Source organism: Rhodobacter sp. P1_C2, assembly GCF_056406375.1.
On the sequence record NZ_JBFUAG010000007.1, the window covers coordinates 112,879 to 495,209 of the forward strand.

Genomic DNA, 382,331 nt, shown 5'->3' on the forward strand with positions numbered 1-382,331 from the left:
ATCGTCTTCACCGAAGAGCAGGGCTCGTTCCTGGCCGGCGTGATGGCTGGCATGGCCTCGAAGACCGGCGTCGTCGGCTTCATCGGCGGCATGGACATCCCGCTGATCCGCCGCTTTGGCTGCGGCTATGCCCAGGGTGTGAAGTCGGTCAATGGCAATGACACCGTGATCCTGAACATGACCGGCACCGATGGTTCGGCCTGGAACAACCCGGTCAAGGGCGCCGAGATCGCCAAATCGCAGCAAAGCCAGAAGGCCGACGTGATCTATGCCGCCGCGGGCGGCACGGGCGTGGGCGTGCTGCAGGCTGCCGCCGACATGGGCATCCTGTCGATCGGCGTCGACAGCAACCAGAACTACATGCACCCCGGCCAGGTCCTGACCTCGATGGTCAAGCGCGTCGACAATGCCGTGCATGACGCCTTCAAGGAAGGCGCCGACATCAAGCCGGGCATCAAGACCATGGACCTCGCCGCCGGTGGCGTCGATGTCGCGATGGACGAGAACAACGCCAAGCTGGTGACGCCGGAAATGAAGGCCGCCGTGGATGCGGCGGCTGCCAAGATCAAGTCGGGCGAGCTGAAGGTGCATGACTACATGTCGGACAATACCTGCCCGGCTGGTCAGTTCTGATGACGGAGACGGCTCAAATCCACGGCGGTTTGGGCGGGGGGCGGCAGGCAACTGCCGCCCCTTCTTCGCCCTATGCGATCGAACTCAAGGGCATCTCCAAGGCCTTCGGCCCGGTGCAAGCCAACCGCGACATCAACATCGCCGTCCCGCGCGGCACGATCCACGGCATCATCGGCGAAAACGGCGCCGGGAAATCGACGCTGATGTCGATCCTCTACGGCTTTTACAAGGCCGATGCCGGTGAGATCTTCATCAACGGTACTCTCACCCCCATCCCCGACAGCCAGAGCGCCATCCGCGCCGGCATCGGCATGGTGTTTCAACATTTCAAGCTGGTGCAGAATTTCACCGTGCTGGAAAACGTCATTCTGGGGGCCGAGGACGGCGCCCTGCTCAAATCCTCGCTGACGCGCGCCCGCGCCGAGCTGGAGGCCTTGAGCCATGAATATGACCTCGACGTGCATCCCGATGCGCTGATCGAAGACCTCAGCGTCGGGCATCAGCAGCGGGTGGAGATCCTGAAGGCCCTGTACCGTCAGGCCGATATCCTGATCCTGGACGAGCCGACCGGGGTGCTGACCCCGGAAGAGGCCGACCATCTGTTCCGCATCCTGCGCGGCCTGCGCGATCAGGGCAAGACGGTGATCCTGATCACCCACAAGCTGCGCGAGATCATGGAGACGACCGACAACGTCAGCGTCATGCGCCGCGGCACGATGGTGGCCACGGTCAAGACCGCCGAAACCTCGCCCGAGGCGCTGGCCGAGCTGATGGTGGGCCGCAAGGTCCTGCTGGAGGTCGAGAAGAAGCCCAGCACCCCGGGCCGCACCGTGCTGGAGGTCGAAAACCTCGTGGTGCGCACCGATGGGGTCGAGCGGCTGAAGGGCGTCGGTTTCACCATCCGCGCCGGCGAGATCCTCGGCATCGCCGGCGTGGCCGGCAACGGCCAGTCCGAACTGCTGGAGGCCCTGGGCGGCATCGCCGCCGCCACAGGCCGCATCACGATGAACGGCGCGGATCTGCCGCTCAAGGGCCGCAAGGCCAATGGCCAGACCCGCCGCGCCGCCGGCATCGCCCATGTGCCCGAGGACCGCCAGGCGCTTGGCCTGATCATGGATTTCGCCGCCTGGGAAAACGTGGCCTTCGGCTATCACAACGCGCCGGAATACCAGAAGAACGCGCTTTTCATGGATAACGCGGCCCTGAAGGCCGATACCGAGAAGAAGATGGCGACCTTCGACGTGCGCCCGCCGATCCCGACGCTGGCCGCCAAAAGCTTCTCGGGCGGCAACCAGCAAAAGATCGTCGTGGCCCGCGAGATCGAGCGCAACCCCGACCTGCTGCTGATCGGCCAGCCCACGCGCGGCGTCGACATCGGCGCGATCGAGTTCATCCACAAGCAGATCGTCGCGCTGCGCGATGCCGGGAAGGCGGTGCTGCTCGTCTCGGTCGAGTTGGATGAGATCATGAGCCTGTCGGACCGCATCCTCGTGATGTTCGACGGCAGGATCATGGGCGAGCGTGACCCCGAAACCACCGATGAGCGCGAACTGGGCCTTCTGATGGCCGGGATGACCGGGAAGGAGGCCTGAAATGGAGAAGTTGCCGCGTTGGGCGGATGTGGTGCTGGTGCCGCTGATCTGCCTGATCATCGCCTTCATCATGTGCGGGCTCTTGATCTGGGCCATCGGGCAAGACCCGGTGCAGGCCCTGACCATCATGGTGCAGGGCTCGCTCGGGTCGACCTATGGCTGGGGCTATACGCTGTACTATGCCACCAATTTCATCTTCACCGGGCTGGCGGTGTCGATCGCCTTTCAGGCCAGCCTCTTCAACATCGGCGGCGAGGGGCAGGCGACGCTGGGCGGGCTTGGCGTGGCGCTGTCCTGCTTGTTGATCCCCTGGCCGCACTGGACGCTGGCCCTGATGGGGTCGATGGCGGCCTCGGCCCTGTTCGGCGCGGCCTGGGCCTTCATCCCGGCCTGGCTGCAGGCGAAACGCGGCAGCCATATCGTCATCACCACGATGATGTTCAACTTCATCGCCTATGCCTTGATGAACTATGTGCTGGTCAACCTGCTGCGCCCCTTGGGCAGCATGGACCCGGCCTCGGCCCGCTTCCCCAAGATCGTGAACCTGCCGAAGCTGGGTGATATCCTCGGGCTGGTGGGCATCCCGTTTTCCAACAAGAATCCGGCCAATATCAGCCTGCTGATCGCCTTGGCCGCGGCTTTCGCGGTCTGGGGCCTGATGTGGCACACGCGGCTTGGCTATGCCCTGCGCGCTTTTGGAAAGTCGGAGAAGGCCGCGATCTATGCCGGGATCGACCCGGTCAAGATCACGATCTATGCGCTGGCCCTGTCGGGGGGCCTGTCAGGGATGATGGCGGTCAATGCCGTGCAGGGCGAGGCGCACCGGCTGTTGCTGAACTCGGTCGAGGGTGCGGGCTTCATCGGCATCGCGGTGGCGCTGATGGGCAGGAACCACCCCTTCGGCATCGTTCTGGCCTCGATCCTCTTCGGCTTTCTCTATGAGGGCGGTTCGCAGCTGGCGCTTGGCACCTCGATCCCGCGCGATGTGATCACGGTCTTGCAGGCGCTGGTCATCCTCTTCACCGGGGCCCTGCCCTATATGGTGCAGAAACCGCTGGAGAAATTGTTTGCGAAGCGGGGGGCACGCTGATGGATCTGCACAGCATTCTGCAAATTCTGGATTCGACGATCCGGCTGGCCACGCCCTTGCTTTTCGCCTGCCTCGCCGGGCTTTATTCGGAACGGGCCGGGATTTTCGACATCGGGCTGGAGGGCAAGATGCTGGTCGCGGCCTTTGCTGCGGCCTCGGCGGCCTATGCCACGGGCAATGTCTGGGTGGGGGTCATCGCGGGCATCGCCGCCTCGCTGGTCTTTGCGGCGATCCACGGGCTGGCGAGCATCACCTTCCGCGGCAATCAGCTGATCTCCGGCGTGGCGATCAACTTCCTCGCCTCGGGGCTGACGGTGGTGCTGGGGGCAAGCTGGTTCAAGCTTGGCGGCCAGACCCCGGCCCTGGCCGGCGGTGCGCGGTTCGAGGATATCGTCCTGCCCTTCGCGACGCCGATCACCACCGCGACCGAAGATCTGGGGTTCTTCGACGAGGTCTATTCCCGCGTCATCTCGGGCCATTCTATCCTGGTCTATGTCTCGCTGGCGCTGGTGCCTTTGACCTGGTGGGTGCTGTACCGCACCCGCTTTGGCCTGCGGCTGCGCGCGGTGGGAGAAAACCCGGCGGCGGTGGATACGGCGGGGGTCTCGGTCATCGGCCTGCGCTATGCGGCGGTGGCGATCACCGGCATCTTGTGCGGGCTGGCCGGGGCCTATATGGCGACCGGGCTTTCGGCAGGATTTTTGAAAGAAATGACCGCCGGTCGCGGCTATATCGCGCTGGCCGCGTTGATTTTTGCCAAGTGGCGGCCGTGGTATGCGCTTTACGCCTGCATGTTGTTCGGGTTCCTCGACGCCATCGCGATCCGCTTCCAGAACATCAACCTCGGCTTCATGGTGATCCCGGTCCAGTTCACCCAGGCCCTGCCCTATATCCTCACTGTCATCATCCTGGCGGGCTTTGTCGGCAAGGCCATCCCGCCCCGCGCCGGAGGCGAGCCCTATGTCAAAGAACGCTGAGGCCGAAAGCCTTGCCCTGATCCACGCCCGCGCCGGCGCGGCGCCGGTGGAAATCGCCCTCATCCTCGGTTCCGGCCTCGGCCATCTGGCCCATGCGGTGGAGGGCGTGGCGATCCCCTATGCCGATCTGCCGGGCTTTCCGCATGTCTCGGTCTCCGGCCACAACCCCAGCCTGCATGTGGGCATGCTGGAGGGGGTGCGGGTCGCCATACTCGGCGCCCGCGAGCATTACTATGAAAAGGGCAATCCCGCCGCGATGCGCAGCGCCCTGACGGTGATGAAGGCCCTGGGGGCCAAGGCGCTGATCGCCACCAACGCGGCGGGGTCGCTGCGCGAGGATATCCGCCCCGGCGATCTGATGCTTTTGTCCGACCATATCAACTTCTCGGGCCTCAACCCCTTGATCGGCGAGCCGACCGATGCCCGCTTCGTCCCGATGACCGAGGCGCATGACCCCGGCCTGCGCGCGGCCTTGCGCGCCTCGGCCAGGGCAGAGGGCGTGGCCTTGGCCGAGGGCGTCTATGCCTGGTACTCCGGCCCCTCGTTCGAGACTCCGGCGGAGATAAGGGCGATCAAGATCCTCGGCGGCGACGCGGTGGGCATGTCCACCGTGCCCGAGGTCATCCTCGCGCGGTTTCTGGGTCTGCGGGTAGCGGCGATTTCCACCGTGACCAACATGGCAGCCGGCCTGTCGGCGGAGCAGATCAGCCACGAACACACCAAGGCCATGGCGCCCTTGGGTGCCGCCAAGCTTGAACGGGTGCTGCGCCATTTCCTGCGGAACATGCGGCTGGCCTGAGCGCCCGGGTCCCCGGCAGGTTTTCGAACTCGTGATATCGGCCCTGGGTTTTCCGGGCGAAGGAAGTTGACTCTTTTACTTTGATTGCTTATGCCCAAGTAAATTGATCAACAATGCAGCCGGGCCTGACCGACTGCCCGAGCCGGGACGAATGCCATGCTGCTGACCTTCCTCATCATGCTGCGCGAGGGGCTTGAGGCCGCGCTGATCATCGGGATCATGGCCAGCTATGTGGTGCAACGTGGCCGCGCCGGTGCCCTGCCCTCGATCTGGGCCGGTGCTGCGGCGGCGGTTGCGGTCTCGGTGGCGCTTGGCGCCGCGCTGACCTTTTCCGGCCTGCAATTTCCGCAACGCGAACAAGAGTTGTTCGAGGCGGGGGTCGGCGTTGTGGCCCTGCTTTTGTTGATGTCGATGCTGTTCTGGATGCGCCAGACCGGTCGCAAACTGCGTGGCGAGATCGAGGGGCAGGTCAGCCGCACCATGGGCACGGCGGGCTTCTCGCTGGCCCTGGCCGGCACCGCCTTCCTGATCGTCGGGCGCGAAGGGGTCGAAAGCGTGATGTTCGTCGTGGCGATCATCCAGCAGGCGCCGGGCCTGTCGATGCTGTCGGGCGCGCTTCTGGGTCTGGCGGCGGCCTTCCTGCTTGCCGTGCTGATCTTCCGGTTCGGCGTCCGGATCGACCTTGCCCGCTTCTTCCGCATCACCGGGGTTTTCGTCCTTCTGGTCGCCGCTGGCCTTGCCGCGGGCGTGCTGCGCAGCCTGCATGAGGCCGGGATCTGGAACCTGCTGCAGGACCGCGCCTATGACCTGAGCCACGTCCTGCCGACCGATGGCCCCTTGGGAGTGCTGCTGTCCGGCGTCTTCGGCTATTCCGATGCGCCGACCTGGGGCGAGGTTCTGGCCTATCTGATCGTGCTGATCCCCGCCCTTTACCTGTTCCTGCGGCCCCTGCCCCAGCGCAAGGCCGCCTCCCTCTCCGGGGCTGCCGCCAAAACCCCGATCTGACCCTTTCCTGACTGGAGACTGAAATGAAAACCCGCTTCTGGTCGCCCTTGGGCGCGGCCCTGACCCCGCTTACCCTTTTGGCACTCGGCCTTGGCGCGGCGCATGCCGAGACCAACCTTGCGCTCACCATCACCGACAAGGGCTGCGAGCCGAACCAGATCAGCGCCAGCGCCGGTCAGGTCACGGTCGAAGTGACCAACGCCAGCACCCGCGTCGTGGAATGGGAGATCCTGTCGGGCGTCATGGTGGTGGCCGAGCGTGAGAACATCCTGCCCGGCTTCAAGCAAAGCGTCTCGGCCAAGCTTTCCGCAGGGGATTATGGCCTGACCTGCGGGCTTCTGTCCAACCCGCGCGGCGTTCTGACCGTGGGTACCGACGGCTCGGCCAAGGTCGGTCCGGTCGACCCGATGCAGCTGGTCGGCCCCCTGTCGGAATACAAGATCTACGTCCAGACCGAGGCCGATGCCCTGGTCGCGGCGACCGAAGCCTTCGTCGCCGCGATCAAGGCGGGCGATGTCGAAAAGGCGCGTGGCCTCTTTGCCGCGACCCGGATGCCCTACGAGCGGATCGAGCCGATTGCCGAACTGTTCTCTGACCTCGATTCCTCGATCGACTCGCGCGCCGACGACTGGGAAAAGCGCGAGGCTGACCCGGGCTTTACCGGCTTCCACCGTCTGGAATATGCGCTTTTCAGCGAGAACAGCACCGCGGGGATGGAGCCCGTGGCCGACCGCCTGCTGGCCGATGTGACCACGCTTCAGGGCCGGATCAAGACCCTGACCGTGCCGCCCGCCACGATGATCGGCGGCGCGGCTGGCCTGATCGAGGAGGTTGCGGCCTCCAAGATCTCGGGCGAGGAGGATCGCTACAGCGGCACCGATCTCGCCGATTTCCAGGCCAATATGGAAGGCGCGCAGAAGATCCTGGAGCTGGTGACGCCCTTGGTCGCCGAACGGGACGCTGAGCTTCTGGCGCGCACCAATGCCAACTTCAAGACCGTGGACGAGGTGCTGGCCAAGTACCGCAAGGCGGATGGCAGCTTTGCCAATTACAAGGAGCTGACCGACGAGGACCGCCGCGCCCTGCAAGGCCCGATCGCGGCCCTGGCCGAGGATCTGGCCCGGCTTTCCGGCCTGCTTGGCATCCAGAACACCTGAGCGGAAGACCGGGCCATGCAAGCGACACGACGTTCTCTTCTTCTGGGCCTCGGCGCCCTTGCGGCGCCCGGCCTGATGCAGGTCAAGGCGGCGGCGGCCGAGACCGCCCCCGCTCCGGCTACCGGGCCGCAGGTGGTGCCGTGGCAGGGCGCGCATCAGGCGGGCATCACCACGGCGCGCCCCCCGCATGCGATCTTCATGGCCTTCGACCTGCTGGTGCCCGACCGGCAGGGCCTCGCAGGCCTCTTGCAACTGCTGACCCAGAGGATCGCCCTCTTGACCGGCACCGGGCCGATCGACCAAAGCCCCGATCCCCTGCAGCCGCCGCCCGAAAGCGGCTTGATGGGGGGCGAAAGGGTGGCGCAGTCGATGACGATCACCCTGTCGGTCGGCGCCTCGGTCTTCGCCGATCCGCGCTATGGGCTTGCGGCGCAGAGGCCGGCCGAGCTGATCGTGATGGAACGCTTCCCCAATGACGCGATCCATCCGGACATGGCGCATGGCGATCTGATGGTGCAGATCTGCGCCGACAGCGCCGAGGCCACGCTTTACGCCTTGCGCGACATCGTGCGCCAGACCGGGCCGATGCTGGCGCCACGCTGGCAGATCGCGGGCTTCCTGCCGCCCAAGGCGCTGACCGCGGCAGAGGCCACGGGCCGCAATGTCCTGGGCTTCAAGGATGGCACGGCCAATCCCTCGGCCGAGGACAAGGGCCTGATGGACAAGCTGGTCTGGCTTCAGCCCTCGGCGAAGGAGCCGGCCTGGACGGTCGGTGGCAGCTATCAGGTGGTCCGCCTGGTCCGCAATTTCGTCGAACGCTGGGACCGCACCCAACTCGCCGGGCAAGAGGCGATCATGGGGCGGCACCGGCTGTCCGGCGCGCCCCTGGGCATGGCCAACGAACATGACACGCCGGATTTCTCGCTGCCCGGGGTGCCGATGAACTCGCATATCCGGCTGGCCAATCCGCGCACCCCCGGGTCCGAGCGCAACCTGATCCTGCGGCGCGGCTACAACTATGCCCTGGGGCTGGACCGTTCGGGGCGGATGGACATGGGGCTGATCTTCGCGAGCTACCAGGCGAGCCTCGATGCCGGTTTTCGCGCCGTGCAAGCCCGCCTCGATGGCGAGCCCTTGGAGGAATATATCAAGCCCTTTGGCGGCGGTTATTTCTTTGCCCTGCCCGGGGTCTCCGAACAAGGCGGCTATCTTGGCCAGGGGATGCTGGCCTGAGACAGGGATCGACGAGGGGGCGCGAAAGCCCCCTCGGTCCTTAGCCATGCTGGCGCGGCAGGTCGAAGTACAGGGCCTCGCCCGGGGTCAGCCAGGTCAGATCGGGCAAAGCCTCGCCCGAGGCTTGCAGCGCGTCACCCGGGCGCAGGCGCTCGCCATCGACCTCGGCCAGACCTTCGATGATATGGACAAAGCCATGCCGGCCCGTGGCCTGCGCATCCGCCGCCTGCGGCAGGGAGGTCACTTCGCCCTCGGCAGGCGTCACGCGGTAGACTTGCGCACCCGACCGCAGGGCAAAGGCGCCATCCGCCCCATCGCCCCCCGCGACATGAACCATGCCGGGGCCGGTGGGCAGCGGCCTTTGCTGATAGCTGGGCGCGCCGCCCTTTTCATCCGGGATCAGCCAGATCTGCAGGAAATGCGCGGTCTCCTCGTCCGAGGCGTTCCACTCCGAATGGGTGATGCCCGAGCCTGCCGACATCAGCTGCACCTCCCCCGCCTTGATGGTGGAAATCGTGCCGATGCTGTCCTCGTGCCGCAAGGCGCCTTTCAGGACATAGGTCAGGATATCCATGCCGGCATGTTCATGCGCCGAAAAGCCCGAGCCGGGGATCACCCGATCATCGTTGATCACCCGCAGGGGCCCGACGCCCATCCGCATCGGGTCCTTGAACCCGCCGAAGGAGAAAGTGTGGTGGCTGTCGAGCCAGCCCATCAGGGTCCGGCCGCGCACCGTGTTTTCGTGAATGAGAAGCATCGTCTTGCCCTTTCCTGTCGCCTGCCCCGCCGTCTTGCGGGGGTGTGAGGGGGAACCGGCCCCGTGGCGGGGGCCGGTCCTTTCGGGGTCAATCCAGCTTGGGCAGGATCTCTTCGATCTGGCTGCGGAAGTTGGCATATTGCGCCGGCAGTTTCAGCGCCTGGCCGAGGTGGGCGGTATCCTCGTCGCGGTCAAAGCCGGGCTCGTTGGTGGCAACCTCGAAGAGCACGCCGCCCGGGGTGCGGAAGTAGATCGCCCAGAAGTAGTCGCGGTCGATCACCGGGGTCACATCATAGCCGGTGTCGATCAGGGCCTTGCGGACCTCCAGCTGCGCCGCGCGGTTTTCCACCGCAAAGGCGATGTGGTGGACCGAACCGGCACCTTGCCGGGCGGCATTGGCGCCGGGCAGCACCTCCAGATCGATCACATCGGCACCATTGCCGCCGGCGATGGCATAGCGGGTCACGTCACCTTGCGTATCGACCTTCTGGTAGCCCATGTATTGCAGAAGCTCACCCGTCGCCCCGCCATCGCGCAGCGTCATCGTGGCGCTGTGAAAGCCGTGGACGCCCTCGCCCCCCGGCACCGGACCGCCGAGATAGGCCTTGCGGGCATCATCGGCCACCTCGCTCAACGCAAAGCCGTCGCCGTCAGGCCCGAGGAAGCGCAGACGCTTCTCACCAAAGGCTTCCGCCTCTTTCAGCCCCTGCACGCTGGCCGTGGCCAGACGGTCCTTCCAGTAACCGAGCGAGCCTTTCGGCACCGAGAACACCGTCTCGGCCACTTCACCGGCACCGCGGCGGCCTTGCGGCATATGGCCGAAGGGGAAGTAGGTCATCACCGAACCGGGGGTGCCGACCTCGTCGCCGTAGTAGAGGTGATAGACATCGGGCTGGTCGAAGTTCACGGTCTTCTTCACCCGGCGCAGGCCCAGGGTATTGGTGAAGAAGGCGTTGTTCTTCTGGGCATCATCCGCCATCGAGGTGACGTGGTGAAGGCCTTTGATCTGGGTCAGCATGGCGAAACGTCCTTTCACGGGGGGCCGGGTCTCTGCCGCGGCGTTGATCTCATGTCAGAAACATGGGCCATCTGATTGCATTTAAGAATGCGCATAATTTCGCATTTACTATTGCACTTGCGACAATAGTCAGCAGGCCCCGGCACGCTCTGGCAACTGCCCCGCCACCCCGCACCGTCACCGTGCCGCCGCCATGCGGAACTACCTTGCCGCTGCGGTGCAGAAGCGTTTGACTTGAAGGGCAAAGCCGCGCAAGCCTGACTGAAACAGGCCCGTCACCAAGAAACGAAACCGTCAAACTTCCGCAAGGCGCGATGCAGTTTTACCTTCCCATCGCCGAAGTCTCGGTGAACGTCTTTGTCCTTTTGGGGCTGGGCGGCATCGTGGGCTTTCTGTCGGGCATGTTCGGGGTGGGCGGCGGCTTTCTGATCACGCCGTTGTTGATGCTGATCGGGATTCCGCCCGGCGTGGCGGTGGCGACCGGGGCCAATCAGGTGGTCGCCTCCTCGATCTCGGGCGTCCTGGCGCAGTTCAAGCGCCGGGCGGTCGACATGCGGATGGGCGGCGTGTTGACGGTGGGCGGCCTGATGGGATCGACCATCGGCGGCTATGTCTTCAACCTGATGAGCAAGCTTGGCCAGATCGACCTGCTGGTGCAGCTGTCCTACGTCCTGTTCCTGGGCGTGATCGGCGCGATGATGCTGATCGAAAGCCTCAACGCGCTGCGCAAATCCGACAAGGGGCAGATCAAGCGATCCAAGGTGCATTCCTGGGTGCACCGGATGCCGATCAAGATGAAGTTCCGCGCCTCGGGGCTTTATATCTCGGTCCTGCCGCCCCTGATGGTGGGTGGGGCTGTCGGTTTTCTCAGCGCGATCATGGGGGTCGGCGGCGGCTTTGTCATGGTGCCGGCCATGATCTACCTTTTGGGCATGCCGACGCGGGTGGTGGTGGGCACCTCGCTGTTCCAGATCACCTTTGTCACCGCCTATACCACGCTGGTCCATGCCGTCACCCACCACACGGTCGACATGATCCTGGCGCTGCTTCTCATCATCGGCGGGGTGATCGGGGCGCAGTTCGGCACCCGCGTCGGCGTGCGGCTGAAGGCCGAACAGCTGCGCATCCTTCTGTCGCTTCTGGTGCTTCTGGTGGCGGCCAAGATCGCCTATGACCTGCTGGCCACGCCGTCCGAGCTTTTCTCCGTCTCGCGGGTGGAACAATGATCCGCCTTGCCCTTGCCCTTCTGCTGCTGGCCCTGCCGGTGAAAGCCGAGGAGATCGTCTCGGGCGTCAGCCAGTCGGGCGTGTCGATCACCACCAGTTTCGACGGCGCGGCGATCCTGATCTATGGCGCGGTGATCCGCGAGGCGCCGCCGCCGGACTGGCCGCTGTTGCAGGTGATCATCACGGTCGAGGGGCCCGACCAGCCCCTCGTCATCCGCAAGAAGGAACATGTCGCGGGCATCTGGCTGAACCGGGGCGCGGTGCAGATCGCCTCGGCGCCGAGCTTTTACGCCGTCGCCACCACCGGCCCCCTGGACGAGATCCTGACGCCCGAAGAGGATGCCAAATACAAGATCTCGATCCTGCAGACCATCGAGGCCAAGCGGGGAGAGATCTCGCCCGACAAGGCCGATTACATCGCGGCGCTGCAGCGCATCCGCAAGACCGCGGGGTCGTACAAGCTGGCGCAAGACACGGTTCTGCTGCTGCGCCAGGCGCTGTTTCGCACCGATGTGGCGATGCCCGCCAACCTGGTCGAGGGCACCTACAAGGTCCGCATCTTCCTGACCCGGGGCGGCAAGGTGGTTGACATGCAGGACAACCAGATCGACGTGCGCAAGGCCGGGATCGAACGCAGCCTGTTCAACCTCGCGATGGATCAGCCGCTGGTCTACGGCATCCTGTCGCTGATGATGGCGATGGTCGCGGGCTGGGGCGCGTCCGAAGTGTTCAAGCGGCTGCGGACCTGACCGAACCCGCCTGGGCGAGGACCTGCGGAAAGGCCCGCCGCAGGGTCAGCCCGCGTCCGGCATTCATCACCATCAGCGCGGCCCAAAGACCGTGGTTGCCGAAGGCCGGCACCAGCACCGCCAGCGCCAGCACATAGACACAGGCGACCTGCAGCGCCGCATTGCGCATCGCCTGCGTCATCAGGGCGCCGATGAAGATGCCGTCATAGATCCAGCAGGCCGTCCCGATCAGCGGCGCCGCCACCAGCCAGGGGAGGAGATGCAGCGCCTCGCTCTGCACATCGGCGGCATTGGTCATCAGATGGATCGCGAGATACCCGCCCAGCGCGAAGACCAGCGCCAGCGCCACCGCCCCGCCATAGCCCCATTGCATCGACATCCGCGCCGCCCGGCGCAGCGCCGCAGGATCGCGCGCCCCCATCGCCTGCCCGACGAGGCTTTCGGCGGCAAAGGCGAAACCGTCCAGCGCGAAGGCCATGATCGACAGGAACTGCAACAGGATCTGGTTGGCGGCCAGCGTCGTGTCGCCGAACCGCGCGCCCAGAAAGACGAAGGCGGTGAAGGAGGTCTGCAGGATCACCGTCCGGATCAGGATATCCCGCCCGGCCGAGAAGGTCCGGCGCAGCGCCTGCCGGTCCGCCAGACGCCCGAGGGCAGCGCGCAGCGGTGCCAGCGCCTCCCGCGCGAGCCAAAGGCCGAGTGCAAGGCCCGTCGCCTCGGCAATCGTGCTGGCACTGGCCACTCCCGCCACACCCCAGCCCAGGCCCATGACGAACCACAGGTCCAGCACCATGTTCAGCGCGTTCTGCCACAGCTGCAGCACCAGAACCGCCCGCGTCCGCTCGGTGCCGACCAGATAGCCGGTCAGCGCATAAAGCCCGATGCTGGCCGGGGCGGCCCAGATCCGGATCTTCAGGAAAGTCAGGGCAAGCGCCTCGACCTCGGGCGAGGCGGGGGCGACCCGGAAGGCCAGCGCGAAAAGCAAGGGATGCAGCAGGATCAGCACCGCCCCTGCCCCGACCCCGACCAGAAGCGCGCGGATCAGCGTGGCGGAAAGCTCCACCCCGTCGCCGGCCCCCTTGGCCTGGGCGGCGAGGCCCGAGGTGCTCATCCGCAGAAAGCCGAAAGCCCAGTAGAGCAGCGACAGGATCGTGGCGCCCAGCCCCACGGCGCCGATCGGCGCGGCGAGCCCGAGATGGCCGATCACCGCCGTATCGACCGCGCCAAGCAGGGGCACGGTGGCATTGGACAGAACGATGGGCACCGCGATGGTCAGGATGCGGCGGTGGGTCAGCTGGATCATGGGCGCGTCACAGGCTTTCGGGCATCAGGAAATGCGCCGAGGCGAGCGCAAAGGGCCGGGCGCGGTTGTCCTGCCAGGCCTCGACCTGAACGCTGGCATAGCGGCGGCCCGAGCGGTTGACCCTGGCCCGCGCATAGGCATCGCGCGGCAGGCCGCTGCGCAGGAAATCGACGGTGAAGGTGATGGTCTTGGGCAGGGCGGGAAAGACCTCGGCATTGGGGTCGATGCGGCCGGATTCCATATCCTCCCAGAGGCTGGTCCAGGCCAGCTCGATGATCGCCGTCACCTCCAGAAAGGCCGCCGTCGCCCCGCCATGCAGCGCCGGCAGCAGGGGATTGCCGATCAGCGAGGGGTGAAAGGGCAGAACCGCCGTCAGCTCGTCGCCGCGCCGGTCAAAGCGCGCGCCGAGAAAGCCGATATAGGGCACGCCGGCGACCAGCCGGGCCAGCGCCGCCTCGCGCCGGGATTTGATCACCTCGACCGGTTCAGGGGGGCGGCGCATCATGCGGTCTCTTCCGTTTTCGGGCGTTCCAGGGTGAAGGTGCCGGTGCCCATCGCCACCGGGCGGCTTTCATCGGCATCGGTGGCCACGACGCGGACGAAGGCCACGCTGCGGGTGACGTGATGGCATTCGGCGCGGGCCGTCACGGTCTGGCCCGGCGTGGCGGGACGCATGTAATCGATCCGCAGATCCAGCGTCGCGGTGCTCGCCGGCGCCGCCGGATGGCACATGACCGAGGCGCCTGAGGCCGTATCCATCAGGGCCGAGATCGCCCCGCCATGCAGGACGCCGGTGCTGGGATCGCCGATCAGCCGCTTGTCATAGGGCATCCGGATCTCGGCCCGGCCCTCGCCCAGCTGCATCAGCTCCATGCCCAGGCTTTGCGCATAGGGCAGGCTTTCCAGGAAGAGTTTCGCTTGGCCAAGTATGTCCGTCATCACTGTCTTTCCGGGCTGTCTTTCCGGGCGGTCTTTCGCCCCCGTCGTGGGGCCGGTGCCCCGCCATTCTGGCCTCTGGGTCCCCGGGCGCAAGGGGGATTGTTGCACAAGCCCGCGCTTGCCCTTAGGGTAAGGCCAGAGGTGACAGCTTTGGCAGAAACCCGGCTTACTTTCAAAGAGATGTGCGCGAAGTTTGCCGTGACGCCGCGTACATTGCGCTACTACGAATACATCGAACTGCTGGCCCCGGAAAAACAGGGCCGGTCACGGTTCTACGGCGCGCGCGACGTGGCGCGGATGGTGCTGATCCTGCGCGGCAAACGCTTCGGCTTCTCGCTGGAGGAGTTGCGCCAGTGGCTGCTGATCTATGACCAGAAGGGCACCGCAGCCCAGCAGGAGGCCTGGATCGCCCTCGCCGACCGCCAGCTGAAAGTGCTGGAGCGCCAGCGCGAGGAGCTCGAGGCCACGATTGCCGAACTGCGCGTGCTGCGGAACCGCAAGATCGAATAGGCGCCCGGCATCAAAGTGTTACAGCAGCGTCACCGCGAAGTGACGCCGCTTTACCGTGCCTTTATTTGAGCGGCGGCTGCCAAAGGTTTACCCTGAGCCCGAAGCGGTGTCACGCTTCCCCGGGCGCCCGTGACCTCTCGCGCCGGGGCATTCTTTGGGAAAGCAGGATCTGTCATGTTCCGTTTCGCATCCGCGGCGGTCCTTGTGGCCGTCATGTCCGCAGCTACGATAACCGCCCCCTCCACGGCGCAGGCGGGCACCTCCGTCGTCGTCTCGGTCGGGCCGAACGGCCCGGTCCCGGCACCCGGCTATGTCTGGCGCTTTCATCAGGGCTATGGCTGGGGTTGGTATCATCCGCGCTATGGCTGGTATGTCCATCCAGTGGGCGTGGTCCCCGGGCCGGGCTTTGTCTGGCGCTATCACGCCGGCTATGGCTGGGGCTGGTATCACCCGCGCTACGGCTGGTATGTCCAGCCGGTCGGCCATGTTCCGGGCACAGGCTATGTCTGGAGCTTCCGCGCCGGCTATGGCTGGGGCTGGTATCATCCGCGCCTTGGCTGGTACGTCGGCCACTACTATTGACACAGCAGGCCCCGGGCGCAAACCCGGGGCCTTTGCCCCCTGCGGGGGCGGCTTTCCGGTCAAAATGACGTGACGTCACGTTGACGTTAACGTCAACCTCTCTACCAAAACGGCCCTTCGAAGCCCATTTTGGGGACAACACCCCCGATATAGCTTTCGAAAGCGAGCCATGACCGAGTTTTTGACCATCCGCGAGATGTGTGCCAGCTTTGCTGTCACCCCGCGCACCCTGCGTTTTTACGAACAGAAAGAGCTGCTCTTCCCGCAAAGGGATGGCACGCGCCGCCTTTACGGCAAACGGGATCGCGCCCGGCTGACCCTGATCCTGCGCGGCAAGCGCTTTGGCTTTTCGCTCGAGGATATCCGCCAGCTTCTGGACATGTATGACCGCGACGGATCGAACGAGCAGCAATTGCGCCGCACCTACGATCTGGCGCAGGATCGTCTGGCCCAGATGCAGGCCCAGCGCGCCGAACTGGACGAGGCGATTGCCGAGCTGCAGGGCGAATTGACGCAAGCCGCCGCCCTGATCGCAGGCCTGCGTCAGGCCGCCGAATAGGCGACCATCCGGAGGACGTGCCACGAAGGGGAGAGTGCGATGACGTACAAGGCGCCGCTGCGGGACTACGACTTTCTGCTGCATCAGGTCTTGCGGGTGCAAGGGATGGACATCCCCGGCTATGCCGAGCTTGACCCCTCCTTCACCGGCGCCGTTCTGGAGGAGGCGGGCAAGCTCGCCTCCGAGGTGCTGGCCCCCCTGAACGCCGTCGGCGACCACGAGGGCTGCCACCTCGACAATGGCATCGTGCGCACCCCCACCGGCTTTTGCGCCGCCTTCGACAAGCTGCGCGACGGTGGCTGGACCGCGCTGGATGTCGAGTCCGAATATGGCGGCCAGGGCCTGCCTTACCTCATGCATGTCGTGGTGAACGAACCCTTCGTCTCGGCCAACATGGCGCTGAACATGTATATGGGCCTGACCCATGGCGCCTATTCCGCGATCCGCGTGCATGGCTCGGCGGAACAGAAGGCCGCCTACCTGCCCAAGCTCGCCTCTTGCGAATGGACCGGCACGATGAACCTGACCGAGCCGCAATGCGGCACCGATCTGGGCCTGATCCGCACGAAGGCCGAGCCTGCGGGCGATGGCTCTTACCGGATCACCGGGACCAAGATCTTCATCTCGGCCGGGGACCATGATCTGGCCGAGAACATCATCCACCTCGTCCTGGCCAAGGCGCCGGGTGGCGGGCCCGGCACGCGCGGCATCAGCCTCTTCGTCGTGCCCAAGGTTCTGGCCGATGGCACGCGCAACGCCGTCAGCCCCGGCAAGGTCGAAGAGAAGATGGGCATCCACGGCAACGCGACCTGCGTGATGAACTTCGACGGCGCCACCGGCTGGCTGGTGGGCGAGGAACACAAGGGCATGCGCGCCATGTTCACCATGATGAACGAGGCGCGGCTCGGCGTCGGCATGCAGGGCTATGCGGTGGCCGAAGCCGCCTATCAGGCCGCCGTCGCCTATGCCCATGACCGCCGTCAGGGCCATGCGATGGCCCTCTCCGCCCCGCCCCCCGATGCGCCGGCGGACCCGATCCTCGTGCATCCCGACATCCGCCGCAGCCTGATGGACCAGCGCGCCTTCATCGAGGGCGCCCGCGCCCTGACCCTCTGGGGCGCCAGCCTGATCGACGCGGCGCATCGCAAGGGCGACACGGCGGCCGAGGGGCTGATCTCGCTGCTGATCCCGGTGATCAAGGGCTTCCAGACCGACAAGGGTTTCGAGGCGGCGGTGGCGGCCCAGCAGGTCTGGGGCGGCCACGGCTATATCGAAGACAACCCGATGAGCCAGTTCGTCCGCGATGCCAGGATCGCGATGATCTACGAAGGCGCCAATGGCGTGCAGGCGCTGGATCTGGTCGGGCGCAAGATGGGGGCCGATGGCGGCAAGCCGGCGATGGCCTTCTTCGCCCTGGTCAAGGCCGAGTGCCAGGCCCATGACGATGATCCGCGGATGGAGCCCTTCACCCGGCCCCTGAAAGCCGCCTCCAAGCAGATGCAGGCGGCGGGGATGTATTTCCTCTCCGCCGGGGTGAAGAACCCCGATGACGCGCTCGCGGGCTCCACCGACTTTTTGCACCTGATCGGCCATGTCTGCCTCGGCCTGATGTGGCTGCGCATGGCGCGCGCCGCGCTGACCGGGCTCGACGCCGGCGAGGACGGCTTTCTGCGCGCCAAGCTGGTCACCGCGCGCCATTACATGACCCGCCTCCTGCCCGCCTGCGCCCTGCATCTGGCGCGGATCGAGACCGGGGGCGAGATGGTCATGGGCCTCGCGCCGGGGGATTTCTGATGCGCCCCCGAACCCGCCGCCCGCAACCCCGCCCGCGATCCGCATTTTCCTTCCCGGCCGAGGCCCGCTAGGCTCCGGCCGAAAGGAGATTCCGATGCCCAAACGCTTCCGCCTGACCCGCCGTTTTCCCGTCGCCATGACCGAAGACGGCTACCGCCGCCTGAAACGCTTTGCCACCGAAGCTGGCCTCGACGAGGGCGAGGCGCTGTCCTTCCTCTTCGAACATTTCGACAGCGTGACCGACACCGAGACCCTCACCCACCGCCTGCGCCTGTTTAACAGCGAGCTGGAGGACAGGAAGAGATGATCCAGCCCAACAAAGGCCCTGCCGGCAGAACGCCTGCGGCGGGCGGATATTTGGATCTGGATGAAACTGCGGGCAGGGCCGCCGCCCCCTGGTCCACCCTGCCCCGAGGCTCCGTTTTGGCTATCCGTCATGTCGAGGCAGGGCTTCACCCAGAACGGTCATCGGCTTCCCAGCCTGTACCGTACGGAAATCATGCCGGATCAGGGTTAAAGTCAGGTTAACTTCATTCAGACAGAAATATCCTCCGGGGGTCCGGGGGTGGAAAACCCCCGGCACCGGCCCGGGGCGCGACACGGGAAAAGAGGGAGCGACGATGAAGCTGTACGGATTTGGCGAAAGCGGCAATGCCTACAAGGTGGCACTGATGCTGACCCTGACGAAGACCCCCTGGGAGCTGGAGTTCATCCCCTTCTTCACCGGCGGCACCCGCACCCCGGAGTTTCGCGCCGTCAACCCGATGGGCGAGGCGCCGGTGCTGGTGGACGGGGATCTGACCCTGACCCAATCCGGCGTCATGCTCGACTATCTGGCGGAAAAGACCGGCCTTTTCGGCGGCCGCGACGCCGCCGAAAAGCGCGAGATCCTGCGCTGGATCCTCTGGGACAACCACAAATTCTCCACCCAGATCGGCACCACCCGGTTCCTGATGAACTTCCTGCCGGTCGAAAAGCGCTCCGATGCGGTGATCGGCTTTCTGCAGGGGCGCCTCAAGGCCGCCTGTCAGGTGCTGGAGCAGCATCTGGCCGACCGCGCCTGGATCGCGGCCGACCGGCCGACCATCGCGGACCTCTCCTGCTGCAGCTATCTCTATTACCCCGAGCCCTTCGGCTTCTCGCGCGCCGCCTGGCCGCATATCGCGGCCTGGCTCGACCGGATCAGCGCCCTGCCGGGCTGGCAGCATCCCTATGACCTGATGCCCCGCGCCTTTTCCGCCGCATGACATGACCCCGTGAGGACACCATGACCGACGCCTTCATCTACGACGCGATCCGCAGCCCGCGCGGCAAGGGACGGGCCGATGGCAGCCTGCACGAGGTGACCGCCGTCGCCCTCTCGGCCCAGATGCTCGACGCCCTCGCCGCGCGCAGCGGTCTTGGCGGGGCGGTGGTCGAGGATGTCATCTGGGGCAATGTCACCCAGATCGGCGAACAGGGTGGCTGCCTTGCCCGCTCGGCCGTTCTGGCCTCAAACCTGGACGAGGCGATCCCGGGCCTGTCGATCAACCGCTTCTGCGCCTCGGGGCTGGAGGCGGTGAACCTCGCCGCCAATCAGGTCAAGGCCGGCGCGGGCCACGGTTATATCGCCGGCGGGGTGGAGATGATGGGCCGCGTGGCCATGGGCTCCGACGGCGCGGCGATTGCCGTGGACCCGAGCCTTGCGATGAAGACCTATTTCGTCCCGCAAGGCATCTCTGCCGATATCATCGCCACCGAATACGGCTTCACCCGCGATCAGGCCGATGCCTATGCCGTGGAAAGCCAGCGCCGCGCCGCCCTGGCCTGGGCCGAGGGGCGCTTTTCCCGCTCGGTCGTGCCGGTGCGCGACCGCAACGGCCTGATGATCCTCGACCGCGACGAATACATGCGCCCGGGCACCGACATGCAGACGCTCGGCGCCCTCAAACCCGCCTTTCAGGAGATGGGCGAGGTCATGCCCGGCTTCGACAAGGTCGCCCTGATGAAATACCCGCATCTGGAGCGGATCAGCCATATCCACCACGCCGGCAATTCCAGCGGCATCGTCGATGGCGCCGCGGCCGTCCTGATCGGCGATGCCGAGTTCGGGCGGATGCAGGGCTTACGCCCCCGCGCCCGCATCCGCGCCACCGCCAAGATCGGCACCGATCCGACCATCATGCTGACCGGCCCGGTCCCCGTCACCCAGCGCATCCTCGAAACCGCGGGCCTCGCCTTCTCCGACATCGACCTGTTCGAGGTGAACGAGGCCTTCTCGGCCGTCGTCCTGCGCTTTCTGCAGGCCTTCGGCGCCGATCCGGAGCGGGTCAACGTCAATGGCGGGGCGATCGCGATGGGCCATCCCCTCGGCGCCACCGGGGCGATGATCCTCGGCACCCTGCTGGACGAGATGGAGCGGCAAGACAAGGCGCTGGGGCTCGCCACGCTCTGTGTGGCCAGCGGCATGGGGGCGGCCACGATCCTGGAAAGGCTGTAAAGATGCGCTGTGCGGCGGAGGCGTGGCAGGGAATAGCCGAGGCGCGGGTCCGGCGGGCTTGCGCGTTAAACTCGCGTTCAGTTTCCTCGGCTAACCTGAGGCCCGAAACCCCCAATTCAGGTGCGCTGCATGCCGCTTCAGAAGATTCAGGACTTCTTGCAATGGCGCGTCGACGCCACTCTGGCCGGCAATTTCGACCTTCTGGCGCCGTTCTACCGCTATCCGCTGCACATCGCCTTCGACACGGGGGCGGTCGAAATCGCCGATCATGCGCAGATGACCCGGTTTCTAGCGGAGTTTCGCGCCGATTGGCTGCGGCGCGAGGTGGCCCGCGTCACGGTCGAGGTGACCAAGCTGGTCCATGGCAAGAATGGCCGTTTCCGGGTCTGGGCCATCAGCCGGGAATACGACGCCACGGATGCCCTCTGCGGGCAAAGCACCTATGTGCAGTATTGTCAGAACACCGCTTTCGGCATCCGCACCGAGATGTTCGAAACCATCCGCTACGAACCCGGCAAATTGCCGGTGACGGCAGACAGCGGGATCTGAACGCCTCAGGCAGCCGCTTGCGTGCGGTCGGCCTGCGGGCCTACGCTGCGCCATGCGTGCCGTTGATCTGCCGGGGCAAGGCGGGGTTCCTCCCTTTGCCCGGCGATGCGGCCTTTGCCGAAGGGGGGCGACCATGCCAAAACTTGACCTGACCAAAGCGCCGGTGAAGACCGGCTCGATCTATCCCGAACCCTATGCCGCGATGATGGCCGGGCGGTCCTCGATCCGCCTGGGCGAGGCGGGGGGGCTCACGCAGTTCGGCGTCAATCTCGTGCGGCTGGAGCCGGGGGCGCTGTCCAGCCTGCGGCACTGGCATATGAACGAGGATGAATTCGTCATGGTGACCGAAGGCGAATGCATCCTGGTGCAGGACGCGGGCGAAACCGTGATGCGGGTCGGCGATTACGCGGCCTTCCCGGCAGGATCGCCCGACGGGCACCAGTTCATCAACCGGTCGGACAAGCTGGCGGTGTTTCTGGTCGTGGGCACCAAGGCGAAGACCGAGGTTGCGACCTATTCCGACATCGACTTCAAGATCCACATCGCCGAGGGCAAAGCCCGCTTCACCTACAAGGATGACAGCGATTGGACGGGGCCGCGCTGATGCCGAAACTGCCGCCGCAACCGATCCAGCAGGCCAAAGGCTACGCCCATCCGGTGCTGGGCGGGGGTCTTGGCGATTACGCCTATCAGCTCCTGTCCGACCCCGGCGGTCTGACCCAGTTCGGCGCCTTCATCGAGATCCTGCCGCCCGGCGCCAGCTCTTCCTTCCGCCATTGGCACGAGGCCGAGGATGAGCTGGTGGTGATCCTGTCGGGCGAGGTGATCCTTGTCGAGGACCGCGAAGAGGTGCTGCGCCCCGGCGATGTGGCCGCCTGGCCCGCCGGTCTCGCCATCGGCCATTGCCTGCAGAACCGCTCCGGCGCGGAGGCGCGCTATCTGGTGATCGGCACCCGTGGGCCCGATGACGTGATCCATTACCCCGACCACGATCTGATCACCGTCAAGACCGGCGCCCAGCGGCGCTATCTTCATGCCGACGGGCGGGAGCGGGGTTGAGATGGAGCCTGTCGTCCTGCTGCAATCCTATCTCGACGATGTGGCGACAGCGCTTCTGGCCGACGACTGGCCCGCCTATCGCCGCAGGATCTGCCTGCCTTGCGCCGTGATCAGCCATGACGAAAGCAAGCTGGTGACGACCGAGGAAGACCTGCGGCTGGGCTTCGACATCTTCCGCGACATCTTTCGCGCCCAGCGCGTCACCGATTACATCCGGCTTGTCGATCAGGCCCACCAGCTTGACCTCGACCTGATCGCGGGCAGCTATGTCTCGCATGTGATCGCGGGTGGGCACCGCGTGATCGCCCCCTACCGCTCGATCATGGTCTTGCGGCTGGAAGACGACGTCTGGCGCGCCGCCTCTGTCACCAACGGGCTGGCCAACAGCCGCTGGCCCCTGGTGCGGCGCGGCCTTTCCCTCAATCCCGAAGGACCAAAGTGATGAGCGATTTTCTCTATGCGGTCGATGTCGATGGCGTGGCCACGATCACCTGGGATCTGCCCGGGCGGTCGATGAACGTGATGTCGCTGGCGGGCTTTGCCGAGCTGGAGGCGCTGGTGGACCGCGCCCTCGGCGATCCGGTGGTCAAGGGGGTGATCCTGACCTCGGGCAAGAAGGATTTCGCCGGTGGCATGGATCTGGCCGTCCTGGCCGAGATGCGGGACGGCGGGGCCGAGGCGATCTTCGCCGGGGTGATGAACACCCACCGCATCCTGCGCAAGATCGAGCGGGCCGGGATGGACGCCAAGACGCTGAAAGGCGGCAAGCCGATCGTCGCGGCCCTGCCCGGCACCGGGCTTGGCATCGGCTTTGAACTGCCACTCGCCTGCCACCGGATCATCGCCGCCGACAACCCCAAGGCCAAGATCGGCCTGCCCGAAAGCCTGATCGGCATCTTCCCCGGCGCAGGCGGCACCACCCGGCTGATCCGCAAGCTGGGCATCATGCTGGCCGCCCCCTACCTGATGGAGGGCAAGCTCCTCGACCCGAGGGCCGCAAAGATGGAGGGCCTGATTGACGAGGTGGTGGCTCCCGAGGCCCTGCTGGCCCGCGCCAAGGAATGGGTTCTGGCCGCGAAAGAGGCGGATCTGGTGAAGCCCTGGGATCAGAAGGGCTACAAGATGCCCGGCGGCACGCCCTATTCGGCTGCGGGTTTCATGACCTTCGTCGGCGCCAATGCGATGATCCTGGGGCGCACCCAAGGCGTCTATCCCGCCGCCAAGGCGCTGTTGCAGGCGGCCTATGAAGGCGCGCTGGTGCCCTTCGACCTTGCCCTGAAGGTCGAGGCGCGGGCCTTCACCGGGGTGCTGTTGAACCCCTCCTCCTCCGCCATGATCCGCAGCCTGTTCCTCAACAAAGAGGCGCTGGAAAAGGGCGCCAACCGCCCCGCCCTGCCCGACCAATCGGTGCAAAGACTGGGCGTGGTCGGCGCCGGCATGATGGGCGCGGGCATCGCCTATGTCGCGGCCAATGCCGGGATCAGCGTGGTCCTCGTCGATGCCACGGAGGAGGCCGCCGCACGCGGCAAATCCCATGCCGAGGATCTGCTGGAAAAGGGCGTCCAGCGCCGCAAGGTCACCGTGGAGAAGAAGGCCGAAGTCCTCTCCCGCATCACCGCCACCGCCGATTACGCCGCCCTTGCGGGCTGCGATCTGGTCGTCGAAGCCGTGTTCGAGGACCCCAAGGTCAAGGCCGAGGTGACTGCCAAGGTCGAGGCCGTGGTGGGCACCGACTGCATCTTTGCCACCAACACCTCCACCCTGCCGATCACCGGCCTCGCCCGCGCCAGCCAAAGGCCGGATCAGTTCATCGGCATCCATTTCTTCTCGCCCGTCGACAAGATGGCGCTGGTCGAGATCATCAAGGGCAAGGCGACCGGGGAGCGTGCCGTGGCCAAGGCGCTCGACTTCGTCCGCGCCCTGCGCAAGACGCCGATCGTGGTGAACGACGCCCGCTTCTTCTATGCCAACCGCTGCATCATTCCCTACATCAACGAGGGCATCCGGATGGTCGCCGAAGGGGTGGAGCCGGCGCTGATCGAAAACGCGGCGCGGCTGGTGGGGATGCCGGTGGGGCCCCTGCAGCTGGTGGACGAGACCTCGATCGACCTTGGCGTCAAGATCGCGAAGGCGACCAAGGCCGCGATGGGCGATTCCTATCCCGATGGCGCGGTGGATACGGTGCTTTTCACCCTTGCCGATGCGGGCCGTCTGGGGCGCAAGGCCAAGGCGGGCTTTTACGCCTATGATGCGGCGGGCAAGCGCGAGGGGCTCTGGCCCGGCCTCGCCCAGCACTGGCCGGTGGCGCCCCTGCAACCCGACCTCGTCACCATCCAGCACCGGCTCTTGATGATCCAGACGCTGGAGGCGGTGCGGGCTTTGGAGGAAGGCGTTCTGACCGACATCCGCGAGGGCGATGTCGGCGCGATCCTCGGCTGGGGCTTTGCGCCCTGGTCGGGCGGGCCGTTCAGCTGGCTCGACATGATCGGTGCGGGCAAGGCGGTGGAGATCTGCGAAGGCCTTGCCGCAAGCTTCGGCCCGCGCTTTGCGGTGCCGGCGCTTCTGGTGCAGGTGGCAGACAGCGGGGCGGGGTTCTACGACCGGTTCACCAGCCGCAACAAGGCGGCCTGAGCGTCGCGGCGCAGGGCCTGACCGGCCTCTTCGGCGATCATCGCCGCCACCAGATGCCGTGCCGCGGCAAGGGGCAGGACCGCCCGCTCGGACCGGCTGAACAGAAGCTGGATCAGATCGGATTCGCCGGTCGCGACCCCCTCGACGCCGATCACCAGCCCCTGACCCACTTCCAGCAGGCTGGGCCGGGACAGGCGCATGATCAGGATGGTCTCGGGGCTGAGCGGCAGCTGCGGTGCGATGCCGCGCCAGCCCTCCAGTGCCGCGGCGGGCACCAGCACCTCGGTCTCGCCGGTGATGGGCATGGCATGGGGCGTCTCGATCAGGACAGGCTGGCCCGGGGGCAGCAGCACTTCCTCCAGATTGCCAAGCGCGCCTTCGGGAAAGCGCACGGCCCAAAGCGCCTCGCGGGGTTCCGGAGCGATGGTGACGATGGGGCAAAGCCCGGCCTCGCGCGTCACCACCAGATCCCCGGCCGAGAGTTCGCCCATCTCGACCCAGCCGGTCGCGGTCAGCACCGGGGTCGAGGTGTAAAGCCCGCAGGCCAGGCTCGCACGGCCCTTCAAGGCGATACCCAATGTCAGATCGTGACGGCCCATGATCGGCACACCCTGTTGTTCCCGCCCAGCTAAGGCGGAGGCTGCGGCAAAGCTTCGGGCGGATTGTGGCAAGCTTGCGGAGTTTCCCTAAAAGGCCCCAGGTCTCCGCCCCGCGTCGCGCCCGGCCTTACGGGTCGAAACGGTAGCCGAAACGCGCGATATCCTCGGCGCAAAGGTTGGCGATCAGCCCGGCGCTCTCGGCGTCGTAATAGGGCCGCCAGTCGCGCGCTCGCCCGGATTCGTTGGCCCGCGCCAAGGGGGTGAGGCGAAAGCCCAGATGCGCCTCGAAGGGGGCAAGGTCCTGGTCCAGATGCTCCAGCCGGGCAAAGAGGCTGGCGCGCTCCTGCCCGAACCGGTCGCGCAGATAGGCGCCATAGGGCCAAAGTGCGAGGGCGGTACGGGTCTGCGGGTGGCTCAGGAAATCGGCGAAACCATGGCTTTTGGCCAGGCCCACCGCGGGATGGGCGAAATGCTGGTCGCGCAGCCAGTGGTAATAGCTGACCGCCCGGTCCCAGGGGTTGCGGACCAGGGTGAAGGTGAAGAATTCGGCGATCTCGGCATCGCTCGCCAGCCCCGCGATGTCCGACAGCGAGGAATGCTTCCACAGACGCCCGCGCGCCTTGACCCCCGCCACCCGCCCGCGCCGCGCCCGCGCCTTGGGCGTGTCGCCGATCAGGATATCCTCCTTCATCGCCCGCGCCTCCAGCGCCAGCGCCAGCGCCGTCCCGCCGGTCTTGGGGATATGGACAAAGATGAAGCGGCGCCCGCGCGACAGGATCATGCCCGGTCTCGCCTGCCAGCGGCGGAGGCCTCCGGCGGGGATATTTGAACCAGTATGAAAGGGCAGACCCGCGTTTTCATGCTTGCCCAAATATCCCCCGCGGAGCGTTCAGGGCCGATGCGGGGAATGCGAAGGGGCATGGGTCAGACCGGGTTGGGCAGGGGTTCGCCGTCCAGATGGGCGAAGAGGTTGTCGAGCGCCATCATCCCCATCGCTTCGCGCACCTCAAGGGCGGCGGTGCCGAGATGGGGCAGCAGGGTGACATTCTCCAGGGCCTTCAGGGCCGGCGAGACCCGGGGTTCGAATTCGTAGACATCGAGGCCCGCGCCGGCGATCCGGCCGCCTTGCAGGGCGGCGACGAGGGCCGCCTCGTCCACCACGTCGCCGCGGGCGATGTTGATGAAGATCGCCTCCGGGCGCATGAGGGCGAAGGCCTCGGCCCCGATCAGGTGGTGGGTGCTGGTCCCGCCCGGGACAGCGACGACGACGATATCGGCCTGCAAGACCTCGGCCAGCGGAAGCTGGCGGGCGGGCAGGTCGGTCAGGGTCAGGGGAGAGCGGTTGTGGAAGACCACCTCCATGCCAAAGCCGAAATGGCAGCGCCGCGCGATGGCTTGCCCGATCCGCCCCATGCCGATGATCCCGACCCGGCGGCCGGTCACATGCATCCCCAGCATCTGGGTCGGATGCCAGCCCTGCCACTGGCCGGCGCGGACCAGCCTTTCCCCCTCGCCAGCGCGGCGGGCGGTCATCAGGATCAGCGTCAGGGCGATGTCGGCGGTGGCATCGGTCACCGCGCCCGGCGTGTTGGTCACGTCAAGACCCGCCGCACGGGCGGCCTCGGCGTCGATGTGGTTGTAGCCCACGCCGAAATTCGCCAGAATCCGGGCGCGCGGCGTGGGGACATCGGCAAAGACCTCGGCCTTGAAAAGGTCGCCCAGCGTCGGCAGCACCGCATCATACTCGCGCAGCGCGGCGCGCAGGTCCTGCGGCGACAGGGGCGTCACCTCCTGCCGCAGGGTCACGTCGAAACGGCTGCGGGCGCGGGCGACGACCGCTTCGGGCAGGCCCCGGGTGATCAGCAATTTCTGCATCAGAAAAGCTTGCCCCCCAGCGGCACATCCTGCCCCGGACCGATCAGCACCACCGCGCCCTCGGCATCGGGCAGGCCCAGCACCAGCACCTCTGACAGGACCTTGCCGATCTGGCGGGCTGGAAAGTTCACCACCGCCAGCACCTGACGCCCGATCAGCGCCTCGGGCGTGTAATGCACGGTGATCTGGGCCGAGGAGCGCTTCTCGCCGATCTCGCCACCGAAATCGACCCAGAGCTTGTAGGCGGGCTTTCGCGCCTCGGGATAGGGTTCGGCGCGGGTGATGCGGCCGACGCGGATATCGACCTTTTCGAAATCCTCGTAGGTGATGGTCATTTGCCAAGCTCCCGCCCGCGTTCGGCGGCGGCATGGACGGCGCGCTGCATCAGGGGCGGCAAGCCGTTCTCGGGGTCCATCAGATGGGCGAGCGCCGCCGCTGTGGTGCCGCCGGGGGAGGTCACGTTGATGCGCAGCTGGTCGGCCGCCTCGGGTGAGCGATAGGCCAGCTCCCCTGCCCCGCAGACCGTGGCGCGGGCGAGTTTCATGGCAACCTCCGGCGACAGGCCCTCGGCCATGCCGGCGGCGGCCAGCGCCTCGATCATGTGGAAGACATAGGCCGGGCCGGAGCCGGAGACCCCGGTCACCGCGTCGATCTGATGCTCGCCCTCCAGTTCGACCACCTCGCCCACCGCCTGCATCAGCGCGCGCGCCAGTGGCAGGCCGCTGAGGCCCGGGCCATTGGCGCAGATGCCGGTGATGCCGCGCCCGACCATCGCCGGCGTGTTGGGCATGGTGCGCACGATGGGGGTATGCTGGCCCAGGGCCGCCTCGAAGGTCGCAATCGAGGTGCCGGCGGCGATCGACACGAAGAGGGTCTTGCCGTTGCCAAGCGCCTGCAGCGCCGGCAGGGCCGCGCCCATCATCTGCGGCTTGACCGCCAGCAGCGCCACGGCGGGCGCGGGCGGGATGCCTTCGTTCAGATGCACGCCCGCGGTTTTCAGCCAGTCTGTCGGGTTGGGCTCGATCACCCAGACCGAGCCGGGCGGCACCCCGGCCCCCAGCCAGCCGGTCAGAAGGGCCGTGCCCATCTTGCCGCATCCCAAAAGAACCAATCCCTGCCGGGCCACCGCTTCTAGCATCTTCGCCTCCGAACTTTCGGGGGCAGGTTAGGCGCGACCGTAAGCCTCGGCAATGGCGACTTTCATCGCGGTCTGCGGCGTGTGGTCGGACCAGCTGACGAGCTGGAAGGCCGGGTAGAAGCGCTCGCAGGCCATGACAGCCGAGGCGATCAGGTGGTCGATCTGCTCGGGATCCGGGATCTGCCCGCCCGACAGCGGCAGGCCATAGCGCCAGACCATCAGCTTCTGGTCGGTCCAATAGGTGAAAGCCCCGGTCCAGACCATGTCGTTGCAGCGGTTGAGGATGTCATAGATCGCGGGCAGACGGTCCTCGGGGGGCTCCATCTCGAAGGTGCAGATCAGGCGCAGGGTCTCGTCCTGCGGCGACCAGGCGAGGGTCAGCGAATAGGTCCGCCACTGGCCCTCGACCGCCATGGCGATCTGATTGTCGGTGATGCGGTCGAACTCCCAGGCGTGGTGTTCGGCGAGGGTCTCGACCACGTCGATCGGGTGCAGATCGTCCGACGTCATGAAATCTTCCGCAAGTGACATGCCTGGCCTCATTATAACGCCACCGGAGGACCTGGACCCACTAGCAGCTGGGTGTCTGGCAACAAACTGCGATACCCGTTGCAGTTCTTACTAGATATTGTGGAGGCCTGGGGGAAGTCTGTAAAGCGTTTTGTCAGCAAATCTTCTGTGGACAAGTTGTTTTGCCCGATTTTGGCGCGTCAGGGTCGGGCCGACGCCACGGCACATCGCCCGCGCGGGGGCGTGGGGTCTTGCGGAGGGCGTGGCAGGTTACCGGGCGGCGGTGAAGGCCGCCCGGCCGGAGCTCATCCGAGGGCGGAGAGCAGATCGCCGAGCACGATGGAAGCGGCGATGAGGCCGAAGATGGCCAGTTTCACGACGGGGCTGCGCATCTCAAAATCCTTTCAGCATATAGGCCGCAAGGAGGATGAGTCCCGTGGTGACGAAAATGAGGATCCAGTTCATCAGGATCGGCTCTTTCGGCGGCGCCGCGGGGGCGCCCTTGGCGGCAGGTTCCGCGGGTTTGGGCGGTGTGGTCATATGTGTCCTCGACAGTGCAAGCAAGGCCGCACGCCCGCAAGGCGGCGGCGGTTCAGGGTCTGCTTTGCAAGTCGAGGTTCGGGGGCGCGCGGGCCTGCCAACCCGTGGGCAGATGGAGGGCGACCCGCAGAAGGGGCTGCGGCATCAGGATCGCGGCGACGCCGAGGGGGGCGGCGGGCAGCGACGCCGGAAGGGGCGGAAGGACTGCGGCGGGATGCGGCGCGCCGGGGTTCCGCTCGGCCTTCGCCGGGGCCAGCCGGGGGCTTGCGAGGTGCAGGACCACGGGCCTTGTGTCGAAATGCGACGGGCCGTCCTGCAGGGCGGGCAAGGCCAGCGACTGGCTGGTCACCACGAAGAGCACAAGGCCGAGACAGAGGCCGAAGGCGCGCAGGAAGCGGCGCAGTTGGGCGTGTTTCTCTGGCATCGGGCGGCGCGGTTCCTTCTGGCTTCCTTCTAGATAGGGGCGGCGGCGGTGGATGCCAAGCCGGAAGCCGCGGTGGCGTGGCCTAGCGCCCTTTCCGGTGCCGATCATTTGACCGGGACCGGCGTTGCCTTGATCTGCCGCCGTGGTAAGCCAAGGCGAAACGTCGCCGGAGGCCCCATGTTCACCGCAAGCTGGAACGGAACCGAACTCGCCCGCAGCGCGGATGTGATCGAGGTCGAGGGGCGGCTTTACTTCCCCAGCGCGGATGTCTCGCACCGCCATCTGGCCCCTGCCCCGGACCGCAGCATCTGCGAATGGAAGGGCGGCGAGGCGGATTACTTCGATGTCGTGGTGGCGGGTCAGGTCAATCGGGCCGCCGCCTGGCGCTATCAGCAGCTGGGCGCGCATGCCTCCGCCATCATCGGCCGCATCGCCTTCTGGAAGGATGTGGCGGTCGGCTGGACCGGCGCGGGCGCCGCACCCCGCCCCGCCCGGATCGAGGCGCGCACGCCCAATGTCGCCAAGGCGCTCGGCGCGACCGATGTGGTCTGGCAGCCCGCCCTGGCCGGGGTCCTGCCTCTGGCCCCGGGCGAGGTCTTTGCGGGCTACCTCATCCCCTCGCTGCGGGTGATCGTCGATGTCATGGCCACCCCGCCCGACCCCGAACGCCCCGCCCGCATCGCCGAAGCCGGGATGCGGGGCGAGGCCGTCACAGCCTGGAACACCGCGCATCCCGAGGCAACCTATGGCTATATCGCCGTCTGGGGCTCTGCCACGCCGGATGCCGACAAGATCCAAGCCCTGCGCCGGCATGGCGTGGTCCTGGCGCTGTCCTGAACCGGTGGAGCGACGGCAGCGCCACAGCATCTTGTCCAAACCCATCTTCCCCCTTGCCCTGAACCCCCTCCTCCTGTAGTGGGACGCATCCAGCGGTTCCGGGTCTCCCAGAATCGCTGGTTTGTCATTGGCCCACCAGATCAACGGTTACCCTCGGGGCCGTCTGGTGAACGGAAAAGGAAAAGGCGCATGGACGCCCAAGAACTGCGTGCGAAGACCCCCGACCAGCTGCGTGATCAGCTTGTCGCGCTGAAGAAAGAAGCGTTCAACCTGCGCTTCCAGGCAGCAACCAACCAACTTGAGAACACCTCGCGCATCGGCAAAGTCCGCAAGGATGTCGCCCGTGTCCGTACCGTGCTGGCCCAAAAAGCCGCCGAAGCCGCGAAGTAAGGAGAGACCGATGCCCAAACGTATCCTGCAAGGTGTCGTGACCTCGGACAAGAACGAGCAGACGATCACCGTTCTTGTCGAACGCCGCTTCAAGCACCCCGTTCTGCAAAAGACGATCCGCAAGTCCAAGAAGTACCGCGCTCATGACGCCTTGAACCAGTTCAAGGAAGGTGACGTGGTCCGCATCGAGGAATGCGCCCCGATTTCGAAGTCCAAACGCTGGACGGTTGTCACTGACGCGACTGCGTGAGTGCCTTTCGTCTTGAACTGAAACGAAACCCTGGGGGTATCCTGCCCCCAAAGGTCGGAGAAAACTAAATGATCCAGATGCAGACCAATCTGGATGTTGCTGATAACTCAGGCGCTCGCCGGGTTCAGTGCATCAAGGTTCTGGGCGGTTCGCACCGCCGCTATGCATCCGTGGGCGACATCATCGTGGTGTCGGTCAAGGAGGCAATTCCGAAAGGTCGCGTGAAGAAGGGTGACGTCCGCAAGGCCGTCGTCGTCCGCACCGCCAAGGAAGTTCGTCGCGAAGACGGCACCACCATCCGTTTTGACCGCAACGCTGCCGTCATCCTGAACAACCAGGGTGAACCGGTCGGCACGCGTATCTTCGGGCCGGTTGTCCGTGAACTGCGCGCCAAGAACTTCATGAAGATCATCTCGCTGGCTCCGGAGGTGCTCTGATGGCCGCTAAGCTCAAAAAGGGTGACAAGGTTGTCATCTTGACCGGCAAGGACAAGGGCAAGCAGGGCGAAATCTCCGCCGTGTCCCCCAAGGACAATGCCGCGATCGTCGACGGTCTGAACACCGCCATCCGTCACACCAAGCAAAGCCAGACCTCGCAAGGCGGCCGGATCGCCAAGGCGATGCCGATCGACCTGTCGAACCTCGCGATCGTCGATGCCAATGGCAAGCCGACCCGCGTGGGCTTCCGCATGGAAGGCGACAAGAAGGTCCGTTACGCCAAGACCACCGGGGAGGCGATCTGATGCTCGACCAAGCCACCTATACCCCGCGTCTGAAGGCCGAATACCTGGCCACCTTCCGCGCCGCTCTGAAGGCCGAATACGGCTACAAGAACGACATGCAGATCCCGCGTCTGGACAAGATCGTCCTGAACATGGGCGTCGGCGAAGCGGTCAAGGACACCAAGAAGGTCAAGCAAGCAGCTGAAGAACTCAGCCTGATTGCCGGTCAAAAAGCGGTCATCACCCACGCCAAGAACTCGATCGCCGGGTTCCGTGTGCGTGAGCAGATGCCGCTGGGCTGCAAGGTCACCCTCCGGGGCGACCGGATGTATGAATTCCTCGATCGCCTGATCACCATCGCCCTGCCCCGCGTCCGCGACTTCCGCGGCGTGAAAGGCACGTCCTTCGATGGCAACGGCAATTACGCGATGGGCTTGAAAGAGCAGATCGTGTTCCCGGAAATCGACTTCGACAAGGTCGACGAGATCCTGGGCATGGACATCATCATCTGCACCAACGCCAAGACCGATGCAGAAGCGAAGTCGCTGCTCAAGCTCTTCAAAATGCCCTTCACGTCCTGATCGCGAGGAATCCAACAATGGCCAAAAAATCCATGGTGAACCGCGAAGTGAAGCGCGCCAAGCTCGTGCAGCAGCACGCAGCCAAACGCGCCGCACTGAAGACGGTTATCTACGACCAAACCAAACCGATCGAAGAACGCTTCAAGGCGACCGCCAAACTGGCTGCCCTGCCGCGCAACTCCTCGGCCACCCGTATCCACAACCGCTGCCAGCTGACCGGCCGCCCGCACGCCTATTACCGCAAACTCAAGCTCAGCCGCATCATGCTGCGTGATCTCGCCTCCTTCGGCCAGATCCCCGGCATGGTGAAGTCGAGCTGGTAAGGGGAGCGCAGAAAAATGATGATGAACGATCCCATCGGCGACATGCTGACCCGTATCCGCAACAGCCAGATGCGCGGCAAATCCACCGTCAAGACCCCGGCTTCCAAGCTGCGGGCCTGGGTGCTGGATGTGCTCGTCGCGGAAGGCTACATCCGCGGCTACGAATCCACCAAGACCGAAAACGGCCAAGGTGAACTGACCATCAGCCTCAAGTACTTTGAAGGCACCCCGGTCATCCGTGAGCTGAAGCGCGTGTCCAAGCCGGGCCGCCGCGTCTACAACTCGATCAAGGACGTCACGCCCGTGCGTAACGGTCTTGGCATCGCAATCCTGTCCACCCCCAAGGGTGTGATGACGGACGCAAATGCACGCGCAGCCAATGTTGGCGGCGAAGTGCTTTGCACCGTATTCTAAGGGAGGGGTAATATGTCTCGTATTGGCAAAAAACCCGTCGCCTTGGGCAAGGGCGTGTCTGCCTCGATCTCGGGTCAGACGATCGAAGTGAAGGGCCCGAAGGGCACCCGCAGCTTCACCGCTGGCGACGACGTGACGCTGACCATCGAAAACGAAACGGTCAAAGTCACGCCGCGCGGTCTCTCCAAGCGGGCCCGCTCGCAATGGGGCATGAGCCGCTCGATGATCCAGAACCTGGTCACCGGCGTCACCACCGGCTTCAAGAAAGAGATGGAAATCCAGGGCGTGGGTTACCGCGCCGCGATGAAGGGCAAAGACCTTCAACTGTCGCTGGGCTTCAGCCACGAAGTGATCTTCGAGGTGCCCGAGGGTGTGACCGTCGCTTCGCCGAAGCAAACCGAAATCTCTGTGGAAGGCATTGACCAACAACTCGTTGGCCAGGTCGCCGCGAACATCCGCGCTTGGAAGAAGCCCGAGCCCTACAAGGGCAAAGGCATCCGCTACAAGGGCGAGTTCGTCTTCCGCAAGGAAGGCAAGAAGAAGTAAGGGGCAAGAGAAATGGCATTGAAAAAAAGAGAGCTGTTCCTCAAGCGCCGTCTGCGCGTTCGGAACCGTATCAAGTCGGTGGCTGCTGGGCGTCTGCGCCTCTCGGTTCACCGCTCCAGCAAGAACATCTCGGTCCAGTTGATCGATGATGTGAAGGGCATCACCGTCGCTTCGGCGTCTTCTCTCGAGAAGGATCTGGGCGTCGTGGGCAAAAACAACGTCGAGGCGGCCGCCAAGATTGGCGCGACCATCGCCGAGCGTGCTCTCAAGGCCGGTGTCGAAGTGGTGTACTTCGATCGCGGCGGTTTCCTCTTTCACGGTAAGATCAAGGCTTTGGCCGACGCTGCCCGTGAAGGCGGCTTGAAGTTCTGAGGAGATAGACAATGGCAGAACGTGAAAACCGCCGGGACAATCGTGGTGGCAATGACCGCCGCGACAATCGGCCCGAGGAAACCCCGGAGTTCGCAGACCGTCTGGTCGCGATCAACCGCGTGTCCAAGACCGTGAAGGGCGGCAAGCGCTTCGGCTTTGCAGCTCTGGTGGTTGTGGGCGATCAGCGCGGTCGTGTCGGCTTCGGCAAGGGCAAGGCCAAGGAAGTTCCGGAAGCGATCCGCAAGGCGACCGAGCAGGCCAAGCGCTCGCTCATCCGCGTGCCGCTGAAGGACGCCCGCACCCTGCACCACGACATGGAAGGCCGTCATGGCGCCGGTAAAGTCGTGATGCGCACCGCCGTTGCGGGTACCGGTATCATCGCCGGTGGTCCGATGCGCGCTGTGTTCGAAATGCTGGGTCTGCAGGACGTGGTTGCCAAATCGATCGGCACCTCGAACCCCTACAACATGATCCGCGCCACCATCGACGGTCTGAAGTCCGAAACCTCGCCCCGCCAGGTTGCCGCGCGTCGCGGCAAGAAAGTGGCCGAGATTCTGGGCAAGCCCGCCGCTGAAGTTGTGGAGGCCTGATCATGACCGCAAAGAAAACCATCGTCGTGCAGCAATACGCTTCCGCTGCCCGTCGCCCGGCTGTGCAGACTGCGACCCTCAAGGGTCTGGGCCTGAACAAGATCCGCCGCACCCGTGAGCTGGAAGACACCCCGTCCATTCGTGGCATGGTGGCTGCTGTCTCGCACATGGTGAAGATCATCGAAGAGCGCGGCTAAGGACGGAAGGGGGCAACCCCGACCTGCCTTACGCCCTGACGCCCCGCCGCAAGGTGGGGCGTTTCGTCATTTTACGGTCGCTTAACTTATACGTCCTCACGCCAAGCCCGTGTTACCCTGCGGCACTCTCCTGGTTTCAGGAGTTTCAAGGGAGGAAGCAATGTCTGCAAAATACGCCGGTGGCTGCGCCCATGTGCATGTCACCTCCGACGCCGAGCCGATCGACAACCACGAATGCCATTGCAACGTTTGCAAGGCCGTGACCGGCCAGCAGCATACCCATGTGGCCTTCTTCAACTATGGCGACGTGAAGGTTGACCACCCCGAAAAGATGAAGCGCGTGCCCTTCAACGCCAGCAACCCCAACGGCCCGCTGGAAATCTGCCTGTGCACCGAATGCGGCGCCGTGCTGATGCTGGACGACAAGCAGCACCGCATCCGCGTCGCCGTGCCCAATGTCATGGGCTATGACGACGCGAGCTTTCCGAAGGCCACTTACCACGCCTTCTGGGACGAGACGAAAGGCTATGAGAAGCCCCACGACGGCCGCCCGGTGTTCGAGGGCCTGCGGCCCGAGTTCGTCTGGCCGATGGGCGCCTGAACGCTGGAACATGATGCAGCGCCCCGCCGCAAGGCGGGGCGTCCTGCATGGCGGCCCTGCGCGGCCAAGGCTTGATCTTCGGCCCCGAAGCGGGAAGGTTGTCCCGCGTCCAAGCCAGAGAGGGCCCCGCATGCTGGTCACCATCGCAATCCTGTTGTCCTGCCAGCTGGCAGGCGAGGTCATCGCCCGCGCGCTTGCCCTGCCCGTCCCGGGGCCGGTGATCGGCCTCATCCTTCTCTTCAGCGCCTGCACCCTGCGCCCCGCCCTGGCCGAGCGGGTCGGCCCGGTGGCGCGCGGTTTCCTCGGCTATCTGTCGCTGCTTTTCGTGCCGGCCGGGGTCGGCGTCGTGGCCAATCTGGGCATCCTCGCCCAGAACGGCCTCGCCATCGCGGTGGTGGTCATGGCCAGCACGGTGATCGCGATGCTGGTCAGCGTCGCCACATTCCTTCTAATGCACCGCATGGCGGGGGGCGCGGAATGACCGACGTCGCCCAGATCTGGAGCTATCTGTCCACCGAGCCGCTTTTGTGGCTGACCTGTACCATCGTGGTTTATCTCGGCACCGATGCCCTGTCGCAAAAGCTGAAGCGCCATCCGATGGCCAACCCTGTGCTGTTCGCCGTGGCGGTGATCGCGGCGATCCTCTGGGTCAGCAAGACCCCCTATGCCACCTATTTCGACGGCGCGAAGTTCATCCACTTCCTGCTGGGCCCCGCCACAGTGGCGCTGGCCGTGCCGATCCACGCCAACCTTGCCACGATCCGCAAGACGGCGATCCCGATCCTTGGCGCACTGGTGGCGGGGTCGCTGGCGGCGGCGGTCTCGGCGGTGGCACTGGCCGCGGCCCTGGGCCTGCCGCGGCAGATCATCGTCTCGATCGCGCCGAAATCCACCACCGCCCCGGTCGCCATCGGCATATCCGAGCAACTCGGCGGCCTGCCGACCCTGACCGCGGTGCTGGTGATCCTGACCGGGATCTTCGGCGCCATGGTGGTCACCCCGATGATGAACGCGCTGAAGATCCGCGACTGGCGGGCGCGCGGCTTTGCGGTCGGCGTCGCCTCACACGGGATCGGCACCGCCCGCGCCATCCAGGTGAACGAGACGGCGGGCGCCTTTGCCGCCATCGGCATGGCGCTGAACGCGGTGCTGACCAGCATCCTGGTCCCGATCGTGGTGGCGCTTCTTCTGTGATTCGGGGCGCGGCGGCCGGCCCTGTGCCTCTGGCCGATCAGCCAGATCCTGCCAGCCCGCCGCGCCATCCGGCGCTTTTTGGCCATGCGCCTTGCTGCCCCTTCCCCACGCCACCTATGATCGCCCCCCTCGGGCCGCCGACGCGGCCCCTGTCTTGACGAACTTAGAAGGAGCGCAGGATGCCGAAAGCACCCAAGATCGGACTCATTGGATTTGGCCGGGCAGGCAAGGCGGTGGCGACCGTCCTTCTCAATTCCAAGGAGGCCGATCTGCAATGGGTGCTGCGCAAGTCGCGCAAGCTGGAACATCATTCGGTGCCCGAATTTCTGGGTATCGAATCCGAAGAAGCGGGCTTCATCCTCTGCGCCGACGAGTTCAGCGCGGCCGAATTGCTCGACATGTTTCCCGTCGATGTGATCGTCGATTTCTCCGGCCCCGAGGCGCTGCGTTACTATGGGGAGGAGGCCAAGCGGCGGAAACTGACCGTGATTTCGGCGGTGGCCGAATATGGCGAGGAGGATCTCGCCTATCTGACCACGCTGTCGCACAGCATCCGGGTGATGCATTCGGACAATGTGACCCTGGGCATCAACTTCCTTCTGGTCGCGGCCAAGGTGCTGAAGCGGATCGCGCCCGACAGCGACATCCAGATCATCGAGGAACATTTCCGTTCGAAGACCGAGGTTTCCAGCCCGGCCCGGATGCTGGCCGATGGTCTGGATGTGCCGCAGGACGAGATCAAGTCGATCCGGGCCGGCGGCATCATCGGGGTGCATGAGGTGCTTTTCGGCTTTCCCTATCAGACCGTGCGCCTGAAACATGATGCCATCGCGCGGGATGCCTTCGGCACCGGCATCCTCTTTGCGCTGCAGAACCTGCCGGAGGTCTCCAACGGGCTCTTCTCGATGGAGGATCTGCTGGCGCCGCATTTCGACCTGCGCCGCGACGAGGCGGAGGGGGACAAGGCCTCGCTCTGGCGGTTCTGGCCGGGGATCTGAGCGGCCCGAACCCTAGCGCAGCAGCGCCAGCAGGTCGGGCGAGGGCGTGCCGGTGACCGGCAGCCCCTGCGCCCGCTGAAAGCCCGCGATGGCGGCGCGGGTCTTCGCCCCGAAGACCCCGTCGGTCGAGCCGGTGTCATAGCCCAGCCGCGTCAGCCTTTCCTGCAGGCGGATGCGGTTGGCCTGGGTCAGCCCATTGGCATCGGGCGGAAAGCCCTGGACCAGCGGCCCCTTGCCCGAGATCCGGTCCGACAGATAGCCGACCCCCACCATGTACAGCGTCGAGGAATTGTATTTCCCCAGCACACGGCCGTTGTGGAACAGCAAGAACCCCGGGCCCGAGGTGGTGACCAGCCGTGCCGCGCCGTGGTCGGGCACCTGCCCGCCCCGCCCGGTCAGCAGCCCCAGCTTGCGCCAGTCGGCGACCGAATGGACTTTGCCCCCCTGCGCCGCCGCCGCCTTGGAGACCTGAACCTCCATCCCCCAGGGCTGGCCCTTCTGCCAGCCGGCGGCCTTGAGGTAGCGCGCAGCCGAGGCCAGCGCATCGGCGGGATCATCGCTCCACACATCGCGGCGGCCGTCGCCGTTGTAGTCGACCGCATAGGACAGATAGGTGGTCGGGATGAACTGGGTATGGCCCATCGCCCCCGCCCAGCCGCCCGTCATCTGATCGGCGCCGATGTCGCCATGGGCGAGGATCTGCAAGGCGGCCATCAGCTGACCCTCGAAGAACTCGGCACGCCGCCCCTCGTAAGCCAGGGTGGACAGGGCCGAGATGACCGGGATCGTGCCGCGCTTGGTGCCGTAGAAGCTTTCCACCCCCCAGATCGCCGCCACCACCCGCGCCTCGACCCCATAGCGCGCCTCGAGCTGCGAGAGCACGCGGGACTGCTGCCGCAAGGCCTTGGTCCCCATCTTGATCCGCTCGGGCGAGGCGGTGATGGCGAGGTAATCCTCCATCCCGTAGATCGATTCCGCCTGGGCGCGGTCGCGCGCGATCACGTCGGGCAGAAACCCGGCATGACGGAAGGCCGCATCCAGCGTCCGCTTCGAGATGCCGCGTTTCAGCGCGCGGGCGCGAAAGCGGGCAACCCATGCGTCATAGCCCGCATTGGGCACCGCCGCGAAATCCTGCGCAAGAGCCGGGGCCGCCAGAAGGGAAGCGAGGCCAAAAATCGTCGCACGGCGCGTCAGGTCCATCACATTCCCCATCCCGGTTCCAAGGCTTTGGGTCAGCCTAGCTGCACCATCCCGCCAACCCAAGCGCAAAGCTCGGGCCTTGCCATTCTTCGCCCAAAGCGCGATAGGCAGTGCCCTGCTGCGGGGCGTAAAGTCACCGCAAAGCCCTTGCTGCATTGGATGCTGGAACCGCCATGGCCGTGACCTCCCTGCCCGATCTTGTGGCCGCAGGCCTGACCTCTGCCGAGGAGGCCGAGGGGCTTGGCCCGGTGGTGGACCAGTTCCGCCTGCGCATCACGCCCGAGATGACCCAAAGCGACCCGGGCGTGGCGCGCCAGTTCGTGCCCAGCCTGAGCGAGCTTCTGATCCGCGCCGAGGAACTCGCCGACCCGATCGGCGACCGCGTCCACGAACCCGCCCCCGGCCTGACCCACCGCTACAACGACCGGGTGATCCTGCATGCGACGCAGACCTGCGAGGTCTATTGCCGCTTCTGCTTTCGCCGCGAGACGGTCGGCTCGGAAGGCCATCTGCCCGAGGCGGACCTGCAGAAGGCGCTCGACTACATCGCCGCCACCCCGGCGATCTGGGAGGTGATCCTGACCGGCGGCGACCCGATGGTCCTTTCGCCGCGCCGGCTGAAAAGCCTGATCGACCGGCTTGCCGCCATTCGCCATGTCGAGGTGATCCGCTTTCACACCCGCGTGCCGGTGGTGGCGCCCGAGCGCATCTCGGCCGACCTCATGGCCGCCTTGCAGACCCGCCCCGCCGTCTATGTCGTGGTTCACACCAACCACCCGGCGGAACTGACCCCTGCCGCCTGCGCCGCCCTCGCGCGGCTTGCGGGCGCGGGGGTGCCGCTTTTGTCGCAGACGGTCCTCCTCAAGGGCGTGAACGACCGGGTCGAGGTGCTGGAGGCGCTGTTCCGCGGGTTGATCCGCAACCGCGTCAAACCCTATTATCTGCACCACGCCGATCTGGCCAAGGGCACCAGCCATTTCCGCACCACGATTGCCGAGGGTCAGGCCCTGATGGCGGCCCTGCGCGGGCGGATCTCGGGCATCTGTCTTCCGACCTATGTGCTGGATATTCCGGGCGGCCACGGCAAGGTGCCCGTCGGCCCCGCTTATCTGACGCAAGGCGAGGACGGCCAGCGCCGGGTCACCGACCCGAGTGGCGCGGAGCATCCCTACAGCGACCGGATCGGCGGCCTCGCGCCCAATTGAAGCCCGCAGGGGTGGAGAACCGGCCCGGAGGCCCTATATTGAGGCCATGAAAAAGCTTCGTGCCGCATTTTTTGCCCCGCTCGCCCTGTGTTTCGGCCTTTCCGCCCAGGCGGCAGAGGTGCCTCTGTCGGACCTGTCGACCTATATCAACAGCCTGACCACGGCCGAGGCGCGGTTCGTCCAGACCAATGCCGACGGAAGCATCGCCAAGGGCCGCATCGTGATCCAGCGTCCGGGCCGGGCGCGCTTTGAATATGATCCGCCGAACAAGAGCCTGGTGCTGGCCGCCGCCGGCTCGGTTGCGATCTTCGACGCGAAATCCAACCAGCCGCCCGAGCAATATCCGCTGGCACGGACGCCGCTGAACCTGATCCTCGCACCCAAGGTCGATCTTTCGGCCGCCCAGATGGTGATCGGCCACAGCGAGGTCAACGGCAACACCCATGTCGTGGCGCAGGACCCCAAACACCCCGACTATGGCACGATCGAGCTGATCTTCAGCGAAAATCCGGTCGCCCTGACCCAATGGATCATCACCGACGACATCGGCAACAAGACCTCGGTCGCGCTGGATTCGCTGAAGGTCGGCGGCACCTATCCGGGCAGCCTGTTCTCGATCAACGCCCAGACCGCCAAGGACAAGCGCTGAACATCAGTTCAGACCTGCCTAACGCAGGCAGGTCTGCAGTTGATCGTGGTACATGGCGGCGCGCAGGCCGACGCGCTGTGCGACGCTGACCAGCCAGGACTTGGCCTTGTAGCTCTGATTGGCAAAGCCGTTGCGCCCCTCGTGATAGGCGAGGTACTGGCTTTCGGCATCGGTCTTGGACAGGCCCAGCTTCTGCGTCGTCCCGTCGATATACCAGCCCATGAAATCGGTCGCATCGCGGATGTTGTCGCGGCGCGCGCCCATCCGGTGCTGTTCCTTGCGGTAATCGTCCCAGGTGCTGTCCAGGGCCTGCGCATAGCCATAGGCCGAGCTTTGCCGCCCCAGCGGGATCACCCCCAGCGCATATTGATGCGGGGTGCGGGCATTGCCGATGAACTTCGATTCCTGATGCAGGATCGCCATCTGCACCGAAATGGGCACACCCCATTTCCGCTGCGTGACCTTCATGGCCGCAAGATATTGCGGACGTTGGTGAATGACAGAACAGGCGTCATCCAAATGGCGCGGCGCCGAAAAGTTGCCGCCTCCACAGGAGGCGAGAAACAGCAACAGGATCGACGCACGGAGAGTTCTGCTCATTGGCCCCTCATGCGTTCGTATTATTTTTTTCAACGATACGGGAAAAGCGCCGCATATCCAATGGGGAAGCTTCATGGGCAGGGGCGAAATCCACGGGATTTCTCCTGTGTTGCGGGCAGGAAACCGCCGACTGTAGGGACAAAGGGCACAGTTTGTTTCCCTCTGTGTCAGGCAGATTGGTGGACAGCGACGCCCCGCAGGATTAGTAAAATCAGATTGGGGGTACGACATGATGCTGAGAACGGCCGCGAAATATCACATCGGTCAGGTGCTGCGTCATCGCAAGCACCCGTTCCGTGGCGTGGTGTTCGACGTGGACGCGATGTTTTCCAACACCGAAGAATGGTATGAAAACATTCCCGAAGAGGCGCGTCCTTCGAAAAACCAGCCCTTCTACCACCTTCTGGCAGAGAACGACCAAAGCTACTATGTGGCCTATGTCTCTGAACAGAACCTCGTCCCGGACGAGACCGGCGAACCGGTGAGCCACCCGGACCTGCCCGATCTGTTCGGCGATTTCACCGACGGGCGCTATCCGCTGCAGTTCCAGCTGAACTGAGGACGGGCGGGGCCGCGCTTACCGATAGGTAACTTCTTCCCGTTATCCTGCCTGCAGGTAGCAGGAAGGAATGCGCGATGAACCTCACAACGGAACATATGGGCGAGATCATCGTGATCCGCGTGATGGATGACCGGATCGACGCCGCAAGCGCCATCAAGTTCAAGGAATTGATGCGCGAAATCGTCGCGACTCCCAGCTCGCGGGTGGTGCTCGACATGTCCAATGTCGGCTTTCTGGACAGTTCCGGCCTTGGCGCCGTGGTCGCCGTGATGAAGGCGCTGGGGCCGATCCGCCGGCTGGAACTTTCCGGCCTGACCCCCACCGTCGAAAAGGTGTTCCGCCTGACAAGGATGGATTCGGTCTTCATCATCCACAAATCCCTGCCCGAAGGCCTGCGGCATGCAGGCTGAGACCGCCCCAGGGGGCGGGATCCTGTCCTTCATCCCCCCTGATCGCGTCCACCTGGTCTTGCCCGCCACGGCGCTTGGCGTGCGCCAGGCGCTCTGCGACCTCATGGCCTGCGCCCTGGTCCGGGATTGCAGCCGCGACGACATGGGCACCGCCCAGCTTGTGGTGGCAGAGGCGCTGAACAATGTCGTCGAACATGCCTATGCCTGTTACGCCGGCATGATCGAGGTCGACATCCGGCGCCGGCGCGATCAGCTTCTGGTCCATATCGCGGACCGCGGGCTGCCGATGCCCGATGCCACGCCGCCGCTGGGCACCCCGCCCGAACTCGGCGCCTTTGACGACCTGCCGGAGGGGGGATTCGGCTGGTTCCTGATTCGCAACCTCGTCGAGGACTTGGCCTATCGCCGCGAGGGGGACCGCAACCTTCTGAGCTTTCGTGTGAAATTGGACAATGCGGCCTGAAGGGGCAGATTGTTTCCAATGCGAAAAATCTGACACGGAAACGCCCTGATCTACACCCATTTTCGCCGGACCCGCGCAGCAGTCTGACCCTGTAGCTGCATAAAGCTTCCCTCGGCGTTGCGAGCCATTGCCCCCACCCAGTTCGGGACGCCGAGGCACCTCCCCCCTTTCACTTTGATCAAATGCGCCCTAGGCTGACCCAAAAGAGGTGAGCCATGCGCGATTTTCAATTTCCCGGACGTTCCGCCGTTTATGCCGCCAACGGCATCTGCGCGACTTCGCATCCGCTGGCGGCGCAGGCCGCGATCGAGGTCTTGAAATCGGGCGGCAATGCCGTGGATGCCGCCATCGCGGGCGCGGTCCTGCTGGGCATCTGCGAGCCGCAGATGACCGGGATCGGTGGCGACTGTTTCGTGCTCTTGAAACCTGCCGGTGAAGAACGTGTCCTGACCCTGAACGGGTCGGGCCGCGCCCCCGCCGCCGCCACCGCCGCCGCGCTGCGCGCCCAGGGCCACAAGGTCGTGCCGGTCCGCGGGGTCGAGGCCGTGACCCTGCCCGGCGCGATGGACGCCTTCTGCACCCTCTCCGCCGACTGGGGCCGGCTTGGTCTGGCCGACAGTCTGGCCCCCGCGATCCGCTATGCCGAAGAGGGCGTGCCCGTCGCCCCGCGCGTGGCCTTCGACTGGGTCGAGGACGGCCCCTTCCTGCAAGGCAGCGCCCGCGACTTCTACCTGCCGGGCGGCACGACACCCAAGACCGGCGCCATCTTCAAGGCCCCGGCCCAGGCCGAAGTGCTGCGCCGGATGGCCTCGCAGGGCCGCGCTGGGTTCTATGAGGGCGAGGTGGCCGAAGACCTCATCTCCTCGCTCAGGGCGATGGGCGGGCTGCACACGCTTGACGACCTCGCCGCGACCAAGGCCACCTGGGGCGCGCCCGTCGCGGGCACCTATGGCGACATGACCCTCCTGGAGCATCCGCCGAACGGCCAGGGCGCCACGGCGATCCTGATGCTCAACATCCTGAAACACTTCGATCTTGCGTCGATGGACCCCTTCGGCACCCAGCGCGCCCATATCGAGGCCGAGGCCTCGAAACTCGCCTATGACGCCCGCAACCGCTTCATCGCCGAACACAGCCCGCGCATCGATTACATGCTGTCGCCCGAGACGGCGGCCAAGCTCGCCGCCCTGATCGACCCCAAGCGCGCCGCCCCCACCCCGCATCCGATGGCCGAGGCGGTCCACCGCGACACGATCTATATCACCGTGGTCGACCGCGACCGGATGGCGGTGTCGCTGATCTATTCGATCTACTTCGGCTTCGGCGCGGGCCTCGGCTCGGACAAGTTCGGCATCCTCTACCAGAACCGCGGCGCGGGCTTCACCCTGACCGAGGGCCACCCGAACGAGCTTGCCGGCGGCAAACGCCCGATGCACACGATCATCCCCGCGATGCTGAAGCGCAACGACCGGGTCATCATGCCCTTCGGCGTGATGGGCGGCGCCTACCAGCCCGCCGGCCATGCGCGCTTTGTCTCCAACATGGTCGATTTCGGCATGGATGGGCAGGAGGCCGTCGACGGCCCGCGCAGCTTCTCTTGGGTGGAGGGGATGCAGGTCGAACGCGGCTATTCCGACAAGGTCCGCGCCGAACTGGCGCAGATGGGCCATGAGGTGTCGATCCCGCGCGATCCCCTGGGCGGCGCGCAGAACATCCTGCTGGACGACAGCGGCATCCTGATCGGGGCGTCCGACCCGCGCAAGGATGGCTGCGCCCTGGGCTATTGAGGGGACCCAAGATGAACCGCGCCGAGATCTCCGCCAGCATCCTCGCCCTGACCGAGGGCGAGACCGATGCCGTGGCCCTGATGGCCACCGTCGCCTGCGAGTTGCACAACCACCACGATTTCGCCGACTGGACCGGGTTTTACCGGGTGGTGGGCCCCGAGCTTCTGAAGATCGGCCCCTATCAGGGCGGCCATGGCTGCCTTGTCATCCCCTTCTCGCGCGGGGTCTGCGGGGCTGCGGCGCGCACCGGTCAGGTGCAGAACGTCCCCGATGTCGAGGCCTTCCCCGGCCATATCGCCTGCGCCGCCTCCACCCGCTCCGAACTGGTCCTGCCGGTCTGGAACGGCAAGGGGGCGCTTCTGGGGGTTCTGGACATCGACAGCGACACGCCCGCCGCCTTCACCGCCGAGGATGAGGCGTGGCTGGTCCCACTTCTCGCGCAAGTGTTTGAAAAGGCTGCGTGATGGAGGGCTCCTGCCTCTGCGGTCAGGTGCGGTTTCGCGCCGATCCGCCGCTGCGGCAGGTGATCGCCTGCCACTGCACGCAATGCCGCAAAGTCTCCGGCCACTTCTGGGCCGCGAGTGCGGTGCCGCTCGACCGCTTCCACCTGACCGAGGATGCGGGCCTGCGCTGGTACCGCTCCTCCAACATGGCCGAGCGCGGATTTTGCGCGGGCTGCGGCGCCAGCCTGTTCTGGAAACCGACGGGCGAGGACCGCATCTCGATCGCGGCCGGCGTCTTGGAGGGGGATACCGGCCTCACCATCGAAAGTGAATGGCATCAAGAGGATGCGGGCGATTACTACACCGCGCCCGCCCCGGCCGAGGCCCTGACGGGAAGCTGCCTCTGCGGCGCCAACCACTTCACGCTCGCCGGCAAAATGGGCGAAGTCACCGCCTGCCATTGCAGCCAGTGCCGCAAGCTGTCCGGCCATTTCGCCGCCTCTTTCGATGCCGAGGAATCGGCCCTGCGCTGGCAATCCCGGTCGATCCGCGAATTTGCCACGCCGGGCGGCGGCCAGCGCGGCTTTTGCCCCGGCTGCGGGTCGAGCCTTTATTTCCGCCTCGGCGAGGATTTCTCGATCGAGGCGGGTTGCATCGCCAACCCGACCGGCGGCCGCCTGACAAGCCATATCTTCACCGCCGACAAGGGCGACTATTACACGATCAGCGACGGCCTTCCGCAAAGCCCCGGCGCCTGATAACAGGCGGCATTCCCGGCTTCGGAGGCGACAATGGCAGAGATCATCCTACTTGACGGCGGCATGGGCCAGGAACTGGTGGCACGTTCGGGCGACGAGCCGACGCCGCTCTGGGCCACCCGCGTGATGATCGACCATCCCGGCCTCGTGCGCGAAATCCATGACGATTACTTCGCCGCCGGCGCTTCGGTCGCCACGACCAACACCTACAACATCCTGCATGACCGGCTGGAGGGGGTGGGTCTGGACGCCCTCTACCACGCCCTGCACCTGCGCGCCCTGATGGAGGCGCATGAGGCCCGCGCCGCCGCCGGGCGCGGCATGATCGCGGGGTCGATGGGGCCGCTGGGGGAAAGCTATCGCCCGGACCTTACCCCCGAAGTGGCTGTTTCCGCACCGCTTTATGCCGAAAAGGCGCGCATCATGGCGCCGCATGTCGATGTGATCCTTTTGGAGACCATGTCCTCGCTCGACCTCGCCCGCGGGGCGCTGCAAGGGGCGCAGGCGGCGGGATTGCCGGTCTGGCTTTCGGTTTCGGTGCATGACCGCGACGGCAGCCGCCTGCGCTCGGGCGAGCCGATTGCCGGTCTGGCCGATCTGATCGCCGAACACCCGACCGCCGCCGTCCTGGCCAATTGCTCGATGCCCGAGGCGATGCTGGATGCCTTGCGCGTGCTTTCCACCATGGGCCTGCCCTTCGGCGCCTATGCCAACGGCTTTTCCGAGATTTCTTCCCTCCCCCTGCCCGAGGGAGGCGGGGCGCCGGACTACACCCACCGCCACGACCTGACGCCCGAGAAATACGCCGATTTCGCAATGACTTGGCTCGATCTCGGCGCCACCATCGTCGGCGGCTGCTGCGAGGTCGGACCCGCCCATATCCGCCACCTTGCATCCCGGCTCAGGGCCGCGGGCCACAGCATCGCATGAAGGATTTCGACTACAACCCGCCGGATGTGCCGCTGTCGATCCTTTACGAGGACCGCGCCATCCTGGTGGTGGACAAGCCCTCGGGCCTTCTGTCGGTGCCCGGCAAGCTCGAGGGCCGCGCCGATTGCCTGGAGACGCGCCTGCGCCGCGCCTATCCGGGCACGCTTCTGGTGCACCGGCTGGATTGTGACACCTCCGGCGTGATGATCTTTGCCCGCAACAAGGCCGCGCAGGGTTTTCTCGGGCAGGAGTTTGAACAGCGCCGGGCGAAAAAGACTTATGTCGCAAGGGTTTCCGGCAACCTCACGTCGGAATCGGGCCGCGTCGATCTGCCCATCGGTGTCGATTGGCCGAACCGTCCGCGCCAGATGGTCGACCCGGTGAACGGCCGCGCCGCGGTGACGGACTGGCAGGTCATCGACCGGTCGGAAGGGGAAACCCGCGTCCGCCTCTCGCCCCTGACCGGGCGGAGCCACCAGCTGCGGGTGCATATGCTGGCGCTTGGCCATCCGATCCTCGGCGATCCCATCTATGCCGAGACACCGGAGGTCCATCCCCGCCTGATGCTGCATGCAGAGACCCTGGCCCTGCATCATCCCGACAGCAAGGACTGGGTCAGCTTCGCCGCCCCCTGCCCGTTCTGACGGGCCGGAAAGGCCCACTCTCTTTTCTGGTCCTTCATGGTTCTGTGCTATGAGGGGGTCACAATCGGGATGCGCCCCGCAGGCGCAAAGGGGAAGAATCGCGCCATGACACCCAAGACCCTGTTCGAGGTCAGATTTCTGCCGCTGACCGGTGCGGCCATCCTGGCCCTCGTCTTCGCCATTCTGGCCATCGCCTACCCGGCAGAGCGGTTCCTGAACGTGCCGCTGGTCATCCTCTGCCTCGCGATCCTGGCCCTTGGCGCGCATGACCTGACCCAGACCCGCCATGCCATCCTGCGCAATTACCCGGTGGCGGCGCATCTGCGCTTCATGCTGGAACATATCCGGCCCGAGATGCGGCAGTATTTCTTCGAAGGCGACAAGGACGGCACCCCCTTCCCGCGCGACAAGCGCGCCATCGTCTATCAACGCGCCAAGAAAGAGCTCGACAAGCGGCCCTTCGGCACCCAGTTCGACGTCTATGAAGAGCAATACGAATGGCTGCACCATTCGATCGCCCCGAAACCCGCCGCCCCGCTGGAGGAGATGCGCGTTCTGGTCGGGCCCGAGACGAAGGCGCCCTATGCCGCCTCGCTTCTGAACATTTCCGCCATGAGTTACGGGGCCTTGTCGGCCAATGCCATTCGCTCGCTCAACAAGGGCGCGCGGAAGGGGGGCTTCTTTCACGACACCGGCGAAGGCGGGGTTTCGCCCTATCACCGCGAGTTCGGCGGCGATCTGGTGTGGGAGCTTGGCTCGGGCTATTTCGGCGCGCGGGCCAAGGACGGCAGCTTCGACCCCGGCCGCTTTGCCGAGGCCGCCGCCGATCCGCAGATCAAGATGGTGGAGCTGAAGCTGAGCCAGGGCGCCAAGCCCGGTCATGGCGGCGTGCTGCCAGCGGCCAAGGTGACGCAAGAGATCTCGCTGATCCGCGGCGTGCCGATGGGCGAGGATTGCGTCTCGCCCGCCAGCCATTCGGCGTTTTCGACCCCTGCGGGATTGCTGCATTTCGTGGCCTCGATGCGCGAGATGTCGGGCGGCAAGCCCGCCGGGTTCAAGCTGTGCATCGGCCACCGGTGGGAGTTCATGGCGATCTGCAAGGCGATGCTTGCGACGGGAATCACCCCTGATTTCATCGTGATAGACGGCAAAGAGGGCGGCACCGGTGCCGCGCCGCTGGAGTTCATGGACCATGTCGGCATGCCGTTGCGCGATGGTCTCAGCTTTGCCCATAACGCGCTGGTCGGCGTGGGTCTGCGCGACAAGATCCGCATCGGCGCCTCGGGCAAGATCACCTCGGCCTTTGACATGGCCAAGATCCTGGCCCTGGGGGCGGATTGGTGCAACGCGGCGCGCGGCTTCATGTTTGCGGTCGGCTGCATCCAGGCGCAGTCCTGCCACACCGGCATGTGTCCGACCGGCGTGACCTCGCAGGACCCGCTGCGCCAGCGGGCGATCGACGTGCCCGACAAGGCCGAGCGGGTGGCGAATTTCCACCGCAACACCCTGCATGCCCTGACCGAACTGGTCGCCGCTGCGGGCCTGTCGCATCCCTGCGAGTTGAAGCCGCACCACCTGATGCGGCGGGCGGCCTCGGATACGGTGATCTCCTTCGCCCAGCAGTATGAATTGCTGATGCCGGGTCAGCTTTTGGCCGACCCCGGCGCCTCGCCGCAGTTCCGCGAGGCCTGGGCGCAGTCCAGCCCGGACACGTTCAGCCTGATCAGCTAAAGCCCGAGCGCCAGCTTGCGCCCCTCGTGGAAGGCATAGGCGGCCAGGCGCGGGGCGGTGCAATCGCCGATCCGGTGCACCTCTTTGCCCGGGAAAGTTTCGGGGAAAGGGTCGAAGGCGCGGTTGGTCGTCGACATGACGAGGGCAGAGGCGGGAAGGGTTTCCTCCTGTCCTGTCAACAGGTTACGCACCGTGACCCCATTACCGTGCCAGCGGCTGAGGCAATGTTCGCTCTTGAACTCCACCCCCAGCTGCGCAAGCCTGCGCCGCGTGGCGCCATCGGCGGCGGTGCGGGCGATTTCCTTGCCGACGAAGGCTTCGGGGGTGACGATGACCACCTTCTTGCCCTGTTCGGCCATGGCCCAGGCGGTGCCGACCCCGCGCCAGTTCGACCCCTCGTCATAGATCACCACCGTATCGCCCAGCCGCGCCTCGCGGCGCATCACCGCCTCGGGCGACCACACGCCACCAAGCTCGATCCCCGGCAGGCTTTCGAGCTGCGGCACCCAGCGTTGAAAGCCGGTCTCGTCGGGCAAGGAGCCGGTGGCGAGGATCACCACCTCGGCCGGATGGGCCGCGATCTCATCGGCGTCAAGATAGGTGTTGAGCCGCAGCGTGACGCCCAGCTTGCTGAACTGGCCCTCGTACCAGTCCATCAGGGCGAGGATCTGCGCCCGGCGCGGCTGCATCCCCGCCAGCCGGAACTGCCCGCCGACCTGCGGCAAAGCCTCAACGATTTCAACGCTATGCCCCCTTTCCGCCGCCGCACGCGCGGCCTCCAACCCTGCGGGACCGGCGCCCACGACCAGAACCGACCGTTTCCGATCGGCGGCCGTGAACCTGTCGCCGCCCCATTCGAACTCTCGCCCCGCCGAGGGGTTGATGAGGCAAGAAATCCAGTAATCCCGGCTGCGCCGCCCCCAGCACATCTGGTTGCAGGAAATGCAGCCGCGAATATCCTCGACCCGGCCCTCCGTCGTCTTGCGCGCCAGATGCGGATCGGCGATCTGCCCCCGCACGATGGAGACAAGATCGGCCTCGCCGCTGGCAATGATGGTCTCCGCATTCTCCGGCGTTCTGATTCCCGCTTCCGAGGTTATGACGGCGTGTTTAACAATTCCTTTCAGCTGCGCGGTCAGCGGGGTGGACAGCTTCTCGCCATGGGTGAAGGGCGGGATGATGCCCTCGAAGTCGAGATAGCTGCCATAGCCGCAGGTCACATAGTCCACATGCCCGGTCGCATCGTGCAAGCCGATGATTTCGCACATTTCTGCATCGGACAGCATCACCGGATAGGCCGGCGAATAGCTGATGGCGAGGCCGATGATGAAATCCTCGCCACAGGTCTTGCGGATGCGCTCGATCAGCGTGCGGGAGAAGCGGGTGCGGTTTTCCAAGGACCCGCCCCAGCGGTCGCTGCGCTTGTTGCTCCACGGCGTCCAGAACTGGTCGAGCAGCGAATGATAGGCAGCCCAGACCTCAACCCCCTGGAATCCCGAAAGTTTCGAGCGGAGCGCCGCAGCGGCATGGGCGTCGAGCAGCTCGTCGATCTCGGTCTCGGTCATGGCGTGCGAGCCGTCGCTGTCGTGATAGCTCGGCAGGCCCGAGGGCGACCAGTGCGGCGCAAAGCTGAGGTCGCTGTCGCCATGCGCGCCGACATGGTATTGCTGCTGCAGGATGACGGCGCCCGCGGCCTTGACGGCTTCGGTGATCTTGCGGAAATGCGGGATCACCTCATCCGAGGAATGCAAATAGTTTCCGCGGGTTAGCACGCCCGTCCGGTGCACCGGCACCGGTTCGGAGACGATCATCCCCGCCCCGCCCAGCGCGCGTTCCAGAAGGTAGCCTTCGACCCTGGGCCCCGGAATGCCCATGTCGGACATGTTGGCGGTATGGGCGCCAAAGACGATGCGGTTGCGCAGGGTATGGCCGCGCAGAGTGAGGGGCGACAGAAGGTGGCGGTGCTGGGTCATCGGAGCCTCATGGGTTTGCCCTATGGGACTGCGAATCGACACATGTGTCAAGTTTTCTGAAGACCCAAAAAAGCCGGGAGGAGCGGTCTTCCCGGCGTCTTCCTTCCGTCTTGCTTATGTCTTCACAAGATTTCGCACAGATCCCGGCAAAGCGCCGCGTTCGGCGCGCCTGCGCACAGGGTCAGCTGGCCCAACCCGTGCTCAGGGCGGCGACCCAATCGGGGAAGGCGGCGGCGCGGGCGATGGCGTCGCGGCGGTCATAGGGGATCAGGCGCTGGGTCACCGACCAGCCCTGCGCCCCCCGGTCGAGGATCGCATAGGCGGCATGGGGCAGCCCGGCGCTGATCGCATAGGGCGCGGGCGCATCGCTGTCGGCAAAACCGGGGCAGCCGACCGAGCCGGGGTTCAGGATCAGCCGGCCATCGGGCAGGGTCACGGCGCGGGCGATATGGGTATGACCGCAAAGCAGGACCTCGGCGGCAATCCCCTCGGCATGGGCGGCGATCTGCGCGAGGGGGGCGCGCTGGAACGTGCCCTGCACCAGTGCCTCGAGCCAGAAGGTGTTGTCGTCCTCTGGCGTGGCGTGGCAGAGGAAGACCTCTTCCACCTGCGCGGTGGGGCGCAGGGTGGAAAGCCAGTCCAGCGCCCTGGCAGGCATATGCGGGGCTGCGGCCGCGTCCCAGTTGTCATGGGTGCGGTCGACCAGCGCCCGGTCATGGTTGCCGCGCACGGTGAGGGCGGCAAGCTCCTCCAGGAGGTCGGCGGTGCGCACCACGTCCAGCGGGCCCGAGAAGCAATCGCCGAGGTTGACGGTCAGATCCGGCGCCTGAAGGCGCAGGTCCGCCATCACCGCGGCCAAGGCATCGGCATTGCCGTGGATGTCGGACAGGACCGCCAGCCTCATGCGCCGCGCCTCATTCGGCGGCCTGCGTCACGTCCCAGCCGGAAATCGCCTTGGATTCAAGGAACTCTTCCAGCCCCCAGATCCCGCCCTCGCGCGCCCGGCCCGAGGCTTTGACCCCGCCGAAGAAGGCCCCTGCCCCGCGCGAGCGGCCATTGGTCTGCACCATCCCCGCCTTCAGCGCCAGGGCCATCCGGTTGCGCTTGGCGCCGTCCCGGGTTTGTACATAATCAGTTAACCCATAGGGCGTATCGTTGGCGAGACGCACTGCCTCCGCCTCGGTATCGAAAGGAATCATGCACAAAACAGGCCCGAAAATCTCCTCACGCTCGATGGTCATGCCGGGTTTGACATCGGCAAAGACGGTCGGCTTCACATAGAAACCACGGTTCTTGTCCTCGGGCAGGCCGGGGCCGCCGGCGACAAGGCGCGCGCCTTCGTCGATGCCCTTCTGGATATAGCCCTGGATCTGATCCCACTGGCGCTTGTTGACCACCGGGCCGATATGGGTGCCGGGCAGATGGGCGCTGTCCACCTTGATCGACGCGGCGACCTCGGCCGCGATGGTCACCGCCCGGTCATAGGCGGGACGCTCGACGAACATCCGTGACGGCGCGTTGCAGGACTGGCCGGAGTTATCCATCATCAGCCGCACGCCGCGTTCGACGGCCATGTCATCGGCATCGGCGAAGATCACGTTGGCGCCCTTGCCGCCAAGCTCCAGCGTCACGCGCTTCAGCGTGTCGGCGGCGGCCTTCGAGATTGCCTTGCCGGCCCGGGTCGAGCCGGTGAAGGAGATCATCTCGACATCGGGATGGGTCGACAACTGGGCGCCGACGCCCATGCCATCGCCGTTGACCAGGTTGAAGACGCCGGGCGGCAGGCCGGCATCGTGGCAGAACTCGGCGAAGATCATCGCGTTGAGGGGGCTTTCCTCGGACGGCTTCAGCACGCAGGTGCAGCCGGCAAGGATGGCCGGGATCGCCTTCAGCGCGATCTGGTTCATCGGCCAGTTCCACGGCGTGATGAGGCCGATCGGCTCCAGCGCGATCATCGTGTCGGGGGCATGGGGCCCAAGCGGGCGGATCCACTCGAGGCTGTCGAAGGCGGTCAGGAAATTGGTCAGGTGCCAGGGCAGGCAGGGCGCCTGCTGGCTGCGCGAATGGTCGATGGGCGAGCCCATCTCTGTCGACATGGCCAGCGCCAGGTCTTCGACGCGTTTTTCGTACTGTTCCAGGATGCGGACCACGGCGGCGCGGCGTTCGGCCGGCGGGGTGGCGGCCCAAAGCGGGAAGGCGGCCTTGGCGGCGGCCACGGCGGCATCGGTATCGGCCTGTGAGCCCAGCGAGATCACGGCGCAAGCCTCCTCGGTCGAGGGGTCGATCACCGGGCAATCGCGCGGGGTGGCGGGGGCAACCCAGGCCCCGTTGATGTAGAACTCGCGGCGGATGATCATGGCAGGCTCCTGTGAAAGACGCCCGATCGTGGCATTCCCGGCAAGGGTCGGCAAGCGTCCCGGCGTCATTTTTGATCAAATTCCGACGATTTTCGACGCGGGGAAGAAAGACCGGGCGGCAGCGCTTTGGCGGAACGCTGGACTTTCTTGAGGCCGGGCCGACGTGGGGGGATGAAATTTCCTCCCGGTTTGGATATGTCCGGGGCATCAGAAGCCAATCATGAGGATGACCATGGGCCTTCGCATCAACGACATTGCTCCGGATTTCACCGCCAATTCGACCGCCGGGGAAATCAGGTTCCACGACTGGCTGGACGGCCATTACGGAATCATCTTCAGCCATCCGCGCGACTTCACCCCGGTCTGCACGACCGAGTTCGGCGCCGTCTCGCAACTGGTGCCCGAGTTCAAGAAGCGCGGCACCAAGGTGCTGGGCGTGTCCGTCGATTCGGTTCAGGACCATGAGAAGTGGAAGCGCGACATCGAGGCTTTCGGCGGTGCTGCGGCGGATTTCCCGATCATCGACGACACCAGCCTGACGGTCGCCAAGGCCTATGACATGCTGCCGGCCGAGTTCTACCTGCCGACCGAAGGCCGCACCCCGGCGCATTCGGCGACGGTGCGGACGGTCTACATCATCGGCAAGGACAAGAAGATCAAGCTGACCATGACCTATCCGATGTCGGTGGGCCGGAATTTCGCAGAAATTCTGCGGTCGCTGGATGCGGTGCAGCTGACCGATGGCGTGCCGCTGGCGACCCCGGCGAACTGGGAAGTGGGTCAGGACGTGATCGTAGCGCTGGCGCTCAACAACGAACAGGCGACGGAGAAATACGGCGCTCTCGACATCAAGCTGCCCTATCTGCGTTTCGCGAAGGCCCCGAAGTAAGGGCGGGATTTTTCGCAGAAAAATCGAAGCGCGCCGGATTGACGTGTTCCGGGCGGGTCAGGGCTGTTGCAGCCCCTCCCGCTCGGGCCCCGACAAAAGCGCATCGGTGACCGACAGGACCAGATCGGTGGCGGCCTCGATGCTCATGGCCTCTCCCGTTGCGCGGCGCAGCCAGAGCCCGTCGATCAGCGCGCCCAGCGACAGGGCGAGCTGGTCGAAGCGCAACGGCGTCACCAGCCCGGCAAAGACCGAGGCGAGATTCGACTTCAGCCTGCGGTAGAACACCCGCTGCAGCCGGGCATAACGCGGATTGGTCGCCGAGGCGGCGCAGACCGACAGCCAGGCATTGGCGATGTTCGGCTCGAACAGACCGGTCGGAAAATTGCCCCGGATGATCGCCTCCAGCCGGGCGCGCCGCGTGGTGGCGGTCTGCAATCCCTTGACCACCTCCTCCATCAACAGCCGGTTGTTCAGCCGCACCATGGCGAAAAGCACATCCTCCTTGCCCTTGAAATAATAGGACAAGATCCCCGGCGACATGCCGGCCTCCTCGCAGATGCGCTTGGTGGTCATGCCGCCCAGCCCATGCTGAATGAAGACGCGGTGCGCGGCCTCGATCAGTTCCTTGCGGCGCAGGTCTTCGATGCGGGTGCGGATGCGGGTCATGGTTTTCTCTAGCAGTCCAATTTTTTGTATGCACGTACAAAAAATTTTATTGACGCACAATCCGCCTGGGCGCAGTCTTGCCGCAATCAACAAAGGGGAGATGGGTGATGCGGAAGGCGTTTGCGGGAGTGGTGATGGCGGCGGTTCTGGCGGGCGGCGCGGCCTTTGCCGATGGTGCGGCGTGCAAGGCGGTGCGGATGTCGGACCTGGGCTGGACGGATATCGGCCTGACCAATGCCACCGCGATGACGGTGCTTTCCGCGCTTGGCTATCAGCCGACGCAGAACCTGCTGGCGCTGGACGTGACCTTCGTCTCGATGCAGCGCGGCGATATCGACATCTTCCAGGGCAACTGGCGGCCGTTTCAGGACGAGCAATACAAGCAGTTCTTCGATGACGGCTCGGTCACAAGGCTGGGGATGAACCTCGAAGGCGCGAAATACACCCTTGCCGTGCCGAAATATGTTTCGGATGCCGGGGTTGCGAGCTTTGACGATCTGGCCGCGCATGGGGCGGAGTTCGGCAAGAAGATCTATGCGATCGAGCCGGGGTCGAACCAGCCGCTGCTGGATATGGTCGCCGCCAACCGGCATGGTCTGGGCGACTGGACGGTGGTCGAAAGCTCGGAAGCCGGGATGCTGGCGCAGGTCGACCGGGCCGAGGCCAAGAAGGAGTGGATCGTCTTCCTCGGCTGGCAGCCGCATCCGATGAATGTGACGCATCAGATGAGCTATCTTTCGGGCGGCGATGTGGAGTTCGGCCCGAACTATGGCGGCGCCACCGTCTATACCATTGCGCGGCGCGGCTATGGCGAGGCCTGCCCGAATGTGGCCAAGCTCTTCGCCCAGATGAAATACGACATCGACTTTGAAAACACCGGGATGCAGATGGTGACCGGCGACGGGAAAGAATTCACCGAGGCCGCCAAGACGATGCTGGCCCAACGGCCGGAATTGCTCGACGCTTGGCTCAAGGATGTGACCACGCTGGACGGCAAGCCCGGCCTGCCCGCCGTCAAGGCCGCCCTGGGCCTGTGATGAAGGCCGCGATCCTTGACGGCTTCGGCCAGCCGCTGCGGCTGGTCGATCTGCCCGTGCCCGTGCCCGGCCCGGACGAAATCCTGATCCGGCTGGAGGCGAGCGGGGTTTGCCACTCGGACGTGCATATCTGGAAGGGCGAGACGCGGCCTGCGACCGCGCCGGACCCGTTCATCCTTGGGCATGAGGGGGTTGGCGTGGTTGAAGCGCTTGGCCCCGGTGTCACCGACTGGCAGATCGGGGAGCGCGCCGGGGCGGCCTGGATCCATGACACCTGCGGGATTTGCGATTTGTGCCTTTCGGGGAACGAGAGTTTCTGTGCCGCGCAACGCGCGCATGGCTTCAACGTGGCCGGGACCTTTGCCGAATATGTCGTGGCCAAGGCCGCCTTTGCCGTGCGGGTGCCGGAAGGTGGGGCTGCGGGCCTGGCCCCCCTGATGTGCGCCGGCCTCACCGCCTTTGGCGCGGTGGAGCGGGCTGGGGTCGCCCATGGCGAGACCTGCGCCATCTTCGGCTGCGGCGGGCTGGGGCTTTACGCGATCCAGATCGCGGCGAGGCGCGGGGCGCGGGTGGTGGCGGTGGACTCGGACCCGGCCAAGCTGGACCTGGCCCGCCGGATGGGCGCGGCAGAGGTGGCTTTGGCCACCCCGGCGCTGGCCGAGGCCTGGCCCGAAGCGTTGCGCGCCCATGCCACGATCAACTTTGCGCCCACGACCCGCAGCTGGCCCGCGATGCAGGCGGCCACCCGCCCCCTCGGGCGGATCGTGGCGGCGGCGATGGTGTCGGAACCGGTGCCGCTCAGCCAGGAATGGCTGACCTGGACCGGGATCACCCTCACCGGCACCAGCGTCGGCAGCCGCAGCCAGATGCGGCAGATGATGCAGGACCACGCGCAGCATCCCTATGAAAGTGCGGTCGTGAAGATCCGGCTTCAGGATGTTTCGGAGGCTTTGGCGGCCCTGGCCGATGGGCGGGCGCGGATGCGCTATTGCGTCGAGTTCTGAAGCAAATCGCTGCGCCGGGGTCTACTTCCCCTCGGCCCGGCGCGCCTTTTTCTGGTCGACCCGGCGCACCACGCGGTAGGTGAGCCAGCCCAGAAGGCCCGACCCCACCGCGAAGGCGGCATAGGACAAGGGCCAGGGAATCCCCTCGGTCACGCGCGAAAACTCTGACATGCCGCCCATGCCGGCCAGGATGTTCATCGGCAGGAAGACGAGGCTCAGCATGGTCAGCTGGGTCACCCGGCGGTTCTGGTTGATGTTGATGAAACCGATGGTCGCATCCATCAGGAAGTTGATCTTGTCGAAGAGAAAGGCCGTGTGGCTGTTCAGGCTTTCGATGTTGCGCAGGACCTGTTTGGCGTCCTGGGTGATGTCCTTGGCCAGAACCCGCGACTGCATCAGGAAGACGATGGCGCGCTGGGTGTCCATGATATTGGCGCGGATGCGGCCGTTGAGGTCCTCCTCCTCGGCGATGTCGGCCAGCACCGAAGCGGCCTCTTCGTCGGTCATCGTCTCGGACAGGACGTGCTTTCCGACGCGGCTCAGGGTCTTGTAGATATCCTCCAGACTGTCGGCGGAATATTCCACGTCCGAGCCGTAGAGGTTCAACAGAAGGTCGAAGCAGTCGCTGGCATAGCCGGGCACCGTCTCGGCCCGGCGGCGTTGCAGGCGGAAGACCGGCAGATCCTCGTTGCGGAGCGAAAACAGGATGTCCTTGTGCAGGATGAAGGCCACCGGGATAGAGCGGCTCTTGCCGCCACGGTCCAGAAGGAAGTTGGAATGCAGGTTCAGCGCGCCGTTTTCATCCAGATGGAAGCGGTTGGAGACCTCGAGATCGGTGGCATCGCCGGGGTCCTGCAGGTCCAGCCCGTAAAACTCGCCGATATAGGCGCGCTGCGCTGCCGAGGCGTTCAGAAGGTCGATCCAGAGCGGCTTCTTGCCCTCCAGATCCTTGCGGGCCTTGATCGGGCTTTGCTTGATCCGCCCGCCGTTCAGTTCAAAGACCGTGACCTTGGTTTCCGCCAGACGCGGGCCTGCGACCTCTTCCAGACGGTCGCGCAGTTCGTCCGACACTTCCCACAGCACATCGGTCGAGCGGCCTGCCGGCACGCGGGGCCACAGCATAGCCGCCTCGTCCTCGGGCAAAGCTTCAAGGATTTCAACGATATCGGCCACGGCCAGCTTGGCCATGAAATTTTCCAGCTCGCCCAGATGCTGGCGTTCGACGACGCTTTCGACCAGGCCCTGATGCGGGGCGCTTTGGCCTTTGACCAGACCCTCGACCAGCTTCTGCTTGCGGAGGAGTTCGCGCACGGCGTCAAGATACATGGCCACTCCGTCCCGGTTTCAGGCATGGTTCAACAGGGCCGGCGCGGTCCTGTCAAGCCGGGACAGAGTCAAAAGAGCGGGCTTTCAGGCCGCCTTGGCCGTCAGGGGCGCAGAGGCCGTGGCAGGCTTGCGGCCATAGCGGGCGATGCCCAGATCGGAGGTGTCGATCTCGGTCGCGCGGCCCGAGACGAGGTCGGCCAGAACCCGGCCCGAGCCTGCCGACATGGTCCAGCCCAGGGTGCCATGCCCGGTGTTCAGCCAGAGGTTGGCATAGGGCGTGGTGCCGATGATCGGCGTGCCATCCGGGGTCATCGGGCGCAGACCGCTCCAGAACAGGGCCTGGGTCTGGTCGCCCGCGCCGCCGAACAGATCCTCGACCGAATGGGTCAGGGTTTCTTGCCGGCGCTTGGACAGCGTGTTGTCGAAGCCCGAGATTTCCGCCATGCCGCCGACGCGGATGCGGTCGCCCAGACGGGTGATCGCGATCTTGTAGGTCTCGTCCATCACGGTTGAGACCGGGGCCTTTTCGGCGTCGATGATCGGCACGGTGATCGAATAGCCCTTCACCGGATAGACCGGCAGCTTCATCCCCAGGGGCTTGGCCAGCGCGGGCGAATAGGACCCCAGCGCCAGCACATAGGCATCCGCCGTAACGCGCCCCGCCGAGGTTTCGACCCCGGTGATCTTGCCGCCCTGGCTTTCCAGCGTCTTGATCGAGACGCCATAGCGGAAGGTCACGCCGGCGGCCGCGCACATCTCGGCCAGGCGGTTGGTGAATTTGAAGCAATCGCCGGTCTCGTCGCCCGGCAGGCGCAACCCGCCCGCGATCTTGTGGAGCGAGGTGGCAAGGCCGGGCTCGGCCGCGACGCATTCGGCGGGGTTCAGCACCTCGAACGGGACGCCATCGGCTTTGAGGACCGCGATGTCCTTGTAGGCGGCATCGACCTGTTTCTGGGTGCGGAAGAGCTGCAGCGTGCCCTGGGTGCGCTCGTCATAAGTGATGCCGGTGGAGGCGCGCAGATCGCGCAGGCAGTCGCGCGAATATTCCGCCAGCCGCACCATCCGGCTCTTGTTGACCGCATAGGCCGCCGAGGTGCAGTTGCCCAGCATCCGGATGATCCAGTCAAGCCGTGCCACGTCGATCTTCGGCTGCAGGATCAGGGGCGCGTGGTGCATGAAGAGCCATTTCATCGCCTTCATCGGGATGCCCGGTGCGGCCCAGGGCGAGGCATAGCCGGGCGAGATTTCGCCGGCATTGGCAAAGGAGGTTTCCAGCGCCGGGCCCGGTTGACGGTCGATCACCGTCACCTCATGGCCGGCCTGCGTCAGATACCAGGCCGAGGTCACGCCGATCACGCCAGCACCCAGAATAACCACGCGCATGAAACTCTCCTGTCTTGGGGTTGGTTGAATATAGGGCAAAGTCGCTGACGCTTCTTTGCGAAGATCGGCGCGGCGAGCGGGAAGTGTTGAAGTTCATCCCGTCCATTCAGGCATTCATCGAAGGATTTCCTGCATGGCTTTCGCTATGCCGGATATTTGTGCGTTTTGAAAACTATGCCCGGCCGCAGCGCGACTCGGGCTAGACTGCGATCATTGCATCAAGAGGAGGACTGAATGAAGCGACTTGCTGCCATGACCGCCCTGCTGATCACCGCTTCTGCGGCGCATGCCCAGGATGTAGGCGGGCAATACCGGGTGAAGGGCACCAATCTGGACGGCACAAGCTATGAGGGCGAGGCGCAGATCACCGCGAGCAGCGATTACACCTGCCATATCGTCTGGACCACCGGCGGCTCGACCTCCTCCGGCATCTGCATGCGCGACAGCAATGCCTTCACCGCGGCCTATCAGCTGGGCGACAAGATCGGTTTGGTGATCTACCTGATCCAGAAGGATGGCACGCTGGACGGCAGCTGGACGGTGGACGGGGTGAACGGTGTCGGAACCGAGGTGCTGACCCCGGAATAGGTCAGTACTGGTCCAGATCGCGGAAATCCGGCTCGACCGCCGGGCGCTGCTGCAGGGCGTCATGTTCCCAGCGCTTCGCCTCGGTCAGGAAGGCATAGACGCCGCCGGTCGCCGCATTGACGAAGCCCGCCCAGCCACAGCGCCAGAGGCCGTTGTGGAAATAGAGCCGCAGGAAATAGAGCGGCGGCGAGAGGAGCATCTTCCAGGGCTGCGCCTTCTTGCCCTGCTCGGCCTTCATCTCGGCCTTGAGGGTGGAGTATTTGTTTTCCTTCAGGATCTGCTCTTTCATCCCGATCGGGCGAAAGTGCAGAAGGCCGCCGTTCGGGGCCTTCTCGACGCGGCCTTGGGTGACGATGCCTTCGTGGACCTTGGCCTTCAGGTCGAACTGCGCCTTGCCGTTGCGGAAGAGGCGGGCGTTGAACCGCTCTTTCGCCTGCGGCAGGGCATAGCCGAACCCGCCGAGATAGGGGTAGCGGGTGACGCGCCAGGCGGTGACATCGGGGTTGGCAATCAGGCGCGGCAGGTCGGCGGCAAGCTTCAGGCTGATCCGCTCGTCACTGTCGACCGACAGGCACCAGGGCTGCTGGCACTGCTCCAGCGCGAATTGCTTCTGCCCGGCATAGCCGCGCCATGTCTCCGACAGGATGCGCAGGGGGAAGCCCTCGGCCTTGAGGCGCTCGAGGATCTCCAGCGTGCGGTCGGTGGAGCCGCTGTCGACCACGACAATCTCGGCACACATGTGCAGGCTGCGGATGCAGGGCTCGATATAGGGCTCTTCGTTCTGGCAGATCACGAAGGCGGAAATCGGAAGCGTCATGCCGCCCCTCCCTGGCCGAGAAGGCTGCCGCGGAAGACGGCCATATAATCGCGGCAGACGGCGTCTTCGGACAGGAAATCATCCAGCCTTTGCCGGGCGTTGACAGCATATTCGCGCGCCTTGGCCGGGTCGTCGCGCAGGCGCACCAGCGCCTCGGCGATCTGGGCGTCGTTGTCGATATCGGCCATCAGCCCATCCACCCCGTCGCGCATGTACCAGCTTGGCCCTTCCGAGCGGGTCGAAACCGAGGGCACGCCCGCAGCCCAGGCCTCGAGCAGCAGGTTGCCCAGGGGTTCGTGGCGCGAGGGCATCAGGAAGACATCCGCCGCGGCGATATGATGGACCGGGTCATCGACCCAGCCGATGAAGCGGACGCGGTCGCTGACGCCAAGGGTCTTGGCCAGGGCGGCGAGGTCGTCGCGCTCGCCCCCGTCGCCGATGAGCCAAAGCCAGGCGCCGGGGATGCGGGCGATGGCGCGCACCGCCATGTCAAGCGCCTTGCGCGGCTGGAAGCGGCCCCCTGCGGCCACGAGGAACACCCCCTCAGGCGTGTCATGCGCGGCGCGGGGGATCGGCTTTGGCGTCACATCGGGGGTGAAATTCGCGATGGTCAGGGCGGGCTTGGTCCAGCCCAGGTCACGGCATTTCTGCGCGATGCCGGGCACATTGCCCACGAGCAGATCGCAATTGCCGAAGTGTTTGAGGTTTTCTGGAAAATCCCCCATCCGCGCCAGTTTCACCACCCCCGGCCAGCGATGCATCAGCCGCGCCGCGCGCGGCATCCAGGCCATGACGGCATCGGGCTGCCACTCCCTCACCCAGCGGTCGGCCTGGAAATGCAGGAGGGCCGACAGCGGCGACAGGCGGCTGAAATTGTTGCGCAGCACCGGGCCGAGGTTGGCGACGTGATGATCCCAACTGCGGTTCGGGCGGATGATGAAGCGCTGCTCCACCCCGCGCCGGTCCAAAGCCTGCGCCAGCTTGACGAAAAACCGCTCGGCCCCGCCCTCCTTGCCGAAGTGGAAATGGATGACTTTGAGGGTTCTGGCGGTCAAATTCGCATCTCCGGCAAGGTTTGGCTGGGGCGGCCCTGCCGCCGCCAGGGCCATCTTCGCGCCTTCATCGCATCTTGCCATGGCAAAGGTCCAGCGTGAAGTCGGCGGCGCTTGCCTAGCGCGCGGGCATCGGCAGGCGGGAGAGGATGGCAAGCCGGCCCAGCTTGCGGCGCGCGGCCGCGATGGCGGGCTTGCGGGCCAGATCGGTGGCGGCGCGCAGGCTGGTGAGCGCGGCGGGGGTCAGTTCGGGGGCCTGCATCGGCGCGCTCAGCGCCGCCCTTTGCGCCTCGGAGGCCTGCCAGTCGCGGCGGGGGAACTGGTAGAAGCGGTAGCGCGGGTCATCCTGCGGCAGCATCCAGACATCGGGCCGCTGCGCCGGGTTGAAGATGCCCAGCATCGGCAGATGGATGGTCTCGGCCCCGGACATCCAGGCCGCAAGCCAGGAAAAGGTGCTGACGCTGATCGCGATATGCCGGGCCAGGCGGATCGCGGTGAAATCTTCAAGGATGCCCCGGCTCGGCACAAACCGCGCGGCGGGGTAGCGGCGGCGCAAGAGGTCCGAATAGTAATCGTCCGACAGCTGACCCAGAAAGACCGGCCTGAGCCCGGTGCTTGCGATCAGCTGGTCGTACCAGCCCAAAGGCACCGGGCCATAGCCGGAATGGGCGGCTTTCAGGATCTCGTCGCCACGGACATTGATCAGAAGCTCATCCGCGCCGGTGGAGGGGGCCTGACCCTCGACCAGGGGGAAGAGGCTGGCAAAGCGGGCGGGCGGGGCGAAAAGGTCGCAGGTCAGCGGCACGTCGCGCAGCTTGGCCCGGGCCAGGGCGCCAGAGCGGAAAAGATCCTCCACCCCCTGCCCCGCGCCCTTGTGCAGATGGAGCGAGGGGGTCAGAAACTCCCACCTCGGCGCGCCGGGGCGGGAGAGGTGCCAGAGCTTCATGTCATAGCCGCGGATCTGCAGGCCCGGGACCCGGTCCTGCAGGCTGGTCGCATAGATCAGCTGCAACATCTGGTTGCCCAGATTGCCGCGCGGCAGAAGGTAAAGATCCGGCATGGCAGCCCCCGCAGAAGAAAACACCCGAGGCTGACGCCCCGGGTGCAGACAGGATCATGGATCGATCCGAAAGGACAGAAGGGTTCAGGCCTCGGAAGGCTCTTCCTTCTTCTCGGTGATTTCCAGGCCGGTTTCCTGATCGACCATCTTCATGCCGAGACGGACCTTGCCGCGCTCGTCGAAGCCGAGGAGCTTGACCTTGACCTCCTGGCCTTCCTTCAGGATCTCGTTCGGGTGGTTCAGACGCTTGGAGGCGATCTGGCTCACATGGACGAGGCCGTCACGCTTGCCGAAGAAGTTCACGAAGGCGCCGAAGTCGACCAGCTTCACCACCTTGCCGGTGTAGATATGGCCTTCTTCCGGCTCTGCCACGATCGACCAGATCATGTCATAGGCCTTCTTGATCGCCGCCGCGTCGTTCGACGCGATCTTGATCATGCCGTCGTCGTTGATGTCGACCTTGGCGCCCGAGACTTCGACGATCTCGCGGATGACCTTGCCGCCAGAGCCGATGACTTCCCGGATCTTGTCGGTGGGGATCGACATGGTTTCGATCTTCGGCGCATAGGCCGAGAAAGCCTGCGGGCCGGAGAGCGACTTGGCCATCTCGCCCAGGATGTGCATCCGGCCGTCCTTGGCTTGCGCCAGGGCCTGCTCCATGATCGCGGGCGTGATGCCGGCAATCTTGATGTCCATCTGGAGGGAGGTGATGCCGTTCTCGGTGCCAGCCACCTTGAAGTCCATGTCGCCGAGGTGATCCTCGTCGCCGAGGATGTCGGTCAAGACGGCAAAGCGGCCGTCGTCTTCCAGGATCAGACCCATGGCCACACCGGCCACCGGCGCCTTCAGCGGCACGCCCGCGTCCAGCATCGACAGCGACCCACCGCAGACCGAAGCCATCGAGGAGGAGCCGTTCGATTCGGTGATCTCGGAGACGACACGGATCGTGTAGGGGAAGTCGGTCGCAGCCGGCAGAACCGCCTGCAGCGCGCGCCAGGCGAGCTTGCCATGGCCGATTTCACGACGTCCGGGCGAACCGACGCGGCCCACTTCGCCGACCGAATAGGGCGGGAAGTTGTAGTGCAAGAGGAAGTTCGAACGGGTGTTGCCGTTCAGCGCGTCGATGATCTGCTCGTCTTCGCCGGTGCCCAAGGTGGTCACGACCAGCCCTTGGGTTTCGCCACGGGTGAAGAGGGCCGAACCATGGGTGCGCGGCAGAAGGCCGGTTTCGCAGACGATCGGGCGGACGGTCTTGTTGTCGCGGCCGTCGATGCGGGCGCCACCGTTGATGATGTCACCGCGCAGGATCGAGCTTTCCAGCTTCTTGATCGCCGAGCCGAGGTTGATGTCGGCAAGGTCTTCCGGCGAAAGCGCGGCCTTGATCGCAGCCGAGGCGGCGTCAATCGCGTTCGAGCGTTCCTGCTTGTCGCGGATCGCGAAAGCGGCGCGCATCTGCGCCTCGCCCGCGGCTTGCACCTTGGCGAAGAGCGCCGAGATATCCGGCGGCGCGAAGTCGAAGGGCTCTTTGGCGGCCACTTCGGCGAAGTCGATGATCAGGTCGATGACCGGCTGCATCTGGGCATGGCCGAACTTGACGGCGCCGAGCATTTCCTCTTCCGACAGCTCGTAAGCTTCGGATTCCACCATCATCACGGCGTCCTTGGTGCCGGCGACGACGAGGTCAAGGCGCTGCTCGGGGTTCTTGCGCAGCTGGGTCATGTCGTCCATGGCCGGGTTCAGCACATAGGCGCCATTGGTGAAGCCGACGCGGGCCGCGGCGATCGGGCCCATGAAGGGCACGCCCGAGATGGTCAGCGCGGCGGAGGCGGCGATCATCGCGACGATATCGGGGTCGTTGACCAGGTCGCAGGACAGCACGGTCGCCATGACGAGGACTTCGTTCTTGAAGCCTTCGACAAACAGCGGGCGGCAGGGACGGTCGATCAGGCGCGAGACCAGGGTCTCTTTTTCCGAGGGGCGGGCTTCACGTTTGAAGAAGCCGCCGGGGATCTTGCCGGCGGCGTAGTATTTCTCTTGGTAATGCACGGTCAGGGGGAAGAAATCCTGTCCGGGTTTCGCCGCTTTGGCGAAGGTCACGTTGGCCATGACGGAGGTTTCGCCAAGCGTGGCAACAACCGAACCATCAGCCTGACGCGCAACCTTGCCCGTTTCCAGCGTGAGCGTTTCGTTGCCCCACTGGATTGATTTCGTAGTGATATTGAACATGTATCGTTTCCTCTCGGATCAGCCCGGCGCTCCGGGTGTCCGTGTCTGGCGGCCCCATTGCCGCCGCCCCCCCAATCCTTCGCATGTGGCCGGGGGCATGGCCTCACGTCGCAGATTGCGGGCGCATACAGGAAAAATAGGGGTTTGGGAAGAGGTTTAGCCTTGATGCCCCCGCGCGGCCACCAGCGCCACGCCTGAAAGCGTCACAAGAAGGCCGAGGGCCATGGTCAGGGTCAATGGCTCGCCAAAGAGAAGCCAGGCCCAGATCATGGTGACCGGGGGCGAGAGGTAGATCGTGGCCGCGACCATGGCGGCGGGGTAGAGCCTGAGGAAGACGAAGTAGATCACCCAGGAGCCATAGGTCGCCAGCACCACCAGCCAGATTATGCCCAGCACGAAATCGCGCCCCGGTGGCGGGGCCAGCCCGCCCGAGGCGGCGGCGAAGGGCGCGAACATCAGCGCGGCCCACAGGCATTGCAGCGCCAGCCGTTGCGGCACCTCCAGCGCCACGGCCCTGCCCCGCACCTGCAACACCGTCGCATAGGCAAAGGCCACCATGCCGAGGATCGGCAGGCCATAGGCCCAGGCGGGCGCCGACCCCAGGGCCAGCGCATCCGCCGAAACCGCCAGCACGCCCAGAAGGGCGATGCCGGTGCCCAGCCATTGCCGCCCGCTCAAGGGCTGGCCCAGCATCGGCGCCGACAGGACCGCGATGGCCAGGGGCACCAGATCGGCCATCAGGGCCACCAGCCCGGTCGGCACGCGCTGGCCGATGGCAAGGGCGAAACCGCCGAGGTACAGGAACATCCCCAGAAAAGCGAAGAGCCCCTGCTCCATCACCGCGCGGCGGGTGATCTTCGGTCCGCGCAGCAAGGCCAGCGGCAAAAGCCCTAGTCCCGAGACCAGGGAACGCCAGAACAGCACCTGCGGCACGCTCGCAACCTCCGAGGTGAAGCGGATGCCGACGAAGCCCGAGCTCCAGGTGACGATCAAACCGGTGGCAAGCACCAGAAACAGCAGGGGAGAGGGGCGCAGGGTCATGGCGTCACCCTGCCAGAGCGGGCCGCGGGCTGCACCGGGCAGCCACGACATCTGCGGGGCGGATTGCGACGGTATGCGGAGACGGGTCTAGAGCATCTCGCGAAAGGCAAAGAAGTCGAGACAGACCACCAGCGCCAGCAGGAACACGCACGCGACCGCATCAAAGGGCGGCCCGGCCAGCAAACTGGCGAAAAGCAGCCCACTGGCCACCGCGCCCGCCCGCATCCGGCGCCGCAAGTGCGGATGGGCGATGAAGGACAGCACCAGAAAGACCAGCGTGGCAAAACCGGTCAGCGCGTTCCATCCCATCAGCATCGGCAACCCTTCCTGACCTGCCCCGGCGGACGATAGCACAAAAGCAAACGCCCGCGGCTTGCGCCACGGGCGTTGCGGTTTCCCGGATGGGAAAGCTTAGCGACGCAGGCCGAGGCGTGCGATCAGCGCGGCGTAGCGGGCGGCGTCCTTGGACTTGAGGTAGTCCAGGAGCTTGCGGCGCTGCGCCACCTGCATCAGCAGGCCGCGACGCGAATGGTTGTCTTTCTTGTGCGACTTGAAGTGTTCGGTCAGGGTCGCGATCCGCGAGGACAGGATGGCAACCTGGACTTCCGGCGAACCGGTATCGCCTTCCTTGGTCGCGTATTCCTTGATCAGGCGGGCTTTTTCTTCAACGGTGATCGACATCGGGATCTCCTAAAGGTTGAGTGTGACGGCACGAGCCGGGATGTCGTCCAGCAAGGCCCTTGGCATCCCTCCGACAGGGGGGATGCGGGCCTATAGGGGGAAAAGCGCGAAAAGGAAAGTGGATTCTTGGGGCCTGCCGCTGTGCCCGTGGCGGGCCTGCGCCTCCGGCGGGGATATTTGGATCTGGATGAAGGGGGGTGCGGGGGGGAGTCTGACCGGGGCGGGTCAGAGGCCCAGCACATCCATCATGTCATAGCGGCCCGGCTTCTGGTCGAGGCCCCAGAGCGCGGCGCGCAGCGCGCCCCGGGCGAAGATGCCGCGGTCGGTGGCGACGTGGCGGAGCGTGATGCGCTCGCCATCGGCGGCGAAGATCACGTCGTGTTCGCCGACGATATCGCCGCCGCGGATCGCGGAGAAGCCGATGGTGCCGCGGGCGCGGGCGCCGGTGATGCCGTCGCGGCCGGAGACCCTGGCCTCCTCCAGACTGATGCCGCGGCCGGTGGCGGCGGCCTGGCCCAGCATCAGGGCGGTGCCCGAGGGGGCGTCGACCTTCATGCGGTGATGCGCCTCGACGATCTCGATGTCCCAGTCCTCATCCAGGGCCTGGGCGACCTTCTGGGTCAGGCGGGTCAGCAGGTTGACGCCAAGGCTCATGTTGCCGGCCTGGATGACCACGGCATGCGGCGCGGCAAGGTCGAGGCGGCGGTGGTGTTCAGCCTCCAGCCCCGTGGTGCCCACGACATGGACGAGGCGGGCCTGGGCGGCGAGGCCGGCAAAGGCCACGGTGGCGGCAGGCGAGGTAAAATCGACCAGGGCGCGGGCGCGGGCGAAGGCGGGCAAGGGGTCGTCGGAGACCGTCACCCCCAGATCGCCCAGCCCCATGCAGGCGCCGATGTCGCGGCCGAGCCAAGGGTTGCCGGCCCGCTCGATGGCGCCCACCAGCTGCCAGCGGTCGGAGGCCGTGATCAGACGGATGAGGCTTTGCCCCATGCGCCCCGAGGCGCCGGTGACCACGATGCCGGGCTTGTCGCTCATCTTCGCCTCCTGAAACTTGAGGGCTTTTCGCCCAGCAGCGGGCGCTTTGCAAGGAAAACGGCGCGGATTTGCGGCAGAAGGCCGCGCCGGGTGCCAAAGCCTGCCGGAGTGGCCCCGGCCCCCGGGCCTTGCAGTTGCGGTGGCGGCGAATTGGGCCTAAAGGAGCGCCATGGTCAAACAAACATCCCGAGGGCCCGGCCAGCGTCAGCTGCGCGTGGGCGAAATGATCCGGCGCCGCCTGTCGGAGATCCTGTCGCGTGGCGAGATCCACGATCCGGCCTTCGACGCCATGTCGATCACGATCGGCGAGGTCTCGGTCTCCTCCGACCTCAAGATCGCGACGGTCTATGTCATGCCTCTTCTGGGCAGCGGCGACATCAACCTCGCCATCGAGGCGCTGTCGCGCCACAAGGGCATCATCCGCAAGAAGGTCTCGGAAGAGGTCATCCTGCGCCATGCCCCCGATCTGCGCTTTCGCCGGGACGAGACCTTTGACCGGCTGGACGAGACGCGGCGGATGTTCTCTGACCCGGCGGTGCTGCGCGATCTGGCGGCCCCCGAGGACGGTGAGGACGATCCGAGCGGTGCAAAGCCGAATGGCGACGCGTGACGCCATGCGCGCGCTTCTGTTCGCTTTCGCCCTGATGGCCAGCCCGGCGGGGGCGGCCTGTGTCACCTCCACCTTCGAGGGCACACCCTTCACCACCTGCGAGGCGCGGGCCGGTCAGGATCTGCGCCTGTTCCTGAATGATGCCAGCGGCAAGCCCTATGGCGGCTTCAGCGGGGTCGATGCCGATCTGGCGGCCAAGGGCCAGCATCTGGCCTTTGCGATGAATGCCGGCATGTTCCACGAGGACCAGTCCCCGGTCGGGCTTTATGTCGAGCAGGGCCAGGAAAAGCACAAGATCGTCACCGCCGACGGGCCGGGCAACTTCGGCCTGCTGCCCAACGGGGTCTTCTGCATCGGGCCGCGGCTGCGCGTGATCGAGAGCCGCGCCTTTGCCGCCAAACCCGCCAACTGCCGCTATGCGACGCAATCGGGGCCGATGCTGGTGATCGACGGCAAGCTGCACCCGGCCTTCCGCTCGGATTCGGATTCGTTCCACATCCGCAACGGCGTCGGCGTCAGCCGCGACGGGCGCCGGGCCTGGTTCGTCATCTCGGATTCGGCGGTGAATTTCGACCGTTTCGCTCGCTTCTTCCGCGACGCTTTGGGGGCAGCCAATGCGCTGTACTTCGACGGCTCGATCTCGCGGCTTTATGCGGCGGATCTGGGGCGGCGCGGTACGGGCTTTGCCGTCGGGCCCATCGTCGGTCTGGTCGAGGAGAACTGAGCCATGGGACGCGCCAAGAAGGGCCGCAAGCTTTCGGGCTGGCTGGTGGTGGACAAGCCGGCGGGTCTGGGCTCGACCGATGTGGTCAACAAGGTGAAATGGCTTTTGAAGGCGCAGAAGGCGGGCCATGCCGGCACGCTGGACCCGGCAGCGACGGGTGTTCTGGCGCTGGCCTTCGGCGAGGCGACCAAGACCGTGGCCGTGCTGACCGATGCCTTGAAATGCTACCGTTTCGAGGTGACCTTCGGCGCCGAGACCACCAGCGACGATGCCGAGGGCGAGGTGCTGGCGACGAGCGATCTGCGCCCCACGACCGAGGCGATCGCCCAGGCGCTTGCCGCCTTCCGGGGCGAGATCTTGCAGGTGCCGCCGCAAGTCTCGGCCGTCAAGGTCGATGGCGCGCGGGCCTATGACCTCGCGCGCGAGGGCGAGGTCTTCGAACTCGCCGCCAGGCCCTTGTGGGTTGAGTCGCTGGAGATCGTCGAGCGCCCGGACCCTGACCATGTCGTCCTGGAAATGGTCTGCGGCAAGGGCGGTTATGTCCGCGCCATCGCCCGCGATCTGGGCCGCGCGCTGGGCACGCTGGCCCATGTCCATTGGCTGCGCCGGACCTGGTCCGGCCCCTTTGACGCCGAAGACGGGCTGACGTGGGAAGAGGTCCTGCGCCTTGGCGAAGAGGGCACGCTGGAGAGCCGGCTGCTGCCGATCGAGGCCGCCTTGGCCGATATGCCGCGGGTCGAGGCCACCGCCGATGGCGCGCGGCGGATCAGGCTCGGCAACCCCGGTGCGGTCTTCGACAGCGCCGAGGGCGAGGTCTGGGCCGCGCATCAGGGCCAGGCCCTGGGTCTGGGCGAGGTGAAGCTTGGCCTGTTCCACCCAAGCCGGGTTTTCGTGCTTGATGCCGAATGACGCCCGGCCTGATCACCCGGCAGCATCAGAAGGGCGATGCGGCGAGCCTTGCGGTCTATTCCCCCGATGAAGCCTATCGCTATCGCCTGATCCGGGTTTGGGAGCCGCAGGCGGCGCGGGCGCTGTTCGTCATGCTGAACCCCTCCACCGCGACCGAGACGCAGAACGACCCCACCGTGGAGCGCTGCGAACGGCGGGCGCGGACCCTGGGCTTCGGCAGCTTTGCCGTGGCCAATATCTTCGCCTATCGCGCCACCGACCCCAAGGTGATGCGCGCCGCCCCCGATCCGGTGGGGCCGGAGAATGACGCGGCGATCCTCGAGATGGCCGCCGAGGCCGACCGGGTCATCTGCGCCTGGGGCACCCATGGCCTGCACCTGGGCCGCGGCGCGGCGGTCGAGGCGCTGTTGCGCGGGACCGGGCGGCCCTTGCACCATCTGGGGCTGAGCAAGGGCGGGCTGCCGAAACATCCCCTGTATATCGGCTATGAAACCCAGCCGGTGATCTGGGCCTGAACCGGCGGAGCGAGGGGTTTCACACCCCTCGCGCTCCCCGTGGGATATTTATGGACCAATGAAATGGGGGGGCCGGGGGGGATTTTGGGGGCGTCAGAAATCGACGGCGAGGCCTTTGCGTTCCCAGTCGCCGTAGCGGACCGGCTCCAGCCCCTTCGGGCCGCCGAGTTCGGGGGGAAGCGGGGTCTTGTCGGCGGCGGCGCGGCGGGCCTCGGCCTCGGCCAGGGCGCGTTGCGCGGCGGGGGGGAGGTCCTGTGGATCGGCGGGGGCTTGGGGGTCTGACATGGGCCTCTCCTTGGCATTGCCGGGCCTATTGTATAAGGCGCAGGGAGATCAGGACAAGAGTGATGGCAAGGGGCGGCGCGCGATGGCAGAGGGTTTGACGGCACGGCGGGCGGTATTGGCTTTGCTGAGCGGGGTGCTGGAAAAGGGCGCCTCGCTGGCGGAACAGGGTGACGCGCCCCTGGCCGGCCTCTCGGCGGGCGACAAGGCGCGGGCGCAGCGGCTGGCCTCCTCGGTCCTGCGGCAGGCCGAGCCGATCGACCGGATGCTGGGCGCCCATCTGCACAAGGAACCGCCCCTGGCCGCGCTGAACATCCTGCGGCTGGCGGTGACCGAGCTCGCCGAGGGCGGTGCGGCGCATGGCGTGGTGAATTCGGCCGTGGAGCTGGCGCGGCGCGACAAGACGACCCAGGGCCTCGCCGGGATGATCAATGCCGTCCTGCGCAAGTTCGTCCCGCCGGTGGTGATCGGCGCCCCGGTGCAGCGCCTGCCGGGCTGGATGCGGCAGGCTTTCGTTGCGCGCTATGGCAAGGTGGCGGTGGCGGCGATGGAGGCGGTCCAGGCTGCGACACCGCCGGTCGACCTGACCCTGCGGCGCGGCACGGCGGCCGAGAGCATCCCCGGCGCCGAGATCCTGCCGACCGGCAGCCTGCGGCTGGCGCCGGGGGGCCAGGTCTCGGCCCTGCCCGGCTATGCCGAGGGCGCCTTCTGGGTGCAGGATGCGGCGGCGGCCTTGGCGGTGAAGATGTTGGGCGATGTATCGGGCCTGCGGGTGCTGGACCTTTGCGCGGCGCCGGGCGGCAAGACGCTGCAACTGGCCGACGCGGGGGCGGAGGTGACGGCGCTGGATATCTCTGGCCCGCGGCTGGCGCGGCTGCGCGAGAACCTGGCGCGGACGAAGCTCTCGGCGAAGATCGTCACCGCCGATGCTCTGCAATGGCAGCCCGAGGGCCTGTTCGACGCGGTGTTGCTGGATGCGCCCTGTTCGGCCACCGGCACGATCCGCCGCCATCCCGACCTGCCCTTCCTGCGCCAGGCCAGCGACATTCCGGGTCTGGTGGAGCTGCAGGCGCGGCTTCTGGATCGGGCGCTGGGGTTCCTCAAACCGGGCGGGCGGCTGGTCTACTGCACCTGCTCGCTTTTGCAGGACGAGGGCGAGGCGCAGGTGGCCGCCGCTTTGGCGCGCCATCCGGGGCTGGTGATGACGAGGCCCGAGGTTGCGGGGATAGACCCGGCCTGGATGGGCGAGCGGGGCCTTCGGCTGCGGCCGGATTATTGGGCCGAGCGCGGCGGGATGGACGGGTTCTACATGGCTTGCCTGCAGATTCCGGGCTGAGATCGGATTTCTGCTATTTCTGCGGGGCAAAGAGCCGGTAATAGGCCCAGTCGGGCAGGAATTGTGAAAGCCGGAACAGCCAGGAGAAGACCGTGGGAAAGCTGCGCTTGAAGCTTTTGCCCGCCATCAGGGTCATCATCTGCGCCGCGGCCTCCTCCGGCTCCATCAGAAAGGGCATGGCGAAGGCGTTCTTCGCCGTCAGCCTGGTGCGGATGAAACCGGGGTTGGCGAGCTGCACCTTGATGCCCGAGCCGCGCAGGTCGGCGTAAAGACATTCGGCCAGGGCCATGACGCCGGCCTTGCTCGCCTGATACCCCAGCGCGCCGGGCAGGCCGCGAAATCCGGACAGCGAGCCGGTCAGCACGATATGCCCCTGACCCCGCGCCACCATCCCCGGCAGGACCGCGCCCAGAAGCCTGGCACAGCCGGTGAAATTGACCTCGGCCATCTGGGTGAGCTTGTCCGCCTCAACCGCTTGCGCCGTCATTGGCCAATAGACCCCGGCGAGCCAGATCATCCCGTCAACGGCCCCCGCCTCAGCCGCAGCGCGGGCCACGGCATCGCCATCGCAGACATCAAGCGGCAAAGCCCGCGCGCCGGGCAGGCTGGCGCAGACCTCGGCCAGCCGCTCGGCATTGCGGGCGGAGAGGATCAGCCGTGCCCCCGCCCCGTGCATCTGCCGGGCCACGGCCAGACCGAGGCCCTCCGAAGCGCCGATGAGCCAGTAGCTTTTGCCCCGCAGGTCCGTCATCGCGCGGCCGGGCGCATGGTGGCGATCAGCTCGGCCACCTTGACGCCGAATTTGCGGAACTGGCTGCGGTTCAGGATCGTGCCATTGGGGGCGAGGTACATCCAGTCCTCGACATCCAAGAGATGGCCGCCCGCCTCGGCGGGCAGGCGCAGGCGGTAGCGCATCTGGCAGGCCGGGCCCTCGCAACGGCCGATGCCGGGGCCGACGATGTCCTCGGCCTCGGCCCGGATCGCGCCGTTGTTGCCCAGGGTCAGCGCCCAGGCTCGGTTCTGCCGGGCGCCGCTGTCATAGGTGAACTCCTCGGTCAGGCTGGCGCGATTGCCCGTCCATCGCCCCTCCATATCCGCGACGAAGCGCGAGGTGAGGCGGCCCAGCGGGCCATAGATCATCCCCTCGCAGAGGATCGGGCCGGAAAGGTGCTGGCGCGGGTCGAACTGCGGGCCTTTGCCCGCGAAATCGGCGAGGCGCTGGCTGCGAAAGCCCGCGATCCGCGGCAGGGCAAGCGCCGCCCCCAGACTGGCGGCAAGGCCTGCGACAAAGCCGGTGGCGAGGAGCGGCAGCATCACGACACCTCCTGTTCGGGGGGCTTTGGGCGGGGGCGGAAGGCGGCGCCCTTGAGCGCCAGTTTCAGCGCCTGCCAGTGGATCAGCGCCAGCACCCGGCGCGCGCCGAAGGGGCGGCGCAGCATGGCGGCCAGAAGGCCCGCATTGGTCAGGGGGCGGAGCGGGCCGGAGAGCGTGGCGGTCAGCCCCTCGGCCCCGGCGGTGAAGTCGATGACGATGCGCAGGCGGTCCTGTCGCAGATCGACGCGAAAGACATAGCCGCCCGCCACGGTCTGAAAGGGCGAGACATGGAAGATCTTCCGTGCGGTCAGACGGTCTTCCGGCCCGATCGGGGCCAGATCCTCGCGGTGGCAAAGGTAGGAATGGCGGTCGCCATAGGTGTTGGTCACCTCGGCAATCATCACGCGCAGGCCGGTGTCATCCTCGCACAGCCAGAAGGCCACCGGGTTGAAGACATGGCCGAAGATGCGCGGCTGGGCCAGAAGGCGGATGCGGGAGGGTGCGGGAAGGTCGTGACGCGCCAGCACCTCGCGCACCCAGAGGGGACCGCGCCCCTGCCCCGGCGCGCCGCCATGGTCGGCATCGTGGATCGCCGCCAGATTGCGGCGGTTGCGCGAAAAGAGGCGCGGGCCACCCTGCCCCTCGGCATCCAAAAGCAGGTAATCCACGCCATAACGGAAGGCATTGGCGATCTGCCCCTTGCGGGCATGGGTCGTCTGGCCGGGGAGGTGGAGCACGCTCATGCGACCTCGCGCAGCGGCAGGCTGGCGCGCAGGGCGGTGACCACCTCGGCCGCCGAGGCGAAGCCGTCCTCGTGAAAGCCGTTGCGCATCCAGGCGCCGCAGAACCAGGTCGAGGACTGGCCGTTCATCGCGCGAATTTTGCCCTGCGCCGCCAGCGCGGCATGGTCGAAGACCGGGTGGCGGAAGGTCTTGACCGCATGGATCAGCTCTTCCCGGATCGGGCGGTTGGGGTTCAGCGTCACGAAGAGGGGGTCGTCCTGCGGGATCGGCTGAAGCGAGTTCATCCAGTAGGTCAGATCGATGCGGTCGGGGCGCGGGCCGGCCGGCTCGGCATAGTTCCAGCTGGACCAGGCCCGGCGCGAGCGGGGCATCTGGCTGGGATCGGCATGCAGGATCGCCTCGTTCGGCTGGTAGCTGACCGCCGAAAGGGCGGCGCGTTCGGCCCCGGTGGCATCGGAGAGAAGGCGCAGCGTGTCGTCGGAATGGGTGGCGAAGATCACCTCGTCAAAGGCCTCCCAGTCGCCGCCCTCGGCCCGGATCGTCACGCCCTGCGGCACGCGGCGGACGGCGGCCACCGGCGCGCCGAGGCGGATGTCGACGCCGTGCCGGGTGAGATCCGCCTCCAGCCGCGAGACATATTCGACGGAGCCGCCCTTCACCGTATACCATTGATGATGCTTGAAAACCCCCATCAGCCCGTGGTTCTTGAAGAAGCGGATCAGCGCCTCGGCCGGGAAATCCATCATGCCGGCGGCGGGGGTGGACCAGATGGCCCCGGTAAAGGGCGCGATGTAATTGTCGCGAAAGGCATCCGAAAGGCGCATGGTGGACAGAAGGCCGCCGAGCGTCATGCCCTGGGTGATCACCTGATCCGCCTCGCGGTGAAAGCGCAGGATATCGACCAGCATCCGCGCATAGCTCGGGTTCAGGAGGTTGCGGCGCTGTGCGAGGAGGGCATTGAGGTTGCGCAAGCCATATTCCAGCTTGCCGCCCTGGATCGAGCAGCCAAAGCTCATGTCGCTTTCGACCATCGGCACGCCAAGCTTGTCGAACAGCCCGCAGAGCAGCGGGTAATTCACCCGGTTGAAGACGATGAAACCCATGTCCACCGGCTGATCGCCCCGCTTGCCCGCCATCACGGTATGGGCATGGCCCCCGAGCCGCGCCCCCGCCTCGAAGAGAACCACCGCGTGATCGCCCGCCAGAAGATGGGCAGCGGCCATCCCGGAGATGCCGCCGCCGATGACGGCGATCCGGCGCGACGGGGCGGAAGAGGTCTCGAATGGCATGGCGGCTCCCTTATGGTTTTAAGATGTTACGCGGGCAAGGCGCGATTGGATCAGCAAAATTTCCAGCCCCGCCCTTTGATCCGGCCCTTGTGATCCAGCTACTGATCCAGTTACGGCGGGCCTGCGTAGAAGTTTCATGTTGATGGAAACGCCCCCCTTTGAAATACGGCATGGACGCCAGACCCCGCGCCCCTATGGTGCGCGGGGGAGCGCAGAGGTGGTTGCGCGGGCAAAGGGGATGCAAGGGGTGAGCCTCGGGCAAGAGACCGACTGGACGGCGCTGATGCTGGCGGTGCGCGACCGCGGCGACCGCGCGGCCTTTGCCGCGCTGTTCCGGCATTTCGGGCCCCGCGTGAAGGCTTACCTGATGAAATCGGGCGCCGGGGCGGCGCTGGCCGAGGAATGCGCCCAGGATGTGATGGCGACCCTCTGGCACAAGGCGGGCCAGTTCGACGCCGAACGCGCCTCGGTCGCCACTTGGGTCTTCACCATCGCGCGCAACCGGATGATCGACATGATCCGCCGCGACCGCCGCCCCGAACCCGAAGCCGCGCCCTGGGACCGCTCGGAAGAGCCCGACCAGGCCGAAATCTACGCCGCCGCCGAGGAAAGCCGCCTCTTGACCGCCGCCCTGGCCGACCTGCCCGAAAAGCAGCGCAGCCTGATCCAGCGGGCCTTTTACGGCGACCTCTCGCATTCCGAGATCGCCTCGGAAACCGGATTGCCCCTGGGCACGATCAAATCGCGGATCAGGCTGGCCCTCGACCGCCTGCGCGCCCGCATGAGTGAAAGCTGACGATGATGCAGATCAGGCACCACCTGAACGACGCCCTCCTGAGGAACTATGCCGCGGGGACCCTGCCCGAGGCCTTCGGGCTGGTCGTGGCCACCCATATCTCGATGTGCGACGAATGCCGCGCCCGGGCCGCCGCCTTCGAGGCGCTGGGCGGCGCGGTGATCGACGCGACGCCGGCAGTCGCGATGAGCGATGACAGCCTGGCCCGCGTCATGGCGCGGCTGGAGGCGCCGGTGGCCGCGGCCCCGCTGCCGCCGCAGCGCCGCACGGGCGCGCTTCCCGCGCCGGTGCTGGATTACATCGGCGGCGATCTGGACCAGGTGAAATGGCGCAGCCTTGGCATGGGGGTGCGCCAGGCGATCCTGCCCACCTCGCGCCGCGCCTCGGCCCGGTTGCTGTTCATCCCGGCGGGCCAGGCGGTCCCCGACCACGGCCACCGCGGCACCGAGCTGACCCTCGTCCTGCGCGGCGCCTTCCGCGATGCGACCGACCGCTTCGGGCCGGGCGATCTGGAGATTGCCGGCGAAGAGCTGGAACATACGCCGGTGGCCGAGGCGGGCGAGGATTGCATCTGCCTCGCGGCAACCGATGCGCCCTTGCGGTTCAACGCCTTCTTGCCGCGGTTGTTGCAGCCCCTGTTCCGGATCTGAGGCGGGGTGCTGGTCGATCTGGCGGAGCGGGGGTTTCACACCCCCGCACCCCCGTGGGATATTTATGGACCAATGAAGACGGGGGGGCCGGGGGGCGACTTCGGGTCAGAGGACGACGATGCCGCTGTGTTTGGCCTTGAATTCGGGCTCGACATGGATGGTGACGATGCAGCCTTCGACCAACGCCTTCAGGCCGGCCTCGACGCGGTCGCACATGTCATGCGCCTCGGACACGGTGATGGCGCCGGGGACGACGAGGTGGAATTCGATGAAGGTGGCGGCGCCGGCGGCGCGGGTGCGCAGATCATGCGCCTCGACGGCACCCACCGCCTCGGTCGCGATGACGCGGCGCACTTCGGAGAGCACCTCGCCCGAGAGCGATTCGTCCAGGAGGCCCGAGAGGCTTTCCTGCATCACCCGCCAGCCCGACCACAGGATGTTGAGCGCCACCAGCGCGGCCAGCGCCGGGTCGAGCCAGGACCAGCCGGTCTCGATCGCCAGAAGCACGCCGAGGGTGACCACGACCGAGGAGACGACATCGAGGTAGAGGTGCTTGCCATCGGCCACCAGCGCCGGTGAGCGCGCCCGCCGGCCATGGTGGATCAGCACCCAGGCCCAGACCGCGTTCAGCACCGAGGCCGCCCCGTTGACCAGAAGCCCGCGCAAAGGCGCCTCCAGCGCGCGGGGCGCCTGCAGCGCGCCCCAGGCCTGATGCAGGATCACCAGCGCCGCCACGATGATCATCACCCCTTCGAGGATGGCCGAAAACAGCTCGGCCTTGTGGTGGCCGTAGGGGTGGTTCGCATCGGCCGGCAGGGCCGCGACCCGGATCGCCGCCAGGGCCGCGATCGCCGTCACCACGTTGACCGTGCTTTCCAAGGCATCCGACAGAAGCGCGACCGACCCGGTCATCGCCCAGGCCACCAGCTTCAGCCCCAGGACCACCAGCCCCAGAACGATGCTGCCGATCCCGATTTTGACGACTTTGGTCATGACCGGCCCTCTTGGTTCCTGCGAAAGAAGCGCGACCTAACGCAGCCCTTCCCCGGGTTCAAGCATCTTGGCAAGCTGCATCTGCAGCAGAGCGGGCTTATCCCCCACTTTCCTCTTGAAACGGCCCAAAAACAGGCGCATATGGCCGCCACGCCTGCGACCCCTCCGGACGCGGGCCAACCCTATTTGGAGAGACCATGGCCAAGGAAGAACTTCTCGAATTCCCCGGTGTCGTGAAAGAACTCCTGCCCAACGCGACATTCAAGGTTGAACTCGACAATGGCCATGAATTGATCGCGGTGATGGCAGGCAAGATGCGCAAGAACCGCATCCGTGTTCTGGCAGGTGACAAGGTGCAGGTCGAGATGACCCCCTACGACCTGTCGAAAGGCCGTATCAACTACCGGTTCAAGTGAGCGCGGATCGCTGCGCAAGACGCGGTCGCCTGCGTCTTTCGTGCGGAAGTCGCCCGTACGGAAGGTTATCGTGAGACTTATCCTCGGATCTGCCAGCCCGCGCCGGAAGGAACTTCTGGCGCAACTGGGAATCGTGCCTGACGCGATTCTGCCCCCCGACATCGATGAAGACCCCAAGCCGCGCGAACTGCCCCTGCCCTATTGCGCCCGTATCGCGCGCGAAAAGGCCCTGGCGGTGGCGGCAGGCCCCGAAGATCTGGTGCTTTGCGCCGACACGACCGTGGCCATCGGGCGCCGCATCCTCGGCAAACCCCGCGATGCGGCGGAAGCTGCCGCTTTCCTGACGGCGCTTGGCGGGCGGCGGCATCAGGTGATCACCTCGGTCGCGCTGCGGCGGGGCGACAGGATCTGGAGCCGGGACTGCGTCTCTGCCGTCAAGATGAAGCGCTTGTCCAAGGTCGAGCTTGAGAGCTACATCGCCTCGGGCGACTGGCAGGGCAAGGCGGGTGCCTATGGCATCCAGGGCGCGGCGGGCGCCTTCATCCCGTGGATTTCGGGCAGTTTCACCGGCATCGTCGGCCTGCCCCTTGCCGAAACCGCCGCCCTTCTGCAGGCTGCGGGCTACCCGGTGTGGAGAGCGTCATGAAGGGCCGCGTGATCATTCTGGACGAGATCGAGGGGCGCAAGGCCGCGGCCCTCGTCGTGGACGGGGTTCTGCAGGATCTGCTGATCGACCCCGAGGATGATACCCCCCTGACCGGCGCCATCTACCGCGCCGTGGCCGACCGCCCGATGAAGGGCATGGGGGGCATGTTCGTGAAACTCCCCGGCGGCGAATCGGGCTTTCTGCGCCAGACCGACGGGCTGGCCCCCGGCCAGCGCCTTCTGGTGCAGGTCACCGGCCCCGCCGAGCCTGGCAAGGCCCTGCCCGTCACCTCGCGCCTTCTGTTCAAGGGCAGGTTTGCCATCGTCACGCCGGGTGCGCCCGGCATCAACATCTCGCGCCGGATCCGCGACGAGGCCCTGCGCGACGATCTGCAGGCGCTGGCCGATGCCGCGATGTCCGGCGCCGACCCGCAACTGGGCCTGATCGTCCGCTCCGCCGCCGAGGCGGCCGAGCCCGAGGATATCACCGACGAGATCGCCGAACTGCGCGCCCTGTCGGTCGCCGTGCTGGCCGACCTCGACGGCGGTCCGGAACTGTTGCTGGAAGGCGCCTCCGCCCAGGATACCGCCTGGCGCGACTGGAGCGACCCTGCCCCGGACGAGGTCGTCGAGGGCGGTTTCGAAAGCCACGAGGTCCTTGACCTGATCGAGGCGCTGCGCGTGCCGCGGGTCAACCTCGGCGAAGGCCACATGATGGTGGAGCCGACCCGCGCCCTTCTGGCGGTCGATGTGAACACCGGCAACGACACCTCGCCCGCCGCCAGCCTCAAGGTCAATATCGCCGCCGCCCGCGACCTGCCGCGCCAATTGCGCCTGCGCGGGCTTGGCGGTCAGGTCGTGGTCGATTTCGCCCCGATGGCGAAGAAGGACCGTGCCATCCTCGACCAGGTCATCAAGGCCGCCTTCAAGGCCGAGGGCGGCGAGGCCAACCTCGCCGGCTGGACGACGCTCGGCCTTTACGAACTGACCCGCAAGCGCGACCGCCTGCCACTGGCGAGCCTTTTGCCATGAGCTGCCCGATCTGCGGCAAGGCGGTGGATGCCAAGTACCGCCCCTTCTGCTCGCGCCGCTGCGCCGATGTCGATCTGGGGCGCTGGCTGACCGCCTCCTATGTGATCCCCGGCCCCGAGGTGGAAGACGACCTGCCGCCCGAGGACACCGATCCCCCGCCCCCGCCCCGCCGCCCGCAATAACCCTTCACCCCGATCCGTCGCCAATCACGCCTCCAGACGCATTTTTCTTCGAAACCCCTCTGGACAGCCCCGATCCCCTGACGTATCAGACCGCCACCCGCAGGGAAGCCAACCGGCCACCTGACATGGGCCCAGATAGCTCAGTTGGTAGAGCAGCGGATTGAAAATCCGCGTGTCGCTGGTTCGATTCCGGCTCTGGGCACCACCTTTCCCCCCTTGAAATCGCTGTCGAATTTCTGACGCCCTGCAGAGGGATCTTCCCGTTGCCGCGGGGGTTTTGCGCCATTCGCCTGGCAGCACTCTGCAGTCCGCGAGGGTCGTGTCGGGGCGTCTGCCGCAAGCCATGGTCATCTCCTCAACCCTTCTTTCCTGACAACGGCGCAACCGGAGCCTCCTCAACAGGCTGAAGATCGGAGGCAGAATCCATCAACTTCTGCAGTTACCGCTTGCGCTGCGGCGATCGCTCACCATCTTATGAGGGGTGAGGAATTCCTGAGGCCCTTTGATGGATCAAGCCTTGTCTGCCGCCTATGCGCCTTTCACGTTCGCGCTGGGGTTGATGGCTGCCTTGCTGCTTCTGGAATCTGTCTTCGTCCTCCTCGGCGTTTCGCTGCATGGTCACGACCTTGACACGGAGATCCCAGGCGAGGTTGCGGCCCTGCATGCGCAGTTCGACCTCGCACATGGGGCGACGCCGGATGTGCCGCATCTGCTGGAGGCGAGCGCCGCTTTGAACCAGGTGGAACCGAGCGCTCCCGAAACCGGGTTCATGGCCGCGATCGGCTTGCACGATATGCCGCTGATGATCTGGCTGGCCGCGATGCTGTTCAGCTTTGGCCTTGGCGGGTATCTCTTCCAGGCCCTGACTGCCAGCGCGCTGCCGACCTCTCTGGTGGCCCTTCTTGCGGCAGCCGCAGGCCTGATCTTCACCCGCCAATTCGCGAAAGTCTTCGGCCGCTTCGTGCCGCGCCTCGAAACCAGCGCCACCTCGGCGCAGTTCATGGGCGGCTTGCGCGGGGTCGTCACCCAGGGCACCGCAAGGGCCGGCTCTGCCGCCGAGGTCCGCCTGCGCGACCGGCATGGCAACATCCACTACATGCGCTGCGAACCCTTCAGCCCGAGCGATGAGATCGGCGAGGGCACCGAAGTTCTTACCCTGCGCGAAAGGCTCGGGCCTGACCGCTGGAGCCTGCGCATCCTGCCCCTGTCATGACTTTCCCCTTCTGAAAGGCTGCGCCTGATGGACCTCAAGACCTTGTTAATCGCCATTGCGGCGGTCGTCGTCTTCCTCTTGCTGATCGGTGTGCTCCTCGGGCGGCTTTACCGCCGGGCCAGCCGCGAGGTCAGCCTTGTCAAGACCGGCGCCGGTGGCAAGCGTGTGATCATGGATGGCGGGGTGATCGTACTGCCCCTGCTGCACGAAATCAGCCCGGTCAACATGAAGACCTTCCGGCTGGAGGTGAAGCGCGCCGATGAAGGGGCGCTGATCACCAAGGACCGGATGCGGGTGGATGTCGGTGTGGAGTTCTATGTCTCGGTCCAGGCGACCGAAGACGGGATCTCGCGCGCAGCACAGACCCTGGGCGCGCGCACTTTCGACGTGAACCTGCTGCGCGAGATGATCGAGGGCAAGCTGATCGACGGCTTGCGCGCGGTGGCGGCCCGGATGACCATGGACGAGCTGCACGAGAACCGCACCACCTTTGTCCAGGAGGTGCAGAACACCGTCGCCAATGACCTGTTGAAGAACGGGCTGGAGCTGGAAAGCGTCTCGCTGACCGCGCTGGACCAGACGCCCTTCGGCGCCCTCGACGAAAACAACGCCTTCAACGCCGTCGGTATGCGCAAACTGGCCGAGGTGATCGCCAAGTCGAAGAAGGAACGCGCCGAGATCGACGCCGAGGCCGAGGTTTCGGTGGCGCTGTCGATGATGGAGGGCGAGAAGCGCAAGCTTCAGATCGCGCGCGACCAGGAAGAGGCGCGCCTTGCCCGGGTTCAGGAAATCGACCTGATGAAGGCGGCGCAGAACTCGCAACTGGCCCAGGCCCGCGAACAGGCGGAATCCGAAACCGAACGCGCCCGGATCAAGCGCGAGCAGGACATCAAATCCGCCGAAATCGCCCGCGCCCGCACGATCGAAGAGGCGCAGATCACCAAGGAACGCGATATCGAGGTGGCCAACCAGGACCGCCAGATCATCATCGCCGAGAAATCCGAGGCGGAAAGCCGGGCGCGGGCCTCGGCCGACGCAGCGCGCGCCGAGGCGACCAAGGCGGCGGAAGCCATCGAAACCGCGCGCGCCATCGCCGTGGCCGAGCGGAACCGCGAGATTGCGGTGATCGAAGCCCGCCGCGAGGCCGAACGCGAGGCGACCAAGATCCAGCTGGCCGCCGGTGCCGAACGCTCCGCCGCCGTGGACCGCGCCGCCGCCGCCCGCGAGTTCGCCCAAGGCGAGGCCGACGCCCTGACGATCCGCGCCGCGGCCAAGAAGACCGACCTTCTGGCCGAGGCTGAAGGCCGCCAAGCGCTGGCCAATTCCGAAAACACCCTCTCTCCCGAGATCATCGCCCTGCGGATCGCCCTGGCCAAGCTGGAGGCCATGCCGCAGATCGTTGCCGAGATGGTCAAGCCTGCCGAAAAGATCGATTTCATCCGGATCAACCAGATCAACGGCCTCGGCGCGAACGCCGGGGGCGGCGATGCGAACAAGGCCCCGGTCAACCAGGCCTTCGACGCGATGCTCGGGGCGGCCCTGCAGCTGCCGGCGATGAAGAAGCTGGGCGAAGAGCTTGGCATGAACTTCGACGAGGGCCTGACCGGCATCCTGAGCGACCCCAAGGCGCCGGCGCAACCGGACAAACCCAAATCCTGACCCCAGACTGGACCCAAATCCTGACCCGCGACCCGGGGGCCGTGAAAGACCGGCCCCCGATTTGTAACGGCCAGCGGGCGATGGTCAGGTGACCGGAACAGGGCATCTGGATGATCGCCCTCCGCGATCTTCGCAAACAAACCGGAGCAAGGCTCCCGGCCGGGCACCCTCCCCCTCATCGGAAACAGCCCTGCCCCTGCGGCCAAGGTCCCGTGGGACAAGCCCTTTCAGGCCAGCCGCGACTGGCGGCCCTTGACGCGGCGGATCGGGATTGAGGATTCCAGCGAGGCGACGCCGGGCACCTTGGTCAGCCGTCCGGTCAGAAAGCGCTCGAACTCCTGCGGGTCGGCCACCGCGATCCGCAGCAGGTAATCCCGCGTGCCGGTCATCAGCCAGCAATCCACCACCTCGGGAAAGCCCGCCAGCGCCTTCTCGAAGGTGACCAGCCTTTCGTCGATCTGCCGGTCCAGCTGGACCGAGACGAAGACGGTGAAGCCGAAGCCCATCTTGGCCTCGTCCACCAGCGCGGAATAGCCGGTGATATAGCCCTTCTCCTCCAGAATCCGCACGCGCCGCGCGCAAGGCGTGGGCGAGAGGTTGACCCGCTCGCTCAGCTCCTGATGGGTGAGCCGTCCATCGCGCTGCAGCTCGTTCAGGATACGGCGGTCTATGGGGTCGAGGTCCTTGCTCATGGCAAAGTGATAGGGGCTGGCTTCCATCGGCGCAAGTTGCGCCAAGGCCTGTTACAATGCGGTGGCGCTGCGGCGGGACACAGGCCTCGACCGGGTCCAAAGCTGCGCCGCGAGTTCGTCCAGAACCTGCAGCCCGCTCTGCCCTTGGCGCATCCGGCACCCCTCCGCGACCCTGCGCAAAGAAAAACCCCCGGCCTTGCGGACGGGGGTTGATCGGGTGGGCATCGCTGCCCCAGTGTTCGCTTACGCTGGCCTTTTCTCAAGACCGGCGGTCTGATTAGAGACCGCCTTCACGCTGAAGCTTCTTGCGAGCGAGTTTCCTCGCACGGCGGACGGCTTCGGCTTGCTCGCGCGCTTTCTTGACGGAGGGCTTCTCGAAATGTTGCTTGAGCTTCATTTCGCGGAACACGCCTTCGCGCTGCAGCTTTTTCTTGAGGGCCCGGAGGGCTTGCTCAACGTTGTTGTCACGGACGCTGACCTGCATGTGGTTGTCACCACCTTCCTAAGCTAGAGTTGCACTGATGTGCAGGCTCGCCGCGCTTAGCAAAGCTGGCGGCGCTTGTCCACAAAAGCTTGGGAGACCGACGATGGAAGCCGAGACAGACCCCACGACCGAGCGGGATATCGCCCTGCAAAAGCTGGTGAAAGCCGCTTTGCCGCATGTCACCTTCGACGGCTGGTCAGAGGCGACGCTGAAGGCGGCGATTGCCGAATCAGGCGTGGCGCCCGGTCTGGCCCATGCCCTGCTGCCACGGGGCGGCATCGACCTGGCCCTCGCCTATCACCACGCCGGCGACCGCGAGATGGTGCGCGCCCTCGGCCAGTCCGACCTTTCCGCCCTGCGTTTCCGCGAGAGGGTCACCAAGGCCGTCCGCCTGCGGCTCGAAGGCGCTGACCGCGAGGTGGTGCGCCGCGGCACCACGCTTTTCGCCCTGCCCGCCCATGCCGCCGAGGGGGCGCAGGCGATCTGGGGCACGGCGGATGCGATCTGGACGGCGCTTGGCGACACTTCCACCGATGTGAACTGGTATTCCAAGCGCGCCACCCTTTCGGCGGTCTATGGGGCGACCGTCCTCTACTGGCTTGGCGATGACAGCGAGGGGCAGTCCGAAACCTGGGCCTTTCTCGACCGCCGCATCGCCAATGTGATGGCCTTCGAGAAGGCCAAGGCGGGATTTCGTGAAAATCCGCTGGGAAAGGCACTTTTGGCTGGACCTCTGAGGATTTTGGAAAGGATACATGCGCCACAAAAGGCGGATGACCTGCCCGGGCATCTGTCGCGGGCATCTCTCAAGGAAAGGCCTCTGAAATGACCATGTCGAATGCGATGCTGGCGATGGAGATTGCGGCCCCCGGCGGGCCGGATGTGCTGAGCCCGGTGTCCGTGCCGGTGCCGGTGCCCGGTCTCGGCCAGATCGTGATCCGCGTGGCCTATGCCGGGGTGAACCGGCCCGATGCCCTGCAACGCGCCGGGCTTTATGCGCCACCGCCCAGCGCCTCGCCCCTGCCGGGCCTCGAATGTTCGGGGACCGTGGTGGCGATGGGGCCGGGCTGCACGCGCTGGCAGATCGGCGATCAGGTCTGCGCGCTGCTGGCCGGGGGCGGCTATGCCGAATATGCCGCCTGCCCGGAAACCCATGCCCTGCCGATCCCCAAGGGCCTGTCCTTGCGCGAAGCCGCCTGCCTGCCCGAGACCTGCTTTACCGTCTGGTCCAACATGGTGATGCGCGGCGGGTTGAAGGGGGGGGAGAAATTCCTCGTCCATGGCGGGACCTCGGGCATCGGCGTGACCGCGATCCAGATTGCAAAGGCCTTGGGCGCGCGGGTCTTTGCCACCGCCGGCAATGACGACAAGGCGCGCATCTGCGAAAAGCTCGGGGCCGAGCGCGGCATCAACTACAAGTCCGAGGAATGGGGTGCCCTCCTCAAGAAGTTCGGCGGGATGGATCTGATCCTCGACATGGTGGGCGGGCCCTACCTTTCGACCAACCTTTCCGCCTTGGCGGATGACGGGCGGCTGGTGCAGATCGCCTTCCTGCAGGGCTCCAAGATCGAGGCCAACTTTGCCGAGCTGATGATGCGCCGCCTGACCCTGACCGGATCGACCCTGCGCCCGCAAAGCGACCTCGCCAAGGCCCGCATCGCCGCCGAGGTCGAGGCGCATGTCTGGCCGATGATCGAGGCGGGCAAGTTCAAGGTGGTGATCGACAGCGAATATCCCCTGCCCCAGGCCCCCGCCGCCCATTGGCGGATCGAGGCGCCCGGCCATGTCGGCAAGATCCTGTTGAAGGTCGAGGAATAGCCTGCGGCTTAAGCCCCGCGCTGCCTGCGGCGGTGCGCAGGTGGAATGCCCAGCATCGTGCGGTACTTGGCCACCGTCCGGCGGGCGATGGTCACGCCCAGATCGGCGGCGAGGCTTGCGGCCAGCGCCTCGTCCGTCAGGGGGGCGGCGCAATCCTCGGCTGCGACCTTGCGGGTCAAAAGCTCGCGCAGCGCCGCCGCCGACAGGCCCGGCGCGCCGCCCCCTGCGCCCTCCTGCGGCCCCAGCGCCCGGCTGAACAGCTTGCGCAGCCACCAGCTGCCCCAGGGCGTGTCGACCGAGGCCCCGGCCACCACCCGGCTGACCGTGCTTTCGTGCAGATCCAGCGCTGCGGCCACCTCCGCCATGGTCATCGGCTGCAGGTGGCTGGCCCCCTGTGACAGGGCGGGCTGCTGGCGGCGCAGGATCTCGGTCCCGACGCGCAGCAGCGTTTCGTTGCGCGAGCGGACCAGACGTTCCAGAAGCTTTGCCGCGGCGCGGTTCTCGGCGCTGCCCGCCTTGGCCTCGATCCGCATTTCCGGCAGGGCGCTGCCGTTCAGCGCGATCTGCCAGCTGCCATCGGCGCGCTTGCGGGCCACCAGATCCGGCTCGCGCAGCGTGTCGGCCATCAGGGGTTCGAAGGCGGTGCCCGGCTTGGGGTTCATTGTCCGGATCGTGCGGAAGCGGCGCAGGATCTCCGGCTCGGCCACGCCCGCCATCTGGGCCAGCCGCGCCGTGGCACCGCGCGCCAAGAGGTCGAGGTTGGCGAGGATCAGCTTCATCTCCGGGTCATAGACCCCGGCCTCCTGCGCCTGAAGCTTCAGACATTCGGCCAGGTTGCGCGCGAAAAGCCCGACCGGCTCGGTCTCCTGCAGGCGGTAGAGCACGGCCTCCACCTCGGCGATCCGCGCCCCGGCCTCGTGGGCGATGGTCAGAAGCGGCCGGTCGATCCAGCCCGAGGGCGCCAAAGCCTCGGCCAGAAGCAGCGCGATCCGGCGCTCCTGCGGGGTCTTGATGCGGCGGTCGATCTCGGCCAGCACATGGGCCATCAGGCTCGGCCCCGGGCCTGCGACCATCTCGGCGCCCGCAGGCTCGGCCCGCGCCCCGCCCGGCAAGGCCCCGGCCCAGCGCGGCAGCCAGTCGCGCGGCTGCGGCGCGGTCAGGATCAGGCTGGGGTTCTCGGCGGCCTGCTCCTCGATCTGACGGCTCAGGCCCGCGGCATCCAGAAGCAGCATGTCGATCGAGGCCCGAAGCCCGACGGAAAGCTTCAGCCGCAGGCTTTGTTTGACCTCGATGCGCTGTCTTTGGGCCATGCGCCATGGCTAGACCACGAAGGGACGCCTTGCAACGCCTGTTCCCTCGCCAAGGCCGGTGCGCCCGGTTAGGGTCCTCCGCGACGTTCAGGAAAGTGCGCGATGCAAGAGACGACCCTGCCCCTCCTCCGTGACCTCGTGCTGATCGGGGGCGGCCATGCCCATGCGCTCGTTCTGCGGATGTGGGCGATGAAGCCCCTGCCCGGGGTGCGCCTGACCCTGATCAACCCCGATCCGGTGGCGCCCTATACCGGCATGCTGCCCGGCCTGATCGCCGGCCACTACCGGCGCGAGGAGATCCTGATCGACCTCGTCCGCCTCGCCCGTTTCGCCGGGGCGCGGCTGATCCTCGACCGTGCGACGGGCATCGACCGTTCCGCGCAAATGATCCACCTCGCCGGGCGTGCGCCCCTGCCCTATGACCTCGCCTCCCTTGACATCGGCATCACCTCGGACCTGCCCGACCTGCCCGGCTTTGCCGAACACACCCACGCCGCCAAACCCCTTGGCGCCTATGCCCGGGAGTGGGAGGCTTTCGTCGCCCGCGCCCTGCCCGAACCGCGCGTCGTGGTGATCGGCGGTGGGGTGGGTGGGGTGGAGCTGGCGCTGGCCACCGCCCACCGCCTGCGCCAGACCGGGGCGAAGCCCGCGGTCACCCTGGTCGACCGCGGCCCGCAGCTTCTGCCGCATCTCTCCACCGCCAGCCGCGCCGCCCTGACCCGCGCCCTGCAGGCCGAGGGCGTGACCCTGCTGAAAGCCCAATCCCCGACCCGGGCCGAGGCCGACCGCGTCCACCTGCTGGACGGCAGCGCGCTGCCTTCGGATTTCACCCTGACCGTGGCCGGCGCCCGCCCGCAGGGCTGGCTCGCCGAAACCGGGCTGGACCTGCACGAGGGCTATGTCGCCGTCGATGCAAGCCTGCGCAGCTCCGACCCCCTGATCTTCGCCGCCGGCGACTGCGCCCATCTGACCACCGCCCCGCGCCCCAAGGCCGGGGTCTATGCCGTCCGCGCCGCGCCCGTCCTTTTGCAGAACCTGCGCGCCAGCCTGACCGGCGCCCCCCTGCAGCCGTTCAAACCGCAAAAGGATTACCTCAAGCTGATCTCGCTCGGGCAGAAGACGGCGCTGGCCGACAAATGGGGACTGCGCGCCGGTGGCGGTTGGCTCTGGCGGCTGAAAGATCGGATCGACGGCAAGTTCATGGCGAAGTTCGAGGATTTCCCGGCGATGGCGCCCCCGGCCCTGCCCTCCCCCGCCGTGCTGGGCCTGGCCGAGGCCCTGGGCGACAAGCCCCTCTGCGGCGGATGCGGTGCCAAGGTCGGCGCTGTCGGGGTCTCGGCCCTGCTGGCGGCCCTGCCCGCGCCCCAAAGGGCCGAGGTCATCGCCGGGGCCGGCGACGATGCCGCGATCCTGCGGGTGATCGGCGGGGTGCAGGTGCTGACCACCGACCATCTGCGCGCCTTCACCAACGACCCGCGCCTGATGGCCGAACTGACCGCGATCCATGCCCTGGGCGACATCTGGGCGATGGGTGCGAAGCCGCAGGTGGCCTTGGCCCAGGTCATCCTGCCCCGCCTTTCGCCCGAGATGCAGGCAAGGATGCTGACCGAGGTGATGCAGGCCGCAGCGGAGGTCTTCACCGCCGCCGGCGCTGATGTGGTCGGCGGCCACACCAGCCAGGGCGCCGAGCTCACCCTGGGCTTCACCGTCACCGGCCTCGCCCAGCGCCCGGTCCCCAAGGGCGGCGCCCGGCCCGGCGACCTCTTGATCCTGACCAAACCCTTGGGCTCCGGCACAATCCTCGCGGCTGAGATGGCCATGGCCCGCCTGCCCGACCTGATGCTGGGCGAGGCGGTCGCCGCCTGCCTCACCCGGATGCGCCGCCCCCTGGCCGAGGCCTCCACCCTCCTCGCCCCCCATGCCCATGCGATGACCGATGTCACAGGCTTCGGCCTCGCCGGCCATTTGATCGAGATGATGGAAGCCTCCGGCACCACGGCAAACCTCTGGCTCGACGCCGTGCCCCTGATGCCGGGGGCCGAGGCGCTGACGGCGGCAGGCGAACATTCCTCCCTCGCCCCCTCCAACCGCGCGAATCTCCTTGGCCGCATAAGGGGCGAGGGCCTGACCACCCCGCGCGGCGCCCTGCTCTTTGACCCGCAAACTTGCGGTGGCCTCCTCGCCGCCGTCCCCGCGACGCTGGCCGCCCAACTGCTGCCAAGGCTCCACGCCGCAGGCGATGTCGAGGCGCGGATCATAGGCCACGTCAGCGCAGGGGCCGCGGAGATCATCCTTACCGCCTGCCCGGTCGCCGGTTGACGGGCGGGGAGGCCAGCCTCCCACCGCTCCGCAGGTTCTTCGCTCCTGCGGAGCAACCTGCTGCGCACCCCTCCGGAGTATTTCCAAAGGAGCAAATGCAAGACGGGCGAAGGACTCAGGTCCGGTTTGTAGGATGGGCAATCTGCCCATCTTCCAGAACGAACTCCGCCAAGGCGTCGCGCACCTGAGCCGCCAGACCCGGCAAGGCCGCCTCATCGAGCCGGGGCGCGGCGATCGTCCGCGTCGGCACCTCCATGCGGGCGCGGTGTTTTTCATAGCGCGGGTCGTAGTGCAGGCGCATCAGGTCATGGGCCAGGGCCTCGAAATCATGGGCCTCGGCCAAGGCCATCCAGCCCTCGATCACCTCGCGGGAATGGGCGTGGCGCAAGAGGGTGATGACCTCGGCCAGCCTTGCGCCATCGGCCACGATATCGGCATAGGCGCGGGTCAGGTATTTCGCCCGCTCTTCCAGCGGGGCGGCGATGCAGATCCGCGGCGCCTTGGTCATCGCGGCCCAAAGATGCGGCGGCAGGCGCAGATCGCCGACCTTGGCGCTTTCCGCCTCCACCACCACCGGGCGCGCGGGATCTAGCCGCGACAACTCCAGCGCCAGCGCACATTCGAAAGCCTTCTGCGAGGGCTGCCCGCCCGGCCTGTGGCCGAACAAGGACCCCCGATGCCGCGCCAGCCCTTCCAGGTCGATCACCTGCACGCCCTGCCCGGCGAGGATCTGCAACAGGTCCGTCTTGGCCGTGCCGGTATTGCCATCCAGCACCACGACCTTCGAGGCCACCGGCGTGTCATAGAGCGCCTTGACCACCAGCGCCCGCCAGGCCTTGTAGCCCCCCGCCACCGTCTCGACCCGCCAGCCGATCTGCGAAAGGATCGTGGCGAACGACCCCGAGCGTTGCCCGCCGCGCCAGCAATAGACCAGGGGCCGCCAGCCGCCCGGCTTGTCGGCCAGAGGCCCCTCCAGATGTTTCGCCGCATTGCGCGCCACCAGCGCCGCGCCAAGCTTGCGCGCCGTGAAGGGCGAGACCTGCTTGTAGACCGTCCCGACCCTTGCGCGCTCCTCGTCATCCAGAACGGCCAAGCTGATCGCCCCCGGCAGATGATCCTCGGCAAATTCCAAAGGCGCCCGCACGTCGATGATCGTATCGAAGCCCAGCGTGGCAAGGTCCGACAGCGCGGTCAGCGTCACCGCCATCTAAAAGCCCGCCCGCAGCCGGACCAGCAATTCCGCCAGCATCGCCTCGCAGCGCGCCATCTGCTCGACCGAGACATATTCGTCCGGCTTGTGCCCCTGCGCCATCGACCCCGGCCCGCAGATCACCGTGGCAATCCCCAGCCTCGCGTCAAAGAGCCCCCCCTCGGTGCCGAAGGCCACCTTGATCGTGCCATTGGCCCCGGTCAGCCCCTTGACGAAATTCACCACCGCCGCATCCGAGGGCGTGCCAAGGCCCGGATAATCCCACTGCCGTTCAAGGGTGATCGCGGCCTCGGGGAACTCTGCCCGCAAGGGCGCGCAGATCGCCTCCGCCTTCTGGCGCAGCCGGTCGATCAAGAGCGCGGGGTCATCCTGCGCCAGCGAGCGGATCTCGAAATCCAGGGTGGCGGTGTTGGGCACGATATTGACCTGCACCCCGCCCGCCATCTTGCCGACATGGAGCGTGGTATAGGGCACGTCGTAATCACCATCCTTGACGCCATAGGCCGCAACCTCGGCCTGCAGATCGCGCACCGCGCCGAGGAAATCCGCCGCCAGATGCAGCGCGTTCAGCGCCATGGGGGCAAGCGCCGAATGCCCCTCGCGCCCGGTGCAGGTGGCGCGCAGGGCCACCTTGCCCTTGTGCCCGGTGGCCACCTGCATCCCGGTAGGCTCGCCCACGATGCAGAACCGCGGCCGCACCGGGGCGCCCTCCAGCAGCGTGATCAGCGAGCGCACCCCCATGCAGCCGATCTCTTCGTCGTAAGACAGCGCCAGATGCAGGGGTACGGTCAGCTTGCGCCCCGCGGCCTCGCCCTCCGCCGCCGCGATCATCAGGGAGATGGCCGCGGCACAAAACCCCTTCATATCCGCCGCGCCGCGCCCGTAAAGCCGCCCCTCGGCCTCGGTCAGCTCGAACGGCGGGCGGGTCCAGGCCTGGCCCACCACCGGCACCACATCGGTATGGCCCGACAGCATCACCCCGCCCTCGCCAGCCCCGACCGAGGCGTAAAGGTTGGCCTTGCCGCCCGCCGCATCCGGGATCAGCCGGCTTTCCACCCCGGCCTCGGCCAGAAGCCCCTGGACATAGGTCATCAGGGCCATGTTCGGATTGGCGCTGACCGTGTCGAAGGCGATCAGGCGGGACAGGATTTCGCGGGTGCGCGCGGTGATGTCAGGCAAGGGCAGGCTCCTCTTTGCCCGCCTTTGATAACCTCATCCGGCCCTCCTGCGGAAGGGCGCTTCTCTTTCCCCCCCAGTTCCGCCACCATGGCCGCGAAGGAGACCCCATGCGCCCGCTGCCCCTTGCCGCCGCCCTCAGCCTGACCCTCGCCGCCCTGACTGCCGGGGCCGAGGATCTGCCGCCCCCCAACCTTGCCCCCCTGCCGCATGACGGCCCCGCCCCCGAAGGCGCCACGGCCCGGCTTCTGGCGGCGCATCAGCTGCAGGCCATGGGGATGGCGCAGAAGGACCCGGTCCTGCTGCTCGCCGCGGCGCATCTGATGGCCGGCGTCACCCTGCGCGAGGTGACCCGCGCCACGGCAGACCCCGTGGCCGCTCCAGTGGCCGAGCCGAAACCGGCCGAGAAGGGCAAGAAGAAGAAGGCCAAGGCCGATCCCGTCGCCGAAACCCCGCCGCCCGAGGCCGCGCCGCAACTGGTGCCGCAGGTCGTGCCCGACCCCGCCACCGCCGCCCCCCTGCCCGGCACGCTGGCGATCCCGCAACTCCTCGACGCCGCCCGCGACATGCTGCCCGAGGGCGACATCCTGCGCGACGTGATCGCCGATGCCCGCTCGGACACGCCGCCGCCCGGCCCGGTGGCCGAGGTGACGGCCCTGCAGCAAGGCGCCGGCGGCGCCACGACCTTCGCTTTGCCGATGGCGGGGCAAAGCTATGGCGAGATCGGCCTTCTGCGCCTGTCGGGCGGTGCTGCGACGCTCCGCGTCACCGATGCGCTGGGCAATCCGGTCTGCGAGGACAAATCCGCCAGCCCCTCGGCCCTTTGCGGCTTTGTGCCACGGCAAAGTGATCGCTTTCTCGTGACCATCCGCAATGACGGCGCCGCCCCGGTGGATTACCTTCTGATCACCAATTGATCCAAGCGAGGCCCCGATGACCCAGACCCGCCGCCAGTTCCTCTCTGCCGCAGCCGGCCTCGCCCTCGCCCCCGCCCTGCCGCGCATGGCCCTTGCCGCGGCCCCGGCCCTGACCATCGCCTCCCGCCAGATCGAGGTTCAGGGCCGCGCCGCCACGGTCTATGGCATCACCGGCCCGGACGGCGCCTCCGGCCTTGCGGCCAGGGCAGGCGACCGCTTCCAGGGCCTCGTGCGCAACGACAGCGGCACCGAGCTGATCCTGCATTTCCACGGCCAGACGCTCTACAGGAACACCGACGACCGCACCCGCCCGGATGGCGGCTTCCAGGCCAGCGGGACCGAGGAGGCCTATGAATTCCCCCTCACCCCCGGCACCCACTGGATGCATTCCCACACCCTGACCGAACAGCAACTCCTCGCCGCCCCCCTGATCACGCGCGAGGCCGATGCGCCTGCGATGCCCGAGGCGGTGATGATGCTCCACGACTTCGCCTTCCGCCCCCCGGCCGAAATCGCGCAGGAGCTTCTGACCTCCAAGGCCCATCACATGGCGGGGATGGACATGTCCGGCGGCGCCATGCCCGGCATGGACATGAAAGGCATGGATATGAAGGGGATGGACATGTCCCACGCCCCCGCCGGCGCGATGGAAGGCATGGCCATGCCCGCAATGATCCATGCCAATGACGTGACCTATGACGCCTATCTCGCCAATGACCGCAGCCTCGCCGATCCGCAGGTGATCGAGGTCGCCCCCGGCCCCTTCCGCCTGCGCGTGATCAACGGCGCCACCGCCACCGCCTTCTGGCTCGCGACCGGCACGCTCGCCGCCAAGGTCGTGGCGGTGGATGGCAACCCGGTCAGCCCGGTCAGCCAGCCTATGATGCCGCTGGCACAAGGCCAGCGCCTCGACCTGATCGTGACGATCCCGCCCGATGGCGGCGCATTCCCGATCCTCGCCCAGGTCGAAAACGCGAGGTTCCGCACCGGCCTGATCCTCGCCACCAAGGGCGCCCCCGTCACGAAACTGGCCGCGGAGGCCGACACGCCCGCCCCCTTCGTCGACCTCTCGCTCGAATCCAGCCTGCAGGCCCTCGCCCCGCTCCCCGCCAAACCCGCCGATGCGATGCTGCACATCGCGCTCGGCCAGGGCGACAACTACCGCTGGACGATCAACGGCGCCGCCCATGGCGAGGCGCCGCCCCTCGCCGCCGCCCTCGGCACGAGGGTCGAGATGATGTTCATGAACCCGACGATGATGATGCACCCGATGCACCTGCACGGCCACCATTTCCAGGTCGTCGACCTCGGCAAAGGCCGCTTCAACGGCCCGATGCGCGACACCGTCATCGTCCCCCCCGGCGCCATGGTCACCGTCGCGGTGGATTTCACCAACCCCGGCGCCTGGTTCCTGCACTGCCACCACCTCTACCACATGGCCAGCGGCATGATGACCTCGATCACCGTAGCCTAACCCCCCCGCACCCCCCCAATTTCATTGGTCCATAAATATCCCGGGGCCCGGGGCAGACCCCCGGACCCATCCTCGCCCGAGGGCAAGGCCGGCGCCTTGGCCGCGACCGCAGCAATGAACGCCGCAATCTCCGCCGCATAGGCCTCGGTATAGCGGGTCATGAAGAAGTCATGCAGCGGCGGGCGGGTATAGCCTGCCGCATTGGCCACCTCGATCGACACCGGGCGCTGGTTTTCGGCCGAAACCTGGCCCTTGGCGCCATGCACCTCGATCCGCTGGTCATAGCCATAGGTGGCCCGGCGCGAGTTCGAGATCAGCGCCATCTTCCCCGAAGCCGTCCGCAGCATCACCTGCACGCTGTCGCTGTCCCCCGCCACGCCGATCGCCGGATCGACCAGAACCGAGGCCATCGCCGAAACCTCGGTGATCTCCTCACCCAGAAGGAAGCGCGCCATGTCGAAGTCATGGATCGTCATGTCGCGGAAAATCCCGCCCGAGCGCTTGATGTAATCGACCGGCGGCGCGCCGGGATCGCGCGAGGTGATCGTCACCATCTCCACCGCGCCGATGGTGCCCTTGTCGATCTCTGCCCGCACCGCCATGAAATGCGGGTCGAAGCGGCGGTTGAAGCCCACCATCAGCGTGCCCTTGGCCTCGCGCACCACCTTGAGGCAGGCTTTCACCCGGTCGAGGCTCAGATCGATCGGCTTTTCGCAGAAGACCGCCTTGCCGGCCTTGACGAAAGCCTCGATCAGGTCGGCATGGGTGTCGGTGGGCGTGCAGATCACCACCGCGTCGATGTCCGTGGCGGCGAGAATCGCCTCGATGGTGCGGACCTCGCAGCCATATTGGTCGGCAATCGCCTGGGCCGCCGGCGCCATCGCATCGGCCACCGCCACCAGCCTCGCCTGCGGATTGCCCGTCACCGCCTTGGCATGCACCTTGCCGATGCGGCCAGCGCCCAAAAGCCCGAAACGCAGAGTCATTTTCCGTTCCTTTCCATCAGCCACGCCCCTTCGGCGCGGCCCATCCCGAAATTCATGGAATGTCTATTCCATTTTCAGACGCGTTCAACCGCCAATTCCAGCACCGGCGCGGCTTTGCGCGGGGGAGGTGCGGGCCTACTCCGCCGACCGCAAGACCTGCGCCGGTCGGGCCGAGATCGGGGCCAACGCAAAGACCAGACCCGCCGCCAGCGTCGCCAGCATGCCGCCCAGCACAATGCCCAGCGCCGACCAGGGCTCGAAAGCATAGGGCAGGTCCATCACCAGCCGCAGCACCGCCCAGCCGCCGATGCCGCCCGCCACCACGGCGACCAGCCCCGCCGCCGCCCCGGTCAGCGCCGCGCGCAGGGCAAAGCTCGCCAGAATCCGCCCGCGCGTCGCGCCCAGCACCTTCAGCACCGCCGCCTCCTGCATCCGCCCGCGCACGCCTGCCGCAGCGCCGCCCACCAGCACGACCAGCCCGGTGACCAGCACCGCACCCGCCGCGATCACCGTGGCGGTCGCAATCGCACCAAGCGCCGAGGCCACCCGCTCGATCGCCTCCTTCACCGAAATCGCAGTGACATTGGGGAAAGCCTTGGACGTGTCGCGCAGGATGCCGCCCTCCGCCCCCGCCGCCGCATAGACCGTCGCGATCGAACTGTGCGGCGCCCCCGCCACAGCGCCGGCGTTCATCACCATGACGAACCCCATCCCCGCGGTGGAGAAATCGACCTTGCGGAAGGAGGTGATCTTCGCCTCGATATCCCGGCCGAGGATGTTCACAACCAGCATGTCGCCCAGCTTCAGATGCATCTCGGCGGCCTCTTCCTCGGCAAAGGATATTTCCGCCGGGCCGGTATAGCCCTCGGGCCACCATTTCCCCGCCACCAGCCGCGTGCCCTTCGGCATCGCATCGGCAAAGCTGATGCCGCGGTCGCCGCTGACCACCCAGTGATCCCCCGCCACCTCGCGCGCCGGGCGCCCGTTGATCTGGGTCAGAAGCCCGCGCAGCATCGGCGCGGATTCCATCCGGCTGACCGCCGGATTTCCCTGCATCATCGCGGTGAAGGCCGGCATCTGGTCATCCTGCAGGTCGATGAAGAAGAAGGACGGCGCCTTGGCCGGCAGGTCCCGCGCAATCGAGGCGCGGAAGTTGGCATCAATCTGCCCGACCACCGCCAGCACACTCAACCCCAGCCCAAGCGACAGAACCACCGCCAGCGCCTCGGACCGGGGCCCGCCAATCGCCGCCAGCGCCAGCCGCAGCCCGGGCCTGCCCGCAACGAAGCGCCGCCGCGCCGCCCAGCGCGCCAGAAGGCGCAGGCCAAGCCCGGCAAGTGCCAAGACCAGAAGCGCCGCAAAGACCCCGCCCAAGGTGCCCAGCGCCAGCCACTTGCTGCCCGAGAACCACACCGCCCCGCCGACGAACAGCGCCAGCAGCCCGACCAGCGCCACCAGATGCCCCGCCTTGGGCCAGACCCGCACCGCAGCCCCCCGGTATAGCGAGGCCGCGCCCTGCCGCACCGCCTGCGCCAGCGGCCACAGCGCGAACAACAGCCCCGTCACCAGCCCGTAGAACGCCGCCTGCGCCAGCGGCGCAGGGTACAGCGCAAAGCGCACCGGAAAGGGCAGCACCCCGGCCAGCAAGGGCGCCGCGAGCAAGGGCCCGCCCGCGCCGATCGCCAGCCCGATGGCCACGCCGACAGAGGTGATCGCCAGGATCTGCACCAGATAGATCCGCAGCACCAGGGCACTTTCCGCCCCCAGAACCTTCAGCGTCGCGATGGTGGCAATCCGCGCCTCCATGAAGGCGCGCACCGCAGAGGCGACGCCGACCCCGCCCACCGTCAGCCCGGCAAGGCCGACGAGGATCAGGAAAGACCCCATCCGCTGGACGAATTTCTCGATCCCCTGCGCGGCGTTGCGCCGGTCGGACCATTGCATGCCCTTGTCGCGGAACTCCTGCTCCGCCGCGACCTGCAAGGCGCCAAGATCGGCCCCCTGCGGCAGGACCAGCCGATATTCCGTCTCATACAGGGTCCCCGGCTCCAAGAGCCCCGATTGCGCCAGATCCGCGGTGCGCACCAGGGTCCGCGGCCCAAGGCCAAAGCCCGCCGTCGCCGTATCCGGCTCTGCCACCAGAAGCGCCCCCAGCCGGAAGGTCTGCGTGCCAAGCTTGAAGGTGTCGCCCGCCTTCAACCCCAGGCGCGCGGCCAGAACCGGCTCCATCAGCGCGCCCGCCACCCCGTCCTTCACCGCCAGCGCCGCGTCCAAGGTCCCGGCATCCAGCCCCGCAGTACCCAGCAAGGGCCAAAGCCCGTCCACCGCCTTGACCTGGGTCAGCGCCCGGTCGTCGGCGGTCACCACCATGGACCGGAACTCCACCACTTCCGAGACCTTGGCGGCATGATCCGCCATCCAGGCCTTCTCGTCCTCCGAGGCATGGCGGTAGGTGAATTTCATCTGCGCATCGCCGCCGAGGATCACCGCCCCCTGATCGGCAAGCCCGCCCTCAATGGCCGAGCGCAGCATCCCCACGGCGGCAATCGCGGCCACCCCCAAGGCAAGGCACAGGATCAGGATGCGAAACCCCGCCAGCCCGGCCCTGAGCTCGCGCCGCGCCAAGCGAAAGGCCAGCGCCCATTCCGCGCCGTTCATGCGGCGGCTCCGGCCATGGCGGATTCCACCAGACGGCCATCCGCCATCCGCAACACCCGGTCACAGCGCGCCGCCAGTTCCGGCGCATGGGTGACCATGACCAAGGTCGCGCCATGCCGGTCGCGCAGCTGAAAGATCAGTTCCATGATCGCGGCGCCATTCACCGTATCAAGGTTCCCGGTCGGCTCATCGGCCAGCAAGAGCCGCGGCCTTGGGGCCGAGGCGCGGGCCAGCGCCACGCGCTGCTGCTCGCCCCCCGACAGCTGGCTCGGGTAGTGATCGCCCCGCGCGCCGAGGCCCACCGCCGCCAATTCCGCCCTGGCCCGGGCGCCGGCATCGGCCACCCCGGCAATCTCCAGCGGCAGGGCGACGTTTTCCAGCGCGGTCAATGTCGGAATAAGGTGGAAGCTTTGGAAGACCACCCCCATATTCCCCCTGCGGAAGCGGGCCAGACCATCCTCGTCCAAAGCGGTGAGATCCTGCCCCAAGGCCGTGACACTGCCCGCCGAGGCGCGTTCCAGCCCGGCCATCAGCATGAGGAGCGAGGATTTGCCCGACCCCGAAGGCCCGATCAGCGCGAGGCTCTCGCCCGCCGAGACCGCAAGGCTGATGCCGCGCAAGATCTCCACCGGGCCGGCATTGCCCCGCAGCGTCAGCCCCACCTCTTTCAGATCGAGAACCCTGTCCATGCCCGCCCCATTTCAAACTGTTATCAAGTCCCTGTCGCGGGCCCGTCGGGTGTCATATGGGCCGATCCGCGCCCTGCGCAATGTCACTTTGGCGTTATCTCTGGCGCTTTGGGCGCCGATGGCGATGGCCGGGGTCACCATTGCCGCTTTGGGCGACAGTCTGACGGCGGGCTATGGCCTGCCGCGCGAACAGGGCTTCACGGCGCAGCTGCAGGACTGGCTGCGCGGCCATGGCGCCGATGTGACCGTGTCCAATGCCGGCGTGTCGGGCGATACCACCGCCGGCGGCCTGTCGCGGCTGGAATGGACCCTTTCGCCCAGCGTCAAGGCGCTGATCGTCAACCTCGGCGCCAATGACATGCTACGCGGGATCGACCCGGCGCAAAGCCGCGCCAATCTGGACGCCATCCTGAAAGAGGCGACAGGGCGCCAGATCCCGGTTCTCCTCGTCGGCATCAAGTCGACCCGCAACTTCGGCCCCGATTACCAGAGCCAGTTCGACGCGATCTACCCCGCGCTTGCCGCCCAGTACCACACGCTCTTCTTCCCCGATTACTTCGGCCCCTTCCTCGCCGTGAACCCCGACCCCGCCGCGATGGGGCAATTCCTGCAGGACGACCACCTCCACCCCAATGCCAAGGGCGTCGCCACCATCGTGGCCGCGCTCGGGCCGCAAGTCCTCGACCTTCTGAAAGCCGTGAAATGACCCTTCTCGACGACCTCCGCGCCCGGCTCGGGCCTGCGCATGTGATCACCGGCGACGCCCTCGCCAAATATGGCGAGGAATGGAGCGGCCATTACCACCCCGCCCCCCTCGCCGTCGCCCGCCCCGGCACGACGGAGGAGGTCGCAGCCACCCTGCAGATCGCCGCCCGCCACAGAATCCCCGTCATCCCGGTCTCGGGCCTGACCGGGCTTGTCGGCGGGGCCATGACCCAGGGCGGGCTGATGCTCTCCGTCGAGCGCCTGAACAAGATCCGCGAGATCCGCCCCGAAACCCGCATCGCCGTGGTCGAGGCCGGGGTGATCCTGCAAAGCCTGCATGACGCGGCAGAGGCGCAGGGGCTCTACTTCCCGCTCTGGTTCGGCGCCCGCGGCTCGGCGATGATCGGCGGGGTGCTGTCGACCAATGCCGGCGGCTCCAACGTCGTGCGCTATGGTTCGACCCGGGCGCTCTGTCTGGGGCTGGAGGTGGTTCTGCCCGATGGCCGCATCCTCAACCTGATGTCCGAACTGCACAAGAACAACTCCGGCTACGACCTGCGCCAGATGTTCATCGGGGCCGAGGGCACCCTGGGCATCATCACCGCCGCCGTGATGAAACTGGTGCCGCGCCCCAAGGCCTATGCCACGGCGACGCTGGCCGCCCGCTCGCTGCCCGATGCGCTCACCCTGCTGAACCGCCTGCAAGAGGCCTCGGGCGGCGCGGTGGAGGCTTTCGAATACATGCCCGCCAGCTTCATGCGCCGCCTGTCCGAGGCCCGCCCCGACATCCGCCTGCCCTTCAGCCAGCGCTACGAGACCAATATCCTCGTCGAGCTTGCCGCCACCGCGCCGAAAGACGCCACCCCCGGCCCCGATGGCGTGGTGCCCCTGACCGCCCTTCTGGAAGACACCCTCGCCAGCCTGATCGAAACCGGCGCCGTGCTCGATGCCGAGATCGCCCAGAACGACGCGCAGCGCCTTGCGATGTGGAAGCGCCGCGAGCTGGCCGCCGAGATCACCATCGCCCGCCAGCCCACCATCGACACCGACATCGCCCTGCCCCTGCATCTGGTGCCCGAATTCTTCACCCGGATCGAGGCCCGCCTGCCCGCCCTCGATCCCGGGGCCGAGACCCTCTCGGTCGCCCATCTCGGCGATGGCAATATCCACTTCACCGTCTATCCTTCCAGCGCCGACCCCGCCCTCTACGATGCCGTGGTCGAGGCGGTGGAGGATGTGGTGCAGGACCTGCACGGCAGCTTCTCCGCCGAACACGGCGTGGGCCTGTCCAAGCTCAAGACCATGGCCCGCCGCAAGGACCCCGTGGCGCTGGACGTGATGCGCGCCGTGAAAGCCGCGCTGGACCCGGGAAACCTGATGAACCCCGGCAAGGTCATTCCCCCGAAGCCCTGACCGAACGGCCGCCCCCCTCGCCCGATGTGTCCCGCGACACATCGGCCCGCGCCTGCCTGCCCGTGGGCGCGAGTCGTCGCCGCACCTGCCCAGTCAGGCGCGCCCCGATTTCCCCCTTTCAGCCCGCGGCACAAACCCCCTTGGCCTCCAGCCGACGGCCCGGGCAAGGCTCCCCTGAAGCCTCGCCTCGTCGCGCCGGGGGTCTCGTCCTGTTGGGTCCGGTTAACGCCGCGATTTACCGAGTTTAACGCGGTGAACCGCCGCGCCTCTGCTACCCTGTTCCGCGTCTCGATCGCCGTTGCCGCCTCCGGAACGCCCCTGCGCGCAAGGCCATTCACCCCTGTTTTTCCCGCCATACCAAAAGGTTAGGATATGATGCCATGCAAAACCCTCTCCTCCGACTTGCCGCCGTCGCTTGTCTGTCCGCGTTGCCCCTGATGGCGCAGGCCGAGTCCCCGGTCCGCAATGTGGTGCTGGTGCACGGCGCCTTCGCCGATGGCTCGGGCTGGAAAGCCGTCTGGGACATCCTGACCAGGGAGGGCTACAACGTCGCCGTGGTTCAGCCGCCGGAAACCTCGCTCGCCGATGATGTCGCGGCCACGACCCGCGTGATCAAGGAGATCAAGGGTCCGGTGATCCTCGTCGGGCACAGTTATGGCGGGGTGGTGATCACCCAGGCCGGCAACCTGCCCGAGGTCAAGGGGCTCGTCTACATCGCCGCCCTGATGCCGGATGCGAACGAGGATATCGGCGCCCTGCGCAAGACCTTTCCGGCGTCGAACAACAATGTCATCAACACCGATGGGTTCCTGACGATCGATCCCGACCACTTCCACGAGGATTTCGCCGCCGACAGTTCCGCCGAAACGGCGGCCTTCCTGGCCCGGTCTCAGGTGCCGGTCAACGTCAAGGAGGCGCTTGGCGGCAAGGTGACCGAGGCCGCCTGGCACAACCGGCCCGTCTGGTACGCGGTCGCAACGCAGGATCGCAAGATCGACCCCGACTTTGAACGCTTCATGGCAAAGCGCGCCGGGGCCACCACGATCGAGATCGTGGGCAGCCACAGCATCTATCTGTCACAACCGCAGAAGGTGGCAGACCTGATCAAACAGGCGGCGGCAGGCGCGGCCAAGTAACGCGCCCCGGCGTTGACGGCAGCCCTGGTGGTTTCTACGATTGAGCGATGCAATCAATCCCTGCCCTGCCCCTGATTTTCGCATGCGGCATCGCAGGCTCGCCGGGACTGGCGCAAATGCGCAGCGAAGAGGAGTGTCTTCGCCTGCGCCCGGACATCGTTTCCCCTGTCGAGATGACGATCTGCACCAGTGATTCAGATGGCGCGGCGCAAGCGCTTGCCACAGTCCTCGCTGACCTCGGCGCGCGTCTTCCGGATGCCGACCGCGCCACCTTTGACCGGGCGCAACAGGCATGGGTCCGGTATCGGGATGCGGAGTGCATCTGGGAGGCGGGCGGAAACCCCGGAAGCACGGGAAACAGCGCCGCAATCATCGCCTGCACCGCCGACATGAACCGTGCCCGCGCGGAACGCCTCAAGCAGGACTTGAAGGAACGCTAGTGAGGGTGTCCCGGCGGGGACATTCACCCTCTCCCCGCCTTAACAAAAGGTGAATAGAATTCACCTTTCCCCATTAAATCAACCCGTTACCACAGATTGCACGCGTGCAAAGCCCCCCTTTGCACGCCTATTTCCCCTTCCAGACCGGGTCCCTCTTCTCGGCAAAGGCCCGGGCGCCTTCCAGCTGATCCTCCGAGGAATAAAGCCTGTCCACCGTCGCCAGCTGCCGTTTCGTGACGCGGTTCAAGGCGTCCTGAAAGCGCAAAGCCTCGGCCTCGCGGACCACTTCCTTGATCGCCGCGTAAACCAGCGGCGGGCCGGATTCCAGAAGCCGCGCCAGATCCCAGGCCTTGGAGAGCAGGTCGGCCGGCGTGGTGATCTCCTTCACGATGCCCCAGCGCAACGCCTCCTCGGCATCGAACCAGCGCCCGGTCAGCAAAAGGTCCATCGCGACATGATAAGGAATCCGCTTGGGCAGCTTGATCGAGGCCGCATCGGCCACGGTGCCCGACCGGATCTCCGGCAAGGCAAAGGTCGCGTTGGAGGAGCACAGGATCAGATCGGCCGACAAGGCCAGCTCCAGCCCACCGCCGCAGCAGATGCCATTGACGGCGGCAATCACCGGCTTGTTCAGATTGGGAAGCTCTTGCAAGCCGCCAAAGCCGCCGACGCCATAGTCTCCATCCACCGCATCGCCCTCGGCCGCAGCCTTGAGGTCCCAGCCGGGGCAGAAGAACTTCTCCCCCGCCGCGCGCACGATACAGACCCGAAGGCTGTCATCATCGCGGAAATCGCGGAACACCAGCCCCATGACCCGGCTCGTCTTGAGGCTGATCGCATTGGCCTTGGGCGCGTCGAGCGTGACCTCGAGGATCGCGCCCTCACGCCGGGTCTTGATCGGACCTTCGGTTCTCATCTCCATCTCACGCTCTCCTGATCAGGGCATCCACCGCCACGGCGCCGCTGTCGCGGAGGAGGACGGGGTTGATTTCAATCTCTTCAAGGCCAGGGTCGGCGGCCATCACAGCGCCAAGCCGCACCGCCAAACCCGCCAGCGCCGCAACATCCGCCTTCTTGCGCCCCCGGTAGCCGTCAAGCAACGGCCAAAGCCGCAGCTTGCGCAGGGCCGCCATGACCTCGGCCTCGGTCGCGGGCAGGACGAGGGTCACGGTATCGGCCAGAACCTCCGCCGTCACGCCGCCCATGCCCAGCGTCAGGCTGACGCCATAGACCGGGTCGCGCCGCAGCCCGACGAGGATTTCGGCCACGGCACCGGTCACCATCTCCTCCAAGAGGTATCCGGTGGCCCCCGCCATCTCGGCCTGCCCTTCCAGCGAGGTCAGACCCAGCCGCACTGCCCCCGCCTCGGTCTTGTGAGCAAAGCCGAGGCCTTTCAGGGCAAAGGGGGCGGTCAGGCCATCCGCCTGCGCCGCAACCTCGGCCAGGGTCTTGCCAGTCACCGAACGGGGCACATCGACCCCGGCGCTGGACAGCAGGGCCTTGCCCTCGGCCTCCGACAAGAGATGGCTCTCGCGCGGCGGCAGGGGTGCCAGCGGCACCCATCCCTCAAGCCCCGCCGGGGTTTGCGCCGCCCGCAGCGCGGCCAGCGCGGTTTCCAGGCCCATCAGCACGCAAACGCCCGAAGCGATCAGCCGCGCCGCCTCTCCCTCGGCGAAATTCTCCGGCATCGAGGCGACGGGGAAGGCCGGCCTCCCGGTGTTGGCCTGCGCGGCCACGATCGCATCGAGGGCCGGCTGATAGCCGGAGGGGTCGCAGCGGTCCGCGCGTGGCGTGTCGATGATATAGATGCCGGCGTCATAGCCCGACAGCATGGTGGTGAAGACATCCGTGGTGCGCGGACCGTCGCCCCAGATGAAGGTGTGGTAATCCAGCGGGTTGGCCACGGTGACGATCGGGCCGAGGATCTCGCCCAGCCTTTGCCGCACGGCTGCCGGAACCGGAGGGAAGTCGATGCCGAAGGGCGCGGCCAGATCCGCCACGAGGCCCGCCTCGCCCCCCGAACAGGACAGCGAGCAAAGCGCGGTGCCAAGCCCCAGCCCATGGACGTGGAAGATCTTCAGCGTCTCGATCAGCTCGGAGGGCGTGTCTACCTCCGCCACCCCGATCTGGCGCAGGAAGGCGCTTGAGGCGGCACCACCCCCAGCCAAAGACGCGGTATGCGAGGCGGCGGCGGTGCGGCTCAACTCGGTCTTGCCGGATTTGATCAGGGCGATGCCCTTGCCCATGGCGCGTGCGCGCTGCGCCAGCCGGGCAAACGCCGCGGCATCGTCGATGCCCTCGACATACATGCCAAGCGCCGTCACCCGCGGATCATCCAGCAAGGCGCCGGCCAGTTCCGCGAGACCCACCACGGCGGCATTGCCAAGACAGGCGACATAGGACACCGGAAGCCCGCGCTTCTGCATGCCCAGATTGATCACGATGTTCGAAGACTGGCTGATCAGGGCCACGCCCTTCTCGACCGGAACCCCGCCATGCTGATCCGGCCAGAGGAGCGCGCCATCAAGGTAATTGATCACCCCATAGCAATTCGGCCCGAGGATCGGCATCTCCCCCGCGGCGGCGACCAGCCGGGCCTGCAACTCCGGCTCGCCCGCTTCGGTCCAGCCCGAGGCAAAACAGATCGCCCCACCCGCCCCCATCGCCGCCAGCCCCGCCACCACATCGACGGTGGCAAAGCGGTTGACCCCGATGAAGGTCGCATCCGGTGCCGAGGGCAGATCGGCCAGCGAAGCATAGGCCTTCAACCCGCCAATCTCGGCCTTGGTCGGATGCACCGGCCAGACCTCACCGGCAAAACCCATCTTGCGACACTGTTCGATGACGTTGAGCGCCCAACCCGCGCCCAGAACGGCGATGGTCTTCGGGCGCAACAGGCGGTCGAGGCGCGTCATGCCAGGGCTCCGCGTCGGTTGAGGCGGCCGGGGGCCAGCCCCCGGACCCCCGGGATATTTATGGACCAATGAAATTGCGCGGCAAGACGCCCTGCCCCGATCCAACGAGGCAGGGAATCTTCACCGGTCACCGTCATCGGGGTCCCCCCCTGTTCGGTGATGTCAGCATGGCAGCAAATAGTTAAGATCTCGTGCATTTCATTGGTCCATAAATATCCCGGGGGTGAGCCCGGCACGGGCGAGGGGGCAGCGCCCCCTGATTTTTCGCCGAAAAATCGTCGCTCCAGCGGGTCAGGCGCCCAAGGGGCGCAGGAGTTCGCGGCTGATGATGTGGCGCTGGATTTCCGAGGTGCCTTCCCAGATCCGCTCGACCCGTGCATCGCGCCAGATGCGTTCGAGGGGGAGTTCCTCCATCAGGCCCATGCCGCCGTGGATCTGGATCGCCTCGTCGGCCACCATCGCCAGGACCTCGGTCGCTTTCAGCTTGGCCATCGACATGTCGGCCTCGGTCACCGTGCCCTGGTCGTATTTCCACGCGGCTTCGCGGGTCAGAAGTTCCGCCGCCTTCAGCTCCATCGCCATGTCGGCCAGCTTGAAGGAGATGCCCTGGAACTTGCCGATCTGCTGGCCGAACTGCTTGCGCTCGGCGGCGTAGCTCAGGGCATGGCCCATCGCGCGTTCGGCGCGGCCGAGGCAGGTGGAGGCGACTTGCAGCCGTGTCGCGCCGAGCCAGGAATTGGCCACCTCGAACCCCTTGTGCGCCTCGCCGAGGATCTGGCGCTTGTTCACGCGGCAATCGTCGAATTCCAGCACCGCATTGGTGTAGCCGCGGTGCGAGACGTTGCGGTAGCCCTCGCGGACGTTGAAGCCCTTGGTGCCCTTGTCGACGAAGAAAGCGGTGATCTTCTTTTTCGGGCCGCGCGGGGTGGCCTCCTCGCCCGTCGCCATGAAGACGATGGCAAAGCCCGCCAGATCGGCATGGGAGATGAAATGCTTGGTGCCGTTCAGCACCCAGTCATCGCCGTCTTCGCGGGCCGAAGCCTTCATACCGCGCAAGTCCGACCCGGCGCCAGGTTCGGTCATGGCAAGGCAATCCCAGGTCTCGCCCCGGATGCAGGGCATGAGGTACTGCTCGCGCTGTTCGGCATTCCCGGCCAGCAGGATGTTCGAGGGCCGCGCCACGCAGGTCCAGTGCAGGGCATAATTGGCCCGGCCGAGCTCCTTTTCGTAAAGCAGCCAGCTCAGCGTATCCAGACCCGCGCCGCCCACTTCGGCGGGCATGTTGGCGGCGTAAAGCCCGGCCTCCATCGCCTTCTTCTGGATCTCGCGGATCAGTTCCAGCGGCAGATGGCCGCTCCGCTCCACCGCCGCCTCATGCGGGTAAAGCTCGCGCTCCACGAAAGTGCGCGTGGTGTCGACGATCATCTGCTGTTCTTCGTTCAGGCCGAAATCCATTGGTGCCCGTCCCTTTGAGGTTATTGGGGGTCCACGTTGTAGGTCATGCCATCGACCGCCAGCGCCTGGCCCGAGACCATGCGCGCGCCGTCGGAGGCGAGGAAAAGCGCCATTTCCGCCACGTCCTGCGGGTCGGACAGGCGCTTGAGAGCCGTGCCCGAAGCATAGCCCTCGCGCACGGCGTCGGGGGTCAGGCCCTTGGCCGCGGCTTCGGCCGCGATTACCGCGTCGATGCGCGGGCCGGTGACCGAGCCGGGGCAGATCGCATTGGCGCGGATGCCATAGGGGCCAAGCTCCATCGCCACGGTCTTCATCAGCCCGATGACACCCCATTTCGCCGCCACATAGGGCGCGCGGTAGGGCGTGCCATAAAGGCCCGAGGTCGAGGAGGTGAAGATCATCACCCCCGCCCGCGCCGGTTTCATCAGCCGCGCCGCATATTTCGCCGCCAGCATCGCGCCGTCGAGGTTGACGCCAAGGCATTGGTGCCAGGCCTCCAGCGGCATGTCTTCGATCGCCGCCGTTGGCCCCTTGATCCCGGCATTGGCGCAGAGCACGTCGAGGCCGCCCCAGTCGCGGGCGATGTCGGCAAACAAGGCCTCCATCCCCGCCTCATTGGCGGCATCGACTTGGCTGCCCCTGATGCCCGGCGGCAGGGCGGCGATCATCGCCGCATCGACATCCGTCACCCAGACGCGGTGGCCTGCGGCCTGGAAGGCCTCGGCCATCACCAGACCGATGCCATTCGCGCCTGCGGTGATCAGGACACGTTTCACTTCTTCTGCCCCACGGCGCGGCCGGCCCCTTCGGGCAGCGGCAGGACGGCTTGCGCCTCAGCGATGGCCTTCAGCTTGCCCCAGACCTCGGGCGACGCCGCAACCGTCTTGCCCGCCGCCATATCGACATGGAGGCAGAGCTGTTCGATCGTCGCCACGCATTCCTCGCCCTTCATGATCCGCACGAAGGAGCGGAAGCGCTTCTCGTCAGCCGACAGAATCTGGATCGTGCCCAGAAGCCGGTCGCCGAGCTTGGCCTCGCCCAGATGGCGGATATGGGTTTCGGCGGAATAGTAGGAATGCCCCGCCTTCACATAATCCATCCCCGCCCCGATCAGCCGCAGAAAGGCGTCCACGGTTTCAGAATTGGCAAAGTAATAGCGGCTTTCGGTCATATGGCCGTTGTAGTCGATCCAGCCCGGCAGGACCTGCATATGGGCCATCGCCAGCGGGGCCGCTTTGGGCGCGGTATCGGTGGCCTCGTTGAAGACCGCCGCGCGCGCCTCGTCATGTTCGCGCAGAACCTTGCCCGCGCCCCAGTTGCGGTCCTTCAGCGCGCGCAGGAAGCCGATCAGGTTGCTGTCGCGGATCCGCTCCAGCTCGCGGATCGAATGCATCCCCGATTGCGCATCAGACTGGCCGGCGATCAGGTCGACGAGTTCGTCGTTGAACTCGGGCACATCCATCAGCTTGGTCCAGGGCCAGGTCAGGCAGGGCCCGAACTGCGCCATGAAATGCTTCATCCCGGCCTCGCCGCCGGCAACGCGGTAGGTCTCGAACAGGCCCATCTGACCCCAGCGCAGGCCAAACCCCATGCGGATCGCCTCGTCGATCTCTTCGGTCGTGGCGATGCCGTCCTTGACCAGCCACAGAGCCTCGCGCCAGACGGCTTCGAGGAAGCGGTCGGCGATATGGGCGTCGATCTCCTTGCGGACATGCAGGGGGAACATGCCGATGTCTTTCAGGATCTGCTTGGCCGCCTCGATCACCTTGGCATCCGACCGGGGCGAGGGGACGACCTCGGCCAGCGGCAAGAGGTACACCGGGTTGAACGGGTGGGCGACGAAGATCACCCCGGGGTTGGCAGCGCCCTCCTGCAGTTCCGAAGGCTTGAAGCCCGAGGTGGAAGAGCCGATCGGCGTGCCGAGCCCCGCCGATTGCTGGATCTGCGAGAAGACCCGGTGCTTGAGGTCGAGCCGCTCCGAGACGGATTCCTGAATGTAATCCGCGCCTTCCACCGCCTCGGTGATGGTGGCGGCGAAGCTGAGCTTGCCCTCGGCGGGCATCGGCACATCGCTGAGCGCCGGCAGAGCTGCCCGCGCATTGGCCAGCACTTCGCTGATCTTGCGCTCGGCCTGCGGATCGGGGTCGAACACCGAAACGTTCCAGCCGTTGAGCAGGAACCGCGCCGCCCAACCACCGCCGATCACGCCACCACCAATGATTGCTGCTTTTCTGGTCATCATAGTTCCCTTTGGTTTTCTTTATTGGACGATCTCTTGCCGGTGCCCGTTTTCATCAAGTTGGGTCCACGAGCCTCGCCCTCTCTGCGCAGCGCACTGGTGGGTGTCTCCATCGCAAAAGAGTGAGCAATCCGTTGATTTAGAACAAGACTTCCCCGCGTCAGCAGCATCAGGATAGGGATAGACGCAAAACACGCCAGGTATCAAAATATCGTAGCCCCTGACTGCGCCACCTTCCGCTTTGCATTTCGCCTCGGCAGCGGCGTTATCTTTTACCGTGCGGGCCGGACAGATCTGAGGAGTAGGCTTGGCCGGGTCCAGCCGGTTCACGCACTCGGCATTCGGCAAGGGCGCTCCTGCTGGCGTTACCCAGTTGATGACCGGCGAGCAGGCCAAGGCCAAGGCACCAAGGCCCGCCAGCGTTCCGATCATCCAGAGACGATATTTCGTCATCTCACCCTCACTTCGGCAGCGGCGCTCGCTTCTCCAGCTTCAGCTTGGCGCGCACCTCGGCCGGGGTGATGACCCGGGCGCCGAGGTTGGAGATGATGGTCACCGCCCGCTCCACCAGTTGCGCGTTGGTGGCCAGCACGCCTTTGTCGAGCCAGAGGTTATCCTCCAGACCGACGCGGACGTTGCCGCCGGCCAGAACGGCGGCTGCGACATAGGGCATCTGGTTGCGGCCGATGGAGAAGGCGCTCCAGAACCAGTCGGCGGGCACGTTGTTGACCATGGCGAGGAAGGTGTTGAGGTCATCCGGCGCGCCCCACGGCACGCCCATGCACAGCTGCACCAGGGTCGGCGCGGGGATGACGCCCTCTTTCGCCAGTTCCTTGGCAAGCCAGAGATGGCCGGTGTCAAAGGCCTCGATCTCGATCCGCACGCCGGCCGCCGTCATCCGGCGCGCCATGTCGCGCAGCATGCCGGGGGTGTTGACCATGACGTAATCGGCCTCGTTGAAGTTCATCGTGCCGCAATCGAGGGTGCAGATCTCGGGCCGGCATTCGACGACATGGGCGACGCGCTCGGTGGCGCCGGCCATGTCGGAATGGCCTGCCATCTGGTTCATCTTCTCGGTGCCGTCGAACAGAAGGTCGCCGCCCATGCCGGCGGTCAGGTTCAGGACCACGTCGGTGCCCGAATCGCGGATGCGCTCGGTCACTTCGCGGTAAAGCTTGGGATCGCGCGAGGGTTTGCCGGTTTCCGGGTCGCGGACGTGGCAATGGACGATGGCAGCCCCAGCCTTGGCAGCGTCGATCGCCGATTTGGCGATCTGTTCGGGCGAGCGCGGCACATGGGGGCTGCGGTCCTGCGTGCCGCCCGATCCGGTGACGGCACAGGTGATGAAGACTTCGCGGTTCATGGCGAGGGGCATGGGGGTCCTCCAATTGGGTTGCAGGCACCATAACGGGCTTGGCACGGCGCGCTTGACGATTTACGAAATCCTCATGTCAAAAAGCGCATCAATTTTCACTCCTTCGCGAGAGGCCCTGACCCTGGCCCTGCTGGTCCTGCCGCAGTCCTCGATTCTGGAGGTCGCCTCGACGCTGGACCCGATGCGATCGGCCAACCGGCATCTGGGGCATGAGGCCTACCGTTGGCGCGTGGTGTCGCCGGACGGGCGGGCGGTGCCCCTGACCTGCGGGATCGAACTGCCTTCGTCGGGGCCGCTCGCCTCGGCCGAGGGGGCGGATGCCTTGGTGGTGATCGCGGGGTTCCGCCAGTCCGAGGTGGCGACGGCCCCCCTGATCCGCGATCTGTCGCGGATGGCGGGGCGGTTTGCCGCCGTGGGCGGGATCGATGCGGCGCCCTGGGTCATGGCGCGGGCGGGGCTTTTGTCGGGCCACCGCGCCACGGTGCATTGGGAGGATCAGGAGGATCTGGCCGCAGCCCACCCCGATGTCGATGTGGTGCCCGACCGCTGGGTGATCGACCGCAACCGCTTTACCGCCGGGGGGGCTGCGCCTGCCGCTGATCTGATGCTGCATCTGATCGGGTCGCGCCACGGGCCGGGTCTCGCGCGGCAGGTCGCGGCCTCCTTCCTGACCACCCCGCGCCCGGGGGGCGAGCCGCAGATGGCGCCCTCTCCCCTCACCGACCGGCGGCTGGACCCGCGGGTGGCGCAGGCCGTGGCGCGGATGGAGGCGCGGATCGACGCGCCCGAAACGGCGGCAGAGACGGCCAGCGCCATCGGCCTGTCGCCCCGGCGGCTTGAGACGCTGTTCCGCCAGTCCCTGCAGACCACGCCCGCGGCCTTTGCCTTGGGCCTACGGCTGCAGGCGGCGCGGCGGATGATCACCGACACGCGGCACCCCCTGGCCGAGGTCGCCCTGCGCTGCGGCTTCACCAGCGCCTCGTCCCTGTCGCGCGCCTTTCGCCAGCAGTTCGGCCAGCCGCCAAGCCTTTTGCGGCGTTAGGGCTTAGCCTGGCAGGCCGTCGACGATGACGATCTGCACCCTTGCCGCGCCTTCCCGTTCGGCGCTGGCGGCGGCATATTCGGGCGAGGCATAGCAGGCGCGGGCCGCTTCAAGGCTGGGAAATTCGATCACCACATGGCGGTCGTAGTCCGCCGGACCCTCTACCACCTCGCTTGCGCCACCCCGGGCGAGGAACCTGCCGCCATGTGCCGCAAAGGCGGCGGGGCCAAGCGCCTGATAGCCCTTGTAGCGGGCGGGGTCGGTGACGGTGACATGGGCGATCCAATAGGCGGGCATCAGCTTTCCTCGGCTTGCAACAGGCGGCGGGCGATCAGGGCGGCTTCGGTCAGGTGGTCATGCACGGCCTGGCCTGCACCCGCCACATCATTGGCGGCGATGGCGTCGCAGATCCGCGTCATGCGGGCGAGGCCCGAGACGTTTCGTTCCTTGGTGGCAAGCGTCAGGGCGCGCAGCCGGCTGATCCTGCCATTGAGGCGCTGGACGATCTCCCAGGCGATCTCATGCCCTGCGGCCAAGAAGATCACCTCGTAGAACCGCGTGGTCGCCTGAAACAGGGCGAGGCTTTGGCCTTGGGCAAAGGCCGCCTCGATGCCGTGCAAAGCCTCGGTCAGGCGGGACTTGACACCGGCATCGGCCACTTCGGCGCAGGCGCGGGCAGCGCCCTGTTCCAGAAGCAGGCGGATGTCGTAGATCTGCCGCGCCTGCGCCCAGTCAAGCGTCGCCACCGTGGGGCCGCGGTTGGGCAGGGAGTCCACCAGACCCTCGGCCTCGAGAATCCGGATCACCTCGCGCACGACCGAGCGGCTGACGCCAAGCTGATCGCAAAGCGTGCGCTCCACCAGCCGGGCGCCGCTGGCGAAACGCCCCGACAGGATGGCATCGCGCATCCGGCCCAGCACGATCTCGCGCAGGGTCTGGGGCATCTGTTCGATCTTCAGGTCGTCATAGGGCTGGTCCATGCCGCCCTTTAAGCATTTTTCGCCGGCCCGCGCAAGTTTTCTTGACATGTTGTCTGATGGTATACCAAAATAGCAGAAACCACGGAGAGACTCATGCCCGCGCAGATCCGCAAGACCCTGACCCATGTCGAGACCACCTTCATCGAGGGCGGCAAGCTGGCCGCCCGCCCCCTGGTGCTGATCGCCGCCGCCGCCGTCCTCAAGAACCCTTGGGCCGGTCGCGGCTTTGTCGAGGATCTGGCGCCGGAGATCCGCGAAGTTGCCCCGGTGCTGGGCAAGCTTCTGACCGAGATGATCCTGGAGCGCACCGGCGGCGGCGCAAATGTCGAAGGCTATGGCAAATCCGCCGTGGTGGGTCTGGATGGCGAGGTCGAACATGCCTCGGCCCTGATCCACACCCTGCGCTTCGGCAACCATTACCGGACGGCGGTGGGGGCGAAATCCTACTTGTCTTTCTGCAACACGCGGGGGGGTGCAAATGCGCCGGTGATGATCCCGCTCATGCACAAAGACGATGAGGGGGCCCGCTCGCATTACCTGACTATCCATTTCGCCATTCCCGATGCGCCTGCGGCGGATGAGATCGTGGTCGCGCTTGGCGCCTCGATCGGCGGGCGGCCGCATCACCGGATCGGCAACCGCTACAAGGATCTGGAGGAGCTGGGCCATGACGCCAAGAACCCTGCAGGCGTCTGACGGCACCACCCTCCGCTGGATCGAGGCGGGCAGCGGCGCGCCTCTGGTCCTGATCCACGGCGTGGGCATGCGGGCCGAGGCCTGGGGCCCGCAGATGGGCCTGCCGGGTCGGGTGATCGCGCTGGACATGCCGGGGCATGGCGGCACCTCTGCCCTGCCGAAGGGCGCCCTGCTGCCCGATTACGTCGCCTGGGCGGCGCGCAGCATGGAAGACCTGGGCCTGACCTCGGCCAGCGTGGCCGGGCATTCGATGGGGGCGCTGGTCGCCTTGGGCCTCGCCGTGACCCATCCCGACAAGGTGCGCCGCGTGGCGCTGTTGAACGGCGTCCACCGCCGCACGGCAGAGGCACGGGCGGCGGTCGTGGCGCGGGCAGAGGCGATTGCGGCGGGGGATTTCGACCTTGAAACCCCGCTCAACCGCTGGTTCCAGCCGGGGGAGGAGGATGTGCGCGCCGCTGTCGCAGGCTGGCTGTCGCAGGTCGACCGGGCTGGCTATGCGGCGGCCTATCGCGCCTTCTCTCTTGGCGATGACATCTATGCCGGTGATCTGGCCCGCATCGCCTGCCCGGCCCTGATGCTGACCGGGGCGGGGGATGCCAACTCCACCGCCGAGATGGCCGAGGCGATGGCCAAGGCCGCCCCGATGGGACATTCCGTGGTGATCGAAGGCCACCGCCACATGGTCAATCTGACCGCCCCCGCCGCCGTCAACGACGCCCTGACCCGCTGGCTTGCCACAAAACCGATGGAGAGACGCGCATGAGTGATCCAGACGCCCGCCGCCGCCTGCGCGACGCTTTCGGCACCTTCATGACCGGGGTGACGGTGGTCACCACCATGGCCGAGGGCAAGCCTTTGGGCTTCACCGCCAATTCCTTCTCCTCCGTCTCGCTGGAACCGCCGCTTCTGCTGGTCTCCATCGCCAAGGCCTCGGCCAATTACGCGGCCTTCACCGCCGCAAAAGGCTTTGCGATCAACGTTCTGGCCGAGGATCAGCGCGAGGTGTCCAACACCTTCGCAAGGCCCGTCGCCGACCGTTTCAGCATGGTGGACTGGCAGCAAAGCCCGCATGGCGCGCCGATCCTCGCCGGTGTTTCGGGCTGGTTCGACTGTGCGATGCATCAGGTGGTCGATGCCGGCGACCATGCCCTGCTGATCGGCCGAATCGAGGCGTTTTCAGCCAACACCTCCTCAGGCCTCGGCTATTACCGGGGCAGCTATTTCACCGCGACGGCCAGCGCCGTGGCCCCCGGCCCCGATGTCGTGATCAGCGCCATCATCGAGAAGGCGGGCACCGTCCTTCTGATCGACGACGGTTTCGGCGGCCTGACGCTGCCCACCGCCAAGGTCGGGCGCGACGGCGCCACCGCCGCCCTGACCCGCCTTCTGGAAGGGCTGCACCTGCAGGCCAGCCCCGGCTTCATCTATTCCGTCTTCGAAGACGTGGCGCGCGGCCATCAGCACATCGCCTTCCGCTGCCCCTGCACCGGGGGCACGCCCGCCCGGGGCGCCTTTGTCGACCTTGCCCCCGACAGCCTTGGCGACATCACCGACCCGCCCCTGCGCATCATGCTGGACCGGCTGGCCGAGGAAACCCTCCACGGCAATTTCGGCATCTATTTCGGCAACCAGACCTCGGGCCGCGTGGCCAAAGTGGCAGGAGAGACCCCATGAAATTCTCGCTTTTCGTCCATATGGAGCGGCTCTCGGCCGATGTCCCGCACCAGCAGCTTTATGAGGAGATGATCGAGCTTTGCCGCATCGCCGACGAGGGCGGCATGCACGCGATCTGGACGGGCGAGCATCACGGGATGGATTTCACCATCGCCCCCAACCCCTTGCTGAACCTGGTGGATCTGGCACGCCGCACCAAGAATGTGCGGCTTGGCACCGGCTCGATCATCGCGCCCTTCTGGCATCCGATCCGCCTGGCCGGCGAGGCCGCGATGGCCGATATCATCATGGATGGCCGCCTGGAGCTTTGCGTGGCGCGCGGCGCCTACAGCTTTGAATACGAACGCCTTTCGCCCGGTCTGGACGCCTGGAACGCGGGCCAGAAGATGCGAGAGCTGATCCCCGCGGTCAAGGCGCTGTGGCAGGGCGATTACACCCATGACGGCCAGTTCTGGCAATTCCCGAAAACCACCTCGGCCCCCCTGCCCCTGCAACAGCCGCATCCGCCGATCTGGGTCGCGGCGCGCGACATCAACAGCCATGAATTCGCCGTCGCCAATGGCTGCAACGTGCAGGTGACGCCGATGCATCAAGGGGACGAGGAAGTCCAAAGCCTGATGGACAAGTTCAATTCCGCTTGCGCCAAATACTCCGACCTGCCGCGCCCCAAGATCCTTGTCCTGCGCCACACCTATGTGGCCGACAGCGAGGACGACGCCATGCAGGCCGCGCGCGAGCTTTCGGTGTTTTTCAACTACTTCGCCGCCTGGTTCCGCAATGAAAAGCCGGTGAACATGGGCCTGATCGAAACCATCCCGGACGCCGAGATCGCCGCCAATGCCACCTATGCGCCCGAGGTCCTGCGCAAGAACCACATCGTCGGCGAACCGGCCGAAGTGATCGCGCGGGTCAAATCCTACGAGGCGATGGGCTACGACGAATTCGCCATCTGGATCGACAGCGGCATGAGCTTTGAGCGCAAGAAAGCCTCGCTGCAACGCTTCATCGCCGACGTCATGCCGGCCTTCGCCTGAGGACAGATATGGACCGCTTCCAGCTTTACATCGACGGCGCCTTTGAAGACGGCGCGGCCCAGTTCGAAAGCCTTGATCCGGCGACCGGCGCGCCCTGGGCCCTGATGCCCGAGGCGCAGGAGGACGAGGTCAACCGCGCGGTCGCCGCAGCCGACCGCGCCTTTCGCTCCGGCCCCTGGCCGAAGCTGACCGCCACGGCGCGGGGTAAGCTCTTGATGAAGCTGGCAGATCTGGTCCAGGCCGCCGCCCCGCGGCTGGCCGCGCTCGAAACCCGCGACACCGGCAAAATCATCCGCGAAACCTCGGCCCAGATTGCCTATGTGGCGGACTACTACCGCTATTACGCGGGCCTCGCCGACAAGATCGAGGGCGCCCATCTGCCGATCGACAAGCCGGATATGGAGGTCTGGCTGCGCCGCGAACCCATCGGCGTGGTGGCGGCCATCGTGCCCTGGAACAGCCAGCTGTTCCTGTCGGCGGTCAAACTGGGCCCGGCCCTGGCGGCGGGCTGCACCGTGGTGCTGAAAGCGTCAGAGGACGGGCCCGCCCCGCTTCTGGAATTCGCCAAACTGGTGCAAGAGGCGGGCTTTCCGCCCGGCGTGGTCAATGTGATCACAGGCTTTGGCCCGCGCTGCGGCCATGTGCTGACCTGCCACCCGAAGGTGGCGCATATCGCCTTTACCGGCGGGCCGGGCACGGCGCGGGCGGTGGTGCGCAATTCCGCCGAGAACCTCGCCTCGACCTCGCTGGAGCTGGGCGGCAAATCGCCCTTCATCGTCTTTGCCGACGCCGATCTGGACAGCGCCGCCAATGCCCAGGTCTCGGGCATCTTTGCCGCCACCGGGCAAAGCTGTGTGGCCGGATCACGCCTTCTGGTCGAGCGCGGGGTGAAAGACGCCTTCCTGGCCAAGCTGAAAGCCAAGGCCGAGGCGATCCGCATCGCCGCCCCCGATCTGATGACGACCGAGGTCGGGCCGCTCTGCACCCAGCGCCAGCGCGCGCATATTGAGACGACCATCGCGGCCTCGCTCGCGGCGGGGGCAAGGCTCGTCACCGGCGGGCGGGCGATTGCGGGGCCGGGGTTTTACTTTCCGCCCACCATCCTTGATTGCTCTGACGCCCCCGAAGCCCCGGCCCTGGGCCAGGAGTTCTTCGGCCCGGTCCTGTCGGTCATGGCTTTCGACAGCGAGGACGAGGCGGTGGACCTGGCCAATGCCACGGAGTACGGCCTGGCCTCGGGGGTCTTTACCGCCTCTCTCACCCGGGCGCACCGGATGATCCGCGCCCTGCGCGCCGGGGTGGTCTGGGTCAACACCTACCGCGCCGTCTCACCCATCGCGCCCTTTGGCGGGCATGGGCTGTCGGGCCATGGGCGCGAGGGTGGGTTGGCGGCGGCGCTCGATTACACCACGACCAAAACCGTCTGGCTGCGCACCTCGGATGACCCGATCCCCGATCCTTTCGTGATGCGCTGAGGTCAGGCCCGGTCCGGACGGGCCAGATAGTCGCGCAGCGCCTTGGCCCGCTGTCGCGCGATGGCCACCGCCTCGCCCGGCGAGACGAAGCGAAAGCGCACCTCGTCCCTTGGCCTGAGTTGCACGAAACCGTCCAGATCATCCGACAGGACGGTGGCGATCTTCGGATAGCCGCCGGTGGTCTGATGATCGGCCAGCAGCACCGTCGCCACCCCCTCGCCCGAGACCTGGACCGAACCGCGCAGGATCGCCTCCGAGGGGATCGACAGGGCGCCCTGCGGTTTCAGCGCCGGGCCGCGCAGCCGAACACCCATCCGGTCATAGGCATCGGTCAGCTGGAAGGCCTGGCTGGTGAAATCCTCCAGCGTGTCGGGGGCGAAGAAGCGGTCCTGCGGGCCTGCCACAGCATTCAGCAGGGCCCTTGGCCGCGCCCAGACCGGGCAGGGAATCGGGGCCTCCCCGGGATGGGAACGCGCGTCAGTGACCTCGATCTCCTGCCCCGCGACCAGCCTGCCACCGCCGAGCCCGGAAGGCCCATGCGTCGCCGAACTGTCCAGCCAGCGTGGTGCGGCAAGTACCCCGGCAAAGGCCAGATAGGTCCAACTGCCCCAGGGGCCGGGGCGGATCACCAGCCGCTCGCCTTGCTGCAACCGCATGATTTCCCAGGACCCGCGCCGCCTGGCGCCCTGTTGGACGACAAAGCCACCGCCGACCACCGCCAGCGTGACGGCGCCCTCGACAGCCTCCAGCGTCAGGCCACCCAGAGAGACCTCGATGGCCGTGGACCCCGCCGGATTGCCCAGGGCGGCATGGGCGATGGCAAAAGCCTTGGCATCCATCGGGCCGGAAGCGGGCACGCCAAAGCGCATCATCCCGCGCCGCCCGCCGTCCTGGAAGGTGACATGGGGGCCGGCAAAGACCACGCGAAGACGGGCCGCCGTCATCGGAAGGCCTCGTCGTCGCTGCGGATGCGGCGGAAGCGGACCTTGTCGCCCACGTCGAACAGAAAGGGCCGTGCCGGATCGCCGGTCAGGATGCGGGTGGGCGAGCGTCCGATGATCCACCAGCCGGTCGGCATGGTGAGGGTCGTGACCAGACATTGCGCCCCGGCGATGATGACGCTGCCCGCCGCGATGCCGCGCAGGGGGCTGGGCTTGCGGTCCAGCTGGATCGGCTTCGGCAGGCCACCGAGATAGGCATAGCCGGGAGCAAAACCATACATGAAGACGCTGTAATCGCCCGCGAGATGGGCCGCGATCACCGCCTCTGGCGCAAGGCCGGTCAGGCGCGCGACCTCGGCCAGATCGGGGGAATTCTCATAGCAGACCAGCACCTCGCGGGTGGCCTGGGCGGCTCTGGCCGGGCCCGCAGCGCCCTGGGTCAGGGCCCGCAGATGCGCTTCGACCTCGGCATGGTCCGTCACCAGAGGGTCGAAATCCACCAGCACATTGACGAACCCGGGGATCGCCTCGCGCAGGCCCGGGAAAGGATGCGCCGCCAGCGCCTGGTCGAGGGCCAGGACGGCATCATGCGCGCTGTCGGTGATGGAGGCGCCAAACTCCACCAGAAGGGCATGGTCGGCCACGGGGCGGAACAGTGCCATGGCTCAGCCGGCGAAGGCAGCAAGGGTGACCCCCGAAGCCATCAGCCGGGCGCGGATCTCTTGCGCCATGGCGACGGCATGCGGGCTGTCGCCGTGGATGCAGATCGATTGGGCCGCGAGGGGGATCGGCGGACCATCGACCACCGGCATCAGCCCGGTCTCCAGAAAGCGCAACAGCCGGTCGGCGGCGGTGCCGGCGTCGCGGATCATCGCATCGGGCCGGCTGCGCGGCACCAGGCGACCGGTGGAGAGATAGGCCCGGTCGGCAAAGATCTCGGAATAGACCGGGTGGCCCGCGGCGCGCGCGGCCAGTTCGACCTCGGTCCCCGAGATGGCCAGAAGCGCCAGGTCGGGCGAAATGGCGCGCGTGGCGGCGAGGATCGCCTCGGCGACGTCGCGGCGGTCGGCGGCGAGGTTGGCCAGCGCGCCGTGGGCCTTGACATAGGCAACCCTTGCCCCGGCGAGGGCTGCAACACCGATCAGGCTGCCGATCTGGGCCGCGACCATGCGGGCGATCTCCTCCGCTGTCATCGGGATCACCCGCCGACCGAACCCCTCGCGATCGGCATAGCCCGGATGCGCCCCGATCACGACACCGTTCCTGGCCGCAAGTTGCAGGGTGGTGAACATGGTCTCGGGGTCGGAGGCATGGCCGCCACAGGCGATATTGGCCGAGGTGACGAGGCCCAGCATCGTGGCATCATCGCCCATGGCCCAGGGACCAAAACCCTCGCCGAGGTCGGAATTGAGATCGATCCTGCGCATGACGCCTCCGCTTTGGCCCATGCAACTATGGCGCGGGTCCGGATTCAAGGCCAGGATGACGGGCCCGCGATTTTTCTGCGAAAAATCAGGGCCGGAATTTTCGCAGAAAATTCGTGGCCTGCGCGGTGTTGCGCACTTCGTCATGTCACGATTTTTCGGCGAAAAATCGGGTGCGGGCCGGCTGCCGGGTCACGGGCGTTGCAGGATCAGGGTCAGGCCGGGGCTTGGGTCGGGGCGGGCGGCGGATGTGCCGATGTCGTGGCCGGACACCTCGAAGCCGAGTTTCTTCAGCACATGCTGCGAGGCGGCATTGTCGGCCCAGACCCCGGCGCCGATCCGGTCGAGCCCGGCGGCGAAAGCCCGGGCGATGGCGGTGCGGCAGGCCTCGCTCGCATAGCCCTGGCCCCAGACCTCCGGCGCCAGCATATAGCCGAGCTCTCCAGCCGCCACGCCGACCGTGCCGATCAGGGCCTTGTCCTTGAATATCCCCCAGACGAAGCCCGGGGCCCGGCTGGGCTGGGCGCGGGTCACGGTGAAGGACAGATCCGCCGGCCAGGGCCATTTCGGGCCAAGCTGCCGGGTCACCGCAAAATGCGCGACGATCCGGTGCAGCGCCTCGGCATCGGTGGCCTGCAGCGGGCGGTAGGTCAGGCGGGCGCTTTCCGCCTCCCATGGCAGGGCAGCGGCATAGGCTGCGGCGCTCAGCGTCAGGTTCACATGCGGGCGGATCGTGTTGAGCGCGCGGCAGGGCACCTGGCCGCGACCGGTCTCGACAAATCCGAGCTTGCGCAGGACCTGGGCCGACGCCGCGTTGCCCTCGAAATAGCCGGCCTCCACGGCGCCGCCGCCACCGGCGAAATGCCAGCCCAGCGCGCCGCGCGCCGCCTCGGTCGCATAGCCCTGACCCTGGGCGCGCGGCATCAGCCAATAACCGAGCCGCCCCTTTTCCAGCCCGAGGATGCCGGCAAAGCCCGCCGCATCCTCCAGCGCGAAGGTCACGCCGGGCTTGGCGAGCTCGCTCTGAAACAGGAAGAAATCAGCGGCTTTATAGGGATAGGGCACCACCGACAGCCAGCCGCTGACCGCGATGTCGTTCAAACCCGCCAGCACCGCGCCCCGATCCTGCGGGGCGACGGGGCGAAGGGAGAGCCGCGCCGTGGCAAATTCGGCGCGGATCATGTCAGGCCAGTTTCTTCATATAGGTCCAGGTGGCCACCCGCGCATTGCGCGCGACCGAGAAGCTTTCGGCATCGCCGAGATATTCAAAGCCCGCATTGGTCAGCACCCGCGCCGAACCGGGATTGTCCTGAAACACCTCGGCAAAGATCGTGCAGTTGCGCTGCGGATTGGCCGCCACCAGCGCCCGCACCGCTTCCGAGGCGATGCCGGTGTTCCAGAAGGCCGGAGCGACCCAATAGCCGATCTCGGACTGGCCGCGATCCCATTTGCTTTCGTCCATCCGCTTGAGGCTGATCACCCCCAGAACCTCGGCCAGGCCGGCGGCCGTGCCGTCGATCACCCAGATATCCTCGGCCCCGCCCCGCTTCATGGCGCGGGCGACGAAGGCCTCCGAAGCGCCGGGCGGCAGGGGATGCGGGATCGATTGCGTCGCCTCGGCCACGCGGCGGTCGCCGGCGTAAAGCGAGAACAGCCCGGCATCCGAGCGGCGGACCGGCCGCAGCAGGAACCGACCAGCGGCAATTTCACCCAGTTTCGGCACATGTGCCATATCAAGCGTCATGGCTTCCTCCTCGAAGCGCATGGGGTGTTTGCACACCCACGGGAACGTCTACCCCCCAAACGAGCCGGGGGACCGGCTTTGCAGCCGACCCCCCGTTTACAAGCCATTTGTAAAGGTTCGGCTTACTCAGCAGCCTCCGCAACCGGGAGGACCGAGATAAAGGTGCGGCCTTTGAGGCCCTTTTTAAAGGTCACGCGGCCTTCGACTTTCGCAAAAATCGTATGGTCGGTGCCCATGCCAACGCCTTCACCCGGGAACCAGGTGGTGCCGCGCTGACGGCAGATGATGTTGCCGGGGATGGCCGCCTGGCCGCCGAACAGTTTCACGCCGAGACGCCGACCGGCGGAGTCACGACCGTTGCGGGACGAACCGCCTGCTTTCTTGTGTGCCATGGAAGATTACTCCTGTGCAGCAGCGGCTTTGGCAGCGCGCTTCGGTTTGGCAGGGGCTTCCACCGCAGCCGGAGCCGCAGCAGCGTTATGGGCAGCGCGGCGCGCATCGGCGGTGCCGGTTGCAGCGGTCACACCGGTCGCATCGGCGCCCGAGGCCAGAACCTCGGTCACACGGACCAGGGTCCATTGCTGACGGTGGCCCTTGGTGCGCTGCGACGAATGCTTGCGGCGACGCTTGACGAAGTGGATCGTCTTTTCGCCCTTGATCTGGTCGATCACGTCGGCCTGAACCGCAGCACCAGCGACGAGCGGGGCGCCCACGGTCACGGTCTCGCCGCCAACCATCAGAATTTCATTGAACTGGATCTTGTCACCAGCAATGGCGGCCAGCTTCTCAACGCGCAGAACGTCACCCGCCTGCACCTTGTACTGCTTGCCACCGGTCTTGAGGACCGCGAACATCTGTCTTCCTTTTCTCTCTCCGCGTCCTTTGGCCCCCGCCCCCGCTTGCACGGGTTTGGACGTTGCCGGGTTGCCCCGCCTTCGAACTGCGCGCCCCTTGCGGGCGACATGACAAAAACCCCGCGCTGCCAGAAGACAGATCGGGATGGCGCATATGCCCCGAGCGGGGGCAGAGAGTCAAGTCTTTGATGAGGGTGAAATCTCTGGAAATGAATCCGGCCTTTTCTCGCATTTTCGGTCTTGCCCTCGCCCCGCCCTGCCGCTAAATCCCGCCCTACTTACGACCCAAGGCACGGAGAGGTGGCGGAGTGGTCGATCGCGCCGGTCTCGAAAACCGGAGTGGGTGCAAGCCCACCGTGGGTTCGAATCCCACCCTCTCCGCCATATGGCTTATCGCAGAACGCTTCGTCTGACCTGGCTTCGGCCGGGTTTTTGGCGTTTTCGGCGGGCCGGGTCATTCGCTGAACTCCGGCCCGAAGAAGCTGCGTTTGGGGTTGCCGCGTTCCAGGACATGGTGCAGCCGGTGCGCGCCGCGGGCGGCCTGGGCCTCGCGCTCGGCCCCTGCGGCCTGGACCAGCTGCCGCAGCCGCTCCAGCGCCCTGGCCTTGTTGCGATGCTGGGAACGTTCGTCGCGCGAGATTGCGACGAAGCCTTTCCATGCGGCGCGGACGGCGCTGTCGGTGGTGTTCTGGTGCTGCCCGCCCGGCCCCCCGGCCCGGAAGCTGGAGAAGGTGACCTCCGCCTCCGGGATTTCAGGCAGGTCGGCGCCGGGGCGGGGCAGCGCGAAGACGCCGACGAACCAGTTGGCCCGCCGATGGTTGGGGCGCAGCGTGCTGTGCTGGCGCCACTGGATCGTGCCGACCCAGGCCCTTGCCAGAAGCTCCGCCGCGGCCCCCTCCACCAGGACGACGATCGAGGCGGGCAGCCCCTCCGCGCCCGAAGTGCTGAGGTCGAGGCCCATCTCCTCGGCCTCGTGCCGCATCCGGCGCAGCACGTGCGTGACGGCCTGGCGGCATTCGACCGGGCCGACGCCGCTGGTGATCAGAAGGCATATCTTGGCCATGTTACTGCCTTTCCACGGTTTTCTTGTAGGTGATCAGCGGGCGCAGCGTGGCGATCGGCATCGCCAGACCGAAGCTCTGCAGATCTGCCAGCACCCCGGCCGCGGATTTGTAGGCCGAGCCAGCCTCTTCGATCAGCAGATCGGGGTCCTCGCACAGGACCAGCCCGCCAAAACCGGTGCGGGTCAAAGCCTGCAGGGTGCTGGCGGTCTTGCGGATCCGGCCATGCATCGAGGCGCGGTCATGCTTGCGTCCGGCGCCATGGGCGAGGGATTTGAACGGCGTCTGCGGCGCGCCGGTGGGTGACAGCAGGTAGCTGAAACTGTCGCGCGACCCTGCCAGCGGCACCGGCCCTGACCCGGCCACCGCAGCACCCTTGCGGTGCAGCCAAAGCCCGTCCGACGCCGACACGAGGTTGTGCGGCGCATCCGCCAGCAGGGTCAGATCGGCGTTCAGCGCCTGGGCCGCCCGGGTGGCAATCGCCAGACGGTTGGCAGCGGCCCAGTCCACCGCATGGTCATGCGCGGCGAGGTAGTGGCGGCCGCTATCGCTGTCGGGATCGAGGCTCGCCTGGCCTTCGACGCTGCGAAACACCGCTTCGCCCAGCGAGCGTGAGCCGGAATGGACAAGCAGGCAAAGGCTTGACCGCGACAGGCCGAGCGTCGCGCCCTCTTCGGTCACAGCCTCGACCGCCTGCAGCTCGCAGAAGTGGTTGCCGCCGCCGATGGTGCCAAGACCCGGCTCCTGCGCGGCGGGAGCCTCCTGCCAGGGGCCTTCCAGCTGGCGCAGGCGGCGGGCGGCCTTGTCAAGCGACAGTTTGCGCAGCGGCAGATCCAAAAGGAACAGCGCCATGCCGCAGCCGATGTCGTTGCCGACCAGCCGCGGATAAAGCCGGTCGGCGAGGAAGGCCGCGCCGACCGGCCCGTGGCGCCCGGGATGCAGGTCGGGATAGGCTGCGACCTGCGCCATGCCGGGCAGGCTGGCGACTTCGGCCAGCTGCGCCGTGGCCCGACCGTCGATCCAGGCGGTTTCAGAGAAGTAATGCGTGATCCTTTGCGCCGCCGCAGCGGTCGCGGACCCCGTGGGGGAAGTGCCCATGATGTCGTCTTTCGGTCAGAAGCGGCCAGCCGAGGCTGGCGGAAGATCAGGTCAGAGCCTGATCAGCTTGCGCGGGGAGATTGGATCAATGACATGTGCAACCTCCCGTTTCTGACACGCGGCCCCATGCCGCAAGACGATGAAGCGCTGGTAGCAGAACCTGTCGGCCACGCAACGCAAGAGAGGGGGCCGCAGGAAAAGGCCCCCGGATTGTGGCCCGGCGGCATCACCGCTGGGCGGGTGATCCCGGCGCTAACGCCGGGACCTTTTGCCGCTCTGCCAGAAGGGGGCGATATCGCCGGCCATGATGCAGCCATAGGGATCGATGTAGTCCTCGATCTCGGCCAGGCCATAGTCCTTGATCTGCCGCACCACCGCATCGGCCCGCTTGTAGCCCGAGGGCAGTTCCGAGGCATCGACCCCGCCGGCATGAAAGCGGATGTCGAGGCCCTTCGTTTCGGCCAGCAGCATCGCCTCCGCCGTCATCCCTGCCCTGCGGCGCCGATGCTCGGTCCGCGAGAAGTTGCGGCCGGCGCCATGCGGGGAGAACCCCAGGGCATGGGCGGCGTCCTTGCCCCGCACGACCAGGACCGGCTCGGCCATGTTCAACGGGATCAGGGTCAGGCCGGTGGCATCGGCGGCATAGCCGTTCCAGGCCGGGGTGGCGCCTTTGCCGTGGTAGTACAGCCCGTCGCGTTCGAAGACGAAGTTGTGCTCGTTCCAGAAGCGGTCGGCGGTTTCGGCCCGCAACCGTTCCACCACGGCCTGATGCAGCGCGTTGTGGTTGGCCTTGGTCCAGCGCCGGATCAGTTGCAGGGCCTCCCAATAGGCGCGGCCCTCCGCGCTATCGGCCGGAATCCAGGCGTTCTGCTTCAGCGTGGCGGGGGAGAGGCTGCGGCGATAGTTCTCCGCCACCTCCATCCCGGCCTTGTAAAGCAACCCGCCCGGCCCGCGCGAGCCGTGATGCGTGACCATGGCGACCCGCCCCGTCTTGCGCGAGCGGCCGACGAAGAGGAAATGGTTGCCGTCACCCTGCGTTCCCATATGCGCCTGCGCTGCCTGCAGCATGCGCCCGCCGTTCAGGAAAACGTTGGCACGGAACCCGTCGAGGAGGTCCAGCGAGACGGAGAACCGCCGCCCGTTCTCGCGCCCGCCGGGGCCGAAATGGGTGATCTCGCTCGCCGCATCCAGCACCGCCTTGGGATCGACATGGCCCAGATCGGTGATCATCACCGAGCAGCAGATATCGGCCGAATGCATCCCAGGATGGATCGCGTTGCGCGCCGCCACCACGCCGCCGACCGGGATGGTCCCGGCAGGTCCGGCCGGGCAGGCATCGGGCATGATGGCCCCGGCCTCGAGGGTCGGGGTCCGCATCAGAAGGCGCATCGTCTCGGCGACATCCGCGATGTTCTGCGCCTCGTCCGCATCTTCGGCCTGGATATTGGCGTGGAAGGGCAGCGCCTCCTGCAGGGGCAATTGCACCACGGGCGCGGGCTTTTCCGCCTCCAGCATGGCGCGGACCCCTTGCGCCGTCATGCCCTGCGTCAGGGCCGCTTCGGCCGCGGCGAGGAGGCCCGAAAAGGCCGGTCCGGGGCGGTGGCCCCAGGCGATCAGGTCGGCACCGGTGATTTTGACTTGGTCCATCATCGTACTTTCTCACATAGGGGGCCCAGGCGCCCGGAATTTGGCGACAGGGTTTGGCGACCGGAATTTGGCGACCGGAATCTGGCGACCGGGACTTCCCGCTCTGCCACTGAGCTACGCGCCGGTCCCCTGCGGGTGCGGGCGAGGCTGGCTGGAAGGGAAGGCCTCGAACCCTCAACCTGCGGGACCAAAACCCGTTGCTCTGCCACTTGAGCTACCTTCCAATGGGCCCCCGGCGACAAGGGGGGAAGAGACTATGGGACCCCGTCCGCACCGTTGGACGCCTGCAAGGAGGGGATTCGAACCCGCTCAGGTTGCCCGGTTTGTGCATGTAGTCCCTTCGGCATTCGCCGGGGCATTCCTCGGTCCCGGCGACGAGGGGAGGCGAGACATAAACCCCCGCTTGACCCGAAGCGCAGTTTGACCTGCGACCTCGGGTGGCCATGGCGTTCCCTGTAGTCCCGCCGGCATTCGCCGGGCGTGGTCTGGTTCAGAAGGACAAGGGGGTGCGAGACAGCGGGTTTCCCCGACCTGTGCAAGGTGATGTAGTCCCGCAGGCATTCCTTCTGCTTGGGTCCGGCGACGAGAGGGGCGAAACGGTCGTCCATTGCTCTATCCAGCTGAGCTACCCGGGCAAGCCAGGGCGGGATTCGAACCCGCGACCGATGTAGTTCCGCCAGCATTCGCCGGGTTTGACGTTGAAGAGGGCTGGCCCCGGCAAACTGCCGGGACCCTTGTTACAAAGGCGTGGCCTCGATCTGGCCGACCCAGTGGTCGGCCCCCATCTCGCCACTCGCAAAGGCCGCAATCCGGGCAAAGACCGCGTCGGAAAAGCCGCCGATGTTCAGCACATCGGGCCGCTCTGCCGCCTGGGTCGTGCCATAGGGCTGGATGTCGATGCAGACCAGCTTCGCCGCGGGATTGCGCGCCTTCAGCTTGGCCCATTCCGCCATCGTCGCCGTGGCCTGCCCCGCGTGGGCTGCATCCACCCAGGACTGGTTGTCTGACACGAAGATCACCAGATCCGGTGCCTTCCGCGCCGCATTCAGCCAGACCAGCGGGGCCGAGCAGTTGGTCCCGCCCCCACCCAATGCCGCCAGTCGGGCCGCGTTGGTCAGGATGGTATCGCGAGGCTCCAATGCGCAGTCGCGCACCTCGACCTCGAAGGGCAGCACCAGCGCCGCCTGGTTCTTGCGCAGCACCGCGGCCGCGACCAGCGCCGCCACGTCGATGCAGCGCACCGCCGTGGTGGCCCCCTTGCGCAGACCCGTCACCGGGCTGCACATCGAGCCCGACACGTCAGGACAGACCGCAACCGTCCCCGCCAGGGCGGGCACATGGGCCACGGAAAGCTCCATCGCGTCGTGCAGCGCCGAACGCAGCGCCTCCGGCACCTCGGTCGCGGCCTTGAGCGTCGCGAGCAGCTGATAGGGCAGCACCCGCGCCGCACTGACCTTGGCCGGATCGCGCAGGACGCTGGCCACATGATCCACCACCCCCGGCTCGGCAAAGGCGCCATGCCGGTGCAGCGTGTTCAGGTTCTGCCGCAGCATCTGCCACGAACCCCGGAACGCGATCTGCGCCCATTGCCCCGCATCCAGCGGCAGATCGGTCAGCATCTGGAACGGCACGTCCGGCACCTCTGCCGTCGTCCCGGCCCGAAACGCCAGCCAGTCCTGCACCACCTGGGGCAAGGCCTGCACCGCGACCGGCTTGCCGATCAGCCAGGCATAGAAGGCCGCCCGCGCCGCCGTCTCCGGCTTGGGGTGAACCATCCGGATCACATCCACCAGCGACGGGTCGTTACCGACCGAAGCGGCCAGCAATGTCCGGTCCGACGCCGCGTTCAGCCAGGCCTGCACCATCGCCTTGGGACGGGACCCCAGCGATTTGCGCCCGGTCTGTCCGGACCGCATGATCTGGACAAAGCTGCGCAACATGCGCCCGCTGTCGACGACACGGTCAAAGACCCTGGCAAAGAGCGCCGGGTCCCGCCGCGCCAGAACCGCCAGCAGAAAGGCCGGCGTGTCCTTCATATGCCCCTCGGCGCGGACATGCAGGGCGGTCTTGGCCAGAAACGCCGGCTCCACCGCCTCGGCCAGCTTGAGGAGCTGATCCAGCTGCCCCTGCGCATCCTGGTAGAAGGCCTGCCCGAAGGTCCCGGTCATCGCCAGCTGCGCCAGGGCTAAAGCCTCACTACGGTCATAGGCCTTTGCCCCCGCAAAGTTGTGGGCGGTTGCCTTGGGCAGCAACCGCCCGGGCGTTGCTGCAAACACGGATTTGTTTGCCATCATCTTCATCCCTTTGTTTTCCTGTCGCTTTTTTGCCTGACGGGGCCGCAGAGGGGAAGTTTTCCGTGATTTTCGCGCAAAGGTCGGAAAGCAAAGGGAAATCCGTTGAATCGCCGAAAGTCCTTTCGAAAATTCCTATCCATTGCTATCGTCTTTTATCCCTAAGGATAAAGATATGCGCAATGTGGTCATCGGCTTTCTCGGCACGCAGCTGGACATGGGCAAGAACCGGTCCTGGCGCCCCTCGGTCGACCTGACCGGCCACGGCCATTTCCCGGTCGACCGGTTCGAGCTGATCCACGACCAGCGCTATGCCGCCCTGGCCCACCGCGTGCAGCAGGCGATTGCCGCCGTCTCGCCCGAGACCGAGGTGCGCCTCGTCCAGATGGACCTCGCCAACCCCTGGGATTTTCAGGAGGTCTACGGCAAGCTCTTCGATTTCGCCAAGGACTACGGCTTTGACGAGGACCGCGAGCGCTATTACGTCCACCTCACCACCGGCACCCATGTGGCGCAGATCTGCTGGTTCCTCCTGACCGAAAGTCGCCATATCCCGGCGAAGCTGCTGCAGACCGGCCCGCCGCGCGGCGCCGAGATGAAGCATGGCACGCTTGACATCATCGACCTCGACCTGTCGCGCTACGACGCCTTGCAGCAGCGCTTTGCCGCGGCCAGCCGGGACTCGATCTCGCTTCTGACCCTCGGGATCGACAGCGTCACCCCTGCCTTCACCACGATGATCGACCGGCTGGAACGGGTGGCCTCGGCCTCGGATGCGCCGCTCCTGCTTCTGGGCGAGGCGGGCAGCGGCAAAAGCCGGCTGGCCCAGCAGATCTACGAGCTGAAATTGCAGCGTCGCAGGGTGAAGGGCCGGCTGGTCCAGGTGAATTGCGCCACGCTGCGCGGGCCGCAGGCGCTGTCGATGCTGTTCGGGCAAAGGCGGGCGGCGACGGGGATTGCCGGGACCGAGCGGTCGGGCCTCTTGCGAGAGGCCGATGGCGGGCTGTTGTTCCTCGACGAGGTTGACGCGCTGGAGCCCGAGGCGCAGGCCCTCCTGCTGCAGGCGATGGAAAGCGGGCGCTATTATCCGGTCGGCTCGGACAGCGAAGTGACCAGCCGTTTTCAGGTCGTGGCCACGGCCAGGGCCGACATGGGCCAGCGCGTGGCCGAGGGTCGGCTGCGCCCCGACCTCTTTGCGCTCCTCAGCCAATGGACCTTCCGCCTGCCGCCCCTGCGCGACAGGCGCGACGACCTTGCCGCCAACATCGCCCACCAGCGCGCGGCGACCGAGCGCGCGCTTGGCCGCAGCGTCGGATTCAACGCCGATGCCACGGCGCGCTATCTGCGCTTTGCCCGCGATCCCGCCACGCCCTGGGTCGGCAATTTCCGCGACCTCGCCGCCTCGATCCACCGCCTCCATGTCCTGGCCGAACGCGGCCGCGTCACCCTGGCCATGGTGGAGGCGGAGATCCTGACCCTGACCCAGCAATGGCAATCGACCCGGCACGACGGCGACCACGCCCTTCTGTCCGAGGTCTTGCCCGACCCCGACTGCCTCGACGAGTTCGATCGCGCGCAACTGGCCGCCGTGATCCGCGCCTGTCGGGCCAGCGCCAACCTCAGTGCGGCCGGCCGCAGGCTCTTCGCCGCCTCCCGCGCCGAAAAGGCCAGCCAGAACGACGCCGACCGCCTGCGCAAATACCTGACGCGCTTTGCGCTGGATTGGGCCGCGGTCCAGAAGGCCTGACCGCCCGGTCTAAGCCTTGGCCTCCATCCCGGCGCGGCCGAGGCTCACCAGCGCCGCAAGGAGGGCAAAGACCGCCGCGGTCAGCATTGCCACCTCGGGCGCCAGGGTCACCGGCAACACCCCGAACAACAGCGCCATCGCGATGGCGCCGAGGGTCTGGCCAGACAGCCGCGCCGTGCCCTGCATCGCCCCCGCCGCCCCGCTGCGCGCCCGCGGCGCCGACAACAGGAGGACACGGTTGTTCGGCGTCTGGAACAGGCCAAAGCCGAGGCCGGTCACCACGGTGCCTACGATGACCATCACGCCGCCCGGATCGGCGGGCAGCAGCGCGATCGCGGCAAGGCCAAGGGCCATCAGCCCGCCTCCGGCGCCGCAGAGCCATGCTGTCTTGAACCGATCCGCCAGCCGGCCCGAGATCGGCGCCATGACCGCCGTCGCAGCTGGCCAGGGCATCATGTAAAGCCCGGCCTCGATCGGCGCCATGCCAAGCTGATGTTGCAAATAGAACGGCAGGGCGATCATGCCCAGCATCTGCCCGGTGAAGCAGCTGACCGAAGCGACAAGCGCGATGCGGAAGGCCGGCAGCGCCAGCAGGTCGGTCGGCACCAGCGGGGTGACGGTGCCACGCTCGACCCGCAAGAGGGCGATCAGGCACAGCACGGCGCCGCCCATCATCGCGCCTCCGACCAAGGGTTGCTGCACCACCCGGTCACCGCCAACGAAGAAGAGGACAAACATCGCCCCGTTGATCACCAGCGCCGCGCCGGGAATCCGCCGCGGCGCTCCCCGCGTGTAGGGCAGGACGAAGCCGAAAATCAGCACGATCAGCCCCAGCGGCACATTCACCGCGAAAAGCCAGGGCCAAGGGGCCACCGCCAGGATGGCCCCGGCGATGCCCGGCCCCGCGGCCGAGGCGATGGCAATCACCATCGCGTTGATCCCGATGATCGTGCCGACCATCCGATGGGGCACCGCATGGCGCAGGTTCATCACCGCAAGCGCCATGATCGCCCCGGCGCCAAGACCCTGCGCAAAGCGCGCCGCCACCAGCATGGCAAGGCTGCCCGACAGCGCGCAAAGGGCCGAAGCCAGGGTGAAGATCGCAACGCCCCCCAGATAGACCCGCCGCGCCCCAAGCTTTTCGCCAAGCGCCCCACAGGGCAAGAGCACGACCAGCACCGCAAGCTGATAGGCCGTGACGACCCAGACCGTCGCATCCGGGCTGGCGCGCAGCGACACCGCAATCGAGGGCAGCGCCAGGTTGGCGATGGCACCATCCAGCACCACCAGCGTCAGCGTCGTCAGCAGCACCGCAAGGGCGAAATAGCGGCGCGGCGCCGGCAGGCCATCGGGGTGAAGATCAGGTTTCGGATCGGACATGGAGGCACTCTTCAGGGACCCTGCCCTGATAGGAGCGCTCACCTCGTTACGCCAGACGCAATAAAGTGAACCCTGCCTTGCAGAAGACCGGCAGGGCCCCTTGGTCCGCAGACCGCCTCACCAGTCCGGCCACATCGGAGGCGTGCCGCAGAAAACCCGGAGGGCACCCGCCGCGCGCGGGCAGGCCCCGGAAGTCAGAAGTTCTGCCATTGTGTGCCGCGGCTGCCGCCCATGGCCCTGACAGGGGGCAGGCCCTCGCCCGTGCCGAAATCATCCGTCTCGGCCAAGACCGCAGCCGTGCCTTGCTTGCGGGCTGGAGCCGACTTGGGGATGGCGCGGCTGATCTGCGCCGTGCTGCGCGGCACTTTGAAGATCGCGACCATTTCGGCGAGGCTCGAGGCATCCGTGCGCAGGGACAGGCTGGCGGCGGTGGTTTCCTCCACCATCGCGGCATTTTGTTGGGTGACCTGATCCAGCTGGGTGACGCCGAGGTTGATCTCGTCAAGCCCGGTCGATTGTTCGCTTGCCGCCGCCGCGATGTTGGAGACGAGCGAGGAGATCCCGATCACCGACCCCAGCATGTTGTGCAGGGCATCGCCAGCCTTGCCCACTTGATCCACGCCCCTTCCGACCTGACGGGCCGAATCGCTGATCAGCTTCTTGATCTCCTTCGCAGCTTCGGAGGAACGCTGCGCCAGGGCCCGCACCTCGGAGGCGACCACGGCAAAGCCACGCCCCGCATCCCCGGCGCGCGCCGCCTCGACCCCGGCGTTCAGCGCCAGGAGGTTGGTCTGGAAGGCGATATCGTCGATCGAGCCGATGATCTGCGAAATCTGCTGCGACGAGGCTTCGATCTCGGACATGGCAGAGACCGCCGCCGCGACGACGAGTTTGCTTTCCTCGGCCTTGCACTGCGCCTCGCGCACGATGCTTTCCACCTCGCGCGCCCCATCGGCGGCCAGCTTGACCGAACTGGTCAGTTCATCCAGCGCCGCGGCGGTTTCCTCCAGCGCGGCGGCCTGGTTTTCGGTGCGGCGGGACAGATCCTCGGAGGCGCCGCTGATCTCGGTCGAGCGGGCGTGGATGTTCTGCGAGGAATCGATGACGCGCAGGATGGTGCCCGACAGCGTCTCCAGCGCGGCGTTGAAGTCGCGGCGCAGCGGCTCGTAATCTTCGGCAAATTCATCGCCGATGCGGTGGGTCAGGTTGCCCGAGGACAGATCCTTCAGACCGCCGCCCAGCGATTTCACCACGCTGCGCAGGGCGATGCGTTCGGCGGTCTGCGCCTCGGCATAGCTCGTCGCCTCCTGCTGCGCGGCCCGTGCATCGCGGAGCAATGCGTCGGATGCAGAAAACAGCCGGATCAACACGGTGGAAAGCCAGATCAAGGGCACAGCCTCCACCACTAGGACGACGGCATGCAGCATCACCCGGCCGACCGAGGCTTCGCCGGGAAAGATCGCCTCGGTGAAGGTGAAGTTCAGCACCAGGTGGTGGATGGCGATCACGGCGGCATAGGTCACGATCGGGCGCCAGTCGCAAAACACCGCCGTCAGCGCGAAGGCCGCGAAGAAGATCATGTGGCTGTCGGCCTGCCAGGGATGCTCGCGCAAGAGATAGACGATGCTGGAGACCGCAACCGCCAGCCCCGCCGCGGCGGACATCTGCACGGACAGGGCGGCCCCGTTCTGGCGCAGTTGCAGCGTGACGATGCCGGCGATCACCGCCAGCAAGGCCGCGCAAGTCACGCCATCCTTGCCGAGGATGAAGCCCAGCCCGGCCACGAAAGGCACATGCAGCCAGAGCAGAATGACCGCATAAGACAGGGCGCGCGCGCGCAGGTCATCAATCGTGACGATCATCTCAAATCCTCGCCTCAGGGCTTCCGCAAACGATGGTTCCGGTGGCATCCAGGAGCCACAGCCCCTGACTTCGCAGGCGCGTCAGGGCATTCCCGTCCCCCCCGGTGTCGAGGACGATGACATGGCGGTTCCAGTGCATGGCGACGATCGCAAGACCGCTGCCCACCGCGCGGCTGACGCCGTCGGCTTGCCAGGGCGGGATCAGGACTGCGATCTGCCGCGATTGCGCCGTTGGACCGAAGGCCAGACCGGTCAAAGTGGCCATTCCCAGAACGGCAATGACGATGGGACCCAAATAGACTGCCATGGCATGTATCCTTCTACTCTGCCTCTTTTAAAGCCAAAAACTGAACGTAGCTTTAACGGCGACCCGCTGCGTGGGTGACGCCCGGCCTGAGGGAAGGATGGATTTTGCACAACAGGATCAGAGCCGCCCCGGTGCATGGGGAGGCGGACCTTGCCTAAGAATGCAGGAGTTTGTGGCGCGAAACCCGGCGCAATCTGACCGAAGCGGATTATCTGCACGCGCCCATTGCCCAGGTTCCGCGGCATGCGCCTGTCAAAGGAGTCGTGGGAGAAGTTCTTCGCGCTTTACGGGATCGACCCCTTGCGGATGGACTACGAGGAGATCGTCGCCAACCCCTCCGCGGCGGCCGCGCGCGTCGCCGCCTGGTGCGGCCTTGTCGCCGCGGGGCAGGAGCGGGTGCAGGAATTCGACGACCCGCCGCTGAAACCGCAGACCACCGCGCTCAATGCCGCCTGGGAAGCCCGCTTCAGGCAAGAGGCGGGGATCGTCTGATCCCCTGACCGCAATCGCGGGGCCCCCGGTTCAGGCCTTGAAGAACTTGCCCGCGGGCGAGAGCGTGAAGATCTCGCACCCCGTCGCCGTAACCCCGACCGAGTGTTCGTATTGCGCCGACAGGCTCTTGTCGCGGGTGACCGCGGTCCAGTCATCGGCCAGGACCTTGGTTTCCGGGCGGCCGAGGTTGACCATCGGCTCGATGGTGAAGAGCATCCCCTCCTCCAGCACGGCGCCGGTGCCCGGGCGGCCGTAGTGGAGGACATTCGGCGGGGCGTGGAACACCCGGCCCAGACCGTGGCCGCAGAAATCGCGCACCACCGACATCCGGTTGGCCTCGACAAAGCTCTGGATCGCATGGCCGATGTCGCCGAAGGTGTTGCCCGGCTTGACCGCCGCGATGCCGCGCATCAGGCCCTCATGCGTCACTTCGATCAGACGCTCGGCCTTGCGGTTGATGGCGCCAGCCGCATACATCCGGCTGGTGTCGCCGAACCAGCCATCGAGGATCACCGTCACGTCGATATTGAGGATATCACCCTCGCCCAGCTTCTTGGCGCCGGGGATACCGTGGCAGACCACATGGTTGACCGAGATGCAGGAGGCATGCTGATAGCCGCGGTAGCCGATGGTCGCCGAAACCGCGCCATGGCGGACCACTTCGTTGCGGATGAAATCGTCGATCTCCGACGTCATCACCCCCGGCACCACCAAGGCGCCCACGTCATCGAGGATCGTGGCAGCAATCCGCCCCGCCTCCCGCATGCCGGCAAAGTCCGCATCTTCATAGATGCGGATGCCATCCTTGGTTACACGCCCGCGTATATCGTCCACTGGTCCGGCCCTTTTGCTTTTCCCATTAGATAAGAGAAAGCCGCGCCCTTGGCCAGAGGGCGCAACCCGCCTATACCAAGCCTGCAAGGCTGAAGGAGTGTCAGATGCCCAATCAAACCGCCGCCATGCTGGTCATCGGCGATGAAATCCTCTCGGGGCGGACCCGCGACAGCAACATGCACCATCTGGCCATGGCCTTGACCGAACATGGCCTGTCGCTGAACGAGGCGCGGGTGGTGGCGGATGATCAGGCTGCCATCGTGGCCGCGGTCAACGCGCTGCGCGGGGCTTATGACCATGTCTTCACCTCGGGCGGGATCGGGCCGACGCATGACGACATCACGGCGGATGCGATGGCCCTGGCCTTCGGCGTGGCGATCACCCACCGCGCCGATGCGATGGCGCTCTTGCAGGCGCATTACGACCGCCAGAACCTGCCCTTCAATGAGGCCCGCCAGCGGATGGCCCGCATTCCCGACGGCGCCCTGCTGATCGACAACCCGGTGTCGATCGCGCCGGGCTTCACGCTGGGCAATGTCCATGTCATGGCCGGCGTGCCGCGGATCTTCGAGGCGATGCTGGCCGGCGTCCTGTCGGGGATCGCCCATGGCAAGCCGCTCCTGTCGCGCAGCCTGCGGATGAACCGCGGCGAGGGCGAGATTGCCACCCCCTTCGCGGCCTTCGCCGCCGAGAACCCGGATCTGCAGATGGGCTCCTACCCGTTCAACAGCAATGGCAGTTTCGGCACCAACCTGGTGATCCGCGGCACCGATGCGGCCCGGCTTGATGCCGCCATCGCAGCACTGGAGGCGAGGCTCGCGCCATGACCCCCGCCCTGTTCGCCGAGGCGATGGAGGCGACCTGGCCGCCTTTCGCCACCCAGACCCAGGGCCCCTGGCTGATCCGCGACGGCGCCGGTGGCGGCAAGCGCGTCAGCGCGGCCAGCCCCTTTGGCGACTGGCACGAGGCCGATATCGCCCTGGCCGAGGCCGCGATGACCGCCCTGGGGCAGGAGCCGCTCTTCGTCATCTGGCCCTGGGATCAGGCGCTGGACGACGCCCTCGCCGGGCGCGGGTACGAGAAGATCGACCCGGTTCTGGCCTATGCCGCCCCGGTCACCGCCTTTGCCCCGCCGGCGGAGCTGACAAGCTTTCCGCATTGGCCGCCGATGCAGATCGGCCAGGAGATCTGGGCCGAGGGGGGCATCGGGCCGGGCCGTCTGGCGGTGATGGAGCGCGCCAAGGGGCCGAAGACCGCGATCCTCGCCCGCAGCGGCGACCGGCCCTCGGGCATGGGGTTCGTGGCGCTGCATGATGACATCGCCCTCATCCACGCCGTCGAGGTCCGCCCGAGCCAGCGCCGCAAGGGGGCCGCCCGCAACATCCTGTGCGCTGCGGCGCATTGGGCGGCGGCACATGGCGCAGATCGGCTGGCTTTGGCCGTCACCGAAGCCAATAGCGGGGCGCGTGCCCTCTATGCTTCCCTTGGGATGCAGGTTGTGGGACATTACCACTACCGCGCCAGATAAGCCGCAAAGGCACCGCCCGTTGAGCAGACCCAGACGAACCCAGGCCGTCCCCACGGCCATCCTCGCCGCTTGCTTCACCCTGACGGGCGCCTTGGCCCTGCAGGCCGCCCCGCCCTTGGAGATGCCGGCCCTCGCCACCGTGATCGGCGGGCGGGCCGAAAGCCCCGCCACGCTGCGGCTGCCGATCGGCGCCTTTGCGGCGGGCCAGCTGCCGATGCGCGAGGTGGCCGGCGCGGTCGATGAGCGCGCCTACCGGCTGGATGACCAGCACATGAACACGCTGGAACTGGTCACCCCGCTGATCGCCCAGCTGGAGGCTGCGGGCTACAAGCCCTTGTTCCAATGCGACACTTCGGCCTGCGGCGGCTTTGACTTCCGCTATGCGATGGATGTGCTGCCCGAACCGCAGATGCATGTCGACCTCGGCGATTTCCGCTATGCCGCGCTGGAACGTGTGGCGAGCAAGGGGCCGGATCTGGTGATGCTTCTGGTCAGCCGCTCGGCCGATGCGGGCTTTGTGCAGGTCACGACGGTGACCGAAGCCCTGCCTGAGGTGACCCCCGCCGCCAGTGACCCGGCGCCCGCCGCCGACCCGGTCCAGCCCGGCGGCGGCCCCGCCCCCGCCCTGCCCTCCTCCACCCTGCCCTCCACCCCCTTGCCCGCGCCAGAGCCGACCCTCGCCCCGCCGCCCCCTGCCCTGCCCGCCACGCAAGGCGATCCGATGGCGACGCAACTGCTGCATGGCGATTTCGGCCAGACCCTGCGGACCAACGGCTTTGTCGTGCTGGAGGATCTGGTCTTCGCCTCGGGCAGCGCCGCGCTGGAGGACAAGGACTATGCCTCGCTCAAGGCGCTGGCGGACTGGCTGGCCGCCTATCCCGACCGCAAAGTGACGCTGGTCGGCCATACCGATGCCTCGGGCGCGCTGCCGGCCAATATCGCCCTGTCGCGGCAGCGGGCGCAAAGCGTGCGGGCGGCGCTGGTGGCGAAATTCAAGGCCAATCCGGCGCGGATCGACGCGCAGGGGGCGGGCTATCTCAGCCCGCGCGCCAGCAACGAGACGCCCGAGGGCCGCACCCTGAACCGCAGGGTCGAGGTGATGCTGACCCCTTGAGGCCCCTCACCAGTTGTCGGGGCCTTTTTCCAGGAACTGCCGGGCCAGGAAGTCGATGAAGGCGCGGACCTTGGGCTGGGTGAAGCGGCCCGGCGGATAGACGGCATAGATGCCCTGCACCTCGACCGGCAGGCCGGGGATCGCCTCTTCGACCAGACCCTGCTTCATCGCATCGGCGTAAAGGAACGAGGGCAGATAGGCGATGCCCAGCCCCGAGATCGCGGCATTGAGCAGCGATTGCCCGTCATTCACCGTCAGCCAGCCCGCCGTGCGGACCTGGCGCTTCTCGCCCGAGGGCGCGATGACCTTCCAGACATTGCCATTGGCCTGGTTGGAGTAATGCAGCAGCTTGTGGTCGTTCAGATCGTCGATCTTCATCGGCCGCCCGAAGCGCTGGAAATAGGAGGGCGAGGCGATCATCTTCTTGGCCGTGTCGGTCAGACGGCGGGCGCGCAAGGAGCTGTCCTCCAGATCGCCGACGCGGATTGCCATGTCGAAGCCTTCCGAAATCAGTTCGACATAGCGGTTGTTCAGCACCATGTTGACGGTGATATCGGGATATTCCAGCAGGAAATCCCCCAGGATCGGCGACAGAAGGTTGACCCCGAAATCGGTCGCGACCGAGATGCGCAGCAGGCCCGAGGGCGCCGATTGCATCGAGGTGACCAGGGCATCCGCCTCGCCTGCGTCATTCAGAACGCGGCGGGCGCGGTCGTAATAGGCGAGGCCGATCTCGGTCGGGGAAACCCGGCGCGTCGTGCGGTTCAGAAGCCGCGCCCCCAGACGCGCCTCCAGTGCCGAGACATGCTTGGACACCGCCGACTTCGAGATGCCCATCTTCTTGGCAGCATCCGTAAAGCCCCCTTGGTCCACCACGGTGGCGAAGGCTTCCATTTCCGTCAATCGGTCCATTGTTGATCCCCAGGCAGGCAGTCGGGTTGAATGGACAAGGATTGACCGCGAATTCAGGCAGGATCGCGGCACTGAGGCGACACTTCCGGGGTATTCCTGCGGATCGTTCATGGCAGGGAAACGATGGGTCCTGCGAAAAATCACGGCGCGGCGGGGGGATGGCCGGTTCAGGAGGCGGTTTCGACGCAGTGGCGGCGGAAGGCGCGCTTGAGCATGTCAAGCTCGGCGCGCAACAGATCGACCTCGGCGCGCAGGTCGTCCTCCATCGCGGCGCCGGTGATGACGGTGAAATGCGCCAGCGTCTCGCCCCCCTTGGGGCGGATCAGGAAGGTCTGGACGCCGTCGTTCAGCACCTCGGCCGGGACCGGAACCCGCACGGCAAATTCGCCCTTCTGCCCGGCGATCGGCGTCAGGGTGACGCCGGAGAGCACCTCGCCCAGCAGGACCACCTCGATCTCGGGCGCGGTTTCGGTCCCGGTCAGCACACCTTCCCAATGGCCGGCGCGGATGCGGGTCTTGGTCAGTTTCACCTCGGTCATGATAGGCCCCTTCGCTGGCGCACAGGCGGAAAGATCGGGCTCACAGATCGGCCCGCGGGCGGCGCGACAGGGTCACGTCGCGCAGCGTCACTTCGTTCATCTCGGGCGATTCAAAGATCAGGTCGAGCCAGAGCTTTTCCACCCGCTTCTCGTTCATCTTGGAATAGGCGAGGTCGAATTCCACCATCGTCTCGGGCCCGTTAACCGGCACCTCGCGCACGATCTGTTCGACATTCGGCCCGTGCTTGATGTTCAGCCGGGCGAAGATCTCCAGCGGGCGCTCCATCTCGACGATCATGTCCAGCCGGATCAGGTGGCGCAGGCGCAGGCCGCGCGCCGCCTCCTCCGGCAGGTCGAGGACGAGCGACAGGAAAGAGCCGTCGAACTGGAACAGGTCCATCCGGAAGGCAAAGGGCGCAAGGTCGCTTTCGCGGGTGTTGCGGATCTGGCGGACGGTCAGCTCGGTCTTGCGGCAGTCGTGAAAGATCGTCGCCCCCTCGCCGACCAGCGCCTTGGTCGGCACCGAGGCCATGCCCGGCACCGGCAGCGGCCCGCGCCACAGCATCGGCCGCCAGGACCAGTCGGTCCCCATCGGCTTGCGCATCGCGTTGGACCCGATCAGCGGCAGGGCAAGGCGGTGTTCGGCCTCGTGGATCACCTGGTCGAGCGAGCGGCGCAGGTTGCGCGCCCGGCCCCGCCAGAGGCGCAGCGTGTCCAGATCGGCCTCGGTCGCACTGACACTGGCCCTGGCCCAGCGCCGGAGGCTGCGCCGGTGCAGAAGTGTTTCCAGAAGAGCCGAAATGCCGCGCGCCATCCGATGTAAGCCCTGCCTCGTCCCCGGTCCGCGCACCTTGCGCGAGCCGCAGAACGATTCTCTTATTGCGCCAAAATTGTAAAGTTTCTACCCCGTTAGCTGGCTTGCGCCGGAATAGCCTTGTCGGGATTGCGCTTATTGAGCAGGTCGAGCATGTCCTGCACAAGCTTCAATCCCTGTGCGGCGGTCAGGGGCGCCCCTTCGGCGCCCGAGGCCGAGATCGTCACCAGACGGCCGCGGATCGCGGTGATGGCGCGCCAGTATTCGCCGGCCGTCTGATCCTTCACATGCAGGAGAAGCGAACTGTCCTGGACCGCGGCCTGCAGGACCACGACATGGCCCGCCACCCCGTCGCGCGCCAGAACCCTGCGGCCCGGAACCGAGGTGAAATACTTCGCCAGCTCCTTCGGCCCGGCGATCAGCACCCCCGCCGAGGCCGGGGCCCCCACCGTCGTCGAAACCAGCGCCGCCGCCACGCCGCCCTTGGCCGTGCAACGCCCGATCAGGATCACCACCGCCTTGCCGCGCGAGACCGAGGCCTTGGGGTCGATGCAGTAACCCGCCGGTGCTGCAACCGTCACCGCCCCGTCCAGCACCGTCACCTCATGCATGCCGGGGCCGGAGCCGGCGGTCATCGCATCGTCACAGCCCGCAAGGCCAAAGGCGGCCACAAGGGTCAGCGGCAACAGGGCACGGGTCAGCTTGGCAGCACGGGACATCTGGCCTCCTCTTACGGCTGGGCCAAGAGTTAGCCCCGGCCCGCCCGTCAGGCAAGTCTGCCGCCGGGGCGCCCTTCAGCGCCGCGCCCGGTTGCGCCCATCCGGCCACAGCGTTAGCCTCACCCCGGTCCAGGAGTGCCGATGTCCGTTTTCCCCCTCAGATATGCCCCGATGCGCGGCTTCATCACCCCCGCCATCGGCAAGGCCGCCCTCTGGCGGACCCTGGCGGGTCTGGGCATTGCCATCGCGCTTTATGCCGCGGCGATGCAGGTCCTGGCCTATCTGATCGTCACCGGGCTTGGCCCGGTCTCCGGCCCGCTTGCCCTGCACCACCTGGCCAGCGGGGAGACTCCGGCGGCGCTGATCGGGTTGTTGTTCACCTTTCTGGGGCTGGCCTTCGGGCTGGCGCTTGGCATGGGGCTGATGCTGAACCGCGGCCTCGGCTCGCTGATCGGCCCGGGGCGGACGGCGCTGCGCTGTTTTCTCTGGGTGGTGCTGCCGCTCTTCGGGCTTTGGGTGGTCCTGCTGCCCTTCGCGACCCTCTCGCCCGAGGTCAGCCCGCATCTGAGCTTTCAGGACCAGCTGCTCTGGCTGCCCCTCGCCCTGCCCGGCCTTCTGGTGCAGACCGGGACCGAAGAGCTGATCTTTCGCGGCTATCTGCAACAGCAGCTGGCCGCGCGCTGGACGGCGCCCTGGGTCTGGATGGGCCTGCCCTCGGCGCTGTTCGGCCTGCTGCACTGGGCGCCGGAGGAAACCGGCGCGCTGGCGCCGCTGATCGTGGCCTGGGCCTTTGCCTTCGGTCTGGTGGCCGCGGACCTCACGGCGCGGACCGGCAATCTGGGGGCGGCGGTCGCCGTCCATTTCGCCACCAACGCGCAGTCGCTGTTTCTGGTGGGCATGGCAGGCAACATGCAGGGCCTCGCCCTCTTCAACGCCGTCCTGCCGGAAGGCCAGCCCTGGGCAGAGCTGCCCTATCTGGCGGTGGACAGCCTCTCGCTTCTGGTCAGCTGGCTTGCCGCAAGGGTGATCCTGCGGGTCTGACACGCGATGCGTTCAGCCTCACCGCATTTTACAACTTTACCGCGCAAAACGATTGACCGAGGCCCCGCGCGCCCCTCAACTGGCGGCGGAGCGGGGAGGAGTCGATGCTGGAACTTCTGGCCTATCAATTCGCGCAATTGCCGCGCACCTCTCTGATGGTCGTCAGCATCGCGCTGATCTTGCTGGGCAGCGTGCTGGCGGCGGCTTTCCTGCCTGCCCGGCAGGACAAGCTGCCCCGCAGCCTCTACTTCCGGCAGCAGGGGCTTGCGACGCTGCTCTTCGCGGCAAATCAGATCTGGTGGGCCCTGTGGCCCGCGGCGCTGAAGGCCGGGCTTCTGTGGCTGCTTCTGGTGCCGGTCGTGCTCGGCTGCCTCGGCTATGGCGCCTATGTTCTGCGCATCGGGCAGGCGCGCTCGAACGAGGGCTATGGCCATCCCGGGAATGCCTGGTTTGCCCTGGTGCCGATCCTGAACCTGGTGCTGCTGTTGCGCACGAGCCTCAACCCTTCCGAGGGGCGCGGGTCGGTGGGGGCGGCGCTGGCCGGCTTCGCCCTTTTCGCGATGAGCCGGATCGTTCCGATGCCGATAAACCATCTGATCGAGAGCCAGAACACCGCCGCCCGGCAAGACCCCGCGGCCATCGCCGCCGCCCTCGATCTGCGGCTGCGCGCCGATGGGCCGGAAGCCGCCCTCGACCAGCTGATTGCCACGGAACATGCGCCAGCGCGGATCGGCCCCGACGCCGTCCTGACCGCCGTCACCCGGCAAGACCTGCACCTGTTCTACGAGGTCCGCTTCGATACGCCCGGTGTCACCAGCCTCGGCGCCGAGTACCGCCGGGCGATGACCGCACATTTCTGTGACACCCAACTGGCGCTGATGAAGCTGGGCAGCCGCTTCACCCTGCATTATACCACCGCCGACGGCTCCGAGGTTGAAACCCTTGACCTTGGCCTGGCCGCCTGCCTCACCTGAACGGGCAGTGATTGCATTTCGTCCCGCCTCGGACTATCTCGGGCGGGAAATGAGCGACCGAAAGGCCAGCCGATGAACTGGATCTCCAACTACGTCCGTCCGAAAATCAACTCGCTGTTTTCCCGGCGGGAAACGCCCGACAATCTGTGGACCAAGTGCCCGGAATGCGGGACCATGCTGTTTCACCGGGAATTGGCCGACAATCTGAACGTTTGCACCAATTGCGATCACCATATGGCGATCACGCCGCGCGAAAGGTTCAAGGCGCTCTTTGACGGCGGGATTTTCACCGAGGTGAAGGTGCCCGAGCCGGTCGCCGATCCGCTGCATTTCCGCGATCAGAAGAAATATCCCGACCGTCTGAAGGCCGCGCAGAAAGCCACGGGTGAAAAAGAGGCGATGCTGGTGGCCGAGGGCGAGATTCTGCGCACTCCGGTCGTGGCGATTGCCCAGGATTTCGCCTTCATGGCGGGCTCGATGGGCATGTATGTCGGCAATGCGATGATCGCGGGCGCCCAAGCCGCGGTCAAACACAAGCGGCCCTTGATCGTCTTTGCCGCCGCCGGCGGCGCGCGGATGCAGGAGGGGATCCTGTCCCTGATGCAGATGCCGCGCACCACGGTCGCGGTGCAGATGATGCGTGAGGCGCGGCTGCCCTATATCGTCGTCCTCACCCATCCGACCACCGGGGGGGTGACCGCCTCTTATGCGATGCTGGGCGATGTCCAGATCGCCGAGCCGAACGCGCTGATCTGCTTTGCCGGCCCGCGCGTCATCGAACAGACCATCCGCGAGAAGCTGCCCGAAGGCTTCCAGCGCGCCGAATACCTCCTGGATCACGGCATGCTGGACCGCGTGACGCATCGGAAGGCGCAGCGTGAGGAATTGGCCACCATCCTGCGCATGCTGATGGGAATGCCCCCCGCCGTGAAGGGCGACCTGCCCGCCCCCGAGGGTGCAGCCGGGGTCGCCGCAGCAAAATGACAAGCTCGGACGTGATCCTGGATCGGATGATGACCTTTCACCCCAAGGTCATCGACCTGACCTTGGACCGGGTGCACCGCCTTCTGGCCGCCCTGGGCAACCCCGAGCGTAGCCTGCCGCCGGTGATCCATGTGGCCGGGACCAATGGCAAGGGCTCGACCCAGGCGATGATCCGCGCCGGGCTGGAGGCCGCCGGCTTGAGCGCCCATGCCTATACCTCGCCCCACCTCGCCTGGTTTCATGAACGCATCCGGCTGGCGGGGGAGATCATCTCGGAACCGGCGCTGACAGCACTGCTGGACGAATGCGTGCAGAAGAACGGCGCCGACGAGATCACCTTCTTCGAGATCACCACCTGCGCGGCCTTCCTGGCCTTTGCGCGGACCACGGCGGATTATACCCTGCTGGAGGTCGGTCTGGGCGGGCGTCTGGATGCGACCAATGTGGTCGAGAAGCCGGCGCTGACCATCATCACCCCGGTGTCGATCGACCATCAGCAATATCTGGGCGAGACCTTGAGCGAGATCGCCTTCGAGAAGGCCGGGATCATCAAGCGCGGCGTGCCGGTGATCATCGGGCCGCAGGACGATGATGCGCTGGCGGTGATCGAGGCGCGGGCGCGCAAACTTGGCGCGCCGGTTCTGGCCTTTGGCCAGCACTGGCATGTGCATGAGGAACATGGCCGTCTGGTCTATCAGGACGAGAAGGGCCTTCTGGACCTGCCCCTGCCCAACCTGCCCGGCCCGCATCAGATCCAGAATGCCGGGGCGGCGCTGACGGCGCTGCGCTATCTCGGCCGCTCGGCGACGGAATGTGAGGCGGCGGTGACCAAAGCCTTCTGGCCCGCCCGGATGCAGCGGCTGCGGCAAGGGCCGCTGGTCGACAGCGCGCCGGGGGTGGAACTGTGGTTGGACGGCGGGCATAATCCGGCGGGCGGGGTCGCGGTGGCGGCGACGCTGGCGCGGATGCCGCGCCGGCCGACGTACCTGATCTGCGGCATGCTCAACACCAAGGACGTGCGCGGTTATATGGTGCCCCTGGCGAGCCAGGCGACCGCGCTTTACGCCGTCTCGATCCCCGGAGAGAAGAATACCCTGCCCGCCGAAGTGACCCGCGATGCGGCCATCGGCGCCGGGATCAAGGCCGAAGTGGCCGAGACGGTGGCGGCGGCACTGGCGGCGATTGCGGCAAAGGACCCGACGGCACGGGTGCTGATCTGCGGCTCGCTTTATCTGGCGGGGGCGGTGCTTCGGGAAAACGGCTGAGGGCGCGCGGCGGCCCCGGCTGGGGGGGGATGGTCCCCCCAGACCCCCAACCCGCGCCGAACGCCCAGCGGGGCGGCCTTTGGACATTGGTTTTTCAGGATCGGGGCGGTTCATGGTCTGGGTGCAGCGGCAGGTGACGGCGGGGCGCGGTATGTGGCTCGCGCTGTTGGTCATGATCGTGCTGGCCCTACCGGGCTTCTTCACCTTGCCGCCGCTGGACCGCGACGAGGTTCTGTTTTCGCAAGCCTCGCGGCAGATGCTCGCCTCGGGGGATTTCGTCGATATCCGCTTTGCCGATGTGCCGCGTTACAAGAAGCCGGTCGGGATTTACTGGCTGCAGGCGGCGGTGACAGCGGTGGTCGGGCATACCGATCAGATCTGGGCTTACCGGCTGGTGAGCCTGCTGGCCGCGCTGGCCTCGGTCGGGCTGACCCATGGCATCGCAAGGCTGTACCTGCGGCCCGAGGCGGCGTTTCTGGCGGCGCTGGCACTGGCGGCCTCCTTGATGCTGGGGGCCGAGGCGCATCTGGCCAAGACCGATGCGACGCTGCTGGCGACCGTGGTGGCGGGGCAATATGTGCTGGCGCGCGGCATCCGCGACGGGGCCTTGAGCTTTGCCATGGCGATGGGCTTCTGGGCGGCGCTGGCGGCCTCGGTCCTCGTCAAGGGGCCGATCGGGCCGATGGTTCTGGCCTTCACCCTGGCGGGGTCCCTGCTGATCCGCCGCGATCTGACCCTGCTGCGCAGCCTGCGGCCCCTGCCCGGGCTGGTGCTGTTGATCCTGCTGGCGGCGCCGTGGTTCATTGCCATTTCCGAGGTCAGCCACGGCGCTTTCTGGCGCGCCTCGCTCGGCCGCGACATGTTCGAGAAGCTGGCGAGCGGGCAGGAGAACCATGGCGCGCCGCCCGGCTCCTATCTTGCGGCGATCTGGCTGACCTTCTGGCCGGGGGCGATGCCGCTGGCGGCGGCGATCCCGGCGATCTGGCGCGGGCGGCGCGACGATCTGGTGGGCTTCGCGCTGGTCTGGCTGGTGCCGACCTGGGTGGTCTTCGAGCTGACGGCGACCAAGCTCGTGCATTACACCCTGCCGACCTATCCGGCGCTCGCGCTGCTTCTGGCCTATGCCTGGCAGAACCGGGGCAAGCGGGCGCTTTGGGTGCAGTCGCTGCCGGGGGTCTTGCCGGTGGTGCTGCTGGCGGCGCTGGTCTGGCAGGCCGGGCTTCTGGGCGCGCGGATGCCCTGGGGCTTTTGGCTGGCGGCGGCGCTGGTCCTGGTGTCCATCGGCGTGATCCTCGCCGCCGCGCGGCTGGGCGATCCGGTCCGGCTGGCCGCGGCGCTGGCGCTGGGGGGGCTTGCGCTCAACACCGCGATTTATCCGACGCTGGCCGGGATGGCGCCGCTCTGGCCGGCAAAGCCTATGGCCGCCCTGGCCGACGCACACCCCGACTGCGGCTTTGCGGTTGCGGGCTATGCCGAACCTTCGCTCGTCTTTCTGACCAACAACAAGGTCCGGTTCCAGTCTGTCGAGGAGATCACCGCCACCCTGGCCGGCCCCGGCTGTCAGGTGGTGGCCGTGCCCGCAGGCACCGCCCTGCCCGGGTTGACACCGCTCGGCGCGGTCAAGGGACTTGACCTTGGCACGGGGCACAAGGTGGACCTGGGCGTCTTTCTGAAGCCCTGAGCCCTATCGCACCCGCCGCCGTGTCAGCAGCGCCACGCCGCAGGCCACGATGATGGCGGAGCCGATCAGCGTCTGCGCATCCGGCCTTTCGCCGAAGGCCAGCATGCCGACGCCAAGCGCAAAGACCAGCCGGGTATAGCGGAAGGGGGTGACGGCAGAGACCTCGCCCGTCCGCATCGCCTGGGTCAGGGCGGCATAACCCGCGATGCCAAAGACCGTGGCCCCCGCCATCAGCGCCAGCGCGGGCGCGCCCGGCAGGGTCAGGCCGCCGGTCACCGCTAGGATCAGCACGCCCGAAAGGCCAAGCACGGCAAAGCCCGCCACCCCCAGCTGCGCGTTCGACATTGCGGGCGGTGCGGCGCGGGTCGCAAGGTCGCGCCCGGCAAAGCCGAACATGCCGATCAACGCAAGCAGGCTCAACGCCGAAAACCCGTCCAGCCCCGGCCGCAGGATCAGCAAGACCGCGACAAAGCCGACCGCGATCAGGACCCAGCGCCAGAGCCCGACCCTTTCCTTGAAGACCAGCGCCGCCCCCAGAACCACGACCAGCGGCGTCGCCTGCAGGATCGCCGAGGCGGTGGACAGCGGGGTCAGCGTGATGGCCAGCGCGTAGAACAGCCGCCCGACCAGCTCGAACCCCGAACGCAGCGCCATGGTGCGCGAGAGGACAGCACGCGGCAGCGGCGGCGCCCCGGCGCGCGACGCCATGCAGGAGAACCAGATCACCCCGATGATCCCCTCGATCAGCACGACCTGACCGAGCGGCATCGCCCCGGCGGCCCCCTTGATCAAGCCGTCCTCAAGTGCGAAGCCCGCCATCGAGGCCATCATCCAGAGGCTGCCGCGCAGATTGTCCGATGCCATGGGGCCTCCTGATCCGGGCGGCGCAGGCGCGCGGGGCTTGGGGAATGTCGGGCGGGGTCGTGCCCCGCCCAAAGTCTCAGAGGATGCCGGCGAACTGCATCGCGGCCTTGATCCGGGCCTTGGTGGCATCGGTCAGACCGACCAGCGGCAGGCGCACCTCTTCCTCGCAAAGACCGAGGAGGGAGAGGCCGTATTTCGCGCCGACCAGACCCGGTTCGAGGAAGATCGCCTCGTGCAAGGGCATCAGGCGGTCCTGATATTCCAAGGCCTTGGCATAGTCGCCCGCCAGCGTGGCCAGCTGGAACTCGGCGCAGAGCTTCGGCGCCACATTGGCCGTGACCGAGATGCAGCCGACCCCGCCATGGGCGTTGAAGCCAAGCGCCGTGGCATCCTCACCCGAAAGCTGGATGAAGTCCGGCCCGCAGGCGGCGCGCTGCTGCGAGGGGCGCGCGAGGTTGGCGGTGGCATCCTTGACGCCGACGATCCGCGGCAGTTTGGCCAGCTCCGCCATGGTGGCGGGCAGCATGTCGACGACCGAGCGGGCCGGGATGTTGTAGATGAAGATCGGCAGGTTGCTCGCGTCATGCAGGGCGGTGAAATGCGCGATCAACCCGGCTTGCGTCGGGCGGTTGTAATAGGGCGTCACCACCAGCGCGGCATCGGCGCCGGCGGCTTCGGCGAACTGGACGAGGCCGATCGCCTCGGCGGTGCTGTTCGACCCGGCCCCGGCTATCACCGGAATGCGGCCGGCGGCCACGCGGATCACCTCTTCGATGACCAGACGATGCTCGTCATGGCTGACCGTCGGGCTTTCGCCCGTGGTGCCGACCGGAACCAGGCCATGCGAGCCCTGCTCGATATGCCATTCCACGAGTTTCTTGAGCGCCACCAGATCCAGCGCGCCGTTCTTGAACGGCGTGACCAGAGCAGGGAATGACCCTTTGAACATGGCAACGTCTCCTCGGTTGGGGGCTGAATCGCCCGGAATATGCGGCGCTCTTCCTAAACTTGATGAAGGGGTTTGCCAAGCATGGGCGGCGGCGCTCCGATCACGGGAAATCCGGTTGTGACTGGCCCGCACTTCCGGCAAACTTGGGGGATGACCCGATTTGGACACGTTCTTCGCGCCGCAGCCTTTGCGGTTGGGCTGGCCTCACTTCCGGCTTCGGCCTATGACGCCAAGGAAATCAACGCCTTGCAGGCGGCAGAGTCGCTTGCCGACAAGCAGGATTGGGAGGGCGCCAAGGCCGCTGCCATGGCGGCGGGCCAGTCCGGCATGGATCTGATCGAATGGCAGCGCCTGCGTGATGGCGACGGGCTGCTGGGCGATTACGAAGATTTTCTCGCCCGCCACCCCGATTGGCCCGGCATCCCCTTCCTCAAGACGGCGGGCGAGGCGGCGGTGGCCCGTTCGGACGACCCTGCCCGCGTCCTGCGCTATTTCGGCAGCGACCAGCCGAAAACCGCGGCAGGCGCCCTGGCCCTGCTGCGCGCGCTGGAGGCATCGGGCCGCCATGCCGATGCCGTGGCCGAGGCGACGCGCGCCTGGACCGAGCTGAAATTCACCGCCGACCAGCAGACCCAGATCATGGGGCTTTACGCCGCCGACCTGAAGGTCGCGCATGAGGTCCGGCTGGACCGCATCCTCTGGGACGGCACCCGCATGACCGAGGCGCAGAGGATGCTGCCGCTGGTCTCGAAATCCTGGGGCGCGCTGGCGCAGGCGCGGATGGCGCTGCGCGGCGACAAGGACGGGGTCAATGCCCTGGTCTCCGCCGTCCCCGCGCCCCTGAAGGAGGATGCGGGCCTCGCCTATGAGCGGTTCCTCTACCGGATGCGGCATGACAATTACGCCGATGCCGCGACGCTGATCATCGACCGTTCGACCTCGGCCGCGCGGCTCGGCGATCCGGACGCCTGGGCCGACCGGCGCGCCAGCCTTGCCCGTTACCTGATGCGCAACGGCGATGTGAAGACCGCCTACAAGGTCGCCGCCAACCACCAGATCACCAACGCCAGCGATGCCGCCGATCTGGAGTTCCTCTCCGGCTTCATCGCCCTGCGCAAGATGAACGACCCGACCCGGGCGTTGAAGCATTTCGGGCGGCTGATGGGGGCCACGACGCCGATCAGCCAGGCCCGCGCCCTGTACTGGATGGCCCGCGCCTATGAAGCCGCAGGTGACAAGGCCAAGGCGCAGACCGCCTATACCCAGGCCGCCCGGTTCCAGACCTCCTATTACGGCATGCTGGCGGCGGAAAAGCTGGGGCTGAAGCTGGACGCGACGCTTCTGTCCAATGCGGTGCCTGCGGGCAGCTGGAAATCGGCGAGCTTCGCGCGGTCCTCGGTCCTCGAGGCCGCCCTGCGGCTGGCCGCGGCGGGGCGCGAGCAGATGTCGGCGCGCTTCCTGCTGCATCTGGGCGAAGGCCTGTCCAATCAAGAGCTTGCGGCCCTCGCCGACATGGCGCTCAAGGCCGGGCAATACCGGTCGGCGGTGCTGATCGCCAAGGCCGCGGCCGAGCGGGGCGTGATCCTGCCCGCGCCCTATTTCCCGGTGCCCGACATGGTGCCCGACAAGCTGTCGGTCAGCCGGGCGCTGGCGCTGGCCATCGCCCGGCGCGAAAGCGAGTTCGACCCCGAGGCGCGCAGCTCTGCCGGGGCGCTTGGCCTGATGCAGCTTCTGCCCAGCACGGCGGCCAAGGTGGCCAAGGATCAGGGCCTGGTGTTTTCCGCCGCCCGCCTCGCCTCGGACCCGGTCTACAATGCGACGCTGGGGGCGGCGTACCTCAAGGAAATGCTGGACAAATTCGGCCCCTCGGTCGCGCTGATCGCCTCGGGCTACAATGCCGGGCCAAGCCGTCCCAACACTTGGATGACCGCCTTCGGCGACCCGCGCCTGGCCGAGACGGACCCGGTCGACTGGGTGGAAACCATCCCCTTCGCCGAAACCCGCACCTATGTGATGCGGGTGGCCGAGGGCGTGGTGATCTACCGCGCCAAGCTGCGCGGCTCGGCAGGTCCGGTCAACATCACGTCCGAGCTGACCGGACGCTAACCGCCCCGGCGCTTGTGTTCGACCTGGTTCAGGCGGGTCTGGCGGAAGGCCTCGATCAAGAGCGCGGTGAGCAGGCCGAAGTTCAAAAAGCCGTTCGCCGCCTCCATCCCCGCCAGAAGCCGCCAGCCCGCCGCCGGCACCACATCGCCCAGACCCAGCGTCGTATAGGCCACCAGCGAGAAATAGACCGCCTCCTCCAGATCGGGGAAGACCCCCAGCGCCTGGTAGGCCAGGGCCCAGATCCAGGTCCCCGCCGTGATCACCCCCAGCACCCAGAGCGAGACGCCCGCCACCAGGACCACCAGCTTCGGCCGGTGCGGTTCGCGCAGAAGCCAGCGGTGAAGCCGGGAAAAGACCACCTCCAGCACCATCGCCGCCACGGCCGACAACAGGATATTGGCCAGAAGCAACCCGGTTCCGACAGCGATCTGGATGAACATCTTCTCTCCGCTTCTGGACTATGCCGCCCCGCTCGCCTATTTCCGTAGGATCATGGCCGAAAAATCAGATCCCAACTCGAAACTCATCGCGGAAAACCGGCGGGCACGGTTCGACTACCATATCGAATCCGATCTGGAAGCCGGGATCATGCTCATGGGCTCCGAGGTCAAGTCGCTGCGCCAGGGTGGCTCCAATATTGCCGAAAGCTATGCCTCGGTCGAGGGTGGCGAGCTTTGGCTGATCAACGGCTATATCGCGCCCTATCTGCCCGCCAAGACCTTCGGCCATGAAGAGCGTCGCCGCCGCAAGCTTCTGGTTTCGCGCAAGGAATTGTCGCGGCTGTCGAATGCCGTCGGGCGCGAGGGCATGACGATCGTCCCCTTGCGGCTTTATTTCGACGACCGCGGTTTCGTGAAGCTGAAGCTGGGCGTCGCCAAGGGCAAGAAGCTGGCCGACAAGCGCGAGACCTCGGCCAAGCGCGACTGGGAACGTCAGAAGGCGCGAATCATGAAGCACGGTGCGCGCGGATAGGTCCAACGGCGGGCCCTGCAGGGCAATTCCGGACGCGTAAGGGATTTGCTTACGGTTTTGGCTTCTAATCGAAGCCGGACCGCGAATCCCTTCCGCAACCTTCATCAGGAATTTGCCATCGTGACTGACACTTCTCGTTCTCCGCTGGCGCAGCGGCTGAGTTTCTATCGGATCAATCCGCAGGACGGTGACTTCGCGGCCATTGCCAAGGCGGTGGAAAAATACGGGGACTCGGCGCTCGACAAATTCTATGAAAATGTCGCAGCCACCCCGGAAACCGCGAAATTCTTTCCCAACAAGGCCGCGATGGATCGCGCCCACAAGGCGCAGGCCAACCATTGGCAGCGCATCTTCAACAACGGCGTGACCGACGCCTATTATGCCGCCTCCAAATCCATCGGCGATGTGCATGCCAAGATCGGGCTGGAACCGCAGTGGTATATCGGCGGCTATGCCAACATCCTCGAACATGTGCTCACCGGCATCCTGACCGAAGGCATGGCGGGCCTGTCGCCGCGCCGCAAGGCCAAGGCGCGGATGATCAGCACGCTGATCAAGGTCGCGATGCTGGACATGGACCTTGCCATCTCGCGTTATTTCGAGGTCGAACAGGAAAAGCGCCGCGATGTGATCAATGCGATCGGCAAGGCGTTGTCGGATGTCTCGCATGGCGATCTGACCACGACCCTGCCCGCCCTGCCGAAGGATTACGCCCAGATCGAAAAGGACTTCCGCGCCGCCCTCGGCCGGCTCTGCGACACGTTCGGCAATATCCTCGAAGGCTCCGGCCAGATCGCCTCCACGGCGAGCGAGATCCGCGCCGCCTCCGATGACCTCGCCCGCCGTTCCGAACAGCAGGCCGCCAGCCTGGAGGAAAGCGCCGCCGCGATGGATGAACTGACCGGCGCGATCACCGGCACGACCCAGGCCATGGCGGAACTCAGCAACTCCGTCAACCGCACCCACAGCGCGGCCAAGGGCGGCGGCGAGGTGGTGCAAGAGGCGATCAGCGCCATGGACAAGATCGAAAAGGGTTCGGGCGAGATTGCCAAGATCATCGGCATCATCGACGACATCGCCTTCCAGACCAACCTTCTGGCGCTGAACGCCGGGGTCGAGGCGGCCCGCGTCGGCGAACATGGCCGCGGCTTTGCCGTGGTCGCCAACGAGGTGCGATCCCTGGCGCAAAGCTCGGCAGAGGCGGCCGAACAGATCAAGGGGCTGATCAAGAACAGCGTCAGCCAGGTTTCCAACGGGGTGCGGATGGTCAATGACGTGGGCAAGGCGCTGACCGCGATCATGTCGCAGGTCACCGAAACCAGCGCCGTGGCCGAAAAGATCACCGAATCGAGCGCGGCGCAAAGTTCCAACCTCAAGCAGATCAACTCCGCCATCGCCGAGATGAGCGAGACGACCCAGCGCAACGCCGCCATGGTCGAGGAAAGCAACGCCGCCGCCCACAGCATGGAGGAGGAGGCCGGCCGCGTCGCCGAAGCGGTGGGCCAGTTCCGCGTCCGGGAAAAACGCAAGGTCTGGGCCACCAGCCGAAATGACGCTGCGGCCTGAGCGGGGCCGCAGCGGAAATGAAAGCGGCAAGATCGGATAACGAACTTGCCTCGCCGCCCGCTCGGGTTTAGGTCCAAGAACGTTCCCGACCTAGGAGCGTTTGATGACATCGCCCGTTGACGACCCCAAGACCCTCGTCTCGACCGCCTGGCTCGCCGCCCATTTGCGCGACCCGGACCTGCGGCTTCTGGATGCGTCGTGGTACCTGCCCGACTCCGGGCGCAACGCCAAAGCCGAATACGAGGCCGCCCATATCCCCGGCGCGCGCTTCTTCGACATCGAAGAGATCAGCGACCAGCGCTCCTCGCTGCCGCATATGGCGCCGCCGCCGGAGAAGTTCATCGCCCGGATGCGGGCCATGGGGGTGGGCGACGGGCATCAGGTCGTGGTCTATGACGGATCGGGGCTGTTTTCGGCGGCGCGGGTCTGGTGGACCTTCCGGCTGATGGGCAAGACCGACATCGCCGTGCTGGACGGCGGCCTGCCGAAATGGCGCGCCGAGGGGCACGAGATCGAGGACATGCCGCCGGTGGTCAAAGATCGCCACATGACGGTCAGCCGGCAGAACCATCTGGTCAAGGATGTGACGCAAGTCGCCCATTCCGCCAAGCTGGGCGAGGCGGTCATCGTCGATGCCCGCTCTGCCGCGCGCTTTGCCGGCGAGGTGCCCGAGCCGCGCCCCGGCCTGCGTGCCGGCCATATCCCCGGCGCCCGCAATGTACCCTATACCACCCTGCTGACCGGGGAGGGCACGATGAAATCCGTGCCGGACCTGATCGCCATTTTCAAGGCCGCCGGGGTGGATCTGTCCAAGCCGATTATCACCACCTGCGGATCGGGCGTCACCGCCGCGATCCTCTCGCTCGCGCTGGAACGGATCGGCCACCGCAACCACGCGCTCTACGACGGCTCCTGGGCCGAGTGGGGCATGTATGAAGACCTCGCCGTCGAGAAAGGCCCCGCGCGCTAGGCCGGGGAAGGAGAAAACATGCTCGAAGCCCTGAACCAGCAGCCGCAGGACAAGATCCTGCAACTGATCGCGATGTACCGCGACGACCCGCGCAGCGCCAAGATCGACCTTGGCGTCGGCGTCTACAAGGATGCCACCGGCCTGACCCCGGTGATGCGCGCCGTCAAGGCCGCCGAGAAAAAGCTGTGGGAGGTCGAGACGACCAAGACCTACACCGGTCTGGCCGGCGAGCCCGCCTATAACGCCGCGATGGTGACGATGATCCTCGGCTCGGGCTTTGCCGATCGCGCCGCCTCGATCGCCACGCCAGGTGGCACGGGGGCGATCCGCCAGGCGCTGGAGCTGGTCAAGCTCGCGTCGCCCGAGGCCAAGGTGTGGCTGTCGAACCCGACCTGGCCGAACCACCCCTCGATCATCAAATACCTCGGCATGAAGATGGCCGAGTACCGCTATTTCGACGCCGCCACCCGCGGCATCGACTTTGACGGGCTGAAGGCGGACCTGGCCCAGGTGGCCAAAGGCGATGTCGTCTTGCTGCACGGCTGCTGCCACAACCCGACCGGCGCCAATCTGACTGCGGCGCAATGGGTCGAAGTGGCCGAGATCCTGACCGCGCGCGGCGCCATTCCCTTCATCGACCTCGCCTATCAGGGCTTCGGCGACGGGCTGGAGGAGGATGCCGCGGCCACCCGGATGATCGCCGCCCGCTTCCCCGAGATGCTGATCGCCGCCTCCTGCTCGAAGAACTTCGGCATCTACCGTGAGCGAACCGGCATCCTGATCGCCCTGACCGAGCCCGCCCGCAAGGCCGTGGTGCAGGGCAACCTCAACTTCCTGAACCGGCAGAACTTTTCCTTCCCGCCGGACCATGGCGCGCGTCTGGTGACGATGATCCTGGAAGATGCCGCCCTCGCCGCCGACTGGAAGGCGGAACTGGAGGAGGTGCGCCTGAACATGCTGTCCCTGCGCACCCAGCTTGCAGAAGAGCTGCGCCGCGCCACCAATTCCGACCGCTACGACTTCATCGCGCATCACCGGGGCATGTTCAGCCGCCTTGGCCTCAGCGAGGCGCAGGTCAATGAGCTGCGTGAAAAGCATGGCGTCTACATGGTCGGCGACAGCCGGATCAACATCGCGGGCCTGAACACCCGGACCGTGCCGATCCTGGCGGCCGCCATCGCGGCGGTCGGCGGCTGACGTCTGGCGCAGGGCGCTGATCGAAGGGCGGGGGGCCATCCCCCGCCCTTTTGCATGGGCCAGACGCGGCAATTCAACGCGGCACGCCGGCGCATCCTTTCTATTCCCAAGACAAATCCCATGATCTAATGCGGCTTGCACGGTGCGAAACGGCGCCGGCAACCGGGGAGGGTTCATGATGGTGCGACTGGCCGAAAGGATCACGGCGGAGGAGGCGGCGGCATTGGTGCGGCCGGGGATGTGGCTGGACTATGGTGCGGTGCTGGGGCAGCCAGATGCCTTCGACGCGGCCCTGGGCAAACGCATCGGCGCGCTCTCGGGCATCCGGATCCGGTCCTGCATCGCCCCCCGCCCCCGCGCCGTGCTGGAGGCCGACCCCAGGGGCGACCATGTCTTCTGGGCCTCGACCCATTTCGGCGGCTATGACCGCAAGAAGCATGACGACGGCATCTCGCATTATCTGCCGGTCAATCTGGGCGAGATCCCGGATTACTACCGCCGGTTCATCGACCCGGTCGATATCGCGATCCTGAAGACCGCGCCGATGGATGCCGAGGGCAATTTCAACTTCGGCCCGGCCAATCTGTGGATGCGGGCGCTGGTCGAGCGGGCCAAGGTGGTGATCGTCGAGGAATGCGCCGCCATGCCCTATGTGATGGGTGTCGGCACCAAGGTGCACCGCTCGGAAGTGGATTTTGTGATCCCGGGCGACGGGCAGGCGATGCCTGAACTGCCGAAAGGCGCCGTGACCGAGGTCGACCGCGCCGTGGCCCGGCTGATCGCGACCCAGATCGACGATGGCGCTTGCCTTCAGATCGGCATTGGCGGCATGCCCAACGCGGTTTGCAGCCTGCTGGCCGAAAGCAGCATCACCGATCTGGGCATCCATACCGAGATGATGACCGACGGGATCGTTGACCTCTACCGGGCCGGGCGGATCACCGGGGTGAAGAAGCAGATCAACCCGGGCAAGATGGTCTGCACCTTCGGCCTCGGCTCGCAGTACCTCTACGACTTCATCGACCATAACCCCGAGGTCGAGTTTCACCCGGTCGACCATACCAACATGCCGCATGTCATCATGCAGAACCACAATGTGGCGGCGATCAACAACACGACGCAGATCGACCTGCAGGGCCAGGCGGCCTCGGAGAGCGACGGGTTCCGCCATATCTCGGGCACCGGCGGGCAGTTGCAGTTCGTGCGCGGCGCCTATGCGAGCAAGGGCGGCAAGAGCTTCATCTGCCTTGCCTCGACCTATGACAAGAAGGGCGAGCGGAAAAGCCGGATCGTGCCGGCGCTGACGCGCGGCAATATCGTGACCACGCCGCGCACCGACATGATGTATGTGGTGACCGAATACGGCATCGTTAACCTCAAGGGGAGGACGGTGGCGGAGCGGGCCAAGCTCTTGATCTCGATCGCGCATCCGGATTTTCAGGAAGAGCTGGAGCGTGACGCCTATCACCAGCGCATCCTGCCGCGCGGATTTTTCTGAGGGCTTTCGGAAGATGGGCAGATTGCCCATCCTACCCTCCACCGGGGCGCCCGGGGCGGACGGATAGAAAAACGGCTCGCAGGGGGAGGACCTGCGAGCCGTTCAAGTTTGCCGGGGCTTTTGGGAGGAGCGCCCCGGCTGCGTTTGTTCAGTCAGGCCGCGCTCAGGCGTGGTAGGCGGTTTCGCCATGCGAGGCCTGGTCCAGACCTTCCCGCTCGACATCGGCTTCGACGCGCAGGCCGAAGATCACGTCGGCGATCTTGTAGCAGACATAGGCCACGACGCCGGACCAGATCAGGGTGATGGCGACGGCTTCGAACTGGATCATCGACTGGGCGGCGATCGAGTAGGTGTCGTCCTTCACGCCGCCGAGCCAGCCGGCCGACAGAACGCCGGTGCCCATGGCGCCGATGATCCCGCCGACGCAGTGCACGCCGAAGACGTCCAGGCTGTCGTCGTATTTGAAGATGTTCTTCACCACGGTCACGAAGTAGTAGCAGACCACCGCCACGACGATGCCGAGGATGATGGCGCCCATCGGGCCGATCGTGCCGCAGGCCGGGGTGATGGCGACGAGGCCGGCCACCATGCCCGAAGCCGCACCCAGCATCGAGGCTTTGCCGCGCTGCATCGCTTCAACCGCAGACCAGGCCAGGGCCGCCGCTGCCGTGGCGATGAAGGTGTTGATCATCGCAAGGCCCGCGCCGCCGTTGGCTTCCAGGTTGGAGCCGACGTTGAAGCCGAACCAGCCGAACCACAGCATGGAAGCGCCGATCATGGTCATGACCATCGAATGCGGTGCCATGTTTTCCTTGCCATAGCCGACGCGCTTGCCGATCACGAGGCAGCCGACGAAGGCCGCGATACCGGCGTTGATGTGCACCACGGTGCCGCCTGCGAAGTCGATGGCGCCCATCTTGAACAGGAGGCCGCTGGCATCCCAGACCATGTGGGCGATCGGGAAGTAGGAGAAGGTGGTCCAGAGCAGCATGAACAGAAGCACTGCCTTGAACTTCACACGCTCGGCCCAGGCGCCGATGATCAGGCCGGGGGTGATGGCGGCGAAGGTCATCTGGAAGCAGATGAAGACATATTCCGGGATCACATAGCCGGCCGAGAAGGTCGCCGACATGCTGGAGGCGTCAACCCCCTTCAGGAACAGCTTGGCAAAGCCACCCCAGTAGGGCGAGGTGCCGCCGCCGAAGGTGACCGAATAGCCATAGACCACCCACATCACCATGACCATGCAGGCGATCATCGTGGTCTGCATCAGGATCGACAACATGTTCTTGGAGCGGACAAGGCCACCATAGAACAGCGCCAGGCCCGGGATGGTCATGAACAGAACCAGCGCCGAGGAGGTCATCATCCAGGACACGTCGCCCTTGTCCATGACCGGGGCAGCGGCGGCGGTTGCGGCAGCCGTCGCATCGGTTGCCGTGGCGGCCACGTCCTGCGCGAAGGCGGGCAGTGCAGCCGCCACCCCCAGCGTCAGGGCCGCAAGGCCGGTTGTCTTAAGCACGTTCTTCATCAGTTCTTCCCCTACCCAGACGCTTACAGCGCATCGTCATTGGTTTCGCCGGTGCGCACCCGCACGGCCTGGCTCACGTCGAGCACAAAGATCTTGCCGTCACCGATCTTGCCGGTTCGCGCGGTCTTGGTGATCGTATCGAGTACCTGGTCAGCCAGGCTGTCGGCCACGACGATCTCCAGCCGCATCTTCGGCACGAAGTTCACGGCATATTCGGCACCGCGATAGATTTCCGTATGACCCGACTGCAGGCCGAAGCCCTTGATCTCGGTCACCATCATCCCGCGCACGCCGATCAATGTCAGCGCCTCGCGCACTTCCTCAAGCTTGAACGGCTTGATAGCCGCAATGATGAGCTTCACGTCGCACCCCTTTCCCCTTAGAGCGGACCCTGTTGGCCCTTCGCGCTATGACGCGGATTTCGCGGGTGCAGCACAAGTTTCAAGCGGCTCAAAAACCGGGCGAATGGCAAAATGCGCTTATTTTTTGATCCATAAATATGCTTACGGCTAAAAATTAGGCATTTATACACTCGAATCGGCGCCCGGGGCTTCTCCACATTTCGGAAAATGCGGGCTATTCTGCAGATCAACAAAAGCGGGCCCAAGCCCGGACCTAGAGCAGTAAAGAGGGCGGGATGGCAGCATCGGGCAAGGGGCGGCAACTGGTCGCGGAAAAGCGATATACCAAGGGCTCGGGCGGCCGCCCGCCGGGAAAGCCCCCGACGGAGCCGCCGGCACGATCCCCGCGCACGCCCTCCCCGCGCCGTCCGGTGCGCCGGCACGGGCTGATCACGCGCTTCGTGCTGTGGCTCTGGCATCTGATCTGGGGCATCTTCTGGCGGCTCTTTGCGATCGGCGCCCTCGTGGTCGGCTGTGCGGTGCTCTATTTCTACGTCCAGCTGCCCCCGGTCGCGAACCTGATCGACGGGCGGGCGCGCGGTTCGGTCACCATGCTGGATGCCAATGACCAGGTCTTTGCCTGGCGCGGCGAGACTTTCGGCGGCCAGGTGACGCCGAAGACCGTCTCGCCCAACCTCCTCCATGCCGTGATCGCGACCGAGGACAAGCGCTTCTACTACCACTTCGGCGTCAGCCCGCGCGGCATCATCTCGGCCGTGGCGATCAACCTGCGCGCCGGGCGCGGCGCCTTCGAAGGCAACGGCGGTTCGACCATCACCCAGCAGACGGCCAAGCTTCTGTGCCTTGGGGTCAGCTATGACCCGAGAGTCTGGAAAAGCGAAAGCGATTACGAGGACGACTGCCGGTCGGGCGGACTGACCCGCAAGATCAAGGAAGTGCCCTATGCCATCGCGATGGAGGCCAAGTATACCAAGGACGAGATCCTGACGATCTACTTCAACCGCGCCTATCTGGGTGCCGGCACCCGCGGTTTCGAAGCGGCCTCGCAACGCTATTTCGGCAAGTCGGCGGCGAACCTGTCGCCCTCGGAAGCGGCGATGCTGGCGGGGCTTTTGAAGGCGCCGTCGAAATATGCGCCGACCGCCAATCTGCAGCGCGCGCAGGACCGGGCGGCGGTGATCATCGGGCTGATGTATGACCAGGGCTATCTGACCAAGGCCGAGGCCGATGACGCCCTGGCCCATCCGGCCGAACTGTCCGGCGCTGCGGCGCAGAACGCCGGCGGCGCCTTTGCCGATTGGGTCATGGAAAGCACCCCGGCCTATCTGGGCAAGAACACGACCGAGGATGTGGTGATCAAGACCACGCTCGACCCGCGCCTGCAGAAGGCGGCGGAGGATGCCCTGACGGCGGTCTTCACCAGCAAGCTCAAGGAAGGGTCCAACGCCCAGGCCGCCATCGTGGTGATGAGCGCGGATGGCGCGGTGCGCGCCATGGTCGGCGGGCGCAACCTGCCGCAGGCGGGCAGCTTCAACCGCGCCACCCAGGCGCTGCGCCAGACCGGGTCCAGCTTCAAACCCTTCGTCTATGCCGCCGCCCTGAACAAGGGGTGGAGCCCGATGGACTATGTCGATGACAGCCCGCTGACCATCAACATCAAGGGCTCGGGTCCCTGGACGCCGGACAATTACGACCATGAGTTCAAGGGCATCATCACCATCGCCCAGGCCATGCGCGAAAGCCGCAACGTGCCCGCCGTCAAGATCGCCCAGGCGATCGGCCTGGACGAGGTGCGCACCATCGCCCAGGGCTTCGGCGTCCACTCCGATCTGGCGCAGGGCCCGGCGCTGGCGCTTGGCGCGTCGGAGGCGACCTTGCTGGAGATGACCGGCGCCTATGCCGGCATCCTGAACGGCGGCTCGTCGGTGGCGCCTTACGGCCTGCGCGAGCTGCGCCTGAAGGACGAGGCCGAGCCGCTGATCGGCCAGGGCGGCGGCATCGGCCAGCGGGTGATCTCGGACACCGCGGCCAAGGAGCTGACCTGGATGATGACGCAAGTGATCCAGGCCGGTACCGGCGGGCGCGCGGCGCTCGGCGACCGGCCGGTGGCCGGCAAGACCGGCACCACGTCAGAGGCGCGGGACGCCTGGTTCATCGGCTTCACCGCCGATTATGTCGCGGGCGTCTGGATGGGCTATGACAACAACACGCCGCTGAAAGGCGTCACCGGCGGCGGGCTTCCGGCCGAGATCTGGCACGAGGTGATGACGCGGGTCGAAGACGGCCTGCCGGTCAGCCCCCTGCCCCTGATCGTGCCCGAACCCAAGCTGCCGCCGACCCAGGCCCAGCAGCCGACCCCGCTGCCGCCGCAGCCGGGCGATCTGCAGGCGCAACAGCAACAGCGGCAAAGGCAGGACAACGACCCGATCCGGGCGATCCTTCAGGATCTTCTCGGCGGCGGGAACTGAGGCGGACAAGCAAAAGGGGGGCAAGAGCCCCCCTTTCTTCATGCGATGTGCGGCAATCTCAGGTCCGGGTCAGTTCGGCGGTCAGCTTGTCGACGCTGCCGCCGTTCTTGTCGAGCATGGCGCCGATCTCGGTCCGCTCGGAGGCCAGCATGTTCACACCCTCGATGATGATGTTGAAGAACAGCTGACGGCCCGACTTGTCGCCCACCCACCAGCGCAGATCGAAGGGCGCCTGGCCCTGCAGCGTGGCGGTCGAGACGACCTCGTAGTAGCTCTTGTAGGGCCGCGCATCGGTGACTTCGATCTTGCCGCCGATGAACTCGCGGAAGCGGCGGCCGTATTTGCGGCTGATATAGCCCTGGTAGGCGGCGGTGAAGGCCGCCATCTGCGCCGGGCTGGCCGTCTTGGAGGCCGGCCCCAGCGCCGAGCGGGCGATCGTCGCCACATCGGCATAGGTCGCGAAGATCCGGGCGAAATCGCTGAACATCGCCTGTTCCGACTTGCCCGAGTTGATGGTGGCGTTCACCTCGCCCACCGCCTTGTTGATCAGGGCGCTGGCCTGATCCACCGTCAGCGCCCGCACGGGCAAAGCGAAGGCCAGGAAACCCGTCCCTGCCACCAGCCCGGCGCCAAAGGCCCGGCGGCTCAGGTGTTGTGACGGGCTGTTGCTTTTGTTCATCTCGAACTTATTGGGCATAGGGGTCCTCAAACTCGCTGTCAGCGGTGGTCTGGCCCAGATTGTGCCGCCGGTGTTCCAAGTAGAACAGGCGCGCCTGGGCATAGCCATCCGCACTATCATATAGGATCGAATCGACCGTATCGGAATAGCGGCCGCGTTCATCAATTCTTGATACGATCTTCGCACCCGAAACGATCCAGCCCTTGTCCTTGGGCACGAGGATGCGCACCGGGTCCAGCCCCAGGTCGACGATCTTGCCCAGGGTGTCACGCTCGGTCGAGGGGCCGTAGAAGGGCAGCTCGATGTAATTGCCCTCGGGCAGGCCCCAGACATGCAGGGTCTCGCCGAAATCGGTGGGCTTTTCGGTCGCGCCAAAGGCGGTGGCCGGGTCGAGGATGCCGCCGATGCCGAAGGTCGTGTTGATCACGAAGCGCCAGGTGTTGCGCCCGGCGCGGTCCAGCCGCAGCTGGAGGATGTCATTGGCCACCTCGCCCGGCAGGCCGAGGTTGCTGGCGAAATTGCCCAGACCGCGCGAGACCGGTTTGGGGATGATCTTGCTGGCGCCGGTGGCCAGCGGGCGAATCACGTTCTTGTCCAGAACCAGGTTCACCGAATGGACTTTGCGGTTCTGCGCCTCGTAGGGATCATTGATTCCCTGCGGCGCAGGCGCCGGACCGCAGGCCGAAAGCCCAACAATCGCGGTCAATGCGCAGGCCCGCAGGGGGCCGAAAACGCGATGGCTTAGGATATGATGCTTCATATTGGAATTTGGGCCAATCTCTGGCTGACAGCACAACGTTTACTTTTCTAGTGCAAGCCATATGCTGCGCGACAAGGCAAGACAACGGGCAAGCAGGCAGACCTTCAAGTTAAAGAATTTTCCCGCCGAGCCCGGAAATTGGGACAGGAGCCGCCTTATGGCGCAGATGGAATTCAAACGGGGCCGCGACGAGCTTGACGCCTCCCGGCGTGACATGCGTGGCCTGTTATTTGCAGCTTTCTTCTTTTCGGTCTTCGTCAACCTTCTGATGCTGACAGGGCCGCTTTACATGTTGCAGGTCTATGACCGGGTGCTGGGCAGCCGGTCGGAACCAACGCTTTGGGCGCTGACGGCGCTGATGACGGTGCTGTATCTCTGCATGGGCATCCTCGATTACTCGCGCGGGCGGATCATGGCGCGGATCGGCGCCCGGATGCAGGAGCGGCTGGACCGCAGGGTCTTCTCCGCCGCGCTGAAGCGGATGGGCCAGATCCCCGGCGACCCGCTCGCCGTGGCCGCACAGCGCGATCTGGAGGCGGTGCAACGGCTCTGGGCCTCGCCGGTGCTGATCGCGCTCTTCGACATTCCCTGGGCGCCGATGTTCCTGGCCGCCATCTTCATCTTCCACCCGCTGCTGGGCTGGATGTCGGTGGCGGGCGGCGCCATCCTGGTCGTCATCACCCTGATGAACCAGTGGATGACCAAGGCACCGCTGCAGAAGGCCAACTCGGCCACCATGCGGGGCGAGCAGTTGTCCGACGGCATCAAGCAGGAGGCCGAGGTGGTCCAGGCGCTCGGCATGACCTCGGCCGCCTTCGACCGCTGGCAGATCGCGCGCAAGTTCGCGCTGGAACAAAGCATTGCGGCCTCGGACCTTGGCGGGGCCTTCGGGACCATCTCGAAGATCTTCCGCCAGTTCCTGCAATCGGCGATGCTGGGCGCCGGGGCCTATCTGGTCTTGAACAACGAAATGGGCTCGGGCGCGATGATCACCGGCTCGATCCTTCTGGGCCGCGCCCTGCAGCCGATCGAGATGGTGATCGGCCAATGGGCGCTGGTGACCCGCGCGCAGGAGGGCCGCGCCCGCCTGTCCGAACTTCTGTCGAAAGTGCAGCCCGAACCGCCGCATACTGAACTGCCCCGCCCGCGTGCGCTTCTGGAGGCGCAGAACCTCACCGTGGTGCCGCCGGGCGAAAGCCAGGCCGTGCTGCGGATGGTCTCCTTCCGGCTGGAGCCGGGCCAGGCGCTTGGCATCATCGGGCCTTCGGGGGCGGGCAAATCCACCCTCGCACGCGCGCTGATCGGCGCCTGGAAGCCGGCGGGCGGCAAGGTCCGGCTCGATGGCGCCGCGATCGACCAATACGACCCCGACAAGCTTGGCAGCTACATCGGCTATCTGCCGCAGCGGATCACCCTGTTCGACGGCACGATTGCCGAGAATATCGCCCGCCTGCAGACCAATCCCGATGGCAATGCCGTGGTCGAGGCCGCCCGCAAGGCCGCCGCACATGACATGATCACCAAACTGCCCGAAGGCTATGACACCCGCGTTCAGGCGCTGGGGGGACGGCTGTCGGGCGGGCAGATCCAGCGCATCGGCCTCGCCCGGGCGCTTTACGGCGACCCGATGCTTCTGGTGCTGGACGAGCCCAATTCCAACCTCGACAACGAAGGCTCGATGGCGCTGAACCAGGCGATCCGCACGATGAAGGAAAACGGCCGCGCCATCCTGATCATGGCGCACCGCCCCGCCGCCATCCAGGAATGCGAACTGTTGCTGGTCCTGGAAGACGGGATGCGCCGCGCCTTCGGGCCAAGGGATCAGGTGTTGAAGGACATGGTGAAGAACCACACGGAAATCACCAAATCCACCGGTCAGGGAGGTGTGTCATGAGCGACGATCCCAAGGCCCTGCCGAGCCCCGCCGCCCCGGGTGGCGAGGCCGCGCCCGCCCTCAAATCGGTTCCGGCCACGCCCGCCGCGACCGCCCTCACCGATCCGGCGCCGAGTGCGGTGGAAACCCCGCGCAGCCGTGCCCTCTCCAAGGACCTGCTGCCCCCGGCGCCCAAACCGCCGCCGCCCTCCAACCCCAATGCCTGGTCCTCGCGCCGGCCGATCTGGGTGGGCGTGATCACCATCCTCTTGCTGATCGGGTTTTTCGGCGGCTGGGGCATGCTGACCACGATTTCGGGCGCCGTGGTGGCCCCCGGCGTCATCCAGGTCGAACAGAACCGCCAGATCGTCCAGCATCCCGATGGCGGCGTGGTGGCCGAAATCAACGTGCAGGAGGCGCAGACCGTCAAGGCGGGCGATCTGCTGATCCGGCTCGACGGCACCCAGGTCAAGGCCGAGCTTGCCATCGTCGAGGGTCAGCTTTTCGATTCGATGGCGCGCAAGGCCCGGCTCGAGGCCGAGCGCGACGACACCCCCGCGCCGGTCTTTCCCGCCGATCTTCTCGACCTCGCCAAGACCCGCCCCGATGTCGCCGAACAGATCGAGGGGCAGAAGCGCCTCTTCACCTCGCGGCTGGAAACCCAGAACGCCCAGATCGGCCAGCTGCAGAAACGCCTCGACCAGATCGGCTCGCAAAGCGGCGGGATCGCGGCGCAGATGGCGGCGATCGACGACCAGATCGGCCTCCTGACGCCCGAGATCGGCGGACAGCAGACCCTGCTCGACAAGGGGCTGACGCAATCCTCGCGGATCATGGACCTCAAGCGCGAAGTGGCGCGGCTGGCAGGCAACCGCGGCGAATTGCAGGCCAACCTCGCCCAGGCCGAGGGCAAGGCGACCGAGACGCAGATGCAGATCCTGCAGATTAAGTCGGCGCGGCGCGAAGACGCCAATACCCAGCTGCGCGACATGGGCGACAAGACGCTGGAGCTGGCCGAGCGCCGCCGTGCCCTGACCGAACAGGTCAACCGGCTCGACATCCGCGCGCCGGTCTCGGGCGTGGTGCTGGGCCTGACGGTGACCACGCCGCATTCGGTGATCCGCCCGGCCGACCCCCTGCTCTACATCATCCCGCAGGACCGGCCGCTGATCATCATTGCGCAGATCCCGACGATCCATGTCGACGAGGTCCATCTGGGCCAGGAGGTCCGCGTCAGCTTTGCCGCCTTCTCGGCCCGCACCACGCCGCAGCTGAACGGGACGCTGACCACGATCTCGGCCGATGCGATCAGCGACCAGGCGACCCATCAAAGCTATTACCGGGCCGAGATCACGCTGGACGCTGGCGAGTTGGCCAAGCTGAAGGATGACAAGCTGGTGCCCGGCATGCCGGTTCAGGCCTATATCGGCACGGGGGATCGCACGCCGATGGCCTATCTGCTCAAACCCTTCACCGATTACGCCAAGATGGCCTTCCGCGAGAATTGAGCCGACCGGGCCGCGCGGCTTGACCTCGCGGCCCGGGCTCGCAGCCTGTCTTTACCCTGTCACGCCCTGCGGATAGCCTGCGCCGATGCAGTTCCCGGAGGAATCATGTCCGACATCGAAACCCGTCTGAAAGCTCTGGGCATCACCCTGCCTGACGCGCCCGCCCCTGCGGCCAATTATGTGCCCTTCGTGCAGGTGGGCAGCCTTGTCCATATCTCCGGCCAGATCAGCCGCGACGCCGCGGGCGCCCTCATCACCGGCAAGCTCGGCCAGGATGTCGATGTCGCAGCCGGGGCCGAGGCCGCCAAAAGCTGCGCCGTGGCCCTGCTGGCGCAGCTGAAATCGGCCTGCGGCGGCGATCTGTCCCGCGTGGTCAAGGCGGTGAAACTGGTGGGGTTTGTGAACTCCACCGCCGATTTCACCGACCAGCCCAAGGTGATCAACGGCGCTTCCGACTTCATGGTGGCGGCCCTCGGTGATGCCGGGCGCCATGCCCGTTCGGCCGTCTCGGCAGCCTCGCTGCCCTTCGGCGTCGCGGTCGAGATCGAAGCCATCTTCGAAATCCGCTGATGTCCTCCCCTCTGACCCCGGTGGCGCTGCCCGCAGCCTTTCTGCGCGCGCCCATCGCCCACCGCGCCCTGCACGACCGCGCCCGCCGCCGGATCGAAAACTCCGCCTCCGCCGTCCGGGCGGCGCGGGCGGCGGGTTACGGCATCGAGATCGACCTGCAACTCTCTGCCGATGGCGTGCCGATGGTCTTTCATGACGAAGACCTCGACCGCCTTACCGCCGAATCCGGCCCCCTGAACGCCCGCACCGCGGGCGAGCTGAGCCGGATCACGCTCAAGGACAGCGACGACACGATCCCGACCCTGGCGCAGGTTCTGGGCCTGATCGGCGGCGCGGTGCCCCTGCTGATCGAGCTGAAGGACCAGACCCTCACCATGTCCGAGACCGATGGCAAGCTGGAGGCCGCCACCGCCCTCGGGCTGGAGCGGTACTGCGGCCCCCTCGCCCTGATGTCCTTCAACCCGCATTGCATGGCCCATATGGCCCGGCTGGCGCCGCATCTGCCGCGCGGGCTGACCACCTCGGCCTATGGTCCCGACTGGGCGCCCTTGGCCCGCGAAACCTGCGACCGCCTGCGCGAGATCCCGGATTATGCCCGCACCGGTTCCTCCTTCATCAGCCACGAGGCCGCCGATCTGACCCGCCCCCGCGTGGCGGAATTGCGCGCCGAAGGGGCGGTGGTGCTGTGCTGGACGATCCGTTCGCCCGAGGCCGAGGCAGAAGCCCGCAAACACGCCCAGAATATCACCTTCGAAGGCTATACCGCCGCCTTCCCCGCTTGACCCGACGCCGCCGCGCGCCATCTTTATCGCAAAACGGAGCGCGCATGGCCTACGAAATCGCCCTGTTGGACGGCATGGCAGAGATCGACGCCGCCGCTTGGGACCATCTTGCCAATCCCGGCGGCGGCACCCCGGTCGACCCTTTCACCACCCACCGCTTCCTCTTGGCGCTGGACCGCAGCCGCTCCACCGGCAAGGGCACCGGCTGGCTGACCCGGCCGCTGGTGCTTTTCGAAGACGGCACTCCGGTCGCGGCCATGCCGCTTTACGTCAAGACCAACAGCCAGGGCGAATATATCTTCGACCATGGCTGGGCCGAGGCCCTGGAGAATGCCGGCGGGCAATATTACCCCAAGCTGCAATCCGCCGTGCCCTTCACCCCCGCCACCGGGCGGCGTTTTCTGGGCGACGCCGCACTGGCGCCCCTGCTGCTGGAGGCCGCCATTGGTCTCACGCGCGACAACGGCCTGTCCTCGCTGCACATCACCTTCTGCACGGCGGAGGAGGCGGCGCAACTGGCGGGCCATTCCGGCACGCTGCACCGGGTGACCCAGCAATTCCATTGGGAAAACAAGGGCTACGCCGACTTCCCCGCCTTCCTCGCCGACCTCGCCTCGCGCAAGCGCAAGATGATCCGCAAGGAGCGCGAGGTGGCCCAAGGCCACGGCCTGACGCTGCGCCTGCTGACGGGCGAGGACATCCGCCCGGAACATTGGGATGCGATGTGGACCTTCTATCAGGACACCGGCGGGCGCAAATGGGGCCGGCCCTACCTGACCCGCGAATTCTTTCACGAGGTCCACGAGACGATGCGCGATGACGTGCTGCTGGCGCTCGCCTTCGACGGCGAAAGACCGGTGGCCGGCGCGCTCAACTTCATCGGCCGCGATACGCTTTATGGCCGGTATTGGGGCTGCACGCAGGATTATTCCTGCCTGCATTTCGAACTCTGCTATTATCAGGCGATCGACTGGGCCATCGCGCAGGGCTTGCGCCGGGTCGAGGCCGGTGCCCAGGGCGAACACAAGCTGGCCCGCGGCTATCTGCCGACCCCGGTCCATTCGCTGCACTGGCTGGCCGATCCGGCCTTTGCCAAGGCCGTGGCGCGGTTTCTGGACCACGAGCGCCGCGCGGTTGACGAAGAGATCGAGGTGCTGACCGCCTATGGCCCCTTCCGCAAGGGGCAGGTGGAGGAGAAAGACTGAACCTGAAAGGACGCGACATGGCCACTCTTCTGACCGAAGCCGAACGCAGCGCCGCCCTGCCCGTCCTGGGGCAAAGCGGCTGGGGCGCCGTCCCCGACCGCGACGCGATCCGCAAGATCTGGAAGTTCAAAAGCTTCATCGAGGCCTGGGGATTCATGTCCCGCGCCGCGCTGATCGCCGAAAAGCTGAACCATCATCCGGAATGGTCCAATGTTTACAACGTGGTGGATGTGACGCTGACCACGCATGACTGCCACGGCCTCTCGTCCCTGGACATGGAACTTGCCGCCAAGATGGACCGGCTGGCGCCAGAGGCGACGATCCAGCGCGACCATTCCGAGGCCATCGAATGTCTTTGCCAGGTCCGTGCCGGCAAGCCGGGTGCCAAGTGACGGGCCGGGGCCTCCGGCGGGGATATTTGCAGGACCGATGAAGGGGGAAGGTCTGGGAAGGGGGAAGGTCTGGCCCTCCCCCAAACCGGGTCAGATCGCGGCGAGCATCGCCTCGCCGCCGGAGATGTCGCAAACGCCGGCGTTTTCTTCGAGGTTCAGCACCTTGACCACGCCGTCCACCACATGCATCGCATAGCGCTTCGAACGCGGGGCGCCGCGCACGAAGCCGGCGGCGAAATCCAGACCCAGCGCCTGGGTGAAGGAGGCATCGGGGTCGGAGACCATCAGGATGCCGGCCTTGGTGGCCCCGGTCGCCTCGCCCCAGGCCTTCATCACGAAGACGTCATTGACCGAGACGCACATGACCTCATCGACGCCCTTGGCCTTGAGCGCGGCGAAGGTGCGCATGAAGGACGGGACATGCGCGGTCGAGCAGGTGCTGGTGTAAGCCCCGGGAAGCCCGAAGATCACCACCGATTTGCCGGCCAGACGGGCCTCCATCGGGATCTCGGCCACGCCGCCTTCGCCTGCAATCATCAGGCTGCTGGCCGGAATCTTGTCGCCTACTGAAATCGTCATTCGTGTACCCTCGCGCGTTGCGTTTCCTGTGAGCACGGATATAGGCTCGCGGCGGATAATCGGCCAGTGGGGGAATGATGGCACATGTCGTAATCGTGGGCGCGGGGCAAGCGGGCGCCGCAGCAGCCGCCAAGTTGCGCGCCCTGGGGTTTGAGGGTGACATCACGATGATCGGCGCGGAGCCCGCCCCGCCCTATCAGCGCCCGCCGCTGTCGAAAGCCTATCTTCTGGGCGAGATGGAGGAAGAGCGCCTCTGGCTGCGCGCGCCGGAGTTCTACACCGAGGCGAAGATCACCCTGAAGCTGGGCACGCCGGTGTCTGCGATCGACACTGCGGCGCAGACCGTGACCGTCGGGGGCGAGGTCATCTCCTACACCGACCTGATCCTGACCACCGGCTCGACCCCGCGCCGCCTGCCCGCCGCAATCGGGGGCGATCTGGCCGGGGTTTACACCGTGCGCAGCCTTGCCGATGTCGATGCGATGCGGCCGGAGTTTGTCGCGGGCGCCAAGCTCATCATCATCGGCGGCGGCTATATCGGGCTGGAGGCGGCGGCGGTCGGCCGCAAGCTTGGCCTTGAGGTCACCGTGATCGAAATGGCGCCGCGCATCCTGCAACGGGTCGCAGCGCCCGAGACCTCGGCCTATTTCGGCGCGCTCCACGCCGCGCAAGGCACGGTGATCCTTGAGGAAACCGGGCTGGACCGCATCCTGGGCGAAGCCCGCGCCACCGGGGTCCGCCTGAAGGATGGCCGCGAATTGCCGGCGGATTTCGTCATCGTCGGCGTCGGCATCACCCCCAACGCCGCCGAGGCCGAGGCGGCGGGCATCGTGCTGGAAAACGGCATCCGCACCGATGCGCAGGGCCGCACCTCGGCCCCGCATGTCTGGGCGGCGGGCGACTGCGCCTCCTTCCCGCTGAACGGCGCGCAGATGCGGCTGGAATCGGTGGGCAATGCGATCGATCAGGCGGAGCTCGTGGCCGAGAACATCATGGGCGCCGGGATGGATTACGTTCCCGCGCCGTGGTTCTGGTCGGACCAGTATGATTGCAAGCTGCAGATCGCCGGGCTCAACATCGGTTACGACCGGATCATCACCCGCGGCCCGGCGGGCGATGCGGTCAGCTACTGGTACTACAAGGGCGACAAGCTCCTCGCCGTCGATGCGATGAACGACAGCCGGGCCTATATGGTCGGCAAGAGGCTGATCGAATCCGGCCGCAGCCCCGACCCGGTGGCCATCGCCAACCCCGCGACCGAGCTGAAGGCGCTTCTGAAGGCATGAGGATCATCGGCGGCAGGTGGCGCGGCCTGCATCTGGCCGAGGTGGGCGCGGGCGACCCCAAGGCGCATCTGCGCCCGACCTCGGACCGGGTGCGCGAGGCGATCTTCAACCTGCTGATCAATGGCGCGCATGGCGATCTGGTGACGGGGGCGACGGTGCTGGACCTTTTCGCCGGCACCGGCGCCCTCGGTCTGGAGGCGCTGTCGCGCGGCGCCGCCGCCGTCACGCTGGTTGACGATGGCAAGGCGGCGCAAAGGCTGATCGCGCAGAACATCGCCAAGATGCGGGTGGAGGGCCAGGTCCACATCCTGCCGCGCGATGCGACGAAACTGCCCGCCGCCGCTGCGCCCTTCACCCTGATCTTCCTCGACCCGCCCTATGGCAAATCGCTGGGCGAGGCGGCGCTCGCCTCGGCCCGGGCGCAGGGCTGGATCGCGCCCGACGCCACCGTGCTCTGGGAGGAGGGCGCCGCCCTGCCCCCGCCGCCGGGCTTTGCGCTTCTGGATCAAAGGCGCTATGGCGACACCTGGGTGACCTTGCTGGAACTGGAACCATGAAACCTCAGGCGGTGATTTTCGATTGTGACGGCGTGCTGGTGGATTCCGAGGCGATTGCCTTCGACATGGTGGCCCTCGACCTCGCCCTTTACGCCCCGCATCTGAGCCGCGATCAGCAGGAGGTCGAGCTTCTGGGCCTGACCCTGCAGGGCGTGGCCGACAAGGCGCGCGGGCTTGGCGCCACCCTGCCCGACGACTGGGTGCCGGATTTCTACGACCGGCTCTATGCCAGGCTGGAAGAGGGCGCGCCTTTGGTGCCGGGCGTCCTCTCCGTGCTCGATGCGCTGGACGCGGCCGGAGTGCCCTATGCCATCGGCTCCAACGGCAGCCCGCGCAAGATGGAGATCACGCTGGGCCAGCATCCCGGCCTGATCGCGCGGTTCCAGGGTCGCATCTTTTCCGGTCAGGAGACCCCGCGCCCGAAGCCCTTCCCCGACCTTTACCTCAAGGCCGCCGCCTCGATGGGTGTGGCGCCCGAATTCTGCACCGTCGTCGAAGACAGCCCGACCGGGGCGCGCGCCGCCCGTGCGGCGGGCATGCGCTGCATGGGCTATGCCCCGCATGGCGGTGCCGCCCTGCGCGCCGAAGGGGCCGAGGTCTTTACCCGGATGACCGACCTGCCCCGGCTGCTGCACCTGGTCTGAGCCCGGGCTTCATCCCTTCAGGATGATCTCCGCCCCGCGCCAGCCCAGCATCATCGAGGGCGCATTGGTGTTGCCCGCGATCAGGTTCGGAAAGGCCGAGGCGTCGCAGACCCGCAGCCCCTCGACCCCGCGCACGCGCAGCTTTTCATCCAGAACCGAGGCGCCCTCGGCCCCCATCCGGCAGGTGCAGGAGGGGTGATAGACCGTGCCCGAGCGCTGGCGGAAGTCTTCGATCATCGCCGCGTCGCTTTGCACCTCGGGTCCGGGGCGCAGCTCCTCGTCCACCCAGCGGGCGAAGGCGGGTTGGGCGGCGATGGTGCGCAGGTATTTCACCGCCAGTAGCATCTCGTCCACGTCATGCTGGGTCGAAAAGGCGTTGGCGACGATTTCCGGATGCCGGAACGGGTCGGGGCTGACGACGCGGATATGGCCTCGGCTGGTCGGGCGGCAGTTCGACAGGCCGATCGACAGGCCCGGGAAAGGGTCCGGCGTCAAGAGAGGCCGCTCGCCATTGCGCGGGATCAGGGTCGAGAAGGCCTGCATGTACAGCTGCATGTTCGGGCGCGGCTCCTCGGGCGAGGTGCGGAAGAAGCCGCCGCCATGGTTGATCGACTTGGCGAGCGGCCCGCCCCGCGTCAGCAGATATTGCAATCCGACCAAGGCCTTGCCCCACCAGGGGCGCAGGATGTCGTTATAGGTCGGCACCTTCATCTTCCAGGTGTAGTTGATGCCCTGGTGGTCGTTGAGGTTGGCCCCGACATGGGGATTGTCCACCAGCACCGGCAGGCCCAGCCCTTGCAGCAGCCCCCCCGGCCCGATGCCCGACAGCTGCAACAGCTGCGGCGAGTTGATCGCCCCGCCGGCGAGGATCACCTCACGCGCGCGCAGCTGCACCAGCGCACCCCCCCGACGATATTCGACGCCGGTGGCGCGCCGCCCCTCCATCAGCACGCGGGTGACCTGCGCCCCGGTGATCACCTCCAGGTTCTTGCGCCCCATCGCCGGGCGCAGGAAAGCCCGCGCGGCCGAGTTGCGCCGCCCGCCCTTGATCGTCATCTGATAGGTGCCGGCCCCCTCCTGCACCGCGCCGTTGAAATCGGCATTGTAGGGCAGCCCGGCCTGCCCGCAGGCCGCGATATAGTCCTTGACCAGCCAATGCAGCCCGCGCTGGTTCTTCGAGATGAACAAGGGCCCGCCCTTGCCGCGGTAAGCGTCTGATCCGGCTTCGTTATCCTCCATCGCGCGGTAGGCGGGCAGCACGTCGTCCCAGCCCCAGCCCGGCACTTCGGCGCCCCATTCGTCGTAATCGGCCCGATGGCCGCGGATATAGACCATCGCGTTGATCGAGGAGGAGCCGCCAAGCAACTTGCCCCGCGGCCAGTGGTCGGCATTGCCCGCCAGCCCCGGGTCGGGCGCGGCCTGATACATCCAGTTCACGGCGGGGTCATAGAACAGCTTGCCATAGCCCAGCGGCATCTGGACGTAAAAGCGCCGGTCGGTGCCGCCCGCCTCCAGCACGACAACCCTGTGCTGGCCCGAGGCGGTCAGGCGGTTGGCCAGAACCGATCCGGCCGAGCCCGCGCCCACGATGATGTAATCGACGTCCATGTTCGCCCCGCTTTTGCCCTCGCAAGCTAGCCGAGCCCCCGCGGCCATTATGCCAGTTTTGCGACGCCCCATGTCGCGCCCGGACGCTGGACTTCACCCAAAAGCCCCGTTAGCCCTAGGGCAGGCCCGCCCATGGCCGTGGAACGCCCCATGACCCCGACCCGCTTTGTGCTGCATCACCCAACCCTGCGGTTGATTGCCGTGGCGATTGCGCTGCTCGGGGCCTATTACGCCTCGGTCTATCCCTATCAGTCGCTGATCGCGGTCGAGCGGATCGGGATGAGCAAATCTGCCTTCTCGCTTCTGCTGGTGCTGGCCTCGGCGGTGGCGGTCACCTCTTCGGTGCTGGTGGGCATCCTCGGCGACCGCTTCGGCCACCGCCGCCTGATCGCGCTGGGGACGGCGCTGTGCGGCACGGTGGGGGTCGGGCTGATGCTGGTCTGGCCCGGGGTCTGGGCGCTGATCCTCTGTCAGGGCGTGCTGATCCCGGTCTCCTCCAGCCTTTACGGCCAGCTTCTGGCGCTTGCCCGCCTGGTCAGCGCCGGATCGCCGGGGCAGCGGAACGGCGTCCTCGCCACGACCCGCGCCGCGATGTCCTTTGCCTTCCTGTCGATGCTGATCTTCTGGACCTTCGCCTTTGGTGCCGGCCTGTCGGTGATGTCGGTCTATGTCAGCGGCGGGGTGGTGATCCTTGCCCTCCTTCTGCTGATCTGGCGCTATTGGCCGAGAGAGGGGCAGACCGAATGGGAGGACCGCCGTTCCGGCATCCGCCTCGGCGAGGCGCTGGCCGAGATCGCCAAGCCCAAGGTGGCGCTCCGCGTCGGGCTGCTCGGGGCGCTCGCCTCGGTCACCAGTCTTTACATGGTGCTGGTCTCGCTGGTCTTCGACGCCTCCGCGACGCGCGGCCCGGCGGATGTGGCGCTTTATGTCGGCATGGTCGCGGGCTGGGAGGTGCCGGCCATGCTGATCCTGCCGCGCTTTGCCCGGCAGCTTTCGGCGGCGGCGCTGATGGTGATCGGCGCGGGGCTTTACGCCTGCCACATGCTGGCGATGCCCTTTCTGGCGGACAGCGCGCTGATCTGGGTCCTGCCGCTGTGCGCCGGGGTGGGCGGGGCCGTGGTGATCACCCTGCCCATCGCCTATTATCAGGACCTGCTGCACGAAAGGCCGGGGACGGCGGCGGCGATGCTGGCGGTGCAAAAGCTGGTATCCGATGCGCTGACGGCGGCGATCTTCGCCCTGGGCATCGGCCTTGGCGGTTACGGGACCGTCGCGCTGATCGGCGTGCTGGTCAGCCTGACCGGCGGCATCGGGCTGTATTTCGCCGACCGCCGCGGCTGGTTTCTGCCGCGGAGCTGAGGCTCAGCCGAAAAAGCCCGGCCCGGCCTGCGCCAAAAGGTCTTGCGCAAGGTCCGCGCCGAGGGCGGCGCCATCCTCGACCGCGCCGCGCCGTTCGCCCGCAATCGCGGCACTGCCGTCGGGGCGCAGGATCTCGCCGCGCAGCCAGAGGCCGCCGTCCAGGACCGCAAGCCCGGCGATCGGCGTCTGGCACGATCCGTCAAGCCGGCGCAGGAAGGCCCGTTCCGCCGCAAGCCGCAGCCCGGTGTCGCGGTCATGGATCATGGCGAGCATCTCGGCCACGCGGGCGTCGGCGGCGCGGCGTTCGACCCCGATGGCGCCCTGCGCCACGGCGGGCAGCATCTCTTCCGGCTCGATCGCGGCCTGCACGACATGGGACAGCCCCAGCCGGTTCAGCCCCGCCATGGCGAGGAAGGTCGCCTCGGCCACGCCCTCCTGCAGTTTGCGCATCCTGGTCTGGACGTTGCCGCGAAACTCCACCAGCTTCAGATCCGGCCGGCGCAGCGCCACCTGCGCGCGCCGCCGCAGGCTGGAGGAGCCGACCACCGCGCCTTGCGGCAGATCAGCCAGCCCCTTGGCCGTCATCGAGACGAAAGCATCGCGCACATCTTCCCGCGGCAGGTAGCAATCGAGCAACAATCCCGCCGGCTGTTCGACCGGCATGTCCTTCATCGAATGCACCGCGATGTCGATGGCCCCCGCCGACAGCGCCTCTTCGATCTCGCGGGTGAAGAGGCCCTTGCCGCCGATCTCTTTCAGCGCCTTGTCCTGCACCATGTCGCCGGTGACCTTGATCACAACGATTTCAAAGGCTTCCTTCGGCACACCCAGGGCCGCGGCCAGGCGGTCGCGCGTCTCATGCGCCTGGGCCAGCGCCAAGGGAGAGCCTCGGGTGCCGATTTTCAGCGGTTCTGCGGGGGTGGGAAGGGGCTGGATCATGGGCTAGACTTATCCGCGACAGGATGACCATGCAACAGTCCCCCGCTTGACAAGAGGCTGCAGCCGCGTGAGGCAGGCGCGGAACCGGAGAGATCAGATGCCCGACAAAGCCGCCGACAAGACCATCCTGCGTGCCCTGCGGGGCGAGACCCAAAGCCGCCCGCCGGTCTGGCTGATGCGGCAGGCCGGGCGCTACCTGCCGGAATACCGCGCGACCCGCGCCGTGGCGGGCGATTTCCTGAAGCTCTGCTACACGCCCGAGCTTGCCGCCGAGGTGACCCTGCAGCCGATCCGCCGCTTTGGCTTTGATGCGGCGATCCTCTTTGCCGATATCCTCTTGCTGCCGCAGGCCCTTGGCGCCGACCTCTGGTTCGAGACCGGCGAAGGCCCGCGCCTGTCGACCGTCACCACGCCCGAGGGTCTGCGCGCCCTCAAACCCGCCGATGCGATCCACGACCACCTCGCCCCGGTTTACGAGACCGTCCGCATCCTGAAGCGCGAACTGCCGGCCGAGACCACGCTGATCGGCTTTGCCGGCGCGCCCTGGACCGTGGCCAGCTACATGATCGCCGGGCGCGGCACGCCCGATCAGGGCCCGGCGCACCAGCTGAAGGCGGCGGATCGGGAGACCTTCACCGCGCTGATCGACCTGATCTCGGATGCGACGGTCGAATATCTTTCGGCCCAGGTCATGGCCGGGGCCGAGGTGGTCAAGCTCTTCGACAGCTGGGCCGGCAGCCTCAAGGGTCAGGATTTCGACGACTTCGCCCTTGCCCCCACCGCCCGTATCATCGCGGCGCTGAAATCGCGCTTCCCCGGCCTGCCGGTGATCGCCTTCCCGCGCGAGGCCGGGCCGCGCTACAAGGGCTTCGCGGTGGAGACGGGGGCGGATTGCGTCGCCCTCGACAACTCGGTCAGCGCCGATTGGGCGGCGGCAGAGGTGCAGGTCGATGGCTGCGTGCAGGGCAACCTTGACCCGAAGCTGATGGTCACCGGCGGCGAGGCCCTGGTGACGGAAGCGCGCCGCATCGCCGAGGCTTTCTCGAAGGGGCCGCATATCTTCAACCTCGGCCACGGCATCACCCCCGACGCCGACCCGGAGAATGTCACCCTGCTGATGGAGACGCTGCGGAGCCTTTCGTTCCGTTAGGTCACAGACGTTGACTTGGTTTGCCGCCGGTCGCAAGGTGCCGCCCATCATCATTGGAGCAGTCCCGTGCAGTGGAATCAGGTCCTCGCCACCCGCAACAGCCGTATGAAAGCCTCCGAGATCCGGGAGCTTCTGAAGCTTCTGGATCAGCCGGACATCATCTCTTTCGCGGGCGGCATCCCGGACCCCGCGCTCTTCCCGAAAGAGGCCTTCCGCACCGCCTATGACGCGGCCCTGTCGGAGGGCCAAGCCAGTGCGGCGCTGCAATATTCGGTGTCGGAGGGCTATCTGCCGCTGCGGCAATGGATCGTGGCGGAGATGGCCAAGATCGGGGTGCCCTGCACGCCGGCCAATATCCTGATCACCTCGGGCTCGCAGCAGGCGCTGGATTATCTGGGCAAGCTGATGATTTCGCCCAAGGATACGGTTCTGGTCGGCTGGCCGACCTATCTGGGCGCGCTTGGCGCCTTCAACGCCTATGAGCCCAGCTACGACCGGCTTGACCCCAAGGGCAACCGGGCGCCCGAAAGCTTTGCCGCCAAGGCGGTCGAGGCCGGGGGACGGGTGAAATTCGCCTATCTCTCGGTCGATTTCGCCAACCCGACCGGCGAGACGCTGGACCGCGCCGCCCGCGAGGCGGTGATCGATCTGGCCGACACTTTGGACATCGCGGTGGTCGAGGATGCCGCCTACCAGACCCTGCGCTATGACGGCGAGGCGATCCCGCCGATCCTGGCGCTGGAAATTGCCCGCAAGGGAAATATCGAAGAGTGCCGGACGCTTTACTGCGGCTCCTTCTCCAAATCCCTCGCGCCCGGGCTGCGGGTCGGCTGGGTCTGCGGGGCGTCGGAGGTGATCTCGCAACTGGTGCTGATGAAACAGGCGGCGGATCTGCATTCGCCGACGATCAACCAGATCGTCACCAACCATGTCGCGCGTGCGACCTTCGATTCCCATGTCGCCACCCTGCGCGCCACTTATTTGGCGCGGCGCGATGCGATGCTGGCGGCGCTGGCGCGCGAGATGCCCGAAGGGGTGACATGGACCAGGCCCGAGGGCGGCATGTTCGTCTGGCTGACCCTGCCCGCGCAGATGGATGCGGCGGAGCTGCTGGCGCGCTCGCTGAAAACCGAGAAGATCGCCTTCGTCCCGGGCCGCGCCTTCCATGCCGATGGGTCGAATGGCAATACGCTGCGGTTGAGCTTCTCCTGCGCCGATGCGGCGGCGATCGATGAGGGGATGCGGCGCTTGGGGCGGCTTTTGCGCGGCTGAGGCTGGGACGGGGCTTGCTGCCGCGGGAGGTGTCGGGGGGGCCTGCCCCCCCGAGCCCCCCTGCCGGAGGGGCTTGCAGCCCCTCGCGGACCTCCCCCGGACTTCCGATTGGATATTTGGGTCTGGATGAAAGGGGTCAGGCGGTGAGGGCGAGGAGCAGGCCGAGGGTGAAGCCGAGTTCGCTGCATTGCTGGACGGCGCCGAGGCAATCGCCGGTATAGCCGCCGAGGCGCGGTTCGTACCAGTGGCGCATCACCAGATGGCCGAAGGTGAGGCCGGCGATGCCGGTGATGATCGAGGCGAGCGGGACGACGAAGATCAGGGGTAGAAGCGCGAGGCCCGTGGTCACCAGCGCCACCGAGAGGGCGTGGCGGTCGATACCGCCGGCCACGGCGCTGCCGGCGCCCTGGTCGCGGACATAGTCCGAGGAGGCCATGACCCAGAGCATCGAGGCCCGGCTCGCGGCATGGCCCGCGATCAGCACGAAGGCCACGGCATCGCCGGGCAGGGCCTGCAAGGCCGCGACCTTGCAGCCGACCATCAGCATCAGGCCAAGCACGCCATAGGTGCCGATCCGGCTGTCGCGCATGATCTCGAGCACGCGTTCCTTCGGGCGGGTGCCGCCGAGGCCGTCGCAGGCATCGGCAAAGCCGTCCTCGTGCAGCGCGCCGGTCACCACCATGCCCGCCGCCACCGCCAGAAGCACCCCGATGAGCGGCGAGAAGAGCCAGTAGCCCGCGCCATAGACCAGCGCCGAGATGCCGCCGACCACCACGCCCACCCCGGGATACCAGCGCGGCGAATGGCGCATCGCCTCGACCGAATAGGGTGCCTTGACGCCCAGCCGCGTCAGGAACTGCAGCGCCAGCAGGAAGGCCGGTAATTCGGTGTTGAAAAAGCCCACTACGTCCATTTGGCCACCGGTGGCAGGCTCATCAGCACGGCATTGGCGTCATGCCCGGTTTCCAGCCCGAATTTGGTGCCGCGGTCGTAGACGAGATTGTATTCGGCATAAAGACCGCGGTGGATCAGCTGCACCTCGCGGTCGGCCTCGGTGAAGGGCTGGCGCATCCGGGCGCGGGTCAGCGGCAGGAAGGCCGCGAGGAAGGCGCGGCCGACGTCCTGGGTAAAAACGAAATCCGCCTCCCAGTCGTGGCTGGCCAGATCGTCGTAGAAGATGCCGCCGACGCCGCGGGCGCGGCCACGGTGCGGGATGTAGAAATACTCGTCCGCCCAGGCCTTGAAGCGCGGGTAATAATCGGGGTCATGCGCCTCGCAGGCGGCGCGGAGCGTGTCGTGGAAATGCACCGTGTCTTCCGGATACTCGATGCAGGGGTTCAGATCCGAACCGCCGCCGAACCAGGCGGCCCCCGGCGTCCAGAACATCCGCGTGTTCATATGCACCGCCGGGGCTTGCGGGTTCTGCATATGGGCGACGAGGCTGATCCCCGAGGCCCAGAAGCGCGGGTCCTCCGCCATGCCTGGCACGCCGCGCGCGGCCATCGCGGCACGCGCCCGCTCGCCCAAAGTGCCATGCACTTCCGAGACATTGACGCCGACCTTCTCGAAGACCCTGCCGCCGCGCATGACGCTCATCAGGCCGCCGCCGCCATCGGGGCGGGTGGTGGGGGTCACCTCGAACCGGCCTGCCGGGGCGCTGCCGCCATGCTCGACCTCGACCGCCTCGAAGGCGGCGACGATCTGGTCGCGCAGGCTGCGGAACCAGGTGGCGGCACGCGCCTTGCGGTCGTCGAAGAGGTCGGTCATCGCAGTCTCCTTGCACTTGGCAGCCTTGGTAACAGGAAGTCGGGCGGCGCTCAACGCGGGCTGCTATTCCATAGCAAGGCGGCTGACCCTATTGTGAAGGCGATTATGGAGGTGATGATGAAATGGTATTTTGCTGCCCCGATTCTGCTGGGCCTGGCCGCCTGCGGTACGCCGCAGGAACAATGTATTCGCAGCGTTTCGCATGACATGATCGTGCTGGACCGGCTGATCGCCGAAACCCAGGGCAACATCGCCCGCGGCTATGGCTATCAGGAGACGATCGCCTATTTCCCCGAAGTGCAGGATTGCTCGGACTGGCCGACCGCCGCCCGCCCGAACCCGATGCCGCGCCGCTGTGTCGAGGACGTGCCGACCCGGGTCAGCAAGCCCGTCGCCATCGACCTTGGCGCCGAACAGGCCAAGCTGATCTCGATGGAGCGGCGCCGGGCCGAAATGGCGCGCCAGCTGCAGCCCGCCATCATGAGCTGCCGCGCGCAATATCCGGAGTGATCACTTGCCGCGGATCGGATAGGCGGCGCGCGAGACCCGGAAAGTGCCATCCGGCCCCGCGCTGCCGGTGATCTCTTCGACCTGGCGGAACAGGGTCTTCAGAACCGGCTCGTAAGGCAGATGCCGGTTCGCCACCATCCAGAGCACGCCATCCGGCGCCAGACCGCGATGGGCGGCGCGCAGGAAGGCGAGGCCAAGTGCCGGGTCGGGCACCCGCGCCGTATGGAAGGGCGGGTTCATCACCACGGCATTCCACGGGCGTTCGGGTTTGAAGGTGGTGGCATCGGCCCAGTGGAAGGCGGCATGGGGGCTCGTGACATTGCGCCGCGCGCAGTCGAGTGCCACTTTCTCGGCCTCCACCACATCCAGACGCTTCACGCCGGGGCGTTCCAGGATCGCCCGGCTGAGATAGCCCCACCCTGCCCCAAGATCGCCAACCCGTGCCGGAAGATCGGCCGGCAGCGCCGCCAGCAGAAGCTGCGAGCCGCGGTCCGGGCCATCGGCGGAAAAGACGCCGGGACGGGTGACAAAGCCTTCGACCAGATGATCGGCGGCAGCCCAGGTCGCAGGGACAGGCCCGGCGCGGAAGGCGGCGAGCTTGCCATGGGCTTTCGAGATAACCTCGCCCATCGCGAAGCCTGCGCCGCGCAGATCCTTCAGGATGCTGTCGAACCCATCGGTCTTCTGCCCGTCGATTGCGATCGAGCCGCCATTGCCGGTCAGCGCCACCGCCTCGGCCACCATGGCCAGGGCCTCGGCCCGGGCGCGCGGCAGGCAGATCAGCACGGCAGAATAGGCCTTGCCCTCGACCCGGAAGCCCTGGGCCAGGAAATGGTCGTGATCGGGTTTGAAACCGGTCTTCACCACCACCCGCGATTTCGGCAGCGCGTCCAGCGCATCGCCCGCCCTTGGCCGCAGCACGGCCACATCGCCCGCAGGCGGCAAAATCCACGCGCCGGAGTCCAGCGCCATGTCCAGTCGAGCCGCTCTCATGATCGCCTTGCGGCTATTCCTTTTCCATCGTGCATTGCAGCGGGTGCTGATGCCGGCGGGCGAAATCCATCACCTGCGCCACCTTGGTCTCGGCCACCTCAAAGGAGAAAACGCCCACGACGGCAAGGCCTTTCTTGTGGACGGTCAGCATGATCTCGAAAGACTGCGCATGGTTGAGGCCGAAAAAGCGTTCCAGCACATGGACGACGAATTCCATCGGCGTGTAGTCGTCGTTCAGAAGCATGACCTTGTAGAGCGGCGGCCGCTCGGTCTTGGGCTTGGTCTTGGTCAGGATCGAGGTATCCTGACCCGGGCCCTTCGGCTCGTCAGACATCTTGTCAGGATCAGTGGTCAAAACCAAACTCCGGTGCGGAACGGGCTGCGCGGCCCTCAGGCTTACAATATAGATCATTTTGGCCGCCATGAAAGACCCTCGCCGTATGAGGGTAAAGGAGATTCGATGATCACCACGATCGGATTCGATGCCGACGACACGCTTTGGCACAACGAAACCTTCTTCCACCTGACCCAGACCCGCTTTGCCGAACTGCTGAGCGGCGTGGCCGAGCCGGCCCACCTCGCCGAAAGGCTGGAGGCGGCCGAGCGGCGCAATCTGGGTCACTACGGCTTTGGCATCAAGGGCTTCATGCTGTCGATGATCGAAACCGCCATCGAGGTCTCCGAAGGCCGGGTCGAGGCCGGGGTGATTGCCGAGATCATGTCCGCCGGGCGCGAAATGCTCCGCCATCCGGTCGATCTGCTGCCCCATGCCGAGGCGACCCTGCGCGGCCTGGCCGAAAGCCACCGCCTGGTGCTGATCACCAAGGGCGACCTCCTGGACCAGGAACGCAAGGTGGCGCAGTCGGGTCTGGGCGAGCTCTTTTCCGCGGTCGAGATCGTCTCGCACAAGACGCCGCAGATCTACCGCACCGCCTTTGCCCGCCAGGGTGCCAGTGCGGAACAGGCGATGATGGTGGGCAATTCGCTCGCCTCCGACGTGCTGCCCGCTTTGGAGGCAGGCGCCTGGGGCGTTCACGTCCCCCATGCCCTGACCTGGGCATTGGAGCGCGCAGAATCGCCCAAGGATGCGGCGCGTTTTCGCTGCATTTCTGACCTCGGCCAGCTGCCCGCCCTGCTGGAAGAGCTTGCCCACCTACCATAGGCGGTGGAGGGCGGCCTAAGCTTCCACCATATCTATGGCATCAACCAAAGTGATACACTGAAGAAACACTTGGAAACCCATGGAAACAAAGGGGTTTTCGCGAATGCACACGCGTGTTACCTTCATTGAAACATAACAGCGACACCCCGGAAAACGGGGGCGCGGGCAGTGACGAGGCAGCAAATTGGCACAGACATTGGTGGACCACGTCCGCAATCTGGTTTGGACTCTGGCGCTTGGCCTTTGTGCAAATCTTCTTCTGGGCTTTCCTGCGGCGGCAGGTCCCTACGCGGCCTATCTGATGGACGCGCGCACCGGCGAGACGCTTTACTCCTCCAACGCCGATACCCCGCTGCCGCCGGCCTCGCTGACCAAGATGATGACGCTCTACATCACCTTTCAGGAAATCCAGGCCGGTCACGTCACGCTGGACACGATGATCCCCGTTTCGAAGAACGCGGCCAACCAGGCGCCCTCGCGGCTGGGGCTGAAGGCCGGGCAGAAGATCGCCCTGCGCTATCTGATCCGCGCCGCCGCCGTGAAATCGGCCAATGACGCCGCCGCCGCCATCGGCGATTACTTCGCAGGCTCGCCCGAGAAATGGGGCGCCCGGATGACCGCCACCGCCCGCCAGCTGGGCATGAAGAACTCCACCTTCAAGAACGCCAACGGCCTGCCCGCCAAGGGCCACCTGTCGACGGCGCATGACATGTCGATCCTCGGTCGCCACCTCTTCTACGATTTCCCGCAGTATTACAGCATCTTCTCGCGCCGCACGACCGATGCGGGCATGGCCACCGTCGCCAACACCAACCGCAAGTTCCTTGACAGCTACGAAGGCGCCGATGGCATCAAGACCGGCTATACCGGCGCCGCGGGTTTCAACCTGACCGCCAGCGCCGAGCGCAACGGCGTCCGCCTGATCGGCACCGTCTTCGGCGGCACCTCGACGCCGATGCGCAATCAGAAGATGACCGAGCTTCTCGACCTAGGCTTCCAGAAGGCCCGTCCGGGCGTCAAGACGGTCAAGCCGGTGCCCGCCGATCCCGAAGCCGTCCCGGCCGACACGCCGGCGCTGGTCGCCGAGGCACAGGATGACGATCTGCCCGAAGTCGCCGATGGCGCGGGCAAGACCCTGCGGGTCGACATGGCCATGGCCAAATCGCCGCGCCCGGTCGCCCGTCCGGCCAGCGATGGCGTGGTCGAAATCTCCGGCATCGAGGATGCCGTGGCGATGGTCGCAGCCAATCCGCCCGCCGAGACCGTGGCCGCCGCCGCCCCGCCGCCCAACACGCTGGAGGCGCAGGCCGCCAATCTGGCCGCCGGCCTGACCGTGAAGGCCAGCGCCCCGGCGCAGCCGCTGAAACTGGCCGCCCAGACCGTCCGCCCGCCGAAGAAGAACGCGCCGATCTACACCGACCAGAGCACCAAGCTCGCCTCGGTCCCCGCCAAGCCCGAGGTCGTGACCCGGGTCTCCACCTCGGGCGGGCAGACCTGGGGGATCAACCTTGGCCGGTTCCCCAACAGCTTTGTCGCCGAAAAGGCGCTGATCCAGATCCAGCTGACCGAGAATGCCACCCTGGGCAATGGCTTGCGCAAGGTCGTGTCGCGGTCCAACGGCTATGACGCCGTGGTGCTCGGGCTGGACCGCGACACCGCCGACCTCGCCTGCCGCCGCCTGCAGGCGCGGGCGATGCAATGCTTCACCATGGGGCAGTAAGGGCTTTCAGATGACCGGTTACGTTCTCCCCCTGCCCGGCCAGGTCAGCCTGCCCGTCGCAGGCAGCGCCGACCGTTTCCCGGTGCGGCGGATCTTCTGCGTCGGGCGCAACTATGCCGAACACAGCATCGAGATGGGGGGCGACCCGACCAAGGAGCCGCCGTTCTTCTTCACCAAACCCGCCGATGCCGTGGTGGAATCCGGGGCCACCATCCCCTATCCGCCCGCGACGCAGGACTTTCACTTCGAGGGTGAGCTGGTCGTGGCGCTTGGCCGCGGCGGCGCCGATATCGCCGAGGGGGATGCCCTCTCCCATGTCTGGGGCTATGCCGCCGGCAACGATCTGACCCGCCGTGACATGCAGGCCGCAGCCAAGGCCGCGCGCCGGCCCTGGGACATGTCCAAGGGCTTCGACAATTCCGCCGTGGTCGGCCTCATCCACCCCGGCACCACCCTGCCCGATGCCAAGCTGACCCTGACGGTCGATGGCGCGCAGCGGCAGGAGACGATGCTGTCGGCGATGATCTGGGACGTGCCGGGCGTGATCGCTTACCTGTCGCGCCTCGTCACCCTCGCGCCCGGCGATCTGATCTTCACCGGCACCCCTGCCGGCGTCGGCGCCCTGCACCGCGGCGAGACCTGTACCGTCAGCATCGAGGGCCTCAGCCCGGCCACCGTGACCATCGCCTAAGGCGCTGGCCGGTCGTCGTAATCCTTGGTCAGGATGCGGCTCGCATCGCCCTGCGGGTCGTCGAACTGCTTGGTGCGCATCGCCCAGACGAAGGCCACCAGCCCGATGAAGCCCAAAAACAGCGAGACCGGGATCAGGATCGTCAGGATCTGCATTACTTCAACCTCAGCGCGTTGAGCGAAACCGAGATCGAAGAAAGCGACATCGCCAGCGCCGCCGCAAGGGGCGTCGCCATCCCGGCCAGCGCCAGGGGCACCGCAATGACGTTATAGGCGGCGGAAATCTCGAAATTCTCCACCATCCGCCGGGTCGCCTGCCGCGAAATCCGCGTCGCATCGGCGATCGCCGACAGATCGCGGCCCAAAAGCACGATATCCGAGGCGACCCGCGCCGCATCCAGCGCCTGCGCGGGCGAGATGCTGACATGCGCCCCGGCCAGCGCCCCGGTGTCGTTGAGCCCGTCGCCCACCATCAGCACCTTGTGCCCCTCATCCGCCAGCCGGCGCACCAGCGCGGCCTTCTCGGCCGGCAGGGCGCCCGCGACCCAATCGGCAATCCCGATCCGTCCGGCAAAGGCCGAAACCGCAGCCTCGTTATCGCCCGAGACCAGCTTGATCGCCTTGCCCTGCGCCCGGAGGCCGGCAATCGCGGCCTCGGCCCCGGGGCGGATCTGGTCGGTGAAGGTGAAGGCCAGGGGCGCCTGCCCCGCGATCTGCAGATAGGTCGCGGTCTGCGCCGCAGCCTGGGCCTCGACCCAACCCGCCCGGCCCAACCGGACCCGAGCGCCGTTCAGCACGCCCTCGATGCCATAGCCCGGCACCTCGCGCAGATCGGTGACCGGGGCCGCCTCTCCCGTGATGCGCCCGGCCAGCGCCAGGGCCAAGGGGTGCGACGAAGCCTTGGCCAGCGCCAAAGCCACCGCCTGCGCCTCAGCCGGGATCGTCGCCAGATTGTCCGGCTCCGGCGCGCCGAGGGTCAGGGTGCCGGTCTTGTCGAAGACCACGACATCGACCTCGGCCAGCCGTTCCAGCGCGGTGCCGTTCTTGATGAGAACCCCCTTGCGGAACAGGCGACCCGAGGCCGCGGTCACCACCGCAGGCACGGCCAGACCCAGGGCGCAGGGGCAGGTGATGATCAGAACCGCCGCCGAGATGTTCACCGCAAAGCGGATGTCGCCGCCGGTCTTCCACATCCAGTAGCCGAAGGCGGAAAAGGACAGAAGATGCACCAGCGGCGAATAAAGCCGTGCCGCGCGTTCGGCCAAAGTGGTGTAGCGGTTGCGCGCGCTTTCGGCCACCGCCACCAGATCGGCCATCCGGTGCAGCGAGGATTCGCGTCCCGCCGCCGTCACCCGCAGGGTCAGGGGCCCGGTCAGGTTGACCTCACCGGCAGAGACCGCCAGCCCCGGCCCGGCAAAGACCGGCAGGCTTTCCCCGGTCAGAAGGCCGCGGTCGACCTCGGAGGTACCCGCCATCACCACGCCGTCCACCGGCATCCGCCCGCCGGGGCGCACCAGCACCAGATCGCCCTTCGCGACCTCGGCCAGGGGGCGCAGATGCTCCACCCCGTCCTCCAGCACGATGGCGCGGGGCACTTCTAACGCAGCAAGCTCCTCGGCGGCAGAACGCGCCAGCGCCCGGCTGCGGTGGTCCAGATAGCGGCCCAGAAGCAGGAAGAAGGACAGCATCACCGCGGCGTCGAAATAGGCCTTCTCGCCCGAATGCATCGTCTCATACAGCGAGATCGACGAGGCGAGGATCAGCGCCAGCGAGATCGGCACATCCATCCCCAGACGACCGACGCGCAAGGCGGCCCAGGCCGATTTGAAGAAGGGCTGGCCGACGAAGACCACGGTCGGAATGGCGATCAACGCCGAAATCCAGTGGAACATGTCGCGCGTCGCGGCCTCGGCCCCCGACCAGACGGCGACCGACAGCAGCATGATGTTCATCATGGAAAAGAAGGCGACGCCCAGCCGCATCAGAAGCTCGCGCCCCTGACGGTCGGTTTCGGTCATCGACAGCATGCCGGGGTCCAGCTCATGCGCCTCGTAGCCCACCCCCTCCAGCGCATGGGTCAGCTCAGCCGCGGTGATCTGCGGCTCCGCCTCGACCGAGACGCGCTTCAGGGTCAGGTTCATCCGCGCCGAATGCACCCCCGGATAGGACTTCAGCGCGCCTTCGACGGTGGAGATGCAGGCCGCGCAATGCGCCGTGGGCAAGGACAGCATCAGGCGGGCAGGTTCCATCCGGCGCATTTCGGCCAGACGTTCGGCGGCGGGGGCCGCCACGCAGGCCGGGCAGGCCGCGATCCGTCCGGGGCCTTCATCGGTTGCTTCGTAAGCCATCTCAGTTCCTGACGTAGAAAAAGGTCCGCGCCTGATAAAGCGTGCCATCCTGCGCATGGGCGACGATCTGCAGCATCCATTTGCCGAAGGGCAGGCTGTTGGTCGAGACATAGGCCCCGTCATCGGCCCGCACCATCTGCGGATGCTGGTCCTGCGCGGCTTCGGTCGGGCGGCCCACCAGCACATCCAGATCCTTCGGGATCACCGGCTGGCCCGAGGCATCCATGAACTCCAGCCGCAGCTGATCCTTGGCGTGGTCATAACCTTGCGTCAGCTTCCAGTGCAAAGCCTCCTGCGCGGCCTTTTCCTGATCGAAGGTCTGCGAGGCGACGTAGCTGTCGCTTACCTCCAGCCCCGGAAAGGTCGAGATCGCCTTGTAGGCCAGGGTGAAATTCACCGCGATGATGACGCCGAAGAAGCTGAGCGTCAGGGCCAGCATGTGCCAGCCGGTGAAGGGGCGGCCGGAATCCCGCGCAGCAAGGGGAGCGGTTTTGTCAGGGGTCATCTCAGTCATCCTTGCCGTTGAAGATGGTGTCCTTGTGAACGCGCTCGGCCTTGGGGGCATCGGGGCCTTCGGCATCGCTGATCCACAGGCGCAGCGGCATGTGGTGGGTCTTGGCCGCCACTGTATCCGCCTTTGCCGTCACGAACAGCCGTTGCACGCGGGTCTCGTTGGCCTTGACCAGCACGCGCAGATCCGGCGTGCCTTCCAGGCTCAGCGTCACATCGCCGCCCGCCGTGGCCGAGAAGGTGAACCAGCGGTCCTCGCCATGCTTGTTGCGCAGGCGCAGATCATAGGTGTTGCGGATCGACCCGTCCGAGAGGACGACCAAGGGCGGGTTGCGCACCGGGGTGACCGAGACATCGATATTGGCGCGCAAAAACAGCGCCACGATCAGCCCGACCCCGATACCGGCCCAAAGCACGGTGTACAGGAGGGTGCGCGGCCGCAGGATATGCTTCCAGATCGACAGATCCTGCTTGCCGGCCCGCTCCAGCGGTTCATCGGTCAGGGCGAGATAGCCGATGAGGCCGCGCGGCTTGCCGATCTTGTCCATCGTCGTGTCGCAGGCGTCGATGCAGAGGCCGCAGGTGATGCAGGCCAGCTGCTGGCCGTTGCGGATGTCGATGCCCATCGGGCAGACGTTGACGCAGGCCATGCAGTCGATGCAATCGCCGTTGCCCTCGACCGTCTGCTTGCCGCGCGGCTCGCCCCGCCAGCTGCGGTAACCGATGGTGATGGTGTCCTCGTCCATCATCGCGGCCTGGATGCGCGGCCAGGGGCAGGCATAGATGCAGATCTGTTCCCGCGCGAAGCCGCCGAAGAAGAAGGTGGTGAAGGTCAGCACCCCCATCGTGATATAGGCGATCGGCGGGGCGGAGAAATGGATCAGGTTCCAGAACAGCGTCGGCGCATCGGCGAAGTAGAAGATCCAGGCGCCGCCGGTGGCGAGGCCAATGAAGAACCAGACCCACCATTTGAAGATGTTCTTGGTCAGCTTCTCCCAGTTCCACGGCTGGCGGTGCAGGCGGATGCGGGCGTTGCGGTCGCCCTCGATCCAGCGCTCGACCAGGATGAAGAGGTCGGTCCAGACGGTCTGCGGGCAGGCATAGCCGCACCAGACCCGCCCGGCCGCCGAGGTGAAGAGGAAGAGGCCAAGCCCTGCCATGATCAGCAGGCCCGCGACGAAGTAGAACTCGTTCGGCCAGATCTCGATCATGAAGAAGAAGAAGCGCCGGGTCGACAGGTCCAGAAGCACGGCCTGGTTGGGCAAATTCGGCCCGCGGTCCCAGCGCAGCCAGGGCGTCAGGTAGTAGACGCCCAGCATCGCCGCCATCAACCACCATTTCAGGGTGCGGAATTTGCCCTTTACGCGGCGCGGAAAGATCGGCTCGCGGGCGGCGTAAAGCTTCGGTTCTTCGATTTGGGACATGACTGACTTCCTGTGCGCCCCCCGCTTTTGCACTGCAGCGCGCCTAGGCGCATTGACTTAGGTCAAGCCCGGCGCCGAAGCCTGCCCGGCACCGCCTTTGCGGGCGCCTCCTGTGCCGGGCTCCACCGCTTTCCTTAACGGGACCGGGCAAATCTGTGGCATCCTGTCCTTGCGGCCCGCAACCGGCCGCAACGATGGGAGGAGACATCGTGGAAAAACGCACATCAGCGCGGGACGAGGAATTTTCGTCCGCGGAAATCGGCGCGCTTGCGCATCTTTACCGGGGCGAGGTCTATCGCTCGACCGTCTGGCGCACCCGGCTGGACACCACCACGAACTGGTCGGTCGTCACCCTCGGCGTGGCCCTGTCGATCACCTTTTCCCAACCCACGGCCTCGCCCCTGCCGCTGGTCCTGGTCGGGATCCTGATCCTCTTGTTTCTGGCGCTGGAGGCGCGGCGCTATCGCTATTTCAACGTCTGGCGGGCGCGGTCGCGCTGGATCGAGCGGAATTTCTTCGTGCCGATGCTGCGCGATGCCGATCTGCACACCGATGCCGGCTGGCAGAAGGTCCTGGCCGAGGATTACAGCAACCCGCAGTATCACATCAGCTATCTGACGGCGATGGCGCGGCGGGTGCGCAGCAATTACCTGTGGATCCTGCTGATCCAGACCATCGCCTATTGCGGCAAGCTGATGGTGCATCCGACCCCGGTGGCCAGCTGGCAGGATTTCGTCAACCGCGCCAACATCGGGCCGGTCCCCGGCCTCTTCGTCCTGGTGATGGGGGTGATCTATATCCTGGCCTGGGTGCTCCTGGCGCTTTGGGTCACGCGAGAGGACATGCGGCGGTTCAAGGCGCGCGGCGGCACCACCTCGATGGGCTAGTCCCGGACTGAGCCAAGGCCGGAACATAGAAGCACCGGCATCCCTGGAACCGCGCGAACAGGGGGGATGCCGGTGCCCATGACGCCCGGGCGAACCCGGACGGCATCTCGTTTCCGTTACTCGCCACCGCCAAGGCTGTGCACATAGACGGCGACGGAACGGATCTGGTCTTCGGTCAGGCGCGGCGTGCCGCCGGGCGGGGCAAAGCCCCAGGTCGGCATGACGCCATAGCGCGCATTGGTCACGGTATAGGTGATGGTCGCGCGGTCGCCGCCATAAAGCCAGATGGCGTCTGTCAGGTTGGGCGCGCCCACATCACGGTTGCCCTTGCCGTCGTCGCCATGGCAGGCGGCGCAATTGTCGGCAAAGATCTGCTTGCCGGCCTCGGCCTTGACGGCGTCATGGTCCTGGCCCGAGATCTGCAGGACATGTTCCACCACATCGCCGATCTGTTCCGGCGTGAGGATCCCATCCTTGCCAAAGCTCGGCATCTGCGACATCCGCGCATCGGGGTCCACCGTGTTGCGGATGCCATGCGTCACCGTGGTATGGATCGCATCCAGCGAACCGCCCCAGAGCCAGTCATTGTCCAGAAGGTTGGGATAGCCCTTGCCCTGCACCCCGGCGGCCCCTGCCCCGTGGCAGGGCGCGCAGTTGTTGAGGAAGATCGACTTGCCCGCCTCCAGCGCATAGGCCTTCAGGTTCTCGTCCCCTTCGATCGCGTTCAGATCGGCGGCCACCAGCTTGGCCTTGATCGGCGCATTGGCCTCGTCAAAGCGCTTGATGTCCGCCGCCACATCCGCCCGGGTCGAGGCGCCGAGCAGCCCCGGCGTCGCCCCGTGGATCAGGGGCCAGGCCGGATACATCACGCTGTAGCCCAGCGAGAAGACGATGGTGAGGTAGAACACCCAAACCCACCAGCGCGGCAGGGGATTGTTCAGCTCTTCGATCCCGTCCCAGCTGTGGCCGGTGGTGCCGACCTTGGCCTTGGGGTCTTCCTTGATTGGCTTGGCACACATCGCTCAGCCCTCCTTCGAAGGTCCGGGAATGGGCCCGGGTTTCTTGTCATGCTTGAAGATCACATTGGCCGCGTCCTGGTGGATCAGCCGGCTGCCCGGACGAAAGGCCCAGATGGCGGCGCCCACGAAGAACAGGGTCAGCAAAAGCAGGGCCCAGCTGTCGGCCATCTCGCGCAGGAAGGTGTAATGTTCCATGATCCCCCCCTAGCGCGACGCATCGGGCGTGAAGGTCGAGAAGTCGACCAGCGTGCCCAGCACTTGCAGATAGGCCACCAGCGCATCCATCTCGGTCAGCTCAGGCTGGCCATCGAAATTGGCGACGGTCACCTTGGTGCCATAGCGCGCGGTCAGGCCGCTGGTATCGCCATCCGGGTTGGCCTGTGCCGCGAAATCGGCCTTGGCATTGGCGATCTCGTCGTCGGTATAGGGCACGCCGACCAGACGGTGGGTCTTCATCTCGCCCGCCATGAACTCGGCGCTGATCGGCGTCGTCGACAGGAAGGCGTATTTCGGCATCACCGATTCCGGCACGATGGCTTCAGGATTGCTCAGGTGATCGACATGCCAGGAGTTGGAGTATTTGCCCCCCACCCGCGCCAGGTCCGGCCCGGTGCGCTTCGACCCCCACTGGAACGGATGGTCATACATCGATTCCGCCGCCAGCGAGTAATGGCCATAGCGTTCGACCTCGTCCCGCATCGGGCGGATCATCTGGCTGTGGCAGACATAGCAGCCCTCGCGGATGTAGATGTCGCGGCCCGCCAGTTCCAAGGGGGTGTAGGGCCGCATGCCCTCCACCTTCTCGATCGTGTTCTGCAGGTAGAAGAGCGGCACGATCTGCACCAGACCGCCGATGGTCACCACCAGAAAGCTCAGCACCAGAAGCAGCGTGGCGTTCTTTTCGATGATCTTGTGTTTGTCGAGAAAAGCCATGTTCCGTGCCCCCTTATTCAGCCGGAACGCCGGCGTAGGCAGCGGCCCGTGCAGGCTGCGCTTTCACCGTCATCCAAAGATTGTAGACCATGATCAGCGCCCCGGTCAGGAACATCGCCCCACCCAGACCCCGCACCACATACATCGGGAACTTGGCAGAGACGGTGTCGGCGAAGGCATTGACCAGGAAGCCATTGGCGTCGACTTCACGCCACATCAGGCCTTCCATGATGCCCGAGACCCACATCGAGGCCGCGTAAAGCACGATGCCGATGGTGGCGAGCCAGAAGTGCCAGGACACCAGCTTCAGGCTATAGAGCCCCTCGCGGTTCCACAGGCGCGGCGTCAGGAAGTAGAGGACCGAGAAGGTGATCATCCCGTTCCAGCCCAGGGCGCCAGAGTGGACGTGGCCGATGGTCCAGTCGGTGTAGTGCGACAGCGAGTTGACCGCCTTGATCGACATGACCGGGCCTTCGAAGGTGCTCATCCCGTAGAAGCCGATGGCGATCACCATCATGCGGACGACCGGATCGGTGCGCAGCTTGTCCCAGGCGCCCGACAGCGTCATCAGACCGTTGATCATGCCACCCCAGGAGGGCATCCACAGCATGATCGAAAACACCATGCCCAGGGTCGAGGCCCAGTCGGGCAGCGCGGTGTAATGCAAATGGTGCGGACCGGCCCAGATATAAAGGAAGATCAGCGCCCAGAAGTGGATGATCGAGAGCTTGTAGCTGTAGACCGGGCGATCGACCTGCTTCGGAACGAAGTAGTACATCATGCCCAGGAAGCCCGCGGTCAGGAAGAAGCCCACGGCGTTGTGGCCATACCACCACTGCACCATCGCATCCTGCACGCCCGAATAGACCGGCACCGAGACCGAGCTGAGAACCGAGATCGGGATCGCCGCGTTGTTGACGAGGTGCAGCATCGCCACCGTCAGGATCATCGCGAGGTAGAACCAGTTGGCCACATAGATATGCGGCTCGCGGCGCATGACGAGGGTGCCGACAAAGACAGCCAGGAAGGCAACCCAGACCACGGTGATCCAGATGTCGATATACCAGACCGTCTCGGCATATTCCTTGCCCTGGGTGCCGCCCAGAATATAGGACGAGGCCGCCAGCACGATCATCAACTGCCAGCCCCAGAAGACGAACCAGCCCAGGTTGCCGCCCCAAAGCCGCGCGGCAGAGGTGCGCTGCACGACGTAAAAGGCGCTCATGATCAAGGCGTTGCCGCCAAAGGCAAAGATCACCGCCGAGGTGTGCAGCGGCCGCAGCCGGCCAAAGTTCAGCACGCCATCGGTCACATTGCCCAGATTGAGCGACGGAAAGGCCAGCTGAAAGGCGATGACCACGCCCACCAGAAAGCCCACGACGCCCCAGAACGCGGTGGCAATCACCCCGGCCCGGATCACCCCGTCCTGATATTCGTTGAGGTTGACCGTCTTGTCTTCGCCCACCTGGCTCAAGACATAGAGGAAGGCGATCGCCGCGGCGATGGCCACTTCTATGGCATTGACCATATAGGGAAGATCATGCGCGTAGTTGGCGGCAATGGCGGCCAAGATGGCCACCGCGGCCAGCACGATCAATTTCGCGTAGTCCCACATGTTCCTGTCCCTTCGTCCCTTGGTGCCCTGGCTTCGGCCCCTTTGTCGCGCGGAGGAATGGGTCCGCGTCGCAGAGGGCTCCCGACGGGCTCCTGACAGGCTCTGGTTTTGCAGGTGCGGCGGAACTTCGCCTTGATCCATATCAACAGCGCGTGATCAACCGCATGATCCGTGTCAAAGCCCCGCGGCACTTCCCATGTCAAAGTGAGCCATCTGGAACCGCGGAGGCGAACATGACCTACAAATCCATCCTGACCGTCGTGACGAATCCTGCCACGGCCGAAGCCTCCATCGCGGCTGCGGCCGCGGTGGCCCTGAACTTCGATGCCCATCTGGAGATTCTGGCGCTTGGCGTCGACAAGGTGCAGATGGGCTATTCCTACATCGGCGCCGGCGCCGTGATGACCGAATTTGCGCTGGAACGGGCCGAGGCGGATGCCCATGCCGTGGCCGCCGCCGCCAACCGCGCCCTGGCCGAGGTCGACCCGGCGCTGCGCTTCAGCCTCGAGGCTGCGGTGGCCGAAATGGGCAGCCTGACCGCCGTCGTCGGCAATGCCGCAAGCTTTGCCGATCTCGTCGTGCAATCGCGGCCCTATGGCACCGGCAAGGGCTATGAGGCCGAGGCGGTGGTCGAGGCCGCCCTCTTCGACGGCCGTGCCCCGGTGCTGGTGGTGCCGGATTCCTATGTCGGCCAGTTCGACCTGATGAAGAAGATGACCACGCCGCGCCGCGTGCTTCTGGCCTGGAACCAAAGCTCCGAGGCGCTGGCCGCCGTCAAACAGGCGATGCCGCTCTTGAAACAGGCCGATCTGGTCGATGTCACCGTGGTCGACCCGCCGACCCGCGGGCCGGAACGCTCGGACCCGGGCGGCGTCCTCTGCCAGTACCTCGTCCGGCACGGCGTCAAGGCGCAGGTCTCGGTTCTGGCCAAGACCCAGCCGAAAGTCTCGGAAATCCTCGCCCGCCATGCGCTGGAAGAGGGCTGCGACCTGATGGTCATGGGGGCCTATGGGCATTCCCGCTTGCGTGAGGCCGTGCTGGGCGGGGCAACCCGTGCCGCATTGGAATCCGCCGCGATCCCGGTGCTGATGGCGCATTGAGCGCGTCGCACAGAAACCGGGCAAAGGTCCGGAGGGGCAAAAGCGGGGCAAGGCGCGGGGAAGGAGGTCCCCGCGCCTTTCTTATTCGGCTGCCGCCAGCACCGGGCCGGGGAAGTGGCAGGCCACCGCCGCCTCACCGCCCAGAAGCGGCGGCAGTTCGGCGGCGCAGATCGCCTGCGCCTTGGGGCAGCGGGTGCGGAACACGCAACCCGAGGGCGGGTTCATCGGCGAGGGCAGATCGCCCTCCAGCGTGATCATCTTCTTGGACCGCTCGGCCGCCGGGTTCGGGATTGGCACCGCCGAGAGTAGCGCCTGGGTATAGGGATGCTGCGGGTTGGCAAAAAGGCGGCGCTTGGGCGCATCCTCCATCACCCGGCCGAGATACATCACCATCACCCGGTCCGAGATATGTTTGACCACCGACAGGTCATGCGCGATGAAGATCATCGCCAGCCCCAATTCGCGGCGCAGGCTGGCCAGAAGGTTGATCACCTGCGCCTGGATCGACACGTCCAGCGCCGAAACCGGCTCGTCGCAGATCAGCAGCTTCGGCTCCACGATCAGCGCCCGCGCGATGCCGATGCGCTGGCATTGCCCGCCGGAAAACTCGTGCGGATAGCGGTTGATCTGGTTGGGAAGCAAGCCCACCCGGTCCATCATCAGCTGCACCCGGGCCTTGACCTCTTCGGCGGGCAGGTTCGGGTAATGGGTCCGCAAAGGCTCTGCCACGATCTGGCCCACGGTCATCCGCGGGTTGAGGCTGGCAAAGGGGTCCTGGAACACCATCTGGATCGCGGCGCGATGCGCCAGCATCTGCTGGCGGTTCAGCGTCAGAAGATCGGTGCCGCCCTGCCACAGGACCTTGCCCGTGGCCGGCAGCATCCGGATCAGGGCGCGGGCCAGCGTGGACTTGCCCGAGCCGCTTTCGCCCACGATGCCCAGGGTTTCCCCCGGCTGCAGCGCAAAGCTCACATCCTTGACCGCCTGCAGACGGCGCGGCGGCGTCCAGGGCATGTCGCCCTCGCGCCGGATCGTGAAGGTGACCGAGACGTCGCGGGCTTCGATCAGGGGCGTCATACCAGTTCCTCCACCGGACGGTTGCAGGCGCGTTTGCGACCGGGCGAAAACTCGGTCAGGGGGGAGAGCCTTTGGTGGCATTCCGCGATCACATAGGAACAGCGCGGCGCGAAGGGGCAGCCCTTCGGCGCGCGGGTCATGTTGGGCGGGCTGCCGGGGATGGCGGAAAGCTCGCCTTCCTCCTGATCGACCCTGGGCAGGGCGTGCAGAAGGCCCCGCGAATAGGGATGGCTCGGCGCGTCGAAGAAGGGATCGACCGGCGATTGCTCCATCACCTGGCCGCCATACATCACGATCACCTCGCGGCAGAAGCCGGCAATCACCCCAAGGTCATGGGTGATGAGGATGGTCGCCATTCCGAAATCGCGTTGCAGATCGCCAAGCAGGGCCATGATCTGCGCCTGCACCGTCACGTCGAGCGCCGTCGTAGGCTCGTCGGCGATCAGAAGCTCGGGCTGGCAGAGCAGGCTCATCGCGATCATCACGCGCTGGCGCATCCCGCCGGAAAACTCGTGCGGATACAGACGGATCCGCCCCCGCGCATCGGGGATCTTGACCGCATCCAGCATCCGCGCTGCCTCAGCCACGGCAGCATCCTTGGTCATGCCCTTGTGGTGGATCAAGACCTCCGCCATCTGGTCGCTGACCCGCATATAGGGGTTGAGCGAGGTCATCGGGTCCTGGAACACCATCGCGATATGGTTGGCGCGGACCTTGTTCAGCGTGGGCAACGGGGCGCCGATCAGCTCGGTCCCGTTGAACTTGGCCGAACCGCGGGCGGTGCCGTTCTTGGCCAAGAGCCCCATGATCGCAAAGGCGAGCTGGCTTTTGCCCGAGCCGCTTTCGCCGACGATGCCCAGCGTCTGGCCCTTTTCCAAGGCAAAGCTGATGCCATTGACCGCATTCACCGTGCCATCCGGCGTCGCAAACGACACGCCGAGATTAGAGACTTCCAGCATGGCCATATCAGCGGTCCTTCGGGTCAAGGGCATCACGCAGCCCGTCGCCGACGAAGTAGAAGGCGAACATGGTCATGATGAAGAAAAGCATCGGAAAGCCGAGCTGCCAGAGCGTGCCATAGCGAATCGTCTTGGCCCCTTCCGAGATCAGCTCCCCCAGCGAGGTTTGCGGTTCCTGCACGCCAAGGCCAAGGAAGGAGATGAAGCTTTCGGTCAGGATGATGTCGGGCACCAGAAGTGTCGCATAGACCACGACGATGCCCAGAAGGTTCGGCACGATATGGCGCAGGATGATGCGCGGGGTCGAAACCCCGGTGGCCTGCGCCGCCTCGATGAACTCGCGCGATTTGAGGGTCAGCGTCTGGCCGCGCACGATCCGCGCCATGGCGGGCCAGGACAGGAAGCCGATGCCGATCAGCAGCACGGCCAGCGACTTGCCGAACATGACCAGAAGCAGGATCACCACGAACATGAAGGGAATGGCGAGCAGGATATCCACCAGCCGCATCATCACCCCATCGGTCCGCCCGCCGACATAGCCCGAGACCGCGCCATAAAGCGTGCCCACCAGAACCGAGATCGCGGTGCCGAGGATGCCGACATAAAGTGAGATCCGCGTGCCCATCGCGGTGCGGGCGAACAGATCGCGCCCCTGGTCATCCACGCCAAAGTAATAGCCCTTGGCCCAGCTCGGCGCGCCTTGCTCTGCGGCATGGCCCATGATGGTGAAGTCGATGTAATCGTAGCTGTAGGGCGAGATCAGCTGCCCGAAGGCCGCAAAAGCCACGCAGATCAGCAGCAGGATCACCCCTGCCACCGCCGCCTTGTTGCGCATGAAGCGCACCCTTGCATCGGCCCAGAGCGAGCGGCCCTTGACCTCGTCCAGCTGCGCCAGCCGCTTGGCCAGCGCGGTCATGTCGATTGGGGAAAGCACCATGTCAGAACCGGATCTTGGGGTCGACCCATGCGTAAAGCACATCGACGATAAGGTTGAAGAGGATGGTCAGGACGCCGACCAGCAGCGTCACCCCCATCATCAGGGCATAGTCCCGGTTCAGGGCCGCATCGACAAAGAACTTGCCGATCCCGCCGGTCGAAAAGAACATGTCGATCACGACCGACCCGGTGATCATCGACACGAAGGTCGGGCCCAGATAGCTCAGCACCGGGATCAGCGCCGGCTTCAGCGCATGGCGCAGGATGACTTTCGAGGTCGGCAGACCCTTGGCGCGGGCGGTGCGGATGTGGTTGAGGCTCAACACCTCCAGCATCGAGGACCGGGTGATCCGCGCGATCGAGGCCATATAGGCCGTGGCCATCGCGATCACCGGCAGAACCTGATGCTTCCAGTCGCCGCCATCCCAGCCGCCCCCGGGCAGCCATCCCAGCCACAAAGTGAAGATCAGCACCAATATCGGCGCCATCACGAAGTTGGGCAGCACCTGCGCCCCGATCGAGATTCCCACCGCCAGATGGTCCAGCCAGGAATTCTGGAACACCGCCGCCAGAACCCCCAGGCTGATGCCGACGCTGACCGACAGCACGAAGGCCCAGATGCCGTAGCTCAAGGTCACCGGAAAGCCCTGCGCGATGATCTCGTTCACCGTGCGGTCCTTGTAGACGAAGGAGGGGCCAAAGTCGAAATGCGCGACGATCCCCCAGACATACCGCGCCATCTGCACCCAGATCGGCTGATCCAGCCCGTATTTGGCGTTGAGGTTGGCCAGAACCGCGGCGGGAAGCTGCTTTTCCTGGGTGAAGGGCCCGCCCGGTGCCGCATGCATCATCAGGAACGAGATGATGATCAACAGCAACAGCGTCGGGATCGCGACCAGAAGCCGCTTGAAGATGAAAGAGATCATGGGTCACGCGTCAAAAAGGCAGCAGGGGGGCCGCGCTCACGCAGCCCCCCTGCCCTGCCGAGGGAAGATTACTTCGTGCGGTAGAGGTCCTTGGAGTACCAGAACTGCATCGCGTCATGCATCGGCAGACCCTTGATGTCGGGCTTGACCATGTCGACCTTGGCATAGTGGTAGATCGGGATGATCGGCATGTCGGCCGCCAGCAGCTCTTCGGCCTTGGTGTAGTTGGCCGAGGGGTCCTGCATGCTCTTGGCATCCTTCATCAGGGTGTCATAGGCCGGGTTTTCATACTTGCCGTCATTGTTGGTCGAATAGCCGGTGTAGAGGTCGAGGAAGGTCGAAGCCTCGTTATAGTCGGCGCACCAGGCGTAGCGGGCCATCTCGAAGTCACCGGCGATCAGCTTGTCGGTGTGGACCTTCCATTCGTAGTTGTTCGGCGTCAGCTGCACGCCGAGGGTCTGCTTCCACATCTGCTGCACGGCCACGGCGATCTTCTTGTGCGCTTCCGAGGTGTTGTAGTTCAGCGTCAGCTGCAGGGGATGGTCCGGGCCATAGCCGGCTTCGGCGAGCAGGGCCTTGGCCTTCTCGTTGCGCTCGGCCTGCGTCCAGTGCGAATAGTCGATGTCGGGCATGACATAGCCGTTGATCGCCGGAGGGGTCCAGGAATAGGCCGCCGTCTGGCCGCCCTGCAGGATGTTGTTGACGATGACATCCCGGTCCACCGCATAGGACAGGGCCTTGCGGACGCGGACATCCTTCAGGGCCTCGTTGCCTTTGCCCTCGGCCATGTTGATGATGTAATCATAGGCGCAGGCATAGGGGGTCGAACGCGCCTCGGTCGGGGCGGATTCCTTCAGGCGCGGATACTGGCCTGCGGGCACGTCGGTCCGGTCCAGTTCGCCCGCCTGATAGCGGGTCAGGGCGGCGTCCTCGTCATTGATCACCAGGGCGGTGATCGGCGACATGATGACGTTCTTGGCGTCCCAGTAGTTGGGGTTCTTCGTCTCGACATATTTTTCGCCATCGACGAAATCGGTCAGAAGATAAGCACCATTGGTGACGATGTTCTCTTTCTTGGTCCAGTCGGCGCCGAACTTCTCGATCGCGGCCTTGGGCGCCGGGAAGGTCGAGGAGTTGGTCAGCATCTTGGTGAAATAGGGAATCGGGTTGTCCAGGGTGACTTCCAGCGTCAGGTCGTCGATCGCCTTGATCCCGAGCTCCGAGGCGGGCTTCTTGCCGGCGGTGATGTCGGCGGCGTTCTTCACCTGGGCCAGTTCCAGATAATAGGCATATTCCGAGGCCAGCGCCGGGTCGACCAGCCGCTGCCAGCCATAGACGTAATCGCCGGCGGTGACCGGGGTGCCATCCGACCATTTCGATTCGGGGCGCAGCTTGAACGTATAGGTCAGCTTGTCATCCGACACGGTGTAGGACAGGGCGCCGGCCGGAACCAGGTTGCCGTCGCCGTCTTCGTTGTAGAGGCCCTCGAACAGGCCGCGCGCCACGTCGCTGTCCTCGACCGAGGAGATCAGCTGCGGGTCCAGCGACTTCACGCTGTCGAGCATCCGGTAGGTATAGGCCTGATTGTCGGCCAGCTCTTCCCCGGTGCGGGGGTTCTTGTCGGCAAAGGCGGGCAGCGCCGCCAGCGTCAAGACGGTGGACAGAAGCAGTTTGGATTTCATGTGGGGACTCCCGATTGGACCAAGGCGGTCGGATGCCGCCTTTGCGCTAAAGCCTAGGTTGTGCCGTCCGATAGGCAAGCAGATTGTTGTTAGTTGACGTGGCGCCCAAGCTGGCAAAATGCCGAAATCGTCGGTCAATCTGCCAGGTGTTCCATGGTGAATCAGTCATGCAACCGGCGTCCAGATCACGTCGTCGATCCGCGGCGCATGGGTGGCGAGCATCACCAGCCGGTCGAAGCCAAGAGCGATGCCCGAGGAGGCCGGCATGAAGGCCAAGGCCGCCAGAAAATCCTCGTCCAAGGGGTAACGCTCGCCATAAACCCGCTGTTTTTCGTCCATTTCCGCCATGAACCGGCGGCGCTGCTCTTCCGGGTTGGTCAACTCGCCAAAGCCATTGGCAAGCTCCACCCCGCAGGCATAAAGCTCGAACCGCTCCGCCAGACGCGGGTCATCGGGCGTGCGCCGCGCCAGCGCCGCCTCGGCCGCGGGATAGCGGTCGAGGATCGTGGGCCGGCCAAGCCCCAGATGCGGCTCGACTTTTGCCACCAGAACCGCCGACAGAAGGTCCGACCAGGTGTCATCCGCCGCCACCCGAAGCCCCAGCGCCGCCACCTGCCGCGCCAGAGGCTCGACCGTGGTGCTGCCATCCGGCAGGATCGAGGCGAGAAGGTCCACCCCGGCGTAACGCTGCAACGCCTCCACCACGCCCAGCCGTTCCGGCGCGGCAAAGGCGTCGCAGCTGCGGTCGCCATGTTTGAGGGTCCGGGTGCCGGCCTGCTCACAAGCCATCTGCATCAGCGCCACGCAATCCTGCATCAGGACCGCGTAATCCTCGCCCACGCGGTACCATTCCAGCATGGTGAATTCCGGCGAATGCCGCGCGCCCCGCTCGCGGTTGCGCCAGACATGGGTCAGGGCGAAGATCCGCTCCTCCCCCGCCGCCAGAAGCTTCTTCATCGCAAATTCGGGCGAGGTGTGCAGATACATCTGCCGCGCCGCGCCGTCATTGCCGATGACCGTGGTGGCAAAGCCATGCAGATGCGCCTCGTTGCCGGGGCTGGCCTGCAGGGCCGCGGGATCGACCTCGAGGAAATCGCGGTCGGCGAACCACTGGCGCAGCCCGGTCTGGATGCGGCTGCGGGCCAGAAGGGCGGGGCGACGGTCGGCATGGCGGTCACGCTGCCACCACGGGTTCTGTGTCATGCGGCTTCTCTCTGGCGATTTCTGTGAAATAGGGGTAAAGGCTGCGCCGATACGGCCTCTCCTTAGCGACCGGGGCCTCTGGAAACAAGGAATCCGTCACGTGAAGGTCATCGCATCCTCGCTCCGCAAGGGCAACATCGTCGAACTGGAAGGCAAGCTCTATGTCGTCCTGAAGGCTGAAAACTTCCACCCCGGCAAGGGCACGCCGACGACCTCGGTCGACATGCGCCGCATTTCGGATGGCGTGAAGGTGGCCGAGCGCTGGCGCACCACCGAGATGGTCGAGAAGGCCACCGTGGACGAGCGCGAATATGACTTCCTCTACGAGGACGGCGAGGGCTTCCACTTCATGGAGCCGATGAGCTATGACCAGATCACTGTCTCGGCCGATGTGGTCGGCGACAGTAAGGTGTTCCTCGGCGAAGGTGTGAAGGCCTATGTCCAGACCTTCGAAGGCGTGGCCATCGCGATCACCCTGCCGCAGAAGGCCGTGGTCGAGATCGCCGAGACCGAACCGGTGACCAAGGGCCAGACCGCCTCCTCCTCCTACAAACCGGCGATTTGCACCAACGGGCTGCGCGTCCTCGTCCCGCCGCATATCGGCGCTGGCACCAAGATCATCATCAACACCGATGACCTGTCGTACCAGGAACGCGCCAAGGATTGATCTGCCGCCTGAGGCAGAGAACAAAAGCCGGGGGCATCGAGCCCCCGGCTTTTGTGTTTCCACGGGATGGATGCCGAACGGCGCAAGGGTTGAACCCGCCGGGGCCAGCCCCGGGCCCCGGAGTATTTGGCCAGATCGCAAAGGATAAGGGCAAAGTGCGCCTCGGCCCGGGGGGTTCTTACACCCATGTGAGAGCTTCACACCCAGCCGAGGCGACTTGCGCTCTGCCGCCAACGGGACTCCTCCCTGTACGGAGTCCCAGTATTGCCCACCTTGGTTAAGTAATCGTTACCGCCCCCTTTTGCCCTCTGTCGCAATACTCTCGGGGGGGCGCGGGGGGCAGACAGCCCCCCGCCGCAGGGGAGGGAGACCGGTCAGGCCTTGGCCGGCGCGCTGGTCTCGACCGCCAGATGGACCGGGCCGGTCACCGGCAGGAAGGCCGCGGCGTTCGGGGCCAGGGTCAGGGCGCGGCCGTCGAGGGACGTGCCCAGCGAGACGGGTTCCGGTGCCCCGGTGCCGTCCAGTTCCAGATACTGGAACTCCGGCGACAGGTTGAAAATGCAGAGCAGCGCCTCGCCCTCGATCTCGCGGGTGAAGGCCAGGATCGGCTCGGGCAGGTGCAGGAAGACCGTCCGCCCCTCCACCAGCGGTTTGGAGACTTTGCGGTAGTGCAGCATGCTGCGGTAATGCTCCAGCACCGAGCCCGCCACGCCGCTCTGGCTGGCCACGTTGCGCGCCAGCTGCGGCGCCTTGACCGGCAGCCAGGGCTTGCCCGTGGTGAAGCCGCCATTGGGCGAGGCATCCCAGACCATCGGCGTTCGGGTATTGTCGCGGCCGATCGGCTCGGGCCAGAAGTTGATGCCCTGCGGATCGGTCAGCTCCTCCAGATCGAGCTGGGTATCGGTCTGGCCAATCTCCTCGCCCTCCCAAAGGCAGATCGAGCCCTGGAAGGACAGGAGCAGCGACCCCGCCTGTTTGGCCAGCGCATCCTGGCTGATCCCGTGTCTCGCCCAGCGCGAGGCCTGGCGGACCACGTCATGGTTGGAAAAGGCCCACATCGGCCAGCCATTCGGCGCCCCGGTGAAGAAATCCGAAATCCGGGTCCGGAAGAAGGCGGCGGAGTAATCGTAGCCCATCATCTCGAAGGAATAGCACTGATGCAGCCGGCCGGGCGCGGTATACTGGCCCATCATCGCGATGGCATGGTGGCTTTCGCCCATCTCGCCCACGGTGGCCGTGCCGGGATAGCTGTCCATCACGCGGCGGATCCGCTCCATCCAGAGCAGGTTCTCCGGCTGGTTCTTGGAAAAGAGATGGTATTGCATGCCATAGGGATTGCCCTCGGCCTCTTCCTTGACGCGGTAATCGGCGGCATCGTGGCGCAACAGCGCGTCCTTGTAGAAGTAGTTCACCGTGTCGAAGCGGAACCCGTCCAGCCCGCGGTCGAGCCAGAAGCGCAGCACGCTTTCCATGTAGTCGACGACTTCGGGGTTGCGGTAGTTGAAGTCGGGCTGCTGGGGCAGGAAGCTGTGCATGTAATATTGCTTGCGCCGCGCGTCCCAGGTCCAGGCCGGGCCACCGAAGACCGACAGCCAGTTGTTGGGCGGCGTGCCATCGGGCTTTGGGTCGACCCAGATGAACCAATCCGCTTTGGGATTGCTGCGGTCCTTGCGGCTTTCGGCGAAGAACGGGTGCTTGTCCGAACAATGGTTCAGCACCTGATCGACGATGACCTTCAGCCCCAGATCATGGGCCTTTGCCAGAAGGGCGTCGAAATCCGCCAGCGTGCCGAAGACCGGGTCGACATCGGTATAGTTGGCCACGTCATAGCCCATGTCGAGCATCGGCGAGGTGAAGATCGGCGAGAGCCAGACCGCATCGCAGCCCAGGTCGGCAATATGGCTCAGCCGCCGCGTGATGCCCTTGAGGTCGCCCACCCCATCGCCATTGTCATCCTGAAACGACCGAGGATAGACCTGATAGGTCACCGCACCACGCCACCATTCCCGCATTCCCGACCTCTGCCTTTCGCGATTCTGGCTTCACCATAGGGGCAGGTCATGCCGGGTTGAAAGCGCTTTTGGCGCCCAGACCGGCCGCTTGCGCAGATGCCGCGGCCTTCCGCCTGCCAAAGCTGCGCAAGGCGGCAGGTTCAACTGCCGCGATAGGTGGAATAGCCGAAAGCCGACAGCAACAGCGGCACATGGTAATGCGCCGAGGCGTCATCGATGCCAAAGCGGATCGGGATCTCGTCAAGGAATAGGACATCGCCCGCAGCCTGCCCGCTGGCGCGCAGATAATCGCCGGCGAGGAAGACCAGCTCATAGCTTCCGGCGCGATAGGCGGCCCCCGTCAGAAGCGGCGCATCGGTGCGGCCATCGGCATTGGTCACCGCCTCGGCGATCAGCTGCCTTTCGGCGCCCAGCCGGTAGAGCCCGATCCTGATCCCTGCCGCAGGCCTGCCGCGCGCCGTGTCCAGCACATGTGTCGAAAGCCAACCATCCGCCATTCTCGCCTCCTTTTTCCCGATCCTGCCCCGAACCTGCGGAACGTGCCGGCAGAAAGCAACGCCCCGCGCCGAATGTCGAGAGTTTGATCCAATCGCGGTCTTTGCGGTTGCAGAATGCCCCGGCCGCCGCCACCTTGAAACCTGACCCCGCCAGACGAGGACCGCCCAAGCCGATGCTCGCCTTCGAAACAATCGCGTCCCCCGCCCCCTGGGAGGTCTTGCACCTGCCCGGCCCCGCCTCCGACCTGGTGATCTCCTTCGCCTCCATCGGCCATGACGCGAGCCGCGCCCCCTCGCCCGAGTTCGTCCGCGCCGCTAGCGCCGAGGGGCGCCCCGCGCTGTTCGTGCAGGATGCGACCCGCAGCTGGGCCAGCGCGCCGGGCTTTGCCGAGGCGCTGACCGCGGCGCTGGCAACGCTGCGCGCCCGCCAGAAGATCACCCGCATCCTCGCCATCGGCACCTCGATGGGCGCCTTCATGGCCCTGCGCGCGGCCGAGGTCCTGCCGCTGGATGCCGTCCTCGCCATCTCGCCGCAATACCACCCCGCCGCGGCCTGGGAGGGGCGCTGGCGCGACTGGACCCCTGCCCTGCCCGAAGGCCTGACCGCCCCCCTGCCCGCCGGCCCCCGCATCACCCTGATGCATGGGCTGCTGGACGATGCCCGCCAATCCGCCCTCTTCCCGCAGCGCCCCAACGTCGACCATCTGCTCTTTCCCGATCAGGACCATTCCACCCTCGGCCGCCATCTGAAGGCGAGGGGCCTCTACCTCGGCCTCATCGCCGCAGGCCTCTCCGGCGACCGCCGCCGCCTCTTGCGCCTGCTGCAAGAGGCCGGCGGCCAAAGGCGGGCCGCCGCGCTGGCCTGAGGCCGGCCTTCTGCCTGTTCCTGCCGCAGATCCGCGCCCGGCGCAGCCCCGCTCCTGCCAACAGCACTTTCCGGCTTTATTTGATACCGGGCAGCGCCTATCCACCTTAGGGTAGGCCCCATCCGAAGACGCAAGGTTGAACATGCAGCGCTATCCCCGCGATTTCCGAGGCCACGGGCCGAACCCGCCCAAGGCCGCCTGGCCGCATGGTGCGAAAGTCGCCATCTCGCTGGTCCTGAACTACGAAGAGGGCGGCGAGAACAACATCCTGCACGGCGATGCCCAGTCCGAGGCCTTCCTCTCCGACATCGCAGGCGCCGCGCCCTGGCCGGGGATGCGGCACTGGAACATGGAATCGATCTACGATTACGGCGCACGCGCCGGCTTCTGGCGGCTGCACCGGCTGTTCACCGGCATGGGGATTCCGGTCACGATCTACGGCGTCTCGACCGCGCTGGCGCGCAACCCCGAACAGGTGGCCGCGATGAAGGCGGCGGGGTGGGAGATCGCTTCGCACGGGCTGAAATGGGTCGATCACCGCGACATGCCGTTGGAAGAGGAACGCCGCCAGATCGCCGAATCGATCCGCCTGCACACCGAGGTGGTGGGTGAGGCCCCGCGCGGCTGGTACACCGGGCGCTGTTCGGTCAACACGGTGGACCTGACGGCGGAAACCGGGCAATTCGACTGGATCTCCGACACCTATGACGACGACCTGCCCTATTGGCGCGAGGTCGGCCCGCGTGATCAGCTGATCATCCCCTACACGCTCGAAGCCAACGACATGCGCTTTGCCACCGCCCCGGGCTATATCGAGGGCGAGCAGTTCTTCACCTATCTGCGCGACACTTTCGACACGCTCTATGCCGAGGGCGAGGCGGGGTCGCCCAAGATGTTCTCGGTCGGCCTCCACTGCCGGTTGATCGGGCGTCCGGGCAAGATCGCCGGGCTGAAGCGCTTTCTCGACTATGTCAAAATGCATCAGGACGTCTGGTTCGCCCGCCGAATCGAGATTGCCGAACATTGGGCAAAAACCCATCCGCACAAGCGCTTCGAACGACCCTCTCAGATGGCGCTTGAACGCTTCGTTTCGCGCTATGGCAGCATTTTCGAACATTCGCCCTGGATTGCGGAGCGGGCCTGGAACCTCGAACTCGGCCCCGCCCATGACTCGGCCACCGGCCTGCACAATGCGCTGGCCCGGATGTTCCGCTCCGCCACGGCGGAGGAAAAGCTGGGCGTGCTGAAGGCCCACCCGGACCTTGCCGGCAAGCTTGCCGCCGCCAAACGCCTGACGCCCGAAAGCACCAGCGAACAGGCCAGCGCCGCGCTGGATGCCCTGACCGATGCCGAGCGCGCCAGGTTCGAAAGCCTGAACGCGCAATATATGGCCAAGCACGGCTTCCCCTTCATCATCGCGGTGCGCGACAACACCAAGGCCTCGATCCTCGCCGCCTTCCAAAGCCGCCTCGCCAACGACAGCGCGACCGAGTTCAGGACCGCCTGCGCCCAGGTCGAACGCATCGCAGAGCTGCGCCTGCAAGACCTTCTCCCCTGAAAGACCTGCCCCGAAAGACCCCGCCATGACCAGCTACGCCTCCCCGCTCGACGGGCTGCCGCCCCAGACCCGGCTTCACACCGGCCGCGCCATCTTCACCACGGCCTATGCGGTGATCCCGCGCGGTGTGATGACAGAGATCGTGACCTCCGTCCTGCCCGGCTGGCAGGGCACCCGCGCCTGGATCATCGCCCGCCCGATGAGCGGGTTTTCCGAGACCTTCTCGCAATATATCCTCGAGGTGGCGCCCGGCGGCGGCTCCGCCACGCCCGAGCCTGACCCGGGCGTCGAAGGCGTCCTCTTCGTCACCGAAGGCAACCTGACCCTGACCCTGCCCGGCGGCGCGCATGACCTCGCCCCCGGCGGCTATGCCTTCCTGCCGCCCGGCATCGCCTGGGCCCTGCACAACAGCGGCGACAAACCCGCCCGCCTGCACTGGATCAGGAAGCTCTACGAACCCGCCCCCGGCTGGCCAATCCCCGAGGCCTTCGTGACAAACGAAAAGCTGATCCAGCCTTCGGCAATGCCCGATACCGAGGGCCGTTGGGCCACCACGCGCTTTGTCTCCAACGACAATCTCAGCCATGACATGCAGGTCAATATCGTGACCTTCCAACCCGGCGGCGTGATCCCCTTCGAGGAAACCCATGTGATGGAGCACGGGCTCTATGTCCTGGAAGGCAAGGCCGTCTACAAGCTGAACTCCGACTGGGTCGAGGTCGAGGCCGGCGATTTCATGTGGCTGCGCGCCTTCTGCCCGCAAGCCTGCTACGCCGCAGGCCCCGGCCCCTTCCGCTACCTGCTCTACAAGGACATGAACCGCCACGCGAAACTCCGCGGTGTCCTCGGCCGCTGACCCCCGCAAGATGGGCAAATTGCCCATCCTACCCCCCACCCWCGCGCCCTGGCCCAAGCGCCGCCCGCCCAAAACCCAAGCCCCCTTCCCCCTTCATCGGTCCCCAAATATCCCACGGGGGCCCGGGGGTGTGAAACCCCCGGCGCTCTCAACCCACGCGCCGCCGATCGCCGAGCACCCCAAAATCCCCCTAACAGATCCTTAACAGAATCCCGCAAACCCCCTATTTTCAACCCCTTACCCAGGATTGCACGCGTGCAAACCCCCTTGCCAGCGCCAGCACAATCCGCCACCCTCCCCCCATGGACCTGATCCCCGAACCCCTCACCGCCGCAGCCTTCGCCCCCTTCGGCGACGTGTTGGAGGCGACCGGCGACTTCCGCCTGATCAACGCCGGCCTCTGCCAGCGCCACCACGACCGCGCCCGGATCGACACCGGCCTCGAAACGGGGGACGGCGCCCGAACCGGCATCTCGATCTTCAAGGCCGTACCGCGTGAGCTCCCCTACAGCTTCGACTTGATCGAGCGGCACCCCGAAGGCAGCCAGGCCTTCCTGCCGATGTCCGAACACCCTTTCCTGGTGATCGTCTCCCCCGGCCCAGACGACATCCCCCGCGCCTTCCTGACCAATGGCGCGCAGGGCATCAACCTGCACCGCGGCACCTGGCACGGCGTCCTGACCCCGCTCGCAGCACCTGGCCTCTTCGCCGTGGTCGACCGGATCGGCCCGACGCCCAACCTGGAAGAATACCGCTACCCGAGGGCCTTCAGGGTCATCGCTGGCCGGTAGGATGGGCAATGCTGCCCATCTTCCGCTCCAGCCGCAGGCCACGGGCGGAACCGGGGGTGAAGCCGGCAAACTCCGGCGTGAGGAACTGAGCCTTCCCGACCTCGCCCTTCAGATGCAGGTCCAGGAAGGCCGTGATGACATGGGCAGCGATATTGTTCATTCGGACCGTATCCCAGACCGCATCGGCATAATGGGCGAAGGGGACGAAATCGAGCCAGGGGACGGCGGCGTAACTCTCCTCCGGCGCGGGATAGGGGGCGGCTGCGTTGTGGCCCGCGGCCTCGAAGGTCAGAAGGTGGCGCTCCACCGCCACCGCCTCCTCGAAGATCCGCCGCATCCCGGTCTCATAGCCCGAAACTTCATCGAGGCTCCCCGCCAGAATCAGCGCGGGCACCGACAGGCCCGCCATCCCCGCTGCATCCCAAAGCCCGTGCTGCCGCCCCCAGGGGCCGATCGGCACGATCGCCTTCAGGCGCGGATCGGCCTTCGCCGTCAGATGCCGGGTCAGCCAGGGGCCACCGCCACGCTCGTTCCCCAGCGCCGCCTCTGACAGCGCCGCCCCGCCCGAGATCAGCGCGCCGTATCCTCCCATCGAATAGCCGATGATCGCCACCCGCTCGCCCCCCAGCGCCTCGATCACAAAGCCGGTGTCGAGAGGCCGGTTGACCAGGGTCGAACCAAAGGCCGCCCCACCCAGATAGGCCGGGTCGCCATAGGTGCTTTCGGGATGGTCGAGGCTCGCGACCCGGTAGCCGCGGGAGGCGAGGCTTTCGCCCAGATGGCTCATCAGCATCCGGTTGCCCGGATAACCATGGCTGAGGATGACGAGGGGAAAGTCGCCCTCCGCCGCGCCGGCATCACGCGCCGCGCGGCCCTGCAGGGTGACCGGCGTCCGCCCGTCGCGGCTGAGGGTCTGATACCTGCCGCCCGGCACGGTGCCCATGACGGCGGGATACCACAGCTCGACCACCAGCCGGCGGTCCTGCAAAGCCGCGCGCCCCGCCATGGCGGCCATCACATCGGGTCGGCCGGGGTTGACCAGCTCCAGCGTCCGCACCCCCACCGGATGCGGACCGGGACGCGCCAGTTCGGGGGCGTCGGGGCGGATCTGGTCGATGCGGTTGGGCATGGGAGTCTCCTCTGTCACGAGGAGATTAGGCGGCCCGGCGCCAAGGTCCAGCCCGCAAGAATGCAAAAGGGGCGGCGCGAGGCCACCCCTTTCAGAACCATCTGCCGCCAGGCCAGAGCCCGGTGGCGGAAAGCTTATGCCAGCGCCAGGTTGATCGCCGACTCGCGGCCGTCACGGCCAGCTTCGATGTCGAAGGTCACGGCTTGGCCATCGGCCAGTTGGCGGATGCCGGCACGTTCCATGGCGGTGATGTGGACGAACACGTCCTTCTTGCCGCCTTCCGGAGCGATAAAGCCGAAACCTTTAGTTGCGTTGAACCATTTCACGGTGCCCTTGGCCATCGTGTGTACTCCTGTTTGTCTGCCATCCGCAGGAATGCGATGGCCTGGCGCAGTCACGTCAAGATCGAAAGCTGCAGCCGTAGCCAGACAGGGTCGATAATTAGCGGTTCGCCAAAGGTATATGCGCCGTTTCGGCCCGAAAAGCAAGCCCCGCAGCACGACCCCCGCCCGGTCCGCAGAAACCCGCCATCCGCGGCCAGGCCTGCCACGCCGGAGATCAGGCGCCGCTTGCCACGGCCCTGCGCACAAAGACCTGCTCGGTGACTTCCTTGCCCCATTGGCTGCCCGGCGCCTCTTCCTCCAGAACAAAGCCCGCCTTCTCGTACAGGTGCCGCCCCGCATCCAGCCCCTTGAAGGTCCAAAGCCGCGTCGCGTCGAATCCACCCGCATCGACATGCGCCATCGCCAGATCAAGCAGCTTTTGCCCGATTCCCCGCCCCCGTGCCGCATCGTCCAGGATGAACCAGCGCAGATGCGCGAGGCCGGGGCCAAGGTCCTGCCCGTCGATCGAGACCGCACCGATGATCCGCCCCTCCAGAGTGGCATGGAAGGTCTGGTTCGCCGGATGCTCGATCCGCCCGAGGAAATCTGCCATCCCGGCGGCCACTTTCGCCTCGAAAACCCGGCCAAAGTCGTATTGCCGCGCATAATAGGCCGCGTGCATCTCGGTCACGCGGCCCAGAAGGCCGGGGAGATAACCTTTGCCCAGGATCACGGTGCTGGACAGAGGAGCGCGTGATTCGGGCGCGGGTGCCAGCGCCTCGGCATAGGTCTGAAGGCCACGGGCCACCGCGCCGCGCGCCTCACCTGCCAGGGGGGCGAGGGCCTGAAGCACCTGGGCGCGGGCGTAAGCCTCGATCCTTTGAAACTCGGCCTGGCCCTCTGGCGTCAGGCTGAGGGTCTGGATGCGCGGGTCCTCCGCGTCACCTTCGGCCCGGACCAGACCGCCGGCCTTCAACCCGGCAAGAAGCCGGCTGACGGTCGATTTCTCCAGCCCGAGCCTTGCGGCAAGCGCCGTCGCATTGCGGACCTGCCCGCGGCCAAGCTCGCCTATCGCATGGACAGCCGAGGCCGACAGCGTGCTGCCCGCCAGCCCTTTGCCCAGGAAACCCAGGCTGCGGACGATGGCGCGGGAATGGCGGCGGATCTCGTCGACCTCGGCCTCGGTCAGATCTGTGCTCATGGCGGACCTCCAGATTATGGTTGTATAATACAACCATGGACGAGGGAAAGTCGAGATCCCGGCGCCGGAAAGAACACCGGCCCCAGAAGATGGCTTGCGCCCCCCGCGCCGCCGTTCATTCTGCAGCCCGGCGGGGCATCCCCCGGCGCGATTTCAAAAGGGCAACCGACGATGCGGCTTCTGTCTTACAACATCCAGTATGGCTTTGGCCGCGACGGGGTCTATGACCTGGCCCGGATCGCCCGGGTGGTGCAATCCGCCGATGTCGCCGCCCTGCAGGAGGTGGATCGCCACTGGCAGCGCACCGGCTACGATGACCAGCCCGCGCTGCTGGCCGCCCTTCTGCCCGACCACTACCTGGCCTTCGGCGCGGGTTTCGACATGGATGCCGCGACGCCCGCCGACAAAAGCCGCCGACGTCAGTTCGGGCCGATGATCGCCGCGCGCTGGCCTATCCTGTGGACGCGCACCCATCTTCTGCCGCTGCGCCGGATGCTCACCCCGATCAACACCCAGACCTGCGCGCTGGAGGCGGTCATCGCCGCCCCCAAAGGCCCGCTTCGGGTGTTCTCGCTCCACCTCGCGCATGTCGGCGTCGAGGAGCGTCTGGCGCAGATCGCCCATCTGCGCGCCCTGCCCTATCAGGGCGGCCCGTGGAGCGGCACCGACGACGAGCCTGCCCGCAACTGGACCGAAAGCCAGGCCGAACCGCCGAGCCCGGCCTCGGCGCTCTGGATGGGCGATTTCAACATGGAGCCGGGCTCGGCCGAATACCTCGCCCTGACCGGCCAGACCCCCTATCACCCCGGCGCGCGCTATGCCGAGGGGCTGGTCGATGCGGTGGCGCTGGCGGGACCGCCGCTGCACACCCATGAAAAGGTGATCGCAGGCCAGCGCCGTCTGCGTCAGCTGGACCATTGCTTCGTCACCCCCGACCTCGCCCCCCGCGTCCGCCGGGCCTGGGCGGATCCTGCGGCGGAAGGCTCCGATCATCTGCCGCTTTGGGTCGAGCTTGGTTGACATGGGCGCCGTCCTCACCCTTGATGGCGGCAAAAGAGGCCCTCATGTCCACACCTTCGACTGATACCCACGATCTCCCGGAACTGGGCGAGAATCTGACCACCGCGCCCCCCGTGCTTTCGGCAGAGGAGATGCTGGATCTGGTCCAGATCCACTGGGGCATGACCGGCAACCTGTCGGCCCTGACCTCGGAGCGCGACCTGAACTTCCGGATGACCTCGCCCAAGGGGCATTTCGTGGTCAAACTCTCCAACCCGGCCGAGCCGCGCGCCGTGACGCGGTTCCAGACCCGCGCCCTGCTGCATCTGGAAAGCGCGCCCCTCGCCCTGCCCCGGGTGATCGCGACGCCCACCGGCGAGACCGAGATCGAGACCCCGCATGGCATCCTGCGCCTGTTCAGCTGGCTGGAGGGTCAGCCGCTCTACCAGGCGCCGAAGTCCGACGCGCAGCGCGCCGCGATCGGGCAGGCGGCCGCGCAGCTGACGCTGGGGCTGCAGGATTTCACCGATCCCGCCGCACGGCAGGACCTGCAATGGGACATCCGCCACGCCGCCCGCCTGCGCCCCCTGTTGCCCAGCGTGCCCGATGATCTGCGCCCACTCTGCACCGAGGCGCTGGACCGGTTCGAGGCCGAGGCCCTGCCCCATCTGGCCGAGTGTCGCTGGCAGGTCGTGCATAACGACCTGAACCCGCACAACATTCTGGTTCTGGCTTCCGACCCGACGCGGGTGTCCGGCATCCTCGATTTCGGCGACATGGTGGAAACCCCGCTGGTCTGCGATGCCGCCGTGGCCGCCAGCTACCAGATCGACCCCGAGGCGCCCTTTGCCAGCCTCGCCGCCTTTGCCCGCGCCTATCACGAGACGCTGCCACTGACGCCCCTGGAACAGCAGATCTTCCCGGCGCTGGTCGCGGCGCGCACCCTGACCTCGATCGCGATCGCCTCGGCCCGGGCGCTGCGCTTTCCGCAGAACGCCGAGTACATCCTGCGCAACATGGAGAACGCCACCTCCGGCCTGCGGGCGCTGCGCGGCATCAACTTCTCCAGCCTGTGGAGCTGAGCATGAAACGCGACGAGACGATGGTGAACGCCTATGTCCCCGGTCAGGGCCATCTGAGCGCTGCGGATCAGGCCCTGGTCGCGCGCCGCCAGCGTCTGCTCGGGCCCGCCTACCGGCTCTTCTACGAAACCCCGGTGCACCTCGTGCGCGGCGAGGGGGTCTGGCTTTACGATGCCGAGGGCAAGGCCTATCTCGACTGCTACAACAACGTGGCCTCGCTCGGCCATTGCCACCCGCATGTGGTGGCGGCCACTGCGCGGCAGGCCGCGACCTATGCCAGCCACACCCGCTACCTCAACGAGGTGGTGCTCGACTGCGCCGAAAAGCTTCTGTCGCATTTCCCGCCCGAACTCTCGCAGGTCATGTTCACCTGCACCGGCTCCGAAGCGAACGATCTGGCGCTGCGCGTGGCCTTTGCGCGGACCGGCGGCACCGGGGTCATTGTGACCGAGAATGCCTATCACGGGGTGACGCTGGCCACGGTGGGCCTGTCGCCCTCGATCGGGCCGGGGGTTCCGATCGGCCAGCATGTCCGCACCGTCCCCGCACCGGATGCGCGTCTGGCGGGTGACCCGGGCCAGACCTTTGCGGCCCATGTGCAGGCCGCCATCGACGACCTGCTGCGCCACGGCATCACGCCCGCCGCGCTGATCGTCGACACGGTGTTTTCGTCGGACGGGCTCTTCACCGAACCGGCGGGCTTCCTCGCCCCGGCGGTGGATGCGATCCACAAGGCCGGCGGTATTTTCATCGCGGACGAGGTCCAGCCCGGTTTCGGCCGCACCGGCAGCCAGTGGTGGGGCTTCCAGCGCCATGGCGTGCTGCCCGACATGGTCTCCCTCGGCAAGCCGATGGGCAATGGCTACCCGGTCGCGGGCCTCGTCCTGCGCCCCGAGGTTCTGGCCGAGTTCGGCGCAAAGGCGCGCTATTTCAACACCTTCGGCGGCAATGCCGTGGCCAGCGCCACCGCGCTTGCCGTGCTGGAGGTGATCGAGGGCGAGGATCTTCTCGCCAATGCCGCCAAGGTCGGCGCCCATATGGCCGCGGGCCTGCGCGCCCTCGCCTCCCGCCACGCCGCCCTGGGCGACTTGCGCGCTGCGGGCCTCTTCCTCGGCCAGGATATCCTGGAAGACGGCCAGCCCAGCGCCAGCGCCGCGGCCCGCGTGGTCAACCGCCTGCGCGATGCCGGCGTCCTGATCTCGGCCACCGGCCCCAAGGGCCATGTCCTGAAAATCCGCCCGCCGCTGGTGCTCAAATCCGCCGAGGCCGACATCTTCCTCGACAAGCTGGATCAGGCCCTCAGCGCCTGACCCCGCTTCCCCCTTCATTCAGACCCAAATATCCCGGGGGTGAGGGGGCAGAGCCCCCTCGCTTCAGCCCTCAGCCGCACTCCGCAGGGCCCGGATATTCTCCCCATAAGGCGCAGGATTCGCCACCGAACCGCCCTTGAAGATGGCCGAGCCTGCCACCAGCGCATCCGCCCCGGCCTCGACCAGTGCGCGGGCGTTCTCGGTCGTCACCCCGCCGTCGATCTCGATATGGATCGGGCGATCCCCGATCATCGCCCGCAGGGCGCGGATCTTGTCCATCTGGCTTGCGATCAGCTTCTGCCCGCCGAAACCCGGGTTCACCGTCATCACGCAGATCATGTCCAGCCCGTCCAGGAGGTAGGGCACCGCCTCGATCCCGCTGCCGGGGTTGATCGCCAGCCCCGCCTTGACGCCATGGCCACGGATCGCCTGCAGGGTGCGGTGGATATGCGGCCCGCTTTCCAGATGCACGCTGATGATGTCGGCGCCCGCCTTGGCAAAGGCCTCGACATAGGCATCGACGGGCGAGATCATCAGGTGGACATCCATCACCCCCTTGATATGCGGGCGCAGCGCCGCGCACATCGCCGGGCCGAAGGTGATGTTGGGCACGAAATGCCCGTCCATCACATCGACATGGACCCAATCCGCGCCCTGCGCCTCGATCGCCCGGCATTCGGCGCCGAAATTGGCGAAATCGGCGGCAAGGATGGAAGGGGCGATCTTGACCTTGGAAAAGCCCTCGGGGCGGGAAATGCTCATGCTGTCCTCCTCTGACGCGCCCGATGTGCCCTCGAGGGGCAGGGGGGTCAAGAGCCGAAAGCCGCCCGCCCCGAACGACCGCTGTTGAAACCGGATTTTCGCGCGCAATATAGAAATCAACAAGGCAGGAGATTTCCATGGCTGTGATTGAATCCGTTTTCACTTTTCTGAGCAAAACGCTGGGCGAGGTGGCGTCGGGCCTGAACCTCGGCCCCGCGGCCGAGGATCTGACCGAGAAGGCCAAGGCGACATGGCGCGCCCAGACCCCGATGACCCAGGGCGCCATCGCCGGCGGGGCCATTGCGCTCCTTCTGTCGGGCAATGCCCGCCGCCTGATCTCCGCCGGGGTCGAGGTCGGCGGCGCCGCCCTGATCGGCGGGCTGACGATGAAGGCCTATGCGGAATGGCAGGCCGACAAGGCCGCCGCCACCGCGGCCGAGGTCTATGCCGCCACCCATCCGGCGCCCTACCCCGACGACCTCGCCCATCGCCTGCTGCAGGCCATGGTCGCCGCCGCCAAGGCCGATGAGGTGATCACCGCCGAGGAACGCGTCGTCCTCGAACGCCAGGTCGCCCGCCTCGGCTTTGGCGAGGAGGCCGATCTGCTGATCCTGGCCGAGATGGAGGCCCCTGCCGATGCGGCCCGCATCGCAGCCCTCGCCCGCACCCCGCATGAGGCCGCCGCCATCTACACCGCCTCGCTGCTGGTGGTCGACCGCAAGGGTGCCGCCGAAAAGGCCTATCTCGCCGCCTTGGCCAAGGCCCTCGGCCTCGACCGCGCCCAAGTCCGCCACCTCGAGGCCAATGTGCCCTATGTCGCCTGAACGGCCTCGGCCCGAGGTTGCGGCGCCCCAGATAATATGATCAAAATCCCCGCATCACAGGCGGGGGGGCGGATATGCGAGTCTTCATCAACGGCTTCGGGCGGATCGGAAGGTCGGTTCTGCGGGCCTGGGCCCAAAGCCGGGCCCAAAACCGCGCCCTCTGGCCCGGGCTGGAGGTGGTGGGCATCAACGACATCGCGACGCCGGAGATGTGCGCTTATCTCTTCGAATATGATTCCGTCTTTGGCCCCTGGCATGGCACGGTGGGCCTGGCCGAGGGCGCGCTGGTCGTCGACGGCGGTACCATCCCCCTCCACCGCAGCCCGGATCTGTCGAGCCTCGATCTCTCCGGTGTCGATGTCGTCCTCGAATGCACCGGGCGCGCCGATACGGCAGAGGTCGCCAGCCGCGGCCTGAACGCCGGGGCGCGGCGGGTGCTGGTCTCCGGCCCGTCGCGGGCGGCAGAGCTGACCGTGGTGCTCGGCGCCAATGACGCGGAACTGGCCGATCAGCGGATCGTCTCAAACGCCTCCTGCACGACCAATGCCCTGGCGCCGCTGGTCAAGCTGCTGCATCAGAACTGGGGCGTGGTGACCGGATCGATGACGACGATCCATTGCTACACCGGCTCCCAGCCCACCACCGACGCGCCAGCCGCCGACTATGCCCGCTCGCGCGCGGCCGCCCTGTCGATGGTGCCCACCACCACCTCGGCTCAGCGCCTCCTCGACCTCGTCCTGCCCGAGATCGCCGGCCGCATCGAAGGCTCCGCTGTCCGGGTGCCCACCGCCTCGGTCTCCGCCGTCGACCTCGCGGTGATGCTGTCGCGCACCCCCACCGCGGCCGAGGTCAACGCGGCCCTGCACCAGGCGAGGGGCGTCATCGGCGCCACCGACGGCCCGCTGGTTTCCTCCGACCTGCGCGCCCGCCCCGAAAGCATCGTGATGGCCACCCCCGAAACCCGCGTCACCCAAGGCGGCCTGCTGCGCGTCTTCGGCTGGTACGACAACGAATGGGGCTTCTCCAACCGCATGCTGGACGTAGCCCTCAAAATGGCCCTCAAAATGGGCTGAGGGGGCGCCGGCCCCCGCGCCCCCCTTCATTGGTCCATAAATATCCCGGGGGTGCGGGGGCTGGCCCCCGCTTCCGCCCTCAGGCCATGTGCCCGCCCCAAGGCCCATGGAGGCCCGTGCCCGGGATATCCACCCGCTCGAACCCGTGCGCGCCGAAGAAATCGCGCTGCGCCTGGATCATGTTGGCCGTGCTGCGCCCGGTGCGCATCATGTCGAACCAGGCCAGCCCCGCCGACAGCGCCGGCAAGGGCAGGCCATGCGCCGCCCCCACCGAGACCGCCTGCCGCAGCCCCGGGGCCGCGGCGCGCAGATGGTCGGCGAAGAAGGGCGCCAGCATCAGCCCGCGGGTCGGGTCTTCCTCCAGTGCCGTCGCCATGTCGTTGAGCATGGAGGAGCGGATGATGCAGCCCGCCCGCCAGACCCGGGCGATCTCGGGCAGGGGCAGATCCCAGCCGAACTCCTTGCCCGCCGCCACGATCAGCGCGAATCCTTGGGCATAGCACAGGATCTTGCCCGCGATCATCGCCTGTTCCAGCGCGGCGAGGCTCAGCGCGTCCTTTTCGAGGGCCTCGGGCGCAGCACCGAACAGCGCCTCGCCCTTGCGCCGCTCGTCCAGCCGGGCCGAGACGTTGCGCGCCATCACGGCGGCCTCGATCACCGGGATCGGGGCGGCGAGGTTCTGCGCCTCGATCACCGTCCAGCGCCCGGTGCCCTTCTGCCCCGCCTTGTCGAGGATCACATCCAGCATCGGATGCGCCCCGTCGGTGGCCTTGGAGACCGCGGCCGAGATCTCGATCAGGTAGCTTTGCAGCGGCCCCTCGTTCCAGGCATCGAAGACCGCGCCGATCTCGGCCGCCTTCATCGCCAGACCGTCGCGCATCACCCCGTAAATCTCGGCGATCATCTGCATGTCGGCATATTCGATGCCGTTGTGGACGGCTTTCACGAAATGCCCCGCCCCGCCCGGCCCCATCCAGGTGGCGCAGGGAATGTCCTGATATTTGGCCGAGATCGCCTCGAGGATCGGCGCCACGCGGTCCCAATCCGCCTTCTCGCCGCCGCCCATGATCGAGGGGCCATGCCGTGCCCCCTCTTCCCCGCCCGAAACCCCCATGCCAAGGAACCGCGGCCCCTTGACCTTGGCCTCGGCGGCGCGACGGTCGGTGTCGTGGAAATTGGCATTGCCGGCGTCGATGATCAGATCCTCGGGGTCGAGAAGCGGGCGCAAGGCCTCGATCTGCTGATCCACCGCCGGACCCGCCGGCACCATCAGGATGATCGACCGCGGGCTTTCGATCGCGGCCACAAGGTCTGCCAGCGTGTCTGTCGGGATCACCCTGTCGGCCAGATCCCCGGCCTTGGCCTTGAACTCATGCGTGACGGCGGTGGTGCGGTTCCACACCGCAATCGGAAACCCCTTTTCCGCGATGTTCAATGCGAGACTGGCACCCATGGTGCCAAGGCCGATCAGGCCGATCCGAGCTTTGCTCATGGCAGCTGCACTCCTTTGCGATTTAGCGCTAACGCATACAGACTCGTCAGCGCCGCAAAGTAAAGCTGCGACCGCCCGACCTCAGCCGCCTCGCCTGCCGGAAGATGGGCAGATTGCCCATCCTACCGTCCGGCCGAAGTCATTGAAACAAGGCCGCATTCCACCACAGATGGACCAGAATCGCCGCCGCATAGCCCAGACCCACCGCCCAGGCCCATTTCAGATGGCTCGAAAACGTGTAGATCCCGCGCGCCTGACCCATCAGCGCCACCCCCGCCGCCGAGCCGACCGAGAGGATCGATCCGCCCACGCCGCAGGTCAGGGTGATCAAGAGCCAATGGCCATCCGACATCGCCGGGTCCATCGTCAGCACGGCAAACATCAGGGGAATGTTGTCGACGATCGCCGAGAGCGCCCCGATGATCACATTGGCCGGCAAGGGGCCAAGCCCGGTGTAAAGCGCCTGGCTCGCGAGCGCGAGGTAACCCAGGACCCCCAGTCCGCCCACCGCAAAGATGATGCCGAAGAAGAACAGAAGCGTGTCCCATTCCACCCGCTGCACCTGGGCGAAACTGTCCAGCACCATGTCCTCGTCGCCGCGCCGCCCGCCCTTCAGGCTCAAGGCATAGGCGAGGAGTTGCAGGTAGCCGAGGCCCAGCATCATCCCCATGGCCGGCGGCAGGCTGAGGTAATTCTTGAAACAGACCGAGGTCGCAATCGTCGCGGCAAAGAGCACCACCACGCCCCACATGCCGGGCTTGGCGCGGACATGTTCCTCCAGCTTTTCCGGGCGCCCCTTGGGCACCGCCAGGTACATGCAGGCGGCCGGCACCAGCCAGTTCACGATCGAGGGCACGAAAAGGTCAAAGAACTCGAAGAACTCCAGCTTGCCCTTCTGCCAGACCATCAGCGTGGTGATGTCGCCAAAGGGGCTGAAGGCGCCCCCGGCGTTCGAGGCGACGACCAGCGAGATGCAGGACAATGCGGCAAAGCGCGGATTGTCGCGCCCCAGCGCCATGACCACCGCCCCCATGACCAGCGCCGTGGTCAGGTTGTCGAGGATCGAAGACAGGAAGAAGGCCAGAATCCCGGTCAGCAGGAACAATTGCCGATAGCTCAGCCCCAGCCGCACCAGCCAGCCGCGCAGGACTTCAAAGCCGCGCCGCTCTTCCAGCGTGTTGACATAGGTGATGGCGACGAGGAGGAAGAGGAACAGCTCGCCATATTCCTCGATCACCTCCATCGCATGTTCATGCGCGGCGGCGGATTGGCCGATGGCGCTGAAGGCCACGCCGATCATCGCCCAGATCAGACCCGCCGCCATCAGCACGGGCTTGGATTTGCGCATCCCCGTGACTTCTTCGAAGATCACCAGAACATAAGACAGCACGAAAATGGCCAGCGAGGCCAAGCCCGCCCAATGCCCGGTCAGATCTTCACTTCCCAAAGTCGCCCCTCCCCATCCGCCGCACGCGCAGCGCAGGAGCGTGAAAAACCACGTCAGCCGCCCTGTCGTCAACCCGGCTTGCCATTCTGCCGATCTGTCCGAACCGGCGCTGCCTCAGCCCACCGCCCGACCGTGCGCCCTCTCCCGCCGTCGCAGGGGCGCTGCCCCTCGGGCTTCGCCCTCACCCCGGGATATTTGAGCCAGTATGAAAACGCTTTTTCAGTGGAGCCAAATTAACCGCCTCGGTCGCGGGGCCGGAGAAGGCTCACGGCACCTCCCCCTTCATTGGTCCATAAATATCCCACGGGAGGGTCCGGGAGGGTGTGAAACCCTCCCGGCGGCCAGCCCGGGGCGCTGTCAGATCAGGCCTGCCGCCCGGCGCAACCAGTCTTCGCGCAGGCTGAGCTCTTCGCCCAGATGCGCATCAGCCTCCGGACCGCACATCCACAGGAGCGCGCGCGCCGGCCAGTCGGCGGGGATATGGACGGAGGGGTCGATCTGGCTGACCGCGTTGATGCCGGAAGCGCGGATCTTGACCTGCATCTCGGTCGCCACGGTGCCCGGCGACAGGCCCATGATGCGCAGGCCGTGGCCCGCCTCTTCCAGATGCGCCGCCCGGGTCAGCATCGCCGCCCCGGCCTTGGCGCTGCAATAGGCGCTCCAGCCTTCCAGCGGGCGATGCGCCGCCCCGGAGGAGACGGTGATGATCGTCCCGCCCTTGCCCCGCATCACCGGCAGGGCGGCACGCATGCCGTGAAATACCCCCTTGAGGTTCACATCGACCGCCCGGCCCCAGGCCTCCGGGTCCGCCTCGGCCAGTGCGGCGATGGGGTCGATGGTGCCGGCATTGTTGATCAGCACATCGAGCCGACCAAACCGCGCGAGCACCGCTTGCACGGCGAGGTCGACCTCGGCCCAGCGCGCCACGTCGCAGGGCAGTGCGAGGCCGCCCAGTTCGGCGGCCAGAGCCGCGATCTTCTCGGCCGAGCGCGCCAGCAGCACCACGCGGGCCCCGGCCCCGGCAAAGACCCGCGCCGCGGCAGCGCCAATGCCCTGGCTTGCGCCGGTAATCATCACGACCTTTTCCTGCATCGTCCTTCTCCCTGATGTTCAGCCCTTCTTAACCCTCTGCGCCCCAAGCTCAAGCCGCGGATCGGCTTGGCGCTTGACCCCGCCCGGGGCGCGGGGGATGCTCCGGCCTGATTTTGCCCCTGGGATGGTTATTTACATGTCGCTTCGCCTGCGCGCCGCCTGCACCCGCCTCACCGTCTCGGCGCTGGCCCTGATCATGGCCCCCTCGACCCTTCTGGCCGATATCACCCCCGAACAGGCCTGGAAAGGCTGGCAGGACACCGCCGCGATGGAGGGCAACACGGTGACGGCAAAAAGCCTCCGGCGTGAGGGGGACAAGCTGATCCTGAAGGACATCTTGGTCAAGACAGCCGATGCGGGCGAGATGGAATTGCCCGACCTCACCCTGAAGGAGCAAGGCGACGGAACAGTCGCTGTGCTTCTGCCCGACCGTTTCGCCATGACGATCCGCACGACCAACCGGAGCCTCGGCAGCCTCGCGACACCGACGCGCATGACCGTCTCGGTCGACATGCCGGGCGCCCGCTTCCTCGCCATGGGCACGCCCGATGCCGTGACCTTCACGGGCGATGCACCTACCCTCACCCTAGCACTGGCGCGGCTCAACGCGATTCCCGTCTCCACCGTAGGGATCCTTGGCACGGTCAAAGCCACCGGGCTTGCGGTGAGGCGCGGATCCTCCTTCGGCGCGCAGCAAAAGGTCAGCGTGGCCTATGGCGCGAAGACTTTCGCGATCGACTTCTCGGCCCCCGGGACAAGCGATTCCACCACCGTTCATTTCAGCCTCGCCGATCTCGCGGTCCAGATCGACAGCATGATCCCCAAGGGGGTGCTTCCGGGGGCTGCCCTTGACCTGCCAAAGGCTCTGGCGGCAGGGTTTTCCGCTCATTTCTCGGCCCAGTACGGGGCCACATCCCTTCAAGTCGGCGTCGACAACAAGACCACGGTGGGCACAACCCCAAGCATGACCCATGGCGAGGTCACCAGCAGGATGGAGGGCGGCTCGGTCACGCTGGACATGGATCGGATCCGGATCGACGCCAGACTGGCCGACAAGGGCGGCCACATCGCGATCGCGGGACCCGAGATCCCGCTAGCAGAGGCCGCGCTGACCTATGGCGGCCTCACGGCGCATTTTCTGGTGCCGACCGCCGATTCCGCCAAACCTGCCCCCTTTGCCCTGGGGTTGAACCTGACCGATGTCACGGTATCTGATCCGGTCTGGGACCTCCTGGACCCCAGAAAGATGCTGAACCGCGATCCGGCAAGCCTGGCGCTGGATGCTGGCGGCCAGCTGACCATGCTTCGCAGCCCCTTCCTGCATCCCGAAAATGCACCGGTGGGCGAAGATATGGCGCTCTTGAATCGTTTCGATATCGCCAATCTGAACGTGAAAGCCCTCGGCGCCGAGGTGACGGCCCTCGGCGGCCTGTCGATGGACTATGACAGGACGGGAAGTACGCGGACCGCACCGGTGGCCAGCGGCAAGATCGACGTGAGTGCCACCGGTCTGGGCAAGCTGATCGACACCCTGGTCAAGATGGAGGTGATCGCACCACAGCAGGCGATGCAGGCCCGCATGATGCTGTCGATCTTCGCCATCTCCTCGACCACCGCCGATGCGCAGAGCACGACGGTCGAACTGCGTGACCAGCACGTCTTCGTGAACGGCCAGAAGTTGCAGTGATTTGCAGGCCCCGGGCAGGCGCGGCCGCCGGCGCCCTGCCGCTGCTGGCTTGTCTGTCCCCGGGCTTTGACCCATATCTGACCCCAAAGGGGACCCAAGATGCCGCATGACCTGAACCACCTGACCGAAGCCCTGCTCTCTGCCGCGAAGAAAGCCGGGGCCGACAGCGCCGATGCGATGGCCGTCTCGGGCCAGTCCCTGTCGATCGACATCAGGCAGGGCAAGCTGGAACAGGCCGAAAGGTCCGAAGGGGTCGAGGTCGGGCTGCGGGTGATGATCGGCCACCGGCAGGCCTGCGTTTCGGCCTCGGACGTCTCGCCCGCCACGCTGGAGCGGTTGGCCGAACGCGCCGTCGCCATGGCCCGCGAGGCGCCCGAGGATGCGACCGTGGGCCTTGCGGCGCCGGAGCAGCTGGCCAAGGGCTGGGACATCGCCGCGCTGGAGCTGGCCGACACCTCCGAAGAACCCGCCGCCAAGGCGCTGGAGGACACCGCCCGCCGGGCCGAGGCCGCAGCCCTGGCCGCGGGCGCCATCGCCCAGGTCGAGGCTTCGGCCTCCTGGTCGCGGCGCGCCCTGCATCTGGCGGCCAGCAACGGCTTTTCCGGCGGTTACGGTCGGACCTCGCATTCCGCCTCGGCCGTGGCTTTCACCGGGTCGGGCACCGGGATGGAGCGGGACTGGGCGGCAGAGGGGCGGATCTTTGCCGCCGACATGCCCTCGGCCGAAGAGATCGGCGCTTTGGCCGGCAGCCGGGCGCTGGCGCGGGCCGGTTCGGTCAAGCCGCCCTCGGGCGCCTATCCGGTGCTCTTCGACGAAAGGATCGCCTCTTCGATCATCGGGCATGTGCTCTCGGCGATCAATGGCGCGGCCATCGTGAGGGGCACCTCCTGGCTGCACGACAAGCTTGGCCAGCAGATCCTGCCCAAGGGCATGTCGGTGATCGAGGACCCCCACCGCGCCCGCATCTCCGGCTCGCGCCCCTTCGATGGCGAGGGGTTGCCGACGCAGCGCCGTGCGCTGATCGAGGGTGGCGTGCTGACCGGCTGGACCCTGGATCTGGCGACGGCGCGCAAGCTCGGGCTGCAATCGACCGGCAATGCGGCGCGCGGCACCGGCTCGCCGCCTTCGCCTGCCACCACCAACATCGACCTCACCCCGGGCAGCACCAGCCGCGCCGATCTTCTGGCCGGCATGGGGACCGGGCTTCTGGTCACCTCGCTGATCGGGGCGACGCTCAACCCGACCACGGGGGATTATTCGCGCGGCGCCTCGGGCTTCTGGGTCGAGGGGGGCGAGATCAAGTATCCGGTCAACGAATGCACCATCGCGGGCAATCTGCTTGAGATGCTGAAGTCGATGACCGCCGCCAATGATGCCAAGCCCCACCATTCCACCCGCGTGCCCAGCCTTTTGATCGAAGGGCTGATGCTTGCCGGCGCATGACCTGGACCTTCTGATCGACGCCGCCCGTCTGGCGGGCGAGATCGCCCTGCGGCATTGGCGCTGCGCGCCCGAGGTCTGGGAAAAGCCCGATGGTCTCGGCCCGGTCAGCGCCGCCGATCTGGAGGTGAACGTGGCGCTGGAGGCTTTCCTGCGCCAGGCCCGGCCGCATTATGGCTGGCTGTCGGAGGAAAGCCCCGACAATGCCGATCGCCTCGCGACCGAGGCGCAGTTCGTGCTGGACCCGATCGACGGCACCCGCAGTTTCCTGCAGGGCGACACCAGCTTTTCCCATGCCATCGCCGTGGTGCGCGGCGGCGCGGTCGTGGCCGGGGTGGTCTATCTGCCGGCGCAGGACCGGCTTTATGCGGCCTCGGCGGGTGGCCCTGCCCTGCTGAACGGGGCGGAGATCCATGCCAATGCCTGCCAGACCAGCCTGAATGCACAGGTGCTGACCGGCAAGGCGCTGCTTGCGCCAGAGTTCTGGCCGGGCGGGGTGCCAGAGGTCCAGCGCCATTTCCGCGCCTCGATGGCCTGGCGGTTGTGTCTGGTGGCCGAGGGCGCCTTTGACGCGATGCTGGCGCTGCGCCCGGCCTGGGAATGGGACATTGCCGCCGGGGCCTTGATCGCGGAACGCGCCGGGGCCCTGGTGACGGACCGCCGCGGGGCGGCCATTGAGTTCAACGCGCCGGACCCGCGCAGCGATGGGGTGGTGGTGGCAGCACCGGGGCTGCATGCCGATCTGATGGCCCGGCTGAACGGTTAAGCCACGGCACGGAATGGAAAAAGGGCGCGGAGTGATCCGCGCCCTTTTCTTAACTCAGGCCTGAAACCCGGCCTTATTCCTTGGGCTTGCGCGGCGGCACGAAGCGGCGCGAGGTGTCGCCGGCGTCACGCGGGGCTGCCGGTTTGGCATAGGATTTCGGCGCATCGCCATGCGACTTGAAGCCACCCGAACGCGCCGGCTTGTCGCCATAGGACTTGGCGCCATAGGGCTTTGCCGGGCGGCCTTCGCCACCGGCCTGCGGACGCGGTTCGTAAGCGCGGGGCTTGTCGCCGGCATAGGGCGCACGCGCCGGTTTGCCGCCTTCGGCGCCGCCATGGCTCTTATAGCCGCTGGCACGGGCCGGGCCGCCTTCGGCCCCGCCTTGCGATTTGAACCCGGCCGAGCGCGGCTTGTAGCCTTCCTTGGCCTCGCCATAGGACTTGCGCGGTGCCGACTTGTCGTAAGGCTTGCGCGGGCCATCGGATTTGCCGGCATAGGGCGTGCGCGGGGCTTCACGCGGCGCGCCGTCATTGGGCAGCGGGGTCCAGGTCTTGCGCGGCGCCTCATCCGTGCCACGGGCCGCAGGCTTGGCGTAAGCGGGCTTGCCATAGGGCTTGTCCGACTTGGCATAGGCCGGCTTCTCATAGGCCGGGCGGTCCGAGGCGTGACGGTCGTAGGCCGGCTTGTCGTAGGACTTGTGCGGGGCCTTGTCATAGGACTTGGCGCCATCCTTGGGATATCCGGACTTGGCCGGGCGATCCTCGGCCCGCTTGGCCTTTTCCTCGGCGGTCCAGCGCGGCTTGGATTCGGTCAGATCGGCGACCGGAGCTTCGGGCGCACCCTCTTCCACCACGCGGGCGGGCTTGGCAGAGACATAGGCCGGCTTGTCGGAATAGGACTTTTCGGCATAGGCGGGCTTGTCGCCGTAGCTGGGCTTGTCACGGGCGACACGCGGGGCGCGGGTGGCATATTCGCTCTCTGGCTTTGCGGCGCGCGGGGCACGTTCCGGCCGCACGGTCGAGGAGGTACGCGGCTTGTCCAGATCGGCGGGGGCGACATCCAGCTTGGTCATCGACAGGTCGCGGTCGATCTCGGTCACCGCGTTGAAGCGGCTGGCCAGGGTCGAGAGGATCTGCACATAGGTCCGGTCGGTCTGGACGCGGATCGCGCCAATGCCGTCCTTGGTGATGCCACCGGCGTCACAGATCTTGGGCAAGAGCCAGCGCGCCTCGGCCCGGTCCTGATGGCCGACGGGCAGTTCGAACCAGACCGAGGGGCCGAATTCGGCACGGTCGCGCGGCACATAGGGCGCGGGCGGCGGCAGGTCGGCAGACAGAACCTCGGGCGCGGTGCGGCCTTCGCGCCATTGGCGGATGAAGGCTGCGGCGACATTGTCGGCGCCATAGGTCGAAATCAGGGTCTGGGCCAGATCGGCCTCTTCGCCCGGACCCTGCGCCAGCGCGGGGTGATCCAGCAGGCGCTGGTCATCGCGGGCCTGCACGTCATCGGCCGACGGCGGCTTGACCCATTCGGCCACGACCTTGGCGCCCTGCAACAGACGCTGGGCCTTCTTGATCTCGGCCGGGGAGACGATCATCGCCGAAATGCCCTTCTTGCCCGCGCGGCCGGTCCGGCCCGAACGGTGCAGCAGGGTCTCGGACGAGCCCGGCAGATCGGCGTGGATCACCAGTTCCAGACCCGGCAGGTCGATCCCGCGGGCGGCCACGTCGGTGGCCACGCAGACGTGGGCCCGGCCATCGCGCAGGGCTTGCAGGGCATGGGTCCGTTCGGACTGCGACAGCTCACCCGACAGCGCCACCGCCGACAGGCCCCGGTTGGTCATCCGGGCAAAGAGGTGGTTCACATTGGCACGGGTCTTGCAGAAGACGATCGAGGCCTGGGCCTCGTGGAAGCGCAAGAGGTTGAAGATCGCATGTTCGCGGTCACGCACCGCGACCGAGATCGCCTGGTATTCGATGTCGGCGTGCTGCTTGGTTTCCGACTTCACCTCGATGCGCAGGGCGTCCTGCTGATAGGTGCGCGCCATCGCCTCGATCTCTTTCGGCACGGTGGCCGAAAACATCAGGGTGCGGCGTTCCTCCGGCATGGCGCCGAGGATGAACTTCAGATCCTCCTCAAAGCCCATGTCGAGCATTTCGTCGGCTTCGTCCAGCACCACGGCGCTGATCTGTTCCAGCTTGAGCGAGCCGCGCTCGATATGGTCGCGCAGACGGCCGGGGGTGCCGACGACGACATGGGCGCCACGGTCGAGCACGCGCTTTTCGGTGCGGTAGTCCATGCCGCCCACGCAGGTGGCGACCTTGACGGCAGCGGCTTCGTAAAGCCATTCGAACTCGCGCGCCACCTGCAGGGCCAGTTCGCGGGTCGGCGCGATGATCAGGGCCATCGGCACATCGGCGTAAAGGAGCTTGTCCGAACCGGCGAGAAGTTCCGGCGCGATGGCGAGGCCGAAGGCCACGGTCTTGCCAGAGCCGGTCTGCGCCGACACCAGAAGGTCGCGCCCGGCGACATTTTCCGCCAGCATGGCGTCCTGAACCGGCGTGAGGGACTCGTAGCCCTTCGACGCCAAAGCCTGCGCCAGGGGCGCAGCGATGGAGATATTGGTCATGTCTGTTCCATAAAGGGGGGCTTTGCCCCGTGAAGTACCATGCGGCGGCACCTCATTCCCTATAGTGCACCGGCCTCCCTGCCGTTCGTGCACCCTGGAACCCTTGGGCCGACCGCCAGCCCTTACAGGCAAAGCCCCCGCCTGTACAGGGGGCATCGGCGCCCACGTCGCGAATCCTGTCGCCCCGGGCCAGGGTTTCGTTGCGTGACCCCCAATGCGGGCCGTCTTGCGGTTTTGGCTGAAATTTGCGACAGGAGGCGGCAGGCGATCGCAGAAAAACGTGGATCGGCACAGGATTGTCTTGAAGCGCCGCCCCAAGCCGCTCTCGGCTGGCGCTGACGGCACAGAGCCCTGCGCCGGACGCCTTCCCCGTCGCCCCCAACTTTAAGAGGCCCCCATGTCGCAGCGTCTTCACCTGGTCTTCGGCGGCGAGCTTGTCTCGCCCGAAAAGAACGTCTTTGCCGATGTCTCGGCCATCCACATGGTCGGCATCTATCCGGACTACGAAAGCGCCTACCTGGCCTGGAAGGCCGAGGCGCAGCGCACCGTGGACAATGCCCATATGCGCTATTTCATCGCCAACCTGCACCGTCTGCGCGAAGAGTCGAACGAGAAAAGCTCGACCTCCGAGCCGATGACGGCGTAAGACGGCCCTCGCAGCTTCACCCGAGTATCCCTGGCCCCATGGCCTATTCCATCGGTCTGACCCTTTACAACCTCGCCGCGCGCCCGGTGGACGAGCCTGACGCCGTGCCGCCAGCGCGGCCGGCGGGCAGTCTCGTCTGGCTGCATGTGCCGGGGCCGGACAGTCTGGGCGGGATGGCGGAACTGGCCCGCAAGCTGATCGAGGATGACGGGGTCAGCGTCCTGATCACCCTGCCCGCGGATCTGGTCGCAGCACAGGGCGAGGCCCCGGCCACCCGCAAGCTGCATCCCGAGGCGCTGGTGGTCGCGGCCCCCCTGGATTTTCCGCGCCGGGTGCAGGGTTTTCTGGACCATTGGCGGCCCGACATGGCGGTGATGGCCGAGGGCGAGCTGCGCCCCGCCCTCTTGCACGAGGCGGCGCAGCGCAAGCTGCCGATGATCATGGTCGAGGCCCGCGCGCCGCATCTGATGCCGGGGCGCGAGGGCTGGTACCCCGGCCTGATCCGCGCCGCCCTCGCGCAATTCCGGCTGGTCCTTGCGATCGATGACAGCGCCGGCCGCGCCCTGCGCCGGGCCGGGGCCGATCCGGAGCGGCTGATGGTCACCGGGCGGATGGAAGAGGCCAGCGCCGCTTTGCCTTATGTCGAATCGGACCGCGCCGCCCTGGCGCAGGGTCTGGCGACGCGGCCGGTCTGGCTCGCCGCCGATGTGACCGAGGCCGAAGAGGCCGCCATCATCGCCGCCCACCGCGAGGCGCTGAAGCTCGCCCACCGGCTGCTCTTGATCCTCGCCCCGCAGGACCCCGGCCGCGCCGATGCGCTGGCCCGCCAGATGGAAGAGACCGAGGGCTGGCGCGTCGCCTGCCGCCAGTCTGAGGAGGAGCCCGAGACCGAGACCGAGGTCTATATCGTCGAGGGCGGCGCCGAATATGGCCTGTGGTACCGGCTGGCGCCGATCACCTTTCTGGGCGGCAGTCTGGAAGGGGCGGGCTGCCTGCGCAACCCGATGGAGGCGGCGGCGATGGGGTCGGCCATTCTTTACGGCCCGCGTTCGGGCCGTTTCGGTGCGGTCTATGGCCGCCTCGGCGCGGTGCGGGCGGCGCGGATGGTCGGATCGGGGGCGGATCTGGGCCAGGCGCTTGGCGATCTTCTGTCGCCCGATCGCGCGGCCCGGCAGGCGCAGGCGGCCTGGGCCATCGCCTCGGACGGGGCGGAGGTCACGGCGCGGATCATGGATCTGGTGCGCAACATCCTGGACGGGACCGCCTGATGCGCCCGCCCGGTTTCTGGATGAACCCGCCCGAAAGCCCCGGCCTGGCCGCGCGGCTGCTGGCCCCACTCGGCTGGCTTTATGCAAGCGCCACGGCGCGGCGGGTGGCCCAGGCGCCGGCCTACCGCGCCCCGGTGCCGGTGATCTGCATTGGCAACCTCAATGTCGGCGGCACCGGCAAGACCCCGACCGCCATCGCCCTGATCGAGCGGCTGACGGCACGCGGCGCCAGGGTCGCGGTGGTCAGCCGGGGCTATGGCGGCAGTCTGGAAGGCCCGGTCCAGGTGATCGAGACGCGGCACAAGGCGGCGGAGGTCGGCGACGAGCCGCTGCTTCTGTCGGCCTTCGCGCCGACCTTCATCGGCCGCGACCGCGCCGCCGCGGCGCGGCTTGCCGTGGCGAGCGGGGCCACGGTGCTCCTGATGGATGACGGGTTCCAGAACCCGGCGCTGGCCAAGGATCTGTCGATCGTCGTGGTCGATGCGGCGCAGGGCTTTGGCAACGGGCTCTGCCTGCCCGCCGGCCCCTTGCGCGAGCCGGTGGCGGCGGGGATGAAGCGGGCTGATGTCGTGCTGTCGCTCGGCGATGCTGCGGCGCAGGCGAGTTTTGCCGCGCGCTGGCAGGGCTTCGGCGTGCCGCATCTGACGGGAATGGTCGAGCCTTTGCAGATGGGGATGCAGTGGCAGGGTGCCCGCGTCATCGCCTTTGCCGGCATCGCCAATCCGGGCAAATTCTTTGCGACCCTGCGCGCCGAAGGGGCCGAAATCCTGCGCCAGGTGGCGCTGGACGATCACCAGCCCCTGACCGAGGCGCTGATCCGCCGGCTGGAGCTGGAGGCCATGGCCCGCGGGGCGCAGCTGGTCACCACGGAAAAGGACGCGGTCCGCCTGCCCCGGCATTTCCGCGCCCAGGTTCTGACCCTGGTCGTGCGCCTGCGGATCGCCGACTGGAGCGCGCTGGACGCGGCTTTCGCGCGGCTTCGTCTGTAAGGCCCTGGAAGATGGGCAGATTGCCCATCCTACCAACCCCTGTTGCGCCTCAGTCCGGCGGCAGGTCGCCCAGGGCGGCCAGCGCCTCCTCCGCCGTTTCGACGAAGGTGAAGAGGTCGAGATCGGCGGCGTTGATCGTGCCCGCCTCGGCCAGGGCCTGCCAGTTGATCACCTTTTCCCAGAAGGCACGGCCGAACAGGAGGAAGGGCACCCGCTTCATCCGCCCGGTCTGAATCAGGGTCAGCGCCTCGAACATCTCGTCCAGGGTGCCGAAGCCGCCGGGGAAGACGCAGATCGCCGCCGCCCGCATCAGGAAATGCATCTTGCGGATCGCGAAATAGTGGAAGTTGAAGGAAAATTCCGGCGTCACATAGGGGTTGGGCGCCTGTTCATGCGGCAGCACGATGTTCAGCCCGATCGACTGGCCGCCCGCCTCCTGCGCGCCGCGGTTGCCGGCCTCCATCACGCCCGGGCCGCCGCCGGTGCAGATCACCCAGTCGCGGCCATAGGTCTGCAGGCTGCGCTCGGTCACCGCATGGGCAAAGCGGCGCGCCTCTTCGTAATAAGGCGAGAGCGCGGCTAGGCCCGGCACCCTGGCCGTGCTCGCCCGTTCCGGCGCGGGGATGCGCGCCCCGCCGAAGAGGACGATGGTCGAACGCACGCCCTTCTCCTCCAGCACCATCTGGACCTTCAGAAGCTCCAGCTGCAGGCGGACCGGGCGCAGCTCTTCGCGGGTCAGAAACTCCGGATCGGCGAAGGCCAGCCGGTAGGAGGGCGAGCGGGTCTGCGGCGTGTCGGGGATGCGATGGGTCGCCGCGACATCCTGAACGGAATCACGAAGCGGATGCTGGCGCGGAGTTTCGGACATGGGCAGCCTTCGGGTTGTTCAACGAGGCCCATACCTATAGCCTGCCACCGGAATGTGAAAGCCGAAGCCGCCAACCGGGCGGGCGGATCGGGAGGAGACGACGGGCCGATGCACTTGACCCAGCACGAGGTGACGCCCGCCCTGGCGCGCGCCCTTCTGGCGGCCCAGATGCCGGAGCTTGCGACGGCCCCGCTGCGCCGCGCCGGGCAAAGCGGCACCGACAATGTCCTTTACCGGATCGGCAACGAGTTCGTCGCGCGCTTTCCCCGCCTGCCCCATGCCGAGGCGCAGATCTCCACCCAGGCGCAATGGCTGCCGCGCCTGTCGGCCCATTTGCCGCTGAGCGTGCCCCTGACCCTGCGCTTTGGCCTGCCGGGTGCCGGCTATCCCTATCGCTGGACGGTGCTGAACTGGCTGCCCGGCCATGCCGCCTTTGCCGGCCCCCTAGATCAGGAGCCGGCGGCGCGGGCGCTGGCCGGGTTCCTGCAGGCCCTGCAGCGCCAGCCCGCACCGGAAGGCGCCCCGCTGCGCGGCGACAAGGACCGGCTTGACCTGCGGCTGGCAGGCCTTGGCCAGTTCATCGGGCAGTTCCAGGGCGAGGCCGACCCGCTGGTCCTGGTCAAGGCGCTTGCCACTTTGCGCCGCCTGCCGCCTTACGACGGGCCGAAGCTTTGGGTGCATGGCGATCTGCACGCGCTGAACCTTCTGGCGCTGCGGCGGCAGCTGACCGGGGTGATCGACTGGGGCGATCTGGGCCTCGGCGATCCTGCGATGGACCTGATGATCGCCTGGACCCTGTTCGACCCGCCGGCGCGGGCGGTGTTCCGGGCCGCCCTTGCGCCCTCGCCCGAGGCCTGGGCGCGCGGCCGGGCGCTGGCCTTTGCCAAGGCGGTGGCCGCGATCCCCTATTACCGCCGCTCCAACCCCGGCTTTCGCGATGTGATGCTGCGCACCCTGGCCCGGGTGCTGGAGGACCTGCCCACCAGCTGATTGCAAGGCGCGCCTCATCCGTCTATAGCCGCGCAAACCCTTCTGCCGCAGGAGCGCGCCATGTCCTACGCAAGCCTTGAAACCGCCATCGAAGCCGCCTGGGACGCCCGCGACGGCATCTCTCCCGCCACCACGGGCGAGACCCGCGACGCGATCGAGGCGACGCTGGAGGCTTTGGACAAGGGCAAGCTGCGCGTGGCCGAAAAGCGCGGCAATGACTGGCATGTGAACCAATGGGCCAAGAAGGCGGTGCTTTTGTCCTTCCGCCTGAATGACATGGACGTCATCGGCGGCGGCAATGGCCAGGCCACCTGGTGGGACAAGGTGCCGTCGAAGTTCGAAGGCTGGGGCGAGAACCAGTGGCGCGCCGCCGGTTTCCGTGCCGTGCCCGGCTCGATCGTCCGCCGTTCGGCCTATATCGCCAAGAACGTCGTGCTGATGCCCTCCTTCGTCAACCTCGGGGCTTTCGTCGACGAAGGCACGATGGTCGATGGCTGGGCCACGGTCGGCTCCTGCGCGCAGATCGGCAAGAACGTCCACCTCTCGGGCGGCGTCGGCATCGGCGGCGTGCTGGAGCCGATGCAGGCCGGTCCCACGATCATCGAGGACAACTGCTTCATCGGTGCGCGCTCTGAAGTCGTCGAAGGCTGCATCATCCGCGAAGGCTCGGTCCTCGGCATGGGGGTCTTCATCGGCCAGTCCACCAAGATCGTCGACCGCGAAACCGGCGCCGTGATGTATGGCGAAGTGCCGGCAGGCTCGGTCGTGGTGGCAGGCTCGATGCCGTCGAAGAACGGGATCAACCTCTACTGCGCGGTGATCGTGAAGCGTGTCGATGCGCAGACCCGCTCGAAAACCTCGATCAACGAGCTGCTGCGCGACTGAACGATCCGACTTTCCGCGCGCCCCATGGGCTGCGCCCCGGGCAGGAGCCTGCAATGAGCGATATCAGTGAACCCGAAGACGGCGAGGCCAAGCCGAAACGCAAGCAGCAGGTCTTCACCCTTCTGGTCGAAGTCGGCCGCAAGACCGGCGACGGGCTGCCCGCCAAGGCAACCGGCGCCGGCCTCGTCATCTATGCCTCCGGCGTGGACGAGGCCGAAGCGGTGCGCGAGACCGTGGCGATCCTGAAACAGGCCGACCTCGCGCCGCTGGATGTCTCGGGCTATGGCACGCTTGACGAACGCAAGGCCAATGGCGACGAGATCGCCGAGGACGAGCTGGAGCTGATGGAGCGCGCGCTGAAGGAAAACTCGGTCATCGTCGCCCAGATGACGCCCTTCTACGACTAGGGTCGTGGCACGGGTTGCGGCAGGCTCGGTCGGCGGGTAGGTCTTGGGCCTGCCCAAGGAGCCTGCCATGTCCGAACCCTTTGCCGAAACCGACCCCGTCGCCCTGACCGCCGCGCTGATCCGCTGCCCCTCCGTCACGCCCGAGGAGGGCGGCACCATGGCGGTGCTGACCGACCTTCTGCGCAGCGCCGGGTTCGAATGCCACAGGGTCGACCGTGGCGGCGTGGCCAATCTCTTCGCGCGCTGGGGGCACCGCGGCGCCAACCGCAGTTTCGGCTTCAACGGCCATGTCGATGTGGTGCCGGTCGGCGACCGCGCCGCCTGGACGCAGGACCCTTTCGGCGCGGCAGTGGTCGATGGCTGGCTCTATGGGCGCGGCGCGACCGACATGAAATCCGGCGTGGCGGCCTTTGCGGCGGCGGCGGTGGATTTCGTCCGCCAGACCCCGCCCGATGGCGCGGTGATCCTGACCATCACCGGTGACGAAGAGGGCCCCTCGGTCGATGGCACCGTGGCCCTGCTCGACTGGATGGGCCAGCGGGGCGAGAAGATGTCGCATTGCCTCGTGGGGGAGCCGACCTGCCCCAACACCTTAGGCGACATGATGAAAATCGGGCGGCGCGGGTCTTTGACCGCCTGGTTCACCGCGCAGGGCGTCCAGGGTCATTCGGCCTATCCGCACCGCGCCAAGAACCCGATGAGCGCGCTGGTCCGCCTGATGACCCGGCTGGAGGCCGAGCCCCTCGACCGCGGCACGGCGCATTTCGACGCCTCGACGCTGGTCATCACCACCATCGACTGCGGCAATCCGGCGACCAATGTGATCCCGGCCAAGGGCGCGGCCACCGTCAACATCCGCTTCAACGATGCCCATACCGGGGCCAGCATCAGTGCCTGGCTGCAGGACCAGGCCAGCGCGGTCGAGGCGGAAACCGGGGTGAAGATCGGGCTGCGGGTCTCGATCTCGGGCGAAAGTTTTCTGACCGCGCCGGGGCCGTTCACGGCGCTGGTGGCGGGGGCGGTCACCGCCGAGACGGGGCTGGTGCCCGAACCCTCGACCTCGGGCGGCACCTCGGATGCGCGCTTTGTCAAGGATCACTGCCCGGTGGTGGAGTTTGGCCTCGTCGGCAAGACGATGCACCAGGTCGATGAGCGGGTCGAGGTGGCGCAGATCGTCAAGCTCAAGGCGATCTACAGCCGCATCCTGCGCGATTACTTCGCATGACCTTGCAGATCGTCGAAACCACCGACATCGCGCTTTGCCGCGCGCTGCGCCGCAAAGTCTTCATCGAGGAGCAGGGCGTAAGCGAGGCGGATGAACTGGACGACAAGGATGGCGCGGCGATCCACCTTGTGGCCCTTGACGGCGAGGAGGCGCTGGGGTCGGCCCGCCTGCTGATCCTCGAAGAGACCGGCAAGATCGGGCGAGTCTGCGTCCTGCAGGCGGCCCGCGGGCGCGGCATCGGCGCTGCCCTGATCCGCGCGGGCGTGGCGCGCTTTCGCGGTGTGCCGGGGCTGCGCCGGGTCAAGCTTGGTGCGCAGACCCATGCCTTGGGTTTTTACGAAGCGCTCGGCTTTGCGCCGGTGGGTGAGGTCTATGACGATGCCGGCATCCCGCACCGCGACATGGTTCTGACCCTCTGACGCCCGCCGACCACCGCGAGGCCCGACCGGCAAAGCCAGGGTCAGGCTGACAGGGCAAGATCGTGGTTGGCGCCCTCATCGGCAAATTCCTCCCGCGCGACTCCGGCGGTTGCGAGGCCGGACTTGCCCCGCCCGCCCGATGTGCGGGCTGGCAAGGCGCGGACCGTATGCGCGCTGTCGGCGAGGATGCTGAACTGGCCGACGAGGGTGCTCATCCCCACGGCGTCTTGGCTGAGCGCCTGGGTCGCGGCGCCGGACTGTTCGACCATGGCGGCGTTGTGCTGGGTCACCTGGTCCAGCTGGGCGACACCGATGTTGATCTCGTTCAGGCCCTGGGCCTGTTCCAGCGACCCCGAGGCCATGTTGGAGACCAGCCGCGAGATCTGCGCCACCTGGTTCACCACCACCGCCAGCGCTTTGCCCGCGCCATCGACCTGATGGACGCCGGATTGCACATGCAGGGAACTGGCGCTGATCAAGCTCTTGATTTCCTTGGCGGCGAGCGAGGATCGCTGCGCCAGCGCCCGCACCTCGGAGGCGACGACCGCAAAGCCGCGCCCGGCATCGCCCGCCCTTGCCGCCTCGACCCCGGCGTTCAGCGCCAGAAGGTTGGTCTGAAAGGCGATATCGTCGATCACCCCGATGATCTGGCTGATCTGGGCGGAGGAGGTTTCAATCTCGTTCATCGCGGCGACGGCGCCCTGCACCACCTTGCCGCTTTCCTCGACGTCGAGCCTTGCCTTGACGACCACGGCCTCGACCTCCTTGGCGCTGGCGGCGGCGGAATTGACGCTGGCCGTCATCTGCTCCAGAGCGGCGGCGGTTTCTTCCAGCGTCGCAGCCTGGGTTTCGGTGCGGGCGGCGAGGTCTTCGGAGGCGCGGCTGATCTCGGTCGAGCGGGCGCGGATGCTTTCGCTGGCCGTGACGACCTGCGCGATCAGCCCGCTGAGCCGCGCCACCGTGTCGTTGAAATTCTGCCGCAAGGGTTCGTAATCAGTCGCAAAGACCTCGTCAATCTGCTGGCTGAGGTTGCCTGCAGAAAGGTTGCGCAGACCCGCGCTGAGCAGTTCGATGACCCGGTCGCTTTGCTCCCGCAGGGCCGTCTGTTCATCCAGCGCAATCTTGATCCGTTCCGAGACGAGGTCGATATCGCGCGCAATCGCCCCGATGTCGTCATTGCGGGTGATCTTGCCGATCCGCACCCCGAAATCGCCCTGCGCCACCTCGCGCAGCGCGCCGCGCAGGCGTTCGATCGGCTTGGAGATGCTCATCGTCACCTTGCGCGCATTGATCACCACGACGAGGACGGTGATGCCCGACACCGCGATCAATGCGTAGATCAGCCACAGATCCACCTTCTCGGCATTGTGCGAGGTTTCTTCCCCCAGGCCTTCGATCGCGCTGCCAAGCTTGGCCATCCGGGTTTCCAGCGTGTCGAATTTCACCATGAAGTTCGACAGGCCCGCGCGACCCGCCGCCTGATCGCGCAGCGCCAAGGTGCTGAGCGCCGCGGCCGTCGTGGCATAATCCTCGACCAGGGGGGCGACGGCCAGCGCATCGGCGTGCATCTCGTCGGACAGCGGCATCTGCGTCAGCGTGGCGATCGATTCGCGGATCGAGGCGATATCGTCGGCGGTCTGCTGCGCCAGGGCGGTGCGGTCTTCGGGCAGTGCATCGGGGCCGAGGAGGATGGCATGCATCACATCGGCCTCGATCCCCTCGTGCATCATGTCGGCCATCATCTGCAGGTGGATCGCCTTGGTGGCGAGCACCTGTTTTTCCAGGCCGAGCCGACCACCGATCATGCCCCAGAGGCCGACGGAGGCGATCAGGATGACCGCAATGATGGAAATCACACCGGAAACGACGAGATGGGTCTTGATGGGCAGGGTACGGAACATGGGCTGTCCTGAAAGCATGAGTCGCGGACAGACTACCCTTGGAAGTCTTAAGATTCCGAAACGCGCCCAGAACCTCCGCCTCTGCCCCGGAGGCCTAGCGCATCAGCGCCTGCACCGCCGCCTCGCCCAGACCCTTGGCCAGATAGTGGCGGCGGGTCAGTTCCAGCTTGGTGAAGACATCCTCGTAGCCCTCGGCCACCCCCTCGGGCGAGACATAGACATAGCCGCCGGTGACGTGGAACAGGGTGATCATCTCGCTCACATCCTCGGGCACGACAAGGGTATGCGTCTCGCCCGGGGGTTCGAAGACGAAGGCGCCGGGGCTGGCCACCCAGTCATGTTCCAGATAATGCCAGCGCCCGCGCAGCACGAAGGCCTGCACCGCGCCGTTGTGGCGGTGGCGCGAGAGAACCCCGGAACGCCGCACCCGCAGAAGGTTGACGTAATAGCCCGCCGTCACGTTGAACAGAAGCGGGCGGAAGGAGACATCGGGCGACTGCGGCACCCAAAGCGCCTCGTCACAGTCCAGATCCAGCGCGCCGGGGATGATGAGATCGGGCTGCATGCCATAGGGTTGCGGCAGGGCATAGGGCATTTTGCGGGTGTCGGCGGGCATGGCGGCGTCCTTTGGTCAGATGTCGGTGTAATCGACGGGGGTGGCGTGCCAGCCCTCGGCGCGCTTGGCCCAGAACAGATCCTTCAGCCGGGTCGAGATCGGCCCCGGCCGGTCATTGCCCATGATCCGCCCGTCGATCCGTGAGGCCGGCATGATGCCGCCCGCCGTGGTGCAGGCAAAGATCTCGTCGGCCTGGCGGAACTCCGCGGCGGGGATGTCGCGCACCTCGAGCTTCAGGCCCAGAAGGTCGCAAAGCTCCATCACCGATTTGCGCGTCACCCCTTCCAGCGCACCGCGCTGCGGGGTCGCCACCACGCCATCGGTGATCGAGAAGATGTTGAAGCCCGGCCCTTCGGTGATGTTGCCATCGGCGTCCAGCAGCACGGCAGTATCGGCACCGGCATCCAGCGCCTCGAACTGGCCCTCGGTCAGGTCGCCCCAGTGGAAGTTCTTCACCCGCGGATCGAAGCTTTCGGGTGCGATCCGCCGCACCTTGGGGATGATCACGTGCAGCCCGCGCTCGTATTGCTCGGGGGTGACGATCGACACCCAGGGCACGGCAAAGCAGGACAGGTAGCTGCGGGCAAAGGCGGAATGGCGCGGAGAGCCGGGCGGCGGGTTGGCGCGCAAACAATCCATCGCGACATAGGAGGATTTGAGCCCCGACAGCGCCACGATCCGGTTGAGGATGCGGCGGATGTCGTCGTCGCTTTCCTGCGGCGTCATGCGCAGCCGGTCCATCGAGGCGCGAAAGCGGCGGATATGGTCGTCGAGCCGGAAGAAATTGCCCTCCCAGACGCCCACCACGTCATAGGTCACATCGGACCGGCGATAGGCGAAATGGGTGACGGGAATCCGCGCTTCGGCGATCGGCATATAGGCGCCGTCGAGATAGGCCGCCCCCTTGGTGAAATCCGGCATCTTCTGTCCTTCTGGCCCGGCCGGACGCGGGGCCCGGCCCCCCAGTTATGGCGGGCAGAATCAAGGACTGAAAAGCACGGCGCCGCCAAATGGCGCAAAAAGGGGTCGTTTTTGCCCCGTCCGGGGCAGAAGCCGGGGTCAGAGCGGCGGCGGCGCACCCTCCCAAGCCTCTTGCAGAAGGGCGCGCAGGGGTTCGCGTTCGATCGGGCGCGGGTTCCAGTAGGGGTTGCGGGTTGCAATCTCGGCAGCGCGGTCAAGGTCGGCTTCGGCGAGACCCAGATCGCGCAAGGCCAGCGGCGCGCCGATCTCTTGCGCGAAATGGTAAAGGGCAAGGCCGGGCGAAGTGCCGCCGAGAATCTCGCTCACCGGGGCGAGGAGGTCGGGCACGGCCACCGCGTTGAAGCCTGCCGAATGGGGTAGCATGATGGCATGGGTCTCGGCATGGGGCAGATCGAAGGAGCCGCCGAGCGTGTGGCAAATCTTGTGGTGCAGCGCCATGCCGACCTGACCCAGCACCGTGCCGCAAAGCCAGGCGCCATAGAGCGTCTCGCCCCGCGCCCGCAGATCCTGCGGATCGGCAAGGACGGCGGGGAGCGCGGATTTGAAGGCGCGCAGCCCCTCCAGCGCCATCAGGGTCGACAGGGGTGAGCGGTTTTGCGCGTAAAGCCCCTCGACCGCATGGGCCATCGCGTTCAGGGCGCTCGCGACCGTCATGCCGATGGGCAGGCTGCGCACCAGTTCGGCGTCGTAGAGGATGACCTCGGGCTGGATGCGGGGCGAGGCGGTGGTGGTCTTCACCCCGCCTTCGGTCTGGCCGAGGATGGCCGTGGCCTCAGAGCCGGCATAGGTGGTGGGCACCACGATCTGCGGCAGATCGCTGCGCAGGGCGATGGCCTTGGCCAGCCCGATGGTCGACCCGCCGCCGATCGCCACGACGCAATCGGCACCGCGTTCGAGGGCATGTTCGGTCGCCTCTTCCGAGACATCGACCGGCGCGTGCATCGTGGCCCGGCTGTAGACGCCGACCGATTTCGGACCCAGAAGGGTGGCAAACTCCTCCCCCTTGGCCGCTTGCCCCGGCGTGGTCAGGATCAGCGCGCGCGACAGGCCGAGCCGGTCCAGCTCTTCTCCCAGACGATAACGCACGCCTGCGCCGAACCGGACCCGGACCGCGGCGCTGGTGGCGATGAAATCTTCCTGAAACTGCGACATTGACCGGCCTTTCCCGTTTCGGAGTTGCCCATGGGCTGGCGCCGCGCAATCGGTTGCGGGCTTTCACGCCCTATATGGCGCGGGCAAAGAAAAATCGCCAGCGCCGTGGCGGCGTTTCTGGCGATGAGGGTAGGAAAGGGGCTTTGCGGGGCCGGTGGAACCGGGATACCCCGCGCCGGAAGGCCCCGGCGCGGGGTGCTGGGTCAGAGGGCGGCGTCCTGGGCCGCCTCCTTGGCCTCGTCGATCTGGGCCTTGAGCTTGCGGCCCACGAGGATCGGCAGAACGAAGCCGAAGGCGGCAAAGAGCCAGAGGCCGATCGACAGAGGCGAATGGACCAGTGCTGTCCAGTCGCCGTCCGAGATGGTCATGGCCCGGCGCAGGTTGGCCTCCATCAGATTGCCGAGGAGGACGCCCATGATGACCGGCACCAGGGGCACATCCAGCTTGCGCAGACCCCAGCCGACCACGCCGAACAGCACCATGACCAGAAGGTCGAAGGTGGAGCCGGACACGCCATAGATGCCGACGAAAGAGACCATCGCCACCATCGGCATCAGGTATTTCGATGGGATCAGCAGGACCCGGGCAAAGATGCCGACGAGCGGCAGGTTCAGCGCCAGCAGCATCACGTTGGCGATGAAGAGGGCGGCGATCAGGCCCCAGACGATGTCGGGGTTCTTGGTGAAGAGCAAGGGCCCCGGCGTCACGTTCAGCGACAGCAGAACCGCCAGCAGCACCGCTGTCGTCCCCGAACCGGGCACGCCCAGCGCCAGCATCGGCACCAGCGCCCCGCCGGCCGCGGCGTTGTTGCCCGCCTCGGGTGCAGCCACGCCGCGCGGGTCACCCTTGCCGAAGGTGTCGCCCTTGTTGTTGATCTGCTTTTCCGCCGCATAGGCCATGAAGGAGCCGAGCGAGGCCCCTGCCCCGGGCAGAACCCCGGCGATGAAGCCGATCACCGTGGAACGGGCCATGGCGGGGGTGCAGAAGCGAATCAGGCTGAAGGAGGCGACCGGACGGCCAATGGCGATCGGCGGGCGCGAGGTCTGCGCCGCGCGCGCCTTGGCCGAGGTGCCGCCGCTGTGCTCGAGGAAGATCAGCACCTCGGACAGGGCGAAAAGCCCGACGATGGCGACGAGGAAGTTGATCCCGTCATAAAGATGCACGATCCCGAAGGAGAAGCGCGGCACGCCGGTCTGGCCATCCACCCCGACCATCGCGATGCCAAGGCCGAAGGCCGCGGCCCAGGCCGATTTCGCCTGGTTGGTCGAGGAAATCCCGCCCAGCGTGGCAAAGGCCAGCGCGAAGAGGGCGAAATACTCCGCCGGGCCGAAGAGCAGCGCGACCTTCACCAGCTGCGGCGCCAGAAGCATCAGGCCGACGGTGGCAAAGAACGAACCGATGAAGGAAGCGATGCCCGAAATCGCCAGGGCCTCGCCCGCCCGGCCCAGCTTGGCCATCGGATAGCCGTCCAGCGTGGTCATCACCGCGGGTTCGTCGCCCGGGATGTTCAACAGGATCGAGGAGATCCGCCCGCCATACATGCAGCCGTAGTAGACCGAGGTCAGCAGGATCAGCGCCGGCGTCGGCCCGAGGCCGAGCGAGAAGGCCAGGGGCATCAGGATGGCCACGCCATTCGACGGGCCAAGCCCCGGCAACGCGCCGATGATCGTGCCGAGGAAACAGCCGATCAACGCCAGGCCGATGTTCTGGAAGGTGATGGCAACTTCAAAGCCATGCATCAGGTTGGTGATGGTATCCATCGCTCAGACCCCCCAAGGCCCGGTGGCCAGGCTGAGGCCCAGAACCAGATGAAAGACGACATAGATCCCGCCGGACGTGGCGAGACCCGCAAGGATGGCCGCCAGCGGCGCCGCGCCCAGACGCCAGCTGAGATAAGCCGAGGCGACCGCCGTGGTCACCAGAAAACCCAGCACCGGCAGGAGGTAGACATAGGCCACCATGACGGCGAGGCCGGCGCAGATCTCGGCCAGCTGGGTGAGCGAGGGCCATTCCGGCGGGGCATCGGGGCGCAACAGGATCGCGAGGCTCGCCAGCGCGAAGAGGCCGCCGATGATATAGGGGAAAGACTTGGGGCCGACCGGGTCCGAGATGAAGCTCAGCTCGATGGTCGAGGCGGCCCAGATGTAGAATGCGGCAAGCAACAGGCCAATGCCGCCGAAAATGCGATCTGACATCGCGCGTCCCTTCTGGATGGGTAGGGGGAGAGGGCAAGAGACGGGAGGCACCCTCGGCGCCGCCCGTCTTCCGTCGCAACCGGGATTACTTGATCAGGCCGATTTCCTTGGAGATCTTCTGGATGCTGGCGATCGAATCCGCCACATAGGCCTGGAACTCGGCCGGGGTCGCCTCGACCGGGGCCAGACCGTTCTGCGCCATCACGGCTTTCCACTCGTCCGAGGCATAGACCTTGGCCACGGCATCCTGCCAATAGGCGAAGGCCTCGTCCGACATGCCGCCCGGGGCGTAGAAGCCGCGCCAGTTGGCGCCGACCGCGTCGATGCCCTGCTCTTTCGCGGTGGGGAACTGGGCGAAGTCGCCGGTCAGACGCTCGGGCGCCAGAACCGCGATCACCTTGATATCGCCCGAATCGACGAAGCCCTTGGCTTCCGAGGCGTCACCGGTGAAGGCCTGGACCGAACCGGCCAGAAGCTGGGTCACCGCCTCGCCACCGCCTTCGAAGGCGACGTATTTGATCTTGCGCAGGTCCTCGATCCCGGCCTTTTCGGCGGCGATCAGCACCTTGAGGTGGTCCCAGCCGCCCACGGCCGAACCGCCCGCGACGGAAACCGAGGTCGGGTCGGCCTTGATCTTGTCCATCAGTTCGGGAAGCGTGTTGATCGGGCTGTCCTTGGCCACGGCGATGATGCCGTAATCGGCGCCCACGGCCCCGACCCAGCGGACCTGGTCCATCGTGTTGCCCGGGAAGGCGCCGGTCGCAAGCCGCGTCGCCGTCGCGGTCGAGGCGGCCACGATCAGGTTGTTGTCGGCATTGCGCTTGGAGACGACCTCGGCAAAGGCCACGCCACCGCCGCCACCGGCAAGGTTGGTCACCTGCATCGTGCCGGGCACCAGTTTCATGTCCTGCATGGTCTTGCCGACCTGGCGGCAGGTGAAGTCCCAGCCGCCGCCGGCATTGGCGGGGGCGATGCATTCGGACTGGCCGGGTTCGAAGGCAAAGGCCGGTGCGGCCATCAGGCCCGCGGCCAGGGTCAGCGCCGCCAGCCCGCGGCGCAGCGTCAGATAGGTCATGATCGTCCTCCCAGAGAATTGGTCCTTTTCGGCGCGGGCCACGGGTCCTCCCCGGCCGACGCTGACCCCGTGGTAACCTCCGTTCCTGTCACGAACCTGTCATCGCCCAATTTCTGCGCGCTTTGCAAAAGCCCTGCCGGTCGCGGCGTTTGCAAGCCCCTCGACAATCCCTATAGTCGGCCCTCAGCACATCTGACTTGGGAGGGTCGGCGGGATGCGGATGCTTCTGGTGGAGGACACCGAAGACGTGGCCACCGCCGTGGTCGAAAGCTTTGGGCGGCGTGGCGATGCGGTGGATTGTGTCGGCACGGTTGCCGATGCGCTGGCCAGCCTCGCGGCACAGGATTACGACATTGCCATCCTCGACATCCAGCTGCCCGATGGCGAGGGGACCGAGGTGCTGCGCGGCCTGCGCCGGGCCGGTCGTGCCGTACCCGTCCTGATGCTGACCGCGCGCAGCGAGATCGACATCCGGATCGCGACGCTGGACCTTGGCGCCGATGATTACATGGTCAAACCCTTTGACCTCGGCGAGCTGCACGCAAGGGTCCGCGCCCTCGCCCGCCGCAGCGGAAGCGGGCGCAGCTCGGCCATGTCCTACGGCGACATCACCTATGATAGCGCCTCGCAAGAGCTGACGGTGGCGGGCAAGCCCGTCGCCCTGACCCGGCGCGAATACAGCCTGATCGAGATCCTCTTGTCCAACCGCGGGCGGATCGTGGCGAAAGACCATATCCACGCCCGCATGTTCAGTTTCAACGAGGAAGAGGTCGGACTCAACACGATCGAGACCTATGTCGCCCGGCTGCGCCGCAAGATCGAAGGCTCCTGCGTGACGATCCGCACCCTGCGCGGCCTCGGCTATCAGATGGTGACCGATGGCTGATCTGGCGCAAGCCCTGCCGCGACGGGTGAGTTCGCTCACCCTGCGGCTGGCGGTGGCGCTGACCCTGCTTCTGGCGGCGGGCGGGGCGGCGGTGGCGCTGGCGGCCATCGCCTATGGCCATAACGCGGCCCGGCAATCCTATGACCGGCTGCTGATCGGCGCCGCCAACCAGATCGCCGAGGCGCTGACCCTGCAGGATGGCGCGGTCAACATCGACATCCCGGTCGCGGCCTTCGAGCTTCTGGCGCTCGCCCCTCAGGACCGGATCGTCTATGCGGTCTATGGCCCGCATGGCACGCTGATCACCGGCTATGAGGGCCTGCGCGGCCCGGCGCCGGACCAGACTTTCAGCGACGGCAGTTTCACCGGCGAGCCGATGCGCTTTGCCGCCGTGGACCGCCGCTTTGCCGAACGCTCGCTGTCAGGCACCGTGAGGGTCGTGGTGGGCCAGACCACCCGGGCGCGGGGCGAGCTGACGCGGTCGATCACCCGTTCGGCCCTGATCGCGGTGGCGCTGGTCGGCGTGCTGATGTCGGGGCTTGCGATCTTTGCCGTCCGCTCGGCGCTTGGCCCTCTGCGGCGGATCGAGCGGGCGCTGGCGGTGCGGGCGCCGGCCGATCTGACCCCGCTGGATCTGGCCGTGCCGCGCGAGATCGGCACGCTGGTGGCCACGCTCAACGGTTTCATGGCGCGGATCGACCGGCAGGTGGCGGCGACGCGGCGGATGATCGGCGATGCCTCGCATCAGCTGCGCACGCCGATCGCCGTGATCCGCGCCCAGTCCGAACTGGCGATCGGCGAAGATGATCCGGCCCGCCAGCAGGTCTATGCCCAGCGCATCCACCGCCGGGCCGTCTCGCTCGGCCGGCTGACCGACCAGCTGCTGAACCAGGCGCTGATCATCCACCGTGCCGATGCGGTGCCGCTCGACCTGATCGACCTGCGCCGCGTCGCCATGCAGGGGGTGGAGGAGATGGACCATGTCGCCCGCGACGAGGGCCAAGCCCCCGACACCGACCTGCGGCTGGATCTGCCCGAGGATGCGGTGATGGTGAAGGGCGACAGCCTCTCGCTGATCGAGGCCTGCAAGAACCTCGCCACCAATGCGCTGCACCACGGCGCCGCGCCGGTGGTGATCTCGGTCCGCGTCGAGGGGGCAATGGCCGTGCTGGCGGTGCAGGATTCCGGGCCGGGCCTGCCGCGCGACCAGTGGCAGGACGCCGGCAGCCGCTTTCGCCGCCGCACCAGCGTGTCGGCCACCAAGGTCGGGCTGGGCCTGTCCATCGTCGATGCCGTGGCCCGCGCCCATCATGGCGAGATGTCCTTTGCCCAGACGCCTGCCCGGAAATTCGAGGCGCGGGTGATCCTGCCGCTGGTCGGAGAGGGGCAAGGATGAGGTGGCGCGCCCTGATGCTGGCTTTATCCGTCCTGCCCTGCGCCGCCCTGGCCGAGGTCCGGCCCGAGGCCGAGCAAAGCTATGGCAGCCCGACCGCCGCCCAGCATCTTCTGGTGCGCGGCACGACCGATCTGGCGCTCTTCGACCCGGTGCTGCAGCTTTTCGTCGCCGATCATCCCGAGGTGCGGATCGACTATGAACAATGGGGGTCGAACGACCTTTACAACCGCGCCGTGGCTGCCTGCGCGGGAGAGGTCCAGGCCGCGGATCTGGTGATCAGCTCTTCGGTCGATCAGCAGGTCAAGCTGGTCAACGACGGCTGCGCGCAAAGCCACAGTTCCGCCGCCACCGCCGCCCTGCCCCCCGCCTACAACTGGCGCGACGAGGTCTTCGGCATCACCCGCGAACCCGCCGTCATCGTCTACAACCGCGCCCTTGTGCCGAAGGCGGATGTGCCGCAATCGCGCTTTGGCTTGATCGACATGCTGCGCACGCAGGGCGGCCGCTATGACGGGCGGGTCGCCACCTATGACATTGAGCAATCCGGCCTCGGCTATCTCTTCGCCTTCGCCGATGCGCAACAGGCCACGACCTTCGGCAGCGTGATCGAGGCCTTCTCGCGCGCCCATGCCGTGACGACCTGCTGTTCGGCCGAGATCATCGACGGGGTGGCAAGCGGCAAGTACCTGATCGCCTATAACATCCTCGGCTCCTACGCCTTCGCCCGCGCCGACAGCGACCCGAACATCGCCGTCGTGGCCCCCACCGATTACACGCTGATCCTGTCGCGTGCCGCGCTGATCCCCTCGCGGGCCAGCAATCCGGCCACGGCGGGCGTGCTGATCGACTTCCTGCTGTCGCAGGCCGGCCGTCAGGCCCTGGCGCGGGAGCATCTTTACCTTGAAGCCGCCGAGATGCGCGGCGAGGGCTTGCTGGACCTCGAGGACGGGGATTCTTACCTTCGGCCGATTTCCCTGTCGCCGGTCCTGCTCGCCGGTCTGGACCAGCAGCGCCGGGCGCATTTCATCGCCCTGTGGCGTTCGACCTTTTCAAAACACTAGCGGCGCGGGGGTCGGCCCCCGCGCCAGCCAGCCTATCTTGCAGCCCGCGCCATGGCCCGGCGGGCGGCGGCGGCGATGCCCTCGGCGCTGAGGCCGAATTCCTCGAACAGCCAGTCGACTGACCCGGTCGGCACGAAGCCCGGAAAGCCTACCCGCTCCACCGGCACCGGCCTGTTGGCCGAGGTCAGTTCGGCCACAGCCCCGCCCAGACCGCCGCGGACCGAGGCTTCCTCGACCGTGACGATCGCCCCGGTCTCGCTGGCGGCGGCCAGAACCGCGGTCTCATCCAAGGGGTTGATCGTCGCCATGTTCAGGACGCGGGCGGAAATGCCCTGGGCCCGCAGCGCATCCGAGGCGGCGGCGGCCAGATGCACCGTGGTGCCCGCGGCGATCAGCGTGACATCCTGGCCTTGCCGGACCAGTTCGGCCTCACCGGGGCGGAAGACGCGGTTGGGCAGGGCGAGATCGGGCACCGGCATCCGCGACAGGCGGATATAGACCGGGCCGTCATAGCTTGCGGCGAACTTGATCGCCTCGGCGGTCTCCCAGGGGTCGGCGGGGGCGATGACGATCAGCTTGGGGAAGACGCGGAGCCAGGCGAAATCCTCGATCGAATGGTGGGTCGGCCCCAACTCGCCATAGGCCACGCCCGAGGACTGGCCGACCAGCTTCACGTTGAACCCGGCATAGACGATATCGGCCTTGACCTGTTCCAGCGCCCGCCCGGTCAGAAAGCACGAGGCCGCCGAGACGAAGGGGATCCGCCCGCCGTTGGCGAGACCGGCGCCGACGCCGACCATGCATTGTTCGGCGATGCCGACATTGATCAGCCTTTCGGGGAATTTCTTCTGGAAACCGCCCAGCTTGGACGATCCGACCGAGTCATTGACCACCGCCACGATGCGGTCGTCCTCGGCGGCAAGCGCCTCCAGCGTGGCGACCCAGGCCTCGCGGCAATCAAAGAGGCCTTCGGTTTTCAGCGCGGGGGCCGCCATCACACAAGTTCCTTCATCGCGAGGGCAAATTGTTCGGCATTGGGCACGCCATGGTGCCAGCTCGCCTTGTTTTCCATGAAAGAGACGCCCTTGCCCTTGACCGTATTGGCGATCACGGCGCGGGGCCGGTCGCCGGGGGCAGCACCCAGCACCTTCAAGAGGGCGGCATGGTCATGGCCGTCGACCAGAACGGCCTCCCAGCCGAAGGCTTCGAACTTCTTGTCGAGCGGGTCGAGGCCGTTGGTCTCTTCCGTCCCGGCACCTTGCTGCAGGCGGTTGCGGTCGACGATCCAGGTCAGGTTGCGCAGACCCCGGTTGCCGGCGGTCATCGCGGCCTCCCAGTTGGAGCCTTCCTGCATCTCGCCATCGCCGGTGATCACGAAGGTGCGGAAACTGGCCCCGGTGATCTGGCCCGCAATCGCGATGCCGGTGGCGACGGGCAGGCCGTGGCCAAGGGGGCCGGTGTTCGTCTCCACCCCCGGCAGGTAATTGCGGTTCGGGTGGCCGTTCAGCATCGAGCGCGGCTGCATATAGGTGTCGAGCCAGTCTTCCGGGAAATACCCCGCCGCGGCCAGCACAGTGTAAAGCGCGCCGGTGGCATGGCCCTTGGACATGATGAAGCGGTCCCGTTCGGCCCAGTTCGGCTGGCCCGGGTCATAGTTCATCACGCCGAAATACAGCGTCGCCATCACGTCGATGGCCGAAAAATCGCCGCCCGGATGGCCGAGTTGCGCGTCAAACACCATCTTGAAGGCGCGCCGGCGCATCCAGAGCGCCTTTTCCTTGATCCGGGCGACGGGGTCGTTCTGCAGGGTCATCTCGGAAGTCCTTAAAAGCGGTTGGGCCAGGTCAGGCGCGGCTCTGGCGTGCCGCCGTGGCGATAGGAGGGATAGCCGAGGTAGCGGGTCACCGCCTCTTCCACGACATCGGCGTGATGGCCGCGCACCATGGCGACATGGTGTTCAAAGCCGTTCTGGGTGACAAAGCGCATCAGCTCGCGCAGGCGGGCGACCTTGGTCACGGCAATGCCGCCGTCCATCGGGAAGGGGTCCTCGGTGAACTCTCCCTCGCCGAGGTAGCATTTCAACGCGCCGGCCCGGTCGTCCGAGGACAGGCGGAAATAGGTCATCGGACCGGCCTTCACCTTGCCCTTGACCGCGCCAAAGCATTTCGACCGCCCGATGCTTTCGCCCAGAACATCCAGCTCGCCGATCTCGGGCGTGTCACCGATGAAAGATTTCGGGAAGTTGCCGCAGTGGGTGGCGACGCATTTGTCGGGCTCGTAGCCGTAGTTGTTGTTCCAGTCGAGGATCGCCGGCGGCGCGCCAGAGGCGAGGGCCAGCGCATACATCGACAAAGCGCCCATGATGTCGACCTCGCAGGCCGAGGGCATCAGCTCTTCGCCCATCATCGACATCGTGACACAGGTCGCACAGCCGAAATTGTCCTGCAAGCTGCGCCAGCACTGGATGGCGCTGGCGTCACATTCGTTTTCCTCGATCCAGCGGTTGACGGCGAGCGTCCATTTGGCCTGGGTGACGATCTGGCTTTGCTGAATATGGGCCGGGATGTTGCCATAGGCCTTGATCCGCGCCATCTTTTCCAGAAGCTCGGGCGCGTCGTCGCGGATCGCGGCGGCCTTGCCGATCATCTCGGACAGATCGACGGTCAGCACGGTGATCCCAGCGGCCTGCAGCAGCTTTTCCGAATAGCGCATGGTCTGGAAAGCCCCGGTCCGCGCGCCAATGGCGCCGAGACGCGCGCCGCGCATGCCGCGCACGGTGCGGCAGAGGCGGCCGAAGCGTTCCAGATCGGCGCCGAACTCTGCCCCGCCGACGTCGCAGGTATGCGAGGTGGTCTCGGTGAAGGGCACGCCATATTGCCAGAAGTTGTTGGTGACCGAGAGCTTGCCGCAGAAGGCATCGCGGCGCTGGTGGACGGAAACCTTGTCGACCTCGTCATTCGAGGCCTGCAGCAGGATCGGCACGTTCAGCTTGGCGCGGTTGACCAGTTCGGCAATGGCGATCTCGTCGCCGAAGTTGGGCAGGCAGATCACCAGCCCGTCGATGTCATCGCGCCGCGCCTTGAAAAGGTCGGCGTAGGCTTGCGCGTCCGGGATGCTTTGCACCGCGCCATTGGCGGTCGCCTCATAGGGCAGGATCACCGCCTCGATGCCAAGGCGGTCCAGATGGGCCAGCACCTCGGTTCTCGCGGCGAGGCAGGGGGCGGGGCTGAAAAAGGCCCGGCTTCCAATGACCACGCCCAGCGTGATCTTGCGACGGATGGTCAGCGGCATGGTTTCCTCCCTCAGGCGGAATCCTCCCGGAATCACGCCGTGTATGCTTTCGTTTACTTTCGCTTGTTGCGATTTTCATTGCAAGGGCTTTTGCGGTCCCCTGCTGAAAATTCCGGCAAGCCGTGGAAAACCTCTGTGTTTTCGACAGCAAATCGCAGAAATCGCGGGGCGATTCGGGTGTTTCGCCCGCAATGTCTTGCGGTTTCGCCGAGGTTTCACCGGAAAATTTAGGTTATTGACAGTAACCGAAAACATTTGTCACAAACATTCGGGAGGAATCGCAACCAATCCGGATGCGTATGGGAGGAAACACCATGAATCTGAAACGTCGCCTGCTTATGTCCGCCATCGCCATCGCCATGACGGGGGCCCTGCCCTCCTTCGCGGCCGCGGCTGACACCATCGCCATCATCACGCCCAGCCCCGACAACCCCTTCTTCAAGGCCGAGGCCGACGGCGCCGCCGCCAAGGCGAAGGAACTGGGCTATGACGTCATGGTCTTGGTCCATGACGACGATGCCAACAAGCAATCGGAGCTTTTCGACAGCGCCATCGCGGCGGGGGTCAAGGCCATCATCCTCGACAATGCCGGCGCCGATGCTTCGGTTGCCGCCGTGCAGAAGGCCAAGGATGCCGGCATCCCCAGCTTCCTGATCGACCGCGAGATCACCTCGACCGGCGTGGCCGTAAGCCAGATCGTGTCGAACAACTACCAGGGCGCGCAGCTTGGTGCCGAGGAATTCGTCAAGCTGATGGGCGAGAAAGGCACCTTCGCCGAACTGACCGGCAAGGAATCCGACACCAACGCCGGCATCCGCTCCAAAGGGTATCACGACGTGATCGACCAATACCCCGACATGAAGATGGCCGCCCAGCAGACCGCCAACTGGTCGCAGACCGAGGCTTATTCGGTGATGGAATCGATGCTGCAGGCCAATCCGGGCATCCAGGGCGTCATCGCCGGCAACGACACGATGGCGATGGGCGCCTATGCAGCGCTTGAGGCTGCGGGCCGCAAGGATGTGATCGTGGTGGGCTTTGACGGGTCCAACGACGTGCGCGACTCGATCAAGGCGGGCGGCATCAAGGCCACCGTGCTGCAGCCGGCCTATGAACAGGCCCAGCTCGCCGTCACGCAAGCCGACACCTACCTGAAAACCGGCAAGACCGGCGTGGACGAAAAGCAACTGATGGACTGCGTTCTGGTCAATGCCGACAACGCGGCCAAGCTGGAAACCTTCGCGCTCGCGAAATAAGCACCTCAACTGACCTGCGCGCCGGCGCGGCCCGAAGTCAGGGCCGCGCCGGGCAAAGCTTTGGAAATCATCATGCGTGCCACGACCCTGACGGTTGCCCTTGTGGCAGCCTTTGCGACCCTGTCCGCCTGCAAGATCGTCAAGAATGACGCGGCCAATGCGCCGAAGTCCGAACAGACGATAGAGGGCGATCACATCGCCCAGCTGGTGGCCGACAGCTTCGACGCGAAGCTTTTGCCGCTGATCAGCGAGAAGGCCCTGCCCGTGGCCGATCTGCGCGCCGCGATTGCCGCCGACCTCGATGCCGCTGGCAAGGCGCATGGCAACCGTGGGGCCGGCGAAGGCGCCGCCTGGGCCTTCGCGGTCAAGGGCAGCGGCAAGGTGATCTCCGCCAACCTGCAAAGCCGCGCCCGTGTCGCCGAACTTGACACCGATGGCGATGGCACCGCCGACCTGACCCTGGCGCTTGGCCCGGTGATCAAGGGCACCGCGCTGCGCGATGTGGCGCCCTTCTACAATTTCAACGACTTCCGCGACCAGATCGAGTTTGCAAGACTCGCCCGCGTGCTGAACGACAAGGTCAGTGCCAGCCTGACCCTGCCCGAGGGCGATCTGACCGGCAAGACCCTGACCTTCGAAGGCGTTGCCCCTTTCAAGACCGCGCAAGACCCGATGGTCGTCACCGCCACCAAAGTCACGGTCCAGCCATGAGCGGCGCAGATCCGATCGGCCTGTCGATCCGCGGCGGCGTCAAGGTCTATCCCGGCACTCGCGCGCTGAAGGGCGTGGATTTCGACCTGCGCATGGGCGCGGTCAATGTGCTGGTGGGCGAAAACGGTGCGGGCAAATCCACCCTGATGAAGGTCATCGCCGGGGTCGAAAGCCTGACCGAAGGCACGATCACGATGAATGGCGCGCCGGTGCATTTCCGGTCGAAGGCGGATGCGGTGGCCAAGGGCATCGGCATCGTCTTTCAGGAGCTGAACCTCTTCCCCAACCTGACCGTGGCCGAAAACATCTTCATCGCCCGCGAGCCGACCCGCTTTGGCGTGGATATCGACGCCAAGGCCCAGTCCGAGGCGACGGCCAAGCTCATGGCCCGGCTGGAGCAGGACATCGACCCCGATGTGCCGCTCGGCAACCTGCGGATCGGCCAGCAACAGGTGGTCGAGATCGCCAAGGCCCTGGCGCAGGACGCAAAAATCCTGATCCTCGACGAGCCGACCTCGGCCCTTTCGGCGGCGGAGGTCGAGGTTCTGTTCCGCGTCATCGCGGATCTCAAGGCGCAAGGCGTCGGCATCGTCTATATCAGCCACCGTCTGGAAGAGCTGATCCGCATCGGCGATTACATCACCGTGCTCCGCGATGGCGAGATCACCGGGGCGCAAAGCATGGCGGGCGTGGATATCCCCTGGATCGTCCGCGCGATGATCGGCGGCGGCTCGAAGGAGTTTCCCCGCACCGAGGCGCCGAACTTCGGCGGCGAGGTCTTTCGCGCCGAAAACATCTGCCTGCCGCGTCTGGGCGGCGGCTACAGCGTCGATCACGTCTCGCTCTCGGTCCGCGCCGGGGAGATCGTCGGGCTTTACGGCCTCATGGGCGCCGGGCGGACCGAGTTTCTGGAATGCATCATGGCGCAACATCCGCTGTCCACCGGGCATTTCTTCGTCGAGGGCCGCCCCCTGACCGAAAGCGACGTGCCCGGCCGGATCGCCCGTGGCATCGCCCTGATCCCCGAGGATCGCAAGCGCGACGGTCTGGTGCAGATCCTGTCGATCCGCGAGAATATCACCCTCTCCGCCCTGTCGCGCTTTGCCCGCCTGTTCCACCTCAACCTGCGGGCCGAGGCGGCGGGGGCGGCCGATTTCATCAAGCGGCTGGTGATCAAGGTCGCCAGCGCCGAAAACCCGGTGTCGAGCCTGTCGGGCGGCAACCAGCAGAAGGTGGTCATCGCCAAGGCGCTGATGACCGACCCGAAGCTCCTCTTGATGGACGAACCCTCGCGCGGGATCGACATTGGTGCCAAGGCCGAGGTCTTCCGCACCATGCGCCGTCTGGCCGCCGACGGCCTCGGCATCCTCTTCGTCACATCGGACCTTGAAGAGGTCCTGGCGCTTTCGGACCGCATTCTCGTCATGGCCGATGGCCAGCTGACCGGGGAATTTGACGGCACCGCCAGCGCCGCCGCGGTGATCGCCGCCGCCACCCGCCATAAAGCCAAGGGAAAATCCGCATGAGTACCCGCACCAATGACAAGACCTCGATCCTTCTGCTGCTGTTGCGGCTGCGGACCTTTGTGGCGCTGATCCTTGTTTTTGCTTTCTTTTCCGCTGCCGCGCCGAATTTCCTGTCAGCCGCCAATGCGGTGATCGTGTCCAAACATGTGGCATTGAACGCGCTTCTGGCGATCGGGATGACCTTTGTCATCATCACCGGCGGGATCGATCTGTCAGTCGGCTCCATCGTCGGGCTTTGCGGCATGGTGGCGGGCTGGCTGGTGCTGAACGGGGTCGACCTGGGGATCGGCTATACCATCTGGTTCAACACCTTCGAGATCATCGTCATCGTGGCGCTGGTCGGCATCGTCGTCGGCGCGATCAACGGGCTGTTGATCACACGGATGGGGGTGGCGCCCTTCATCGCGACGCTTGGCACGCTTTACGTCGCGCGCGGCTTTGCGCTGCTCTCCTCCGGCGGGCGGACCTTTCCGAACCTGACCGGCAACCCCGATTTCGGCACCAAGAGCTTTCCGTTGATCGGCACCGGCACCGTGCTGGGCTTGCCGGTGATGATCCTGCTGCTGGTCGTGATGGGGCTTCTGGCGCATTACATCTCTCGCCGCACCACGCTGGGCCGGCACATCTATGCCGTCGGCGGGAATGAACGCGGCGCCGCGCTGTCGGGGGTGAAAGTCAACCGGATCAAGATGTTCGTCTACATGTTCTCGGGCTTTTGCGCGGCCCTGGTCGGCATCGTCATCGCGAGCCAGCTGCAGGCGAGCCATCCCGCAACCGGCGAGACCTTCGAGCTGAACGCCATCGCGGCAGCGGTGCTGGGCGGCACCTCGATGGCGGGCGGGCGCGGGCGGATCGGCGGCACCATCGTGGGCGCCTTCGTCATCGGCATCCTTGGCGACGGGCTGATCATGATGGGCGTCTCCTCCTTCTGGCAGACGGTCATCAAGGGCATCGTCATCATCACCGCCGTCGTCATCGACCAGGCGCAAAGCAAGCTGCAGGCCCGCGTCGCCCTGCAGCAAGAGGCGGCGGTGGACAAATAGGAAGGGGCTTTCGCAGGGGGGAAGGTTTCACTACCCTGTAACGAAAGCAAACGCAGCCAAACCGCATCGTTTCCAGTTGGAGTCCGCCCTCGTGCAGCCACATCACAGCCCGGAACGCTCCAAATCGATGATCGGGCTGCTGTCGGAACCGCGCCGCCGCCGCATTCTGGAGTGGATCCAGGAGGAGGGCGCGGCCCGGGTCCGCGATCTGGCGCTGGCCTTCCAGGTCTCGGAAGCCACGATCCGCCAGGACCTGGAGCGGCTGGAGGCCGAGGGCCAGATCACCCGCGAACATGGCGGCGCCTTCCTGAACCCGGCCAGCGCCCCCGCGGGCGAGATGGTGCTGCACCATCAGGAAAACATGGAGAAAAAGGCCAAGATCGGCGCGCTGGCGGCCTCGTTGGTCGGCAATGGCGAGACCTTGATCCTCGACGCCGGCACCACCACGACAGAGATTGCGACCCGGCTGGTCAGCCGCAAGAACCTGACGGTCATCACCAATGCCCTGAACATCGCGATCATCCTTGGCGCGATCCCGGGCTTTGCCGTCCATATGCCGGGCGGTCAGTTCAAGGCGCCGACCCTGTCGCTGTCGGGCGACAAGTCGGTGGAATATTTCCGCAACATCTTTGCCGGCAAGCTGTTTCTGGCCACCGCCGGCGTTTCGCTGGAAACCGGCCTGACTTACCCGAGCTTTGCCGATCTGCAACTGAAAGAGGCGATGATCAAGGCGGCGAGCCATGTCTATCTGGTGGCGGATTCCAGCAAGATCAACAAATCCTCCTTCACAAGGCTCGGCTCGATCGAGGTGGTGCATACCTTCATCACCGACGACGGGATCTCCGACGCCGATGCCAAAGAATTTGCGGCGCGTGGCATCAACCTGATGGTCGCGACCTGAGGCCTCAGGCCGGCAGCAGGATCGCCGCGGCCCCCGGGCGCAGGCCAAGGCCGGCCTTGCTGCCCTGACCGGGCACCGCAGCCGTGGCGCTGCGCGGGATGTCCAGCACCAGCTCCGCCCCATTGGCCAAAGCGCCAATCACCCGCAGGCTGCGGCCGTGAAAGACCGTGGTGCGGACCTCAAACGGCGCGCCTTGCCCTGCGGCCACCAGATCCAGATCCTCGGGGCGCAGGCCCAGCGTGACCGCCGCGCCCCTGACCAGAGCCTTGGCCCCCGCCACCGGCAGGCTGAAGCCCGGCACCTCGACCCGCCCGTCACCCGTTGCGTGACCGGGCAAAAGGTTCATCGTGCCGATGAAGCTGGCCACAAAGCGCGTCGCCGGGTGGTCATAGAGCGTGGCTGGCGAGGCGATCTGTTCGATCCGCCCGCCGTTCATCACCGCGATCCGGTCAGAGATCGACAGCGCCTCGGTCTGGTCATGGGTGACCATGATGAAGGTGGTGCCAAGCCGCGATTGCAGGCTTTTCAGCTCCATCTGCATCTGTTCGCGCAGGCCCGCATCCAGCGCCGACAGCGGTTCGTCCAAAAGCAGAACCTTCGGTTCGCAGACGATCGCCCGCGCCAGGGCGACCCGCTGCCGCTGCCCGCCCGACAGCGCCGCGACGGGGCGGGTCGCCTTGTCGGACAGGCCCACCAGCTCCAAAGCCTCGGCCACCTTGCGGCGGATCTCGGGCTTGGGCGTGCCGCGGACGGAAAGGCCGAAGGCCACATTCTCTGTCACGTTCATATGCGGAAAAACGGCATAATCCTGAAACACCGTGTTCACCGGCCGCAGGTTGGGCGGCAGGTGGGCGATGTTCTGGCCCGAGAGCAGGACCTTCCCCGCAGTCGGCGCCTCGAACCCGGCGATCACCCGCAAGGTCGTGGTCTTGCCGCAGCCCGAGGGGCCGAGGAGGCTGACGAATTCGCCCTGGGCAATGTCCAGGTCAATGTCGATCAGGCCGAAATTCCCGCCGCCGAAATCCTTGCTGACGCCGCGCAGGCTCAAGAGCATGTCATTCGTCATCGCGCGGCCCCGCCGGTTTGGTGGTATTGACCCAGAGGATGACGCAACGCTCGGTGCCATCGTTCCGGAAGGAATGCTGCAGGGTGCTGCGGAAGGCGAAACTGTCGCCGGTGCGCAGCCGGTAGGTCGAGGCGTCGATCATCAGCTCGACAGTGCCTTGCAGGACATAGCCGAATTCGTTGCCCGAATGGGCATAGGCCTCGGCGGTGCCGCCGCCCGGCTCGACCTCGACCGTCATGCCGGTCAGGGCCGCACCGGGCGGTGAGAGAAGCTGCTTGCGGATGCCTTCCGACCGCACCGGAAGGTCGCGGCGGTTCTGGGCGCGGACACAGTAGATGTCGTTGGCCTCCGCCCCCTCGGCCAGAAGCTGCGAGGCGTCGATGCCAAGACCCGCCGCAATCGGCCAGATCGTCCGAACGCGGAGCGACGAGACCCCGCGTTCGATCTGGCTGAGCGCGCCGATGGACACCCCGGCCAGCGCGGCCAGATCGGCCAGCGACAGCCCCGCCTCCAGCCTGAGCGCGCGCAGGCGCCGGCCGACCCGCACGTCGGCCTCGTTCGGCGCGGCGCGCTTTGCGGTCAGCATCTGGTCGGGGCTTTCGTCTTCCATCGGTCCTGTCCTTCGCAATCCAACTGCCGTTTTGGGCGTTCAGCCGCCAGCCTTGACGCGTTCAAACATCTTGGCAAGCTCCGGCGCCTGCTTCATCGGCCCGGTGAAGACCGTGGTTTTCAGCATCACTTCCGGGTCGGCGGGCAGCTTCAGCTCTTCCAGCTTTTCCTTCGGCACCTCGGCAAAGGCCGAGGAAGTCGAGGCGCCATAGCCGTAAGCCTCGATCAGATGCTTGCCCGAGGCGGGCTCCAGCCGGCTGTTGATGAAGTCATAGACCTGATCGGGGTTCTTGGCGTCCTTCAGCATCACGAAACCGCAGGTCCAGGTCAGCATCCCCTCTTTCGGGTTCATGAACTCCACCGGCACGCCCTGCGCCTTCAGCGCCACGGCAGAGGCGTTCCAGGTCATCGCCGCCACCAGCTCGCCCGAGGCAAGGGCCTGTTCGATCGAGGTCATGTCGGTGGTATAGGACGACAGCAAGGGCCGCTGCTCGCGCAGCTTGTCGGCGACCTTGTCCATCTCGGCAGGGGTCATGTCGAAGGGATTCACGCCCGCAAGCAAGGCCGCCACGACCGGCGTGTCATGCACCGCGTCGATCGTCGCCATCCGCCCGGCATATTGCTTGTCCCAGAGGAGGTTCCAGCTCATCTCCGCCGGTTTGACCAGATCGGTGCGGTAGAGGATCGAGGTATTGCCCCAGTCCCACGGCACCATCCAGACCTTGCCATCGCCGGCCTGCAGGTCGGGCAGGTTGCGGAAGACGGGGTAGATGTTGTTCCAGTTGGCAATCCGCGACGTGTCGATGGGCTGGATCAGACCCTCCGCACTCCACCTTGCGATCTTGTCATAGCAGGGATGGGCGACATCGGGGTGAAAGCCGGCCTTGACCTTGGTGAAGGCGTCGTCGTCATCGCCGAACATAGAGATATCGATGCCTTCGGGATGGGCGGCCAAGTAGCTCGGGTTGAACTCGGGCAGCTCGTAGCCCGACCAGGTGAAATAGCTGAGCTTGTCGGCCGCAAAGGCCGGGGCCGCCAGCAGCGTCGCAAGGGCGGCGATGGCGGGGATCAGACGTTGGGTTTTCATGTCTTCAGTCCTCCTGTTGGTCTTGTTATCGGTTAAACGCGGCTGCGGCGGCGCAGGGCCTCGGCCAGGATGGCCAGGGTGACCGAGGCGATCAGGATCAGCGTGCCCAAAGCCATCACCACCGGCAGGGATTTGGGGAAACGCAGCTGGCTCCAGATGTACAAAGGCAGGGTCGGCTGGGTTCCGGCGAGGAAATAGGCCACGACGAATTCGTCGAAAGAGGTGAGGAACCCCAGGGTGAAGGCCGAGGCGATGGCCGAATAGGCGAGCGGCAGGATCGCGCGGCGGAAGACGGTGAACTCATCCGCGCCAAGGTCGGATGCTGCCTCGGCCAGGCTTTTCGGGATGGCTGCGAAGCGGGCATGCAGCACGGTGACGGCGGCGGGCAGGCAGACCAGCACATGGCCCATCACGATCGAGGCGCGCGAGGGGCCGAGGCCGATCATGTTGACGAAGATCAGAAGCGCGATGCCGACGATGACCCCGGGAATGAGGATCGGCAGCCGCGCCAGCCCCGCCACCAGCCGCGAAAGGCGCGGGCGCGGAAAGACATCGAGGTAAGAGATCGTCGTGGCACACAGCGTCGCAATCGCCGCCGCCGTCACCGCGATCATCACGCTGTTGCCCAAAGCCTCGCCAATCGCCGGGGTGGCGTAAAGCGTGCGGTACCAGTCGAGCGTCAGCCCCTTGATCGGCAAAGCGGCCTGGATCGAGTCGTTGAAGGAAAACAGCGGGATAAGTGCCACCGGCAGGTAAAGGAACAGGATATAGAGGGCCACATAAAGGCCAAGGCTGCGCTTGGCCGTCATGTCCGGCTCCCCCAGCGGCGGTTGGCCTGGGCGACCAGCGCCACGGCCAGCAGGATCACCAGCATCGTCGCCACCGCCAGCGCCGCGCCAAAGGGCCAGTCATTGGCCTTGCCGAACTGCGCCTGGATGAGGTTGCCGATCATCACGCTCGCCGGCCCGCCGACCATCGAGGGCGTGACGTAATCCCCCAGCGTGGGCACGAAAACCACCAGCGCCCCGCCCAGCACACCGGGCATCGACAGGGGCAGGACGATCCGGCCGAAGACCTGCAACCGCGTAGCACCCAGATCCGATGCCGCCTCCAGCAGGGATTTCGGGATCGTCTGCAGGGCCACGAAAATCGGCAGGATCGCGAAGGGCGCATAGGCATGGGCCAGCGTGACCAGAACCGCGCCCGGCGTGTTGAGCAGCGCCGTCGAGGGCGCGTCCCAGACCCCGAGCCACAAGGCGGCCGAGTTCAGCACGCCGTTGAAGGCCAGCACGACCTTCCAGGCGAAAACCCGCAGCAAATAGCTGGTCCAGAACGGCAAAGTCACCAGAAACAGCACCAACCCGCGCCGCTCGCCCGCGTGAAAGGCCAGGTAGAAGGCGACCGGATAGGCCGTCACCACGGTCAGAATCGCCACCAGCCCGGCAATCGCCAGCGACCGCAGCATCACCACCTGATAAAGGCTGTCCGTCACGATGGCGAGGAAATTGGCCCCCGACAAAGGCCCGAACAGCAGGGAGCCGTCATTGCTGCGAAAGGCCAAAAGGACGACCAGCCCCAAGGCAAACAGCGCCAGCCCGAAGGTCACCGCCACCCCGGGCAGCGACAGGGCCGCGCGGAAGCCGGGCCCATCCGTCACACCTCGACTCTGTCGCATCTGGCCCCCCTTGGATGCAAGACAGCTTTGCCCTCACTTCGTGAAATTGCAATGTCTATTTTCATTATTGAAATGCAGATGAGGTGTATTTCACGAAATCCACGGGATTCCTCAGATCCCCAGCGCATCCCGCAGCCGGAAGGTCTGCACCGTGGCCCAGACCGCCGGCTTGCGCAGAAAGTGAAACGGAATCGGGCGCGGCGGGGTCACCGGGAAGTCCAGCTCGGCCGCGGGCCGGCCAGAGGCCCAATCGGCCATCACCCGCCCCATTGCCGTGGCCAGCGCCAGCCCGCGCCCGTTGTAGCCGGTGGCCGACAGCATCGCGCCACCGATCGGCACCAGATGCGGGTAATGGTCCGCCGTCATCGCGACATAGCCACCCCAGGCATGGTCAAAGGGCACGTCCCCCAACTGCGGGAACATCTTGCGGGCGATCCGGCGCAGATTCTCCATCAGGGCCGCTGTGGCGCGCGCGTTATAGTCGCCGCGCCCGCCGATGATGAAGCGCCCCGCCGCATCCATCCGGTAGTAAACCATCACCCGCCGCCCGTCCGAAGCGGCCTGCCGCCCGGGCAGGATGCTCTGCCGCAGACCCGCGGGCAGAGGGGCGCTGGCCACCTGAACCGACTGCACCTGCACCAGCGTCCGTGCCAGGGGCGGCACCAAAGCGTCGGTATAGGCATTGGTGCACAAGAGCACGCGGGTCGCGCGCACCCTCCCGGCAGAGGTGGTGAGGACCTGGCGATCCCCCTCAGATCTGATTGAAATAACAGGATTTTGCGCATATATCCGCGCCCCGGCCCGCTGCGCCGCCGCGGCAAGGCCCAGGGTGAAGTTCAACGGATGCAGATTGCCGCCACGCGGGTCGAGGATACCGCCGGAGTAAACATCGGTGCCGATCAGATCGGCAACTTCGGCCCGCGACAGGCGCCGGATCTCCACCCCGCGCCGCGCCCATTGCTGCACCCGCGCCTCCTGCACCGCGGCAGAGGCCGCGTCATGCGACGGCTGGATCCAGCCCGGCTGCACCGCATCGCAGTCGATGCCCAACCGCCGGACCAGCGACATCGCAAAGGCCGGCGCCTCTCCCGTCAGGCGCAGCATCCGTGCCGCTATGTCGGGCCCAAAACGCGCCTCGATCGCGTCGGGGTCATGCTTCAGCCCCGGGTTCAACTGACCGCCATTGCGCCCCGAAGCACCCCAGCCAAGCGGCCTGCCCTCCAGCACCACCACCGACAGCCCGCGTTCGGCCAGATGCAGCGCCGCAGAAAGCCCGGTCACCCCACCGCCGACAATAGCCACATCCGCCTCGACCTCGCCCCGCAAAGCGGGCGCCGGCGGTGCGGCATGGGCCGTGGCCGTCCACAGGGAATTGGCAAGGACGGGCACTTCATCAGGGATCATGATCGCTCTTTCCGCAGGGAGATTGCGACAGGATCACCGAAATTATGAAAAATGAAAAGCCATTTTCATTTTTCTGCGGCAGGTTTTCACCATTTCACACTTCGCGCCGCAGGCCTGAGAGGGCTTGGCTGGGCAGACCCGTTCAGAAGAAGATATCGTCCAGTTCCGGCTGCTTGACTGGCTCCGGCACGGAAATCTCGCGCCCGATGAGGCGGTCATGGGTGTCACGCTCGGCCTGAATCGTATAGGTATCATAGACTTGCGCCATATCCGGCCAGACCTTGGGCACCGCAACCCCGCTGGCGAGCCTTGCGCTGAAGGCCGCCATCGCCTGCACGATCCCCTGCAGGGATTGCGCGGTGCGCTGACACTCCTCCAGCATGATCTGCGAGCGGTCGATCAAGGCGGAGACCTCGGCCAGGGTCAAGGAAAGCCGGGCCGCAAGATCCTCCGAGGCGCGCAGACCGTTTTGACAGGCCTCGAAAGCGGACGAGAACCGCGCGACGCAGTCGACCAGCCGATCCAGCATGTCGGCGCTCTGCAGGTTCGCCACCTTTTCCAGCCCGGCCGAGGACTTGGACAGAACATCGCGGCAAGTGCTCGCCCCCTCGGTCACGGCGCCGGAGAGGAAGGCCATCGCCGCACGGGCGCGATCCTCGCGCGAGGCACGGATCCGGGCATTGATCGCCGCAAGATCCATCACGCCGCTCATCTCGACCAGCCTGGCAAAGCTTTCGTTGCAGAGGCCGATTTCCCCGAGCACGAGGCGCGACGAGGCGACCGATTTGGCGATGACCGGCAGCGCCTCATCGCGCGAGATCATGACGGATTGGAAAATCCCCTGCAATTCAGTGTTGACCGCAGCCGAAAGTTTGACCTGCGCGGCAAAATCGGCGGTGAAGTTTTCCACGGTCCCCGATTGGGTCCGCAAGGCCGCTTCGATATCGCGAACCGTTTCGCGCCCATCCTCGGCCAGGTCAGAAAGTTGCCGCGCGGCGAGCAAGAGAACCGCGGACCCGAATTCCTCTTCGCGGCCCAGCATTTGCGCCACATGGTCGAGGCGTTGTGCAAAGAAATCCGAATACTGGAAGCCGCGCACCAATACTTTGGTCTGCGCCTGACTCTGGCTCAGGAAGGCGGTGCCGATGCTCCCCATTTCCTCGCGCGACCGCGCCGCCTGCAGCAGGATCTTCGCCGTCGAATCCGATTGGCCATGCATCTGGTCGCGCGCCGTTCCCAGCGCATTCAGCCCGATCTTGGCGGTCTGAACCGCATCCAGAACGACGACATCGACCTTGGCGAGCCGGGCCAGAAGCGTGTCCACGGCCGCACGGATCTGAACCGGAACCGCCCGCAACTCCTCGATAAAACCATCCATCGACGTGGTGTTGGAGGTTGCGTTGACCGCCGTCAGCGTGGCCACGACGCGGAACCGGATGCCAATCTTGTATATATCCTCCAGATCTGCGCGCACCCGCCCGAAATTCTCGCGCAGGGCGGTTGATTCGGCGCGTCCGAGCCAGGTTTCCAGGTAGTGACACAGCTCGTCGATCACCTGGCTCAGGGTGCCCAGATGGCCAGAGGCGCCCTCGGCATCGTTCAGATCCAGAAGCGTGCGGCAAAGCTGGGCAACCTGATCATTCGCGGCGCAAAGCGTTGAAATCCTGTCCGAAAATTCGGACATGGCCTCGACACCTTCCGCCTGCATCCGGATGGATTCTGACTGCCAGGACAATTTGCACCCCGCTGGTTCGTCGTGTTGGCGCCCTTGAGGCCGGGCCACGTGGAACCGCGAATATGTCGGATCTCCTTGAAGATAAACTTAATTAAGCCAGTCAAATTCTACCGACTAATTCCAAGGCATTAACGGGTTTGGAAAGGAGTTTGCCTACCCTCGCCATCGACGTGTCATGGGTTTGCGAACGGGGGCCGCGATTGGAAACTGATAAAATCCTCTTCATCCAGTCCGAATTGGATCTTCAGAACGCGGGCGAGGCCTGCACGGGTTTCGCCGCACAGATCGCCCGCAAGACCCCGCTTCTGATCGAATTCGATGAACCCAATGCGAATGTCTTCGCGTTGCAGGTCGCGATTGCCTGCAAGCTCAGCCTGCAAAGCCAGGATGGCTTTCTCGGCTTCGGCCCGATCGCAGAGCGCGAACTGGGCCAGCTTCTGAAAGACACGTCCACCTATCCGAGCGAGACCTTCCAAGGCAGGGAACCCCAGTGATGGCCAAGACAATTCTGACGATTGATGACAGCAAGGCCATTCGCGACATGGTGGGCCTTACCCTGCGCGGGGCGGGCTATCGCGTCATCGAAGCCGCCAATGGGGCCGAGGGCATTGCGCAGTTGCGCGCCGATACCGTGTCTCTGGTGATCGTCGATCTGAACATGCCGGTGATGAACGGGCTCGACTTCATCCGCAACGCCCGGCGCGACCCGAAGGGCGGCGGCGTGCCGATCGTCATGCTGACCACCGAAACCAAGGCCGACCTCAAGGCCGAGGGCAAATCCGCAGGGGCCACCGGCTGGCTGAACAAACCCTTCGACGCCGACATGCTTCTGGCGGTCACCCGGAAACTGGTGGGCTGAGCGATGGTGAACCTCAACCCCGCCGTCGAAGCCTATGTTCTTGAATCGCAAGATATCCTTGAGGGTCTGGAAAGCGCCCTCCTCGATCTGGAACAGCACCCTGACCCCGAGATGATCGACGCCGTCTTTCGCGGCCTGCACACGCTGAAGGGCGGCGGGGCGATGTTTGGCTTCCGCCTCATGTCGGGGTTCATCCATCACTTCGAGGATGCCTTTGACCGGATCAGAGCCGGAGACCTGGCCGTCGACAAGGCGATCATCAACGTGGTCCTGCGCGCGCGCGACCAGATGATGGCGATGCTGGATTGCGGTGGAGACACGCCCGAGGCGGAGGCTTTGGTGAAATCCGCCCCGATTGCGGCGCTTCTGTCCGAACTCGAGGCCTGCCTTGACGCCGGGCGACCCGCGATACCGGTCGCGGAGAACCAGCGCCGCTGGCAGATCACCTTCCGTCCGGCACCCAATGCGCTGCACAACGGGATGCGGCCCGAAAGGTTGATCGAAGAGCTGCTGGCCCTCGGTAGCGGACGGGCGCAGATCGATGCCAGCGACGTGCCCGGCCTCGATGCCTTTGATCCGTCGATCTCCTATCTGACCTGGCAGGTCGAGCTGACGACAAGCCAGCCGCGCACCGCGCTGGAGGCCGTCTTCATCTTTGCCGATGATGCCGAACTGGACATCAGCGAAATCGACGCCGCCCCCGTCCCTGCGGTTCAGCCGGAACTGGCAACGCCCGTGGAAGGCACGAAGACGGTAGCCACAAAGCCCGCCGCCGCAAAACCGCCGGAGCCGCCGACCGGGCACAAGGCCGAGGCCGCCAGCGACAGCGTGCGCGTCTCCTCCGGGAAACTCGACGAGATCCTGGATCAGCTGGGCGAACTGGTGATCGCACAGGCGCGGTTGCGCCAGATTTCGGATGGCATCGACGCCCCCGCGCTGGAAGGGCTGGTCGAAGAGGTCGAACGCCTCGTCACCGGCCTGCGCGATGCGACGCTTTCGGTGCGGATGCTGCCGATCGAGATGGTCTTCGGCAAGTTCCGCCGTGTCGTCCGGGATCTGTCGACCGAGCTTGGCAAAGAGGTCGTGCTGGAAACCCTCGGCGGCGATACCGAGATCGACAAGAACGTGCTGGACCGTCTCAGCGAACCCCTGGTCCACATGATCCGCAATTCGATGGATCACGGGATAGAGGCAGCCGGGGCGCGCGCCGCCTCCGGCAAGCCGGCCCAGGGTCGGCTGCGCCTATCGGCCCGGCAGGAAGCCGGCGAAATCCTAATCTCGATCGAGGATGACGGCAAGGGACTCGACGCGGCGGCGATCCGTCAGAAGGCCGTCGAACGCGGGCTGATCGGTGCCGAACAGGATCTGACCACGGGCGAGCTGCACAAGCTGATCTTTGCGCCGGGGTTTTCGACGGCGGCGACGGTATCCTCCGTCTCGGGGCGCGGGGTCGGGATGGATGCGGTGCTGACCACGGTCACGGCGCTGCGCGGCTCGGTCGATGTGCAATCCTGGCCGGGACAGGGCACGCGGGTCACCCTGCGCCTGCCGCTGACCCTTGCCATCATCGACGGGCTTCTGGTCCGTCTGGGCACGTCGCGCTATGTCATCCCGCTCGCCTCGGTCGAGGAATGCGTCGAATTCGACGCGCTGGAACGCAGCCGGGACAGCGGCCGCACCATGCTGCAGATCCGCGAAAGGCTGGTGCCTTTCATCGACCTGATCGACGCTTTCGGCGCCCCGCCCAGCAATGAGACCCGACGCCGGGTCGTGATCGTCAAGGCGGAGGGGGCCCGGCTTGGCCTCGTCGTCGATGATATTCTTGGCCAGAATCAGACCGTTATCAAATCGCTCGGCCCCTATCACGACCGGGTCGAAGGCTTTGCCGGGGCCACGATCCTCGGCGATGGCTCCGTGGCCCTGATCACCGATGTCAGCCGATTGTCCCGCTTGGCGACGGCGAAGGACCAGACCCGTCATGCCGCTTAGGGAGGGCGCGCTTTGAATCTTGAGACCACATCCCAGGGGCCGGTGACCTCCGCCCTGGCCGAGGGCGCCGAAATGGCCCTGATCATGCGCCTGTCGGGGGAAGCCTTCGGCCTACCCGTCAGAATCGTGAACGAGATCATCGACCCGATCCATATCACCCGCGTGCCCAACGCCCCCGCCTTCGCGCCCGGGCTGATCAATGTGCGCGGCGCCGTCGTGCCGGTCCTCGACCTGCGCCACCGGCTGCGGATGCAGCCCTCCGAACCGCAATCCACCGCCCGCATCGTGGTGATCGAGACCACGCTCGATGGCGAACCCTTGCGGCTCGCGATCATGGCCGACGCGGTGGAAGAGGTGGTGGACGTCGATCTCGGCAAGCTGGAGGCGGTGCCCGACCTCGGCGCCCCCTGGCCCGACATCTATGTGCTGGGCGTCCTGCGCTATCCCAAGGGCCTCGTCGTTGTGTTGAACGGTGACACCCTGTTCCGCCCCGAGCCCGCGCCTACCGGCATGAACTGACCTCAACGATCTTTCGCAAGGACCGCACCATGCGCCTTACCATCAAGACCAAACTCGCTGCCACTTTCGTCGCCATTCTGGGTCTTCTGTCCGGGCTGGCCTATATTTCGGTCACGGCACTGGCCACGGAAAATGCCCAGATGCAAAGCATCGTCGACCAATCCGCCGAAAGCGTGCGGATTGCGGGCGAACTTCAGCTTTCGCTGGTGTCGATCGAGAGCATGACGAAAAGCCATATCAACTCCCTCTCGGACGATGAGATGACCTCGATCGAGGCGGCCATCAAGGGTGCCGAGGATGACCTGGACAAGGACATCGTCGATCTGCGCAACGTCGCCGATGACAAGACGGATCAGGCGCTGGCACAGATGGCGCCGCTGACCACCAAGGTGCGCGATATCCTGACGCAGATCATCGCCATTTCGCGGTCCAACACCGATCAGAAGGCCGCGGATCTGTCGACCGGCGATGGCCGGCGCATCCGGATCGAGATGGAGAAGCTGGTCGATCAGGTGCGTGCCGATGCCGTGGCCTCGGGCTTGGTGCCGATGATCGATTTCGAAGACGCGATGGACCAGTTCGAAAGGTCGGAATACAAGGCGCTGATCAGCGAAAAGAATGCGATCATCACGCGCAATCAGGACGAGATCGCCAAGGAGATCGCCAATGCCACCGCCAATCTGAAGTCGGCGGACGAGGCCTTGAGCAAGCTCAAGGGCCTGACCGGGCTGGGCACGAACACCAATGTCGACGCGCTGATGGCCAGTTTCAAGCAATGGTCTGACGTGATGAAACAGGTGCTGGACCTGTCCATGCAGATGTCCAGCGTCAAGGCCTCGGACATGCTCAACGGCGATTTTGCGGCAGAGCAGGCCAAGCTCATGGATCTGTCCGGCAAGATCGTCAGCATGGCCCGTGAGACGATGGCGCAGAACGTGGCCAACACCCAGGCCGATTACAACGCCAAGCGCAGCCTGTTGCTGGCCATGGCGGGACTTGCCCTCATCGGCGGTTCCATCGCTGCGATCTGGCTTTCCGTCACGATCAGCCGCGGGCTTGGCCGCGCGGTCTCGGTCGCCCGCAAGGTCGCGATCGGCGATCTGTGGTCGGACACGACCACCAGCGCCAAGGACGAGGTCGGCGATCTGCTGGCAGCCATGGGCGAAATGAGCCTGTCGCTGCGCGAAATGACCACGGTGGCCGAACGGATCAGCAAGGGCGATCTGACGGTCACCACCGAACGGCGCTCGCAGGATGACTCGCTGGGCATTGCCTTCGAGGTGATGGTTTCGAAACTGCGCGCCGTCGTCTCTGACATGAACGCCGCCTCCAATGCGGTGGCCAACGGGGCCCATGCGATGAATGCGACGGCGGATCAGCTGTCCTCTGGGGCGACCGAACAGGCGGCGGCGGCGGAACAGGCCTCCAGCGCGATGGAGGAAATGACGGCGAATATCCGGCAGAGCGCCGACAATGCCGCCCAGACCGAAAAGATCGCGACGCAGTCGGCGCAGCAGGCCATCGACAGCGGCAAGGCGGTGGATGAGGCGATGGCCGCGATGAAGACCATCGCCGACAAGATCACCATCATTCAGGAAATCGCCCGCCAGACCGACCTTCTGGCCCTGAACGCGGCGGTCGAAGCGGCCCGCGCCGGGCAGCATGGCAAGGGCTTCGCCGTCGTCGCCTCGGAAGTGCGCAAACTGGCCGAGCGCAGTCAGCAGGCCGCGGGCGAGATCAACGCCCTGTCCGGCAAGACGGTCGAGGTCAGCCAGAAAGCTGGCGAGATGTTGCAGGTTCTGGTGCCGAACATCCGCCGCACCGCCGATCTGGTGCAGGAAATCTCGACCGCGATGCGCGAACAGAACACCGGGGCCGATCAGATCAACCAGGCGATCCGCCAGCTCGATTCGGTCATTCAAAGCAACGCCTCCGCCGCGACCGAGGCCGCCTCGGTTTCCGAGGAACTCGCCTCGCAGTCCGAGTCGCTGCATGGGGTCATCGGCTTCTTCGATCTTGGCACCGAGGCGGACCGCACGGCGCATCATCCGCTTGGCAAATCCGCCAAGCGCCCGGTGGCTTCGGCCAAGCAAGGCCGCTCCGGCGCGACCGTGACGCCCTTGAAGCCGAAGGCCGCGGAAATGCCGGTCGCCTCCACCGCGCGGCGGACCGGGACCAACGGGATACTGGTGGATCTGGGGCCGGACCAGGTCTCCGATCAGGATTTCGAGCGTTACTGAAAACGGCATCCCCAGCGGGGGGCCGATCCCGGCACCCCACTCTGTCCCCGAAAACCTTGAGGTGTCTTGATGGCCCTGGCCAAAGCAACCACCGCGACGCCCCCTGCCGCTTTCATGGGTTTTGATGAACCAGGTGAGGTGGAGGTGGCACAGGCCAATCAGGCCGCGACCTATGTCACCTTCGACATGGGGGCGCAGACCCTGGCAACCGATGTCCGCGATGTCCGCGAGATCCTGGACATGCAACCGGTCTCCCCCCTGCCCAATGCCGGGATGGAGCTTCTGGGCATGATCGACGTGCGCGGCCAGGGGCTGGCCGTCCTCGACCTGCAAAGCAAGCTGGGCCTCGGGTCCGACCCGAATTCGCCCGACCGGCGCATCATCGTGCTGGAAATCGGCGGTGCGACCAAATCCGCCATCGGGATCATTGCGGACCGGGTGCGTACGGTGACCGAGATTCCCCCGCAACGGATCGAGGCGGCGCCGACCGCGCTTGGCACCTGGAATTCCTCTGTCCTGGAAGGGGTTGCGCGGCTGGAGGGTCGCCTCGTCTTCGTTTTGTCCTTCAGCAAGCTTTTGGCGGACGACCTGCGAGGCCCCTTTGATTTCGAGTGACCCATGCGCAATTCAGCAAATCGAGCCATCGTAGACCTGCTGGTTGGCACCAGCGATCCGACCGAAGCCATAGCGCCGCGCGATGCTGCCCTGATCGTCGAAACGGTCAAGCGCCTGTCCGGCATCAATGTCGATTCCGGCAATCTTGGCTTTCTGTCCCTGCGGGTGAACCGCCGCCTGCGCGAACTCGGCATGGCCGGGGTCGGCGACTACATCCGGCGGCTGCAAAGCGATGATGGCGGCCGCGAAGCCCAGCATCTGGTCGAGGCGCTGGCCACCCATACGACGGATTTCTTCCGGGAAAGCGGGCATTACGAATTTCTGCGCACGGTTGGCCTGCCCGAACTGGTCAGGCTCGGTGCCGGCAAGGAATGGCCCCTGTTCGTCTGGTCGGCCGCCTGTTCGATCGGCTCCGAGCTTTGGACCGCGGGCATCGTCCTCGACAAGTACAGCCAGGCCATGCCGGGCGGGTTGCGCTGGGGCCTGCACGGCACCGACATCTCGCGCCGGGTTCTGGTGCGGGCGGCAAACGCGGTCTTTGCCAGAAGCGAACTTTCCGGCCTGAGCGAGGAGCTGCGGCGCAGCTATCTCTTGCGCTCCAAACCCGGGGCGGCAATCGGCGCGCTTGAACCGGTGTTCCGCATCGCGCCCGATCTGCGGCGCAGGGCCCAGTTCGAATGGGCCAACCTCGTGGACCTGTCACCGCAATTCAAGGTGACGGCCGATGTGGTGTTCTTGCGCAACGTCCTGATCTACTTCGAAAACAGGGACAAGATCGCCGCGATCGGCAATGTGCTCAGCCGCCTGCGTCCCGGCGGCTACCTGATCACCGGCCATGCCGAGGCGATCTCGCCCCTGCCGGCCGATCTGACCCAAGTTGCCCCCTCCGTTTACCGAAAGTCCAGCCATGCTGCATGAACCCGGCTTAGCGCCGCGCAAGAAAACCCGGGTGCTGATCGTGGATGACAGTGCCGTCGTCCGCCAGAGCCTGACCGAGATCATCAACTCCGACCCGGCGATGGAGGTGATGGCCGCCGCGATGGACCCCTTTGTTGCCGCGGAAAAGATGCGCCAGGAGCGGCCCGATGTCATCGTGCTGGATGTGGAAATGCCGCGGATGGATGGGCTGACCTTCCTGCGCAAGCTGATGGCGCAGCACCCGATCCCGGTGGTGATCTGCTCTTCCCTCGTCGCCGACAAATCGGCCACCTATATGGAGGCGATGGCGGCGGGCGCGGTGGATGTGATCTGCAAGCCGCAGATGGCGGTGAAATCCTTTCTCGACGACAGCCATCGCACCATCATCGAGACCATCAGGGCGGCCAGCAAGGCCCGCGTCTTCCTGCAGCGCCACACCGCCGTCGAGGCCAAGCACAGTGCCGATGTCATTCTGGCGGCGCCCGGCAATTCGGGCGCCATGACCCAGACCACCGAGAAGATCGTGGCGGTCGGCGCCTCCACCGGCGGTACCGAAGCCTTGCGGATCTTTCTGGAGGCGATGCCGCCCGACTCCCCCGCCATCGTGATCGTCCAGCATATGCCCGGTGCCTTCACCCGCGCCTTTGCCGACCGGCTGAACACCACCTGCGCCATCAGCGTTTCCGAGGCGAAGCATGGCGACCGCCTTCTGCGCGGCCATGCCCTGGTGGCGCCGGGCAACCACCATCTTCTGGTGCAGCGCAGCGGCGCCAATTACATGGTCGACATCAAGGACGGCCCGCCCGTCTCGCGCCACCGGCCATCGGTCGATGTGCTGTTCCGCTCGGTCGCGCGGGTGGCGGGGCGAAATGCGATCGGTGTCATCATGACCGGGATGGGCGACGACGGCGCCCGCGGTCTGAAGGAAATGCGCAACGCCAATGCCCGCACCTTCGGCCAGAACGAGGAAAGCTGCGTCGTCTATGGCATGCCCAAAGAGGCGAAGGCCGCCGGCGCGGTGGAGGAGGAACTGCCGCTGGAACGTCTGGCAGGCGCCGTGATGCGAGTCAGCAAGACCGACCACCGCTGAAACCCGCAAAGGAGCAGGCAAGGACGCTGCCCCATCCCGCGGGCCGGGCAGGGTTTGGCGGGGCCTTGGGCCGCCGCCTCACCGCCACGGGCATTCAACGGACGCACAGGCGTCTGGAATCATTACATTAAATTCCAACCCGCGCCCTTCCCTCTGACACCCTCCAATAAAATTCTTGACGTAGGGGATTCGTCATGCACAAATGAGAACGTTCTCAGGGAACGTTCTCACACCGAACGCGGCTTGAGGAAGTGGGGGGAGACCACGATGAAAGAGGCCAGACTGGGCGCGGCGCAGGCCGTTCCCGAAGGGCGCCGTATTGCGCTTTGCGCGAACGGACTGCGCAAGACCTATGGCGCCACCGTCGCGCTGGAGAGGGCGGATATCGCCCTTGCCGCCGGGCAGGTTCATGCCCTTTTGGGCGAGAATGGCGCCGGAAAATCCACCCTCGTGCGGGTTCTGACCGGGGCCGCGCAGCCCGATGCCGGCACGATGGAGCTTGGCGGCGCAAGCTATCTGCCACGCTCGCTCACCGAAGCGCGGGCGCTTGGCGTCGCCACCGCCTTTCAGGAGTTGAGCCTGGTCCCCAACCTGTCGGTGGCGCAGAACCTCTTGCTGCCCAGCCTGCCGCGTGGCCCGATCGGTCTGGTCTCGACCCGGCGGGTGATGGAGGTGGCCAGTGACATCCTCGCCCGCCACGACCTCGGGCGGATCGATCCGGCGGCCCAGATCAGCGCCCTGCCCCTCGCCGAACGCCAGCGCATCGAGATCGTCCGCGCCATCGAAAAGGGCGGCCGGGTTCTGATCCTCGATGAGCCGACCGCTGCCCTGGCGGAGACCGACTGGCTGTTCGAGCGGATCAGGCGGGCCACGGCCGAGGGCGTCGCGGTGCTTTACATCTCCCACCGGCTGGCCGAGGTGCGCCAGATCTGCGCCGAGGCCACCGTGCTGCGCAACGGCAGTTCGATCGCCTCTGTCAGCCTCGCCGCGGCCTCGGATGACGATATTTTCGAGATGATGGTGGGCCGCAGGGTCGATCATTCCGCCCGCAAGAACCCGTCCTCGGCGCGGGTTGCCGGTGCGGCGCGGCTGTCGGTTCAGGGTCTGGGCGGGCAAGGGCTGCGCGAGGTGTCGTTCGATCTGCGCCCCGGCGAGCTTCTCGGCCTCGCCGCTCTGGAGGGCCAGGGCCAGCGCGGGCTGTTCCGCATTCTTTCCGGTCTTGCCGCCCCCGAACGGGGGAGCCTCGCCATCGACGGCCAGCCGGCCCGGATCACCAGCCCGCGCCAGGCGTTGAAGGCGGGCAGCGGCATCGCCTATCTGCCGGAGGAACGCAAGACCGAGGGCATTCTCGCGGGCCTTTCGGCGGCGACCAATGTGGTCCTGCCGATCCTGCCCAAGGCCGGAGTGGCCACGCTGATCGGCCCGCAGGCCGAGTTGCGCGCCGCCCTGCCCGCCGCCCGCGCCGTCGAGATGAACCCGCGCTACCTGGGCTTTGCCATCGGCGATCTGTCCGGCGGCAACCAGCAGAAGGCCTTGGTCGCCCGCACCCTCGCCACCGGGGCGCGCACGCTTTTGCTGTTTGACCCGACGCGCGGGGTCGATGTCGGCACCAAGCAATCCATCTACGCCGCGATGCGCGCCTTCGTGGCGACGGGGGGATCGGTGCTGTTCTACTCCTCGGAACTGCCCGAGGTCGTGCAACTGGCCGACCGCTGCCTTGCGCTTTACGACGGGCGGATCTGCCAGGAATTCGCCGGCGCCGCGATTTCCGAACAGGCGCTGGTCACCGCGATCCACGGCCGCAGCACGCCGGTCGGGGGGCCTATCCAATGAGCCTTGTCCAGACGGAAAACAGCATAGCGCCGGCCTGGCAGGGGCTTTTGATCCGGCTCACCAAGGGGGCGGGGCTGATCCTTGCGATCTATCTGATCCTCTATGCGCTTTACGCCTATCAGCAGCCGAGGGCGCTGACGACGGCCTCCTTTGCCTCGCTGATGAACAACACGGCGCCCCTGGCGCTGGCGGCCGCCGGGCAGGCGCTGGTGGTGATCAGCCGCGGGTTCGATCTGTCGGTGGCGGGGGTCATCTCGATCTGCAATGTCACGATGGCGGTCTATCCACTCGACGGTCCCGCCGGTGCCGTGCTTTCGCTGCTGATGTGCATCGCCATCGGGCTGGCGGTGGGGGCGGTCAACGGCCTTCTGGTCGCCGTGCTGAGGCTGCAATCCATCGCGGCGACGCTGGCCACCATGATCATCTGCCAGGGCATCGCCCTGGTGATCCTGAAGGCGCCGGGTGGAGCCGTGGCGAACTGGACCGCCGATCAGATGACCGACCGGCTGTGGAAGACGCTGCCCGTCTCTGGCCTCGTGGTGGCGGCGGTGGTGGGGATCTGGCTCTTGATCCGCCGCACCAACTTTGGCCTGGCACTTTATGCGATCGGCGCGGATGAGGCTTCGGCCCGGCTTTCGGGGATCGACACGCTGCGGGTGCGCTTTCTCACCCATATGCTGGCGGGCGCGCTTTACGGCATCGCGGGTTTCATGCTCAGCGCGCAGACCGCCACGGGCAACCCCAATGCCGGGACGCCGCTGCTGATGCTGTCCTTTGCCGCGGTGGCGCTTGGCGGCACCTCTCTTTCCGGCGGGCGGGGCGGGATCTTCGCCTCGGTCATGGGGGCGGCGCTGTTGATGCTGCTGCAGAAGGTTCTGTTCTCCTCCGGTGTCTCATCCTTCTACACCGGCATGTTTCAAGGCGTGGCGCTGATCCTCGCCGTGGTCTTCAGCGGCGTATTGACCCGGATCGGAGACAGAAAATGACCGAGCAGATCGGCCAGACCAAGGGGCAATTCGCCCAAGCCGGCGACAAGCGGGCCAGCGCCCGGATCAGCCGCGAGACGATCAGCGCGGTGACCGTGGCGGTGCTTTGCGTGCTTTTGCTGCTGAGCGCGCGGTTCGTCAGTCCGGCGCTCGGCTCTTGGTCGCAGGTGGAAACCGTGCTGGTGCTGGGCTTCTTTCTGGTGGTCCTGTCCTATGGTCAGGGTCTGGTGATCCTGTCGGGCGGGCTCGATCTGTCCTTGCCCGCCGTCATCACGCTGGGCGGCATCCTCGCCACCAGCTGGGTGGGCGCCAGCGACCCGGGGGCCTGGTATCTGCTGCCGGTGGTGCTGGTGATCTGCGGGCTGGTCGGGCTGGTGTCGGGCTGCGGCGTGGTGTTCCTTAGGGTGCCGCCCTTCATCATGACCATGGCCATGTCGATCATCGTGGCCTCGGCGCTTCTGGGCTATACCAGCGGAACGCCGCGCGGGGCGGCGCCCTTTGCCGCCGTGGCCCTGATGAAGGCGCGCCTCTTCGGCCTGCCGATGCCGGTGGTGGTTCTGGTGGGCTTCGTGGGGCTGGGCTGGCTGGTGCAAAGCCGCTCGATCTTTGGCCGCTACCTCTATGCCATCGGCACCAATCTGGAGGCCGCCCGCATCGCCGGTGTGCCGGTCACCGCCATGCAGATCCTGCCCTATGTGCTTTCTTCCATGTGCGCCGGTTTCGTCGGCATCGCGCTGGTCGGCTATTCCAACGGCGCCACGCTGCGGATGGGGGATGACTACCTGCTGCCCTCGATCGCGGCGGTGGTGATCGGCGGATCGTCCATCCTGGGCGGCAGCGGCACCTATCTGGGCACCGTCGGCGGGGCAATCCTGCTCACCACGCTGGGCACGATCATCTCGGCGCTCGGTCTCGAATTCGGCCTTCGGACGGTGATCGAAGGCTCGATCGTGCTTTTTGCGCTGCTTTTGCTGCGCGAGGAGCTGTTTCAGAAACTGCGGACGATCTGGCGCTGAGACAAGGCGCGCCGCAGCCAACCCCAACGGAGGAGGAGACGACAATGCACTTCAACTGGCTGAAGAATTCGGTCGCCACGGCTGCCCTGGCCGCGTCTGGCCTGATCTGGGCGGCAGAGGCCCAGGCCAAGGATGGCGACAAGTTCAAGATCTATCTGAGCCTCAGCTATTCGGGCAATGCCTGGCAGTCCGAGGCGGCCAATATCGTCAAGGCGCTGGCCGCCACCGCCCCCTATGACAAGGAGGTCGAGCTGATCGAGAATATCTCGGGCACCGATCCCCAGGGGCAGATTTCGGCCTATGAAAGCATGATAGACGCCGGGGCCGATGCGATCATCAGCTTCCCGATCTCCTCCACCGCGCTGAACCGCACCATCAAGCAGGGCTGCGAGGCGGGCGTCCTGTTCTTCATGTACGACGCCACCGTGACCGAAAGCTGCGCCTATAACGTCAGCTACCTGTCCTCGGGCTTTGGCGAGAACACCGCCCAGGCGCTGGTCAATGAACTCGGCGGCAAGGGCAAGATCTTCCTGTCGCGCGGCGTGCCCGGCAATTCGGTCGACCAGCGGCACACCGATGGCGCGATGAGCATCTTCAAGCAATATCCCGGCATCGAGGTCGTCGCCGAATATTATTCTTACTGGGATGACCGCACCACGCAGCAGGAAACCGCCAAGGCCCTTGCCGCACATCCCGATGTGCAGGGCATCTGGGCGCAGGCTGGCGAATACGGGGCGATCCAGGCGCTTCTCGACGCGGGCCACCCGCTGGTGCCGATGACGGGCGAAAATTCCGCCGGCTTCCGCCTGGCGCTGGCCGATCCGGACATGCAGGCCAAGGGTCTGAAGGGCGTCTCGGCCGGCTCGCCGCCCGCCCAGGCCGGCTATGCCTTCAAACTGGCGATGGAGGTCCTGACCAAGAAGCGCGATCTGCCGCCGCACAACATCGAATATCCGCTGCCCTGGGTTCCGGCCGACAAGGTCAAGGTCTGCACCGGCGACAGCTATACCGATGGCTGCAACGTCTTCCCGCCGTCCAAGGTGCCGTCCTCCTTTGTCAGCGAGGTCTTGAACCCGGTGCTGCTGCCCGAGGTCAATGTCGAATCCGCGCTGAACGGCACGCCGGTCGCCGGGGCGACGATCCAGCCCCTGCCCGCCGAGGTGACCGAGGCCAGCAACCAGCCCGGCATCAACTGCGATCCCTGCGAGGCCTCGCCCGACATCTACAAGCTGACCAAGGTCGAGGCGACGGTGAAGCCGTAAGCCCAAGCTGCGGCCCGGGCGATGCTCCCTCGGCCGGGCCGCGGCCCCTCGTTCCGATTGCCTAAAGACAGATCATGCGCATTATCGCGGCTTCCGACCCGTTCGGCCCGATGCAGCAGGAGAGACCCGATGGACCCGCAAAAACCCAATCCCAGAGCCCGCGTCACGGTCAAGGACCTTGCCCGCGATCTGGGCATGTCGGTGTCCACCGTCTCGCGCGCCTTCTATCCCGATGCGGTGATCGCCCCCGAAACCCGCAAGACTGTCTTGGAACATGCGGCAAGGATCGGCTACCGCCCCAATCCCTTTGCGCAAAGCCTGATCACCAAGAAGACCCAGATCGCCGGCATGGTCGTCTCGGACCTGACCAACCCCTTCTACCCCGAGGTCATGACCCGTCTGACCAGCCTTCTGCAGCAGGCCGGCATCAACCTGATGCTCGCCGCCGCCGAGCAGCCCGAGAAGATCGACGAGGCGGTCGAGCTTTTGCTGACCTACCAGCCCGACCTGATGATCGTCCTGGCCACCAACCTCGATTCCCACGCCCGCGAGAAATGCGAGGCCGCCGGCGCGCCGGTGATCTTCTTCAACCGGCTTTCGGCGGATGGACTGGGCTTTGGCGTCTCTTGCGACAATGTCGAAGGCGGGCGGCGCGCCGCGGCGCATCTGATCGACCTCGGCCATCGCGAATTGGCCTATGTCTCGGCCTTTCCCGGCGCTTCGACCAATGTCGAACGCCAGCGCGGCTTCTGCGAGGGGGCGGTGGCGCGCGGTCTGGCCCCGCCGCAGGTGATCGAGGCGGGGATGTTCTCCTACGAGGCCGGCTATACCGCGGGCCTTGGCCTGAACGCCCTGCCACGCCGCCCCGATGGCGTGCTTTGCGCCAACGACATCGTGGCGATCGGCTTCATCGAGGCCCTGCAGGAAGGCCTCGGGATCAGCGTGCCCGGCGATGTCTCGGTCATCGGTTACGACAATATCGCGATGGCGGGCTGGCCCTCGCACCGGCTGACCACGGTCGCCCAACCCTTGGAGGAGATGATGGCCGCCACCGTGATCCTGGCCCGCGAACTCGCCGCCGAACGCCAGATCCCGCAGCGCATCCAGCGGATTGCCCCCGGCCCGCTGGTCGAACGCAGCACCGTCCGCGACCGCCGGCAAGGAGCGTCCAGATGACCGGCACCGACCTCTTCACCCGCCTTGCCGCCAGCCACAAGCCGGACTGCATCCTCTCCCTCGACGGCGCCCTGCCCGAAGCGGCGCCCGACCCCGAGGAACTGGCCCGCACCCTCGGCAGCGATGCGGTGGTGGCCTATGCCCGCGCCTGCAAACCGATCTACGAAGACCTGCGCCGCGTCATCGGCCAGCTGTCGGGCCTGCTGATCCTGGCCCGTCTGACCACCCGGACCGAGGTTGCCGACCTGCCCGAACTCGCCCAGTGCCGCGCCCGCTGGCAGGATGCGGCGGAACGGCTGGCGGCGCTTGCGGCCCCCTCCGGCCTGCAGGGCCACAAGGCGCAACTCGACCAGGCGCTGGCTTTTTCCGGCCTTGTGCTGAGAACGTTCCCGGCCCTGCGCCCAAGCGCTGACCCCGGACCACAGCTCGACCGGATGACGCTGCAGATCAAGCGCGCCTACGCCCATCTGGAGGCCGCGACCGCACCCAAGGCCGGGCTGCAGATGGTTGATTTCACACATGCCTGCTGCGCCTGCACGCAGGCCAAAAGCTGATCACGAAGGGGAGGAAACGATGGCGGATTATTCGATCTGGGTTCTGGAATACAGCTATGTCAGCCAGTACCACAAAAGCGGCGTTCTCTATGGCGCGCATAACCAGGGCTATGTGAAGCTGCCCTATTGCTATGTCGTCATCAAGGGCAAGGGCCATGTCGCGATGGTCGATGTCGGCTATAACGACAAGGCCTATGGCAAGACGCTGGGTGACCGCTTCGGCGTGGAAAACTGGCGCGACCCCGGCGTGGTTCTGGCCGAAGTGGGCCTGACGCCGGCCGATGTCGACACCTGCTTCATCAGCCATGCCCATTTCGACCATTTCGGCAATGTCGAGGACTTCCCGAAAGCCAAGTTCTACATCCAGGAGCGCGAGATTTCGAAATGGGTCTGGGCCATGTCCCTGCCCGACCGGATGCGCTGGATGATGGTGGCGGTCGATCCCGGCGACATCGTGCGCGGCGTGGGTCTTGCCGCCGAAAAGCGGCTGGTGACGGTGGATGGCGCGCTGGAGGATGTGCTGCCGGGCATCGACCTGCATTCTGCGCCCGACAGCCACACCTGGGGCTCGATGTGGGTGACGGTGCGCAACGACGGGCAAAAGCCCTCGCAGGACACCTGGGTTCTGGCGGGTGACCTGGTCTACCAGTTCTCCAACCTCAGCAATTCGGGCGCGGTGGTCGATGTGGACACGATGTACACGCCGGTCGGCCTTGCCGTCGGCAGCCAGACCAACCTGATCCTTGCGACCGAAGAGATGATGAGCCAGGTCGGCTACGAGGCCCGCCGGGTGATCCCGATCCATGAAGAAGGCCTGCGCGACGCCTTCCCCTCGCGGATCAGCAAGGAAGGCCTGCGCATCACCGAAATCTGCCTCGCCGATGGCGAGAAATCGAAGGTGTCGTGATGCAGGACAGGCGTCCGGTTGCGATCATCGGGGCGGGGCTGGTCGGCTCGGGCTGGGCTTTGGTCTTTGCCCGCGCCGGCTACCGGGTGCAGGCCCATGACCCTTCGCCCGAGGTGCGCGCCCGCATCCTGCCCTGGGCGCAGGAAAGCCTGGCCGAATTGCAGAGCGCCGGCCTGATCGAGGCGCCCGACGCGGTTCTAGCGCGGATCACGGTGCATGACCGGCTGGATGATGCGCTGGAAGGCGCCTTCTATGTGCAGGAATCGGTCTATGAGACCGTCGCCGCCAAGACCGAGGTCAGCCTGGCCATCGATGCCGCAATGGCCGCGGATGCGGTGGTGGGCTCCTCCTCCTCGGGCATCCCGGCCTCGAAGTTCACCGAAGGCTGCGCCAACCGCGCGCAATTCCTGATCGCCCATCCGGTCAACCCGCCGCATCTGGTGCCGGTGGTCGAGGTCGTGCCCGCCCCCTGGACCGATCCCGCCACGGTGGACCGGGTGGCCGAGCTGATGCGCGCCGTGGGCCAGGTGCCGGTGCGGCTGAGCCGCGAGATTGACGGCTTTGTCCTGAACCGCCTGCAGGGCGTGCTCTTGAACGAGGCCTGGGCGCTTTATCAGGACGGCATCGCCAGCCTGGCCGATATCGACGCCACCATCGCCCATGGCCTCGGCCTGCGCTGGTCCTTCATGGGGCCTTTCGAGACGATCGACCTCAACGCGCCGGGCGGCATCGCGGATTACGCCGCCCGCCTGCGCGGCCTTTACGCCGGCATGGTGCGCCAGCCGCCGCCAGGGCCCTGGCCGGAGGCGCTGGTCGCCCAGGCCACCGCCGACCGCCGCGCCGTCTTGCCGCAAGCCGACCTCGCCCAGCGCCGGGCCTGGCGCGACGCGATGCTGGGCCGCCTCGCCGCCTTCAAGAAATCCAACGATCTGGCAGGCTGACCCGCCTGCCGCCGCCATGCCAAGAAAAGGACCGGACCATGACCGTCACGCATTTGAAAAACGGCAAGCCAGAACAGGCCCGCTCGGAGGAGGACGCCAAGGTCCGCGCCTCGGTCGAAGCCATCCTGAAAGACATCGAGACCCGTGGCGATGCCGCCCTGCGTGACCTGTCGGAAAAGTTCGACAGATATTCGCCCCCCGCCTTCCGCCTGTCGGAGGGCGAGATCGAGGCGCTGATGAACCGCGTCGCCCCGCGCGACATGGAGGATATCAAGTTCGCGCAAACCCAGGTGCGCAACTTTGCCCAGGCCCAGCGCGATTCCATGCGCGATATCGAGGTGGAGACCCTGCCCGGCGTGATCCTCGGCCATCGCAACATTCCGGTGCAATCGGTCGGCTGCTATGTCCCCGGCGGCAAATTCCCGATGGTCGCCTCGGCGCATATGTCGGTGGCCACCGCCTCGGTCGCCAGGGTGCCGCGCATCATCGCGGCCACCCCGCCCTTCAAGGGCGCGCCGAACCCGGCGGTGATCGCGGCCATGAAGCTCGGCGGCGCGCATGAGATCTATGTGATGGGCGGCATCCAGGCGATCGGGGCCATGGCGCTTGGCACCCAGACGATCAAACCGGTCGACATGCTGGTCGGCCCCGGCAACGCCTTCGTCGCCGAAGCCAAGCGCCAGCTCTTCGGCCGGGTCGGCATCGACCTGTTCGCCGGCCCGACCGAGACCATGGTGATCGCCGATGACACCGTGGATGCCGAGATCTGCGCCACCGACCTTCTGGGTCAGGCGGAACACGGCTACAACTCGCCCGCCGTGCTTCTGACCACCAGCCGCAAGCTGGCCGAGGCCACCCTGGTCGAGATCGACCGCCTGCTGAACATCCTGCCCACCGCCGACACCGCCCGCAAAAGCTGGGAGGATTACGGCGAGGTCATCCATTGCGACAGCCATGAAGAGATGCTCGACACCGCCAATTTCATTGCCTCGGAACATGTGCAGGTGATGACCGACCGCGACGACTGGTACCTCGAACACATGCACAGCTATGGCGCGCTCTTCCTCGGGCCGCGCACCAATGTGGCCAATGGCGACAAGGTGATCGGCACCAACCACACCCTGCCCACCAAGAAGGCCGGGCGCTATACCGGCGGGCTCTGGGTCGGCAAGTTCCTGAAAACCCACAGCTATCAGCGCATCACCACCGACGAGGCCGCCGCGATGATCGGCGCCTATGGCTCGCGCCTCTGCTTGCTTGAAGGGTTCGTCGGCCATGCCGAACAATGCAACGTCCGGGTGCGCCGTTATGGCCATCAGAACCTCGCCTATGGGGCCGCGGCGGAATGAGCGTGCCGGCCCCGAGCTTCCGGCTTGACGGCAAGCGGGCCCTCGTCACCGGCGCGGGGCGCGGCATCGGCCTCGCCATAGCACAGGCCTGTGCCGCCTCGGGCGCCGAGGTCACGCTCTGCGCCCGCACCAGCGCCGAGGTCGAGGGCGAGGCCGCCTCGCTCCGCCGCGCGGGTCTGCAGGCGCAGGCGCTTGTGGCCGACGTGACCGACGTGCCGGGCTTTGCCGCCCGCATCGCCGCCCTGCCCGCCTTCGACATCTTCGTCAACAACGCCGGCACCAACCGCCCGAAGCCCCTGTCCGAAGTTACCGAGGCGGATTACGACGCCGTCCTTGGCCTGAACCTGCGGGCGGCGCTTTTCGCGGCCAAGGCGGTGACCGGGCAGATGATTGCGGCGGGCAAGGGCGGCACGGTGATCAACATGTCCTCGCAGATGGGCCATGTCGGTGCGGCCAACCGGACGCTCTATTGCGCCTCGAAATGGGCGCTGGAGGGGTTCACCAAGGCGCTGGCGGTCGAACTCGGGCCCCACGGAATCCGTGTCAACACGATCTGCCCGACCTTCATCGAAACCCCGATGACCAAGGGCTATTTCGAGGACCCGACCTTCCGCGCCGCCGTCCTGTCGAAGATCAAGCTCGGCCGGCTTGGCACGGTCGAGGATATCACCGGGGCCGCGGTCTTCCTGGCCAGCGACGCCGCCAGCCTGATGACCGGCAGCGCGGTCCTGCTGGATGGCGGCTGGACGGCCGATTGAACCTGTCCTGCCCTTCACGCACCGCGCCGAACCGTAGGACGGAGCGGCTAGTACCGCGTCAGCGAGGTGACGTCCGAGGTCTTCTCCAGCCCGGCGATGGCGCTGCCGAAATTGCGCACTGCGTAAAGCGAATAAAGCACGTCGATCACCTGCAGCTGCGCGATCTTCGAGACCATGGATTCCTGATAATCCGCCGACCCGGCAAAGCCGGAAACGGTTGGGGTGAACAGCCTGATATCGGCATGGCGCACGATGGGCGAATCCGGGAAAGAGGTGATGCACATGGTCACCGCGCCCTGCGCCTTGGCGGTCTTCAGGCTGTCCACCGTCGAAATCGTCCGGCCCGAGTTCGACACCGCAATCGCCAGCGACTTCGGCCCGAGGGTCGAGGTCGAGATCTGCCGGATCCCCAGATCGCGGAAGAACTGGCAGGACTTGCCGACCCGCATGAAGCGCAACAGCGCGTTCTCGACACAGATCAGCGAGGCGCCCATCGCGAAGAAGGCCAGAGTCTCGGCCTTTTCGATCGCCGCCACCGCCTTTTCCAGCTCTTCCGAGGACAGGCCCGCCCGCGTGTCGGCAATCGTCATCGCATAGCGCGCCGTGACCTTGGAGAGGACCGAGGCCGTGTCATCGGCATCGGTGATATCCTCGTAGACATGGCGGTCCGACAGCGGCGGCGCCACCGGGCGACCGTTCTGCGACAGTTCCTCGGCGATCAGGATCTTGAAATGCTGAAAGCTTTTCACCTCGATCTCGCGGACAAAGCGGGTGACGGTGGATTCCGACACCTCGCATTGGGTGGCGAGGTCCTTGATCGAGATCGACTTGACCTCTTCCGGCGCCTTGAGAACCCGGTCCGCGATGCGGCGAAGGGCGGGGTTCATATAGGCCGATTTCCAGCGGATCCGCGCCAAAAGCCCCTGGCTCACTTCTGCCGGCGTGTTCATCGCGCGCATCCCTCTGGCTGACCCGTCCCCGCAATTCTATAGCTTGCAGCGGGTATGAAAAGGAATTTCTTTTCTCAACCGGGGGCAACGCCGGCTTTTGCCGCAGCCACGCCGGCCTGCAGCGTGGCCAGCGCCATTTTCGCCGGCTGCACCGGGTCTTCCCAGCCCGAACGCCACAGCCGCAGCCCGCCGACAAGCCCGGGCGTCAGCATGCGGGGAGAGAAGCTTTCCACCGTGTAATCGCCCTGATAGCCCGCCGAGGCCAGCGCACGAAGATAGCCCTTCAGGTCGAAATTCCCCGCCCCAAGCAGCGCGCGGTTGTTGTCGGCCAGATGGGCATAGCCCAGCAGGTCCGCAGTGCGGTGGATGGCGGCGGCGAAATCACTTTCCTCGATGTTCATGTGGAAGGTGTCCATATGCAGGAACAGGTTCGTGCCCCCGGCGGCGCGGATCAGTTCCGCCCCCTCGTCCAGCGTGTTGACCATATAGCTTTCATAGCGGTTGACCGGCTCCAGCCCCAGCCGCACGCCCAGCTCCCCCGCCCTGCGGTCAAGCCGGGCAAGACTCGCCACCACCTGCGCGCGCTGCGCCGCGGTCGGGGGCGCGGTGTAGCTGTTGAAGGCGGCATAGGTGATGCCGCTGACCGCCGGCGCGCCAAGATCGGCGGCAATCTCCAGACAGCGGGCCACCGTCGCCTCGCCCCGCGCCGCCGTGGCAGGGTCGGCGGAGGAGATGTCGCTGTCCGCCCCCAAAGCCATGCCAAGCCGCAGGCCGATGCCCGCCTCACGCGCCACCCGGGCCGTCATCGGCACGTCCAGCGTGGCCGGGTCAAAGACCAGCACCTCGATCAGGTCATAGCCGATCTCGCGCGCGCTGCGGCAGGCGGCTTTGGCGTGGGCTTCGTCCCAGATGTCGCCGAAGACAAGGGAATGGATGCCAAATTCGGTCATTTCACCCTCTCAGAGGATCGAACGGACGGTGCCGCCATCGGCGCGGTGGGTCACCCCGTTCATCGCCGCATTGGTGGCCAGCTGCACCACGCCGCGCCCGTGCATCGCCGGGTCGATCAGCTTCTGCGTCAGGTTCGAGGGCTGCACATCCTTGTAGAAATCGCGCAGCGCCTCTTCGACGCTCTTGCCCTGCTCCTTGGCCAGTCCTGCGAAATAGCCCTGAACCGAGGCGGTCGCCGTGCTGCCGGGCATGTAGCTCGTCACCCGCACATCGGTGCCCCGCGTCAGTTCGGCAAGCGACCGGCTCAGGCCCAGCATCGCCGTCTTGGTCGTCGAATAGGGCGTCATGTTGCCGATCGACCGCACGGCCGCCTCGGAGGAGATGAAGACCACGCTGCCCTCGTTCCGCGCCAGCATGTCCTTGAGGATCAGCCGCGTGATGCGGACGGCGGTCATGATGTTGCTTTGGAAATATTCGATCCAGCGCTCGTCGCTGACCTCGAAGAAGTCGCATACATCGAAGATGCCGATGTTGTTCACAAGGTAGGAGACCGGGCCGAAGCCCTTGGCAAACTCGGCCAGCGTTTCGGCGCCTTCGGCGGTCAGAAGGTCGGCCACGACCCCATGCGCGCGCGGGCCGATCTCGGCGCAGGCGGCGTCAAGGCGGGCCTGGTTGCGGCCGTTGATGATGACCACCGCCCCCTCGTCGTGAAAGGCCCGGGCGATGGCCTTGCCGATCCCGTCATTGCCGCCGGTGACGACGACGATCTTGCCCGTCAGTCCGAAATCCATCGCTCTCTCCCTTATGATTCAAGTCCTTGGCCGCAGGTGATAGGCGACCTGCGGCTGCACCAGATTTACGCTTGCCTTGGGCGTCAGCCGCGCCAGCCGCGCCATGCCCTCCGCCCGGTCCAGCGTGTTGAAGTCGAACAGGCCGAAGTGATGGCCCAGCATATGGGCGGCACCGATCGCATCGGTCAGGCCGACCGCCTCTTCCAGCGTGAGGTTTCCCGGCACGCCATTCGCCGCCCGCCGCGCATCGCGCCCGTTGACCGGCAGCAGGGCCAGATCCACCGCCAGAGGGCGCAGCGCTGGCACCAGCCCGTCATGCGGCACCGTGTCGCCGGAATGCCAGAGCGTCACGCCGCCACCCGTCAGCGTATAGCCAAGGTAAAGATGGCCGCTCGGGGTGATCTTCAGTTCCTCATGGGCGGAAGGGGTGGCGGTGATCAATACGCCCCCCAGATCAAGGCTTTCCCCAGCGTCGATCAGGTGCAACCGGTCCTCCGGCACGCCCCGCTCCAAAGCCTTGGCGCGTTCGGCGCGCGGGGCCAGAACCTGGGCTTTGGGGTTGGCGGCCAAGAGGGCCGGGATGGTGCCGGGGTCCATATGGTCGGTATGGGCATGGGTACAGAGGAGCCAGTCCACGTCCCGCAAGGCGCCCGGCGCTACCGGCGGCGGCATCATCCGCAGGTGGGGAAAGGTCTTGCCACGGTATTTCTCGGCCAGACTGTCGGACAGGTAGGGGTCGATCACGATGCGCAGACCGCCCTGCGCCACCAGAAACCCCGCCTGCCCCAGCCACCAGACAGCGGCACCCTCCGGCGCGGCCAGATGGTTCACATCTTGCAGCGGGCGGGCGTCCAGCATTCAGGCCTCCAGCACTTTGAGCAGGTTTTCCACCGCGACCCGCGTGGCGCGCTCGACCGATTCCTGGGTGAAGCCCCCGGCATGCGGCGTCAGGATCACGCGGTCATGGGTCAGCAGGGGCGAAAGCTCGGGCGGTTCCTTGCGGAAGACATCGGTCGCCAGACCGCCGACCTGGCCGGAATCGAGGGCCGCCAGCATCGCTGCATCGTCGATCAACTCTGCCCTCGCGGTGTTGACCACCACGACGCCCGGCTTCATCCGCGCCAGCATTTCGGCATCGAGGATCGGCGCGGCACCCGGCGGGCAGTGAAAGCTGACGGCATCGGCCTGGGTCAAAGCCTCTTCCAGCCCGGCAAAGCGGAAACCGGGCCGCGCGAAGGAGTTCGAGGGGTAAGGGTCATAGCCCACCACCCACATGCCAAGGCCCAGGGCCAGGTCCGCCACCTCACGACCGATGGCGCCACAGCCGATCACGGCGAGGGTGCGGCCCTGCGCCTCGATCCCGATGCGGCGTTGCCAGTCGCCCTGGCGCAGCTGACCCGCCGACCAGGGGACCGAACGGAAGGCCGACAGCATCAGCGTGATGGCGAGCTCCGCCACGCCCCGCGCATTGGCGGCCATCGCGCGTTCGACCGCGATGCCCTGCGCCCGGGCCACGCCAAGGTCGATGTTGTCGACCCCGGTGCCATTGCGGCTGATCACCCGCAGGCCGCGTGCCGCCTCCAGCACGCGGGGGCTGATCGGCTCCACGCCCGCCAGCCAGCCGACACAGCCGGGCACGGCGCGCAGAAGGTCATCCTCGGACGGGGTCTTGCCCGGCGCGGGATAGACGATCTCGTAACCCCGATCGGTCAGCAGGGACAGCGCGGGGTGGCCCGCAGCCGACAGCGACCGCGGGGTGATGGCGATTTTGCCTGACATCGGGGTTCAGCCGTGCCAGCGCGGGTTGTCGACCATGACGGGCTGGCCGTCGCGTTCCACCATCAGCTTGCGGAAGCCCTTGGTGGCGATGGTGCCGTAGTCATGGCCGGCATGGCCGGGGAAGGCGAAGAACATCACGAAATTCTCGGTCTTCGAGATGTTGATCGACCGATGCGCCCAGCGGCCCGGCACATAGACCACATCGCCGCTTTTCATCTCGCGCCATTCGACCTTGCCCTCGGGCGTCTCCATCATCATGCCGCCATGGCCGGAGAGGCAGTAATAGACCTCGGCCGTGTCCAGCACGGTGTGGAAATGTCCCTTGGTCATGTAATATTCCTCCCCGATCTTGCCGGGTTTGATCGAGGTGGTGCCGTAGGCCACGTTGCCATCGGTCTCGGGCACGCCCATGTCGAAATATTCGTAAACCATCGGGTCGCCGGCCGCCAAGGCGGAGTCAAAGGCGGCTTCGTCGCTGAAATAGCCCTTCAGCGTGGACAGGGGCCGCGCGATCGGCGTGGCTGAGGTCGAAGCGCCGGTCACGGTGTTGAAGTCGAATTTGGTCGGGGTCATGTCGGTCATCTGGGCACCTGTTCAGGAGGTTGCGTCTTTGGCGATCCGGCTGAGGGCATCGAAGGCGGGGCCGGACATCGGAATGTCGATGTCGAAGACCTCGGCCACGACGCGGGTCCAGCCGTGGATGAAATAGACCCAGCCGTCATGCACGGTCAGGTCGCGGGCGGTTTCCTGCGCACGGGCCTGGTCGAGAAAGACCAGATCGCCGCGGTAGTTGAATTCCCAGATCAGCCCGCCTTCGGGGAAGCGGATAGCCGAGGTGAGAGGAGACCCCGGTCCGTCCTTGCCCAGCCCCGTGGCGTTCACGACCATGGAGCGGGCCGGGAGGGCACCCACCACCATGTCGGCATCCTCTGGCCTGGCCGCCAGTCGGTAGTCGATCGGAATGCCGAAACCGATCTGGGAATGAACATGGCGCATCTCGGCCAGGGAGGCCTCACGCCGGGCCGTGACGACGATGCGCTGTGGCACCTCGCCCCCGGCCCGTTTCTTGTTGTGCAGATAAAGCGTCAGCGCCAGCGAGGAGCCCCCCGAGCCGAGGATGCAAAGTGCCGCATCCCCCGCCCAATGGCCCGCGGGCACCACGGCCTCGAAACTCGCGCCAGCGCTGATCGGGTCCTTGGCATGGCCGATCAGCCGGGCCCCGCGTTTCGAGATCGAGCTGATCTCGCCCAGTGTCTGCGCATAGGGGTCGAGGGTATCGAAGAGGTCTTTCGACGCCTTCAACAGGTTCACCTTGTGCGTCGTGATCAGCCCGCCCAGCGACAGGGGATCGCCCTTGATGAACTCGACCACGCCGCGATAGGCCTCGGGTGGAGAGTTCGGGGCGAAGTCCACGCCCTTCATCACCGCGTTCAGGCCCAGATGTGCGGCCCAGGCCGGAAAGACCTTCATGATCGAGGATTTCTGTGTCGTCACGCCGATGAAATACATCGTGCGGGCGGTTGCGGGGGAATAGGTCATGGCATCCTCAATCATGTTCGGCCCAGTCGCGCGCCCGGTCGAGCGCGCGGGTCCAGCCGGCGTAAAGCCTGTCCGCGCCCGCCCGGTCGGGCGAGGGCAGGAAGGCGCGGTTCAGCGCGAAGGCATCCTTCAGTTCGGCCTTGTCCTTCCAGTAGCCGACGGCGAGGCCGGCCAGGAACGCCGCCCCCCGCGCCGTGGTATCGACCACTTCGGGCCGCATCACCGGCACGCCCAGCTGATCGGCCTGGAATTGCAGGACGAAATTGTTCATCACCGCCCCGCCATCGACCTTCAGCTCGGTCAGTTCGATGCCGGAATCGGCGCGCATCCGGTCGATCACGTCGCGGATCTGATAGGCCATCGACTCCAGTGCGGCGCGGATGATGTGGTTGCGGTTGGCCCCCCGCGTGATGCCGACAATGGCGCCGCGGGCATATTGATCCCACCAGGGCGCCGAAAGGCCGGTGAAGGCGGGCACCACATAGACGCCGTTGGTATCGGGCACCTCCAGCGCCGCCCCTTCGGTTTCCGAGGCCGAGTGGATCAGCTTCAACTCATCCCTCAGCCACTGGACGACCGAACCCACAGTGAACAGCGTCCCCTCCAGCGCATATTCGATCTTGCCGTCCAACTGCCAGGCCACCACGGTCAGCAGGCCGTTCTCCGACCGCATCATCTTGTCGCCGGTATGCATCAAAAGTGTGCCGCCGGTGCCATAGGTCGCCTTGACCATCCCCGCCTCGAAACAGGACTGGCCGAAGAGCGCGCCATGCTGGTCGCCGCAGCAGGCCGCAACCGGGATCGGCCCGCCGAAAAGGTCGGGGTCGGTCGTCCCGTAAACCTCGGAGGAGTTGCGCACCTCGGGCAGGATCGCCCGCGGCACCCGAAGCGCCTCCAAAAGCGTCTCATCCCAATCGCCGGTGCGGATGTTGAACAACAAGGTGCGCGAGGCGTTGGAGGCGTCGGTCACATGGGCCTGCCCGCCGGTCAGGTTCCAGATCAGCCAGGTGTCGATGGTGCCGGCCGCAAGCTCGCCCCGTTCGGCGCGTTCGCGGGCGCCCGGTACATGGTCCAGCACCCAGGCCAGCTTTGTGCCCGAGAAATAGGCGTCGATCACGAGGCCCGTGTTGTCCTTGACGTAAGCCTCCAGCCCCTTGTCCTTCAGCCCGTCGCAGATGCCGCAGGTGCGGCGGTCCTGCCAGACCAGGGCATTGTGCAGGGGCTGGCCGGTCTTGCGGTCCCAGATCAGGCTGGTCTCGCGCTGGTTGGTGATGCCGATGGCCGCGATGTCGGAGGCCTGGGCGCCGACCTTCTGCATCGCCTCCCGCGCGACCGAAAGCTGGACCTGCCAGATCTCGGTCGGGTCATGTTCGACCCAGCCGGGCCTGGGATAGATCTGCCGGAACTCGCGCTGCGCCAGGGCCGCGATATTGCCCGCCTTGTCGAACAGGATGGCCCGCGCGCTCGACGTCCCCTCGTCCAGCGCCATCACATAGGTCTGTGCCATAGTCTCCCCCCTCAGGTCGCTCAGCCATTCGGCTTGAACAGGATTTTGTGGTATGGGCCGAAGCTGCGGCCCTTCAGGGCCTTGAATATCCCCGGCGCCTCCTCAAGCGCCGCCCGGTGCGAGATCAGCGGCCCCATAAGTAACCGATTGGTGCGTAGAAGCTCCATGATGTCAAACCATTCCTTGCCCGGAAACGGCAGGGAGTAGGAGTTCCACGAGCCCACCACTTCCAGCTCTTCGCGCACCATGCGGGCGAAGGCTTTCTCGGCAAAGGTCACGTCGCCATAGGCCGTGCCATAGAGCATGACCTTGCCCTGCTTGGCGGTGACCAGGATGGACAGATCGCGCCCGGGGGCGGAGCCTGCGCATTCCAGCGCGATCTTCACCCCCCTGCCCCCGGTCGCGGCCAGCACGGCGGCCACGGCATCGACCTTGGCCGGGTTGATGCACAGATCCGCCCCCATTGCGCGGGCGAGGTCCAGTTTCGTCTCGTCCACGTCGATCGCGATCAGCGGCTGCGCGCCCGAGAGTTTGGCGAATTGCAGGGCAAAGGCGCCCAGCGCGCCACAGCCCACCACCGCCACCGCATCGCCAAGCGACAGGTTCAGCTTGTGGATGCCATGCAGGATGATCGCCGCCGGTTCGATCATGGCGGCCTCGTCCAGGCTGACGCCCTCGGGCACTTTCAGCACATTGCGCGCCGGAGCCTTGAGGTATTCGGCAAAGGCGCCGTCGCTGCGCGAACCCATGAAATCATAAGTGTCACAAAGCGAGAATTTGCCCGCCTGGCACCATTCGCAGGCAAAGCAGGGCAACAGCGGCGCCACGGCCACCTTGTCGCCGATGGCGAGGTGGGCGACATGCGCGCCGACGCCTGCCACCAGCCCGGCAAACTCATGGCCCGGGATGGTCGGGAAATGATAGGTCCCCGTCACCATCACCCGGCCGATGTCGGACCCGCAGATCCCCGCCGCCATGACGCGCACCAGCACGTCATCGGGGCCGATCTCGGGCATCGGCACCTCTTCGACCCTCAGGTCGCCCGGCGCATGCAGAACAGCGGCTTTCATGCGGCTTCTCCCGGCAGGATCACGGTTTTCATCCCTTCGCCCGAGCGGGCAAAGTCGAAGGCGGCGTTGACCTCGCTCAGCGCGAAACGGTGGCTGATGATGTCCTTCACGTTGATCTGCCCATCGGCCACCAGCCGCATGGAGCGGTCATAGTCCTGCACCGAGGACCCGGTGGTGCCCAGAACCTTCAGCCCCCAGTAATGGATGCGGTTGGTGTCAAGCTCGACCAGCGTGCCCTTCTTCAGCCCGCCAAAGAAGTTGACCCGCCCGTGCCGCGCCAGACACTGGATCGCCAGCGGTTGCAGATCGGGGGTGGAGGCGGCGGTGACCACCACATCCACGCCGCGCCCCTTGGTCACGCGCATGACCTCGGTCAGGACATCGACCTTGCTGCTGTCGATCAGGATATCGGCGCCAAAGCGTTCCGCCTCGCGCAGGCGGCTTTCGCGGCGGCCGACCATCAGGATCTGCTTGGCGCCCCAGGCCTTGGCCAGTTGCACGAAACAGGCGCCGATCGGGCCGGGGCCGATGATGAGGACGGTATCCTCGGGCGTGACCTCCAAACCCTTCCAGGCGTTGAAGCAGCAGGACAGGGGTTCGACCACCGCGGCCTCTTCCCATCCCATGCCATCGGGCACCTCGACGATGTTGCCGCCCGACAGCGCCGTCGCCGGCACCCGCATGTAGTCCTCAAATCCGCCGTCGATGCTGATGCCGAAGGCCTCATACTCGGGGCACATGTTGTTGAAGCCGTGGCGGCACATCTCGCACCGCCCGCAGCCGACATTGGGCACCACGGCGATGCGCTGGCCCTCCTTCCAGCCCGAGACGTAAGATCCGACCTGCACGATCTCGCCCGCAACCTCATGGCCCAGAACGATATTCGCCGGGTCCGGGATCTTGAAATGCCCGATGCGCTGGATCTTGAGGTCAGTGCCGCAGATCGAGGCGGCGCGGACCCGGACCAGAAGCTCATCCTCGCGGATCGCCGGGATCTCCCGGCGCTCCACGGTGATCTTGCCTATGCCGTGATAGACGGCGGCCTGCATCGCTCAGACCTCCATGCCGTAGCGGTGGGCCTTGTGCGTCGGGTAAAGCGCCACGGTCGGGATTGTCACATCCGGGGTGCGGGTGGCGACGAACAGCGCCAGCCAGGCCACGCTGTCGACCTCGATGCAGGAGGCGTGGATGCCTTCCTTCAGCTCTTTCTCGTCCAGCCAGCCATCGGTGTAGGCCTCGAGGTTGCCGTCATAAAGGCCCTTGTCGATGATCTCGGTCATCGGCGTCTTCACATGGCTGGGGTTCAGCACCGTCACGCCGATGTTCTTGCCGACGCCTTCCAGCAGGATGTTCTTGGAAAAGCCCAGCATCCCGTGCTTCGATGCGCGGTAAGGGCTATGACCCGGGCCCGAGGCGACGCGGGTCGAGGAGGAACCCATGTTGATGATCCGCCCGCCGCTGGCCTGCTTTTCCATGTAAAGAAAGGCCTCGCGGCAGCAGAGGAACACCGCCGTCAGGTTCGGGCCGATGGTCTTGTTCCACTCCTCCAGCGTCACCTGCGTGACCGGCGGCGCCAGGCTGTCGCGCCCGGCCGAATTCACCACCACGTCGATCGACCCGAAGGCATCATGGGTCTGCTTGAAGAAGGCGCGCACTTTGTCTTCCTCGCAGACATCGGCGAAGATCGGCAGGACGATCCCGCCCGCCGCCGCGATCTCGGCCGAGATGCGGTCCAGCCTGTCGCGGTCAAAGTCGATCATCGCGACATTGGCACCATTCGCCGCATAGATCCGCGCGACGGCCTCCCCGATGCCCGAGGCGGCGCCGGTCACAATGCAGGTCTTGCCCTTGAGGGAGAGGCCCTCTGACAGGGTAGTGTTCGACATTCCAAGTCCTCCGTTAGACTGTTCTTCGGGATGCAGTCAGGCCTTGTGGGTCAGCGCCACGGCCTCTGCGGTCAATTGCGTGATGCGGGCGAAGTCGCCGGCGCGGATCAGCGCGGGGTCCACCATCCAGGAGCCGCCACAGGCCAGAACCGCCTTCAGCGCCAGGTAGGCATCAAGGTTTTTCGCCCCCACACCCCCGGTCGGGATGAAGCGCATCGCGCCATAGGGGCCGCTCAGCGCCTTGAGGAACGGCACGCCGCCGCTGGGTTCGGCGGGGAAGAATTTCACGAGGCTCAGGCCAAAGGACATCGCCTGCTCCACCCCGGTCGGGTTGTTGATGCCCGGCACGATCGGCAGGCCCAGCTCCTGCGCCCGCATCACGACCGAGGGGTTGAAGCCCGGCGTGACGAGGAACCTCGCCCCCGCCGCATGGGCCGCATCGACCTGCGCCACGCTCAGGACGGTGCCCGCCCCGACGAGGATCTCCGGCACTTCATCCACCATGCGGCGGATGGCATCGGCGGCGGCTTCGGTGCGGAAGGTGAGCTCGGCTACCGGCAAGCCCCCCGCCACCAGCGCGCGGGCCAGCGGCACGGCGTCTTCGGGCCGGTCCAGCACCACCACGGGCAACAGGCGCGCGGCGCCGATCAAGGCTTCGATTTCGGTCTGTCCCATCAGGCTCCCCTCCCCAGGATCTGGCTGGCGGTTTCAAATTTGATTCCACGATTCTGTTGTAGAAGTTATTTTCTTCTATTACAAGAGGCATCGAAATGAATTTCAGGGGCGGGAGGAAAAATGCGCCGAGGGAAGAGAATTTCATGGGAGCGGTGACGCCGGCGATCCTCGCCCTCGACATCGGCACGGGATCGGTGCGCGCCGGGGTGATCGACCTCAAGGGCCGCATCCTGGCCCGCAGCGCCGTGGCGCATGACACGCATTTCCCGCGTCACGGCTGGGTGGAACAGGCGCCACAGGCGTGGTGGGCGGGGGTCAAGACCTGTCTGCGCGGGCTTTTGCAAGGGCTGGAACGCGACCACCCGGAGGCCGCGCTGCAGGCGCTGGTCTGCTGCGGCCAGATGCATGCGCCGGTTCTCGTCGATGCGGCGGGCGATCCGGTGCAGCACCGCGTACCTTTGTGGAACGACAAGCGCGCCTTTGAAACCGCGGCCGAGATCAACGCCCGCATCGCCGCGGGCGACTTTCCCGCCGCGATCAACTCGGCGACGACGGCCTGGCCGGGGATCAAGCTCCTGTGGCTGTCCCGACACGACCCTGACGCCCTGGCCCGCGCCGCCACACTTTTGATGCCGAAGGACTATGTCAACCTGCGCCTGACCGGCCAGCACGCGATGGATTGGAGCGAGGCAGGCTCCTCCTTCCTTTCCGATCCGTCGCGCGGCAGCTGGTCGGAAGCGGCGGCGCAAAGCCTTGGGCTCGACCCTGCCCTGCTGCCGCCGTTGCACGCCGCCGATAGCATCCTCGGCACGGTCACCGCAGCCGCCGCCGCCGAGACGGGCCTGCCCGAGGGGCTGCCGGTGCTGACCGGGACCGGGGATTACCCCTGCGCCCTTCTTGGTTCGGGTGTCACGCAGCCCGGTCAGGTCAGCGACATCACCGGCACCTCTTTCCTGCTGACGACGCTGACCCCGCGGCCGCTTTGCCATCCTCAGGTGATGAACCTGGCCATGACGCCCGCCCATTGGGGCGCCTTCGCGGTGGTCGATGCGGCGGGTGATGCGATCCGCTGGGCTCAGCGGACGCTGGACCGTGGCCAGCGCGATTATGCGGCGCTGTCGGAGGAGGCCGCCACCGTGCCCGCCGGCGCCGATGGGCTGATCTTCCTGCCCTATCTGACCGGCGAGCGGCTGGGCCGGGGCGAGGCCTCCCGCGCAGGCTTTCTGGGCCTGACGGCGGCGCATGGGCCGGCGCATCTGCACCGCGCCGTGATGGAGGGGGTGGTTCTGGCGATGCAGGATGCCACCCGCCCGATCCGCGAAGCTTTCAACGCGCCGGACCAGATCATCGCGGCGGCGGGCGGGGCGCGGTCCGACCTTTGGCTGCAGATCAAGGCCAATGTCTTCGACGCCGCGATCCTGCCGACGGTGGAGCCGGAATCCGGCCTGATCGGCTGCGCCTGCCTCGGCTTTGCCGCCTTGGGCCATTTCGCCTCACCGGTCGAGGCGGCGGGCGCCCTCGTCCGCCACCGCGAACCGATCCTCCCCGATCCGGCCGAGGTCGCCCGCTATGCCGACCTCGCCGCCCTTTTCACCCGCCTCCGCCTTGCGATGGAGCCGGTCAACGACCTGGTAGGAAAGAACCCAAATGATTAAAGCCCTGCTCTGGGACATGGACGGCACGCTCGTCGACAGCGAACATATCGCGGTAGAGGCGCTGCGGCTGGCGCTGACCGAGGCGGGCCTTGCCGTGCCCGACAACCTGATGGAACGTGTGATGGGTCGCGCCGCGGATGACCTTTACCGCAGCTTTTGCGCCGATCTGGGCCTGAAGATGGACCCGATCGCCTGGGAAAAGCGCAAGCATTACCATTACTTCGCCGGGATTTCCGCCCTCGCCAGCTTTGCACCCGCGCTTGCCGTCTGGCGGCAGGTCGAGGCTTTGGGGCTGGCGCAGGCCGTCGTCTCCAACAGCGACCGGGCAATCGTCGATGCCAATCTGCGCGCGGTGGGGCTGGCGCGGCCCGGCCTCGTGACGATCAGCCGCAACGATGTGCGCCAGGGCAAGCCCGCGCCCGAAGGCTACCTGCGCGCCGCCTGGCTTCTGGGCGTGGCGCCCTCCGAAGCCCTGGTTATCGAGGACAGCGCCAGCGGGGCCGCGGCGGGGCTGGCGGCGGGGATGCGGACGGTCTTCGTGCCCCATGCGATCGGCACGGCGCCTGCGGGCACCCTGCCCCTGGCCGATATGTCCGAGATTCTGGCGCTGCTAGGTTAAGACCCTGCGCCGGTAGATCATCAGCGCAAAGCCCGCCAGCGCGGGCAACAGCGCGAGGGTCCAGGCAAGGCCCTCGCGCCGCGGCTGGACCACGACGACCTGCCGCGCCAGACTTGCGCCCGAACTGTCCTCGGCCGCAAAGCCGCCGCGCGACAGCTTGGCGTCCTGCGGCACGGTTACGGCAAAGGCGGTGAGGTCCGGCGGCTCGGAGGGTTTGGCGGGGCGGACGACATAGCCGAAGCCCGCGCCTTCGGTCTGCTGCACCTTCAGCACGGTCAGGGCCAGATCCTGCGCCGGGCTATCTTCACCCCAACCCAGCCGCACCGACCTTGCATCAGCCGCGCGCCGCCTGACCCAGATCTGCCGCCCCGCGACCGCCTCGGCCTGGGGCTGCACGACCCGCAGGTAAGAGGCGGCGTCGAAGCGGCTGGCATAGGCGAGGGTCAGGTAGAAGGTGGTGCCGGGCCGGGCATAGACCTTTTCGGCCCCGTCATTGGCCGTCAAGGGCCGCGTCCAGCGCTCTTCCGGGATGATGTCGGCGGTGATCACATCGCGTTCGGAAGCTGCCGTGATGTGGAGGGTCTTTTGCGCGCCGGGCACCGGGCCGCCGTCCAGCCACAGCGCGATCTGATAGTCGCCGACCGGCAGGTTGACCCGCAGGCCCGGCACGGGGCGGGTGACCAGCTTCAGGCTTGGCACCGGTGGCGCGGGCGGCGGGGTCACCTCCTGCACGCCCTTGCCGGCCAGCCGGGCGATGGCGGCCTCTTTCAAGCGGCGCTCGTATCCGGCCTCTGCCTGCTGGCTGGCCGAGAAGGCCACGGCGAAGGCCTGCGCATCGGCCTGATATTCCGCAAATTCGGCCAGCGCCGCATCGCCCCAGATGAGATGGCCCTCTCCTTGCGCGGCGCCCTTGGGGTAGACCATCGCATAGGGCGCCACCGCCACCTCGGCCACCTGCCGCCCGCCTTGGCTGATCCGCAGGGTGCCCGCCACCGGCTCTTTCTCGCGGTCGAAATCGACATAGGTCTGGCGGGAGAGCGGCCAGTAATATTCCTGCGTCCGCACAAAGCTGATCGCATTGTCCTGCCCCGCCAGCAAGGTCATGTCCGTCTGGGCGGAGGGGACGAAATTCTCCTGATAGACATAGCCATCCCAGACCCGGTTCGAGGTGACGATCACCTCGCGCCGCGCAGGCTCCAGGGCCAGGGCGGGCAGGCTCAGGCCGAGGGCCAGCACGGATGCGATCCAGATGCGCCTCATTCTCCGGCCCCCCGTTGTTTCAAGGCCATGACCGCCGCGACCAGCGTCGCCAGCGTCAGGCCCGCGGCACCTGCCACATCGCGCAAGGACAGCAGCGTCTGGTTGGCGATCTGCATCACCAGAAGCGCAAGATAGGCAACGCCCGAGACCAGATGCGTGACCAGCGCCACCTTCTGCATCCCCGCGCGCAGATACAGCATCGTCAGGCTCATATCCTGCGGCGGCGACAGGGTCAGCCAGGCCAGGACCGCCTCGAAGGCGACCAGCGTCCCGGCAAGCGCCAGAAACACCACCACCGCCCCCCGGACCGAGGCCATGAAGGCCGAAACCAGCAGCCCGAGCGCCATGACCGGCAGCACCATGACGACCAGAAGCCAGACCGGCGCGGTATCGGCAAGGCCCAAGACCTCCGCGCCAAGGGGCTGGCCCAAAAGCAGATAGGCCCAGTAAAGCGCCACGATCAGCAGCAGCACGCAAAGCTCGGCCAGGAACTTCGCGGCAACCACCGGGCCCTGGGTCACCGGGCCCGCCAGCAGCACCGCGAGCGTGCGATGCTCCCTCTCCCAGGCCAGGGCCGAGGCGAGGCGCAGGCCCAGAACCAGCCCCAGGAACACCACGACCAGCACGTTCAGCACCTGCAGGGGATCGGCGGTGACCACCACGGTTTCTGTCTCGAAACTGTGCTGAAAGCCGCTGCCATAGGCCAAAGCCATCAGGCAGACGGCAGAGGTGACCAGAAAGAACCAGACCGAGGCGAGCCGCGCCCAGACCTCCCGCCCGGTCAGCAGGAGGGTCACGCGCAAAGGGCCGGGCAAGGCTCTGGGCAGGTCGGGGGTCATGTCAGACCACGCTGCGGATCAGGCCGCCGTCGATCTTCAAGGCAGCGCCATTGACGATCCCGGTGCGGTCCGAGGCGAGGAAGGTCACGAAATCGGCCACTTCCTCGGGCAGGGAGAGTCGCTGGATCAGCGAGGTCGGGCGGTTTTCGGCGACAAAGCGGCGCTCGGCCTCCGCCGTCGGGACACCGGGGTAAAGCCCCGCGATCAGCGCGGCCACGCCTTCGGTGCGGCAGGGGCCTGGCAGGACCGAATTGACCGTGACCCTGGTGCCCTTGGTCGTCTCGGCCAGATTGCGCGCCAAGGACAGCTGCATGGTCTTGGTCGCCGAATAGGCCGGCATTTCCGGCGCCGGGTTGATCCCGGATTCCGAGGCCATGAAGACCACGCGCCCGGCGTCGCGGGCCAGCATCTTGGGGATGTAATGGCGGCTGAGGCGGACGCCGCTCATCACATTGACCTCAATCAGCTCGTGCCAGCGGTCATCGCCCGCCTTGTAGATGTCCATCGCCTCGTAGATGCCGAGGTTCACGATCAGCACATCGACATCGGGGCAATGGGCGATCAGCTCGGCGCAGCCCTCCGCCGTGCCGCTGTTGCCCAGGGCGCCCACCACCTGCGCGCCGGGCACCTCGGCCTTCAGCCGCGCCACGGTCTTGTCGAGCGAGGCCGCCGAACGGCCGTTGAGGATGACGCTGGCCCCCTCGGCCGCCATCGCCCTGGCAATGGCAAAGCCAAGCCCCCCGGTCGAGGCGGTGATCAGGCAGCGTTTGCCTTTGTAATGAAGATCCATCTCAGTTTTCCTTTGCTTTGCCCTGCGCGGTCAGCGCAAGGAACACGTCTTCCAGCGACCTCTGGCCCTGCCCCACCGAAAGGACCGTCAGCCCCAGCCCGGCCAGCCTTTGCGCCACCAGCGCCCGGCGGGCCCGAGGCGCTGCGGGGGCAGAGTCCCGCAGAGTGACCGTGACCGAAAATTCGCCCGCGGTTTCAGCGCTTTGCACCTCGGCCACGGCGCGGAGGGCGGGCAGATGGGCGGCCACGGGTTCGAAAAGCTCCACCGTCAGCGCATCGCTGAGGCCGAGGGCGGGCAGGATCTCCTCCTGCCGGCCCTGGGCGACCACGCGGCCACGGTCCATGAAGATCACCCGGTCGCAGACCCGCTCCATCTCGGCCAGCTGGTGCGAGGAGAAGAGCAGCGTCACCCCCTCGGCCTGCATCTCGCGGAAGATCCGGCGCATGTCGGCCACGCCATTGGGGTCCAGGCCCAGTGTCGGCTCGTCAAGCACCAGAAACTCCGGCTGGTGGAGGAGGACACGGGCGAGGCAAACCCGCTGCTGCATGCCGCGCGAGAAGGCCCCGATGATCCGGTCGGCGGCAGAGGTCAGCGCCACCCGGTCCAGCACCTCGGCCACCCGGGCCTGCGGCCGGGCCACGGCATAGAGCCGCGCGAAGAGGGTCAGGTAGGCGCGGGCGGTCATCTCGGGGTAGAGGCGCGGCTTTTCCTGCAGATAGCCGATCCGCGCCCGCACCTCCTTCAGCCTTGCGCCATCGCGCACGCCCAGAAGCGTGATCTCTCCGGCATCGGGGGCCACCAGCCCGGTGATCATGTTCATCACCGTGGTCTTGCCCGCGCCATTGGGGCCGAGAAAGCCCACGATCTCTCCCCTCGGCACCACGAAATCCACCCCGTCCACCGCTTGCTTGTCGCGAAAGGCTTTGCGCAGGCCGGTGAGGGTCAGGGCCTCCATCGCTAGACCGCCACCGGCAACAGGGCGAGGCGGATCAGGTTGACCACGATCATCGTGACGCCAGCGGCCAGAAGAAACTCCATCGGCCAGGCCAGAAGCTTGAACCGGTCATTGGCGATCTTGGCCAGCACGATCAGCACCACGGCCACGAGGCAGGCGGGCCAGGGCGAGAAATCCCCCGCCATCACCGTGCAGGAGGAGAGGAGAAACGCCAGAATCCCCAAGAGTACCATCCAGGATTTCATTCAGTCCTCCACGGTGCTGGCGGCGGCATGGGCCAGCGTCTCGCCATTGGTCTTGTCGAACAGGTAAAGCCAGGCCGGGTCGAAGCGCAGGAAGAACCCGGTGCCCTCGGTCTTGCCCAGATGCGCGGTCTCGGTCGTCGAGGTGCGGGTGGTGATGAGCGTCTTGCCGCAGCGCAGGATGTAGAGGTTCTCGGCCCCGGTCGGCTCGAAGGAATACAGCGTGGTGGCGATGCCGTGGTCGCCATCCGCCCGGTCGCGGATCGAGATATGTTCCGGCCGCACCCCCAGCCGCAGAACCTCGCCGACATACCGATCCAGCCGGTTGGCTTTGACCCATTCGGGATCGAGCGGCACGGTGAAGCCATCGACCTCGGCCACCAGACCCCGGTCAGAAGGGCGCAGCTTGCAGTCATAGACATTCATCTGCGGCTCGCCCACGAAGCTGGCGACGAATTCGGTCGCCGGGCGTTCGAAGATCTCGCGCGGGGTGGCGAATTGCAGCATGCGGCCGTCTTTCATCACGATGATGCGGTCGGCCATGGTCATGGCTTCCAGCTGGTCATGGGTGACGAAGATGGTGGTGACCCCCACGGTTTTCTGGATATGCCGCAGCTCGGCCCGCATCTGGCCGCGCAGCTGCGCGTCAAGGTGCGACATCGGTTCATCCATCAGGAAGACATCGGCATCGCGCACCAGCATCCGGGCGATGGCGACGCGCTGCAACTGCCCGGCCGACAGCTGATCGGGCTTGCGGTCCAGAACGTCGGTGATCTGCATGGTCTGCGCCACGGCGCACACCTTGGCCTCGATGGCGGGGCGCGCCATCCGGCGCACCTCCAGAGGGTAGGCCACGTTCCCAAAGACGGTCATGTGGCGGTACAGGCCGTAGTCCTGAAACACCATGCCGACATTGCGGTAGCGCGGGCGCAGGAAGGTCACGTTGCGCCCGCCGATCGCGATTTCGCCATCGCTCGGCATCTCCAGACCGGCGATCATCCGCAGCGTCGTGGTCTTGCCGCAGCCCGAGGGGCCGAGCAGGAAGACGAACTCGCCATCCTTCACCGCGATATCCACATCCGACACGGCAGTGAACTTGCCGAAACGCTTGGCCAGCTGGTTGATCCGGATCTCAGCCATTGGTCTTTCCTCCCATCACACGGGTCATTCCTTCACCACCCCCTGGCTGAGGCCGCTGATCAGCTGGCGTTGCAGGATCAGGACGAACAGGATCAGGGGCGCCGTGATCAGCACGACGGCGGCGCCCAGCACGTTCCACTGGATATCGGCCCCGATCGAATAGGCCATGATGGCGGGCGGCATGGTCTTGGACTTGACCGAGGTCAGGAAGGTCGCGAAGGCGAACTCGTTCCAGGACAGGATCATCACGAAGATCGCCGTAGCGGTGACCGAGGGCATCATCAGGGGCAGCGTCACCTTGCGGAAGGCCGCGGCCCAGGTGTCGCCATCGACCATGGCGGATTCCTCGTAGCGCCTTGGAATGTCGCGGAAATATCCGGTCAGCATCCAGACCACGAAGGGCAGCTGCATGGCCGTGTAAAGCAGGATCAGCCCGACTTTGGTGTCCAGAAGCTTCATGGTCTGAAAGGTCACGAAGATCGGCAGCAGGATCGCCACCGGCGGCATCATCCGGTTGGTCAGCACCCAGAAGGACACGTCATCGCGGCCGACAAAGTCATAGCGGGCCAGCGCATAGGCGCAGAACATGCCGATCGTCACCGAAAGGAAGGTCGAGGCCAGGGCGATCACGGTGGAGTTGAGGAAGTTCTTCAAGATCCCCTTTTCCACGATCAGATAGCGGAAGGCCTCCAACGTCGGGGTGAAGATCCATTGCGGCGTGGGCGATCCCGCCGCGCCACCATCCATGAAGCCGGTCATCACCATCCACATATAGGGCACGAAGTTGATGAGGCAGACCGCAATGATCACCAGATAGACCCACCCGTTGCGCTGCACAGGCGGGGCTGCAGGCGAGGTCATCCTCTGGGCGTCGTTGATGTTCATGGGAGCCTCCTATTCCGCGACTTCGGTGCGCGAGCGGAATACGCGGATGAAGATGAAGCTCATCACGATGATCACCATCATCATGATCAGCGAGAGCGCCGCTGCCTTGGAGGCGTCGAAGAACTCCAGCCCGGTCTTGGTCAGAAGGACGTTCAGCGTCGTCGTCGCATTGCCCGGCCCGCCGCGCGTCATCACCAGGATCAGCTCGAAGGTGCGGAAGGCGTCCATCGTGCGGATCACCACGGCGATCATGATGGCGGGGCGCAGCAGCGGCATGGTGATCGACCAGAAGACCTTCCAGGCCCCGGCGCCGTCGATCTCGGCCGCCTCATAGGGCTGGCGCGGGATCGAGGCGAGACCGGCCGACAGCATCAGGAACATGAAGGGCGTCCATTCCCAGACATCGACGAAGATCAACGTCTGCAGGGTGATGGTCGGGTCCGACAGGAAGGGGATCTCGCCCCAGCCGAAGAAATCGGTGATGGCGCCGATGTAATGGGTGGCCAGACCCGCGCCGGGATAGAACATGTAGCGCCAGATCAGCGCGGCCACGAGGGGCGGCAGGATCATCGGGATCAGGATGAAGATGCGCAGCACCCCCTGCCCCTTGATCTTGCGCTGGAACAGCAGGGCGAGGCCAAGGCCAAGCCAGAATTCGAAGAACACCGCCTCCAGCGTGAAGATCAGCGTGACCTTGAGCGAATGCCAGACCTCGGGGTCCTGGATGACGCTCTGGTACTGGTAGAGGCCGACGAAGAAGCGCGGGATATAGGGTTTGGACAGGATGAAGTTCTGCCCCGCGACGTAAAGCGCGTAAAGGAAGGGATAGATGCCGATGCCGAACAGGATGATCAGCGTCGGCGCCATCAGAACCCAGGGGAAGACCGCCTTGTTCGAAGGCCCGAGTCTGGCAAGAAGTCCCCGGCGCGACGGGGCCCGGGCCGGAAGGGTTGCGTCTGTCATGATGGGTTCCGAAAGATGCGAGGGAGGGGGTCGGCAAGCGGGGGTCCGGGCGGCGGGCGCCCGGACCGGGGCTCACCTCAGTTCCAGGTCGAGGGCAGCCGGTCGTAATAGCTCAGATCACGCCATTGCTGCTTGGGCAGGTCGGTGCGGCCGGGGATGTAGTAGCCGCCCTTCTTCATCGCAGCCGTCATCCGGGTTTCCATGTTGGCCGCGGCGGTCTTGGCGTCGATCTGGCCGATCCAGACCTTGTTGCCCTCCTCGCCCATGATGTCGGAAATCTCGGCCCATTCCGGCACGCGGACGCGTTCATCCGGGTTGGTGGTCTTCAGCATGTAGTCATAGACCGGCAGCCACCAGGGTTCGTACTTGGCCAGCTGTTCGGACTTGAAGGTCGAATGCCGCGACGGGCCGGCGCCGAACTGCGTCGCCCGCGCCTGCACGTCGGCCGAGGTCAGCCACTGGATGAAGACCCAGGTCGCATCCTTCTTCTGGCTGTCCTTGGAAATCCCGAGGCTCCACGAGCCGAAGAAGGGGTCGATCCGGCCATCGGGGCCTGCCGGGGTGTGCAGGTGGATGTTCTTGCCCGCCACGGTGGCCTGGGCAGCCGGGTCTTCGAAGAAGCCGTTGACGAAGTCGATGTAGTTCCAGGTGCCGAAGGCCTTGCCCTGCTGGTAGACGGCGGTCGCCTCGCCGATGCCCCAGTTGGCGCTGTCGGCGGGCATGAACTTCTTCAGGCTGACGAAATAGTCTATCGAATCAACCGTATGCTGGTTGTTGATCGAGACTTTCCAATCCTTGTCGAGGTATTCATCGCCCACGCTGTCCTTGCTTTGGAAGGCGTAGAGATAGGGCAGATAGGTGACGCCCCAGAACCAGCGGCCGGGGATATTGGCAAAGCCCATGATGCCGCTTTCGGGCTTGTTCACCTTGTCGGCGGCCTTGAACATGAAGTCGGTGGTGAACTCGGGCGAGAAGCGCTCGGGCATCTGGATGCCGGCGGCATCGGCCAGATCCTTGCGGAAGGTGGTGCCCACCGGACCGGCGCCGATCGGGATCGTGTAAAGCGTGTCATTGTAGACCCCGGCCCCGCTGATCACCCGCGGCAGGAAATCGTCGATGTTGTAATCAGCGGCGGTCAGGTCGGCGTTCTTGACATAGGGCATCAGGGGGTCAAGAAAACCGGCGGCGGCATATTCGGCCAGCCACATCACATCGACCGCGTAAAAGTCATAGGTGCCGGTGCCCTGCTGCATCTCGACCAGGGATTTTTGTCGGTATTGGTCAAAGGGCACTTCATCGACGGTGACCTTGATCCCGTATTTCTGTTCGAACTCGGGGAAGAATTTCTCCAGCGCCGCGAATTGCGGCATCGAGGGCGCCAGGAAATGAAGCTCGGTTCCGGCAAGGGCTTTCTGCGCGTCGGTCTGCGCGAAGGCAGAGGGTGCGACCAGCAACGACGACATCAGCATCGCGGCCAGGGCACTTCTTCTGTGCAGTGTGGACATGTGTTCCTCCTCTATTGGTTTTCCACGGCACGTGACCGCCCCCATGCGGAGCAGAGTTCAGGACGCCTTCCGGGTGAAACAGGCCTGACGGACCGTCTCGCCCGTGGTGGCGTCAAAAAGGTAGACAAAGGCGGGATCGACCCGGAAGCTGATCGCGGCGCCGATCTCGCGCGGGTAACCCCGCGCCCCGTCGACCGAGGTCATGACGCGGACCATCTGCCCCGCCACCTCGATGTCATAAACCACCCGCGAGCCGAGGGTTTCGACCGCGAAGACCAGGCCATCGACCCGCCCCTCCTCCGGGCTGCCGGGGGCGGCGAGGCTCAGGTGCTGCGGGCGGATGCCCAGGGTATAGGCGGCCTCGGGGTGCAGGACCGGCCCCACATCGGACCAATCCGAACCCATCCGGATCGCCGAAGCGCCGATGCCGATGGTCAGAACCCCACCCTGCCGGACCAGACGCGCCGGCAGCGTGTTCATCGCAGGCTCGCCCAGAAAGGTCGCGGCAAAGAGCGTGGCCGGGCAGTCGAACATCACTTGCGGCGGGGCGATCTGTTCGATCTTTCCCTTGTTGATCAGAACGATGCGGTCGGCCATGGTCATGGCCTCCAGCTGGTCGTGGCTGACGTAAAGCATCGTCGCCTTGAAATCGCGTTGCAGGCGCTTGAATTCCACCCGCATCCGGGCGCGCAGCTGCGCGTCGAGGTGCGAGATCGGCTCGTCCAGCAGGAACACATCCGCCTCGCGCACCAGGGCCCGGCCGATCGCGACCCGCTGCATCTGCCCGCCCGACAGCTGGCCCGGCAGCCGTTCCAGCAGCTTTTCCAGCTGCAGGGTCTCGGCCACCGAACGGATGCGCGCCGTCATCGCGGCTTCGGGCAGTTTGCGGATGCGCAGGGGATAGGCGAGGTTTTCAAACACCGTCATATGCGGAAAGAGCGAGTGCTTGTCATAGACCATCGCGAGATTGCGCTCGCGCGGGGTGAAGTCGGTGACATCGCGCCCGCCGATCCGGATGCGGCCCGCCGAAGGGTCCTCCAGCCCGGCCACCAACCGCAGGGTCGTGGTCTTGCCCGCCCCCGAGGGCCCCAGAAGGAACATCGCCTCGCGGTCGGCCACGTCGAAAGAGATCCCCCGCAGCGCGTCACTGCCGTTCTTGAAGCTTTTCCTCAGGTCTTGGATATGCAGGTTCGCCATGGGTCAGCTCAGCTTTCGGCAAAAGGTCAAAGTGCGGTGCGGAGCCTCCCCCTGACCGAAGCCCACCGAAAAGAGTGACATTGGCGCCAGTGCGCCGCAGACCCGCCCAGCCGGTTTGCGCAGGCGCACCCGGTGCGGCCGCTTGGGGCCGCCTTGGTCCTGTTCCATGTTCTCTCCCGGCTTCCCCGTCTGACCTGGGTCAGCACCCGCAAGCAGCAGGTTTTTCGGGAGCCCCTTTCAGGCAGTTCAGAGAATCTCCGCTCTCTTGAGCCATAGAAGTAATTTCTCTGCGCACAAATTGCAACGGAAAAAATTTCCTACCATCGAAAAAGCGAGGAAAGTTCCTTGCGGCCATGCTGGGCCCTGTGTGCTGCGAAAGGTGGTGTCAGAGGGCGAAGGACCGCGCCTGCCGGTGCAGACGCGGTCCAAGTCTTGACCGGAAATTCAGGGGGAAAGCCGTCTCAGCAGACGGCGTAACCGCCATCCACCGGCAGAAGGACACCGGTCACATAGGCCGCATCCGGCGACAGAAGAAAGCGGATGACCGAGGCGACCTCTGCCGGCTTGGCCCAGCGCCCCATCGGAATCCGGGCGTTGATCTTGGTCACACGGGCCTGATCCTCCCGCGCGCGGGCCGACATGGCGGTTTCGACCCAGCCCGGCGCCACCGCATTGACCCGCACGCCCCTGGGCGCCCAGGCCACCGCCATCGACCGTGTGACCGCCGCCACCGCGCCCTTGCTGGCGGTATAGGCCGGCGCCCCGGCCGACCCGAAGATCGACCACATCGAGGCGAACATCACCACCGATCCCCCCGCCGCCTCCAGCCGCGGCAGAAGGGCGGTCGACAGGGCAAAGCCCGCGGTGACATTGACGCGCAGGACGGCCTCGAAATCCTCGGCCAGCCATTCGCGCTCATGGCGCAGGATGCCCGCGGCATTGACCAGGCCGTCGAGCCTTTCGACCCCCTCCAGCGCCTGCAGGACAAGGGCGGTGTCGGTGACATCGGCCTTGTGAAAGGTGATGGCGGGGTCAAGGTCGGCGTCGCGGTCCAGCCCCGCGGCGATGACGCGCCAGCCCTCACCGGCCAGCCTTTCAGCCACGGCGCGGCCAATGCCGGTGCCGCCCCCGGTGATCAATGCGGTTTTCATCTGGCTCATCCTGCGGACCTCTCCCGGTTTGGTGCGACGGCTGCGCGCGCCGCCCTGTTCATGACCCTATCGCGGCAAGGACCACCTCGGCGATCCCGGCCTCGTCCAGCTTGTAATGGGCGTAAAGATGGGTCGGCGGGGCAATCAGGGCAAATTCGTCGCGGATGCCGTGGCGGATCAGGCGCTTGCCCACCCCTTCGTCAGCCAGAACCTCGGCCACGGCGGCGCCAAGACCGCCGATGATGTTGTGTTCCTCGATCGTCATCAGTTTCGCGGAGCGTGAAGCCGCCTCCAGCACCGCCTCGCGGTCCAGGGGCTTGACCGTCGCCATATCCAGCACGCCAACCGAGCGCCCCGCCGCATTCAGCCTTTTGGCCACCTGCACTGCCGGATGAACCGGCATGCCGCAGGCGATGATGGTCAGCTCCTCGCCCCGCACATGTTCGATGGCCTTGCCGAAGGTGAAGCCTTGCGAAGGGTCGTACAGATCCGGCTCCCGGCCCCGCCCGGTGCGGAAATAGATCGGCCGGTCATGGTCGACCGAGGCGCGGATCGCCGCCTCCAGCTGCGGGCCATCGGCGGTGGAGACCACCGTCAGATCGGCGATGGAGCGCATGGTGCCGATGTCTTCCGTCGCATGATGCGAGGTGCCGTAAAAGCCCATCGCGATCCCGGTGTGATGCCCGATCATCCGCACCGGCAGCGCGCAATAGGCCACATCCATCCGGATCTGTTCCACCGTCAGCAGGCCCAGGAAAGAGGCGAAGGTCGCCACATAGGGCATCATCCCCGTGGTGGCGAGGCCCGCGGCGGCCGAGATCATGTTCTGCTCGGATATGCCGAATTGCACATAGCGCTCGGGAAAACGCGCCGCAAAACGGTTCAGCCCGTTGGAATATTGCAAATCGGCCGAGCCTGCGACGATGGGATATCCCGCCTCGGTCAGGGCGATCAGCCCGTTGGACAGATGGTCCAGCCCGGGGTTCTTCTGGTTCAGCTCGCGGTAGTGCCAGGAATTGGGGGATTGCGGTTGGGTCATGTCAGATCACCTGCGCCAGAATTTCCTGACGCGCGGCCTCGGCGTCGGTGGGGTCAAGATAGCCAAGGTGCCAGCCGGGTTCGGTCTCCATGTAAGACACACCCTTGCCTTTCACCGTCCTCGCGATGATGCAGCAGGGCGTGGTGCGGTCGGCGTCGGCCTTGACCTGCCGCAGCAGGGCGGTCAGGGCGGCGATGTCGTGGCCATCGACCTGATGCACCTCCCAGCCGAAGGCGCGCCATTTGGCGTCCAGAGGCTCCACCCCCATCACGTCATCCACCGCGCCGTCGAGTTGAAAGCCGTTGCGGTCGACGATGGCGACCAGCCGCGACAGGCCCTGATGGGCGGCGAAAAGCGCGGCCTCCCAGACCTGACCCTCCTGCATCTCGCCATCGCCGAGCATGACGAAGGTGGTAAAATCGCGGCCCTGCATCCGCCCGCCCAGGGCCATCCCGGCGCCATTGGACAGGGCATGACCGATCGAGCCGGAGGAGAAATCCACCCCCGCCACCTTGCGCATGTCCGGATGGTCGCCCAGCGGATTGCCCAGCCGCGTATAGCCGTTCAGCACCTCCATCGGGATATAGCCGCGCTCGGCCAGGATCGGGAAAAGCCCCACCGCCGCATGGCCCTTGCCCATGAGGAACCGGTCGCGGTCGGGCCATTTCGGGTCAGCCCCCAGCCGCATCACGTCGTAGTACAGCGCCGCAAAGATCTCGGCCGCCGAAAAGACCGAGGTGTAATGGCCGACCTTGGCAATCTCGATCAGGCGGATGGTTTCCAGCCGGACGAACTGCGCGCGGTCGCGCAGATGCGCGATCTGCTCTGCCGTGGGGTCAAAGTCATTCTGCCGCATCCGCCCGCCTTTTCACTGTCTGGATTCGCCGTTGCTCGTTATTGATATATGATATATCTTCACGGCAAACAAGGGAGCTTTTCCGTGACCAATCCGCCAAACTATACCATCGCCCTGCCGACCAAAGTCATCTTCGGGGCGGGCAGCCTCGCTCGGCTGGCCGAACTGGCGCGGCCTTTTGGCGATGCGGCCTTCGTGATGATCGACCCTTTCCTGAAAGGCTCCGCTTTGGAGGCTTCGGTTCTGGGCCAGCTTGCGGCGGCGGGGATCAGGGCCGCGCTTTGGCATGACATCGTGCCGAACCCGCGGGCGGAAACCTGCGACCGGGCGGCGGCGGCGGCCCTTGCTTTCGGGGCCGGGATGATCCTCGCCATCGGCGGCGGCTCCACCATGGATGCGGCAAAGGCGGTGGCGCTGGTGGCGACGAATGGCGGGCAAAGCTGGTCCTTAACCGCCCGCGCCAAGGCCGAGGTGCGGGTGCCCGAACGGCGCGGCCTGCCCTTGATCGCGATCCCGGCCAATGCCGGAACCGGGGCGGAGGTGACGCCCTTTGCCGTCCTCTCCAACCCGGATCTGAAGATGAAGGCGACGATCATCCACCCTTTCTGCTTTCCCGATCTGGCCATCTTGGACCCCGTCCTGCACCTGACCAAGCCGCGCCGTCTGACCGCCTCGACCGGGGTGGACACGTTCCTGCATGCCTTCGAAGGCTTCATCGGCACCAGGCCCAACAGCTGGACCGACCTCTTCTCGATCCGCGCGATGGAGCTGGTGGCGGAACATCTGCCCAAGGCCTGCGACAATCCCTCCGACCTTGAGGCGCGGACGCGGATGGCAGAGGCCTGTTACATGGCGGGCATTACGCTCGGCAGCATCGGCGTCGGGATTCCCCATGCGCTTGGTCAGGCGATGGGCGCGCTGAAGGACACCCCCCATGGCGAAAGCTGTGCCGCCTGTCTGATCCCGACAGTCCGCTGGACAATGCCGCATGCCGAGGATCGTTTGGCCCGGGTCGCCACGATCTTCCGCCCGGATCTTGCCCCCCTGCCCCAAAAGGCGCAGGCCGGGGCCCTGCCCGAGGCTCTGGCACAGTTCTGTGCCAGCATTGGTCTGACCGGTGGCTTTGGCGCCCTCGGCCTGCGGCGGGATGAGGTGGAGCGGCTGCTGGACGTGGCGGAAACCAACTACGGCTTTGACATCGCCTGTTCGCAGCGCCCCGCCACACGCGATGATCTGCGCCTTATCATCACCGAAAGCCTATAGGCTTTTCGCGGCGAGCCAGTCCACCAGAACCTGGCTCCAGGCGATATCGGCCTGGATGGCGGCCTTGGCGGCGGCCCCATCCCGTGCCTTCAGGGCGCGCAACACGGCGTAATGCTGATGCGTGCCGCTGGTCAGGTCGCGCACCGGGACCGTCATGTGGAAGGTGCGCAGCAAGGGGCCCATCAGCACCCACATCGTCTCTACCGTCGCAAAGATCAGCGGCATCCGCGCCCCGGCGACCAGACCGAAGTGGAACTGACGGTTGAGGGAGGCGGCCTGTTGCGGGTCGACGGCGGCGGCATGGCGGAAGCGGTCCTGCAGATCCTCCAGCGCCGCGACCTCGGCCTCGGTCATCCGCCCGGCGGCGAGGGAGGCAGCCTCGCCCTCCAGCAGATGCCGCATCAGAAGGATCTCGCGCAATTCGTCGGCGGTCAGGTTGCGGACATGGATGGCGGTGGCGGCCTTCATCTCCAAAGCGTGTTCGCTGACCAGCCGGAAGATCGCCTCGCGCACCGGGGTGATCGAGACGCCCAGCTCCTCGGCCAGGGGATTGATCCGGAGCCGCGCGCCGGGTTCATATTTCCCCTCGATCAGCGTGTCGCGAATGACCGAGTAGACCTGTTCGGACAGGTTGCCGCGTTCAATCTTCTTCAGGCCCGTCACGCGCGATCCTTTCGCTGCTGCCGCCCTTTCTTGCCACAGGCCGGGCGCTGCTTCCATGGAAGGTTTGGCGCCGGGGGCCAATTCGTGCCGCGAATTCGTGCCGCGCGCGGGGGGGCGCGCGCGGCACCGCGTCTTATTGCAGCGGGGCTGCGGCGGCGAGGCTTACGTTGACATAGCTCGTCGCGTAGTCGCGCACGGCCGAGGCATAGGCGGTCCGCGCGCTCAACAGCGAGCGTTCCGCCTCGAGCACGGTCAGGATATCGGCCTGCCCGCCGCGCATCGATTCCCGTGCCAGGGTGACGGTCTGCTCGGCGATCGACACCAGCTTGCGCTGCGCCTGCACGTTGGTCGCCCCGCGGTTATAGGCGCTCAACCCGTCCTCGACATCCTGCACGGCATCCAGAACCGTGGCGCGCCAGGCGATCTCGGCCTGGGCGGCGCGGCTTTCGGCGCCGCTCAACCGGGCCTGGTTCGCCCCGCCGGTGAACAGGGGCAGGTTGATCTGCGGCCCGAAGCCCCAGAGCGTCGGCGCGCCGCCGCGATGGATGTTGGTCGGCGTGATCGAGCCTGACAGCGTGACCGAGGGCCAGAAGGCGGCCTCCGCCACGCCGATCCGCGCGGTGGCGGCGGCCAGCTTGCGCTCGGCGATCTGCACATCGGGGCGGGCGCGGATCACATCGGCCGGGATGCCCACGCTGGGGCGGAAGCGGGCGACGGGCTGGGCGCTGCCCTTCTGCAGCTGGCTGCGCAGGTCTGCGGTGCGCAACGCGGTCAGCGTCGCGAGCCGGTTGATCGACTGGTCAAAGCCGATCTGCAGCGCCGGCAGCCCCGCCTCGGCCTGGGCCACGGCCTGTTCGGCCTGCAAGACGTCCAGCTGGTTGACCTGCCCCGCATCCTTCATCCAGCGCGTCAGGTCCAGCGTCTCGCGCCGGCTGTCGATGCTCTTGCGGGTCAGGGCGATGCTTTCCTGATAGCCGCGCAGGTCGATATAGGCATTGGCGATGGCCCCGGCCACCGCCCGGCGCGAGGCCTCGGCCGAAAGCTTGGCGGCATCCAGCTCGGCCAGGGTCGCGGTGCGTTCGGCGCTGTTGGCGCCGAAGAGGTCGATCAGCCAGGTCCCCGACAAGGAGGCGGAGGTGCTTTGCGAGGTGCCCGTGCCCTGCGCATCGCCGCGGGTGGCCGCGGCCCCGGCCTGCAGCGAGGGCAACGCGGCGGCCCCGGCAATACGGGAGCCGGCCTCGGCCTCGTCGATCGCGGCAAGGGCCTGCTGGATCGTCAGGTTGCGGGCCTGACCCTGGGCGATCAGCTGGTTCAGGGTCTTGTCGCCGAAGCTCGCCCACCAGGCGCCACTGGCGCTGCGCTGCGGGGCGGGGGCGGCAAAGCTGGCGGCGAGGTCGGGCTTGGGCTGGGTGTAAGGCGTGGCCATGCACCCCGCCAGCAGGATCGCCAGCGGTAGGGTCAGGGCCAGGCGCCCGGAGTGGGGGCGCATGTCGGGGAAGGACGCTCTGCTCATGATGTTCTCTTTTGCGGTCTTGAAGAGGTCCGGCGGCCTAGGCTGCCGGCGGGGTCGCTTTCGGGGTCAGGGGGGCCGGCGCATCGCCCTGGCCCAGTTTGAGGTGGGTGCCGGTCAGCTTCATCACGAAGACGAAGAAGACCGGCGCGAAAAGGAGGCCCAGCACGGTGGCCGAGATCATGCCCCCCACCACGTTGATGCCGATGGCGTTCTGGCTGGCGGCGGAGGGTCCATGCGCCACGGCCATCGGCAGCACGCCCATGGTGAAGGCCAGCGAGGTCATCAGGATCGGCCGGAACCGCAGGCGGCAGGCCTGGATCGTGGCCGGGATCAGCTCGGCCCCCTCGGCGATCATGTCCTTGGCGACCTCGACGATCAGGATGGCGTTCTTGGCCGACAGACCCACGATGGTGATCAGGCCCACGGTGAAGAAGACGTCATTGGACAGGCCCGCGAACTTGACGGCCAGCGCAGACCCTATCGCCCCCATCGGCACGATCAGCATGACCGACAGCGGAATCGACCAGCTGCCGTAAAGCCCGGCAAGGCAGAGGAAGACGAACAGCACCGACAGGCCGATCAGGATCGGCGCCTGCGCGCCGCTGTCGATCTCCTGCAGGGATTGGCCGGTCCATTCGAAGGCAAAGCCCGGCGGCAGCTGGCCAGCCAGCCGCTCCATCTCGGCAATCGCCTCGCCCGAGGAGTGGCCGGGCGCCGCAGCGCCGTTGATGCGGACCGAAGGATAGCCGTTGTAGCCCACGATCTGCGTCGGCCCGAAGCCCCATTCCGCCGAAGCGAAGGACGACAAAGGCACCATGCCGCCCTGCACATTGCGCACGTTCAGCTTCATCACGTCTTCGATGTTCATCCGGGCCGAGGCCTCGGCCTGGACCATGACGCGCTGCATCCTGCCGTTGTTGGGGAAGTCGTTGACATAGCCCGACCCCAGCGCGACCGAGATGGTGCGGTTGATCTCGCCAAAGGTGACGCCGAAGGCATTGGCCTTCTCGCGGTCGATCTTCAGGGCCAGTTCGGGGCCGGGGGGCAGGCCCTCGGTATACATCTGGCCCAGGACCTTGCTGGCGGCGGCGGCCCCCAGAAGCTGCTGGCTTGCCGCCTGCAGCGCCGCATTGCCAAGGTTGGCGCGGTCCTGCAGCCGGAAGGCAAAGCCCGAACTGGTGCCAAGCCCCGCAATCGGCGGCGGCGACAGGGCGAAGGCGATGGAATCGCGGATCGCGAAGAGCTTGCCCGACAATTGCCCCGCCAACGCCGTGGCCGACAGATCGGGCGTCCGCCGCTCCTCCCAATCCTTCAGGGTCACGAAGGCGAGGCCGGAATTCGGCCCCTGACCGGAGAAGGAAAAGCCCTGGATCGTCACCATGCTGTTCACCCCCGGCATCGCCAGCGCCGCCGCCTCGGCCTGTTTGGTGACCTCGCGCAAACGGAAGCTGGTGGCGCCGGGCGGTGCCTGGATATTGGCCAGAAGGAAGCCCTGATCCTCTTGCGGCAGAAAGGCCGCCGGGATCTGGACGTAGATCCAGCCCAAGCCTGCCACCAGCGCAAGATAGACCACCATCATCCGCCCCGCGCGGCGGACCAACCCGCCGACCACGCCCGAATATCCGGTCGAGGCGCGGTCGAAGTTGCGGTTGAACCAGCCGAACAGCCCCTTGCGCCCCTGCGCATGGCCCTGTGGCACCGGCTTCAGCAGGGTCGCGCAGAGGGCCGGCGTCAGCGACAGCGCAAGGAAGGCCGAGAAGGCGATCGAGACCACCATGGTCAGCGAGAATTGCTGGTAGATGATCCCCACCGAGCCAGGAAAGAAGGCCAGCGGCACGAAGACCGCGATCAGCGCCAGCGTGATGCCGACAATCGCGCCCGAGATCTGCCCCATCGCCTTCTTCGCGGCTTCCTTGGGCGAAAGCCCCTCGTGCGACATGATCCGCTCGACGTTTTCGACCACGACGATCGCGTCGTCGACCAGGATGCCGATGGCGAGGATCATCGCGAACATCGTCAGCACGTTGATCGAATAGCCCGCCGCCAGCATGACGGCCAAGGTGCCGGACAAGGCGATGGGCACCACGAGGGTCGGGATGATCGTGTAGCGGAAGTTCTGCAGGAAGAGGAACATCACGACGAAGACCAGCGCCACCGCCTCCAAAAGCGTGTGGAGCACCTTCTCGATCGAGGCAGAGACGAAGGGCGTCGTGTCATAGGGGATCGTATAGGTGACGCCCTTGGGGAACAGCGGCGACAGCCGCTCCATCACCGCGCGCACGCCCTTGGCGGTGTCCAGCGCATTGCCGGTCGGCGACAGCTGCACCCCGATGGCGGCGGTCTCCTGCCCGTTCAGGAAGGATTTGAAGGCGTAGAGCTCGGCATCGATCTCGATCCGGGCGACATCGGAGAGGCGGACGAGGGCCCCGTCATCCTTGGCACGCAACACGATATTGCCGAACTCCTCGGGCGTGCCGAGCTGGCCCGTGACGAGAAGCGAGGCCTGGACCTGCTGGCCGGGCAGCGCCGGGTCCGCCCCGATCGAACCTGCGGCCACTTGCGCGTTCTGTTCGGCGATGGCGGCGGTGACATCGGTGACCGACAGGTCAAGCCCGACAAGCTTGGCCGGGTCGATCCAGACCCGCAGCGCGCGCTGGGTCGCGAAAAGCTGGCCGCGGCCGACCCCCGGCACCCGGCGCACCTCGTTGATCACATTGCGCGAGACGAAATCGCCCAGGTCCACGGCATCGAGGCCCGACTCCGGTGCCGCGGTCAGGGCGATGAACATGAGGAAGCTGGACGAAGCCTCCTCGACCAGGACACCCTGCTGCTGCACCTGTTGCGGCAGCGCGGCTTCGACGCGGCGCAGGCGGTTCTGCGTGTCGACCACCGCTTGTGCGATCTTGGTGCCGGCCTTGAAGGTCACGTTGATCGTGACCGCCCCCGTCGCCTCGGAAGTGGATTCGAAATACAACAGGCCCGGCAGGCCGTTCAGCTCTTCCTCGATCGGCTGGGTGACCTGGCGGTACAGATCCTCGGGCGAGGCGCCGGCGAAGAGGGTCGAGATCGTCACCTGGGGCGGTGCGACATCGGGATATTGCGAGACCGGCAGGCTGGGCAGCGACAAGGCCCCGGCCAGCACGATGAAGATGGCGATGACCCATGCCAGCACCGGGTTGTTGATGAAGAACTTTGCCATGGTGCCGGTCTCAGTTCTTCACGGGTTCTGCGGCGGGCGCCGCAGGGGCCGGTTCTGCGGCACCCGCCGCAGGGGGCAGGCGCTTGGTGCAGACCTCGGGCGCCGCAGCCTGCGGCTGCGACGGGTCGAACCAGCAGACCGGGGCGACCGGCGCGCCGGGGCCGATCTTCTGGAAGCCGTCGACCACCACCATGTCATCGGCCGCAAGCCCGGACAGGACGATGACCCGGTTGCCGACGCTGCGGCCCAGCGTCACCGGGCGCAGGTCGACGGCCTGCTTGTCGGTGACGACATAGACCAGCGCCGCCCCCGAAGCATCGCGCTGCACGGCCTGCGCCGGGATGGCCAAGGCATCGGCCTCGGTCGCCTGTTCGACCATGACGCGGACATACATGCCGGGCAAAAGCACCCCTTCGGCATTGGGAAACTCGGCACGCAACGTGACCTGACCGCTGGAGCGTTCGACGAAAGCCTCTGCGAACAACAGCTTGCCCGGATGCTGGTATTGCGATCCGTCATCCAGATGCAGCACCACCCGCGCCACATCGGGTTCCACCATCACCAGCTCGCCCTTGGCCAGCGCGGCCCGCAGGCGCAACAGCTCGGACACCGGCTGCTGCATGTCGACATAGACCGTGTCCAGACGCTGGATCGTGGTCAGCACATCGCCTTGTGCTGCGACCAGCGCGCCTTCGGTGATCAGCGCGCGGCCGATCCGGCCGGAGATCGGCGCCTTGATATCGGCGTAGCTAAGGTTCAGTTCGGCAGCGCGGACCTGGGTACGGGCCTCGGCCAGACCGGCCTCGGCCTGCAGACGGGTGGCGGTGGCGGTCTCGAAATCGGATTTGCTGGTGATGTTGCGGGCATTCAGCGCGGCCAGCCGCTGGGCGTTCTGCTCGGCCTCCAGCAGGACGGCCTCGGCGCGGGCGACATTGGCGCGCGCCGCCTCTGCCGCGATTTCGTAGCTGGCCTTGTCAAGCTGGAACAGCACGTCCCCCTCCTTGACCAGGGAACCCTGCTCGAACAGCCGCTTCTCGATGATGCCGCCCACCCGCGGCCGGACCTCGGCGATCTGGGTGGCGCTGACCCGGCCCGGCAGTTCCGAGATCACCGGGATCGTCTCAGGCTCCAGCACGATCACGCCAACGCCCGACGGCGGCATGCCTTGTGCGAATCCCGCACCGGAGGCGGCGGCAAGCAGCGCAATCGCCGCGGACAGGGTGAAGCGCCGAAAAAGCAGGGTCATGGGCAATCCGTTGCAGCAGGATGGTTGCGGTATCACAGGTCAAATCTGGGCATATGACCAACTTGGTCGGGCGTCCAGTTTTATTCCCGGGAAATCTGTGCTACAGAGTGCAAAATGAGATTCCGGGGGGCAGGAACGTGGCATATTTGGCACGCGACGCAAGACGCGAGCAGATCATGAACGCTGTCATCGACATCGTCTCGCGCGAAGGGCTGTCGGCGGCGACCGTGCGGCGCATCGCCCAGACGCTGGACTGTTCGCCCGGACAGATCCACCACCACTTCGCCTCGGCCGAGGCGCTGCGGGCCGAAGCGGTCCGTGTCGTCTGGCAGCGGATCGAGCCGCGGATGCTGGAGGCCCTGCACGAAATGCCCCCGCGCGAGCGGCTTCTGGCGATGCTGGTCGGCTGCAAGGTCAAGTCGCTGGGCACGCTGGAACCGGTGATGGACCTCGCCGAACGGCTCTGGCACGAGGCCTGGGACATCCGCCAGGACCCCGCGGTGCGCGCCGCCCTCAGCGAGGGGATGAACAAGCTGCACCACGAGATCATCTGCGCGCTGGAGGAAGGCATGGCAGAGGGCAGCTTTCCCGCCGATCTCGATATCCGAAAGGCCGCCATGCGCCTGATCGCCGCCTCGCAGGGGTTCGAGATGCTGGAACAGATCGGCGTCAGCGCCGAACTCGGCGTCGAAAAGCTGAGCTTTGTCGAAGGCATCCTGCAGAAGGAAGGCCTGTAGCGGCGGCTCCACGGTCCCGCGACCGGACTGGACCTTTCAGGCCCGACCCGTCAGAAAGGGCGAAAGTCTAGAGGTCACCGCGCCATGTTACGTCCCTCCGGCAAGTCTGCGCGTTCGGACGGTCAGAACCTTGCCCTGCTGGTGCGCCTGCGCTGGGTGGCGATCGGCGGGCAGGCTCTGGCCATTCTGGCCACGCATTTCGTCTTCGGCATCGCGATGCCTTTGTTCAACATGCTGGCGATCCTGTCCTTCCTCGCCTGCATCAACCTTCTGGCCCGGGCGCGCAGCAAAAGACCCGAGCGGATCAAGGGCTCGCTTCTGACCATCGAGATCCTGATCGACGTGCTGGCGCTGACGCTGCTACTGTATCTGTCGGGCGGCGCCACCAATCCCTTCACCAGCCTGCTGATCCTGCAGGGCATCGTCGCCATCGTGCTTTTGCCGCCAGCGCAGGCCGGGCTGGTGATCGGGTCGACGATCCTTGCCGGGCTTTTCCTGCTGCAATACGGCCAGCCCCTGCACCTGCCCCGCCGTAGCGAGGATGGGCCGGGCTTCGATGATCTGTTTCTGGTGGGCACCTACCTCAGCTTCGTCATCTGCACGCTGCTGGCCGCCTGGTTCATCATGGGCATCCGCGCCAACCTCAACCGCCGCAACGAGGAACTGGCGCGGGCCGAAAGCCAGATCACCGAAGAGGCGATGATCCTGCGCATCGGGCTTCTGGCCTCGACCGCCGCGCATGATCTGGGCACGCCGCTGACCAACCTTGCCGTCATCCTCGACGACTGGGTCGATCTGGGGATGCCCGAAGCCGAGGAAACCCGGCGTCAGGTCGATCTGATGCAGGAGGCGGTGCAGACCTGCCGCGCGACCATCTCCGGCATGTTGCAGGCCGCAGGTGCCGCGCGTCTGGACGAGGCGGTGCCGCAGGATGTGGCGGGCTTTGTCGAACAGGTGGTGGCGCGCTGGCAGAGCGGCCATGCCCGGGTCCGCGTCAGCATCGCGGACCTGCGCAACCGACCCTGCCGGATCGTGGCGGATGTCCTCCTGCACAAGGCGCTCGACAATCTTCTGGACAACGCGGCCGAGGTTGGCGCGGACGAGATCAGCATCGCGATCCGCTCGGCCGGGCTGCGGGTCAAGATCGCGATCTGCGACAACGGGCCGGGGTTTCCGGCAACGCTGCTCGCCTCGGGGCCAGCGCCGTTCCAGAGCGGCAATCCGGTGCCGAGCCTTGGCCCCTCGCGCGGGTTGGGGCTGTTCCTCGTGCAATCGGTGCTGCGGCGGATGGGGGGCGAACTCAGGCTTTCCAACCTCGACACCGGCGGCGCGCAGGCGGCGCTGCTCTTGCCCTTCATCGCCTGATCATTTGACCGGCTGCTTGGCCAGCTTGCGGGCCAGCGTGCGCCGGTGCATCCCCAGCCGCCGCGCCGCTTCCGAGATGTTGAACTCGGTCTCGGCCAGGATGCGCTGGATCGTCTCCCACTCCTGGGTGCGCAGCGCCGAGACGCGGGGCGCGGTCAGATCCGGCACCTCGCGGCCCGCCTCATGGCTGAAGGCCGCCTCGATCTGGCGGGCGGTGGCGGGTTTGGCGAGGTATTGCGTGGCGCCGAGCTTGATCGCCTCGACCGTCGTCGCGATCGAGGCATAGCCGGTCAGGACCACGACCTGCGGCGGCGGCGTGATGCGGGCGAGTGCCGTCACCACATCCAGCCCGCTGCCATCGGCGAGTTTCAGGTCCACGAGGGCGCGGTCGGGGATATTGTCTTCGGCGAGGTAGGCATAGGCCTCTTCCACCCCGGCGGCCCGCGTCACCCGGTAGCCGCGCGCGGTGAAGCTGGCCGCCAGCGTGGAGGCCAGTCGCGGATCATCCTCGACGATCAGCAGGGACAGGCCGGTGGCGGCCTGATCGGGCAAGGTCATGGTCATGGCGCGGTTCCGGGGCACTGGCCCCAGAGCGCAATCTAGGCCGCTTTGCCCGGATTGCAAAGCGCAGCCGGGTCAGGGCTGCGGCGGCTGCGGCCTTTTCGGGCGCAGGGCGTAAAGACTGGTCACGGCCAGAAGCAGCGCGAGGCCGAACCAGGTCAGCGCATAGGCCAGATGCGCGTTGCGAAACCGGACGACGGTCAGACCGCCCACCGGCAGGGCCTGCGGGTCGGGGCCTGCTGCGGCATCGATGAAATAGGGGGCGACCGGGCCAAGACCCTCTGCCGTAGCGATGGCCGCAGTATCCCGGGAATACCAGCGCCCGGACTTGGGGTCATTGGCGCGCAGAAAGGCGCCGCCGGGCTCGGTCTTGCGCAAGAGGCCGGTGACGCTTTGCGCGCCATCCGGGTTCTGCCGTTGCGCCGGATTGCGCTGGTCGCCGGGTACGAAGCCACGGTTGACCAGCACGGTCCAGCCCGCGTCGGTCTTGAGCGGGGTCAGCACCCAGAAACCCGCGCCGCGTTCGGTGACGGCTTGGACCAGAACCTCGCGCGGGAAATCATAGGTGCCGCGGGCGGTGACCCTGGTATAGGCCTCCACCCCGCCGGAATGGTCTGGATCGGGCGCTGCAACCGGCGGCGCCGCCAGACGGGCATCGACGGCGGCGATCAGAGCCTTTTTCCAGGCGAGCCGTTCGACCTGCCAGATCCCCAGGCCCACCAGCACGGCCACCGCAAGGGCGACCGCGACCATCAGGCCCAGGCGGCGTGTCACGGCGCGGTTTCCATATCCTGGCTCATCTGCGGCATCATGTTCGTGGTCAGATGGTACATGACCCAGATCGAACCCGACAGCATGATCACCACCACGACCACGGTGAAGATCATGGCCAGCATCGACCAGCCCTCCTCCGCGCGCGAGGTCATGTGGAGGAAATAGACCATGTGCACGACGATCTGCACGATGGCGAAGGCGACCACGGTCAGGGCGGTGACCACCGGGCTGGCAAAACCGCCCATCATCACGATGGCAAAGGGGATCGCAGTCAGGATCACCGACAGGATGAAGCCCTTGGCATAGGAGGCGTGGCTGCCGTGGTCATGGCCGGCATCGCCATGGGCGTGACCGGCATCCGGGCTGTGCGATTGGCTTTGCTGCATGGCTCAGATCATCCTGACAAGGTAGACAAAGGTGAAGACGCCGATCCAGACCACGTCCAGAAAGTGCCAGAACATCGACAGGCACATCAGCCGCCGCAGGTTGGCCCCGATCAACCCCTTGCGCATCACCTGCACCATCAGCGTCACCAGCCAGATCGAGCCGAAGGCGACGTGCAGACCATGGGTGCCGACCAGCGAGAAGAAGGCCGACAGGAATGCCGAACGCCCGGGGCCTGCGCCTTCCTCGATCAGGTGGTGGAACTCGAAAAGCTCGATGCTCAGGAAGGCCAGACCGAAGCCGAGCGTGACCAGAAGCCAGACCAGCGTGGCGCTTTTCTTGCCGGCATAGGCGGCCAGAAGCGCAAAGCCATAGGTGATCGAGGACAGAAGCAGCATCGCGGTGTTGACCGCCACGAGGTTCAGATCGAACAGATCCTTCGGCCCCGGCCCCGCCGCGAGGTTTCCGCCCAGCACGCCATAAGCGGCGAAGAGGACGGCGAACATCAGGCAGTCGCTCATCAGGTAGATCCAGAACCCCAGCGCGGTCGAGGCGCCCTCGGGGTGGTCATGCGGCTCGGTCTCCCAGAAGGTATTGGTCGAAACGGACATCACATGGCTCCTGTCAGGCTGGTCTGGCGCGCGGTTTCGACCTTCGCCACCGTGTCGGCGGCAATGTGGTAATCGCGGTTGTAGTTGAAGGTGTGCGCGATGGCCCCGATGACCAGTGCGGCAAAGGACAGCACGGCCAGCCACCAGACATACCAGATCATCGCCATGCCGAAGACCGTGGCCAACCCGGCCAGGATCACGCCGGCGCCGGTGCTTTTCGGCATGTGGATGGCGAGGAACCCGGTCTGCGGCTGGGTGGCGCCCGCCGATTTCATCTGCCACCAAGCGTCGAGGTCATGGACGACGGGCGTGAAGGCAAAGTTGTACTCGGCCGGCGGCGAGGAGGTCGCCCATTCCAGCGTGCGGCCATTCCACGGATCGCCCGTCAGGTCGCGGTTCTTGGCGCGGTCCTTGATCGACACGGCGATCTGCAGGAAGAAGGCCCCGATGCCCGCCGCGATCAGCACGGCGCCGAAGGCCGCGATGGCGAACCAGATCTGCAGGCTCGGGTCGTCGAAGACCCGGACCCGGCGGGTGACGCCCATCAGGCCCAGGATGTACAGCGGCATGAAGGCGAACCAGAAGCCGACCACCCAGAACCAGAAGGACACCAGCCCCCAGAACCGGTTCAGCGTGAAGCCGAAGGCCTTGGGCCACCAATAGCTGATCGCGGCAAAGATCCCGAACAGCACGCCGCCGATGATGACGTTGTGGAAGTGAGCGATCAGGAACAACGAGTTGTGCAGCACGAAATCCGCCGGCGGCACGGCCAGCAGCACGCCCGTCATGCCGCCCACGGTGAAGGTCAGCATGAAGGCGATGGTCCACATCACCGGCAGTTCGAACCGCAACCGGCCGCGGTAGATGGTGAAAAGCCAGTTGAAGATCTTCGCCCCGGTCGGGATCGAGATGATCATCGTGGTGATCCCGAAGAACGAGTTCACCGAGGCCCCCGACCCCATGGTGAAGAAGTGGTGCAGCCAGACGAGGTAGCTGAGAACCGTGATGCAGACCGTCGCATAGACCATCGAGGTATAGCCGAACAGCCGCTTGCCCGCGAAGGTCGCCGTGACCTCGGAATAGACCCCGAACAGCGGCAGGATCAGGATGTAAACCTCCGGATGGCCCCAGATCCAGATCAGGTTCACATACATCATCGGGTTGCCACCAAGGTCATTGGTGAAGAAGTTGGTGCCCACATAGCGATCCAGCGTCAGCAGGATCAGCGTCATGGTCAGCACCGGGAACGAAGCCACGATCAGGATGTTGGTGCAAAGCGAGGTCCAGACGAAGACCGGCATCTTCATCAGCGTCATCCCCGGGGCGCGCATCTTGATGATGGTCACCATCAGGTTGATGCCGGAAAGGGTCGTCCCGACGCCCGCGACCTGCAGGCCCCAGATGTAGTAATCGACCCCGACATAGGGGCTCGCGGCGATCCCCGACAGCGGCGGGAAGGCCAGCCAGCCGGTCTGCGCAAACTCACCCAGGAACAGCGAGGCCATGACGATCACCGCCCCGCCCACCGTCATCCAGAAGGAGAAGTTGTTGAGGAACGGAAAGGACACGTCCCGCGCGCCGATTTGCAAGGGCACGACGAAGTTCATCAGGCCCGTTACGAAAGGCATCGCCACGAAGAAGATCATGATCACGCCATGCGCCGTGAAGACCTGGTCATAGTGGTGGGCGTTCAGGTAACCGTCCGATCCGCCAAAGGCCATCACTTGCTGCAGGCGCATCATGATGGCATCGGCAAAGCCGCGCACCAGCATGACAAGGCCCAGCACCATATACATGATGCCGATCTTCTTGTGATCGACCGAGGTGAACCAGTTGGTCCAGAGATAACCCCAAAGCCGGAAATATGTCAGCGCGCCGACAAGGGCCACGCCGCCCAGCACCACGACGGCGAAGGTGGCCATGACGATCGGCTCGGTCGGGATCGCCTCCCAGGTCAGGCGCCCCAGAAGGAAAGAGGTGGCGGGCAGGTCAGTTGCCATGGCGGCGTTCCTTACAAGTCAGACGGGGCGACAGGGCGCGCCGCAGCGATCGACAGATGGGGCGGAAGAAGGCTCATGAAGCCAGAGGGTTGCGGCAGGCCGTGGCCCATCAGCGGGGTCATGTCAGGCGCGGCCGCGGAACGGGTCACGGGATCGGTGCCGAACATCTTGGCGGCCTCGGCCGGCGAGCAGATCTGCGTCACCATGAAGGGCAGGCCGCCCATCGCCGGCAGGCGGACCCGGCTGCCCGGCGCATAGGTCAGCGCCGCGATGTTGTAGGCGCCCGCCAGACCGGTGCCGCCCTTGGCATCGAGAGAGGCCATCTCGGCCATGCACATCTTGCCCTCTTCGACGCAGAGGTTGACGACGCGGTCGTAAAGATCGGGCTCGACGACCGAGAAGAAGGCAGGCTTCTCGTTCTGGCTCGGCACGGCGAGGGTCAGATAGCGGGCACGGTCGAGGGTCTGGCCGCTGGCCTTGGCGGTCTCGACCCAGGCGTCAAAGCCTGCATCATCCAGAGCATGGGCCTTGAACCGCATCCCCGAGAAGCCGGCGCCCGAGTAATGCGAGGCGAGACCCTGATAATCGCCCTTCACGTTGAAGACGCCGTGCAGCTTGGTCTCCATCGCGGGCATCGCATAGATCATCCCGGCCATCGACGGGATGTAGAAGGCGTTCATCACGGTCGAAGAGGTCAGGGTGAATTCCACCTCGCGGTCGACAGGCACCGCCAGATCGTTGATCGCGGCCACGCCCTGATCGGGATAGATGAAGAGCCATTTCCAGTCGAGCGCCACGACCTCGACCCGCAGGGGCGACTGCCGCGTCTCGGCCTTGGCGCCGCCTGCCATGTCGAGCGGGCGATAGGGGTCCAGAAGATGGGTGCCGACCCAGGTCAGCGCGCCAAGGCAGATCACGATCAGCAAAGGCGCGGCCCAGATCACCAGCTCAAGCTTGGTCGAGTGATTCCACTCCGGCTGATAATTCGCCTTGTCGTTCTGGGCGCGGTATTTCCACGCGAAGAGAATGGTAAGCACCATGACCGGCACGATGATGAGCAGCATCAGCCCGGTCGAGATCACCAGCAAATCACGCTGCTTTGCAGCAACGTCGCCGGCCGGGGCCAGCACGTCGAACTTGCAGGCAGACAACAGCAGAATCATCGCGAGAGATGCCTGCAACTTTAAGGATTTGCTCATTTTTTCCGGTCTCCGTCCGCGGGGCCGCCGTCGCCACCCCGCCCTGCATAAAGGTTTGCGGCGCAGAGGGGATTGGACAATTTGTCCAATGCCGCTGCAGCGCAGCAAGGCTTAGGGAGGTGCGGAATTGCGTGGGCCTTGCCCTGTCTTCCCTGGAGCCTTCCTTCGATGCAAAGCCCGGCACTTGCAGAACATACCGCCCATGACGGCGAACACGTCTCGCCCTCGGATATCGCCGTTGGCGTGATCATCGGGCGCAGCTCGGAATTCTTCGACTTCTTCGTCTATGCGATCGCCTCGGTCCTGATCTTTCCGAAGCAGTTCTTCCCCTTCGCCTCGCCCCTGGAGGGCACGCTCTGGTCCTTTGCCCTCTTCGCGCTGGCCTTCCTTGCGCGGCCTTTCGGCACGGTGATCTTCACCGCCGTCGACCGCCGCTTCGGCAAGAACGCCAAGCTGATCGGGGCCTTGCTGCTGATGGGGTCCTCCACCGTCGCCGTCGGCCTTCTGCCCGCCTATGACGTGCTGGGCGGCTGGTCCATCGTGCTGCTGGGCGCGCTGCGCGTCGGTCAGGGCCTGGCCCTTGGCGGGTCGTGGGACGGTCTCGCCTCGCTTCTGGCGCTGAACGCGCCGGAGGGGCGGCGCGGCTTTTACGCGATGGTGCCGCAGCTGGGTGCGCCGGTCGGGCTGATCGTCGCAAGCCTGCTCTTCGCCTATCTGCTGACCGCGCTTTCGGCTGCCGATCTTCTGGAATGGGGCTGGCGCTATCCCTTCTTCGTGGCCTTCGCGATCAACGTCGTGGCGCTGTTCGCGCGCCTGCGCATGGTGGTGACGCCGGAATACCAGCGCCTGTTCGAGACCCGCGACCTGCAGCCGACCACGGTGCGCGCCACCGTCAAGGCCGAGGGGCGCGGCATCCTGACCGGGGCTTTCGTGCCGCTGGCGAGCTTTGCGCTCTTCCACATGGTCACCGTCTTCCCGCTGTCCTGGGTCTTCCTCTACACCGACCAGTCGCCGGTGGGCTTCCTTCTGATCGAGTCGATGGGGGCCGTCGTCGGCATCGTGGCGACCTTCCTGTCGGGCCTCGTCTCTGACCGGATCGGGCGGCGCAGCCTGTTGTTCTGGGGCGCCTTCGCGATTGCGTCCTTCAGCCTTCTGGCCCCGGTCCTGCTGGGTGCCGGTCAGCTTGGCGAGGCGATCTTCATGTTCTACGGCTTTGCCATCCTCGGCTTCAGCTTTGGCCAATCCTCGGGCGCCGTGGCCTCGCTCTTTGCCAGCGTCCATCGCTACACCGCTTCGGCGCTGGTGTCGGACCTTGCCTGGCTGTTCGGCGCAGGCTTTGCGCCGTTGGCCGCACTGACCCTAGCGGCGAGCCTCGGCCTCGTCGCCTCGGGCTTCTACCTCTTGTCGGGGGCCATCGGCACGATGATCGCGCTGCACTTCGCCAAGCGGCTGGAACTGCGCGGCCAGTAAGGCAGAGATTCCAAGACAAAGGGCGCGGTCCGATCGACCGCGCCCTTTGTCATTTGCGGGGGCAAGGCTTCAATACCAGCCGGGTTTGCAGGCGGCGCCCAGCATCCGGTCATAGACATCGGTCCGCCGGTCGCGCAGCACCTGGTTGAAATCGTTCCAGTTCCGCTTTCGCCTTGCATCGGCGAGGTTGATCTCGGCCACCAGCACCTCTTCGCCGCCATAGCTGGCCGGTCCCGCCATCGGCCAGCCGGCATGGCCGACGATCAGGCTTTGGCCGATGAAGGGCTGGCCGCGCTCGGTGCCGACCCGGTCGGCGGCGATGATGAACAGCGAGTTGCTGTGCGCCGCCGCCATGACGAGGATATTCGCCATCGCCTCGCGCTTGGGGTCCTGGCCCGGGATCGGCACCCAGTTGGTCGGCACGCACATCAGCTCGGCCCCCTGCAGCGCCGCCAGACGGAAGGTTTCGGGGAACCAGCAGTCATAGCAGATGATGCAGCTGATCCGGCCCAGCGGCGTGTCGAAAACCGGCACGCCCAGATCGCCCGGGGTGAAGTAAAGCGCCTCTTCCCCCCAGAGGTGGATCTTGCGATACCGCCCGATCAGGCCCGCAGGCCCGATCAGCACGGCGGAGTTGTAGAACCTTTCGCCCTCACGCTCGGTGATGCCCGCGACGATATACATGTCAAGCCGCGCCGCCGCCGCGATCCAGGCCTGGGTCGAGGGGCCCTCGGGGATGACCTCGGCCAGATCGGCGATCTCGGCCCGGCTCTGAAAGACATAGCCGGTGTTGCAGAGCTCCGGCAGGACGGCGAGTTTTGCGCCCTTGGCGGCCGCCTGCTCGATCAGGGTGATCGAATGGGCGACGTTGCGGGCGGTTTGCCCGAACAGCGGCTCCATCTGCAGGCTGGCGACCGTCACCCCGGCTTCCTTGATACTTTTCGTCATGCGCCCTGCCCCGCTTTCCGTCATGCCCGCTCAGTCGCGGCCGATTGCCCACAGCACCTGCTGTTCGAACAGCGTCTTGTAGCCCTTCCAGGCGATGAAATCCGGCGGCAGCCAATGCGGCCCGACATCCGAGGTCCAGACTACCGTCCGCCCCTTGCCATAGGTGCCCGCCACCAGCAAAGGCAGCGCGCCGTAATCGGTGGAGACGGTCGCCAGCACCTCGGCGCCTTCCTTGACCACCACCTCGTTGAAGCCCAGAAGCACCGGCCAGTCACTGCCCAGCCCGGCGAGGATCGGGTGGGCGGGATTGCCGCTGACCACCGGCTTGAAGGATTCAGGCACTTCCACCCGGTCATCGAAGGGCAGGCAGGTCACCGGCAGCACCTCTTCCACCGGCGTCTTGTGATAGCGCGCACCGCCGTTGATGCCCTGGAAACTGTAATAGCCGCCGTACATCAGCAGGGCGCCGCCCTCGCGCACATAATCGCGCAGCAGGCGCAGCCGGTTCGGCGTCGGCTTCGACCGCAGCCAGGTGTCGGGATGCAACAGCAGCGTGTTCGCCCCGATGTCGGACAGCACGATCGCGTCATAGTCCCGCAGCCCCTCCAGCGTCTGCGGGAACTGGGCCTGCGCCTCGTGCGAGGGCATGAAGCGCACGTCGAGCGGCCCGTCCTTGAAGGCCGCCAGAAGCTCGTCCGCGCCGGTGTGATAGGTGGCGGTCGCGAACTGGTCGAACCCCTTGGTATGGGTCCCCGTGGTCACCCAGGATTCCCCGGCCAGCAGAACCTTGTATTTCGACATGCCATTCTCCGAAAATCTTGGCGCGCTGCGGGCTTGCCCAAGCGCGGCCGAGGGTTTGGACCATCAATGCAAATTGCGGCGGGACGTGTCAAGTCACTTGAATTTCAGTCACGTCAGGATGGGGCAGATCAGAAGGTCGGCGGGGTGTTGACCCAGAAGATGCTGGCGCGGTCGGTGCCGATGTTGCGGTAATGGTGCGGCAGATCGGACTTGAAGACAAAGGCATCGCCCGGTTTCATCTGAAACACCTTGTCATCGACGATCAGCTCGATCTCGCCCGCCAGGATATAGCCGACCTCTTCGCCGGCATGTTCGATGGGGCCGGCGCTGGCGCCGCCCTCTTCGATATGGTGGATGTTGCATTGCAACAGATGGCCCGGCGAATAGGGAATGATCCGCTCCAAGGAGATCCCCTCGCCCCGGCGCAAAGGGTCGAGCGTGATCAGCGGCCTTGTGCCATTGCGAAAGACGATGCCCTCTTCGGCATCGGTTTCCTCGAACATCCAGCCGATATTGGTGCCCAGAACCTTCACCAGCCGGTGCAGCATCGGCAGCGAGGGCGTAGCCTTGCCGTTCTCGATCTTGGACAGCAGGCTTTCCGAGCAATTGGCCCCATCGGCCAGCGCCTTCAGCGTCAGGCCACGGGTCTGTCGCGCCAGCCGCAACCGCATGCCCAGAACGGCGACATTGGGGTGTTGGTCAGGTTCGGCGCTTGGCCGCAGATCGCTGCTCTTCATCTTCATCCACGCATCAAGGGGCGCCGCCAGGGGCTCGGGCGTCGCGCCAACCGGCTTGGCGCACTTTTCAGGAAAATCGACCTGAATGCAATATGTGTTGACAGGTTTTCAAGTTACTTGAATATGTAGCCATCCGACCTGAAATCCGCACCGGCCTTGCGCCGCAAAAGGGAAACCTGCCGCTGCCATGAGCATGACACCCAGGATCAACCGCGACCGCTTCTTTGCCCGCATGGCAGGTTTCGCGGCCATCGGGGCGACGCCGGCGGGCGGCGTCAATCGCCAGGCCCTGACGGAACTGGACCGTCAGGCGCGCGCGGTGCTGGCGGGCCTGGCCCGGCAGCGCGGCTTCGAGGTTTTCCAGGACGAGATCGCCAACCTCTTCATCCGCCGCAAGGGCCGCAACCCCTCCCTGCCGCCCTTCCTGATCGGCAGCCATCTGGACAGCCAGCCGAACGGCGGCCGCTTTGACGGGGCGCTTGGCACCCTGGCGGCGCTCGAGGTGCTGGAAACGCTGGAGGATGCCGGGGTCGAGACCGAGGCCCCCATCGAGCTGGTGGCCTGGACAAATGAAGAGGGCAGCCGCTTTGCCCCGGGCAGCATGGGCTCGCAGGCCTTCGTCATGGGCGGGGTCCCGGCGGCGACGCTGGCGGCGGTCAGCCCGGCCGATGGCGCCACCCTTGCCGAAGAGCTTGCCGCCACGCTGCACGCCCTGCCCGAGGCCCGGATGCGCCCTTTGGGCCAGCCGATCCGCGGCTATCTGGAATTGCACATCGAACAGGGCCCGATCCTCGAGCGCGAAGCCATCCCGATCGGCGTCGTCACCGCGGTGCAGGGGACGCGCTGGCTGGAGGTGAAGATCACCGGCCAGGCCGGACATGCGGGCACCACGCCCCTGGTGGCGCGGCGTGACCCGATGATGGCCACGGCAAGCGGCCTTGCCGCGCTTTACGCCCAGATCATGCCGCTTGACCACGAGGCGCGGATGACCGTGGGGCGGATCGCGGCGGAACCGGGCAGCATCAACGCCATCCCCTCCGCCGTCTGCTTCACCGTCGACATCCGCCACCCCGCCCTGCCCCGGATCGACGCGATCGAGACCCAGGTCCGCGCCATTCTGGCCGCCGCGGCCCTTGTCCACGACTGCACCATCACGGTCGAACAGCTTTTCGACATGGCCCCGGCGAAGTTTGCCGAGCCGATGCTTCAGGCCATCGAGGCGGCGGCGCGGGACTGTGGCGTCAAGCACCGGCGCATCGTCTCGGGCGCCTTTCACGACGCGCTGTTTCTCAGCCGCATCGCCCCGGCCGCGATGATCTTCGTGCCCTGCCGCGACGGGATCAGCCATAATGAGAAGGAATATGTCGCCCCCGACCATGTGGCGCTTGGCGCGCAGGTTCTCCTGCAGGCCACGCTGCGCGCCATGGGCGAGACCGGGGCCACGATCGTGCCCACCCCCGAGGCCGCGGAGACGGCCGTATCCTTGCTTCAGACCCCATGATGCCCCCCAACAGAAAAGGAATGTGACCATGAGCCCGACCCTCACCCGCCGCAGCTTTGGCGCCATGGCGCTCGCCCTCGCCTCCAGTGCCGCCGCCCTCCGCCCGGCCTTTGCGGCGGACCTGACCAAGCTGACCTTCATCCAGGAATGGCCGGTGCCGGATGGCTTCTGGATTCCGTGGATCCTCGGCAGCAAGAAGGGCTTTTACGCCGACGAGGGGATCGAGCTGGAGGTGGTGACCCCGCCGACCGTGGCCGACACGATGAAATTCCTTGGCACCGGGCGGGCGCAGCTGGCCTTCACCACGGTGATGGACGTGATCTTCGCGCGCGGCGAAGAGGCGCCGGTCGTGGCCATCGGCCGCTATGGCCGCGGCAACAACTGGGGCATCATCAGCGCGCAGGGCAAGCCGCTGACGATTGCAGAGCTGAAGGGCAAGACCATCGGCATCTACAACGACGCCTGGACCAAGGCACAGCTGTCGATGATGCTGGCGGATGGCGGCCTGACGCTGGACGATGTGCAGACCGTGGCCGCGGCGGATGACACCGTGCCGCTGCTGTTGCAGGGCAAGGTCGATGCGATCACCGGCATCACCAATGCCGAAGGAACCGAGATGGTCACCGCCGGCAACCAGAAGCCCGAGTTCATGGCCGCCACCGACCACGGCGTGCCCAATACGCCGATCTTCATGCTGGCCGCCAACGAGCCCTGGCTGAAGGCGAACCCCGATCTTGCCAAGGCCTTCCTGCGCGCCACCCGCAAAAGCATCGAATATGCCGTGGCCAACCCAGACGAGGCGATCGCCGCCTTTGCCGAGACCTATGCCAAGGCCTATGACGGCACCTTCATCTCGCAGCAGTGGAAGGACACGATCCCGCTGTTCGGCACGATGGACGCCGATCTGATGACCAGCAGCGAGGCAGACTGGACCACGCTTCTGGCCGCGCTGACCAAGTTCGAGGTGGTCAAGTCGGTCGAGGCGCCCACGGCCTATTTCACCAACGACTACCTGACCAAGTAAGCGAGCCGGAGACCGCGATGACCGACCCAAGCCCCGTCCGCCGCATTGTTCCCGCCTGGACCTATCGTCCCGGCCCCGATGTCGCGGACCTGCCGCCGCCCGGTCTGGTTCAGGCGCAAAAGATCGCCAGGGCGGCTGCGGCGGCGGGGCTTGCCGTCGCGGCCGAAGGCATCAGCGAACAGGAGGTGGAGCTTGCGATCAGCGCCAGCTTGATCGCCCATGACATCGACCATGTCTGGACCATCACCAATGTCGGCCTGGGGGAAAACACGCTGATCTGTTTTCCCACCAACCCGCCGACCGCGCAGAAGGCCGCCGCGAGGGATGTGCTGATGGTCGATGTCCACCCGATCACCGCAAGCGGCTTCTGGGGCGACTGCACGCGCTGCGCGGTGATTGGCGACTATCCGGAGGCGAAAAAGGCCCTCGCCGATCTGGAGGTGCTGCATTACGAGACCCTCGCCCAATGCCGCCCCGGCATGCCCGCCAACGAGCTTTTCGGCCTCAGCCATGCCAGGCTCACCGCCGAAGGTTTCATCCTTCTGGACCAGTTGGGCAATATCGGCCATTCGCTGACCCCGGGGGCGGCCTATCTGCACCAGTTCATCGACGCGTGCAACGCCACGCCGATGTGGGGCGCCTGGGCGATCGAGCCCTTTGCCGCGCGGGATGGCATCGCCGTCAAGGTCGAAGACCTCGTCTGGTTCGGCCGCGAACGCTGCTTCACCCTTTGAATTGCCGGAACCTGCCGCATGACCAAGCCTGCCAAACTGTCGCTCAAATCCGTCTCACGCAATTTCAAGGACGTGCTGGCGCTGTCGCCCACCGATCTTGAGGTGGCCGAGGGGGAGTTCGTCTCGGTGGTGGGGCCCTCGGGCTGCGGCAAGAGCACGATGTTCAACATCATCGCCGGGGTTCTGGCGCCAAGCGGCGGGCGCGTGCTGATCGACGGTCAGGATGTGACCGGGAAGTCCGGCCATGTCGGCTACATGCTGCAAAAGGACCTGCTTTTGCCCTGGCGCACGGTGCTGGACAACATCGTCCTCGGCGCGCTGCTGAAGGGCGGCGCCAGCAAGGGCGAACGGGCCGAAGGCGTGGCGCTCGCCACCCGCTATGGCCTTGGCGATTTCATCAACCACTATCCGGCGGCGCTGTCGGGCGGCATGCGCCAGCGCGTGGCGCTGATGCGCACGCTTGCGATGCACCGCGACGTGATGCTGCTGGACGAACCCTTCGGCGCCCTGGATTCGCAGACCCGGCTCGCGATGCAGCAATGGCTGCTGTCGGTCTGGCGCCGCGAGAAGCGCACCATCATCTTTGTCACCCATGACATCGACGAGGCGATCTTCCTCGCCGACCGCGTCGTGGTGATGACGCCCCGGCCTGGGAGAATCCACGAGGTGATCTCGGTCCCGATCCCTCGGCCGCGCCCGGTCTCCAGTCTGATCGACCCGGAGTTCGTGGCCCTGAAGCAGCGCATCCTCGCCACGATCTACCAGACCACGACCACGGATGCCGAGGAGGCGCTTGACCATGTCTGACACGCTGCAAGGCAAGGCTCTGTTCCTCAAGGTCCTTTATCCGATCTGCGCCCTGGTCCTGGTGATCGCCCTCTGGGCGGCGCTCGTCTCCTTCTACCAGATCCCGCGTTATGTGATGCCCTCACCACAGGATGTGGGCCATCATATCATCGAGGACTGGCAGCCCCTCGTCACCGGTTTCTATGTGACCTTCGTCGAGTTCCTGCTGGGCTTCATCCTGGGCGCCGGCACCGGCTTTGTGCTGGCGGTGGTGATGGACCTGTCGAAAACGGTGCGCGGCATCCTCTACCCGATCCTGATCCTGAGCCAGGCCATCCCGATCATCGCCATCTCGGCCGCGCTGACTATCTGGCTGGGTTTCGGTCTGGCGCCGAAACTGGTGATCGTGGCGCTGGTCGTCTTCTTTCCGGTGGTGGTCAATGTGCTGGACGGTCTGGCCTCGGTCGATGGCGATGTGCTGAACCTCGTCCGCTCGATGGGGGCGTCGCGGATGAACATCTTCCGCCATGTGAAACTGCCCGCCACCTATTCGCCGCTGTTTTCGGCGCTGAAGCTTTCCGCGACCTTCAGCGTCACCGGCGCCGTGATCGCCGAATGGACGGCCTCGACCAGTGGCGGCATCGGGGCCTATCTGTTGCAGGCCAATTCGCGGCTGAACACGGCGGGCACCTTTTCGGCCATCGCCTTTCTGGCAGCACTGGGGATCCTCGCCTTTCTTCTGGTGGTGGTGGCCGAGTTTCTGCTGACGCCCTGGCGGTCCTCCTCCAAGGCGCGGCGCTGGTCGCGGTCTTACTGGCGGGGTTGAGTGCGGCTTGTTTTCGCGCCAGCGGGGCGTCACTCTGGCGGCGGGGCGGCCCGGCCCTGCGAGGAGAGGCGCGATGCTGATCGATCTGACCCATCCGATGCGCAACCTGATGCCGGTCTGGCCCGACGACCCCGCTTTTGAACAGCGCAGCGTGTCAGAGATCGGGGCGGGGGCGATCTCCTGCAACCACGCGCTGGCGATGTCGGAACATTGCGGCACCCATTTCGACGCACCGGCGCATTTCATCGCCGGAGGGGCTGCGATCGACGAGATCCCCCTCCCCCGTTTCTTCGGCAGGCTGGCCACGATCAAGGCGCAGGTCCCGCCCGACAGCGCCGTGGGTCCAGAGCTGATCCTGGCTTTCGAGGCGGCGCAGGGCCCGATCCTGCCCGGCGATGCCGTGGCCTTTCACTTCGGCTGGGATCGCTTCTGGCAGGGCGAGGACCCGAGGGTCCTGCGCGACTGGCCCGGCCTGTCGGGCGAGGCCGCCGATCTTCTGGTGGCGCGGGGCGTGCGGATCGTGGCCACCGATGCCATGTCGATCGACCGCTATGGCAGCACGACCTTCCCCGCCCATCTTCGGCTTTTGCAGGAAGGTGTGCTGATCGGCGAGAATTTCGCCAACCTTGGCCGCTTGCCGCCCTTCTGCCAGCTGACCGCCCTGCCCCTGAAGATCGCAGGCGGCAGCGGTGCCCCCTTGCGCGCCGTGGCCGAGGTTCCGGACGCGCCGCGCTGACAACACGCTCAGCCGGTGGAGGCGCGCAGGATCAGGCTGGGGGCGATGGCGATGGTCTGGGCACCCACAATCGCATCGTCCAGCGCGCGGGCGATCAGTTCGGCGGCGCTTTGGCCGATCTGGCGCGGATGCGGGTTGACCGTGGTCAGGCCGGGCACGCAGACCCCGGCAATCTCGTAATCGCCGAACCCGGCCAGCCAGATCTGCCCGGGCACCGCGATGCCAAGCCGCTGACAGGTGCTGAGCGCCCCGAAGGCGCAAAGGTCCGAGACGCAGATCACCGCCTCGGTCTCGGGCGCGCGCTCCAGAAGCTGCGCCATCGCCTCGGCCCCCTGCCGCATCGAGGCCCGGGGTGGGCCGACATCGATCAGCCGGGGTGCCGCAAGCCCGTGGCGCTGCATGGCGGCAAGAAAGCCGGTCCGGCGGTCCACCCCCCGGCTGTCCCCTTCGGCATCGCCGCCGATGAAGGCGATGCGGCGCCGTCCCGCCGCCACGCAATGATCGACCAGCCCGGTCATGGCCGCCGCATTGGAAAAGCCCACGACATGGCCGATAGGCTGCGCGGGCAGGTCCCAGATCTCGACCACCGGAATGCCCGCCCCGGCCAGCAGCCGCCGCGCCCGCGCCGTATGGTGGCCCCCGGTCACGATGATCGCCTCTGGCCTGCGGCGCAGCAGCTGTTCGATCAGTTCCTCCTCCTTGCCGAGGTCGTAATCGGTATAGCCAAGCAGGATCTGCAGGCCCTCTGCCTTCAGCCCCTCGGTCAGGGCGGCCAGGGTATCGGCAAAGTTCGCGTTGTTGATCGAGGGGATGGTGACCGCGACAAAGCCGGTGCGTTGCAGGCGCAGGGTCGCGGCCCGGCTGTCAAAGACATAGCCCAGCGCCTCGGCCGCCGTCAGCACCGCCGCCCTGGTCTTTTCGGTGACCGAGGCCTCCTGCCGGAAGGCGCGGCTCACCGTCATGGGCGAGACACCGACCACGCGGGCGATGTCGCTCATCCGCGGGGGGCGGCGCGGGTTGGGCATCGCGTCAGACCTTGACCCAGCGGGCGAGGTCCGCCGCGATCACCTGCGCCAGATCCTCGGTGCTTTGGGCGATGTCGACGGTCAGGGCCTCGTCCGGGCCGGGGGGCTCCAGCGCGGCGAACTGGCTGTCCAGAAGCGAGGGCGGCATGTAATGGCCCTTTCGCCGCGCCATGCGGGCGGCGATCAGGTCGCGGCTGCCCGAAAGATGGACGAAACGCACCGGCCCGCCCGCGCCGGCGCGGATGCGGTCGCGGTAGGCCCGTTTCAGGGCCGAACAGCCCACCAGCACCGGCGCGCGGTCCTGCAAGGCCGCCGCCACCCGGTCAAGCCAGGGCCAGCGGTCGGCATCGGTCAGGGGAATGCCGGCACGCATCTTTTCGACATTCTCCGCCGGGTGCAGGTCATCGCCATCGACATAGGGCACCCCGGTCAGCGCCGAGACGGCCGCCCCGACGCTGGACTTGCCACAGCCCGAAACCCCCATCAGAACCACGCGCAGCATCGCAGCCCCCCTCACAGAGAGGCCGTGATGCCGCCATCCACATAAAGGATGTGGCCGTTGACGAAGCTCGACGCCTCCGAGGCGAGGAAGACGCAGGCGCCGACCAGCTCCTCGACCTTGCCCCAGCGTCCCGCCGGGGTGCGCTTTTCCAGCCAGCCGGAAAAGGCCGGGTCCGCCACCAGCGCGGCATTGAGCGGCGTGTCGAAATAGCCGGGCGCTATGGCGTTGCAGTTCAGCCCGTGCCGGGCCCAATCGGTCGCCATGCCCTTGGTCAGGTTGCCCACCGCCCCCTTGGTCGCCGTATAGGGCGCGATCGAGGGCCGGGCGAGCGCGGTCTGCACGCTGGCGATGTTGATGATCTTGCCCCGCCCCCGCGCGATCATGTGGCGGGCGCAGGCCTGGCCGACATGAAAGACGCTGGCGATATTGGTCTGCAAAAGGCGCTCGAAAGCCTCGGCCGGGAACTCCTCCAGAGGGGCGCGGTGCTGCATCCCGGCGTTGTTGACCAGGATGTCGATGGCGCCTGTCCCCGCCTCGAAGGCGTCGACCGCGGCGCGCACGGCCGCATGGTCGGTGGCATCAAAGGCAAGGCTTTGCGCCCCGGGAATTGCGCCCACCGCCTGTGCGAGCTTGCCCGCACCGCGGCCGTTCAGCACGACCTGCGCCCCCGCCGCCGCAAGCCCCTTGGCCAGGGCAAAGCCGATGCCCTGCGACGACCCGGTCACCAGGGCGCGCTTGCCCGTCAGATCGAACAGTGAAACAGACATGCCATCCCTCCTCGCGGCGAGAGCCTGGTTTTCTCTCGACAGAAAAACGTCCTGACGGTTATGTTATCGATAACACCACAGGTCAAGCACGAAGGGATCGCGCTGATGCGGGCGATTGTCATTCACGCGGCGCGCGATCTGCGGATCGAGGATCGCCCGGAGGAGGCCCCCGGCCCCGGCCAGTTGCGCCTGCGGCTGGCGACGGGCGGGGTCTGCGGGTCGGATCTGCATTACTACAACCACGGCGGCTTTGGCACGGTGCGGCTGCGCGAACCGATGATCTTGGGGCACGAGGTTTCCGCCTTTGTCGAGGAGATCGGGCCGGGGGTGACCGGGTTCCACCTCGGGCAGCTGGTGGCCGTATCCCCCTCGCGCCCCTGCGGGACTTGCGCCTTTTGCCGCGAGGGGCTCCCCAACCACTGCGCCCAGATGCGGTTTTACGGCAGCGCCATGCCCTTCCCCCATGTGCAGGGCGCCTTCCGCGAGGTTCTGGTCGCCGATGCCAGCCAATGCGTCGATGCGACGGGCCTGAGCGCCGGAGAGGCCGCGATGGCCGAGCCTCTGGCCGTGACGCTTCACGCCACCCGGCGCGCGGGCGAGATGCTGGGCAAGCGCGTGCTGGTCACCGGCTGCGGCCCGATCGGGGCGCTGGCGATCCTCGCCGCCCGCCGGGCCGGCGCGGCAGAGATCGTCGCGGTGGACCTGTCGGATTTCACCCTGGGCATCGCGGCGCGGGTCGGGGCGGACCGGGTGATCAATACCGCCCGCGCACCCGAGGCGCTGGCGGCCTATGCCGCGGGCAAAGGCCATTTCGACGTGCTTTACGAATGCACCGGGGTCGCCTCGGCCCTCGCCAGCGGCATTGCCGCGATGCGGCCCCGCGGGGTGATCCTGCAACTGGGCCTTGGCGGCGACATGACCCTGCCGATGATGGCCATCACCGCCAAGGAGCTGGACCTGCGCGGCAGCTTCCGCTTCCACCCCGAATTTGCCACCGGGGTGGGGTTGATGCGGCAGGGGCTGATCGACGTCAAACCGCTGATCACCCAGACCCTGCCGCTGGACCGCGCCGAGGAGGCTTTCACCCTCGCCTCGGACCGCAGCCAGGCCATGAAGGCGCAGATCGTGTTTTCCTGACCGTCGCCTTGCCCTGGTCAGATCCGCTGTTGCGGGCGGGTCAGGGCCTCGGGGCTCAGCACTTGGTCCAGCTGCTCTTTCGTCATCAGGCCGCTTTCCAGCACCAGTTCGTAGACGCCGCGCCCGGTGTGGTGCGCCTCCAGCGCCACCTTGGTGGCCGCATCATAGCCGATATAGGGGTTGAGCGCGGTCACGAGGCCGATCGAGTTTTCGATGCTGGCGCGCAACAGGGCGCGGTTTGCGGTGATGCCGCGGATGCAGCGCGTCTCCAGCGTGCGGCAGGCGGCCTCGAGGTGGCTGACCGAGCGGAAGAGGCTGTAGGCGATGATCGGCTCGAAGGCGTTCAGCTGCAGCTGGCCGCCCTCGGCCGCGAAGGTGATGGTGACATCGTTGCCGATCACCTCGAAGGCGACCTGGTTGACCACTTCGGGGATCACCGGATTGACCTTGCCCGGCATGATCGACGAGCCGGCCTGCATCGCCGGCAGGTTGATCTCGTTGAAACCGGCGCGGGGGCCGGAGGAGAGAAGCCGCAGGTCGTTGCAGGTCTTCGACAGCTTGACAGCCACCCGTTTCAGGACCCCCGACAGCTGGACGAAAGCGCCGCAGTCCTGCGTCGCCTCGATCAGGTCGGCGGCGGCGACGACCGGTATCCCGGTGACCCGCGCCAGTTGCGCGCAGGCCTTGGCGGCATAGGCGGGATGGGTGGTGATCCCGGTGCCGATGGCCGTACCGCCGAGGTTGATCTCCAGGATCAGATTGGCGGCCTCGGCCAGCCGCGCCTCATCCTCGCCCAGCATGATGGCGAAGGTGTTGAACTCCTGCCCCAGGGTCATCGGCACTGCTTCCTGCAGCTGGGTGCGACCCATCTTCAGGACATCGGCAAATTCGGCCGCCTTCTCTTCGAAAGCCCCCCGCAAGGAGGCCATCGCGGCGATCAGCCGGTGAATGCCGAGCCAGGCCGCAAGCCGCAGCGCGGTTGGATAGACGTCATTGGTGCTCTGGCTCTGGTTCACATGTTCGTTCGGGTGCAGGAAGGCATAGGCGCCCTTGGGGTGGCCCATGATCTCCAGGGCGCGGTTGGCGATGACCTCGTTGGCGTTCATGTTGGTCGAGGTGCCGGCCCCGCCCTGGATCTGGTCCACCACGAACTGGTCATGCAGGCGGCCGCTGCGGATTTCCTCGCAGGCGGCGACGATGGCGGCGCGGCGGGCCGGGGTCAGCAGGCCCAGATCGGCATTCGCCTCGGCCGCGGCCTGCTTGATCGCGGCGAGCGCGTTGATCAGATCGGGCACGAGGCCGATGCTTTGCCCCGAGATCGGGAAATTCTCGACCGCGCGCAGGGTGTGAACCCCCCAATAGGCATCGGCGGGCACCTCACGGTCACCAAGCAAGTCGTGTTCAATGCGCACAAGCGGATGGGTCATCGGGCGGGTCGGCTGGGGGCGGGTCATCGGGCAGTCCTCGGATGGGGCCAAAACCGGCGGGTGCCGGGGCCATGCGATAATGGTCTGGGAGGTTCGGGGTATCTGCGGCTCTCAGGGCCGATTGCTTCCATTTACGCCTAAAAATGCGTCATGACCAATGCCAAGATCGGCTTAGTCATTCCGTTTTTGCATAATCCTGCGCGAGTTTCTCGGCAGCGGCCCAGACCCGGGCCGACAGCGCCCTGGTGCGGGCGGCGTTGCGGTAGAGGCGAATTTCCATCGGCAGTTCGGGGGCCACGACTTCCAGCCGGCCAGCGGCGATGTCGGCGGCGACCATGCGGCGCGGCAGCCAGACCACGCCATGACCCTCCAGCGCCATCGACTTCATCGCCTCGGCCATCGAGGCCTCGTTGATATGGGCGACATAGACCCGCGGCGCGCCCGGCTGGGCCTGGGCGATCTGCGCCAGGGTGCCGAGGAAGGACCCGCGGGAATATTGCATCAAGGGCATGCCGTCGCGCGTCCAGGCCTCGGGCCAGCCGGGGCGGGCGACGGCGGCGAGGCTGTCCTTGCCGACGACGAGATGGGGAAAGCCACGGCCCAAGGGGATTTCGACGCCGGGATGATGATAGGTCAGAAAGAAGTCATAGCCGCCCTCGGTCAGCGCGGTGATGCAATGGCTGAAGTTTTCCGGCATCACCCGGCTGGCCACCGGCCCGACGAGGCCCTGCAGCTGCATCAGCCAGCCGGGCAGGAAGGTCACGGTCAGGCTGTGCAGTGCGGTGAGCGAGATCTGCGGCCCGCCGCTTTGCGCGCTGTGGCGGAACTCGGCCCGGCGGGCGGTCAGCATCCGCACCGTCTCTTCCGCCGTCTCGCGGAACAGCTTGCCCTCGTCGGTCAGGGTCACCGGATGGCTGTCGCGGTTGACCAGGGTCGCACCCAGCCACTCCTCCAGCGCGCGGATGCGGCGGCTGAAGGCGCTTTGCGTCACCCCGCGCAATTCCGACGCGCGCGAGAAGCTGTGGGTGCCGGCAAGGCTCAGGAAATCCTCGAGCCATTTGAAATCCATTCTGGCCTCCCTGCCCTGCCGCGATCATGGCGAGAGGGCGCTGCGGGTTCAAGCCCGACATGCGGTGCCGCGCGGCGTCAGGCGCCGAAGGCGGGCGGCCCCTGCAGCTCTGCCGTCAGCGAGGTGCGGTTGCTGACGCCGACCTTGCGGAACAGGCTCTGGACATGGGTTTTCACCGTCGGCAGGGCGATGACCAGATCCTCGGCAATCTCCTGATTGGTCAGGCCCTGCCCGATCCGCTCTGCCACCGCCAGCTCGCGGCGGGACAGGTCATAGCGCGCCTTCAGCCGCAGCCGCGCCGTGCTGCGCTGCACATGGGGGTGAAAGGCCAGGCTCGCCTCGACATAGCGCCGCAGGCTTTGCGCCAGAAGAACCGTCTCGGGCGCGAACTGGGCATCGTCGCCCTTCGAGATCACCCCCAGACCGCCGATCGGCCGGCCCTCGTGCCAGAAGAGCAGATCCATCGCATCCTTGATCCCGCTCAGCGCCATATAGGGCCGGTAGCGGGCAACCTCTGCCTCCTCCGAAACAAGGCAGGCCCCGGTCAGCGTCTGCAGCTGCTGGCCCTGCGCGATCAGCCGCGCCGGGCGGCAGGGATCGAAGGCATGGAACTTGGCGCGGTAGAGCGTAAGCCGGTCCTCGGCCACGCCTTCGCTGGCCACGAACTGGATCTGCTGGCGTTCGTCGATCCAGTAGAAGGTCGCGCAGGAGATCCGGGTGGCCTGCATTGCAAAGTGCAAGAGCGCGCGCAGCGATCTCGTTTCATCGCAACCCAGGTCACGCGGGGCGAATGCCATGCTACACCTCTGGAACAGGCCGGGACCCGGGAAAGGTCTGGCGCCACCGGTCCCGGTTTGCCCGACCGAACTCCCTCAAGAGTGGCGCAAATCATATATCGAAACAACGAAAATCAGCCCAACTCCAAGGGGCCTCGGCGGCAGTTGTCTGCCCCTTCGCGGCTCTGGCCAGCTTGGCGCCGCCATTTCGGCCTCCAGCGCGGGTATGCGGCCAAAAACCATCCTTTGGGACGATTGACGCAAGGAGTCCTCGCCTATAGCAAAAATGCCAAGACACACAGGGTTGACGGGCTGCGCAAGACGCAGAAACGCGCGCGGCAGGGCGCGGGCGCGGTGGCATTTGCCGGTCTGAGCGGGCCCGCAGACCCGGGTCTGCCCTGCCAAGAGGCACCCGTTTGACCCTGCACAGGACCGCGAAAGCCGAAATGAACCGCCGGGCAAGAGAAAGATTGATTAAATGTGAAATTAAGTTCCATATTGAATCCGAGTCGCTTTGACGCCTCGCAGCCCCGACAGGAAGAACGCCTGGCGATGCCGGGGGCCGGATCACAGAACGGGACAAAGAATCCCGCCAATCGCAACAGTGGAGAGACCAGATGATGAGACGACCCAGACTGTTCCAGCCGCGCGCCCTCGTGCTGTCGGCGGCGCTTGCCGCGGCCCTGTCCGGCACCGCCTTTGCCGAGGCCCGCACCCTGGTGATCGCGCGCGACATGGATATCAACTCGCTCGATCCGCAGCACGCCTGGTGCGACACCTGCCAGATCTTCAACTCCTCGGCCTATGAATCCCTCGTCACCCTCGACAAGGACAACAAGCTGCAGCCGCTGCTGGCCAAAAGCTGGGAGGTCAACCCCGAGCAGACCCAGATCACCCTGCATCTGGACCCGGCGGCGAAATTCGCCGATGGCTCGCCGGTCGAGGCCAAGGATGTCAAATGGAGCTTCGAGCGGCTGAAGAACCTCAAGACCAACACGACCTTCATGGTCGATCCGATCGCCTCGATCGAGGCGCCGGATGCCGCCACCATCGTGCTGAAACTTGCGGCGCCCAATTCGGAATATCTGCAGATCCTCGCCTCCTCCTACATGGCGATCCTGAACAGCGACGTGGTGGCGGCGAATGGCGGTCTGGCCGATGCGACGGCGGTGGACAAGGACACGGCCGAGGCCTGGTTCCTGACCCATTCCGCAGGCTCGGCGCCTTTCGTTCTGGAAAGTTATGAGCCCAACGCCGAACTGCGGCTGAAGAAGAACGATGCCTATTGGGGCGCCAATCCGGCCAAGGTGCCCGAGGTGGTGTTCCGCCAGATCAAGGATGCCGTGGCCCAGGCGCAGGCCCTGCAATCGGGCTCGGTCGACATTGCCCAGCAGATCGACGCGGAAACGGCGAAAAGCCTGACCGGGCCGGATGTCGTGGTCGAAAACCTGCCCTCGCTGAACTTCGTCTACCTCGCGCTGTCGCCGGGGGCGAAGAACAACAAGGTGCCGCTGGATGCCAAGGTGCGGGCGGCGATCTCGGCCGCGATCGACCGCAAGTCGCTGATCGATCTGGTGGTGGGCGGCGCCGGCAATGAGATCGCGGTGCCGGTCGCCCCGGGCTTTCCCGGCGCGGATGGCCACAAGGTGCCGGAATACAACGTGGATCTGGCCAAGAAGCTTTTGGCCGAAGCGGGCCACCCTGACGGGTTCGAGCTGGAATCGATCTATCCCGACATGAATGTCTATGGCGTCGATTTCGGCCTGATGATGCAGAAGGTGCAGCAGGACCTCTCCAAGGTCGGCATCAAGGTCACGCTGTCGCCGATGCCGCTGTCGAACTGGCGCGATGTGGTCAACAGCGACGGCATCCCCTTGACCGCCGTCTTCTATGCGCCCGATTTCTACGGCACCTCGCAGTTCATCGACTATTTCGGCCTGGCCCCTGGATCGACCTGGGCCAAGCGCGCCGGGGGCGAGCGTGACCCCTCGATCCTGAACAACGACATGCGCGGCATCATGGATGCGGCCCTGTCGGCACCGACGGCGGAAGCGGCGGCCAAGAAGTGGTTCGAGGCGGCCGATATCATCGACAACACCGGGATCTTCCTGCCGATGATCAACCCCGACCTGATCCTCGCCTATCGCAAGGGGGTGACGGGCGTCCGCTTCAGCGTCTGCTGCAACACCCCCCTGGCCGAGATTTCGACCGGCGAATGAGTTGTCTTCGGGCGGGCCCCTGACAGGCCCGCCCGAACCCTTCCCCTCCCCCTTTTCCCCAAGCCCCAGGAGCATCCCTTGCCCCAGGTTTTGAACATTCGCGCCCTGCCCAGCCTGCAGGACGCTGGCTTCACCGGCGGGCGCGACAATTTTCAGGTCTTCTGCCAGAGGATCTTTGCCGCCGATCAGCCGCGCTATCTGCGAAGCGGCGAAAGTGACCTCGTCGTCTTTCGCCATGCCGATCTTCTGGCCTTCGGCACGGCGGCGCAGGTCGGCAACGTGCCGCCCGGCGTGGCCTTTCCCGGCAGGCTCGACGCGCCGCCCGGCACGGTTCCGGCCGCGGGAAAGCGCGTGGCCGAGGTGCTGGCGACCCAGATCTTCTTCACCAACCCGCCCATCCACGGCGCCACCCGCCGCATCCTGCTCAACTGGATCGGCCCGAAAAGGGTGGGTGACATGGAGGGAATGGTGCGCGCCCTGGTGGAGGAGATCCTCGACAACCTCCCCCTCGGCACCGAGATCGACTTCGTGCCACGGGTGGCCGAGGCGCTGACCGTCGGCTTCTGGGCCCGGCTTCTGCACCTGACCGTGGACGAGGTGGCGCGGATGACCGAGGCCGTCCACCGGATGACCCGCCTTTTCGTGCTGCAGCGCAATCTCGACGATCTGGCGCTGCTGGATCTGGCCTTCGACGCCTATGCCGGCATCCTAGACGCCGCCGCCGATCGCGGCCTTGCGCGCGGCGATCCCGACCTGCTGGAGATCCAGCGCCAGATCGGCGAGCTCGATTTCCCCGAGGATATCCATGTCACCGGCATCCTGCCGCGCAGCGTCGGCCAGGTCCTGTCGGGCAACCTGATCGACGGGTTCCACACCGCGGCCCTTGCCACCGCCAACACCTGTTTCAGCCTGTCGCGCCACCCCGAAGTGCTGGAAGAGGCGCGCAGCTCACCCACGCTGCTGGCAAAGGCGATTGCCGAGGCTTTGCGGATGGAGCCGCCGGTCCTGTACCTCAAACGCCATCTCCTCGCCGATTTCGAACGCGACGGGATGGTGGTTCCGGCGGGCACCACGGTGGTGATGATGTGGGGCGCGGGCAACCTCGACCCCGCGGCCTTTCCCGACCCGGAACGGTTCGACCCGGGCCGCAAGCAGCAGGGTCTGATGACCTTCGGCGGCGGCGCGCATATCTGCCCGGGCCGTTATGTCGGCGTCATGCTGACCCGCCTGCTGCTGGAAGGTTTCGCGTCACGCGGCCTTGGCCTTTCGCCCGGCACCGCAGCGGCGGACTGGATACCCGGGCATATCATGGGCCAGTTGCAAAGCCTGCCCCTGCAGGTGAACAGGATCGCCTGACGGGGCACCTCGGTCAGGCCGGTTTGATCTTGCCCGCGCAACGATCTCTGTCAGGAAGGAGCGGTCAGAACCGCCGGAAAGCACGCAAGCATGGCTGAACCCGAAACCGACATCGCGCGCGACAGCCTCTCGGCCCGCATCTATGCGCATCTGCGGTTGGCCCTGATGACCGGCCTCCATGCGCCGGGCAGCCGGATCAGCATTCGCAAGCTGGCGGTGGCGCTCGACACCTCGCCGACTCCGGTACGCGAGGCCGTGTTCCAGCTGATCCGCGAAGGTGCGCTGGAACTGCAGCCCGGCTTTCAGCCCCGGGTGCCCGTGCTGGACCTCGCCTCCTACCTCCAGATCCGCGACACGCGCGTGCCGGTGGAGCGGATGGCCGGCGAACTCGCGGCGGTGCATATGACGCCAGAGGATCTCGACCAACTGCGCGCCAGCCATGCCAGCTATGCAGAGGCGATCGGCGCCCGCAACTGGCGCGGGGCGGTCGCGGCCAACCGGGCCTTCCATTTCACCATCTACCAGGCCACGCAGAACCCGGTTCTGGTCAATGTCCTGGAAACGCTCTGGCTCTTGTCCGGTCCCTTCGTGGCCGAGCAATTCCCCCATCACGCGCAACTGCCGACCGATGCCCATCCGCATCTGATGATCATCGACGCCCTGCGCCGCAGATCGCCGCAAGAGGCCGGCGATCTTCTGGTCCGCGACCTGCGCGAAGGCGCCGCGCGCATCGTCAGCCGCTTTCACGACCCCGCAAGCCAGAAACGCAGCCGCAAGGGCCGCAAGCCCGCCGACCAGAGCCAGACCGCATCGGGCACTGGCGGGACGGGACTCGCCCGCTCATCAGCATAAGTGGAATTTATGACCATTTTTATTGCAGCACGCCGATGACTGTGCCAGTCTGCTGCAAGACATCGCAACGGAGGCGCAGGTGATCAGGGACGCGGATCTGTTGGACAGCCTGGTGCAGACGGTGCGCCGTTTTGTGCGCGAAAGGCTGGTCCCAGCCGAGGCCGAGGTCGAAGAGACCGACGCCATCCCGCCCCGTCTCATCGCCGAGATGCGCGATCTGGGCCTCTTCGGCCTGTCGATCCCGGAAGACTATGGCGGGCTTGGCCTGACGATGGAGGAAGAGGTCCGGGTGGCGCTGGAACTGGGGCAGACCTCACCCGCCTTCCGTTCGGTCTTTGGCACCAACAACGGCATCGGCGCGCAGGGGATCATCGTCGACGGCACCGCGGCGCAAAAGCGTCACTGGCTGCCCCGGATGGCGGCGGGCACGGTGATCGGCTCCTTCGCGCTGACCGAACCCGATGTCGGCTCGGATGCGGCTTCGGTCAAGACCACGGCGCGGCGCGAGGGAGATCATTACGTCCTGAACGGCACCAAGCGCTATATCACCAACGCGCCCCATGCCGATGTCTTCACCTTGATGGCGCGCACCGGCGGACCGGGGGCCGCGGGGATCAGCGCCTTTCTGGTGCCGCGCGATGCGCCGGGCCTCAGCCTTGGCCCGGTCGATGCCAAGATGGGCCAGCGCGGCACGCGGACCTGTGACGTGATCCTGCAGGACTGCATCGTGCCCACCGATGCCGTGATCGGCGGGGTCGAGGGGCAGGGTTTCAAGACCGCGATGAAGGTGCTGAACCGCGGGCGCCTGCACATCGCCGCCGTCTGTGCCGGGCTGGCAGAGCGGCTTTGCGCGGAATCCGTCAGCTTTGCCCGGAGCCGGGTGCAATTCGGCAAGCCGATCGGGGAACATCAGCTGATCCAGGCCATGCTGGCCGACAGCGCGGCCGAGACCTTTGCCGGCCGCGCCATGGTGCAGGACGCCGCCCGCCGCTTTGATGCCGGCGAAAGCATCGTGCAGGACGCCGCCTGTGCCAAGCTCTTCTGCTCCGAGATGGTGGGCCGCGTGGCCGACCGCGCCGTGCAGATCCACGGCGGTGCGGGCTATATGCGGGCCTCGCCGGTCGAACATTTCTACCGCGATGCGCGGCTGTTCCGGCTGTACGAGGGCACCTCGCAGATCCAGCAGATCATCATCGCCCGCGAAATGTTGAGGGATTAGCATGGCGGCGGCACTGGGCATCATCGCGGACGATTTCACCGGCGCCATGCTGGTCGCGGGCAAGCTCGAGGCGGCGGGCATCGAAGCCCCGGTCGCCTTCCACCCCGAAGGACTGGTGGAGGGGCCGGCGGGCCAGATCGCCATCCTTGCCACAAGGGCGCGCGTCCTTTCCGTGCCTGCGGCGCGGGCGCTGATCGCGGCCTCGGCCGATGCCCTCACCGCCGCCGGCTGCCCGCGTCTGGCCTACAAGGCCAGCGGTTCCTTCGACAGCACGGCAGAGGGCAACATCGGCCCCGCCGCCGAACTGCTGAGCGACCGCGCCCACGGCCTGCCCGTGCTGATGAGCGCGGGCTTCCCCGCCTATGGCATCACGGTGCATCAGGGCTATCTCTTCTACCGTGGCCGGCTGGTGACGGAGTCGATCAAGCGGCAGGACCCGCTGACGCCGATGCCTGACCCTGATCTCGCGCGCTTTCTGTCCTGCCAGACCCAAAGCCCGGTGGCCCTGTTGCCCCACGGCGTGCTGCGGCAGGGGGCGGAGGTCGCCTTCGCCGCCTGGCAGGCAATCCTCGACGGTGGCGCGCGGCATGTGCTGGCCGATACCAGCGATGACGGGGATGTGGAGGTCACGGTGGCGCTGGCGCTGCGCCGCGCTGCGGTCGTGGTGGGAAGTGATCCGCTGATCATCGGCTACGCGCAGGCGCTGGCGGGCGCACCGGTGGCACCGGCATCCGTGTCGCCGGTTCAGGGGCCTGGGGCGGTGATCGTCGGCAGCGTCGGACCCACGGCCACGGCGCAGATCGCCCGGTTTGCGACGCATGGCCCGGTTTTGACCGTCGACCCCGCTGACCCGCGCAGCGATGCGGCGCTGATCGCAGCGGCGCTGGACTGGGCCGCGCCCCGGATCGGGCACACGCCCTTCTGCATCGCCACCGCAACCGATGAGGCCGAGGTGGCGCGGGCACAGGCGGCGCTTGGCGCGATCGGCGCGGCGCGGCGGGCCGAGGCGCTCTTGTCCGCCATCGCCGTCGGCCTGCGCGACCGGGGCATCCGCCGGCTCGTCGTCTCTGGCGGCGAGACTTCGGGCGCGGTGGTCGCAGCCCTCGGCATCCGCCGGATGCGCGCCCTGCCCGACGGCCCGCTCGGCAGCGGTTTTTGCCGGGCCGAACTGCCGGTGCCGATGGCCCTGTTCCTGAAATCCGGCAAACTCGGGCCGGAGGATGTGCTGCCCCGCGCCCTCGATGCGATGCTAAGCCCGTGACCGCGCCCAACCCGCCCGCCGAAGCCGAAAGGACCTAGCCCATGACCGATGCCGCGCAAAGAGCCGAGATCCTGGCCGCCGTCGCCTTTCTGGAGGAGACGGGTCTGAACCACGGCAGTTCCGGCAATATCAGCCTCCGGCAGGGCGACCACATCCTCATCACACCCACCGGCGCCCGGGCTTCGAACCTGACCGCCGAGGGCATCGTCGCCATTGATCTGGAGGGCGACCTCAAACCGGGGACCTCCGGCATTCCTTCGACCGAATGGCGGCTCCATACCGAACTGATGCGCCACAACCCGCATGTCCAGGCGGTGGTCCACAGCCATGCCGACAATTGCGTGGCCCTGTCCTGCCTGCGCCAGCCGATCCCGCCCTTCCACTACATGGTGGCGAGTTTCGGCGGCAACACCATCCCCTGCGCGCGGTACGAGGCGCTGGGTTCCGACGCCCTCGCAGATGCCGTGGTGGAGGCGAGCCGGGGTCACAAGGCCTGCCTGATGGCCAATCACGGCATGATCACGCTGGGCACCTCGCTGTCCCAGGCGCTGGACCTGGCGGTCAAGCTCGAGATGCTGGCCCGCCAGTATATCCTCGCCCGGCAAGCCGGCTTGCCCGTGCTTCTGTCCGAGGCCGAGATGGAAGAGGTCCACCGCCGCTATCCCTATTACGGTCAGGCCCGGATGCCCCGCTGACCCTTTCAATGCCCAAAACCGCAGATGATGCAGGAGAATGCCATGAAAGATGTCTTGCCCCTCGAAATCTCTGGCCGCGATGCCGATCTGCGCGCCCGTGCGGCCCGGGTCGTGCCCGGTGGCCTCTGGGGTCACCAGCGCGCCGCCGCCGTGCCGCGCGGCTTTCCGCAGTTCTTCAGCGGCGGCAAGGGCGCAAGGGTGACGGATGTGGACGGCAGAAGCTATATCGACTTCATGTGCGCCTGGGGGCCGATGGTTCTGGGCTACCAGCACCCGGAGGTGGACGAAGCGGTGCGCCGCCAGCTGGAGAAGGGCGATTGCGTCGATGGCCCGACCGAGCATCTGGTCGAACTGGCCGAGCTTCTGACCCGCACCATCCCCCATGCCGACTGGGCGATGTTCCAGAAGAACGGCACCGATGCGATGACCTCCTGCGTCACCATCGCGCGGGCCGGCACCGGGCGGCGCAAGGTGCTGGCGGCCAAGGGGGCCTATCACGGGGCGGCGCCCTGGTGCTCGCCCTCTCTCGTCGGGGTGACGGCGGAGGACCGGGTGCATCTGATGCGCTTTACCTTCAACGATGTGGCGAGCCTCGATGCCGCCGTGGCCGAGGCGGGCGATGATCTGGCCACCATCATCGTCTCGGGCTATCGCCACGATCTGGCCCAGACCCAGGAACTGCCCAGCCGCGCCTTCGCCGCCGCCGCCCGGGCCCATTGCGACCGGCTGGGGGCGGCGCTGATCGTCGATGATGTGCGGGCCGGCTTCCGCCTGAACCTCGGCGGCAGTTGGGAGGAGGTGGGCGTCAAGGCCGACCTCTCGGCCTATTCCAAGGCCATCGCCAATGGCCAGGCCCTCGCCGCCGTCACCGGAAACGAGGCTTTCCGCGAGGCTGCGGCCAAGGTCTTCGTCACCGGGTCCTTCTGGTACGCCGGCGCGCCGATGGCCGCCGCCGTGGCCACCCTGGGCGTCCTGCACCGCGTGAATGGCCCGGCGGTGATGAAGGCGGCGGGCGAGCGTTTTGCGGCGGGGCTTTACGAACAATCGGCCCGGCATGGGTTCGAGATCGAAATCTCCGGCCCGCCGGTGATGCCGCTGTTGCTGTTCAAGGGCGATGACGCGACCAATTCCCTGGGTGAGCAGTTCTGCCAGCAGGCGCTGATGCGCGGGGTTTACCTCAACCACCGCCACAACATGTTCCTGTCCACCGCCCATGACGCCGCCGTGATCGACGAGGCTCTGACCGCGACCGAGGATGCCTTTGCCGCCCTCGCCCGTCTGCGCCAAAGCTGAGCCCGCGCCCCGGCGGCACCATCCGCCGGGGCACCGCCCCTAAGCCCGCGCCGTCTGGGCCCGGCGCAGGCGCAGCTTTTCCAGCCCGATCGCCTCGTTCTTCTCGACATAGTCCAGCATCGCGGCGGGGCTGATGCCCAGTTGCTTGACCGCCTCGCCGCGTTCGGGGGGGATGAAGACCTCGACCGGGCGGGTCGTCATCGCCTCGACGATGCGGGCGGCGACGGTTTCGGGTGTCACCGGCGTGCCGGAGAAGGCCAGCGCCATCGCGTCATCCTCGGCCTCTTTGGCCAGCATCGGGGTTTCGGTCGCGGTGGGGTAGATCAGGGTGAAATCGACCGGGCCGCCGCGCTCTTCGATCGCAAAGGCGGCGTGGAAGGCGCGCAGGGCGTGCTTGGCTGCGGCATAGCTGGCGATGCCGGGATAGGGGATGAAGGCGTTCATGCTGGAAACGCTGATCAGATGCCCTGAACCCTGCGCCTTGAACCGCGGCAGGGCCAGGGTCATGCCGATCACCGCGCCGAAGAAATTCGTCTCCATCGTCGCATGGTGCTGTGCGAGGGGCACGTCGCGGACCCAGCCGGTATGGACGATGGCGGCGTTGTTGATGAGGCAATCAAGCCGCCCCTCGCGCGCCCAGACGGCATCGAGGGCTTGGGTCCAGTCCGCCTCGGCGCAGATATCCAAGCGCTGCGCCCAGGCGCCCCGCCCGATGGCGGCGGCCGTCGCCTCGGCCCGTTCCAGGTTGATATCGGCCAGCACGACGCGGTAGCCCGCCTCTGCCGCCAGCCTTGCGGTAGCCGCGCCGATGCCCATGGCGGCCCCGGTGATCATCACGACTTTGCCTTGTGTCATAGGGATCTCCTTGAAGAGGCGGTCAGAAATAGGTGCGCAAGGAACCGGTGACGGTGTAGTTTTCATCCACCAGATGCATCAGCCGCCATTTGTCAAAGGTCAGGCAGGGGTGCGAGATGCCAAAGCCGATCATGTCGCCGACCCGGAGGGGCGAGGTTTCCGGCACCTCCAGATGGCAATGCTGGTCGTTCAGGCGCAGCACGCGATGGCCTTCCGGCATCGCTTCCGGGCCTGTCATGCCGGGCCGGAACCATTTCAGCGCCAGCGGGAGATCGTCATAAGAGGTGTCGCGCTTGCCGAAACCCACGATGGCCTTGCCCGGCTCGGGCCGTGACTGGACATAGGCCCAGACCTCCAGCGCCGCCTGCAGGCCGCCGCCGGCATCGGCAAGCGCCGGATCACGCGCGCGCAACCCCTGCTGGGCGCGGGTGTAAAGGATCGAGTCATGGGTGATATAGCAGCCCGAACGGATCAACACCCGCTTGGGATGGCTGAGCCTCGCCGCCCCGAGCTTTTGCGCCACGATGTCGTAATAGGCCGAGCCGCCCGCCGAAAGCAGCACCTCGCCGGGCTCGAACAGGCCCTCGGCTTCGGCGGTTTCGGCCAGGGTCACCATTCCGTCGAGAAGCGCGCCGACCTGCGCCAAGGCCTCCGCCGTGCCATCGTTGCGGATCAGGCCCTCAAAACCCTCGATCCCCGCAAGGCGCAGCGCCGGCGCCTCTGCCGCCACGGCCCGCGCGAGCTCCAGCGCGCCCACCACGGTCCGGCAGCCGGTCCGCCCGCCCTCATAGCCAAGTTCGACCAGGACGTTCAGCGGGCGGTCCAGCCCGCCCTGCCGCACCGCGGCGGCCAGGGCTGCGGCATTGCCTTCGTCATCGACGAGGCAGAAGAAGTTCACCTCGGGATGCGCCTTCAGCACGGCGACAAGATCGGCCATCGCCCGCCGGCCCACCACCTGATTGGCCATGAACATCCGCCGGTAGCCGAAGGCCACGGCGACCTGAAACTGCTGTAGCGTCGCCACCGTGATCGCCCAGGCGCCATCGGCCAGCTGCAGGTCGAAGAGCGCGGGCGCCATCGTCGTCTTGCCATGCGGGGCGATATCCACCCCCGCCCGCGCCAGAAACCCGCGCATCCAAGCGCTGTTGTGCAACAGAAGATCCTGCCGGATCACTGCCACCGGCAAGGGCAGATCCTCGCGCAGAAGGTTCCAGCCCTGAGCCGCCACCTGATCCAGCGGCAGCGGGGCGGCAAGATGCGGCACCCCCTTGTCCAGCGCGGTCAGGGGCGCCTCCCAGGGGCGGGGGGCGGGAAGGGCGGCGGGCGGGCTCATCGTGTCATTCCTTGTTTAAAGGGGCGGGCGGAGGTGTCGCGGCGCGCATCCGCTCCGCCTCCATCTGGCGCAACAGCCGGAACGAGCCGTCGCGCAGGTCGTTGACCATCGCATCCCCCGCCTCGGCGGCGGATTTCCGGGCGATCGCCGCCATCAGGATCTCGTGCGGATGGGGCGAGACCTGCGCATTGCGCAGGCCCGGGTACTGGTTGGCGGTGAAGGGCCCGGCGATCAGCCAGAGGTTCTCGATCACCCCGATCAGCACCGGATTGCCCGAGGCGGCATAGATGTGGAAGTGAAAGGCGCGGTTGGCCTCCAGCGCGCCGCGCCAGTCCTCGGCCCGCTCCCGTTCGACAAAGCGGGCGTGCAGGCCGTGCAGCACCGCCTGATCGGCCTCGGTCAGACGGGGCACGGCCAGTTCGGTCGCCAGCCGTTCCAGGGGGGCGCGGGTCTCGCGCAGGTTGATGTAGCGGTCGGTTTCCAAGACCGGCACCCGTGGCTGATGGCCGGGCCGCAGCTCCAGCGCCTGTTCGCGGACCAGCTGGAACACCGCCTCGCGCACCGGCGTGGCCGAGACGGCGAAATCTTCCGCGAGCTTGCTGATGTTGAGCCGGGTGCCCGGCAGATAGGCCCCCGACATGAGCGAGAGGCGCAGGCTGCGATAGACCTGCTCGGACAGGCTTGGCCGTGCCCCGAGGCCGGGCGCGCCCTCTTCGATCCCTGTCATGCCCGTCCCACCCACCACCAAGGCCCCCGAAACGGCGCGAATCTGCCGATTTTGATATATCCTGTATGAGAATCCTCCGCCGCGCAACTTTCAACTGGACAGAGTTCCGGGGCTCGGCCATCAAAACAGGCGGCGCCTTCGTGATGCCAAGGGCAAGTCCACGGGTCCGGGTGCCGGAAGGGGGCCATATGCCAAGCGATTCAATGGATTTTTCCGCCTGTCTGGATCTGGAAACCGGGATCGGCGAAGGGCCGGTCTGGGACGATGCGCGGGGCATCCTGTGGTTTGTCGATATCCCAGCCGCCGCGCTTTACGCCTTCACCCCGTCCAGCGGCGGGCTGGCGCGCCATAACATGCCCGACCAGGTGACCAGCATCGGGCTGACGACGGACGAAAGGCTGATCCTCGCGCTGCGGACGGCGGTCCATTACTTCACCCCCGCGACGGGCAAGCTAGAGCTTCTGGCGACGCCGGATGTCGGCGCGCCGGTCAACCGGCTCAACGATGGCAAGGTCGGCCCCGATGGCTGTTTCTGGGTCGGTTCGATGCATGTGGAACGGCCGGCCCAGCCGACCGGCACCCTGTTCCGGATCACGCCGGATGGCGAATGCACCATACATTCCCGCGGCTTGCGCGTCTCCAACGGGCTGGCGTGGAGCCCGGATCACCGGACCATGTACCATTCCGATTCCCGCGGCCCCTATATCAAGGCCTATGATTTCGACCCTGCGACCGGGGCCACCGACAGGGAACGGATCTTCGCCACGCCCGACGAGGCGACAGGCCTGCCCGATGGCGCCGCCGTGGACCTCGATGGCAATTACTGGAGCGCCGGCGTCTCGGCCGGCTGCCTCAACGTCTTTGCGCCGGATGGCAGCCTGCTGCGCCGGGTGCCGGTGCCGATGGCCGCGCCGACCATGCCTTGTTTCGGCGGGGCGGACATGCAAACCCTGTTCGTGACCGGCCTGACCCGGCGGGAGGGCGAGCGGGTCCTGTCGCCGGGGCGGCTGATCGCCTGCCGGGTCGGGGTGGCCGGCGTGCCGGTGGCGCGATTTGGCGCTCCGGTCTCGGCAGTTTGATATATGATAGTTTTGCAGGAAGGATGACGGGAATGTTGGGTGCAGAAAGTCTGGTGCGGAGCCTTCTCGACAGCGGGATCGACACCTGTTTCGCCAATCCCGGCACCAGCGAGATGCATTTCGTCGCGGCCCTCGACCAGTTCCCGAAGATGCGCGCGGTGCCCTGCCTCAGCGAGACGGTGGTGACCGGGGCCGCCGATGGCTATGCCCGCATGGCCGAACGGCCGGCGGCCACGCTGTTGCACTGCGGACCGGGCCTCGCCAACGGGCTGGCCAATCTGCACAACGCGATGCGGGCGCGCAGCCCGGTGGTCAACCTCGTCGGCGATCAGGCCACCTACCATGCGCCTCTGGACCCGCCGCTCAGCTCTGACATCGAAAGCCTGGCCAAGCCGGTGGCGAAATGGGTGCGCCGCAGCCTTCTGGCCGCCGATGTCGGGCGCGATGCGGCGCTGGCCGTGGCCGAGGCTTCGACCCGGCCCTTCGGTGCGGCGGTGCTGGCCCTGCCCTCGGACACCTGCTGGAACGAGGGCGGCGTCGTGGCGCCGCGGCGGAACATCCCCCCTGCTGCCCTGGCCGATGAGGCGGCGGTGGAACAGGCGGCGGCACTGCTGACCGGGCCGGGGCAATCGGTACTGATGCTGGGCGATGCGGCGCTGCGCGAGCGGCCCCTGGCGCTGGCCGCCGCCATCGCCGCCAAGACCGGCGCCCGGCTCTTCGGCCCGACCTTCATCACCCGCGCCGAACGCGGGGCCGGGCGGCATGGCGTCACCCGCCTGCCCTATCCGGTCGACGAGGCGATCGCCGCCCTCGCCGGAACCAGCCAGATCGTGCTGGCGGGCGCGCTGCGTCCGGTCAATTTCTTTGCCTATCCCGGCAAGCCCGGCGTGCCGGAGCCGGAGGACTGCCGTCTCCACAGCCTCGCCACCCCCGCCGAAGACGCGGTGGAGGCGCTGGAGCGTCTGGCCGCCCGGCTGGGCGTCACCGCCGCCCCCGCGCCCCGTCCTGCGCCGCCCGCCCTGCCCGCGCTGGAGGGGGTTGCGATCACATCGGGCTCTGTTGCGGCCGTGGTGCAGGCGCTCTTGCCGGAAAACGCGGTGGTGGTGGATGAAAGCATCACCTTCGGGCGCGAGTTCTACAGCGGCACCGCCGATGCCGCGCCGCATGACTGGTTGCAGCTGACCGGTGGCGCCATCGGCTGCGGCGTGCCGCTGGCCACCGGCGCCGCCGTGGCAGCACCCGGGCGGCGCGTGGTGGCGCTGCAGGCGGATGGTTCGGCGCTCTACTCGCTGCAGGCGCTTTGGACCCAGGCGCGCGAGGGGCTGGATGTCACGACGGTGATCCTGTCCAACCGGCGCTATGCGATCCTCGATGGCGAGCTGAAGAATGTCGGCGCGGCGGAAGGCCCGGCCAGCGCCCGCCTCTTCGACCTTGGCCGGCCCGACATCGACTGGCCCGCGCTGGCGCAGGGCTTTGGCGTCGAAGCCAGAAGGGTCACCAGCCTTGCCGCCTTTGCCGAGGCCTTTGCCGCCGCCAACCGCAGGCCCGGCCCCTTCCTGATCGAGCTCGTGATCGCCTGAACCGCCTTGCCCAAGGAGCCTGCCATGTCGAACCAAGCCCTCGCCGCCTATCCCGACACAATTCTGCTGATCGCGGGCCAATGGCGCGAGGCGTCGGACGGGCGCCGCCTGCCGGTGATCAACCCCGCGACCGAGGAGGTCATCGGCCATGTCGCCCATGCCGGGATCGCCGATCTGGACGAGGCGCTTGCCGCGGCTGATGCCGGCTTTCGCCTGTGGCGGGCCACCTCGGTCTTCGAACGCTACCGCCTGATGCGGGCGGCGGCGCAGCTTCTGCGCGAACGGTCGGAAACCGTGGCAAGCTGGCTGACCCAGGAAAACGGAAAACCGCTGGTCGAGGCGCGGACCGAGGTCGCCTCCACCGCCGATCTGATCGACTGGTTCGCCGAGGAGGGCCGCCGCACCTATGGCCGGATCATCCCGGCCCGTCTGGCCCATGTCCGCCAGATGGTGATCAAGGAGCCGGTCGGCCCGGTCGCGGCCTTCACGCCGTGGAATTTTCCCTTGAGCCAGCTGGTCCGCAAACTGGCCGCAGCCCTTGCCACCGGCTGTTCGATCATCGTCAAGGCGGCGGAAGAAACCCCCGCCGCGCCCGCCGCCCTGATCCGCTGCTTCACCGATGCGGGGGTTCCGGCTGGCGTGATCGGGCTGGTCTTCGGCACGCCGGCCGAGATTTCCGGCCACCTGATCCCGCATCCGGTGATCCGCAAGGTCTCCTTCACCGGATCAACCCCGGTCGGCAAGCAGCTGGCGTCGCTGGCCGGTCTGCACATGAAGCGGGTGACGATGGAATTGGGCGGCCATGCCCCGGTCTTTGTCCTCAAGGATGCCGATATCGGCAGGACGGCGGCGGCGGTGGTGGCGGCGAAGTATCGCAACGCCGGGCAGGTCTGCGTCTCGCCCACGCGGTTTCTGGTCGAGGCGCCGGTCTATGACGATTTCGTCGATGCCTTTGCCGAGGCGGCGGTCAAGCTGCGGGTCGGCAATGGCCTGACCGAGGGCACCCAGATGGGGCCGCTGGCCAATGACCGCCGCGTGGCCGCGATCGAAGGGCTGGTTGCGGATGCCGTCGCCACGGGCGCACGTCTGGTCACCGGCGGCAACCGGATCGGCAACAAGGGCTATTTCTTTGAACCCACCGTTCTGGGCGAGGTGCCGGTGCAGGCCCGGGCGATGAATGACGAACCCTTCGGCCCCCTCGCCCTGATGGTCCGCATGGCCTCGCTGGACGATATGCTGACCGAGGCGCAGCGCCTGCCCTTCGGCCTTGCCGCCTATGGCTTCACCCGCTCCGCCGCGCAGGCCGGGCGGCTGACCGATGAGGTGCCGGCGGGCATGCTCTCGATCAACCATTTCGGCCTGGCCCTGCCCGAGGTGCCCTTCGGCGGCATCAACGATTCCGGCTATGGCACCGAGGGCGGCGCCGATGCAATGGAGCCCTACCTCAACGCCCGGTTCGTCAGCCACCTTCAGGTGGATTGACCGGGCGCCCCCTCAGCGCGGCGGGGAGATCTGGCGCAGCGCCGCCTTGATGCTTTCGACCGAGCCGAGCGCCACCCGATTCAGCACCGAGGAGACGGTGGGTGCTGCCATGCCGCCGGTCACGCGCAGGATCTCGTGATCCAGCCAGTCGAACAGCCGCTCCTGGATCTGCGCGGCCCAAGTCGCCCCCATCGACAGGCGGCGCGCGGTCTGTTCGGCGATCACTACCCGCCCGGTCTTCTGGACCGAGGCGGCGATGGTCTCCCAGTCGATGCCATGCTCATCCAGATTGCGCAGGTCGATGACCTCGGCATCCACCCCCAGCTCCTCGGCGGCGGCCAGCGCATGGCCCACCATCACCGTCGTCGCCAGCACCGTGCAGGCCGCCCCGCGCCGCACCACATGCGCCCGGCCGAAGGGGATGCAATAGCCCCGGTCGCCCTGCGGCACATCGAACTCCTGCTGGTAGAAGGCCACATGTTCGATGATGACCACCGGATCGTTGCAGCGCAGCGCCGCGTTGAAGAGGCCGATATGGTCGAAGGCTGTGGTCGGCGCGAGGATCCGCCAGCCCGGGAACATCCCGAACAGCGCCGAAGGATCGCCCGAATGCTGCGAGCCATAGCCGGTATGGGGCGAGACGCGGACGCGAAGCACGATGGGCACCGGAAAGCCGTCGCCGAACATGTGGCGGACCTTGCCGATGCCATTGGCGATCTGGTCGGCGGCGACAAGGCAGAAGTCGCCGAACATGATCTCGACCACCGGGCGCAAGCCGTTCAGCGCCGCGCCAAGCGCCACCCCGGTAAAACCATTCTCGGCAATCGGCATCGGCAGGACGCGTTCGGGCCACAGCTCCAGCGCGCCCTTGGTAAACCCGCTGACCCCGCCGCGCAGACGGTGGGCATCCTCGCCCATCACGATGATCGTGGGGTCACGCGCCATCGCGGCGGCGAGGGTTTCAGACGCCGCGGTGACGAACTTGACCCGCTCCAGCGGCAGGCGGGGCAGGTCGTCATGGTCCAGATACCGCGCGCCCGCCATCTCGGACAGATCGCCGATTATGCCGGCATCGAGGGTGGCGGGATCGGGCCAAAGCTCGGCCGGAATCCGCAAGGCATTGCCGCCCGGCACCGGCTCGGTCAACCGCGCCGCCGCCGCGGTGACGGCCCCCGCCATGGTCTGGCCGATGCGGGCCAGATCGGCAGAGGTGGCGAGGTTGAGCGCGGTCAGCCGCGCCTCGGCCTGCGCGATCGGGTCGCGGGCGAGCCACTCCGCCTCTTCCTCCTTGGTCCGGTAGCCGAAGTCGCTGCCGGCCCTGCCGCCCGACTGGTGGAAATGGCGGTAGCACATCGCCTCCACCACCACCGGGCCGCCGGTATCTCCGATGATCCGCCGCGCCTCGGCCATCGCCAGATGCACCGCCACCACATCCATCCCGTCGCATTCGATGGAAGGGATGCCCAGCATCGCCCCGCGCGAGGAGAGGCGGGTTTCGCGGGTCACATCGGCGATATGGGTGGCGACGCCGTAGAGGTTGTTTTCGATGAAGAAAATCACCGGAACCTGTTGCGCAGCGGCAATGTTCATCGCCTCGTAGGACCCGCCCGCCAGCGCAGCGCCATCGCCAAAGAAGGTGACCGAAATCTCGTTCCGCCCCAGAAGCTTGTCGGCCAGTGCATAGCCCACCGCATGGGGCGGGTTGCCGCCGATGATGGCGGAACTCCCCGCCACCCCCGCCGCATCGGCCCGCACATGCATCGACCCGCCGCGCCCGCCGCAAAAACCGGGGGTAAGGCCCATGATCTCGGCCATGAAGCGGTAGACCGCCTCGTCCATCGCCGGGGTGAAGGCGTCGCGGCGCGGATCGAAGCCCTCCGGCAGGTCGGCGTTGATCAGCTTGGTCAGCACCTGATGATGCGCCCGGTGCGTGCCATTGATCTTGTCGCGCCGCCCGAGCACCGACATGGCCCCCACCGCCGCCGCCTCTTGCCCGAGCGAGGTATGGACCGGCCCATGGATCAGCCCGGCCTTTTCCAGATCGAGCAGCTTCTCCTCGAAGCGGCGGACCAGAAGCATCTGGCCGTACCACCGGATCACGTCCGGCGCAGGAACCGAGGCCCAATCCGCCGCATCGGGGACTAGGCGGAACCACGGCGCCGCGGCGGACAGGGTGAGTTTCTGAGCCATGCTGAACCTTCAGATTTGATGGGAGGGAGGATGCGCCGCACAGAACATCGGCCCGCCCTTGCTGCGCGGAAAACCGTAGCCGTGGACCAGAACCAGGTCGACCTCGGCGGCGGAGGCGGCGATCCCCTCGTCGAGGATCAGTTGGCCTTCCTCGGCCATCGCCCCAAGGATCGCCGCGACGATCTCTGCCTCTGGCAGGACCCTGTCCAAAGGTCCGGTCAGCGAGGCGATGATCCGCTCCGCCTCGGGCGAAGGGCGCGGGCTGCGGTCGCCGAGGGCGTAATCGTACCAGCCGGCGCCGGATTTCTGCCCGTTGCGCCCGGCGCTGACCAGAAGATCGCCGGGGTTTTCCGGCACGACCTCGCCCCGCGCCCGGGCGGCGGCGCGGTTGAGAAAGCTGATGTCGAGGCCGGCCATGTCCTGCATCTCGAAGAGGCCCATGCCATAGCCAAAGCCCCGCAAGGCGCGGTCGATGGCGGCGTAATGCACGCCTGCGGTCAGCAAGGCCTCGGCTGCGGCGCGGGTGCGTTTCAGGATGCGGTTGCCGATGAAGCCCTCGCAGATGCCCGATTGCACCGGCACCTTGCCCAGCCGCCGCGCAAGGTCAAAGGCGGTGGCCCGCGTGGCGGGCGTGGTCTGCGGCAGGGGTACGATCTCCAGAAGCTTCATCACCTGCGCCGGGCTGAAGAAGTGCAGGCCGATGAAGCGGTCCGGCCCCGGCAGACCCTCGGCAATCTGGCGCGGGTCGATGTAGCTGGTGTTGGTGGCGAGGATCGCATCGGGGCGGCAGATGTCGCCAAGGGCGGCAAAGACCGCACGTTTGGTGGCAAGGTCTTCATAGACCGCCTCGATCACCAGATCGCAGGGGGCGAGCAGCTCCAGCCCGACATGGCCTGCGACCCGCGCCCGCTGCACGCTGGCCTCGGCGCTGGTCAGGCGGCCGCGCTTGGCGGCGGCGTCGAAGACGCGGCCCAGCGCGTCCATGCCGCGGGCGAGGGCGGGTGCCTCGCGCTCACTGAGGACCACATCGAACCCGGCCATGGCGAGGGCGGCGGCGATGCCCACCCCCATCGTGCCACCGCCAACCACACCCAGGCTTTGCAGCGGCTTGGGCGCAATGCCGCGCAGCGCCGCCGGGCGCGGGGCGGCGCGTTCGGCAAAGAAGAGGTGGCGGAGGGCGGCCGCCTCCGGGCTGGCTTTCAACCGCAGGAAGGTTGCACGTTCGTGGGCAAGCCCGGCCTCCACCCCGTGTTCCACCCCGAAGCGCAGGGCCTGCAAGGCGGCAAGCGGCGCGGTCTGGCCCTTGGCGGCCTTGGTGATCCGTTCCTCGGCCTGAGCCCAGAACGCCGGCCCCGGATCGGCGAGCGGGCGCTGGCGTGCTACGGGCGGCGGATGCCCGGTCTGAGTTGCGGCAAACGCTAGGGCCTCCGCGATCAGGGGGCCCTCCACCAACCGGTCGATCAAGCCCAGCGCCTCGCCCCGCGCCGCATCCAGCATGGCGTTTTCCGCCACCACCGGCAGGGCCGCTTCCACCCCGATCAGCCGTGGCAGACGCTGGGTGCCGCCCGCGCCGGGGATGATGCCGAGGGTGACCTCGGGCAGGCCGAACCGCGCCCCGGCACTCGCCAGCCGATAGCGGCAGGCCAGCGCAAGCTCCAGCCCGCCGCCCAGCGCCAGACCGTTCAGGGCGGCCACCCAAGGCTTTGCCGCCCCCTCGATCCGCGCGATCACCTCGGGCAGGCTCGGCGCTTCGGGGGGGCGGTCGAACTCGGCAATATCGGCGCCACCGACAAAGATCCTGCCCGCGCCGGTCAGCACCACGGCATCGACGCCGGGATCGGCGTCAAGCGCTGCCACAAGGTCCAGCAGCCGGGCGCGCACCACGGTGGACAGCGCATTGACCGGCGGGTTATCGATGGTGACAAGGGCGACGCGGCCCGACTGTTCCAGCCTTACGGTCATTCGACGGCGACCTCGGATTTGGCGGGCATCCCCGGCCTTTCGCGGCACGCGACGACGCCCCCGGACACGAGTGCGGCAATCCGGGCCTCGTCCAGCCCCAGCACATCGCGCAGCACCTCGCGGGTATCCTCACCCAGAAGCGGCGGCGCCTTGGGGTCTTGCGTGCGCTGCGCCGCCAGACCATGCGCGGGACGGATCAGGGAGATCGGGCCAAGCTCGGGGTGTTCCAGCGTCTGGATCACGCCGCGTTCCACCACCGAAGGCGCGCTCAGCGCCTCGGCCACGGTCTTGACCGGGCCTGCGGGCACGTCGGCGGCAAGACAGGCCGCCAGCCAGTGCTGCGAGGGTCTGGCCGCCACGATCGGGTCGATCTCGGCGATCAGCGCCGCGCGGTGCAGCGCGCGCTGGTGCGAGGTGACAAAGCGCTTGTCCCGGGCGAGGCCGGGCCGGTCCAGCACCTTTTCGCAGAAATCCACGAACATCCGGTCATTGCCCACGGCAATGGCAAGGCTGCCATCGGCGGTGTCGAACAGCTGATAGGGCACCACGCTGGGATGGGCATTGCCGTGCCGCCCGGCCTCTGCCCCGCCATTGAGATAGCCGCTGCCGACATTGATCAGCAGGTTCAGCGTCGAATCGAGCAGGGCAAGGTCGATGAACTGGCCCTGCCCGGTATCGCGCCGCTGGTACAGCGCCGCGAGGATCGACTGGGTCGCCACCATCCCCGCCACCACATCGGTGAAGGCCACCCCCAGCCGGTTCGGCGGCCCGTCCGCCTGCCCGGTGATCGACATCAGCCCGCTTTCGGCCTGCATGATGAAGTCATAGCCCGGCCGCGTCCGCTCCGGCCCGGTCTGGCCATAGCCCGAGATCGAGCAATAGATCACGCCGGGGTTCAGCCTCCGCACATCCTCATAGCCGATGCCCAGCCGCTCCACCGTGCCGGCGCGGAAATTCTCGACCACCACATCGGCCCTGGCGGCAAGGTCGAGGGCGATCTGCAAGCCCTCGGGCGATTTGAGGTTCAGGGCGATGGAATGCTTGCCACGGTTGGTGCAGAGGAAATAGGTGCTGACGCCCTTGTAACTCGGCACCGACCAGGCGCGGCTGTCATCGCCGCCCTTGATATGCTCGATCTTCCAGACATCGGCCCCCAAATCGGCCAGGCTCATCGTGGCCCAGGGGCCGGCCAGAACCCGTGACAGGTCCAGCACCCGGATGCCCGCAAGAGGCAGGGTCGCCTTGGTCATCTTATCCTCCCTCGATCCCCGGCGTTCAGCCCGGGGCAGACAGACCCGTCGCCATGGCGGCGGGGTAATGGCAAGACACCGCATGACCGGGGGCCAGTTCGGTCAGCACCGGCACCTCCGCGGCACAACGGGCGGTGGCAATCGGACAGCGGGTGCGGAAATGGCAGCCGGAGGGTGGGTTCATCGGGCTGGGTACGTCGCCCTTCAGCACGATCCGCGTCCGCGCCCTTTCGCGCGGCGGGTCGGCCAGCGGCACGGCCGACATCAGCGCCTGCGTGTAAGGATGCATGGGCGAGCCATAAAGCGCAGCCTTGGGGGCGATCTCGACGATCTTGCCCAGATACATCACTGCCACCCGGTCGCTGATATGCTGCACCACGGAAAGGTCATGCGCGATGAACAGGAAGGCCGTGCCATAGTCGCGCTGCACATCCTTCAGAAGATTCAGAACCCCCGCCTGCACCGAAACATCAAGGGCCGAGACCGGTTCATCCAGCACCAGAACATCCGGCTTCAGCGCCAGCGCCCTTGCGATGGCGACCCGCTGGCGTTGCCCACCCGAAAGCTCGTGCGGATAGCGCAGCCCATGTTCGGGGTTGAGCCGCACGAGGTCCAGCATTTCCGCCACCCGCGCCTTGCGGGCGTCCTGCGACAGGTCGCCGATCCGCAAGGGCTCGGCGATGTTCTCGGCAATCCGCATCCTTGGATGCAGCGAGGCATAGGGGTCCTGGAAGACCAGCTGGATCTTGCGGCGCAGCTGGCGCATCTCCTCCGGCGGGGCGAGGTTGATGTCCTTGCCGCGGTAGAGGGTCTGGCCGCTGGTCGGTTCGATCAGGCGCAGAAGGCAACGGCCGAGGGTGGATTTGCCGCAGCCGGATTCGCCGACGAGGCCCAAAGTCTCGCCCGCCGCCACGTCGAAGGAGACTCCTGCCACCGCGTTGACATGGCCGACATCCCGCTCGATCAGGATGCCGCCTTTGACGGGAAAGCGTTTGACCACGTCGCGGACCGAAAGGATCGGGGTCATGTCGGTCATGATGCGGCCTCCACGACGCCTTCGGCAAAGTGGCAGGCGGCGCGGTGCAAGCCTGTCACATGAACCGGCGGGGCCAGCGCGCGGCAGATGTCCTGCGCCTGGGCACAGCGCGGATGAAAGGCGCAGCCGCTCGGCACCTTGCCCAGGGCGGGCGGCGTGCCCTCGATCGAATAAAGCCGCTCGGTCTGCAGCGCCATGTTGGGGATCGAGGCGATCAACCCGCGGGTATAGGGGTGGTTCGGCCGGGCGAAGAGGTCGTCCACCCCGGCCTCCTCGACGATCTGGCCGGAATAGACCACGGCGACCCGGTCGGCATGGCCGGCGAGCACGCCAAGGTCATGGGTGATCAGGATCAGGCCAAGGTTCAGGCGCTGTTGCAGGTCGGCCAGAACCTCCATGATCTGGGCCTGCACCGTCACGTCCAGGGCGGTCGTAGGCTCGTCCGCGATCAGCAGGTCGGGGTCATTGGCCACCGCCATCGCGATCATCACCCTTTGCCGCATCCCGCCGGAAAACTCGTGCGGATACTGGTGCAGCCGCCGATCCGGCTGCGGGATCGAGACCAGCGCCAGCAGGTCCTTGGCGCGGTCGAAGGCCGCTTTCTTCGACAGGTCGGGATGGTGCAACCGCACCGCCTCGGCGATCTGCGCGCCCACCGTCATCACCGGGTTGAGCGAGGACAAAGGGTCCTGAAAGATCATCGCGATCCGCGAGCCGCGCAGGCGCTGCAGCTCGCGCCGCGACATTCCGACCAGCTCCTGCCCGCGAAAGCGCACCGATCCGCTGACCCGGGCACCCTCGGGATGCAACCCGATCGAGGAGAGCATCCCCACCGACTTGCCCGAGCCGGATTCGCCCACGATCCCCAGCACTTCGCCGGGGTTCACCTGCAGGCTGATGCCGCGCACGGCATCGGCATAGACCCCGCCGCGGCCAAAACCCACCCGCAGGTCGCGCACTTCAAACAGGGGCTCTGTGGTCATTTGGACCTCGGGTCGAAGTAGTCGTGCAATCCGTCACCGATGAAGTTGAAGCCAAGGACGATGGTCAGGATCGCCAGACCCGGCCCCAGCGCGATCCACCAGGAATAGAACTGCGAGGCCCCGTCCGAGATCATCGAGCCCCATTCCGGCGTCGGCGGCGTGGCCCCCAGCCCGATGAAGGACAGCGAGGCCGCAAGCAAAATGACCTGCCCCAGATCCATCGTCGCGCTGATCAGCACCGGCGTCCAGCACAGCGGCAGGATATGACGGAACAGCACCCGCGCCCGCCCGGCACCAGAGGCCACCGCCGCCTCGACATGTTCGCGTTCGCGCACCTCCAGCACCTGGGCGCGCATCAGGCGGGCATAGACCGGCCACCAGACGATCACCATCGCCACCGCCGCATGGCCAAGCCCCGGCCCGAGCGAGGCCGCCACCGCCATGGCCAGCAACATCGGCGGAAAGGCCAGGGTCACATCGACCAGCCGCATGATCGCCGCCCCCACAAACCCGCCGACAAAGCCCGAGATCGCGCCCAGAAAGGCCCCGATGCTGACCGCCGCCGCCACCACGATGGCCGCGATCGGCAGCGAATGCTGAGCGCCGTACATCGTGCGGGTATAGACATCGCGGCCGAGGGCATCGGTGCCCAGCCAATGCGCCCAGCTTGGCGCCTGCAGGCGGCGGGCCACCATGTCCAGCGGGTCATAGGCCGTGATCAGCGGGGCCGCGACGGTCGCCAAAAGCCAGAACAGGATCATCGCAAGACCCAGCGCCATCGGCAGGGACAGCCAGCGCGGGCGACGGAAGCGGCGCAGGCGCGCGGCGGGAACGGCGGTCATCATCTTACCCCAACCTCACGCGCGGATTGACGAAGACATAGGCGATGTCGGTGATCAGGTTGGTCAGAAGGAAGATCACCCCGCCCACGATGGTCACGCCAATGATCGCCGGAAAATCAAGGCCCCGCGCCGCCTCTACCGCGTAGGACCCCATGCCGGGCCAGGAGAAGATGGTCTCGGTCAGCACGGCGCCGGTCAGCAGATAGGCAAAGGAATAGCCGATCACCGTCAGCGTCGGCACCAGCGTGTTCAGCAGCGCGTGGCGGACGACGACCCGGAACTCTCCCGCGCCCTTGGCCCTTGCGGTCAGGATGAACTCGCGGCCCAGCACCTCCAGCATATTGGCCCGCACGAGGCGCGAGATGGTGCCTGCGACCGACCAGCCCAGCACGAAGGCCGGCAGGAGCAGATGCCAGAGCGCGTCGACGAACAGTTTGAAATCGCCCGCAAGAAGGGTGTCGATGGTCAGGAAACCCGTCACCGAAGGCGGCAGTGCCGCCCTTGCATCCACCCGCCCCGGACCGGGCAGCACGCCCCATTTCACCGACATGATGTAGAGAAGCGCCAGGCCCAGCCAGAACACCGGGATCGACGACCCGAACAGCGCCACCAGACGCGCCACATGATCCACCGCGCTGTTGCGGTAATAGGCCGCCAGAACCCCCAGCGACACGCCGAGCAAGGTCCCGAAGACCATCGCCGCCAGAACCAGCTCCATCGTGGCGGGCAGACGGTAGAGCACATCCTGCGACACCGGGCGGCGGGTGATGAAGGAGGTGCCCATGTCGCCCTTCAGCAGGTTGCCGACATAGATCGCGTAACGCTCCGGCAGGCTCTTGTCCAAACCCCAGCGCGCCTTGGCGGCGGCCACCACTTCGGGGTTGTTCATCTGACGTTCCGAGACGATGGCGCTGAGCGGATCGCCCTTGACCACGGTGGTCAGAAGGAAGGCCAGCGTGACGATCCCGAGCACAAGGAAAGGTATGGCAAACAGGCGGCGCAGGATATAGCGGATCACTGGCGAGGCTCCTGGAGAGGCTGCACGTGACGGACAGCCGGATGACAAAGGGCGCGCTTTGGACAAACATTGACAAGCTTCCCCGGGGTCGTCAACATAAATGAAATTTTGTTCTGATTTTAAAAATACGGGTTCGGGGCAGGTCGGGAAAAGCTGAAGGAATGTGCGATGCGTAAACGGAACAAGCCCGCCGACGGCAGCGATGACGCGGATGCCTCCAGCCCGGCGGCCTCGCTGACGCGCGGGCTCGACATCCTGCGCGCCTTCACCGCCAGCGATGCTACGTTGGGCAACCAGGACCTGATCGACCGGACCGGCCTGCCCAAGGCCACGGTGTCGCGCCTGACCTCGACCCTCGTCGGGCTGGGCTATCTGCATTACGACAACAGTCTGGGGCGCTATTCCATCGGGCCTGCGACGGTGTCGCTCGGCTATTCCGCGCTGAGTTCCAGCGCCGTGGTGACCCTGGCCCAGCCGCTGATCCAGGAACTGGCCGACCAGACCGGCGCCGCCGTGGCGATCGGGATGCGCGACGGGCTGGACATGGTCTATGTCGCCAACTGCCGCTCGATGGCGCCGGTCTCCCTGCGGCTCAACATCGGCTCGCGGGTGCCGATGGGGCGCACGGCGATGGGCATGGCCTGGCTTGCCGATGCCGCCGAGGCGCAAAGGGCGAAGATCCTGGAAGAGATCGTCGCTGCCGACCCGGCGCATGAGGTGCAGATCCGCAGCGTTCTGGCCGAATCCGTGCATGACCTTGCCACCCGTGGCTTCATCGGGGTTTTCGGCACCTGGTACAGCTATATCAACGCCGTGGGCGTCTGCTTCCGGCCCACCGACGGCTCGCCCGTCGTGGCGCTGACCTGCGGCGGGATCGTGGACCTTCTGCCGCGCAGCCTCTGCCTCGAGAAGATCGGCCCGATGCTTCTGGAGGTGAAGACCCGGCTGGAAACCCAGCTGAACAGCCGCGTGCGGGGCGCGTGACCTAACGGCGCAGCGCGTCGGCCTGATCGGCGGTCAGCGGGCGGATGGCGCGGTTGCCCAGCAGCAGGAAAAGCTTCGCCGTCTCCTCCAGCTCTTCGGTGGCGTATTGCGCCTCGCGCAGGGTGGCGCCGGATACCACCGGGCCGTGGTTGGCCAGAAGCATCGCGTGATGGGAGGCGGCCTCGGCCTCGACCGCTTGCGCCAGGGCGGGGTCGCCGGGCGGGTGGTAGGGGATCAGGGGCAGCCGCCCGACCCGCATGACGTAATAGGCGGTCAGGGGCGGCAGCACGTCGGCGGCGTCGGTATCGGCCAGGATGCTGACCGCGACCGAATGGGTGGAATGCAGATGCACCACCGCCCGGGCCATGGGTCTGCGGCAATAAAGACAGCTGTGCAGGACGGCCTCCTTGGTCGGCAGATCGCCCGAGACATGGCGGCCCTGAGGGTCCAGCAGCGCCAGCCGCGCCGGGTCGAGGTCGCCCAGCGAGGCATTGGTCGGCGTCATCAGCAGGCTGCCGTCGCCCAGCCGGACCGAGATATTGCCGCTCGACCCCGCCGTCAGCCGGCGGTCGAACAGCGAGCGGCCCACCGCGACGATCTCGTCACGCGCCCGCGTCGCCTCGGACAGAAGCTGCGTCATGCCAGAAGCCTCCAGGCCTTGAGGAAGAAATCCGCGCTGCCGAAATTGCCCGACTTGAGGGCGAGGGCCAGCGGCGCCCGCCGCCCCTGGGCGCGGGTCCAGGGCACGCCGGGGTCGATCTCGGCCCCGATCTCCAGCCGCCGCACGCCAAGGGCCGCCACCACCGCCCCCGAGGTCTCGCCCCCTGCGACGAGAAAGCGGTTGAAGCCGCGGTCGGCCAGAGTCGCGGCGAGCTCTGCGAGGAAATCCTCGACCAGACTGCCCGCCCGATCACGTCCCAGCGCCGTCTGCACCCGGCGGATGACTTCGGGATCGGCGCTGGAATAGACCAGCGGCGGCAGGTCCGCGGTCTGGGCCAGAACGATGTCCCGCGCCGCGGCCACGGACATCCGGCCGGCGGCAATCTCCATCGCGTCCAGCCGCAGCGCGGGCATGCCGGCGGCGATGGCCGCGGCCACCTGGCCCCGGGTGGCGGCGGAACAGGACCCGGCCAGGACCACCGCCCGCCCCGCAGGCACCGGCAGAGGCGGCGCCCCCGTGGCGCGGTCCGCCGGCAGGTGAAGCGCCGGCAGACCCAGCGCCACCCCCGAGCCGCCAGTGATCAGCCGCAGCCCGCGCGCCGCAGCACCAATCCGGTAGAGATCCGCGTCCGAGATGGCATCGACGATCGCAATGCCCTGCCCTTCGGCAAAGCGCGCCTCCAATGCCGCTTCGGGCCCCGCCACCACCTCCTGCCCGATCAGCGAGACCGCCTGCCCGGTCTGCCGTTGCAAGACCCGCACCAGATTGGCATCCCGCATCGGCGTCAGCGGATGGTCCTTCATGCTGCTGTCGGACAAAAGCGCGTCGCCCACGAAGAGATGCCCGCGATAGACCCTGCGGCCATTGGCCGGAAAGGCCGGGCAGGCGATGGTGAAGGACACCTGCAACAGCGCCATCAGCGCCTCGGTCACCGGGCCGATATTGCCCTGATCGGTGGAATCGAAGGTGGAGCAGTACTTGAAGAAAATCTGCGCCGACCCGGCCTGTTGCAGAAGCCGTGCTGCCGCCAGCGATTGCGCCACGGCCTCGGCCGCGGGGATGGTGCGGGATTTCAGGGCCACGACCACCGCCTCGGCATCGCCGAAATCGGCAAGGCTTTCGGGAAGGCCCGCGATCTGGATCACCCGCATCCCGCTGCGCGCCAAGGTCAGGGACAGGTCGGTGGCCCCGGTCAGGTCATCGGCAATCGCACCTATGAACATTCTTGCACCTTCATGTTGCGCCTTTCAGGCGGTGGCGCCGTTCAGGATCTCGAAACCCGTCTCGACGAGGCGGGCGGCGTCGGTCGCGGGCGGCGGAGCGAGGATCGCCTGCACCGCCAGCACCCCGATCCGCGTGCGGTCCGAGCGCAGGGTGGACAGGGGCTGCGGCAGGGCCTGCCCGACCTCCAGCCCGTTGAAGCCGAACAGCGCCAGATCCTGCGGCATCCGCACCCCGGCGGCGAGGCAATGGAAGACGCCGCCCACAGCCATGTCGTCATTCGAGAAAATCACCACATCGCACCCTTCGCCCGCGGCCAGCAGCGCGGCCAGCCCCTGCCGCCCGGCCTGAACCGAGCTTGCCCCGCCGGTCAGATGCAGGCGCGGCGCGGCGAGTCCGGCCATCTGCAGGGCCTCGGTCACCCCCTCCAGCCGCAGGGCGGCGCGGCGGTCGCGGGTCAGGTCGTGGCCGACAAAGCCAAAGCGGCGATAGCCCCGCCCGACCAGATGGCGCACCGTGGCCACCCCCGCCGCCCGGTGCGAGAAGCCGACCGCCACGTCGATCGGCCGTCCGCCGGTGTCCATGATCTCGACCACCCGCACCCCGGCATCGCCCACCAGACGCAGGGTCGCGGCGCTGTGGTCCAGCCCGGTCAGGATCATCGCCGCCGGTTTCCAGGCCAGCATGGCGCGCACCACGTCTTCCTCGGTGCCAAGGTCATAGTCGCTGACCCCGACGACCGGCTGAAAACCCGATTGCGCCAGCGCCGCGCTGATCCCGGCAATCACCTCGGGAAAGACGTTGTTGGACAGCGAGGGCAAAACCACCCCCACCAGGTTGGACCGCGCCGAGGACAGGCTGCCCGCCAGCCGGTTGGCGACATAGCCGGTCCGCCGCACCGCCTCCATCACCCGGTCGCGGGTATCGGGGCGGATGCCCTGCAGCCCGCGCAGCACGCGGGAGACCGTGATCTCGCTGACCTCGGCCAGGCGGGCAACATCGCGCAGGGTGGCAGGGTTGGTCAAGGGCGGGCTCCGCAGCAGAAATGACATCGCTAACATACAGACTTGCGTGAAGCCTGCAAGACGGTATACCCCGTAAATGACAGCGCTGTCATTTAGCGCGACATCGAGCACAGACAAAGGAGAAGGCGATGCAGCGGGTCGGGGTCGTGGGGCTTGGGTCGATGGGAATGGGCGCCGCCCGATCGCTGGTGCGTGCGGGCTTTGACTGCCGGGGCTGCGATCTGAACCCGCTGCAGCGCGACAGCTTTGCCGCAGCCGGGGGCACTTCGGTCGCCACCCCGGCCGAGGCGGCACGGGGCGCCACGGCGCTGGTCCTGATGGTGGTCAACGCCGCCCAGACCGAGGCCGCGCTGTTCGGGCCGGCGGGCGCGGCCAGCACGCTTCCGGCGGGGGCGGTGATCCTGTCTTCCGCCACCATGGCGCCGGAGGGCGCGCGCCAGCTGGCCGCACGGGTCGAGGCGGCGGGGTTTCACTACCTCGACGCGCCGATCAGCGGCGGGGCACAGCGCGCGGCGGAAGGGCAGATCACCGTGATGGCCTCTGGTTCCGACGCGGCCTTCACCCTCGCCGGGCCAGTGCTGCAGGCGATTGCGGCTAAGGTGCATAACCTTGGCGACAAGGCCGGGATCGGCGCCTCTTACAAGATCGTCAACCAGCTTCTGGCCGGCATCCACATCGCCGCAGCCTGCGAGGCCATGACCTTTGCCGCCCACCTTGGTCTTGACTTGCCGAAGGTCTATGAGGTGATCACCGGCTCTGCCGGCAACAGCTGGATGTTCGAGAACCGGGTGCCGCATATCCTTGACGGCGATTATGCCCCGCGCAGCGCGGTCAATATCTTCACCAAGGATCTGGGCATCATCGCCAATATCGGGCTGGCGGAAAGCTTTCCGCTGAACCTTGGCGCGACCGCGCTGCAGATGTTCGTGGCCACCGCCGCCTCGGGGATGGGGCGCGACGATGACGCCTCGGTGGCGCGGCTGCTGGCGCAGGTCGCGGGCGCGACCCTGCCCGATGTCGTCAAGACCGCCTGAGCGAGGGAGACCGCCATGCCGCGCTTTGCCGCCAACCTGTCGATGATGTTCACCGAACTGCCCTTCCTCGACCGCTTTGCCGCCGCCGCCGAGGCCGGGTTCGCGGCGGTGGAGTTCCTCTTCCCCTATGACTGGCCCGCCGAAGAGATCGCCGCCCGCGCCACGGCCGCCGGGGTGGAAATTGTCCTCTTCAACCTGCCGCCGGGCGACTGGGCCGCGGGCGAGCGCGGCATCGCCGTCTTTGACGCGCGGCGGGAGGAGTTCTCCTCCGGGCTGTCCCAGGCTCTGTATTATGCGCAGGTGCTGAAAGTGCCGCGCCTGCACCTGATGGCCGGCATCGCCCCGCCGGACAGCGCGCCCCATGCCGCCCGCTACCGCGCGGCCCTGACCGAGGCTGCAACCGCCGCGGCCCCCCTTGGCATCACCCTCCTGATCGAGCCTTTGAACCCTTTCGACGTGCCCGGCTATTTTCTGAACGATTTCAACGCCGCAGCCGAGTTGATCGCAGGAATGGGCCTGCCCAACCTGCGCCTGCAGTTCGACATCTACCATCGCCAACTGATGCATGGGAATGTGATGAACGCCCTGCGGCAGATGCAGGGGCTGATCGGCCATATCCAGACCGCATCGGTCCCCGGCCGGCATGAGCCGGGCAGCGGCGAGCTGGACGATTTCGCGATTTTCCGCACGCTGGATGCGATCGGCTATCAGGGCTTCGTCGGCTGCGAATATCGCCCCCGGACCAGCACGAAAGCGGGCCTCGACTGGCTTGCGCGGGCCTGACCAAGGACAAGGGCGGCGGGAAACCCTGCCGCCCGGCCCGATCTACTCGCCGCGCGGGTAGCGCTTGTTCTCTTCCAGCACGTTCAGGTCCATGTGGTTGCGCATGTAGCGTTCGGAGGCGGCACGCAGCGGTTGGTAATCCCAGGGGTAATAGCTGCCATTGCGCAAAGCCTCATAGACCACCCAGCGACGGATGAAATCTAACCATCAGGCCCGACCCCATCTTTTCCACCGAGCACACCGACACCATATTTTGCCCACAAGTAATTTAAAGGAATTCTCATATCATATATCTCTTTGATGCCTTGCATCACCTTGGGGCGCAAAAGGTCTCTGTTGTCGAAAATTATTTGATTAATTCCAGCTTTAGATGGGAAATATTGAAAGTACAGCCCCGGCACATCTAGGAGAGATTCAAAGTCCTTCCGCGGATTACGCGAGCCGTCAACTATATCCTTAATATATTTTGCAAGATGCCAAGTCAACATGTCCGCCGCTTGAACAAGTCCAGATTCCTCCTTGGAAATCGGCGAGAAACTTTTGATCCTTGGATCCTTACTCCTTTCAAAGACCTCTACAGCTTTAAAGGCGTACTTCCTGCCTTTTTCATAGAAGATGGATACTTCAAACTCCGCAGAATGCTTGATTTCCAAATGGGCTTGCAGCAGGTGCGAGACCATCTGAAGTGAGAAAGAGTAAGGCTCGTCTCCAGCATCTTTCGCGAACCGACCCAGCGGAGCGAAAGACGCCGCCGCAATGCTTACGTTATCCTTAATCGCAGCAATGAGACTTATGCCCATCGCCGTCCTTTCAGATTTACTCATATGGGCATAGATACCCCGGCCGGGCGCAAAATCTTTCATATGAATATAGGGAAGATCACCCTTGGCAGATGCCCAGGCGGTTTCAAACTGTTGAACACGCTCCGCCTCGATGAGATAACCGGCAACTCCTATGAGAGGAAACGCGCCATCTTCACCGCCAGTTTCGTCAAGATGCGCTTCATAAACTACCAATCCTCCCCCCTTAACTGAATGACGGGCCACTAAACACCCCAACAAGAAGGCTCACAATACCACCTCTTTAGAGATTCGCTTAGAAAAGTTCGTCACCGATGGTGCTCGCAAGTGGAGCGCACTCTCGCAATTTCTCAACTCATTCGCCGCGCGGGAAGCGCTTGTTCTCTTCCAGCACGTTCAGATCCATGTGGTTGCGCATGTAGCGTTCCGATGCGGCGCGCAGCGGCTGGTAATCCCAAGGGTAGTAGCTGCCGTTGCGCAGGGCCTCGTAGACCACCCAGCGCCGGGCCTGGCTTTGCCGGACCTCGGCATCATAGGCGGCGAGGTCCCATTTCTCCTCGGCCAGGATCTGGAAATGGGCGAGGATCTCGGCGGCGCGGGGGTCGGCGGCGAGGTTGGTCTCTTCCTCGGGGTCATGGGCCAGATCGAACAGAAGGTCGGGATCGGCCTTGCAGCGGATGTATTTCCAGGCGCCCTGGCGCAGGCAGACCATCGGCGTGATCGTGCCTTCGGCGGCATATTCCATCGCGACCGGGCTGGTCCGTTCCTGCCCCTTCGCCAGCGGCACGAGGCTTTCGCCATCGGTCCAGGGCATCACCTCCTCCATCGAGATCCCGGCCAGATCGCACAGCGTCGGGGTCACGTCGATGGTGGAAACCGGGGTTTCCTCCAGATGCGGGTCCAGTCCGGGGGCTGCGATCATCAGGGGCACGCGGGCCGAGCCTTCGAAGAAATTCATCTTGAACCACAGGCCCTTGCGACCCAGCATCTCGCCATGATCCGAGACGAAGACCACGATCGCCTCCTGGCGTGAGGCTTCAAGGGCGGCCAGAACCTCGCCGATCTTGTCATCGACGTAAGAGATATTGGCGAAATAGCCGTGGCGGGCGCGGCGGATATGTTCGGCATTCACCTCCAGCCCGCGCCAGTCGCAGGCATCCATCAGGCGCTTGGAATGCGGGTCCATCGCTTCGTAAGTCAGCTGGGAGGGCGGCTCCAGTTCCGGCGCGCCTTCGTAGAGGTCCCAGTATTTGCGGCGGGCGACGAAAGGGTCATGCGGATGGGTGAAGGAGACGGTCAGGCTCCATGGCCTGGGGTCGAGGCCGCGGGAGAGGTCATAGATCTTCTGGATCGCCTGATGCGCCACGTCATCGTCATATTCCAGCTGGTTGGTGATCTCGGCCACCCCAGCCCCGGTGACCGAGCCGAGGTTGTGATACCACCAGTCGATCCGCTCGCCCGGCTTGCGGTAATCGGGCGTCCAGCCGAAATCGGCGGGGTAGATGTCGGTCGTCAGGCGCTGTTCAAAGCCGTGCAGCTGGTCAGGGCCGACGAAATGCATCTTGCCCGAAAGGGCGGTCTGATAGCCGGCGCGGCGCAGGTGGTGGGCATAGGTCGGGATGTCCGAGGCGAATTCGGCGGCATTGTCATAGACCCGCGTCCGGCGCGGCAGGGCGCCCGACATGAAGGCGGCACGCGCCGGGGCGCAAAGCGGCGAGGGCGTGTAGGCATTGCCAAAGCGCACCGAACGGTCGGCCAGTTTGCGCAGATTGGGCGCATGGAGGAAGGCGGCCGGCCCATCGGCGAACAAAGTGCCGGTCAGCTGGTCAACCATCAGGATCAGGATATTGGGGCGCTTGGACATGTCGGAAACCTTGGCTTTGGCAGGTGCAACCATCGGTGGCGCGACTTTGCCGCTTGGGCAAGCGAAGAATTTGCATGTCTACAAACGGTTGTCGCAATCAGACACCAAAGTGCCGCATCAAGACGGGGTTCGCTGCCGATCCTGCCGCCTGATGCCGGGAACAATGGAGGCTCTCTTGACCGTGCGAACCCAATTCCCTCACCGCATCGTGGAAGAGCCTGACATGGGCATCGTCATGCCCGATGGCTGCCGCCTCTCGGCCCGGGTCTGGATGCCCGAGGATGCCGGGATGAACCCGGTCCCCGCCGTGCTGGAATATATCCCCTACCGCAAGCGCGACGGCACCCTGCCGCGTGACGAGATGATGCATGCTTATGTGGCCGGCCACGGCTATGCCTGCATCCGCGTCGACATGCGCGGCAATGGCGACAGCGAAGGCCTGATGTCGGATGAATATACCCAGCAGGAGATGGACGACGCGGTCGCGGTGATCGCCTGGCTGGCCGCGCAGCCCTGGTGCAGCGGCACGGTGGGGATGATGGGCAAAAGCTGGGGCGGCTTCAACTGCCTGCAGACCGCCTATCTGCAGCCCCCGGCGCTGAAAGCGGTGATCTCGGTCTGTTCGACCACTGACCGCTTTGCCGATGACATCCACTGGAAGGGCGGCTGTCTTCTGGGCGAGAATTTCGGCTGGGGCGCGGTGATGCTGTCCTATTCCTCGCGCCCGCCGGACCCGGTGCTGCGGCCCGACTGGCGCGAGATGTGGCTCAACCGGCTGGAGAACGAACCCTGGCTCGCCCCGCGCTGGGCCGCCTTGCAGGAACGGTCGGACTACTGGAAGCACGGCTCGATCTGCGAGGATTACGCCCGGATGCAGGTGCCGGTGCTGATCTGGGGCGGCTGGGCCGACAATTACATGAACACGGTGTCGGCGATCGTCGAAAACGTGCCGGGGGCCAAGGGGATCGTCGGGCCCTGGGTCCATCAATATCCCCATACCGCCGTGCCCGGGCCGAAGGTCGGCTTTCTGCAGGAGGCGGTCCGCTGGTGGGACCGCTGGCTGAAGGGCATCGACAACGGCGCCGAGGCGGACCCCGCCTACCGCGCCTATATGATCCATTCCGAAGCCCCCGATGCCAGCCCCGCGCACCGCGCCGGGCATTGGGTGGCCGAGGCCGCATGGCCCTCGCCCCGGGTGGCGCGGCAGGTTCTGACGCTGGGCGCGGACGGCGCTGGCGAAAATGGATATTTGGGTCTGGATGAAAGCCGGGCGCTGTCGGGCGTCATCGCGACGCCGCAGCATCTGGGGATGAACACGGGCGAGTTCTTTCCGATGGGCCTGAACGCCGAAATGCCGGGGGATCAGCAGGGCGACGACGCCCTGTCGCTGTGCTTTGACGGCGCGGTGCTGGAGGCGCCGCTGGATCTGCTGGGTGCGGCGCGGCTGCGCTTGCGGCTCGCCTCGGACAAGCCGCTGGGCTTTGTGGTGGCGCGGCTTTGCGATGTGGCGCCGGATGGCGCCTCGGTGCGGATCGCGCATGGGATGTTCAACCTTTGCCACCGGGAGAGCCGCGAGACGCCGAAGGCGATGGTGCCGGGCGAGGTGGTGGAGATTGCCTTCGACATCGACCAGATGGCTTACCGTCTGGCGCCGGGGCACCGCTTGCGGCTGGCCCTGTCGAACAGCTACTGGCCTTTCGTCTGGCCCTCGCCCGAGGCCGGCACTTTGACGGTGACGGGCGGCAGCCTCGATCTGCCGGTGCATCAGGGCTCCTCCGCCGAATGGGCGCCGCCGGCGGCCGAGACGGCGACGCCCTGGGCGCACAAGGTCTTGCGGCCGGCGAAATCCGCCCGCAGGATCGAGAGCGACCTGATCACCGGGCGTCAGGCGCTGGTCGTCGAGGATGACCTCGGCGACAAGGAAAACCTGACCCATGGCCTGATCACCGGCGAGACGATGAGCGAACGCTGGGAGATTGCCCCCCACGATCCGACCTCGGCCAAGGCGATCCACATCTGGGAACAGCGGCTGTCGCGCGGCGATTGGGCGGTGCGCACCGTGGCCCATGCCGAGATGACCTGCACCGCGACGGAGCTGCGGATGAAGGCCATCCTCACCGCCTGGGAGGGCGACAGGGTGGTCTTCGAACGCCATTGGGATGACGCCGTGCCACGGCGTTTTGTCTGAAGAACGCAGGCCAGGGCGAAATAAGTCTTGGTCGAAACGACGAATCACGCTTTTATTGACTTAGCAATCAAGAAAAACCCCGGCACCGGGGAAACCAGACAGGGAACAACGATGTCAAACGAACTGAACCATCTTTTGAGCCAAGCCGTCGCCGGTCGGATGAACCGCCGGGATTTCGTGCGCCGCGCCGGGGCGCTGGGCGTCTCTGCCGCCGTGGCAGGCACTTTGCTGACGACCGCGGCCCATGCCGAAGACATGCCCGTCAAGGGCGGCACGCTGCGCGCCGGCGTGCAGGGCGGTGACAGCACCGACACGCTGGACCCGGCGCTGGCCGCCTCGCCCGCGCCCTTCCTGATCAACTCCACCTGGGGCGAGACCCTGGTCGAGGTCAGCGAGAAGAACGAGATCATCATGCGCCTGGCCGAGGAAGTCTCGGCCAATGCCGATGCGACCCAGTGGAAGTTCAAGATCCGCAAGGGCGTCAAGTTCCACAACGGCGCCGAGATGACCCCCGATGACGTGCTGGCCACGCTGAAGCGCCACACCGACGAGAAGTCCAAGTCGGGCGCCCTGGGTGTGGTCAAGGGCATCAGCGACATGAAGGTCGAGGGCGACAGCATCACCCTGACGCTCGCCAGCGCCAATGCCGACCTGCCCTTCCTGATGGCCGACTACCACCTGATGATCCAGCCCGGCGGTGGTGTGGACAATCCGGCGGCGGGCATCGGCACCGGCCCCTACAAGGTCGCGAATTTCGAGCCGGGCGTGATCTGCTCCTTCGAGAAATTCGCCGATTACTGGGATGCCGACCGCGGCCATGCCGACACTGTCGAAGTCCTGATCATCAACGACAACACCGCCCGCACCGCGGCCCTGCAATCGGGCCAGGTCCAGATGATCGACCGGGTCGACCCCAAGATCGCCGAGCTGCTGAAAGGCGCCTCGGGCATCTCGATCAAGTCGGCGGCGGGTCGCGGCCACTATGTCTTCATCATGGAATGCAACAAGCCGCCCTTCGACAACAACGACCTGCGGATGGCGCTGAAACTGTCGATCAAGCGGCAGGAGATGGTGGACAAGATCCTCGGCGGTCTGGGCTCGATGGGCAACGACTTCCCGATCAACGCGGCCTATCCCCTGTTCGACGAGACGATCCCGCAGCGCGAATACGATGCGGCGGCGGCGGCGGAAGCCTACAAGAAGTCCGGCCACGACGGCTCGCCCATCGTTCTGCAGGTGGCGCCGGGTGCTTTCCCGGGTGCCGTCGAAGCGGCCCAGCTTTTCGCGCAATCGGCCAATGCGGCGGGCATCCCGCTGACCGTGAAGCTGGAGCCCGATGACGGCTACTGGACCAATGTCTGGAACGTCGCCCCCTTCTGCGCCAGCTATTGGGGCGGTCGTCCGGTGCAGGACCAGATGTATTCGACGGCCTATCAGTCGAAAGCCGACTGGAACGACACCAAATTCGTCAACGCCCGCTTCGACGAGCTGCTGGAATCCGCGCGCGGCGAGCTCGACACGGCCAAGCGCAAGGCCGAATATTCGGAAATGGCCCATCTGGTCCGCGACACCGGCGGCGTCATCGTGCCGATGTTCAACGACTGGGTCGAAGCCGTCTCCGACACCGTGGGCGGCTGGTACGGCGATGCCAACCAGGAGCTGATGAACGGCAAGGCCCTGCAGAAATGCTGGCTTAAAGCCTGATCCGGGGCGATGGTGCATCCCCTCCTCAAACTCGTGGTCCAGCGCATTGCGCTGGGCCTGATCCTGCTTCTGGCCGTCTCGGTCGTGATCTTTCTGGGCGTCGAGATCTTGCCCGGCGACACGGCGCAGGCGATCCTTGGCCAATCGGCCACGCCCGAGGCGCTGGCCAACCTGCGCGAAAGCCTTGGCCTGAACGATCCGGCCTATGTGCGCTATTTCCGCTGGCTGGGTCATGCCCTGCAGGGCGATCTGGGCAAGGCCCTGACCAATGGGCAGGATATTTCCAAGTCCATCGGGCAACGCTTCGGCAACACGCTGTTCCTGGCCAGTTGTGCCGGGCTGATCGCGGTGCCCTTGGCAATCGTCCTCGGGCTGCTGGCTGCGCGGTTCAACGGGCGCTGGCCGGACAAGCTGATTTCCGGCATCACCCTGGCCACGATTTCGCTGCCCGAGTTCGTGGCGGCCTATTTCGTCATCTACCTGCTGACCCAGGTCGTGCACCTGTTCCAGCCGGTGGCGATGGTCCTGCCGGGAATGAGCTTCGCGCAAAAGCTGCATGCCGTGACCCTGCCGGTCATCGTGCTGGTCATGGTGGTTCTGGCCCATATGATGCGGATGACGCGGGCCGCGATCCTCAACGTGATGCAATCGGCCTATATCGAGACCGCCCAGCTGAAGGGTCTGACCCCGATGCAGGTGATCTGGCGCCACGCCCTGCCCAATGCGATCGCACCGATCATCACGGTGGTGGTGATCAACATGGCCTATCTGGTCGTGGGCGTCGTCGTGGTCGAGGTGGTCTTCAGCTATAACGCCCTCGGCCAGTATCTGGTGGACCATGTGGCCAAGCGCGACCTGCCGGTGGTGCAGGCGGTGGGGATCATCTTTGCCGCGGTCTATATCGGGCTGAACATCCTGGCGGATATTGTCGGCATCATCTCGAACCCCAGGCTGAGGCATCCGAAATGAGAATACCGGTTTCGGCGCTGATCGGGCTGACCCTGACCTCGGCCTTCGTCCTGTCGGCGATCTTCGCGCCCTGGATTGCCCCCTATCCGATCGACCTTGCGGTCGGAAAGGTGTGGGAGGGCCCCTCGGCCAGCTACTGGCTGGGCACCGACACGATCGGGCGCGATATCGTCAGCCGGCTGATCTATGGCGGGCAGATCACGATCTTCGTGGCGCTCGTCTCCTCGCTTCTGTCCTTTTCGATGGGGGCGTTCTTCGGCTTTCTCGCGGCAACGCGGGGTGGCTGGGTCGACACGCTGCTGAGCCGGATCGTCGATCTGATGATGGCGGTGCCCTCGCTGATCGTGGCCCTGGTCGTGCTGTCGGTGCTGCCCCTGAACCTGACCGTGCTGATCCTGGTGATGGGGGTCCTGGATTCCACCCGCGTCTTCCGCCTGTCCCGCGCCGTCGCCGTCGACATCGCGGTGATGGATTACGTCGAGGCCGCGAAACTGCGCGGCGAGGGTCAGGCCTGGATCATCTTCCGCGAGATCCTGCCCAATGCCCTGTCGCCCCTCGTCGCCGAATTCGGCATGCGCTTCATCTTCGCGGTGCTCTTCATCTCCACCCTGTCCTTCCTTGGCCTCGGCATCCAGCCGCCGCTCGCCGACTGGGGCGGCATGGTGCGGGAGAACAAGGATGGCCTCGTCTATGGCAAGGCCGCGGCGATGATGCCGGCCATGGCCATCGCTTTGCTCGCGATCTCGGTCAATCTGGTGGCCGATTGGGTGTTGTCGCGCACCACCAGCCTGAAGGGAGGCCGCAATGGTTGAGAAGAACGCGGCTGATCTGCTGGAGATCCGGAACCTTCGGATCGAGGCGACCTCCTACCCGCCGGGCGAGGCGCCGCGCCATGTGGTGCTGGTCGATGATGTGTCGGTCTCGCTCGCCAAGGGGCGGGTGCTGGGGCTGATCGGGGAGTCGGGCGCCGGCAAGTCGACGATCGGTCTGGCTGCCATGTCCTATGGGCGTGGCGGGGTTCGACTGTCGGGCGGACAGATCCTGCTCAACGGGCGCGAGATCCGCACCGCCTCGGCCCCCGGCCTGCGCGCGCTGCGCGGCAAGGAGGTGACCTATGTCGCCCAAAGCGCCGCCGCCGCCTTCAACCCGGCCAAGCGCCTGATGGAACAGGTGATCGAGACCACGCTCCTGCACAAGGTCATGCCAAGGGCCGAGGCCGAGGCGCGGGCGGTCGAACTCTTCCGCAAGCTCGGCCTGCCCAAGCCCGAAACTTTCGGCAGCCGCTATCCGCACCAGGTCTCGGGCGGGCAATTGCAGCGGGCGATGACGGCAATGGCGCTGTGCCCCAAGCCCGACCTCGTGATCTTTGACGAGCCGACGACGGCCTTGGATGTGACCACCCAGATCGACGTTCTGGCCGCGATCAAGGAGGCGATCCATGACACCGGGGTTGCCGCCATCTACATCACCCATGACCTCGCCGTGGTGGCGCAGGTCGCGGATGAGATCATGGTGCTGCGCCACGGCAAGACGGTCGAATATGGCACGACCGACCATATCATCAACACGCCGACCGAGGCCTATACCAAGGCCCTCGTCTCGGTCCGCAGCATCGACCACACCGAGAAAGCCCCGGCCGCCCCGGTGCTGAGCGCCACCGCCGTCACCGCACGCTACCGCGGCACCGATTTCGACGTGCTGAAGAATGTCACCGTCGACGTGGCCGCGGGCCAGACCCTTGCCATCGTCGGCGAAAGCGGCTCGGGCAAATCGACCCTCGCCCGGGTCATCACCGGGCTTCTGCCGGCCAGCGCGGGCAAGATCACCTTCGCCGGGCGGACCCTGTCGCCCGACCTCGCCAGCCGCAGCAAGGATGACCTGCGCGAGCTGCAGATGATCTACCAGATGGCCGATACCGCGATGAACCCGCGCCAGACCGTGGGCACGATCATCGGCCGCCCGCTGGAGTTCTATTTCGGCCTCAAGGGTGCGGCCAAACAGGCCCGGATCCAGGAGTTGCTGGAAGAGATCGAGATGGGCAAGGGCTATGAGAACCGCTACCCCGCCGAACTGTCGGGCGGGCAAAAGCAGCGGGTCTGCATCGCCCGCGCGCTGGCCGCCAAGCCCAAGCTGATCATCTGCGACGAGGTGACCTCGGCGCTGGACCCCTTGGTGGCCGATGGCATCCTGAAGCTCCTGCTCAATCTGCAGGCGGTCGAGGGCGTGGCCTATCTCTTCATCACCCATGACCTCGCCACCGTCCGCGCCATCGCCGACAAGATCGCGGTGATGTACCGGGGTCAGGTCGTCCGCTATGGCCAGAAGAGCGATGTCCTGGCTCCGCCCTTCGACGATTACACCGATCTGCTTCTGTCCTCGGTCCCCGAGATGAAGCTGGGCTGGCTGGAAGAGGTGCTGAAAACCCGCAGGATGGCCAGCGCGGGCAACTGAGGGGCGCGCTTCGCGGCTCGCCCCCCCCGCGTCCGGCCAGGCATCGAATTTTCTGCGAAGGGTCTTGACTAGCAGAGGTCCATGAAAGTGGCCTAATGCTATGAAAGAGCTGAGGAATCGTTAYGCAAAAAGTTCGAAACTTTCTGAGGCCCAATTTCGGGCCTTCATTCGGCTCGTCGCGGCTGATTTGACGGCCTCCCAGATCGCTCAGGTTTCGGGTCTGAACCGCAACACCGTCAACCGGTTTCTCGGCCTCCTGCGCCAGCGGATGGCCCTCTGGTGCGCCGAACAATCGCCCTTCTCGGGTGTGGTCGAGGCCGACGAAAGTTACTTCGGCCCGCGCCGCGTCAAGGGCATGACGGGGCGCGGCGCG

The 382,331-nt window shown here is 66.4% G+C and carries 378 protein-coding genes, 3 tRNA genes and 4 pseudogenes (1 of these 385 running past the window's edge); 197 read left to right on the forward strand and 188 right to left on the reverse strand.

Annotation, left to right across the window (positions count from 1 at the left end; genetic code table 11):
- From AC1DZT_RS12900 to AC1DZT_RS12935, 8 genes are all read left to right on the forward strand, one after another.
- Nucleotides 1–633: the 3' portion of a BMP family lipoprotein gene (locus AC1DZT_RS12900; RefSeq protein WP_478007046.1), read on the forward strand. Its footprint begins 363 nt before the window's first position; only the last 633 of its 996 coding nucleotides appear in the window; its start codon lies off the left edge, out of view; the stop codon is at nucleotides 631–633.
- On the forward strand, nucleotides 633–2,225 hold the full coding sequence (locus AC1DZT_RS12905; RefSeq protein WP_478007047.1) for an ABC transporter ATP-binding protein: 1,593 nt from the start codon (nucleotides 633–635) through the stop codon (nucleotides 2,223–2,225). The genes AC1DZT_RS12900 and AC1DZT_RS12905 overlap by 1 nt, the downstream gene beginning before the upstream one ends.
- A gap of 1 nt (nucleotide 2,226) precedes the next feature.
- Nucleotides 2,227–3,315, forward strand: coding sequence for an ABC transporter permease (locus tag AC1DZT_RS12910; RefSeq protein WP_478007048.1), 1,089 nt, complete (start codon nucleotides 2,227–2,229; stop codon nucleotides 3,313–3,315).
- Nucleotides 3,315–4,292 carry an ABC transporter permease gene (locus AC1DZT_RS12915; protein WP_478007049.1) on the forward strand — a complete coding sequence of 326 codons (978 nt, stop codon included), beginning with the start codon at nucleotides 3,315–3,317 and terminating at the stop codon, nucleotides 4,290–4,292. The genes AC1DZT_RS12910 and AC1DZT_RS12915 overlap by 1 nt, the downstream gene beginning before the upstream one ends.
- A complete protein-coding gene (locus AC1DZT_RS12920; RefSeq protein WP_478007050.1) occupies nucleotides 4,276–5,091 on the forward strand; it encodes a purine-nucleoside phosphorylase in 816 nt (271 codons plus the stop codon). The genes AC1DZT_RS12915 and AC1DZT_RS12920 overlap by 17 nt, the downstream gene beginning before the upstream one ends.
- 156 nt (nucleotides 5,092–5,247) lie before the next feature.
- The gene (gene efeU / locus AC1DZT_RS12925) at nucleotides 5,248–6,096 is read left to right on the forward strand and encodes an iron uptake transporter permease EfeU (RefSeq protein WP_478007051.1); all 849 of its coding nucleotides are present in this window, start codon (nucleotides 5,248–5,250) and stop codon (nucleotides 6,094–6,096) included.
- Between the two features lie 23 nt (nucleotides 6,097–6,119).
- A complete protein-coding gene (gene efeO, locus AC1DZT_RS12930; RefSeq protein ID WP_478007052.1) occupies nucleotides 6,120–7,253 on the forward strand; it encodes an iron uptake system protein EfeO in 1,134 nt (377 codons plus the stop codon).
- Between the two features lie 15 nt (nucleotides 7,254–7,268).
- The gene (locus AC1DZT_RS12935; protein ID WP_478007053.1) at nucleotides 7,269–8,486 is read left to right on the forward strand and encodes a Dyp-type peroxidase; all 1,218 of its coding nucleotides are present in this window, start codon (nucleotides 7,269–7,271) and stop codon (nucleotides 8,484–8,486) included.
- Between the two features lie 40 nt (nucleotides 8,487–8,526).
- On the opposite strand, the gene AC1DZT_RS12940 is transcribed toward AC1DZT_RS12935, so the two are convergent.
- Together AC1DZT_RS12940 and AC1DZT_RS12945 are read right to left on the reverse strand one after the other, a co-directional pair.
- Nucleotides 8,527–9,243 (reverse strand): pirin family protein, encoded by a 717-nt coding sequence (locus tag AC1DZT_RS12940; protein WP_478007054.1) that lies wholly within the window; start codon nucleotides 9,241–9,243, stop codon nucleotides 8,527–8,529.
- Between the two features lie 88 nt (nucleotides 9,244–9,331).
- Nucleotides 9,332–10,261: a ring-cleaving dioxygenase gene (locus tag AC1DZT_RS12945; RefSeq protein WP_478007055.1), complete on the reverse strand. Its 930-nt coding sequence runs from the start codon at nucleotides 10,259–10,261 to the stop codon at nucleotides 9,332–9,334.
- 314 nt (nucleotides 10,262–10,575) lie between these two features.
- Here AC1DZT_RS12945 and AC1DZT_RS12950 point away from each other — a divergent pair, with 314 nt between their 5' ends.
- The gene (locus AC1DZT_RS12950; protein ID WP_478007056.1) at nucleotides 10,576–11,487 is read left to right on the forward strand and encodes a sulfite exporter TauE/SafE family protein; all 912 of its coding nucleotides are present in this window, start codon (nucleotides 10,576–10,578) and stop codon (nucleotides 11,485–11,487) included.
- Nucleotides 11,484–12,236 carry a TIGR02186 family protein gene (locus AC1DZT_RS12955; protein ID WP_478007057.1) on the forward strand — a complete coding sequence of 251 codons (753 nt, stop codon included), beginning with the start codon at nucleotides 11,484–11,486 and terminating at the stop codon, nucleotides 12,234–12,236. Before AC1DZT_RS12950 ends, AC1DZT_RS12955 begins: the two co-directional genes overlap by 4 nt.
- Here AC1DZT_RS12955 and AC1DZT_RS12960 read toward each other — a convergent pair.
- The 3 genes from AC1DZT_RS12960 to AC1DZT_RS12970 are packed head-to-tail and all read right to left on the reverse strand — an operon-like array spanning nucleotide 12,217 to nucleotide 14,478.
- Nucleotides 12,217–13,539 (reverse strand): MATE family efflux transporter, encoded by a 1,323-nt coding sequence (locus AC1DZT_RS12960; RefSeq protein WP_478007058.1) that lies wholly within the window; start codon nucleotides 13,537–13,539, stop codon nucleotides 12,217–12,219. The two genes, AC1DZT_RS12955 and AC1DZT_RS12960, sit on opposite strands and share 20 nt — an antisense overlap.
- 7 nt (nucleotides 13,540–13,546) lie before the next feature.
- Nucleotides 13,547–14,044: a PaaI family thioesterase gene (locus tag AC1DZT_RS12965; RefSeq protein ID WP_478007059.1), complete on the reverse strand. Its 498-nt coding sequence runs from the start codon at nucleotides 14,042–14,044 to the stop codon at nucleotides 13,547–13,549.
- Nucleotides 14,041–14,478 (reverse strand): PaaI family thioesterase, encoded by a 438-nt coding sequence (locus tag AC1DZT_RS12970; protein WP_478007060.1) that lies wholly within the window; start codon nucleotides 14,476–14,478, stop codon nucleotides 14,041–14,043. Before AC1DZT_RS12970 ends, AC1DZT_RS12965 begins: the two co-directional genes overlap by 4 nt.
- A 150-nt stretch (nucleotides 14,479–14,628) precedes the next feature.
- Here AC1DZT_RS12970 and AC1DZT_RS12975 point away from each other — a divergent pair, with 150 nt between their 5' ends.
- The 12 genes from AC1DZT_RS12975 to AC1DZT_RS13030 all read left to right on the forward strand — a co-directional run bounded on the left by AC1DZT_RS12975 (nucleotide 14,629) and on the right by AC1DZT_RS13030 (nucleotide 24,641).
- A complete protein-coding gene (locus AC1DZT_RS12975) occupies nucleotides 14,629–14,988 on the forward strand; it encodes a MerR family transcriptional regulator (protein ID WP_478007061.1) in 360 nt (119 codons plus the stop codon).
- Nucleotides 14,989–15,162: 174 nt separating this feature from the next.
- Entirely contained in the window at nucleotides 15,163–15,570 is a 408-nt protein-coding gene (locus tag AC1DZT_RS12980) for a hypothetical protein (RefSeq protein WP_478007062.1), read from the forward strand.
- Nucleotides 15,571–15,739: 169 nt separating this feature from the next.
- Nucleotides 15,740–16,129, forward strand: a complete 390-nt coding sequence (locus AC1DZT_RS12985; protein ID WP_478007063.1) for a MerR family transcriptional regulator — start codon at nucleotides 15,740–15,742, stop codon at nucleotides 16,127–16,129.
- 39 nt (nucleotides 16,130–16,168) lie between these two features.
- Nucleotides 16,169–17,923, forward strand: a complete 1,755-nt coding sequence (locus tag AC1DZT_RS12990; RefSeq protein WP_478007064.1) for an acyl-CoA dehydrogenase C-terminal domain-containing protein — start codon at nucleotides 16,169–16,171, stop codon at nucleotides 17,921–17,923.
- Between the two features lie 94 nt (nucleotides 17,924–18,017).
- A complete protein-coding gene (locus AC1DZT_RS12995; protein ID WP_478007065.1) occupies nucleotides 18,018–18,230 on the forward strand; it encodes a hypothetical protein in 213 nt (70 codons plus the stop codon).
- Nucleotides 18,231–18,543: 313 nt separating this feature from the next.
- A complete protein-coding gene (locus tag AC1DZT_RS13000) occupies nucleotides 18,544–19,170 on the forward strand; it encodes a glutathione S-transferase family protein (protein ID WP_478007066.1) in 627 nt (208 codons plus the stop codon).
- A 20-nt stretch (nucleotides 19,171–19,190) separates the two neighbouring features.
- Complete coding sequence (locus AC1DZT_RS13005; protein ID WP_478007067.1) at nucleotides 19,191–20,402, forward strand: acetyl-CoA C-acetyltransferase; 1,212 nt, start codon at nucleotides 19,191–19,193, stop codon at nucleotides 20,400–20,402.
- 129 nt (nucleotides 20,403–20,531) lie between these two features.
- Complete coding sequence (locus AC1DZT_RS13010; protein WP_478007068.1) at nucleotides 20,532–20,951, forward strand: hypothetical protein; 420 nt, start codon at nucleotides 20,532–20,534, stop codon at nucleotides 20,949–20,951.
- A 133-nt stretch (nucleotides 20,952–21,084) separates the two neighbouring features.
- Nucleotides 21,085–21,555, forward strand: coding sequence for a cupin domain-containing protein (locus AC1DZT_RS13015; protein ID WP_478007069.1), 471 nt, complete (start codon nucleotides 21,085–21,087; stop codon nucleotides 21,553–21,555).
- Nucleotides 21,555–22,010: a cupin domain-containing protein gene (locus tag AC1DZT_RS13020; RefSeq protein ID WP_478007070.1), complete on the forward strand. Its 456-nt coding sequence runs from the start codon at nucleotides 21,555–21,557 to the stop codon at nucleotides 22,008–22,010. Before AC1DZT_RS13015 ends, AC1DZT_RS13020 begins: the two co-directional genes overlap by 1 nt.
- A 1-nt stretch (nucleotide 22,011) precedes the next feature.
- The gene (locus tag AC1DZT_RS13025) at nucleotides 22,012–22,452 is read left to right on the forward strand and encodes a hypothetical protein (RefSeq protein WP_478007071.1); all 441 of its coding nucleotides are present in this window, start codon (nucleotides 22,012–22,014) and stop codon (nucleotides 22,450–22,452) included.
- Nucleotides 22,452–24,641 carry a 3-hydroxyacyl-CoA dehydrogenase NAD-binding domain-containing protein gene (locus tag AC1DZT_RS13030; RefSeq protein WP_478007072.1) on the forward strand — a complete coding sequence of 730 codons (2,190 nt, stop codon included), beginning with the start codon at nucleotides 22,452–22,454 and terminating at the stop codon, nucleotides 24,639–24,641. Before AC1DZT_RS13025 ends, AC1DZT_RS13030 begins: the two co-directional genes overlap by 1 nt.
- Here the strand turns inward: AC1DZT_RS13030 and AC1DZT_RS13035 are convergent.
- The 8 genes from AC1DZT_RS13035 to AC1DZT_RS13070 form a co-directional block, all read right to left on the reverse strand.
- Nucleotides 24,605–25,240: a Hint domain-containing protein gene (locus tag AC1DZT_RS13035; protein WP_478007073.1), complete on the reverse strand. Its 636-nt coding sequence runs from the start codon at nucleotides 25,238–25,240 to the stop codon at nucleotides 24,605–24,607. The genes AC1DZT_RS13030 and AC1DZT_RS13035 overlap by 37 nt on opposite strands.
- Nucleotides 25,241–25,367: 127 nt before the next feature.
- Nucleotides 25,368–26,021 carry a sulfotransferase family 2 domain-containing protein gene (locus AC1DZT_RS13040; RefSeq protein ID WP_478007074.1) on the reverse strand — a complete coding sequence of 218 codons (654 nt, stop codon included), beginning with the start codon at nucleotides 26,019–26,021 and terminating at the stop codon, nucleotides 25,368–25,370.
- Between the two features lie 143 nt (nucleotides 26,022–26,164).
- Nucleotides 26,165–27,115, reverse strand: coding sequence for a 2-hydroxyacid dehydrogenase (locus tag AC1DZT_RS13045; RefSeq protein ID WP_478007075.1), 951 nt, complete (start codon nucleotides 27,113–27,115; stop codon nucleotides 26,165–26,167).
- Nucleotides 27,115–27,450 carry a tRNA-binding protein gene (locus AC1DZT_RS13050; protein WP_478007076.1) on the reverse strand — a complete coding sequence of 112 codons (336 nt, stop codon included), beginning with the start codon at nucleotides 27,448–27,450 and terminating at the stop codon, nucleotides 27,115–27,117. The genes AC1DZT_RS13045 and AC1DZT_RS13050 overlap by 1 nt, the downstream gene beginning before the upstream one ends.
- Nucleotides 27,447–28,253: a pyrroline-5-carboxylate reductase gene (proC, locus tag AC1DZT_RS13055; RefSeq protein ID WP_478007077.1), complete on the reverse strand. Its 807-nt coding sequence runs from the start codon at nucleotides 28,251–28,253 to the stop codon at nucleotides 27,447–27,449. The genes AC1DZT_RS13050 and proC overlap by 4 nt, the downstream gene beginning before the upstream one ends.
- A gap of 27 nt (nucleotides 28,254–28,280) precedes the next feature.
- Complete coding sequence (locus tag AC1DZT_RS13060) at nucleotides 28,281–28,784, reverse strand: type III secretion system chaperone family protein (RefSeq protein ID WP_478007078.1); 504 nt, start codon at nucleotides 28,782–28,784, stop codon at nucleotides 28,281–28,283.
- A gap of 372 nt (nucleotides 28,785–29,156) precedes the next feature.
- Nucleotides 29,157–29,303, reverse strand: a complete 147-nt coding sequence (locus AC1DZT_RS13065) for a hypothetical protein (protein ID WP_478007079.1) — start codon at nucleotides 29,301–29,303, stop codon at nucleotides 29,157–29,159.
- Between the two features lie 52 nt (nucleotides 29,304–29,355).
- Complete coding sequence (locus AC1DZT_RS13070; RefSeq protein ID WP_478007080.1) at nucleotides 29,356–29,727, reverse strand: hypothetical protein; 372 nt, start codon at nucleotides 29,725–29,727, stop codon at nucleotides 29,356–29,358.
- Nucleotides 29,728–29,904: 177 nt separating this feature from the next.
- Here AC1DZT_RS13070 and AC1DZT_RS13075 point away from each other — a divergent pair, with 177 nt between their 5' ends.
- The 16 genes from AC1DZT_RS13075 to AC1DZT_RS13150 all read left to right on the forward strand — a co-directional run bounded on the left by AC1DZT_RS13075 (nucleotide 29,905) and on the right by AC1DZT_RS13150 (nucleotide 37,741).
- The gene (locus AC1DZT_RS13075; protein ID WP_478007081.1) at nucleotides 29,905–30,564 is read left to right on the forward strand and encodes a DUF427 domain-containing protein; all 660 of its coding nucleotides are present in this window, start codon (nucleotides 29,905–29,907) and stop codon (nucleotides 30,562–30,564) included.
- A gap of 189 nt (nucleotides 30,565–30,753) precedes the next feature.
- Nucleotides 30,754–30,954: a 50S ribosomal protein L29 gene (gene rpmC / locus AC1DZT_RS13080; RefSeq protein ID WP_477999927.1), complete on the forward strand. Its 201-nt coding sequence runs from the start codon at nucleotides 30,754–30,756 to the stop codon at nucleotides 30,952–30,954.
- Between the two features lie 10 nt (nucleotides 30,955–30,964).
- Nucleotides 30,965–31,204, forward strand: coding sequence for a 30S ribosomal protein S17 (rpsQ, locus tag AC1DZT_RS13085; protein WP_478007082.1), 240 nt, complete (start codon nucleotides 30,965–30,967; stop codon nucleotides 31,202–31,204).
- A 68-nt stretch (nucleotides 31,205–31,272) separates the two neighbouring features.
- Complete coding sequence (gene rplN / locus AC1DZT_RS13090) at nucleotides 31,273–31,641, forward strand: 50S ribosomal protein L14 (protein WP_091302592.1); 369 nt, start codon at nucleotides 31,273–31,275, stop codon at nucleotides 31,639–31,641.
- Nucleotides 31,641–31,946, forward strand: coding sequence for a 50S ribosomal protein L24 (gene rplX / locus AC1DZT_RS13095; protein ID WP_478007083.1), 306 nt, complete (start codon nucleotides 31,641–31,643; stop codon nucleotides 31,944–31,946). The genes rplN and rplX overlap by 1 nt, the downstream gene beginning before the upstream one ends.
- A complete protein-coding gene (rplE, locus tag AC1DZT_RS13100) occupies nucleotides 31,946–32,506 on the forward strand; it encodes a 50S ribosomal protein L5 (protein ID WP_478007084.1) in 561 nt (186 codons plus the stop codon). The genes rplX and rplE overlap by 1 nt, the downstream gene beginning before the upstream one ends.
- A 17-nt stretch (nucleotides 32,507–32,523) precedes the next feature.
- Nucleotides 32,524–32,829 (forward strand): 30S ribosomal protein S14, encoded by a 306-nt coding sequence (gene rpsN, locus AC1DZT_RS13105; protein WP_477999931.1) that lies wholly within the window; start codon nucleotides 32,524–32,526, stop codon nucleotides 32,827–32,829.
- A gap of 15 nt (nucleotides 32,830–32,844) precedes the next feature.
- Nucleotides 32,845–33,243 carry a 30S ribosomal protein S8 gene (rpsH, locus tag AC1DZT_RS13110; protein WP_478007085.1) on the forward strand — a complete coding sequence of 133 codons (399 nt, stop codon included), beginning with the start codon at nucleotides 32,845–32,847 and terminating at the stop codon, nucleotides 33,241–33,243.
- A 12-nt stretch (nucleotides 33,244–33,255) separates the two neighbouring features.
- Nucleotides 33,256–33,789, forward strand: a complete 534-nt coding sequence (rplF, locus tag AC1DZT_RS13115; RefSeq protein WP_478007086.1) for a 50S ribosomal protein L6 — start codon at nucleotides 33,256–33,258, stop codon at nucleotides 33,787–33,789.
- Between the two features lie 12 nt (nucleotides 33,790–33,801).
- A complete protein-coding gene (rplR, locus tag AC1DZT_RS13120; RefSeq protein ID WP_478007087.1) occupies nucleotides 33,802–34,161 on the forward strand; it encodes a 50S ribosomal protein L18 in 360 nt (119 codons plus the stop codon).
- 11 nt (nucleotides 34,162–34,172) lie between these two features.
- Nucleotides 34,173–34,751, forward strand: a complete 579-nt coding sequence (gene rpsE / locus AC1DZT_RS13125; RefSeq protein ID WP_478007088.1) for a 30S ribosomal protein S5 — start codon at nucleotides 34,173–34,175, stop codon at nucleotides 34,749–34,751.
- 2 nt (nucleotides 34,752–34,753) lie between these two features.
- Nucleotides 34,754–34,948 carry a 50S ribosomal protein L30 gene (rpmD, locus tag AC1DZT_RS13130; RefSeq protein ID WP_478007089.1) on the forward strand — a complete coding sequence of 65 codons (195 nt, stop codon included), beginning with the start codon at nucleotides 34,754–34,756 and terminating at the stop codon, nucleotides 34,946–34,948.
- Between the two features lie 160 nt (nucleotides 34,949–35,108).
- Nucleotides 35,109–35,549 (forward strand): GFA family protein, encoded by a 441-nt coding sequence (locus tag AC1DZT_RS13135; protein ID WP_478007090.1) that lies wholly within the window; start codon nucleotides 35,109–35,111, stop codon nucleotides 35,547–35,549.
- Nucleotides 35,550–35,679: 130 nt separating this feature from the next.
- Nucleotides 35,680–36,030: a CidA/LrgA family protein gene (locus AC1DZT_RS13140; RefSeq protein ID WP_478007091.1), complete on the forward strand. Its 351-nt coding sequence runs from the start codon at nucleotides 35,680–35,682 to the stop codon at nucleotides 36,028–36,030.
- Nucleotides 36,027–36,743, forward strand: coding sequence for an LrgB family protein (locus AC1DZT_RS13145; RefSeq protein ID WP_478007092.1), 717 nt, complete (start codon nucleotides 36,027–36,029; stop codon nucleotides 36,741–36,743). The genes AC1DZT_RS13140 and AC1DZT_RS13145 overlap by 4 nt, the downstream gene beginning before the upstream one ends.
- Nucleotides 36,744–36,922: 179 nt before the next feature.
- Entirely contained in the window at nucleotides 36,923–37,741 is an 819-nt protein-coding gene (locus AC1DZT_RS13150; protein ID WP_478007093.1) for a dihydrodipicolinate reductase C-terminal domain-containing protein, read from the forward strand.
- A gap of 12 nt (nucleotides 37,742–37,753) precedes the next feature.
- Here AC1DZT_RS13150 and AC1DZT_RS13155 read toward each other — a convergent pair whose 3' ends face one another.
- The gene (locus AC1DZT_RS13155) at nucleotides 37,754–38,941 is read right to left on the reverse strand and encodes a lytic murein transglycosylase (RefSeq protein ID WP_478007094.1); all 1,188 of its coding nucleotides are present in this window, start codon (nucleotides 38,939–38,941) and stop codon (nucleotides 37,754–37,756) included.
- Nucleotides 38,942–39,114: 173 nt separating this feature from the next.
- Here AC1DZT_RS13155 and AC1DZT_RS13160 point away from each other — a divergent pair, with 173 nt between their 5' ends.
- Together AC1DZT_RS13160 and AC1DZT_RS13165 are read left to right on the forward strand one after the other, a co-directional pair.
- Nucleotides 39,115–40,146, forward strand: coding sequence for a lysine-2,3-aminomutase-like protein (locus tag AC1DZT_RS13160; protein WP_478007095.1), 1,032 nt, complete (start codon nucleotides 39,115–39,117; stop codon nucleotides 40,144–40,146).
- Between the two features lie 46 nt (nucleotides 40,147–40,192).
- A complete protein-coding gene (locus tag AC1DZT_RS13165) occupies nucleotides 40,193–40,795 on the forward strand; it encodes a LolA family protein (protein ID WP_478007096.1) in 603 nt (200 codons plus the stop codon).
- Between the two features lie 18 nt (nucleotides 40,796–40,813).
- Here AC1DZT_RS13165 and AC1DZT_RS13170 read toward each other — a convergent pair whose 3' ends face one another.
- On the reverse strand, nucleotides 40,814–41,395 hold the full coding sequence (locus tag AC1DZT_RS13170; RefSeq protein ID WP_478007097.1) for a transglycosylase SLT domain-containing protein: 582 nt from the start codon (nucleotides 41,393–41,395) through the stop codon (nucleotides 40,814–40,816).
- 232 nt (nucleotides 41,396–41,627) lie between these two features.
- On the opposite strand from AC1DZT_RS13170, the gene hspQ reads away from it, so the two are divergent.
- The 9 genes from hspQ to AC1DZT_RS13215 all read left to right on the forward strand — a co-directional run bounded on the left by hspQ (nucleotide 41,628) and on the right by AC1DZT_RS13215 (nucleotide 49,123).
- A complete protein-coding gene (gene hspQ, locus AC1DZT_RS13175; RefSeq protein WP_478007406.1) occupies nucleotides 41,628–41,954 on the forward strand; it encodes a heat shock protein HspQ in 327 nt (108 codons plus the stop codon).
- A gap of 77 nt (nucleotides 41,955–42,031) precedes the next feature.
- On the forward strand, nucleotides 42,032–42,367 hold the full coding sequence (locus AC1DZT_RS13180; protein WP_478007098.1) for an STAS domain-containing protein: 336 nt from the start codon (nucleotides 42,032–42,034) through the stop codon (nucleotides 42,365–42,367).
- Complete coding sequence (locus tag AC1DZT_RS13185; protein ID WP_478007099.1) at nucleotides 42,357–42,830, forward strand: ATP-binding protein; 474 nt, start codon at nucleotides 42,357–42,359, stop codon at nucleotides 42,828–42,830. The genes AC1DZT_RS13180 and AC1DZT_RS13185 overlap by 11 nt, the downstream gene beginning before the upstream one ends.
- A gap of 215 nt (nucleotides 42,831–43,045) precedes the next feature.
- On the forward strand, nucleotides 43,046–44,617 hold the full coding sequence (locus AC1DZT_RS13190; protein WP_478007100.1) for a gamma-glutamyltransferase family protein: 1,572 nt from the start codon (nucleotides 43,046–43,048) through the stop codon (nucleotides 44,615–44,617).
- Nucleotides 44,618–44,628: 11 nt separating this feature from the next.
- Nucleotides 44,629–45,081, forward strand: coding sequence for a GAF domain-containing protein (locus AC1DZT_RS13195; protein ID WP_478007101.1), 453 nt, complete (start codon nucleotides 44,629–44,631; stop codon nucleotides 45,079–45,081).
- Nucleotides 45,081–45,818, forward strand: a complete 738-nt coding sequence (locus AC1DZT_RS13200) for a GFA family protein (protein WP_478007102.1) — start codon at nucleotides 45,081–45,083, stop codon at nucleotides 45,816–45,818. The genes AC1DZT_RS13195 and AC1DZT_RS13200 overlap by 1 nt, the downstream gene beginning before the upstream one ends.
- A gap of 33 nt (nucleotides 45,819–45,851) precedes the next feature.
- Nucleotides 45,852–46,748 carry a homocysteine S-methyltransferase family protein gene (locus AC1DZT_RS13205; protein ID WP_478007103.1) on the forward strand — a complete coding sequence of 299 codons (897 nt, stop codon included), beginning with the start codon at nucleotides 45,852–45,854 and terminating at the stop codon, nucleotides 46,746–46,748.
- Entirely contained in the window at nucleotides 46,745–47,392 is a 648-nt protein-coding gene (locus tag AC1DZT_RS13210) for an RluA family pseudouridine synthase (RefSeq protein ID WP_478007104.1), read from the forward strand. The genes AC1DZT_RS13205 and AC1DZT_RS13210 overlap by 4 nt, the downstream gene beginning before the upstream one ends.
- A 105-nt stretch (nucleotides 47,393–47,497) precedes the next feature.
- On the forward strand, nucleotides 47,498–49,123 hold the full coding sequence (locus AC1DZT_RS13215) for an FMN-binding glutamate synthase family protein (RefSeq protein WP_478007105.1): 1,626 nt from the start codon (nucleotides 47,498–47,500) through the stop codon (nucleotides 49,121–49,123).
- Here AC1DZT_RS13215 and AC1DZT_RS13220 read toward each other — a convergent pair.
- From AC1DZT_RS13220 to AC1DZT_RS13230, 3 genes are all read right to left on the reverse strand, one after another.
- Complete coding sequence (locus tag AC1DZT_RS13220; protein WP_478007106.1) at nucleotides 49,120–51,096, reverse strand: oxidoreductase; 1,977 nt, start codon at nucleotides 51,094–51,096, stop codon at nucleotides 49,120–49,122. The two genes, AC1DZT_RS13215 and AC1DZT_RS13220, sit on opposite strands and share 4 nt — an antisense overlap.
- Before the next feature lie 181 nt (nucleotides 51,097–51,277).
- Nucleotides 51,278–52,000 (reverse strand): metallophosphoesterase family protein, encoded by a 723-nt coding sequence (locus tag AC1DZT_RS13225; RefSeq protein WP_478007107.1) that lies wholly within the window; start codon nucleotides 51,998–52,000, stop codon nucleotides 51,278–51,280.
- Between the two features lie 10 nt (nucleotides 52,001–52,010).
- Nucleotides 52,011–53,453 (reverse strand): aldehyde dehydrogenase family protein, encoded by a 1,443-nt coding sequence (locus AC1DZT_RS13230; protein ID WP_478007108.1) that lies wholly within the window; start codon nucleotides 53,451–53,453, stop codon nucleotides 52,011–52,013.
- 232 nt (nucleotides 53,454–53,685) lie between these two features.
- Here AC1DZT_RS13230 and AC1DZT_RS13235 point away from each other — a divergent pair, with 232 nt between their 5' ends.
- Complete coding sequence (locus AC1DZT_RS13235; protein ID WP_478007407.1) at nucleotides 53,686–54,342, forward strand: peroxiredoxin; 657 nt, start codon at nucleotides 53,686–53,688, stop codon at nucleotides 54,340–54,342.
- A gap of 57 nt (nucleotides 54,343–54,399) precedes the next feature.
- Here AC1DZT_RS13235 and betI read toward each other — a convergent pair whose 3' ends face one another.
- The gene (betI, locus tag AC1DZT_RS13240) at nucleotides 54,400–55,008 is read right to left on the reverse strand and encodes a transcriptional regulator BetI (protein WP_478007109.1); all 609 of its coding nucleotides are present in this window, start codon (nucleotides 55,006–55,008) and stop codon (nucleotides 54,400–54,402) included.
- Between the two features lie 107 nt (nucleotides 55,009–55,115).
- Between betI and choX the strand changes: the two genes are divergently transcribed.
- On the forward strand, nucleotides 55,116–56,045 hold the full coding sequence (gene choX / locus AC1DZT_RS13245) for a choline ABC transporter substrate-binding protein (protein WP_478007110.1): 930 nt from the start codon (nucleotides 55,116–55,118) through the stop codon (nucleotides 56,043–56,045).
- Nucleotides 56,045–57,049: an alcohol dehydrogenase catalytic domain-containing protein gene (locus tag AC1DZT_RS13250; protein WP_478007111.1), complete on the forward strand. Its 1,005-nt coding sequence runs from the start codon at nucleotides 56,045–56,047 to the stop codon at nucleotides 57,047–57,049. The genes choX and AC1DZT_RS13250 overlap by 1 nt, the downstream gene beginning before the upstream one ends.
- A gap of 21 nt (nucleotides 57,050–57,070) precedes the next feature.
- On the opposite strand, the gene AC1DZT_RS13255 is transcribed toward AC1DZT_RS13250, so the two are convergent.
- Together AC1DZT_RS13255 and AC1DZT_RS13260 are read right to left on the reverse strand one after the other, a co-directional pair.
- Nucleotides 57,071–58,375: a CorA family divalent cation transporter gene (locus AC1DZT_RS13255; protein WP_478007112.1), complete on the reverse strand. Its 1,305-nt coding sequence runs from the start codon at nucleotides 58,373–58,375 to the stop codon at nucleotides 57,071–57,073.
- 84 nt (nucleotides 58,376–58,459) lie between these two features.
- A complete protein-coding gene (locus AC1DZT_RS13260; RefSeq protein ID WP_478007408.1) occupies nucleotides 58,460–59,788 on the reverse strand; it encodes a D-amino acid dehydrogenase in 1,329 nt (442 codons plus the stop codon).
- 204 nt (nucleotides 59,789–59,992) lie between these two features.
- Here AC1DZT_RS13260 and AC1DZT_RS13265 point away from each other — a divergent pair, with 204 nt between their 5' ends.
- Complete coding sequence (locus tag AC1DZT_RS13265) at nucleotides 59,993–60,346, forward strand: hypothetical protein (RefSeq protein ID WP_478007113.1); 354 nt, start codon at nucleotides 59,993–59,995, stop codon at nucleotides 60,344–60,346.
- Nucleotide 60,347: 1 nt separating this feature from the next.
- Here AC1DZT_RS13265 and AC1DZT_RS13270 read toward each other — a convergent pair whose 3' ends face one another.
- The 8 genes from AC1DZT_RS13270 to dapB all read right to left on the reverse strand — a co-directional run bounded on the left by AC1DZT_RS13270 (nucleotide 60,348) and on the right by dapB (nucleotide 68,258).
- A complete protein-coding gene (locus tag AC1DZT_RS13270) occupies nucleotides 60,348–61,163 on the reverse strand; it encodes a glycosyltransferase family 2 protein (RefSeq protein ID WP_478007114.1) in 816 nt (271 codons plus the stop codon).
- Nucleotides 61,160–62,218, reverse strand: a complete 1,059-nt coding sequence (locus tag AC1DZT_RS13275) for a glycosyltransferase (RefSeq protein WP_478007115.1) — start codon at nucleotides 62,216–62,218, stop codon at nucleotides 61,160–61,162. Before AC1DZT_RS13275 ends, AC1DZT_RS13270 begins: the two co-directional genes overlap by 4 nt.
- Nucleotides 62,219–62,333: 115 nt before the next feature.
- A complete protein-coding gene (locus AC1DZT_RS13280; RefSeq protein ID WP_478007116.1) occupies nucleotides 62,334–63,275 on the reverse strand; it encodes an O-fucosyltransferase family protein in 942 nt (313 codons plus the stop codon).
- 84 nt (nucleotides 63,276–63,359) lie between these two features.
- The gene (gene pnp / locus AC1DZT_RS13285; RefSeq protein WP_478007117.1) at nucleotides 63,360–65,501 is read right to left on the reverse strand and encodes a polyribonucleotide nucleotidyltransferase; all 2,142 of its coding nucleotides are present in this window, start codon (nucleotides 65,499–65,501) and stop codon (nucleotides 63,360–63,362) included.
- A 156-nt stretch (nucleotides 65,502–65,657) separates the two neighbouring features.
- Nucleotides 65,658–66,542, reverse strand: a complete 885-nt coding sequence (locus AC1DZT_RS13290; protein ID WP_478007118.1) for a DMT family transporter — start codon at nucleotides 66,540–66,542, stop codon at nucleotides 65,658–65,660.
- An 87-nt stretch (nucleotides 66,543–66,629) separates the two neighbouring features.
- Nucleotides 66,630–66,857: a hypothetical protein gene (locus AC1DZT_RS13295; RefSeq protein ID WP_478007119.1), complete on the reverse strand. Its 228-nt coding sequence runs from the start codon at nucleotides 66,855–66,857 to the stop codon at nucleotides 66,630–66,632.
- A gap of 96 nt (nucleotides 66,858–66,953) precedes the next feature.
- Nucleotides 66,954–67,223 carry a 30S ribosomal protein S15 gene (gene rpsO, locus AC1DZT_RS13300; protein ID WP_478007120.1) on the reverse strand — a complete coding sequence of 90 codons (270 nt, stop codon included), beginning with the start codon at nucleotides 67,221–67,223 and terminating at the stop codon, nucleotides 66,954–66,956.
- A gap of 225 nt (nucleotides 67,224–67,448) precedes the next feature.
- Nucleotides 67,449–68,258 carry a 4-hydroxy-tetrahydrodipicolinate reductase gene (gene dapB / locus AC1DZT_RS13305; protein WP_478007121.1) on the reverse strand — a complete coding sequence of 270 codons (810 nt, stop codon included), beginning with the start codon at nucleotides 68,256–68,258 and terminating at the stop codon, nucleotides 67,449–67,451.
- Nucleotides 68,259–68,427: 169 nt separating this feature from the next.
- Here dapB and rbfA point away from each other — a divergent pair, with 169 nt between their 5' ends.
- Genes rbfA through AC1DZT_RS13325 form a run of 4 tightly spaced genes read left to right on the forward strand, consistent with a single transcriptional unit; the run spans nucleotide 68,428 to nucleotide 71,016 of the window.
- Nucleotides 68,428–68,868, forward strand: a complete 441-nt coding sequence (gene rbfA / locus AC1DZT_RS13310) for a 30S ribosome-binding factor RbfA (protein ID WP_478007122.1) — start codon at nucleotides 68,428–68,430, stop codon at nucleotides 68,866–68,868.
- 4 nt (nucleotides 68,869–68,872) lie between these two features.
- Nucleotides 68,873–69,592: a phosphodiester glycosidase family protein gene (locus tag AC1DZT_RS13315; RefSeq protein WP_478007409.1), complete on the forward strand. Its 720-nt coding sequence runs from the start codon at nucleotides 68,873–68,875 to the stop codon at nucleotides 69,590–69,592.
- 3 nt (nucleotides 69,593–69,595) lie between these two features.
- Nucleotides 69,596–70,501 (forward strand): tRNA pseudouridine(55) synthase TruB, encoded by a 906-nt coding sequence (truB, locus tag AC1DZT_RS13320; RefSeq protein WP_478007123.1) that lies wholly within the window; start codon nucleotides 69,596–69,598, stop codon nucleotides 70,499–70,501.
- Between the two features lie 8 nt (nucleotides 70,502–70,509).
- Nucleotides 70,510–71,016 (forward strand): DUF1643 domain-containing protein, encoded by a 507-nt coding sequence (locus AC1DZT_RS13325; protein WP_478007410.1) that lies wholly within the window; start codon nucleotides 70,510–70,512, stop codon nucleotides 71,014–71,016.
- A 93-nt stretch (nucleotides 71,017–71,109) separates the two neighbouring features.
- On the opposite strand, the gene AC1DZT_RS13330 is transcribed toward AC1DZT_RS13325, so the two are convergent.
- Complete coding sequence (locus AC1DZT_RS13330) at nucleotides 71,110–71,301, reverse strand: DUF1674 domain-containing protein (protein WP_478007124.1); 192 nt, start codon at nucleotides 71,299–71,301, stop codon at nucleotides 71,110–71,112.
- An 82-nt stretch (nucleotides 71,302–71,383) separates the two neighbouring features.
- Between AC1DZT_RS13330 and AC1DZT_RS13335 the strand changes: the two genes are divergently transcribed.
- Nucleotides 71,384–72,634 (forward strand): RsmB/NOP family class I SAM-dependent RNA methyltransferase, encoded by a 1,251-nt coding sequence (locus tag AC1DZT_RS13335; protein WP_478007125.1) that lies wholly within the window; start codon nucleotides 71,384–71,386, stop codon nucleotides 72,632–72,634.
- A gap of 13 nt (nucleotides 72,635–72,647) precedes the next feature.
- On the opposite strand, the gene AC1DZT_RS13340 is transcribed toward AC1DZT_RS13335, so the two are convergent.
- From AC1DZT_RS13340 to AC1DZT_RS13355, 4 genes are read right to left on the reverse strand one after another with little or no spacing between them, the layout of a single operon-like run.
- Complete coding sequence (locus AC1DZT_RS13340) at nucleotides 72,648–73,385, reverse strand: SDR family NAD(P)-dependent oxidoreductase (protein WP_478007126.1); 738 nt, start codon at nucleotides 73,383–73,385, stop codon at nucleotides 72,648–72,650.
- Nucleotides 73,382–73,948 carry a DUF3833 domain-containing protein gene (locus AC1DZT_RS13345; RefSeq protein ID WP_478007127.1) on the reverse strand — a complete coding sequence of 189 codons (567 nt, stop codon included), beginning with the start codon at nucleotides 73,946–73,948 and terminating at the stop codon, nucleotides 73,382–73,384. The genes AC1DZT_RS13340 and AC1DZT_RS13345 overlap by 4 nt, the downstream gene beginning before the upstream one ends.
- Nucleotides 73,948–74,691 (reverse strand): DUF1365 domain-containing protein, encoded by a 744-nt coding sequence (locus AC1DZT_RS13350; RefSeq protein WP_478007128.1) that lies wholly within the window; start codon nucleotides 74,689–74,691, stop codon nucleotides 73,948–73,950. The genes AC1DZT_RS13345 and AC1DZT_RS13350 overlap by 1 nt, the downstream gene beginning before the upstream one ends.
- A complete protein-coding gene (locus AC1DZT_RS13355) occupies nucleotides 74,688–75,980 on the reverse strand; it encodes an NAD(P)/FAD-dependent oxidoreductase (RefSeq protein ID WP_478007129.1) in 1,293 nt (430 codons plus the stop codon). The genes AC1DZT_RS13350 and AC1DZT_RS13355 overlap by 4 nt, the downstream gene beginning before the upstream one ends.
- Before the next feature lie 238 nt (nucleotides 75,981–76,218).
- Between AC1DZT_RS13355 and AC1DZT_RS13360 the strand changes: the two genes are divergently transcribed.
- Together AC1DZT_RS13360 and AC1DZT_RS13365 are read left to right on the forward strand one after the other, a co-directional pair.
- Entirely contained in the window at nucleotides 76,219–76,776 is a 558-nt protein-coding gene (locus tag AC1DZT_RS13360) for a sigma-70 family RNA polymerase sigma factor (RefSeq protein ID WP_478007130.1), read from the forward strand.
- Nucleotides 76,777–76,781: 5 nt separating this feature from the next.
- Nucleotides 76,782–77,426: a ChrR family anti-sigma-E factor gene (locus tag AC1DZT_RS13365; RefSeq protein WP_478007411.1), complete on the forward strand. Its 645-nt coding sequence runs from the start codon at nucleotides 76,782–76,784 to the stop codon at nucleotides 77,424–77,426.
- A 105-nt stretch (nucleotides 77,427–77,531) separates the two neighbouring features.
- On the opposite strand, the gene AC1DZT_RS13370 is transcribed toward AC1DZT_RS13365, so the two are convergent.
- A complete protein-coding gene (locus AC1DZT_RS13370) occupies nucleotides 77,532–78,419 on the reverse strand; it encodes a cation diffusion facilitator family transporter (RefSeq protein ID WP_478007131.1) in 888 nt (295 codons plus the stop codon).
- A 197-nt stretch (nucleotides 78,420–78,616) separates the two neighbouring features.
- Between AC1DZT_RS13370 and infA the strand changes: the two genes are divergently transcribed.
- The 7 genes from infA to AC1DZT_RS13405 all read left to right on the forward strand — a co-directional run bounded on the left by infA (nucleotide 78,617) and on the right by AC1DZT_RS13405 (nucleotide 83,566).
- On the forward strand, nucleotides 78,617–78,835 hold the full coding sequence (infA, locus tag AC1DZT_RS13375) for a translation initiation factor IF-1 (RefSeq protein ID WP_008028414.1): 219 nt from the start codon (nucleotides 78,617–78,619) through the stop codon (nucleotides 78,833–78,835).
- Nucleotides 78,836–78,905: 70 nt separating this feature from the next.
- Nucleotides 78,906–79,481, forward strand: coding sequence for a Maf family protein (locus AC1DZT_RS13380; protein ID WP_478007132.1), 576 nt, complete (start codon nucleotides 78,906–78,908; stop codon nucleotides 79,479–79,481).
- Nucleotides 79,478–80,512: a ribonuclease E/G gene (locus tag AC1DZT_RS13385; protein WP_478007133.1), complete on the forward strand. Its 1,035-nt coding sequence runs from the start codon at nucleotides 79,478–79,480 to the stop codon at nucleotides 80,510–80,512. The genes AC1DZT_RS13380 and AC1DZT_RS13385 overlap by 4 nt, the downstream gene beginning before the upstream one ends.
- Nucleotides 80,509–80,694, forward strand: coding sequence for a DNA gyrase inhibitor YacG (locus tag AC1DZT_RS13390; protein ID WP_478007134.1), 186 nt, complete (start codon nucleotides 80,509–80,511; stop codon nucleotides 80,692–80,694). Before AC1DZT_RS13385 ends, AC1DZT_RS13390 begins: the two co-directional genes overlap by 4 nt.
- A gap of 129 nt (nucleotides 80,695–80,823) precedes the next feature.
- A tRNA-Phe gene (locus AC1DZT_RS13395) sits at nucleotides 80,824–80,899 on the forward strand.
- A 300-nt stretch (nucleotides 80,900–81,199) separates the two neighbouring features.
- Nucleotides 81,200–81,907 carry an OB-fold-containig protein gene (locus tag AC1DZT_RS13400; RefSeq protein WP_478007135.1) on the forward strand — a complete coding sequence of 236 codons (708 nt, stop codon included), beginning with the start codon at nucleotides 81,200–81,202 and terminating at the stop codon, nucleotides 81,905–81,907.
- A gap of 27 nt (nucleotides 81,908–81,934) precedes the next feature.
- Complete coding sequence (locus AC1DZT_RS13405) at nucleotides 81,935–83,566, forward strand: flotillin family protein (protein ID WP_478007136.1); 1,632 nt, start codon at nucleotides 81,935–81,937, stop codon at nucleotides 83,564–83,566.
- Nucleotides 83,567–83,793: 227 nt separating this feature from the next.
- On the opposite strand, the gene AC1DZT_RS13410 is transcribed toward AC1DZT_RS13405, so the two are convergent.
- A complete protein-coding gene (locus tag AC1DZT_RS13410) occupies nucleotides 83,794–84,258 on the reverse strand; it encodes an Lrp/AsnC family transcriptional regulator (RefSeq protein WP_478007412.1) in 465 nt (154 codons plus the stop codon).
- 277 nt (nucleotides 84,259–84,535) lie between these two features.
- Entirely contained in the window at nucleotides 84,536–84,742 is a 207-nt protein-coding gene (gene rpsU / locus AC1DZT_RS13415) for a 30S ribosomal protein S21 (RefSeq protein WP_008027119.1), read from the reverse strand.
- A 103-nt stretch (nucleotides 84,743–84,845) separates the two neighbouring features.
- Between rpsU and AC1DZT_RS13420 the strand changes: the two genes are divergently transcribed.
- Both AC1DZT_RS13420 and AC1DZT_RS13425 read left to right on the forward strand, forming a co-directional pair.
- Nucleotides 84,846–85,571 (forward strand): COQ9 family protein, encoded by a 726-nt coding sequence (locus AC1DZT_RS13420; protein ID WP_478007137.1) that lies wholly within the window; start codon nucleotides 84,846–84,848, stop codon nucleotides 85,569–85,571.
- A 2-nt stretch (nucleotides 85,572–85,573) separates the two neighbouring features.
- Nucleotides 85,574–86,560 carry an NAD(P)H-quinone oxidoreductase gene (locus AC1DZT_RS13425; RefSeq protein ID WP_478007413.1) on the forward strand — a complete coding sequence of 329 codons (987 nt, stop codon included), beginning with the start codon at nucleotides 85,574–85,576 and terminating at the stop codon, nucleotides 86,558–86,560.
- Nucleotides 86,561–86,568: 8 nt separating this feature from the next.
- Here the strand turns inward: AC1DZT_RS13425 and AC1DZT_RS13430 are convergent, their stop codons facing one another.
- A complete protein-coding gene (locus tag AC1DZT_RS13430) occupies nucleotides 86,569–87,870 on the reverse strand; it encodes an RNA polymerase factor sigma-54 (RefSeq protein WP_478007138.1) in 1,302 nt (433 codons plus the stop codon).
- Nucleotides 87,871–87,972: 102 nt separating this feature from the next.
- Here AC1DZT_RS13430 and selD point away from each other — a divergent pair, with 102 nt between their 5' ends.
- Entirely contained in the window at nucleotides 87,973–90,189 is a 2,217-nt protein-coding gene (gene selD / locus AC1DZT_RS13435) for a selenide, water dikinase SelD (RefSeq protein ID WP_478007139.1), read from the forward strand.
- A gap of 115 nt (nucleotides 90,190–90,304) precedes the next feature.
- Here the strand turns inward: selD and mnmH are convergent, their stop codons facing one another.
- Together mnmH and argE are read right to left on the reverse strand one after the other, a co-directional pair.
- Entirely contained in the window at nucleotides 90,305–91,396 is a 1,092-nt protein-coding gene (gene mnmH / locus AC1DZT_RS13440; RefSeq protein WP_478007140.1) for a tRNA 2-selenouridine(34) synthase MnmH, read from the reverse strand.
- Nucleotides 91,397–92,578, reverse strand: a complete 1,182-nt coding sequence (gene argE / locus AC1DZT_RS13445) for an acetylornithine deacetylase (protein WP_478007141.1) — start codon at nucleotides 92,576–92,578, stop codon at nucleotides 91,397–91,399. It abuts the gene before it with no gap.
- 107 nt (nucleotides 92,579–92,685) lie between these two features.
- Between argE and AC1DZT_RS13450 the strand changes: the two genes are divergently transcribed.
- Together AC1DZT_RS13450 and AC1DZT_RS13455 are read left to right on the forward strand one after the other, a co-directional pair.
- On the forward strand, nucleotides 92,686–93,492 hold the full coding sequence (locus tag AC1DZT_RS13450; RefSeq protein WP_478007142.1) for a hypothetical protein: 807 nt from the start codon (nucleotides 92,686–92,688) through the stop codon (nucleotides 93,490–93,492).
- Nucleotides 93,493–93,508: 16 nt separating this feature from the next.
- Nucleotides 93,509–94,966: a multicopper oxidase family protein gene (locus AC1DZT_RS13455; RefSeq protein ID WP_478007143.1), complete on the forward strand. Its 1,458-nt coding sequence runs from the start codon at nucleotides 93,509–93,511 to the stop codon at nucleotides 94,964–94,966.
- On the opposite strand, the gene iolG is transcribed toward AC1DZT_RS13455, so the two are convergent.
- From iolG to AC1DZT_RS13470, 3 genes are all read right to left on the reverse strand, one after another.
- The gene (iolG, locus tag AC1DZT_RS13460; RefSeq protein WP_478007144.1) at nucleotides 94,963–95,952 is read right to left on the reverse strand and encodes an inositol 2-dehydrogenase; all 990 of its coding nucleotides are present in this window, start codon (nucleotides 95,950–95,952) and stop codon (nucleotides 94,963–94,965) included. The two genes, AC1DZT_RS13455 and iolG, sit on opposite strands and share 4 nt — an antisense overlap.
- Before the next feature lie 135 nt (nucleotides 95,953–96,087).
- Nucleotides 96,088–98,610, reverse strand: a complete 2,523-nt coding sequence (locus AC1DZT_RS13465; protein WP_478007145.1) for an ABC transporter permease — start codon at nucleotides 98,608–98,610, stop codon at nucleotides 96,088–96,090.
- Entirely contained in the window at nucleotides 98,607–99,299 is a 693-nt protein-coding gene (locus AC1DZT_RS13470; RefSeq protein ID WP_478007146.1) for an ABC transporter ATP-binding protein, read from the reverse strand. Before AC1DZT_RS13470 ends, AC1DZT_RS13465 begins: the two co-directional genes overlap by 4 nt.
- Nucleotides 99,300–99,348: 49 nt before the next feature.
- Here AC1DZT_RS13470 and AC1DZT_RS13475 point away from each other — a divergent pair, with 49 nt between their 5' ends.
- The 4 genes from AC1DZT_RS13475 to AC1DZT_RS13490 all read left to right on the forward strand — a co-directional run bounded on the left by AC1DZT_RS13475 (nucleotide 99,349) and on the right by AC1DZT_RS13490 (nucleotide 102,993).
- Nucleotides 99,349–100,005: an arylesterase gene (locus AC1DZT_RS13475; RefSeq protein ID WP_478007147.1), complete on the forward strand. Its 657-nt coding sequence runs from the start codon at nucleotides 99,349–99,351 to the stop codon at nucleotides 100,003–100,005.
- Nucleotides 100,002–101,417 (forward strand): FAD-binding oxidoreductase, encoded by a 1,416-nt coding sequence (locus tag AC1DZT_RS13480; RefSeq protein ID WP_478007148.1) that lies wholly within the window; start codon nucleotides 100,002–100,004, stop codon nucleotides 101,415–101,417. Before AC1DZT_RS13475 ends, AC1DZT_RS13480 begins: the two co-directional genes overlap by 4 nt.
- Before the next feature lie 380 nt (nucleotides 101,418–101,797).
- Nucleotides 101,798–102,553 carry an alpha/beta fold hydrolase gene (locus AC1DZT_RS13485; RefSeq protein ID WP_478007149.1) on the forward strand — a complete coding sequence of 252 codons (756 nt, stop codon included), beginning with the start codon at nucleotides 101,798–101,800 and terminating at the stop codon, nucleotides 102,551–102,553.
- A 47-nt stretch (nucleotides 102,554–102,600) separates the two neighbouring features.
- Nucleotides 102,601–102,993 carry a lysozyme inhibitor LprI family protein gene (locus tag AC1DZT_RS13490; RefSeq protein WP_478007150.1) on the forward strand — a complete coding sequence of 131 codons (393 nt, stop codon included), beginning with the start codon at nucleotides 102,601–102,603 and terminating at the stop codon, nucleotides 102,991–102,993.
- Between the two features lie 127 nt (nucleotides 102,994–103,120).
- Here the strand turns inward: AC1DZT_RS13490 and AC1DZT_RS13495 are convergent, their stop codons facing one another.
- The 7 genes from AC1DZT_RS13495 to bcoG form a co-directional block, all read right to left on the reverse strand.
- Nucleotides 103,121–103,915 (reverse strand): carnitinyl-CoA dehydratase, encoded by a 795-nt coding sequence (locus tag AC1DZT_RS13495; protein ID WP_478007151.1) that lies wholly within the window; start codon nucleotides 103,913–103,915, stop codon nucleotides 103,121–103,123.
- Between the two features lies 1 nt (nucleotide 103,916).
- On the reverse strand, nucleotides 103,917–105,908 hold the full coding sequence (locus AC1DZT_RS13500; protein ID WP_478007152.1) for an acetate--CoA ligase family protein: 1,992 nt from the start codon (nucleotides 105,906–105,908) through the stop codon (nucleotides 103,917–103,919).
- Between the two features lie 291 nt (nucleotides 105,909–106,199).
- On the reverse strand, nucleotides 106,200–107,363 hold the full coding sequence (locus AC1DZT_RS13505; protein ID WP_478007153.1) for an acyl-CoA dehydrogenase family protein: 1,164 nt from the start codon (nucleotides 107,361–107,363) through the stop codon (nucleotides 106,200–106,202).
- Between the two features lie 20 nt (nucleotides 107,364–107,383).
- Nucleotides 107,384–108,139, reverse strand: coding sequence for an SDR family oxidoreductase (locus AC1DZT_RS13510; RefSeq protein ID WP_478007154.1), 756 nt, complete (start codon nucleotides 108,137–108,139; stop codon nucleotides 107,384–107,386).
- A complete protein-coding gene (locus AC1DZT_RS13515) occupies nucleotides 108,136–109,602 on the reverse strand; it encodes a carnitine 3-dehydrogenase (RefSeq protein ID WP_478007155.1) in 1,467 nt (488 codons plus the stop codon). Before AC1DZT_RS13515 ends, AC1DZT_RS13510 begins: the two co-directional genes overlap by 4 nt.
- 21 nt (nucleotides 109,603–109,623) lie before the next feature.
- Nucleotides 109,624–110,055 carry a hypothetical protein gene (locus AC1DZT_RS13520; RefSeq protein ID WP_478007156.1) on the reverse strand — a complete coding sequence of 144 codons (432 nt, stop codon included), beginning with the start codon at nucleotides 110,053–110,055 and terminating at the stop codon, nucleotides 109,624–109,626.
- Between the two features lie 7 nt (nucleotides 110,056–110,062).
- Nucleotides 110,063–110,977, reverse strand: coding sequence for a 3-dehydrocarnitine:acetyl-CoA trimethylamine transferase BcoG (bcoG, locus tag AC1DZT_RS13525; protein WP_478007157.1), 915 nt, complete (start codon nucleotides 110,975–110,977; stop codon nucleotides 110,063–110,065).
- A 73-nt stretch (nucleotides 110,978–111,050) separates the two neighbouring features.
- Here bcoG and AC1DZT_RS13530 point away from each other — a divergent pair, with 73 nt between their 5' ends.
- The gene (locus tag AC1DZT_RS13530) at nucleotides 111,051–112,019 is read left to right on the forward strand and encodes a GlxA family transcriptional regulator (RefSeq protein ID WP_478007158.1); all 969 of its coding nucleotides are present in this window, start codon (nucleotides 111,051–111,053) and stop codon (nucleotides 112,017–112,019) included.
- Nucleotides 112,020–112,022: 3 nt separating this feature from the next.
- Here AC1DZT_RS13530 and AC1DZT_RS13535 read toward each other — a convergent pair whose 3' ends face one another.
- Entirely contained in the window at nucleotides 112,023–112,316 is a 294-nt protein-coding gene (locus tag AC1DZT_RS13535) for a DUF1330 domain-containing protein (protein ID WP_478007159.1), read from the reverse strand.
- Entirely contained in the window at nucleotides 112,316–112,999 is a 684-nt protein-coding gene (locus AC1DZT_RS13540; protein ID WP_478007160.1) for a GntR family transcriptional regulator, read from the reverse strand. Before AC1DZT_RS13540 ends, AC1DZT_RS13535 begins: the two co-directional genes overlap by 1 nt.
- 93 nt (nucleotides 113,000–113,092) lie before the next feature.
- Here AC1DZT_RS13540 and AC1DZT_RS13545 point away from each other — a divergent pair, with 93 nt between their 5' ends.
- Genes AC1DZT_RS13545 through AC1DZT_RS13565 form a run of 5 tightly spaced genes read left to right on the forward strand, consistent with a single transcriptional unit; the run spans nucleotide 113,093 to nucleotide 117,878 of the window.
- Complete coding sequence (locus AC1DZT_RS13545; protein ID WP_478007161.1) at nucleotides 113,093–113,695, forward strand: amino acid synthesis family protein; 603 nt, start codon at nucleotides 113,093–113,095, stop codon at nucleotides 113,693–113,695.
- The gene (locus tag AC1DZT_RS13550) at nucleotides 113,667–114,458 is read left to right on the forward strand and encodes an alpha/beta fold hydrolase (protein WP_478007162.1); all 792 of its coding nucleotides are present in this window, start codon (nucleotides 113,667–113,669) and stop codon (nucleotides 114,456–114,458) included. Before AC1DZT_RS13545 ends, AC1DZT_RS13550 begins: the two co-directional genes overlap by 29 nt.
- Nucleotides 114,455–115,369, forward strand: coding sequence for a flavin reductase family protein (locus AC1DZT_RS13555; RefSeq protein ID WP_478007163.1), 915 nt, complete (start codon nucleotides 114,455–114,457; stop codon nucleotides 115,367–115,369). The genes AC1DZT_RS13550 and AC1DZT_RS13555 overlap by 4 nt, the downstream gene beginning before the upstream one ends.
- The gene (locus tag AC1DZT_RS13560; RefSeq protein ID WP_478007164.1) at nucleotides 115,366–116,403 is read left to right on the forward strand and encodes an LLM class flavin-dependent oxidoreductase; all 1,038 of its coding nucleotides are present in this window, start codon (nucleotides 115,366–115,368) and stop codon (nucleotides 116,401–116,403) included. The genes AC1DZT_RS13555 and AC1DZT_RS13560 overlap by 4 nt, the downstream gene beginning before the upstream one ends.
- An 8-nt stretch (nucleotides 116,404–116,411) precedes the next feature.
- Nucleotides 116,412–117,878 carry an aldehyde dehydrogenase gene (locus AC1DZT_RS13565; protein ID WP_478007165.1) on the forward strand — a complete coding sequence of 489 codons (1,467 nt, stop codon included), beginning with the start codon at nucleotides 116,412–116,414 and terminating at the stop codon, nucleotides 117,876–117,878.
- Nucleotides 117,879–117,880: 2 nt separating this feature from the next.
- Here the strand turns inward: AC1DZT_RS13565 and AC1DZT_RS13570 are convergent, their stop codons facing one another.
- The 7 genes from AC1DZT_RS13570 to rplU form a co-directional block, all read right to left on the reverse strand.
- Nucleotides 117,881–118,822, reverse strand: a complete 942-nt coding sequence (locus tag AC1DZT_RS13570; RefSeq protein WP_478007166.1) for a 5-oxoprolinase subunit C family protein — start codon at nucleotides 118,820–118,822, stop codon at nucleotides 117,881–117,883.
- Nucleotides 118,819–119,481 carry a 5-oxoprolinase subunit B family protein gene (locus AC1DZT_RS13575; RefSeq protein ID WP_478007167.1) on the reverse strand — a complete coding sequence of 221 codons (663 nt, stop codon included), beginning with the start codon at nucleotides 119,479–119,481 and terminating at the stop codon, nucleotides 118,819–118,821. Before AC1DZT_RS13575 ends, AC1DZT_RS13570 begins: the two co-directional genes overlap by 4 nt.
- 3 nt (nucleotides 119,482–119,484) lie before the next feature.
- Nucleotides 119,485–120,246 carry a LamB/YcsF family protein gene (locus tag AC1DZT_RS13580; RefSeq protein WP_478007168.1) on the reverse strand — a complete coding sequence of 254 codons (762 nt, stop codon included), beginning with the start codon at nucleotides 120,244–120,246 and terminating at the stop codon, nucleotides 119,485–119,487.
- A 189-nt stretch (nucleotides 120,247–120,435) separates the two neighbouring features.
- Entirely contained in the window at nucleotides 120,436–121,425 is a 990-nt protein-coding gene (locus tag AC1DZT_RS13585; RefSeq protein ID WP_478007169.1) for a GNAT family N-acetyltransferase, read from the reverse strand.
- A gap of 1 nt (nucleotide 121,426) precedes the next feature.
- Nucleotides 121,427–121,987, reverse strand: a complete 561-nt coding sequence (locus tag AC1DZT_RS13590; RefSeq protein ID WP_478007170.1) for a GNAT family N-acetyltransferase — start codon at nucleotides 121,985–121,987, stop codon at nucleotides 121,427–121,429.
- A 122-nt stretch (nucleotides 121,988–122,109) separates the two neighbouring features.
- Nucleotides 122,110–122,379, reverse strand: a complete 270-nt coding sequence (rpmA, locus tag AC1DZT_RS13595) for a 50S ribosomal protein L27 (RefSeq protein WP_478001700.1) — start codon at nucleotides 122,377–122,379, stop codon at nucleotides 122,110–122,112.
- Between the two features lie 6 nt (nucleotides 122,380–122,385).
- Nucleotides 122,386–122,841 (reverse strand): 50S ribosomal protein L21, encoded by a 456-nt coding sequence (gene rplU, locus AC1DZT_RS13600; RefSeq protein WP_478007171.1) that lies wholly within the window; start codon nucleotides 122,839–122,841, stop codon nucleotides 122,386–122,388.
- Nucleotides 122,842–123,135: 294 nt separating this feature from the next.
- Here rplU and AC1DZT_RS13605 point away from each other — a divergent pair.
- A tRNA-Ser gene (locus AC1DZT_RS13605) sits at nucleotides 123,136–123,225 on the forward strand.
- Nucleotides 123,226–123,295: 70 nt separating this feature from the next.
- Here AC1DZT_RS13605 and AC1DZT_RS13610 read toward each other — a convergent pair.
- The 5 genes from AC1DZT_RS13610 to AC1DZT_RS13630 form a co-directional block, all read right to left on the reverse strand.
- Nucleotides 123,296–123,904, reverse strand: coding sequence for a peptide chain release factor-like protein (locus tag AC1DZT_RS13610; protein ID WP_478007172.1), 609 nt, complete (start codon nucleotides 123,902–123,904; stop codon nucleotides 123,296–123,298).
- A gap of 1 nt (nucleotide 123,905) precedes the next feature.
- On the reverse strand, nucleotides 123,906–125,000 hold the full coding sequence (locus AC1DZT_RS13615) for an RNA ligase RtcB family protein (protein WP_478007173.1): 1,095 nt from the start codon (nucleotides 124,998–125,000) through the stop codon (nucleotides 123,906–123,908).
- 252 nt (nucleotides 125,001–125,252) lie between these two features.
- Nucleotides 125,253–126,647 carry an RtcB family protein gene (locus AC1DZT_RS13620; protein ID WP_478007174.1) on the reverse strand — a complete coding sequence of 465 codons (1,395 nt, stop codon included), beginning with the start codon at nucleotides 126,645–126,647 and terminating at the stop codon, nucleotides 125,253–125,255.
- 148 nt (nucleotides 126,648–126,795) lie between these two features.
- A tRNA-Gln gene (locus AC1DZT_RS13625) sits at nucleotides 126,796–126,871 on the reverse strand.
- Nucleotides 126,872–127,384: 513 nt separating this feature from the next.
- Nucleotides 127,385–128,938: a vWA domain-containing protein gene (locus AC1DZT_RS13630; protein ID WP_478007175.1), complete on the reverse strand. Its 1,554-nt coding sequence runs from the start codon at nucleotides 128,936–128,938 to the stop codon at nucleotides 127,385–127,387.
- A gap of 175 nt (nucleotides 128,939–129,113) precedes the next feature.
- On the opposite strand from AC1DZT_RS13630, the gene AC1DZT_RS13635 reads away from it, so the two are divergent.
- On the forward strand, nucleotides 129,114–130,685 hold the full coding sequence (locus tag AC1DZT_RS13635; protein WP_478007176.1) for an RNA repair transcriptional activator RtcR family protein: 1,572 nt from the start codon (nucleotides 129,114–129,116) through the stop codon (nucleotides 130,683–130,685).
- 9 nt (nucleotides 130,686–130,694) lie between these two features.
- Here the strand turns inward: AC1DZT_RS13635 and AC1DZT_RS13640 are convergent, their stop codons facing one another.
- The 3 genes from AC1DZT_RS13640 to AC1DZT_RS13650 all read right to left on the reverse strand — a co-directional run bounded on the left by AC1DZT_RS13640 (nucleotide 130,695) and on the right by AC1DZT_RS13650 (nucleotide 134,234).
- On the reverse strand, nucleotides 130,695–132,065 hold the full coding sequence (locus AC1DZT_RS13640; RefSeq protein WP_478007177.1) for an MFS transporter: 1,371 nt from the start codon (nucleotides 132,063–132,065) through the stop codon (nucleotides 130,695–130,697).
- A 194-nt stretch (nucleotides 132,066–132,259) separates the two neighbouring features.
- Entirely contained in the window at nucleotides 132,260–133,927 is a 1,668-nt protein-coding gene (locus tag AC1DZT_RS13645) for a methyl-accepting chemotaxis protein (protein ID WP_478007178.1), read from the reverse strand.
- Between the two features lies 1 nt (nucleotide 133,928).
- Entirely contained in the window at nucleotides 133,929–134,234 is a 306-nt protein-coding gene (locus tag AC1DZT_RS13650; RefSeq protein ID WP_478007179.1) for a hypothetical protein, read from the reverse strand.
- A gap of 243 nt (nucleotides 134,235–134,477) precedes the next feature.
- Here AC1DZT_RS13650 and AC1DZT_RS13655 point away from each other — a divergent pair, with 243 nt between their 5' ends.
- Complete coding sequence (locus tag AC1DZT_RS13655) at nucleotides 134,478–134,726, forward strand: Stf0 family sulfotransferase (protein WP_478007180.1); 249 nt, start codon at nucleotides 134,478–134,480, stop codon at nucleotides 134,724–134,726.
- Between the two features lie 30 nt (nucleotides 134,727–134,756).
- On the opposite strand, the gene map is transcribed toward AC1DZT_RS13655, so the two are convergent.
- The gene (gene map, locus AC1DZT_RS13660) at nucleotides 134,757–135,560 is read right to left on the reverse strand and encodes a type I methionyl aminopeptidase (protein WP_478007181.1); all 804 of its coding nucleotides are present in this window, start codon (nucleotides 135,558–135,560) and stop codon (nucleotides 134,757–134,759) included.
- 104 nt (nucleotides 135,561–135,664) lie between these two features.
- Between map and AC1DZT_RS13665 the strand changes: the two genes are divergently transcribed.
- The 3 genes from AC1DZT_RS13665 to AC1DZT_RS13675 are packed head-to-tail and all read left to right on the forward strand — an operon-like array spanning nucleotide 135,665 to nucleotide 138,202.
- Complete coding sequence (locus AC1DZT_RS13665) at nucleotides 135,665–136,387, forward strand: competence/damage-inducible protein A (protein ID WP_478007182.1); 723 nt, start codon at nucleotides 135,665–135,667, stop codon at nucleotides 136,385–136,387.
- Nucleotides 136,384–137,088: a GNAT family N-acetyltransferase gene (locus AC1DZT_RS13670; protein ID WP_478007183.1), complete on the forward strand. Its 705-nt coding sequence runs from the start codon at nucleotides 136,384–136,386 to the stop codon at nucleotides 137,086–137,088. The genes AC1DZT_RS13665 and AC1DZT_RS13670 overlap by 4 nt, the downstream gene beginning before the upstream one ends.
- A 19-nt stretch (nucleotides 137,089–137,107) precedes the next feature.
- On the forward strand, nucleotides 137,108–138,202 hold the full coding sequence (locus AC1DZT_RS13675; RefSeq protein ID WP_478007184.1) for an OmpA family protein: 1,095 nt from the start codon (nucleotides 137,108–137,110) through the stop codon (nucleotides 138,200–138,202).
- A gap of 6 nt (nucleotides 138,203–138,208) precedes the next feature.
- On the opposite strand, the gene AC1DZT_RS13680 is transcribed toward AC1DZT_RS13675, so the two are convergent.
- The 4 genes from AC1DZT_RS13680 to AC1DZT_RS13695 all read right to left on the reverse strand — a co-directional run bounded on the left by AC1DZT_RS13680 (nucleotide 138,209) and on the right by AC1DZT_RS13695 (nucleotide 141,186).
- Entirely contained in the window at nucleotides 138,209–139,114 is a 906-nt protein-coding gene (locus AC1DZT_RS13680) for a LysR family transcriptional regulator (RefSeq protein WP_477999171.1), read from the reverse strand.
- Between the two features lie 167 nt (nucleotides 139,115–139,281).
- Nucleotides 139,282–139,653, reverse strand: a complete 372-nt coding sequence (locus AC1DZT_RS13685; RefSeq protein WP_478007185.1) for a hypothetical protein — start codon at nucleotides 139,651–139,653, stop codon at nucleotides 139,282–139,284.
- Between the two features lie 40 nt (nucleotides 139,654–139,693).
- Nucleotides 139,694–140,467 carry a DUF6478 family protein gene (locus AC1DZT_RS13690; protein WP_478007186.1) on the reverse strand — a complete coding sequence of 258 codons (774 nt, stop codon included), beginning with the start codon at nucleotides 140,465–140,467 and terminating at the stop codon, nucleotides 139,694–139,696.
- A gap of 95 nt (nucleotides 140,468–140,562) precedes the next feature.
- Complete coding sequence (locus tag AC1DZT_RS13695; RefSeq protein ID WP_478007187.1) at nucleotides 140,563–141,186, reverse strand: hypothetical protein; 624 nt, start codon at nucleotides 141,184–141,186, stop codon at nucleotides 140,563–140,565.
- 141 nt (nucleotides 141,187–141,327) lie between these two features.
- On the opposite strand from AC1DZT_RS13695, the gene AC1DZT_RS13700 reads away from it, so the two are divergent.
- From AC1DZT_RS13700 to AC1DZT_RS13720, 5 genes are all read left to right on the forward strand, one after another.
- Nucleotides 141,328–142,227 carry a lysostaphin resistance A-like protein gene (locus tag AC1DZT_RS13700; RefSeq protein WP_478007188.1) on the forward strand — a complete coding sequence of 300 codons (900 nt, stop codon included), beginning with the start codon at nucleotides 141,328–141,330 and terminating at the stop codon, nucleotides 142,225–142,227.
- A 104-nt stretch (nucleotides 142,228–142,331) separates the two neighbouring features.
- On the forward strand, nucleotides 142,332–143,201 hold the full coding sequence (locus tag AC1DZT_RS13705; RefSeq protein ID WP_478007189.1) for a hypothetical protein: 870 nt from the start codon (nucleotides 142,332–142,334) through the stop codon (nucleotides 143,199–143,201).
- A 72-nt stretch (nucleotides 143,202–143,273) separates the two neighbouring features.
- Nucleotides 143,274–144,185: an acetyl-CoA carboxylase, carboxyltransferase subunit beta gene (accD, locus tag AC1DZT_RS13710; RefSeq protein ID WP_478007190.1), complete on the forward strand. Its 912-nt coding sequence runs from the start codon at nucleotides 143,274–143,276 to the stop codon at nucleotides 144,183–144,185.
- A complete protein-coding gene (locus tag AC1DZT_RS13715; protein ID WP_478007191.1) occupies nucleotides 144,182–145,450 on the forward strand; it encodes a bifunctional folylpolyglutamate synthase/dihydrofolate synthase in 1,269 nt (422 codons plus the stop codon). The genes accD and AC1DZT_RS13715 overlap by 4 nt, the downstream gene beginning before the upstream one ends.
- 112 nt (nucleotides 145,451–145,562) lie before the next feature.
- Nucleotides 145,563–147,131, forward strand: a complete 1,569-nt coding sequence (locus tag AC1DZT_RS13720) for an ArnT family glycosyltransferase (RefSeq protein ID WP_478007192.1) — start codon at nucleotides 145,563–145,565, stop codon at nucleotides 147,129–147,131.
- 3 nt (nucleotides 147,132–147,134) lie between these two features.
- Here AC1DZT_RS13720 and AC1DZT_RS13725 read toward each other — a convergent pair whose 3' ends face one another.
- Both AC1DZT_RS13725 and dapA read right to left on the reverse strand, forming a co-directional pair.
- A complete protein-coding gene (locus tag AC1DZT_RS13725) occupies nucleotides 147,135–147,995 on the reverse strand; it encodes a DMT family transporter (RefSeq protein WP_478007193.1) in 861 nt (286 codons plus the stop codon).
- A gap of 76 nt (nucleotides 147,996–148,071) precedes the next feature.
- Complete coding sequence (dapA, locus tag AC1DZT_RS13730; RefSeq protein ID WP_478007194.1) at nucleotides 148,072–148,944, reverse strand: 4-hydroxy-tetrahydrodipicolinate synthase; 873 nt, start codon at nucleotides 148,942–148,944, stop codon at nucleotides 148,072–148,074.
- A 150-nt stretch (nucleotides 148,945–149,094) separates the two neighbouring features.
- On the opposite strand from dapA, the gene AC1DZT_RS13735 reads away from it, so the two are divergent.
- Nucleotides 149,095–151,050 carry a lytic transglycosylase domain-containing protein gene (locus AC1DZT_RS13735; RefSeq protein ID WP_478007195.1) on the forward strand — a complete coding sequence of 652 codons (1,956 nt, stop codon included), beginning with the start codon at nucleotides 149,095–149,097 and terminating at the stop codon, nucleotides 151,048–151,050.
- Here AC1DZT_RS13735 and AC1DZT_RS13740 read toward each other — a convergent pair.
- The gene (locus AC1DZT_RS13740; protein WP_478007196.1) at nucleotides 151,047–151,490 is read right to left on the reverse strand and encodes a potassium channel family protein; all 444 of its coding nucleotides are present in this window, start codon (nucleotides 151,488–151,490) and stop codon (nucleotides 151,047–151,049) included. The genes AC1DZT_RS13735 and AC1DZT_RS13740 overlap by 4 nt on opposite strands.
- A gap of 52 nt (nucleotides 151,491–151,542) precedes the next feature.
- Here AC1DZT_RS13740 and smpB point away from each other — a divergent pair, with 52 nt between their 5' ends.
- The 5 genes from smpB (at nucleotide 151,543) to AC1DZT_RS13765 (ending at nucleotide 157,253) form a co-directional block, all read left to right on the forward strand.
- Complete coding sequence (gene smpB / locus AC1DZT_RS13745) at nucleotides 151,543–152,022, forward strand: SsrA-binding protein SmpB (RefSeq protein ID WP_478007414.1); 480 nt, start codon at nucleotides 151,543–151,545, stop codon at nucleotides 152,020–152,022.
- A 120-nt stretch (nucleotides 152,023–152,142) separates the two neighbouring features.
- Nucleotides 152,143–153,588 carry a methyl-accepting chemotaxis protein gene (locus AC1DZT_RS13750; protein ID WP_478007197.1) on the forward strand — a complete coding sequence of 482 codons (1,446 nt, stop codon included), beginning with the start codon at nucleotides 152,143–152,145 and terminating at the stop codon, nucleotides 153,586–153,588.
- A gap of 103 nt (nucleotides 153,589–153,691) precedes the next feature.
- Nucleotides 153,692–154,558 carry a 3-mercaptopyruvate sulfurtransferase gene (gene sseA / locus AC1DZT_RS13755; protein WP_478007198.1) on the forward strand — a complete coding sequence of 289 codons (867 nt, stop codon included), beginning with the start codon at nucleotides 153,692–153,694 and terminating at the stop codon, nucleotides 154,556–154,558.
- An 18-nt stretch (nucleotides 154,559–154,576) separates the two neighbouring features.
- Nucleotides 154,577–155,755 (forward strand): amino acid aminotransferase, encoded by a 1,179-nt coding sequence (locus AC1DZT_RS13760; protein WP_478007199.1) that lies wholly within the window; start codon nucleotides 154,577–154,579, stop codon nucleotides 155,753–155,755.
- 175 nt (nucleotides 155,756–155,930) lie between these two features.
- Nucleotides 155,931–157,253, forward strand: a complete 1,323-nt coding sequence (locus tag AC1DZT_RS13765) for an acetyl-CoA hydrolase/transferase family protein (protein ID WP_478007200.1) — start codon at nucleotides 155,931–155,933, stop codon at nucleotides 157,251–157,253.
- 163 nt (nucleotides 157,254–157,416) lie between these two features.
- On the opposite strand, the gene AC1DZT_RS13770 is transcribed toward AC1DZT_RS13765, so the two are convergent.
- Together AC1DZT_RS13770 and AC1DZT_RS13775 are read right to left on the reverse strand one after the other, a co-directional pair.
- On the reverse strand, nucleotides 157,417–158,784 hold the full coding sequence (locus AC1DZT_RS13770) for an ammonium transporter (protein WP_478007201.1): 1,368 nt from the start codon (nucleotides 158,782–158,784) through the stop codon (nucleotides 157,417–157,419).
- Nucleotides 158,785–158,807: 23 nt separating this feature from the next.
- Entirely contained in the window at nucleotides 158,808–159,146 is a 339-nt protein-coding gene (locus AC1DZT_RS13775) for a P-II family nitrogen regulator (protein ID WP_477999154.1), read from the reverse strand.
- 275 nt (nucleotides 159,147–159,421) lie between these two features.
- On the opposite strand from AC1DZT_RS13775, the gene AC1DZT_RS13780 reads away from it, so the two are divergent.
- On the forward strand, nucleotides 159,422–161,614 hold the full coding sequence (locus AC1DZT_RS13780; RefSeq protein ID WP_478007202.1) for a transglycosylase domain-containing protein: 2,193 nt from the start codon (nucleotides 159,422–159,424) through the stop codon (nucleotides 161,612–161,614).
- 58 nt (nucleotides 161,615–161,672) lie between these two features.
- Here the strand turns inward: AC1DZT_RS13780 and AC1DZT_RS13785 are convergent, their stop codons facing one another.
- A complete protein-coding gene (locus AC1DZT_RS13785; RefSeq protein ID WP_478007203.1) occupies nucleotides 161,673–162,293 on the reverse strand; it encodes an MlaC/ttg2D family ABC transporter substrate-binding protein in 621 nt (206 codons plus the stop codon).
- A gap of 7 nt (nucleotides 162,294–162,300) precedes the next feature.
- Nucleotides 162,301–162,999 (reverse strand): MlaA family lipoprotein, encoded by a 699-nt coding sequence (locus AC1DZT_RS13790; protein WP_478007204.1) that lies wholly within the window; start codon nucleotides 162,997–162,999, stop codon nucleotides 162,301–162,303.
- A gap of 211 nt (nucleotides 163,000–163,210) precedes the next feature.
- On the opposite strand from AC1DZT_RS13790, the gene AC1DZT_RS13795 reads away from it, so the two are divergent.
- The 6 genes and pseudogenes from AC1DZT_RS13795 to AC1DZT_RS13820 all read left to right on the forward strand — a co-directional run.
- Nucleotides 163,211–164,947 (forward strand): type I secretion system permease/ATPase, encoded by a 1,737-nt coding sequence (locus tag AC1DZT_RS13795; RefSeq protein ID WP_478007205.1) that lies wholly within the window; start codon nucleotides 163,211–163,213, stop codon nucleotides 164,945–164,947.
- Entirely contained in the window at nucleotides 164,944–166,434 is a 1,491-nt protein-coding gene (locus tag AC1DZT_RS13800; protein ID WP_478007206.1) for an HlyD family type I secretion periplasmic adaptor subunit, read from the forward strand. The genes AC1DZT_RS13795 and AC1DZT_RS13800 overlap by 4 nt, the downstream gene beginning before the upstream one ends.
- Before the next feature lie 105 nt (nucleotides 166,435–166,539).
- The gene (locus AC1DZT_RS13805; RefSeq protein WP_478007207.1) at nucleotides 166,540–167,004 is read left to right on the forward strand and encodes a RidA family protein; all 465 of its coding nucleotides are present in this window, start codon (nucleotides 166,540–166,542) and stop codon (nucleotides 167,002–167,004) included.
- Nucleotides 167,004–167,786: a glycerophosphodiester phosphodiesterase family protein gene (locus AC1DZT_RS13810; RefSeq protein ID WP_478007208.1), complete on the forward strand. Its 783-nt coding sequence runs from the start codon at nucleotides 167,004–167,006 to the stop codon at nucleotides 167,784–167,786. The genes AC1DZT_RS13805 and AC1DZT_RS13810 overlap by 1 nt, the downstream gene beginning before the upstream one ends.
- Before the next feature lie 44 nt (nucleotides 167,787–167,830).
- Entirely contained in the window at nucleotides 167,831–168,991 is a 1,161-nt protein-coding gene (locus AC1DZT_RS13815; RefSeq protein WP_478007209.1) for a GNAT family N-acetyltransferase, read from the forward strand.
- 17 nt (nucleotides 168,992–169,008) lie between these two features.
- Nucleotides 169,009–169,299, forward strand: a pseudogene (locus tag AC1DZT_RS13820) (4a-hydroxytetrahydrobiopterin dehydratase); the annotation flags it as partial.
- A 174-nt stretch (nucleotides 169,300–169,473) separates the two neighbouring features.
- Here the strand turns inward: AC1DZT_RS13820 and AC1DZT_RS13825 are convergent.
- On the reverse strand, nucleotides 169,474–169,962 hold the full coding sequence (locus AC1DZT_RS13825) for a redoxin family protein (RefSeq protein WP_478007210.1): 489 nt from the start codon (nucleotides 169,960–169,962) through the stop codon (nucleotides 169,474–169,476).
- 77 nt (nucleotides 169,963–170,039) lie between these two features.
- Between AC1DZT_RS13825 and AC1DZT_RS13830 the strand changes: the two genes are divergently transcribed.
- Genes AC1DZT_RS13830 through AC1DZT_RS13840 form a run of 3 tightly spaced genes read left to right on the forward strand, consistent with a single transcriptional unit; the run spans nucleotide 170,040 to nucleotide 172,449 of the window.
- Nucleotides 170,040–171,248 carry an NAD(P)/FAD-dependent oxidoreductase gene (locus tag AC1DZT_RS13830; protein ID WP_478007211.1) on the forward strand — a complete coding sequence of 403 codons (1,209 nt, stop codon included), beginning with the start codon at nucleotides 170,040–170,042 and terminating at the stop codon, nucleotides 171,246–171,248.
- Entirely contained in the window at nucleotides 171,245–171,805 is a 561-nt protein-coding gene (gene rsmD, locus AC1DZT_RS13835; RefSeq protein WP_478007212.1) for a 16S rRNA (guanine(966)-N(2))-methyltransferase RsmD, read from the forward strand. The genes AC1DZT_RS13830 and rsmD overlap by 4 nt, the downstream gene beginning before the upstream one ends.
- Nucleotides 171,802–172,449: an HAD family hydrolase gene (locus AC1DZT_RS13840; protein ID WP_478007213.1), complete on the forward strand. Its 648-nt coding sequence runs from the start codon at nucleotides 171,802–171,804 to the stop codon at nucleotides 172,447–172,449. The genes rsmD and AC1DZT_RS13840 overlap by 4 nt, the downstream gene beginning before the upstream one ends.
- A gap of 9 nt (nucleotides 172,450–172,458) precedes the next feature.
- Here the strand turns inward: AC1DZT_RS13840 and AC1DZT_RS13845 are convergent, their stop codons facing one another.
- A complete protein-coding gene (locus AC1DZT_RS13845) occupies nucleotides 172,459–174,057 on the reverse strand; it encodes a GMC family oxidoreductase (RefSeq protein ID WP_478007214.1) in 1,599 nt (532 codons plus the stop codon).
- A 108-nt stretch (nucleotides 174,058–174,165) separates the two neighbouring features.
- On the opposite strand from AC1DZT_RS13845, the pseudogene AC1DZT_RS13850 reads away from it, so the two are divergent.
- Nucleotides 174,166–175,416 (forward strand): annotated as a pseudogene (locus AC1DZT_RS13850) (MFS transporter); the annotation flags it as partial.
- 3 nt (nucleotides 175,417–175,419) lie between these two features.
- Here the strand turns inward: AC1DZT_RS13850 and hemC are convergent.
- Nucleotides 175,420–176,355 (reverse strand): hydroxymethylbilane synthase, encoded by a 936-nt coding sequence (gene hemC, locus AC1DZT_RS13855; protein ID WP_478007215.1) that lies wholly within the window; start codon nucleotides 176,353–176,355, stop codon nucleotides 175,420–175,422.
- A gap of 97 nt (nucleotides 176,356–176,452) precedes the next feature.
- On the opposite strand from hemC, the gene hemE reads away from it, so the two are divergent.
- Both hemE and AC1DZT_RS13865 read left to right on the forward strand, forming a co-directional pair.
- Nucleotides 176,453–177,505: a uroporphyrinogen decarboxylase gene (gene hemE, locus AC1DZT_RS13860; RefSeq protein WP_478007216.1), complete on the forward strand. Its 1,053-nt coding sequence runs from the start codon at nucleotides 176,453–176,455 to the stop codon at nucleotides 177,503–177,505.
- A 66-nt stretch (nucleotides 177,506–177,571) separates the two neighbouring features.
- Nucleotides 177,572–178,777 carry an aminotransferase-like domain-containing protein gene (locus tag AC1DZT_RS13865; RefSeq protein ID WP_478007217.1) on the forward strand — a complete coding sequence of 402 codons (1,206 nt, stop codon included), beginning with the start codon at nucleotides 177,572–177,574 and terminating at the stop codon, nucleotides 178,775–178,777.
- 136 nt (nucleotides 178,778–178,913) lie between these two features.
- Here the strand turns inward: AC1DZT_RS13865 and cobS are convergent, their stop codons facing one another.
- A complete protein-coding gene (gene cobS, locus AC1DZT_RS13870) occupies nucleotides 178,914–179,690 on the reverse strand; it encodes an adenosylcobinamide-GDP ribazoletransferase (RefSeq protein ID WP_478007218.1) in 777 nt (258 codons plus the stop codon).
- A complete protein-coding gene (gene hemF, locus AC1DZT_RS13875) occupies nucleotides 179,681–180,544 on the reverse strand; it encodes an oxygen-dependent coproporphyrinogen oxidase (RefSeq protein ID WP_478007219.1) in 864 nt (287 codons plus the stop codon). The genes cobS and hemF overlap by 10 nt, the downstream gene beginning before the upstream one ends.
- A gap of 117 nt (nucleotides 180,545–180,661) precedes the next feature.
- On the opposite strand from hemF, the gene AC1DZT_RS13880 reads away from it, so the two are divergent.
- A complete protein-coding gene (locus AC1DZT_RS13880) occupies nucleotides 180,662–181,054 on the forward strand; it encodes a hypothetical protein (RefSeq protein WP_478007220.1) in 393 nt (130 codons plus the stop codon).
- Here the strand turns inward: AC1DZT_RS13880 and AC1DZT_RS13885 are convergent, their stop codons facing one another.
- Together AC1DZT_RS13885 and clpS are read right to left on the reverse strand one after the other, a co-directional pair.
- Nucleotides 181,055–182,047, reverse strand: a complete 993-nt coding sequence (locus AC1DZT_RS13885; protein WP_478007221.1) for a class I SAM-dependent methyltransferase — start codon at nucleotides 182,045–182,047, stop codon at nucleotides 181,055–181,057.
- 13 nt (nucleotides 182,048–182,060) lie between these two features.
- Entirely contained in the window at nucleotides 182,061–182,381 is a 321-nt protein-coding gene (gene clpS, locus AC1DZT_RS13890; protein ID WP_477999290.1) for an ATP-dependent Clp protease adapter ClpS, read from the reverse strand.
- Between the two features lie 126 nt (nucleotides 182,382–182,507).
- Between clpS and AC1DZT_RS13895 the strand changes: the two genes are divergently transcribed.
- The 3 genes from AC1DZT_RS13895 to AC1DZT_RS13905 all read left to right on the forward strand — a co-directional run bounded on the left by AC1DZT_RS13895 (nucleotide 182,508) and on the right by AC1DZT_RS13905 (nucleotide 185,620).
- Nucleotides 182,508–183,209: an HAD family hydrolase gene (locus AC1DZT_RS13895; RefSeq protein WP_478007222.1), complete on the forward strand. Its 702-nt coding sequence runs from the start codon at nucleotides 182,508–182,510 to the stop codon at nucleotides 183,207–183,209.
- A gap of 184 nt (nucleotides 183,210–183,393) precedes the next feature.
- A complete protein-coding gene (locus AC1DZT_RS13900; RefSeq protein WP_478007223.1) occupies nucleotides 183,394–184,929 on the forward strand; it encodes a D-alanyl-D-alanine carboxypeptidase family protein in 1,536 nt (511 codons plus the stop codon).
- A gap of 10 nt (nucleotides 184,930–184,939) precedes the next feature.
- Nucleotides 184,940–185,620 carry a fumarylacetoacetate hydrolase family protein gene (locus AC1DZT_RS13905; protein ID WP_478007224.1) on the forward strand — a complete coding sequence of 227 codons (681 nt, stop codon included), beginning with the start codon at nucleotides 184,940–184,942 and terminating at the stop codon, nucleotides 185,618–185,620.
- Here AC1DZT_RS13905 and ccoS read toward each other — a convergent pair.
- Genes ccoS through ccoG form a run of 4 tightly spaced genes read right to left on the reverse strand, consistent with a single transcriptional unit; the run spans nucleotide 185,617 to nucleotide 189,901 of the window.
- Complete coding sequence (gene ccoS, locus AC1DZT_RS13910) at nucleotides 185,617–185,775, reverse strand: cbb3-type cytochrome oxidase assembly protein CcoS (protein WP_478007225.1); 159 nt, start codon at nucleotides 185,773–185,775, stop codon at nucleotides 185,617–185,619. The two genes, AC1DZT_RS13905 and ccoS, sit on opposite strands and share 4 nt — an antisense overlap.
- The gene (locus AC1DZT_RS13915; protein WP_478007226.1) at nucleotides 185,775–187,967 is read right to left on the reverse strand and encodes a heavy metal translocating P-type ATPase; all 2,193 of its coding nucleotides are present in this window, start codon (nucleotides 187,965–187,967) and stop codon (nucleotides 185,775–185,777) included. Before AC1DZT_RS13915 ends, ccoS begins: the two co-directional genes overlap by 1 nt.
- Nucleotide 187,968: 1 nt before the next feature.
- Nucleotides 187,969–188,472, reverse strand: coding sequence for a FixH family protein (locus AC1DZT_RS13920; RefSeq protein ID WP_478007227.1), 504 nt, complete (start codon nucleotides 188,470–188,472; stop codon nucleotides 187,969–187,971).
- 1 nt (nucleotide 188,473) lies between these two features.
- Entirely contained in the window at nucleotides 188,474–189,901 is a 1,428-nt protein-coding gene (gene ccoG, locus AC1DZT_RS13925; RefSeq protein ID WP_478007228.1) for a cytochrome c oxidase accessory protein CcoG, read from the reverse strand.
- 194 nt (nucleotides 189,902–190,095) lie between these two features.
- Between ccoG and AC1DZT_RS13930 the strand changes: the two genes are divergently transcribed.
- Nucleotides 190,096–190,788, forward strand: a complete 693-nt coding sequence (locus tag AC1DZT_RS13930) for a DUF2270 domain-containing protein (RefSeq protein ID WP_478007229.1) — start codon at nucleotides 190,096–190,098, stop codon at nucleotides 190,786–190,788.
- 116 nt (nucleotides 190,789–190,904) lie between these two features.
- On the opposite strand, the gene ccoP is transcribed toward AC1DZT_RS13930, so the two are convergent.
- From ccoP to ccoN, 4 genes are read right to left on the reverse strand one after another with little or no spacing between them, the layout of a single operon-like run.
- Nucleotides 190,905–191,807: a cytochrome-c oxidase, cbb3-type subunit III gene (ccoP, locus tag AC1DZT_RS13935; protein WP_478007230.1), complete on the reverse strand. Its 903-nt coding sequence runs from the start codon at nucleotides 191,805–191,807 to the stop codon at nucleotides 190,905–190,907.
- 3 nt (nucleotides 191,808–191,810) lie between these two features.
- Nucleotides 191,811–192,002 (reverse strand): cbb3-type cytochrome c oxidase subunit 3, encoded by a 192-nt coding sequence (locus AC1DZT_RS13940; protein WP_478007231.1) that lies wholly within the window; start codon nucleotides 192,000–192,002, stop codon nucleotides 191,811–191,813.
- Nucleotides 192,003–192,011: 9 nt separating this feature from the next.
- Nucleotides 192,012–192,740 (reverse strand): cytochrome-c oxidase, cbb3-type subunit II, encoded by a 729-nt coding sequence (gene ccoO, locus AC1DZT_RS13945; protein WP_478007232.1) that lies wholly within the window; start codon nucleotides 192,738–192,740, stop codon nucleotides 192,012–192,014.
- Nucleotides 192,741–192,753: 13 nt separating this feature from the next.
- On the reverse strand, nucleotides 192,754–194,355 hold the full coding sequence (gene ccoN / locus AC1DZT_RS13950) for a cytochrome-c oxidase, cbb3-type subunit I (RefSeq protein ID WP_478007233.1): 1,602 nt from the start codon (nucleotides 194,353–194,355) through the stop codon (nucleotides 192,754–192,756).
- Nucleotides 194,356–194,588: 233 nt separating this feature from the next.
- Between ccoN and AC1DZT_RS13955 the strand changes: the two genes are divergently transcribed.
- Nucleotides 194,589–195,455 (forward strand): universal stress protein, encoded by an 867-nt coding sequence (locus tag AC1DZT_RS13955; RefSeq protein WP_478007234.1) that lies wholly within the window; start codon nucleotides 194,589–194,591, stop codon nucleotides 195,453–195,455.
- Nucleotides 195,456–195,536: 81 nt separating this feature from the next.
- Here the strand turns inward: AC1DZT_RS13955 and AC1DZT_RS13960 are convergent, their stop codons facing one another.
- From AC1DZT_RS13960 to epmA, 6 genes are all read right to left on the reverse strand, one after another.
- Nucleotides 195,537–196,532, reverse strand: coding sequence for an ABC transporter ATP-binding protein (locus tag AC1DZT_RS13960; protein WP_478007235.1), 996 nt, complete (start codon nucleotides 196,530–196,532; stop codon nucleotides 195,537–195,539).
- Entirely contained in the window at nucleotides 196,529–197,497 is a 969-nt protein-coding gene (locus tag AC1DZT_RS13965) for an oligopeptide/dipeptide ABC transporter ATP-binding protein (RefSeq protein WP_478007236.1), read from the reverse strand. The genes AC1DZT_RS13960 and AC1DZT_RS13965 overlap by 4 nt, the downstream gene beginning before the upstream one ends.
- A 1-nt stretch (nucleotide 197,498) precedes the next feature.
- Complete coding sequence (locus AC1DZT_RS13970) at nucleotides 197,499–198,407, reverse strand: ABC transporter permease subunit (protein ID WP_478007415.1); 909 nt, start codon at nucleotides 198,405–198,407, stop codon at nucleotides 197,499–197,501.
- A 22-nt stretch (nucleotides 198,408–198,429) separates the two neighbouring features.
- Complete coding sequence (gene oppB, locus AC1DZT_RS13975; RefSeq protein ID WP_478007237.1) at nucleotides 198,430–199,353, reverse strand: oligopeptide ABC transporter permease OppB; 924 nt, start codon at nucleotides 199,351–199,353, stop codon at nucleotides 198,430–198,432.
- A 68-nt stretch (nucleotides 199,354–199,421) separates the two neighbouring features.
- The gene (locus AC1DZT_RS13980; RefSeq protein WP_478007238.1) at nucleotides 199,422–201,035 is read right to left on the reverse strand and encodes a peptide ABC transporter substrate-binding protein; all 1,614 of its coding nucleotides are present in this window, start codon (nucleotides 201,033–201,035) and stop codon (nucleotides 199,422–199,424) included.
- Between the two features lie 165 nt (nucleotides 201,036–201,200).
- Nucleotides 201,201–202,238, reverse strand: a complete 1,038-nt coding sequence (gene epmA / locus AC1DZT_RS13985; RefSeq protein ID WP_478007239.1) for an EF-P lysine aminoacylase EpmA — start codon at nucleotides 202,236–202,238, stop codon at nucleotides 201,201–201,203.
- A gap of 100 nt (nucleotides 202,239–202,338) precedes the next feature.
- On the opposite strand from epmA, the gene efp reads away from it, so the two are divergent.
- Complete coding sequence (efp, locus tag AC1DZT_RS13990; protein ID WP_478007240.1) at nucleotides 202,339–202,905, forward strand: elongation factor P; 567 nt, start codon at nucleotides 202,339–202,341, stop codon at nucleotides 202,903–202,905.
- 374 nt (nucleotides 202,906–203,279) lie between these two features.
- Here efp and AC1DZT_RS13995 read toward each other — a convergent pair whose 3' ends face one another.
- Nucleotides 203,280–204,917: an alpha-glucosidase gene (locus AC1DZT_RS13995; protein WP_478007241.1), complete on the reverse strand. Its 1,638-nt coding sequence runs from the start codon at nucleotides 204,915–204,917 to the stop codon at nucleotides 203,280–203,282.
- Between the two features lie 140 nt (nucleotides 204,918–205,057).
- Nucleotides 205,058–205,414, reverse strand: coding sequence for a hydroxyisourate hydrolase (gene uraH, locus AC1DZT_RS14000; RefSeq protein ID WP_478007242.1), 357 nt, complete (start codon nucleotides 205,412–205,414; stop codon nucleotides 205,058–205,060).
- Between the two features lie 173 nt (nucleotides 205,415–205,587).
- Between uraH and AC1DZT_RS14005 the strand changes: the two genes are divergently transcribed.
- The 4 genes from AC1DZT_RS14005 to AC1DZT_RS14020 all read left to right on the forward strand — a co-directional run bounded on the left by AC1DZT_RS14005 (nucleotide 205,588) and on the right by AC1DZT_RS14020 (nucleotide 209,485).
- Nucleotides 205,588–206,280: an alpha/beta hydrolase family protein gene (locus AC1DZT_RS14005; RefSeq protein ID WP_478007243.1), complete on the forward strand. Its 693-nt coding sequence runs from the start codon at nucleotides 205,588–205,590 to the stop codon at nucleotides 206,278–206,280.
- Between the two features lie 142 nt (nucleotides 206,281–206,422).
- Entirely contained in the window at nucleotides 206,423–207,838 is a 1,416-nt protein-coding gene (puuE, locus tag AC1DZT_RS14010; RefSeq protein WP_478007244.1) for an allantoinase PuuE, read from the forward strand.
- A gap of 25 nt (nucleotides 207,839–207,863) precedes the next feature.
- Nucleotides 207,864–208,694, forward strand: a complete 831-nt coding sequence (locus AC1DZT_RS14015) for a bifunctional allantoicase/(S)-ureidoglycine aminohydrolase (protein ID WP_478007245.1) — start codon at nucleotides 207,864–207,866, stop codon at nucleotides 208,692–208,694.
- Nucleotides 208,695–208,996: 302 nt separating this feature from the next.
- Nucleotides 208,997–209,485, forward strand: a complete 489-nt coding sequence (locus AC1DZT_RS14020) for an ureidoglycolate lyase (protein ID WP_478007246.1) — start codon at nucleotides 208,997–208,999, stop codon at nucleotides 209,483–209,485.
- Here the strand turns inward: AC1DZT_RS14020 and AC1DZT_RS14025 are convergent.
- The 3 genes from AC1DZT_RS14025 to AC1DZT_RS14035 form a co-directional block, all read right to left on the reverse strand.
- Nucleotides 209,469–210,614, reverse strand: a complete 1,146-nt coding sequence (locus AC1DZT_RS14025) for an alpha/beta hydrolase family protein (protein WP_478007247.1) — start codon at nucleotides 210,612–210,614, stop codon at nucleotides 209,469–209,471. The two genes, AC1DZT_RS14020 and AC1DZT_RS14025, sit on opposite strands and share 17 nt — an antisense overlap.
- A 134-nt stretch (nucleotides 210,615–210,748) precedes the next feature.
- Nucleotides 210,749–210,955 carry a cold-shock protein gene (locus AC1DZT_RS14030; protein ID WP_477999107.1) on the reverse strand — a complete coding sequence of 69 codons (207 nt, stop codon included), beginning with the start codon at nucleotides 210,953–210,955 and terminating at the stop codon, nucleotides 210,749–210,751.
- Between the two features lie 217 nt (nucleotides 210,956–211,172).
- The gene (locus AC1DZT_RS14035) at nucleotides 211,173–212,138 is read right to left on the reverse strand and encodes a helix-turn-helix domain-containing GNAT family N-acetyltransferase (RefSeq protein WP_478007248.1); all 966 of its coding nucleotides are present in this window, start codon (nucleotides 212,136–212,138) and stop codon (nucleotides 211,173–211,175) included.
- 171 nt (nucleotides 212,139–212,309) lie between these two features.
- Between AC1DZT_RS14035 and AC1DZT_RS14040 the strand changes: the two genes are divergently transcribed.
- From AC1DZT_RS14040 to AC1DZT_RS14050, 3 genes are read left to right on the forward strand one after another with little or no spacing between them, the layout of a single operon-like run.
- Entirely contained in the window at nucleotides 212,310–213,158 is an 849-nt protein-coding gene (locus AC1DZT_RS14040) for an endonuclease/exonuclease/phosphatase family protein (RefSeq protein ID WP_478007249.1), read from the forward strand.
- Between the two features lie 44 nt (nucleotides 213,159–213,202).
- The gene (locus tag AC1DZT_RS14045) at nucleotides 213,203–214,219 is read left to right on the forward strand and encodes a phosphotransferase (protein WP_478007250.1); all 1,017 of its coding nucleotides are present in this window, start codon (nucleotides 213,203–213,205) and stop codon (nucleotides 214,217–214,219) included.
- 2 nt (nucleotides 214,220–214,221) lie between these two features.
- Nucleotides 214,222–215,529, forward strand: a complete 1,308-nt coding sequence (locus AC1DZT_RS14050) for an aspartate aminotransferase family protein (protein WP_478007251.1) — start codon at nucleotides 214,222–214,224, stop codon at nucleotides 215,527–215,529.
- Nucleotides 215,530–215,592: 63 nt separating this feature from the next.
- On the opposite strand, the gene rpe is transcribed toward AC1DZT_RS14050, so the two are convergent.
- Nucleotides 215,593–216,291, reverse strand: a complete 699-nt coding sequence (rpe, locus tag AC1DZT_RS14055; RefSeq protein WP_478007252.1) for a ribulose-phosphate 3-epimerase — start codon at nucleotides 216,289–216,291, stop codon at nucleotides 215,593–215,595.
- Nucleotides 216,292–216,428: 137 nt separating this feature from the next.
- Between rpe and AC1DZT_RS14060 the strand changes: the two genes are divergently transcribed.
- Entirely contained in the window at nucleotides 216,429–217,115 is a 687-nt protein-coding gene (locus AC1DZT_RS14060; protein WP_478007253.1) for a DUF533 domain-containing protein, read from the forward strand.
- 74 nt (nucleotides 217,116–217,189) lie between these two features.
- The gene (locus tag AC1DZT_RS14065; RefSeq protein ID WP_478007254.1) at nucleotides 217,190–218,188 is read left to right on the forward strand and encodes a type I glyceraldehyde-3-phosphate dehydrogenase; all 999 of its coding nucleotides are present in this window, start codon (nucleotides 217,190–217,192) and stop codon (nucleotides 218,186–218,188) included.
- Nucleotides 218,189–218,267: 79 nt separating this feature from the next.
- Here the strand turns inward: AC1DZT_RS14065 and gndA are convergent, their stop codons facing one another.
- The 3 genes from gndA to AC1DZT_RS14080 form a co-directional block, all read right to left on the reverse strand.
- Nucleotides 218,268–219,680: an NADP-dependent phosphogluconate dehydrogenase gene (gene gndA, locus AC1DZT_RS14070; protein WP_478007255.1), complete on the reverse strand. Its 1,413-nt coding sequence runs from the start codon at nucleotides 219,678–219,680 to the stop codon at nucleotides 218,268–218,270.
- A 139-nt stretch (nucleotides 219,681–219,819) separates the two neighbouring features.
- Nucleotides 219,820–221,127: a sodium:proton antiporter NhaD gene (nhaD, locus tag AC1DZT_RS14075; protein ID WP_478007256.1), complete on the reverse strand. Its 1,308-nt coding sequence runs from the start codon at nucleotides 221,125–221,127 to the stop codon at nucleotides 219,820–219,822.
- A 357-nt stretch (nucleotides 221,128–221,484) separates the two neighbouring features.
- Nucleotides 221,485–222,219, reverse strand: a complete 735-nt coding sequence (locus tag AC1DZT_RS14080; RefSeq protein WP_478007257.1) for an SDR family oxidoreductase — start codon at nucleotides 222,217–222,219, stop codon at nucleotides 221,485–221,487.
- 136 nt (nucleotides 222,220–222,355) lie between these two features.
- Between AC1DZT_RS14080 and AC1DZT_RS14085 the strand changes: the two genes are divergently transcribed.
- From AC1DZT_RS14085 to AC1DZT_RS14095, 3 genes are all read left to right on the forward strand, one after another.
- A complete protein-coding gene (locus AC1DZT_RS14085) occupies nucleotides 222,356–223,906 on the forward strand; it encodes a hypothetical protein (RefSeq protein WP_478007258.1) in 1,551 nt (516 codons plus the stop codon).
- Nucleotides 223,907–224,005: 99 nt separating this feature from the next.
- On the forward strand, nucleotides 224,006–225,349 hold the full coding sequence (locus AC1DZT_RS14090; RefSeq protein WP_478007259.1) for a TldD/PmbA family protein: 1,344 nt from the start codon (nucleotides 224,006–224,008) through the stop codon (nucleotides 225,347–225,349).
- Nucleotides 225,336–226,112 (forward strand): 3'(2'),5'-bisphosphate nucleotidase CysQ, encoded by a 777-nt coding sequence (locus tag AC1DZT_RS14095; protein WP_478007260.1) that lies wholly within the window; start codon nucleotides 225,336–225,338, stop codon nucleotides 226,110–226,112. The genes AC1DZT_RS14090 and AC1DZT_RS14095 overlap by 14 nt, the downstream gene beginning before the upstream one ends.
- Nucleotides 226,113–226,185: 73 nt before the next feature.
- Here AC1DZT_RS14095 and AC1DZT_RS14100 read toward each other — a convergent pair whose 3' ends face one another.
- Nucleotides 226,186–228,741, reverse strand: coding sequence for a DEAD/DEAH box helicase (locus tag AC1DZT_RS14100; RefSeq protein WP_478007261.1), 2,556 nt, complete (start codon nucleotides 228,739–228,741; stop codon nucleotides 226,186–226,188).
- Nucleotides 228,742–229,138: 397 nt separating this feature from the next.
- Between AC1DZT_RS14100 and AC1DZT_RS14105 the strand changes: the two genes are divergently transcribed.
- From AC1DZT_RS14105 to lpxK, 3 genes are read left to right on the forward strand one after another with little or no spacing between them, the layout of a single operon-like run.
- The gene (locus tag AC1DZT_RS14105) at nucleotides 229,139–229,387 is read left to right on the forward strand and encodes a DUF4170 domain-containing protein (protein WP_477999090.1); all 249 of its coding nucleotides are present in this window, start codon (nucleotides 229,139–229,141) and stop codon (nucleotides 229,385–229,387) included.
- 38 nt (nucleotides 229,388–229,425) lie between these two features.
- Nucleotides 229,426–230,655: a 3-deoxy-D-manno-octulosonic acid transferase gene (locus tag AC1DZT_RS14110; protein WP_478007262.1), complete on the forward strand. Its 1,230-nt coding sequence runs from the start codon at nucleotides 229,426–229,428 to the stop codon at nucleotides 230,653–230,655.
- A complete protein-coding gene (lpxK, locus tag AC1DZT_RS14115) occupies nucleotides 230,655–231,644 on the forward strand; it encodes a tetraacyldisaccharide 4'-kinase (protein WP_478007263.1) in 990 nt (329 codons plus the stop codon). Before AC1DZT_RS14110 ends, lpxK begins: the two co-directional genes overlap by 1 nt.
- 49 nt (nucleotides 231,645–231,693) lie before the next feature.
- Here lpxK and AC1DZT_RS14120 read toward each other — a convergent pair whose 3' ends face one another.
- Nucleotides 231,694–232,512, reverse strand: a complete 819-nt coding sequence (locus AC1DZT_RS14120) for an LOG family protein (protein ID WP_478007264.1) — start codon at nucleotides 232,510–232,512, stop codon at nucleotides 231,694–231,696.
- A gap of 108 nt (nucleotides 232,513–232,620) precedes the next feature.
- Between AC1DZT_RS14120 and AC1DZT_RS14125 the strand changes: the two genes are divergently transcribed.
- From AC1DZT_RS14125 to AC1DZT_RS14145, 5 genes are all read left to right on the forward strand, one after another.
- A complete protein-coding gene (locus tag AC1DZT_RS14125; RefSeq protein ID WP_478007265.1) occupies nucleotides 232,621–233,502 on the forward strand; it encodes an aminoglycoside phosphotransferase family protein in 882 nt (293 codons plus the stop codon).
- Nucleotides 233,503–233,562: 60 nt separating this feature from the next.
- A complete protein-coding gene (gene dapD, locus AC1DZT_RS14130) occupies nucleotides 233,563–234,387 on the forward strand; it encodes a 2,3,4,5-tetrahydropyridine-2,6-dicarboxylate N-succinyltransferase (RefSeq protein WP_478007266.1) in 825 nt (274 codons plus the stop codon).
- A 53-nt stretch (nucleotides 234,388–234,440) separates the two neighbouring features.
- A complete protein-coding gene (locus AC1DZT_RS14135; RefSeq protein WP_478007267.1) occupies nucleotides 234,441–234,794 on the forward strand; it encodes a hypothetical protein in 354 nt (117 codons plus the stop codon).
- Between the two features lie 67 nt (nucleotides 234,795–234,861).
- Nucleotides 234,862–236,019, forward strand: a complete 1,158-nt coding sequence (gene dapE, locus AC1DZT_RS14140; protein ID WP_478007268.1) for a succinyl-diaminopimelate desuccinylase — start codon at nucleotides 234,862–234,864, stop codon at nucleotides 236,017–236,019.
- Nucleotides 236,016–236,438, forward strand: a complete 423-nt coding sequence (locus AC1DZT_RS14145) for a GNAT family N-acetyltransferase (protein WP_478007269.1) — start codon at nucleotides 236,016–236,018, stop codon at nucleotides 236,436–236,438. The genes dapE and AC1DZT_RS14145 overlap by 4 nt, the downstream gene beginning before the upstream one ends.
- Before the next feature lie 41 nt (nucleotides 236,439–236,479).
- On the opposite strand, the gene AC1DZT_RS14150 is transcribed toward AC1DZT_RS14145, so the two are convergent.
- The 7 genes from AC1DZT_RS14150 to AC1DZT_RS14180 form a co-directional block, all read right to left on the reverse strand.
- Nucleotides 236,480–238,339 carry a methyl-accepting chemotaxis protein gene (locus AC1DZT_RS14150; RefSeq protein ID WP_478007270.1) on the reverse strand — a complete coding sequence of 620 codons (1,860 nt, stop codon included), beginning with the start codon at nucleotides 238,337–238,339 and terminating at the stop codon, nucleotides 236,480–236,482.
- Between the two features lie 94 nt (nucleotides 238,340–238,433).
- On the reverse strand, nucleotides 238,434–238,955 hold the full coding sequence (locus AC1DZT_RS14155; protein WP_478007271.1) for a 2,4'-dihydroxyacetophenone dioxygenase family protein: 522 nt from the start codon (nucleotides 238,953–238,955) through the stop codon (nucleotides 238,434–238,436).
- Between the two features lie 15 nt (nucleotides 238,956–238,970).
- Nucleotides 238,971–239,876, reverse strand: coding sequence for an aminotransferase class IV (locus AC1DZT_RS14160; protein WP_478007272.1), 906 nt, complete (start codon nucleotides 239,874–239,876; stop codon nucleotides 238,971–238,973).
- Nucleotides 239,877–240,014: 138 nt separating this feature from the next.
- Nucleotides 240,015–241,088, reverse strand: coding sequence for a maleylacetate reductase (locus tag AC1DZT_RS14165; RefSeq protein WP_478007273.1), 1,074 nt, complete (start codon nucleotides 241,086–241,088; stop codon nucleotides 240,015–240,017).
- A 203-nt stretch (nucleotides 241,089–241,291) separates the two neighbouring features.
- Nucleotides 241,292–242,848, reverse strand: coding sequence for a tripartite tricarboxylate transporter permease (locus AC1DZT_RS14170; RefSeq protein WP_478007274.1), 1,557 nt, complete (start codon nucleotides 242,846–242,848; stop codon nucleotides 241,292–241,294).
- A 3-nt stretch (nucleotides 242,849–242,851) separates the two neighbouring features.
- Nucleotides 242,852–243,283, reverse strand: a complete 432-nt coding sequence (locus AC1DZT_RS14175; RefSeq protein ID WP_478007275.1) for a tripartite tricarboxylate transporter TctB family protein — start codon at nucleotides 243,281–243,283, stop codon at nucleotides 242,852–242,854.
- A gap of 85 nt (nucleotides 243,284–243,368) precedes the next feature.
- Nucleotides 243,369–244,358 carry a Bug family tripartite tricarboxylate transporter substrate binding protein gene (locus AC1DZT_RS14180; RefSeq protein WP_478007276.1) on the reverse strand — a complete coding sequence of 330 codons (990 nt, stop codon included), beginning with the start codon at nucleotides 244,356–244,358 and terminating at the stop codon, nucleotides 243,369–243,371.
- A 214-nt stretch (nucleotides 244,359–244,572) separates the two neighbouring features.
- On the opposite strand from AC1DZT_RS14180, the gene AC1DZT_RS14185 reads away from it, so the two are divergent.
- The 3 genes from AC1DZT_RS14185 to AC1DZT_RS14195 are packed head-to-tail and all read left to right on the forward strand — an operon-like array spanning nucleotide 244,573 to nucleotide 247,701.
- Nucleotides 244,573–245,244 carry a response regulator transcription factor gene (locus tag AC1DZT_RS14185; protein WP_478007277.1) on the forward strand — a complete coding sequence of 224 codons (672 nt, stop codon included), beginning with the start codon at nucleotides 244,573–244,575 and terminating at the stop codon, nucleotides 245,242–245,244.
- Nucleotides 245,237–246,640 carry a sensor histidine kinase N-terminal domain-containing protein gene (locus AC1DZT_RS14190; RefSeq protein WP_478007278.1) on the forward strand — a complete coding sequence of 468 codons (1,404 nt, stop codon included), beginning with the start codon at nucleotides 245,237–245,239 and terminating at the stop codon, nucleotides 246,638–246,640. The genes AC1DZT_RS14185 and AC1DZT_RS14190 overlap by 8 nt, the downstream gene beginning before the upstream one ends.
- A complete protein-coding gene (locus AC1DZT_RS14195; RefSeq protein WP_478007279.1) occupies nucleotides 246,637–247,701 on the forward strand; it encodes an ABC transporter substrate-binding protein in 1,065 nt (354 codons plus the stop codon). The genes AC1DZT_RS14190 and AC1DZT_RS14195 overlap by 4 nt, the downstream gene beginning before the upstream one ends.
- Before the next feature lie 32 nt (nucleotides 247,702–247,733).
- Here AC1DZT_RS14195 and AC1DZT_RS14200 read toward each other — a convergent pair whose 3' ends face one another.
- From AC1DZT_RS14200 to AC1DZT_RS14210, 3 genes are read right to left on the reverse strand one after another with little or no spacing between them, the layout of a single operon-like run.
- Nucleotides 247,734–248,696, reverse strand: coding sequence for a transketolase family protein (locus AC1DZT_RS14200; RefSeq protein WP_478007280.1), 963 nt, complete (start codon nucleotides 248,694–248,696; stop codon nucleotides 247,734–247,736).
- Nucleotides 248,696–249,514: a transketolase gene (locus AC1DZT_RS14205; protein ID WP_478007281.1), complete on the reverse strand. Its 819-nt coding sequence runs from the start codon at nucleotides 249,512–249,514 to the stop codon at nucleotides 248,696–248,698. The genes AC1DZT_RS14200 and AC1DZT_RS14205 overlap by 1 nt, the downstream gene beginning before the upstream one ends.
- A gap of 11 nt (nucleotides 249,515–249,525) precedes the next feature.
- Nucleotides 249,526–250,992: an L-fucose/L-arabinose isomerase family protein gene (locus AC1DZT_RS14210; protein ID WP_478007282.1), complete on the reverse strand. Its 1,467-nt coding sequence runs from the start codon at nucleotides 250,990–250,992 to the stop codon at nucleotides 249,526–249,528.
- Nucleotides 250,993–251,306: 314 nt separating this feature from the next.
- Between AC1DZT_RS14210 and AC1DZT_RS14215 the strand changes: the two genes are divergently transcribed.
- From AC1DZT_RS14215 to AC1DZT_RS14235, 5 genes are all read left to right on the forward strand, one after another.
- Complete coding sequence (locus AC1DZT_RS14215; RefSeq protein WP_478007283.1) at nucleotides 251,307–252,248, forward strand: substrate-binding domain-containing protein; 942 nt, start codon at nucleotides 251,307–251,309, stop codon at nucleotides 252,246–252,248.
- Nucleotides 252,249–252,320: 72 nt separating this feature from the next.
- On the forward strand, nucleotides 252,321–252,959 hold the full coding sequence (locus AC1DZT_RS14220; RefSeq protein ID WP_478007284.1) for a DUF2291 family protein: 639 nt from the start codon (nucleotides 252,321–252,323) through the stop codon (nucleotides 252,957–252,959).
- Entirely contained in the window at nucleotides 252,956–254,485 is a 1,530-nt protein-coding gene (locus AC1DZT_RS14225) for a sugar ABC transporter ATP-binding protein (RefSeq protein ID WP_478007285.1), read from the forward strand. Before AC1DZT_RS14220 ends, AC1DZT_RS14225 begins: the two co-directional genes overlap by 4 nt.
- Entirely contained in the window at nucleotides 254,482–255,528 is a 1,047-nt protein-coding gene (locus tag AC1DZT_RS14230) for an ABC transporter permease (protein WP_478007286.1), read from the forward strand. The genes AC1DZT_RS14225 and AC1DZT_RS14230 overlap by 4 nt, the downstream gene beginning before the upstream one ends.
- Nucleotides 255,529–255,619: 91 nt before the next feature.
- Complete coding sequence (locus AC1DZT_RS14235) at nucleotides 255,620–256,429, forward strand: DeoR/GlpR family DNA-binding transcription regulator (RefSeq protein WP_478007287.1); 810 nt, start codon at nucleotides 255,620–255,622, stop codon at nucleotides 256,427–256,429.
- A gap of 4 nt (nucleotides 256,430–256,433) precedes the next feature.
- On the opposite strand, the gene AC1DZT_RS14240 is transcribed toward AC1DZT_RS14235, so the two are convergent.
- From AC1DZT_RS14240 to AC1DZT_RS14270, 7 genes are all read right to left on the reverse strand, one after another.
- On the reverse strand, nucleotides 256,434–257,495 hold the full coding sequence (locus tag AC1DZT_RS14240; protein ID WP_478007288.1) for an ABC transporter ATP-binding protein: 1,062 nt from the start codon (nucleotides 257,493–257,495) through the stop codon (nucleotides 256,434–256,436).
- Complete coding sequence (locus AC1DZT_RS14245) at nucleotides 257,485–258,105, reverse strand: cupin domain-containing protein (protein ID WP_478007289.1); 621 nt, start codon at nucleotides 258,103–258,105, stop codon at nucleotides 257,485–257,487. Before AC1DZT_RS14245 ends, AC1DZT_RS14240 begins: the two co-directional genes overlap by 11 nt.
- Before the next feature lie 39 nt (nucleotides 258,106–258,144).
- Complete coding sequence (locus AC1DZT_RS14250) at nucleotides 258,145–259,191, reverse strand: ABC transporter substrate-binding protein (protein ID WP_478007290.1); 1,047 nt, start codon at nucleotides 259,189–259,191, stop codon at nucleotides 258,145–258,147.
- 32 nt (nucleotides 259,192–259,223) lie between these two features.
- The gene (locus AC1DZT_RS14255; RefSeq protein ID WP_478007291.1) at nucleotides 259,224–260,000 is read right to left on the reverse strand and encodes an ABC transporter permease; all 777 of its coding nucleotides are present in this window, start codon (nucleotides 259,998–260,000) and stop codon (nucleotides 259,224–259,226) included.
- On the reverse strand, nucleotides 259,997–260,866 hold the full coding sequence (locus tag AC1DZT_RS14260; RefSeq protein WP_478007292.1) for an ABC transporter permease: 870 nt from the start codon (nucleotides 260,864–260,866) through the stop codon (nucleotides 259,997–259,999). The genes AC1DZT_RS14255 and AC1DZT_RS14260 overlap by 4 nt, the downstream gene beginning before the upstream one ends.
- Nucleotides 260,867–260,977: 111 nt before the next feature.
- On the reverse strand, nucleotides 260,978–262,270 hold the full coding sequence (locus AC1DZT_RS14265) for an NAD(P)/FAD-dependent oxidoreductase (RefSeq protein ID WP_478007293.1): 1,293 nt from the start codon (nucleotides 262,268–262,270) through the stop codon (nucleotides 260,978–260,980).
- A 142-nt stretch (nucleotides 262,271–262,412) separates the two neighbouring features.
- Nucleotides 262,413–263,954, reverse strand: a complete 1,542-nt coding sequence (locus AC1DZT_RS14270; RefSeq protein ID WP_478007294.1) for a hypothetical protein — start codon at nucleotides 263,952–263,954, stop codon at nucleotides 262,413–262,415.
- A 251-nt stretch (nucleotides 263,955–264,205) separates the two neighbouring features.
- Here AC1DZT_RS14270 and AC1DZT_RS14275 point away from each other — a divergent pair, with 251 nt between their 5' ends.
- From AC1DZT_RS14275 to AC1DZT_RS14360, 18 genes are all read left to right on the forward strand, one after another.
- A complete protein-coding gene (locus AC1DZT_RS14275; protein ID WP_478007295.1) occupies nucleotides 264,206–264,499 on the forward strand; it encodes a hypothetical protein in 294 nt (97 codons plus the stop codon).
- Nucleotides 264,499–264,864 (forward strand): response regulator, encoded by a 366-nt coding sequence (locus AC1DZT_RS14280; protein ID WP_478007296.1) that lies wholly within the window; start codon nucleotides 264,499–264,501, stop codon nucleotides 264,862–264,864. The genes AC1DZT_RS14275 and AC1DZT_RS14280 overlap by 1 nt, the downstream gene beginning before the upstream one ends.
- Before the next feature lie 3 nt (nucleotides 264,865–264,867).
- Nucleotides 264,868–266,853 (forward strand): chemotaxis protein CheA, encoded by a 1,986-nt coding sequence (locus AC1DZT_RS14285; protein WP_478007297.1) that lies wholly within the window; start codon nucleotides 264,868–264,870, stop codon nucleotides 266,851–266,853.
- 12 nt (nucleotides 266,854–266,865) lie between these two features.
- Nucleotides 266,866–267,372: a chemotaxis protein CheW gene (locus AC1DZT_RS14290; protein WP_478007298.1), complete on the forward strand. Its 507-nt coding sequence runs from the start codon at nucleotides 266,866–266,868 to the stop codon at nucleotides 267,370–267,372.
- A gap of 29 nt (nucleotides 267,373–267,401) precedes the next feature.
- On the forward strand, nucleotides 267,402–269,612 hold the full coding sequence (locus AC1DZT_RS14295) for a HAMP domain-containing methyl-accepting chemotaxis protein (RefSeq protein WP_478007299.1): 2,211 nt from the start codon (nucleotides 267,402–267,404) through the stop codon (nucleotides 269,610–269,612).
- A 69-nt stretch (nucleotides 269,613–269,681) separates the two neighbouring features.
- Nucleotides 269,682–270,227, forward strand: a complete 546-nt coding sequence (locus tag AC1DZT_RS14300) for a chemotaxis protein CheW (protein WP_478007300.1) — start codon at nucleotides 269,682–269,684, stop codon at nucleotides 270,225–270,227.
- Between the two features lie 3 nt (nucleotides 270,228–270,230).
- Nucleotides 270,231–271,145 carry a CheR family methyltransferase gene (locus AC1DZT_RS14305; RefSeq protein ID WP_478007301.1) on the forward strand — a complete coding sequence of 305 codons (915 nt, stop codon included), beginning with the start codon at nucleotides 270,231–270,233 and terminating at the stop codon, nucleotides 271,143–271,145.
- Nucleotides 271,135–272,235, forward strand: coding sequence for a protein-glutamate methylesterase/protein-glutamine glutaminase (locus AC1DZT_RS14310; RefSeq protein ID WP_478007302.1), 1,101 nt, complete (start codon nucleotides 271,135–271,137; stop codon nucleotides 272,233–272,235). The genes AC1DZT_RS14305 and AC1DZT_RS14310 overlap by 11 nt, the downstream gene beginning before the upstream one ends.
- A 267-nt stretch (nucleotides 272,236–272,502) precedes the next feature.
- Nucleotides 272,503–274,068, forward strand: a complete 1,566-nt coding sequence (locus tag AC1DZT_RS14315) for a sugar ABC transporter ATP-binding protein (RefSeq protein ID WP_478007303.1) — start codon at nucleotides 272,503–272,505, stop codon at nucleotides 274,066–274,068.
- Nucleotides 274,065–275,054 (forward strand): ABC transporter permease, encoded by a 990-nt coding sequence (locus AC1DZT_RS14320; protein WP_478007304.1) that lies wholly within the window; start codon nucleotides 274,065–274,067, stop codon nucleotides 275,052–275,054. The genes AC1DZT_RS14315 and AC1DZT_RS14320 overlap by 4 nt, the downstream gene beginning before the upstream one ends.
- Entirely contained in the window at nucleotides 275,051–276,070 is a 1,020-nt protein-coding gene (locus tag AC1DZT_RS14325; protein ID WP_478007305.1) for an ABC transporter permease, read from the forward strand. Before AC1DZT_RS14320 ends, AC1DZT_RS14325 begins: the two co-directional genes overlap by 4 nt.
- 44 nt (nucleotides 276,071–276,114) lie before the next feature.
- Nucleotides 276,115–277,332: a sugar ABC transporter substrate-binding protein gene (locus AC1DZT_RS14330; RefSeq protein WP_478007306.1), complete on the forward strand. Its 1,218-nt coding sequence runs from the start codon at nucleotides 276,115–276,117 to the stop codon at nucleotides 277,330–277,332.
- Nucleotides 277,333–277,461: 129 nt separating this feature from the next.
- Nucleotides 277,462–278,508 (forward strand): LacI family DNA-binding transcriptional regulator, encoded by a 1,047-nt coding sequence (locus AC1DZT_RS14335; protein WP_478007307.1) that lies wholly within the window; start codon nucleotides 277,462–277,464, stop codon nucleotides 278,506–278,508.
- Entirely contained in the window at nucleotides 278,505–279,062 is a 558-nt protein-coding gene (locus AC1DZT_RS14340) for a hypothetical protein (RefSeq protein ID WP_478007308.1), read from the forward strand. The genes AC1DZT_RS14335 and AC1DZT_RS14340 overlap by 4 nt, the downstream gene beginning before the upstream one ends.
- Nucleotides 279,063–279,081: 19 nt before the next feature.
- Nucleotides 279,082–279,969, forward strand: a complete 888-nt coding sequence (locus tag AC1DZT_RS14345; protein ID WP_478007309.1) for an N-acyl homoserine lactonase family protein — start codon at nucleotides 279,082–279,084, stop codon at nucleotides 279,967–279,969.
- A complete protein-coding gene (locus AC1DZT_RS14350) occupies nucleotides 279,969–280,910 on the forward strand; it encodes a 3-hydroxyacyl-CoA dehydrogenase (RefSeq protein ID WP_478007310.1) in 942 nt (313 codons plus the stop codon). The genes AC1DZT_RS14345 and AC1DZT_RS14350 overlap by 1 nt, the downstream gene beginning before the upstream one ends.
- 38 nt (nucleotides 280,911–280,948) lie before the next feature.
- Nucleotides 280,949–282,259: a histidinol dehydrogenase gene (gene hisD / locus AC1DZT_RS14355; protein ID WP_478007311.1), complete on the forward strand. Its 1,311-nt coding sequence runs from the start codon at nucleotides 280,949–280,951 to the stop codon at nucleotides 282,257–282,259.
- Nucleotides 282,256–283,017 carry an SDR family NAD(P)-dependent oxidoreductase gene (locus tag AC1DZT_RS14360; RefSeq protein ID WP_478007312.1) on the forward strand — a complete coding sequence of 254 codons (762 nt, stop codon included), beginning with the start codon at nucleotides 282,256–282,258 and terminating at the stop codon, nucleotides 283,015–283,017. The genes hisD and AC1DZT_RS14360 overlap by 4 nt, the downstream gene beginning before the upstream one ends.
- Nucleotides 283,018–283,064: 47 nt before the next feature.
- Here AC1DZT_RS14360 and AC1DZT_RS14365 read toward each other — a convergent pair whose 3' ends face one another.
- The 12 genes from AC1DZT_RS14365 to AC1DZT_RS14420 all read right to left on the reverse strand — a co-directional run bounded on the left by AC1DZT_RS14365 (nucleotide 283,065) and on the right by AC1DZT_RS14420 (nucleotide 294,165).
- Entirely contained in the window at nucleotides 283,065–283,967 is a 903-nt protein-coding gene (locus AC1DZT_RS14365) for a MurR/RpiR family transcriptional regulator (RefSeq protein WP_478007313.1), read from the reverse strand.
- A gap of 74 nt (nucleotides 283,968–284,041) precedes the next feature.
- Complete coding sequence (locus AC1DZT_RS14370) at nucleotides 284,042–284,917, reverse strand: sugar phosphate isomerase/epimerase family protein (protein WP_478007314.1); 876 nt, start codon at nucleotides 284,915–284,917, stop codon at nucleotides 284,042–284,044.
- A 9-nt stretch (nucleotides 284,918–284,926) separates the two neighbouring features.
- Complete coding sequence (locus AC1DZT_RS14375; protein WP_478007315.1) at nucleotides 284,927–285,709, reverse strand: SDR family NAD(P)-dependent oxidoreductase; 783 nt, start codon at nucleotides 285,707–285,709, stop codon at nucleotides 284,927–284,929.
- A gap of 18 nt (nucleotides 285,710–285,727) precedes the next feature.
- On the reverse strand, nucleotides 285,728–286,567 hold the full coding sequence (locus tag AC1DZT_RS14380) for an MBL fold metallo-hydrolase (protein WP_478007316.1): 840 nt from the start codon (nucleotides 286,565–286,567) through the stop codon (nucleotides 285,728–285,730).
- Nucleotides 286,568–287,488, reverse strand: coding sequence for a phosphoglycerate dehydrogenase (locus AC1DZT_RS14385; protein ID WP_478007317.1), 921 nt, complete (start codon nucleotides 287,486–287,488; stop codon nucleotides 286,568–286,570).
- Nucleotides 287,489–287,494: 6 nt separating this feature from the next.
- Nucleotides 287,495–288,070 carry a glucose-6-phosphate isomerase gene (locus AC1DZT_RS14390; RefSeq protein ID WP_478007318.1) on the reverse strand — a complete coding sequence of 192 codons (576 nt, stop codon included), beginning with the start codon at nucleotides 288,068–288,070 and terminating at the stop codon, nucleotides 287,495–287,497.
- Between the two features lie 12 nt (nucleotides 288,071–288,082).
- Nucleotides 288,083–289,027 carry a shikimate dehydrogenase family protein gene (locus tag AC1DZT_RS14395; RefSeq protein ID WP_478007319.1) on the reverse strand — a complete coding sequence of 315 codons (945 nt, stop codon included), beginning with the start codon at nucleotides 289,025–289,027 and terminating at the stop codon, nucleotides 288,083–288,085.
- Between the two features lie 7 nt (nucleotides 289,028–289,034).
- Nucleotides 289,035–290,534 carry a glycerol kinase GlpK gene (glpK, locus tag AC1DZT_RS14400; protein ID WP_478007320.1) on the reverse strand — a complete coding sequence of 500 codons (1,500 nt, stop codon included), beginning with the start codon at nucleotides 290,532–290,534 and terminating at the stop codon, nucleotides 289,035–289,037.
- A 20-nt stretch (nucleotides 290,535–290,554) separates the two neighbouring features.
- Nucleotides 290,555–291,604 carry a galactitol-1-phosphate 5-dehydrogenase gene (locus AC1DZT_RS14405; protein ID WP_478007321.1) on the reverse strand — a complete coding sequence of 350 codons (1,050 nt, stop codon included), beginning with the start codon at nucleotides 291,602–291,604 and terminating at the stop codon, nucleotides 290,555–290,557.
- Nucleotides 291,601–292,653, reverse strand: a complete 1,053-nt coding sequence (locus AC1DZT_RS14410) for a zinc-dependent dehydrogenase (RefSeq protein ID WP_478007322.1) — start codon at nucleotides 292,651–292,653, stop codon at nucleotides 291,601–291,603. Before AC1DZT_RS14410 ends, AC1DZT_RS14405 begins: the two co-directional genes overlap by 4 nt.
- A gap of 3 nt (nucleotides 292,654–292,656) precedes the next feature.
- Nucleotides 292,657–293,490 (reverse strand): SDR family oxidoreductase, encoded by an 834-nt coding sequence (locus tag AC1DZT_RS14415; protein WP_478007323.1) that lies wholly within the window; start codon nucleotides 293,488–293,490, stop codon nucleotides 292,657–292,659.
- 36 nt (nucleotides 293,491–293,526) lie between these two features.
- Nucleotides 293,527–294,165: a bifunctional 4-hydroxy-2-oxoglutarate aldolase/2-dehydro-3-deoxy-phosphogluconate aldolase gene (locus AC1DZT_RS14420; protein ID WP_478007324.1), complete on the reverse strand. Its 639-nt coding sequence runs from the start codon at nucleotides 294,163–294,165 to the stop codon at nucleotides 293,527–293,529.
- 143 nt (nucleotides 294,166–294,308) lie between these two features.
- Here AC1DZT_RS14420 and AC1DZT_RS14425 point away from each other — a divergent pair, with 143 nt between their 5' ends.
- Together AC1DZT_RS14425 and AC1DZT_RS14430 are read left to right on the forward strand one after the other, a co-directional pair.
- A complete protein-coding gene (locus tag AC1DZT_RS14425) occupies nucleotides 294,309–295,820 on the forward strand; it encodes a xylulokinase (protein ID WP_478007325.1) in 1,512 nt (503 codons plus the stop codon).
- Nucleotides 295,813–296,439, forward strand: a complete 627-nt coding sequence (locus tag AC1DZT_RS14430) for an HAD family hydrolase (RefSeq protein WP_478007326.1) — start codon at nucleotides 295,813–295,815, stop codon at nucleotides 296,437–296,439. Before AC1DZT_RS14425 ends, AC1DZT_RS14430 begins: the two co-directional genes overlap by 8 nt.
- Here the strand turns inward: AC1DZT_RS14430 and AC1DZT_RS14435 are convergent.
- The 13 genes from AC1DZT_RS14435 to AC1DZT_RS14495 form a co-directional block, all read right to left on the reverse strand.
- Complete coding sequence (locus AC1DZT_RS14435) at nucleotides 296,431–297,699, reverse strand: hypothetical protein (RefSeq protein WP_478007327.1); 1,269 nt, start codon at nucleotides 297,697–297,699, stop codon at nucleotides 296,431–296,433. The genes AC1DZT_RS14430 and AC1DZT_RS14435 overlap by 9 nt on opposite strands.
- Complete coding sequence (locus AC1DZT_RS14440; RefSeq protein WP_478007328.1) at nucleotides 297,696–298,538, reverse strand: ABC transporter permease subunit; 843 nt, start codon at nucleotides 298,536–298,538, stop codon at nucleotides 297,696–297,698. The genes AC1DZT_RS14435 and AC1DZT_RS14440 overlap by 4 nt, the downstream gene beginning before the upstream one ends.
- Before the next feature lies 1 nt (nucleotide 298,539).
- Nucleotides 298,540–299,328, reverse strand: a complete 789-nt coding sequence (locus tag AC1DZT_RS14445) for an SDR family NAD(P)-dependent oxidoreductase (RefSeq protein ID WP_478007329.1) — start codon at nucleotides 299,326–299,328, stop codon at nucleotides 298,540–298,542.
- Between the two features lies 1 nt (nucleotide 299,329).
- Complete coding sequence (locus tag AC1DZT_RS14450; protein ID WP_478007330.1) at nucleotides 299,330–300,283, reverse strand: ABC transporter ATP-binding protein; 954 nt, start codon at nucleotides 300,281–300,283, stop codon at nucleotides 299,330–299,332.
- Nucleotides 300,284–300,285: 2 nt separating this feature from the next.
- Nucleotides 300,286–300,528 (reverse strand): hypothetical protein, encoded by a 243-nt coding sequence (locus AC1DZT_RS14455; RefSeq protein ID WP_478007331.1) that lies wholly within the window; start codon nucleotides 300,526–300,528, stop codon nucleotides 300,286–300,288.
- The gene (locus AC1DZT_RS14460; RefSeq protein ID WP_478007332.1) at nucleotides 300,529–301,665 is read right to left on the reverse strand and encodes an ABC transporter ATP-binding protein; all 1,137 of its coding nucleotides are present in this window, start codon (nucleotides 301,663–301,665) and stop codon (nucleotides 300,529–300,531) included.
- A gap of 24 nt (nucleotides 301,666–301,689) precedes the next feature.
- Nucleotides 301,690–302,550 (reverse strand): carbohydrate ABC transporter permease, encoded by an 861-nt coding sequence (locus tag AC1DZT_RS14465; RefSeq protein WP_478007333.1) that lies wholly within the window; start codon nucleotides 302,548–302,550, stop codon nucleotides 301,690–301,692.
- Nucleotides 302,551–302,559: 9 nt separating this feature from the next.
- Nucleotides 302,560–303,513 carry a carbohydrate ABC transporter permease gene (locus AC1DZT_RS14470; protein ID WP_478007334.1) on the reverse strand — a complete coding sequence of 318 codons (954 nt, stop codon included), beginning with the start codon at nucleotides 303,511–303,513 and terminating at the stop codon, nucleotides 302,560–302,562.
- 77 nt (nucleotides 303,514–303,590) lie between these two features.
- Nucleotides 303,591–305,018, reverse strand: coding sequence for an ABC transporter substrate-binding protein (locus AC1DZT_RS14475; protein WP_478007335.1), 1,428 nt, complete (start codon nucleotides 305,016–305,018; stop codon nucleotides 303,591–303,593).
- A 57-nt stretch (nucleotides 305,019–305,075) separates the two neighbouring features.
- A complete protein-coding gene (locus AC1DZT_RS14480) occupies nucleotides 305,076–306,215 on the reverse strand; it encodes an ABC transporter ATP-binding protein (RefSeq protein WP_478007336.1) in 1,140 nt (379 codons plus the stop codon).
- Nucleotides 306,216–306,676: 461 nt separating this feature from the next.
- Nucleotides 306,677–307,366: an SDR family NAD(P)-dependent oxidoreductase gene (locus AC1DZT_RS14485; protein WP_478007337.1), complete on the reverse strand. Its 690-nt coding sequence runs from the start codon at nucleotides 307,364–307,366 to the stop codon at nucleotides 306,677–306,679.
- A gap of 58 nt (nucleotides 307,367–307,424) precedes the next feature.
- On the reverse strand, nucleotides 307,425–308,405 hold the full coding sequence (locus tag AC1DZT_RS14490) for a transketolase family protein (RefSeq protein ID WP_478007338.1): 981 nt from the start codon (nucleotides 308,403–308,405) through the stop codon (nucleotides 307,425–307,427).
- Nucleotide 308,406: 1 nt separating this feature from the next.
- On the reverse strand, nucleotides 308,407–309,261 hold the full coding sequence (locus tag AC1DZT_RS14495; RefSeq protein WP_478007339.1) for a transketolase: 855 nt from the start codon (nucleotides 309,259–309,261) through the stop codon (nucleotides 308,407–308,409).
- Between the two features lie 84 nt (nucleotides 309,262–309,345).
- Between AC1DZT_RS14495 and AC1DZT_RS14500 the strand changes: the two genes are divergently transcribed.
- Entirely contained in the window at nucleotides 309,346–310,524 is a 1,179-nt protein-coding gene (locus AC1DZT_RS14500; RefSeq protein ID WP_478007340.1) for an iron-containing alcohol dehydrogenase, read from the forward strand.
- Here the strand turns inward: AC1DZT_RS14500 and AC1DZT_RS14505 are convergent.
- The 4 genes from AC1DZT_RS14505 to AC1DZT_RS14520 all read right to left on the reverse strand — a co-directional run bounded on the left by AC1DZT_RS14505 (nucleotide 310,519) and on the right by AC1DZT_RS14520 (nucleotide 317,145).
- Nucleotides 310,519–311,187: a GntR family transcriptional regulator gene (locus tag AC1DZT_RS14505; RefSeq protein ID WP_478007341.1), complete on the reverse strand. Its 669-nt coding sequence runs from the start codon at nucleotides 311,185–311,187 to the stop codon at nucleotides 310,519–310,521. The two genes, AC1DZT_RS14500 and AC1DZT_RS14505, sit on opposite strands and share 6 nt — an antisense overlap.
- Nucleotides 311,188–311,320: 133 nt before the next feature.
- Nucleotides 311,321–312,700 (reverse strand): efflux transporter outer membrane subunit, encoded by a 1,380-nt coding sequence (locus tag AC1DZT_RS14510; protein ID WP_478007342.1) that lies wholly within the window; start codon nucleotides 312,698–312,700, stop codon nucleotides 311,321–311,323.
- Between the two features lie 37 nt (nucleotides 312,701–312,737).
- Nucleotides 312,738–315,899: a multidrug efflux RND transporter permease subunit gene (locus AC1DZT_RS14515; RefSeq protein WP_478007343.1), complete on the reverse strand. Its 3,162-nt coding sequence runs from the start codon at nucleotides 315,897–315,899 to the stop codon at nucleotides 312,738–312,740.
- A 10-nt stretch (nucleotides 315,900–315,909) separates the two neighbouring features.
- Nucleotides 315,910–317,145 (reverse strand): efflux RND transporter periplasmic adaptor subunit, encoded by a 1,236-nt coding sequence (locus tag AC1DZT_RS14520; protein WP_478007344.1) that lies wholly within the window; start codon nucleotides 317,143–317,145, stop codon nucleotides 315,910–315,912.
- A gap of 176 nt (nucleotides 317,146–317,321) precedes the next feature.
- Between AC1DZT_RS14520 and AC1DZT_RS14525 the strand changes: the two genes are divergently transcribed.
- Nucleotides 317,322–317,882 (forward strand): TetR family transcriptional regulator, encoded by a 561-nt coding sequence (locus AC1DZT_RS14525; protein ID WP_478007345.1) that lies wholly within the window; start codon nucleotides 317,322–317,324, stop codon nucleotides 317,880–317,882.
- 84 nt (nucleotides 317,883–317,966) lie between these two features.
- Nucleotides 317,967–319,247, forward strand: a complete 1,281-nt coding sequence (locus tag AC1DZT_RS14530) for an ATP-binding protein (protein ID WP_478007346.1) — start codon at nucleotides 317,967–317,969, stop codon at nucleotides 319,245–319,247.
- Here AC1DZT_RS14530 and AC1DZT_RS14535 read toward each other — a convergent pair whose 3' ends face one another.
- The 6 genes from AC1DZT_RS14535 to cyoA all read right to left on the reverse strand — a co-directional run bounded on the left by AC1DZT_RS14535 (nucleotide 319,248) and on the right by cyoA (nucleotide 324,740).
- Nucleotides 319,248–319,811, reverse strand: a complete 564-nt coding sequence (locus tag AC1DZT_RS14535) for a response regulator transcription factor (protein WP_478007347.1) — start codon at nucleotides 319,809–319,811, stop codon at nucleotides 319,248–319,250.
- Nucleotides 319,812–319,883: 72 nt separating this feature from the next.
- Entirely contained in the window at nucleotides 319,884–320,582 is a 699-nt protein-coding gene (locus tag AC1DZT_RS14540; protein WP_478007348.1) for an SURF1 family protein, read from the reverse strand.
- The gene (gene cyoD, locus AC1DZT_RS14545; protein ID WP_478007349.1) at nucleotides 320,579–320,968 is read right to left on the reverse strand and encodes a cytochrome o ubiquinol oxidase subunit IV; all 390 of its coding nucleotides are present in this window, start codon (nucleotides 320,966–320,968) and stop codon (nucleotides 320,579–320,581) included. The genes AC1DZT_RS14540 and cyoD overlap by 4 nt, the downstream gene beginning before the upstream one ends.
- Nucleotides 320,969–320,971: 3 nt before the next feature.
- Nucleotides 320,972–321,577: a cytochrome o ubiquinol oxidase subunit III gene (cyoC, locus tag AC1DZT_RS14550; protein WP_478007350.1), complete on the reverse strand. Its 606-nt coding sequence runs from the start codon at nucleotides 321,575–321,577 to the stop codon at nucleotides 320,972–320,974.
- Entirely contained in the window at nucleotides 321,577–323,577 is a 2,001-nt protein-coding gene (cyoB, locus tag AC1DZT_RS14555) for a cytochrome o ubiquinol oxidase subunit I (RefSeq protein ID WP_478007351.1), read from the reverse strand. The genes cyoC and cyoB overlap by 1 nt, the downstream gene beginning before the upstream one ends.
- A gap of 11 nt (nucleotides 323,578–323,588) precedes the next feature.
- Complete coding sequence (cyoA, locus tag AC1DZT_RS14560; RefSeq protein WP_478007352.1) at nucleotides 323,589–324,740, reverse strand: ubiquinol oxidase subunit II; 1,152 nt, start codon at nucleotides 324,738–324,740, stop codon at nucleotides 323,589–323,591.
- A 204-nt stretch (nucleotides 324,741–324,944) separates the two neighbouring features.
- Between cyoA and AC1DZT_RS14565 the strand changes: the two genes are divergently transcribed.
- The gene (locus AC1DZT_RS14565; protein ID WP_478007353.1) at nucleotides 324,945–326,246 is read left to right on the forward strand and encodes an MFS transporter; all 1,302 of its coding nucleotides are present in this window, start codon (nucleotides 324,945–324,947) and stop codon (nucleotides 326,244–326,246) included.
- Between the two features lie 69 nt (nucleotides 326,247–326,315).
- Here AC1DZT_RS14565 and AC1DZT_RS14570 read toward each other — a convergent pair whose 3' ends face one another.
- The 3 genes from AC1DZT_RS14570 to AC1DZT_RS14580 form a co-directional block, all read right to left on the reverse strand.
- Entirely contained in the window at nucleotides 326,316–327,194 is an 879-nt protein-coding gene (locus AC1DZT_RS14570; protein ID WP_478007354.1) for a nitrilase family protein, read from the reverse strand.
- A gap of 30 nt (nucleotides 327,195–327,224) precedes the next feature.
- The gene (locus AC1DZT_RS14575; protein ID WP_478007355.1) at nucleotides 327,225–327,995 is read right to left on the reverse strand and encodes a glutamine amidotransferase; all 771 of its coding nucleotides are present in this window, start codon (nucleotides 327,993–327,995) and stop codon (nucleotides 327,225–327,227) included.
- Between the two features lie 128 nt (nucleotides 327,996–328,123).
- Nucleotides 328,124–328,738 (reverse strand): cupin domain-containing protein, encoded by a 615-nt coding sequence (locus AC1DZT_RS14580; RefSeq protein WP_478007356.1) that lies wholly within the window; start codon nucleotides 328,736–328,738, stop codon nucleotides 328,124–328,126.
- Between the two features lie 181 nt (nucleotides 328,739–328,919).
- Here AC1DZT_RS14580 and AC1DZT_RS14585 point away from each other — a divergent pair, with 181 nt between their 5' ends.
- From AC1DZT_RS14585 to AC1DZT_RS14610, 6 genes are all read left to right on the forward strand, one after another.
- A complete protein-coding gene (locus AC1DZT_RS14585; protein WP_478007357.1) occupies nucleotides 328,920–330,233 on the forward strand; it encodes a Zn-dependent hydrolase in 1,314 nt (437 codons plus the stop codon).
- Nucleotides 330,234–330,261: 28 nt separating this feature from the next.
- On the forward strand, nucleotides 330,262–331,257 hold the full coding sequence (locus AC1DZT_RS14590) for an ABC transporter substrate-binding protein (RefSeq protein WP_478007358.1): 996 nt from the start codon (nucleotides 330,262–330,264) through the stop codon (nucleotides 331,255–331,257).
- A gap of 17 nt (nucleotides 331,258–331,274) precedes the next feature.
- Nucleotides 331,275–331,991, forward strand: coding sequence for a M24 family metallopeptidase (locus AC1DZT_RS14595; RefSeq protein WP_478007359.1), 717 nt, complete (start codon nucleotides 331,275–331,277; stop codon nucleotides 331,989–331,991).
- Nucleotides 331,992–332,009: 18 nt separating this feature from the next.
- The gene (locus AC1DZT_RS14600) at nucleotides 332,010–332,798 is read left to right on the forward strand and encodes an ABC transporter ATP-binding protein (RefSeq protein ID WP_478007360.1); all 789 of its coding nucleotides are present in this window, start codon (nucleotides 332,010–332,012) and stop codon (nucleotides 332,796–332,798) included.
- Nucleotides 332,791–333,603, forward strand: coding sequence for an ABC transporter permease (locus AC1DZT_RS14605; RefSeq protein ID WP_478007361.1), 813 nt, complete (start codon nucleotides 332,791–332,793; stop codon nucleotides 333,601–333,603). Before AC1DZT_RS14600 ends, AC1DZT_RS14605 begins: the two co-directional genes overlap by 8 nt.
- Before the next feature lie 73 nt (nucleotides 333,604–333,676).
- Complete coding sequence (locus AC1DZT_RS14610) at nucleotides 333,677–334,339, forward strand: cyclase family protein (protein WP_478007362.1); 663 nt, start codon at nucleotides 333,677–333,679, stop codon at nucleotides 334,337–334,339.
- An 8-nt stretch (nucleotides 334,340–334,347) separates the two neighbouring features.
- Here the strand turns inward: AC1DZT_RS14610 and AC1DZT_RS14615 are convergent, their stop codons facing one another.
- The 3 genes from AC1DZT_RS14615 to AC1DZT_RS14625 are packed head-to-tail and all read right to left on the reverse strand — an operon-like array spanning nucleotide 334,348 to nucleotide 336,633.
- Nucleotides 334,348–335,364 carry a LacI family DNA-binding transcriptional regulator gene (locus AC1DZT_RS14615; protein WP_478007363.1) on the reverse strand — a complete coding sequence of 339 codons (1,017 nt, stop codon included), beginning with the start codon at nucleotides 335,362–335,364 and terminating at the stop codon, nucleotides 334,348–334,350.
- 4 nt (nucleotides 335,365–335,368) lie between these two features.
- A complete protein-coding gene (locus tag AC1DZT_RS14620; RefSeq protein WP_478007364.1) occupies nucleotides 335,369–335,866 on the reverse strand; it encodes a gluconokinase in 498 nt (165 codons plus the stop codon).
- A gap of 11 nt (nucleotides 335,867–335,877) precedes the next feature.
- Nucleotides 335,878–336,633, reverse strand: a complete 756-nt coding sequence (locus tag AC1DZT_RS14625; RefSeq protein WP_478007365.1) for an SDR family oxidoreductase — start codon at nucleotides 336,631–336,633, stop codon at nucleotides 335,878–335,880.
- A gap of 105 nt (nucleotides 336,634–336,738) precedes the next feature.
- Here AC1DZT_RS14625 and AC1DZT_RS14630 point away from each other — a divergent pair, with 105 nt between their 5' ends.
- Nucleotides 336,739–337,770 carry an L-idonate 5-dehydrogenase gene (locus AC1DZT_RS14630; RefSeq protein ID WP_478007366.1) on the forward strand — a complete coding sequence of 344 codons (1,032 nt, stop codon included), beginning with the start codon at nucleotides 336,739–336,741 and terminating at the stop codon, nucleotides 337,768–337,770.
- Between the two features lie 17 nt (nucleotides 337,771–337,787).
- Here the strand turns inward: AC1DZT_RS14630 and aspA are convergent, their stop codons facing one another.
- The 3 genes from aspA to AC1DZT_RS14645 form a co-directional block, all read right to left on the reverse strand.
- Complete coding sequence (gene aspA, locus AC1DZT_RS14635) at nucleotides 337,788–339,224, reverse strand: aspartate ammonia-lyase (RefSeq protein ID WP_478007367.1); 1,437 nt, start codon at nucleotides 339,222–339,224, stop codon at nucleotides 337,788–337,790.
- A 148-nt stretch (nucleotides 339,225–339,372) separates the two neighbouring features.
- Nucleotides 339,373–340,266 carry a LysR family transcriptional regulator gene (locus AC1DZT_RS14640; protein WP_478007368.1) on the reverse strand — a complete coding sequence of 298 codons (894 nt, stop codon included), beginning with the start codon at nucleotides 340,264–340,266 and terminating at the stop codon, nucleotides 339,373–339,375.
- A gap of 77 nt (nucleotides 340,267–340,343) precedes the next feature.
- On the reverse strand, nucleotides 340,344–341,063 hold the full coding sequence (locus AC1DZT_RS14645) for a helix-turn-helix transcriptional regulator (RefSeq protein WP_478007369.1): 720 nt from the start codon (nucleotides 341,061–341,063) through the stop codon (nucleotides 340,344–340,346).
- A 599-nt stretch (nucleotides 341,064–341,662) separates the two neighbouring features.
- Between AC1DZT_RS14645 and AC1DZT_RS14650 the strand changes: the two genes are divergently transcribed.
- The 7 genes from AC1DZT_RS14650 (at nucleotide 341,663) to AC1DZT_RS14680 (ending at nucleotide 349,937) form a co-directional block, all read left to right on the forward strand.
- Nucleotides 341,663–343,261, forward strand: coding sequence for an ABC transporter substrate-binding protein (locus AC1DZT_RS14650; protein WP_478007370.1), 1,599 nt, complete (start codon nucleotides 341,663–341,665; stop codon nucleotides 343,259–343,261).
- A gap of 78 nt (nucleotides 343,262–343,339) precedes the next feature.
- Entirely contained in the window at nucleotides 343,340–344,617 is a 1,278-nt protein-coding gene (locus AC1DZT_RS14655; RefSeq protein WP_478007371.1) for a cytochrome P450, read from the forward strand.
- 90 nt (nucleotides 344,618–344,707) lie between these two features.
- Nucleotides 344,708–345,469, forward strand: coding sequence for a GntR family transcriptional regulator (locus AC1DZT_RS14660; RefSeq protein ID WP_478007372.1), 762 nt, complete (start codon nucleotides 344,708–344,710; stop codon nucleotides 345,467–345,469).
- A 79-nt stretch (nucleotides 345,470–345,548) separates the two neighbouring features.
- Nucleotides 345,549–346,688 (forward strand): acyl-CoA dehydrogenase family protein, encoded by a 1,140-nt coding sequence (locus AC1DZT_RS14665; protein ID WP_478007373.1) that lies wholly within the window; start codon nucleotides 345,549–345,551, stop codon nucleotides 346,686–346,688.
- 1 nt (nucleotide 346,689) lies between these two features.
- Nucleotides 346,690–347,949, forward strand: a complete 1,260-nt coding sequence (locus AC1DZT_RS14670; protein WP_478007374.1) for a four-carbon acid sugar kinase family protein — start codon at nucleotides 346,690–346,692, stop codon at nucleotides 347,947–347,949.
- Nucleotides 347,950–347,990: 41 nt separating this feature from the next.
- Nucleotides 347,991–348,644: a class II aldolase/adducin family protein gene (locus AC1DZT_RS14675; RefSeq protein ID WP_478007375.1), complete on the forward strand. Its 654-nt coding sequence runs from the start codon at nucleotides 347,991–347,993 to the stop codon at nucleotides 348,642–348,644.
- Nucleotides 348,645–348,686: 42 nt separating this feature from the next.
- Nucleotides 348,687–349,937, forward strand: a complete 1,251-nt coding sequence (locus AC1DZT_RS14680; RefSeq protein ID WP_478007376.1) for an aminotransferase class III-fold pyridoxal phosphate-dependent enzyme — start codon at nucleotides 348,687–348,689, stop codon at nucleotides 349,935–349,937.
- A gap of 39 nt (nucleotides 349,938–349,976) precedes the next feature.
- On the opposite strand, the gene AC1DZT_RS14685 is transcribed toward AC1DZT_RS14680, so the two are convergent.
- Genes AC1DZT_RS14685 through AC1DZT_RS14695 form a run of 3 tightly spaced genes read right to left on the reverse strand, consistent with a single transcriptional unit; the run spans nucleotide 349,977 to nucleotide 352,852 of the window.
- Nucleotides 349,977–350,792, reverse strand: coding sequence for an SDR family NAD(P)-dependent oxidoreductase (locus tag AC1DZT_RS14685; protein ID WP_478007377.1), 816 nt, complete (start codon nucleotides 350,790–350,792; stop codon nucleotides 349,977–349,979).
- Between the two features lie 22 nt (nucleotides 350,793–350,814).
- The gene (locus AC1DZT_RS14690) at nucleotides 350,815–352,125 is read right to left on the reverse strand and encodes an amino acid deaminase (RefSeq protein WP_478007378.1); all 1,311 of its coding nucleotides are present in this window, start codon (nucleotides 352,123–352,125) and stop codon (nucleotides 350,815–350,817) included.
- A 4-nt stretch (nucleotides 352,126–352,129) separates the two neighbouring features.
- Nucleotides 352,130–352,852 carry a GntR family transcriptional regulator gene (locus tag AC1DZT_RS14695; protein ID WP_478007379.1) on the reverse strand — a complete coding sequence of 241 codons (723 nt, stop codon included), beginning with the start codon at nucleotides 352,850–352,852 and terminating at the stop codon, nucleotides 352,130–352,132.
- A gap of 188 nt (nucleotides 352,853–353,040) precedes the next feature.
- Here AC1DZT_RS14695 and AC1DZT_RS14700 point away from each other — a divergent pair, with 188 nt between their 5' ends.
- Genes AC1DZT_RS14700 through AC1DZT_RS14710 form a run of 3 tightly spaced genes read left to right on the forward strand, consistent with a single transcriptional unit; the run spans nucleotide 353,041 to nucleotide 356,993 of the window.
- Nucleotides 353,041–353,931 carry an SMP-30/gluconolactonase/LRE family protein gene (locus AC1DZT_RS14700; RefSeq protein ID WP_478007380.1) on the forward strand — a complete coding sequence of 297 codons (891 nt, stop codon included), beginning with the start codon at nucleotides 353,041–353,043 and terminating at the stop codon, nucleotides 353,929–353,931.
- 32 nt (nucleotides 353,932–353,963) lie between these two features.
- Nucleotides 353,964–355,511: an acetolactate synthase large subunit gene (locus AC1DZT_RS14705; RefSeq protein WP_478007381.1), complete on the forward strand. Its 1,548-nt coding sequence runs from the start codon at nucleotides 353,964–353,966 to the stop codon at nucleotides 355,509–355,511.
- Nucleotides 355,512–355,535: 24 nt separating this feature from the next.
- Nucleotides 355,536–356,993, forward strand: a complete 1,458-nt coding sequence (locus AC1DZT_RS14710; protein WP_478007382.1) for an NAD-dependent succinate-semialdehyde dehydrogenase — start codon at nucleotides 355,536–355,538, stop codon at nucleotides 356,991–356,993.
- Nucleotides 356,994–357,005: 12 nt separating this feature from the next.
- Here AC1DZT_RS14710 and AC1DZT_RS14715 read toward each other — a convergent pair whose 3' ends face one another.
- From AC1DZT_RS14715 to AC1DZT_RS14745, 7 genes are read right to left on the reverse strand one after another with little or no spacing between them, the layout of a single operon-like run.
- Nucleotides 357,006–359,183, reverse strand: a complete 2,178-nt coding sequence (locus AC1DZT_RS14715) for a dehydrogenase E1 component subunit alpha/beta (protein ID WP_478007383.1) — start codon at nucleotides 359,181–359,183, stop codon at nucleotides 357,006–357,008.
- Between the two features lie 9 nt (nucleotides 359,184–359,192).
- Nucleotides 359,193–361,145, reverse strand: a complete 1,953-nt coding sequence (locus tag AC1DZT_RS14720) for a 3-hydroxyacyl-CoA dehydrogenase NAD-binding domain-containing protein (protein WP_478007384.1) — start codon at nucleotides 361,143–361,145, stop codon at nucleotides 359,193–359,195.
- Nucleotides 361,142–362,395: a CaiB/BaiF CoA transferase family protein gene (locus AC1DZT_RS14725; RefSeq protein ID WP_478007385.1), complete on the reverse strand. Its 1,254-nt coding sequence runs from the start codon at nucleotides 362,393–362,395 to the stop codon at nucleotides 361,142–361,144. Before AC1DZT_RS14725 ends, AC1DZT_RS14720 begins: the two co-directional genes overlap by 4 nt.
- Before the next feature lie 25 nt (nucleotides 362,396–362,420).
- Nucleotides 362,421–363,431, reverse strand: a complete 1,011-nt coding sequence (locus AC1DZT_RS14730) for an ABC transporter ATP-binding protein (RefSeq protein ID WP_478007386.1) — start codon at nucleotides 363,429–363,431, stop codon at nucleotides 362,421–362,423.
- Nucleotides 363,428–364,414, reverse strand: a complete 987-nt coding sequence (locus AC1DZT_RS14735) for an ABC transporter ATP-binding protein (protein ID WP_478007387.1) — start codon at nucleotides 364,412–364,414, stop codon at nucleotides 363,428–363,430. Before AC1DZT_RS14735 ends, AC1DZT_RS14730 begins: the two co-directional genes overlap by 4 nt.
- On the reverse strand, nucleotides 364,411–365,259 hold the full coding sequence (locus AC1DZT_RS14740) for an ABC transporter permease (RefSeq protein WP_478007388.1): 849 nt from the start codon (nucleotides 365,257–365,259) through the stop codon (nucleotides 364,411–364,413). The genes AC1DZT_RS14735 and AC1DZT_RS14740 overlap by 4 nt, the downstream gene beginning before the upstream one ends.
- A 1-nt stretch (nucleotide 365,260) precedes the next feature.
- Complete coding sequence (locus AC1DZT_RS14745) at nucleotides 365,261–366,274, reverse strand: ABC transporter permease (RefSeq protein ID WP_478007389.1); 1,014 nt, start codon at nucleotides 366,272–366,274, stop codon at nucleotides 365,261–365,263.
- Between the two features lie 168 nt (nucleotides 366,275–366,442).
- Here AC1DZT_RS14745 and AC1DZT_RS14750 point away from each other — a divergent pair, with 168 nt between their 5' ends.
- A complete protein-coding gene (locus tag AC1DZT_RS14750) occupies nucleotides 366,443–367,258 on the forward strand; it encodes an IclR family transcriptional regulator (protein ID WP_478007390.1) in 816 nt (271 codons plus the stop codon).
- Between the two features lies 1 nt (nucleotide 367,259).
- Here the strand turns inward: AC1DZT_RS14750 and otnC are convergent, their stop codons facing one another.
- The 3 genes from otnC to AC1DZT_RS14765 are packed head-to-tail and all read right to left on the reverse strand — an operon-like array spanning nucleotide 367,260 to nucleotide 370,165.
- On the reverse strand, nucleotides 367,260–367,898 hold the full coding sequence (otnC, locus tag AC1DZT_RS14755) for a 3-oxo-tetronate 4-phosphate decarboxylase (RefSeq protein ID WP_478007391.1): 639 nt from the start codon (nucleotides 367,896–367,898) through the stop codon (nucleotides 367,260–367,262).
- Entirely contained in the window at nucleotides 367,895–369,142 is a 1,248-nt protein-coding gene (otnK, locus tag AC1DZT_RS14760; protein WP_478007392.1) for a 3-oxo-tetronate kinase, read from the reverse strand. The genes otnC and otnK overlap by 4 nt, the downstream gene beginning before the upstream one ends.
- Nucleotides 369,143–369,166: 24 nt before the next feature.
- Nucleotides 369,167–370,165, reverse strand: coding sequence for a LacI family DNA-binding transcriptional regulator (locus AC1DZT_RS14765; RefSeq protein ID WP_478007393.1), 999 nt, complete (start codon nucleotides 370,163–370,165; stop codon nucleotides 369,167–369,169).
- Nucleotides 370,166–370,293: 128 nt separating this feature from the next.
- Between AC1DZT_RS14765 and ltnD the strand changes: the two genes are divergently transcribed.
- Together ltnD and otnI are read left to right on the forward strand one after the other, a co-directional pair.
- On the forward strand, nucleotides 370,294–371,199 hold the full coding sequence (ltnD, locus tag AC1DZT_RS14770) for an L-threonate dehydrogenase (RefSeq protein ID WP_478007394.1): 906 nt from the start codon (nucleotides 370,294–370,296) through the stop codon (nucleotides 371,197–371,199).
- A gap of 15 nt (nucleotides 371,200–371,214) precedes the next feature.
- A complete protein-coding gene (gene otnI, locus AC1DZT_RS14775) occupies nucleotides 371,215–371,982 on the forward strand; it encodes a 2-oxo-tetronate isomerase (protein WP_478007395.1) in 768 nt (255 codons plus the stop codon).
- 42 nt (nucleotides 371,983–372,024) lie between these two features.
- Here otnI and AC1DZT_RS14780 read toward each other — a convergent pair.
- The 3 genes and pseudogenes from AC1DZT_RS14780 to betC all read right to left on the reverse strand — a co-directional run.
- Nucleotides 372,025–372,174: pseudogene (locus tag AC1DZT_RS14780) on the reverse strand (hypothetical protein); the annotation flags it as partial.
- Between the two features lie 8 nt (nucleotides 372,175–372,182).
- Nucleotides 372,183–372,998 (reverse strand): DUF3800 domain-containing protein, encoded by an 816-nt coding sequence (locus tag AC1DZT_RS14785; protein ID WP_478007396.1) that lies wholly within the window; start codon nucleotides 372,996–372,998, stop codon nucleotides 372,183–372,185.
- A gap of 139 nt (nucleotides 372,999–373,137) precedes the next feature.
- Nucleotides 373,138–374,646, reverse strand: a complete 1,509-nt coding sequence (betC, locus tag AC1DZT_RS14790; RefSeq protein WP_478007397.1) for a choline-sulfatase — start codon at nucleotides 374,644–374,646, stop codon at nucleotides 373,138–373,140.
- A gap of 181 nt (nucleotides 374,647–374,827) precedes the next feature.
- Between betC and AC1DZT_RS14795 the strand changes: the two genes are divergently transcribed.
- The 6 genes and pseudogenes from AC1DZT_RS14795 to AC1DZT_RS14820 all read left to right on the forward strand — a co-directional run.
- Entirely contained in the window at nucleotides 374,828–376,834 is a 2,007-nt protein-coding gene (locus AC1DZT_RS14795) for a CocE/NonD family hydrolase (protein ID WP_478007416.1), read from the forward strand.
- 111 nt (nucleotides 376,835–376,945) lie between these two features.
- A complete protein-coding gene (locus tag AC1DZT_RS14800; protein WP_478007398.1) occupies nucleotides 376,946–378,538 on the forward strand; it encodes an ABC transporter substrate-binding protein in 1,593 nt (530 codons plus the stop codon).
- A 12-nt stretch (nucleotides 378,539–378,550) separates the two neighbouring features.
- Nucleotides 378,551–379,507 (forward strand): ABC transporter permease, encoded by a 957-nt coding sequence (locus tag AC1DZT_RS14805; protein WP_478007417.1) that lies wholly within the window; start codon nucleotides 378,551–378,553, stop codon nucleotides 379,505–379,507.
- Entirely contained in the window at nucleotides 379,504–380,319 is an 816-nt protein-coding gene (locus AC1DZT_RS14810) for an ABC transporter permease (protein WP_478007399.1), read from the forward strand. The genes AC1DZT_RS14805 and AC1DZT_RS14810 overlap by 4 nt, the downstream gene beginning before the upstream one ends.
- Complete coding sequence (locus AC1DZT_RS14815; protein ID WP_478007400.1) at nucleotides 380,312–381,958, forward strand: ABC transporter ATP-binding protein; 1,647 nt, start codon at nucleotides 380,312–380,314, stop codon at nucleotides 381,956–381,958. Before AC1DZT_RS14810 ends, AC1DZT_RS14815 begins: the two co-directional genes overlap by 8 nt.
- A 100-nt stretch (nucleotides 381,959–382,058) precedes the next feature.
- Nucleotides 382,059–382,331 (forward strand): annotated as a pseudogene (locus tag AC1DZT_RS14820) (hypothetical protein); the annotation flags it as partial.

Bases quoted from the DNA above. Each gene is read 5' to 3' on its own strand.
- AC1DZT_RS14710 (WP_478007382.1), top strand. From the start codon at position 355,536: ATGTCGAACCAAGCCCTCGCCGCCTATCCCGACACAATTCTGCTGATC.
- AC1DZT_RS13495 (WP_478007151.1), bottom strand. From the start codon at position 103,915: ATGGAGATGAGAACCGAAGGTCCGATCAAGACCCGGCGTGAGGGCGCG.
- AC1DZT_RS14320 (WP_478007304.1), top strand. From the start codon at position 274,065: ATGAGCCTTGTCCAGACGGAAAACAGCATAGCGCCGGCCTGGCAGGGG.
- AC1DZT_RS14060 (WP_478007253.1), top strand. From the start codon at position 216,429: ATGGCTGTGATTGAATCCGTTTTCACTTTTCTGAGCAAAACGCTGGGC.
- AC1DZT_RS13590 (WP_478007170.1), bottom strand. From the start codon at position 121,987: ATGACGCTTGATATGGCACATGTGCCGAAACTGGGTGAAATTGCCGCT.
- AC1DZT_RS13620 (WP_478007174.1), bottom strand. From the start codon at position 126,647: ATGGACCAAGTCAAAATCACCGGTGCCGACCTGATCGCCTGGGGCCAC.
- bcoG (WP_478007157.1), bottom strand. From the start codon at position 110,977: ATGCCCCTCGCCATGAACCGCGAAGTCTTCATCACCTGTGCCGTCACC.
- otnI (WP_478007395.1), top strand. From the start codon at position 371,215: ATGCCGCGCTTTGCCGCCAACCTGTCGATGATGTTCACCGAACTGCCC.
- AC1DZT_RS13225 (WP_478007107.1), bottom strand. From the start codon at position 52,000: ATGAGGCTGGCGGTCCTGTCCGACATCCACGGCAATGCCGATGCCTTG.
- AC1DZT_RS13485 (WP_478007149.1), top strand. From the start codon at position 101,798: ATGCAAAACCCTCTCCTCCGACTTGCCGCCGTCGCTTGTCTGTCCGCG.
- AC1DZT_RS14240 (WP_478007288.1), bottom strand. From the start codon at position 257,495: ATGACGAATGACATGCTCTTGAGCCTGCGCGGCGTCAGCAAGGATTTC.
- AC1DZT_RS13140 (WP_478007091.1), top strand. From the start codon at position 35,680: ATGCTGGTCACCATCGCAATCCTGTTGTCCTGCCAGCTGGCAGGCGAG.
- AC1DZT_RS14265 (WP_478007293.1), bottom strand. From the start codon at position 262,270: ATGATCCCTGATGAAGTGCCCGTCCTTGCCAATTCCCTGTGGACGGCC.
- AC1DZT_RS14120 (WP_478007264.1), bottom strand. From the start codon at position 232,512: ATGTCCGAAACTCCGCGCCAGCATCCGCTTCGTGATTCCGTTCAGGAT.
- AC1DZT_RS13455 (WP_478007143.1), top strand. From the start codon at position 93,509: ATGACCCAGACCCGCCGCCAGTTCCTCTCTGCCGCAGCCGGCCTCGCC.
- AC1DZT_RS13035 (WP_478007073.1), bottom strand. From the start codon at position 25,240: ATGGGCCGTCACGATCTGACATTGGGTATCGCCTTGAAGGGCCGTGCG.
- AC1DZT_RS14815 (WP_478007400.1), top strand. From the start codon at position 380,312: ATGGTTGAGAAGAACGCGGCTGATCTGCTGGAGATCCGGAACCTTCGG.
- rbfA (WP_478007122.1), top strand. From the start codon at position 68,428: ATGGTCAAACAAACATCCCGAGGGCCCGGCCAGCGTCAGCTGCGCGTG.
- AC1DZT_RS14220 (WP_478007284.1), top strand. From the start codon at position 252,321: ATGCGTGCCACGACCCTGACGGTTGCCCTTGTGGCAGCCTTTGCGACC.
- AC1DZT_RS13515 (WP_478007155.1), bottom strand. From the start codon at position 109,602: ATGACCAGAAAAGCAGCAATCATTGGTGGTGGCGTGATCGGCGGTGGT.
- AC1DZT_RS13635 (WP_478007176.1), top strand. From the start codon at position 129,114: ATGCGCAATGTGGTCATCGGCTTTCTCGGCACGCAGCTGGACATGGGC.
- accD (WP_478007190.1), top strand. From the start codon at position 143,274: ATGAACTGGATCTCCAACTACGTCCGTCCGAAAATCAACTCGCTGTTT.
- AC1DZT_RS14050 (WP_478007251.1), top strand. From the start codon at position 214,222: ATGAAACGCGACGAGACGATGGTGAACGCCTATGTCCCCGGTCAGGGC.
- AC1DZT_RS13770 (WP_478007201.1), bottom strand. From the start codon at position 158,784: ATGAAGAACGTGCTTAAGACAACCGGCCTTGCGGCCCTGACGCTGGGG.
- AC1DZT_RS14525 (WP_478007345.1), top strand. From the start codon at position 317,322: ATGAACGCTGTCATCGACATCGTCTCGCGCGAAGGGCTGTCGGCGGCG.
- AC1DZT_RS14440 (WP_478007328.1), bottom strand. From the start codon at position 298,538: ATGACCCCCGACCTGCCCAGAGCCTTGCCCGGCCCTTTGCGCGTGACC.
- AC1DZT_RS13390 (WP_478007134.1), top strand. From the start codon at position 80,509: ATGAGCTGCCCGATCTGCGGCAAGGCGGTGGATGCCAAGTACCGCCCC.
- AC1DZT_RS14375 (WP_478007315.1), bottom strand. From the start codon at position 285,709: ATGGATTTCGGACTGACGGGCAAGATCGTCGTCGTCACCGGCGGCAAT.
- AC1DZT_RS13610 (WP_478007172.1), bottom strand. From the start codon at position 123,904: ATGGCCAAGATATGCCTTCTGATCACCAGCGGCGTCGGCCCGGTCGAA.
- AC1DZT_RS14045 (WP_478007250.1), top strand. From the start codon at position 213,203: ATGTCCACACCTTCGACTGATACCCACGATCTCCCGGAACTGGGCGAG.
- AC1DZT_RS13575 (WP_478007167.1), bottom strand. From the start codon at position 119,481: ATGGCACTGTTCCGCCCCGTGGCCGACCATGCCCTTCTGGTGGAGTTT.
- AC1DZT_RS13810 (WP_478007208.1), top strand. From the start codon at position 167,004: ATGTCCTCCCCTCTGACCCCGGTGGCGCTGCCCGCAGCCTTTCTGCGC.
- AC1DZT_RS12995 (WP_478007065.1), top strand. From the start codon at position 18,018: ATGCCCAAACGCTTCCGCCTGACCCGCCGTTTTCCCGTCGCCATGACC.
- AC1DZT_RS12960 (WP_478007058.1), bottom strand. From the start codon at position 13,539: ATGATCCAGCTGACCCACCGCCGCATCCTGACCATCGCGGTGCCCATC.
- AC1DZT_RS14370 (WP_478007314.1), bottom strand. From the start codon at position 284,917: ATGACCGAATTTGGCATCCATTCCCTTGTCTTCGGCGACATCTGGGAC.
- AC1DZT_RS13640 (WP_478007177.1), bottom strand. From the start codon at position 132,065: ATGTCCGATCCGAAACCTGATCTTCACCCCGATGGCCTGCCGGCGCCG.
- rplR (WP_478007087.1), top strand. From the start codon at position 33,802: ATGGCATTGAAAAAAAGAGAGCTGTTCCTCAAGCGCCGTCTGCGCGTT.
- AC1DZT_RS13235 (WP_478007407.1), top strand. From the start codon at position 53,686: ATGGGCCTTCGCATCAACGACATTGCTCCGGATTTCACCGCCAATTCG.
- AC1DZT_RS14580 (WP_478007356.1), bottom strand. From the start codon at position 328,738: ATGAAGATGAAGAGCAGCGATCTGCGGCCAAGCGCCGAACCTGACCAA.
- AC1DZT_RS13020 (WP_478007070.1), top strand. From the start codon at position 21,555: ATGCCGAAACTGCCGCCGCAACCGATCCAGCAGGCCAAAGGCTACGCC.
- AC1DZT_RS13545 (WP_478007161.1), top strand. From the start codon at position 113,093: ATGCCCGCGCAGATCCGCAAGACCCTGACCCATGTCGAGACCACCTTC.
- AC1DZT_RS13645 (WP_478007178.1), bottom strand. From the start codon at position 133,927: ATGATCGTCACGATTGATGACCTGCGCGCGCGCGCCCTGTCTTATGCG.
- AC1DZT_RS13465 (WP_478007145.1), bottom strand. From the start codon at position 98,610: ATGAACGGCGCGGAATGGGCGCTGGCCTTTCGCTTGGCGCGGCGCGAG.
- AC1DZT_RS13065 (WP_478007079.1), bottom strand. From the start codon at position 29,303: ATGACCACACCGCCCAAACCCGCGGAACCTGCCGCCAAGGGCGCCCCC.
- AC1DZT_RS14295 (WP_478007299.1), top strand. From the start codon at position 267,402: ATGCGCCTTACCATCAAGACCAAACTCGCTGCCACTTTCGTCGCCATT.
- AC1DZT_RS14615 (WP_478007363.1), bottom strand. From the start codon at position 335,364: ATGCCCAACCCGCGCCGCCCCCCGCGGATGAGCGACATCGCCCGCGTG.
- AC1DZT_RS13470 (WP_478007146.1), bottom strand. From the start codon at position 99,299: ATGGACAGGGTTCTCGATCTGAAAGAGGTGGGGCTGACGCTGCGGGGC.
- AC1DZT_RS13725 (WP_478007193.1), bottom strand. From the start codon at position 147,995: ATGGCATCGGACAATCTGCGCGGCAGCCTCTGGATGATGGCCTCGATG.
- truB (WP_478007123.1), top strand. From the start codon at position 69,596: ATGGGACGCGCCAAGAAGGGCCGCAAGCTTTCGGGCTGGCTGGTGGTG.
- AC1DZT_RS13845 (WP_478007214.1), bottom strand. From the start codon at position 174,057: ATGGACGTCGATTACATCATCGTGGGCGCGGGCTCGGCCGGATCGGTT.
- AC1DZT_RS13705 (WP_478007189.1), top strand. From the start codon at position 142,332: ATGCTGGAACTTCTGGCCTATCAATTCGCGCAATTGCCGCGCACCTCT.
- AC1DZT_RS14410 (WP_478007322.1), bottom strand. From the start codon at position 292,653: ATGCAGGCCGCCGTCTATCACGGCATAGGCAAGATCACCGTGGAGCGC.
- AC1DZT_RS14645 (WP_478007369.1), bottom strand. From the start codon at position 341,063: ATGGCATTCGCCCCGCGTGACCTGGGTTGCGATGAAACGAGATCGCTG.
- iolG (WP_478007144.1), bottom strand. From the start codon at position 95,952: ATGACTCTGCGTTTCGGGCTTTTGGGCGCTGGCCGCATCGGCAAGGTG.
- ccoO (WP_478007232.1), bottom strand. From the start codon at position 192,740: ATGGCTTTTCTCGACAAACACAAGATCATCGAAAAGAACGCCACGCTG.
- AC1DZT_RS13420 (WP_478007137.1), top strand. From the start codon at position 84,846: ATGGAAGCCGAGACAGACCCCACGACCGAGCGGGATATCGCCCTGCAA.
- AC1DZT_RS14175 (WP_478007275.1), bottom strand. From the start codon at position 243,283: ATGTCAGATCGCATTTTCGGCGGCATTGGCCTGTTGCTTGCCGCATTC.
- AC1DZT_RS14715 (WP_478007383.1), bottom strand. From the start codon at position 359,183: ATGGCTCAGAAACTCACCCTGTCCGCCGCGGCGCCGTGGTTCCGCCTA.
- AC1DZT_RS14680 (WP_478007376.1), top strand. From the start codon at position 348,687: ATGAAAGATGTCTTGCCCCTCGAAATCTCTGGCCGCGATGCCGATCTG.
- rplX (WP_478007083.1), top strand. From the start codon at position 31,641: ATGGCCGCTAAGCTCAAAAAGGGTGACAAGGTTGTCATCTTGACCGGC.
- hisD (WP_478007311.1), top strand. From the start codon at position 280,949: ATGACCGTCACGCATTTGAAAAACGGCAAGCCAGAACAGGCCCGCTCG.
- oppB (WP_478007237.1), bottom strand. From the start codon at position 199,353: ATGATCTCTTTCATCTTCAAGCGGCTTCTGGTCGCGATCCCGACGCTG.
- AC1DZT_RS13880 (WP_478007220.1), top strand. From the start codon at position 180,662: ATGAAATGGTATTTTGCTGCCCCGATTCTGCTGGGCCTGGCCGCCTGC.
- cobS (WP_478007218.1), bottom strand. From the start codon at position 179,690: ATGGACGTAGTGGGCTTTTTCAACACCGAATTACCGGCCTTCCTGCTG.
- AC1DZT_RS13915 (WP_478007226.1), bottom strand. From the start codon at position 187,967: ATGGCTTACGAAGCAACCGATGAAGGCCCCGGACGGATCGCGGCCTGC.
- AC1DZT_RS14590 (WP_478007358.1), top strand. From the start codon at position 330,262: ATGAGCCCGACCCTCACCCGCCGCAGCTTTGGCGCCATGGCGCTCGCC.
- AC1DZT_RS14345 (WP_478007309.1), top strand. From the start codon at position 279,082: ATGGCGGATTATTCGATCTGGGTTCTGGAATACAGCTATGTCAGCCAG.
- AC1DZT_RS14165 (WP_478007273.1), bottom strand. From the start codon at position 241,088: ATGTCGCAGTTTCAGGAAGATTTCATCGCCACCAGCGCCGCGGTCCGG.
- rpmC (WP_477999927.1), top strand. From the start codon at position 30,754: ATGGACGCCCAAGAACTGCGTGCGAAGACCCCCGACCAGCTGCGTGAT.
- AC1DZT_RS13190 (WP_478007100.1), top strand. From the start codon at position 43,046: ATGCGCGATTTTCAATTTCCCGGACGTTCCGCCGTTTATGCCGCCAAC.
- ltnD (WP_478007394.1), top strand. From the start codon at position 370,294: ATGCAGCGGGTCGGGGTCGTGGGGCTTGGGTCGATGGGAATGGGCGCC.
- AC1DZT_RS13355 (WP_478007129.1), bottom strand. From the start codon at position 75,980: ATGCCATTCGAGACCTCTTCCGCCCCGTCGCGCCGGATCGCCGTCATC.
- AC1DZT_RS14085 (WP_478007258.1), top strand. From the start codon at position 222,356: ATGTCGCTTCGCCTGCGCGCCGCCTGCACCCGCCTCACCGTCTCGGCG.
- AC1DZT_RS13650 (WP_478007179.1), bottom strand. From the start codon at position 134,234: ATGGCAGTCTATTTGGGTCCCATCGTCATTGCCGTTCTGGGAATGGCC.
- AC1DZT_RS14620 (WP_478007364.1), bottom strand. From the start codon at position 335,866: ATGCTGCGCGTGGTTCTGATGGGGGTTTCGGGCTGTGGCAAGTCCAGC.
- AC1DZT_RS13350 (WP_478007128.1), bottom strand. From the start codon at position 74,691: ATGAGCGTGCTCCACCTCCCCGGCCAGACGACCCATGCCCGCAAGGGG.
- AC1DZT_RS14105 (WP_477999090.1), top strand. From the start codon at position 229,139: ATGTCGCAGCGTCTTCACCTGGTCTTCGGCGGCGAGCTTGTCTCGCCC.
- AC1DZT_RS13450 (WP_478007142.1), top strand. From the start codon at position 92,686: ATGCGCCCGCTGCCCCTTGCCGCCGCCCTCAGCCTGACCCTCGCCGCC.
- otnC (WP_478007391.1), bottom strand. From the start codon at position 367,898: ATGACGCAGCTTCTGTCCGAGGCGACGCGGGCGCGTGACGAGATCGTC.
- AC1DZT_RS13735 (WP_478007195.1), top strand. From the start codon at position 149,095: ATGACCCGATTTGGACACGTTCTTCGCGCCGCAGCCTTTGCGGTTGGG.
- AC1DZT_RS12950 (WP_478007056.1), top strand. From the start codon at position 10,576: ATGCAGTTTTACCTTCCCATCGCCGAAGTCTCGGTGAACGTCTTTGTC.
- AC1DZT_RS13145 (WP_478007092.1), top strand. From the start codon at position 36,027: ATGACCGACGTCGCCCAGATCTGGAGCTATCTGTCCACCGAGCCGCTT.
- AC1DZT_RS13585 (WP_478007169.1), bottom strand. From the start codon at position 121,425: ATGATCCGCGCCGAATTTGCCACGGCGCGGCTCTCCCTTCGCCCCGTC.
- AC1DZT_RS13970 (WP_478007415.1), bottom strand. From the start codon at position 198,407: ATGACCGCGCTGGCCAAGCGGCTGGCGCAGCTGGACGAGGTCAAGGGC.
- rpsN (WP_477999931.1), top strand. From the start codon at position 32,524: ATGGCCAAAAAATCCATGGTGAACCGCGAAGTGAAGCGCGCCAAGCTC.
- AC1DZT_RS14185 (WP_478007277.1), top strand. From the start codon at position 244,573: ATGCGGATGCTTCTGGTGGAGGACACCGAAGACGTGGCCACCGCCGTG.
- rpmA (WP_478001700.1), bottom strand. From the start codon at position 122,379: ATGGCACACAAGAAAGCAGGCGGTTCGTCCCGCAACGGTCGTGACTCC.
- AC1DZT_RS14360 (WP_478007312.1), top strand. From the start codon at position 282,256: ATGAGCGTGCCGGCCCCGAGCTTCCGGCTTGACGGCAAGCGGGCCCTC.
- AC1DZT_RS14340 (WP_478007308.1), top strand. From the start codon at position 278,505: ATGACCGGCACCGACCTCTTCACCCGCCTTGCCGCCAGCCACAAGCCG.
- AC1DZT_RS14210 (WP_478007282.1), bottom strand. From the start codon at position 250,992: ATGCCGCTGACCATCCGTCGCAAGATCACGCTGGGCGTGGTCATTGGA.
- AC1DZT_RS13030 (WP_478007072.1), top strand. From the start codon at position 22,452: ATGAGCGATTTTCTCTATGCGGTCGATGTCGATGGCGTGGCCACGATC.
- AC1DZT_RS12920 (WP_478007050.1), top strand. From the start codon at position 4,276: ATGTCAAAGAACGCTGAGGCCGAAAGCCTTGCCCTGATCCACGCCCGC.
- AC1DZT_RS13670 (WP_478007183.1), top strand. From the start codon at position 136,384: ATGACCCCCGCCCTGTTCGCCGAGGCGATGGAGGCGACCTGGCCGCCT.
- AC1DZT_RS14610 (WP_478007362.1), top strand. From the start codon at position 333,677: ATGCTGATCGATCTGACCCATCCGATGCGCAACCTGATGCCGGTCTGG.
- AC1DZT_RS14670 (WP_478007374.1), top strand. From the start codon at position 346,690: ATGGCGGCGGCACTGGGCATCATCGCGGACGATTTCACCGGCGCCATG.
- AC1DZT_RS13295 (WP_478007119.1), bottom strand. From the start codon at position 66,857: ATGCTGATGGGATGGAACGCGCTGACCGGTTTTGCCACGCTGGTCTTT.
- AC1DZT_RS13785 (WP_478007203.1), bottom strand. From the start codon at position 162,293: ATGAACAAAAGCAACAGCCCGTCACAACACCTGAGCCGCCGGGCCTTT.
- AC1DZT_RS14510 (WP_478007342.1), bottom strand. From the start codon at position 312,700: ATGAGCAGAGCGTCCTTCCCCGACATGCGCCCCCACTCCGGGCGCCTG.
- AC1DZT_RS14155 (WP_478007271.1), bottom strand. From the start codon at position 238,955: ATGCCCGCCGACACCCGCAAAATGCCCTATGCCCTGCCGCAACCCTAT.
- AC1DZT_RS13695 (WP_478007187.1), bottom strand. From the start codon at position 141,186: ATGTCCCGTGCTGCCAAGCTGACCCGTGCCCTGTTGCCGCTGACCCTT.
- AC1DZT_RS14080 (WP_478007257.1), bottom strand. From the start codon at position 222,219: ATGCAGGAAAAGGTCGTGATGATTACCGGCGCAAGCCAGGGCATTGGC.
- AC1DZT_RS14495 (WP_478007339.1), bottom strand. From the start codon at position 309,261: ATGCGGCAGAATGACTTTGACCCCACGGCAGAGCAGATCGCGCATCTG.
- AC1DZT_RS13760 (WP_478007199.1), top strand. From the start codon at position 154,577: ATGCTCGAAGCCCTGAACCAGCAGCCGCAGGACAAGATCCTGCAACTG.
- AC1DZT_RS14390 (WP_478007318.1), bottom strand. From the start codon at position 288,070: ATGACCGACATGACCCCGACCAAATTCGACTTCAACACCGTGACCGGC.
- AC1DZT_RS13520 (WP_478007156.1), bottom strand. From the start codon at position 110,055: ATGACGAAATATCGTCTCTGGATGATCGGAACGCTGGCGGGCCTTGGT.
- AC1DZT_RS13720 (WP_478007192.1), top strand. From the start codon at position 145,563: ATGGTCTGGGTGCAGCGGCAGGTGACGGCGGGGCGCGGTATGTGGCTC.
- AC1DZT_RS12985 (WP_478007063.1), top strand. From the start codon at position 15,740: ATGACCGAGTTTTTGACCATCCGCGAGATGTGTGCCAGCTTTGCTGTC.
- AC1DZT_RS12980 (WP_478007062.1), top strand. From the start codon at position 15,163: ATGTTCCGTTTCGCATCCGCGGCGGTCCTTGTGGCCGTCATGTCCGCA.
- AC1DZT_RS14725 (WP_478007385.1), bottom strand. From the start codon at position 362,395: ATGACCAAGGCGACCCTGCCTCTTGCGGGCATCCGGGTGCTGGACCTG.
- AC1DZT_RS14570 (WP_478007354.1), bottom strand. From the start codon at position 327,194: ATGACGAAAAGTATCAAGGAAGCCGGGGTGACGGTCGCCAGCCTGCAG.
- AC1DZT_RS14260 (WP_478007292.1), bottom strand. From the start codon at position 260,866: ATGCGACAGAGTCGAGGTGTGACGGATGGGCCCGGCTTCCGCGCGGCC.
- AC1DZT_RS13345 (WP_478007127.1), bottom strand. From the start codon at position 73,948: ATGCTGCCGCTCCTCGCCACCGGCTTTGTCGCAGGCCTTGCCGCCAGT.
- AC1DZT_RS13170 (WP_478007097.1), bottom strand. From the start codon at position 41,395: ATGAGCAGAACTCTCCGTGCGTCGATCCTGTTGCTGTTTCTCGCCTCC.
- AC1DZT_RS13960 (WP_478007235.1), bottom strand. From the start codon at position 196,532: ATGACGCCCCTGATCGAAGCCCGCGACGTCTCGGTCACCTTCACGATC.
- AC1DZT_RS14690 (WP_478007378.1), bottom strand. From the start codon at position 352,125: ATGAGCCCGCCCGCCGCCCTTCCCGCCCCCCGCCCCTGGGAGGCGCCC.
- AC1DZT_RS13560 (WP_478007164.1), top strand. From the start codon at position 115,366: ATGAAATTCTCGCTTTTCGTCCATATGGAGCGGCTCTCGGCCGATGTC.
- AC1DZT_RS13265 (WP_478007113.1), top strand. From the start codon at position 59,993: ATGAAGCGACTTGCTGCCATGACCGCCCTGCTGATCACCGCTTCTGCG.
- dapB (WP_478007121.1), bottom strand. From the start codon at position 68,258: ATGAGCGACAAGCCCGGCATCGTGGTCACCGGCGCCTCGGGGCGCATG.
- AC1DZT_RS14255 (WP_478007291.1), bottom strand. From the start codon at position 260,000: ATGACGGCCAAGCGCAGCCTTGGCCTTTATGTGGCCCTCTATATCCTG.
- AC1DZT_RS14735 (WP_478007387.1), bottom strand. From the start codon at position 364,414: ATGACCACAGAGCCCCTGTTTGAAGTGCGCGACCTGCGGGTGGGTTTT.
- AC1DZT_RS13290 (WP_478007118.1), bottom strand. From the start codon at position 66,542: ATGACCCTGCGCCCCTCTCCCCTGCTGTTTCTGGTGCTTGCCACCGGT.
- AC1DZT_RS14455 (WP_478007331.1), bottom strand. From the start codon at position 300,528: ATGAAATCCTGGATGGTACTCTTGGGGATTCTGGCGTTTCTCCTCTCC.
- cyoD (WP_478007349.1), bottom strand. From the start codon at position 320,968: ATGCAGCAAAGCCAATCGCACAGCCCGGATGCCGGTCACGCCCATGGC.
- AC1DZT_RS13685 (WP_478007185.1), bottom strand. From the start codon at position 139,653: ATGACCGAGGTGAAACTGACCAAGACCCGCATCCGCGCCGGCCATTGG.
- AC1DZT_RS14535 (WP_478007347.1), bottom strand. From the start codon at position 319,811: ATGACCATGACCTTGCCCGATCAGGCCGCCACCGGCCTGTCCCTGCTG.
- AC1DZT_RS12935 (WP_478007053.1), top strand. From the start codon at position 7,269: ATGCAAGCGACACGACGTTCTCTTCTTCTGGGCCTCGGCGCCCTTGCG.
- AC1DZT_RS14270 (WP_478007294.1), bottom strand. From the start codon at position 263,954: ATGTCCGAATTTTCGGACAGGATTTCAACGCTTTGCGCCGCGAATGAT.
- AC1DZT_RS14110 (WP_478007262.1), top strand. From the start codon at position 229,426: ATGGCCTATTCCATCGGTCTGACCCTTTACAACCTCGCCGCGCGCCCG.
- AC1DZT_RS13765 (WP_478007200.1), top strand. From the start codon at position 155,931: ATGATGGTGCGACTGGCCGAAAGGATCACGGCGGAGGAGGCGGCGGCA.
- AC1DZT_RS12940 (WP_478007054.1), bottom strand. From the start codon at position 9,243: ATGCTTCTCATTCACGAAAACACGGTGCGCGGCCGGACCCTGATGGGC.
- AC1DZT_RS13200 (WP_478007102.1), top strand. From the start codon at position 45,081: ATGGAGGGCTCCTGCCTCTGCGGTCAGGTGCGGTTTCGCGCCGATCCG.
- AC1DZT_RS13185 (WP_478007099.1), top strand. From the start codon at position 42,357: ATGCAGGCTGAGACCGCCCCAGGGGGCGGGATCCTGTCCTTCATCCCC.
- AC1DZT_RS14480 (WP_478007336.1), bottom strand. From the start codon at position 306,215: ATGGCGAACCTGCATATCCAAGACCTGAGGAAAAGCTTCAAGAACGGC.
- AC1DZT_RS13220 (WP_478007106.1), bottom strand. From the start codon at position 51,096: ATGACCCAGCACCGCCACCTTCTGTCGCCCCTCACTCTGCGCGGCCAT.
- AC1DZT_RS14305 (WP_478007301.1), top strand. From the start codon at position 270,231: ATGCGCAATTCAGCAAATCGAGCCATCGTAGACCTGCTGGTTGGCACC.
- AC1DZT_RS14005 (WP_478007243.1), top strand. From the start codon at position 205,588: ATGCTCGCCTTCGAAACAATCGCGTCCCCCGCCCCCTGGGAGGTCTTG.
- aspA (WP_478007367.1), bottom strand. From the start codon at position 339,224: ATGACCCGCCCCCAGCCGACCCGCCCGATGACCCATCCGCTTGTGCGC.
- AC1DZT_RS14435 (WP_478007327.1), bottom strand. From the start codon at position 297,699: ATGAGGCGCATCTGGATCGCATCCGTGCTGGCCCTCGGCCTGAGCCTG.
- AC1DZT_RS13535 (WP_478007159.1), bottom strand. From the start codon at position 112,316: ATGCCCGCCTATTGGATCGCCCATGTCACCGTCACCGACCCCGCCCGC.
- dapD (WP_478007266.1), top strand. From the start codon at position 233,563: ATGTCCTACGCAAGCCTTGAAACCGCCATCGAAGCCGCCTGGGACGCC.
- AC1DZT_RS13210 (WP_478007104.1), top strand. From the start codon at position 46,745: ATGAAGGATTTCGACTACAACCCGCCGGATGTGCCGCTGTCGATCCTT.
- AC1DZT_RS14425 (WP_478007325.1), top strand. From the start codon at position 294,309: ATGGGAGCGGTGACGCCGGCGATCCTCGCCCTCGACATCGGCACGGGA.
- glpK (WP_478007320.1), bottom strand. From the start codon at position 290,534: ATGGCACAGACCTATGTGATGGCGCTGGACGAGGGGACGTCGAGCGCG.
- AC1DZT_RS13425 (WP_478007413.1), top strand. From the start codon at position 85,574: ATGTCGAATGCGATGCTGGCGATGGAGATTGCGGCCCCCGGCGGGCCG.
- AC1DZT_RS13280 (WP_478007116.1), bottom strand. From the start codon at position 63,275: ATGCCGGATCTTTACCTTCTGCCGCGCGGCAATCTGGGCAACCAGATG.
- AC1DZT_RS13330 (WP_478007124.1), bottom strand. From the start codon at position 71,301: ATGTCAGACCCCCAAGCCCCCGCCGATCCACAGGACCTCCCCCCCGCC.
- AC1DZT_RS13060 (WP_478007078.1), bottom strand. From the start codon at position 28,784: ATGTCACTTGCGGAAGATTTCATGACGTCGGACGATCTGCACCCGATC.
- AC1DZT_RS14750 (WP_478007390.1), top strand. From the start codon at position 366,443: ATGCGTAAACGGAACAAGCCCGCCGACGGCAGCGATGACGCGGATGCC.
- AC1DZT_RS14675 (WP_478007375.1), top strand. From the start codon at position 347,991: ATGACCGATGCCGCGCAAAGAGCCGAGATCCTGGCCGCCGTCGCCTTT.
- AC1DZT_RS13885 (WP_478007221.1), bottom strand. From the start codon at position 182,047: ATGAGAGCGGCTCGACTGGACATGGCGCTGGACTCCGGCGCGTGGATT.
- rpsQ (WP_478007082.1), top strand. From the start codon at position 30,965: ATGCCCAAACGTATCCTGCAAGGTGTCGTGACCTCGGACAAGAACGAG.
- AC1DZT_RS13230 (WP_478007108.1), bottom strand. From the start codon at position 53,453: ATGATCATCCGCCGCGAGTTCTACATCAACGGGGCCTGGGTTGCCCCC.
- AC1DZT_RS14020 (WP_478007246.1), top strand. From the start codon at position 208,997: ATGGACCTGATCCCCGAACCCCTCACCGCCGCAGCCTTCGCCCCCTTC.
- rplU (WP_478007171.1), bottom strand. From the start codon at position 122,841: ATGTTCGCGGTCCTCAAGACCGGTGGCAAGCAGTACAAGGTGCAGGCG.
- AC1DZT_RS14170 (WP_478007274.1), bottom strand. From the start codon at position 242,848: ATGGATACCATCACCAACCTGATGCATGGCTTTGAAGTTGCCATCACC.
- pnp (WP_478007117.1), bottom strand. From the start codon at position 65,501: ATGTTCAATATCACTACGAAATCAATCCAGTGGGGCAACGAAACGCTC.
- AC1DZT_RS14405 (WP_478007321.1), bottom strand. From the start codon at position 291,604: ATGAAAGCCGCTGTTCTGCATGCGCCGGGCGACCTGAGGGTCGAAGAG.
- AC1DZT_RS14100 (WP_478007261.1), bottom strand. From the start codon at position 228,741: ATGACCAATATCTCCATCGCTGCGCCCCTGGCGCAGGCTTTGGCGTCG.
- AC1DZT_RS14660 (WP_478007372.1), top strand. From the start codon at position 344,708: ATGGCTGAACCCGAAACCGACATCGCGCGCGACAGCCTCTCGGCCCGC.
- AC1DZT_RS13815 (WP_478007209.1), top strand. From the start codon at position 167,831: ATGGCCTACGAAATCGCCCTGTTGGACGGCATGGCAGAGATCGACGCC.
- efeU (WP_478007051.1), top strand. From the start codon at position 5,248: ATGCTGCTGACCTTCCTCATCATGCTGCGCGAGGGGCTTGAGGCCGCG.
- AC1DZT_RS13250 (WP_478007111.1), top strand. From the start codon at position 56,045: ATGAAGGCCGCGATCCTTGACGGCTTCGGCCAGCCGCTGCGGCTGGTC.
- AC1DZT_RS13360 (WP_478007130.1), top strand. From the start codon at position 76,219: ATGCAAGGGGTGAGCCTCGGGCAAGAGACCGACTGGACGGCGCTGATG.
- AC1DZT_RS13580 (WP_478007168.1), bottom strand. From the start codon at position 120,246: ATGCGCAGGATCGATCTCAATTCCGACCTCGGCGAGGGTTTTGGTCCC.
- AC1DZT_RS12905 (WP_478007047.1), top strand. From the start codon at position 633: ATGACGGAGACGGCTCAAATCCACGGCGGTTTGGGCGGGGGGCGGCAG.
- AC1DZT_RS13025 (WP_478007071.1), top strand. From the start codon at position 22,012: ATGGAGCCTGTCGTCCTGCTGCAATCCTATCTCGACGATGTGGCGACA.
- rpe (WP_478007252.1), bottom strand. From the start codon at position 216,291: ATGAGCATTTCCCGCCCCGAGGGCTTTTCCAAGGTCAAGATCGCCCCT.
- AC1DZT_RS13840 (WP_478007213.1), top strand. From the start codon at position 171,802: ATGAAACCTCAGGCGGTGATTTTCGATTGTGACGGCGTGCTGGTGGAT.
- AC1DZT_RS14190 (WP_478007278.1), top strand. From the start codon at position 245,237: ATGGCTGATCTGGCGCAAGCCCTGCCGCGACGGGTGAGTTCGCTCACC.
- AC1DZT_RS13050 (WP_478007076.1), bottom strand. From the start codon at position 27,450: ATGACCATCACCTACGAGGATTTCGAAAAGGTCGATATCCGCGTCGGC.
- AC1DZT_RS14515 (WP_478007343.1), bottom strand. From the start codon at position 315,899: ATGGCAAAGTTCTTCATCAACAACCCGGTGCTGGCATGGGTCATCGCC.
- AC1DZT_RS13430 (WP_478007138.1), bottom strand. From the start codon at position 87,870: ATGGCCCAAAGACAGCGCATCGAGGTCAAACAAAGCCTGCGGCTGAAG.
- AC1DZT_RS13045 (WP_478007075.1), bottom strand. From the start codon at position 27,115: ATGCAGAAATTGCTGATCACCCGGGGCCTGCCCGAAGCGGTCGTCGCC.
- AC1DZT_RS14160 (WP_478007272.1), bottom strand. From the start codon at position 239,876: ATGCCGGATTTCACCAAGGGGGCGGCCTATCTCGACGGCGCCTATATG.
- AC1DZT_RS14025 (WP_478007247.1), bottom strand. From the start codon at position 210,614: ATGCCCAACCGCATCGACCAGATCCGCCCCGACGCCCCCGAACTGGCG.
- rsmD (WP_478007212.1), top strand. From the start codon at position 171,245: ATGAGGATCATCGGCGGCAGGTGGCGCGGCCTGCATCTGGCCGAGGTG.
- AC1DZT_RS13255 (WP_478007112.1), bottom strand. From the start codon at position 58,375: ATGTATCTTGACGCCGTGCGCGAACTCCTCCGCAAGCAGAAGCTGGTC.
- AC1DZT_RS13215 (WP_478007105.1), top strand. From the start codon at position 47,498: ATGACACCCAAGACCCTGTTCGAGGTCAGATTTCTGCCGCTGACCGGT.
- infA (WP_008028414.1), top strand. From the start codon at position 78,617: ATGGCCAAGGAAGAACTTCTCGAATTCCCCGGTGTCGTGAAAGAACTC.
- AC1DZT_RS13505 (WP_478007153.1), bottom strand. From the start codon at position 107,363: ATGGATTTCGGCCTGAACGAAGAACAGCAGATGATCGTCGACACCACG.
- AC1DZT_RS13715 (WP_478007191.1), top strand. From the start codon at position 144,182: ATGACAAGCTCGGACGTGATCCTGGATCGGATGATGACCTTTCACCCC.
- AC1DZT_RS13410 (WP_478007412.1), bottom strand. From the start codon at position 84,258: ATGAGCAAGGACCTCGACCCCATAGACCGCCGTATCCTGAACGAGCTG.
- AC1DZT_RS13270 (WP_478007114.1), bottom strand. From the start codon at position 61,163: ATGACGCTTCCGATTTCCGCCTTCGTGATCTGCCAGAACGAAGAGCCC.
- AC1DZT_RS14230 (WP_478007286.1), top strand. From the start codon at position 254,482: ATGAGTACCCGCACCAATGACAAGACCTCGATCCTTCTGCTGCTGTTG.
- AC1DZT_RS14385 (WP_478007317.1), bottom strand. From the start codon at position 287,488: ATGTCAGGCAAAATCGCCATCACCCCGCGGTCGCTGTCGGCTGCGGGC.
- AC1DZT_RS13315 (WP_478007409.1), top strand. From the start codon at position 68,873: ATGCGCGCGCTTCTGTTCGCTTTCGCCCTGATGGCCAGCCCGGCGGGG.
- AC1DZT_RS14245 (WP_478007289.1), bottom strand. From the start codon at position 258,105: ATGGAAGACGAAAGCCCCGACCAGATGCTGACCGCAAAGCGCGCCGCG.
- AC1DZT_RS13405 (WP_478007136.1), top strand. From the start codon at position 81,935: ATGGACCTCAAGACCTTGTTAATCGCCATTGCGGCGGTCGTCGTCTTC.
- dapE (WP_478007268.1), top strand. From the start codon at position 234,862: ATGTCCGAACCCTTTGCCGAAACCGACCCCGTCGCCCTGACCGCCGCG.
- AC1DZT_RS14215 (WP_478007283.1), top strand. From the start codon at position 251,307: ATGAATCTGAAACGTCGCCTGCTTATGTCCGCCATCGCCATCGCCATG.
- AC1DZT_RS12965 (WP_478007059.1), bottom strand. From the start codon at position 14,044: ATGATGCGCCGCCCCCCTGAACCGGTCGAGGTGATCAAATCCCGGCGC.
- AC1DZT_RS14800 (WP_478007398.1), top strand. From the start codon at position 376,946: ATGTCAAACGAACTGAACCATCTTTTGAGCCAAGCCGTCGCCGGTCGG.
- AC1DZT_RS13165 (WP_478007096.1), top strand. From the start codon at position 40,193: ATGAAAAAGCTTCGTGCCGCATTTTTTGCCCCGCTCGCCCTGTGTTTC.
- hspQ (WP_478007406.1), top strand. From the start codon at position 41,628: ATGCTGAGAACGGCCGCGAAATATCACATCGGTCAGGTGCTGCGTCAT.
- AC1DZT_RS14585 (WP_478007357.1), top strand. From the start codon at position 328,920: ATGAGCATGACACCCAGGATCAACCGCGACCGCTTCTTTGCCCGCATG.
- rpmD (WP_478007089.1), top strand. From the start codon at position 34,754: ATGACCGCAAAGAAAACCATCGTCGTGCAGCAATACGCTTCCGCTGCC.
- smpB (WP_478007414.1), top strand. From the start codon at position 151,543: ATGGCCGAAAAATCAGATCCCAACTCGAAACTCATCGCGGAAAACCGG.
- AC1DZT_RS13135 (WP_478007090.1), top strand. From the start codon at position 35,109: ATGTCTGCAAAATACGCCGGTGGCTGCGCCCATGTGCATGTCACCTCC.
- AC1DZT_RS13995 (WP_478007241.1), bottom strand. From the start codon at position 204,917: ATGCGGGAATGGTGGCGTGGTGCGGTGACCTATCAGGTCTATCCTCGG.
- AC1DZT_RS14650 (WP_478007370.1), top strand. From the start codon at position 341,663: ATGAGACGACCCAGACTGTTCCAGCCGCGCGCCCTCGTGCTGTCGGCG.
- AC1DZT_RS13385 (WP_478007133.1), top strand. From the start codon at position 79,478: ATGAAGGGCCGCGTGATCATTCTGGACGAGATCGAGGGGCGCAAGGCC.
- AC1DZT_RS14605 (WP_478007361.1), top strand. From the start codon at position 332,791: ATGTCTGACACGCTGCAAGGCAAGGCTCTGTTCCTCAAGGTCCTTTAT.
- sseA (WP_478007198.1), top strand. From the start codon at position 153,692: ATGACATCGCCCGTTGACGACCCCAAGACCCTCGTCTCGACCGCCTGG.
- AC1DZT_RS13955 (WP_478007234.1), top strand. From the start codon at position 194,589: ATGACCTACAAATCCATCCTGACCGTCGTGACGAATCCTGCCACGGCC.
- AC1DZT_RS14280 (WP_478007296.1), top strand. From the start codon at position 264,499: ATGGCCAAGACAATTCTGACGATTGATGACAGCAAGGCCATTCGCGAC.
- AC1DZT_RS13905 (WP_478007224.1), top strand. From the start codon at position 184,940: ATGACCGGTTACGTTCTCCCCCTGCCCGGCCAGGTCAGCCTGCCCGTC.
- AC1DZT_RS14090 (WP_478007259.1), top strand. From the start codon at position 224,006: ATGCCGCATGACCTGAACCACCTGACCGAAGCCCTGCTCTCTGCCGCG.
- AC1DZT_RS14335 (WP_478007307.1), top strand. From the start codon at position 277,462: ATGGACCCGCAAAAACCCAATCCCAGAGCCCGCGTCACGGTCAAGGAC.
- AC1DZT_RS12970 (WP_478007060.1), bottom strand. From the start codon at position 14,478: ATGACGGACATACTTGGCCAAGCGAAACTCTTCCTGGAAAGCCTGCCC.
- AC1DZT_RS14310 (WP_478007302.1), top strand. From the start codon at position 271,135: ATGCTGCATGAACCCGGCTTAGCGCCGCGCAAGAAAACCCGGGTGCTG.
- AC1DZT_RS14395 (WP_478007319.1), bottom strand. From the start codon at position 289,027: ATGACCTATTCCCCCGCAACCGCCCGCACGATGTATTTCATCGGCGTG.
- AC1DZT_RS14625 (WP_478007365.1), bottom strand. From the start codon at position 336,633: ATGTCTGTTTCACTGTTCGATCTGACGGGCAAGCGCGCCCTGGTGACC.
- ccoP (WP_478007230.1), bottom strand. From the start codon at position 191,807: ATGTGTGCCAAGCCAATCAAGGAAGACCCCAAGGCCAAGGTCGGCACC.
- otnK (WP_478007392.1), bottom strand. From the start codon at position 369,142: ATGTTCATAGGTGCGATTGCCGATGACCTGACCGGGGCCACCGACCTG.
- AC1DZT_RS14640 (WP_478007368.1), bottom strand. From the start codon at position 340,266: ATGGATTTCAAATGGCTCGAGGATTTCCTGAGCCTTGCCGGCACCCAC.
- AC1DZT_RS13940 (WP_478007231.1), bottom strand. From the start codon at position 192,002: ATGGAACATTACACCTTCCTGCGCGAGATGGCCGACAGCTGGGCCCTG.
- AC1DZT_RS13980 (WP_478007238.1), bottom strand. From the start codon at position 201,035: ATGAAATCCAAACTGCTTCTGTCCACCGTCTTGACGCTGGCGGCGCTG.
- AC1DZT_RS14810 (WP_478007399.1), top strand. From the start codon at position 379,504: ATGAGAATACCGGTTTCGGCGCTGATCGGGCTGACCCTGACCTCGGCC.
- AC1DZT_RS14490 (WP_478007338.1), bottom strand. From the start codon at position 308,405: ATGACCCAACCGCAATCCCCCAATTCCTGGCACTACCGCGAGCTGAAC.
- puuE (WP_478007244.1), top strand. From the start codon at position 206,423: ATGCAGCGCTATCCCCGCGATTTCCGAGGCCACGGGCCGAACCCGCCC.
- AC1DZT_RS14350 (WP_478007310.1), top strand. From the start codon at position 279,969: ATGCAGGACAGGCGTCCGGTTGCGATCATCGGGGCGGGGCTGGTCGGC.
- selD (WP_478007139.1), top strand. From the start codon at position 87,973: ATGCAAGAGACGACCCTGCCCCTCCTCCGTGACCTCGTGCTGATCGGG.
- ccoS (WP_478007225.1), bottom strand. From the start codon at position 185,775: ATGCAGATCCTGACGATCCTGATCCCGGTCTCGCTGTTTTTGGGCTTC.
- AC1DZT_RS14180 (WP_478007276.1), bottom strand. From the start codon at position 244,358: ATGACCTATCTGACGCTGCGCCGCGGGCTGGCGGCGCTGACCCTGGCC.
- AC1DZT_RS13205 (WP_478007103.1), top strand. From the start codon at position 45,852: ATGGCAGAGATCATCCTACTTGACGGCGGCATGGGCCAGGAACTGGTG.
- AC1DZT_RS13040 (WP_478007074.1), bottom strand. From the start codon at position 26,021: ATGATCCTGTCGCGCGGGCGCCGCTTCATCTTTGTCCATATCCCCAAG.
- epmA (WP_478007239.1), bottom strand. From the start codon at position 202,238: ATGACACAGAACCCGTGGTGGCAGCGTGACCGCCATGCCGACCGTCGC.
- cyoB (WP_478007351.1), bottom strand. From the start codon at position 323,577: ATGGCAACTGACCTGCCCGCCACCTCTTTCCTTCTGGGGCGCCTGACC.
- clpS (WP_477999290.1), bottom strand. From the start codon at position 182,381: ATGTCTGACGAGCCGAAGGGCCCGGGTCAGGATACCTCGATCCTGACC.
- AC1DZT_RS13550 (WP_478007162.1), top strand. From the start codon at position 113,667: ATGACGCCAAGAACCCTGCAGGCGTCTGACGGCACCACCCTCCGCTGG.
- AC1DZT_RS13690 (WP_478007186.1), bottom strand. From the start codon at position 140,467: ATGGCGCGCGGCATTTCGGCTCTTCTGGAAACACTTCTGCACCGGCGC.
- AC1DZT_RS13500 (WP_478007152.1), bottom strand. From the start codon at position 105,908: ATGACGCGCCTCGACCGCCTGTTGCGCCCGAAGACCATCGCCGTTCTG.
- AC1DZT_RS12990 (WP_478007064.1), top strand. From the start codon at position 16,169: ATGACGTACAAGGCGCCGCTGCGGGACTACGACTTTCTGCTGCATCAG.
- AC1DZT_RS13365 (WP_478007411.1), top strand. From the start codon at position 76,782: ATGCAGATCAGGCACCACCTGAACGACGCCCTCCTGAGGAACTATGCC.
- rplF (WP_478007086.1), top strand. From the start codon at position 33,256: ATGTCTCGTATTGGCAAAAAACCCGTCGCCTTGGGCAAGGGCGTGTCT.
- AC1DZT_RS13540 (WP_478007160.1), bottom strand. From the start codon at position 112,999: ATGGACCAGCCCTATGACGACCTGAAGATCGAACAGATGCCCCAGACC.
- AC1DZT_RS12910 (WP_478007048.1), top strand. From the start codon at position 2,227: ATGGAGAAGTTGCCGCGTTGGGCGGATGTGGTGCTGGTGCCGCTGATC.
- AC1DZT_RS13920 (WP_478007227.1), bottom strand. From the start codon at position 188,472: ATGACCCCTGACAAAACCGCTCCCCTTGCTGCGCGGGATTCCGGCCGC.
- AC1DZT_RS14465 (WP_478007333.1), bottom strand. From the start codon at position 302,550: ATGAACATCAACGACGCCCAGAGGATGACCTCGCCTGCAGCCCCGCCT.
- AC1DZT_RS14740 (WP_478007388.1), bottom strand. From the start codon at position 365,259: ATGATGACCGCCGTTCCCGCCGCGCGCCTGCGCCGCTTCCGTCGCCCG.
- AC1DZT_RS14125 (WP_478007265.1), top strand. From the start codon at position 232,621: ATGCACTTGACCCAGCACGAGGTGACGCCCGCCCTGGCGCGCGCCCTT.
- AC1DZT_RS13015 (WP_478007069.1), top strand. From the start codon at position 21,085: ATGCCAAAACTTGACCTGACCAAAGCGCCGGTGAAGACCGGCTCGATC.
- AC1DZT_RS14325 (WP_478007305.1), top strand. From the start codon at position 275,051: ATGACCGAGCAGATCGGCCAGACCAAGGGGCAATTCGCCCAAGCCGGC.
- AC1DZT_RS14630 (WP_478007366.1), top strand. From the start codon at position 336,739: ATGCGGGCGATTGTCATTCACGCGGCGCGCGATCTGCGGATCGAGGAT.
- mnmH (WP_478007140.1), bottom strand. From the start codon at position 91,396: ATGGCGGTGACGCTGACCGCGCTGTCGGACCTTGCCACGCTGGGCTTC.
- AC1DZT_RS13630 (WP_478007175.1), bottom strand. From the start codon at position 128,938: ATGGCAAACAAATCCGTGTTTGCAGCAACGCCCGGGCGGTTGCTGCCC.
- AC1DZT_RS13780 (WP_478007202.1), top strand. From the start codon at position 159,422: ATGGCAGCATCGGGCAAGGGGCGGCAACTGGTCGCGGAAAAGCGATAT.
- efeO (WP_478007052.1), top strand. From the start codon at position 6,120: ATGAAAACCCGCTTCTGGTCGCCCTTGGGCGCGGCCCTGACCCCGCTT.
- proC (WP_478007077.1), bottom strand. From the start codon at position 28,253: ATGCTAGAAGCGGTGGCCCGGCAGGGATTGGTTCTTTTGGGATGCGGC.
- hemC (WP_478007215.1), bottom strand. From the start codon at position 176,355: ATGATCCAGCCCCTTCCCACCCCCGCAGAACCGCTGAAAATCGGCACC.
- AC1DZT_RS13400 (WP_478007135.1), top strand. From the start codon at position 81,200: ATGGATCAAGCCTTGTCTGCCGCCTATGCGCCTTTCACGTTCGCGCTG.
- AC1DZT_RS13155 (WP_478007094.1), bottom strand. From the start codon at position 38,941: ATGGACCTGACGCGCCGTGCGACGATTTTTGGCCTCGCTTCCCTTCTG.
- AC1DZT_RS13965 (WP_478007236.1), bottom strand. From the start codon at position 197,497: ATGGCCATGCTGGAAGTCTCTAATCTCGGCGTGTCGTTTGCGACGCCG.
- AC1DZT_RS13555 (WP_478007163.1), top strand. From the start codon at position 114,455: ATGAGTGATCCAGACGCCCGCCGCCGCCTGCGCGACGCTTTCGGCACC.
- AC1DZT_RS13615 (WP_478007173.1), bottom strand. From the start codon at position 125,000: ATGGGCACTTCCCCCACGGGGTCCGCGACCGCTGCGGCGGCGCAAAGG.
- betI (WP_478007109.1), bottom strand. From the start codon at position 55,008: ATGACCCGCATCCGCACCCGCATCGAAGACCTGCGCCGCAAGGAACTG.
- AC1DZT_RS13370 (WP_478007131.1), bottom strand. From the start codon at position 78,419: ATGACCAAAGTCGTCAAAATCGGGATCGGCAGCATCGTTCTGGGGCTG.
- AC1DZT_RS14315 (WP_478007303.1), top strand. From the start codon at position 272,503: ATGAAAGAGGCCAGACTGGGCGCGGCGCAGGCCGTTCCCGAAGGGCGC.
- ccoN (WP_478007233.1), bottom strand. From the start codon at position 194,355: ATGTGGGACTACGCGAAATTGATCGTGCTGGCCGCGGTGGCCATCTTG.
- AC1DZT_RS13700 (WP_478007188.1), top strand. From the start codon at position 141,328: ATGTCCGTTTTCCCCCTCAGATATGCCCCGATGCGCGGCTTCATCACC.
- AC1DZT_RS13655 (WP_478007180.1), top strand. From the start codon at position 134,478: ATGCGCCTGTCAAAGGAGTCGTGGGAGAAGTTCTTCGCGCTTTACGGG.
- AC1DZT_RS14450 (WP_478007330.1), bottom strand. From the start codon at position 300,283: ATGGAGGCCCTGACCCTCACCGGCCTGCGCAAAGCCTTTCGCGACAAG.
- rpsE (WP_478007088.1), top strand. From the start codon at position 34,173: ATGGCAGAACGTGAAAACCGCCGGGACAATCGTGGTGGCAATGACCGC.
- rpsU (WP_008027119.1), bottom strand. From the start codon at position 84,742: ATGCAGGTCAGCGTCCGTGACAACAACGTTGAGCAAGCCCTCCGGGCC.
- AC1DZT_RS12915 (WP_478007049.1), top strand. From the start codon at position 3,315: ATGGATCTGCACAGCATTCTGCAAATTCTGGATTCGACGATCCGGCTG.
- AC1DZT_RS13180 (WP_478007098.1), top strand. From the start codon at position 42,032: ATGAACCTCACAACGGAACATATGGGCGAGATCATCGTGATCCGCGTG.
- AC1DZT_RS14520 (WP_478007344.1), bottom strand. From the start codon at position 317,145: ATGACCCTGCTTTTTCGGCGCTTCACCCTGTCCGCGGCGATTGCGCTG.
- rplE (WP_478007084.1), top strand. From the start codon at position 31,946: ATGCTCGACCAAGCCACCTATACCCCGCGTCTGAAGGCCGAATACCTG.
- AC1DZT_RS14285 (WP_478007297.1), top strand. From the start codon at position 264,868: ATGGTGAACCTCAACCCCGCCGTCGAAGCCTATGTTCTTGAATCGCAA.
- AC1DZT_RS14365 (WP_478007313.1), bottom strand. From the start codon at position 283,967: ATGAACACGCCGGCAGAAGTGAGCCAGGGGCTTTTGGCGCGGATCCGC.
- AC1DZT_RS14065 (WP_478007254.1), top strand. From the start codon at position 217,190: ATGCGAGTCTTCATCAACGGCTTCGGGCGGATCGGAAGGTCGGTTCTG.
- AC1DZT_RS13075 (WP_478007081.1), top strand. From the start codon at position 29,905: ATGTTCACCGCAAGCTGGAACGGAACCGAACTCGCCCGCAGCGCGGAT.
- AC1DZT_RS14470 (WP_478007334.1), bottom strand. From the start codon at position 303,513: ATGACAGACGCAACCCTTCCGGCCCGGGCCCCGTCGCGCCGGGGACTT.
- rpsH (WP_478007085.1), top strand. From the start codon at position 32,845: ATGATGATGAACGATCCCATCGGCGACATGCTGACCCGTATCCGCAAC.
- AC1DZT_RS14150 (WP_478007270.1), bottom strand. From the start codon at position 238,339: ATGTTCCGTACCCTGCCCATCAAGACCCATCTCGTCGTTTCCGGTGTG.
- AC1DZT_RS14205 (WP_478007281.1), bottom strand. From the start codon at position 249,514: ATGACCCTGCAGAACGACCCCGTCGCCCGGATCAAGGAAAAGGCGCTC.
- lpxK (WP_478007263.1), top strand. From the start codon at position 230,655: ATGCGCCCGCCCGGTTTCTGGATGAACCCGCCCGAAAGCCCCGGCCTG.
- dapA (WP_478007194.1), bottom strand. From the start codon at position 148,944: ATGTTCAAAGGGTCATTCCCTGCTCTGGTCACGCCGTTCAAGAACGGC.
- AC1DZT_RS13480 (WP_478007148.1), top strand. From the start codon at position 100,002: ATGACCCTTCTCGACGACCTCCGCGCCCGGCTCGGGCCTGCGCATGTG.
- AC1DZT_RS14445 (WP_478007329.1), bottom strand. From the start codon at position 299,328: ATGGATCTTCATTACAAAGGCAAACGCTGCCTGATCACCGCCTCGACC.
- uraH (WP_478007242.1), bottom strand. From the start codon at position 205,414: ATGGCGGATGGTTGGCTTTCGACACATGTGCTGGACACGGCGCGCGGC.
- AC1DZT_RS14565 (WP_478007353.1), top strand. From the start codon at position 324,945: ATGCAAAGCCCGGCACTTGCAGAACATACCGCCCATGACGGCGAACAC.
- AC1DZT_RS13805 (WP_478007207.1), top strand. From the start codon at position 166,540: ATGTCCGACATCGAAACCCGTCTGAAAGCTCTGGGCATCACCCTGCCT.
- AC1DZT_RS14250 (WP_478007290.1), bottom strand. From the start codon at position 259,191: ATGAAAACCCAACGTCTGATCCCCGCCATCGCCGCCCTTGCGACGCTG.
- AC1DZT_RS14695 (WP_478007379.1), bottom strand. From the start codon at position 352,852: ATGACAGGGATCGAAGAGGGCGCGCCCGGCCTCGGGGCACGGCCAAGC.
- AC1DZT_RS13570 (WP_478007166.1), bottom strand. From the start codon at position 118,822: ATGACGGCGGCCCGTCTTCGCGTGGTCTTTGCCGGCCCCCATGTCACC.
- AC1DZT_RS14720 (WP_478007384.1), bottom strand. From the start codon at position 361,145: ATGACCGTAAGGCTGGAACAGTCGGGCCGCGTCGCCCTTGTCACCATC.
- AC1DZT_RS14040 (WP_478007249.1), top strand. From the start codon at position 212,310: ATGCGGCTTCTGTCTTACAACATCCAGTATGGCTTTGGCCGCGACGGG.
- AC1DZT_RS13195 (WP_478007101.1), top strand. From the start codon at position 44,629: ATGAACCGCGCCGAGATCTCCGCCAGCATCCTCGCCCTGACCGAGGGC.
- AC1DZT_RS13530 (WP_478007158.1), top strand. From the start codon at position 111,051: ATGTCAAAAAGCGCATCAATTTTCACTCCTTCGCGAGAGGCCCTGACC.
- rplN (WP_091302592.1), top strand. From the start codon at position 31,273: ATGATCCAGATGCAGACCAATCTGGATGTTGCTGATAACTCAGGCGCT.
- cyoC (WP_478007350.1), bottom strand. From the start codon at position 321,577: ATGTCCGTTTCGACCAATACCTTCTGGGAGACCGAGCCGCATGACCAC.
- AC1DZT_RS12945 (WP_478007055.1), bottom strand. From the start codon at position 10,261: ATGCTGACCCAGATCAAAGGCCTTCACCACGTCACCTCGATGGCGGAT.
- AC1DZT_RS14475 (WP_478007335.1), bottom strand. From the start codon at position 305,018: ATGTCCACACTGCACAGAAGAAGTGCCCTGGCCGCGATGCTGATGTCG.
- AC1DZT_RS14600 (WP_478007360.1), top strand. From the start codon at position 332,010: ATGACCAAGCCTGCCAAACTGTCGCTCAAATCCGTCTCACGCAATTTC.
- AC1DZT_RS14030 (WP_477999107.1), bottom strand. From the start codon at position 210,955: ATGGCCAAGGGCACCGTGAAATGGTTCAACGCAACTAAAGGTTTCGGC.
- AC1DZT_RS14485 (WP_478007337.1), bottom strand. From the start codon at position 307,366: ATGAAAACCGCATTGATCACCGGGGGCGGCACCGGCATTGGCCGCGCC.
- AC1DZT_RS13680 (WP_477999171.1), bottom strand. From the start codon at position 139,114: ATGGACCGATTGACGGAAATGGAAGCCTTCGCCACCGTGGTGGACCAA.
- AC1DZT_RS13740 (WP_478007196.1), bottom strand. From the start codon at position 151,490: ATGTTCATCCAGATCGCTGTCGGAACCGGGTTGCTTCTGGCCAATATC.
- AC1DZT_RS13010 (WP_478007068.1), top strand. From the start codon at position 20,532: ATGCCGCTTCAGAAGATTCAGGACTTCTTGCAATGGCGCGTCGACGCC.
- hemF (WP_478007219.1), bottom strand. From the start codon at position 180,544: ATGACCGACCTCTTCGACGACCGCAAGGCGCGTGCCGCCACCTGGTTC.
- AC1DZT_RS13565 (WP_478007165.1), top strand. From the start codon at position 116,412: ATGGACCGCTTCCAGCTTTACATCGACGGCGCCTTTGAAGACGGCGCG.
- AC1DZT_RS13665 (WP_478007182.1), top strand. From the start codon at position 135,665: ATGCCCAATCAAACCGCCGCCATGCTGGTCATCGGCGATGAAATCCTC.
- AC1DZT_RS13800 (WP_478007206.1), top strand. From the start codon at position 164,944: ATGAGCGACGATCCCAAGGCCCTGCCGAGCCCCGCCGCCCCGGGTGGC.
- AC1DZT_RS14430 (WP_478007326.1), top strand. From the start codon at position 295,813: ATGATTAAAGCCCTGCTCTGGGACATGGACGGCACGCTCGTCGACAGC.
- AC1DZT_RS14530 (WP_478007346.1), top strand. From the start codon at position 317,967: ATGTTACGTCCCTCCGGCAAGTCTGCGCGTTCGGACGGTCAGAACCTT.
- AC1DZT_RS14575 (WP_478007355.1), bottom strand. From the start codon at position 327,995: ATGTCGAAATACAAGGTTCTGCTGGCCGGGGAATCCTGGGTGACCACG.
- AC1DZT_RS14685 (WP_478007377.1), bottom strand. From the start codon at position 350,792: ATGACACAAGGCAAAGTCGTGATGATCACCGGGGCCGCCATGGGCATC.
- AC1DZT_RS14225 (WP_478007285.1), top strand. From the start codon at position 252,956: ATGAGCGGCGCAGATCCGATCGGCCTGTCGATCCGCGGCGGCGTCAAG.
- AC1DZT_RS14330 (WP_478007306.1), top strand. From the start codon at position 276,115: ATGCACTTCAACTGGCTGAAGAATTCGGTCGCCACGGCTGCCCTGGCC.
- AC1DZT_RS13340 (WP_478007126.1), bottom strand. From the start codon at position 73,385: ATGACGGACCTGCGGGGCAAAAGCTACTGGCTCATCGGCGCTTCGGAG.
- AC1DZT_RS14730 (WP_478007386.1), bottom strand. From the start codon at position 363,431: ATGACCGACATGACCCCGATCCTTTCGGTCCGCGACGTGGTCAAACGC.
- AC1DZT_RS13335 (WP_478007125.1), top strand. From the start codon at position 71,384: ATGGCAGAGGGTTTGACGGCACGGCGGGCGGTATTGGCTTTGCTGAGC.
- AC1DZT_RS13000 (WP_478007066.1), top strand. From the start codon at position 18,544: ATGAAGCTGTACGGATTTGGCGAAAGCGGCAATGCCTACAAGGTGGCA.
- AC1DZT_RS13825 (WP_478007210.1), bottom strand. From the start codon at position 169,962: ATGACGATTTCAGTAGGCGACAAGATTCCGGCCAGCAGCCTGATGATT.
- AC1DZT_RS14705 (WP_478007381.1), top strand. From the start codon at position 353,964: ATGTTGGGTGCAGAAAGTCTGGTGCGGAGCCTTCTCGACAGCGGGATC.
- AC1DZT_RS14145 (WP_478007269.1), top strand. From the start codon at position 236,016: ATGACCTTGCAGATCGTCGAAACCACCGACATCGCGCTTTGCCGCGCG.
- AC1DZT_RS14460 (WP_478007332.1), bottom strand. From the start codon at position 301,665: ATGGCTGAGATCCGGATCAACCAGCTGGCCAAGCGTTTCGGCAAGTTC.
- rpsO (WP_478007120.1), bottom strand. From the start codon at position 67,223: ATGTCGATCACCGTTGAAGAAAAAGCCCGCCTGATCAAGGAATACGCG.
- AC1DZT_RS13160 (WP_478007095.1), top strand. From the start codon at position 39,115: ATGGCCGTGACCTCCCTGCCCGATCTTGTGGCCGCAGGCCTGACCTCT.
- AC1DZT_RS13150 (WP_478007093.1), top strand. From the start codon at position 36,923: ATGCCGAAAGCACCCAAGATCGGACTCATTGGATTTGGCCGGGCAGGC.
- AC1DZT_RS14195 (WP_478007279.1), top strand. From the start codon at position 246,637: ATGAGGTGGCGCGCCCTGATGCTGGCTTTATCCGTCCTGCCCTGCGCC.
- AC1DZT_RS13005 (WP_478007067.1), top strand. From the start codon at position 19,191: ATGACCGACGCCTTCATCTACGACGCGATCCGCAGCCCGCGCGGCAAG.
- AC1DZT_RS14595 (WP_478007359.1), top strand. From the start codon at position 331,275: ATGACCGACCCAAGCCCCGTCCGCCGCATTGTTCCCGCCTGGACCTAT.
- AC1DZT_RS14035 (WP_478007248.1), bottom strand. From the start codon at position 212,138: ATGAGCACAGATCTGACCGAGGCCGAGGTCGACGAGATCCGCCGCCAT.
- AC1DZT_RS14135 (WP_478007267.1), top strand. From the start codon at position 234,441: ATGAGCGATATCAGTGAACCCGAAGACGGCGAGGCCAAGCCGAAACGC.
- AC1DZT_RS14700 (WP_478007380.1), top strand. From the start codon at position 353,041: ATGCCAAGCGATTCAATGGATTTTTCCGCCTGTCTGGATCTGGAAACC.
- hemE (WP_478007216.1), top strand. From the start codon at position 176,453: ATGCCCGACAAAGCCGCCGACAAGACCATCCTGCGTGCCCTGCGGGGC.
- ccoG (WP_478007228.1), bottom strand. From the start codon at position 189,901: ATGTCCCAAATCGAAGAACCGAAGCTTTACGCCGCCCGCGAGCCGATC.
- AC1DZT_RS13795 (WP_478007205.1), top strand. From the start codon at position 163,211: ATGGCGCAGATGGAATTCAAACGGGGCCGCGACGAGCTTGACGCCTCC.
- AC1DZT_RS14420 (WP_478007324.1), bottom strand. From the start codon at position 294,165: ATGGGACAGACCGAAATCGAAGCCTTGATCGGCGCCGCGCGCCTGTTG.
- AC1DZT_RS13895 (WP_478007222.1), top strand. From the start codon at position 182,508: ATGATCACCACGATCGGATTCGATGCCGACGACACGCTTTGGCACAAC.
- gndA (WP_478007255.1), bottom strand. From the start codon at position 219,680: ATGAGCAAAGCTCGGATCGGCCTGATCGGCCTTGGCACCATGGGTGCC.
- AC1DZT_RS14200 (WP_478007280.1), bottom strand. From the start codon at position 248,696: ATGGCGGCCCCCGCGCTGAAAACCGAAGGCCTCTTTGATTGCCGCGAG.
- AC1DZT_RS14015 (WP_478007245.1), top strand. From the start codon at position 207,864: ATGACCAGCTACGCCTCCCCGCTCGACGGGCTGCCGCCCCAGACCCGG.
- AC1DZT_RS14380 (WP_478007316.1), bottom strand. From the start codon at position 286,567: ATGCTGGACGCCCGCCCGCTGCAAGATGTGAACCATCTGGCCGCGCCG.
- cyoA (WP_478007352.1), bottom strand. From the start codon at position 324,740: ATGATTCTGCTGTTGTCTGCCTGCAAGTTCGACGTGCTGGCCCCGGCC.
- AC1DZT_RS13930 (WP_478007229.1), top strand. From the start codon at position 190,096: ATGGGAGGAGACATCGTGGAAAAACGCACATCAGCGCGGGACGAGGAA.
- choX (WP_478007110.1), top strand. From the start codon at position 55,116: ATGCGGAAGGCGTTTGCGGGAGTGGTGATGGCGGCGGTTCTGGCGGGC.
- betC (WP_478007397.1), bottom strand. From the start codon at position 374,646: ATGTCCAAGCGCCCCAATATCCTGATCCTGATGGTTGACCAGCTGACC.
- AC1DZT_RS14300 (WP_478007300.1), top strand. From the start codon at position 269,682: ATGGCCCTGGCCAAAGCAACCACCGCGACGCCCCCTGCCGCTTTCATG.
- AC1DZT_RS13490 (WP_478007150.1), top strand. From the start codon at position 102,601: ATGCAATCAATCCCTGCCCTGCCCCTGATTTTCGCATGCGGCATCGCA.
- AC1DZT_RS12955 (WP_478007057.1), top strand. From the start codon at position 11,484: ATGATCCGCCTTGCCCTTGCCCTTCTGCTGCTGGCCCTGCCGGTGAAA.
- AC1DZT_RS13070 (WP_478007080.1), bottom strand. From the start codon at position 29,727: ATGCCAGAGAAACACGCCCAACTGCGCCGCTTCCTGCGCGCCTTCGGC.
- AC1DZT_RS13830 (WP_478007211.1), top strand. From the start codon at position 170,040: ATGGCACATGTCGTAATCGTGGGCGCGGGGCAAGCGGGCGCCGCAGCA.
- AC1DZT_RS14415 (WP_478007323.1), bottom strand. From the start codon at position 293,490: ATGTCGAACACTACCCTGTCAGAGGGCCTCTCCCTCAAGGGCAAGACC.